Origin of the sequence: Flavobacterium sp. P21 (assembly GCF_050632225.1) — a bacterium.
GTDB lineage: Bacteria > Bacteroidota > Bacteroidia > Flavobacteriales > Flavobacteriaceae > Flavobacterium.
This window is the reverse complement of record NZ_CP192585.1, coordinates 807,401-1,268,773: the sequence shown is the minus strand read 5'-3', so window position 1 is coordinate 1,268,773 and position 461,373 is coordinate 807,401. Positions and strand designations below refer to the sequence as shown.

The window sequence follows — 461,373 nt, the reverse complement described above, 5'->3', positions numbered from 1 at the left end:
AAACAAAAATGTGATTAAAGTGCAATCCGCATAGAACTAATATAATAAAGAAAATGATTGAACCAGCTGGCAAATAAGCAGTGATACCCTGCATAACTCTAAATAAAACTGGAGACCAACCTGCCTGAGCCACTTGTTGAATAGCGTAAAACGCTAAAACTCCCATAGAAAGCAGTAAAAAGAAAATAGAAGCAACATATAATGCAGACCATGGCTTATTTTGCAATTGGTGCAATACATGAGTTAAATGTTCAGTATGTTCATCAGTTGCTCCAACTTTTTCATGCTCACCACCTTTGTGTGATTCATGCGAAGCTTCAGCGGCTTCATGATGCGCGGCATCTTTATGAGAAGCTTCAGCGGCCTCTTCATGTGCGGCCCCATGCGAACCGTGAGCATCCGCGACTAGTATTTTTTCAACTTCTTGAATATCTTTAGGTGCACTTAAAAAACCATACCCAATTCCTAATAGTCCTAGAACCATTAAGATGATAGAAAAAGTTTTTAATTTACTTGAAAATGTATACATATCTATTACGATCAGTTTGTTCAACAATTATAATTGGCTTTTTAGTTTTAGAACATAGTCAGCAACTAACCAACGTTCGTGGGCGCTTAATTGATTTGCGTGTGAACCCATTGCATTTAAACCATAAGTCTCAACATGGAATACACTTCCTTCAGTGATTACCCTATCTTTATAGCTAGGTACCCCAAGAAATTTTTCTCTTTCAACCAATTTACCTTTACCGTTACCAGCGAGCACCATGGCAACTGATACAATAAATTTCGAAAAGCTCTTTTCCTTTACCAGAATTTCTTTCTTCTTCAGTTAAAGGTGATTTTAAATTCGCTTTTGCTAATTCATAACCAGCAGTCGAATTTTCATATTCATAAGGCTCAAAACCTCTATTAATAGTTCCTGCAACAGGAAGCTGTCCTTCTTTTCCACCTTTAAATATATTTGCTTCCGAATATGGCTCGTAAGCAACAGACTCATACATATTTGGGAAATACTGATAGTTCGGTGCCGAATTATTGTGGCAAGATGAAACTAAAATAGTTATACCAACTAAAAGTGTTATTTTATATATCCTTTTCATAGCTACAATTAATTCTTTTCTATTACTTTAACTTCAACAGCTCCAGTCCCTTCAAAGAAAGAAACTAATTCTGCTTCGTTATCATTTACTGCTACTTCCATTAAGAAGTGATCATCTGTTGTTCTTACATCAGGATTTTCAGCTTCTTTAAATGGCCATAATCTACTTCTCATATAAAAAGTGATTACCATTAAGTGCGCGACAAAAAATACTGTCATCTCAAACATAATTGGCACAAAAGATGGCATATTTTGAATGAAACTGAAACTCGGCTTTCCTCCAATATCTTGTGGCCAGTCATGAATCATGATGTAACCCATCATTGTAGTCGCAACAGAAATACCAACACATCCATATAAGAAAGAACAAATTGCTAATCTTGTTGGCGCTAAGCCCATGGCTTTATCCAATCCGTGAACAGGAAATGGAGTAAAAACCTCTTCAATATGATGGTGAGCGACTCTAGTTTTCTTAACTGCATCCATCAAAATATCGTCGTCATTATAAATGGCGTATATTACTTTATTACTCATGATGTGAATCTTTACTATTTGCTCTTTCTCTTACGTAATTATCTCCTGTTCCTTTCAAAATTGTTTTAACCTCTGCCTGAGCAATTACAGGGAATGTTCTAGAGTATAACAAAAACAATACGAAGAAGAAACCAATTGTTCCAATGAAAATTCCAATATCAACAAATGTTGGTGAAAACATTGTCCAAGAAGATGGAAGATAATCTCTATGCAAAGAAGTAACAATGATTACAAATCTTTCAAACCACATTCCGATGTTTACTACAATCGAAATAATAAATGAGAACATGATACTTGTTCTAAGTTTCTTGAACCACATAAATTGTGGAGAGAAAACGTTACAAGTCATCATCGACCAATATGCCCACCAGTAAGGTCCAGTAGCTCTGTTTAAGAATGCATATTGCTCATACTCTACTCCTGAATACCAAGCTACGAATAACTCAGTGATGTAAGCAACACCAACAATAGACCCAGTAATCATGATAATGATGTTCATTAACTCGATGTGTTGTAATGTGATATACGCTTCAAGATTAGAAACTTTTCTCATAACGATCAACAATGTATTTACCATCGCGAATCCAGAGAAAACCGCTCCAGCAACGAAGTATGGAGGGAAAATTGTTGTATGCCATCCAGGAATTACAGAAGTAGCAAAGTCCATAGATACAATTGTGTGTACAGAAAGTACAAGAGGAGTTGCTAAACCAGCTAATACTAAAGATACCTCTTCAAAACGTTGCCAGTCTTTTGCACGTCCGCTCCATCCGAAACTTAGGATAGAATAAACTCTTTTATTGAAAGGAGTAATAGCTCTATCACGAAGCATTGCAAAGTCAGGCAATAAACCAGTCCACCAGAAAACTAATGATACTGATAAATACGTTGAAATCGCGAATACGTCCCAAAGTAAAGGTGAGTTAAAGTTTACCCATAAAGATCCAAATTGGTTTGGAATAGGTAATACCCAGTATGCTAACCATGGACGACCCATGTGAATAATTGGGAATAAACCTGCTTGAACTACCGAGAAAATAGTCATTGCTTCCGCAGAACGGTTAATAGCCATTCTCCAACGTTGACGGAAAAGTAATAGTACTGCAGAAATTAATGTTCCGGCGTGACCAATACCAACCCACCAAACGAAGTTAGTAATATCCCAAGCCCAGCCAACTGTTTTATTTAATCCCCATGTTCCAATACCGGTAGATACGGTGTAAATTATACAACCTAATCCCCAAAGGAAGGCTGTTAATGCGATTGAAAATACAATCCACCATTGTTTATTTGCAGGTCCTTCAACAGGCGCCGCCACATCTACAGTTACATCGTGATAAGATTTATCACCTATAACTAAAGGTTTTCTAATGGGTGCTTCGTAGTGAGACGACATAATCCTTTATATTGTTTCTTATTAATAATTTTACTAAGTATTTCTAACTTTAACGTGATAAACCACATTAGGTTTTGTTCCTACATGCTCCAATAAGTGGTAAGATCTTGCATCAGTCGCTAATGCCGCAACTTTACTTTCTTTATCATTTACATCACCAAATATCATCGCTCCAGAAGAACAAGCACTTGAACAAGCTGTTTGGAATTCTCCATCTCTAACTGGACGGCCTTCGTTTTTAGCTTTCAATTTAGTAGCTTGCGTCATTTGGATACACATAGAACATTTCTCCATAACACCACGAGAACGCACGTTAACATCAGGATTTAATACCATACGGCCTAAATCATTGTTCATGTGATAATCGAACTCGCTGTTTTTGTTGTATAAGAACCAGTTAAAACGACGTACTTTATATGGACAGTTGTTAGCACAGTAACGAGTACCAACACATCTGTTGTAAGCCATATGGTTTTGGCCTTCACGACCGTGAGAAGTTGCGACAACAGGACAAACTGTTTCACATGGAGCGTGGTTACAGTGCTGACACATTACAGGTTGGAATGCAACTTGAGGATTCTCACCTGCTTTTTCCATTTCATTGAATGTAGACAATGAACTAGATAAACCAGCGATTCCTTCTTTTCTCTTGTTATCACCTTCAAAAGTGCTTTCAGAAGAATAATATCTATCGATACGCAACCAGTGCATATCACGGCTTCTTCTTACCTCTGCTTTACCTACAACTGGAACGTTGTTTTCAGCGTGACAAGCAATAACGCAAGCCCCACATCCAGTACAAGCATTTAAGTCAATTGAAAGATTGAAATGGTGCCCAGTTGTACGATCAAATGATTCCCAAAGATCTACAGTTGTAGCTTCAACCTCTTGGTGATCTAAAGATACCATTGGCTTTTCATTCCAATGTTCTGCATCTTCAGAATTGAATACTGTTAGAGTAGTTTCTTTAATAATATCTCCTCTACCCATTAATGTTTTTTGTCCTTGAACACAAGCAAACTCATGAACACCATTAGCCTTAGCTAAAGTAACAGACTGAACATTATTGAAATTTTTATATAAAGCGTAAGCATTAACACCTACTTGCATTTCTTCTTTTAAAGATGCTTTACGACCATATCCAACCGAAAGACCGATAGTTCCAACAGCTTGTCCTGGTTGAACAATAACCGGAACATTTTCAATCTTAACACCATCAGCAGTTGTAATAGTAGCATAACTTCCGTTTAAACCACCATTTGCAACAATTTCGTTTGATAAATCGTATTTCTTAGCATCTGCATTAGAAACCGTAACGTAGTTATCCCAAGAAACTCTTGTAATTGGATCTGGAAACTCTTGCAACCAAGGATTGTTTGCATGTTGACCATCACCCATACCTGTTTTAGTATACAATACTAATTCTAATCCACCTGCAGATTTAGCGCTAGCAAGGGCACCTGCGGCACCAGCAAAATCATAAGATCCACCAGCTAAAGCAACAGAACCCGTTACTAAAACACCATCATGCAATACTTTATTCCAAGAAGAACCAGCAATTAAACTAGCTGAATTAGCTTTAAGGTAATCGTAGAAAGTTCCACCAACACCATTTAAAGACAATAAAACATCTTGAAATTGTTTTGTATTAAAGATTGGACGAATAGTTGGTTGCGTTAAAGCATAAGTTCCTTTAGTAATCACAACATCACCCCAAGACTCTAAATAATGAGGTGCTGGAGCGACGATAGTAGTGATCGAAGCCGTTTCATCTTCTTTCAAAGAAAAAGCAACTGAAGTATCTACTTTTTTCAATCCAGATACAAAAGAAGCTGAATCAGCTAATGTGTAAGCAGGATTGATTCCACTCATAATTAAAGTATGAACACTTCCTGCATTCATATCTTTTAATAATTGAGCTACGGCCGCATTAGAACCTTTTCTAATTTGTCTTGTTCCAGCAGTACTGAAAGACTCACTAGCCAATCGCTGGTTGATAGCTAATACCAACAATTGAGCATTTTTATCTTCAATTCCAGACACTAAAACCCCTCTTGTACCAGCCATTTTTAATTGCCGTGCCGCTTTTACAGCTTCAGCTTTAAAGTTAGCATCTAAAGATACAGGAATAGAAGCACCTACAATAATATTATAAATTTGAACTAAAGCTTGTTTTTGATCAGCAGTAGTCATTGGAACACGCTTATCAGCGGCGGCTCCAGATAATGTCATGTTTGATTCAAACTGAATATGGCGAGACATTGTTTTTTTCCCTTCAGTTCCAGAAGGAATTCTACCTTTTGCATATCCAGAATCATATCCTCCACCTTGCCAATCTCCTAAGAAGTCAGCACCAACAGATACAATTAAAGAAGCTTTTGAAAAATCATAATCAACCAAAGCTCTTTCTCCATATACTGCCTCAAATGCATCTAAAGCTTCAGAAGAAGAAACTGCATCGTAAACAACATGTTTTGCATTAGGATTTTTAGCAATAAACTCACCTATCAATTTCTCAGTAGATGGACTTGCTAATGTATTTGTCAACAATACCACTTGTCCTCCTTTTGCTTTTGCTTGAGCAAGGCTTGATTTGATTTGCAAATCAACAGCAGACCAGCCGCTTTTTTGCCCTTTTAATTTTGGCTCACTCAAACGAGCACTATCGTATAATCCTAAGATTGATGCATGAATTCTAGCATTAGCCGCAAATTTAGCACCTTCAATAGTGTTGTTCTCAACTTTGATTGGACGACCCTCGCGAGTTTTAATCAAAAGATTTGCAAAATCAAAACCATCAAAAACTGTAGTTGCATAGTAATCAGCAACACCAGGAATGATTTGCTCTGGTTGTAAAACATAAGGGATAGACTTGTGCACAGGACCTTCACAAGCGAGCAAGTGTAACAGTCGCAGTACTAAATCCTACGTACTTTAAAAAGTCACGACGTGAAGTTCCTGATGAAGCCAACGCTTCAGCATTTCCCAAGAATTCATCTGTAGGAATCTCTTCAACAAATTCGTTATTTCTAAGCGCCTCAACAATAGAACCATTCTCTAGTTCTTCAACACTTTTCCAGTATTTTTTGTTTGATGACATTGTATATAAATATTAAAATCTTAATAATTCGATTAATAGTGGCATTTACCGCATTCTAAACCTCCCATTTGCGCCGCAGTTAATTTCTCTACACCGTATTTTTTAGAAAGTTCAGCATGAATTTTATCATAGTAAGCATTACCTTCCATCTTAACATCAGTTTTTCTGTGGCAATCCACACACCATCCCATTGTTAATTTAGAATATTGCTTCATGATTTCAAATTCTTGTACCGGACCATGACAAGTTTGACACTCAATTCCCGCAACAGAAACGTGTTGTGAGTGGTTGAAATATACAAAATCAGGAAGATTATGAATACGAACCCATTTTACAGGCTGTGTTTTTCCAGTATATGCTTGTTTAGTTTTATCCCAACCAACAGCATCGTATAATTTTTGAATTTGAGCATCGTAGAAAGCTTTGCTGTATTCAGCAGTAGCAGTTGTTTCAGCAACTTCAGAAATATTCTTATGACAGTTCATACAAACATTCAAAGAAGGAATACCTGCAGTTTTACTAACACGAGCGACTGAGTGACAATATTTACAATTGATCTCGTTATCTCCAGCGTGAATTTTGTGAGAATAGTGAATTGGCTGAATTGGCTCATAGTTTTGATCCACACCAACTTGCATTAAGTATCCATAAACAAAGTAACCACTAGCTAAAAGCAAGAAAATTGAAGTAACCAATACCAAGAACTGGTTTTTAACGAAAGCTTTCCAGATTGGCAATCTTTCCTCTTTAGGACCAACCTCAATACCATTTTTATTCGCCACTTTAGTCAACACCTTGTTCACCATGAACAACATAACAACCAAAATAGCCATCACTAGAGCAAGAGCTCCTAGAATAACATTATTAGAAATTGAACCGCTTTCTACATTAGTTCCCGGAGGAGTTGCGGCTCCACCAGCTACAGCAGTTGGCGCTTCAGGTTTCTTTTCAGAAGTATAAGCAATAATATTATCAATATCCCCTTCAGATAATTGAGGAAACGCAGTCATTACCGCTTTGTTGTTTTCTTCAAAAAGCTTAACAGCAAGCAGCATCGCCTGACTTAATCATATCAGAACTATTGTGCACCCACTTGTAAATCCAAGCCATTTCATGCCTGTCAGCAACCCCTCTTAAAGCAGGACCTGTTGATTTAGCATCTAATTTGTGACATGCGACGCAATTTGCATTAAAAAGTTCTTTCCCTTTTACCGGATCTCCACCAGATGTCATGACCGGAGCGGCGGCTTCAGGTGCCGCAGGAGCCGCAGCAGGATCTTGAGCAAATGAAGTTAGGGAGAAAATAAGCGTTAGCGATAAGCTAAGGAGCAATTTTCTTGAGATCGAATTATGGTTACCCACCTTTTTCATATAGTATAATAATTATCTACTAATTTTTGGTATGATTTTTACTGTGATAAATTCGTAAAAACTTATACCCTCTTTTAAAACTTGCACAAAAATACGACTTATGAACTATTCTCAAAACCTTAAAATAGTCTTAAATATCAATTTATATCAATTCTAAATAATATTAAAATTTTCCACACAAACTTTAAATAGTATTTTTGCATAAAAACCATCACATTATGAGAATTTTAACCCCTTCAAAAAGAGTTTTCTTCACATTGACTCTATTCACATTAGCATATAATATTCATGCTCAGGATCAAAATTTAACAGTAAATCAGGACCCTAAATTCGAGCAACTATTGACCGAGAAGCGCAAAATTAACACATCAATAAGTACAAACGATACCTACCGAATTCAAATTTTCAGTGGCAAAAGTGATGAAGCAAAGAAAACTTTATCTGATTTCAAAAGAGAATACATCAACATTGACGGAACGATAATTTTCAATACACCAAATTACAAAGTAATAGTTGGAAATTTTAAAACCAGAATAGAGGCCGAACGAAATTTGGCAGATATAAAAAATAGATACAAAAATGTTTTTTTGCTTAAGCCAGGAAAATAGTCAAATACTTCAAACAAAAAAAAGAGCAAGATTAAATCTTGCTCTTTTTTTATCTCTTTATTCAAGTTAATTTACCACTTTGATTCCACTTGCCATAAAACGAATTTCTTCTTTAGGCATAGTAATTGCATTTATTTCAGCAGGCGATTTCTTAGCATCTTTTGCATAATGCTTCAACTCATCAACCGAAGTTATTTTTTCTCTGCATTTCCTTCCAAAACTACATTTTTACCTTTTAAGGCAGTCGGCACAAAAAATGCGTAATCTTTCATTTTCACAAAAAACGAAGATCCATTTTCGGTTTTAATGGTCACCCAACATCCTCTTTTTTCACAAACATCAGTCACCATTCCTTTAACAGCAACATTTTCTACTTTTTTCTGATCTTTAAATTTCAATTCTAATTTCTCAACAGAAATTGCTTTATCTACAGAAACAGTAGAAACATTATCTCCATAATAATCGCCAACTGCGGCATTTCCTGCCGGCGGAGCACTTTTCTCTACAGCTTCTTGAGAAAAAGACAGAGTAGAAATACTAATAAAAAATAAAGCCGAATACAAAAACTGTTTCATGATCAAATAATTTTAATCAAAAATAGCAAAATTTCAGAAAAACGAACAGTTTTAGAGAAAAAGCATTTTTCACCGAGATAAGACATAAAAAAAGCTCCAATTTTCATTGGAGCTTTCAGTATATCAACTAAATATTATTTCAATTTCTTTTTGATTGCCACTTCATGATAAGCTTCAATAACATCATTAATTTCGATATCATTAAATCCTTTTATCTGAATACCACAATCGTAACCTTTAGTCACTTCTTTAACATCGTCTTTGAAACGCTTTAAGGCAACTAATTCACCTGTATGAACCACAACTCCATCTCTAATAACTCTAATCTTAGAAGTTCTCAAAATTTTACCATCAGTTACCATACATCCAGCGATTGAACCCACTTTAGAAATTTTGAAAATCTCACGAATTTCAGCATTACCTAAAACTTCTTCTTTCATTTCCGGCGCCAACATTCCTTCCATCGCGTCTTTCAAGTCATCGATTGCCGCATAAATAATAGAATAGTAACGGATATCGATTTCTTCTTTATCAGCAAGCTGTCTAGCATTTCCAGCAGGACGAACGTTAAATCCGATGATGATTGCATCTGATGCAGAAGCTAAGTTAACATCGGTTTCCGTAATCGCACCAACACCTTTATGAATAATATTGATTTGAACCTCTTCTGTAGAAAGTTTAGAGAACGAATCTGATAACGCTTCAACAGAACCATCCACGTCTCCTTTAAGGATTACATTTAATTCTTTAAACTGACCAAGAGCAATACGACGTCCAATTTCATCTAGTGTAATATGTCTTTGAGTACGAACAGATTGTTCACGCATTAATTGAGAACGTTTAGATGCAATTTGTTTTGCTTCTTTTTCATCTTCAAATACATTAAACTTATCACCCGCTGTTGGAGCTCCATCTAAACCTAAAACTGATACCGGAGTTGAAGGACCAGCTGATAAAATCGTGTGCCCTCTTTCATCATGCATCGCTTTCACTTTACCATGATGTTTACCAGCAAGCATATAATCTCCAATTTTCAAAGTACCTTGTTGTACCAAAATCGTAGATACATATCCTTTTCCTTTATCCAAATAAGCCTCAACAACTGTTCCTTGAGCCGCTTTATTTGGATTTGCTTTTAGATCTAAAATCTCTGCCTCTAATAAAACTTTCTCTAATAATTCTTTAACCCCTGTTCCGACTTTTGCAGAAATATCATGTGACTGAATTTTTCCACCCCAATCTTCAACAAGTAAATTCATACCAGCCAAACGCTCTTTAATTTTATCAACGTTAGCATTTGGTTTATCAATTTTATTAATCGCAAATATAATTGGCACTCCCATGACCTGTGCGTGAGAAATCGCTTCTTTTGTTTGTGGCATGATATCATCATCCGCCGCTACTACGATAATTGCAATATCCGTAACTTGAGCTCCACGTGCACGCATCGCGGTAAACGCCTCGTGACCCGGAGTATCTAAGAATGCAATTTTTTGTCCGTTATCTAAAGTAACTCCGTATGCTCCAATGTGCTGTGTAATACCTCCAGACTCACCAGCAATAACATTTTCTTTACGAATATAATCTAGTAAAGATGTTTTACCGTGGTCAACGTGACCCATTACTGTTACAATTGGCGCTCTTGTTACTAAATCTTCCTCTCTATCTTCTACAACTTCTATCGCTTCTTCAATATCTACTGTAATGAATTCAACATCGTAACCAAATTCATCTGCTACAATAGTTAATGTTTCTGCATCTAGACGTTGGTTCATGGTAACCATGATACCAAGAGACATACAAGTTCCAATTACTTTAGTAATCGGCACATCCATCATAATTGCAATTTCACCTACAGTAACGAACTCGGTAACTTTAATAGTTTTACTTCCTTCGTCAAGAGCTCTTTGCTCATCATCAGATTTCTGACGGTGCGTTTCTCTTTTATCTCTTCTATATTTTGCCGCTTTAGATTTCCCTCCTTTACCTTGAAGTTTTTCAAGAGTTTCTCTAATTTGGTTTTTTACTTCTTCTTCTGTTGGCTCAACTTTAGCCACAATTGCAGGACGATTTCCTTTTACAAATCCAGGTCTTTGGCTTCTATTTGCATTAAAACCACCTCCACTATTATTATTTGGAGTTATCTTATTAGGGTTTGGCGTTCCTGGCGCATTGTTATTTCCTGTTGGAGGTTTTGGCGCACCAGGTGTTCCTGGCTTAGGAGCAATTCTTTTACGCTTATTTTTATTTGCGTTGTTTCCTCCCGCTCCCGGAACCCCAGGTTTATTTTGAGTCGCTTTAGGATCTTCTTTCTTTTTCTTCGGCTTATTGAATTGAGACAAATCAATTGTTTGGCCTGTAAGAGTTGTTCCTGAAAGCTTTTGATATTGAGTAGTAATAGTTTCCTCTGACGTTGTTGGATCAGTAGACACGATTGGCTCCTGAGCAACTTTAGAAGATTCTGTTTTAACTTCTTTTTCTCCGTAATAATAGGTTCTTCCTTTTTAGCTTCTACAATTGGAGTTGCAGTAACTGGTTCAGGTTTTACAGTCTCAGTCTGAACCGGCTTTTCTGGCCGCACAGGTGCAACAACAGCTTTTGGTTCTTCAACTTTTGCTGTTTCCTCAGAAGGAGTAACCGCAGGTTTTTTGGATTTAAGTCAATTTTACCAACTTGTACAGGTCCTGAAACAACCGCTCTCGCTTTAATTATTTCTTGTTGTTTTTGACGCTCCTCTTCTTGTCTGCGTTTGTCTTCAATTTCTTTCTCACGCTCAACACGCAATGCTTCTTTTTCTTTTCTTTTCTCCTCTCCTACCTCTTTAGAAGCTTCCTTATTCCCCTTATCGCCCGCAAATTGGCTTTGTAGGATATTAAATTCACTATCAGAAATTTTAGCGTTCGGATTTGCATCAATAGCAATCCCCTTATCTTTTAGATAATCAACAGCTCTTTCTAACGAAATATTTAATTCCCTTAAAACCTTGTTTATTCTTATTACTCTCTCTTCAGACATATAACCTTTTTATTATTACCTTTTTAGTTGTGTTGTTAGAGCAGATATTCAGCTATTTTCTAGCTATCAAACTCCTCTTTTAGTATTTTCATAACATCTAGAATCGTTTCCTCTTCTAAATCTGTTCTTCTTACTAAATCTTCTACGTCGTGTTTCAAGATACTTTTTGCAGTATCCAAACCTATTTTTGCAAACTCTTCAATTACCCACTCTTCGATTTCATCTGAGAACTCTGTTAATTCAACATCGTCTTCATCTGCAACAGTTCCTGCCACATCGCCTTCGCGAATAACATCTAATTCATAACCTGTCAATTGACCAGCCAATTTAATGTTGTGACCACCTCTACCAATTGCTTTAGAAACCTCTTCTAATTTCAAGAAAACTTCAGCTCTTTTGCTTTCTTCATCAATTTTGATTGAAGAAACTTTTGCAGGGCTTAATGCTCTTGTAATAAACAATTGAATATTGTTTGTATAATTAATAACGTCAATATTTTCATTTCCAAGCTCACGAACAATTCCATGAATACGAGAACCTTTCATACCTACGCAAGCTCCAACTGGATCAATTCTGTCATCATAAGAATCTACAGCTACTTTTGCTTTTTCACCAGGAATACGAACTACGTTTTTCACTGTAATTAATCCGTCGAAAACTTCTGGAATTTCTTGCTCAAATAATTTTTCCAAGAACTTTTCTGAAGTTCTAGACATAATAATTTGAGGTTTATTTCCTTTCAATTCCACGCTTTCAATAATTCCGCGAACATTGTCTCCTTTACGGAAGAAATCTGACGGAATTTGTTTTTCTTTTGGAAGTACAATTTCATTTCCTTCATCATCAACCAAGATTACTACTCTTGGACGTACGTGATGCACTTCGGCAGTATATATATCACCAATAATATCTTTAAATTGTTTGTAAAGATTTGTATTATCGTGTTCGTGAATTTTAGATATTAAGTTTTGACGAAGCGCTAAAATAGCTCTTCTTCCTAGATCAATCAATTTAACTTCCTCAGAAACCTCTTCTCCAATTTCAAAATCCGCTTCAATTTTTCTAGCTTCAGTCAATGTAATTTCTTCATTTTCAAAGTCAAGATCCTCATCTGCAACAATTACTCTTCTTCTCCATATTTCCATATCTCCTTTATCAGGATTTATAATAATATCGAAATTTTCATCTGAACCGTATTTTTTCTTCAATGCATTTCTAAACACGTCCTCTAAAATTGCCATAAGCGTTACACGATCAATAAGTTTATTATCTTTAAACTCTGAGAATGAATCGATTAATGCTAAATTTTCCATGCGAATTCTTTAATTAAAATGTTACTGTAACAATTGCCTCTTTTATCTCTGTATAAGGTATTTGTTGCTCTTTTTGAACTGTTTCTTTTCCTTTTCCTACTTTTTTCGGTTCTCTTGCCTTCCAAGACAAAATTATGAAAACATCGTTAGCTTCAACCAATTCTGCTTCAATTTTTTCATTATTTGTAGTAACAATCAACGTTCTACCAATATTTTTCTTGTATTGTCTAATCAATTTCAAAGGAGACCCTACTCCAACCGAAGCTACTTCAAGCGAAAAATCTTGCTCTTCACGATCCAGATTATTTTCGATGGCACGACTGATATCAATACAATCCTGCAACGCAACTCCATTATCTCCGTCTAAACCAACACTAATTTTAAAAGAATCCGAAACCGCAAGATCAATCAAAAAGATTGATGGCTTCTCCAGAAGTGCTTCCGTAATTAATCCGTTAACTTTTTCCTTAAATGTCATAATTTTATAAAAAGAGGGGACACTTAGTCCCCTCATTATTTAGATTTTAATAAATAACGATGCAAATATAGTGATTTTTTTATAAATCAAAATAAATTGATTGCTCTAAAAATATTTCTTATCTTTATAAGAGCATTCAAAAACAGATTATTCTAATAATTTAACCCAAAAAATTATGAAACGAATTTTAGTTCCTACTGACTTTTCAGAACATGCTGAAGATGCGTTAAAAGTGGTCGCGCAAATTGCTAAAAAAACAATTCAGAAATTATCATTTTGCACATGCTTGAATTGCCGCACCAAATGAACGATGCCATACTCGGAGGCGCGAGCATACCTGAAACTATGCTTTTTATGAAAAAAGCAAACGAAACACTTGACGAAGTATCTTCAAGACCATATCTGGACGGAATCTCGGTAACTGAAATCGTAAAAATGGACAAACCAATTCACGGAATCCTCCAAGTAAGCAAGGATTACGAAGTTGATTTAATCATAATGGGATCTCACGGATCTTCTGGCGTTGAAGAACTTTTAATTGGCTCAAATACAGAAAAAGTTGTCCGAAACTCTGAAATTCCGGTTTTGGTCATCAAAAAAGACATTTCAGACTTTAAGGTTAGCGATATTGTTTTTGCTTCTGATTTTTCTGAAGAAACCAAAAAACCTTTCGCCAAACTATTGAATTTCACCAAATTCTTTGAAGCAAAAATCCACCTGGTAACCATCTGCACACCAAACAGCTTTAAGCCGACACATGTCATGGAAAAAGCAATGAAAAGTTTTGTAGCAGAATTTGGCATAGCCAACTGTACAACTCAGATTTACAACGACACCAATATTGAAAAAGGAATCCTCAATTTTTCAAATAGCATAAACGCAGACATCATTGGAATGTGCACACACGGCAGAACAGGCTTCGCACATTTCTTCAACGGCAAGATAAGCGAGGGATTGGTTAATCACGCCGTCAGACCTGTAATTACGCTAAAGATTTAAGAAACAAAATCATTTCAGCGACAAAAGCTTCTCAATCGAGAAGCTTTTTTCGCAAAACAAAAAAAATGAGCTTTTCAACAAAGCTTAATTGAGCTTTACAACAAAACCGCAGACGGCATTTATCCAGAAATTTGTCAAATAAAAATTCATTAAATCATATATTATGAAAACAATAGACAAAATTTACATTAACGGAGAATTTGTAACTCCTCAAGGAACTGAATATTTCGACCTTATAAACCCAACCACAAATGAAAAGCTTGGAAAAGTTCTTTTAGGAAATACCGAAGACACTCAAAACGCAATTGAAGCCGCCAAAAATGCTTTTAAAACTTTTTCCAAAACTTCACCAACAAAAAGAATTCAATACCTGAAAAACATTAAAACTGCTGTTGAAAAAAGAAAAAACGACTTTATAAACATAATGGTTGAAGAATATGGAGGAACATTTCAATTTGCCTCAGTAAGTTACGAATACATGCTAAAAGGGTTCGATTCTGCAATTAACCTATTAAACGACTACGATTTCATCAAAACCATGGGGCAATCTGAAGTTCAAATGACCCCAATCGGCGTTGTTGGAATCATAATCCCATGGAACTCCAGCAACGGATTCATCTCTAGCAAATTAGCAACAGCGATCGTTGCGGGATGCACAACCGTTATAAAACCCAGCGAAATGAGCGCCCAACAAACGCAATTAATGACGGAATGCCTACATGACGCACAACTCCCAAAAGGAATAGTAAATATCGTAAACGGATTGGGAGAAGTTGTAGGTGCAGAAATCAGCCGAAACCCTGATATTTCAAAAATTTCTTTTACCGGCTCAACAAACGTTGGAAAAATTATTGCCAAAGAAGCAGTCAACACCATGAAACGAGTTACACTAGAACTTGGAGGAAAATCGCCAAACATTATTTTAGACGATGCCAATTTCTCAAAAGCAATCCCACTTGCCTTGAGCGCCGCATTTATGAACAGTGGACAGGCCTGCATTGCCGGAACTCGACTTTTAATTCCAGAAAACAAACTGGAAGAAACTAAATCAATCCTAAAAGAAGTTTTAGCAAACGTAATTGTTGGCGACCCAAAAAACAGCAACACAGCAGTCGGACCAATGGTAAGCACAAAACAATATCAACGCGTTCAAGATTATATTCAGACTGGAATTAATGAAGGCGCCGAAATTCTTGTTGGAGGATTAGGAAAACCTAACGGACTTGAAAAAGGAAATTTTGTCAAACCGACTGTTTTTGTAAATGCAAACAATCAAATGCGCATTGCAAGAGAAGAAATATTTGGACCAGTTTTAACTGTCATTACATACAAAACCGAAGAAGAAGCAATTGATATCGCAAATGATACCACTTACGGACTTCAAGCTTATGTAAGCTCATCAGACGAAAAAAGAGCACACCGAGTTGCCTCACAAATTAACGCTGGACGCGTTCAAATAAACGGAATTGGGCACGATCCTATGGCCCCTTTTGGCGGATTTAAGCAATCAGGAATTGGTCGCGAATTTGGAACCATTGGACTTGAAGCTTATCTAGAACCAAAAGCGCTTATCAAACCTCTATAATCATTTACGATCCGGAAAGTTTGCATGAACAAAATTTCCGGATCTTTTGTAATTTTACCATTATGACAACAAAATCAAATCCGAAACCAAAAATACTCTACTCCTGCTACTATGCACGCGACCGAGAAGGAGAACATTTCATTCCTGAACATGTTTTCAGCTATCAAATTTCTGGAGAAATGATCGCTTCAGACAGCAAAAACACCTTTCATTCAAAACCGGGAGATTTTCGCTTTAGTAGAAGAAATCATTTGGCAAAATTTACCAAAATACCACCAGAAGGAGGCGAATTCAAAACCATATCGCTTTTTCTTGATCAGGAAATTTTAAAAGAAATTAGCAAGGAGTACAATTTGAAAGCTGACAAAAAAGCCGACACAGACGCTATGTTTTCGCTAGCTCCCAACCCACTCTATAAGTCTTTCATGGAATCGCTTATATCTTATCTTGAAGTCGAAGAAGAAAAGAACGAAGCTTTATTCAATTTGAAAATTAAGGAAGCCATTCATCTTTTATTAAAAGTAAATCCAGAATTAAAAGACATTTTATTTGATTTTAATGAACCTGGCAAAATCGACTTGGAAGCTTTTATGAATAAGAATTTTCATTTCAACGTTCAAATGCGACGATTCGCCTATCTTACAGGAAGAAGTTTGGCAACTTTCAAAAGAGACTTTCAAAAAGTATTTCAAGAAACACCTGGAAAATGGCTTTTAAACAAAAGACTTCAAGAAGCATATTATTTAATCAGCCAAGGAAATTCGCCATCAGAAGTTTATATTGGTGTAGGATTTGAAGACTTATCCCATTTTTCATTTTCATTCAAAAAGAAATTCGGAATCGTTCCATCTTCTTTAAATCATAAATAGGTCTCCAATAAGCCTTCCAAAAATTACGTCTTTCCCTATAAGTTTTCCGTGGTTGAAACCACGGGCTATATTCAAAATAAGACACATAAAACTTTGCGAACTCAGCATTCTTTAAAAAGACACTTTGCGCATACCTTAGCGCGCTTTGCGATAAAAAAATCTAGAAAACACCCTAATTTTAAAGCATAAAAAAAGCCTCTCATTTCTGAGAGGCTTTTCTGTTGGTCTACTAGGACTCGAACCTAGAAAGACGGCACCAAAAACCGTAGTGTTACCATTACACCATAGACCAGCAGTGCTGTAAAGCGGGTGCAAAATTAGAACTTTATTTGTCTTATGCAAATTTTATTTGAAACTTTTTTGCATAAAAAAAGCCTCTCATTTCTGAGAGGCTTTTCTGTTGGTCTACTAGGACTCGAACCTAGAAAGACGGCACCAAAAACCGTAGTGTTACCATTACACCATAGACCAGCAGTGCTGTAAAGCGAGTGCAAATTTAAGGCTTTATTTAGTTTTTGCAAACTTTTTGAACAAAAAAAATGATTTTTTTTGTTTTTTTTCACATTTAAATCCCACTCAACAATAGAATCATCTCATTGACAGGACATTACTTTTAACGTAGACTTTTATAGAATTTTTTGTTAATGCTCGTTTCTTTACACAAAAAAACATTTTCTTTGTAGGATAGAAAACATACAAAATTTTAACACCTAAATATGGCACAATTCAATTTCAATAAATGGAATACTATTATTGGTTGGTTTGCATTTGCAATCGCTTTAATTACTTATACTTTAACCGTCGAACCTACAATGAGTTTTTGGGATTGTGGAGAATATATAGCCACAGCGACCAAACTTGAAGTGGGTCACCCACCAGGAGCCCCTTTATTCCAAATGATGGGAGCTTTTTTTGCCATGTTTGCTATTGACGCACAACATGTAGCTGTAATGGTTAATATGATGTCTGTTTTTTCTAGTGCATTTACGATTTTATTTATGTTCTGGTCTTCTTCAATGATCTTAAAAAAGATCGTAGCGCGTTTTGCAGAAATTGACCAAAACAATTCTATAGTTATTTTAGGAAGCTCTTTTGTAGGCGCTCTTGCTTATACTTTTTCAGACAGCTTTTGGTTCAATGCAGTTGAAGCAGAAGTTTATGCAATGGCATCTTTATTAATTGCCTTGCTTTTTTGGCTTGGTCTTCGTTGGGAACAAGATATGGACAAACCAAAAGGAAACAAATGGCTTTTGATTATTTCATTAGTTGTCGGACTTTCATTTGGTGTTCACTTTATGGCATTATTGACAATTCCGTCTATAGGTTTTCTTTACTATTTTAAACACTACGAAAAAGTTACCATTAAAAATTTCCTTATTGCCAATGTAGTCGTAATTGGAATTTTGTTGTTCATTTTCAAATTGCTTCTGCCTTTAACTATGGCTTTCTTCGGAAAAACTGAAATCTTCATGGTAAACAGCGTGGGACTTCCTTTCAACTCAGGAACTATTTTTGTCGCATTGCTTTTTGTAGCTTTCTTTTATTTTGGATTAAAATTCACCAAACGAAAAGGGCTTATTTTTTACAACACGATTATCCTTTGTATTTTATTTATCTTAATTGGTTTCTCTACTTGGATGATGCTTCCAGTTCGTGCAAATGCAAATACGGTAATCAACGAAAACAAACCATCAGACGCTATTGAGGTTTTAGCTTATTACAATCGTGAGCAATATGGTGTAAATCCTTTATTCTATGGCCCTCAATATACCGAAGTTTTTGCAGGTCTTGACGAAAAAACGCCATACTTAGACAAAAAACCAAACTACGAAAGAGATTATAAAACAGGTAAATACATCATTACTAACAATTACAAAAATGCAGATCAAAATTCTGATGACAATCAAAAAACGATTCTGCCAAGAATGTGGAGCACTGAAACTGCTCATATTCAAAACTATATCAACTTTACAAATCCGCCGAAATTCAGAATAAACCCGAATTACAATTATGAGGAAGATTTGGCAAAATATGGAATTGATGCAAGCCAATTAAGTGAAGATGAATACAATAAAGCGACTGCTCAATTAAGAAACGAAGTTGAAAAAACAGTTTCTGAATTCAGAAAAGCTTATGCTCAAAAACAAATTGACAACGAAGGCTATGTAAAATTCTTGAATAGCTACAAAGACTATCTAATTATTGAAAAACCAACCGCAACTGACAACTTCAGTTTTATGTTCGAATATCAATTTGGATATATGTATTGGAGATATTTGATGTGGAATTTTGTTGGACGCCAAAGCGATGTTCAAGGAAAATACGATAATCTTGATGGAAACTGGATCAGTGGAATCAAGCCTCTTGACTCAGTGCATTTAGGTTCACAAGAAAATTTGCCTTCAGATGTTTTAAACAACAAAGGACGCAATGTTTACTATTTCCTTCCTTTCATCTTAGGACTTATTGGAATAATGTATCATGCAAACAAAGATCTTAAGAGTTTTTATGTGCTTTTGGCATTATTCTTATTCACAGGAATTGCATTAAAAATTTATTTGAACGAAAGACCTTTTGAACCTCGTGAGAGAGATTATGCACTTGTAGGATCATTTTATGTTTTTGCCATTTGGATTGGCTTTGGAGTTTATTCTTTATATGAAAGCATTCAAAAATATATTGCTCCAAAAATTGCAGGACCGGTAATTATTGCAGGAAGTTTGCTTGCCGCACCTGTTTTAATGGCATCTCAAAACTGGGATGACCACGACAGATCTGGAAGATATACAGCAGTTGCAATGGCAAAAGCTTATTTGAGTTCATGTGACAAAGACGCTATTTTATTTACGATTGGAGATAATGACACATTCCCGCTTTGGTATGCTCAGGAAATAGAGCATTTTAGAACCGATGTCAAAATCGTAAACACAAGCTTATTCATGACAGATTGGTACATTGATCAAATGAAAGCCAAAGCTTATGAATCGAATCCATTGCCAATATCGTTCACACATGATGATTATGTGGGTGACAAACTGGATTATGTAGCTTATATCCAAAAAATTGACACGCGTTGGAACATTAATGATTTTATCAATTTCATTAAAAACCCAAAATCGACTGTTGGTCTTCAAAATGGACAAACAATCCACTTTTACCCAACAAACAAAATCAGAGTTCCTGTTGATAAAGATGCTATCATCAAAAACAAAGTGATCAATCCGAAATACAATGATTCTATCGTTCCTTATTTGGATATTGACATCAAAGGAAGCGCGATATACAAAAACCGCTTAATGATGCTTGACATCTTGGCTAACAACAACTGGAAACGTCCAATTTACTTTAGTGGTGGCGCCTTTGATGATGAAGATTACTTATGGTTGAAAAACTATCTGCAACTAGACGGAATGGTTTACAAATTAGTTCCGATCAGAAATGTTCCATCAAAAGATGGTGGGCCAATGGATATGGGACAAATTGATGCCGATAAAATGTATGATATTGTAATGAAATGGGATTGGGGCAACAGCGAAAGTGATAAAATCTATCACGATCCAGAAACCAGAAGAAACAGTATCACTTACCGCACAAACTTATCTCGTTTGATGGATCAGCTTATTGCGGAAGGCAAAATTGACAAAGCTAAAAACGTAATCAATTTAGCAATGACAAAAATGCCATTGGATAAATTCGGTTATTATTCATTAGTGGAACCTTTCACAAATGGATATTACAAAGTTGGAGAAACTGCAAAAGCACGAGAATTGCTTAATAGATTGGTTAAAAAATACAATGAAAACCTAAACTATTATGCGACATTGCCTCCTGGAGACCAAACTGATCTTGCAATTGATATTATTACCGATATTGAGCGCTACAGAAGTCTGCTACAAGTAATGGATCGCAATAACGACAAAGCATTCTACGAAAAACACAAAAAGACATTTAATACGTATGTAAATGTATTCGAACGTTTTGGACGTGAAAAAGAATAATAATATACGAAAAATATACTGATTAAAAAAATGCAGTGCTGTTAGATAAATAGCACTGCATTTTTTAATTTTACAGTATCTATAAATCCATTCAAAATGAGCTTTTATTGGGTCAAAACTAACTCTTTTATCAAAAAGGTATTTTCTAAGTATTGTTGGGATATTCCGAACAAGGAAAAGAAAATATACCTCACTTTTGATGATGGTCCTACTCCAGAAATCACAGACTGGGTTTTGTCTGAATTAAAGAAGTTCGACGCAAAAGCTACGTTTTTCTGCATCGGAAAAAACATCAATGCAAATTCTTCCTTATTTGAAAGATTGATTGCCGAGGGACATGCTATTGGAAACCACACAATGAATCATATAAATGGATGGAAAAGCCAAACTAATGATTATATTGAAAACGTGAAAAATTGCGCCTCGATTTTAGCCAATGAAAAAAACTAAACAGCTTACTGTTTCGTCCTCCTTATGGCAAAATCAAAAAAGCACAATCCAAAATATTGCGCGACTTAGGCTACAAAATAGTAATGTGGGATGTTTTGAGCGCTGATTTCGATCAATCGATTACGCCAGAGAAATGCCTAGAAAATGTGACTAAGAATGTGACTTCGGGAAGTGTAATTGTTTTTCATGACAGCATAAAAGCATCGCAAAATTTAAAATTTGCATTGCCAAAAACATTACATTTTTTAAAAGAAAATGGGTATGCTTTTGATGTTATCCACTAAAACAACATCAAAAAAAGGTTTAATTATTGATTGAACTGTTCTTGAACAATTCCTATAATCGTATTTGCATCAAGCTCACCTGACTGCCTCCAGATCATTTGTCCTTCTTTATAAATCATTAGCGTCGGAAGACCTTTAATACGAAGAGCCTCAGCCAGTTCTTGATTCTTATCTACATCAATTTTGATTACTTTGGCCTTATCACCAAGCGCAGCTGCAACATCCTTAATTACTGGATGCATAGATACTGACGATTCATTCCAATCTGTGTAAAAGTCAATCAACACAGGGACTTGAGCATTTATTAGTTCTCCAAATTTTGACATAAAACCAAAAATTTAAATTTTTTAATTTACTACAAAGAGGCAAATATTCTACAAATGTAGCATTTTTAACGAATTAAGCCACATTCTTGCCCTTTTTTAGTTCAATCACTGTTATTTCTGGCATAATGCCAACTCGGCCTGGATAGGCATGAAAACCAAATCCACGGTTAACATAAACGTATCTTCCGGCAGTTTCGTACAAACCAGCCCATTGTTTGTAAATATATTGTGCCAAACTCCATTTAAAATAACCCGGAATCTCAATTCCAAACTGCATTCCGTGCGTATGTCCAGCCAATGTCAAATGAAAGTTTTTAGGATGATCTTTAATTTCAGCGTCCCAATGACTTGGATCGTGGCTCATCAAGACTTTAAAATCTTCTTTAGCAACATTTTCAGAAGCTTTATTTAAATCTCCAGCCTTTTTGAAATTAACTCCCCAATTCTCTACTCCAATCAACGCAATTTTATCATTGCCTTTTTGAATATAAGTATGTTCGTTCAGCATCAATTTAAATCCGATTTGCCCGTAAAGTTTTTTGATTTCTTGAAAGTTTTCGTCCTTTTCTTTTGCTGATGGCCAAGTCACATATTCTCCATAATCATGATTTCCTAAAACTGAAAATTTTCCATATTTATAATCTTTGATTCGGCTAAAAGTCTCCAACCACGGATGCATTTCTTTTGCATGCGTATTTACGATATCGCCAGTAAACAAAATCATATCGGCTTCTTGTTCATTGATCAAATCGATGGCATAATTTATCTTTTCGGGATTATCAAAACTGCCACTATGAACATCTGAAATTTGTGTAATTCTAAAACCATCAAAAGCATCTGGCAAATCTGGAAAAAAGACAGTCTGCTTGATTACTTTAAAATTATATTTCCCTTCAAAAATTCCATAAATCAAAGACAAAAAGGGCACAGCCGCCAAACCTAAAGCAATTTGACTGATGAATTTTCTTCTGTCTGGCATTATTTCTTTTCTTGGTGCATTATACATGAAATAATTCAGAAGACTTGCACCAATTCTGAAAATGTCTTCACCAAACATTACCAACGTAAGAACTATTTTTGGAACATAAACCAAAAGCATTAGCCCCATTGTAAACATGGTTTGCTTGGTTTGCCCTACTGAACGGTCAAACTGAGTAAAAGAATAAATGATAAAGGCTAAAAGAAGAAAACTTATGAGTTGATAACTTACTAAAACCCATCTCGTTTTAATTAAAGTACGAAAGGCTTGATAGGAATAAAATTCAATAAAAAGAAAAAGGGCACAAAGAATTATAAAACGAATGATCATTAGTTATAGTTTTAAGCAAAGTAACAAAGAATGAAAATTTTATTGCTTTTTATTATCAAAAATTTAACTCAAAAATAAAGAACAAAAAGCTGGCAGATTTCTCCACCAGCTTTTTCTCTACCAAATTTTTTAAAACCTTTTATAATCCACACAAAGCCTGCCGAGGCAAACTTATATTTTTTTATTTTTGAGTTTTTGCCGCTTCTGGCTTAGTTGCCTCTGCTTTTTTAGCTTTTTTGTCTGCTTTTTCTCTTTTGCTGGAGCTTTAGCTTCTTTTGCTGGAGCCGCTTTAGCTTGAGCTGGAGTTGTTTGAGCATTTACCATTGCCACTGTTCCTAGAACAGCTACTGCAAGCATTACTATTTTTTTCATAATTAAAATTTTTACTGATTTGTTTATTACTTCTATTATTATACTTCAAAGATAGAATCACTAAATGAAGACAAAATGAAGATTAAACCATTTCAAAAGAATTAACTTTTAATTATGTTTTAGAGGCTCCGGAACGATCAAAGTGAATGTTGTTCCGACATTAATTTCCGACTCAACTTTGATTTCAATATGGTGAAAAGAAGCAATACTTTCGGCAATTGCGAGCCCTAAACCCTGACCGTCTTGATCTGAGCTGATTCTAGCAAATCGGTTAAATATTTTTTCAAGATGCGCCTCACTCATGCCAAGACCTGTATCTGTTATGGAAATAAAATAATGTCCTTTTTCAAAACCATCTTTGGCAATAATTTTTCCGTTCGGACGATTGTATTTTATAGCATTTGTAACCAAGTTATAAATCAAAATATGAAGCGACGTTTTATTTCCCGTAAAAACATAATCATGCTCCATTTTATTTACAAACTCAATTTCTCGATCTTCAATTCGATCTTCTAAATCTTCCTGCAAGTCATTTACAATTTCATGAAAATTAATCTCTTCGTTTGCTTCATATTGATTGTTTTCGATTCTAGAAATCAGCAACAGATTATTGATTATTTTTTTCAGCATGTCCAATGTCTTCATTGATCCAACTATTTTATCAACAGCATTATCATCTAAAGATTCATTTTGCAATAAATTTTCGAATTTATTTTTCAGCAATGCAATTGGAGTAAGCAATTCGTGAGAAACATTTGAGATGAATTGTTTTTCTTTTTTAAAAAGTTCCGTAATTCGATCCATCATTTGATTTAATACCAAATCAAGTTCTCTGAAATCTCTAGAATTTGCTTTTATCGGAGTATGATCAAAAGCTTCTGGCTCATTGACACGCTTTATTTTTGTATCAATGATTTTATAAAAAGGCTTTAAAAGGTATTCAATATAAACGGTATCTGCCAAAAAAGTAACAAGCAGAATAACCACCAAAACGATAATAATAAAGAATCGAATAATAAACGTCAAGTCATTTACTTCGCTGAGGCTACTACCAATTTCCAGCTGATACCCTTGATTTTCATAAGTAAAATGATATTGCAGAATTCGATATTCATTTTCTTCTCCTTCAATAATTCGGTATTCATTATTGAAAAAAGTCTTTTTATCATTATCTTTTATAGGAATTTTAGAAAGAACCAAAAATTCGCTGTGCAGTGTCGAAAATTGAGAATAAGTTTCGGTTGAATCATCGGCATTCTGAATAAAATCATCTATTTCTTTTTTATTCAAATGATCAATGAATTTTTTCTTTTTTCAACCAAGCCGTTATTGATATGCCTGTAAACCACATTTTCGACCAAAATGGGCAACATCAGCCATAAAATCAAAATCACCAACAATCTTGTCAGTGCATTAAAAATAGCCAACTGGTGTTTTATCTTCACAAATTTGTCTTTTTATTCATTGATTCGATAACCTACATTTCTAACCGTTTCAAACCAATCAATTGTGGTATGTTTATCTAATTTTTTTCGAAGATTTCGAACATGGACATCAATAAAATTAGAATCGGAGTTAACTTCGAGAATATCACCCCAAATATGTTCTGTCAATTGCAGTCGTGTAATCACTCGGTTTTTATTCAGAACTAAATATTGAAAAATATCAAACTCTTTTTTGGTTAAACTAATCGGCACTTCATTATAACTGACTTTATAATCTTGAAGCTGCATGACAAAAATCCATGAATGCTTAAATTATTCAAGGTAAAACCATGAATTCTGCGAATCACAGCAAACAATCTCGCACTGAGTTCAGTAAGTGCAAAAGGTTTTGTCAAATAATCATCAGCACCTAAATGCAGGCCGTTTATTCTGTCGTCTAATTCACCACGAGCCGTCAAAACAATAACAGCCATTTTTGATTGTGTTTTTCTTACCGCTTTCAAAATCTCGAAACCGTCGCCATCCGGCAATCCTAAATCAAGAAGCATCGCATCAAAATCATTGCCAGCTACTTCTTCGAGTGCTTCCTCGCAAGTATGCGTAATTTTACATACATAACCTGTATTGCACAAAAAATCATAAACTTCGACTGCAAGTTCCTTATTGTCTTCAACAATTAAAATATTCATAATCTGTAGCTATTAAGCGCAATTAAATTTAAGCAATTTTAAAAAATCACGACACCTGTTATTAAAAAATTAACGATTAAAAAAAGCCGACAAATTTCTTCGTCAGCTTTTTCAACCGCATTCTCCATAACCATTATCCCTGTTTTGTTTCCTAACCATGAATCTGAAAACAAAACTTAAACAATCTTTATTTTATTTTTTTGCAGTTTCTGCTTTTGGAGTTTCACTTTTTTCTGATTTATCTTTTTTACCAGATTTGTGATTATGGTGTTTAGTTGCTTTTACCTCTTTTGCCGGTGCGGCCTGAGCTGGCGTTGTTTGAGCATTTACCATTGCACTTGTTCCTAATACTAATACTGCCGCCATCAATAAATTTTTCATAATTTCTAATTTTTAAATTAATGTTTTTATTCTCTTAAGTTGTTTTTATTATTTTTTTACTTTTGTTGTTTCAGCTTTTGGAGCTTCACTTTTAACTGATTTTGTTTTTTTATCAGCTTTGTTTTTTGACTGTTTTGGTGCTTGAGCTTCTTTTACAGGAGTTGTTTGACTGTTTTTTGCAGGAAATGCATGAACCATTGCACTTGCGCCTAAAACTGCTACTAATACCATCAATAAATTTCTCATGATTTCTAAAATTTAAAATTAATTACCTTTTATTTTACAGTTCAAAATTACCTTCGTAAAATGAAGAAAAAATGAAGAATTCCTACAAGAATCATTTTTTAACTTGATATTAACTTTCTCCTTTTTTTAATCATTTACGCCATATGAATCATTTAATTATTCGCAATTTTCACGACATTATTAAATGCAACGAGGAGACGCACTGCGGTGCGTCTCTACAAATAATGTAGAACAAATTAATTTTCATCAACCGAATCATTTTTAAAACCCAATTGTTTATTTTTACAGACTAATATTTTTTTATGTCAACTCAAAAACGCCTTTTTCTTCTAGATGCTTACGCATTAATTTTTCGTGGTTATTATGCCTTTATAAAAAACCCGAGAATCAACTCAAAAGGAATGGATACATCTGCAATTATGGGTTTCATGAACTCACTTTTGGATGTGATTAAACGAGAAAAACCAGATCATTTAGCTGTTGCCTTTGATAAAGGCGGAAGCGCAATGCGAAACGAAATATTCCCAGAATATAAAGCAAACCGAGACGTAACGCCCGAAGCAATCAAAATTGCTGTTCCTTATATATGTGAACTTTTAAAAGCAATGCACATTCCTATTATAGAAGTTGAAGGTTTTGAGGCCGATGACTTAATTGGAACTATTGCTAAACAAGCTGAAAAACAGAATTACAAAGTTTTTATGGTAACTCCCGATAAAGATTTTGCGCAATTAGTTTCTGAAAACATCTTTATGTACAAACCTGCCCGAATGGGTAACGGAATCGAAATTTGGGGTGTTCCTGAAGTTTTAGAAAAATTTGAAATCGAAAGACCTGAACAAGTAATTGATTTTCTTGGAATGATGGGCGACGCGACCGATAATATTCCTGGACTTCCTGGAGTTGGCGAAGTTACAGCTAAAAAACTTTTGAAAGAATTTGGCACAATGGAAAACCTTTTAGCAAATACAGACAAGCTGAAAGGCAAAATGAAAGAGAATATTGAAGCAAACAAAGAAAAAGGTTTGCTTTCTAAAACATTGGCAACTATTCTATTAGACTGCCCTGTTACTTTTGACGAAACTGATTATGAATTATCGCGTCCGGATATTGAAAAAACAGAAGCTATTTTTCAAGAATTAGAATTCAGAAGAATGGCAGAGCAATTTGACAATTTGTTCAAAACCGATGGAACGCAAACTGCAACTCCAGAAGTTTCTGATGCTAAATTGTACAAAAAACCACAACCAAAAAACGAAGATCAATTTGATTTGTTTGGAAGCGCTTCCGCAGATGAAGATTCAGAAACTCCAAAAAATTCATTTTACAGTACTTTATCAGATACACCACACTCCTACCAGATTGTTCAAGGAGATTTGGGCGTGAAATTGTTATTGCAGAATTTACAAAACCAAACTTCGGTTTGTTTTGACACTGAAACTACTGGAATTGATGCTTTGCATGCTGAATTAGTAGGAATGTCTTTTTCATATGAAAAAGGAAAAGCATTTTATGTTCCGTTTCCTGAAAGCCAAGAAGAAGCTAAAACTTTAATTGACAAATTTGTTCCGTTTTTCGAAAATGAAAACATCGAAAAAATTGGGCAAAACTTAAAATACGATCTAAAAATCCTTGCTAATTATGGCGTTACAGTAAAAGGAAAACTTTTTGATACGATGATTGCACATTATCTGATCAATCCTGATATGCGTCATAATATGGATGTTTTAGCCGAAACATATTTGAAATATTCGCCTAAACCAATTGAAGATTTAATTGGCAAAAAAGGAAAAAATCAGCTTTCGATGCGCGATGTTCCTCTTGAAGATATTAAAGAATATGCTCGCCGAAGATGCTGATATTACTTTACAATTAAAGGAAATCTTCACGACGGAACTAGACAAAACTGAAACTAAAAAGTTATTTGATGAAATCGAAATTCCGTTAGTGAGCGTTTTAGTCGCTATGGAAACCGAAGGAATTCGTTTAGATGTTGATTTCTTGAAAGGAATGTCATCTGAAATGGATGTCGAAATCAAATCTTTGGAACAAAAAATATACGAAACTGCCGGCGAGAAATTCAATTTGGCTTCGCCAAAACAATTAGGAGATATCTTATTTGAAAAAATGAAGATTGGAGGTGCAAAACAAAAGAAAACCAAAACAGGTCAATATGCAACTGGTGAAGAAGTTTTGACGTATTTGGCAAACGAAAATCCGATTGTAAAAGACATTCTGGACTGGCGTCAAATGGTTAAATTGCAGAGTACGTATATTTTGGCTTTGCCAGAACAAGTGGACAAAAAGACTTTGCGCGTTCATACCGATTATATGCAGACAGTTGCCGCAACAGGGCGTTTGAGTTCAAATAATCCGAACTTGCAGAATATTCCAATTCGTACTGAAAGAGGGCGCCAGATTCGTAAAGCTTTTGTCGCTCGCGATGAAAATCACACTTTAATCTCTGCCGATTATTCTCAAATAGAATTACGAATCATCGCCGCTTTAAGTGGCGAAGAAAACATGATAAAAGCATTCCAAAACGGAGAAGATATTCACAGATCGACAGCCGCAAAGGTTTTTGATGTTGCTTTAGAAGATGTGACTCGTGAACAAAGAAGCAACGCCAAAACAGTAAACTTCGGAATTATATATGGTGTTTCGGCTTTTGGATTGAGCAGTCAAACTTCATTATCTCGAAGCGAAAGTGCTTGCTTTAATTGAAGCGTATTATAAAACTTATCCAAAATTAAGATCTTATATTAATGAGCAAATAGAATTTGCCCGCGAAAAAGGATATGTACAGACTATTTTAGGACGTCGTCGTTATTTAAAAGACATCAACTCGGCAAATGCTGTAGTAAGAAGTGTCGCTGAGCGAAATGCCGTTAACGCACCAATTCAAGGAAGCGCCGCCGACGTAATTAAAATCGCAATGATCAACATTCATAAAAAATTACAAGACGAAAACTGGAAATCTAAAATGTTACTTCAAGTTCATGATGAGCTTGTGTTCGATGTTCACAACGATGAACTCGAAAAAATCCAGCCAATGATTAAACACGAAATGGAAAATGCATTTAAAATGTCGGTTCCTTTAGAAGTTGAATTAGGAATGGGTAAAGATTGGCTAGAAGCACATTAATAATTTTAGATTTTAGATTGTAGACTTTAGATTTCTAAGCAATCTTGTCATTGCGAGGAACGAAGCAATCTCATTTGCTGAATTAATTTTGCGTCTTATGTTAGTGAGGTTGCTTGGTTCCTAGCAATGACACAAATTATAAATAAAAAAGACTGTTCTTCCGAACAGTCTTTTTTTATAACTTACATTTTATTTAACTTTTCTTGTCGATTCTCTTTCTTTCAAAACCGTCTTAATAACGATTGTTTCATAATCCGAAGTTTCTTCTTCGCTTTCTTCCAATCTTTTGATTAAGCGTTTTGCGGCAACTTCACCAATTTCAATTCCGTGTTGGCTTACTGTTGTCAAACTTGGCGACAAACGTCTTGAAGCCAAAATTCCGTCAGCAAAACCAATAATTGAAATATCTTCTGGAACTCTGTATCCTTTTTTCAAACTAACTCTTAAAGCCGCAACCGAATCATTTTCATCCAAAGCAAAAATTCCATCAATTTTATTATCAAAAAGCCCATCGATTTTAGCTTTCATATCATCTTCAGAATCTGTACGAAGAATAATTTTCTCGTTTATCGGAATATTATTGTCTTTTAAAGCTTTCAAATATCCATCGGCTCTTAGTTTTCCAACACTTAAATTATCTACCGAAGAAATTAGTGCGATATTTTTACATCCAAGATTAATTAAATGCTGTGTTGAGTTCAAAGCTGAATCAAAATCGTCAACCACAACTTTATCGCAATCTACTTCATCTGCAATACGGTCAAACATTACAATTGGAGTTCCGTCATTAATAATTTCCGAAAAGTGATTGTAATCCTGAAGTTTTTGCGCTTCCTCAGAAACTGAAAGAATGAAACCATCGATAGTTCCGTTGCTCAACATTTCAAGTGTATGAATTTCTTTTTCTAAAGATTCGTTAGAAATACAAGTAATCACATTATAACCTTTCTTGTCGGCTACTTTTTCAATACCACTGAAAACTTTTGCGAAAAAAGAGTTCAATATATTAGGTATAATTACACCAATAGTTTTGGTCTTTCTGTTCTTCAAATTCAGACCAATAACATTCGGTTTATAATTTTTGAGTTTGGCATACTCCTTAATCTTCACCTTCGTTTGCTCACTAATTTCTGGACTATCATTCAATGCTTTAGACACTGTAGACACAGAAACACCTAGTTCTTTCGCAATTTGTTTAAGAGTTGCTTTAGCTTTCATCTAATTAAATTTTATGTAATTAATACAAATATAGTAGAATTACCTAAAATAAAACAAAAAAGCCCTACCACTTATTAAAATTATAACGCCTTTTGAAAATAAAATCAAGAAACATTGATTTTTCAAAACCGTATCTCCTTAAATCTCGTTAATACTCTAATATACGCTTTATTAACCTTAATAAAAACCTTTGATTATGAAAAACGAAGTTAAAATTCAGGAAGTTAATCCTTCTCTGGATAGCAGAAGGAGCTTTCTAAAGCTCAGTGGCTTAACGCTAGTTAGTGCAGGTTTGGTTCTTGCTGGGCTGCAGCTGACAACGATAATGAAGATAATATGCAGGATAATTCCCTGCCCGGAATAAAAAATGGAGTATTTGATTTAGGCTCCGGAGATTTTGGCGTACTTACTTATGCGTATGCCTTAGAACAGTTAGAAGCTGATTTTTATACGAAAGTTGTAAATTCTTCCAGTTTCAATTCTGTTTTTAATGACACAGAAAAACAAGTTTTAACCGACTTGTATCATCATGAAGTAGTTCACAGAGATTTTTTTAAAGTCGCTTTGACAGGAGCCCTTCCTGACCCTAGTTCTCAATTGCTTCCCTCCTTAGCATTCAATTATGGCTCTCTCAATTTCAACAGCCGCAACGAGGTCCTTGCAACGGCAAAAGCACTGGAAGACACAGGAGTTGTCGCTTATAATGGCGCCGGACGATTAATTAAAAGCGCAGACTACTTGTTATTGGCCGGAAAAATTGTTTCGGTAGAAGCCAGACATGCTTCAGCAATAAGAAGCTTGATCAACCCAAATTCTAAAGATTTTGCGGGAGACGATATTGTAAATACATCAACAGGATTAGATGTTGCTAAAGATCCTTCCAAAATTCTACCCGTTGCTGGAGGATTTATTACTACAAAATTCACTGCCAAATATTTACCTTAATACTAACTCGCTAAAACTTAGAAATTATGAATATTTTAAAATTTATAGAGACCTTCACTGATGACAGCTTAATGGCAAGAACAGGCTCACGAAGAGACAGTTTTAATCAGTTTGGAAATATTGGACGAAATCTTGCGCTGGCCTCAATCCCTTTCGGATTATCTGCAATGGCCAACAAAGCGCTTGCAAAAGATATAACGGCAACACCTGCCACGCCAATTGGCGCTTTGCAATTTGCATTGACTCTAGAATATCTTGAAAATGAATTTTATGCGATGGCATTGGATTCTGGAGTAATTCCAGCTTCGGAAAATGGCGGACGCGATTTAAAAGTTTTTCAGCAGATTGCGGCACATGAATCAAATCATGTCAAATTTTTAATAGCAGGATTAGGAGGCACAATGAGCGCCAATTTTGTTGCAAAACCTACTTTTGACTTTACAGTTGGAGGAGCATTTGATCCTTTTCATGATTATCCAACCTTTTTAGCATTGGCACAAGCTTTTGAAGATACAGGCGTAAGAGCTTACAAAGGCCAAGTCGCCAATTTAATAACAACACCAGACTTGTTGACAGTCGCTTTGCAAATTCATTCTGTCGAAGCTCGACATGCATCTGAAGTTCGACGCTTACGCGGATTAAAAGGCTGGATTTCAAATGCCGAAAGAGGTGCAGGAATGCCTGCGGCAACACAAGCTGTTTATGATGGCGAAGGTGTCACCATGCAAGCAGGGTTCAATACATCAACAGCCTTTGGAGCATCCGCAGGATCAGAAGCTTATGATGAACCATTAACAACACAACAAGTTGTAGACATTGCAAATTTGTTCATTGTTTAACAAAATAATTCAAAATATTGAGCCACCTTCGCGTTATAGTGAAGGTGGTTTTTTTTAATGTTTTAAATACAAAACTGATGTCCTGATTTTCAGGATATAAAATATTCTTTTCAGGTATTTGGTTTTAAAATAATTAATTGTACTTTTGCATCCCCTTTATTGGGGATGGAATGTTTAATTAAAATAATATTATGGACGCATTAAGCTACAAAACAGTTTCAGCTAACAAAGCCACAGTAACTAAAGAGTGGATTGTTGTTGACGCTGAAGGTCATAACTTAGGACGTCTTGCTTCAAAGGTTGCTATGATCTTAAGAGGTAAGTACAAGCCAAGTTACACACCGCACGTTGACTGTGGAGATAACGTAATTGTTATCAACTCAGAAAAAATTAACCTTACAGGTACAAAAATGAATGACAAAATTTACATGCGTCATACAGGTTACCCAGGAGGACAAAGAACTTTAACTGCTAAAGTATTGCAAGCTAAAAACCCTGCATTATTAGTAGAAAAAGCTGTAAAAGGTATGTTACCTAAAAACAAATTAGGTGCTGAACTTTTTAGAAATCTAAATGTTGTTGTAGGATCTGAGCACAAACACGGAGCTCAAAAACCTAGAACTGTTAACCTAAATGATCTTAAGTAATGGGAGTTATTCACAAAATCGGTAGAAGAAAAACCGCTGTTGCACGTGTTTACGTTTCTGAAGGAACTGGAAACATCACTGTAAACAAAAAAGAATTCGCAACTTACTTTCCAACTGCAACTTTACGTTACAAAGTGTTACAACCATTATCTATGACAGAAAATGAAAACAACTTTGACGTAAAAGTAAACGTTTACGGAGGTGGTACAACTGGTCAAGCAGAAGCTGTAAGAATGGCATTAGCTCGCGTAATGTGTGAAGTTAACGCTGAAAACAGAGGAATCCTTAAACCAGAAGGTTTATTAACAAGAGACCCAAGAATGGTTGAACGTAAGAAATTCGGTCAGAAGAAAGCTCGTAAGAGATTCCAATTCTCTAAACGTTAATATTACCTGTCTTGTTCAAATGGGACAAGACATTATCAATTATTTATTGAAATTAAAAAACACAGTTATTGTTGCTCTCCTATCGAGGTAGGATATAGTTTAGCATCTAAATGTATAAAGCCAGAGAAATCGCCATTTATACATTGCTAATCAACAGAACGTAAACTAGTACAAAAATGGCAAACAAAATAGAAGTAAAAGAATTACTAGAAGCAGGTGTTCACTTCGGACACATGACTAGAAAATGGGATCCAAACATGGCTCCTTACATTTATATGGAGCGTAATGGTATTCACATTATCAATCTATATAAAACTGCGGCTAAAATTGAAGAAGCTAACGAAGCTTTGAAAAAAATTGTCGCATCAGGTAGAAAAATCTTATTCGTAGCTACCAAAAAACAAGCAAAAGACATCGTTGCTGATAAAGCAAAAGCCGCAAACATGCCTTACATCACTGAAAGATGGCCAGGTGGAATGTTGACTAACTTCGTAACTATCAGAAAGGCAGTTAAAAAAATGTCTTCTATCGATAAAATGAAGAAAGATGGTACTTTCAACACTTTATCTAAAAAAGAGCGTTTACAAGTTGATCGTCTACGTGCTAAATTAGAGAAAAACTTAGGTTCAATTGCTGATATGTCTAGACTACCTGCGGCATTGTTCGTAGTAGATATCAAAGCTGAACACATCGCAATAAAAGAAGCTCAAAAATTAAACATTCCAGTTTTCGCAATGGTTGATACGAATTCTGACCCAAGAGAGGTTGATTACGTGATTCCTGCAAATGATGACGCTTCTAAATCAATTGACAAAATTTTATCTTTAGTAACTACTGCAGTAATCGAAGGTCTTTCTGACAGAGGTGCTGAAAAAGAAGTTGAAGTCGCTGAAGAAGCTCCTGTCGCTGAGGCTGAAGTCGCTCCTGCAACTGAAGAATAAATCAAATTTTAAATTCCAAATTTTAAATTCCAAATTCCAAATACAAAATTAAAAACGTTATGTTGATAATTTATTAAAATTGGAGTTTGGGATTTAAAAGCTGGAATTTTTACTTTTAACATTAAAAATTCAAAATATTATGTCAACAATTACTGCCGCAGACGTAAATAAATTAAGACAATCTACAGGTGCCGGAATGATGGACTGTAAAAAAGCTTTAGTTGAAGCTGAAGGAGATTTCGATAAAGCGATCCAAATCCTTAGAGAAAAAGGACAAAAAGTTGCCGCTAACCGTTCTGACCGTGAGTCTGCTGAAGGAGTCGCTGTTTCTTTTATCAATGCTGACAACACTAAAGGAGCTATCATCACTTTAAACTGTGAAACTGACTTCGTAGGTAAAAATGAAGCTTTCGTTGCTTTAGCTAAAGATTTAGTAGAAAGAGCTATCAACTTCTCTTCTAAAGAAGAATTATTAGCTTCTGATTTCAACGGAATCACTGTTGCTGAGAAATTAATCGAGCAAACTGGTGTTATCGGTGAAAAAATCGAAATCGGTGGTTTCGAAATTTTAGAAGGTGCTTACGTAGGATCTTATGTTCACGTTAATAAAATTGCCGCTTTAACTGCAATTTCTGCTCCAGTTGCTAACGCTGAAGCTTTAACAAAAGATATCTCTATGCAAGTTGCTTCTATGGGAGCTGATACATTATCTTACAAAGATTTTGATCCTGCTTTCGTTGAATCTGAACTTGTTGCTCGTATTGCTGTAATCGAAAAAGATAATGAAGAAGCAAAACGTTTAGGAAAAACTTTAAAAAATGTTCCTAAATATATCTCTTTCTCTCAATTAACTCCTGAAGTTATCAAACAAGCTGAAGAAGATGCTAAAGCTGAATTAAAAGCTGAAGGTAAACCAGAGCAAATCTGGGATAAAATTCTTCCAGGAAAAGTTCAACGTTTCATTTCTGACAACACTACTTTAGATCAAGAGAAAGCTCTTTTAGATCAAAACTTCATCAAAGATGACAGTAAAAAAGTTGGTGATTATGTTAAAGGATTCAATGTTGAAATCACTGGTTTCAAAAGAGTTACTTTAGGTTAATATTTATTATTTCAAATATTAAAAGCCCTGAATCTTGCGATTCAGGGCTTTTTTTATCCCATTTAAACTGGACTAAAGTCCAGCTCTACAATATAATTCGTTCCTATCGGAACTACTAAAAAAAGACTTTTTCGACCTTCAGTCTGATTTAAAATGCAAAAAACTGTATGGTAGAATTGTGACAATATTCAATAAAAAATCCTCGGATAAATAATTATCCGAGGATTTTAATCAGATTTTCATCTTATTATTTTTTGCTCTTAATTGGAAAGTTTCTAGCGCGCATCAACGCATCAGATTTTGGAGCTCTTCCTCTAAAGTTTTCATAAGCTTTTTCCTGATCGATAGTGTTTCCTACACTAAATACAGTATCATAAAGTCTTTTCGCTACTGCTTTATCATAAGCACCTTTTCCTTCTAGGAAAGCTTCCCACGCATCAGCATTAATAACATCTGCCCATAAATAACTGTAGTATCCTGCAAGCATATCCATCGCTTGAAAAAATGTGTCCAAATTGTGGAATACGGTGACGCATTACAATTTCTGAAGGCATGTGCAATGCATCTAACGTTTCTTTTTCAAATTTATGAGGATCAATCGGCTCAGTAGCTAAATGTAGTTTCATATCTACTAAAGAACTTGAAATTGTTTCTACTGTAGAGAAACCTTCACCAAAGTTTGTCGCTTTTTCAATTCTGTCTACTAAAGCCTGAGGCATTGGTTGATTTGTTTTGTAATGCAAAGCAAATTTGTTCAATACTTCTGGAGTTGCCAACCAGTGCTCTAATAATTGAGAAGGGAATTCAACATAATCTCTTGCTACAGACGTTCCTGCCAAACTTGGGTATGTTACATTTGAGCATAATCCGTGAAGCGCATGTCCAAATTCGTGGAATAAAGTCGAAGCATCTTCCCAAGAAATCAAAATTGGCTCACCTGGTGCACCTTTAATAAAATTACAGTTGTTAGACACAATTGTAAGCACATTTCCGTCTAATTTTTCTTGGTTACGGTAAGCATTCATCCAAGCGCCAGAGCGTTTTCCTGCACGTGCGTAAGGATCAAAATACCATAAACCAACCACTTTTCCAGTTACTTTGTTGCTTACTTCCCAAACACGTACATCTGGATGATAAACCGGAACATTTGTAATTTGTTTGAAGCTGAAATTGAACAATTCGCCAGCAACCCAAAACATTCCTTCGCGCAGTTTTTCCAATTGAAGATAAGGCTTAACTTCATTTTGATCTAAATCGTATTTTGCTTTTCTAACTTTTTCAGCATAAAAACGGTAATCCCATGGCTGAATTTTGAAATTCCCACCTTCAGCATCAACAATTTTTTGCATTTCAGCAACGTCTTTGTGAACTTGCGCAACAGCCGGCTCCCAAACAGATTCCATTAGAGCCAAAGTCTTTTTAGGATCTTTTGCCATTTTGTTAGACAAACTCCAATCAGCAAATGTTGGGTAACCTAATAATTTTGCTTTTTGCGTACGCAATTGCAAAATAGAAACAAGTGTTGCATTGTTGTCATTCTCGTTTCCGTTATCGCCACGTTTAACAAAAATATCAAATGCTTTTTCTCTTAAATCTCTACGAGTTGAAAAGGTCAAAAACGGCTCAATTGAAGATCGTGTATTCGCAACACATCCCATTACATTCAATTTTCTTTCTTTTGCTTCTGCAATCGCCGCATTTTTAACTTCGGTTGGCAAACCAGCAAAATCATTTTCTGTTTTTAATTCAACATATTGGTTATGCTCTTCTGCCAATAAATTTTGACTGAAACGTGTAAATAATGTTGCAAGTTCTTTGTTTATTCCTGCAACTTTTGCTTTATCAGCATCATTAAGTTGCGCACCTTGACGCACAAAATTGGTGTAGTACAACCAAATTAAACGTTGTTGCTCACCAGTAAGTTTGCTTTTTTCTTTTGAATTATAAACCGTTTCAATTCTGGTAAATAATTTTTTATTTTGATTGATTTTATCTGAAAACTCAGAAAATTTAGGCGACATTTCTCTGTCAATAGCGCTAAACTCAGGGTCGCTTAAGTTTGATCTGTAAATTCCGTAAACGGTCATGATTCTTTCAATTGTTTGCCCAGAGCGCTCCATAGCAACAATTGTATTTTCGAAAGTAGCTGGTTTTGGATTATTTGCAATAGCATCTACTTCATTTAATTTTTCCTGAATTGCAAATTCAATTGCTGGTTTAAAGTCTGAAACTTTGTACTCATTGAAGGCAGGAACTCCTCCGTATGGCCCTGGCCATGGTTTTAGCAACGGATTATCAGAATTGCTTTGTGCGGAAGCCGCAAAAAAGTTGTACTCATGATAAAAATTGACATTAATTTTTTCATTCTCGTGAATTTGATTATAAATAATAGAAACTTGTTCTTCTCCAAAAATACCTAAAATTTACCAATCGACAGCATATCACAATATGTTAAAAAAACGAGACAAATAAAACAATTTCGCTTTTCAGGCAAACAATCGCTCGCAATCAGAAAACGTTTATTAAATGAAAAGCAAAATAAAGAGTTCTATTATTAACTAAAAGGAAAACCGAATAAGAAATAATCATCAATGCTAAATGTTAATTTAGTTAAAATAATTAACTTTGAATAAATCAGATTTTAATAAGTTCACATGTTTAAAACCAAAAAAGAAGTTGTCTTTGTTATTCTAGCAGGCATATTTATAACTAACGCTGTTGTAGCTGAATTAATTGGAGGTAAGCTGATCCAGATTGGTCCATTTGTAATGAGTATTGGAATTTTGCCTTGGCCGGTGGTTTTTTTAACAACCGATTTGATTAATGAATATTTTGGAGAAAAAGGAGTGAAAAAGCTCTCATTCATTACGGCTTGCTTGATTGCGTATGCTTTTTTAATTTTATTTATGGCCATTATAATTCCCGCGACAAAAGGAATAAGCCCTGTAAATGACGACCAATTTCAGGCTGTTTTTGGGCAAAGTATGTGGATAATTGTTGGTAGTTTGATTGCTTTTATGGCATCACAGTTAATTGATGTATGGATTTTTTGGTTCTTTAAAAGACGAACTGGCGAAAGAAAAATTTGGCTCAGAACAACAGGATCAACTGTAATATCGCAGTTATTTGATTCTTTTATTGTTCTTGGAATTGCATTTTGGTTGCCCGGAAAAATTGATTTTGACACCTTTTTGTCATCGGCATTGATTGGATATACGTTTAAATTGTCGATTGCAATATTGTTAACGCCTTTAATTTACGCAGGGCATCATTTGATTAAAAAATATTTGGAAGAAGATTCTCCACATAAGGAATAAAAACGCCATAGTCATGAAAAATAGTTGCTTGTTTATTTTATTCTCCATTATTACCTGTTTCTTTTTTAGTTGCGGACATGATGAAAAAAACCGTCTAAAAAAGCAATCATGCCTGTAAATATGCTGAAACCCGCTCCAATTAAGACGAGTTCCAAAATTTCATCAAAAAATATCAAGGCTCCAAAAGAAATTGGAACCAAAAAAGCAACGACAAAACAAACTGCTTTTGCAGTCAAAAATACAATCAGCATAACACCACTTCCAAGTCCGGTAACAAAAACAGAAAGCACTACTATTGATATCAAAAAAGAAGCAAATGATAAATTGCTCAATTTTGTCAATATTCGAAAAATTCTCAACAATTGTAAAATAGGCCAAACAATGACACAAGAACAGCTTACAGACAATTTTGAAATTCCTGAAGAAGCTGTCAAACTAGTCAAAAGTGTGACTAAAACTGCTGAAAATGAGCTATCCGTGAAATGGAAGTCAACTTGGCTTGTCGAAAAAGTATCAGATGCCGAACTTGAAGACGGTAAAATGAAAGTAAAATTCAAAGCCAATAAAATGTATATGTCTGGCAATGCTATCGGCATAAAATACAATCGTAAAATCTATAACGACTTAGTAATAGTTGGTCGCTCGGCATATATTCCGTCTGTAAAAGGATACAGCTGGCAAATAGGAAGATAATGGAAAAAGAAGATTTAATAAGATGTAGCTGGTGCAATTCCAGCGATTTATATAAAAAATACCATGACGAAGAATGGGGCGTTCCAGTTTATGATGACCCTACTCTTTTTGAATTCTTAATTTTGGAAACCTTCCAAGCGGGTTTAAGCTGGATTACGATTTTAAACAAAAGAGAAAATTTCAGAGCCGCTTTTGATTATTTCGATTATAAAAAAATAGCCAATTATTCTGAAGACAAAATCGAAGAATTGATGCAGAATACGGGAATTATCCGAAATAAATTAAAAATTAAAGTCAGCGGTTTCCAATGCTCAAGCTTTTATGAAAGTTCAGGAAGAATTTGGAACTTTCTCTGATTATATTTGGAAATATACAGACGGAAAACCAATCGTAAACAATCTGAAAAATTCAAAAGATGCTCCCGCTACTACTCCACTTTCAGATGAAATCAGCAAAGATTTAAAAAAACGCGGTTTTAAATTTGTTGGTTCAACCGTAATTTACGCACACATGCAAGCCACCGGAATGGTCAATGATCATACGGAAGATTGCTTTATCCGAAAAGGAAAATAGTCGCAGTTTTCAGTCTCTGTTTTCAGTTTTTTTGAAACTTGAAATCACAGATTAAAACTGTAAACTGTGACTGAGACTGAAAACTTAAAAAAAATTTCATTACATTTGCTTCACACTTTAGGGGTGTCTGCATTGCGCAGGCTGAGATTTTACCCTCTGAACCTGATCTAGTTCATACTAGCGTAGGGAAAAGTAAGATGACTTCTTAAACGCATTTCTATGCGTTATTGTAGCCATTCCTAACGTGTATCTATACACTAAACTTAATAAGGAATGGAACTAAAAATCAATCAACAAACCAAAAAATTCAATGCTGAATCGCTAAGCGTTCAATCATTGCTCGATCTCGAAATTCCGCACAAACAAATCGGAATTGCTGTTGCTGTTAACAATACTGTTGTTCCAAAACTCAAATGGAACGAATTCTTCGTACAAGAAACTGACGAAATCCTCATTATTTCTGCTACGCAGGGTGGTTAAATTCCAATTTGCCAACCTTACGTAGACGCATTGAAATGCGTCTCTACAGTAAACCTGAAACCTGAAACAAAAAACACTATGACTAAAGAAGAACAAATATCCAGAACCCCATTTCCAAATTCTAAAAAGGTTTATATCGATGGCGAAATTCATCCAATAAAAGTTGCGATGCGCGAAATTACTTTGAGCGACACCAAACTTTCAAATGGCGGAATAGAAAAAATCCCCCAGTAACTGTTTATGATACTTCCGGACCTTACACAGATCCAAATGTTGAAATTGATATTAGAAAAGGATTGCCACGCTTACGCGAAAGCTGGATTCTTGATCGAAATGATGTTGAAATTTTAGATGAAATCACTTCAGATTATGGTCAAAGTCGATTGAAAGATGAAACACTAAATCATCTTCGTTTTGAATATTTGCATCAGCCAAAACGCGCTAAAAAAGGCGCCAACGTAACACAGTTATATTACGCTAAACAGGGAATTATTACTCCAGAAATGGAATACATCGCGATTCGCGAAAACCAAAGAATTGAGCTTTTAAACGAACAAACCAAAGCAATGCAATGTCAACATAACGGACAAAGTTTTGGTGCGAATACTCCAAAAACAAAATCACTCCTGAATTTGTTCGTTCTGAAGTAGCTTGCGGAAGAGCAATTATTCCAAACAACATCAACCATCCAGAAAGTGAACCTATGATTGTGGGACGTAATTTTTTGGTGAAAATCAATGCCAATATTGGAAATAGTGCCGTGACTTCAAGCATTGAAGAAGAAGTTGAAAAAGCGGTTTGGGCTTGCCGTTGGGGAGCGGATACAATTATGGACTTATCTACTGGAAAAAACATTCACGAAACCAGAGAATGGATTATTCGAAATTCTCCTGTTCCAATTGGGACTGTTCCGATTTATCAAGCTTTAGAAAAAGTGAAAGGAATTGCTGAAGATTTAACTTGGGAAATTTTTCGTGATACTTTAATTGAACAAGCTGAACAAGGTGTTTCGTATTTCACAATTCACGCCGGAGTTTTGCTTCGTTACATTCATTTAACTGCAAACCGTGTTACTGGAATTGTTTCTCGTGGCGGATCGATTATGGCAAAATGGTGTTTGTTTCATCATAAAGAAAACTTCTTATACACTCATTTTGAGGAAATCTGCGAAATCATGAAGCAATATGATGTTGCTTTTTCTCTTGGAGACGGCTTACGTCCGGGTTCGATTGCTGACGCAAATGATACAGCTCAATTTGCCGAATTAGAAACTTTAGGCGAATTGACCAAAATTGCTTGGAAACACGATGTTCAGGTTTTTATTGAAGGCCCAGGACACGTTCCGATGCACATGATCAAAGAAAACATGGACAAACAATTAGAACATTGCCACGAAGCTCCATTTTACACTTTAGGTCCTTTAACTACAGATATTGCTCCGGGTTACGATCATATTACTTCGGCAATTGGAGCCGCAATGATTGGCTGGTATGGCTGTGCGATGTTGTGTTATGTAACTCCAAAAGAGCACCTTGGCTTGCCAAATAAAAAAGATGTTAAAGATGGTGTGATCACCTATAAAATATCTGCTCATGCTCGCTGACTTAGCAAAAGGTCATCCGGGAGCACAATATCGCGATAATGCACTGAGCAAAGCTCGTTTTGAATTCCGTTGGGAAGACCAATTCAATTTGGCTTTAGATCCAGACACAGCAAGAGAATTTCATGATGAAACACTTCCTGCCGATGGTGCAAAAGTGGCACATTTTTGCTCAATGTGCGGACCAAAATTCTGTTCTATGAAAATATCTCAGGAAATCAGGGATGTGGTAGCCGCAGAAAAAGGAATGCAGGAGAAATCAGAGGAATTTATTGAGCAAGGGAAAGAGATTTATATTTAGTAATGTATTAAGATGGGAATATTAAGACTTAAAATCTGTAAACTCTTAATACTTTCATCTTAATACTTAATACTTTTTTGAAATGATTGTGATTACAAATCCTTTTTTTGTTGAAGATGAAATTCAAATTCTTCATTCTTTGTTTGAAGAGGGATTGTCTTTACTTCATATTCGGAAACCTGATTTTTGTGAATTGGAAATGGCACAATTTCTTCATCAGATAAAATTGGAATTTCGTGCTAATTTGGTTTTGCATAGTCATCATCATTTAGCGGAAGATTTTGGAATTAACCGATTTCATTTTTCTGAAAAAGAAAGAAAAAAGACTTGGCCTTTCCTGCTAGGTATCCAAAACCATGTAGGTCCAAATCGACATCAACGCATTCAATTGCAGATTTTAATTCATTAAAAAATGATTTTGATTATGCATTTCTAAGTCCAGTTTTCAAAAGTATCTCCAAAGACAATTATGAACCAAAAATTGATTTTTTCGAAGAAATAAAATTAAGAACAAATCATGAAACAAAAGTTGTCGCTTTAGGCGGAATTGATTCAAACAACATTCAAACAACATTAAAAAATGGCTTTGATGATATTGCACTTTTGGGAGCTATTTGGAACAACAAAAAACCATTAACCGAATTTAAATTATGTCAGCAAATCGTCCTTTCGTTCTTACAATCGCAGGTTTAGATCCGTCTGGTGGTGCTGGAATTTTGGCTGATATCAAAACATTTGAACAGCATAAAGTTTCTGGCTTCGCTATTGCAACGGCTAATACTATTCAGACAGAAAATAAATTTTATGAAATTCAATGGATCAATTTAAGCTTTGTTATCCGATCGATCGAAACGCTATTTTTAAGCTATAAAATTGCCGCAGTAAAAATTGGAATTGTTCCTTCTCTACATTACTTGAACCGAATTCTTTCGACTATAAAATTACTTTCTCCTTCAACTCAAATTGTTTGGGATCCGGTTTTAAAATCGACTACAAAATTTGATTTTTTAAATATTGAAGATCATTCGGATCTCCTCAAAATCCTATCAAAAATCGATTTGATTACCCCAAATTATATCGAAATCGAACAATTGCTTCCCGGTTTTATAAAAGAGAATCTTTGGATTGAAAATGAAATTTCAACAGCAATTTTACTAAAAGGCGGTCATAATTCAAATGCAATTGGAAAAGATCAATTGTTCTTGAAAAATGAAATTATCGATTTATTTCCATCAGAAAAATACTGTTCTGAAAAACACGGTTCCGGCTGTGTGCTTGCTTCTGCAATTGCTTCCAATTTAGCTCTAAATCAACCTTTAGAAATGGCTTGCAAAAATGCCAAAAACTATACCGAAAAATACCTGAGTTCAACATCAACCTTAATTGGATATCACTATGTATAGCAAACTTCAATATATCTCGCAGGGCGAAACCATCGACGAACAATTGCGTAATATTCATCAGGCTCTTGACGCAGGATGCAATTGGGTTCAAATGCGTTTTAAAAACCAAACACAAAAAGATGCTTTCACTTTAGCGGAAGCGATAAAACTTTTATGTGAAAAATACACCGCTAATTTTATTGTAAATGATGATTTGCATCTTACTAAAGAAATAGATGCTGACGGCGTTCATTTGGGTTTAACTGATGCCAAAATTAATGACGCGAGAATGCTTTTGGGAACTTCGAAAGTGATTGGAGGAACTGCTAATACTTTTGAAGACATTGAAAATCATGTCAAAAATGGCTGTAATTATATTGGTTTAGGGCCTTTTCGTTTTACTGCAACAAAAGAAAAATTAAGTCCGATTTTAGGATTGTCAGGCTATTTTGATATTCTTCAGAAAATTAAAAAAATAAAATCGAAATTCCTGTTTATGCCATTGGAGGCATCACATTACGCGATGTAAGTCCGTTAATGGAAACTGGAATTTTTGGAATTGCCGTTTCTGGGATTATTACAGAAAGTGATGGCAAAGAAAAATTAATTCAACAATTAAACGAAAAATTATATGCAAACATCATTGTTTAATATAGGAGATAAAACTTTCCAGTCCCGTTTGTTTTTAGGAACGGGGAAATTTGGTTCGAATAAGGAAATGGAAGAAGCGATTTTAGCTTCAGAAAGCGAATTGGTTACGGTTGCCTTAAAACGTATCGATTTAGAAACGGATACAGATGCTATTTTATCGCATTTAAAACATCCAAATATCAATTTACTGCCGAATACATCTGGAGCACGAAATGCAAAAGAAGCTGTTTTTGCCGCACAACTAGCTCGTGAAGCACTAGAAACCAATTGGGTTAAACTGGAAATTCATCCTGATCCGAAATATTTAATGCCAGATCCTATTGAAACTTTAAAAGCTACCGAAGAGTTGGCAAAATTAGGTTTTATCGTGCTTCCATACATTCACGCTGATCCTGTTTTGTGCAAACATTTAGAAAGTGCAGGAACTTCTGCCGTAATGCCTTTGGGTTCGCCAATTGGAAGCAATAAAGGTTTAAAAACGATTGATTTTTTAGAAATTATAATTGAGCAAAGCAATGTTCCGGTTATTGTCGATGCGGGAATTGGTGCTCCTTCTGATGCTCGCCAAAGCAATGGAAATTGGTGCCGATGCTGTTTTGGTAAACACTGCGATTGCCGTTGCCGGAAATCCGAGTTTAATGGCTGAGGCTTTTAAAGAGGCTGTTATTTCGGGAAGAAAAGCTTTTGAAGCTAAAGTTGGCTCTCAACAGAATTATGCTTCGGCTTCTAGCCCTTTGATTTCTTTTCTTTATGAATAATTTTAATCTCTCGCAGATTTGGCAGATTGGACAGATTTATTTGAATTAGAATGCGCAAAAATAATTTGTATGATCTGTATAATCTGAGGGAGAGTATTTTAATAAAAATAAGAAATTTCTTTAATTTTGGTTTGAAAAATAAAATCAAAATTATGTCAGAAAATGAAATTTCATATAAAGTCAGAGGAGCAATTTTTAAAGTATATAACAATCTAGGTCCTGGGTTATTGGAATCGGTTTATGAAAGTGCACTTTTTTATGAATTGGAAAAAGATGGATTACAAGTAGCCAAACAAATTGATTTACCCGTTAAATATGATGATGTTTATTTAGACATAACTTTCAGACTAGATATTTTAGTTGAGGATAAAGTAATTATAGAATTAAAGTCAGTCGAAGAAATGAAGTCAATTCATTTTAAACAATTGAATACGTATTTAAAATTGACAAATAAAAAACTTGGACTATTAGTCAATTTCAACTGTTCTAATATCCTTGAAAATATTCATCGCGTTGCAAATAAAATTTAATCTGCATGATCTGCAAAATCTGCGGGAGACAAAATAAAAATATGAAAACATTCAAATCTATTTTTGAGCAATATAATTGGAATGACATCCAAACCAGAATATATAAAACCACATCAAAAGATGTCGAAAGAACTTTGGCTAAAACCAAATACAATCTCGACGATTTTTTGATTTTGATCTCCCCTATTGCTCAAAATTATTTGGAACAAATGGCGCAAAAATGCCATGAAATCACCAAAAAGCGTTTCGGAAAAACGATTCAAATGTATGCGCCACTTTATTTAAGCAATGAATGCCAAAATATCTGCACGTATTGCGGATTTAGCTTAGACAATAAAATCAAAAGAAAAACACTTTCTGACTCAGAAATAAAACTTGAAGTTGAAGCCTTAAAAAATAGTGGCTTTGATCACGTTTTGCTAGTTACAGGCGAAGCGAATTATACTGTAAACATCAATTACTTTCTGAATGCAATTAACTTGATAAGAAAAGATTTTTCGATTATTTCTGTTGAAGTGCAACCACTTTCTACTGAAGATTATGAACGTTTGCATGACGCTGGAGTTTACTCGGTTTTGGTTTATCAGGAAACATACCATCAGGAAGTTTACAAAAAGTATCATACAAAAGGAAAAAAATCAAATTTTGATTATCGACTAGAAACTCCAGACCGAATTGGAACTGCTGGGATTCACAAAATTGGTTTAGGGGTTTTACTAGGTTTAGAAGATTGGCGAACAGATAGTTTTTTCAACGCTTTGCATTTAGATTATTTGCAGAAGAAATATTGGCAGACGAAATATTCGGTTTCATTTCCGCGTCTGCGACCTGCTGAGGGCATTATCGAACCTAATTTCATAATGGATGATAAAGATCTAACACAATTAATTTGTGCTTACCGATTGTGGAATGAAGATTTGGAAATCTCAATTTCAACTCGTGAAAACGAAAAATTCAGAAACAATATTATACCAATAGGTGTTACAAGTATGAGCGCAGGTTCAAAAACAAATCCGGGCGGTTATGTTGTTGATCCGCAATCATTGGAACAATTCGAAATCAGCGATGAACGCTCCGCCGAAGAAATTTCAAAAATCATAAAAAACGCAGGCTACGAACCCGTTTGGAAAGATTGGGACAAGAGTTTTATTTCAGATTTTAGAGTTTAGATTTCAGATTTTTTCTGCTTTTCATTCAATCTAAAATCAACAATCTAAAATTAAAAAATGAGCATCATAAAAGAATTCCTTCGTTACAACAGACAAACTATTCTTCCTGAAATTGGAGACGAAGGTCAGGAAAAATTAAAAAAAGCTAGAGTTTTAGTAATTGGAGCTGGTGGTTTAGGCTGTCCAATTTTACAATATATTGCTACTGCTGGAGTGGGTTTTATCGGAATTATGGATTTTGATACCATTGAGATTCATAATCTTCACCGACAGATTTTATATACCGAAAATGAAATTGGCGAACAAAAAGCGATTGTTGCACAAAAAGTAGTTTCAAAATTAAATCCGTTGATTGAAACTGTAGCAATCAATGAAAAATTTACTGCTAAAAATGCATCAGAAATCATTCAGCAATATGATATTGTTGTGGATGGTTCTGATAATTTTTCGACTCGTTATTTAGTGAATGATACTTGTGTGAAACTCAACAAACCGTTGATTTACGGAAGCATTTTAAAGTTCGAAGGACAAATTGCAGTTTTCAATCATAATGGAAGTAAAAATCTCCGCGATTTGTTTCCAGAAATGCCCGATCCAAAAGATGTTCCGAATTGTAATTTGAATGGCGTTTTAGGAACTTTGCCTGGAATTATCGGAAACATGATGGCACACGAAACACTAAAATTGATTTTAGAATTACCTTCTTTAAAAAATGAAATTATAATTTTTAATACGCTGAATTGGAATTTTACAAAGCTGAATTTCTAAAAAACAACCTCATCACCAACAGCAATAATTCCTGAATTCAAACTCACAATATTAGTTCCGAATAAAACCGAATTATCGACATTTCTGTATTTGCTGAGAGTTTTTAAAGGTTCTTTTTTTAAACGCCCATTTTCCGGATCATTGTTCACCATAACACATCTTCCGCAAGGTTTTATGTTTTTAAATTGAACGTCTCCAATTGTAAAAGTGGTAAAATCATCTTCTTCATGAGGATTTTCAGTGCTTACTACAATGTTTGGTCGAAATCTTTTTATGGTAATTTTTTCATCCAATTTCTCATTTAAAAAATCAAGACTTTCTGTTCCAATCAATAAATACGGATAACCGTCTGCCAAACTCACATTGAATGTTTCTTTTAATCTGGAGCTTTCGTGTTTGCGAGCTCCATTTCTAAGTATTTTGACTAATTTGCATTCAAAACCTAAATGCTGGCTGAACCACTTTGAAGTTTCAGGATTTACCTCAACAACTTCGCTTTTATCATCCCAGACATTTACTTCTATTGTATTTTCTAAATGTTCATTTACAGAAAATTCATGTTTTTGATCCTGAAAAGTAATGCTGATTTTTCCATTTGAAATCTGCGGATAAAACTGACTCATGATTCGATGTTCTCTCTGCGTCAGCATTTGATTTTCTGCATCAATCAACATCCAACGGCGATCATTTTCAAATCCCATTTCTTCCGCTTTTGCAGATTCAAGACTGATTCCCGCCAAACTTTTTATCGGATAAATATAAATTTCTTTTACACTGTAAACTGCGCTCATTTTTATTTGCTTTTTAAAATGGACATAAACTCTTCACGATCAATTTCGCGACAACCCAAACTTTCCAAATGTGGATTATAAACCTGACAATCCAATAATTTGTAATTTTCTTTCTTCAAATATAAGGCTAAAGCAATAAAAGCTGTTTTTGAAGCATTTGAAACTTTAGAAAACATACTTTCTCCACAAAAAATAGTTCCTTTTCCCAAATCAACTCCATACAAACCTCCAACCAATACTTCATCCTGCCAAACCTCAACAGATTTTGCAAATCCTTCTTCGTTCAATTTGCAATAAGCTTCAATCATTTCGTCTGAAATCCAAGTTCCGTTTTGGCCCTCGCGTTTTATTTTTTGGCAATTCGAAATTACTTCTCTGAAATTTTTGTTGTAAGTCACCTTGAAAATTTTCTGGTTCAGAATCTTTCGCATACTTTTCGATATTACGAGTTCATCAAAAAACAGAACCATCCTCGGATCTGGCGCCCACCAAAGAATTGGCTCTCCTTCATTAAACCACGGAAAGATGCCGTTTTTATATGCCAATTGCAATCGTTCTGAACTTAGATCACCTCCAATTGCTAAAACGCCTTCTTCATCGGCTTCAGTTACTGGTGGAAAAAACAAATCGTTGAATAAATAATACATTTTAAATAATCAAATTTTAAATTGCTTCGCCAGTTCACTATCGCTCGTGTCCAAATCCCAGCGAAATTGAAATCTCAATACAAAAAATTCCAAATCCCAAATTCAAACGAATGAATTGGAATTTGGAATTTATAATTTTGGAATTTACCTTTTTTTAGAACGGTAAATCGTCTGGTTCGTCTTCATTAATGCTTGTTGCTGGTGCAAAAGTTTCTGCGGCTGGCATTGGCGCGCCTTGTGCAGGACCTTCTGGTGCTAATCTTTCGATTCTCCAACCTTGAATACTATTGAAATATCTAGTTTCTCCTTGTGGGTTAACCCATTCTCTTCCTCTTAAATTGATAGAAACTTTTACTGCTTCACCTAGTTTATAGTTGCTTAATAAATCGCATTTATCTTGTGTAAATTCGATTAAAATGTGCTGTGGATACTGCTCATCTGTAGTTACTACTAATTCTCTTTTTTGAATGAAGCACTAACTTGTTGCTCAGGATTTACCACTTTTACTTTTCCTATAACTTCCATCTTCGTCTATAATTAATTATTGTTTCTATTCTTATTTTTTGGCTAAAAGCACTTTCCACGCCGAGGCAACATCGTCATTATTGAGATATTTTTTGGCTTCTAAATGTATTTTTTCCTGATCGTCTGAGCTTAAAACTCCTTTCACAGAAAAATTTTCTTTCACAAATATACTAACTTCTTCCTTTGTAGGCAAGGCTTCTATATTTCCTAATTTTCCAAGGTCATTCCCATTAAACACAGGGCTTTCCTTTACAAAATTCGGAATTGCATCTACTCCAACTCCTAAAGTTGTCAGCGGTTTTGGTACTTCAAAAAGTCCTTCATTCGATCTTGAATACCAATTTGCTCCCAATCTTGAAACCAAATCAATTTTGTGCTGATCAATCGCACCATTTTCATCTAAAATTGATTCGTGAATATGCATTTTCACTACTTCGCACAAAATCAGATTTCCAGCTCCCCCTTCAGTTCCTAACGGAATAATTTGCGTAATCTTGCATTCAAACTGAACCGGAGATTCTTTTACTCGATACGGTTTTACAATATCCGATGGAATTTGTGTCAAACCTGCTTTTATAAATTCGTTTACGCCTTCTCCATATTCTGTGCTTGCCAGCGAAGTCTGTTGTACGATATCATAATTAACTACGTTTATGACAACTTCCTTTGTCGCTTCGGCATTAATCAAAGTGTGTTTTACAGTATTGTCACGAACGCGTCTTGCTGGCGAAAAAACCAAAATTGGCGGATTTGCACTAAACACATTAAAAAAGCTGAAAGGCGATAAATTCGGAATTCCTTTCTCACTAATTGTACTTGCAAAAGCAATTGGCCTTGGCCCTACAGCACTTTGCAAATAACCTTGTAATTTTACTGTTGGCGTCTCTTTTGGATCGATGCTAATCATATATTTTCTTTTTAACCAAACCTCATTTTGGTAACTGCAAAAGTATAGAAATGGTTTAATTCGGAGAAATAGTTTAAGACATAAAAACAAAAATCTTTAGGGAACTGCAAAATATAAAATGACTATATTTCGTTATATTTATACCTCAAAAATTAATTTATGCATTTTTCTGAACGCAGAAATACAACTCGCTGGGTTATAATTCTTATTTCCTTTTTAATCATTACTTTGATTCTTTGGAATACTTATACTTTTTTCCAAATTTTCAAAAATGAAGAGCGTCTGAAAATGAAGCTTTTTGCCAATGCGCAAATTACAATTGTAAATGCCGACGAAAATACCGATGTCGAATTGCCTCTTCAGATTTTCAGCAACAATACTTCAATTCCTGTTGTATTGATGCTGTATGACAATGTTGTAAGTTCTAAAAATGTTCCCGACGAAATTTTAAATGACCCAAAAAAATTAAAACATTTTTTAACCAATTTAAGAAATGAAAACGAACCCATAACTTTTGAATATGCGCCAGGAAAATACCAAATTCTTTATTATGGAAATTCGGCATTACTCAATAAATTAAAGTATTATCCAATTGCTTTGTTATTAATTGTGTTTCTATGTGTTGCATTGATTTACAACTTTTACAAAAGCACCAAAATGGCCACACAGAACAAACTTTGGGCCGGAATGGCAAAAGAAACCGCACATCAAATTGGTACGCCTTTGTCATCATTAATTGGTTGGATTGAAATTCTCAAAACAGAAAATATTGATTCGTCAATAACTTCTGAAATTGAAAAAGATATTAATCGCTTACAAACTATTACAGATCGTTTTTCGAAAATTGGTTCTATTCCAGTTTTAGAAATTCATGATATTGTTTCAGAAACTTTAAATGCGTTTAAATATTTGCAATCTCGTTTTTCAAAACAAGTTTCTTTTTCTTATGATACTCCAAATGAACCGATTTTGGTTGAAATAAATCCGACGCTTTACAGCTGGACAATTGAAAATTTGGTAAAAAATGCGATTGACGCCATGAAAGGAAAAGGAATTTTAGAACTCCAAATCGAACAAGATTCTCATCAAGTAAAAATCAATGTAAAAGATTCAGGAACCGGAATTCCCAAAAAACAATTCAAGACCATTTTTGAAACTGGTTATACAACCAAAAAGCGTGGATGGGGATTAGGACTTTCGCTAACCAAAAGAATTGTTGAAGAATATCATAACGGCAAAATCAAGGTTTTACATTCTGAAATTGGAAAAGGGACTACGTTTCAGATTTCTTTAAATAAAAAAATGCAGTAAAATTATTTACTGCATTTTTTATATTTTTTAAGGGCTTCTCCCAAAGCTTCGGGATCGCTCAGTCTGACACTCGTAAAATATTTACAAATTCTCCGAAATACTTTTAGCCAAAGCTTCAAACTCTTCTTTAGTAAGTGAAACTTTATCGATAAAACGCATTTCATCCATATGATTTAACGGAATCAAATGCACATGCACATGAGGAACTTCCAAGCCAACAACGGCAACACCAACTCTTTTGCAAGGAACTGTTTTCTCTAAAGCAATTGCTACTTTCTTAGAGAATTTCATCAAGCCTAAATACAGCTCATCATCCATATCAAAAATCTTGTCGATTTCTTGTTTTGGAATACAAAGCGTGTGTCCTTTTGCATTTGGATTTACATCTAAAAAAGCCAAAAAGTTTTCATCTTCAGCGATTTTATATGCAGGAATTTCTCCGTTTACTATTTTTGTGAATATTGATGCCATTGTTTATTTGTTTAATCGTTGATTCGTTTAACCGATTGAACTTTTAAAATCCTGATAGTGTGATTGCTTCGTTCCTCGCAATGACTTAATCGCGTGAAATTTCAAGAATTTCGAATTTCAAAACTCCGTTTGGAACTGTAATTTCAGCTACTTCTCCAACCGATTTTCCAAGCAAACCTTTTCCAATAGGAGAAGTTACCGAGATTTTTCCAGTTTTTAGATCAGCTTCGCTTTCAGCAACAAGCGTATATTTCATTTCCATTCCGTTGCTTTGGTTTTTGATTTTCACATTCGAAAGAACCAAAACTTTAGAAACATCCAATTGAGATTCGTCAATTAATCTAGCATTTGCATAAACTTCTTCTAGTTTTGCAATTCTCATTTCTAATAAACCCTGCGCTTCTTTTGCGGCATCGTACTCGGCATTTTCAGATAAATCGCCTTTGTCTCTTGCGTCTGCTATATCTTGAGATGCTTTTGGGCGCATTACACTCTTTAAATGCTCCAACTCATCTTTTAATTTTTTTAAACCATCTGCGGTATAATAAGATACTTTACTCATAACTTCATCGTTTATATAAATACAAAAAATCCCATCGGGACGGGATTTTGTAATACAAATATACTATTATTTTTAATAGTACATAATTATATGTTAATCATATAAAAATCAAAACTAAATAATTTATTTTTGTTTCACTAATCCAAATTCAAATAATGAAAAAAATCTGGCTCTTAATCGTCTTTGTTTGTGTACTTTCTGCTTGTAGCGAAGGTGAACGAAGCAGTAAAAATCCTTACATTCCAAACTACTCTGTTAATTTAACTGTAGATATGAATTTACCTTTGTATTCTAATCTAAAGTATCCAAGTAATGGCGTTATCATTCCGAATTATGGAGCAAAAGGAATTATCATTTTTAATGCTGGAAGCGGTTATAATGCTTTTGATGCCGCTTGCCCAAATCAAGAAATCAATTCATGTACAGCAATGACAATTGATGGGATATATGCAGTTTGTTCTTGCGACAAAGTCCAATACAGCTTATTTACCGGACTTGGCTCAAAGGAATATCCATTAAAATCATATCGCGTCGAAGTTTCTGGAACGGTAATTCACGTATATAACTAAAACAAAAAAAAGCCTGAAAGTTTAGATTTTCAGGCTTTTTTGTTTTTTAGAATTTCAAAGTCAATCCGGCTAAGAAATTGATTCCTGCCTGTGGATAGTAGTAAGGATATATATCCCACATGTATCCATTTGAAACATATTTTTTATCCAAAATATTGTTGACCATACCGGTAATCATAATTGATTTGAAAACTGATTTTGGTTTGATTTCATAAGAAACATTCAAATCGTTCACAAAGTAATCTGCCAGTTTTGCTGAAGGCAATTCGATATTGTTCATGTATTGTTCCCCAACGTATTTTTGCAATAATGAAATATGCAAATTCTGAATTGGGCTGTAAACAATTATATTTCCAGCAATGACTTCTGGAGAATACGCAATTTTAGTTGTTCCATAATTTTGTCCTTCAACAGCTAAATCAACATTTTTATTACTGCTTAAAGTAAAGTTTGGACGAATAATAAATTGTTCCGAAAGCTTAATTGTAGCGTCAAATTCAAAACCTAAACGGTAACTTTTATCTGTATTAGAACGAATTGGCGCTCCAACATCATCAAGTGTTCCTGTCAAAATCAACTGATCTTTATAGGCCATGTAATAGAAATTAGAATTCAATTGGAAGTTTTCCGAATTAAATCTCCATCCTAATTCAAAATCGTTTAGTTTTTCAGGTTTTACATTTCCGCCTTCATAATCGGTTCTGTTCGGTTCACGATTCGCACGAGCGTATGAAAAATACAAGGTGTTTTTTTCATTGAAAGCATAATTCAAACCTGCTTTTGGATTAAAGAAATTGAAATTATCATCAACTAAACCAGTTTCAGCACTGTTTGCTTTGTACTGTACATTACGATATTGAAGGTCTCCATAAAAGCTCAATTTTTCTGTAAACTGATAATTTGCTTTTGCGAAAATATTGCCATCTGTTTTTGTCGAAAAATCATCGTAGTAGTGATCTCCTAATTCTGAGTTTGATGCATATCTAGCCCAGATCACTTTTCCGAAATGATCACCTTCATATTTATTCCAGCCTCCGCCAAAAATAACATCCAGTTTTTCATCTTTATATTTTAGAGAAAAAGTAGTTCCGTAGAAATCATTATCCAACCATTTTTGGCGAACCAAATCTGTCGTTGTGATTGTTCCTACTGGATCTAAACCATAATCGGCCATATCAGCATCTTCTTTATAATTTTCGTAGTAACCTTTTCCTTTTGTATAATGGAAAGCCAAATTAGAACTCCATTTATCAGACCAAGATTCACTCCAGTGCAATTGATAATGGTCTTGCTGATAATTATCGGTTTCATTGTCGTAAAAACGAACATTTCCAGATTCATCTGTGTACATTCCAGCTGAGTTGAATGTACGGTTTTCATTCATGGTTTCAGCGTCAATTCCGTTCCATGATTGATATGTTTTTTCAGTTCCACCAAAAACTAAAGCTTTGATCAAAGTCGTTTTTCCAACATAAGTTCCCTGAAGAAAATACGATTTCAAATCAGAGCTCGCTCTGTCGATATAACCATCAGATTTAATTCTAGACAAACGTCCAGCCAATTCAAAATGATCGTTCAATAATCCTGTGCTGAATTTCACGGTATTTTTCTGCGAATTAAAACTTCCGAAAGAGCTTGAAACTTCGCCCGTTGCCTTCGAAGCATAATTATTTGTCAACATATTCAAACTTGCGCCGAAAGCACCAGAACCATTTGTAGAAGTTCCTACTCCGCGCTGTAATTGAAGACTTTCTACTGAAGAAGCAAAATCGGGCATATTTACCCAAAACGTCCCTTGGCTTTCTGCATCGTTATACGGAATTCCGTTGATCGTAACATTCACACGAGTTGCATCGCTTCCGCGGACTCTGATTCCGCTATAACCAATTCCATTTCCAGCATCAGAAGTTGTAACTACCGAAGGAAGATAATTCATTAAAGTCGGAATATCCTGTCCAAGATTTCTGAATTTGATTTCTTTTTTATCCATATTACTAAAAGTAACCGGAGTTTTTGAAGTCACACGAACCGCCGAAACCAAAACATCATCAAGCTTATTTACTTTGGTCGAATCTTGCTCTTGTGCAAAAGAAAATTGCGAAAGAAAAATAGAAGAAAGAAGAAAGAAAATGGATTTTGTTCTGCTCATTTTTTGAGCCTTTGTGCCTTTGTAACTTAGTACCTCAGCACCTTGAAAAATAGTTTTCATTCGCAAAAATTACGAATAAAAGGGGGAATTATTCTTTTGTTAAATTAATAAATGTGTTTCACGACAAGATAAAGTGTGCACGCTCGATAGTGTCGTTTTTTCCCTTAGCAACATTACTCGCTCAGGTTCTTTGGGTATGATCTCAGCTCGTTATTTAGAGCACCCCTTTGAGACAGTGCAAATGTAATGTGTTAAATTCCAAAAAACAAATTCCAAATTCCAAAAATCAAATGCAACTTTAATTTTTAGAAATTGATACATTTTTGGCATTTTTTACAAGACAATAAATACCAATAAAAAGCCCAACTACACCTCCAAGATATCCAAAATTATGTATTGAACCTACATTTATAAAATCCTGAACATGTCTCGTATTAGCTGGTATATACCAATCTATCTTATCATCAACAAAGAAAAAGCCCCACAAAAATCCTAGGAAGCCAAAAACTAAAGCCGTTAGCAAATTAAAAAAAATTGACTTTATTGTAATCTTTAAAATCTCTTTCGATTTAAAAAACAAAGAAACAAATGCATAGATAATACCTAAATAATATCCGACCCACCAAGTCGCTAAAAACCCAACAATTCCAGCTTTAATTCTTTCATTTGAAACTCCCCACTGGTTTACTCCAAATTGCTCGAATTTATAAAGTGTATAGTATTCTGGTGAAATTGTGTAGGTAATTTGGTCATGTAAAATTCCATAAATTCCAGCAATCAAAATTGAAGAAATAATTATCAGAAAGAAATTAAGTATTTTAAACATTGTCTCAAATTTTATGGTCCTAATCTAAATTTGGCTTTTTACGAGATTGTTTTAAATCAGAAATATTCTTTTTATCCTTAATTCGTTTTTTGATAACTGATTTTGGAACCTTAGTTGCTTTTCTAACTTTAGGAACAAATAATCCTTTTTTGATTATTTCCAAAAATCGTTTTGTGACGATTTCTTTGTTTTTAAGCTGACTTCGGTCTTCGTCACAATTTAAAATCAAGATATTTTCAGAAGTTAAACGTGCTTGCAATATTAGTTTGCAAAAGCAATTTTTCATCTTCAGATAAGGCTTGCGAAGCTTCTAAATCAAAAGACAAAACCACTTTTGATGAAACTTTATTTACGTTTTGCCCGCCCGCGCCACTACTACGAACAGCTTTGAAATTTAATTCTGATATGATTTTTTCAATATCCATTATTGTGGCTGATGTGGTGCTTTTAATAAATCATTTACTGTTTTCACAGGGTTAAAAGTAATCAATGGAACGGCAACAAAAATAGTCAACCAATGCGCCATTGAACCATTCCATAATCCTGGCAATTCGTAATTTTTAACTGTTTTTCCGTCAACACTTTTTTCAACAATAAAACCTGTTTTTTGATCTACAAAGTCTTGTAAATCAAATTTCTGGCCTTTATAATTTTTAATTCCACAAACTAAATCTACGGGATTAAAATGTGTAGATTCTGCTAAAATTTTAGCCTGCTTTTTATCCGATAAATCAATTTGCGATGTCTCAACAATCTGAAGTGATCTTATTCCTTTGTCACTCATCACCCAAAAAGGTCCTCCACCGGGTTCTCCTTCATTTTTCACCATTCCGCAAACTCTGATTGGGCGATCCAAAAGTTCTTTCACTTTGTTGATTTTATTCTCAAAAGTGAACATTTTAAAATCACTGGAGATTTCTATATTTAGGTTTTCAGACAAAAAACGAACGATCTCTTCCAGTTCAGTTTCACCGATTTTTTGCTCATCAATAGCGTTTAGATAACTAAAAACTTTTTGCTGTGCTTCAATCAATACTCCAGCAAGCGCTTTTTTATACAATGTAATTTTATCAATATGATTTTGAATTACATTGTCGATATTTTTAATAAAAATAACATCGGCATCAAGTGTATTTAGATTTTGAATCAATGCGCCATGTCCGCCTGGTCTAAAAATCAAGGTATCATTTTTATCTCTTACCAATTTGTTTTTTGTGTCAACCGCAATTGAATCTGTACTTGCATTTTGATAGGAATATCCAATATTAATTTGAATTCCAGAATCCTTTTCGACTTTCTCTTTTAGAATTTCAATCTCTTTTTCAAATAATTGCTGATGCGTTTCGGTTACCGTAAAATGAAGATTTGAAACCTTATTGGAAGAAGCATAATGAGCACATTCATTCAGATGTTCTTCAATCGGATTCGCAATGTGATCTTTGTATTTATGGAAAGGCAAAACCGCTTTTGGCTTATCTGCGAAAGCAAAATAATCCTGCGAAAGCAATGTTTTTATGAAATAGTAATTTTTATAATCACGCTCTAAAGCATCAAAATCAGGATAAATTGATCTCAGCTTTTTATCGACCGCTTTAAAAAATGGAAACTTGTCCATTGCGACAATAAAAATCGGTAATTCTTTATCTTTCTTTCTATTTATGTAAGCGTTTATTGTTTCTTTTTCGATATCAAATTCATTCAAAAAAGCTCTTAAAAATTTAAACATTCTCGTCGCCGCACCTGAAGCTGGAACAAACTTTTTAATTTTCAGATTCTTTACTTGCGAATCAAAAAAGCCGCTTTCTCTTCGAACTCTGTTTCTGAAAAAGCTAAAATTCCGTCATCAATTGTCGCCGCACTAATTAGGTTGGTTTTGGTTATTCCTTTTTTGAAAATTTTCAATTGCTTAAGAACATTCTCAAAAGATATCCCTCGCTCATATAACTGAACAAAATCTTCTGATGTAAAGCCACGTTCTTTGGCCATAGCAAGCTCATCAATAATTGCAGTTGCTTTTGCCAAACGGCTTTCTTTATCTCCTGAAAGAATTATGAATGGTTTTTTAGTATCTATTAAAGTCTGTTTGAAAACAGAAAATACAGTTTCTCTTCCATCTGGAGAATCTCTAATATCATCTTTTTCCCAAGGGACATCAATATCAGTTAAGAAAAACAAATCATATTCATGTTCCAGTGTCGCTTCATTTAAAAGCGGATCACAAAAACCATAATACATCTCAGAGAAAACTTTGGTAACCATCAAATTAGTATCGCAGAACAAATAAGTATTTGCTTTAGAAAGTTTTTCATTCTCTAAAGCTGTTTGTCCGTATGCAATAGGCATCATATCATCAGCCACGCAAATGTGCTGGTTTTCTTCCCATTTTTCTTGTAAATAATCACGAGCAAATTCTGGAACCCATTCGGTTTCGTAGTATTCTGCAAGCTGTTTTGCTAAGGTTGTTTTTCCAGTACTTTCAGGACCAAACAAAGCAATTTTTATGATAGTTGTTTTTTGCTGTCTAAGATTTTTCTCCATTCTAAATAAGCTGAAATAGCCAAAATTGTAAAAATTAAATATTGAAGTGACAGCATCCCTAAGCCACGATAAGCATAAAGAGGCACAACAATTATATCGCCAATAATCCAAAGTGTCCAGTTTTCGATTTTTTCCTGGCCATGTACCACATTCCCGCGAAAAATATTCCTGACGAAATCATATCGACATAATTGTCTTTTTTGATTTCATAATCAAAATATTTATAAATGCCGAAAACTACAAAAACGGTTACAATAAACAGTACGATTCCGATTATTTTTTCATTAAGATTTGTACGAGTAATTGGTAAATTATCCTCAACCGTTCCTCCTCTTGCCCATACATACCAACCGTAAATACTCATAATCGAAAAATATCCGTTGATAATCATATCGCCAATGTAGCCCGCAATGTATAGTAAATACACTGAAATTACTGTTGCAATTAATCCCGTTGGATAAACCCAAATGTTTTCTTTTTTTGCAAACCAAACACTTAAAATACCACAGACAAAAACTAAAAATTCAAGAACAATATGCCATAGCGGCGCATTTTTGTAACTGTCTAGAAAAAATCCATCATTGGGTCAAGCTGTTTTTTGGTATGGTTTAGGATTCAAAAAAACGACTGTTGTTTTCAAAAGCAGTTCCAATAACTACTAAATCGGCGCCAGCTTTGTATGCATTTTGAATTCCGTGCAAATCTACAATTCCTCCGCCAACAATTATAGGAATTTCTATATTTTGAGCAATTAACTCTATCATTTTCAGCGGCACTGCATTTTTAGCACCACTTCCAGCTTCTAAATACATTAATTTGTTTCCTAACATTTCTCCCGCCTGAGCAGTTGCCAAAACCAAATCAAAGTTTTCACGATTCAGCGGTTTCGTTTTGCTAACGCGCGCAACGGCAGTTTCATTGCCGCTTTCAATCAAAATATATCCTGTAGAAATAACTTCTAGATTTGTTTTTTTAGTATTGGCGCGACTTGAACTTGATATTCAATTAAATAATCTGGATTTCTACCCGATAATAAGGATAGAAATAAAATAGCATCTGCTTGAGGAGAAATTTGCGACGGATCTCCAGGAAATATAATTACTGGAAGGTTTGTTTTTAGTTTTAACTGTGCGATTAAATCTTCTAAAATTGTTGCCTGAACAATGCTTCCGCCCACAAAAATATGTGTAGCGGGCGACTGATTTATCTTATCTAATAAATGATCTAAATTTTCCCAAACAATTTTATCAGGATCTAAAAGAATGGCCAGCAATTTTTGGCCACTTTTTTTAGCTTCTAAAATTTGTTGATGGATATTAAGTATTTTATGCCTCATAATGGCCGTAAAAGTAAAAGTTTTTAATGTGAAGAACTATTTTGAATAAATTATATTTGTATTGCTGTTTTTGAAAACCAAAGTGATAAAGATATGATTGCTCCCGAATTATTAGAAAAATATGGCGCTTTGAAAAAATCTTTCGACAAAAATGAAACTATTTTTGAAGAAGGAATTTTCCCTGCAAATTATTATCAGATCCTTTCTGGAGAAATAAAAATGAGCAACTACAATGATGACGGACGCGAATTTATTCAGGGAATATTCTACAAGGACCAATCCTTCGGCGAACCGCCTTTATTTTTAAACCAAAAATATCCTGCTAATGCAATTGCGGTCGATGACAGCGAAATTCTTCTTCTTCCAAAATCAAACTTTATGAAATTGCTGGAAGAGAATCCAAAAATCAGCATTAAAATAATCGAAAACTTGGCGCAACGTTTGTATTACAAATCAGTTATGGTCGCTGAGATTTCGACGCAAGAACCTGAACACCGTGTTTTGAAATTAATCGATCACGGAATTGCTTATTTCAATTTTAAGAAAGAAACCAACGGATATTTAATCAATTTCACCAGACAACAAATTGGAGATTTGACTGGACTGCGCGTTGAAACCGTTATTAGAACCATAAAATCATTGGAAAAAAAGGGCGAATTGAAAATTATTAACCGAAAAGTATATCGATAAAAAAGTTTTTGTTTTATGATTTTAATCATAAAACGCAAGCAGTATTGTGCACGTACCTTTGTTGGTATAAAATCACAATATCATGACACTATATCAATCAACATTCGACATTTTCAATAGAAATTACATGGGTTCTGTTTGCAATGGCAGTAATTGGGCAAAGCTGTTTAGGAGGCGGCTGCTGCAATGTACGTTTTAGCAAACGGAACTTCAATTCCTCAAATGATTCAACTAGGCATCATTGTTCTGGCTTGTGTTTTTGCAAATACATCAATTTTAGCACAAATGAAACACAAAACAGTTTTTAACTTTATAATTGCAAGCGCTGTATTAAGCGTATTTTTTATATTATTGAATAGTTTTATTCTATGAAAAAGCAAATAGAAAACAGAGCTGATGTTTCTTTCTTAGTACATCAATTCTATGCTAAAATAAGAGCCGATAAGGAAATCGGCTTTTATTTTAATGAAATGATTTCGGATTGGGAGGCGCATCTCGAAAAACTGACTGATTTTTGGGAAACAAATTTATTTGCGATTCGCAAGTATAAAGGAAATCCACATGCGGTTCATAACCAAGTTGATGAACATTTTGGAGGCAAGATTACAGCAAACGAATTCGGAATTTGGCTGAATTATTGGGCGCAGACTTTAGACGAACATTTTGAAGGTGAAAATGTTGAAACACTAAAACGTCGAGCTAGAAAAATGAGCACTTTTTTGTATGTGAGCATGTTTCAGCACAGACAAAAGGAAAGCGAAGTTTGACTTTCTAAGACTGTGACTGAAAACTGAGACTAAAAAACTACTTCTCAAAAGCATAAACCAAAGTAAAAGTTCCTTCAAAATTATCGGATTTCACTTCTTGATAATGCACATTAAAATCTTTAACCAAGTCATCAAAATGAAGACTTGCCTTTGTTTGAGCGTTGTTTAGAGAAAAATCCTCTACCCAAATGTGATCTTTAAAACTGATTCCTTTCTCGTTTCTGATTTTAAAAATAGCTTCTTTAGCACCCCAGACAACAGTAAGTTTCTTAACATATTCTTCTACAGATTTTGGTTCTAAGTACTTGCATTCGTAATCTGTAAATTTATCTGCAATTCGCTGAATTTTTTCGCGTTGCAATTCCATGTCAATTCCAACAGTTTCATGGCTTATAATTATAGTCGCAAAATGATAAGAATGCGTAATTGAGATATAATTATGACAATCAAAATAGGGTTTCCCGAATTCGTCATAATGCAGGTCTTTATCTGTAAAACCCATTTCTTGAATCAGCATTCGAACACTCAAAAAAGCACGCTGATGCATTTGTGACTTCATTCCGTCTAGTCTTCGTTGCGTTTTTTCTTTCAGGGTAACACGGCTATACAATTCATCAAAAGATTCGGTTATTTCCCAAATTAAGATTTTAGTGGTTTCGTTAAACTGTATGGTCTGAAATAAAGGCATTACTTTTTAATTGTAAATTATGAATGGTTAATTATAAATTATGGGCGGCACATTTTAAACCATATAAGTTATTTAAGAAAATATAACTGTTGGCTCAAAAATGTATTAGTAAATATAAGCAATTCAGTGCAAAGGTAATAGTTTCAGAATCTTTTTAAATGAACTTACATCACTTATATGGTTTAAAAACGATTCCTAAACTAACATTCTAAAGATTAAGAATTTAAAGATTTCACAAATCTTAGAGAAAGTAGTAAAAATAAAAAGCTATTCCTTAAATTTGCAAAAAATTTACACCCGAGCCTGAAAGGCGAACGGACGAAGTAATTATACAAATATAACATATATAATATAAATGAGTACTACAACTACGCCATATGTGGCTTACAAAGTAAAAGACATTTCTCTAGCGGCTTGGGGAAGAAAAGAAATTGAACTAGCTGAAGCTGAAATGCCAGGTTTAATGGCACTTCGCGCTGAATACAAAGACGAACAACCATTAAAAGGTGCTCGTATTGCTGGATGTTTGCACATGACGATTCAAACTGCTGTTTTGATCGAAACTTTAATTGCTCTTGGTGCTGAGGTTACTTGGTCTTCTTGTAACATTTTCTCTACTCAAGATCAAGTCGCTGCTGCAATTGCTGCTTGCTGGAATTTCTGTTTATGCTTGGAAAGGTTTAAATGAAGAAGAATTTGACTGGTGTATTGAGCAAACTTTATTCTTTGGAGAAGACAGAAAACCATTGAACATGATTCTTGATGATGGTGGAGATTTGACTAACATGGTTATCGACCGTTACCCAGAATTAGTTCCTGGAATTAAAGGTCTTTCTGAAGAAACTACAACGGGGGTTCACAGACTTTACGAAAGAGTAAAAGCTGGAACGTTGCCAATGCCTGCTATCAACATTAACGACTCTGTTACTAAATCTAAATTTGACAACAAATACGGATGTAAAGAATCTGCGGTAGACGCTATTCGTCGTGCAACTGACTTAATGTTGGCTGGAAAAAGAGTAATTGTTTGCGGATATGGTGACGTAGGAAAAGGAACTGCTCGCTTCTTTTAGAGGTGCTGGTTCTATTGTAACAGTTACTGAAATTGATCCAATTTGTGCTTTACAAGCCGCAATGGACGGTTACGAAGTTAAAAAATTAGATACTGTAATTGCTAATGCTGATATCATCATTACAACTACAGGAAATAAAGATATCGTGGTTGGAAGTCATTTCGAAAAAATGAAAGACAAAACTGTTGTTTGTAACATCGGACACTTTGATAACGAAATCGACATGGCTTGGTTAAACAAAAACCATGGTGCTTCTAAAATCGAAATCAAACCTCAGGTTGACAAATATACTATCGCTGGAAAAGATATCATTATCTTGGCTGAAGGCCGTTTAGTAAACCTTGGTTGTGCTACAGGTCACCCAAGTTTTGTAATGAGTAACTCATTTACAAATCAAACTTTGGCACAAATCGAATTATGGAAAAACAGCGCGACTTACAAAAATGAAGTTTACATGTTACCAAAACATTTAGATGAAAAAGTTGCCGCTTTACACTTAGCTAAATTAGGCGTTGAACTTGAAGTTTTAAGAGAAGATCAAGCGACTTACATTGGTGTTGAAGTTCAAGGTCCATTCAAACCAGAATACTACAGATATTAATCTATTTTAGATTTCTGAGTTTAGATTTTAGATTTCTTTAAAATCATATATCAAACCCGACAGGTTTTAAAACCTGTCGGGTTTTGTTTTTAACAAACAAAAAAGATTTCTATAAAAAATATGCTTTTTAAAGAATATCTCTTAATTTTAAGAAATCAAATAAGTTACTATTTCTCAAATACATAAACACTGTACTCTTGAAAAAAACTTCTTATTTATTCGTCTTCTTATTTTTAATGTGTCTTCCGCACATTCTTTTTTCTCAGGAAAAAAACCTAAAGTCGTTTTAGTATTAAGCGGTGGTGGAGCAAAAGGAATTGCCCATATTCCGCTTTTGCAAAAACTCGATTCTTTGCATATTGTTCCTGACCTTATTGTTGGAAATAGTATGGGAAGCATTATAGGTGGCCTGTATGCCATGGGATATTCTGGCGACAGTATCGAAAAAATCACCAAAACTATTTCGTGGGATAAAATTCTTGGCGGAGGACAATCACTGCGATCTGTAAGTGCCGAAGAAAAACGAGAGTTTCAAAGATATGTAGTGGGAATTGGTGTTAAAGATGGAAAACTTAATAGTATTGGTTCTCTTTTAAATGATCAAAACCTAAGAGAATACCTTTCTGAATTAACCTTTCCCGTATATAATGTTAGAGATTTTGATAGTCTCCCAATACCTTTCAGAGCTATGGCAACCGACTTGGTTGAGGGAAAAGAAGTTATTTTAAGCAAAGGCAGTTTAGCTTATGCTATGCGCGCCAGTATGTCATTGCCTGCGATTTTCAAGCCAATGCCTTACGAAAAATCAGTATTAGTAGATGGAGGAGTTTTAAACAATTTCCCTACTGATGTTGCCCAAAAAATGGGAGCTGATATTATTATTGGAAGTGATGTTGGTGGCGGATTGGAACCAATAGACAAACTCAACAATGTTATGACCATATTGATGCAAACCAGTATGTTTCCAAGTAATATAAAGAATCCTGAAAATCGTGATCGATGTACAATATTGGTCGATCATTTACCCAACTTACGTTTCTCAACTGCTGATTTTGCAGACAGCGATGAAATCTACAAAGACGGCAAAATAGCAACAAATCAAAATCTTCCCGCTTTAATTGCTTTGTCAGAAAAGCTAAAAGCATTTCCGCAACGAACTCATGCATTGCCTGATATGCCAAAAGAGTTTGTGCTTGACACCATAGTCTATAAAAAAATAAGCCCAGAAAATATGCCATTGGTTGTTGGAAGAGCCAATCTTAAAACCCATGTAAAATATACCACCAAAGATTTAATCGCCGGTATAAACAGAGCCATGGGAACTAATCTTTTTGATGAGATTACCTATAGCTATTTTGTCAAAGACGGAAACAAACTCGGAATTAATTTATTTGGATTTGAGCGCGCTAAAAATCAGCTCAACACCTCAATTCATTATGACACTTACAGAGGTGTTGGAATCATTTTTAATTATACTGGCAGGAATGTTCTTGCAGATGCATCTCGTCTTCTGATCACTGCCGATATTGCCGAACAGCCAAAAGGCAGAATCAATTATCAGAAAAATTTTGGAGGACATAGAGAATGGTGGTGGGCATCTGAAGCTTATGGAGCCTTGCTGAGGCAGGAAATTTATATTAATGGTAAAGCATCAGACAATATACTTTATAACGCTTTCGAATTCAACAATGAAATAAACAGAAATCTAAATTCGCTGAAAAGTTATTTTGGTTTCGGCCTAAACTATCATTATACTAATTTAAAACCAAAATATGATAGAGAATACAATCCAAACTCCATTTCATTAACCAATTACAACTTTAACAACATCGAATTCAACATGCATTATTCTTATAATGATATGGATAAAGTTTTCTTTGCTACAAACGGAACAATCATAAAATCAAATATAGCTCGATCATTTCTTACCGATATTAACTCCTCATATTCTGACCCAGATATAACAAGCATCTCTGGCTCAACAAATGGCTATACAAAATTTGGATTTAGTTTTGAAAAGAGAGCACTCTTAAAAAAGAAAATTACAGGAATAGTAGGATTCGATTCTTATTTTATTTTTCAAGACAAACTCAAACATAATGATATTCCGTTTTCAGATTTTGGTTATGCATCAAAATATTTCATCGGTGGCATCATACCAAGTTCAGGCAGTAATCGGTTTTCATTTGCAGGTTTGCATGAAGACGAACTTAATGCCACACAATATATGGGACTCAAACTCGGATCTCAAATAAATATTACCGGAAAAATTTATGTGACACCTCATTTCAATATCGCAACCGTTGGTTTTGGTACTTTTAACGATTATATAGATCACGCCTTTAACCCAAAAGGAAATTGGGATGATAATTTTGAGCCTAGCCTTGTAATTTCTGGTGGATCAGCCATTTCCTATCAGTCCATTTTAGGTCCAATTCATTTTGATGCATCATGGATAAATAATATTGACAAAGTAAGATTGTTTTTCAGTGTCGGATTGTCGCTTAATCCATAGGAGAATCAATCCTAAAAGTGTAAGTTTGGAACCCAAGAGTCCATCAAAAAAATAAAGGGCGAAAAGAAAATTATGATTGAGAAAGTTTTATGTGAAACACATGGTGTAAAAGAAATGGCTTTTGGCTGTATTCATATTGCAATGGCAATAGATTCTAAAGAAAAAGTAGGTTTTTACTATTCAGAAGCCGAAGAAGATCTTCCTCAGATTGCTTGGTGTCGAGAATGCGAACAATGGCTTCTTGATAATGGTGAAGAATGGACTGACGTTTTTAAAGCTAAAGCCGATTTTCAAATGCTATGTATGGATTGTTTTGATGAGGTAAAAAATAATGAAACAGAAATTCATCTTCGATAAATAAATTCCTTTTCGTTTTAAACAAAGCTTAACTTTGTAAAAACGACAATCATGAAGAATTTTTTATTTTTATTTATCGCCATAATCTTCGAAATCATCGCTACTTCAGCATTAAAAAAATCGGAAGAATTCACAAAACTTATTCCGAGCATTATTACCGTAATTGGTTATTGCGGTGCATTTTATTGTTTGAGTTTCGCTATCAGGACAATTCCAGTTGGTTTTGCTTATGCTATTTGGTCTGGTGTTGGGATTGTTTTAATTACCGCAATTGGTGCTATATTTTTCAAAGAAATTCCAGATTTACCAGCAATAATTGGATTGAGCTTAATTATAATTGGAGTTGTTGTAATTAATGTTTTTTCTAAAACTACGGCGCATTAATTATTTTGTTTCAAGTTTCAAGTTTCAACATAACTTGAAACCTAAAACCTGAAACAAAAATTACTTCCGCAAGTTTCGGATTTTATTCCCGCGCAAACCAATCGATCTTTGCCTTATAAAATGGAAAGAAAATGAACACACAAGAAACCATTAATTATAATCGTATTGCCGAAGCTATCGATTATATCAAAGCAAATTTTAAAGATCAGCCCAATCTTGATGAGGTTGCAGAGAAAGTGCATTTGAGTCCGTTTCACTTTCAGAGGCTTTTTAGCGACTGGGCAGGAACAAGTCCGAAGAAATTTTTACAATATACAAGCATCGAACACGCCAAAAAATTGTTAAAAGAAAATCAGGCAACAATCTCTGAAACGGCTTTCGAAACAGGACTTTCGGGAACAAGCAGACTTCATGATTTGTTCGTAAATATCGAAGGAATGACGCCAGCAGAATACAAAAATGGTGGTAAAAATCTGGAAATAAATTACAGTTTTGCCGAAAGTCCGTTTGGGAATATAATTGTCGCATCAACTCAAAAAGGCGTTTGTTTTATGGCTTTCGCCGAAGAAGAAGAAATCGGATTTCAAGATTTAAAACACAAATTCCCAAATGCTCAATTTTCTAAAAAACTAGATTTGGCTCAGCAAAATGCCTTATTTATTTTCCAAAATGACTGGAGCAAATTATCCGAAATTAAACTTCACTTAAAAGGCACCGATTTTCAACTTAAAGTTTGGGAAACTTTGCTTAAAATTCCGATGGGACAACTTTCTACTTATGGAAATATTGCACATCAAATTCAAAAACCAAATGCTTCACGCGCAGTTGGTACAGCGATTGGTAGCAATCCTGTTGCATTTCTAATTCCGTGTCACCGTGTCATCCAATCTTCTGGAATTTTTGGTGGTTATATGTGGGGAAATACACGAAAAACAGCCATTATTGGTTGGGAAGGTGCGCAGATAAATCCTTAAAACGATTTTAGGTAGAGACGCAATTCATTGCATCTAAACAAAATTGTCGACAAAAATTCTTTGCGGAAATACATGATGTTAGACGCAATGAATTGCGTCTCTACGATGAAAACACACCACACACTAATTTAATTTTATGCAAAATATACAATCAAAAATTGCTTCTCAAAATTGGGAAAGCATCACCGAATCTATGCACGAAAATGGATTCGCAATAATTCCAAACGTACTTAATAACGAACAATGTGAAGATTTAAAATTTGATTACGACAACCCAAATTTATACCGAAAAACGGTTGTCATGGAACGCTATCGATTTGGATTGGGCGAATACAAATATTTCAATTATCCGTTGCCGTATTTGATTCAAAACATACGTTCTTCGATTTATCCAAAACTCGCACCAATTGCAAATTCCTGGATGAAAGCTCTGAACATCAATACTGTTTTTCCAAACAAACACGAAGAGTTATTAAGACAATGTCACGAGAATAATCAACTCAAGGCGACTGTTTTAATCTTAAAATATGGCAAAAGCGGCTTCAATACTTTACATCAGGATTTGTATGGTGATGTTTATTTCCCCATTCAAATTGTGCTATTTCTTTCTGATCCTGATGAAGATTTCACCGGAGGCGAATTTGTATTGACGCAACAAACACCAAGAGCACAATCAAAAGCAATTGTTTTGAAACCTAAAAAAGGTGATATTCTGATTTTCACAACCAATTTCAGACCTGTAAAAGGTACAAAAGGTTATTATCGTGTGAATATGAAACATGGTGTAAGCGAAATTCATTCGGGCGAGCGATATACATTGGGAATTATTTTTCACGACGCCCTTTCTTAATTTATTTCTCGCAAAGTCGCGAAGTCGCAAAAAATAATCCAACTTTATGTTTTAAGTTTTAAATCCTTTGCTTCTTAAATTATAGACAAAAACTTTGCGTTTTTGCGACTTTGCGAGAAATACTATTTGCAAAAATATGATTCAGCACAACAAAATTCAAGATTCAGACCTTCGGAATAAAATTAAAAATGCGGAAATTTGCTTTGGTGGAAACCAAAAATTAAAAATCTACGGAACGTTAAAATGTTCTTCGGGAAAAAGAATGAAACGTGAAAATCGTGTTTTCTTTTTATCTGAAGATGAAGCGAAACAAAATGGCTTCAGACCTTGTGGACATTGTATGAAAACCGAATATCAAAAATGGAAAAATGGACTTATTTAATCCGGCTATAGACGAAAACACCAATTTACTTCCAAAAGACGGAACTGTAAATTATTACGGAAAATTGTTTTCCAAAACTGAAGCCGACTTCTATCGCGATCTTTTATTAAATACAATTGAATGGAAAAATGACGAGGCAATCATCTTTGGGAAACTAATTTTAACCAAACGAAAAGTAGCTTGGTACGGCGATGAGGAATTTGAATATACATACTCAAATACAACAAAAAAAGCACTTCCCTGGACTCCAGAACTTTTGGAATTAAAGAAATTCATCGAAGAAAAAACAGGAGAAACTTTCAATTCCTGTTTGCTTAATTTATATCATTCCGGCGAAGAAGGAATGGCTTGGCATAGCGACGCCGAAAAAGATTTAAAGAAAAATGGTGCAATTGGTTCTGTAAGTTTTGGTGCAGAAAGAAAGTTTGCTTTTAAACATAAAGAATCAAAAGAAGTTGTTTCTTTAATTTTAGAACATGGAAGTTTATTAGTTATGAAAGATGAAACCCAAACGCATTGGTTGCATCGTTTGCCTCCAACTAAAACAACTCAAAAACCTAGAGTAAACTTAACTTTTAGAACTATTATAAGATAGAAATCTCACTTCTTTTTGAAGCTACATTTTGATACGAAAGCGACAAAGCATCTTCAAACATTTCTGGTCTTACTTTTGAAAGTTCGACAATAGTCCAGCCTTGTTTTCCCCATTTGTTTGGAATTGGGTAAAAAATCATTTCGCTTGAAGCACAAAAAACAGATTGATCGATTTCGTTTAATTTTAAAACTGCACGATTATTTTTTTCATCAAAAGTTGCGAAAATTTTCTTGTTGATGCGAAATGAGGTTTTCTCAAAATGAGGTTCTTCGGTCGCATCTGGAAATGACATTGCTAATTTTCTAAATTCTTCAATTGAAACCATAACATCATTTTAAAAGATTAAATTCTTCTTTTACCAGCCTTGATTCAGTCCATTTTTTAAGACTTCATCATATTTTTCTTTATCAAAAGAATATAAGTTTGGTGCTTTATGCGCTACATTGCTTTTCTTTTCGTCAAGTTTTTTTACGATTCCAATGTTAGTTATTTTTCGTAGAAAGTTTCTGCGGTCCAATTTCTTATCCAAAATCGTTTCATACAATTTTTGAAGTTCAGGCATTGTAAATTTCTCTGGCAATAAATTGTAACCTATGGGCATTAAATTTAATTCCATTCGCAACGTGTCTAATGCTTTATCTAGAATTTCTTTGTGATCTAAAATAAGTTCCGGAACTTCCTTATGATCAATCCATTCTACAATTTCACGCTCACTTGACGGTTTCGGAATCGTTTTTAAAAAATCGACCAAAGCATAATAGCCAATTGTCACAAAACGGCGCATCAGCCATTTGCCTTTTGACTCTTCAATTTCTAAATATTCTAAAACCTGCTTGTCAAAATGTTGATCGTTTCGTTTTACTTTTCCAAAAGCCGCAAATTGTCTTAAAAAATTCCGTCAACACCTGTTCTGTCGTTCAAAACTGTAACCGCGGCAGTATCAATATCTTGATCAATCGGAATAAATCCGCCAGGCAAAGACCATTTTGGATTTCTGTCTACTTTGATCAATAAAACTTTAAGCTGGTTATCATGAAAGCCAAAAATGACACAGTCAATCGACAATCCCGGTTGATAATTTTCATTATTTTCTATAATGTCTTTTAACATTTTCGCCATTTAAATACGACTTTTGATCTTGGAATAACAGCTGCAATTTACTTCATTTTAATGAAAATAAATCTAATCAAAGTGTCTGGGTTCTAAAATTAATCTTTGTTAAATAAGTGTTGCTATCACAATTTTAACTTAAAATTAAAATCAAATATAAAAAAATAAGTACATTGCGTCATAATAACACATTTAAATAAATATGTTATTATTTCAAGTTAAAAAGAAAGAATATTATTACATTTGTGTGATTCAGTAAATCAATGTGAGAGATTATGAGCACTAATCCATTAAAAGATCTAAACAAAAAAATACGAGCAAAAATCTGGACTTCCTTCGGATTTGTTTCGAAAACGTATTTATTGGAAGAATCAATAAAATACAGCCAACAGCAGGAGAAAATTTTCAATGAAATGATTGTTGAAACTGAAGCTAAAGATAAAAAAGCGAAACGTGAGGCTTTTGACAAAGCGTTGTATGCTTCATATAAAGGAATAGGCGCTATGGATTTTATAAATACTGTCTTGAAGTAATACCTGTACTTAATAATTTATAATACTAACCTCACTTCCTTTTAGTGAGGTTTTTTTATTTAAAAAATTTCTCATTCTTCAAGAAACCTCTTAAATAATTTGACATAAAAAAATGGGGCTTTTTAACGGCCCCATTTTTTATTCTGCTCAAGTTTTACTAATTCGCAAGCAGTTCAAAATCTGATCTTAATTTTATATCTGCTGATGAAGCTCCAATCATTACTTCGAAATCTCCAGGTTCAGCAACCCATTCTAATTTATTATTGTAGAAAGAAAGTTTTTCTTTGTCAATTGTAAATTCAATTGTTTTAGATTCTTCTGCATTCAATTTTACTTTTTGGAAATCTCTTAATTCTAAAACTGGACGAACTACAGATCCAAATTTATCTTTCAAATACAATTGAACCACTTCTTCTCCAGCAACTTTTCCAACATTTGATAATTGGAAAGAAACTTTAATAGTTTCATTGCTTTTGATTTTTGTTGAAGAAAGTTTCAAACCTGAATAATCAAATTTTGTATAACTCAATCCATATCCAAATGGGAATTTTGGCGAGTTTTTCAAATCGATATAAGCCGAAACATAGTTTTTAGAATCTTCATTTTTAGCTGGTCTTCCTGTACTGAAATGGTTATAGTAAATTGGAATTTGACCAATTTCTCTAGGGAATGTCATAGGCAATTTCCCTGACGGATTATAATCTCCAAACAAAACATTTGCGATTGCATTTCCTGCCTCAGTTCCTAACCACCAAGTATATACAATTGCCGGAACATTGTCAGCGGTCCAGTTAAAAATAAGAGGTCTTCCTGCATTTACTAAAACTACAACCGGTTTTCCTGTAGCTTGAATCGCTTTTACTAAATCTTCCTGAACACCTGGCAAATGAAGATCGCTTCGGCTTTTTGCTTCACCACTCATGTCATGTCTTTCTCCAATACTCAAAATAACAACATCGGCTTGTTTTGCAGTTTCTACTGCTTCAGCAAAACCGTCTTTATTGTCGCCAGTCACGTCACAACCTTTTGCATAAAGCAATTTGGTATTTTTCCCAACTTTATTTTGCAAACCATCCCACTGCGAAACAACCCATTTGTTGTAATCTACATCTGGAAGTTCCACTGACCAAAATCCCATATTGGCTTTGTATTCTTTTACCATTGGACCAATAAAAGCAATTGTTTTTAGGTTTTTAGAAAGTGGCAAAGTCTGGTTGTCATTCTTTAATAAAACAATACTTTTCTCTGCTACTTCAAGCGCGACTTTTCTGTTTTCTGGATTTCCTAAAACTTTTTCTGCTCTTTTATCATCCGAATATTTATAAGGATCATCAAACAAACCTAATTCAAATTTCTTGCGTAAAATACGTTTTACCGCATCGTCAATCAAATCAACAGAAACCCTTCCTTCTTTTACTAAATCAGCTAAATTCTTGCGATATGCATTACTTTCCATATCCATGTCACTACCTGCAGTGATTGCGGCATATGCGACTTCTTTAAGATCTTTTGAATAACCGTGCGCTACCATTTCTCCAATTGATCCCCAATCCGAAACTACAAAACCTTGAAAATTCCATTTTCCTTTTAAAATATCGCGCCGCAAATGTGCATTTCCAGTTGCTGGAATTCCGTTTAAATCATTAAATGAATTCATAAAAGTTGTCGCACCAGCATCTAAAGCTGATTTAAATGGAGGCAAATAGGTTTCTAAAAGCATTCTTTCACTCATATCAACCGAGTTATAATCTCTTCCGCCAACACCAGCACCATAAGCCGCAAAGTGTTTTACGCAAGCCATAACAGAGTTCAAATCACCTAATTTATTTCCTTGAAAACCTTTTACGCGTGCATAAGCAATTTTAGAACCTAAATAAGTATCTTCTCCTGCGCCTTCCATAACTCTTCCCCATCTTGGATCACGGCCAATATCAACCATTGGAGCAAATGTCCAGTGAATACCGCTTGCTGATGCTTCTGTCGTCGCTACTCTAGTCGCCAATTCAATTGCCGCTAAATCCCAGCTCGTCGCTTCTGCCAACGGAATTGGAAATGTTGTTTTGTAACCGTGAATAACATCTTGACCAAATAACAATGGAATTTTAAGGCGAGACTGCATTGCTAATTCCTGATATTGTCTGGTATATTTTGTTCCAATGATATTCAACATCGAACCAATTAAACCTTGTTTAATTTCAGATTGTTTGTTCGGGTTTATGGTAATTGGTCCTGTTGCCTGATTATCTCCAGTGTATTGATTCAGCTGTCCAATTTTTTCTTCAATTGTCATTTTCTTCAACAGATCATTTACTTTTTGATCTATTGTCTGTTGCTGAGCTGTCGCAAAAAATGCCGCCATCAACAAGGCAAATGTGGTTATTTTTTTCATGAATTTAATTTTGGTTACCAAACGTAAGTTGCTACTGCACCTGCATTTAAAGTAGTTGAAATTTGTTTTTGATTGTATTTGATATTGAATGTTTCTGCTCGCTGTTCCATCATTTTCTACAATTAGAACAATTTGTCCTGATGGAGTTTTGAAAGCCGCATTATGTAAGTTTCCTGCAATATTGCTTCCAATTCTTACTGAACCTTCAGGAACAAATTTTGAAGCATGACCAATAATATAATATCCAACTTCTCTCTTAATGTTTTGATTTTGATCAATCATCAAAGCACCTTTACAAGTAGAACATCCGCCTGGCGTAAATGGCTTATAATATTCATCATTTGCCAATCCCCATGAAAGTGCATTTTTACTCCAGTTGCGCATAGAACCAATCACAACATTTTTTACACTCCATTTCAAATCGTTTTCAAAACTGCTTTTTGATCCTGTATATTGTTCTGTGAAATACAAATCTTTGTTTGGAAATGCATCATGAACTGTTGTTAAAGCGCTGATATCACCTTCATATAAATGAAATGCTGAACCTGCAACATAAGGATTCGCTTTTGCATCTTTTAAAATCGTCAAAGGATATTCTGGCTTATTGCAATTGTGATCGTAAACAATAATTTTAGTTTTGATTCCGGTCGCTTTAAAAGTTGGACCTAAATTATTTCCAATAAAATCTGCTTGCTGTTCTGCCAACATCAACATACTCGGATTGTTTCCTGGATGCAAAGGCTCGTTTTGAGGTGTTATAGCATCAATTACAATTCCTTGTGCTTTCATTGCCTGAATATATTTCACAAAATATTCAGCATAAACTTGATAATATTTCGGTTGTAAACTACCGCCTTTTGAGCTTCCATTGTCTTTCATCCAAACTGGTGGCGACCACGGCGAGCCCATAATTTTGATTTTCGGATTTATAGCTAAAATCTCTTTTAAAACCGGAACGACATCTTTCAAATCTGGCCCAAGATTAAAATGCTCCAGTTTCAAATCGGTTTGCCCTTCTGGCATATCATCATACGAAAAAACTACTTCATTCAAATCTGAAGCACCAATACTGATTCTTAAATAACTTATACCAATCGCATCATTTTTTCTTGAAAAAAGCTCTTGAAGCAATGCTTCTCTTTTCGCTTTATCCAATTTTAAAATGGTTTGAGCACTTCCTCCTGTCAAAGAAAATCCGAAACCTTCAATCGTTTGGAATTTTTGCGAAGCGTCAACCGTAATTGTTTGATTCGAATTGACATCAGAATTAAAAACCAAATCTGGCTGTTTTTTCAATTTTGATGTTTCATCTGTCGTTGTAATCCAAGATTCAGCTTTACCAGAATTGGTCGCTGTGTTTTTTGAAGTTCCGCATTTTATTTGAACTGCAATCAAAGGCAGTAAAAGTAAAATTTGAAGTTTTTTGTTGATGTTTTTCATATTCAATCTATTTCTATTAGAACAGGTAAATGATCTGAAGGATATTTTAAATCTTTAGAATCACTTAAAACTGCATGTTTTTGAATTTTAAGTCCGCTATTTTTCGACACAAAAATATAGTCGATCAATAGATTGACTGGTTTGTCATGTTGGAATGCATTGAAAGTTCCATAAGGACCAAATGGCTTTTCTTTTGAAACATCTTTGGTATCATCCATGACCTTTTTTATTTCCACGATTTGTTTCGTATCAGGTTCTGAATTGAAATCTCCCATTAAAAAAACAGGCAGTTTTTTAGTATTCAGTTCTGCAATCTTCGACAAAACAAGTTCAACTCCTTTTACTCTCGCAACTTCCCCAATATGATCGAGGTGAAGATTAAAAACCCAAAATGTCTTTTTTGTTTTTAGATCTTTAAAGAGCCCATATGTACAAACTCTATTGCAAGCACCATCCCAGCCTTTAGAGACTTGACTTGGTGTTTCAGACAACCAAAATGTATTTGACTGTTGCACCTGAAAACGGTCTTTTTTATAAAATATCGTCGCTGCTTCTCCCGTTCCATTTTCCTCTCTTCCAATTCCAAACTTTGCATAATTTGGCAAAGCCGATGCAATATCAATTACTTGATTTGGCAATCCTTCCTGAATCCCGAAAATATCCGGACTATAAAATTGCAATTGAGAAGTAAAATACTCCTTTCTATTTGGCCAAGCATTTTCTCCGTCTGAAGCAACATCCAAACGAATATTATACGTCATCAATTTCAGATTCTGACCAAAAAAAGATTGACTTGCCAAAACAAGCATTACTGCTAAAACTATTTTATTTACTGTTTTCATATTTAAAAAATTTAATCTCGTAAAGCTAGGTTTTCCGAGGCTTTACAAAAAATAAATCATTTAAAAATTATGTTAATTATATACTCTGACGTAATCTACTTCGAAAGTTGCGCTGGTAAAATTTGGATCAACCTTTCCACCAAAATTCCCTCCCATTGCTAAATTCAAAATCAAGAAAAACTTGGCATTAAATGGTGTTGAACTGCTGTTTCCATAGGTATAAAACAAATTATCATCTACATAAAATTTGATGCTTTCTGCACTCCATTCTGCGGCATAAACATGAAATTCTGTAGCCGAGTTTGGAACTGTTGTAATGGCGGTATCAGGCGTATTTCCGGAACGTCCAGGTGAATGCAATGAAGAATGATTAACATTTGGGTTATTTCCAACCGATTCTAAAATATCAACTTCACCGCAAGCTGGCCACGGCGCTGTATCAATATTATCACCCAACATCCAGAAAGCTGGCCAAGTTCCGCCGCCAACGGGCAATTTCGCGCGCACTTCGGCACGGCCATATTTAAATGAGAATTTCCCCTTTGTAAGCATTCTTGCAGAAGTGTAATGGCTTCCCATATAGTCTTCTTTAATTGCTTTTATTTTTAAAATTCCATTTTCAACAATCACGTTTTCAGGACGAGTGGTATAATATTCTAACTCATTATTTCCCCAACCATCGCCAGTTCCTGTGTTATACCCCCATTTTGAAGAATTTGGAGCACCATTTACATCAAATTCGTCTGCCCAAAGCAATTTTCTTGCAACAAATACATTCACAGAAGTTGTTGTACTTACAAACTTTAATCCGTTGTAAGCAGAAACCACTATTGGATAATTTTTGGTTCCAGAACCTGAAAATTCATATGTAAAATCTCCGGTTGTAATTTCTTTTAATTGATTATCAATCAAAACTTTGTAAGATGTTGCATTTGTTGCAGAAATGGTAAGTTTTATTTTTCCGCTTCCATCACCATCCGGTTTATCAGCTGTTTTTCCAATAACTTCTACTTGAACTGAAAGATTTGATGGACCAGTTGCAACAGGCGTATCATCACCAGAATCACTTCCACCGCCGCAGGATTGGAAGACAAATAACAAGGCCATCAAAAAGCTTATTTTCTTTATTAAAGTATTTAGGTTCATTGGTTTTGGTTTTAGTTAGTTTTTTTGAGCTTATTTTTTCCCTTCAGAAAAATCCAAATAATTCAAATTGAAGCCTCCTTTTTCAAAAACGGTTTTGATTTTATTTGTTCCTGCTTCCAGTTGAATTCCAGACAAAACGATTGTTTTCCATTTATCATTTCCTCCGGTTGCAGGAAGCACAATTGATTCTGATTTTTTTCCGTTCGCAGTTTCAAAATAAATTTTTCCTTCTGATTTTTCACTTGAGTAACGAATCGCAACCTTATAAATTCCTTGCTTTTTTACTTCCGAAGTAAATTGCAACCATTCGCCATCTTCGATAAATGAAACCTGATAACCATTTGATCCAGAATCTTTGCATGGCAAAATATCTACACCATCATTTCTCATGGTGTTACCTTTATTCCATTGATCAAAATTTCCAGTTTCTACTCTGTAGTTTATAAAATCTGTATCTGAATACGCATAGCCATTTGTTCCTAAATCATATTGAGTTGCGGCAATTTTTCCAGGAATTACATGTGTTTTATATGGTTTTGTATCGTTTGTTTGCACTTGTCTGAACATTGCATCGATCACATCTGGCTTGACTGTTACGTTTTCCATTTTGTAATTGTCAGCCATTTTCATTAAAGCTTTCTTTGCAAATTCTGGAGTTGGCTTTTGTCCGCCATCTTTCCAATATTTCAACAAAACATCATATTCAGGAATTTTTGTAACCGAAGTTACACCAGCTATATTTTCAATTTTTTTCATTGGCCAAAAAGCCCAACCAATGTTGTTACTTTCTACCAAAGTCAAAACGTCTTTAAACCAAACATTTGAGTTTTCGCCACTTTCTCCTAACCAAATTGGCACATTGTATTGCTTTCTATAATCCAACATTTTTTGAATAGATTCAACAGTATTATAATTCCAATATTTGTGAAAACTCAATGCCATATTTTCATCCCATAAAGGAAAAATTCCGTTGTAATTATTCCCCCAACAATTTCCTTCAATAACTATCAGGTGGTTTGGATCGACTTCGCGAATGGCTTTTGTCACTGCAACCATCAAATCTCTCAATGGTCCGTTTGAATTTTCATCACAGCCGTTTTTATTGGTTCCGGTAAAATTCCAATTTGGTTCATTGATAATATCGTATCCACCAATCCATTGATTGTCTCTGTAACGAGAAGCCAATTTTTTCCATAAAGCAATCATTTTTTTCTGATTGGCTTCGCTGTTCCAAAGTGATGGCTTTGAAGTGTCATAATCCGAAATTGCTCGCATCATTTCCTTGTCCTCCAGGTGCCGCGTGCAAATCTAAAATCAAGTACATTTTATTCTCGGCACACCATTTCACTAAATTATCGGTGATTGCGAAACCTTCTTCAATCCAAGTAATTTCGCCATTTTTTTCTTCTTGAATTGATGGCGTATATAGATTGTAATGCATTGGAAGACGAACAGAATTGAAACCCCATTTGGCTAATGAATCGATATCACGTTTTGTGATTCCATTTGCTTTATAAGCCGCATAAAATTCTTTTGTTCCTTGTTCGCCAACAACGTCCTGAATTTTTTGTTTGATTTGATACTGCGGACTTGCAAATGGCTGTGTCTGCAACATATATCCTTCCTGAACCATCCAGCCTCCAAGACCTAAACCTCTTAAAATTATATTTTTGCCGTTTCCATCAACTATGTTTTGTCCATCTCGATGCAGAAACCCCTGTCCGAATGAAGCAACAGCAAATAAAAGTTGAGCCGCAATAATTATTTTTTTCATGCTGAAACTATTTTCTGTTCAAAATTGTTTTATTTCCAAGTAAATGTTCCTACTGCACCAGCTTCCAATGTAATAGTCACCCATTTGTCATTGTATTTGATGTTGAAAACTTCTACTCCAGATCCGTCATTTTCTACAATTAAAACTTTAGAACCAGTTGGCGTAATAAAAGCGACATTTTGAAGATTTCCGCTCGTATTGCTCGAAATTCTAACTGAACCCGCCGGAACAAATTTTGAAGCATGAGCTATAATATAATAAGCAACATTACGCTGAAAAGTTTCACTTGATGTTATAGTCAAAGCTCCTTTACATTGGCTACATCCCCCAGATGTGTGAGGCTCAAAAGAACCATTATTAGCTAAATTCCATTCTAAAGCATTCTTGCTGTAATTTCTCATTGAACCGATCACTACATTTTTAAGATGCCATTTTAAATCACCTCCAAAATCTCCAGTTGACGAAGTCCATTGTTCTGTGAAATAAACATTTTTAGTTGGGAAAGCATTGTACACATTTGAAAGTGCGCTGATATCTCCTGCATATAAGTGAAATGCAGAACCATCTACGAAAGGAAATGCATCGGCATCTGCTAAAACTGCTTTTGGATAACCAGGCTGATCACAATTATGATCATAAGCAATAATTTTTGTTTTAAGTCCAGTCGCCTTAAATGCAGGGCCTAAATTTGTTTTTATAAAATTAGTCTGTTCTAATGCAGACATATACATACTTGGGTTATTACCGTCATGTAATGGCTCGTTTTGAGGCGTTACTGCATCAATCGTAATTCCTTCAGCTTTCATTTGCTGAATGTATTTTACAAAATATTTTGCATAAACATCATAATATTTAGTTTGCAATTTTCCACCAACGAAACTATCTTTATCTTTCATCCAAAGCGGGGCTGACCAAGGCGTCGCCAAAATCAAAATTTTAGGATTAATCGCCAGAATTTCTTTCAAAAGAGCAATTACACCTGTTCTGTCTTTGTCTAAACTAAATTTTGCCAAATCCAAATCAGTTTCTCCTGTTGCAATATCATCATAAGTAAATGACGATCCATGTAAATCTGACGCACCAATACTAATTCGGATATAACTTATGCCGATTGAAGTTTCGCTTGAACCAAATAATTCTTGCAAAAGTGCGCTCTTTTTAGCTGGCGTCAGCTGATTTATCATTTCGGCACTTCCTCCTGTTAATGTGTAACCAAAACCATCAACAGTTTGGTATTTTAATGCGTCATCTACAACAATATTAGGATATGTGTTGTAAGATGTATTAAACCCTAAAGTTGTATTTTGTTTGGCCAAAAGAACACTTTGGTCTCCTTTTGTCAGCCAAAAATCAACATCATTTGTTACCGTTACTGGTGGCGTTACAACTGGAGGAGTTACAGGTGTTGGATCTGTAGCATCATTTGACGACGAGCATTTTACTTGCGTAAAAATTGCTAAAGCAAGAAATAATCCTTTTATAGTGGTTTTAGAATTAAAATTCATTTTTTTAGTTTTTTAGTTAATAGTACCGCTTAATAAACAATTGTTTGTATAGCGTGTGCCGGGATAGTTATAGTAGTTTTTAAAGTGTTGCTGGTTAAATTATATACAACCTCTTTATCTGATTGATTCATAACAATAGTGGCAATTTTTCCGTCAGTATTTTTAAAAGACGTACTCAAAAGGGTTTTATCACTTATTGTTTGTGTGATGCGTTTCGCATTTGCATGAATGAATTTTGAAAAATGTCCAATATAATAGTACATCGGCGTATAGATCAATTCATCTTTTGTAGTATCAGCGTGGATTGGTGCAAAGCAAAAATTACCAACATGATTTGGCCCTCCGTTTTGGTCCAAAAGAATATTCCAATCTGTCCAGCCTACTGTTCCGTTGTTAAAATCATTGATCATGTTAAGACCGTAACGTTCAGCATTTCCCCAAAACTGAAATCTTGAAGCATCAAATTTTTCAACGCATCCTTCTGTAAATAAAAGGCCTTTGTTTGGGAAAGTTTTGTGAACAACACCAACAGACTCAAATCTTGGCGGACCACCGCTCCATGTTTCATACCAGTGGAATCCGATTCCCCAAGCAAATTTTGAAACTTCAGGATCAGAGAAAACAAGATTTGCTCTTTTTTCAAGCATCTCACCTCGGTTATGATCCCAGATAATTACATTTTTTGAAGCAAGTCCTTCTTTTTCTAAAGTTGGTCCAAGGAAATTCTTCAAGAAATCTCTTTCAGCTTCCGGAGTATATATGCAAGATTCCCATCTTTGTTTTGCCGCTGGCTCATTTTGAATGGTTAATCCCCAAATCGGGATACCTTCTTTTTCATATTCTCTAATAAATTTCACGTAATAATTTGCCCATGATTGTGCAAATTCTGGCAATAAAACGCCGCCGTGCAAAATATCATTATTGTCTTTCATAAAAGCTGGGGGACTCCAAGGACTGACAAATAAAGTTAATTTCCCGCCGGCTGTTTTGATTGCTTTTTTAAGAAGTGGAATTCTGTATTTGCGATCGTGATCAATATTGAAGGTTTTCAAATCTTTGTCACCTTCTGCAATGTAAGTGTAGCTGTCGCTACTAAAATCGCAACTATGTATGTTAGTTCTGGCTAATGAATAACCAATTCCTTTATTTTTATCGTAGTAAGCGTTTAGAAATTCCTCTTGTTTTTTGGAGATAATTTGGCGAAAACTTCAGCACTTGCATCTGTAATTGCGCCTCCAATGCCAAGGAAAGTCTGGTCTGTTTGTGCGAGCATCTACATTAATAGATACTGTTGAATTTGTTTGTTGTGATGTGTTGTTTGAAATTAAGTTATTTGATAGTGTTAATTTCAAATTGGTATTTTCGGCCGTAGTATAAACCTCTATTTTTTGATTTGATTTGGAACCAGAAACCGCAGAAGCATCTGCAATTTTTGATGAATTACAACTAAATTGCAATAATACTATTGGGGCGATTAATATGTCGCTTATGGCTTTGGCTTTCATTGTACTTTCAAAAAAATTTAACTTAAAAAAGTAAATTGAGGGTCGATTTGGATGATTCAGATCAACCCTCGTCATTTACCAATAAAATATTAATATACAAGCGTTTGGATTGCGTGTGCAGGAATCTTAACTACAGTCTTTTCAGAAGCTATAATCAAGTTATAAGTAATCTCTTTATCTGATTGATTCATGACAATTGTTGCCATTGTTCCATCAGTATTTAAAAATGAAGTGCTTAATAATGCACTTCTGCTTACAGCAGTGCTAACTCGAACTGCATTTAGGCGAATAAATTTCGAAAAATGTCCGATGTAATAATAAGATGGAGTATAAATCAACTCACCTGTTGTAGTATCAGCATGAATTGGAGCAAAACAAAAATTACCAACATGATTTGGACCTCCGTTTTGATCTAAAAGGATATTCCAATCTGTCCAACCAGCTGTTCCGTTATTGAAATCATTAATCATTGAAATACCATATCTTTCACCATTAGCCCAGAACTGATATTTTTTTGCATCAAATTTTTCAACACAACCTTCTGTGAATAAAAGTCCTTTGTTTGGATAGGCTTCGTTTACTTTTCCAACATTGTCAAACATTGAAGCTCCGCCAGACCAGTTTTCATACCAGTGAAAACCCATTCCCCAAACATATTTTGAAGCTTCTGGATCAGAGTAAATTACGTTGGCTCTGTAATTCATTAAATCACGGTTATGATCCCATGCAATGATTTTTACATTACCTAATTTTTCTTTTTTCAAAGTTGGCCCAAGGAAATTTTTAATAAAATCTCTTTCAGCTTCGGCAGTATAAATACAAGATTCCCAAGTTTGAACTGCCATTGGCTCATTTTGAGTTGAAGTCCCCCAAATTGGAATACCTTCTTTTTCATAAGCCTTTATGAATTTTGCATAAAAATTAGCCCAAGTCTGGTAGTATTCCGGTAATAATGTTCCTCCTTTTAAGACATTTTTATTGTCTTTCATGAAAGCATTTGGCGACCATGGAGCCACATAAGTTGTCAATTTTCCGCCCGCTTTTGCAATGGCTTGTTTGATCAATGGAATACGAAATTGTCGATCATGATCAATAGAAAAAGTTTTCAAATCTTTATCTCCTTCTTCGATATAAGAATAGCTTCCACTGCTAAAATCAGAGCTTTGAATTGTTGTTCTTAGCAAAGAATAGCCAATTCCTTTTTGTTTATCGTAGTAAGCATTTAAAAATTCTTCTTGCTTTTCTTTTGAAAGTTTAGCAAATATTTCGGCACTCGCATCTGTGATAGCTCCACCAATTCCCATAAAAGTCTGGAATTTTTTTGATGGCTCTACAAAAACAGAAGATTCTATTTCAAGAGGTTGCTTTGATGCTGAGAATGTTAAATTATCTGTAGAAGTTAATCTTAAATTAGAATTCTCAGCTGTAGTATATACGGTTACTTTTTTTCCGTTGGTTGTAAATTCCTTTTTTGCTTTAGGCTGGGCAAAAGCCGTCACTGAAAACAAAAAACATAGAATTTTTAAACTATTATTTTTCATTCTTTCCTTAATTATATTATTTCTAATTACAAGTTCTCAGAAACTCATTTTCTGACAAGCTTAAGGAAGGATTTAAAAAATAGCCCATACTCATAACGATTATGGGCTATTTACAACCAAACTTAAACTTAACTTAATCTTTATTATTTTCCGCGTAATTCTACACCTTTGATTGTGATACCGCCTGGAGCAATTCCTCCACCGCATCTAATCATTAAATAAATTTTACCTGTAATATCAAATTTTACGACATTGCTAATCGTACCTAATCTAGCATTTTTTACACATCCAACACCTGATAATTTACCAGATACAGTATTGTTACCACATCCATTCCAAGTGTTTAATCCCATTACAGCACCTCCATCGCTATAATCTCCTGAAACTGTAGCTGGATCTGTTTTACCTGCATAAACCTCAAACCACATATCAGTAGAAGCTCCACCAGAAACAACCATATCAACAGTATATTCTTTGTCTTTTACAACATCGATTGCTTGATAAATTCCTGCGTGACCACCACTTACAGTAGCTCCTTTAGAACTATATGTCCAGTCTCCTCCAGCTCCGTAAATCACTTTTTTCCAGTTAGCTTGATCTGCCGCAGTTGCAAAAGAACCACCTTTTACAAGATTCCCTTTTACAGGATCTGAAGTAGCCACAACAACTTGAGTATTTGCTGTACCTGTAGCACCTCCTGCTCCAATAGCAGTATGCGTTATCGTATAAGTTCCTGCATCTGGAAGAACGATAGTTTGAGTCATTTTTCCTGGTGAAGCACCAGTTCCAGTATCCCACATTGATGAGATTACACCTTTAGGCTGTGCAACAGCAAGGTAAGTGTTTACTGCACCTGCTACAGGAGTTAAAGTAAATGAAGCATCAACGTTTGAAGCTATTAATGTATTAGGGTTAACCTCGTCATCACAGCTTGATAGTGTACCTAATGCTATAGCTAGCATTAGGAATACACTTCTTTTTATATTTATATTTAGGTTCATTTTTTTGTGGTATTTGGTTACTGTTATTCAGTTATTAACTATTGGTAGTTAGGATTTTGTTTCAATTTAGTTCCATTTAACTCAGTATATGGAATTGGGAAAATCTCGTCAGTTCCAGCGTTGAAACCTCTATCAGATAATGTCTGCAGCGACATCTCCCCATCTTACTAAATCAAAGAATCTGTGTCCTTCACCAGCTAACTCCATTCTTCTTTCAGCTTTGATAGCATCTAATGTTACTGGAACTGATGCAAGACCAACTCTAGCTCTAACAGCATCAAGCAATGCTTGCGCTCTTGGTCCAGAACCTAATGCTTCTGCTTCCATTAAGTATGTATCAGCAAGTCTGATAACATAAGAATTTTGTTTGTAGTTTAACTCAGCGAGCACCTCCACCTGTACGAACATCGCCAGTTCTTGGAAGGAATTTGTTCAAGAAATAACCTGTATCTTGGTATCCACCGATATAATCAGCTTCTCCTGCGGCTTTAAGCGCTTTAACGTCAAGAATTGTAGCGACAAAACGAGGATCGTTTTTCATGAAATCATACAATTTTTGAGTTGGTACGCTGAAGCTCCATCCTGATGGAAGATCTGGTGCATTTGAACCTTTTTTAGAATAACCTCTTGGTCCAACCATAACGTTTAATGAGTTTCCTTCATCTCTTCCAGAACCCCAGAAATCCCAGTTTGAGTTACCAGCACTAGAGTGTGATACTTCAATTAATGACTCTGTATTGAATTTGTTAGCAACTACCCATAAATCGCTGAATTTAGCCAACAATTTATTTCCGTATTGGTTTGCTTGTCCTGGTGTTCCATTTACTTGAGCCAAAACTGCGGCGACGTCAGCTTTTTTACCTTCAAATAAATATACTTTCCCTAATAATGCTTGTGCGGCACCTTTGTTAAATCTTCCAGCTTCAGTTGATGCTACAACTGTATTTGGTAAAACAGGAATTGCTTCTAACAAGTCTTTTTCGATTTGTGCATAAATCTCTTCTGGTTTTGCTTGCTCTGGACTATAAATTGTACTTGTATTCAATGGCTCTAAAATCAAAGGAATATTTTTGAACAATCTTACTAAGTTGAAGTAGTAAAGTGCACGAAGTGTTTTTGCTTCTGCGACAAACCTAGCTCTTTTATTATTATCCATAGAAGCGGCTGGTAGCTTATTCAATAAAAGATTTGCTCTAGAAACTCCTTGGTAATGATCACTCCAGAAACTTCCTGGAATGATAATAGACGTAAGTGAGTGCGTAGAGAAATTCTGAATTCCAGTTCCATCTGTTGGACCACCTCCACCAGCGTAGAAATCATCAGATCCAGCGTTCAGCATTGCTACCATGTTTTCAAAACCACCAGTATTTTTTCTCATTGGGTCATAAACTCCAACTAAAGCGACGTAACACTCAGATTCATTAGAAAAATAAGTATCTGTGTCAAATTGTCCTTTTGGGTCGATTGTTACAAAATCTTCAGAACAAGCTCCTAAAGCGGCAAATGCCAATGCAACATATATATATTTTAATTTTATACTTTTCATAATTCTTTAATTTTTAAAATTGAAAGTTTGCTCCAAACAGAATAGATCTTGCTTGTGGATAAACTCCTTTATCTACACCATACACTTGACCACCAATTTCTGGGTCATATCCAGTATATTTTGTAAAAGTGATTAAGTTTTCTCCTGTTAGATAAAAACGAATTTTGTCAGCTCCAATTTTAGATGATATATTAGCTGGCATTGTGTAACCAAGCTGAACAATTTTCAAACGTAAGTAATTTCCATTTTCTAAATAAAAATCAGACATGTTAGTGAAGTTTTTATTTGGATCGTTATTACTTAATCTTGGGTAATCATCTGAAGTACCTTCACCAACCCAACGCTCTAAAGCTTTTGTTTGGTAGTTTGCATTTAAGATATCAAGTCTTCTTAAACCTTGGAAAATTTTGCTTCCTGCAGTTCCTTGAGCAAATGCCATAAAATCAAAGTTTTTGTAGTCTAAGTTTAATGTAAGACCAAAAGTATACTTAGGCAAGTTTGTTCCTAAAAATTGCTTGTCATCATCAGAAATAGCACCATCACCATTTGTATCTACCCAACGGAAATCTCCTGGCTTAGCATTTGGTTGAATTAATCCTCCAGCCGCATTTTTGTAAGCCGCAACTTCTGCTTCATTTTGAAAAATTCCAGCAGTTTTGTAACCGTAAAACTCATTGAAAGAGTGACCAACTGCAGTTCTTGTTACAGGTCCCATAGATTGGAAACTAGCATCTCCAACAATATAATTTGTAGATGAACCTACATAAGTGATTTCGTTTTTCAAGTAAGCAACGTTCCCGTTAACTCCTAAGTTAAATTCACCAAGTCTTTTCTTGTAACCTAATTCAATTTCAAAACCACTGTTATCCATATCTGCGATATTTGCAGATGGCGCTGTAACAACTCCAACATAACCAGGAATAACAACATCTCTCAAGATTCCTTTAGTAGTTTTTTTGTAGTAATCAGCAGTTAAAGTAAAATCGTTGAAAAGTTTTGCATCAATACCGATAGTAGTTTGAGATGTTTCTTCCCATCCTAAATCAGGATTTGGCAAAGTTGAGTTTCCATAACCAGTCGTAATATCACCTGAAGTTCCTACTGCGTAGTTATATCCACCAACAACTACCGCTCTATATTTAAAGTCATCAATGTTATCGTTACCAACAACTCCATAACCTCCACGAACTTTTAAAGTATTAACTACATTATTTTCTTTCCAGAATCCTTCTTTTGAAACAACCCAACCTAAAGAGAATGAAGGGAAAACACCCCATTTTTTATTATCTCCAAAACGAGTAGATCCATCACGACGAACAATACCAGTGAAAAGATATTTCTCCATATAATCATAGTTTGCACGTAAGAATAATGAAGCCAACTTGTGTTGTGTTTTATCACTTGTAGATGTTGATCTATCAGTTTGAGGAACATTAAAATTCCAAGAAGCATCTTTGTAGTTAGTAATTGGAAGTCCAAACATTGTTGTGTTAACAGCTTTACCAATATTCTCTACATAAGCACCTTGTCCAGCCAAAACGCTAACGTTATGATCTCCAAATTTGTTAGCATAAGCTAAAGTGTTTTCAAGAGTCCAAGCAAATGATTTTTCATTATTTTGGTTGTAATTGTTTCTATCCGCTTTAATATTAGGATTTAAGAAGAAAACAGGTGTAAAACCTTCACTTCCCCAGTAAGCTAATTTACCTCCAAGTGTAGTTCTTAATTTTAAGTGGCTTGTAATATTTGCCTCTAAATAAGCATTTCCAACAAAATCATCAGACCAGCTATAACCACCTAATCTTGTTTGAGTATAAGCTAATGGGTTACTCATCTCTTGTTGAACTAAAGTAGAAATTCCGTAAGGATTTCCGTTTGCATCTCTAATAACGTTTGGATTTGCATAGAACCCAACAGTATTTTTAGTAGGATCAGTTTCAACTAATGGAGTAATCGGATCTAAATTGATTGCAGAACTTAAAGGTCCTCCAAACTCACTGTTTGTGTTTCCAATTCCTTTAGTTTTTTGGTGTGTATAACCAAAAGTTTGTCCGAAAGTAAAATAATCAGAAATTTTGTGTGTTGAGTTTAAACGGAAATTCTTTTTGCTATAGTTTGAAATTTCCGTAGCGACAATACCATCTTGATCTTGAATTCCAAAAGAAGCATAGAAAGTAGATTTTTCACCACCGCCACTAATGCTTAATTCGTGAGTGTATCTAAAAGCTGAATGATTAAAGATTGCATCTTGCCAGTCAGTTCCTTTTCCTAAAGCTGTAGGGTCAGCATATTTAATAGGACCACCGTCTGCTAAAGATTTCTCATTCATGATTGCTCCATACTGAGTAGCATTAAGCATGTTTAATGTTTTAGCTGGTGCAGAAGTTCCTGCAAAACCATTATAATTTACAGAAATTTTACCCGATTTACCTTTTTTAGTTGTAACCAAGATAACCCCAGTTGCGAGCACGAGTACCATAAATAGCGACCGAAGCGACATCTTTAAGAACCTCGATGAGACTCGATGTCACTTTGATTAATAAAACCAATTGCTCCTGCATCTACTGCGATACCATCAACAACCCATAAAGGATCGTTTCCTCCTTCTCTAAAAGTAGTGATACCTCTAACACGTACTTTTGAAGCTGAACCAGGCTGTCCAGAAGTAGCGACAACAGAAACCCCCGCTACTCTACCTTGCAAAGACTGCTCCACACGTCCGTTTGGTACTTTCTCTAAATCTGCCGCTTTAACACTAGAAATTGCTCCAGTAACAACTGATTTCTTTTGAGTACCGTATCCAACAACCACAACCTCATTTAATGATTGTGATTCTGGTTTTAATTGAAATGTAATTTTTGTTCTTCCATTTACAGCTTCACTAATTGTGCTGTATCCAATAAAAGTAACTGTCAAAACACCATTTGAAGGCGCTTGAATTTGGAATTTTCCATCAAAATCTGATGCAGTAGACTTTTTTGTACCTTTTAATACAACAGTTGCACCAGGAACTGGCATCCCATTTTCATCATTTATTATTCCGTTTACAGTGACATCCTGAGCCACAGCTATAACCGAGAATAACAGAGATGAAATACAAAAAACAAGTAGTTTTGTTAATTTCATTTTTCTAAAAATTTTGGTTAATTAATTAGTAATTTGATGCAATAATAATGTTATTTTTTTACTATCAGCAAGTAAAATTCACTACAAAAACACATCAAAACAAATTTTAATACATTACAAAAACACATCATTTTTTTTCAAATATCTAATATACAAACAATTAAAAATTAAAATTAAGATGTTATCGAAATGTTAATTATAAAAATAAACACTACAGTTGTATAAGATTCCTTATTTTTATCAATAAAATGTGTTTCTACAACGAAATAGTAGAGAAAAAACTATTGTAAAACACTACAAACAAGACAATTAAGACGCCAACACCCAAAAAAGCCAAAAAATTTATGAAATTGACAAAATCATATTTTATTATTACTTTTTTTACATTATTATCAATTAATATTTTTGCGCAAGTTAAAAACATTGGACTTCCAGATGTAAGAAATTACAAACGAAATGAATATAAAGGAGGAACACAAAACTGGAGTATCGATCAAGATAAAAACGGAAATCTATATTTTGCCAACAATAACGGCCTTTTGCAGTTCGATGGATCATCTTGGAGAAAATATCCGCTTCCTAATTTAACATCTGTAAGATGTTTAAAGATTTCCTCTGACGGAAGAGTATTTGTTGGCGGTTATAACGAATTTGGCTATTTCAAACCAAATGAAAAAGGAAAACTTCAATACACATCATTATCTAAAAAAGTCGATCGTAATAAAATTAAGATAATAGACTTCATCTGGAAAATCCACACTTTTGAGAAACAAACCATTTTTCAATCATTTGCTCGAGCATATATTTTAAAAGATGATAAGCTTACTATATTGGAAGCTCCTAAACGATTTCAATTTTCTTTTGTCGTTAATAACAAACTTTATTTTCAAGACATTGAAAAAGGTATTTTGGAGTACAAAAACGGAAAACTTTATTCCTTGCCAAACACTACAAGTCTCAACAACACTGAGATTTGGGGAATGTATAATTTAACAAAAGATAAAACCTTAATAATAACCTTAGAAAAAGGCTTATTCGTTTACGAAAAAAATGTTGTAAAACCATGGAATACCGAAGCCAATAACTTTGTAAAAAAGAACAACTCTCTTGGAGGCGTAACTATAAATCATAATTTTATAGTCTTAAATTCAGTATTGGACGGCATTGTCATATGCGATTATAACGGTAAAATAATCCAGCATTTGAATCGTAAAAAAGGCTTGCAAAACAATACGGTTCTTACTTCATTTATTGACAACAAAAATAATCTTTGGCTTGGCCTAGACAATGGTATCGCATTTGTCAACGAAGGATCACCTTTTACTTACTTTGGTTTCAGCTACGACATTAGTACCGTTTATGCATCAGTTATCTATCAAGGCAATTTATATGTAGCGACAAACCAAGGTGTATTTTATCACGCATGGAATAACAGCTTTAAAGAAGATACTTTCAAACTTGTACAAGGGACTACCGCACAATCCTGGAACGTTCAAGTTATAGACAATCAATTGATTTGTTCTAATAACCGCGGAGCTTTAGTTATTAAAGGTGGCGCTGTAACTAATATTATTGACTCTAAAGGATATTTCGGATTTAAAAAAATCCCAAATCATCCCGGGTTTTTAATTGGTTCCAATTATGAAGGTTTTGCCGTTTTTGAAAGCACCGCAAACGGATTAGTTTACAAAAACCAAGTTATCGGATTTGATAAATCTTCAAACAATTTTGAGCTTGATGACTCTTATTTATGGCTTAAAAAAGATGAATCTATTTATAGAATGGCGCTAAACAGCGATTTGACAAGATTTTCATCAATTAAAAAAATTGATCGGCTTGTATCACAGTATAAAAACATCGGAAGTATTCAAAAAATTGACAATCAATTGTATTTTCAAACAAATAATCATTTCTACAAATACTCTAAAGAGCAAGACCTATTTTATGAAGATAAAAATCTTTCAAAACTCTTTAAAAACATTCCTATAATAAACAGTTTAAGCGAGGATTCGCAATCTAATCTATGGTATGCTTTTGATGAATCTATTGGCGTATTAATGAAGACAAATAACTATTACACTAATATTGTTGCTCCATTCTCAAATTTGACAGGAAATTTGGTTAGCAATTACCTATCTGTAAATACGATCGATCCAAAGAATATTTTTATTGGATTAACAGATGGATTAGCACATTACAATCCAGATTTGCTGAATAATTTTGTAACCAAGCCAAAAGCATTTATTAGAAGTTTTTCTTTCCCCGGTGACACTATTATTTTAGGAAACAACCAAAATAAAATCGAAAACATTCGCATTCCATACTCGTCAAATCATGTGCGTTTTACTTTTTCATCGCCAACGTACGAAAATCTTGAAAATGTTGAGTTTTCGTATCAATTAGAGCCTTTCGATGACAAATGGAGTAACTGGTCCACTATTTCTATAAAAGAATACACAAATCTTCGTGAAGGCGAATATATGATGAAAGTAAAGGTCAGAAACAGTTATGGAATCCAGTCTGAACCATCAACCATTTCATTTACGGTTTCACCGCCTTGGTATCGACATTTCTTGGCGCTGATGATTTATTTTATTTTAATAATAATTGCAATTTATGTGATTTCTGATCGAATAAAAATGAAAATCAGAAAGAATAAATATTACGAAACAATCGAACAGCGAAGGTTGTATCTTGAAAAAGAGTCAAAAATCAGACAGGAACAATATGATCTTGAAAAAGAAATTGAAAAACTTAAAAATGATAAACTTCAAATTAAAATTCTAGCAAAAGATAAAGAGCTGGTAAACAATTCGCTTCAGGTCGTAAAGAAAAACAAGATCTTGAACGGAATTATCCATAAATTAAAAGAAATTGACATTGAAGCACTTGATGATTCTACCAAATTTCAAGTAAGCAAACTCAACAAAAGCATTGTAAAGGAAGTAAATACAGATAAGAGCTGGAAAGACCTAGAAAAACACATCAAAAATGTTCATTTTGAATTTTTGAAAAGATTAAAAGAAAAATATCCAACAATCTCTCCACGAGAACTCGATTTATCTACTTATTTATTGATGAATATGTCAACTAAAGAAATAGCCGAAATCATGAATATTTCGACCGGAGGAGTTGAGTTAGCCAGATATCGTTTAAGAAAGAAACTTGGACTGAATAAAAAAGAAAATCTAATTGGGTTTTTAATGAGCATTTAAAAAACAAAAGAGCCATTCGTAATGAATGGCTCTTTTATTATGAAATATATTCTAATGTTCGCTCCAAAGCCATTCCTCTGGAGCCTTTTATCAAAATAGTATTATTGTCGAAATGAAGTGTTTTCAAATGACTAGAAAAATCATCAAATGTCTCAAAAAAGTGAAGCCTGTCATTTAAAATTCTATTTTCAAAGAATGACTTTCCAATCAAATAACATTCAGATTTATTTTGATTCAACAGTGATTCAACAATGATTTTATGTTCTTGCAGACTTTCTACACCCAATTCAAACATATCGCCCAAAATCATTATTTTATTATGACTATCTAACTGCAAAAAATTAGCAATCGCTACAGCCATACTGCTCGGATTTGCATTATAAGCATCAAGAATAATTTGATTTGTGCCTTTTTTCAACAATTGAGACCTATTATTCTCCGGAATATAATTCTCGATCGCTTCTTTTATAGCCTCGTTGCTCACTTTAAAATAATGACCGATGGAAACTGCGACATTTATGTTATTTGAATTGTATAAACCAATTAAATGCGATTCAACATTGAAATTTTCATAATCAATCACAACAAAAGGATTTGCTTCAATCTTTTTGATATTTACATCAGCATTTTTGTTATTCAAACCAAAAGTAAACGACTTGATTCCAGCCGATTTTTCAATCTGAATTGGATCTTCAAGATTTACAAATGCGACCTTATCATTTTTTGCAAGATATTGGTACATTTCGCTTTTTCCTTGAATCACCCCTTCAACGCCACCAAAACCTTCTAAATGAGCTTTTCCAAAATTCGTAATGTAGCCATAATCTGGATGCGCTATTTCACATAAAAATTCAATTTCCTTTTTATGGTTTGCACCCATTTCTACAATTCCAATTTCAGTTTCCTTCGTAAAAGATAACAAAGTCAATGGAACACCAATATGATTATTTAAATTCCCAATAGTCGCCTTGGTTTTATATTTTTTAGACAAAACTGCATTGATAAGCTCTTTGGTTGTTGTTTTCCCATTGCTTCCTGTCAAAGCAACAATAGGTAAATTCAAATAAACGCGGTGAAATTTAGCCAATTCCTGAAGCGTTTCTAAACTGTTTTTAACCAAAATAGTCCTTTCGTCTATAAAGTAAGATTCATTGTCAATAACAACAAATAAAGCCCCTAATTTCAAAGCTTCTTCAGCGAAAGTATTGGCGTCAAAATTCTCTCCTTTAATAGCAAAAAACATAGAATCTTTTTCAATCTTTCTTGTATCAATTGAAAGCGATTTACATTGTAAAAACAGATTATGAATGTCCTGAATATTCATTTATATTATTTTTTATAGATGATAAAAGTAGAAAAAAACAATAAAAAAATTCCAAATTCCAGACTGAATATTCAGCTTTTGGAATTTGGAATTTTTTATATTGGAATTTCTAAATCTTAATTCCTTGGTGATTTTCTTTTTCAGATTTAGATCCTACTCTTGACATTGCACATCTGAAACCAATGTAATCAGTTGCCATATCTTGAGGGAAATATCTTCTTTGAGCTGGATCTAACCAGTAAGCTCTATCTCTCCAAGAACCCCCTTTGTAAACTCTAACTTTATCATCGATTAAAGTAGTACGTTTACTAGAGCTGTCATATTTTCTAATCATTTTTCCTAAACTGTCAGTTGTTACATTGTGTTTAGGAGAGTTGTACATAGCTTGATCAGCTTTTGGCCCAGACTCTGAATCTCCGAAGTCAAAATATCTAGAAGATTGTTTATCACCATCTCTATAGTTGATATTGTCGCTTGTGCTGAAGTTTTGTCTCAAATATGTCTCTTGCTCATCAACTGGAACTTGAGCAATTTCTCCTGGAAGATTTCTTGCAACAATTTTACCGTTGCTTAAAGTATCATATTTAATGTTAGCCGTTGAAACGATTTCGATTTTACCATCTTTGCCAATTTTGTTTTTAGCATAAAGGTTACCTCTAAAGTAGTTGAAGTCGTTTGCTTCGTTATCAATAATAGGTCTGTAAACATCGGCTACCCATTCGGCAACGTTACCAGCCATATCATATAATCCGAAATCATTTGGAGCATAGCTTTTTACTTTGTTAGTAATATCAGCTCCGTCATCAGACCATCCAGCAATTCCACCGTAGTCACCGTTTCCTTGCTTAAAGTTAGCCAATTGATCACCTCTGTTTTTACGTTTTGCAGAACGAGTGTAATCTCCAGACCAAGGATATTTCTTTTGACCTTTATAAATATTGTATTCTCTTTGTCCAACATCAGTCGCAGCAGAGATACTCCCATTCTGCTTCAGTAGGAAGTCTGTACTCAGGTAAAATAACACCTGAAGAACGTTGTGCATATACGTTTTTCTCTTCTGGAACTACTCCGTCTTTACCAGCTTTTGGTCTTCTTCCGCTAGGATTTTTCTTTAATACAATTTCTTCATTACCTCCATATTGCGTTGAAGGAGATGCTAAATAAGCCTCAGTATTAAATAACGTTTCAGCAGTAACGTCGTTGGTTTTAGCACCTTTTTTAATATATCCATCTTTTTCTAAAACAGCTTCGTTTACACGGTCTGTTCTCCATTTACTGAATTCAACAGCCTGAATCCAGTTAACACCAACAACAGGATACTCAGCATAAGCAGGGTGTCTCAAGTAGTTGTTAGTCATAGTTTCGTTATATCCTAAACGATTTCTCCATACTAATGTATCAGGAGATGCTCCTTCGTAAATGTTTTTGTAATTTTCTTCTGTTGGAGGGAAAACTTTTTCAACCACTCAAGGTATTCTAAGTACATACCGTTCGTAACTTCGGTTTCATCCATATAGAATGACTGAACGTGTTGTTGAGTTGGTGTGTTATTCCAATCGTGCATAACATCATCCTGTACTTTACCCATTGTAAATGTACCTCCTTCAACAAAAACTAAACCAGGACCAGCCTGTTGTTTTTTTCCTGCATTTCTAGCGACCGTTCCATTTTGACTATCTACATCCCACCCAGTCGCTCGAGAAGCGTGAGAGGAACTCGATTTTTTGCTACAACTAGCCGTGCCCAACATCAATACCATTGACATCATTAATTGCAAGACTACAATTTTGTTTACTTTCATACTCATTCTTAGGTGATAAATTTAGGTGCTCGCAATATAATAATTAACATTTAATTAGCAACATCTGTTCTAATAATTTTATTTAGCTGTTTTTTACCAGAAAATAACCTATAGTTACGAACGCAAAAATATACTTTTTATTATTTACTATAACATGAAATACTATATTTTTACTTACTAAAATATTTTGCAATCAATTTCGTTTTCTTTACCTATGAAACAAGTCTTAATCTTATATTTTTTTTAATTCCGATTCTTGCTTTTTCTCAGATAAATGGGAGCTTCACAATAGATTGGCAAGGCAAAAAAGAAATGAGTTTCGGCGATTTCAAAACCATCGTCCCTTATTTTTCCGGAAGCAGTTTTCGTTACGATACTACTAAAAAAGCCTAACATTGCTTCTTAATTTAAGCGATTCGGGTCCTGCAACGAGCAATTCCATCCAACTTTCGAGCATTATTTACGAAGCAATTTCAGTGAATGATCTTGGCGATTTAGCTCTTGAAAACATTCCTGAAAAACCAAATGAAACGTTAAAATCTGCTTCTTCAAGAGATAAAAAACAACTTTTCTTGTCACTTTCTCCAATTCTAAAAGATGGCAATGGATATAAACGAATCAAATCTTTCTCCTATTCTTCAACCGGCACAACATCAAAAAATAGCAACATTTCTTCCACTCAAAAAACTGCCGCAATTACAAATTCTGTTTTAGCTTCAGGAGATTGGTATCGTTTTTATGTTGAAAAATCAGGTGTTTATAAAATATCCAAATCGTTTTTGCAAAGTTTAGGCTTTGACCCTAGCAAAACTGATCCAAAAAGAATCAAAATCTACGGAAATGGAGGCAAAATGCTTCCGTTGGCCAACAATATCTATTATCCAGATGATTTAACCGAAAATGCTATCCAGATTACTGGAGAAACTGACGGAATCTTTAACAATGAAGACTATGTCCTATTTTACGCCGAAGGAGTTGAAAACTGGAATTCAGAAAGCCAAACCAACCTTAATTTATATGATTCGAAATCTTATTATTACATTACAACTACAGGTGGTGATGGAAAACGAATTTCAAACCTAAATCAGCCTACTGGCAATGCTACTTTAGAACTAAACACGTTTGATGACTATCAATATCACGAAATTGACCAAACAAACATTGCACATTTGGGACGTCAATGGTTTGGCGAATCATTTGACATTAATCAAGAACAGGAATTTTCATTTACATTTCCAAATCTTGACACATCAGTTCCAGCAAAAATAGAAGTTGTTGCCTGCTTCAGCGACCTTTACTCCTACTTCTTTTGCGATAAGCGCAAACGGACAAAGCATTGGAAACATAAATTTCAACGCATTAGCATCAAGTTCTGACATTAAATTTTACACAGGAAAATTACCTGCAAACACAACTTTTACAGGTTCCGAAACCACAAAAATCAAACTTACTTATAATAATAATGGCGTTCCTGGCTCGAAAGGATATCTTGACTACATTAATATAGTTACAAAAAGAAAACTCCTTGGAACCGGGAAACAATTCAAATTTCAGTATGACCAAGCAGGATCTACTGCCGGAATTGTAAATTACACAATAGGAAACGCAACAGGAATATCTCAAATTTGGGACATTACGGACATCTATAATGTATCTAAAATCGAAAATGCAAATCAAGCCACTTTCAGCTTTAAGGCTCCTTTAGGCGAAATCAGAAAATATATTGCAATAGATGCTTCAGATTATTTAACACCTTTAAAAGAGAGCCAGTCAAAAGTTGCTAATCAGAATTTGAAAGGAACTCTTTTTAAGAATGCTCAAAACAACTTTCAGGATATCGATTATGTCATTATTTCACCTAAATCTTTAGCTTCACAAGCTGAAAAACTAGCAACTTTTCATCGCAATTATTCAAATTTGAATGTAAAAGTTATTGCTTTAGAAAATATCTATCAAGAATTTTCTTCTGGAAAGCAGGATATTGCCGCCATCCGAAACTGCATCAGATATCTTTATGAAAATGCGTCTTCAACAGACAAAAGAATCAAATATGTAAATTTGTTTGGAGACGCCTCATATGATTATAAGGACAGAATTTCGAACAATACTAATATTGTACCTATATATCATTCCACAATTAGCAACTCTACCGGAGAAGCCTCATTTGCTTCTGATGATTTTTATGGATTAATGGATGCAGACGAAGGAAACATCACTAGTTTTTTTGGCGGAATTGATATTGCTACTGGCCGAATGCTGGTTTCCGACAATGCTCAAGCCAACGAAATGGTAAACAAAGTACTAGAATATCACGATGCCAAATCCTACGGAAGCTGGAAAAATAATTTTGTATTAATAAGTGACGATTCAGATCAAAGCTCAGATGCCACACTTCAATCACGCCAAAATGCGCTTGCAGATGTTATTGCAACTCAAAAACCTTTTTTCAACATCGACAAAATCATTTTAGACTCCTACACACAAGAAGCTTCCGCGGGCGGATCACGATATCCAAAAGCACGAACTGATTTATTTGACGCTTTTGAAAAAGGTGCCTTGGTCTTTAATTATTTAGGACATGGTGGCGAGGATGGACTAGCCAGCGAAAGAATTTGGGAAAAATCAGACGGACAAAATTTAAACAATCAATACAAATATCCTTTGTTCATAACGATTACTTGTGAATTTTCTAGATTTGATGATCCAACTCGACCAACGGCTGGTGAATATACGTATTGGAATCCAAAAGGAGGCGCAATCTCAATGTTGACGACAATTCGCTCAATTGGCCAATTTAATGCTGAGAATTTTAATGATAGCTTGAGCAAAAATCTGCTTTCTTATGGATCAAATCAATATACCACTATTTCAGAAGCGCTTCGAATTTCGAAAAATGAAAATCCAAGCTCTTCGAGTAATGTCATTTTTTACATTGGAGATCCAGCATTAATGCTTGCAATTCCAAAACCACGAATTAATTTAACAAAAATAAATGACATTGTGATTTCACAAGCAATTCCTGATTTAAAATCACTTTCAAAAATCAAGATTACGGGAGAAATCACAGACGAAAACAACACTCTTTTAAGCAATTACAACGGCGAATTAGCAACAGCAATTTTCGACAAGCTGATTACAACATCTACACTAAATAATGATGGTTTTAGCCCTGCAATGTCATTCAAAACGCTTGGCGAAACCATTTTTAGAGGAAACGCATCTGTTACAAATGGCCAGTTTGAATTTAGTTTTGTTGTGCCAAGAGACATTCGAATTCCAGTTGATTATGGCCGAATTAGTTTCTATTCTAAGAAAACTCAAGGATTAGAAAACCAATCTGGCTACAACACCACTATTAAAATTGGAGGCATAAATGAAAATGCACCCCAGGACAATATTAGTCCAAAAGTTAAGTTATATATGAACGACGAGACATTTGTTTCAGGTGGCATAACAAATGAAAATCCGTTCCTTTTGGCTTTTCTTGAAGACGAAAACGGGATTAATACAGCCAGTGGAATTGGGCATGACATAGTGGCGATACTAGATGGAGACGTGAGCAATCCGTATGTTTTGAATGATTATTATCAAACAAAACTAGACGATTATACTAATGGGAATTTACGCTTTCCGCTTCGAAATTTAAAAGCAGGACTGCATACAATAAGTTTTACAGCTTGGGATGTTTACAACAATCCTGTGACTAGTGAAATACAATTTGTTGTTGTTGGAGATGAATCATTATCTTTAACCCACGTTCTTAATTATCCGAATCCCTTTTCAACTTACACCCAATTTTGGTTTTCGCACAATAGGCCCTACGAACCGCTAGAAGTTCAAGTACAAGTAATGACTATTACGGGAAAAGTAGTCTGGACTACAAACCAAATTATCACAACAGAAGGATTCCTTTCGAGAGAAATTACTTGGGACGGAAAAGACGATTATGGAGACCGAATAGGCAAAGGAGTTTATATTTATAAACTTACAGTAAAATCTAATTTAACAAATAAAAAAGCAGAAAAATACGAAAGGCTTGTCATTCTATAATAATATATATAATTTGCACCACCCAAAACATATAGTCCTAATAAATGAAAAAAATATCACTTTTATTAATTTGTTTTTTAATTATTTCATACGCTAAGGCTCAAGAAACTCGACCAATCACCACAGGAGTTCCTTTCTTATTAGTTGCCGCTGATGCACGAGCCGCAGGTTTAGCAGACCAAGGTGTAGCTACATCCTCTGACGTTTTCTCTCAGCAATGGAATCCTGCCAAATATGCATTTGCCAAAGATGCACAAGGGCTTTCTATTAGTTACACACCTTATTTAACAGATTTAGCGAATGATATTTCGCTTGGCCAATTAACCTATTACAACAAATTCAGTGATCGAAGCGCCTTTGCAACAGGTTTTCGTTATTTCGGATTTGGAGATATCGAGTTAAGAAGAACTGGCGACCCAAACGAAGTTCCAAATATTGTATCACCAAATGAATTTGCATTAGACGGATCATATTCTCAAAAATTAAGTGAAACCTTTTCGATGTCTGTTGGAGCAAGATATATTCGCTCTAATTTAAAAGTAGCTTCCGAAGATGTAGATGCTACAGCAGGAAAATCATTTGCTGTTGACGTTGCTGGATTTTATCAATCTGAAGAAATCGCTTATAGCAGTTTTAACGGAAGATGGAGAGCAGGTTTCAACTTCCAGAATATGGGACCGAAAATCAGCTATGACAATGACGATTTAAGCTCAAACTTTTTACCTGCCAACATGCGTTTAGGAGGAGGATTTGATTTTATTCTTGATGACTACAACAAATTTGCGGTTAGCCTTGAGTTCACAAAACTATTAGTCCCAACGCCTCCGGGACAACAAGCGACAGTAGACTTAAATGGAGATGGCGATTTTACTGATCCAGGAGAAAGCGCAGAAGACCAAAGCACTATCGCTTACAACAAATACAACGACATAGGCTGGTTCCAGGGGATGTTTAAATCTTTTGGAGATGCTCCAGGCGGATTTAGCGAAGAAATAAAAGAAGTTACCTATAGTTTAGCTGGAGAATATATGTACCAAGATTCCTTTGCATTTCGTGCAGGATATTTTCACGAAAGTCCAGAAAAAGGAGCTAGACAATTCTTTTCTTTAGGAGCTGGTTTCAAATACAACATCGTAAAAATTGACGTTTCTTACTTATTCTCAACTTCAAAAGTTAAAAATCCGTTAGAAAACACACTTCGTTTTTCTTTAACGTTTAACTTTGGAGACAAATATGAAGAATATTAATCGGTCTAAATAATAAAACAATAACAATCCAAATTTCTATTTTTAGGAATTTGGATTTTTTTCCCATAAAAACAATGAAAGAAATAAGCATAACATCATCGTTCACAATTTTCGAAAACATCAATGAAGTCCCTGAAGATGTTCAGCATTTAATGCAACAGGCCGTTGAAATTCGCAAAAAAGCTTATGCTCCTTATTCTAAATTCAGAGTTGGAGCCGCTTTACTTTTAGATAATGGAGAAGTAATTTTGGGATCGAATCAAGAAAATGTCGCTTATCCATCAGGACTATGCGCAGAAAGAACCGCGATTTTTTATGCCGGAAGTACTTATCCAGAAGCCAAAATTCTAAAAATAGCTATTTCAGCGACTTCAGACACAAATCAAACCACCGCTCCTATTCCACCTTGTGGCTCTTGCCGACAATCAATTGCAGAATATGAAATCAAACAAGACACCCCTATAGAAATCTATTTTATGGGTGAAATTGGCGAAGTTTACCAATCGGCATCCCTAAAAAATTTACTCCCTTTTATGTTTGATAAAAAGTTCTTGTAAAAAAAGCCAAAAAGTAGCGTTTAAATTTTAGTTCTTAAATGTAATGTCTTATTTTTGCATCCCGACCTTTCGGGCGCAAATTTGTGGGAGGAAACTATTTTGCGTTATAGGCAACAATTGATAACACAAACAAACTTTAGCAAAAGAAAGAATTCAGATGAAAGAAGTTACAAAAGAGGTGTATTTAAAGTGGTACGAAGACATGCTACTTTGGAGAAAGTTTGAAGACAAACTTGCGGCATTATACATTCAACAAAAAGTTAGAGGTTTTTTACACCTATATAATGGTCAAGAAGCTGTATTAGCAGGTGCATTGCACGCTATGGACTTGACGAAAGACAAAATGATTACTGCTTACAGAAACCACGTTCAGCCAATCGGTATGGGCGTTGATCCAAGAAATGTAATGGCTGAGCTTTTAGGAAAAGCAACAGGAACTTCTAAAGGTATGGGAGGTTCTATGCACATTTTCTCTAAAGAACACGGTTTTTACGGTGGTCACGGAATCGTAGGAGCTCAAATTCCTGTGGGAGCTGGTATTGCTTTCGCAGACAAATATTTCAACACTGGCGGTGTTACCATGACTTACTTTGGTGATGGAGTCGCTAGACAAGGTTCTCTTCACGAAGCTTTCAACATGGCTATGTTGTGGAAACTTCCAGTGGTATTTATCGTTGAAAACAACGGTTATGCAATGGGAACTTCTGTAGAAAGAACTGCAAACCATACTGACATTTGGAAATTAGGTTTAGGCTACGAAATGCCTTGTGGACCTGTTGACGGAATGAACCCAGTAAAAGTTGCTGAAGCAATGCATGAAGCTATCGAAAGAGCACGTCGCGGAGACGGGCCAACTTTCCTTGAAATGAAAACGTACCGTTACAGAGGACACTCTATGTCTGACGCACAATTATACCGTTCTAAAGAAGAGGTTGAAGAGTACAAAAAAATCGACCCAATTACACAAGTTCTTGATGTAATCTTGGATCAAAAATATGCTACTGAAGAAGAAATCGAAGTTATTGACCAAAGAGTTAAAGACTTAGTTGAAGAATGTGCGAAATTCGCTGAAGAATCTCCATATCCAGACTTACAACAATTATACGATGTAGTATACGCACAAGAAGACTATCCATTTACACCTCATAAACTATAACATCATGGCGATTAAAGTAACAATGCCTCGTTTGAGCGATACTATGACGGAAGGAACGGTAGCGACTTGGCTTAAAAAAGTAGGCGACAAAATTAGCGAAGGAGATATCTTAGCTGAAATTGAAACAGACAAAGCAACAATGGAGTTCGAATCTTTTAACGAAGGAACTCTTTTACATATCGGAATTCAAGCAGGAGAAACTGCTCCTGTTGATTCATTATTAGCTATCATTGGTAACGAAGGAGAAGATATTTCTGCTCTTTTAGCTGGTGGTGACGCTCCTGTTGCTAGTTCCGAAGCTTCGGAACCAAAAGCGGACGCTCCGGTCGCTGAAGCAAAAACTGAAACTGCTCGCTCCTGCAAAAGCGACAACAGAATTACCTAAAGGTGTTATCGTAGTAACAATGCCACGTTTAAGTGATACAATGACCGAAGGAACAGTAGCAACTTGGTTGAAAAAGTTGGCGACGCTGTAGCGGAAGGTGATATTTTAGCAGAAATTGAAACTGACAAAGCTACTATGGAGTTTGAGTCTTTCAATGCTGGAACATTATTGTACATCGGAATTCAAGAAGGCAACACTGCTCCTGTTGACAGCTTATTAGCTATCATTGGACCTGCAGGAACTGATATTTCTGGAATCGCTGAAAACTATACTGCCGGAGGTGCCGCACCTGCAAGCGCTCCTGTCGCTGAAGAAACAAAAGTCGCTCCAGTCGCCGCACAAGCCACAGAAGCTGTTGCTGAAACTTCAAACGGAGGAAGAATTTTAGCTTCACCATTAGCTAAAAAAATCGCTTCTGATAAAGGAATTTCACTAAACCAAGTGAAAGGATCTGGAGAAAACGGACGTATCGTAAAAAGCGATATCGAAAACTTTACTCCATCTGCGCAAGCGCAAGCTCCTGCTTCTGCACCTGTCGCTAAACAAGAAGCATCTGCTCCTGTTGCACCAAAAGTATTTGTTCCTGCTGGTGAAGTTTTCACAGAAGAGATCAAAAACTCTCAAATGCGTAAAATCATTGCAAAACGTCTTTCTGAATCTTTATTCACTGCTCCTCACTACAACTTAGTGATCGAAGTAAGCATGGACGAAGCAATGCAAGCAAGAGTCGCTATCAACAGCGTTCCAGATACAAAAGTATCTTTCAACGATATGGTTATCAAAGCTTGTGCTTTAGCATTGAAAAAACACCCAAAAATCAACTCTACTTGGAAAGAAGATGCTATCATCATCAACCACCACGTAAATATTGGTGTTGCTGTAGCCGTTGAAGACGGATTAGTGGTTCCTGTATTGAAATTTACTGACGCTATGAGTTTATCTCAAATTGGTGGTTCAGTAAGAGATCTTGCCGGAAGAGCTAAAAACAAAAAATTAGGACCACAAGAAATGGAAGGAAGTACTTTTACAGTATCTAACCTTGGTATGTTTGGTATTACAGAATTTAATTCAATTATCAACCAACCAAACTCTGCTATCCTTTCAGTAGGTGCGATTGTTGAGAAACCAGTAGTTAAAAACGGTCAAATCGTAGTTGGAAACACGATGATGTTATCATTAGCTTGCGACCACAGAACAATTGACGGTGCAACTGGCGCTCAGTTCTTACAAACATTAAAACAATACATCGAAAGCCCAGTTACAATGTTGGCGTAATCTTTGTTAATTTTATAATTAAATCCCGTTCCGAAGTTTCAGAACGGGATTTTTTGTTTAATTTTCATCCTCAAATTCAAAATCTCATAAAATGAAAAAACTAATTCTTGTCGCTTTATTTCTTACGGCATTTGCTTGCCAGAAAAAAGAGCAATCAGAAAAAACGGCTATTGTTGTTGACGAACACAGTTATTCTAAACCAGAACTTGCTGTCGCACAACATCTTGATCTTGATATCAAAGTTGATTTTGATACTCAAACCATTTCAGGAAAAGCATCTTGGACAATTGATAATATTAGTAAAGGAAACGAAATTATTTTCGATGAAAACACTTTGAATATTACAAAAGTTACTTTAGGGCAAGGAGAAGAAGAAAAAGAAACCAAATTTAAACTTGGAAAAGACGTTGAATTTCACGGAAAGCCAATTCATATTACTATTGAGCCAAATACAACTAGAGTGAACATTTACTACAGCACAACTAAAGATGCTGTTGCATTACAATGGCTAAAACCAGAACAGACAGCAGACAAAAAGAAACCTTTCCTATTCTCACAAGGAGAAAGCGTTTGGTCGCGCACTTGGATTCCGTGTCAGGATTCACCGGGAATTCGTTTTACTTATAATGCTAAAGTTACAGTTCCTAAAGATTTATTAGCGGTTATGAGCGCTGTAAATCCGCAGAAGAAAAATGATACTGGAGTTTATACTTTCAAACAAGACAAAGCAATTCCTTCGTATTTAATGGCAATTGCCGTTGGAGATATCGAATTTCAAGCCATTGATAACAGAACTGGAGTTTATGCAGAACCATCTGTTTTAAAAAGCGCCGCTCACGAATTTGCTGAATTAGGAAAAATGGTAAACGCCGCAGAAAAGTTATACGGTCCATACAGATGGGGACGCTATGACGTTTTGGTTTTACCTCCAAGTTTCCCTTATGGCGGAATGGAGAATCCAAACTTGACTTTCTTAACTCCGGGAGTTATAGCTGGCGATCGTTCTTTAACAAGTTTGTTAGCACACGAATTAGGACACAGCTGGAGCGGAAACCTAGTTACAAACGCAACTTGGGATGACATTTGGTTAAACGAAGGCTTTACAACTTATGTTGAACACAGAATTGGCGAAGCTATTTTTGGAAAGAAAGAATTTGACATGCAAAATGTTATTACCAACAAAGAATTGGTTGATAATGTTGCGGAATACGGAGACACAAATCCAGACACAAGATTAAAAGTTTCTTTAACTGGCAGAAATCCTGACGACGGAATCAGTCAAATTCCTTATGTAAAAGGATATGCGTTTTTAAGAGTTATTGAAAATGCCGTTGGACGCGAAAAATTCGATCCGTTTATTAAGAATTATTTCGATTCCCATGCTTTTCAATCGATCACAACAGAAGATTTTGTAAAGTATTTAAAGGAAAATCTTATAAAAGGAGACAAAGCCTTAGCCGATAAAATCCAATTAGACAACTGGATTTACAAACCAGGAATTCCATCAAATATCCTTCCGGTAAGTTCCGCAGAATTTGATGCTATTGACGCAATTCAAAAAAGCTGGAGAGAAACTGGCGTAACCGGTTTAAGCAAAAAAATCACCACAACTGCTGAAAAACAACATTTTATAGATCATCTCCCAGCTGATATTACAGCAAAAGAAATGGAAGCAATTGATAAAGAATTCAACTTTACAAAAGGTGGAAACTTTATTATCAAGCGTCAATGGTTTGTTCAGGCATTGCGTCATCAATACAAACCAGCCTATCCAGCAATTGAGCAATTTTTAATTGGAATCAGCAGAACGGGTTCTGTTATGATGCTTTATAAAGAAATGGTTAAAACTCCAGAAGGGAAAGTTTGGTCTAAACAGGTTTTTGAAAAAGCGAAGTCTGGTTATCATGCTACAACGATTCAGGCTGTTGAAGGGGTTTTGAAATAGGCTTTTTCAAGAATATAAGTTTAAAAGAGTCTGTTCCTTAGGAACAGACTCTTTTTTTAAGCCTTATTTGTCATTTCTGTAAAAGTCACTTATTTCGGTAACGGATTTATCATTTCAATTGGCTTTTTTCCATCGATTCCCTGATGTGGTCTTTCGTGATTATAATAATATAAATATTGTAATAATTCTTCTTTTAGCTCTTCTTGAGAATCAAAATCCGTGTCTCTTAATAAATCGTCTTCCAGAGTTCTCCAAAACCGCTCTACTTTACCATTTGTCTGTGGACGGTAAGGTTTTGTATATCGGTGCACGATTCCTAATTCCATCAGCATTCTTTCAAATGGATGGTTATTTTTGACTTTGCTTGTTTTAGGTCCAAATTCAGCCCCATTATCAGATAATATCTCTTCAAATTTTATTTCATAATGACTGCTTAGGATGTTTAAGCATTTTAATGACGCAAACATCACTGTTAAACTGGTAATGTCTGGAACTAATTCTGCCCAGGCAATTCGGCTGTAATCATCAATTACACAGACTAAATAGAGTTTTTTATTTTCTCCACGAATTATGCTTTTACTTAAATAATGACAATCAATATGACCCAGCTGTCCCATTCTTTCCTTGATTATTTTCTGATGATTCTTTTTAATCTTCGGAGTTAATCTATTTATTTTATGCCTTTTTAAAATATTATAAACTCCAGAATATGATGGTGCATGTTTTCCTAATTTGGGATTTAAGATACTAACAATTTCATATTTGTTGTTTCCTTTTTCTCTTAATTCGATTACTTTTTGTTCTATAAAAGGCAAAGGACGTCGGGTTTTATATTTTGGACCTCGCTTTTGAGGCAATAGATCCTGAGATTTCCCACTCTGTTTATAGCGATTATAATACTTTAAGAAACTTTTTCTGCACGTGTCATTTGCTGTGTAAAAATCCATCGCCTTTTTATAAAGTGGATGAGTTTTGTTTTTCACCTGCTCATATTCTTTTATCAAGAAACGATATTTCTCTAAATAGTTCCTCTCTAATGTACAATCTTGACTATTATTTCTCATCGTAACAAAATTTATTAAATTTAAATTTTGTTACCGAAATATCTAACCTTTACAATTTCGACGAAGGAGAAATCTTCGCGAGAAGCTCGACAAAGATTGGATTTGCGTTACGGAGTTACTTGCGAAGATTTCTCCTTCGTCGAAATGACAAACTATACGAAAAACAATCTTATAAAACGAGTGCCCTAGCCCCGATAGAAGTGGAAATCCTTTTGTGCCGGGGTTCGGCACAAAAGATTGGAACGGATAGCGGGAAATAGCTCCTAAAAAACATCAGGGAAAATTATCCATCACATAGCGTCAATCCTCCATGTTTTAAAATCTGTAATCGTTGCAACTTTGTAATGTCAAAAGACAACAACAAATAACAACTTTAAAAAATTAAATAAAATGGCACGATTAACAGCATTAAACCCAGAAGAAGTAACAGGAAAAACTAAAGATTTATTCAACGCAGTTCAGGCAAAATTAGGCGTTGTACCAAACATGATGAGAACAATGGGAAATTCTCCAGCGGTTTTGGAAGGATATCTGAATTTAAGTGGCGCTTTGAGCCACGGAAAATTAAGTGCAAAAACAGGCGAATTAATCGCTCTAGCAGTTTCAGAAAGCAACTCTTGTGATTATTGTTTAGTCAGCTCACACTTTTATTGGAGAAAAATTGGTAAAAGCTGATCCAGCAGTTTTAAAAGCGACAAGATCTGGAAATTCTGATGATGCGAAAACAGAAGCTATTTTACAATTGGCTAAAACACTAATCAGCAAAGGTGGTTTAGTAAATGATGAAGATGTAAATAAAGCCAAAAATGCAGGAGTTTCTGATGCTGAAATTGCAGAAACCATCGGTCACGTAGCGTTAAACGTTTTAACTAACTACTTTAATAATGCGACAAATACAGAAATTGATTTTCCAGCAGTTTAATCAAGATTTGCACATTCACTATAACAAAAAACAATTTATAAAGATAGCTACGGATTTATTTCATGGCTATCTTTATGCTTTCAAAAACAAAGCATATGAGCTCTCAAAATGTTTTCACTTTAATCAATCCGCAGAATGGAAATTTGGCTTTCAAGATTCTTCCTTTTGATGATAACAGCCATTTTGATCATTTACAGCGAAATAATTATTATTCTTTAATTTGGATTACCAAAGGAAAAGGCAAAGTAAAAGCGGATTTTGCGGAACATCATTTTGAAGAAAACTCACTTCTCGCCTTTTCTCCTTATCAACCTTTTATGCTTTGTGTAAGCGAACCGATTGACGGAATTGCGATTCATTTTCATCCTGATTTTTATTGCATTCATATGCACCAAAAAGAGGTTTCTTGCAATGGTGTTTTGTTCAATAACATTTATCAGCCACCATATGTTCAGATTACAGAACAAGCAGAACAGACTTTTAAAATGGTGATTGAACAAATGAAAGCCGAAATCCAGAATGCAGAATTAGCGCAGTACGAATTATTGATTTCGTATTTAAAAATCTTTTTAATTACAGCTTCAAGATTAAAAACAGAACAATTAGAAGAAATGAAATCGGTTCCAGATTCAAAAGAGCCTTTGATTCTCCAAAACCTGAAAGATGCAATTGAACTGAATTTCAAAACAAAACATTCGGCAGGAAACTATGCTGATTTATTAAATATTTCTCCAAAAGCGTTAGCGAAATTGTCTAAGAATTATTTCAATAAAACCTTAACCGATTTGATTTCGGAAAGAATTATTATTGAAGCCAAAAGAGAACTTTATCTAACCAACAAAACCGTAAAAGAAATTGCGTACGAATTAGGCTATGATGACGAACATTATTTCAGCCGTTTCTTTAAAACGAATGCAGATGTTTCGCCACAGATTTATCGTGAAACTGTAGGATTTGGAAAAATGGAAGCTTAGTTTAGAATCGCAGTTTTCAGTCGCAGTCTGCTGATTACTATAAACTGTTACTGATTACTTATTTTTCGCTTCAATCCATTTTGACATATACATGGTGCTTTTATAGGCGTGATGCTGGAGTAGATTTCCCATAAAATTATGCAGGCGATGGCTTTCAGAATCTATTAAAAGTGAATTTGTCAAAGAAACTAATTGAGCTGAATAATTGCTTTTTTGATAACATTTATTAATGATTGCAATTCCGTTTTTCTGAGCCTGTTTCCAAAGATTTCCATCCTGATACAATGCAATTGCTTTTTTCGAGAATTCTTCGGGATTATCTTCAATAAAACCATTCCAAGGCAAATTGGCACGCATGGCTTCTGATCCAATCGATGTTGTTGCGCTCGGAGTTCCGCATTGCATGGCTTCTAATAATTTCCCTTTCAGACCCGCTCCAAAACGAATTGGCGCCAGAACAATTCTTGATTTTCTTACAATTTCATTAGCATCTTCTGCCCTTCCCATGATAAAAAAACCATTTTTAGGCTGATGCAACTGTAACACTTTTTGCGAAGGATATGCACCGTAAACTTCTAAAACCGCTTCTGGAAAATCTTTTTTTATGAATGGCCAAATGGCTTCTTTTAAATATTGAACAGTATTCCAATTGGGCTCATGAAGAAAATTCCCGATGAAAACAAAATTCTTTCGCTCTTCAAAAGAAGGCAATTTCAACAGCTCTTCTTCTTTCATTTTTTCTACTAAAAAAGGAAGATAAAACAGTAAGGTTTCGTTGATTTTGAAAACATTTTTGAGAACATCCATTTCAAATTCAGAAATAATCAGAGATACATCGCAACGTAAAATACTGGCAATTTCTCGTTTTGCAACTTCTTCCGACAATAAATCAATCAATTCAAAAGTTCGGTTTTCCTTAAACGCTTTTTGTCTTGCTGTTCGCAGACAATGCAAATCTTCAGTATCTAAAATTCGAACGGCTTTCGGACAATTTTCAATCACTCTCCATCCAAACTGCTCTTCAACCATAAAACGATCAAACAAGACCACATCTGGATTTAATTCTTTTATAAAATCATCAAAACTTGAAGAGTTCAGTTCGATGCTTTTTTTATTACTCCAAATTCAGACAAATCAACCATAAAATCGCTGTCTTGCGCCGCACTTGCAAATGTTATTTCAAATCCATTTTCTTTGAAGATCGAAATCAATTGCATCATTCTTCCACCTGCGAGCAGAAGACTTTGGCTCAGGCCAAACAAACCCAATAATTAAAAGTTTCTTTATCTGATTCATAATATTTGTTTCATATTACAAAATAATGCTTTTTTCCGCGGATTTGCACCCAATTAACCAATATTCGGTCACAAAAAAACACTAATTTTGTACCATCTAAAAATGTTGGGAAATCATGTTGGGATTAAAATTAGCTACAGACCCTCGCTGGGTAAATATTGTTGAGTCAAATATCGAAGAAATTTTAACGGATCACGCTTGGTGTGAACAAAAAGCGACTTCAAACGCTATCAGTATTGTCACTTACAACTCTGAAATTGAAGAATTGGTAACCGAAATGCTTGAAATTGCCAGAGAAGAACTGGAACATTTTCAAATGGTTCACAATATTATAAAACAACGCGGACTTACTTTAGGCCGTGAAAGAAAAGATCATTACGTTAATGAACTTTTTAAATTCATGAAAAAAGACGGAAGCCGAAGAGATGCACTTTGCGACCGATTATTGTTTTCGGCCATGATTGAAGCAAGAAGTTGTGAGCGTTTTAAAGTGCTTTCGGAAAATATTAAAGATGAAGAATTAGCAAAATTCTACAGAGATTTAATGATTTCTGAAGCTGGGCATTATACTACTTTTTTAGGATTTGCCAGAAAATACCAAGACAATATTGACATTGACAAACGCTGGAAAGAGTGGATTGAATATGAAGGTTCTATCATTACCAATTATGGTAAAAATGAAACTGTACACGGGTAATTTTTTATGAATATTTTCTAAAAACTAATACCAAAATTGAATATGAGCGCCGATAAAAAGAAATCCATAATATTAAAAATCCTAAAATATCTTGGAATAACCTTTGTTGTTATTATAGGATTATTGTTTTTAACGCCAATTATTTTTGCGGATAAAATTAAAGAACAAATTAAAAAAACAGCAAACGAAAAACTTAGCGCAGAATTGAATTATTCTGATGTTTCCGTTTCGTTTTTTCATCATTTCCCCTCGCTTACATTAACTTTAAGCGATTTAAACCTTAATGGCTCGGCGCCTTATGCAAAGGAAAAATTCATTACAGCAAAAGAAGTTTCTTTTGGAATAAATGTTGCCAGTCTGGTTTTTAGTAAAACGGTAAAAATTGATCAAATTTACTTATCCGATTCTTTTATCAATGTAAAAGTAAATCCTGCTGGTGAAGCCAATTACAACATTTACAAATCTTCAAAACCTTCGGATCCCAAAGACAGCACAGAAACTGCCTTAAAATTGGAACGTATTGAAATCCTGAACAGCAAAATAATTTACGACGACCAGTCAACCAAAGTTCATTTTGATGCTTTTGGCTTCAATTATTTAGGAAAAGGCGACCTGAACAAATCTGTTTTTGATTTGTATTCGAAAGCTAAAATCGAAAAACTGAATGTGATTTACGAAGACGAACCGTATTTGATGAACAAAAAGGTTGATGCTGATTTGATTACTAAAGTAAACGTAAATTCGCTTTCCTTCTTTTTCCAGCAAAACAACTTAAAAATCAATCAACTTGTAGTCGATTTTAAAGGGAAATTTGATTTCTTGAAAGACGGCTACAACATGGATTTTGTCATAAAATCAGAAAACAGCAAGCTCAACGACGTTTTCACCGCGTTTCCGCCAAAATATGTAACCTGGCTTTCTAAAACCGAATTAAAAGGAAATACAAATCTTCTTTTGACATTGAAAGGAGATTATATCGCTTCGCAAAATATTGCTCCAGAACTTGATCTGGATGTAAAAATCGATAGCGGATTTGTAAATTACAACAAAAGCGCTTTCCCGGTCTCAAACCTGAATTTAGATGTTAAAACTAAAGTCCCTAATTTAAATCCGGATCTTGCTGATATCGATGCCAAAAATCTTTCATTAAACATTAATAAAGATTATTTGAAATCGAAATTTCACGTAGTGGGAGTAAATACTCCAAATATTGACGCGGAATTAAAAGCTAAAATCGATCTTGGAAAATTGATGTCAGCACTTGGAATTCCAGACATTGTATTAAAAGGGAATCTTGACGGAGATGCAGTTGTGAATGGAAAATTTGACCAAAAAACAGGCTTTTCCCAAAAACGAAAGGAACAATTAATCTTGAAAATGGTTATTTGAAAACGCCTTATTATCCAAATCCAATTACAAATATTACCGTTAAGTCAAACATCGACAACCAAAAAGGAACTTATGATGATTTGAAAGTGAAACTGAAACCAGCGCAGTTTACTTTTGAAGGAAAGCCTGTTTTTGTTGAGGCAGATTTAAGCAATTTTGATGATTTGACTTATGATATTAAAGCCAAAGGCGAATTGGATGTCAACAAAATCTATAAAGTTTTCTCTCAAAAAGGACTTGATTTAGACGGTTTCGTAAAAGCCGATGTTGTATTAAAGGGAAAACAAAGCGATGCCGAAAAAGGAAATTACAGCAAATTGCACAATAAAGGAACGCTTGAATTGAGAAACATTGGCATTACATCAGAATATCTGCCTAAAAAATTCATTATAAAAGAAGGAATTTTCAAAATCAACCAAGACAAAATGTATTTCAACAACTTTTTGGCCACATACGGAAAGTCTGATTTTACAATGAATGGTTATTTACAAAATGTCTTTAACTATGCCACCACGAATACAGGCGTTTTAAAAGGCTCTTTCAAATCCTCATCACGATATATTAATGTTGATGAATTTATGTCCGAAACAACAGCCGGAACTTCTGTAACAGAAAATGCAACCCCAAAAACGGAAACAAAAACTGGAAATACACAAAGTGGCGTTATTATTATTCCGACAAATCTGAATTTGCAATTTACTGCCAACGCTCAAAAAGTAAATTTTGACAAATTGAACCTTCAAAATGCAACTGGAAACTTGAGCATGAAAAATGGCAAACTGACGATGCAAAATACAGGTTTTGACTTAATAGGTTGCAAAGTAACAATGAACGCCAATTATCAAGCTGTAACACCTCAAAAAGCAAATTTCGACTACGCCATTAAAGCAACGGATTTTGACATCAAACGAGCTTATAATGAAGTTGAAGTATTCAGGAAAATGGCCAGCGCCGCTGAAAAAGCACAAGGAATCGTTTCTTTAGATTATCAATTAAAAGGTCGTTTAAATGCAAATATGGAGCCTGTTTATCCTTCATTGACCGGAGGAGGAACACTTTCTGTTAAAGATGTAAAAGTACGAGGATTGAAGATGTTTAACGCAGTCAGCAAAGAAACCAATTCAGAATCCATGAAAAATCCAGATGTTTCTAAAGTTGATATTAAAACGACGATCAAAAATAATATCATGACCGTAGAACGCTTTAAATTCAAGTTTGCCGGCTTTAGACCAAGAATTGAAGGCACAACAAGCTTAGACGGAAAACTAAACTTAAAAATGCGCTTAGGATTGCCTCCTTTGGGTATTTTCGGAATTCCGCTTACAGTTACAGGAACTCAGGATAATCCAAAAATAAAAGTTGGAAAAAAATCTCAGGATTTGGAAGAAACTAAAGATACCGAGGAATAATATTTTAAATTCTAAATTAAAAAATTCCAAATTCCAATTTTAAAATACTTCTCAACCTTTGCCAAAGTTTAAAACTTTGACAAAGGTTTTTTATTATCAAATTCTCAAAGCAATCTTGTCATCCTGACGGAGGAGGGATCACACTAGAAACACGACAAAGATTGGCGACTTTGATTGCGTAGTCTCGCGTGTGATCCTTCCTCCGTCAGGATGACAAAACTTTGAGCAGAAATTACAAACAAAAAACCCGATCTTTTCAGAACGGGTTTTTTATAAAAAGTAATCTTTGATTATTATGCCTCGAAAGGAATAACAGATACATAAGATTTATTATCTCTTTTCTTTTGGAACTTAACAACTCCAGCTACTCTTGCGTGTAGTGTGTGATCTTTACTGATGTAAACGTTTTCACCTGGATTGTGTTTTGAACCTCTTTGTCTAACGATGATGTTACCAGCAATAGCGACTTGACCACCATAAATCTTAACGCCTAAACGTTTTGATTCTGATTCTCTACCATTCTTCGAACTACCGACACCTTTCTTGTGAGCCATGACGTATGAGTTTAAATATTGTTATTATTCTTTAGTAGTCTCTTTTTTTGCTTTTGGAGTCGCTTTTTTGCTTTTGGAGCTTCTACTTCTTCAGTAGCCGCTTCTTCTGCTACAACTGCTTTTTTAGTCGTCGCTTTTTTAGTTCCTCCTGCCGCAGTAATACCTTCAATTACAATTTGAGTAAGATATTGTCTGTGACCATTTCTTTTTTGTATCCTTTTCTTCTTTTCTTTTTGAAAACGATAACTTTATCACCTTTTAAGTGTTGTAACACTTTAGCTTCTACTGAAGCACCTTCTATAGCTGGGGCGCCTAAAGTTACATTTCCATTGTCATCTAATAAAAGAACTTTATCAAAAGAAACTTTTGAACCTTCTTCATTAGCTAAACGGTGAACATAAACCTTTAAGTCTTTGCTTACTTTAAATTGTTGCCCTGCTATCTCTACGATTGCATACATATCAAATTGATTTATTGATTTTTAAGGTTGCAAATATACAACTAATAATTTACTACGCAATCCCTAAAAGCAAAAATATTTTTTTCATGTTTAACGGCTGTTTTTCAACTCTTTTAAATAATTTCAAAATTAAAAACATAAGTATTTTTCTGTTAATTTTTAATGATATCTGCACAAATCCTCAAATACTTCGCAAAAAACACTATTTTTGAAGTAACTATAATCAACTTTTTGCTACCTACTTGTTTTTAGGTATTATAAAATTATTAATCTAATATGAAAAACTCAATAATGATGTTAAGTGCGGCACTAATGCTTGGCGGAGTAGCGCATGCTCAAAAGGTAGCTTTTGAAGAATACAACTTAGACAACGGAATGCATGTTATTCTGCATAATGATCCATCGGCACCTGTGGTTATTACTTCTGTAATGTATCATGTTGGCTCTAAAGACGAGCGCCCAGATCGTACAGGTTTTGCACACTTCTTCGAACACTTATTATTTGAAGGCACTCAAAATATAAAACGTGGCGAATGGATGAAAATCGTTACGGCAAACGGAGGAGTAAACAACGCTAATACTTCTGATGACAGAACCTATTATTATGAAGTTTTCCCATCAAACAATTTAGAATTAGGTTTATGGATGGAATCAGAAAGATTGATGCATCCTATTATTAATAAAATTGGAGTTGATACGCAAAATGAAGTGGTAAAAGAAGAAAAAAGAATGCGTTATGACAATCAACCTTATGGAAACATTCTTCCAGAAGTTAAAAAGAATATGTTTAAAAATCACCCGTATCGCTGGACAACTATTGGCTCAATGAAAGATCTAGATGCCGCAACTCTTGAAGAATTTCAGGCATTCAACAAAAAATTCTATACGCCAAATAATGCTGTTTTAGTTGTTGCCGGAGATTTCGACAAGACCAAAGCCAAAGAATGGGTTCAGAAATATTTTGGCCCAATTCCAAGAGGTGAAGAAGTTAAAAAACAAACTTATACTGAAGAACCAATTACGCAGACTATAAAAGCAACTTACGAAGATCCAAATATTCAGATTCCGATGGTTGTTGCCTCATACAGAACACCTTCGATGAAAACCAGAGATGCCAGAGTTCTAGATTTGATCTCTTCCTATTTAAGTGACGGAAAAAGTTCAAAGCTTTACAAAAAAATCGTTGATGACAAAAAAATGGCGCTTCAAATTGGTGCAGTTGGCTTTAGCCAAGAAGATTACGGAACGTACATTTTATATGGTTTACCAATGGCTCCAAACACAACGGCAGACATTTTAAAAGAAATGGATGAAGAAATCGTAAAAATCCAAACCGATTTGATTTCTGAAAAAGATTACGAAAAATTGCAAAACAAATTCGATAATAATTTTGTGAATGCGAATTCAAGCGTAGAAGGAATTGCAGAAAACCTTGCTTCGTATTACTTGCTATATGGAGACGTAAATTTGATTAATACAGAAATTGATATTTACCACTCGATCACGAGAGAAGAAATAAGAGAAGTTGCAAAGAAATACTTGAATCCTAACCAGCGCTTGATTTTAGATTATATCCCAACTGCAAAATCTCAAAACTAAGAATTATCGAATCATGAAAAAAATATATCCTTTTTTAATCCTTTTTTCCTAACAGGAATTATGATAGCACAAGATCGTCCACAACCAAAACCAGGAAACGCCCCAGTAGTCAACATCAAAAAACCCCAGACCTTTGTTTTAGCAAACGGAATGAAGGTTTTAGTTGTTGAAAATCACAAATTACCGCGAGTAAGCTTTACGCTAACTCTGGATAACGCACCGTTTACTGAAGGCAACAAAAAAGGTGTCGACGAATTGACCAGCGACTTAATTGGCAACGGAACTAAAAAAACAACAAAAGAAGCTTTTAATGAAGAAATTGATTTTTACGGAGCAAATATCAACTTTACATCACAAGGAGCCTATGCAAGCGCTTTGTCCAAATATTCAGGACGCGTATTAGAACTTTTAGCAGAAGGCGCTTTACAGCCAAATTTTACTCAAACCGAATTTGATAAAGAAAAAGCAAAACTTCTAGAAGGTCTTAAAGCAGACGAAAAAAGCGTTCCGGCTATTTCAAACCGAGTGGTTGATGTTTTAGCTTTTGGAAAAAATCACCCTAACGGCGAGTATCTTTCTGAGGAAACTGTAAAAAATGTTACTCTAGCGGATGTTCAAAACAACTACAACACTTATTTCGTTCCAGAAAATGCTTATTTAGTGGTCATTGGAGACATTAAATTCAAAGAAACAAAAGCCGCAGTTGAAAAATTATTCAGTGGATGGAAAAAGCAAGTCGCACCAAAAAATACATATCCAAATCCAGTGAATGTTTCGAGCTTACAAATTGACTTGGTTGATGTTCCAAATGCTGTTCAATCTGAAATTTCATTAGTTAATACGGTAAATTTGAGAATGAGTGATCCGGATTTTTTCCTGCTGTAATTGCAAACCAAATATTAGGAGGCGATTTCAATAGTTATTTAAATATGAATTTACGCGAACAACACGCTTGGACGTATGGCGCAAATTCAAGCCTTGGAGCCAGCAAATATGTCTCTAAATTCAAAGCAACTTCGGCAGTTCGAAATACAGTTACTGATAGCGCCGTAGTTCAATTTATTAAAGAAATCAAACGAATCAGAACAGAAAGAGTTGATCCAGAAGTTTTACGAAATGTAAAAGCAGGCTACATTGGAAGATTTGTAATGCAAGTCGAAAAACCTCAAGCCGTTGCTCGTTACGCTCTAAACATCGAAACAGAAAAGCTTCCTGCTGATTTCTACGAGAAATACATTCAGACAATAAATAATGTTACTGCAGATGATATTTATCGCGTTGCAAACAAATATTTCCTGCTTGACAATATGCGAATTGTGATTGTTGGAAAAGGATCTGATGTTATTTCTGGCTTGGAAAAACTTCAAATTCCGATTTATTATTTTGATAAATACGGAAATCCAGTTGAAAAACCAGCAACTAAAAAAGAAGCTCCTTCAAGTGTTACAGCACAAACCGTTTTTCAAAATTATATTAAAGCAATTGGTGGCGAGAAAGCAGTAACTTCTGTAAAAACACTTTACATGAACGGAAGCACAACAGTTCCGCAAGCTCCTACTCCACTGACTTTCACTTCTAAATTAGACTCAAAAGGAAAAATGATGGTTTCTCTTGCTATGGGAACTATGAACTTGATGAAACAGGTTGTGAATGAAAAAGGCGCTTATGTTGAACAACAAGGCCAACGCAAAAACCTTGAAGGCGATGACCTCAAAGACATGAAAGCAAATGCCGCACCTTTTGAAGAACTTCAATTAGCAAAAAGAACTGATTTGAAAGTTGACGGAATTGAACCAATCAACGGAAGTGACGCTTATGCAATTAAAGATGGCAAAACAACGTATTTCTACGATATTAAATCTGGATTAAAAGTAGCGGAATCTAAAACACGTGAACAAGGCGGAAAATCGGTTACGCAAATCACAAATTTTAATGATTATAAAGAAGTAAAAGGCGTGAAAGTTCCTTTTAATTTAATTCAGAATGTAGGTTTTGAATTGGATATCAAAATGTCTGATATCAAAATAAACGAAGGAGTTTCTGATGCGGATTTTCTTTAAAAGATTCTAAGATACTAAGGCACTAAGTTGCTAAGGTTTTTTCTCATAGGCTTTGTCAAAGTTTAAAACTTTGACAAAGCTTTTTTATTTACTGAGTTTTGTCAGGCTGAGCGATACCGAGGCTTCGGGAGAAGCCTACTCCAATTGGCGCGCCCTTCGACATCGCTCAAGGTAACATGCGCAAAACTCATAACTCATAATTCATAACTCACAACTATTTCTTAGCCGACAAATAAACCCCAATCAAAATAATAAACGCTCCGAAAAATTGAATTGGCGTGAGCATTTCATTGTCTAACAACCCCCAGAAAAAAGCCACTATCGGAATTAAATAGGTAACTGATGTCGCAAATACCGGCGATGACATTTGGATCAATTTAAAGAACAAAACATTAGCTATTCCGGTTCCTAAAATCCCTAAAATTCCAACAAAAAATATAGAATGCTGTGTTTCTACAAAATGTATTTTTTGGCTAATATCAGTTGTGCTCAGAATAATTAACGCCGGCAAAAGCAGAACCGTAAAATTTCCTGTGGTTATACTAACAGAATTTAAATCGTGTAAATATTTTTTAATCAAATTTACATTGATTGCATAACTAAGCGTTGCAATAACTACAAGCAAAACATATAAATAATTTTGTGTTCCGCCTGCAGAATCTCCGCTTAAAACCAAAAGCAGACAACCAACAAGCCCAACAAAAACGCCTAAAACTTGTCTTTTTTGAAATTGAATTCCGAAAGCCACAATTCCTAAAACCAATGTGTTTAATGGCGTGAGGGAATTCAAAATAGCAACAATTGAACTATTCACCTGAGTTTCTGCAATAGCAAAAAGATAAGCCGGCATAAAAGTTCCAAAAAGTGAAGTTATGGCAACATATTTCCATTGACGACGCGAAATCTTTTTCAAACTATTGAAACCAACAATCAGTAAAAACAGAGCCGCAAAAATAATTCGGAACGAACCTACTTGAATAGCTGTCAAACCAATCAATCCCTTCTTTATCAAAATAAAAGAACTTCCCCAGATTAGAGAAAGAATAGCTAAGTAGATCCACTTTAACTGTTTTGTTTCCATAAATTGTATTTTACTGCAAAATTGTAATTATTTTATGAACTGACCTCTTGGTTTTTATTAATTTTGCAACAAACATATTGACAATCTAAAATCATAAATATGAAATTCACTAAAATATTTGCATCATTAGCTATTGCTGGTTTAGTATTCGTTGGCTGTAAAAAAGAAGAAGATAAAAATTTGGCTAACATAAAACCTTTAGAAACAACCGCAAAAGAACAAAAAGCAATCGTCGCCGAAAATGTTCAAACAGCAAGTTTTGAAATCGAAGGAATGACTTGTGCCATGGGATGCGCTAAAACTATCGAAAAAGAATTATCAAATCTTGACGGCGTTGAAAAAGCAACTGTTGATTTTGACAAAAAAATGGCAACCATAACTTTTGACAAAACGATTCAAAATCAAGAATCTTTGACTAGAGTTGTTCAAGCTACTGGTGACGGTAAAACATATAAGGTTTTGAATTTTAAGTCTTAATTTGAAACTTTACAATTCAAAAAAAGGCGTTCAAATTTGAATGCCTTTTTTTAGTTTATTTTACTGAAAAACAACGCGACCATAAAAGTCGCGCTTAAATTTATCTCAATCTAAATAATATTTTGAATTGCGATAATAACGCTTTTTTCCATTTAAAAAATAGGAATCAATTGCATGACTAATACTGTTGCCAGAACACACAGTATCATAGTCAAAATTTTGAAAAAAATAAAAATATTTTTTGTTTTTGACATCAATAGTTAATCTATAATTACAATCAAGATTTAATTTTTTTCTAAGTTTGAACTTATATTTTGCCGATTTAAATTCTGAAAAGTCAGTGTCTACTTTAGACTTGTATTCAAATTTCACTGACTCTGAAAAATTTCTTTTGTTATTACAGTATTCTTCTAAAACTACACCATCAGTTTGATTTAAATCTAGTTTTGTTATCATTTCTGGGCTAAACTCAAGTAAATCTTTTTCTTTTTTATCAACACAATTCATCAAAAGCAAAAAAGTAATAAATAAGATTTTTTTGTTTTTAAATTTAGTGATTTCAATTTTCATACTTTATTATCTGGTTGACTAATGTGAATTATAAAATAAATATCAAATGGCTCGCATGAACTCAAAAAATTATATCCAAAAAAAGGAATCCGATTTGGATTCCTTTCTTCTTTATTTCCACTTCAGAGTTTCCATAATTCTCTGCATATCATTTTTAATATAACTCACAGCCGGCATAACTGAATCAAAATTAGGCTTGGCATAAAAATAAACCGAACCAATTAAAAAGTGTTTTGTACTATCCGTAACGTAAAATTGTGAGTTTGTAGCGGCGTTTCCATCAACTTGATAAAACATTCCGTAAACCTTTTTTCTTGATTTAAATAAGGCTGTTCTAGAATATCATCGGCTTTAATTACGTGCTCGTAGGTAAGTTTCTGTGCATCTTTCAAAAGCTTATTAATATCTCCGTGTACAGGTTTGTATGTCAAGTAAATCGTAGCTTTCATTTTTGGATATGTAATTGCAAATCCGCATTCTTTCTCACCTTTAATTACCGCATCTTCGTTCATATCAAAAGCAAACGGACAAGTATTTTCAAAATGAACATATTTTGCCTCTGGATAATCCAAACGCAGAAAACTTGCCGGTTTTGGCAAAACATCATCTTTACAGCTTACCAAAGTTAGCGTCAATATAATTACTGTCGCTGAAATTATCTTTTTTAACATCTTAATCTATCGTTACTTTTATTTGTTTTACACGCTTTTTGTCAACTGTTTCTATTGTAAAAACACAGTTTTCAAAAGCTATTTTTTGATCTTTTTTCGGAAAATTCCCTAAAATTTCTAGAATAAATCCGGCCAGCGTTTCGGCTTCGCCTTTGCGCGCATCAAAAACATCTTCATCAACATCTACGATTCGGTAAAAATCCTTCAGGTTTATTTTTCCTTCAAAAAGAAAATTCTTTTCATCAATCTGCGAGAAATTCAAATTTTCATCATCAAACTCGTCACTGATATCTCCTACTATTTCTTCAATAACATCTTCTAAAGAAACTAATCCAGAAGTTCCGCCATATTCATCAACTACAATCGCCAAATGACTTTTAAGACTCTGAAAATCCTTCAATAAATTATCCAATTTTTTATTCTCAGGAACAAAAAACGCTTCTCGCATTAATGAAGTCCAATCAAATTCTTCTTTATCAATATGAGGCAATAAATCTTTTACGAACAAAACACCTTCAATCTGATCGATATTATCTCGGTAAACTGGAATTCTAGAAAATCCGCTTTCAATAATTTTTGGATAAATTTCTGCGAATGTTTCTGAAATTTCCAAAGCAAAAACATCAATCCTCGGACTCATAACTTGCTTCGTATCGGTATTTCCAAAAGAAACAATTCCTTCCAGAATTTTCTGTTCTTCGGTTGATGTACCTTCAGAATCTGTAAGTTCGAGCGCCTGAGAAATTTGATTTATTGAAAAACTATTCTTCTGCTTCCCTAATTTACGTTGCAAATATAAGGTAACAGCACGCATTGGCAAACTGATAGGCGAAAGTAATTTGTCTAAAAAAGCAATAGGATAAGCAAAACGTTTTGCAAATTTTAAATTGTTTCGGCTTGCATAAACTTTCGGCAAAACTTCTGCAAATAATAAAATAAGAAAAGTCACTAAAACCACTTCTAAAAAGAATTTAAAAGCAGGCGAACTTATATGCGAAAAAATATTTCGGCCAATAAAAGAGAACAAAATAACAACTCCGATATTTAGAAAATTATTAGCAACTAAAAGCGTTGCAAGTAATTTCTTAGGCTTATCCAAAAGATTGGAAATAATTTTTCCTTTGGAGGGATTTTCATGCACCGCTTCGTCGATATCCTTTTGTGATAGTGAAAAAAGAGCAACTTCGGCACCTGAAACAATGGCTGATAAAAACAGCAAAATAAATATTCCGACAAAACCAATAATCAAATTGATGTCTAAAGTAGTAGATAAAAGTAAACTGGGCTCTGGGTCCAAATTAAAAAAGATTAGTTAAACAATTAGAAAGGCAAGTCGTTTATAGGCAAGCTTTCGTTTGAAGCGTCAAAGTTAGTATTTTTTGCTGATTCCTGATCCTGATGTGGCTTATGATTTCCGGTTTCTTTTTTGGTAGTCAGGAAAGTAAACTCAGTAACCTGAATTTCTGTAGTATATTTTGTGGTGCCGTCTTCTGCCTGCCATTGACGGGATTTTATACGACCCTCAACATATATTTTATCTCCTTTAGACAAATATTTTTCACAAATTTCAGCGGCTTTGTTGCGTACAACTAAATTATGCCACTCTGTCGAAGTTATTTTTTCATTAGTGGTTTTATTAATGTAAACTTCGTTTGTGGCCAGCTGAAAACGTCCTATGCAGTTTCCTCCATCAAAATAATGCATTTTTACATCATCTCCCAAATGGCCAATTAGCATCACCTTATTTAATGTTCCGTTCATAGTTTTTGGTAGTATTTCTCCCAAAGATACATTTTTTAGCAATTTAATTCTTGCTTTTCAATAAAATTATATATCACAATTGGAAAAGGAAAATTTTTTAACTCATTGATGTTCACGCCATTCCGTAGTTCTTCACTAATTTTCACCTTCCAGAACTGAATATGCAAGTGCTGATGCGAAAGTTTGTGAATTACAGTGGTTTCTGCGCATTCTTCTATACCTATAATAGTATAGGAGGAAAAAATATCATTTTGTATCGCTTTTGACACCAAATCAAAACCAACAATTTCATCGGTCTCCAAAAGTGGAAACTCATATAAATTATGCCAAATTCCCTTGGCTGTTCTTTTCTGGATTAAGGTATTCCCCAAAACATCTTCTAAAACCAAATAATTAAAAAAGCGATTGGTCACTTTTGTCTTTTTCAATTTCACAGGCAAAACTGCTACTTTCTTTTTTTGCAACGCAAGCACAGCTTCCGTTAAAATCACAAACCATACAATTGGGATTTTTCGGAACACATTGCAGGGCGCCAAATTCCATTATCGCTTGATTGAAGATTGCTGGATTATCTTTTGGCATTAATTCAAAAGCCAATTCGGTAAACTCTTTTTTGTTGCCGGTAATGCAATATCTGACTCTATATCAAAATAACGAGAAAGCACCCTGAAAACATTTCCGTCGACAACTGGAACAGCTTCATTATAAGAAAAAGAAGCAATTGCGGTACGCTGTATATTCACCAACACCTTTAAGCTTTAAAAGTTCTTTATAAGAATTTGGAAAAACTCCATTTAGGTCATAAGCAATATATTGAGCGGTTTTATGAAGATTGCGAGCCCTTGAATAATAACCTAAACCTTGCCAAAGCTTTAAAACTTTTTCTTCTGAAGCATCGGCCAAATCTTTTACCGTAGGAAATTCCTTCTTAAAGGCAAAAAAATAAGGCATTCCTTGAGCAACACGCGTTTGCTCGCGACGATAATTTCTGAGAGCCAAATATGGTACGGATTGGCCGTTTTGCGCCACGGCAAATCACGCTTGTTTTGTAAATACCAATTTATCAGTACGTTATGAAAATCCATTTAAAAATACTTAGAAAACAAAAGTAAATGTTTATGTAATTAAAATTTAACGATTTAGCTTGATTAATTATTTTTTTAATTCCTATATTTGCAAACTCAAAAAAATAGTACATCATTTATAAAATAAAATAGGAAAGAAAATGACGAAAGCAGATATCGTAGCGAAAATTTCAGAGAAACTTGGTCTTGAAAAAGGAGATGTTCAAGCAACAGTTGAAACTTTTATGGAAGAAGTTAAGACTTCATTGGAAACTGGTGACAATGTTTACCTAAGAGGTTTCGGAAGCTTTATCGTTAAAACAAGAGCTGAGAAGACAGGTAGAAACATTTCAAAAAACACTACAATCAAAATTCCAGCACACAACATCCCTGCGTTTAAACCTGCAAAAGTTTTTGTAGAAGGAGTAAAAACGAACAACGAAGCAAAATAATACTATTAATTAACATAAAATCTGACACGATATGCCAAGTGGTAAAAAAAGAAAGAGACATAAGGTAGCTACTCACAAACGTAAAAAAAGAGCGAGAGCTAACCGTCATAAAAAGAAAAAGTAGTTTTAAACTACTTTTTTCTTTTTAAACGTTCATTGAAATTGGAGTTTGATAGTCTCAGTCACAGATTACAGTTTGCGGCTTAAAACTGCTTACTGAAACTGAATACTGGCAACTAACTCCACCGGGTTAATACCTGTTAAAAATATTGTTTAATCCATCTGTAGATAAGATTTTAGATTTTAGATTTCAGATTTTAGATTTTTATAAGTCTATATTCTTTTTTCTTTCTTCTATTTTCTGAAAAAACAGATAAAAATTTACAGTGTGAATAAAGAATTAATCATTAGATCTAGTTCTGAAGCAGTAGATTTTGCCTTATTAAAAGATGGAAAACTAATTGAATTACACAAAGAAGAAGAAAAAAGCAACTTTCAGGTTGGTGATATTTTTATTGCCAAAATCAGAAAACCAGTTGCTGGACTTAATGCCGCTTTTGTGAATGTAGGCTTCGAAAAAGATGCCTTTTTACATTATCACGATTTGGGTCCAAATCTAGCTTCCCAACTGAAATTCATAAAACTTGTAAGCGCAGGTAAATTAAAAGATTTCTCCCTAAAAACCTTTCAGTTTGAGAAAGAGATTGACAAAGATGGCATCATTACTGATATTTTAAGTGCCAATCAATCTGTCTTAGTTCAAGTAGTTAAAGAACCTATATCAACCAAAGGCCCAAGAATAAGTGCTGAGCTTTCTCTTGCCGGAAGATTTATCGTTCTAGTTCCTTTTTCTGATCGCGTTTCTATTTCTCAAAAAATAGAAGACAAAAAAGAAAAGGATCGTCTAAAAAAACTTGTTCTATCGATCAAACCTAAAGGATTTGGTGTTATTGTTCGTACAGTAGCCGAAGGCAAAAACGTAGCCGAATTAGAAAAAGATTTGCAGAACCTGCTTGGCAGATGGTCTGCAATGTGTAAAAAATTACCAACTGCTCATCATCCATCAAAAGTATTAGGAGAGCTTAATAGAGCTTCTTCAATATTAAGAGATGTATTCAACGATACCTTCAGCGGTATTCAAATAGATGATGAAGAGTTGTACCATCAAACGAAGGAATATTTGCAAGAAATTGCACCTTCAAAACAATCGATTGTTAAGTTTTATCAATCAAATGACACTCCGATTTTCGAGAAATACAATATAGAGAGACAAATCAAAACTTCTTTTGGCCGAACTGTTTCTATGAGTAAAGGTGCTTATCTTATCATTGAACACACTGAAGCATTGCACGTTATAGACGTCAATAGCGGAAACCGTTCAAACAAAGCAACCAACCAGGAAGACACTGCCATGGAAGTTAATATGATTGCCGCAACGAGAAATCGCAAGACAATTACGTCTTCGAGATATGGGCGGGATAATCGTAGTTGATTTTATCGATATGTCTAATCCTGAAAACAGGAAAGTCTTGTTCGACTTCTTGCGAGAAGAAATGAGCGACGATAAAGCAAAGCATAAAATATTACCGCCAAGTAAATTTGGACTTGTCCAGATTACAAGACAGCGCGTAAGACCAGAAGTTAATATCAAAACCAGAGAAGAAGATCCTGATAAAATTAATGGTGAAATTGAAGCGCCAATATTAATAATTGACAAGATCGCCGCTGATTTAGAAAGACTTTTAAAAACCCACAATAAAGTTGTGCTTAATACACATCCGTTTGTGGTCGCATACCTCAGCAAAGGTTTTCCATCATTACGTTCAAAATGGTTTTTTGAACATAAAAAGTGGGTGAAAATCATACCTCGTGACGCTTACACGTACTTAGAATACCATTTCTATGATAAAAAAGGAAATGTTATTTCAGAATAAAAAACAAAACCGCCTTTCGAAAGATTGGCGGTTTTTTTGTGGATTTATTTTTCGTTGCGAATTTCACGAATTTGCACGAATTAATTTGTGTCAATTGGTGTAATTCGTGGCGAAAACTATTCTCGAACTATTTCAATGCTTCTAAAAACTGATGTCACCCTGAGCGGAGTCGAAGGGCGCTCCAATTGGCACGTGGGCTTCTCCCGAAGCCTCGGGATCGCTCAGCCTGACAATTGGTTATTATTCTCTCACAATCTCAATTCTGCGTCTAATTTCATTACCTGAAGCATCTACAACCGTGATATAATGAATTCCTGTTATCGGGGTAATTGGCAGTTCATGAAACGTTTTGGTTGTAGCTTTATAAACATCATCTACATACCAAAACAATTCTTTATCTCTTTCAGAATAAGCCACTTTTAAAATAACCGGCTGAACGTTACTATTAAAATCTTTTGTCAAATAGATTTTACTGTTAGCTTTTGGATAAATAAAATCCATTGTTGTGGTTTGCGTTCCTTCACAACCTTCTTTAAAAGGTGGCAATGGCAAATATTCTATATGCTGGCTTTTATAATACCAAGCCATAACTGGAGGCAATACAAACCAATTTTTAGTCACAATATCCTCAACACTTTCACAACTGCTGTTTACCTGAAACTGCTCTGTTTTATCTAAATGAATCGTTTTATGATACGGACAAACTTTAGTCGATTTTCCTTTTTTAGCAACCCATTGCTTGATTTTCTGACAATTATCTTTTGCGAGATAACCGCTTAATCGACAAACCTCAACTTCTGCCAAATCTTTGTAAGGCGTATCAAACCACCTTTGTCTTGGCAATAAATTAAAAACATCGAACAAAATTGGTGCGGCGCTTGTAACTCCAGTCAAAGTTGGTCTTCCTTCCCCTGTTGCATTTCCAACCCAAACACCAACGACATATCTTGAATTTGTCCCAATGGCCCATGCATCTCGATTTCCGAAACTGGTTCCTGTTTTCCAGGCAATCTTTAACGAGCTGTCATAAAACTTCCATGCTTCATCTCCTTCGGGTCTATTTACTTCCTCCATTGCATTGTAAGTCAACCAAATTGATCCTGCGCCCAAAATATTCTTCTGATCAGTTTCGGCACCAAAATCGGACTTAAAATCATTTTTATAATTCAATTCTGTGAATTCATTTGTTCTGTATTTTGCATGATTTTTAGCAAAGTAATTTAACGTTGAAGATAAATTAGCATAGGTTCTGCACAAATCCCAAAGATTACTTTCCGCACCACCCAAAATAAGCGACAAACCATAATGATCTGGCGTTTTGTTAATATTCTTTAATTTGAATTTCTGCAACTCTTCATAAAACTTATTTACCCCAAAATCCTGAAGCATTAAAACTGCAGGAATATTTAACGAGCGAGACAATGCACGATGTGCCGGAACTGCTCCATCAAAAGTGAGATTGAAATTCTGAGGTGTATATCCTGAAATCTGCGTTGGAATATCGGCAACTAAAGTATTCGGCAATAATTCGCCATCATCAAGCATCGAGCCGTATAAAAGCGGTTTCAAAATACTTCCTGTACTTCTCGGTGCATCAATAATATCAACATCTTTTTGGTGATCTGCATCAGCTGGAGAATTTCCAACATAACTCATTACATTTCTGTTTTGAACATCAATGACCAAAATAGCCAGATTATGAACTTCATTCTGCTTGTACTGATTGTAATAGTATCTTGCAATTTGATTTACGCGATTTTGCAAAGCGTAATCAATAGTTGTTTTTACTCTCGTTCCTTCTTCATTTTTGGCTACTCTTTGCAATAAATGAGGCGCAATTTGTGGCAGATCATAAGGTTTTTGAGGCAGAGGCTCTTCAATAGACAATTCGTATGTCTGCTTGTCGATTATACCTTCTTGATGTAATTTTAATAAAAGTCGGTTTCGTTTGTTTAATAGTTTTATTTGATTTTTTCCTGGATAAATTAAACTTGGTGCATTTGGCAAAACAGCCAAAACTGCATTTTCTGCCCAAGATAATTGATTGGACTGAACTCCAAAATAACGCCAAGAAGCCATTTCCAACCCAACAACATTCCCTCCAAATGGTGCGTGCGCTGCGTACATTTCGAGAATTTCGTTTTTAGAATAGCCTAATTCTAATCGTGTAGCAAGAATTATCTCGATTATTTTCTCAAAGTAGGTTCTGTTTTTTCCTTTTCGGGATAATCGGATAACTTGTTGTGTCAAGGTGCTCCCGCCTCTGACTACTTTTCCTGCTTTTTTGTTTTGTTTAAAAGCATTTACCATTGCGCCCGGATTGAATCCCGGATGTTTGTAGAAGTATTCGTCTTCAAAATAAACAATGCATTTTTTGAATTTGTCTGGAACACTGTCTTGTGCAGGAAAACGCCATTGACCGTCACGGGCAATTTTAGCTCCTAGAAGTTCTCCCTCTTTGCTCTCAATTACGGTTGAATACGGTTCTTTGAACAAAGTTCTGGGTATCGAGAAATAGTAAATCAGCAAGAGCAGAAATGCAATTGCCGATTTTATTTTATTTCTTTTAATCCAGTTTATAACGCGCTGAAGAAACGCTTTTAATTTATTTTTCAATACTGATTTATTTTTTAACCGCAAAGACGCAAAGTTCGCAAAGTTTTTCTCTCGCAGATTCCGCAGATTGGGCAGATTTAATTTTTATCTGCTTAATCTGCAAAATCTGCGGGAGACCTTTTATCACAAAGATTTTTTGCCACAGATTAAATTGATTCGCACAGATTTTCAAAAATCCTTTTTATCCATTAATCTGTGGCTAATAAATTTACTTCACAACCTCAACCCAGAATCCTTTTGTTCTAGCTAGGAAAGTATTATCATACATCGCTTCGCATTGCAAGCCTGGTAAATAGTAATTTCCTAAGTATGATGCATTCAGCAATATTCTGAAAACTTTAGTTTCTCTAGATTTCATTCCGAAATAGAAGTTTGTTCTGTCATCACGAATATCTATGTAATCAGCAATGTTATTTACAGCATCTCCATAATCTGTGAAACGAGTATTTACAATTTCGAATCCAGAAGGCAGAATCTGCGATAATGCTACATTTTGAACACTTTCTCCTCTTTGATTTTTAATTGTAACCTCAGCGACAAATTCCGTTCCTTGATTGATTTTCGAAACATTGATTACGCTTCCTTTTCTGTTTTTGAAGACAATTGAAGCCGTAACATCACTTTGAACTGCGTTTTCTTTTCCAATTGGCAGAATTCCTGTATTCAACACACGCACATAAACCGTATTATTTTTATTGTTTTTCAGCGTAATACTGTTTGCTCCGCTTGCAACAGACAAACTGCGATCTGCAATTGTTTTTTGTGTATTTATCATTTCTCCTTTACCATTTTTGCTAAACTGAATATTGATTCCTTTTGGACCGTTGCTTACTGCAAACTTCGACATTGCATACAAGCAATAAGCCGTAGTTTGTGTACTCATCCATTGATTGGCTGACATTTCTTTGGCTAATCTACTCGCCATTGCAAACGCTTTTTGTTTTTGATCTAAAAGCAACATTGTTTCTAAAGCCATTGCTCTGTTTCGTTCGCTTGAACCGTAGTAATAATAACTGTAACCATCAGAATCACCATCAATACTTGTATTTAAAAACAAACTTTGCCCTGCCGATTTTTGTCCGGCTAAGACATACGCGGCGACCAAACGAAGCTTACTTTCATTCGAAATTCCTTTTGTTTCGCGAAGTCGATTCATTGAGGATAAATCAGCGTTTCCTGCTAAAGCCAATGTGTATAATCTGTAAGCTTGAGCTAGATCATTTCCGTATTTTGACTCAAAACGCCATTGTTTTGCTTCTTTTTGTTGATACGAAAGCCATTTTGATTTGAAATTAATTGGCAATACATATCCTTTTTCTCTGCTTCAATCAAGAAATGTCCAGCATAAGATGTCCCCCAGTCGTCTGCAACTGCATTTCCCTGCCAGTAAGGCATTCCGCCATTAGACAATTGAAAACTTCCTAATCTTGCAATTCCTGCTGTAACGTTCTTTTGAATTAATCCTTTACGAATCGCATCAATATCAGCAACGTCTCCTAAATATAATTGCGGGAAAACAGATGAAGTAGTTTGCTCCACACAACCATGTGGGTATTGAATTAAGAATTGTAATCTTCCATTCAAATTCATCGATGGCATAGACGAAACTTCTAATCTTGCTTTATTGCTTCCGGCAACCCCAAATGTCTTCCACGAAAGTGTTTTAGTACTGTTTGGAGTTAAAACAACATCCGTAAATGTACTCGTAACCGGATTTGGATTTGTCATATCAATTTCAACATCGTAACTTGATTTTTCATTTCCTGATATTGCAATTACCTGAACTTTTGCAATTCCCGTTGCAGAACCAACCACTAAATTGAAATACGCCATTTTCTCATCTGGTTGTGCAAAACTCAATTTCTGAACTGGGCTTCCTGCAATTTGCAAACCATTGCTTGTTTTAATCTGAACGGTAACATTTTTGATTTTATTCTCGGTTACAAAAATCGCTACTGGAATTGTCACTTTTTCTGATGGCGAAATTTTTCTCGGTAACGAAGCCAAAACCATTAATGGACTTTTAACCGGCGTAGCTTTTTCGACACTTCCATAAGCGCTTGTATTCGCATCTCCAGCCACAACCATTGTTCGAACCGACCCAATATATTTTGGCAATTTTAGTTGATGTGATTTTGTTTGTCCTTTTTCTAATTTAAATGGTCCGTAATACAATACAACGGGTTTGAAACGGTTTGCTTTTTTAGCTTTTCCGCCTCCTAAATCCTGATCTCCACCAATACTGAAAATCTGATTTATTTTTCCGCCATAAGCGCCAATAACATCATCATAAATATCCCATGTTTTTACTCCTAAAGCTTCACGAACATAGAAACTATCCCATGCATTTGGTGTTTTAAAACGTGTTAAATCCAAAAGCCCTTCATCGACAACTGCGATTGTATAGGTCATTTCCTTACCTGATTTTTCACCTACTTTAACTGTAAATGGTTGTTCTGGCTTTAAAACATCCGGCATATTAATGGTGGGTGCCAAAATCGTGTTTTTGTCTACAACTTCAATCGGAACGATTCCATACATACGAATCGGCGAATCATTTTTGGTTGAAGCATGAGGTTGTAATAACGTAATATTAAAATACACATTTGGCGCCATTGCTCCTGTAATTGGAACTTCAACTTTGGTTTCTCCATTTTTTGTTTTTGCCCAAAGCGTTTGCACTACTTTTGATCCGTTTTCTATCGAAATCAAAGCACGTCCACCTTCACTTGAAGGAAAAGAAATTTGTGCTTTTTCTCCAACGGCATAATTTTTCTTGTCTGTAGAAAACACCAACATATTCGCTGTCGAAGCATCTCTGTTACGTGTTTTTCCAGACCAGATTGGCCAATCAATGTTTACTGTCAAAGCTGTTGCATGTCCGTCTGCACTATCTGAAACACGAATCAAATAACGTCCCCATTCTTCATCAGTCAATGAAAAATGAACACTTCCTTTTCCGTTTGAATCTGTATTGATCACAAATGTTTTATAAGAAGTAGTTGCGTTCGAAGAATTGTAATTTGACAAATTATCGCTTGAAGAATCCCACCACCAGCGCCAATCTACTTTGAACACTTTTACTTCCAAATTTCTAACCGATTTTGGCCTTCCATTTTCATCAACAGTCACAATATCAAAACGATTATCCGTTCTGGTTTCAAGCATGTTGTATTTATTAAGTTCTGGCGATTTAATTCCTACATATGTTTTATATGGCGAATAAGTTGTTGCCACAACATCGGTACTGAAATCTCCGCCTTCTTCATATACTTTTGTGATGAATGAAGCGCGAAGCATCCCCGGCGCTTGGCCTTGTAATTTTGGTTGAATATTTACCGAAGCTTTTCCGTTTTCATTTAATTTTCCAGAAAAAACATTGATTTCTTCTGTACTAAATTGGCGTACCAAATCATCAAAACTATATTTCTCATAACCTTTAAATGTTGTTGCTTGTTGCGAAAATTTAGCCTGCATTTCTACATTCAGATTCTTCGCAATTGCGCCATGAAGCCATGTCACTTCGAGATTATCTGTATTTGGATACGACGATGAAAGCGTAGCTCTTGTAAATGTATTTTTGATTTTTAAACGATTCGGTTTTATCGTTTCAATCTTGATGCTTTTATAAAATTTCGCACCTCCAACGCTTACCATCGCTTCCCAATTTCCTGTTGGCGCATCTTGGTTTGTTGGAACTATAAAAGCATAATGATTTAAATCATTTGTTTTTTGAACAGTTTGATAAACTGTTTTTCCATTCGGGTCGTTCAATCTAAATTTTATTGGATGCGATTTCGGAAGTTTATTTGTCGCATCATTCAAAATAAATGACAAATACAAATTATCGCCCGGACGCCAAACACCTCTTTCTCCGTAAATAAATCCTTTTAAGCCTTTTTGCAAAGTCTCTCCTGCTACATCAAAATTACTTACTGATAATGAAAGTCCGTCATCCAATTTCACATAAGTCGATTGATCTCCTAAGGTAACAATTGCAAAATAAGCGAATTTATCCAATTGGAAAGATGCAATTCCTTCACTGCTTGTTGCCTCTGTTCCAATTTTTTGTTGTTGGAAATTATACAAATCCACTCTCGCATTCGAAACTGGTTCGGTCGTAACAATATTATTTACAGCAAATAAGTACGATTTATTTTCTCCTCTTTTGGCAATTACACCCAAATCAGAAGCTAAAATATTAGTTGCAATTTTTGCATTATAAAAATAAGAATTCGAGCAAGGATCTTGGCTTTCTCTCCACTCATAATCATCATAATAGTAATCGTCATAGGAGTTGCCACTATAGTTTACGTCATTTTCATCAACTTCTTCCTCGTCTTCACTTTCGTTTTGATCTCCATCTGATGTTTCACATTTATAAAGCGAATATTTCTTTTTGTATTCAAATTCTACTCTATAAATCGCTCCTGGTTCAGGTTTGATAATTTTGGATAAATCCAATGCAAAAGTGTTCCATTTACTTGGATTCGTTAATTTACTTTCGACCAAATTAAGCGTTGTTTTCGCAACAGGTTGGGCGACCTTTTTAAGATTTTGCCCTCCATTCAATTCATTATATTGCAAAAACTGCAGAATATTATTTTTGTAGATTTTATAAACCTTTACATCAACAGCTCTTAGATTTACGGCCTCAAAATTTAGTTTTAAATTGTTTGAACTTGGCAAAATTGTTCCATTTTTAATAAAACGAACACTTGGCTTTATTTGATCAAAGGAAATTTTCTCAGAATAATTTGCATCCAGTTTTTTGCCATATTGGCTCTCAATTCCTTGAAAAACTTCTACTAATAAATCGCCTACTACGATTTGTTCTGGTTCAGTTTCTTCCTCTTGAACCACTTCAACGGGCTCCGAAACTACCGCTACGGCACTATCAACTATCGCGACTGTAGAATCAACAAGTGAAACTGCCGTTTCTTCAACCGGAATAACTTCTTCTTTTTTTGCAGGAGCTTCTTTTTCATTATTAAAATAAACTTTCAGCAAATTTCCATCTGTAGAAAATTTCAGATTATTGGTATTTTGAATCGAAACCAAACCTTTGAAATCCTGTCCTTTCTCTAAAGGTTCAGAAAAATTTATCAAAACCGACTGATTGCTCCCTTCCGGAACTTCAACTTTTACAATTTTAAATTCATTAATAGTTGTAATCGGGAAATCGATCTGCCCTTTTTGATCAATATCAAAATCACTTCCATCGTATAGAATTTCCAAATTAGAAGCTTCAGAAAAACGCTGAATACTATCAATAATAAAATGGAATTCTTTACCAAAGCCTGATTTTTGGTCAAATTTTATTTTAAGATTATTCCCTTTTTGTTTGGCTTCAACAAGCTTTTTTGCTGTTTCTACATCAATATTATCAGCTGTTTTTAAAACACAGTTCAAGTACTGGTATTCTTTGCTGTACGATTGAATATCGGCAGTATTAATTGTAAAATCCTGTTTTATTGTTTTTACTGTAAAGTTGAATTCGGAAAGCTCTTTTTCTTTCTCCTTCGGAAGTGTAATAAGCTTATTAAGCTTTAAAGTTACCTGATACTCTGTACCTGGTTTCAGCTTTTTTCTGGAATAAAAGCAATTGTATTTGACGAAAGCGCAACTACTTTTCCGTCAACGCTTGGCGAAATATCAAACAAATCGCTGTCTAGTTCTTGATTGGCCTTCCATTCTTTTTTATCAAAAGCCAAAACCACCCTTATATCAGATTCCGACGAGACTATGCCTCCCGTGAAACTGACTATATACTCTTTAAATAATGAAAAATCAGAATTAAAATCGGTCGCTGATTTTCTGCCGCAAGATTGAAAAATAAAAAACACACAAAACACGAGAACTAATCCTTTTGCTTTCACTTTTATTTAGAGTTAATGGTTACAATTTTAAAGAAATCAGAGAACATTTTAACATTTGACTGTTACAACCATAACTATCAAATGATAAATATATTGTAGTAAATATAGAATATTTTCCAAGCTTTTTTAAGAAGAAATTTCTTTAATTGTAAATTTAACTTTTGTTGAAGTTTAAAAGCTATTTTTAGGATAGGCAAGAAGAATTTTAGGCTTTCTATTTGCTAAAACAGCACAGTTTTCATCTTTTAAAAAATGACTTATTTCAAGTTGATTATTTACGTCTTTCCAGAAAAAAACGTTTCATTAAATCGGCGACTTCATTTGCCATTACACCAGAAACAACAGTCGTTTTTGGGTGAAGTTTTGTTCCCATATTGATAAAACCGCGCTGTTCATCGCGTGCGCCAAAAACGATTTTAGAAATCTGGCTCCAGTACAAAGCTCCGGCGCACATTTGGCAAGGTTCTAATGTGACATAAAGCGTACAATCCTTCAAATATTTTCCACCAAGAAAATTTGTCTGCGGCAGTTATCGATTGCATTTCGGCATGAGCCGTTACATCATTTAATAATTCAGTTAAATTATGACTGCTTGCAATTACTTTATCAGCAACAACAATTACAGCTCCAACAGGAATTTCGCCTTTATCAAAAGCCATTTCAGCTTCCTGCAAAGCTTTTTTCATAAAATATTCGTCTGTGAAAGGATTTATCATAAGTGCAAAAATAGGGTTTTTAAAATGTATTTTTTATTACTTTTAAATTTTGATATTTGAATATGGAAAGAAATTACAAAATAACAATTCCTGAACCGTGCCATGAAAACTGGGATGCAATGACGCCAAAAGATAATGGCCGTTTCTGCATGAGCTGTTCTAAAACTGTTATTGATTTTGCTTCTATGTTGCCAGAAGAAATTCAGCATTTTTTCATTCAGAATCAAAATAAAAAAATCTGCGGAAGATTTAGAAATGAGCAATTAGAGACTATTATAGTTCAGATTCCAAGTCGTATTTTATATACGCAAACGCAATATCATAAAGTATTTTTATTGGCATTATTTATTGCAATGGGCACAACATTATTTAGTTGCCAAGATAAAGACGGCAATAAAAAGAAAATTGAGAATGTTGAAATTGTTGATCATTTAGAACAAATTCCAGATGAAGACGAACCTGTATCTAAATGTTATGGACATCAGATTGAATCTAAAAGAGTGATTCACAAAAAGAATTCTGTTGGCGTTACAATGGGCGCGTTGATTCTACCAGGTTTTTCTGAAGAAGGAAGTTTCAATTATCATATTATATACCAATCAACTGATTTGGATATTCTGCCAACTCCAGAAATTGGAATGAAAAAGTTTCATGATTTTTTCAAAAAAATTATGTTGCTCCAAAGCAAACAGAAAAGTTTAATGGCAAAATATCAGTCATATTTGTAGTTGAGGAAGATGGTAGTTTAAGCAATTTCAACATCGCTAAAAATACGCCAAAAGAAATTGGAAAAGAAGTGATTAGAGTTTTAAAAACAGCTTCAAACTGGATTCCCGGAAAACTTAACGGTAAAACTGTCCGCTCTTCTTATATATTGCCATTTACAATTAAATAAAAAAATATTCAAACCCCTCATCAAAATGTCACACAAGCAAACCTCTAATTATAAAATACAATTACTGACTTTATTTATTGCTGGAACAACATTATTCAGCTGTCAAAACAAAGAAGACAAAAAACAAGAAATTGAAAAAGCTCAGATTGCAATTGATACCTCGAAAAAAGAGCCAATTGCGGTTGAGAAAATTCCGTCAGATAAAAATGAAAAAACTCAGACGGTAAATACTTCTCCACAACCATCAAAAGCAGATCAGGTACAATTAGAAAAAAATCAGTTAACGATATTTCAAAATCTGAAAAAATAGAAAGCAAAAAAAATAACGTTCCAAAAAAGAAATCAGTAGTACTCCGGTAACAGCATCTGAAACTAATGCAGAGTTTGCGGGCGGGATTGATCAATTTTTAACTTTTTTCCAAAAAGAATTTAAAAAACCCGAAGAATCAGGATTTTATAAACTCAAGATAAACCTCTCTTTTGCAGTAGAAAAAAACGGTTCAGTATCTTACCTTCAATCAGAACCTGCTATTAATAAAAATGTAGAACAAGAAATTATCCGAGTTTTGAATGCTTGTCCGAAATGGTCGCCAGGGGAATCAAATGGGAAAAAAGTAAAAAGGCAATATTCTTTGCCAATTGTATTGCAATAGATCAAAACAATAAAATTAAATTTAAAACCGTAAATTTGCTTTTTACCTTACAATGAAAAGCGATTTACTTTCAAACATATACAATCCGGCCGATTTACGTTTACTAGACGAAAGTCAATTGCCACAACTGGCAAAAGAATTACGAGATTTTATCATTGATATTGTTTCTGTAAAAGAAGGCCATTTGGGCGCAAGTTTGGGCGTTGTAGAATTGACAATTGCTTTACATTATGTTTTTAATACGCCAGATGATTTATTGGTTTGGGATGTTGGGCATCAAGCTTATGGACACAAAATTTTAACCGAAAGACGAGAAAATTTCCACACCAACAGACAAATAGACGGCGTTTCTGGTTTCCCAAAAAGAAGTGAAAGCATTTATGATACTTTTGGCGTAGGCCATTCTTCTACTTCTATTTCTGCGGCACTCGGAATGGCGATTGCCTCTAAACTAAAAGGAGATTTTGAAAAAGAACATATTGCCGTAATTGGCGATGCTTCAATTGCAAGCGGAATGGCTTTTGAGGGTTTGAATCATGCCGGAGTTACAGATGCCAATATTTTGGTTATTTTAAATGATAACGCAATCGGAATTGATCCAAGCGTTGGTGCTTTGAAAAAATACCTGACCGCAGTTAAAAATGGAAAAAATCCAAAACAGAATAATATTATCAAATCGCTGAATTTTGATTATTCAGGACCAATTGATGGTCATGACTTTCCGACATTGATCAAAGAATTAAATCGATTAAAAAAGATAAAAGGCCCAAAATTCCTTCATATTGTAACTACAAAAGGAAAAGGCTTGCAACAAGCAGAAGAAAATCAGGTCAAATATCATGCGCCTGGAAAATTTGATGCTTCGACTGGAGAAATTCATTTTAAATCTGAAGAAAATCTTCCTCCAAAATATCAAGATGTTTTTGGCTTGACCATTTTGGATTTGGCCAAAAAAATGAAAAAATAATCGGAATCACGCCTGCAATGCCGTCTGGAAGTTCATTAAAATTTATGATGGACGAATTGCCAGAGCGTGCTTTTGACGTTGGAATCGCAGAACAACATGCCGTAACGCTCTCTGCAGGAATGGCAACTCAGGGAATGATTGTATTTTGCAATATTTATTCGACTTTCTTGCAACGCGCTTACGATCAAGTAATACATGATGTGGCTTTGCAAAATCTGCTAGTTATTTTTTGTCTGGACAGAGCCGGTTTAGTTGGCGAAGATGGCGCAACCCATCACGGCGTTTTTGATATTGCTTATTTAAGAGCGATTCCGAACATAATTATTCATGCACCGCTGAATGAAATTGAACTTCAAAATATTCTATATACAGCGCAATTAGGACTAAATCACCCGATCGCAATTCGATATCCGCGCGGACGTGGCGTTTTACCAAATTGGGAAGTAGAAAATTTCGGACATTATGAAAAAATTGAAATTGGTGCGGCAAAAATTATAAAAGATGGTACGAAAGTTGCTGTGCTTTCGACCGGAACAATTGGAAATAATGTTATTGAGGCTTTGAAACAATGTGACAACGCTGACGAATTTGCCCACTATAACTTTAGCTTCATCAAACCACTAGACATCAATACATTAAACCATATATTTTCATCATTTGAGGGCATAATTACAATTGAAGATGGGGTGAAAAATGGCGGTTTCGGAAGTGCTGTTTTAGAATATGCAACATCGCAAAATTTCAAAAATAATGTTGAAATTTTAGGAATTCCTGACCATTTTATTGAGCATGGAAGCGTGTCTCAGCTACAACATTTGTGTAAAATTGACGTTAAAAGTTTGGTAAATCTTTTTTCTAACAGTTCAAAATAATTATTTTGCACAACCAAAAAAATAAAAATAAGCCTAATGAAATTATTGCGTTCTACCCTTTTGCTGTTATTGCTACTTAGTACGTCAAATAACTTTGCCCAGATTATCCAAACTACTTTAGATCCTTCTCAACTTCCAAAATTGCCAACGTATTGGACTAAAAAAACCAGCTTGGATTTGACATTTCAGAAATTGCTTTTGTAAACTGGAGCGCGGGGGAACTAGCTCGATTTCAGGACTTTTTAAAGGGGAATTCGGACGAACTTATATCAAACGAAATCATAAATGGGTTAACGAACTTATCGTAAAATACGGCCTAAACAAACAAGACGGAATTGAATTAAGAAAAACCGATGACGCCTTTCAATTCAACTCTACTTATGGTTTTAGAAAAGATACGATTTCAAATTGGTATTACTCTTCAAAATTAAATTTCAATACGCAGTTTACAAACGGTTATAATTATCCAAACCGAGATGTAGCAATTTCGAAACCATTTGCGCCAGCTTATATTTTCCTTGGAGCTGGAGCTGAGAATTCAAACAAAAAGAAAAACAGAACCTTTTATTTCTCACCAATAACGTTAAAAACTACTTTGGTTTTAGATCAAGATTTAGCAAATCAAGGAGCGTTTGGGGTTAAAAAAGCGGTTTATGCAACAGATCCAAATGACCCAAATACTCAAATATTAGTTCAAGAAGGACAAAAAGTAAAAGCCGAATTTGGTATTCTTTTCACAGGTTATATGAAAAGTGAGATTTATAAAAACGTGTTCTACGAAAACCGTTTAAGCTTATATACCGATTATTTAAATAAATTTGGAAACGTCGATGTCGATTATGACACCAAATTAGATTTGGTTGTAAATGCTTATGTAAAAGCCAACATTGGAGTCCATCTTGTTTACGATGACGATATCAAAACGAAAAAAGATGTTATCGATCCAACAACAGGAGCAAAAACACAGGTTAATGACGGACCAAGAATGCAGTTGCGTCAAGTTCTTGGCGTTGGTTTAGTTTATGCTTTTCAATAAATCTTAACTTTATAAAAGAAACGAAGCTGTCTCCAAATTGAGTCAGCTTTTTTTTGAACATTTTCTAATCCTATACAAATGCAATTCTTGATAAACATAGCCCGTGGTTTCAACCACGGGGACACATATTGTTTTCTCATTGCATCCCGTGGTTAAAACCACGGGCTATATTTAAATAGCTGAAAATTTCACTTGCTCAAAAATGAAAAAGGAGCTGTCCTTTGAAACAGCTCCTTTTCTATATAAAGTGAAAAGCAAATTACCTCTTTTTTCGTCCCTGAATCATTTCGTATAATTCCAGTGCATTTCCATCTGTCAGAAGCGAAACATAATGGCATATATGAAGCAGGCGTTCGTATAGATTTCCTTTTTCTAAATGATGTTTTTCAGGAAGCATTTTCAGAATCAGCTTATCGTAATTCGAAGCTGTTCCTTCATATTTATTATTAAATGCCGTTATGAATTTATCCAATAATGTCTGGATGATTTGATAACCAACAATTTCTTTCTCGATAACTTCTCGGCTTTGATAAATCTTCTCAATACTTAACTTGATAATATCATTCATCTGAGCTTTGTATTTGCTTTTATCAGTCAAAGCAAAAGGAAAATCACCAGCTAAAATTGCTTCTTCATTTTCAATAAAAACGTCAACAGCGTCATTAATCAAAGCACCAATTGCCAGAGCACGCAAATAACTGATTCGGTCTTCTTTAGTTTCCAATAATTTGTATTTGGCAACACCAATATTATCTTTTACTAATTTGATTAAATATTCTAAAGCATAATCTTCAGAAACCAAACCTAAATTAATCCCGTCTTCAAAATCGATAATTGTGTAGCAAATATCATCTGCCGCTTCAACCAAATAAGCTAGCGGATGTCTTTCAAAACCAATATCGCCATCCTCTTTATTGGCAATCAAACCCATATCCTGAGCTACTTCTTCAAAGAATAATTTATCCGATTGAAAGAAGCCATATTTTTTATCTGAAATTTTGTTTGTAGGCTTTTTGGAAGACTCTCTTTTGGATACTTCATAAAAGCGCCAAGCGTTGCGTACGAAATTCTAAGTCCGCCTTCAATTCCTGGACGACTTGCTGTAAGCACCGAAAACCCATTGGCATTTCCTTCAAAATCAATTAAATCCTGCCATTGTTTTGCGGTCAGTTTATCTTTGTATTTTAATCCTTTTCCGCTTGAAAAATATTCCCCAATCGCTTTTTCACCCGAATGTCCAAAAGGTGGATTTCCAATGTCGTGCGCCAAAGATCTTTGCGGCAACAATGGCTCCAAAATCATTCATGTGATAGCCATGAACTTCTTTTAAATAAGGATATTTTTCAATAATTTTCTTCCCAACTAAACGTCCTAAAGATCTTCCAACAACAGAAACTTCCAAACTATGCGTTAAACGCGTATGTACGAAATCTGTTTTTGAAAGCGGGATAACTTGAGTTTTATCTTGTAAACTTCTAAACGCCGACGAAAATATGATTCGGTCATAATCGACCTCAAAACCTAAACGTGTATCATCTTGTTCTACACGTAATCTTTTGCTTGTATCGCCTTGTCGTTTTAATGATAAAAGTTGTTCCCAGTTCATTTTTCTATTTTAGATTTCTGATTTTAGACTTTAGATTATTCATCTAAACGTCAAAAATACGTTTTATTTTAGGATAAAATATGTCACTGATTAAGTTTTATTCGCCACGAATTCACGAATTATTTAAACACAATGATTTGTAAAAATTCGTGCATTCGTGGCGAAAAATTTAGTCATTAAGCATAAAAACATAATTGCGGCATTATTTTTTTTAGAAGCAGAAATTCTTGTTTTCAAAACATGTTCAGTCCCGCTATCCACTATATCTTTTATGGTGAACCCCACCATAAAAGGATACCGCTTCTATCGGGGCTAATCGAGAAATTTTTATTTTCAAAAGATCTTTACAAAAAAAGCACTCCAATTGGAATGCTTTAATATTTATTAAAAATCTAATATTAGAAGTTTTTAGAAACACCAATAGAAAATGACTGTCCGAAATTAAATTCAAAAGACTTCGTTTTACCCTTCATACCGGCGACTAAATCAGCATTTAAAGCCGAATAATTTAGCCCCCGATATTAAAGTTCAATCCAAAACCTTTTTTAATGTCGATAAAAAGAGCTGGCGTTAAACTTGCATAAAATCCGTCGCTATCATTGTAAGTTTGACCGGTCGTATTTCTAAAGGTTTCTTTTCTATTTTTATATCCAAGACCTAAATCTGCATATGCTGAAAAAATGCCACCCAGTGGTTTAGAGTAACGCAAAAAACCGCCAAGCTTATAAACATGATCTTTGTATAGACTTCCGTCGCTTAAATCATTTTTGGAATTTGAAATATTTCCTTCAATACCAGCTGTCCAATTTTCCTGAAACTGATAACCAACCTTTGGCTGAAAACCAAAAAAATTTTGTTTGCTTTCGAAATTCGAATTTGAATCGTTTTGAGAATTATACATAATACTTCCCATAACTAAAACTGAGCCTTTTTGAGCATTTGCAAAACTGAACACCGCCAGTGCAACAATAACTAGAATTTTTTTCATATCTGATATTTGTTAAATTTATTTCATTCAATTTAACAAGAAAGATGCCATAAAATTAACTTTGACATTTTCTTAACACAAAACAGCCTTGTATAGCACAACAGAAGGTATTTTTAACATTTATCAATAAAAAAAGCACCCCAATTGGAGTGCTTTTCTGAAATTGAATATAAAACTTAAGATTAGAAGTTTTTAGAAACTCCAATGTTAAATGTTTGTCCAAAATTGAAGTAGAATTTACTGTAATCAGGACCATTATTATCATAACTTAAAGTCTCATATCCTAAACCACCAATGCTGAAGTTTAATCCGAAACCTTTTTTCATGTTAATAAAAAGAGCTGGAGTAATACCAACATACACACCCTCTGCTTTGTCTTTTGAAAAAGCATTTCCAGGACCGTACGTTTTATTTTTCAAGTTTTGGAAACCAGCCCCCATATCTGCAAAAACAGAAAATGTTTGGCTTAATGGCACTGAATAACGTACAAATCCACCTAGTCTGAATCTGTTGTCTTTTTCTTCAATATTTCCATTGTCAGTAGTAGCTGAACTTACTGTAAACTCTCCACCTACTGTCCAGTTATCGTTAAATTGGTAACCTACTTTTGGAGAAAAGCTAAATTCGCTTGATTTTGCTTCGCTAAATTGGTATTCTGATTTTTCAGAAGTGTAGCCAATGTTTCCACCTACTAAGATTGTTCCTTTTTGAGCGTTTGCAAAACTGCAGATAGCTAATGCGACCATCACTAAAATTTTTTTCATGATTTGGGTATATTTAAATTTAGCATTCCCTTAACAATAACGATGCCGTGAATAAAGGGCCTTCGCATTTTTTATCATTATTTTTAAAAGACAAATTGTAGCAATCGAAACTATTTCTCGTTACTTTTGCAGTAAATAAAAAGTCCATGTCGATAGAAGTAAACAGCATATCAAAAAGTTACGGAGAGCAAAAAGCTTTAAATGAAATTTCTTTTAAAATTGAGAAAGGAGAAATCGTGGGATTTCTTGGTCCAAACGGAGCTGGAAAATCTACTTTAATGAAAATTTTGACTACTTATTTACTTGCCGATAGTGGTTCAGCCCTTGTAAATAGTCATGATGTCATGACAAACACTAAAGAAGTGCAACGTTCCATTGGATATTTGCCTGAGCACAATCCTTTGTATTTGGATTTGTATGTTCGTGAATATTTGGCTTTTAATGCCGATGTTTATAATGTTCCGAAATCAAGAATTGAAGAAGTTATCCAACTGACAGGACTGACACCGGAAAGCCATAAAAAGATAAGCCAATTATCAAAAGGATACCGCCAGCGCGTGGGACTTGCCAATGCTTTATTGCATAATCCTGATGTTTTAATTTTAGACGAACCAACTACAGGTCTGGATCCGAATCAGTTAATGGAAATCAGAAATGTAATTAAAAATGTCGGGAAAGATAAAACCGTTTTTTTATCAACACACATCATGCAGGAAGTCGAAGCAATTTGTGATCGTGTCATAATTATTGACAAAGGACAAATAGTTGCCGACAATAAATTAGATCATTTGGTTTCAGCCGATAAAGAACAAGTGATTGAGGTTGAGTTTGATTACCAAGTCGAACAACAACTTTTGGCAAAACTAGAAAACATCACTTCATACGTAAATACGCATGACATGACATGGGAGCTAACTTTTGTTACCGAAAAAGATATGCGCCCTGCAATATTTGATTTTGCAAATGAAAATGGCTTAAAAACACTTCAATTGAATCAGAAGAATAAAAATCTAGAAGCCGTTTTTAGAGAAATTACAAAGTAAAGTCTTCACTTTTCATAAAACAAAACCTATTTATTCTCAAGAAGAATAAATAGGTTTTTCTTTTTCACTGGACTGGAAAAGTTTCTTTTGTGATTTAGAAATTTTAAAGCACAACTTATCACCTCGTTTTCAGACGATTAAAACTTTATTGGTTATTTTTAATTATTTTTATTTAGACTTGATATAAATAATACTATATTTGCATACAGAAACATAATAATTTCTGCTTTAATCAACCTTTCAATTCTTGTTTTTTGTTTTTTTTGTGTTAGTAAAGAGCCTGTCTGTAGTTAACAGGCTCTTTTATATTTAATTTATTTTCAATTATATTTCCAGATCTAGAATTGACGAATTTAATTCTTCTATAATAATTTTCACATCTTCTTCAGTTGTGCGCCAATTCACAAAAGAAGCTCTAATTCCTTTTCGGCCTGCATAAACTGTCGGCGTCATAAAGACTTTTCCTTTATCATTCAAAATTGTTAAAAAATCGCTTACTTTATCCTGATTGTGATTTCCTTTTAAAGTGAAACAAACATTATTTAGCCTGATTGGAGCCAGCAATTCAAAACTTCCAGTTTCAATTAAACAATTTGCAAAATGCAATGCCAATGCTGTACTGTTTTCAACAATATCTTTAAAACCATCTTTTCCATAAGCCTTGAGTGAAAACCAAGCTGGAAGCGCCCTCAAACGACGCGAATTTTCTGGAAGAACATTCAAATAATTAAAATTCTCCAATGGATTTCCTAAATAAGGCGCATTCGAATTCTGAAAAGTTTCTATTTGAAGACTAACATGTTCTTTTTTGATCAAGTAAAAAGCGCTTTCGTATGGAACATTCAGCCATTTATGGCAATCAATTGTTATACTATCTGCTCCTTCCCAGCCCTCAACCAAATGTTTGAATTTTTCTGAAACAGTCGCAAAACCGCCAAAAGTCGCATCAATATGCCACCAAAAATTATATTTTTCTCGTAGTTTAGAGATTGCTTCAAAATCATCAAAATCTGCCGTATTTACAGTTCCGGCACTTGAAATCAGAATAAAAGGTTTGCCATTTAGTTTTTTAATATTTTCTTCTAAATCTGTAATATCAATTGCTTCGCGGTTGCCTTCAATTGTTTTTAAAGTCGAATAATTTTGGCTTCCAATTCCAAGCATTGACAAGCATTTAATGGAAGAAGAATGTGGCGTTGCAGTTAAAATATTGATGTTTTCCGAGATTCCGTTTTTAGCAAAATCTTTTCCCAATTGCTTTCCAAACCATTGTCTGGCAACACCTAAACAAGTAAAATTTGACATTGTAGCGCCGGTTACAAATCCGCCAAGAAATGAATCTGGAAGTTCCAGCAATTGCGGCAATAAATTAATGGTTTCAAATTCAATTAATGCCGATGCGCCTCCCTGCGCTTTAACCGCCTGCGTATTTTGATCATAAACTGAAGCCAGCCAATCACCAACAATAGATGCCGGAGTCGAGCCGCCAGTTACAAATCCTAAGTAGCGCGGTCCTGGAGAGGAAACCATCAAAGGCGCCAATCGTTCATTGAATTCTTTTAAGACTTCAATCGAACCTAAACCGAATTCGTTTAAGATGCTTTTAGGATCAATTGTATTTTTATTTGAAGTGGGGATAGTATCAAGGTTATTTAGAAAATCGATTCCTTGTTGTTTTGTTTTTTCTAAAATATTCTCAAAATTGTTAAGATCGTTTTGTAATGCTTGCGTTCATTTTTTCTGCGTTAAAATGTTTTCTCGAATTTAGTGAATAATCTTCATTCACGTAAGAAAAACACTGGAAAACCTCTACCTTTTCATGCTAAAATGTCCTTTATAAACTTTGCCATTGGCTCTTGTAACCACAAACCAATAATCTGAAGCAGGAAGCTCTTTTCCGTTAAAAGTTCCGTCCCAAGTCGCATATGCATTTAATTCTTTCAAAAATTTACCATAACGATCAAATATCTTGGTATTGATTGTTGGTTCAGTTTCAGAGAATTTTATTCCCCAAGTATCATTATAGCCGTCTTGATTTGGAGTAAAAAACTTTGGGTAATTCAGTAAAAAGACTTCTTGATTTACAATTCCGCATCCATTTTTGTCGCGAACATAAACGACATAATCGCCTGTTGCTAATCCTGAAAATATGTTGCTATCTTGATATGTATTTCCATCAACCGAATATTCGTAATTCCCTAAACTAGTATCTGTTAACTGTACTTCAATTGTGTTGTCTGAATCTGTCCAATCTTGAATCTCAAGATTCTTAATTACAGCACTATTCGAAAGTTTTACTTCAAAATTTTTCGTCGCAGAACAAATTACATTTCCATGATTTTGAGTAACGGTTACCGAATAAGATCCGGCATCGTCAATTACAATGGATTCTGAAATAGCTCCATTCGACCATAAATAACTATCAAAACCTATTCCCGCATGAACTTCAACATCTTTGTTTTGACATAATGAAACCGTATCTGAAATCGAAATTAGAGGTACATTTTGCAAAGTCAATTTCAATTCTGCTACTTGAAAACATTTGTCTGTAGAATCAATTCTCACATAAATTAGGGTTGTTCCTGCCAACAAATTATAATTGGAAACTGCTGTAATTTGATCTGCTAAAATTTGATTTTCGGCTCCATTCAATGTAGTGTAAAAACTAAAAACACAGGAACTGCATGATGCTAATTGCGAGCTAAAATCTGTTAGATTTATGACTTCATTCCCATCATTTAATTCATCGCAAACATTTGCAACAACATCATTTACTGGTAAACTGGGAGCAACTATAGAAACCGAAACTGCCAAACGGTTTACGCTTTCGCAACTATTGAGGGTCTGCGAAGCATAATAAGTTGCCCCATTTACCAAACTTGTTGAAGGAGATAAAATTACACCATTTACAATGTTGTCATACCAAACAACATTTGTCCCTTCAGCAATTAAATTTCCTATTGTAGGTTTTTGAGACGTACAAAAATTTTGATTTGAATCTCCTGCTGGAGCCGCTGTATTTTGAATATTTATACTAACTGGAATTCTTTCGCTTTCGCAAATGTTAATCGTCTGTGATGCATAATAGGTTTTGGTTTCCAAAAGTGTAGCCGCAGACAAAAGATTTCCATTTACTGATGCATCATACCATTTTACATTTTGTCCGTTAATTGAAACATCCTGTAAACTTGCATTTTGTTGTACACAAAAAGTCTGCGGACTTGTTGCCGAAGGAAGTGGTTCTGTGTTGACGTAAGCTTTGATTTCGACTTCATTTGGAACCAAAGAAACACAACCTAAATTGTTTTTTATAAGAACTTTATAAAATCCCGGTGCTAAATTATTTTTTGAATTTGAAGCTATCCAAGTTGCTCCATTATCAAAACTATAAGATGTCGCCGAATCAGAAATCGTGATTGTTCCCGTCAAAGACATACAATCTGGTCGCATAACGGAAACTGTTGGCGTTGGTGGATAACCTGGCGGAACTAAAACGGCCACAGAAACGGCTGTTGTTTCGCAACCGGAATTGTTCCTAGTTTTTATTAAATAATCGCCTGCCTCCAAACCTGATTTTACATTATTTGTTGACCAAGTTGCCCCATTATCAAAACTATATTCATAATCCGGACTTGTAATTGTGATTGTTCCCAAGGGATTTGAGCAAATAATGGGCTGAATTACAGAAAATGTTGGCGTTGCACTTGAAGATGCGACCGAATTTATGTGTGCGATTGTTGGTGCGGAAGCACAACCTGAACGCAATTTTGCTGTAACATTATAATCGCCACCAGCCAAACCTGAAAATAATCCCGAGGCTTGATAATTTGTCCCATCGATACTGTAAGTTGTATTTGTAACCATTTCAATATTAATGGTTCCAGTTGGCACATCGCATGTAGGTTGAACAGTAGTAAAATTTGGAACTACGGTGCTTTCATTTACTTTAAAGCTGATAGTGTTTGATACGACCCTACAAGAAGCCGAGGAAATATTCACGATTTGTGCAACCGCCATGCGATATAAATAGGTGCCCACTGTCAAATTGGGGACAAAAGAATACGTTAATGCATTTGCTCCAGAAATATCAGACCAAGTTGTTCCATTGTCATTGCTAACCTGCCATTGATAAGCTGGATTCGAATAACCCGAAGAAACGGTTCCTGTCAAAGTGTAACTTTGAGAATCACCCTGGCAAATTGTTAAATCTGTATTTGTATTGTTTTGTATTGATGAAGTAACTGTTGGTCCGCAGGCACGAAAAGTAATATCATCTAAAGCAATGTCATTTCCGGGTGCCGCTCCTGCTTTGTTGTTTCTCATTCTGATAACAACTGTAGAAATATCGGCTGGAGTTGTGAAAAAGAAACCATACTGTTTCCAGACTGCACTGGAACTTAGACCAATATCTCCGGTATTATAAGTCCCTAAAATTGTTCCCGAGGTTGATTCAATCGTAAAAGTAATATTTGGCGGACTTGTATCATTTGACCGCAACAAATTCATAATCCATGCCGCAAATTCATAAGTAGTATCCGGGCAAAGACCTGTAACTGTGTTTTTATAGAAATAATCAGTTGTAGAAAGACTCGCGTTTACCACCATCATGTACCCACCTCCTGTATGATCTGTGGTTGTCCACCAAGTTCCTGGCGTATTGGTTGTTTTTTCGATTGTATAAGAGCCATCGTTTGGAAAATCTGCAGTAGTCCAAGTATAACTTGTAATTCCCGTTCCAAGAGCAGTACCATGTGAAGCTGTTCCTGATCCAAAATCAAGTTTAACAACAGCATCGCCTAAACTTCCCGTACACAATTGCGCCTGTATTTTTAATACAAGAAAAAATAAAATTACGAATAAGGCAGTTTTACGATTCAAAACAATTGTTTTTGTGTCGGTAAAACTACTTTATAATAAAATAACGGCTTAAATTTTTATACTAATGGCGAGAAACAATCGATGTATTTAAAGGTATTATCTACTAAAGATGTGTATCGAATTTGAAATCGTTTACCATTTGGTCTTTTCAGAGAATCTAGAAACCATCATAGAGCAGATTACATCTCCGTTGGCATTTAATAAAGTAGCGATTGGATCAACCAAAGTTCCTAAAATCATAGCAACTGGAAGCGCTTGTTCCATTGGGAAACCATAAACTGTTATGGCTAAAATTTCACCAATATAACCACCATTTGGAATTCCGCCTTCCACAATCGAAACGACAACTGTAATTCCTAAAGCCAGAAGAATGGTCATCGGATCTGAAAAATCTTTCCCAAACATGGCAAACAAAAAGGTTATTTTTAAGATGGATGACATACTCGAACCGTCTTTATGCAATGGCCCTCCTAATGGAATCACCAAATTACGAACATGTGCTGGAATCCCCATTTTTTCAGCCGCAACTAAATTGGCTGGAATCGTTGCAATACTACTGCAGGTTCCTACCGCGGTTAAAGATGGTGTAATATTATTGCTCCAAAAGACTTTAAAAGCTCTTTTTCCTCCAGCGACAAGTGCGTATAAACTGAAAAACACGAAGAAATAGAAAATGCAGGCTCCATAATAAACCGCCATTGGTTTTGCATAAACGCCAAATAATTGTGGTCCAAAAATACCAACCTGATAAGCAAAATAAGCTCCTAAACCTATTGGTGCCGATTTCATGATAATGTTCAAAAGCTGTTTCATTACCTCGTTTCCAGAATCCAGAAAACTCTTGAAAGCTTTTCCTTTTTCACCTGATTGCAGTGTAGCAAAACCAACTAAAAAAGAAAAATAATCAATGCCAACATGCTTTTTCTAGACAATAATTCGAAGAAATCATTTGCGGTAAGCAGTTTTGCAATTTGATCTCCTGCCGATCCTGATGCCACTTCTTCAAAGGGAACTTTCGCAATTGCTATATCTTCATGAATAGGAAAAATATAAACAGCAAAAATCATTACAATGGCCGAAATCAGAATTGTAGCAAGAAAAACCAAAATCATGATAACAAACAGTTTTCCTAATTTTTCTGTTCGTTCCAAATTAGCAATCGAAGAACCAATCGTGAAAAAAATCAGCGGAATAATGGCTGTAAAAAGCAAATTGAGAAAAATATCTCCCAGCGGTTTTATGATCAAAACATCTTCGCCAAATACTAACCCGAAAATACTTCCGATTATAATTCCGCCCAGAAGCCATAAAATACTGCTGTAATTCTGCAAAAAATTGATTTTCTTAACTTCCATACTTGAAGAGAATTATAATTCAGATAGGTTAATAATAAAGAATGAAAGTAATGAAAATTTGCGAAGATTTTTTTGCCACAGATTAAAAAGATTAGACAGGATTTTTAATCTGTGTTAATCCGTGTAATCTGTGGCAAAAAAGTTATTTCTCAAGAACAATAGTAGTAAAAGCCCTCTCAACCAATTCACCGGTTTTGCTTTTTACTTGTTCTGTCTGTGTTTCGGTATAAACGATTTTAAAATCTGATTTTTTGATTAATTCCTGCGCTTTTTCGGTACTGTATAGTTCAAATTCGAATTGCGTAAAAGGAAGCGTTTTCATGAAATCTTCTTCGGCAAATGTCAGGCAGAAATTACCATTTGGTTTTAAAACCCTGTAGATTTCTGAAAGCAATTCTTCAGGCTTCTGCCAAAAATAAATAGTATTTACGGTAAATATTTTATCGAATAATTCAGCTTCAAACGGAATAATATTTCCGTCATAAAGTGAAAAAAAGCCTGTTTTTGGGAAACAAAATTTCGGTTGATCTGTCGGGCTTCCTGAAACATCAGTTCCGACATTTCCAATCCGTAGTATTTTAGGTTTTCGGCTTGTTCCATCAGAAACTCAAGGTGTCCTGCATTTCCATGGCCTAATTCCAGAATTCTATTTTCATTTGAAATATTGAGATTCAGAATCGAATGTTTCGTCATATTGATGTTCGTTTCGTTCATCATATTGGCCATTTCAATTCCTTTTTCTCCCGATGGATGTTTTAATTGAGAGGCTATGGCTTGTAGTTCTTCTTGTTTCATAATCTTTTAAATTAAATTCCAATTAAAAAATACCAAATTCCAAACCTTGTTGATCATTGCGAGGAACGAAGCGCCTCACTAATGGTTTCAAAGTCATGTTTGTCATTCCGAGGAACGAGGAATCTCCGCAAGAAACTCGACAAAGATTGGCGATTCACTGGACGGAGCTACTTGTGGAGATTCCTCGTTCCTCGGAATGACAAAACTATATGAAATACTAAAATAAGATAAAACTCTTAAAAAACCTGACTCGCGATCTGGCGGATGTTCTCAGATTTACCCATTGAATAATAGTGTAAAAATGGAACTCCGGCGGCTTTTAATTCTAATGACTGCTGAACTGCCCATTCGATTCCGACTTGTTTGATTTCAGCGTTATTTTTGCATTTGTCTACTGCATCGATTAAATCTTCTGGCAAATCAATTCGAAAAATCTGCGGTAAAACTTGCAAATGTCTTTGAACAGCAATTGGCTTAATTCCAGGGATAATCGGAATCGTGATACCCATTTCTCTTGCTTTTTCTACGAAAGCAAAATATTTAGCATTGTCAAAAAACATTTGTGTTACTACATAATCAGCTCCTGCATCTACTTTCTCTTTTAATCTTTTTAAGTCTGATTGTAAAGAAGGGGATTCTAAGTGTTTTTCAGGATAACCAGCAACTCCAATACAAAAATCGGCTTTGTTATCGGTATCGATTACTTCGTGAAGATATTGCCCGCAGTTTAAATCTTTAATTTGTTTTACCAAATCAACTGCGTAATGATTTCCTCCTGCTTTTGGCGTAAAAGATTGCTCATCTTTCATAGCGTCACCGCGAAGCGCCATCACGTTATTAATTCCTAAATAATGACAGTCAACCAGCATGTATTCGGTCTCTTCTTTGGTAAAACCACCGCAAAGTAAATGCGGAACAGTGTCAACATTATATTTATGTTTTATAGAAGCGCAAATTCCAAGCGTTCCCGGACGCATACGAGTCAGTTTTTTGTCCAAAAGTCCGTTGCCTTTATCAATATAAATATACTCCTCACGAGAAGTCGTTACATCAATAAACGGCGGATTAAACTCCATCAACGGATCAATATTATCGTATAATTCCTGAATGCTTTTCCCCTTTTGAGGCGGAATAATTTCAAATGAGAATAATGTTTTTCCTTTGGCGTTTTCTATATGTTCTGTTACTTTCATTTCTAAGTTATGAGTTATGAGTTATGAATTTTGAGTTTTAGTTTGTGTAAAAAATCTGAAATCAAAAAACGTAAATCAATCTTTTTATTTAAATGATGACTTAGAGTAAAATCTAAAATCTGAACTCTAAAATCATCAATCAATTTAATCTGCTATATTAGGGTTTAACCATTTCATTGCGTAATCAAGCGGTACATTTCGGCGTTTGGCGTAATCTGTAACTTGATCTTCTTTTATTTTTCCGAGTCCGAAATAACGGCTTTTTGGGTTTCCGAAATAATATCCTGAAACCGATGAAGCCGGCCACATTGCCATACTTTCTGTTAGTTTCACTCCTATTTGTTTTTCAACATCTAAAAGCTTCCAGATTGTAGGCTTTTCCAAGTGATCAGGACAAGCCGGATAACCTGGAGCTGGACGAATTCCTTTATAACTTTCTTTAATCAGTTCTTCGTTGGTTAAAGATTCTTCGCTATCATAACCCCAGAAATCTTTACGCACTCTTTCATGAAGATATTCGGCGAAAGCCTCAGCAAAACGATCCGCAAGGGCTTTAACCATAATCGAATTATAATCGTCTAGATTCTTTTCGTATTCTGTCGCCCATTCGTCTACACCAAAACCAGTTGTTACACAGAAAGCTCCCATGTAATCTTCAACTCCGCTTTCTTTTGGCAGAATAAAATCGGCCAAAGCGATATTTGGAGCGCCTTTTGTTTTTTGTGACTGCTGACGAAGTGTTAAGAATTTCTCTAATACTTTTCCGTTTTCATCACGCAATTCAATATCGTCATCATTTACCTGATTCGCTGGAAAAATTCCGTAAATACCTTTTGCTTTCAGTTTTTCTCTTCTAAAATTACTTTTAGCATTGCCTGAGCATCATTAAAAACAGAAGTTGCTTCTTTACCCACAACCTCATCAGTTAAAATTGCCGGATATTTTCCGTACAATTCCCAAGTCTGAAAAAATGGCGTCCAGTCGATATACGGGACCAAAACATCCAATTCTACTTCGATAGTTTGTGCGCCGATTACTTTTGGTTTAACCGGAGTATATTCGCTCCAATCCAATGGCAATTTGTTTTTACGGGCATCTTCAATCGTCAGGAAGTTTTTATCTCTTGAACGATTTAAAAATGTTTCTCTAAACGAATCGTATTCTGCACGAATATCTGCGAGCATATATTTTTCGATTATGATCCAACAGGTTTCCTGCAACGGTAACCGCTCTTGAAGCATCGTTTACGTGAATTACAGTTTCTCTGTATTGAGGCGCAATTTTCACGGCTGTATGCGCACGCGAAGTTGTTGCTCCACCAATCATAATCGGGATTTTAATATCTTGTTTGTCTAATTCTTTAGCTAGATAAACCATTTCATCAAGCGAAGGTGTAATCAGTCCACTTAATCCAATAATATCTACCTCATGTTCAATTGCTCGCCGCAATAATTTTTTCCGGAGCAACCATCACACCAAGATCTACAATCTCATAATTATTACAAGCCAAAACTACCGAAACGATGTTTTTACCAATATCGTGAACGTCTCCTTTTACGGTTGCCATTAATATTTTCCCATTTCCTTGTTTGTCTCCGGCTTGTTTGCTGGCTTCAATAAATGGTAATAAATACGCCACAGCTTTTTTCATTACACGTGCTGATTTTACTACCTGAGGCAAGAACATTTTTCCGCTTCCGAATAAATCTCCAACGACATTCATTCCGGCCATTAAGTTGATCTCAATAACTTCGATTGGTTTTGTTGCGACCAAACGCGCTTCTTCTACATCTTCTTCAATAAAAGCATCAATTCCTTTTACCAATGAATGTGTAATACGCTCCTGAACGGTTCCAAAACGCCATTCTTGAACTGTTTTTTCGTCGCTTTTTGCTTCGCCTTTTACGCTTTCGGCAAAATCCAAAAGTCTTTCGGTTGCATCGTCGCGTCTATCTAAAATTACGTCTTCAACGTATTCTAATAAGTCTTTCGGAATGTCATCGTAAATCGTCAACATTTCTGGATTTACGATTCCCATCGTCATTCCGTTTTTAATCGCGTGGTATAAAAACACCGAGTGCATCGCTTCACGAACCGTATCGTTTCCTCTAAAAGAGAACGAAACGTTACTTACACCACCACTGATATGTGCGTGCGGAAGATTCTCGCGAACCCATTTTGTTCCTCTAAAGAAATCCAACGCGTTCAATCTATGCTCTTCCATTCCCGTTGCAACTGGGAAAATATTCAAATCGAAAATAATATCCTGTGGAGGAAAGCCTACTTTGTTCACCAAAATATCATACGAACGCTGACAAATTTCCACTCTTCGATCGTAATTATCGGCCTGACCTACTTCGTCAAAAGCCATAACAATCGTCTGCCGCTCCATAACGTTTGATTAATTTGGCGTGGTGAATAAAAGCTTCTTCGCCTTCTTTTAATGAAATCGAGTTTACAACGCTTTTTCCTTGTACTACTTTAAGACCAGCTTCGATGATTTCCCATTTCGAACTGTCGATCATAATTGGCACTCTCGAAATGTCTGGTTCAGCGGCGATTAAATTCAAAAATTTAGTCATTGCAGTAACGCCATCAAGCATTCCTTCATCCATATTAATATCGATGATTTGTGCTCCTCCTTCTACCTGCTGTCTTGCAATATCAAGTGCCTCATCATATTTCTCTTCCTTGATTAGTCTCAAGAATTTTCTTGAACCTGTTACATTCGTACGCTCGCCAACATTCACGAAAACACTTTCCGGCGTAATAATCAACGGTTCTAATCCTGATAATACAAGGTCTCTTCTTTTTTCTGTCATTTTTTTTAAAGTTACTGAGATTCTAAGATGCTTAGATTCTGAGTTTTTTTATTCTTTTCTTTCCTGCAAGATTTTTAAAACCTTGTAGGTATATTCGTTTTCAATATTTTAATTTGGGCATGTCCTTCGGCCGGGCTATCCGTTACAAGTCCTCGCTCTTCCTTCGTCAGGCTGTGGGCTTTTCACTTCTATCCCTCATGCAAACTCGGTTTCATAAGACGTTTATGTTTACCGAATTTTTCAATTTTATATTATATTTTTCGTTCCTATTGAACTTTTGTTTTATCAAAACCTACTAAATTTGAAATTGCTCTAAAAGTTGCCATTTCAAAACTTCTCCTATGCGAATCAACTACATGATGAGAACCTCCAACAATTCTAAATTTGAAAGATTTTTTACTATCGTAAACTATAGTTTTTATCGTTGTAACAATTACATCTAAATACTCTATTGGAATTTCATCATCTGCAACTTCCCAACTAAATGTTTTATCTCCGCTCCAATTTCTCTTATTTTCTACAATAATTTTCACTTCACCATATTTGCAATATCCGGAACTTTGTTGCTTTATTTTCCCTTCGCAATAATAAGATTCCTCAGAAAATTCAAAATCCGCAAAAGCTCGAATTAATTCTTCGTATGAAGAATCTAGAACAACTCTATGTAGCAGAAATTCCATACTTAATTTTATAAAAATTATTTTTAAATTTTACCAAATCATTACGATAAAACCGGCGCCACTCTTGGCTTATAATCTTTAGCAACCTCAGCCATTAATCGAATATGATCTGGCGTTGTTCCGCAACAACCTCCTATGATATTGATTAAATTATCCTCTAAATATTCTTTAATGAATGCTTGAGTTTGTTCTGGTGTTTCATCGTACTGTCCGAAAGCATTTGGTAATCCAGCGTTTGGATGTGCCGAAACATTAAAGCTTGTATTGTGCGCTAATGTTTTTAAATACGGTTTCAGCAAATCGGCTCCAAGGGCGCAATTGAATCCTACACTTAACAACGGAATATGCGAAACGGAAATCAAAAACGCTTCAACTGTCTGCCCAGAAAGTGTTCTTCCTGAAGCATCGGTAATCGTTCCTGAAACCATGATTGGAATATCAAGATTACGTTCTTCTTTTACTTCTTCGATTGCAAAAAGTGCTTGCTTTTGCATTTAATGTATCAAAGATTGTTTCTACTAAAAGCAAATCACAGCCACCATCCATTAAAGCTTCTGCTTGTTGTTTGTAGGCAATTCGTAAATCGTCAAATGTTACAGCTCTGTAACCTGGATCGTTTACATCTGGTGACATACTTGCCGTACGGTTTGTCGGTCCGATTGAACCCGCTACGAAACGTGGTTTTTCCGGATTTTTTGCGGTAAACTCATCGGCAACCTCGCGTGCAAGTTTTGCCGATTCATAGTTTAACTCGTAAACCAAATCTTCCATATGATAATCGGCCATACCGATTGTCGTTCCAGAGAAAGTGTTGGTTTCTACAATGTCAGCACCAGCTTCAAAATAAGCGGCATGTACATCGCGGATCGCTTGTGGTTGTGTTAGGGATAGTAAATCGTTGTTTCCTTTTAACGGATACGGAAAATCTTTGAAACGCTCTCCTCTGAAATCTTCTTCTGAGAAATTATAGCGTTGCAACATTGTTCCCATTGCTCCGTCAAGGATTAGGATATTTTTTTATTGCTTCTTGAATTGTTATTGCCATGTTGTTTTGTTTTAGCCGCTAAGACGCTAAGGTTCTAAGATGCTAAGTTTTTTTATTATGATTGTGAAGTTAAACCTAACAGGTCTGCTTCGATATTTTTTCACTTTGGTTCCAAAAACTCACTATTGCTGGCTCATTAGCCCCGATGGAAGCAAATATCCTTTTATTCTGGGGTTCAGAATAAAAGATATTTGTGTACAGCGGGAACTATTGACTGCAAAAATGCGCCAATGATTCGCTCCTTACCGAATTGCTTTGGTAAATATTGTATGTTGTCTGGAAAAGTTTTGAGAAATACTGTATGTATTTGTGTTATCTATCTTTAATACTGGAAAATGTCGTATAAAGTAGAATTTAGCACCTTCTTTATGATAAAGGGTTGCTAAGGTTTCATCGGGTCTATCCCTCCGCCTTTCGTGATAACGAACAATAATTTTAAGAACAGTGCAAAGGTATGAAATAGGGTTTCGATTTGCAAATGTTTTTTTCTAAGGTGCTGAGGGACTAAGATACTAAGGTTCTAAGTTTTTTTAAAGATGCTGAGATTCTAAGATACTGAGTTACTAAGTTTAAAGTTCTGATCTTGTTTTTCAAATATAGCCCGTGGTTTTAACCACGGGAAACGTATTGTGATTATGCGTTGCGTTTATATGTTGCGGTAATTCGAAATGTCTCTTCGTTGTGTTCCAGTGGTTGAAACCACTGGCTATGTTTGATATATTTTATAAAAAAACAAAGCCCAAACTAAAAGTTTGAGCTTTGTTTATAAAAATCTTAGTTTCTTAGAATCTTAGAATCTCAGCAACTTAGACAATCGCCTTAACAACCGCTTTTGGAGCCTCTTTACGAGTTCCATCGAAACCGTCTACGCCAGAAACTGTTGTATATTTCAATACGTATTTTTTACCTGGGTTGATGATTGAGTAAGCGACTTGGCACATTAAAGTTGCTTCGTGGAAACCGCAAAGGATTAATTTTAATTTTCCTGGATATGTGTTTACGTCTCCAATAGCAAAGATTCCCGGAATATTAGTTTGGTAATCTAATGCATTGTTTACTTTAATAGCATTTTTCTCGATTTCTAATCCCCAGTCTCCAATTGGACCTAATTTTGGTGTTAATCCGAAAAGTGGAATGAAATAGTCGCAGTCGATTTTACGGTGTGCTCCGTTTTCTTCGATATCTAAAGATTCAACATGCTCAGCACCGTTGATTCCGATAACTTCAGCTGGCGTGATCAATTTGATTTTTCCTGCTGATTTTAATTCTTGTACTTTTTCTACTGAATCAAGAGCTCCTCTAAATTCGTTTCTTCTGTGGATTAAAGTTACTTCTGAAGCTACATTTGCTAAGAAAATTGACCAGTCTAATGCTGAATCTCCTCCTCCTGCAATAACAACTCTTTTATCTCTGAATTTCTCAGGATTTTTGATGAAGTATTTTACTCCTTTATCTTCATAAAACTCGATATCTTCGATAAGTGGTTTACGAGGCTCAAAACTTCCTAAACCTCCAGCAATTGCGATAACTGGCGCGTGGAATTTAGTTCCTTTGTTTGATGTTACAATGAAAGTCCCGTCTTCTTGCTTTTCAACTGTTTCAGCACGTTCTCCTAAAGTAAATCCTGGCTCAAATTGTTTGATTTGCTCCATTAATCCGTCAACTAAATCTCCGGCTAATACTTCTGGGAACCCAGGAATATCATAAATTGGTTTTTTTGGATATAACTCTGATAGTTGTCCTCCTGGTTGTGGAAGCGCATCTAAAATGTGGCATTTTAACTTTAGCAATCCTGCCTCAAAAACGGCAAATAAACCTGTTGGCCCTGCTCCAATTATAAGTATATCTGTTTTAATCATTATGTTGTTGTTTATAATCATTCTTAATAACGCAAAGAAACGAATAAATCCTTGTACTTTCAATGATTTTTATCATTAATTTCTTTCCGAAACTTTTTTACTCTTTATTTTTTAATGAAGAGGTAATCTCATTCATCCTTTTTACTTTTTCCTCAAAATTGCCTTTAAGCGTTTTTCGGTATTCATTCAGATTCTCAACCATTTGGTTGATATCTTCCGGAATTACTTCTTCGAAAAACTCACGCAATCTTTTTGCTGTTGTCGGTGATTTTCCGTTGGTTGAAATGGCAATTTTTACATTTCCTTTCGTTACGATTCCGCCCAGATAATAATCGCATAAATCTGGTGTATCGGCGATATTGCAAATCAGATAACGCTTTCTAGCTAAATCGTAAACCTTTTTATTTACTTTCAAATCGTCTGTACAGGCAATTACCATGTGACGTTTTTTAAGCATTTTCTTTTTAAACTTCGATCTTGTTAATGTTATCGAAGGATGCTTTTCGGCCAGAACTTTTATTTCTAAATGAAATTCTTTTGCCACTACCTCAACATTTGCATTCGGACTTGACTTAAGCAAGAAAGAAAGCTTTTCCAGACCGACATTTCCTCCGCCTACAATCAAGACATTTAAATTGTGAAGCTTTAGAAATATGGGATATAATTCGTTCTGTTCCATTTTAATTTAATTTCATCTAAACAAAATTAGATGATTTATTTTATTTCAGAGCATTCGTAGTAAATGGCAACTTCATCAAAATTAATATTCGACAATTCCGGAGCTAATTCGAGTAATTTCAAAAATTGCTCATTATTAATTTCATAAACCAAATAAATTTCAGGATCATCTTCGATATCGACATTTAAAATCTCAATCAATTTTTCAGAAGACAAATTAATTTCAACACTATCAATAAATTTATCTCCCTCTTTTTGATAAATTACAATCTCACGTAATACATTCATTTAAAATTCATTTAGAAACCGAAAGAAATTCTTCGTAAAATCCTTTTAATTTATTGCTTTCTCGGACAACTTCACCTAAAACTATTATCGCTGGTGAACCTAATTCTTTTTGTTTTACAACTTCTAGAATCGAATCTACTGTTCCAATGCCTACTTTTTCTTCCGTTGTTGTTCCGTTTTGGATGATCGCAACGGGTAAATTTCCTTTATCTTCTTTCTGAAACAAATCGATTATTTGAGACAATTTGTGCATTCCCATCAAGATTACGACTGTTGCAGAAGATTTTGCTGATAAAGCGATATCTGACGATAATTTTTTATTCGATGTTGTTCCGGTAATTACCCAAAAGCTTTCTGAAACGCCTCTTTTTGTAATCGAAATTCCCTGACTTGCCGGAACTGCAACTACTGATGAAATTCCAGGAACTACAATCGTTTCGATTCCGAAACTTTCTGCAAAATCAACTTCTTCTCCACCTCTTCCGAAAATAAACGGATCTCCGCCTTTTAGTCGAACCACATTTCCGTAGGTCAAAGCATTATCTACAATCAATTGATTGATTTGATCCTGCGTGTAAGCATGATTTCCGATTCGTTTTCCAACAAAAATTCGGATGGCATTTTTAGGTGCGTAATCCAGAATTTCTTCGTTGGCCAAAGCGTCGTATAAAACCACATTTGCTTCAGCCAATGCCTTTACAGCTTTCAGCGTCAGTAAATCGGGATCGCCCGGACCTGCACCGACTAAAGTTATTTTGGGTTTTATATTATGCATTTGCTAATTCCTGTGCTCTGAAAGTTTCGATTTTATCAAAGAAAACTACTGCCTGAGCAATGTAATCTTTAGCGAAAGCTTCAGATGGTTCATTTTTATTGATTTGGTAAACCAAGTCTTTAAAAGTTGAGTTTAATTCGATTTTATTATTTTCAACAAAAACAGTATCAAACAAGTCAACAATTCCTGCGTGGTGGTTTGTTTTTTGGTTTTCTGCCAATAACAATGCTTTTGCACCATTAACAAATCCTGCATAAGCATGATAAATTGCATCTGACCATTTTTTCTCGTCGAAAGATTCCTCTGCCAAAATCAATTTCTCTTTAGCTTCAAACAATAATGTTGCTACTAAATCGATCACAACTCCGGCACATTCTCCAACTCCAACTGCTTTTACGTAATTGTCTGCGTTACCCCAATCCACAAAATCAGCTTCTGTTAAATTGGTAACATCTGCGAAAGGTTTTAAGATTTCATAGAAATATTTTTCTCCTTTTAAGTCGTAATAGTTTAGGAATTTTTCTCCGTTTGCATTTGCATCAAAATCGTTTAAAATCGTACGCAAAGCATCTGGTCCTCTTCTACTCGGAATTTTAATTACTTTATCAGCAAAACGTCCCGCTCCATTTCCTAATCTTCCTCCACCTAACAAAACTTGTAAAGCCGGAGCAACCAATTTTCCTGAGTTGATAGACATTCCCTGAAATCCAATTGCAGACATATTATGTTGTCCGCAGGCATTCATACAGCCTGAAATTTTAATTTCGATTTCACGGTTGTTTAAATACTGAGGATATTCTGTACTTAAAACTCTTTCTAATTCTTCTGCAATACCGGTACTACTTGCAATCCCCAAGTTGCAAGTATCAGTACCCGGACATGCCGTAATATCTCCAACTGAATTATATCCTAATTGAACAAAGTCAAGTTTGGCTAATTCTTGATAAAAGAAAGGAAGATTCTCTTCTTTTATGTTTCGTATTACAATATTTTGACGCAATGAAAAACGCAATTCATTTGCTCCGTAATTTTTAATTAAATCGGCTAATAATCTGGCTTTATCGGTATAAAAATCTCCTAATAAAACTTTGATTCCGATAGCATAATAACCGTTTTGTTTCTGTTTGATTACATTCGATTTTTTCCACGCTTCATACGCTTCTGTATCTTCGATTGTAACTTGTGGAACTTCTAATAACGGTTCTGTAATTGGTCCGTCGAAAGCCGTTGTATCTATTTCATATGTTTGAAAAGCAATTGCTTTTTCTCTTTTTCAACCAAATCAAGGAAAGCATCTTTCCCCATTTCTTTGATTAAGAATTTCATACGCGCTTTCATTCTTTTGGCACGTTCTCCGTATCTGTCGAAAATACGAATGATTCCTTCTGCTGTTGGAATGATTTCGTTTACGGGAACAAACTCCGAAAGTAATTCAGCATGTGCCGGCTGAGATCCTAAACCTCCACCAAACATGATTTTGAAACCTTTTTGTCCGTCTTTAATTTTCGGAATAAATCCTAAATCGTGCAAATAACTCAAAGCGGTATCTTCGTCTGAAGAAGAGAACGAAATTTTGAATTTACGTCCCATTTCCTGACAGATTGGGTTTCTTAACAAATATTGAAATAATCCGTGTGCATAAGGCGAAACATCAAATGGTTCGTTTACGTCAACTCCAGCTAATTCGCTTCCTGTAATATTTCTAACGGTGTTTCCGCAAGCTTCACGAAGTGTAATATCATCTTTGGCCAAATCTGCCCAAAGTTCAGGTGTTCTGTCTAAACTTACGTAGTGAATCTGAATATCCTGACGTGTTGTAATATGCAAACGTCCTGTAGAATATTCATCAGACACTTCTGTAATTCTTCTTAACTGCTCGCTGGTTACTTTTCCATAAGGCAATTTGATACGAATCATCTGAACTCCTTCCTGACGCTGACCGTAGATTCCACGTGCTAAACGAAGACTACGAAAACGCTCATCATCAATTTTTCCTCCACGGAATAAGTGAATCTTTTTTCTAATTCGATAATCTCCTTCTGAACTACCGGATTTTCTATTTCTGTTCTAAAACTTTCCATTTCTCTTTAGTTGTTGGTTGTCAGTTGCTGGTTGTTGGTTTGCTGGCAGATAACTATCAACCAAAAACCATCAACTATCAACTAGCGAATGAATCCTACTCCTGCTGTTGTGTTTGTTGCTGTATCAATTAAGATGAAAGCTCCGTTTGATTTGTTTTCGTTGTATGAATCAAAGTATAACGGTTTGCTTAATTTGATCGTTACTTCTCCAATTTCGTTGATTGCCAATTGTGAAGCTTCTGTCGTTCCTGAGTAATCTGTTGCAATTGTATTTTTAATGCTTTCTACTTTTGCTAAAACTCTGTTGGTATTGTGTTGTACCAAATATTTAGTTCCTGCAACCAGTTTTTTGCTGTCCATCCAGCAAACTGTTGTGGTAATATCTTTTTCAATTTTTGGAAGCTCGCTTGATTTCACAATCATATCACCTCTCGTTACATTGATATCATTTTCTAATTCGATTGTAATTGAAGAACCTGCTGTAGCTTCATCAAATGTTTTATCGAAAAAGTGAATTTTAGTAACTGTTGATTCTGTTAAAGATGGAAGAACTGTTACAGCATCTCCAACTTTAATGGAGTTTCCGTATAATTTTCCTGCGTAACCTCTAAAATCGTGGTATTCTTCTGTTTTTGGACGAATAACCGTCTGAACTGGGAAACGTGCTTTTCCTGCTTCGTAAACATCATGAGAATGTAATCCTTCCAAATGCTCTAAAACAGTTTGTCCGTTGTACCAAGGCATGTTTTCAGATTTGTCCACAACGTTTCCTCCATTGATTGCACTTAACGGAATGTAACTTACGTTTTGCTCTTTGAAAGTACTTTTTGCATTTAAAGCCTCAAAATCAGCTTTGATTTTATTGAAAACTTCTTCTGAATAATCAACTAAATCCATTTTGTTGATAGCAACAATTACTTCTTTTACTCTCAATAAATTATTGATGAAAAAGTGACGGTATGTTTGCTCAATAACGCCTTTTCTGGCATCAATTAAAATGATCGAAACCTGAGAAGTCGAAGCTCCTGTAACCATGTTTCTTGTATATTCTACGTGACCCGGAGTATCGGCAATAATGTAACTTTTCTTTGCAGTCGAAAAATAAATATGCGCAACGTCAATCGTGATTCCTTGCTCTCTTTCTGCTACCAATCCGTCAGTTGCCAAAGAAAAATCAAGGTAATCGTATCCTTTTTGTTTACTGCTTTTTTCAATTGCTTCTATTTTATCAGTTGTCAACGATTTTGTATCATACAATAATCTTCCGATCAAAGTACTTTTTCCGTCATCTACACTTCCTGCTGTTGCTATTTTTAAAACGTCCATTCTAATTTATGTTGTTGGTTGTTGGTTTATGGTTGTTGGTTTTTCTAAACATCAACTAAAACCATCAAAATATTTAATCTGTTTTTTTGTCTTCTTGTTGTAATTATTGAAGTTTTCAGCTGTCAACTAAAAACTATCAACCAACAACTTAAAAGTATCCTTGTTGTTTTCTTTTTTCCATTGCGGCTTCAGAACGTTTGTCATCGATTCTGGCTCCTCTTTCAGAAATGGTTGATGATCTGATTTCGCCAACAACTTCTTCAATTGTTGCTTGCGTAAGATTCAACAGCCGCTGTACAGCTCATATCTCCAACGGTTCTGAAGCGAACAATTCTTTCTTCGATTTGTTCGTCTTCTTCTTGGTACACAAAAGGAGAATGCGACCAGATTAAACCGTCTCTCAAAAAAACTTTTCTTTTATGTGAGAAATAGATTGACGGAATCTCGATTTTTTCTTTCTCGATATAACTCCAAACATCTAATTCTGTCCAGTTTGAAATTGGGAAAACACGAACGTTTTGTCCATTTTCTATTTTTCCATTCAAAATATCAAACAACTCAGGTCTTTGATTTTTTTCGTCCCATTGTCCGAAATCATCACGAACAGAAAAAATACGTTCTTTAGCTCTTGCTTTTTCTTCGTCACGACGCGCTCCTCCAATACAAGCATCAAATTTGAATTCTTCAATTGCATCTAAAAGTGTTGTTGTCTGCAAGCTGTTTCTACTTGAATATTTCCCAGTTTCTTCAACTACTTTTCCTTCATCAATAGCATCCTGAACATTACGAACGATTAGCTCTAAACCTAATTCTTCTACCAATTTATCTCTGAAAGCAATAGTTTCAGGAAATTATGTCCCGTATCAACGTGCAAAAGAGGAAACGGAATCTTAGCAGGGAAAAATGCTTTTTGCGCTAAACGCACTAATGTAATAGAATCTTTTCCTCCTGAGAAAAGTAAAACCGGTTTGTCAAACTGTGAAATTACTTCTCTGAAAATGTATATCGCTTCACTCTCTAAAGCGTTTGTTTTTAATACTGAACTCATTGTTTTTTTGTTTGATATTTTGTTGTGAAAATTTTGTTTCAGGTTTAAAATTTCAAGTTGCCTGATCTAAAAATCCCCACTCTTTATTCTATAATCTATTTTCTATTCTCTAAAAAAGTCTTGCCTCTTTCTTCTTGCTTCTAAAAAGTCTACTCTTTCTTAGCGCTATGCAACCCACACTCTTTATGGCTTGATTCCCACCACCATCTTCCGGCTCTGATGTCTTCTCCAGGGAAAATCGCTCTTGTGCAAGGCGCGCATCCAATACTTACGAAACCTTGTTTGTGTAATGCATTTTGCGGAACATTATTTTCTGACAAATACGTTTCAACTTCTTCTAAAGTCCATTTTAGCAAAGGATTGAATTTTATGATTTCGAAGTTTCCATCATATTCAAACAAACTTAAATCGTGTCTGTTTTCTGATTGTTCAGCTCTTAAACCTGTAATCCAAACTGAGTTTCCTGCCAAAGCTTTTCTCAACGGAACCACTTTTCGAATAAAACAGCATTCTTTTCTATTTTCAACTGAATCGTAAAAGCTGTTTGGCCCTTTTGTCTGAAGCAGATTTTCTACTGAAGTCACTTCCGGAAAAAAGACTTCAATTGGTCTTTTGTATTTTTTTAATGTTTTATGAAAAACATCATACGTTTCCTGAAATAATCTTCCGGTATCTAAAGTAAACACCTTAATATCTGTGTTGCTTTTTGCAATAAAATCAGTAATTACCTGATCTTCTTGTCCGAAAGAAGTCGAAAAAATTACTTTTCCCGGAAATTCTTTTGCTAAAAAAACTAAGGTTTCGTCAAGCGAAAGAGTCGCAGTTTTTTCTAATAATTCTTGTACAATAATCGCACTCATAATCTCTCCTTTCTAAAATTATCTTTTACAATAATTTAGATAATGTTTTTAAACTCAATATTATAATTAGAATCCCAACTGCAATCATCATTGGTTTTCTTTTAATTCTAGTCACTAAAAATGCCGCAATTGGCGCCGCAATAACCCCTCCAGCAATTAATCCGATAATAACCTGCCAGCCGTGAATTCCTCCAAAAAGCATGAATGTGATTCCGCTTGCAAATGAAATTGCAAACTCTGCGGCGTTAACAGAACCAATTGTATATTTCGGGTTTCTTCCTCTTCCTAATAATGTTGAAGTTACGATTGGCCCCCAGCCTCCACCACCAACTGAATCCATAAAACCTCCAAAAACAGCTAAAACGCCTAATTTTTTAGTTTTCTTTTTTCAACATTTTTCTTCAACGCTTTTTTGATAATAATCGAAGCCAAAACAATCATATAAACTGCAATAAAAGGCTTAATAACATCACCGTCAATTACATCAGACAATAAATAAGCTCCTGTTATAGAACCCAAAACTCCCGGAATCAACAAATGCTTTACCAATTTTTTATTGATGTTCCCAAAACGATGATGAGAAAGCGCTGACGCTCCCGTTGTAAACATTTCTGAAACGTGAACTGCTGTACTACTCACAACCGGCGGAACTCCATAAGCTAATAAAAACGATGTTGAAGTTGCTCCATATCCCATTCCTAAAGCACCATCTACTAATTGAGCAAAAACACCAATTAAGAAGAATGCTAAAAGATTTTCATCAAATCCTTGAACAAAACCATTCCACGAAAATTCAGCGTGATGATTATAAATTAGTGTAGCTACTAAACCTAACAACAAAAGTACAGGTATCACAACCCATAAATTTTCCTTTGACAAAGCATTAGACTTTACCGTTGTGTTGTTTAACTTAAGTTCATTTTCCATGTTTTAAGAATTTGTTTTTGCTCTTAAAAATCCATTACCCTATCGGCTTAGTAGATTACTTTGCAAATGTACTACATATTTTGAAATATCAAAATAATATATTTACTTTTTTACAATAGCTATTCTACTCTAAACCAACATAAAAGATATTTAAAGAACGATTAGTAAATTAATTTAACAAATTATGCACTGCTCCTTAAAATCTTAACAGTACAGCCTAATTTTGTGATTTGTAAAAATACACATTTAATCTCTACCAAATCTATAGGATAATTGTAAAAATGTTATTATTTTAGCGCCAAATTTTTTTTATGGATTTTCAGATTGGTCTTGTCATTGCGGGTTTAGTAGTTGGGTTTATTGTTGGGTTAACTGGTGTAGGAGGCGGTTCTTTGATGACTCCTATTTTATTATACTTTAATATTCCGCCTACAACAGCCGTTGGAACCGATCTACTTTATGCCGCATTTACTAAAGCTGGAGGAATTTTTGTACACAATAAAAAAGGCAACATCAACTGGAAAATTACAGGTTGGCTTACTTTAGGAAGTGTTCCTGCCGCTTTGGCAACTTTATGGATACTTCACAGCATTAAAACAGATATTGAAACTATAAATCGTGTTATCAAACAAAGCTTAGGCTGGGCATTATTATTTACTTCTGTCGCTATTATCTTCAAACAGAAATTAATGAAGTTTTCACAAAAACATGCCGGCGATAAATTTCATAGTGAAAGCCACACTCAAAACATGCTTACCATTGGAATTGGTATTTTGTTAGGAGCAACCGTAACTTTAACCTCAATTGGCGCTGGAGCTTTAGGAACGGTAACCTTATTTTTCCTTTATCCTTTATTACCAACCCCAAAATTGGTTGGAACAGAAATTGCCCATGCCGTTCCTTTAACTTTAGTCGCCGGAATCGGTCATGCTTCTATGGGAAATTTAGATTTAGGATTATTAGGTCAATTATTAATGGGATCGCTTCCAGGAATCTACATGGGAAGTATGTTAAGCGGAAAAGTGCCAGATCAGTTTCTTAGAAATGCTATTGCTGTAATGCTTTTTATGGCTGGATATAAATTGATATTTTAGTATTGAAAACATATAAAAACAGAAAGACCAATTCATTATTTTTGAATTGGTCTTTTTATTTGAATTATGAGTAAATTCTAAAACGCAATATCTGCTAAAGAATTACTTTCTAATATTTTAAGGGTATTGTCACGAACTTCTGTCATTAAACGTCTAGCGAGCACAAGTTGATTCGTCGTCACAGTCATCACATCTTTCATAGAAATTATGACTGGCGCAAGGCAATAATGCAATTGGCCCTTCCAGAATACGGTAGACTTTCGCCATGCTAATATCTTTTGGATCTTTTATCAAATAATAACCACCGCCTTTTCCTTTTTTCGCTCCAAGAAATCCTGAGTTTCTCAATAACAGCAAAATACTTTCTAAAAACTTAATCGAAATATGTTCATTTTTTGCAATTTCAGCAATTTGGACAGGCTCATTATTCTCTCTTCTCGCCAAATAAGTTAAAGCTTTAATTCCGTATTTTGTTTTCTTTGAAAGCATCTTTAAATTTTAAATTGCAAAATATTTGTTCTGAATTTGACACATCAAAATCGACGTATTCTTTTCTGCAACAAAAATAGGCTTTTTAAATGAGAATAATAAAAGAACAGAAGTTAAATTCTACTTAACCTATCAGATTACTTCACTGCTTCCAATTAAATTAAACTCATGAAATGTTTTTAATTCTTCCTCGAGATCCTTTTTATTGACAACATAAGTTTCAGAAATAGAATCGTGCCAGCCTCTGCTTCCTAGAAAAGAAAGTCCGTCAAAAGGGATTAATCGGCACAAAGTCCTTTTAAAAATGGTTCCAAAAGGAGGTTTTTCTCCATTCTCATCAACGACAATGGTTCCCGTAATTAATTTACCCAATGATCTTCCAAAAATTCCTTCGACAAACAAATAGTAAAAAATGGAAACAACAATAAAAATCAATTGTCCTTCTAAATCACTCAAGTGACCAAGCCAGTAAAAAAGCTCATTCAATCCTAAAAAGACTGCAAAAAGAGCCAAAAAGAAAGAAAGAGCAAAAATTAAAGCCACTATTGCAATGATATCTATGATATAATTTGCAAAACGGTTTCCGTTTGACGCCAATAATTTTTCGTCAAGAATGTAAGAAGGATTACTCATACGCTAATTAGATTATTAATTGATTTCGTTTTTAGTTGCAACAAAAATATAATTTTTGTTGAATGAATTACAAAAAATTACTACAAATAAGCGAAATATTCTTGTTCCTTGAATACAATTCATGGTACTCATTTTCAAAAAGATGGCTTGTTATTTCTAAATCTGAAAACCACTGAGGATTAGGTTTATTTAAATCTTTTTCGCCAAAATAAAGTTTGATTTCACAATTTGGCATTTCAGTCTCAAAACGCAATCTTGTCGAAGAAACTGCCACTAATTGCGTTGTTTTTAACCCTCGCAAAGAAGCTTTCCAAGCAATAGTTCCTCCAATGCTAAAACCTAAAATTGCTACTTCTCCTTTTTCAGAATCCAACAAATTATTTACTACTTTTTCAATTCCTCCGCTTAAAAATTGATTGTGAATTTCCTTTTCATCATTTGAAGAATCAATCTGAGCTAATTTTAAAACATCATAAAATTGAACATCAAATTTAGTCTCTAATATTTCAACGTAATATTGAACCCATTCGGGATTGCCTCCAAACAAATCAGACAGCAAAATTAATCTTGGCTTTATCATATTTAGGCAAACTTCTAATTTAGCAATTTCAAGATAACAAAAAAGGGCTATTTAAAACAAATAGCCCTTTCCATTTTCATGATTATATTTTATGATAATGCTTGATTCAAATCGGCAATTACATCTTCTACCTTTTCTAGGCCAACAGAAATACGAACCAAACCTTGTGTGATTCCAACCGCCAATTGGTCTTCTTCAGACAATTTGCTGTGTGTTGTTGATGCTGGATGCGTAACAATTGTTTTTACATCGCCAATATTTGCAGAAAGAGAACATAATTTAATTTTGTTCAAAAAGTTTCGTCCTGCTTCAAGACCACCTTTAATTTCAATTGCAATTATGTTACCCCCTAAAAGCATTTGTTTTTTGGCAATTTCATATTTTGGATGTGATTTCAAGAATGGATATTTCACATTGTTTACATTTGGGTGGCTTTCTAAAAATTCAGCCACTTTTAAAGCATTTTCACAATGTCTATCAACACGAACAGCCAAAGTTTCTAAACTTTTTGACAAAACCCATGCGTTAAATGGTGACATTGCCGGTCCTGTGTTTCTTGAAAACAAATAAATTTTACGTATCAACTCTGCTTCTCCAACTGCGATTCCTCCCAGAACACGACCTTGGCCATCCATTAATTTTGTAGCCGAATGCACTACGACATGCGCTCCATATTTAATAGGTTGCTGAATGTATGGCGTAGCAAAACAGTTGTCAATTATTAAAATTAAATTGTGTTTTTTTGCAATTTGACCCAACAATTCTAAATCAATCACATCTACACCCGGATTAGTTGGCGTTTCAGCATATAGAATTTTAGTATTTGGCTTAATAAAGCTTTCAATTGTTTCGGGTTGATTGATATCAAAATATGAAGTTTCGATTTTCCATTTTGGAAAATACGTCATGAATAAAGCATGAGTTGACCCGAAAACACTTCCTGCTGAAACAATATGATCTCCTGATTCTAACAATGCGACAAATGTAGAATAGATCGCCGCCATTCCAGTTGCAAAAGCATAACCGGCTTCGGCACCTTCCATTGCACAAACTTTGTCAACAAATTCTGTTGTATTTGGATTGCTGAAACGGGAATAAATATTGCGGACTTTTTCTTCTGTGAAAGAAGCTCTCATATCCTCTGCATCTTCAAATATAAAGCTTGATGATAAATACAAAGGAGTTGAATGCTCCTGGAATTGTGTTCTTTCTAAATGTGTTCGTATGGCTTGTGTTTCAAAACCCAAATCTTCTATATTCATTGTGTTGTTTTTTGTTTTTTTTTGTTTCAAGTTTCAGATTTCAAGTTTCAGGTTTTAAAACTGAAATCCAAACTTAAACAAGTCAATTATTTATGCGCAATCTGAGCATTTTCTAATTATCTAATTGACAAATTATCTAATTTATAAAGCTTCGTTGTTCAAGACAACTTTGTAACTAATGGTTGCAGTCGGTTCAACTGTTTTGGCAACTGAGCAGTATTTCTCAAAAGAAAGTTGTGCCGCTTTTTTGCTTTTTCAGGATTGATTTCTCCTTCTAAATAAAAAACCACATCGATTTCTTTAAAAGGTTTTGCTTCTTCAATCTGAACGCGTGTTCCTTCAACCTCAGCGTTGAAAGAAGTAATTTCTTGACGCTGTTTTTTCAAAATCGAAATCATATCAATAGCACTGCATCCTGCAACTCCCATTAAAACTAATTCCATTGGACTTGCACCTAAATCGCTTCCGCCAAATTCGGCTCTGCTGTCAACGTCAACTACGTGTCCGCGTTCATTTTTTACTTTGAAATGAAATGCGTCATTTACTCTGTTTAAAGTTACTTTCATTGTGTTGTTATTTTTTTTGTTTTTGTTTTTCTGTATAATTTCCACAATCTTGTCATTTCGACGAAGGAGGCTCGAGCGATAGCGAACAGGCGAAGCAAATCTTCGTTGCTAAATCGACAAAGATTGACATTACTTTGTCGAGCTACTTGCGGAGATTTCTCCTTCGTCGAAATGACAAACAGTAGCAAAACTCTCTGAAATCAACAATCTAAAATCTGAATTCTAAAATCAATTACCCTTTATCAGACAATCTCAAAATATCTCCAAAGACTCCTCTTGCCGTAACCGCAGAACCTGCACCGGCTCCTTGAATCACAATTGGACGATCTCCGTAAGATTCTGTGTAAATTTCGAAGAAAGAATCAGAACCTTTTAATCCGCCTAAAGCTGTGTCTTTTGGTACCGAAACTAATTTTACTTCTAAATTTCCTTTATCATTCTGCAAATCTCCAGACAGCTCACCTATGTATCTCAACACGTGATTTGGCTGTTGTTCGGCTTTTATTTTCTCGTAAATTGGGTCGAATTCTTTTAATTTCGTCAAGAAATCAGAAACATTTCCTTCTCTTAAATGTTCCGGAATTAAATTCTGAATTGAGATTTCCTCAAACTCATTCTGTAAATCTAATTCTCTTGCCAAGATCAATAATTTTCTTCCCACATCATTTCCGCATAAATCCTCGCGCGGATCTGGCTCTGTATATCCATTATCAATTGCTTCTTGCAAAATTTCGCTGAAAGGCGCATCTTTTGCAGAGAAATTATTGAACAAATAACTTAATGTTCCAGAGAAGACTCCTTTAATTTTTGTGATGTTTTCTCCCGAAAGATGCGACAACTTAATCGTATCAATTAACGGCAAACCTGCTCCAACATTGGTTTCGTATAAATAATTCTTTTGATTTTCTGCCAAGGCTTTTCTCAATTCTTTATAAAACCCATAAGTCAACGTATTAGCTACTTTGTTTGAAGAAATCAAGTCAAAACTGCTTTCCACAAGCGGAATATAATTTTCTACGAATGATGCACTTGCTGTGTTGTCAATTGCAATTAAATTCTCTAAATGATATTCATTTGCGTAAGCAATAATATCATTCAGCGTATAAGCTTCTCCTTTTGTTTGGATATCGTTTTTCCAATTTGAAGTTACGCCATTTTTATTTAAAAGCAGTTTTTTAGAATTGGCAATTGCGAAAACATTCAGCTTAATGTCTTTACGTTTTTCAATTGCAGAAGCCGATTCTAAAATTTGATTGATCAAAGTTCCTCCAACTAATCCGTGACCGAAAATTGCAATGTTGATTTTTTTAGAAACTCCAAAAATTTCTCCGTGAATTACGTTTAAAGCTTTATTTAGCTCTTCTTTCTTCACAACCAAACTCACGTTTTTACCCGTAACTGTATTGTTGAATAAAATCGGAACAATTTTATTTTTAATTAAAGCTGTATATGGTTTGTGGAAAGTACTTAAATCCTGTCCGATAATCGAAATTACCGAAACATTATCAGTTACTGTAATCTGGTTTACATCTTTAGAATAAAAGTCATTTTCGAACTCTTTTTCTAACTCCACCATGGCAAGCGTTGCTTTATCTTTTGCCACAACCAAACCAATTCCTCTTTCAGAAGAACCTTGCGAAATGATGCTTACGCTGATGTTGTGATCACCCATTACTTTGAAAATTCTGGCATCAACTCCCGCTTTCCCTAATAATCCACGTCCTTCAAGATTTACAAGCGAAACATTTTCTAAAACAGAAAGCGTTTTAATTCCTTCTTTATTTGAATCTGAAGTGATTAAAGTGCCGCGATTTTCGTGATTGAATGTATTTAAAATACGTAGCGGAATGTTTTTTTCTAATAACGGAATAATCGTTTTTGCATGCAGAATCGTTGCGCCAAAATTAGCCAACTCATTCGCTTCATTAAACGACAAATATTCGATTTTTTTAGCATCGGCAACTAAATCTGGATTTGCGGTATAAATTCCGTCAACGTGCGTGAAGTTTTGAAGTTCTTCCGCATTTAGGTAATTCGCGATTAACGAAGCAGTATAGTTACTTCCGTTACGTCCTAAAGTTGTGGTGTCGTTGTTATTGTTTGAACCAATGAAACCTGTTACGATATTCACTGTTTCTCCGTTATGAAGCTTGAAATAATTGATCACGTTTTTCTTTGAAAGTTGTTCCAAAGGCTGAGCGTCACCAAACTTAGAATCGGTTTTTAATAATTCTCTTGTATCAACAAAGTTCGCCGGAATCCCTTTTTCAATTAAAATGGCAGTCAGTAATTTAGCCGAAAGCAATTCGCCTTTAGATAAAATCTGATCTTTAATTTTACTGCTGTAATCTCCAATAAGGCTAACTCCTTCAAAAAGTTTATCTAGAATATTGAATTCTTCAGACAAATCAACTTCTGGATAATCTGAAGTTTGATACGCTTTGAAGCTTTCCAATAATGGCTTATAATTTCCGTTTTTCGCGGCAATTCTTAAAATATCTTCTAATTCATCTGTTGCATTACCGCGCGCAGAAACAACTACGGCAATTTGTTCGCCTTGATTTACTTTGTCTGAAATGATTGAAACTACTTTGTTAAGCCCTTCTCCGTTTGATAACGATTTACCTCCAAATTTTAATACTTTCATTTTTATTTTGCTATTGTTTCTGCCTTAAAAATATCGGCAAGTAAATGATCTAATTGTTTGTACTCGATTAAAAAAGCGTCATGTCCGTGAACCGAATCAATTTCGCTGTAAAAAACATTGTCTTTAAACCTTTTTAATTCCTGATAGGTTTCCAGGTTTTCTTTTGGCGTAAAAAACAAATCTGAATTGATGCCGATAATGTGAATCGACGCCGGCGTTTTAGACATTAAAGTTTCAAAATCCTCACTATTTCGAGTAATGTCTATGGTTTTAAGCAATTGGTTCATCAATTTATAAGATGAAAGCTGAAAACGTTGCCGCAACTTTTTGCCGTGGTGTGCTAGCCAGCTTTCGATATTAAAAATCAAAAGATCCTGATTGATGGTTCGTTGAAATTTTTCTTTGAATGATTCAGGAGATCGATAACAGAGCATGGCATGAATTCTGGCATCTTCAATTGGTTTGGATGAATTATTCAAAATTTGTTCCTGCAGAAAACAATTTGCAATCATCCAATCCGTCGATTTCCAATCGGTTGCTATTGGAATTAAATGTTCTGTAATATTTGGTTCCAATGCCAAAATCTCCCACGCAATTCCGCCACCTACAGAACCGCCGATTATAGTAAAAACCTGTTCTATGTTTAGCGATTTCAAACCTTTGATAAAAATTCTTGCAATATCTCTGGTTGTAAAATCGTAATAATTTTCGATTATAAAAGAATCGTTTCCGTTTCCTGGAACATTAAATGCCAGAACCGTATATTTATTTGTGTCGATTGTTTTTCCGTCGCCAATTAAATCATTCCACCAGCCATTTTCGCCAGTTACTTGTGCATTTCCAGTCAAAGCATGATTTACCAAAACGATTGGTGCGGTATGCAAAGGCAAGCCAGAAAGCATAAAGCTTAATGGCAATAACGGATAAATTGCACCACTTTCTGTGATGAAATCTTGAATTATAATAGGATTGGGTATATTTTCCAATTTCAAATCTTTTATTAATTGATTTGTATGTGGAAATATTAGAAAGAAAGCCTAGAGTTTGAAACTAGAAAAATTCTTGTTGTTATCTTTCCACGTTTGGGCGTGGTAGAATGCGACACCTTCTTCGAATTAACGAAGGGTTGCTAAGGATTCATCGGGTCTAATCCCTCCTCCTTTCTTTATAACATTTCAATACGTTTTTGAACTTAACGGTGCAAATTAACTACTAATTTCTGAAACTAACAAATTTTATCGAAACTGATTGTGCAATTTCTTAAACATACTTTAAAATAAATCGATCCCGAAGCCTCGTGATAAAAGTCATAAAGTCGAAAGAATTGGCATCTATTAATAAATATGACAATCTCTCTTCTTAATTATGAAAAACTATTATACGCAAAAAATTACCGAACAAACTGCCCAGTAAAATTAAGCGGGTTTTACCCTATTTTATGATGCTTTTTGATTTAGATAAAAAGCGTTTCATTCTCTTTTGAATACATCAAGAATAATAAAGAATTTGGTTCTTTTTTCACCTCTTTTTTATCTGTCTCCGTGATTCCGAAACTTGGGTGGATCAACTCATTTGTTGGCGGAGGATTGTTTCTTTCATTTTTGATGTTTTTGAAAGTTGAAATCTTTTTTCTTAAGTAGTTTAATGTGCTCATGATATTTAAGTTTAAGTTAGTTTGCGTTTTATAATCTTTACTTTTTCTTTAAATCTGTGTTATGGTAATCAAAATGAATAAAAAAACCCTTTTGGATTTTTAATACCAAAAGGGTTTAAGTTTTTATATAAACTTATATATACTTTTAGTATCAACAGACGCATACACAAATACGTGCGACGTTAAACATCTTGTTCATCTGTAGGGATTTATTCATCTGTGATTTGACTTTTATTTTAAAAAACTTTTGCATTTAAATTTCTTTAATAAACTTTTAGATTTGATTAAGATCTAAAAGGAAATAATCATTTGTTTTTAACATTTCGGCATCTGTTTTTAACAGATCTTACTTGTCTTACAAATTTGCAACTTTTTTTGAATATTGCAAGTTACAAAAGCTTATTTTTTCTAAAAAAACGTTAAAAAACACAATTTTATCGTCAAAAAACATCTTACAAAATCACAATTTAGCGAAATAGCAGTTTTATCTTACAAAAAATTAACTAACTTTTTCTGTTTCAATCTTTCAAAGAACTTTTTTTCTAATATCAAAAACCACTTAAAGCCAAACTGCTTCTTTATTTTTAATTTTTTCGGCGACTTTTAAAATATCAGTTATAATTCCCCTTGAAATTGCCTGTTTTGATGGCGATGCTCCTTGTATTACAATTGGAACATTGGCATAAGACTGCGTGTAAATTTCAAAAATAGCATCTGATCCTTTTAATTGACCAATTGCCGATGTAATAGGTTCTGAAACCAACTTTACCTCAAGCGTATTTTTCTCAATATCAAATTCACCTACATAACGCAATACATGATTTTCGGGTCGCGTAATTTTTGCTATTTTATACGATTTGTCGATTGCCTCTTTATTCAATATTCCGTTTTTCTCCAAATGTTCTTCTCTTATAATAGGATTGATCTTTATATCTGCTAATTCGAACTCTTTTCCAATTTCGCGAGTCAAAATCAACAATTTCCGAGCTGTATCATTTCCTGACAAGTCTTCTTTAAAAGTAGAGCGCATTAATCCGAGTAGGCTGGCATCTTTCAAAATGGATGAAAAAGAATTTTCCTCTAAAGAAAATCTATTGAAGATATAACTCAAATGATCTGAAAAAACTCCTCTGATTTTGGTGATCTTTTCGCCCGAATAATACAAATCTCTTAAAGTCTGCAAAACTGGAAATCCAGTATCGACCGATGTTTCATACAAAAACTCTTTATCGTACTTTTTTAGATTTTCTCTAAGCTGTTTATAAAGATCGATTGGAAGCGTGTTGGCTTTTTTGTTTACGGCGACAATATTAAATCCGTTTTCGATCAAAGTATTATAATGACTAATCAGTTCGTCACTGGCTGTAGCATCAACTGCTATCAAGTTTTCGAATTCATTTTCTTTTGCAAATTCTATAATATCTTCGACTCTAAAAGGGACTGCCAATTCTCTAAAATTAGTTTCCCAAGAATATCCAACGCCTTCTTTTTCAAAAAAGGCAACAGTTGAATTGGTAATTATTGGAAAGTGAAAATCAACATTTTTATTCTGGAGAAAAATTCCTGACTTTCAATAATCTGATTGATCAAAGTGCTTCCGATATTCCCGATCCCAAAAAGAATAATATTTATTTTAAGCTTTGACATAATTTTAATTTTTAAAACATATCTGATTTTATTGAACCGTATAAGTTTAAACTCTCATGTTACGAGTTAGACGCACTGCTGTGCGTCTCTACAGTGCGCCTCTACACATATATATTGTGATTTTTTCTTCATAAAAAATCACCCTTAGCGACACCACACCGCTAAAGGCAATTTTTCAAACAAAAAACAAAAAAACCTAATTTTTATTGATACTGTACTGCGCTTGTGTAACGCTTTCGAAAACCGCTTGCAAATCGGCAATTAAATCTTCGATATCTTCGATCCCCACAGAAAGTCGGATTAAATCTTTAGAAACTCCAGTTGACAATTGATCTTCTTCAGACAATTGTTGGTGCGTTGTACTTGCTGGATGTATGATTAATGACTTTGTATCACCAATATTAGCCAGCAATGAGAATAATTTAGTTTCATCAACTACTTTTTTGGTCGCATCAAATCCGCCTTTTAATCCAAACGTTATAATTCCGCTTTGTCCTTCTGGCAAATATTGTTTAGCCAAATCATGATATTTGCTTGATTTCAAACCTGGATAATTTACCCAAACTACCTCATCTTGTTTTTCAAGCCATTCAGCCAAGGCCAAAGCATTTTCGCTGTGTTTTTTAATTCGGATTGGCAAAGTTTCTAATCCCTGAATAATCTGAAAAGCATTAAACGGACTCAAAGTCGCGCCAAAATCGCGCAAACCTTCAATTCGTGCTTTTGCTATAAAAGCCGCATTTCCTAAAGCTTCGTGATATACTAATCCATGATATCCTGCAGAAGGCTCTGTAAATTCTGGGAATTTTCCGTTTACCCAATCAAAATTTCCGGCATCAATAATAACGCCGCCTAATGAAGTTCCGTTTCCGGCAATATATTTAGTCAAGGAATGAATTACAATATCGGCACCATATTTAATTGGGTTTAATAAATAAGGTGTCGCAACTGTATTATCTACTATAAACGGCACTTTGAATGCTTTGGCTTCCGCCGAAATTCCTTTTAAGTCCAAAACATCAAGTTTTGGGTTTCCTAAAGATTCTACAAAAAAGGCTCTTGTATTTTCTTTTGCGGCTTTAGTGAAGTTTTCTGGTTTTGAAGGATCTACAAAAGTAGTGGTAATTCCTAATCGTGGCAATGTCACACTTAGCAAATTGTAAGTTCCTCCATATAAACTATTTGATGCTACGATATGATCTCCAGCTCGCGACAAAGTCAGCAAAGTTGTCGAAATTGCCGATGCCCCAGAAGCCGTAACAACAGCACCGATTCCGCCTTCCAACGCCGCTAATCTTTGTTCTAAAACATCATTTGTTGGATTATTTAATCGAGTGTAAATAAATCCAGCTTCAGCAAGACCAAACAAATTGGCGACGTGATCTGCATTATTAAATACATATGAAGATGTCTGGTAAATAGGCACTGCTCTGGTTCCTGCGTTTTTAGTTACGTCGTGTCCTGCATGAAGTGCGTTTGTTGCAAATTTTTGTGTACTCATGATTTCTTAGTTTTTAGATATTGTTAATACTATATATAGTGTGGTTAATTTTTTGAATTTGTACTTGAATCAGAATTGGGTTAAGCAAAAAAGTCGCCTTCTTCGAGCTCATACATTTGAAACAACAATGATTTTTGATTTCTTGTGTATTGTTCTGAATTTATCCTGCGAACTTCTTTCGCGATTTCTTCTGATTTATTAGTATTGTTTTGAGAATCGTTTCTCAATAAATATTCTATAGCTATTGAATTTAATGTTTTCATGATTTTAATTTTAAATGGTAAATAAAAAGCCCTTTCGGATGGCGACCAAAAGGGCTTATAGTTGAAACTATAACAAAGATTTTATCTTTCACTTTTGGCAACAGCAAGTTGGGATGCACATTTGCATCATACTACAACACATCATATTTTTTCTTGCTATTGTTTTCATTTTTAATTAAAATTAATTTCATTTTAAATTCGACTAATTCGATAGAGTAAATGTAGTAAGTTTTTTTTAACCACCAAATTAAAAATTGAATTTTCTTTCATTTTTTTCTTTTGAACAAAAAAAAACCTCTGCGTTCTTGCAGAGGTTCTATATATATTTTTAAAAAAAATTACAATAGCGTCTCTGCGGAATATTCCGGCATCATACAAGACATCATATTGCAAATTGTAAATTTCATTTTTTTGTTTCTTTTATTTCAACGAGGCAAAGTTGCGAACTATTTTTGAATCAGCCAAACAAAAAGCAAAATATTTTCTATTACCCTATCAAATTAATATACTACTGTTAAATTTCTCTTTAAAAAAATAAAAAAGTTGAACTTTAATTTGCAAATCAAAATGGTTTCATACCTTTGCACGCGAATACAGAGGAAAAATTTGAACTGATTGCAACCTCTTCATAATGAAATGGTTCATTATGATTGCCGGGAGATAGATTTCGGCATTAAAAAATGCTAAAGCAGAAACTCTCCTTTAGCCCTTTTTAGCAATTATTTTTCCTCGCTAAATTTTATTTATACAAATTTAATACATTATTATGGCTTATTTATTTACGTCAGAATCTGTTAGTGAAGGGCATCCAGACAAAGTTGCAGATCAAATTTCGGATGCATTAATTGACAACTTTTTGGCATTTGACGCTGATTCAAAAGTAGCTTGTGAAACTTTAGTTACAACGGGTCAGGTTATTTTAGCAGGTGAAGTAAAATCGAATACTTATCTAGATGTACAGCAAATTGCACGTGAGGTAATCCGTAAAATTGGATATACTAAAAGTGAATATATGTTTGAGGCAAATTCTTGTGGAATTCTTTCAGCAATTCACGAGCAGTCTGCAGACATTAACCAAGGTGTTGATAGAGCTAAGCCAGAAGAGCAAGGAGCTGGTGACCAAGGAATGATGTTTGGCTACGCTACAAATGAAACTGAAAACTACATGCCATTGGCATTAGATTTATCTCATAAATTATTACAAGAGTTAGCTATTTTAAGACGCGAAAACAAAGAAATCACGTATTTACGTCCAGATGCTAAATCTCAAGTAACTTTAGAATACAGCGACGATAACAAACCAACTCGTATCGATGCGATTGTTATCTCAACTCAACATGACGATTTTGATGAAGAAGCCGCAATGTTGGCTAAAATCAAAAAAGATATTATCGAAATTCTTATTCCAAGAATTATCGCTAAAAACCCAGAGCACGCTCACTTATTTAACGATAAAATCAACTACCATATTAACCCGACAGGAAAATTCGTTATTGGAGGACCTCACGGAGATACTGGTTTAACAGGAAGAAAAATTATTGTTGATACTTACGGTGGAAAAGGTGCTCACGGTGGTGGTGCATTCTCTGGAAAAGATCCAAGTAAAGTAGATAGAAGTGCTCGCTTATGCGACACGTCATATCGCTAAAAACTTAGTTGTCGCTGGTGTTGCTGACGAAATCTTAGTTCAGGTTTCTTACGCAATTGGAGTTGCTGAACCAATGGGAATCTTTATTGAAACTTACGGAACTTCTAAAGTAAACTTAACTAACGGTGAAATCGCTAAAAAAGTAGAAGCTATCTTCGATATGCGTCCTTACTTCATCGAGCAACGTTTGAAATTAAGAAACCCAATTTATAGCGAAACTGTCGCTTACGGACACATGGGACGTAAACCAGAAACTGTAACAAAAACTTTCTCTGCTCCAGGTGGAAATGAAAAAACAGTTACTGTGGAATTGTTTACATGGGAAAAACTTGATTTTGTTGACCAAGTAAAAGTCGCGTTTGGATTGTAATTCAATCTGAAACATTTATATACCAAAAAGGCTGTCTAAATATAATAGACAGCCTTTTTTATTTTTATTTCTGTGTGCGAATCGAACGCAGATAAAACGGATTTACTTCGTAAAGACGCGGATAAAAACGGATTTTTCTGTTTTATATCTAAATCAGTTTTTATCCGCGTGTTTCGCGATAGCGAATCTGTTTTATCCGCGTCTAAATAGCATTTTTATCTTTCCAATTGCACATTTGGCAATGTTTTAGGACGATTAGGATCATTAGATAAAATCCAGCCCGTTCTGTAAATCCACTCGGTCATTTTGTGCAATTTCACAAAATCAATATTTTCAGATTCATCCATTGGCGTATGGTATTGGCTGTGCAAAACGCTGGTGTAAAAAACCGAAGGGATTCCTTTTCTTGCATATGGCAAATGATCTGAACGGAAGTAAAAATATTCTGGATGTTCTGGCCTGTCCCAAAGTTTATCTAAATCAAATTTTGGCCCTTCGTCATTTGCTCTTTTAGCAATTGCAACCAAATCAGAAGAATTTTCATGAGGCGACGACGAGCCTAACAAAGCCGCTTGATTTACGTTGTTTCTTCCAATCATATCACCGTTTAAAACTGCTACGATATCTTTTTCCGGAACCGTTGGATGCGCCGCATACCATCTTGATCCCAACAAACCACGTTCTTCTGAGCCGTGAAATACAAATAAAGATGTTCTTTTTCCTGGTTGTTTTTTATAAGCTCTTGCAATTGCCAGCATCGCAACACAAGTACTTGCATTGTCATCAGCTCCATTATAAATAGAATCCTGACCGTATTTTTGACGTACTCCATCGTGATCTTGATGTCCGCTGAAAAGTACATATTCATTTTTTAGTTTAGGATCAGTTCCTGCAATTGTTCCCACGACATTTACCGAAGGATATTTATAAGTTTCAGAAACAACCTCAGCAGACAATAAATCTTTAGTCGTTTTTAAATAATTTAATTGGTCGCCGTGAACCCAAAAAACTGGCATTGTCGCACCTATTTTATCACGAAAACCTTCAATTCCATAAATACCTCTTGTCATTTGCGGCTCAACTTGAGACCAGCTTTGTTCTGCCAATTCATCTGCGACCATAATAAGCGCGATTGCGCCTTTTTTCACAACAAGATCATAATATTTATTTCTAACTAAACCTGGATAACGTCTGTCAAAAAGCGAGATATCATCCGCAATTCCTTCTTTTGAAGCTAATAAAACAACTGCTTTTCCTTTTACATCGGCTTTTTCGATTTCTTCTTTTGTTGCGACTCCTAAATAAACTAATGAACCTTCAACCTTGATATTAGTTGTTTCAGCTACTAAAACTTCTTTCCAAAGTTTAAATTCTTTTTGTCCAATTTTGAATTTTGTATTTGGGGTAACTTGATGTCTGTACAAATCAAAAAATTGGAAATATGTTCCATCATCTCCTGCGGGCGCCATTCCTGCTTCTTTTGCTTTATTCGCCAGCCACATTGATACTTTTAATTCGTCAAGAGTACCAGCTTCACGGCCGTTAAAATGGTCGCCAGCCATTTGATACATATCCGTTTTAAGATCTTTGTCCGTTATTGCCGAAACTAATGGTTTTTTAACTACCTGCGCAAAAGCAACTGCACTTGAGGCAAGTAAAACAAGGATTAATTTGTTTTTCATACATTTTAATTTTATAATCCAAACTTAATCATTTCGAGGCAGAAACATTGATTTTTTAACATCAAAAACCGCGAATAGCAACGATTAACAAACAAAAATGGTAGCCTACTTAGACAGCCATTGCATTTTTCACAACGATTATGTTTTTAATATGTTCCGTTTTTCATCTTATCCAAAGTCTCCTTAATATCTGTCGCCGTTTCTGGTTCTGTAACCGCATTCAAAAATTTAACTGCCAGAGCTTGTGTTTCAATAGCTTTTTGCTTTTGGCCGTCTTTATAATATAATTGTGCCAACGTATCTAAATAGTACGGATTGTTCTTGGTTACTACTAAACTATATTCAGACCATTTAATAGCATCTTTTAAAAACCCAGCATTTTGTTGCTGAAGCACTACAGACCACGCCGCATTATTGCAAAGATTTGAATGATAATCTTTAAAAGAATTCCATCCATTATAAGCATATGCTGAATTAGAATCTAAGGTCGAATATATTTCATCTAATTTTTCGATTGGACTAGATGATGCCAAACGAGAATCAAAGTAAGTACTAAACTCTTTTAAGAAATCGATGTTTGATGCGGTTGCATCTTCTGAATTATTTAAATATTGAAAATAATTGCTGTACGATTCAAAATTTCCTTTTCCTAAAGCAATTATCTTTTTATAAATTGAAATATTCTTTTGCTTGTTTACATCAGAACCTGATTTTTCTTGAGCAATAGAATTATTAGACTGTAATGCTGAAGAAATTTCAGTTATTACGTTTCCTAAATTATGTACTTCGCCTTCTTTAGAATTGAATTCTGTACGATTTTCTTCAATTTTATCTGAATGTTTTAAAAGATAATCGATAGCCAGAAAATCAGTATCATTCAAGACTCTTTCTTTATCAAAAAGTTGTTTCGTAAAGCCTTGATTTTTGATTTCTCTTACCATTGTTTCTACCAAATACATATCAGGTTTTGTGTCTTTTTGATGGCTTTCAATCAATTTTTTCCAAGTTTGAGCAACTTCTTTTTGGTCTAAATTCGTTTTTACAATTACAAAATCAGTAGAATTTGGGTCGGTTGTTGTATAAGCTGAATCATAAGATGTTTCCAATAAAGCCGCTTTATTAAAGGCTGTAATTAAATCAGAATCTGAGGCTTTTTTGTTCTTTAAAACTTTATCTATAGAAAGAAAAGCATTTGCACCCTGAAGTTTTTTATAAAAATCACCATAATAGCTAAACTGATACTGTCTGCGCTGTTAAATCTGATTTTGCAACAGCAAGCAAATCACCGTTTCCGTTCAAAATAAATATACTCTGATCATAAGTTATTTTATTGCTTTTTAGCCATTTTTTGTCTTCGGCTCCAGCCAAATAATAATTATAAAGATCATACTGTCCATCATATTTATCATACATATTATAGCCAACCTGTGTTTCTTGATCTTTTATAAAAGTATCAAAACCCTCCTTTGCCGTTTTGTTTTTGCTGTCAGCCACAACAACCAAAAATTTATTGCTGGCTGTTTTTGTAGATTCTATTGCCTTTTTTAGATTGTCTTCTATTTTTAGTTTAAAATCATATCTGCTATAAGAACCTGTAGAATCAATAGGATAGTCTGCAACAGCTACTGCAGTAGTATCAACTGGCGAGCCATTATATATACTATCTAACTCAGCTCCTCCGTAAGAATTGTAATCGGGATCTTTTCCTGGATAAGTCCAATTTGTAATAATTTGATCTTCAAGCGGAATCACTTTTTTTGGCTTTACCGGTTGTGGCTCTTTTTCATTTAAAAATACTAACGGGTTTTCTCCATAACGATCAGAGATTTTTAATTCATTGGTTTTTCTATCAAAAAAACCGCAGATTTTTAAATCGGCCAATGCTTTAGAATCAAATTTTATTGTTACCTCAGAAACGTCTTTTGGCAATGCATATTTACAAACATTGCTTTTTCCGTCGTAATTTTCATAGACTAAATATAGGTAATCCGTTTTTTCAATTTCAAATTCTAAATCTGCTTTTTCCCAATTTGGATCTATTTTATTTTTGAGGTCTGAAAGCCTTTGATAAACAATAGACTCTGATCCTTTTTGAGTTCCTAAATAAAAAGAATCATAAGTCAAATCTAAAAACTGAATTTTAATTTTTTTTGATTTTTTATTAGTTGCAAAAGCAAGATCAAAATTACTTTCTGGCTTTTCCTTTTTAATAAATAATAAAGAATCTCCTTTAATTTCATATTCTCCTGTGTAAAAAACCAGTTCGTATTTATTATTGTCTAATAAATTTAATTTGATTGATTGGCCTTTATTATTTGCCAAATAAGTTCCTTTTTCGATTCCATTTGTCTGAGAAAAAGAAATAAAAATTCCAGAAACGAAGAGCAATAAGCTCCAAATAAAATTACGCATGACTATTATTTTTTTGTGCTGATAATTAGGCGTAAAGATATTTCATTATAGTGAAACAAAAGACTAAAACATCAAAATTTTGCAATCAAAATACTACAAATTATATTTCATTGAAAAGATGATGTAACGAGGTTGAACAGTGTATTGCGAAACTCGTGTAGAAAACTGCGAGAAGCTGTCATCATTCAAATAAGTAGTATTTAATATGTTTGTTGCCGAAATTTTATATTCCCATTTGCTGTCCTTTTTCTGATAAACTAAACTGGCGCTCAAAAAGTCGTATTCGTTATCAACTGTTTTATTTGAATTATAATAATGATAGAATTCATACTCTGAAACAAATGAAAAACTGTTCCAGAAATAATAATCCAATCTCGCAAAAGGCTTATCAGTATAATAAGTCGAACCGCTGTATTGATTAATCAAAGCGTTATATCCAATTTCTAAATTCGGCATTTTTTTATAGTTTGTCGCGGCTTTTACGGTATAGCTTTGGGTAAAACTTTCGGTTGTTGCCAAAACATTATTTTGAATATTATTGAATTTCGACCAATTCAAGGTTGCTATCGCCGAGGCTTTGTAATTTTTCAAGAAAGAACGTCCGTAACTTCCCATTCCGCTTAAAGTTTCATCGGCTAAATTAGAATTGTATGGAACTGAAGATTGATTAATTCCGTCAAAATTAGCCTTCGTTTTAATTGCATCAACTTTTTTAGTGTAAGTCGCATTAGCAAAAATGTTCTCGAAATTGAACATATTATATTTGAAATAACGAAGCGAATGTACTTGCGAAGTCGCATTTTCTAAGAAACGATTTCCTCTAAACAAACTGCTATAATCTGACAAAACATAACCTGCCGCAAGCTGATTTATATCGGTAAAATCATTTGATAAGGAGAAATTATACGTCAACGTTTCTGATTTTTTGATTTGATATAAAGCAAAAAAATCAGGCAACACTTTCGTAAAACTCTGCGAATAATCTGTTCCCAATTGCGCATTTGTCATATTATATGTGTGTATGCTTACGCCGGGAGTGAAAGTAAATTTTCCAGTCAGGATTTTATAGTGAAAACCTAAAAAAGCATCGTTAAACCTATAATCAACATCATTGTTATTTTCTGGTTCGTTCAAATCATTTTTAGCTCCATTGTCCAACATTTGGAAAATATGAGAATTAAAATTTTGGTACGAATACGTATTTCCTAAAGTTACATTAATATTGCTTTTTGGCGTTACCATATAATAGTAGTCCAGTTTTGCATCGAGTTTATTTGTTTTTACAAAACGATCTTGATTTAAATCATTTCGATTTTGTCCTGAAATATATCCAGCCAAATCAAAAGGTTGCGAACGTAAGTTTGCATTATAAAATGGATTTTCATCCTGATATAAATGCTCGCGCCTCAAAAGCAAAAATGTTTTTGTCGCTTTGCGTGTAATATAAACTCAAGTTTTGGTTTACCGATGTTGGATCTTGCTTTTTCTGCGTCAAAATGGTTTCAACTGCCGAAACATTATTCACAACTGATTCACGAAGCAAATCAGTATCTTCATCTTGTTTTGACAATTTGGTCAAAATATCATAATCAAACTGAAATTTATCGCTTGGTTTGTAACTTGAACTCAATTTAAAAAGTCCTAAGTTATTTTTTTGATGCGTCATTTCATCTCGTTTCTGCTGATCACCAGAATCTAAAATTGTAGTTTGCGATTTGGTTTCTAAATCTGTTTTTGAAACCGAAAGAATTCCAAATCCGCTAATATTCCAAGCTTTTGTGGGATTATAGGAAAAATTCGTCGCTCCAAACTTCGTTTCGATTTCCTTAGCACGATTGTTTCTTAAAACTGAAATCCCCAAATCATTTGAAGAGACGTTAAAATTGCTTCCTCCCTTCTTCATCATGTTTTTGAAACCGCCCGTAAACTTGAAATAATCCTGCGCCGTAAGAGGCAATTCGCCAATATTATTGAAATTGGTGATTAAATTAATGGAATATTTCGGACTATAATAAAACAGTTTCGGATTGATAATATAACGACTATCGAGCTCTGCAACGCCAATTCCTGCAGTAACATCTCCAAACCAGAAATTCTTTTTGCCCGATTTCAGTTTAATGTTCATAGCAACATTATCCTGATCATTTTCAAGGCCTTTCAATTGGCTTACTTCATTATAATTCCTAAGAACTTGAACTTTATCAATAGCATCGGCAGGAATGTTTTTAACGCCAAGTTTAGTATCTCCGTCAAAAAAATCCTTTCCTTCAACCATTAGTTTGCTGACTTTTTTGCCTTCAACTTCAATTTCTCCATCGGCATTTACCTCAACGCCAGGAAGCTTTTTCAAAACATCTTCCAGCTTTTTTCGGTTCCCGATTTAAAGGAATCTGCATTATAAACAATGGTGTCGCCTTTTATCGAAACTGGCATTTCGCGAACAATTTCAACACCTTCAAGTTCTATTCCCGCGCCATCCATGACAATATTCTGAACAATATTTTCTGTATTAGTTGAAATTGAAACTTCTTTAGATTTCATTCCCAGATAACTTATTTTAATTGTATAAGAAGTGTTTGGCTTTAACGTAAGCTGAAATTTACCTTTGTCATTTGTAATCCCATAGGAATCCATTGCTTTTGTTCCGTTATTAACCGCCATAATATTGGCCATTTCCAACGGACTTTTTTGTTCGTCTTGAATAATTCCATCAAAACGAACCGTTTGAGCAAAAGTTATCGAGGTCATTAAAAAAATGACGAAAAAAAGTATATTTTTCATGGAGAAAATCTAAAAGATGATATTCAAAAATTAGCGTCTAATCATTACTGGACCACCGCCTGGACCGCCTTCACGACCACGGTTCATTTCTCTGAACTCTTCCATTTTTTTGATTACCGTTTCGTCGTAATCCTTCTGAGAAACCACTTTTCCTTTTGTCGGTGCTTTTATTTCGACTTTGTCTTTGGCATTCAAAACAATTTTCGAACATAATATAGTGGTTCTTCCGTCATTTACTTCCAAAATCAAACCTGGAAGTCCCCAATAATTTTCTGGTCCTTGATTCACCGGAATTTCTGGAGAATACCAAGCTGTTATAATAATTTCTTTTGGAATTTCGAAGTTGTCCTGAAAATTTGTTTTCGTTTCGCCAGAAGTTTTCTTTGCGTCATCTTTTTTCTCTTCCGGCTTTTTATCGTCGTTATTTTTTGGTCTAAAGTTTCTAAAATCGGTTTTGCTCGCTTCTTTTACTGCTGTTGCTTTGTAACAAGTATAACCGCCAATTTGCTTGGTTTCAGATTCCATTTTCCAATTTAATTTTGGCAAAGAATCTACCACTAGAAATTCTTTTCCCATAAATTCTTTATCAACTGTGTACGATTTGCTTTTTACATTTTTATAAAAAGTGCCTCCACCGCCCATGAACGAATTCATCATGATACGCATGCCACCCCCTTGTTGTCCTGGAGTTTCTAGTTTTTCTTCTTCTTTATAAATAGAAGCCGATTTGTCAAAATTTAAAATGAATGTTTTTTCAAGCATCTTTTTCATTCGCTCCTCCATGTTTTTTTGCATTTCAGGCGTAATATCTCTATTGGCACGCATTCCGTCCATTTTTGGAGCTTGGGTTTTTGACTCATAAACGGCCATTCCCTGAAAATCTTTTTGTGCTTGTACTTGAGAAAAAACAAACAGTAAAGACATATAAAAAAACACTTTTTTCATTTTCATTTTATTTAAATTGGCAAATCCGATAAACTTACACTCAAATGTATTATTTATTTTAAAATACTAAAAAAATAATATATCAGTTCTGTTAAGGTATAGACAAAATGCACTATTTTTTAGACTATTACGTTTTAAAAAGGTTTAAATTGCAAAATCAGCAAAAACGCACTTTTTTAGCCCTCAATAATACAGTTTTTTGTAATTTGGCTCTACAGAAACCCCAAAAATCATGACCAAAAAGGCACTTACATTTTTGTTTTTTATTTTAATTGCCGGCTTTCCGTCTATGCTTTTGGCGCAAAATTTAAAAATAAATGCAGTCCAAATTTCTCATGTAAACAATACCGCTGATGAATATTTAGGGCAGGATTCTTTTGGATTCAATTATCAGATCAGCAATAATGTTTTCAGTAAATTTAAAGGAAGCGAGGTTTTTGAATACAAAAATGTTTCATTAGGAAATATTACGAGAACCGACTTGCAGAATCCACTAAAGATGGTTTTGTATTATGAAGATTTCAATACCGTTGTTCTGTTGGACAATCAGCTAAACAAAATCACTGAAATCAATTTTACAGTAAATACTACTCCAATTGTTGTAAGTGCAATTGGAATGTCAACACAAAATCAATTATGGATTTACAATGCATTGAATCAACAAATTGGATTATTTGATTATTTGAAAAACGAATATAAAACAGTTTCAATTCCGTTGACAGAACCTATAAAATATTACCACACCGATTTTAATATTTTTTATTGGATCGACAAAAAAAACAATTGGTTCTCATGTAATATTTTCGGAAAAATTACTAGTCTCGGAAATGTGGAAGATTTTGATAAAATCGAAATAATTGATGCGCAAAAATACATTTTCAGCAAAGGTAATCACTTGTATTTAAGAGACATTAGCAAAGAGAAAACCGAAGTAATTTCAGAAATTGAAATTTTAGAAAAATCGTTTGATAATTTCTATTACAAAGACCAAATTTTATCTATTTTTACAGCTAAAGAAATTGTAAATTATAAAATCGTAACACCGTAATGCACATAGCTATAGCAGGAAATATAGGCGCAGGAAAAACAACCTTGACTAAATTATTAGCCAAACATTTTAAATGGGAGCCTCATTACGAAGATGTGGTTGACAATCCATATCTAGACGATTTTTATCACCAAATGGAACGTTGGTCGTTCAATTTGCAGATTTATTTCTTGAACAGCCGTTTTCGTCAGGTACAGCAAATTCGCGAAAGCGGAAAAAAATCATTCAAGACAGAACGATTTATGAAGATGCTTACATCTTTGCTCCTAACTTGTACTCTATGGGTTTGATGACAAGCCGTGATTTTGAGAATTATACTTCGTTGTTTGAATTAATGGAATCACTTGTAAAAGCTCCCGATTTATTGATTTATTTAAGAAGTTCTATTCCGAATCTTGTTGGGCAAATCCACAAGCGTGGACGCGAATACGAAAATTCAATTTCAATTGATTATTTAAGCCGTTTGAATGAAAGATACGAAGCCTGGATTCAGACTTACACTAAAGGAAGATTATTAATCATTGATGTTGACAATATTAATTTTGTTGATAATCCAGAGGATTTAGGAAATATCATCAACAGAATTGATGCTGAATTAAATGGATTGTTTTAAAACACGAATTACACAGATTTACACGAAATAAAAAAATGCCTCTAAAAAATATTTAGAGGCATTTTCTGTTCTAAGAAACTTTGTCAAAGTTAATCAAGTTATTCTTTATTTTACAGCTTCGATTTTAGCTTTTACTTCTTCTTCAGTTCCTTCGAAAACTTCAGTTGTTGTTTTGCCGTTTTCTGTTTTTGTAACTGTTCCAACGGCTTTCCCGTTAACATTTTTCAATTCAACGCGAACTGATTTTTTCTCGTATTTGCTTGTGTCAAAACAATCTGTCTTTTGATGCATATATTTTCCGTCTGCATCATAATGGGCTAGACATTTGGCAGTTTCTTCCTCAGAACATCCTTTTTCTTTGCACATTTTGATACATTCTTCTTTAGTCATTGAAGATAAATCGCCACATTTAGAAACTCCACCAGCATGCATTTCCATTTTAACGCAACAAGAACCTTTTTCAGCCATTCCTGCGGCTGAATGTCCTTCACCTAAAATTGGTGCCACTACAAGTCCTATCAAACAAGTTAACTTGATTAAGATGTTCATTGATGGCCCAGAAGTATCTTTAAACGGGTCTCCAACTGTATCTCCAGTTACCGTCGCTTTATGCGCATCAGAACCTTTATAAGTCATTTCGCCGTTGATCATAACTCCAGCTTCAAAAGATTTTTTAGCATTGTCCCAAGCACCTCCGGCATTGTTTTGAAAAACTGCCCAAAGCACACCAGAAACCGTAACTCCAGCCATATATCCTCCTAACATTTCAGCGATTAACTGATTGTTATCTCCGTAAACTAATTTGCCAATCAATACAATTGCAATTGGAAAACCAATCGTTAAAATTCCTGGAAGCATCATTTCGCGTAAAGTCGCTTTTGTAGAAATCTCAACACATTTTCCATATTCTGGTTTTCCAGTTCCTTCCATAATTCCAGGAATTTCTTTGAACTGACGACGCACTTCGTAAACCATATCCATTGCTCGCTTTTCCAACAGAATTCATTGCTAAAGCAGAGAAAACTACCGGAATCATTCCGCCCACAAATAACATCGCTAAAACTGGTGCTTTAAAAATATTAATTCCGTCAATTCCAGTAAACGTTACATATGCTCGCAAATAATGCTAATGAAGTTAAGGTCGCAGAAGCGATTGCAAATCCTTTTCCTGTTGCGGCAGTTGTATTTCCAACAGAATCTAAAATATCTGTTCTTGTACGAACTTCTTTTGGCAATTCGCTCATTTCAGCAATTCCTCCCGCATTATCAGAAATTGGTCCGAAAGCATCAATCGCTAATTGCATTGCTGTTGTAGCCATCATTGCTGAAGCCGCTAATGCAACTCCATAAAATCCTGCTAAAGCATAAGAAATCCAGATTGCTACTGCAAACAACAATACTGTTGGGAAAGTAGAAATCATTCCGGTTGCCAAACCTGCAATTACGTTTGTTCCTGCTCCTGTAGATGATTTTTGAACAATTGCCATAACTGGTTTTGTTCCTAATCCTGTATAATATTCTGTTACCGATGAAATAGCTCCACCAACTACTAAACCTACTAATGTAGCATAAAAAACACGCATTGAAGATATTTGCTGTGATCCTTCGCCAAAGAATTCCATTGTCATTACTTCTGGCAACATATGTTGTACCAAAAAGAAACAAGCAATAGCTGTTAAACCAATAGAAACCCAGTTTCCTATATTTAAGGCTTTTTGTACTTGAGCTTCTCTAGCACTATCATCAGAAATTTTCACCAACATGGTTCCGATAATCGAAAATAAAATTCCGAAACCGGCAATTGCCATTGGAAGCAAAATTGGACCGATACCGCCAAAAGCGTCGTTGATGCTTCCACCCATATCTTTAATCACATAGTTTCCAAGAACCATTGTCGCCAAAACAGTTGCTACGTAAGAACCAAATAAATCGGCTCCCATACCTGCAACGTCTCCTACGTTATCACCCACGTTATCAGCAATTGTAGCAGGATTACGCGGATCATCTTCTGGAATTCCTGCTTCAACTTTACCAACTAAGTCGGCTCCAACATCGGTCGCTTTTGTGTAGATTCCACCTCCAACTCTAGCAAACAATGCAATTGATTCTGCTCCAAGTGAAAATCCTGCTAGAGTTTCCAAAACAACGGTCATTGTATCTGTATCTTTCCAAACACCGCCTGAAAATAAATTAAAGAAAATTATAAAAAAAGCCGTCAATCCTAAAACAGCTAAACCTGCAACACCAAGTCCCATTACAGTTCCTCCGCCAAAAGAAACTTTTAGAGCTTGAGGCAAACTTGTGCGTGCGACCTGAGTAGTTCTAACGTTTGTTTTAGTTGCGATTTTCATTCCGATATTTCCAGCATAAGCCGAAAATAAAGCTCCAAAAATAAATGCTACTACGATTAATAAATGAGTTTTTACTCCTGGAATAAAAGTGATTCCTGCCAAAGCTAAACTGGCAATAATTACGAAGATGGTTAATAATTTATATTCGGCTTTGAGGAAGGCTAAGGCTCCTTCGTAGATGTAATCTGAAATCTCTTTCATCTTACCGTCTCCGGCATCTTGTTTTAAAACCCAAGTCCTTTTTATTCCCATGAAAAGTAATCCTAAAACTGCCATGACAATTGGCAGATAAATCATAAATGCATTCATAATTATTTAATGGTTTTGGTTAATAGTCAACAATCTAACTAAAACGAATTTAAACAAAAAAGCAATACTCCTAACGGAGTATTGCTTTTTTTATAAAATATGAATGCTAAAATTATTTAATGCTAAATAATCCTGCTGGTTTATTTTCAATATCGTCAAAACGCTTAGTGCATTCTGCAATAATTTCGTATGCTTCTTTCACATCTCCCCATCCTTCAACATCTACTTTTTTGTTTTCAAGATCTTTATAAACTTGGAAAAAGTGCTCGATTTCTTTTACTAAGTGAGGGTTGATATCTGATAAGTCTGATAATGAATTCCAGATTGGATCTGAAACTGGTACACAAATAATTTTTTCGTCTGGTCCTTTATCATCTGCCATGTGGAAAACTCCAATTGGCTTAACTTCCATTACACATCCAGGGAAAGTTGGTTCGTTTACTAAAACCAATACATCAAGAGGGTCACCATCAAGAGCTAAAGTTTCTGGAATAAATCCATAATCAGCTGGGTACATCATTGAAGAGAACAACATTCTGTCGAAACGCATTCTTTTGATTTCAAAATCGTACTCGTATTTATTTCTGCTTCCTCTTGGTATTTCGATTAATACATCGAAAGTCGTTAGTTTGTCTGCGGTCATTTTCTTTTTTATTATATCTTATAATTTCGGTTGCAAAAGTAACCAAACATTCTATTTTTACAATAAAAAAACAGGTTAAATTATCTGTATTATGTATTAAAAAACAAGCATTTAATAGGTAATTGTTCGATTTCGCTTTTTTAAGTAATGATGCCAAAGCAAATAGGTTGCATATGACCGATACGGAATCCATTGTTCGGCATGAATTTCCATTTCCTGTTTGTCATGAATGTTGAACAATTCTTTCATTGTATTTACAACTGCAATATCACCAAGCGGAATCAAATCGGGCTCTTCCAAACAAAACATCAAATAAATATCGATAGTCCAATTTCCGATTCCTTTGAGTTTTATGAGTTCCTCCCGAACCTCTTTTGCCGATTTTGAAGGCAGACTTTCTAAATCTAAATCTTTATTTAAAATGGCTTCTGCCAAAATCTTAATGTATTTTGTTTTTTGTCGGCTTACGCCAAGACTTCTAAATTCTTCATCAGACAAAACAGCCATGTTTTCTGGATTACAGTCTTTATGAGCTTTGATTTTTAAGAATGTGGCTTTCGCCGAATCGATAGAAACCTGTTGTTCCAATATAAGCAATACCAAAGTTTCAAAACCTTGAGGGCGTCTTGGAATTTGAGGCATTCCATATTTATCAATAATTTCTTGAAATATTGGATTTTTAGATAAAAGAAAATTGATGGCTTCTTGCATGGTCCTTGTGTTTAAGTCACTTATCAAAATTATATAAAAATCTCGCAAAGGCACAGAAGCGCAAAGTTTTTTATCTCTCGCAGATTTTGCAGATTAAGCTGATAGAATAATCTGCCCGATCTGCAAAATCTGCGAGAACAAAAAAAATCGCAAAGATTTTAAACCTTTGCGACTTTGTAACTTTGAAACTTTGCAACTTTAAAAATAGAATCCAAAAGATCCTTTTACAGCAAATTTATTAGCATCAGGCATATTCAAATAATTCCCTCTCCAAGAAAAATCAATTCGGAATACTTTAAAAATATTTCCGATTCCCGCATTATATTCCCAGTAAACATTTTCCGGAGCATTGTAAGGTTGACCAGAAGCATTAATTGCTCTATTGGCATCCGAAATAGTTCCATGAACCGCTTTAATTCCAATAAATTCTCTCCAGTTTAGTTTTCTCATAAATGGAACCCTTGCAAACAATCTTCCTTGAAAATTATGTTGCCATTGCAAAGTGGTATATTGATCAGTAACAAATTCGTAGAAATTTAAATTGCTAAAGGTATTTTCAATAGTCCAGTATGTTTGGTTTCCTGGAACAACGCTCATCAATCCTAACGGAATTGTGCCAAACGTTTTTCCTGTTTCAACAATAATATCTGTTCTGCCCAAAGGTCCAATAATAATTGGTTGTTTGTAATAGATCTGAATTTTTTCGTATGCAAAATCACTTTCAAAAACACCTTTTAATCCATAACTGAAATTCACAAAGAAATGACTAAACGGGCTATCAACTAAATCTCTTTCAACACCATAACCGATGGTTTTTCGGTTTGGCATGTATTCAAATTGAATATTAGCCTCTGATTGCCTTACTTTACTCTGAATGACTCCAGCAGGATTTGATGGACTAGGCAAAGTACTGTAATAATCCAAGCTAAATGTTGGTGAGGCCGATTCTAAAGTTCGATATGAAAAACCCGTTTGAATTATAAAATTCTTCTTGGCTTCAATTTCAAACGAAACATTACTCAAATTAATATTCGTCAATTTTCCGTTACTGCTCGTTGTAAACAAAGCTGAAGAAGCAAAACTTCGCCCTAAAATATCATTTGTCGTAGTCAAGCTCGCTCCAATTTGCTCAATGTCGCGCCTGTTTCCTCCAGAAATAATGATTCGATTTTTCTTATCAACCATCCATTTTCCAGAAACTCCGTATTTGAATTTGTTATCGTTAAAACCATACGCCGTATAAGCTTGAACACGCCAAGGATCATTTGGTCCAAAATAAGTTCGTCCTCCAACTCTCACCCTTAAACCTTCGACTTCATTATAACCAAAAGTCGAAAAAATCGGGCCATAATCGAAGTTTTTAAACTCGACATAACCACTTCCTAAAATGGAGACGAGACTATACAATTGCTTGAATCGCTTGACCGTTTGTAGTGTGTCGAGCATTTTATAAATTCCTGCTTCGTCTTTATTTAATTTCTCAAAACGATTTTCCTCCCAAAATTCAGGTGGTCGGTCGTACACAGCATTGTCTATAAAATTGACTTCTTCTTTATAAAATTTCTCTGGTTTCTGAATATTGAATTTATGATTACGATACAAAGTTGTTCGCTTTCCATAAACACCTTTTGATTTTTCTTTTTTATTCAAAGCAAAATCAGACATCATATAATCACGTGTCAAAAGGAAAACCGAATCGTTTTCTACTTCAAATTCTTGCTCAATATAAATATCTTTTACCCAGTTAATATTGGCACTTTTCGTCACGCCCATATTAATTTTCTTGATGGCAAAAGTGGTGTCATTAACCCAAAAATCTCCTTTAAATGTCAATTCGTTTTTACGTCTTGGATAAAAAACAATATTATAACACCATTTTTTATCGACAAAAGCACTGTCTTTCAAAACATAGTTGTAAACATCAATTCCTGTTTTTGAAAGTGGACTCGTAAAACTCTTATCAAAAAATTTAAGGTGATTGTCGTAAATATTATAATCTGAATAAAGGTCTTTTACGAAAGATAAAATCTGCTGATTTCCGTTAAAACCAGACATTTTATTTCCTGTTAAATTTTCTTTTACTTTCTTTAATTTATTATCTCCGTAAACATCATAAACTGATTCGTTGATAAAAATTGGAAGATACGTTTTACCCGTAACATCAGAAGTATCAACATGATCAAAGATAAACTCCATTCCTTTAAAGAGTTTGTTTTTCATCAAAGCACTGTCGATCGTGTTCATGTCAAACTCGACTTTTTCGTACTTCTGCATCTGATATTGGTTGAATTGGTAAAGTCCGTTTTTACGTTTTCTTTCCCAAATTTTCCTCAAAATATCTAATGCAGGATTATTCTTTTTAGAAGTTTTTCCGGTATAAATTACAACTTCGTTCAACACTTGCTCTTCAAACAAAATAATTTTGAAATTATAATTGACTGCTTTTTCCAGAGGAACTTCCTTATCTGAAAATCCTGCGGAACTTACTAGCAAAGCAGTATAAGTATTTGGTGATTCTAGATAAAAACGTCCGTCTTCATTAGAAACAATTCCGGTATTAGAACCTTTGAAAACAACATTTGCAAAAGGAATCGGCTGATTTGATTTGTCCAAAACAATTCCACTCACTTTTGTTTGTGCAGTTCCAAGATTCACAAAGGCGAATACAAAAAATAGGCTGAGTAAAATTATTCTTTTTATCATTTGGCAAAAAAAACTTCATCAATTAATATGACTGATGAAGTTTTATAAGTATTGTTGAATTTCTTATTTGTACATTACTTTCTTTACTGCTTTTACTACATCACCAGCGTTTGGCAACCAGTCTTTAAGCAATACAGGAGAGTAAGGCGCAGGAGTATCAGCAGTTGTGATACGCTGAATTGGCGCATCAAGGAAATCGAATGCTTGTTCCTGAACAATATATGTGATTTCAGAAGAAAGGCTGGCAACTGGCCAAGCTTCTTCAAGAATTACTAAACGGTTTGTTTTCTTAACCGATTTTAAGATCGCATCTTTGTCCATTGGACGAACTGTTCTTAAATCGATAATTTCACAAGAGATTCCTTCTTTCGCTAATTCATCAGCGACAATGAAAGCTTCTTTGATGATTTTTCCGAAAGAAACAATTGTTACATCTGTTCCTTCACGTTTTACATCAGCAACACCTAGAGGAATTGTGTATTCTCCGTCTGGCACTTCACCTTTGTCTCCGTACATTTGCTCAGATTCCATGAAAATAACTGGATCGTTATCACGAATAGCTGATTTCAAAAGTCCTTTTGCATCATATGGAGTTGAAGGAACAACAACTTTAAGACCTGGAGTGTTTGCAAACCAGTTTTCTAAAGCTTGTGAGTGAGTAGCTCCTAATTGACCTGCAGAAGCAGTTGGTCCACGGAAAACGATTGGCACATTAAATTGTCCACCAGTCATTTGACGCATTTTAGCGGCGTTATTTATAATTTGATCAATACCAACTAAACAGAAGTTGAATGTCATATATTCTACAATTGGGCGGTTTCCGTTCATTGCAGAACCTACTGCAATTCCTGAAAAACCAAGCTCAGCAATTGGAGTATCGATTACTCTTTTTCACCAAACTCAGCAAGCATTCCTTTTGAAGCTTTGTAAGCTCCGTTGTATTCTGCAACCTCTTCTCCCATTAAATATATGGATTCATCGCGACGCATTTCTTCGCTCATCGCTTCGCAAATGGCCTCTCTAAATTGTATTGTTCTCATATTTATATTGTATGTTGAATTTTCTGAAGAGCAAAAATAAATATTTTAAATCACTTAAAAGCATAAATTGAATTTAAAATCGCACGAACTTTCTTCTCTTCTCATGCTTTTAACTTTTTAAAACTTATTGTGATATTTACGAAATCGATATAATTGTTATTATTCTCTTCCGAAAAACACTTTTCATACAAATCCAACCCTATTTGTGTAATTCTGATTTATTCAAATTCGACCATTTAAACGGAATTGATCAAAATTTAGTATAAATCTGCCCTAATTTTAACAGTTGACACCCTTCAGGCCATTACGAATTTGCTAAGGATCAGGCAAAATAACTGAATTTTCGATTTTACATTTGGGCAAAACCACTTCCAAATTTCAAAATCTTCGAAAACGTAATAGTTTTTAAAAAATATTATGCATGCATAGTATATTATTCCGATTTTAATTTCTAAATTTGTCAAAGCATATTATTAAATTCAAAATATATACTTATGAAAATATTGGTTTGCATCAGCCATGTGCCTGATACTACTTCAAAAATTAACTTTACCAACGGTGATTCAGAATTTGATACCAATGGTGTACAATATGTAATCAATCCAAATGACGAATTTGGTTTAACACGTGCTATTTGGTTTCAAGAACAACAAGGAGCAACGGTAACTGTTGTTAATGTTGGAGGACCAGATACTGAACCAACTTTGCGTAAAGCATTGGCAATTGGCGCAAACGAAGCGATTCGTGTAAACGCTAACCCAACTGATGGATTTTTTGTTGCAAAACAATTAGCTGAAGTAATTAAAAATGGAGGTTACGATCTTGTAATTGCAGGAAAAGAGTCTTTAGATTATAATGGAGGAATGGTTCCAGGAATGATTGCTGGAATTTTAGGTTCTAATTTCTTAAATTCTTGTACAGCAATAACTGTTGACGGAAACAACGTAAAAGCAGTTCGTGAAATCGACGGTGGAAAAGAAACTGTAAGTACTACACTACCTTTAATTATTGGTGGTCAAAAAGGTCTTGTTGAAGAAAAAGATTTACGTATCCCGAACATGAGAGGAATTATGACTGCAAGAACTAAAGCCTTGACTATTCTTGAGCCAGTTGACGCGACAGTAAATACAAAAGCAGTGAAATTTGAAAAACCAGCTCCAAAATCAGCAGTAAAATTAGTTTCTGCAGATAATTTAGATGAGTTAATCAATTTATTACACAACGAAGCTAAGGTGATTTAAGATTGTAGACTTTAGATTTTAGATTGCTGATTGCAATACTAAATCTAAAACTCAACATTTGATTCACTTCAAAATCTAAAATCAATAATCTTTTTAGTTTTCATTTTCAAAAATCTGAAATCTAAAATCTAAAATCTAAAATTGTTATGTCAATATTAATATATGCAGAATCTGCAGAAGGAAAATTTAAAAAAGTTGCTTTCGAATTAGCTTCTTACGCTAAAAAAGTAGCAGAATCATTAGGAACTACAGTTACAGCTTTGACTGTAAACATCAGCGATGTAAGCGAATTAGGCAAATACGGCGTTGATAAAGTTCTAAAAGTAAATAACGATAAATTAGCAGGATTTACAGCTAAGGCATACGCCGATGTAATCAAACAAGTCGCTGAAAAAGAAGGAACAAAAGTAGTTTTGCTTTCTTCAACAACAGACAGTATTTATCTTTCATCATTAGTTGCAGTAGCTTTAAATGCTGGTTTTGCTTCAAATGTTGTGGGATTGCCAGTTAGCACTTCTCCTTTTCAAGTAAAAAGAAATGCTTTCTCTAACAAAGCTTTCAATATCACTCAAATCGATACAGATGTAAAAGTTCTTGGTTTAGCTAAAAACTCTTACGGTATTTTCGAAAGTGCAGGAGCAAGCAATGCGGAAGATTTCAATCCAACAATTGGAGATAATGATTTTGGCGTAAAAGTAGAATCTGTAGAAAAAGTAACCGGAAAAGTTTCTATCGCTGATGCTGATATCGTAGTTTCTGGCGGACGCGGATTAAAAGGTCCAGAAAACTGGGGATTAGTTGAAAATCTAGCTGAAGTTTTAGGCGCCGCAACAGCATGCTCTAAACCAGTTTCTGATTTAGGATGGAGACCTCACAGCGAGCACGTTGGTCAAACAGGAAAACCAGTAGCAACTAATTTATACATTGCAATCGGAATTTCTGGAGCAATTCAGCATATTGCCGGAATCAACTCATCTAAAGTTAAAGTTGTAATCAACAATGACCCAGAAGCGCCTTTCTTTAAAGTTGCAGATTACGGTATTGTTGGAGATGCTTTTGAAATTGTTCCTCAATTAACAGAGAAACTTAAAGCTTTCAAAGCTCAGCATTCTTAATCTAAGAATTCTTAAATAATATAGTCGCCTAAAAACAAGATAATCGTATCTTTGTTTTAAGGCAGACTTTTTTGTTCGATATTTTTTGATTAAAATTGCACCTTTATTTTCTAATCAAAAAAAGTATTAAAATGTGGCGCTAAGTGCCCTTTTTTCAATCATATATGAGTCTAGTAAAATTATCCATAAAAGGAATTTCATACAGCCAAACTCAAAATGGCGCTTATGCCTTAATTTTGAATGAAGTTGATGGCGAAAGAAAATTACCTATCGTAATTGGCGCTTTTGAAGCCCAATCGATTGCTATTGCCTTAGAAAAAGAGATCAAACCTCCTCGCCCATTAACACATGATTTATTCAAAAACTTCGCAGAGCGATTTGACATTGTTGTAAAACAAGTAATCATACACAAACTTGTTGATGGTGTTTTTTATTCTAGTTTGATCTGCGAAAGAGATAAAATCGAAGAAATTATTGACGCGAGAACTTCAGATGCAATTGCATTAGCATTGCGTTTCAACGCACCAATTTTTACCTATAAAAACATTTTAGACAAAGCCGGAATTTATTTAAAATCAAATTCTGGAGATGGCGACCAAGGTTCTCAAGAAATCGACGATGTACTTTCTAATCCGGAAACTTTTGGACATGAAGAAGAAAGCAATCAATCTGGCGATGTTTATGCAAAACACTCATTGCAAGAATTAAATGAGCTTTTGGATCAGGCAGTTTCTCAGGAAGATTACGAAAAAGCCGCAAAAATCAGAGACGAAATCTCTAGAAGATAATTTTTAATGTTTAATCGTTAAACCGTTGAATCGTTAAGTCGATTAAACAAATTTACAATTAAACATAATCCACGATTAAACGATTAAACGAAGATGAAGCAATACTTAGATTTAGTAAAACACGTTTTAGAAAACGGCAATCAAAAAGGAGATAGAACAGGAACCGGAACAAAAAGTGTTTTTGGCTACCAAATGCGTTTTGATTTAAGTGAAGGTTTTCCAATGGTTACCACTAAAAAACTTCATTTAAAATCAATTATTTACGAATTGCTTTGGTTTTTAAAAGGAGATACCAACATCAAATACCTTCAAGAAAACGGCGTTAAAATCTGGGATGAATGGGCTGATTCTAATGGTGATTTGGGACCAGTTTATGGTCATCAATGGCGCAATTGGAACAGTGAAGAAATTGACCAGATATCTGAGTTAATCACCGAATTGAAGACAAATCCAAACAGTCGCAGAATGCTGGTTTCGGCTTGGAATCCTTCAGTTTTGCCAGACACTAAAAAATCTTTTGAGGAAAATGTAGCAAACAACAAAGTCTGCCTTGCCTCCATGCCATGCCTTTTTCCAATTTTATGTTTCGAGTCCCGATTTAGAAAAAGGAGAAACCAAAGGCAAACTTTCTTGTCAGCTGTATCAGCGAAGCGCTGATATCTTTTTAGGAGTTCCTTTCAACATTGCTTCTTATGCATTATTAACCATGATGATTGCTCAAGTTTGCGATCTTGAAGCTGGTGAGTTTATTCACACTTTTGGAGACGCGCACATTTACAACAATCACTTTGAGCAATTGGAACTGCAACTTTCGAGAGAACCAAAACCTCTTCCAAAAATGATTTTGAATCCTGCAATTAAAAACATTTTTGATTTTGATTATGACGATTTCACACTTGTAGACTATGAACCACATCCGGGGATAAAAGGAAGTGTAGCTGTATAAAAACATAAAAAAATCCGCTTAGAATTTAAGCGGATTTTTTTATACTGCCAGGACACTATTTTCGCTTCCAGCAAAATCATTCCATTTATAAGAATCTGCCTCAGGCTCGTTAACATAAACTCCGTCAATTAAATACTTAAACTCATAAATGGCATCTTTCACCAAATCATAAGTCGCTTTAAAAGTTCCATTTTTTAACTTACTCAAAGTTCCTTCTTCTGGATTCCAATTATTAAAATCTCCAACTACAGCCGCAGTACTTGCATCTTTAGCTTCTACAGAAAAAGTAACTTTTACCACTGGTTTTGTTTTGATAAATTGCTTCTTTAAAGACATAACTATTTAGTTTTTAGATTGATATGTCTAAGTTACACAAATTCGACTGAACTTTCAATACTCCATTATCCGATTTACGACAATAGCAAAAATGCATATTTATTTTAATCATATCCATAAATTAATCCACAATAATTTTTTGATTTCAAATTCTTAACTACTTCAAGAGCAAATATTATAGAATCAAAATTCCTTGTTTTCAAAATAAATTTTAACTTTATAACCTCATTTCATTTAATATCTTATGGAAAAAGAAGTACACGAACAGTATGAATATGCCAGAAGAAGACTCAGACAAAAGAAAATCCTGTATTTTCATTTTGTTCTTTTTCTAATCGGAAGCTTATTTTTATTTGTTGCCAATAGATTTTTCGGTTTTGGAGCTGGAACAAATCAAAATTGGTGTATATGGGGAATTACTATATGGCTCTTTTTGTTTATTTTACACTTTATAAAAGTCTATATTACAGACCGATTCATGAATAAAAAATGGGAAAGAGAACAAATTGACAGGCTTGTTGCACTGCGGCAGAAAAGAATCAGTCAATTAGAATCCAAAATAAATGCGGATACTGAAAAATAAAATTTTAGTTTAGAATGCCATGATTATAATGATAGCGGCTGTAGCCGAAAACAATGCTCTCGGAAAAAATAATGATTTAGTATGGCATTTGCCAAATGATTTCAAAAGATTCAAATCGCTTACAACGAATCATTACATTATTATGGGAAGAAAGACTTTTGAAAGTTTCCCAAAACCTTTGCCTAACAGAACTCATGTTATCATAACACGCCAAACCGATTATCAGCCTGAAGGCCGCATTGTAGTTGACAGTATCGAAAAAGCAATTGCTGTTTGTCCTGAAAATGAAGATTCATACATCATTGGCGGGGGTGAAATTTACAATCTTGCAATGCCTTATGCTGATATAATTGAAATAACCAAAGTACATCATGCTTTTGATGCAGATACTTTTTTCCAAAAATCAACGAAAACGAGTGGATGCTGGTAGAATCAGAAGAAAACTTTAAAGATGACAAACATCTTTATGATTACACTTACGAAACGTATATCCGTAAATAAAAAAACATCCTCTTGTGAAGGATGTTTTTTAAACAATTGATTTTAAGATTTTGACTCTTTCGAGAAATAGTTTTGGTAAAAAAATCACAAATGTGTAAACACTTGAAATAACTGAATAACATAAATGTTAATTTGAGAACAAGTCTCAAAACGCCTTTAATAACAAATACCACTAAGATATTAAAGGCAAGAAAATTAAAATTTCCAAAAACAAATTTAATCCTAAGAACGTACTTTGCACTTAACTTTTAAAATGATCTTGCTTTTAAGAACAGCATTTCAAAACTACTTACAAGAACAACTGAATTACCAGTGCAAAAGAAGCAACCATTTGATTTAAGTCATATTTTTCAATCAATCATTAAAATTTTCATCATTTTATCTTTGACAAATTTGTGCATAAATCCAGCGCTACACAATACCCACTTTTGGTGATTTTTTTAAAATACCCACTTTTGGTGATATGCTTCAACAAACAAAAACAGCGAGCTCGCAACATCAAAAATCTCGCTTTTAAAACATTTGTTTTACAAATTGAAAAAGCCAATTACAGTTAAGTCAGATTGTATTATATTTGCCTAAATAAAAAAAATGTCTGAAAAAATAACTCCATATAAAGACTCTTCTTTAGGGAAGAAAGAGCAGGTTGCCCAAATGTTTGACAACATTTCTGGGAACTATGATAATTTGAACCGTGTCATCTCATTTGGGATTGATGTGAAATGGCGAAAAAAGTATTAAAAATAGTATCTGACACAAAGCCAAAAGTCATTCTTGATATTGCTACTGGAACTGGTGACCTAGCTATTTTAATGGCACAAACCAATGCAGAAAAAATAATCGGTTTGGATATTTCGGCGGGAATGCTTGAAGTTGGGAAAAAGAAAGTAGCCGAAAAAAATCTTTCAAATACTATTGATTTGGTTTTGGGAGATTCTGAAAATATTCCTTTTGAAGACAATTATTTTGATGCTATAACTGTTGGTTTTGGTGTTCGAAACTTTGAAAATTTAGAAAAAGGATTTGCCGAAATTTTAAGAGTTTTAAAACCAAACGGCATATTTGTAATTCTTGAAACTTCTGTTCCAGATAAAACTCCATACAAACAAGGGTATAAATTTTACAGCAAAAACATCCTCCCAATAATCGGGAAATTATTTTCTAAAGATAATTCTGCTTATGGTTATTTATCAGAATCTGTCGCGGCTTTTCCTTACGGAGAAGCATTAAACAATATTTTGAGAAAAATTGGGTTTATAGATGTTGTGGCTATGCCTCAAACCTTCGGAGTTGCAACCATTTATTCTGCTTCTAAAAAATAGTATGAAAAAAACAGTAATCTTAATTTTATTAGTCTTATCGACAAAAGGGTATTCGCAATTTGCTAAAAACATGTTTAGCAAAGATCCCATTATAAACCTTGAAAACTGGCAAAAACAACGCCTTTATTTTGGTTACTATTTAGGATTCAATAGCTTTGACTTTAAATTTGACTATAAAAATGTTGTGAACCAAGATATTCAGGTAAAAAAAACTACCGGATTTAATGTTGGTGTTGTTGCAGATTTAAGATTACAGGAGTATATAAACCTGCGTTTTGAACCAGGTTTATACTATACAAAACGTGATTTATATTATCCAAATTTCCCTTCTCAAAATGACTATTTGAGAGAAGTGAACAGTACTTATATCCATTTTCCTTTATTGCTGAAATTCTCTTCTTTGCGTACAGGAAATATCCGCCCTTACCTAGTTGGCGGAATGTCGACAACGCTGAATTTATCGAGCAATTCAAAATCTCAAGATGATAATTCGCGACAAAAATTCAGAGTAAAACCTTGGACGGCTGACTTATGAAATGGGTGTTGGAATTGATTTCTTTACAGAATATTTCATTTTTTCACCGTCAATCAGAGGAATGTTTGGCATCACTGACGAATTAGTTAGAGATAATGACCCAAACAGTCCTTGGACAGGAAATATAGATTCTATGAAATCTAGAGCCATTTTAATAAATTTTACTTTTCACTAAAACAAATAGCTAACTATTTCGTTTAAATTCACTGAGAATAATTGCTGTTGCAGTAGCTACATTTAAACTTTCGGTTTTTTGCGGCTTTCCAAATCGTGGAATTGTGAGTCGGCTTGTGACCATTTTTTCAATTTCTGCCGAAATACCATTGGCTTCATTGCCCATAATAATGATTCCTTTTTCTGGCAAATTTGATTTATAAATGTTTTCGCCATCCATAAAAGTTCCAAAAATTGGCAGTTTTGTTTGAGCGATAAAGCTTTTCAAATCAATATAATTTACATTTACTCTGGTTATAGATCCCATTGTAGCCTGAACCACTTTTGGGTTATAAATATCTACAGTTTCTTTAGAGCAAATGATTTGTTTGATGCCAAACCAGTCGCAAAGGCGCATAATTGTCCCCAAATTTCCGGGATCACGAATGTCGTCTAAAGCCAAAATCAATCCTGATTCGATTATTTTATTTTCGGCAGGGATTTTGAATACTGCCAAACAAGTATTTGGAGTTGACAAAGCACTTATTTTCTTTAACTCCTGTTCATTAATAAGAGTACGTTTTGAAGATTGAACCGCCTCAAAATCATTTTGCGTGGTGTACAAATGCTCTAATTCAAAGTTGGATTGCAACAATTCTTGAATTACTTTTACTCCTTCCGCAAAAAATAATTGATTTGCAAAACGCTGTTTTTTTTGATGTAAGCCTGAGATAAGTTTTATTTGGTTTTTACTAACCATAAAATAATGTACTTTTGAATTAAATATTTATAAACACTTGAAAAATAATTCCACAAAAATAACAGCATTTATTCTAATAGCAACACTTATTTGTGCTTGTAATGCCGTAAAAAGAGTTCCAGATGGAAAAAACCTTCTTGTAAAAAATAATATTCTTGTAAACGGAAAATCATCAAATGATGAAATTGCCACGAATCAAATGTACCAAAAACCAAACGGAAAACTGTTGGGTTTTAAATTGCGTTTGAATTTATACAACTTAGCCAATTTAAATCCTGACTCTACTTATAAAGCAAAATTTGACAATCATCCGGGTAGATATGAGCGTTGGTCGAAATTATTATCAGCTAAACAGGTCGATCGTCTTGGCCAATCTTTTATAAATAAAGGCTTAAATGATTTCTTAAAAAATACGGGAGAAGCTCCTGTAATTATTGATACTGCAAAAACAAGAAAATCTTTGCTTCGTTTAAAATATTACTATTTAAATAATGGTTTTTTCAAAGTACAAACAGATTATACTATTGACACTGTTGGAATCAAAAGAGCCAAAATAAACTACAACATCACGACTGGACCAGCCTATACATTAGATTCTATCAGAACTACGATTTTGACTCCTGCATTAGACTCGCTTTATCACACAAGCAGAGAACCTTCGCTTTTAAAATCTGGAAACCAATATAAAACCACTGATTTTGAAGAAGAAAAAAACCGTATTACAACGTACTTCAGAAACAATGGCGCTTATTATTTTCAACCGACTTATGTGACTTTTGATATTGATACTATTGGCAAAAAAACAAAGCCGATGTAAACTTAATCATCAACAATAACAGCATACAAGAAAAAGATTCAAGCAGAACAGAACCATTTAAATTGTATAAAATCAGCGATGTGAATATTTATACTGATTATTCACCAGCTAATGCAAAATCAAAAATCAACGATAGTATTTCGTACAACAACTTTAATTTATACGGTTACAAAAAAATCAAATACAAACCGCGAGCTATTACTGATGCCGTTTTTATTACAAAAGGAAGCATTTTCTCTGATACGAGAACAACGCTTTCTTCTCGATATTTGAACAATTTAAAAATCTTCAATTATCCTTCAATACAATATGAAGTCGATAAAAGAGATTCAACCGCACAATCTTTAATTGCCAATGTTTATTTGACACCAAGAAAAAAATATAGTTTCGGGGCAACGCTCGATGTAACACATTCTAACATTCAGGATTTTGGTATTGGGGCAAGTATATCTGAAACTATTCGAAATGTATTTAATCGTGCTGAAACGCTTGAAATTTCGGCAAGAATGAATATTGGATCATCAAAAGATATGGCGAATCCTAACAATAATTTCTTCAATGTTTCAGAATATGGACTTGATATGAAATTGAATTTCCCAAGGATTTTAATGCCTTTTGGAACTGAAAAAATCATCCCGAAAAGAATGATTCCTTCCACATCAATATCAAGCGGTTTTTCGAAACAGCGAAATATTGGTTTGGACAAAGAAAACTTTACGGGCGGAATTGCCTACAACTGGTCGCCAAAACGTCACAATACAGCAAAATTAGAATTATTGAACGCACAATATGTTCGAAACTTAAACCCGAACAATTACTTTAATGTATACACTTCTTCATATGATGAATTAAACGGCATAGGTAAAGATTATAACATAAATGATGAAAACTGGGGAACCACACCAGAAGAACAAGCTAGAAAAAACCTTACCATTCCTCAAGGAACTACAGGATTTACTGATGACGTATTGAATAACAGAACTGCATTACAGCCTGGAGACCCTCAATATAGAGACGTAGAAAGCATTGAAGAACGAAGAGTTCGTTTGACCGAAAATGACTTTATTTTAGCGACAAGTTATACGTTTACCAAAACCACTAAAAAAGATTTAGCAGACAATACGTTCTATCAATTTAAAACAAAAGTAGAATCTGCAGGAACTTTATTGTCCGCGATTTCAAACATTGCGAGTCTGCCAAAAAACACCAATGGCAATTACGAAATATTTAATTTAGAATATTCGGAATACATCAAAACCGAATTCGATTATATCAAACACTGGGATTTTGGAAAAGAAAATGTAATAGCAGTAAGAAGTTTCTTTGGGATTGCAATTCCCTTTGGAAATTCAGATTACATTCCGTTTTCACGAAGTTATTACTCAGGAGGTTCAAATGACAACCGCGCATGGCAACCTTACTCATTAGGTCCGGGAAGCACAGATGCGAAGGATGATTTTAACGAAGCAAATATGAAGATTGCGCTTAGTGCCGAATATCGTTTTAAAATTCTTGGAGATGTCAAAGGTGCAATTTTTGCAGACGCTGGAAATATCTGGAATGTACTCGATAACGTGATTGACGAAAAGGCAAGATTCAACAACGTAAACGATTTAGCTGAAATTGCTTTGGGTACAGGATTTGGTTTACGCTATGATTTAAGCTTTTTTGTTGTTCGATTGGATTTAGGCTTCAAGACTTATAATCCGGCACATGAGAAGGGAGACAGATGGTTTAAGGAATACAATTTTGGGCACTCTGTTTTAAATTTTGGAATAAATTATCCTTTCTAATGCTAATTAATTCTTATTTTTGCAACCTAAAAACTAAAAACAACTATAAAAAAATTACAATGGCACACAATATCAAACCAGGAGTTGCTACAGGAGACCAAGTTCAGGAGATTTTTAACTATGCAAAAGAAAAAGGATTTGCACTTCCTGCAGTAAACGTTACTGGATCAAGCACAATCAACGGTGTACTTGAAACTGCAGACAAAACTAAACGCACCAGTTATTATTCAATTTTCTAACGGAGGAGCACAATTCAACGCTGGAAAAGGATTATCTAACGCAGGTGAAAAAGCGGCAATCGCTGGAGGAATCGCTGGAGCAAAACATATTCACACTTTAGCTGAAGCTTACGGTGCAACTGTAATTTTACACACTGACCACTGCGCAAAAAAATTATTGCCTTGGATTGATGGTTTATTAGACGCTTCTGAAAAACACTTCGCAGAAACAGGAAAACCATTATTCAGTTCTCACATGATCGATTTGTCTGAGGAGCCAATCGAAGAAAACATCGAGATCTGTAAAGAATATTTAGCTAGAATGAGCAAAATGGGTATGACATTAGAAATCGAGCTTGGTATTACAGGTGGTGAAGAAGATGGTGTTGACAACTCTGATGTTGATAGCTCAAAATTATACACTCAACCAGAAGAAGTAGCTTACGCTTACGAAGAATTATCTAAAGTGAGCCCTAAATTCACAATTGCTCGCCGCTTTTGGAAACGTTCACGGTGTTTACAAACCAGGAAACGTAAAATTAACTCCAAAAATCTTAAAAAATTCTCAGGATTTCGTACAACAAAAATTCAACACAGGACACAATCCAGTTGACTTCGTTTTCCACGGAGGTTCAGGTTCTACACTTGAAGAAATCAGAGAAGGTATCAGCTACGGAGTTATCAAAATGAACATCGATACAGATTTACAATTTGCATACACTGAAGGAATCCGTGATTATATGGTTAAAAATTTAGATTATTTGAAATCTCAAATTGGAAACCCAGAAGGTCCTGATGCTCCAAACAAAAAATATTACGATCCAAGAAGATGGGTTCGTGAAAGCGAAGTAACATTCAACGCAAGACTTGAACAAGCTTTTGCTGATTTAAATAACGTAAACACGCTTTAAATTTTAGATTTCTGATTTTAGATTTCAGACTTCTAAAAGCCTGAAATCTAATTTCTGAATCAGATTAAAAATCTAAAATCTAAAATCTACATTCTAAAATTAAAAAAATGGCTTGGTTTAAAAGACAAGAAAAAGGGATTACGACCGCTACAGAAGATAAGATGGACGTTCCGAAAGGATTGTGGTACAAATCTCCTACTGGAAAAATTATTGATGCTGACGAATTAGCGAGAAATTTATTCGTTAGCCCTGAAGATGATTTTCACGTTCGAATTGGAAGCGCAACCTATTTTGAAATTTTATTCGACAACAACGAATTTGTTGAGTTAGATAAAAACATGACATCAAAAGATCCTTTGCACTTTGTTGACACAAAGAAATATGCAGACAGATTGAAAGATGTAATGGAAAAAACTCACTTAAAAGACGCTGTACGTACGGGAGTAGGAAAATCTAAAGGAAAAGAACTTGTAATCTGCTGTATGGATTTCGCTTTTATTGGTGGATCTATGGGAGCAGTTGTAGGTGAGAAAATCGCAAGAGGTATTGATCACGCGATCAAAAACAAATTGCCTTTTGTAATGATTTCAAAATCTGGTGGAGCTCGTATGATGGAAGTCGCTTATTCGTTAATGCAATTAGCAAAAACTTCTGTAAAGCTAGCTCAATTAGCTGAAGCTAAATTACCTTATATCTCTCTTTGTACCGATCCAACAACTGGAGGAACAACTGCATCTTACGCTATGTTAGGAGACATCAACATCTCTGAGCCAGGCGCTTTGATTGGTTTTGCTGGTCCTCGTGTTGTACGTGACACTACAGGAAAAGATTTGCCAGAAGGTTTCCAAACCGCTGAGTTTCTTTTAGAGCACGGTTTCTTAGACTTTATCACGCCTAGAAAAGAATTGAAAGATAAGATCAACTTATATATCGATTTGATTCAAAATAATACAATTAGATAGTTTTAAAACTATTCAAAATAGAAAATCCCAAGAAATTCCTTCTTGGGATTTTTTTATATTAAACATTGACATATCATACATGTGACGGAATAAATTCCGTTGCTACCAATATTTCATTCCTACGGAATTTTTCACTTCCTAAATACAATCTTTAAATTACCCTGCTTTCTTCAAATCCTTTTTCAATTCTTTCTCAGCGATTTTAAAAGCAAGTTTCTCGCGCCATGCGAGCATAACGTTCCCTGAAAACAACTTTAATAGCACTATCAACTGCTCCATGCATGAACAAGCTCCAAACGCTGGCTACTTTTCTAGATACAGACTGATCCCAAGCGCGAAGTGTTAGCGAAAAAGAACCATCAATGTAACGCATCCAGTGCCACATTCCTGTTGGCATGAATAAAGTGTCGCCGTGCTCAAGAAAAACTTCATAACCCTCTACTCCCTTTAGCGCTGGGAATTTTTCAAAATCTGGATTAGCGACATCATAATCTTCTAAGGCATATGTAGTGTTTGGAAGACAATACAATCTTTTTTCCACTTATTATCGAATAATATAATATGCTTTCTTCCGCCAAAATGAGTGTGAAAAAGATGCGGCAAATCAATATCGTAATGCAAAAAAGTTATTGCCTTTGAACCACCAAAAAACATGGCCGGCATACTTTCGATAAAACCGCCCATTAATTCTTTTGGAATTTTTACATCATCGATTAATTCGGGTCTGTGTTTGAAAAGATTGAAAAAAGATACGCAATTGCGTCGGTTCTCGTTTTATCAAATCCAAGTATTCGCCAAATTTCATGCTGGCGATTGAAGCATTAATTACTTTTGAAGGGTCTGCTTTTGAATTATCTACCAATTTAACCTCAATATCACCTGCAATCTGCTTAAAATATTCGGTTGACCACTTTTCTCTGGCTGGCCAATCTTTCGTTAGTCCTTTTATAATTAAAGGCCTTCTTTTATCCAAATAATTCTTTTTAAAATCTTCTTTGGAAATAGACTCAACAGTATCAACAGATTTAAGGTTAAAGCTCATTTGTTTTACGGATTAAGTTGTCAGTGGTCTATCAAAAATATCTAATTATTTCGAGCCATCAAAATTTACAGTAAAATAACACAAAAACAATATTACATTCCGGTTCTAATTGCTTCAACCGGATCTAGATTTGCCGCTGAAACTGCCGGTAAAATCCCTGAAATTATCCCAACAAAAATGGAAAGCCCTGCACCAATAAAGATGTTCCAGAAACTCAAAACAAACTCAAACTCCAATAAATTGGTCAGAAGAAGAGAAAGCAACCAAACAATCAGCAAACCAATTACACCTCCAATCAAGCAAAGCATTACGGCTTCAAATAAAAACTGAAATAAGATGAATTTATTTTTCGCTCCCAAAGATTTTTGAATACCAATTAAATTTGTTCGCTCTTTTACAGAAACAAACATAATATTGGCAACTCCAAAACCTCCAACCAAGAAAGAAAAAATACTGATGAAAATTCCAGCAGTTCTCAAAGTTCCCAATATTCCATCTATAAAATCAGTGAAGCCAGAAAGCACGTTTACAAAGAAATTATCCATTTCTCCCGCTTTCATACCACGAATGGCACGAAGTTTTTGAGCAACTTCAGCTTTATAGGCTTCCATATCAACTCCTTTAACGGGTTTCAAAACAATTACGGGCGTCATCGAATCACTGTCGCCATACATTCGGCGAAGGAAATTGGCTGGCAAATAAACCGAAGTATCATTGCTGTCGCCAAAAAACCTGCTCCTTGCTTTGCCATTACACCAATAACCGTAAAACGCTGTCCATATAAACGAATATTTTTTCCAATCGGATCACTTGCGTCGAAAAGCCCTTCGGCAATATCATATCCAAGAACAATAACCGGAGTTCCAGAATTTGACTCAGATTCATTGTAAAATCGTCCTTTATCAAAACTCAATCCGTCAATCTCAACCATTTCAAATGATGAAGGAATAATATTCACATCGGCAACAGTTTTGGAATCATACTTTAAAGTTTCCCTCGCAACAAAAAGCTGATAACCTACTTGATCGGTATTATTCAATGAATTTTTCAACCCAATATATTCATCGTATTTCACATTTGGAAACTGCTCTCTTTTCCATTGTGGAATTTCAGATGGCCCAAAGCAATATTTCATTAAATAAATCGTATTTTTATCTAAGCTACTCAAATCCTTAGAAATTTTTCGGTCTAAAGAATCGACAGCGACCAAAACAGCAATAATCGAAAAAATACCAATCGTAACGCCCAGCAAAGACAATAAAGTTCTTAATTTATTATTTCGCAACGCATTTATGGCAAAGCCGAAACTTTCTTTTAATAATCGGAGGTAAAGAAACATATAATAGTATTTTTCAATAAAGTAAAATTCAATAAATTAAATTCAAAAACCTAATAAAACTTAACTTACTCATCAGTAGATTTTTTTAGCATAATGTTACATTAATTTTCTTTAAAATAATATTTAAAAAAACTACTTTTGCAGTCTGAAAATCATAACTACACAATGAGCACAACTAAAAAAATACAATCAGCACTAATTTCGGTTTTTTCTAAAGACGGATTAGAGCCAATCGTTAGAAAATTACACGAACAAAATGTAACACTTTACTCTACTGGAGGAACTGAAGATTTTATTAAAAATCTTGGAATTCCTGTAGTTCCAGTTGAAGATATTACTTCGTTTCCAGAAATTCTTGGAGGAAGAGTAAAAACATTGCACCCGAAAATTTTTGGCGGAATCTTAAACCGTCAAGACAACGAGAGCGATGTTCAGCAAATGAAAGAATTTGACATTCCTCAAATTGATTTGGTAATTGTTGATTTGTATCCTTTTGAAAAAACTGTTTCTTCAGGTGCAAGCGAACAAGATATCATCGAAAAAATTGATATTGGCGGGATTTCATTAATCCGTGCAGGTGCTAAAAATTTCAAAGACACTGTAATTGTTGCTTCAGTTAATGAATACAGCCTTCTTTTAGATTTGATTACAGAACAAAACGGAAGCACAACTCTTGAAAACAGAAGATTGTTTGCTACTAAAGCGTTCCACGTATCATCTCATTATGATGGAGCAATTTTTAATTATTTCAATACAGACGAGACGATTTACAAAGAAAGTATTGCGAACGGTCAAGTTTTAAGATACGGTGAAAACCCTCACCAAAAAGGATTCTTCTTTGGAGATTTCGACGCTATGTTCAAAAAACTTCATGGAAAAGAATTGTCATACAACAACTTATTAGACGTTGATGCTGACAGTAAATTTAATTGCTGAGTTTAAAACTGACGGACCAACATTTGCAATTTTGAAACACAATAATGCTTGTGGTTTAGCTTCAAGAAAAACAATCAGCGAAGCATATTTAGCCGCTTTGGCTTGTGATCCTACTTCTGCTTTTGGCGGAGTGTTAATTTCTAACACAAAAATTGATTTAGAAACAGCGCAAGAAATCAACAAATTATTCTGCGAAGTGGTAATTGCTCCAGCTTATGATGATGAGGCAGTTACAGTTTTACAAGAGAAGAAAAACAGAATCATTTTAGTTCAAAATGAAGTTGAATTACCAGCTCGTCAAGTTAGAACTTGTCTTAATGGTTTGTTAATTCAAGACAGAAATAATATTACGGATAATAAAGAGCATTTAAAAACCGTTACCATTACAGAACCTACTGCTCAAGAGATCGAAGATTTGATCTTTGCTTCTAAAATCTGCAAGAATACAAAATCAAACACTATTGTATTTGCTAAAAATGGAACATTGATTTCATCTGGTACAGGTCAGACATCAAGAGTCGATGCATTAATGCAGGCTGTAGACAAAGCGAAAGCTTTTGGATTTGATTTAACTGGAGCTTCGATGGCAAGTGACGCATTTTTTCCATTTCCGGATTGTGTAGAATTAGCCAAAAAAGCAGGAATAACTGCTGTAATTCAGCCAGGAGGTTCGATAAAAGACGAATTAAGCATAAATTATTGCAATGAAAATAATCTTGCAATGGTATTTACAGGAACTCGTCATTTTAAACATTAATTTGTTTAACTTTGTTCGATAAATAATTTATAACATTTTAAACCCCTAAAAAACTTATGGGATTTTTTGATTTCATGACCGAGGATATTGCAATAGACCTTGGTACCGCAAACACTTTAATCATTCATAATGATAAAGTTGTTATTGACAGCCCCTCTATCGTAGCACGCGACAGAGTTTCAGGCAAAATCATCGCTGTTGGTAAAGAAGCCAACATGATGCAAGGTAAAACGCATGAAAACATCAAAACCATAAGGCCTTTGAAGGATGGTGTTATTGCCGATTTTGATGCTTCAGAAAAGATGATCAACATGTTCATCAAAAGTATTCCTGCATTAAAAAAGAGAATGTTTACGCCAGCATTAAGAATGGTTGTTTGTATTCCTTCTGGAATTACTGAGGTTGAAATGCGTGCTGTAAAAGAATCTTGTGAGCGTGTAAACGGAAAAGAAGTTTATTTGATTCACGAGCCAATGGCAAGCGAGCAATTGGTATTGGTATCGACATTATGCAACCAAAAGGTAACATGATTGTAGATATTGGAGGTGGTACAACTGAAATTGCTGTTATTGCATTAGGCGGAATTGTTTGTGACAAATCTGTAAAAATTGCGGGTGACGTTTTCACAAATGATATCGTTTATTACATGCGTACACAGCACAACTTATTTGTTGGAGAAAGTACCGCTGAAAAAATCAAAATTCAGATTGGAGCAGACTATCGAAGATTTAGATGGGCCGCCAGAAGATATGTCTGTTCAAGGTAGAGATTTGCTTACTGGTAAACCAAAACAAGTAGATGTATCTTACCGTGAGATTGCAAAAGCATTAGACAAATCTATCCAACGTATTGAGGATGCTGTAATGGAAACATTATCTCAGACTCCTCCTGAGTTAGCGGCAGATATCTACAATACTGGTATCTATTTAGCTGGTGGTGGATCTATGTTGAGAGGTCTTGACAAACGTATTTCTCAAAAAACAGATTTGCCAGTTTATATTGCTGAAGATCCGTTAAGAGCAGTTGTTCGCGGTACTGGAATGGCACTTAAAAATATTGCAAAATTTAAAAGCATCTTAATCAAATAAGATCAAAATAAAAACTAATTTACTTTTATAAAGGTCAAATTTCTATGATTTGACCTTTATAAAAATTGAAACCTAAAGCATATCCTGAAACAAAATAACCAGACAAGAAATGCGACAAATATTTAATTTCATTATAAGAAACAGTAATCGATTGCTGTTTTTGTCGCTTTTAGGTATTTCGTTAGGACTCACTATTCAATCTCATTCCTACCATAGAAGCAAAGTAATCAGTTCTGCCAATTTCTTGAGCGGAGGTGTTTATGAAAGAATCAATCATGTGAATGAATACTTGAATTTAAGAGCTGAAAATGACGAACTTGTACTTGAGAACGCAAGATTAAAAAGTCTTTTATTCAATAAAGAAGACACAACAAAATTGCCTTTACCTGATACTATCAAAGGAGTAAAGCCGGCTGACATTATTGTGTCAAAAGTGATTCATAATACCTACAGTACTCACGAAAACTTTCTTACTTTAAATTCTGGATCCAACGAAGGTGTAAAACCAGATATGGGAGTAATCAACAGTTTAGGAATTGTTGGAGTAATTGATAATACTTCCCCAAGATATTCTACTGTGGTTAGTATTTTGAATATGAAATCACAAATCAATGCCAAACTTAAAAAATCAAATCACTTTGGTTCTTTAACTTGGGATGGGAAAAGTACTGGATTTGTACAGCTGAGAGACGTTCCAAGGTTAGCTTCTGTTAGAAAAGGCGACACAATCGTAACTGGAGGACAATCTGTAATTTTCCCTGAAGGAATCAACATAGGAACTGTTGAAACCGTTTATAAAGAAGACCAGACAAGTTTTTATGTCATAAAAGTTAAACTGTTTAACGATATGACAAATCTAGGACATGTCTATATTATCAAAAGCAAAGACAGAGAAGAACTTATTAATTTAGAAAAAAAGGAAAAAGATGAATAGCGCATTGTTAGTCAATATTTTTCGATTTATTATGTTACTGGCAATTCAGATTGTTATTTTCAACAATATGAATTTTTTAGGTTACATAAGTCCTTTTCCGTATATCCTATATATCATTCTTTATCCTGTTAACAGCAATAAATCAGGATTGATTATTTCAAGTTTTTTGCTTGGATTAACAATGGATATGTTTTGCAATTCTGGCGGAATCCATGCAACAGCTTGTGTAATTCTTGCTTATTACAGACCTTATATTTTTAAATTTTCGTTTGGACTGAGTTATGAATATCAAACCATCAAACTAAATGAATCTTTAACACCGGAGCGCTTTTCATTCATTTTGGTATCAGTTTTGCTACATCATATTGTACTATTTGTTCTCGAAGCGTTCCAATTTAAATTTGTTTGGGACATTTTGCTCCGAACCTTATTTAGTTCAATTTTTACAATTATAACTTCAATCATAATAATTTATCTTATTAAGCCCAATAAACGATGAGAAAAGTTCTGTCTGCCCGCTTTAATTATCATTGCAGGATCTTTACTGGTGATCAGGGTATTTTATTTGCAAATTGTAGACGATTCATTTAAGTTAAAATCAGAAAACAACGCAATAAAAAAACAGTACGACTATCCTGAGAGAGGTTATATTTACGACAGATACGGCAAATTATTAGTAGCCAACCAAGCTTCATATGATATCATGGTTATTCCGCGAGAAATCAAAGAAGATTTGAATGTTACTGAATTTTGTGCGTTATTAAACATCACAAAAGAAGAATACGATAAAAGAATTGCTAAGGCTAAAGTTTATAGCCCGCGTCTTCCGTCAGTATTTTTGGCGCAATTAAACAAAAATGAATTTGTCGCTTTTCAAGAAAAAATCAGAAAATATGAAGGTTTTTATTTCCAAAAAGGTCGCTTCGTGATTATGAAGTAGATTATGGAGCAAATATCTTTGGTTTTATTAGACAAGTAGATGAGAACTTAATTGCGAAAAACCCGTACTACAATAGTGGAGATTTGATTGGAAGACAAGGTGTAGAAGAGAGTTATGAAGAAGTACTACGCGGAATCAAAGGAGTTAAATATATCCAGAAAGATAAGTACAATCGTGAAATTGGATCTTATAAAAATGGAAAATACGACACTATCGCTGTTGCAGGAGAAGATATCAATTTAACTATTGATGCCGAACTTCAAAAATATGGCGAAGAATTAATGATCAATAAAAGAGGTGGGATCGTTGCTCTTGAGCCTAAAACAGGTGAAATTTTAGCACTTGTTACTGCTCCTTCTTACGATCCTGGAATTTTAGTTGGAAGACAGCGCTCTAAAAACTATACTCTTTTATATCATGATTCTATTGCAAAACCATTATATGACAGAGGGCTTTTGGCAGAGTATCCTCCTGGATCACCGTTTAAAATATTGACGGGTTTAGTTGCTCTTCAAGAAGGAGTAATTGATGAACATACAACATTTATGTGCCACCATGGTTTCAGTTATGGTAGAGGCCGATTTATGAAGTGTCACGGTTTTGGTCCGCATCAGCTGAACAACGGTATTTATAATTCTTGCAACACATACTTTGCACAATCATATATGTTAACAATCAACAAGTATCGAAATCCAGGATATGCTGTTGATGTTTGGAGCAATCACGTTAAAAGTTTTGGACTTGGCCAATTTATGGGGTATGATTTGCCTACAGGAAGAAAAGGTAACATTCCAACATCTAAAACCTATAAAAAGATATATCCAAACGGCGGATGGAGAAGCACAACAATTGTTTCTAATGCGATCGGACAAGGTGAGGTTTTAATGACTCCAATCCAGCTGGCTAATATGATGGCAACTGTTGCAAATCAGGGTTATTACTACACGCCTCATATCATTAAAAAGATCGAAGGCAAAAAAATTGACGCAAAATTTACAACAAGGCACGAAACCACAATAGACAAAAAGTATTTCCCTCCTGTAATAAATGGATTATTTGACGTTTACAACAAGGGTACGGCTTATGCTCTTAAAGTACAAGGCATCGATATTTGTGGAAAAACAGGTACTGCCGAAAACTATGCTAAAATTGACGGAGTGCGAACAAAACTGAAAGATCACTCTATTTTTGTTGCTTTTGCTCCTAAAGACAATCCTAAAATTGCCATCGCAATCATGATTGAGAATGGAGGTTTTGGTGCAAACGTAGCCGGACCGATTGCAAGTTTGATGATTGAAAAGTATTTAAGAAAGAAAATCACAAGAACCGATTTAGAAGTTCGTGTTTTAAATAAAAGTTTAGCGAGTGAATATGCTAAATTAGGAGGCATGAGTGAAGCAAGTGCAATTGAATCGACTCCAAAAGACTCTGTTTTAAAAGCGAAAATTGTTGCCCAAAAAGCAACAACAAAAACTGAATTGAAAAAGATACCAATAGACACCACTAAAGAAAACTAACAAGATTATTTCAAATGAAAAATCAAAGTGTAAAAAATAATATTGACTGGATAAGCGTCTTTATCTACATCACGTTAGTTGTATTAGGGTGGCTGAACATTTATTCATCTTCATTATTATCTACAGAAGGAACGTATCAAAAACAGCTTATTTTTATTGGCTGTACCATTCCGTTGATTTTTGTAGTTCTTTTTGTTGATGGAAAATTTTATGAAAAATATGCCAGTATCATATTTGTGGTTTCACTTTTATCTCTGGCAGGATTGTTCCTTTTTGGAAAAACTATTGCCGGACAAAGATGCTGGTATGCCATTGGAGGATTTACCTTGCAACCATCCGAATTTGCAAAAGTCGCCACATCGCTTGCACTGGCAAAATACCTGAGCGACACACAAATCAACCTTAAAGATGTCAATAGGCAAATACAAGCTTTAGCAATTGTATTCTTACCTGTAATGCTTATTTTACCGCAACCAGACCCAGGAAGTGCCTTGATTTATAGTATTTTTATAATTGTTTTGTACAGAGAAGGACTGCCTTCATGGTATGTTTGGACTGGTTTTATTACCATTTTATTATTCGTATTGACATTAGTTCTCGAACCTTATGTTGTTATTATTCTAGCCGCAGTTGTTCTTGCAATTATACATTTCAAAGGCCGCGTTGTTGACAGAAATTTATTAATGAGCACTATTCTTTTAGCCATTATTTCTGCTTTTGTCTTCTCTGTAGATTATGTATTTGACCACGTTTTCAAACAGCACCACAGAGACCGTTTCAATATTTTGCTTGGTAAAACTGTCGACATGAAAGGTATTGGGTACAATACTAACCAATCTGAAATTGCAATTGGATCTGGAGGATGGCTTGGAAAAGGCTTTTTACAAGGAACACAAACAAAAGGGGGATTTGTACCAGAACAACATACCGATTATATTTTTACAACCGTTGGTGAAGAATGGGGATTTGTTGGCTCATTAGTCGTAATAGCACTTTTTGTTGGCTTGTTCTTAAGAGTAATTTATTTGGCAGAAAGACAAAAAACTAAATTTAGCCGTGTTTATGGTTATTGCGTGGCCGGAATTTTGTTCATACACTTCTTTGTAAATATTGCAATGGTTATTGGTATTTTCCCGACTATCGGGGTTCCATTGCCGTTCTTTTCTTATGGAGGTTCCGGACTCTGGGGATTCACAATCTTGCTGTTTATCTTCCTAAAAATGGATGCCAATAAAGTGAATGAATGGTAGATTTAAATTCCAAATCTTAAAGTGCCAAATTCCAAATCACTATCGAATTTCATCTTAATTATTGATTCAAAATAATTTCATTCATTGCTAACTGATGAATGAATTCCAACAAAAAAGTCCGAAGCTAAAACTTCGGACTTTTTGTTTTTATTTATTTCTGATTATATCTTTTCTCCGCTTGTTCTTTTTTTGATAAGCTTTAAGAAAACCGGGAAAGTTGATACAATTATAATTCCTATTACAATTACCTCAATATGCTCTTTCAAATCAATTCCATGCTCTAAAAACACTCCGTATAAATAATGTCCAGAAAAGATTAATACAAAAGACCACAAAAATGAGCTCAAAACATTATAGAACATAAATTTCTTTTTATCCATAGAAACTATTCCTGCAATGATTGGCGCGAAAGTTCTAAATATTGGAAGAAAACGAGCGTAAATAATTGCTTTTCCACCATACTTTTCGAAGAAGTCTTTAGATTGAAGCAGGTATTTTTTCTTGAACCAAAAAGTATCTTCTTTTTTAAATAAATAATAACCGCTTTTTGCCCCAAACCAATATCCAGTCATGTTTCCAAAAACCCCCATTACAGCCACTAAAGTTGAAAGGATAAAAACATTGATAAAATCACTCGGAATAGAAACCACATTTTCGATTAAGTCACGGCTGTAAATTCCTGATAAAAAAGCAAGCTGTCACCAGGAAGAAAGAAACCAGCAAAAAGCCCAGTTTCGGCAAAAACAATAAACAGCACAATGTATAAACCAATTTGAAAACCACCGATACTTAAAGTAATATAAAATTCGGGGTTGACTAATTGAGTCCAATCAAAATTATTCATAAAAATGGTTTGGTTATACTTAATTTAAGTTTGTGAAAGTAACAATAATTTAGTTCAACCACAATAAAATGCGGTATTTTAAAGATAAATTAACTATTAAAAAAGCCTCAAGAAATAATCCCGAGGCTCTTACTATTGTTATTCTCTTACATATTTACAACAGCTGTGCAAGTTATCATAATCTGTTTGAGTGGCTTTCACTTCTTTAGTATCGTGTCCTACCTTTGCAATTGCATTATTCAAATCGGCTGGAGATGATTTTTCTTCATTTAAAATTACTGACAGTTGGTGTGAAGCAATATCCCAATTTGCCGTTTTTACTCCTGGAACGCTAAACGCCGCTTTTTCAATACGTTTCTTACATTGCTCGCAATTTCCGTTTACTTCTACAGTATATTTTAAGTTTTTATTCTTTTTAGTTTGAGCTTGTCCTGAAAATCCCAAAAACCCAATTATTGCTATTAAAATTAATTTTTTCATTTTGTCTAAATATTAAAATTTGATATTGTTATTGTTATTGATATTGTTATTGTTATTGATATTGTTATTTTATTTTAAATCGTAATCCCGCATAATACATTTGTCCAAAAATTGGAGCATACGCTATAGAAGCATCAAAATTTGGTCCAAATGGATCATCAGCTCCTAAAATTGCTTTTTTCTGTTTATAGTTTCCAATGTTTTCTCCGCCAATATACACTTCAAAAACATCTGAAAAAACTCTCGTTACCTGCGCATTCATAACTGCATAGGCAGGAGAAAAATTAGGAAACTGATCTTCAGCAGGATTTGATGCTGTATAAGGCAATTGCTGACTTCCTGTCCAGTTGAAAGTGTAATCAAACTTCCATTGTTTTCCATTATCAGAAGCTGTTTCATATTCTAAATTTCCGAGAAAACGATGCTTTGCCTGCAACGGACGCTGGAATGTTCCTCGTAAATAATCTGTCTGGATATCATAGTATTTATAAGCGGTTCTCAAATTCAGATTATGAATCAACTCATAATTAAATTCGACTTGAAGACTATTTGCAAACGAACTTCCTTTTAGATCATAAAATAAAACTTGTTGCGGACTTTGCATTAAATCAACAACAGCTTGGTTTTGAAAATCAGTTCGGTAGAAATCAAATCCTGCTTCAGCATTTTTATTAAAAAGCTTGAACTTTTGCGAAAAGCTGATTCCATAATTCCACGCAATCTCAGGATTCAAGCCATATACTTTTCCGTTTGTATCCAAAATTGAAAACGTTCTAGAACTAGCAAATAGCTGTTGGTTCTCGGCAAAAATATTAGCCGAACGCTTTCCTCTTCCGGCAGAAAAACGAAGAACACCATTTTTCCAAGGATTGTATCTCATGTGCAAACGAGGTGTTACAAAAAAGCCCAATCGATTATGATTATCTACCCTTCCGCCTAAAATCAAACTGAAATTATCTGTGTTGTCATAGGTATATTCAAAGAATGCTCCAACCGAATTATCAATTCGGCTGTAATCGACAACATTCACAAACTCCTGATATTGATCGTACGTAAAATTCAATCCGGTCGTAAATTTATGCATCGTGTTGTTTATTATCGAATTGAAAATCAAATTCGAATAAAAACTATTCTGCTTGATGTCATACAAATTCAGTCCAAAATAAGAATTTTGATTGTGACTGTTGAAGGCATTTTGAAAACCAATACTTTGATAAGGCATATCTTTAAAAACATATCCTATTTTTGTTGAAACATCAAAACGCTCTGTGTTGATTTCTGAACCCCAATGATTTGTAGTTCCGCGATCACGATCTTTGTCAAAATCAACTTCACCTGTCTGCTTTTTATCATTCATATATCTGAAATTGATAAAACTCACCAAACCACTTTCGGGATCATAATATTGATATCTATTCAAAATATTGATTTGTTTCCCCAGCGGATTATCCAGAAAACCATCATTATTCATGTCATTTTTGGCCACACGCGTATTTCCGTGTACAAAAAGACTTGTCGCCCATTTGTCAGATAATTTTTTATTGAAATGAGTATTTAGCTCAAAACGCGCATCTGTTGAACCGTAAGCATTTAAGAAAAATGGAATATCGCTTAAAGGTTTTAAAAGTTCAGTATTGATTTGTCCCGAAATACTTTCGTAACCATTTATAACACTCCCCGCTCCTTTTGTAATTTGAACACTTTCGATCCAAGTTCCTGGCGTAAATGATAATCCGTAAGCTTGCGAAGCGCCACGAACCGATGGAATATTTTCCTCAGTAATCATTAAATACGGACTTGTAAGACCTAACATTTTTATTTGTTTGGTTCCCGTTAAAGCATCCGAAAAATTGACATCTATAGAAGGATTTGTTTCAAAACTTTCGGCCAAATTACAACATGCCGCTTTTAGCAGTTCTTTACTCGTAATAACAGATGTATTGGATGTAAGTGTATAGGATTTCTTAATTCCTTTTTGCTTTTTAGTGACTTTTACTTCCTGCAAATCTTCCTGCGAAAAAGCAGTTACAGACAGCAAAATCATGCTAAAAAGCATAATATTTTTGTGCATATAAATAATTTTAATGTTATTAGAAAAGCTGTTTTTTTTTGATTCTTTAAAAAAAACAAACAGCAACTTTCAAGCACGAAAAAACGGCTTGATTCTAAACATTAAAATCAGGAATAAAAAATGTATTGATTGTATAACTTGTAGAAAGGAGGCGCATTCGCATCAGAATAATACGAAGTTATTTGATTGCTTTTAAAATTTGGAATAGATAAAAAAACAATGGTTTTATATTCCTGGATTACAGCCGGAAAATCAAACTGGAAAAAGAATATTTTAAAAGTAGCATTATCGGATTTTTTCTCAATATGAACTACTTTGTCTTTGCAACAAGAAGATTTTTTTCTTGCTCTCCACAACATTTTTTTCTGGAGAAGCTTTTGCCGATGTATTTAAAGATACAGAAGCGATTTCGCCTCCGCAATAATGCACATCAAAAGCGAACCCAATGTTGGAAACCAACAATAGGAAAGCCAAAAATAATCCTGTGCACTTTTTTAGATTCATACTGCAAAACTATTCAAAAAGACTGAGAAAAATATTTAATGATTTGTTATTTTTTAAAATTTTGTTGTTGATAATAAAATGCTGGAATAAACAAAAGAACAAATATGGGTTGAATTATAAATCTTCGAACGTAAAAAAGAAGCCAATTCGCATTTGGAAAACAATTCAAAATCACAAAAAACAGCACAAAAAGAATCACTCCGAAAAAGACATATAAAAAGAAACTGAATTTAAAAATATCAACATCTCTAAACAGCACATAAATCAAAGACAGAGAAAGGATTGTGTTCAAAAAATATCGAAAAAAAGCCCATAGAACAACTTAAAAGATTCTATTTCAGGATAAGGCAAATTTTTAAAATCTTTCTCAAAATATTCCAAAAAAGGATCATAAAACAGACTGTTTTCAAATGCTCGAATAATTCCAAAACATATTACGATACAAACTGAAATCAGGATTTTGAATTTATGTTCCAATAATTTATTTAGCATATTTCGAAAATTTATTGACCCAAATAACCCATAAAAGAAAAACCAGTCCGTAAATAATCAACGGGAATAAAACACCGTGCAAAAAATGCTCCTTTTCTGGATATTTAAATAGCAAAATTGTTAAAAACATAATACGAAAAACGTTCAAAACATAAATGAAAAGTGTCCCGGATAGAATGAACAATAAAGTCGTCTTGAGTTTTCCTGAAAAAGCGATTATAAACGAAATGAACAAAATAATGACACTTACGGCATTACATCCTTCGACAATTCGAATTGTATATTTATTATTGTACCAAACTTCTAAAGAAGGCTGGGAAAGGCTTTTAACTATATTGATATCACAATTAAAAAACGACATTAGTCGCTCGACATTTTTCCCAACTATTCTTGAAATTCCATCAATATCAATTGGGTCAAAACTGTTCAAATAGAATTTATAAATTATTGTCAGTAAAATATAAGCGGAGAAAAAAGTGCCTATAAAAATCAAGAAAGGTTTAAATTGTGCTAAATATTTTTTCAACGGAATTTTTTTTCAAATTTATGTATTTTTTAAGTCAGGCTTTAAATACTTTTGTATAAAATTTATTTATCATGACTTTTCAAGAATTACAACCAAAAATAAGCGCTATTGTTGCTGATACAAACATAGTTAGAGACGAAAAATTATTAGCAATCTGTCAATTGTTAAACAAAAATGTAGAATACTACAACTGGGTTGGTTTTTATTTTGCCAATCACGAAAACAAAACCCTTCATTTAGGGCCTTACGTAGGTGCTGAAACTGACCATACTGTTATTCCGTTTGGAAAAGGAATCTGCGGACAAGTTGCAGAAAGCAATGCCAATTTTGTAGTGCCAGATGTTAAAGCACAAGACAACTATATTGCCTGCAGTTTGACTGTAAAATCAGAAATCGTTGTGCCTTTATTTGTAAACGGAATAAACATTGGTCAAATTGACATTGACAGCCACGTTATTGATCCTTTTACAGAAGCTGATGAAAGATTTTTAGAATTTGTGAATCAAGAGGTTGCTAAATTATTTTAGAAATCCTATTTTTATTAGCGAAAATAGAATTGAATGAAAAAATGTGCCTTATTATTATTCTACTTCGTAATTTCAGCTAATCTTTCGGCACAAATCAATATGGTCTCGAAAAAATTTTTCTTGACTCATTAAATCGCGAAACTACTTCTCCTGATTATAGTTATATGAGGGTAATTACCAACTATTCTCAAAAAAGTGTCCGATATGTTGTAACCGATTTTTACAAAAATGGCAGAAAAAAATGACCGGCGCAACTTTAGATAGAGATATTTTAAAAAAAGACGGAGAGTTTATTTACTATTATAAAAACGGAGCAAAAGAATCGGTTGTGAATTATGTTGACGATCATAAATCCGGCAAAGAAATCAACTGGTACGAGAACCAAAGCAAGAAATGCGAAAAAAATCATACTTGGGATCCTAAAACAAAGAGATCCCAAACTTTGATTCTTAATTTCTGGACTAAAGAGGGAGAACAAACCGTAATTGACGGGAATGGAGAATATGAAGAAACGGATGGATTTATAACTCAAAAAGGAGACCTAAAGAACGGTTTGAAACAAGGTGTTTGGCAAGGAAATGATTTTGTTCATAAAATTTCATTTACTGAAAATTACAACAAAGGAATCTTAATCTCAGGAGTAAGTATAAATGAAAACAATACAAAATACTCGTATTCTTCTATAAACGAAAGAATAGCCTCCAAAAAAATGCCTTCCAATCATTAAAAACGAATTTATTTGACCTTATTTTAAGATTCTTCTATTTTTGTTTGATTCTTTTGTTTTTTTAATCTAATTTTGCACCCGTCTTACAAAAGTTGTATTGACATACATAAAAATCATTAAATAATATTGGAATGTATTTAACTAAAGAAAAGAAAGAAGAGATTTTCGCACAACACGGTGGTGCAACAAACACTGGAAGCGCAGAAGGTCAAATTGCATTGTTCACTTACAGAATTTCTCACTTAACTGAACACTTGAAAAAAATCGTCACGATTACAACACTGAGCGTTCTCTTGTACTATTAGTAGGTAAAAGAAGAGCTTTGTTGGATTACTTGAAAAAGAAAGATATCAACAGATATCGTGAGATCATTAAAGTATTGAATATCAGAAAATAATCAATATAGAAAAGAGGTGCGAAAGTGCCTCTTTTTGTTTTTACATTACTGCTATTTATAATAAGCATATTACAAGAAAAAAGTTTGGTTTTTCATTGGGTTTTAGATAACAACAACTACACACAACAACAACTACAACACAACTAAAACCCATTGTATAATCAAAAAGGAAAAAATTTATGATTCCACAATTATTTGTAGAAAAGATCGATTTAGGTGATGGAAGAAGCATCACAATCGAGACAGGACGTTTAGCTAAACAAGCTGATGGTTCTGTAGTAGTTAGAATGGGCGACACTATGATTCTTGCAACGGCAGTTTCAGCTCGCACATCAAATCCAGGCGTTGATTTTTTACCATTAACGGTAGATTACCGCGAAAAATTTGCGTGCAGCAGGTCGTTTCCCAGGAGGTTTCTTTAAAAGAGAAGCACGTCCAAGCGACAGCGAAGTATTAACAATGAGATTAGTTGACCGTGTATTACGTCCGCTTTTCCCAGACGATTACCATGCTGAAACACAAGTTATGATTCAGTTAATGTCTCATGACGAAGAAGTTATGCCAGATGCTTTAGCTGGTTTAGCGACATCTGCGGCATTAGCCGTTTCAGACATTCCATTTTACAACTTGATTTCTGAAGTACGTGTAGCGCGTATCGACGGAAAATTAGTGATCAATCCAAGCAGAGAAGAATTAGAAAAATCTGACATCGATATGATGATTGGTGCTTCTATGGATTCTGTAGCGATGGTTGAAGGTGAGATGAAAGAAATCTCAGAAGCTGAAATGATCGAAGCAATTAAATTTGCTCACGAGGCTATCAAAGTTCAAATTCAGGCTCAATACCGTTTACAAGAAGCTTTTGGTAAAAAAGAAATTCGTACTTACGAAGGTGAGAAAGAAAACGAAGAAATTTACAAAAAAGTAAAAGAAGCGGCTTACGATAAAATTTATGCTATTGCAAAAGTTGGTTCAGCTAAACACGAAAGAGGCGCCGCATTTGCTGAAGTAAAAGAAGAAGTAAAAGCCTTATTTACTGAAGAAGAATTAGCAGACTGATGGAGATTTAGTTTCTAAGTATTTCTACAAAACAAACAAAGAAGCTGTTCGTAACGTTGTTTTAGAATTAGGCGTTCGTTTAGATGGTAGAAAAACTACAGATATCAGACCAATCTGGTGTGAAACGGATTACTTGCCAAGAGTTCACGGTTCATCTTTATTTACACGTGGAGAAACTCAAGCTTTGGCTACAGTAACTTTAGGAACTTCTAGAGAAGCTAACCAAATCGATTCTCCATCTGAGCAAGGTGAAGAGAAATTCTACTTACACTATAACTTCCCTCCTTTCTCAACTGGTGAAGCAAAACCATTAAGAGGAACTTCAAGAAGAGAAGTTGGTCACGGTAACTTAGCTCAAAGAGCTTTAAAAAATATGATTCCTGCAGATTGTCCTTATACAATTCGTGTTGTTTCTGAAGTTTTAGAATCTAATGGTTCTTCTTCTATGGCAACAGTTTGTGCTGGAACAATGGCTCTTATGGATGCTGGAGTTCAAATGGTAAAACCAGTTTCTGGTATTGCTATGGGATTAATTACTGATGGAGATAAATTTGCTGTATTGTCTGATATTTTAGGTGATGAAGATCACTTAGGAGATATGGACTTTAAAGTAACTGGAACTGCTGACGGTATTACGGCTTGCCAAATGGATATCAAAATCGAAGGATTGCGTTACGATATTATGGAACAAGCCCTAGCTCAAGCTCGTGATGGACGTTTGCACATTTTAGGAAAATTAACTGAAACTATCGCAACTCCAAGAGCAGATGTTAAAGCTCATGCACCAAAAATCATTACTAGAACTATTCCTGGAAACTTTATTGGAGCGTTAATTGGACCTGGAGGAAAAGTAATTCAAGAATTACAAAAAGCTACTGGAACTACTATCGTAATCAATGAAGTTGATGAACAAGGAGTTGTTGAAATCTTAGGAACTGATCCAGAAGGCATCAAAACTGTATTGGCTAAAATTGACGCTTTAACTTTCAAGCCTCAAATGGGAGAAGCTTACGAAGTTAAAGTAATCAAAATGCTAGATTTTGGAGCTGTAGTTGAATATACTGCGGCGCCAGGAAACGAAGTATTACTTCACGTATCTGAACTAGCTTGGGAACGCACAGAAAACGTTGCTGATGTAGTTAAAATGGGAGATGTTTTCCAAGTGAAATACCTAGGAATCGACCCTAAAACTAAAAAAGAAAAAGTGTCTAAAAAAGCGCTTGTTCCAAGACCTCCACGTGAGGAGAAAAAGAGTAATCAGATCTTAGTTTACTAAAGGTTTATTCATAGGAAACCCCAATTCATTTAGTTGAATTGGGGTTTTTCGTTTTTTACATTCTTCTCAACTTAAAATCATACCGTTAAAACACTAAACTACAACGTTTTCAGAAAACAGATTATAGCTCAAATAATGTTGTTGGTTTAAAAATCAATGTTGTTGGTTTAATTTATTTTTAAAAAGAAACACATTAACATAGTTTTATATAGAAAATAACTACACAAAAACTAAACTATTGATGAAAAAGGGTATTGCATGGCCAAGAATTAAAACAATATTATTTACTATTGTCTCTTTTAAATTGAAATTCTACTGCAAAAACCTACAATTGAAAACCGCTAACTACTCAACAATAATTTTCATTCTGCTGTCTTTTTCAACCAATAGCTTTTCTCAAACTAATGAAAAAAGAGGTCTCCAATTATTTGGACAAAACAATTGGAGAAGAGATTTTAAACATCAATAACGGCAAAATTCATAGTGATCCTTATAATTTAAAAAACAGCCATAATTATTATTTAAATAAAAACTTTGTCAAAGGATCTGTTTTTTATGATAATCAATTATATGAAAACATCCTGATAAAGTATGACATATACAAAGATCAACTTGTTAAATCCTTTGAGAACAACAGTGCATTCGGCATAACTCTTATAAATGAAAAAACAGATTATTTTTTAATTGGAGATAAACGATTTGTCAATATTGACAATAAATTCAAATACCCTAAAACCATCACTGGTTTCTTTGAAGAAAAATATTTAGGCAAAAACATTTCCTTATATATTAAGTATTTTAAAACTGCAAAAGAAACCATTATTGAAACTACTTTATATACCGAATTCAAAGAAGATATTGATTACCAAATTCTTTATAATTCAAAATTTACATCTGTAAATACACAAAAAGAAATCGTCACAACATTTCCTCAACTAAAAAAAGAAATAAAAGATTTTTACAAAAAAATAAAATTCTGGAACAGACAAATCCATACCAATTCAAAGCAGATTTGATAAAATTTATTGACAACAATTTATAAGCTCTATTCCAAAATCTAAATGAAAAAGCATCTTATCCTCTATTTTTTTATTTTTCTACCAATCTTTCTTTTTTCACAAGAAAAAAATATTTCTGTACAATATTCAAATGTAACTCGAAAAAAAGCTATTGAAATAGTTGAAAAAAACACTTCTCTTCATTTCTATTTTGAGGACCAATGGTTAGCTGATAATGAGCTTATTTCGGGAGACTTCAAGAATACATCTATTACAATAGTTTTAGATGCCATTTTTAACAATACAACCATCAATTACCTTATTGACGGAAACAATATTATTCTAAGCAATGGCCTTTTAATATCAAACACTATAACAGAAGAATATTTTAAGAATGCCGACAAAATAAACGTCTACAAAACTCCGAATTCACAAATTGTTCCCATTTACAACAAGCAATATTTGAATGATTCTAAGAAAGATTCAGATTCAATTATTTCCCTCGGAAAACAATCATTGATAAATGCTTCTCAGACTTATACCCTGTCTGGTTACATCAAAGACAGAATTTCAGGAAAACCAGAGTATAATATTACTGTAAAAGTAAAGGACAAAGATATAAGTACAACAACTGATGAAAACGGTTATTATAGTTTTAGAGTTCCGGCTGGCATCAACATAATCGAAACACAATCTATCAAACATGAATCTAAGATTAAAAGAATTGTACTTTACAGCAATGGAAAAGTTGATTTTAATTTAGATGAAAATGTAAATGCGCTTAAGGAGGTTGTCATCGAAAATAAGAGAACAAAAAATACAACCTCAGCAGTTGCAGGTCTCACAAGTATCAATATCGAAAACATTAAAAATGTACCTTTAATTTTGGGTGAAAGAGATATTTTTAAAGTTGCAACAACGCTTCCTGGGATAAAAACAGCAGGAGAAGGTTCTGCAGGCTTTAATGTTCGTGGAGGAAAAGATGATCAAAACTTGTTTTTACTCGACAATGCTTCATTATACAATCCATCGCACTTTTTAGGTTTCTTTTCTTCTGTAAATCCATTTACAACAAAATCGGCTGATATATACAAAGGAAGTATTCCTGCAGAGTTTGGAGGTCGTCTTTCTTCTGTTTTTGACATTAAATCTAAAAATGGAAACACCGAAAAAGTTTCTGGCGAAGCTGGAATTGGCCCGGTAATGAGCAATGTTACACTTGAAATTCCTGTTGTAAAAGGAAAATCAAGCTTGGTATTTGGTGGCAGAGCAAGCTATTCTGATTGGATTTTGAAAGCCATCAAAGATCCTGAACTCGACAATAGCCAAGCTTCTTTTTATGATTTGCTTTTGAAGTACAATCATAAAATCTCAAAAAAAGATGATCTCGAAACCTCTCTATATTACAGTCATGATAAATACAGCATCAATTCAGACTCTATTTATAAATACAGCAATTTATTGGCAACAGTAAAATGGGATCATGATTTCAATGCAAAAAATAAATCTTCATTGATTGTTACTAATAGCCAATATAAATTCAACATCGATTACGATTCTCAACCTGAAAAATCATTTGATTATGGTTATAAGATCAATGAAACTCAGTTTGTTTTTAAAATGAAGTATGCCCTGAATGAGAAGCATTTATTTAATTATGGCATTAGCAGTAAAATTTACAATGTTAATCCAGGTTTTCTAGAACCAACGAATGGTGATTCTCAAATTAAAAACAAAACTTTAGAAAAGGAAAAAGCCTTAGAGTCGGCTTTGTTTTTTACTGAAAATTACAAGGTCAATGATAAACTTTTAATTAATTTAGGTTTGCGTTATTCTTATTATGCCGCACTTGGCCCTTCTACTCAAAACATTTATCAAGACGGCCTTCCTAAATCTGAAAGAACCGTTGTTGATACTAAAACGTATTCAAATAATGAATCTATAAAAACGTATGGAGGTTTTGAACCTAGAATTTCTGCTCGTTATTTTATACTTCCTGATTTATCTATAAAAGCAAGTTTTGACAGAACGTACCAATACATGCATTTACTGTCAACCAATACGACTCAATCTCCAATGGATGTCTGGAAACTTTCGGATTTAAATACTGAACCTCAATCTTCCAATCAATTTTCATTAGGACTTTTCAAAAATATAATTGAAAAATCATTGGAACTGAGCATTGAAGGTTATTACAAACGTTCAAAAAATATTTTAGATTATAAAGTTGGTGCCGAATTATTTTTGAACGAAAACATAGAAACTGAACTTCTTCAAGGAGAAGGAAAAGCTTACGGAGTTGAATTTCTGATCAAAAAAGAAAAAGGGAATTTTAATGGCTGGCTGAGCTATACCTATTCCAGAGCCTTAATAAAACTGGACAGTAAGTTTGACTCAGAAAAAATAAATAACGGCCAATATTTCCCAACAAATTATGACAAACCACATGATTTTAGCGCTATTTTAAATTATAAATTCACCAAGAGATACAGTTTATCAACTAATTTTGTTTATCAAACTGGCAGGCCTGTCACTTTCCCAATTGGTTCTTATGATTTTGCTGGAGAGAATTTTACATTGTACAGCAACCGCAATCAATATAGAATTCCAGATTATTACAGATTAGATATCGGTCTTAATTTTGAAGGAAATCACAAAATAAAAAAACTCGCTCATAGCTTCTGGAATCTTTCTGTCTATAATGTTCTTGGAAGAAACAATCCTTATAATGTTTATTTTGTTACTGAAGATAAAAAAATCAAAGCTTATAAAACATCGATTTTTTCTGTTCCGATTCCGACAATTACGTATAATATAAAATTTTAATTCATTTATCTCGTCAATATGAATTTATCTATAATCAAAAAAACGGTATTAACCCTTTTTGCGACTGCAATTTTATCCAGTTGCACGGAACAATACATCTATCAAAATCAAGACTTTGAAGATGCAATGACTGTTGAAGCTACATTAACAAACGAATTAAAATTTCAGGAAATAAAAATTGGAAGAACTAGAGTTCTTAATGACACCGTGAAAGTTCCTGAATCTGGAGCTGACGTTACTGTTATTGACAGCGATAAAAATGTATTTCACTTTGACGAAAAAGATGGGAAATATATTTCTGAAAACGAATTTAAAGCAGAACCCAATAAAAGCTATCAATTAAAAATAACAACTAAATCTGGGAAATCATATGTTTCTTCACCACAAGTTTTAACTACACTAAATACTATTGATCTAGAAACAACAGTCTCAGACAAAGATGGAATTCGAGGTATCCAGGTAAGCGTTACTAGTTTTGATCCAACAAATACTTCCAAATATTATCGCTATGAATATGAAGAAACCTATAAAATAATAACGCCGCATCCTATTGAAACACGTATTAATTTAGTAAAACAAAATGGATACTATAGCTATGTAAAAGTTCCTGCGCCACCTAACATTCAGACTTGTTTTACCACAAAACACTCGACGGGAATCAGACAAACCAATACGACCGATTTGACTGAAGATCGTGTAAAATATCCTATTCGTTTTATTGCCGACACAGATTACATGCTAACAAATCGTTACAGCATTATGGTTTCTCAATATACACAAAGTCAAGCGACTTATGATTATTATTATACATCCAAAAAAATGGTTGATTCAGGAGAATTATTATCTCCAAATCAACCTGGATATGTAGTTGGGAACATCAAATCAACAACAGATTCAAATGAAAAAGTAGTTGGTTATTTTGAAGTGGCTTCGGTCGCTAAAAAAGAATCTTTTTTAGTTTCAAAGATTTTTTCCCCTCAGAAAAACCAACCGAGTATTTTACAACTTGCAATGCCAGGCTCTACTATTTTTATGAGCTCGAACAAAATGATTATGACATAATTAAAACGCACGATTATATTGGAGATGGTCCAGGAATGGTTCCTTCGGGATTCTATATGGTTGAAAAAGAATGCGGCGATTGTACAACATTTTCTTCTAACATAATACCTTCATTTTGGGAAAATTAAAAATCAAATTAGCTTTTCTACTGTTATTGGTAAATTTCACTTTTAACGGTAATGCTCAAACTAATACCTTTTTGGGTACAGAATCTGTATTAGTTAAAACCAACACCTCAACAGTCTTAACTGGCGAAACACTATACTATCAATTATACTGTTTAAATAAAACAAATGTATTTTCAGATATCAGTGAGGTTGCTTATCTAGAAGTAATTAATAATCATAAGGAAAGTGTGTTTAAAACTAAAATTAGTTTAAAAAATGGAATTGGATCTGGCGATTATTTCATCCCAACAACATTAACAACAGGAAATTACAAACTTATTGCCTATACGAGCTGGATGTTAAACAACAATCAAAATAACTTTTTTGAAAAAGATTTTACCATTATAAATCCATTTGAAGAACATATCAATATGGTTATTGATAGCACTTCTAAGAAACTTGACGTTTATAAAAACGAACCAAAAAACACATCTGAAAACATTCCTTTAAGCCTTGACAAAGAAAAATATTCAAAAAGACAAAAAGCGATACTTACATTGCCAAAAACATTGGAGAGAGGAAAGTATTTTTTAAATATCAGAAAAATAGATTTTATTCCTACATACTCAAATAATGAAACCATTAATACTGATATAAATTTAAAACAAAACATAAAAATACTTCCAGAAACAAGAGGCGAAATTATAACCGGAATTATAACTGCGAAAGCCGCAAACTCCGATATAAGTTCTAAAATAGTTACACTTTCCATTCCTGGAAAAAATTTCATTTTCAAGACAGCCAAAACAAATCGCGACGGAAAATTTATTTTTTTGATAGACAAACAAACCAATATATCAGACAGTTATGTGCAACTATCAGAATCTGACAGAGAAAATTATACTATTACAATAGACAAAACACCAAGTCCGGATTTATCAAATTTAATTTTCTCCAATAAGACATCAATTTCTAGTAAAAACTTAAAAGCGATTCAAGAGCGTTCCTTGGCATCGCAGGTAGAAAACGTTTATTTTTCACAAAAAAAAGATAGTCTTATTGAAGCTACCAATACAAATTTCTTTTTTCAACCTACCGAGAAAAAATACAATCTAGATGATTTTGAAAGGTTTAGAACATTTAAAGAAACAATAATAGAAATTGTTACGGAACTCAATTTTAAAGATTACAATCAAATTCCTGCGCTCTTTTTAAGAGACATCAAATACAATATAACACAATCGCCTGAACCTTGCCTAGTTTTGGTCGATGGACTACAAATTCAGAATATAAATGCTTTGCTTAATTACAATGCTTTTCAAATTGAAAGCATTAGCGTTGTTGACAGACCCTATTGTTATGGTCCTAAAATATTCAACGGGATTGTTAGTATCGCGACAAAGAATAAAGATTTTGCGACTATTTATTCTGATAAAAATATTTTAAAAACGACAATCTTAAGGCCAGAAGCTACAAAAGTCTATTTTGAACCAAAATACGAAACTGCTAATACACGTAGCCGAGTTCCTGATTATAGACATCAATTGCTTTGGAAACCTAATATAACTCTTAATAGTAGCGAAATAACTATCCCATTCTATACCTCTGATATTTCTGGAGATTATGAAATCATCTTGGAAGGGCTTACTGAAACAGGGAATTATGCCCATTTTTACAAAACATTCAAAATTGAATAAACCCATAAAACTTCTTAGTCAAAACCCCAATTCAATTAAATGAATTGGGGTTTTTCATTTCTTTTCAACACGAAAAAATCAATTCTGATATTTAGATTTGTTTCAAAAAAACCAAATTTGCTTAAACAAAAAATAGAAAAAATATTACATTTTAACAGACTCAAGTGTCATTTGTAACTTTTTTTTATACTTTTGAAATTAACCAAAACAAATTCAAAAATCCACCAATCCTTTGAAAAATTACCAAAAAAAGAATATCTTATTCATAGTATTTGGATTATTCTTAAACATTCTATCGATCTATAGCCAAAACAACAGCAATAATACATCCATTCAAAATCTGTTTGATAAAACTATTGGAAATGAAAACCTGGCTATATATAACGGTCCTCGTTATGTAAATCAATACAGATCTTTAGACAATACACACTGTTATTTTTTATCTGGCAATTATAGTTCTGGAATTCTTGACTATCAAAACCAGACATACAATAATGTCGATTTAAAATATGACATTCACAATGATATTTTAGTTTTAAAACCAATTGGAAAATTTGACTACCTAGGCATTAATACGATAAAACAAAATGTTGCCAGTTTTAAAATTTACGACAAGAAATTCATTAACATCAATTATAATAATCCTTCATGCCCTGTTTTCATGAATGGATATTATCAGGAAATCCTTTTTTCTGAAGCAATTGCACTTTATATCAAACACCATAAAAACAGATCAACTGTAATCGACCACAGATCAATTGCAGACGGAATTACAAATTCTACAACGGATTCATTTTCAGAAAAAATGAGTTTGTATTAAAATACAAAAACACTTTTTATCAAATAGCGTCGAAGAATGATCTCATCAAAATTTTCCCCGAATACAAAAACAAGATAAAAAATTATTACAGCAATAATTATCGGCTAGAAGAATCAGACAACAAAGTTTTTATTGAAAATCTAATTAAAGAAATCAGCAATTTACGCGCCACTGAATCGAATTAAAAATGAGAAAAACTATACTTACCATCTTTTTATTAGCTTTTTGCACATTAATATTCGGTCAGGAAAAAAGCAATAAAATCTCCATTGAATTCAAGAATGCTGATTTAAAGACAGCTTTAGAAAACATTGAAAAAGCAACAAATTATAAATTTTATTTTGATGAAAATTGGCTTAAAAGCGAGCCTGTTTTAATCAACAAAACGTACAACAATGTTTCCATTGAAGATTTATTGCGTGATCTTTTTGAAAAAACGACTTTAAATTATTTCATAAGCAATAATGTCATAATCCTGACCAAAAGCAGTACAATTCACACTTCACTGCCTGATGATTATTTTGACAAGACGACGCCTCAACCTGAAAAACCATCAGCAAAACCTGTATTTCATCAGCAATACGATACCATAACGCGAAATCGAAATGTTTCGGGAATTGTATATATTGGCAAAGAAAAAAAGGAGCAGAACTAAAATCATACACACTTTCTGGTTCTGTAAAAAATGGCAAGACAAAAAATATTCTTTCTAATGCAACTGTAAGAGTTCGCGGAAAAAACAGCAGTACTGTTACAGATAATGACGGAAATTACAAAATCACTGTTCCCTACGGCCTTAATTATATTGACATAGAACTAGTCAATCATAGAAAAACCACCGAAACCGTAATGATGTACGATGATGGAAAACTTGATGTATTTCTCGATGAAAGTTTTAACGAATTAGATGAAGTCGTGGTTAAGACCAGCGCAAACAAAAATGTAAAAGATGTTATAGCTGGAGTTTCTACAATTGATGTCGAAAAAATAAAAAACATTCCGCTAGTTCTAGGCGAAAGAGATATTTTTAGAGTGGCAACTACTTTGCCTGGAATCAAAACAACTGGAGAAGGTTCGGCGGGATTTAATGTGAGAGGAGGAAAAGACGACCAAAACCTAATTCTTTTAGACAATGCCGTTCTTTACAACACATCACATTTCTTGGGCTTTTTCTCTGCCGTAAATCCTTATACAACAAGCAAAGTTGATATTTATAAAGGAAGCATTCCTGCAAGATTTGGAGGAAGATTATCTTCTGTTTTTGATATCGCTTCTAAAAACGGTAATCCTGAAAAATTCTCAGGTGAAGGCGGAATTGGATCGGTGACAAGCAATCTTGCTATTGGTGCTCCAATTATAAAAAACAAAGCTAGTGTTTTGGTTGGATTCAGAACTACGTATTCAGACTGGATTTTAAAGAAACTAGACAATGAAGATTTAAAAAACAGTCAAGCGACCTTTTTTGATGGCATTATAAAATACAACCACAAGATAAATCCTAAAAACAATATTGAATCAACATTATACTACAGCAAGGATCGTTTTAGCATTTCTTCTGATTCTGTTTATAAATACAGCAATGCATTAGTTTCATTAAAATGGAATCATGCCTTCAGCGAAAAAACCAAAGCCGATTTTATCTTGACAAATAGTAATTACAAATTCAATATTGATTTTGACAACGGAACTCCTGATTCCTTTAATTATGGATACAAATTAAATGACACTCAATTTATTGCCAATTTCAATTATTCACTGAATTCTAAGCACGCTTTTAATTACGGTATTTCGAGCAAACTATATAATGTTGATCCAGGCTATCTTAATCCGAAAAGCCCTCAATCGACAATTATTCCTGTTCAAATTGAGAGTGAAAAAGCATTAGAATCTGCAGTATATTTTTCGGACAACTACAATATAAGCGAGAAAATCTTAGTGAATCTTGGGCTTCGTTATTCTACTTATTCGGCATTGGGAGAATCAACACAACGTGTTTATCAACCAAATGCTCCAGTGAATGACAATACTGTAATTGGCACAAATTATTATAAAAAAACGAAGTCATCAAAACCTACGGCGGATTTGAGCCAAGAATCGCCCTACGTTATTTGTTTAATGATGATTTCTCTGTAAAAGCAAGCTTCGACAAAACTTATCAGTACATACATTTACTAACAAACAACACAACACAATCTCCTACAGATGCATGGAAATTATCTGATTTGAATATTGAGCCACAAGAAGCTAGACAATATTCTTTAGGATTTTACAAAAACCTTAAAGATGACGAATTAGAATTAAGTGTCGAAGGATACTTTAAAAAATCAAAGAATCTTTTAGATTATAAAGTAGGTTCTGATTTAATGCTGAATGAAAACACAGAAACCCAGCTTTTGCAAGGTGAAGGAAAAGCATACGGAATTGAATTTTTAGTCAAAAAAATATCGGAAAACTTAATGGCTGGCTTGGATATACCTATGCGCGAACTTTTATTAGAGTAAACACTGAGTTCATTGATGAAAAAGTAAATAATGGTCATTATTTCCCAACAAATTTTGACAAACCACATGAAGTGAGTGCTGTCCTTAACTATAAATTCACTAAGAGATACAGTCTTTCAAGCAATTTTATTTATCAGTCCGGAAGACCTATCACCTTTCCTATCGGATCTTATGTTTATAATGATATGCAGTACACTATTTACAGTGATCGCAATAAATATAGAATACCAGATTATTATCGATTAGATATTGGTTTTAATATAGAAGGAAATCATAAAATCAAAAAACTGACTCACAGTTTCTGGAATATTTCGGTGTACAATGTTTTAGGGCGCAACAATCCTTATTCGATATTTTTCGTAACTACAGATGGACAAATAAAAGCCTATAAAACTTCGATATTTTCTGTACCGATTCCAACTATAACTTATAATATCAAATTTTAAGCATCAATAAGAAATGAGATTTAAAACCCTATATACAAAACATTTATGCCAGAAAATATTTCTTATATTTTTCTGCATCACCATAAGCAGTTGTACGGAACAATATATTTTTCAATCAAACACTTTTGAAGACATACTCGTAGTTCAAGCTAGGATTACGAATGAACTTAAAAAACAAGAAATAAAAATTTCCAGATCATTTCGTTTAGGAGAAAAAACTCCAACAATGGAGGCGGGCGCAAATGTTTATATTAGTGAAGATGGAAATAAAACGTATGAATTTGAATTTGAAGAATATTCAGGACTGTATGTTTCAAAAGAACCCTTTCAGGCACTTCCAGACAAATCATATCAATTGCATATTACTACAAAAGACGGAAAATCTTATTCATCTGCAACACAAACTTTGACTGCCGTTAGTGATGTTCAGGTAGAACCAAAAGTAGAAACTATTGATGGGTATAAAGGAGTTCAAATTCAGGTAACAAATTATGACCCAAGTGCTAAATCAAAATTCTATCGATACGAATACGAAGAAACATATAAAATTGTATCTCCCGCTTGGAGTCCAAACAGACTTATCGTAGATCCGAACAGCCCAAATAAAGAAGAGCCCAATTTTTTAATGATTCCTAGAGAAGGTGAAACTAGAGTATGTTATACCACAAAAAAGTCTGACGATTTAATCTTGCTTAGCACCGTTGGCCAAAGTGAAGACCGAATTAATCTTCCAATACGTTTCATCGATATTTCAAATCCTATCCTTAATGAGCGTTATAGCATTATTGTACGTCAATATGTTCAAAGTTTAGAATCGTATACTTATTATACTACTCAAAAAAACTTTCAACTTCAGAAAGTCTTTTATCGCAGGTTCAGCCCGGATTTAATTATGGCAATTTACAATCAGATGATAATCCTGACGAAAAAATAATCGGTTATTTTGAAGTATCATCGGTTTCATCAAAAAGGATCTTTTTTAATTTCAGAGATCTGTTTAAAGATGACCAATATCCACCATTTTATACTGACTGTATCCCGACAGAATTGTCGAACTGCTGGGACGCAAAAGGATGTGCTGGCGCAACAATACTGGCCTTAATTAAGTCGCCCGTTCCTGAAAAAGTATTTTATGGACAACGAGCTAACATGGACATCATTATATTTTTTCCTCCCGGTTGTACCGACTGCACAAGAATTTCATCTAACATTAAACCTTTATTTTGGATAGATTAAAAAACATAATAAGCATCATAATGCTAATAGTCGCAAATATGGCTATTGCGCAAGCATAGTTCATTAACTCAAAATGAAACTAAACTATATAGCGAAAATATATTTGTTCACGCAAATAACACGACTTTAGTTGCAGGAGAAACACTGCATTGCAAATTTTATTGTTTAAACGCTCCTGACAACAATTTTAGTTCGATCAGTAAAATTGCTCATGTTGAACTTGTAAATAATGAAAAACAAATTATTTTCAGCAATAAGATTTATCTCGAAAATGGCACGAGTGAAGGCGACTTTTTTATTCCAACAACAATTGCAACAGGCAACTACAAACTGATCGTCTACACAAACTGGATGTTGAACAACAAGATTTCAAAAGCATCTGTAACCGATCTTATCATTATAAATCCTTATATTGTTAGCAACAAAAAACAAACGCAACCTACTACTCAAGAAAACGGAGAAAAAAACACAGAAAATCAATCAACCGCAATAAATTCTGCTTCCAAAAATCAGCTTTTTGCATTAGAAGTAGATAAAAAAATGCGTCAAAAAGAGAGCAAATCATTCTTAAAATAAAGTCAATAAATAATCTAGACAATAAAGGAAGTTATTCTCTTTCTATAAAAAATAAACAGTTTGCCTTTTAAAAGACAAATGAGTTCATTTGATTTTGCAAAATCCAACACTGAAGACAATTTAGATCTAACAACATTTTTGCCAGAATTAAGAGGTGAAATACTATCGGGAACAATCAAAAACAGCAAAGATCCAAACCAAATAGCCGATAAAAATATCTCACTATCATTGCCTGGAAAAGATTTCGCTTTTAAAATTGTCAAAACAAATCAAGACGGAAAATTCAGTTTTATTTTAGACAAAAACCCTAATTATTCTAATGCAATTGTTCAAGTTGTTGAGAATGACAAAAGCGACTATACTCTTGAAATAGACAAATATGACGCATATAATTTATCTGAACTCAAACAAAATGAAGAGTTTTATCTTACTGCCGACTACAAGGCCAGTCTTGAAGAAAGATCAATTGCAAATCAAGTCGAAAATGCGTATTACCATTTAAAAAAAGACAGTATTCAAGCCAATCCAAAAGCATTTCCCTTCTTTCATCCATTACAGAAAGAGTATATTCTAGACAATTATACAAGATTTCCAACCTTAAAAGAAACTACCATCGAAATCGTTAAGGAAATGTATTATCGTGAAGAAAATAAAAATTTTACTTTACACGTAAGAGACATCAATCACGATCTTAATTTTTTCTCGGAGCCGTCTTTAGTTTTAGTTGATGGGTTATTGGTTCAAAATACAAATGAACTAATCGACCTAAAAATGAACAACATTTCTAAAGTCAGCTTAGTGCCTGGCATTTATTTTTATGGTCCAATGGCATTTGACGGCATTATCAGTTTTACGACAAAAGACGATGATTATAGCACAAAAGAAAAGGGTTCTTATATTTTAAAAACTGAAATCCAAAGACCTTTAGGCAAAATAATACCGTTTAAGCAAGATTATAACAGTGTTAGCAAATATGACCGTATTCCTGATTACAGATATCAATTGCTTTGGGAACCAGAATTATCATTAGAAGAAAAAGAAAAAACGATTTCATTTTTTACTTCTGATGTTCCAGGACAATATGAAATAAATTTAGAAGGATTTACAAAAAATGGAGTTCCAGTGTCGCTAAAAGAAAGTTTTGAAGTAAAATAATGTAAAATCCACTTCTTTACTAAAACAATCCAAAAAGAGTAAAATCTATAAAAACCTATTGCTTCTTTTGGATTTGTTTAAACATTGAGTTGTTTTTTAAAACAAAACATGAATTTTTTATCGTATTTTAACAGTTTTTACCATTCATTATAACTTTTTTTAATACTTTTGAAATTAACCGAAAATAAAACCAAAAATCCACCAATCCTTTGAAAAATTCCAAAAAAACGATACCATTACTATGCTTATTTGGATTATTATTAAACATTCCTTCGATACACAGCCAAAGTATCAAAGAAACCGAAATCTTCAATTGGTTTGACAAAAATACAGGAATAGAATCCTTAGATATTAAAAATGGTCCTGCGCATTTGAATTTTGACCAAACTATCGATAACAAACATCGATACTACGGAACAGATGAATTCAGAAAAGGAAGTGTTAATTATAATGACCAAAATTATTTTGATGTCTCATTAAAGTACGACATCTATAATGACGAACTTGTTTTACGTCCTTATGATCAACAAAATACAACAAAAATAAATCTTATAAAAGCCAATATTCCCAATTTTAAAATTGGTGATGAGAGCTTTGTAAAACTGACAGGATTAAGTAATTCTTTATTTAAAGGTGGTTATTACAATGAAATTCTAATCAAAAACAATCAAGCGCTTTATATTAAATATTACAAAGAGAAAAAGAAGAATATCAAGGCAGAATTAGATGTGATTGATTACAAACCTCGATATGAATTTGTTTTATGGAAGGACAACAAATTCAACATAATCAATGAAAAAAAGAAATTATAGCCTTATACCCTGAAAGCAAAAGAAATATAAATGATTTCTATCTCATGAATAGAAGCTTGCGAAAAGAAAACCCTCCACTATTCATGAAAAACTTGATGAAATACATTAATAATTAAAACCCGAAGAAACATACAAATGAGAATATTTACTATCCTTTTATTATTTTTCGGTTTTAATCAGTTACTGCATTCACAAGGCGAAAAAAAGACAATAAACCTTACCTTCAGCAATATTAACAGAATTGCTGTTCTAGAAAAAATTGAAGCTTCAACTTCATACAAGTTTTATTTTCAAGACAATTGGTTTGACAAAAACGTGTTGATTTCTGGTGATTACCAAAACAAAACAATTGAAGAAATTTTATCAAAAGTTTTACAAGACACGGAGCTTAATTTTTACATCAATAAGAATAAAATCATATTGACAAAAAACAGCATCATTTATGATAAGTTTCAAAACAATAAAAAAGATGCAAATGCTCCAATTTTTTTCCAGCAATACGATTCGGTCAAAAAAGACAAATCTGGAACAACTGCTCCAATTGCATTAATTGGAAAAGAAGCCGTTGATTCAGAAGTTGATTTGTACACTTTATCTGGTCATATTACAGATCTGAAAGACGGAAAACCATTGGCCGATATTAATGTCAAAGTAAAAAACACCTCTATAATTTCGACCACCAATGCCGAAGGTTTTTATAGTTTTAAACTTCCAACAGGACTAAGCACAATTGAAGTCGAATCATTATTTTACAACAGTACTTCCAGAAAAATAATGATTTACAGCAATGGTACATTAGACTTTTCTGTTATTGAAAAAATCAATCAATTGGATGAAGTTTTAGTAAAAGGAAAAGACAATCAAAACATTAGAACCGCAATAACAGGAGTTACAACAATTGAGGCTGAGGGCGTAAAAACTATTCCATTGGTTCTTGGAGAGCGAGACGTCTTGAAAGTCGCTTTAACGATTCCTGGTATCAAAACGGCAGGCGAAGGATCTTCTGGATTCAATGTCAGAGGAGGAAAAGAGGATCAAAATTTAGTATTATTAGACAATGCTACGATTTATAATCCTATGCATCTTTTTGGCTTTTTCTCTTCAATAAATCCATATACAATCAACAAGGTTGATATTTACAAGGGAGGAATTCCTTCTGAATTTGGAGGACGTTTATCTTCTGTTTTTGATATTGTTTCTAAAAACGGAAATACCGAAAAAATTTCTGGAGAAGGAGGAATTGGGCCAGTAACCAGCAATCTTACTCTTTCTGTACCTGTTGTAAAAGACAAAGCAAGTTTGTTAGTTGGCGGGCGCGCTACTTATTCTGATTGGATTTTAAAAACCTTAGATGACGAAAGATTAAAAAACAGCCATGCTTCTTTCTATGACTTATTTGCCAAATACAATCACAAAATCAACAAAAACAATTCGGTTGAGGGAACAGGTTACTATAGTAAAGATTCTTATACTTTGACTCCAGACTCGTTATTTAAATACAGCAACAGATTAGTTTCATTGAAATGGAAACATGCCTTCAATGAAAAAAACAACAGTGAATTTAATGTAACAAATAGCGAATACAAATACAGTATTAAATATCAATCTATTAATCCTGAATCTTTTCTTTTAAAATATAAAATAAACGAAAGTCAGGCCGTTTTAAAATTTATCAGCGAGCTTAATGCTAAGCATAAATTGACTTATGGAATTTCGAGCAAACTTTATAAAGTAAATCCTGGAGAATTGTCTCCATATGGAGAAAACTCAATAGTCACTCCAGTTTCGGTTGAAAATGAAAAAGGATTGGAATCAGCCGCTTTCTTATCTGATAAATTTCAAATTTCTGAAAAAATACTGTTAGATGTCGGAGCCCGATATTCCTATTATATGGCTCTTGGCCCATCAACACAAAATATTTATCAGGAAGGCGTGCCTAAATCTCCTGCAACAGTAATTGAGCAAAAAACGTATGGCAATAACGAAGTAATTACCAGAAATGGTGGTTTTGAGCCCAGAGTCGGTTTGCGCTATATTTTCAACGAAAACCTTTTTGTAAAAGCAGGTTTCGACAAAAATTACCAATACATTCACTTGCTCACAAACAATACGACTCAAGCGCCAACCGATACTTGGAAATTATCTGATTTGAATGTAAAGCCAGAAAGTGGTTTGCAATATTCGTTGGGTATATTCAAAAAATTAGAATACAACGATCTTGAGTTAAGTCTTGAAGGATATTACAAAACTTCAAAAAACATTTTGGACTACAAAGTAGGATCGTGACTTCTTCTAAATCAAAACTTAGAAACTGAATTATTACAAGGCGACGGAAAAGCGTATGGAATTGAGTTTTTGTTGCGAAAATCAATTGGAAGACTTAACGGATGGATTGGTTATACCTATTCTAGATCATTCATAAAATTAGACAGTCAGTTTAATGACGAAAAGGTGAATAACGGTGAGTATTTCCCAAGTAATTTCGACAAGCCTCACGATTTCAGCATTGTAATGAATTATAAGTTTACACATCGTTACAGTTTTTCTTCTAATTTTGTATATCAAACAGGAAGGCCTATCACTTATCCTATTGGAAAATATTATTACAGTGGTGCAGAATACACCTTATATACCGACAGAAACAAATTCAGAATACCTGATTATTATCGTTTAGATATTGGATTAAACATTGAAGGAAATCATAAGATCAAGAAATTAGCGCATAGTTTCTGGAATATTTCGATCTATAACGTATTGGGCAGAAACAACCCATATTCAGTCTTTTTTGTAACCAAAGATGGTCAAGTAAAAGCCTATCAAACCTCAATCTTTGCGGTTCCAGTACCAACCATTACTTATAATTTTAAATTTTAACCGTTATGAAAAAAATCTTTTTAATTAGATTTCTAATAACAACCTTATTCTTGTCGGTATTGGGCTGTACAACGCCTTATGATTACCAATCGAGCAGTGCATATGAAGATGTTATTGTAATTGAAGCAACTATTACAAATCAAAATAAAACTCAGGAAGTAAAAGTTACAAGAGCTTATAAACTTGATGAAAAAATGCCAACTTTTGAAGCTAATGCTACTGTTTTTGTTAGTGATAATTTGGGCAATAAATACGATTTCAAACAAAATACTGAGAATTATACTTCTGTTGCTCCGTTTCAGGTCAGCTCCAGACAGGCAATATCAATTGCATGTTCGAACTAAGGATGGAAGAGATTATGTTTCAAGCACTGAAAAATTACCACAACAAACGAATATCGAAAGCCTAGAAGCCACCGCAAAAACCAAAAACAATCAGCTTGGTATTGAAATCACTGTAAACAGCACTGACCCTACAAATAGCTCGCATTATTACAGATATGAATATGAGGAAACCTATAAAGTTGTAGCACCAAAATGGTATCCTAAAAAAGCTGTTCCTGTATTTTTTGCTCCTGGTTCTAATCCTCCGGGACAAGTAGTTTTTGAGGACAGAACATACGAAGCAAGAACCTGTTACTTAAGCCAAAATTCAAACGAACTGATTTTAACCAGTACAAGCGATTTATCCGAAGACAAAGTAATCAATTTCCCTGTTCGATTTATTCCAAGCACTGATCCTATTATAAGAAACAGATACAGCATATTGGTAAAACAATATGTTCAAAGTCTTCCTGCGCATACTTTTTTTGCAACATTAAAAGAAATATCTAATATCGGAAGTATTTTATCTCAAACGCAACCGGGATTTTTTTACGGCAACATTCAATCCGTTGCCAATCCAAAGGAAAAAGTTATTGGTTATTTTGATGTGTCATCCTATTCTGAAAAAAGGCTTTTTTCAATTTCACTGATTTATTGAATGGCCAGCCATTTCCAAACTACCAGTACGATTGTCCTGCGCCAATTCCCGACTATGCTTTAGATGAGTATCTATTTAGTTACTGTTTTAGTCAAAATCCTTTGGCGCACTGCCAAGGCGAAGTAATATTAAATTTACTAGCCAATGGCACTAGAGTTTTCTACCCTACAGAATCGCCAACAAGCTATATTTTATACCCAATAGAATGTGGAGACTGTACTTCATTTTCATCAAATATAAAACCACCATTTTGGATAGATTAAGATACATATTACTCGTTACGTTCACTTTTAGTAGCCTGCAGACTGTATTGGCTCAAAAAACAATTCTGTATATGAACTGAATGAAGTTGACAAAAAAATTAATGAGTCAATTTACATCAGCACAAATGCAAATTCTTTTTTGACAGGCGAAACTTTGCATTACAAATTATTCTGTATTGACAAACTATCAAATACTGCTTCAATTTTCAGTAAAATAGCTTACGCGAAATTAATTGACAGTAATAAAAAAACAGTTTTCACGCATAAATTGTTTCTTGATAAAGCAACAGGAAATGGTGACTTTTTTATTCCAACCACATTGGAAACTGGAAGCTACAAATTGATTGGTTATACAAACTGGATGCTTAATAAGACCGTGCCAGATTATTTTTCTGCGGATATTTATATTGTAAATCCGTATAAAGAAAATCCAAGCAACAGTACAGTTTCATATAATTCCGTTTCTTCAGAAACTGTAAACAACAGCAATATTTCATTCGATATAAAAAACAAATCATACAATACGAGAGATTTAATTGAACTAAATATCAAATCTAATTCTGAAGAATTTACAAAAGGAAATTATACTTTATCCGTTAGAAAAACTGATGGCTTTTTGGTTCAAAACAAGACACTTTTTAATGGTAAAGCCACACAAAATGGCGAAATCACAGACAGCCAATTTGTATTGCCTGAATTGCGAGGCGAAATCATAACAGGAAAAATATCTTCGGCAAATGCTGAAATTAAAAACAAAAAAGTAGCGCTTTCTATTGTTGGAAAAAATGCTGATCTAAAAATTGTAAAAACCGATGATCAAGGAAAATTCATCGTTATTTTAGAAAAAGAGAACTCAAATTCAAACATTATCGTTCAAGTCCTTGAAAGTGGAAAAGAAGATTATGTAATTGAAATCGACAAACAAAAAGATATAGATTTTTCTAATGTAACTTTTCCTGCTGTTCAATTTAATTCAGATTTCAAACAAAACATTACAGATCGATTAATCTCTACTCAAGTTGAAAATGCTTATTATGATGTCAAAAAAGATAGCCTAATAACGCCAGCTATTGGCCTTCCTTTTTTCGGAGCATCATCGGAAGAATTTGTATTAGATGATTTTACGCGATTTCCAAATATGGAGGAAACAATTACAGAAATTCTAAAAGGTGTTTACTATCGAAAAAACGATAATATTTATTCCATTCATGTTTTTGACAATAACGATAATTATGAATCGGCATTACCAACTATGATTATTGTTGACGGATTAATTATTGAAGACTTAAATGAGTTTTTTGCCTTTAATCCTAAAAGCCTCTACAAAGTAAATGTAGTAAGAGGACTTTATTATTATGGATCAAAATCGTTTAACGGAATAGTTTCGTTTACAACAAAAAATGGCGATTATGACACTAAACTGAAAGGCAAATTTATCGCTAGGCCAGAAATTTTAAGGCCTCAGGTAAAGAAAAATTATTTTAGTCCTGATTATACAGATAATAAAAGCGTACGAATTCCAGATTATAGACATCAGCTTTTATGGCAACCAAACATTGATTTGAGCAAAACTAACTCAAATATTAAATTTTATGCCTCTGACGTTTCTGGAAAATATGAAGTAACACTTGAAGGATTTTCTTCTGCCGGGAAACCTGTTTTTATAAAAGATTTTATAGAAATAAAAGAAACCAGCAACTAATTTTATTCCTTAAAACATCAAATAAGCCTCTGTTTCTAAAATTGAAATAGAGGTTTTTTTATTTATCAACGCAACCTTTTACTCTTTTTTATACTATTAAATACAAACCGAAACAATCGCTTACCAAAATACTACAAAATCAAAAAATAAAATTTGAATTTAGACCAACTCATAAAAGGTTGCATTAAGCAAAACAGAAAAGCACAAGAAGAATTATACCAAATGTATAAAAAGACTCTTTTTGTGTTAAGTCTTAAATATTGCACCAATGAAGCAGAAGCCGAGGACAATCTTCATGATTCTTTTATTGAGATATTTAGCAGTATAAAAAACTATAAAGGAAAAGGAAGTTTTGAAGGCTGGATCAAAAGAATAACAATCAATAAAGCAATAACCCGATACAAACAATCTTACATACTCACAGCAATTAAAGATGAATATATGCAAGATGATTTTGTAACCGAAAACGAAATTGACTTGCCTCTTGATACTTTACTAAATTTCATTCAAGAATTACCACATCAATATCGTTTGGTCTTTAATTTATATGAATTAGATGATTTTTCACATCAAGAAATTGCCAATATGTTATCAATTTCTGAAAATACTTCAAAATCCAATTTACATCGGGCAAAACAGATTTTAAAGGAAAAAATCAAACCAAAAAGCACATTTTATTATTCTAAACAGAAAAATGGAAAATAGAACTGAAATAGGAAAAGCAATAAGAGATCGTCTAGAAAATTTGGACAAAAATCCAAATGACTTGGTGTGGTCAAAAATTGAAAAAGATCTAAATCGTAAAAGAAAAAAAGAATTCTGGCTTGGTTAATTCCGAGTGTAATTTCTATTGTATTCTTGTCAACATTTCTGTATTTCAATTCTAATATTCAAGAAAAAAATCAAACGCCGCCAAAAAAGAAAACTGACACAGAAAACCAAACTCAGAAATCAGATAAAAAACAAAATCAAAAATCAATAGTCTTAAAAACAGAACCAGACCAAATTACCACAACTACAAAAACTAAAAATGTAAAACTTGTTAAAGAATCCAGCAAACTCATCACATCTACTGATGAATATGAAGAATATGAAGTGGTGAAAAAATATAAAGTTGTTATTAAAAAAGAGCAAATAACTACAAAACCAATACCATCAAATATTGTAAAAAAATCCAACAAACCTAGCAACAGTAAAGCTGGCATTACAGCAAATAAAACAGTCAAAACTTTAAATCCAACTTCGAAAAAAGCATCGAAATAAAAAGATTGGGACAAAGCCATTAATTGTTGAAAAAACAGAAAATTCAACACCAATAAAAGATACTTTGACACAAAAGAAAATAGAAATTGTTTCAGAGAAAACAAACATAAAAAAAGACAGTTTGCCAAAAACTGACAGTTTACAGGTAAAAAAACCAGCAACACCAAAAAGAGAATATGTAAAAAAAGAATATAATACTAAAACCAAGGAAGCAAAACCTGATTTGAGCATTCATGCTTTTTACGGTCCGGCAATTTCCGGTTCTTTAAACGGACTGTCAATGATCAGCCCAACAATGGATAATTTGCCAAAAAAACATCCTATCACTTCTCATTACGGCATATATGTGAAAACGATGTATGATAGATTTGGTTTTAAAACAGGATTTTCAAAAATAAATCTAAAAACAGTTACACAACTTGATCAAAATTTAATTACCGATTTTAAAAACATCAATCTTAAATCTGACACCAATATAAAAGCTACATTTGGCAGTTCTAATGAAGTTGAATTGCTTCAAAAACTTTCTTATTATGAAGTTCCCTTAGAATTTAACTATGCCCTAAAAAAAGATGAAAGCAAATTTGATATCGATGTTTTCACGGGATTTACTTTTTTATTTTTAGATAAAAACGATTTGTATCTAAAATCAGAAAAAATAACAAAACAAAAAATTGGAGAAGCTAAAAACATCTCTGGATTGAATGTTTCTTACGATTTTGGAATTGGAATCACCTATAAATTAACAGATAAGATAGGCTTAGACATCAACCCATTATTCAAGTATTACCTCAATACTTTTAAAGAAAATGGAGAAGCAAAACCATACAGTTTATCATTGCAAACTGGGGTTAATTATAAATTTTAAAAATATTTTTTACTTAGTTGTAACTTTTTTGATACTTCATACGTATAACTACTTGTACACTTAAAAATTGAGGAGACAAAAACATGAGACAACTTAAAATCACCAAGCAGGTAACCAATCGTGAAACTGCATCGTTAGATAAATATCTACAAGAAATCGGAAAAGTTGACCTAATTACCGCTGATGAAGAGGTAGAATTAGCACAAAGAATTAAGGCGGGTGATCAAAGAGCATTAGAAAAATTAACAAAAGCCAACCTACGTTTCGTTGTATCGGTTGCTAAACAATATCAAAATCAAGGATTAACTCTTCCTGACTTAATTAACGAAGGAAACTTAGGTCTTATCAAAGTCGCACAACGTTTTGATGAAACTCGTGGTTTCAAATTTATCTCGTATGCCGTTTGGTGGATTCGTCAATCGATTCTTCAGGCATTGGCAGAACAATCTCGTATCGTTCGTTTACCTTTGAACAAAATTGGTTCTATCAATAAAATCAACAAAATGTATGCATTATTAGAGCAATCTAATGAGCGCCCACCTTCTGCTGAGGAAATTGCAAAAGAACTTGACATGACTGTAAATGACGTAAAAGAGTCTATGAAAAACTCTGGACGTCACTTATCTATGGATGCACCTCTTGTTGAAGGTGAAGATTCTAACCTTTATGACGTTTTACGTTCTGGAGAATCTCCGAACCCTGACAGAGAATTAATTCACGAATCTCTTCGTACTGAAATCGAGCGTTCATTAGAAACATTAACTCCAAGAGAGGCTGATGTAGTTCGTTTGTATTTTGGTCTTGGCGATCAACACCCAATGACTCTTGAGGAAATTGGAGAAACTTTCGACTTAACTCGTGAGCGTGTTCGTCAGATTAAAGAAAAAGCAATCCGCAGATTGAAACACACTTCTAGAAGTAAAATCCTTAAAACTTACTTAGGATAACATATATTTGTTTCAGGTTTAAAGTTTCAGGTTAGTTCCATACAACTTGAAACCTTAAACTTGAAACTTATTTACCGCAAACAACAGTTTGATTGACTGTTCGTTTTTTGATTGATGATTGAAACTCCGGCTGATTACCGGAGTTTTTTATTTTGCATTTTTAAAATTTAACCACAAAGCACGCAAAGGTTTACGCAAAGCACACAAAGGTTTTTTTAAAGAATCTCGCAGAGTCGCAGAGTCGCAAAGAATAATAAACTTTGCGACTCTGCGGACTTTGCGAGCATATTTTCATAAATAACAAACTTTTCATAAATCTTAGCGGACTTTGCGGTTAAATTTCACTGCAACTCATAAAAAAATTATCTTTGTAAAAAAACAACACACTACTACAAAATGAAAAATACACTTATTGCTCCTTCTGTTCTTGCGACCGATTTTGCCAATTTACAACGTGATATTGAAATGATCAACAACAGCCAAGCCGATTGGTTTCATATTGATATTATGGATGGAGTTTTTGTTCCGAATATTTCCTTTGGAATGCCAGTTTTGGAAGCAATTTCAAAACATGCAAAAAAACAATTGATGTGCATTTAATGATTATCGATCCGGATCGCTACATTAAAACTTTTGCCGATTTAGGAGCAAATATCTTAACCGTGCATTATGAAGCTTGTACACACTTGCACAGAACACTTCAAGCCATTAAGGCGGAGGGAATGAAAGCTGGAGTTGCAATAAATCCGCACACCAATGTCGATTTACTGGAAGATGTAATAAACGATATTGATTTAGTTTTAGTAATGAGTGTCAATCCTGGCTTTGGCGGACAATCATTTATTGAAAATACATATGCGAAAGTCGAAAAACTAAAAGCTTTAATTACTCGCAAAAATGCTTCAACTATAATCGAAATTGATGGCGGTGTAACAAGCAAAAATGCAAAACAATTAGTAGAGGCCGGAGCAGATGTTTTAGTTGCAGGAAGCTTTGTTTTTAAAGCTGAAAACCCAACTCAAACAATTGAAGAATTAAAAGTCCTTACTGCTTTTTAAGTTTTTCAAATTCGGAAAGAAATCGATTCCTGTCATTTTTTCCAAAGTTTCAATTGGAACTACAAAATCATAAATCGATTTGTCACTGTCTTCATTCGGAACCAAAAATGCAATTGCTTTGTGTTCTTTTCCAGATTTAGCCAAAACAATTTTATAGAAATATTTAGGGACAGCAACATTTTCTGTCCCTATTTTTTTATCTGAATCTTTCGGAATTCCACCCGTTACGACATAAATATCATTGTATTTTTGAGCAAAATAACGTGTTTTTTGTTCGATTCTATTCCAAATTCCACTATTAAAATCATGTTTTTGAGGTGAAATATTCGACGTATAAAAAGTATCATTATATGCGCCTTTATTAAACTCCATATCGCCAGCCGGACAAAGATGTCCCTTATCATAACCTGAATTTTTGTAATTCCCCCAATCTGCAGAACCCGTTGTCACTTTCGGGTCTTCAACAAAATAAGGGCGTTTATAATCTCCATTTTTTAAATACTCCTTTTTTAATTCGTAAGCAACCCATTCAGCTTGCTCATATTTTTCATTATACGAAAGTGTATAATAATTATGTTTTACGATTTGACCTGTTGTAGAAGTTGGCAAATAGGCAATCGGATACAAAGAGTCCGAAGTATAATTTGCAGAAACAAACGAAGTCTGCTTTTCTGGTGCAATTTCTTCCTTTGCAATATTTTCCTTTTTGCAAGAAAAAATCCGAAAACAAACAATCCGAAAACAATATACTTCTTCATTATTCTAATTTTATTTAAAAATAAACTTACAAAAAAAATGCTCCACAAACATACAATTTATGGAGCATTTTAATAACAAATTAATTCTATATCGAACTAAGATTTAACTAGTTTATCCTTTTTCATTTTAGGAGCAACTGTATTTTTTACGTAACTTTTAGTTTGCAAGTCATCTAGAACATTCAAAGCTTCTTCTACATAAACATCTTTAGCCAATGCTTGGTGCCAAGCCTCTCTTTTTTCTTTTAATGTAGCATCATTCTTCATTTCAAGCTCTTCGTAAGGCAATGATCTGAAAACCAAATTGTTTTTATAATCAGCAATTGGTTTGTATTTTTTACCTTCATTTTCAACTTGTTCCTGAGTTGCTTTAAAGTTTTTGATATTTAAACTATAAGTATTCTCTTTGTTTTTGATATCAATCCATTTTGCATTGTCCTCAATCAATTTGAATTGGTCATTATTAGCAATTCTGTTACGGCTGTTATTAATTGCCTGATTGAATTTTTCGTTAGAAGTCCAAGTGCTGTAATCAGCTGGATCGATTTTATCCCATGGCATTGCATTGTCAATATCACGCTCGCCCATTTTCAAATAAGCGTAACGATCTGGCATCACAACATCACTATGAACACCTTCTAATTGAGTAGAACCACCATTGATTCTATAGAATTTTTGACCTGTAATTTTCAAGGCTCCAAGATCGCCGTAATTTGCATTACGAACAAATTGGTTCAAATCAAGAACATTTTGCACTGTACCTTTTCCGTAAGTTTGCTTACTTCCAATGATTACTCCACGTTTATAATCTTGAATCGCAGTGCCAAAATTTCTGAAGCTGAAGCCGAGAAGCTGTTAACCATAATTACTAATGGCCCGTCCCACTCGATTTTTTTATCTTTATCGTATAAAACTTCTTTCTTTTTACCAGCAGATTTTACTTGTACAATTGGCCCTTCTTCAATAAACAAACCAGCAATATCAACTACTGTTGAAAGAGATCCTCCTCCGTCATCACGAACATCAAGTACAATACCATTGATATCTTCTTTTTCAATCTTTCAACTTCAAGAGCGATATCTTTTCCAGCATCACGGCCATCTTTATTTTCAAAATCGATGTAGAATTTAGGCAAATAAATCACTCCGTATTTCAATCCATTTCTTTCAACAATACTTGATTTAGCGTATGTTTCTTCAATTTCAACAACATCTCTGATGATTGAAATTACTTTAATGCTTCCGTCAACTTTTTTAACTGTAAGTTTTACTTCAGTTCCTTTATGACCTTTGATTTTTTTCACAACATCATCTAAACGCATTCCAACAACATCAACAGGCTCTTCATTTCCTTGAGCAACTTTCAAGATCATATCTCCAGCCTCAAGCTGTTTTCCTTTCCAAGCTGGTCCACCAGAAATCAATTCGTCAATTTGAGTAAAATCATTTTTCTTAGTCAAACGAGCCCCAATTCCTTCTAATTTTCCACTGATGTTAACATCAAAACGATCTTTTTCTTCTGGAGCAAAATAGCTTGTATGCGGATCAAAACGAGTCATAATTGAGTTTACGTATACAGAAAACCAATCTTCTTTGTTCAAATCTTTAATCAAACTGAAATTGTCATCCAATGATTTTAGAGAGCTCTCACGAGTTTCTTTCTCCAATGTTTCAAAAGATTTTTCTTTATAATTTGGGTCAGATTTCTTTTTGTCTTCTTCTAATTTTTGTTTTGTAACCAATGATGATAGTGTTGACAATTTGATTTGTTTTCTCCATCTTTCATTAATTTCAGTTGCGTTTTTAGCATAAGGAAGATGCTCATAATCGGCATTAAAAGTCTCGTCAACATTATAGTTGAATGGTTGCGCCAAAATAGTCTTGTAACGTTTTTTGCTTTCTTCCATACGTTTCATCAATCTTGTATAAGTAAGATTGAAAAACGTCAAGTCTTTATTCAAAAACTGATCATCAAGCTGTAATTCATATTGCTTGAATTCATCAATATCAGATTGCAAGAAAAACCTCTTTGAAGGGTCTAGCGCATCGATATAATCTTTAAAAATACCTTTCGAAAATTCATCATTTATCTCAGCCGGACTATAGTGCCCTTTTTCAATAACAAAGGCAAGCAATTCTAAAAGCGTTTTGTCTCTATTTGGATCCGGATCTTCAGACTTATCAGCATTTATTTTAAATGCAAACAAGGTAACTGACAAGCATAATACGGCTATAAGTATTTTATAATTTCTTTTCATAAACTTAATAATAGCATTCATCAAATTTTTTAATCTAAGTTACGGTAAAAACTGTGCCAACAAAGCCAAGCTCACTATAATTTTTTGTTAAAGATATAAAATAGTTTGTTGTTCAAAAGTCCTTTAAGATTTAGTTTACAATTTTTATTTATTTGTTAGTATTCTACCAAAATCTGTTGCTACATTTGCTTAAATAAGCCTTAATTTTGAAAAATTAAAAAATAACACCAAAGCATGAAAGACGAAAAACCCTTAATATTAGTAACCAATGACGACGGAATTCTGGCTCCTGGAATTAGAGCTTTGATCAGCGTTATGGAAACTATCGGCGAAGTTGTGGTTGTTGCGCCAGACAAACCTCAAAGCGCTATGGGGCACGCTATTACTATAAATAATACCTTGTTTTTAGATAAAATCTCAAAAGAAGGAGATGCAATTACCGAGTACAGCTGTTCTGGAACTCCCGTAGATTGTGTAAAACTTGCTGTAAATGAAATTTTAAAACGAAAGCCAGACCTTTGTGTTTCAGGAATAAATCATGGGTCAAATTCATCCATCAATGTAATATATTCTGGAACAATGAGTGCCGCTGTTGAAGCTGGAATTGAAGGAATTCAGGCAATTGGTTTTTCACTTTTAGATTTCGACTGGAATGCCGATTTTGAACCTGCAAAATCTTTCGTCAAAAAAATAGTTTTAGAGACCCTTGCCAATAAATTACCCCCTGGCGTCGTTTTAAATGTCAATTTTCCGAAATTAAAAGAAAACGAAATCAAAGGAATTAAAATTTGTCGTCAAGCGAAAGCATATTACGCGCAAAAATTTGACAAACGCCAAACGCCACACGGAAAAGATTATTACTGGCTTACCGGAAAATTCACAAATGAAGACAGAGGCGAAGACACAGACGAATGGGCACTGGAAAATGGCTATATTTCTGTAGTTCCAGTCCAATTTGATTTAACCGCTCATCATTCAATACAACAACTTAATACTTGGAAATTAAATGAATAAATTAGATATGTTAATTGGTTTTGTTCTTGGAATCATCACTTCCCTCATTGGAAGTTATCTTTTCATTAAATTGTTTACTTCTTTTGATCTTTCAAATGGACTCGAAACCATAAAACAATATGGATATTTAGGAAAAGTCATTACTCTGGGAACTGTTCTGGACCTGATTTTATTTTTATTTTTATTAAAAAGAAACAAAGAATTGATGGCTAGAGGTGTTGTTTTTGCAGTGATCGTTTTAGCAATTTCGACTTTATTTATATAAACCTTATCTTTGTTCTGCAAAAAAATGTCGTGCTCAAATATCATTGCACACTTTTAAAAAAATTGATATGAAATATTACATAATAGCTGGAGAAGCTTCTGGAGATTTACATGGTTCTAACTTGATGAAAGCTTTGTATGAAGAAGATACGCAAGCCGAAATTAGATTTTGGGGCGGAGATTTGATGCAGAAAGCCGGCGGAACTTTAGTAAAACACTATCGTGATTTAGCTTTTATGGGGTTTGTTGAAGTTATTTTTAACTTGAAAACCATTCTAAATAATATCAAAATCTGCAAAAAAGATATTTCTGAATTTAAGCCAGATGTAATTATTTTTATTGATTACCCAGGCTTCAATATGCGTATTGCAAAATGGGCAAAGGCTCTAAATTATAAAACACATTATTATATTTCACCTCAAATTTGGGCTTGGAAAGAAAACCGAATCAAAGCCATCAAACAAGATGTGGACAAAATGTTTGTGATTCTTCCTTTTGAGAAAAGCTTCTATGAAGACAAACATCATTTCCCTGTAGATTTTGTTGGACATCCATTAATTGATGCTATTCAAAATCAGCCAGCATTTGACGAAGCTGTTTTTAGAAAAGAAAATAATTTGGGCGAAAAACCCATCATTGCCGTACTTCCAGGAAGCCGAAAACAAGAAATTACAAAAATGCTGAGTGTAATGCTAAGCGTTGTTGATGATTTTCAGGATTATGAATTTGTAATTGCCGGCGCGCCTAGCCAGGAATATGAATTTTATCAGCAATTTTTAAAAAACAAAAATATCGCATTTGTTTCGAACAAAACTTATGATTTGTTGCGTTCTTCAACAGCCGCTTTAGTTACTTCAGGAACAGCGACACTTGAAACTGCTCTTTTTAAAGTTCCAGAAGTGGTTTGCTACAAAGGAAGCGAGATTTCATACCAAATAGCAAAACGAATTATTACATTAAAATACATTTCGCTTGTCAACTTAATTATGGATCAAGAAGTTGTAACCGAATTGATTCAAAATGATTGCAACACTAAACGAATTAAAGAAGAGCTTCAAAAATTATTAGAACCAAAATCTCGCGAAAAATTATTGAAGAATTATGACATTTTGCAACAAAAACTTGGCGGGGTTGGCGCAAGCAAAAAAACCGCAAAACTTATAGTTGCTGATTTAAAGTAAGCTTAAACCTTTTTGATTTTGAAGAGAATAATTGTCTTACTGCTTATAGCGTTACTTTTTGCTTCTTGCAAATCTTCTTCAAGTGCAGTTAGCAAAAAGGAGACAAAGCGAGAAAACAAAACTATTGTCAATCATTTAATTGAAACGGCATCAGAAAATCTTGGCGCAAAATATAAGGCTGGCGGAACAACTAAAAATGGTTTTGATTGTTCTGGACTTGTGTATACTACTTTTGAAACAGAGCATATAAAATTACCTAGAAGTTCATTCGAACAAGCACAAATTGGAACTCTTATTCCGTTGAAAGAAGCCCAAAAAGGTGATTTAATTTTCTTTAAAACCAATAAGAGCAAGCAAATAAATCACGTTGGATTGATTACAGAAGTAAATTCTTCTGAAATCAAATTCATACATTCCTCGACTTCAAAAGGCGTTATTATCTCCTCTACAAAAGAACCCTATTATCAAAATTCTTTTGCTCAAATCAACCGAATAATAGAATAATATATTTATATTCTTTTTCTTACAAAAATTTAATACTTTTAAGACATGAAAGTATTAGATTTTCCTTTGGCCAGAATTACGATTTGGTTTATTCTTGGCATTGTATTTTTTTATTATATCAAAATCCCACTATTCTTTTATGAAATAGCCTTGGGATTAAGCGCTTTAATCTTTTTTGTTTTGTACTTTTTGAGCAAGAGAAGCAAAACATTCATTTCATTTTTCGGCACAAGCACGTATTTCATTTCATTTTTTATTGGAGGAATCACGCTTATTACGCATACCAATTCGCTTCAAAAATCAAATTATATTCATTGCAAAAAAGCGTTTGACACTCCTTCGGAAATAACATTTATACTAAGAGAAAAACTCAAAAGTAATTCTTATAGCAATCGATTTACTGCGATCATACAAACAATTGACGGAAAAACACATTCTGGAAAAATCCTTGTAAATATTGCAACAGACAGCCTCAAAAATCCTTTTGTAATTGGAAGTTTTATTAAAACAAAAACCATATTACATAAAAACAATTCAACAAAAAATCCAAATCAATTTGATTACGACAAATATTTAGAAGATCGCCAAATTTATGCGCAAGTTTATCTAAATAAAGCCGAAATCAAAATCAACAAAAATATAAAAAGGGATATTTGGGACTATTCTGATTGTCTTCATCAACGCATCATTCAAAATCTAGAAAAAACAAATTTTAATCCCGCTGAAATGAATGTTGCGCTTGCCTTGATTTTGGGCCAGCAACAAGAAATTTCTTCCGATATTATTCAGGATTACCAATATTCTGGCGCAACGCATATTTTATCTGTTTCAGGGCTTCATGTCGGCTTTATAATGCTTCTTATAAATTTTATTCTGAAACCAATTCCAAACACCAGAAAAGGTTCATTTATAAAACTGCTTTCCATATTAATCGCCCTAAGCTTTTTTGCCATCATTTCTGGGTTATCTCCATCAGTTTTACGCTCTGTAGTTATGTTTTCATTCCTTGCAATTGGGAATCATCTTCGCCGAGCAGGAAATATCTACCATACTTTATTAGTCTCAATGTTGCTGATTTTGCTTTTTGAGCCTTACTTTTTATTCGATGCAGGTTTTCAATTAAGCTATATCGCATTATTTTTTATTCTTTGGCTTCAGCCTTTACTAAAAAAATTATGGAATCCAAAAAACAAAATCGCACTTTATATCTGGAATGCTTTAACAGTATCGTTTGTCGCCCAAATTGGTGCTTTTCCATTGTGTCTTTATTATTTTCATCAATTCCCAGGGCTATTTTTCGTCACTAATATTGCCATTATTCCAGTTTTGGCTTTTGTAATGATTGCAGGAATTCTGGTAATGACTTATGCTGTTTTTGATGCTCCACCACTATTCTTAGCTCAAATACTAGAAAAAAGCATTTACATTTTAAACCAAATCATTCATGCCGTTGCTTCAATAAAATCGTTTGTTATACTTGATATCAGTTTTAATTTTTATTTCCTAATCACTTTTTATCTTTTAATAATTACGTCAATTGTTTGGCTAAAAAAACCCGATTATCCAAAATTGGTTCTGCTTTTAATTTCAATAATTTCGGTACAGATTTCTTTTATTCATACCAAAAGAGAAAATGAGACCCAAAATGAAATGATTGTTTATAATGCAAAAAAACAAACACTGATTACAATGCGCTCCGGTAAAAATATAACGATTTTTACAAGTAGCAAATCCATATTAACCAATCCAAAAAACAATATTTTAAATTCTTATTTAGTTGGAAATTTTGGCAAAATCAAATCGGCGAACCAAATTAAGAATATGTTGTTTTATAGTGACAAAAAAATCTTCATTATTGACAGTTCTGGCATTTATAATAATAAAATCCTGCCCGATATTTTATTATTGACACAATCTCCAAAAATAAATTTAGATCGAGTTTTGGAACAAATACATCCAAAAATAGTAATCGCTGATGCTTCAAATTCAAACGTCATTCAAAAAAACTGGGAAAAGACTTGCTACAAAAAAATATCCCTTTTCATGCTACTGCAGAAAAGGGATATTATAAGTTAAAATAAAGCTTTTTAATCTGGGTTAATCATAATATTAGCCTCGGCAATCCATGATTTCACAGCTATAGGCTTATAGGGCAATCTGCCCAATAAATTAAACGTTGTCTTTGTTTTGCGCACTGAAGCGATAGTTAAGCAAGCCTGTGGCAATTCAACTACACCAAGAGCTGTTTTTAAACTCACATTTTGCTCTTTTTCAGCATCAGATATTGTCGTATCGGATAAATCTAGTTTAACCAAAACAACATTATCTCGAGCCCAAACAACAAAATCTGGAGTATTAAAAATTTCGTTTTGAAGTCTTGTTGGGGCGCCCGCAATTGTAAAGAAAATAAATAACGGTCTTTTTTGTTCCATACTTGCCGCAACTGCATCAGTCATAGAAGTTTTCCAGACTAATCCTTGCGCATGCATAAAAAACGAACCAAGTAAAAATAACAGGGTAAGTGTTTTTTTAGTCATAATAATTTGGGTTTTAGGAGTAGGTTAATTTCGACTAAAGTAATATAATATCCCACTAAAAAATCCAACTTTAGACAAAAAATTGCAAAAAAAGTTAAGAAAATCGAAATTGCTAATTAAAAGTTAAATAAATATAAAATTCAAAAAAAAAGCTACCTAAAATTGTCAAACTAACTGTGGCTATCACAAAAAAATCCCTTTTTGTACACAAAAAGGGACTTGTATCACAAGGGAATTTACCCCCTTATCTATTCACTTGGGTGCAAAATTGCATTAGATTCGGCAATCCATGCCTTTGCTCCTCCTGGCTTATAAGAAATCTTTCCTAAGGCACTAAAAGTTGTTTTAGTTTTTCTGATAGATGCACTGGCAAAACAAACCTGAGGAAGTTCTTCTACGCCAAAAGCACTTTTCAATCTAAGATTTTGCTCTTTATCACTGTCTGAAGCCGAATTATCAGATAAATCAAGCTTAACTAAAATCACGTTATCACGCGACCAAACAGCAAAATCTGGCGTTTTAAAAATTTCGTTTTGAAGATTCTCTGGTACACCTGAGGCAGTGAAAAGAATTAACATTGGTTTTCTTTGTTCATTACTCATTGCAATTGCATCGGCCATATTTGTTTTCCAAAGGAGATTTTGCGCCTGCATAAAAAATGAACCTAAAAAAAATAGTAGGAAAAGTAATTTTTTGGTCATATTATATTGGTTTTGGTTAGATTAGTTTGACGAAATTAACATAATATTTTAATTATCCAATTTTTATTAATACAAAAAATACATAATGTGTTTTTTTACATATAATAAAATGTCAAATATTCAATTTAACCATATTTAATATAAAAACTTTCCTACGAAACAAAAAAAGCTCCTTGCACATGGAGCGCAAGGAGCTTTAAATTTTTATATTTTGACCTTTTAAGATTTCTTCGGATTTATTATTCCGTCAGCCACAGTCAACCATGCAGTTGGACCGCCGGCAACGTAACCTGTTTGTCCAAGACCTTTAAAATTCACTTTTCCATCTTTAGATTCAGCACTTGTAAAAAAGATAGTTGGAAAACCTTGAATTCCAAAAGCTTGCCGCAATTCATTATTCTGATTTTTTATTTCAGGAGTCTGAGGTGTTCTTCTTGGATAATCCAATTCAACTAAAACAACATTTTCAGTTGCCCATTTTTTAAATTCAGGCGTTTTTAAAACTTCATTTTGCAATCTTATGCACCAACCACACCAATCACTTCCTGTAAAAAACATCAGCATTGGTTTATGCACATTATTACTTACTGTAATTGCCTCTCTCACATCAGTGTACCACTTTAGCTCCTGCGCTTGAGATACAAAACCTCCAATTACAAACAATGTGATTATGTATAATTTTTTCATCTTAGTTTTCTTTTGCACAAATTTAAACAAAAAAAGAATCGCTCTATAAGATCTATTTTACTTCTTGCATTAATTTTTTGATCAAAGAAGTTGACACTATCAAAACGATACCTGCAACTAAAGAATATACCGCTAATTGATAGTATCCATCTGTATAAGCGATAAGTTTAGACATTAAAGTAGTTCCCGTATTTGCATCTGACATTTCTGACCCAAGTTTCCCTGCTTGCCAATTGTCCAAAAGCACTTGACAAGAACCAAAGTCCCATCATCATTCCGAATAGACGTTTTGGTGCAAGTTTTGTAATTACCGACATTCCAATTGGTCCGATACACAATTCACCTAGCGTGTAAACTAAATATCCTAATGCAAAAAGATTTAAAGAACTTAGTCCTTCGGGATTAACAAAAAATCTTGCACTGTAGAAAATAAAAAATCCGATTGCCAATAAAACAAATGAGAATCCAAATTTAATTACGGTATTTGGCTCAATTTTTTCTTACCCATAAATATCCAAAGAAAACCAACAAGCGGACTAAAGATAATTACATACAAAGAATTTATGCTATTATTTACAACATTTGGATCGATATGAAAAAACAATAAACTGTTAGTTAAATTATCTTTTGCAAATAATGACAACGACCCTCCAGATTGCTCTGAAATTGCCATGAACATAAAATACCCAAAAATGAAGATAAATGCCGCCAGTAATTTATATTGCTGACTTCTATCTTTAATCATTACCAGTTCAAATATAAAATAACCAACCGCAATAGCTCCAATTGTGTACATAAAATAATCTGTAAAATCAGAGTTGATCACCATAATATATATTAAAGGAATAGCCAACAATGACCCGATATAAACTGCGATTTCGTACGTTTTTCTTTTTGAAGGCAAAGCATCTGCCAGAGGAGAATTTCCAATTGGCGCTAAATGTTTTTTAGTCAATAAAAATGTCACGACTCCAATAATCATAACAATTGCTGAAGACAAGAAACAAAGGCTCCAAGAATAGTTTTTCCCTAAATAAATAGGGATAGCTCCACCCAACATTCCGCCAATATTAATTCCAGCGTAGAATAATCCGTAACCAGCATCTCTTCTTCCATCCTCTTCGTGGTACAACTCACCAACCATTGACGAAACATTTGGCTTGAAGAAACCTGTTCCGATAATAGAAAGCGTTATTCCATAGTAAAAGAAATCATGTGGAGAAGCCGCAATCAGCAAATTCCCCAAAATCATAATGATTCCTCCAAAAAGAAGTGATTTTTTGAATCCTAAAATTTTATCGGCAAAAATTCCACCGATAAATGTAAATGCATAAACAAACGCCTGAATGGCACCGTATTGAAGATTTGCTTTTCCTTCAAGCAAACCCAATTGGTCAACCATAAAAAATGCCAAAACCCCTCTCATTCCGTAGAAGCAAAAACGCTCCCACATTTCAACCAAAAACAAGTACCACAATTGTTTTGGGTACTTGCCTTTAAAATTTTGAATTTCTTCTAATGTAATATTCTTCTCCATTATCTAACTCCGTGCATCATTTTTTTCAATAGTGGAGTCAAAGCAAACAATATAACTGCGACGATACCAGTAAGCACAACAAACACCATAAAGAATTCATAAAGATTATGGATTTCAAATCCTGCAAAAAAGTGATTTGCCGCACTGATTTGATGTTTTTCCAACAATGCCAACTGCTCTGCTGTAGGTGTAACCGTTTTATCTAAAATAGCTTGTAAATCAATCCCTAACTCTTTTGCCTTTGCAAATTTGTCACCAGTAGCAGGCAAAATTGCTCCTAAAGTTCCTCCCAATGCATATCCTGAAGCATTAGACAAGAAAAACACTCCGTATAACAATGAAGCAAAACGCTTTGGAGATAATTTACCAACTAATGATAAACCAATTGGAGATAAACATAATTCTGCGCAAGTATTTAAGAAATACAATAAAATCAACCATTTAACCAACAGCAAACCTGAAGTCCCAATATATGAAACCTGAGTAGCGATCATAAAGAAACTTATAGAAATCACCACTAAACCACATGCTAATTTTACTGGAGAAATTGGCTCTTTCCCTTTTGCTCTTAAAGTATCCCATAAAATACTAAAAGGCAAAGCTAATATCACTACAAACATTCCATTAAAAATCTGAACCATAGAAGCCGGCATTAAAAAGCCAAAGAAATTTCTATCAGTTTGATTGTCTGCAATAAATGTCAAAGAAGAACCGGCCTGTTCAAATGCCGCCCAAAAGAAAATAATAAAAAATGAAACGATATAAATTACAAAGATTCTATCACGTTCAACTTTTGTTAAAGATTTATCTGAAATAATCAATCCAGCCAAAGCCAAACCACTCGAATAAATTAGAGTATAGATTAAATTTTGACCAAAAACAAAATGAATAATTGCTCCTAAAATTAAAAATGCAACTCCCGCAATTGTTAATGCTGTCGTTGTAAAATTAGCTTTTTGCGCTTCACCTTCTTCAAAATCCTCAGCAACATTTTTTGACGGCAACCCTCCTAATGGTCTTCCTTCTGGAGAAACTACATATTTATTCTTTAAAAAATAAAATAAAATCGTTCCTAAAAGCATTGCAATAGCAGTACGCTAAAAATCCCCATCGAAACGCATGAACATCTCTAAAACCTGATGCGTCTTTAACATCACCTAAAAGTGGACAAATAGACTGACCCAAGAAAGCTCCAATATTAATTCCCATATAGAAAATAGTAAAAGCAGAATCTAGTTTTGTTTTCTCTTGCTTTGGATACAAGCTACCAACCATACTAGAAATATTAGGCTTAAAAAAACCATTTCCAAACACAATCGTTCCCAAGCCACAAAACATGATCACTCTTGCCAAATCTTGATTTCCTTCAAAAACGCTTCCACTTGTAAATAATAATAATTGCCCACAAGCCATCATTAAACCCCCAAGCAAAATACAGTTTCTATTTCCAAAATATCTATCTGCGATAAACCCTCCAAGCATTGGAGTCAAATAACAAAGTCCAAGAAAGCCTCCATAAATCAATGAAGCTTCTTCTTCCTTCATTAATAATGAATTCACAAGAAATAAAGTCAATAAAGCACGCATTCCATAAAAATTGAACCGCTCCCACATCTCCGTTCCAAACAATACCCATAGCCCCTTTGGATGCCCAGTTTTTACTTTAGTTTCTTCCATATTAGTCATTATTATTTTAGGTTAATATTTGTAGATTATAAATTTTCTTTGATAAAGTTAGTCATTTTATTATACAGCTGTACTCTAGTTTTTCCGCCATATATACCATGGTCTTTATCTGGGTATATTTGAGAATCAAACTGTTTGTTTGCCTGAATCAAAGCCTCCATCATTTGCATTGAATTTTGCACGTGAACGTTATCATCAGCCGAACCGTGAATCAATAAAAATTTGCCTTTTAGTTTTTCAACATGGTTTATAGGAGAGTTTTGATCATATCCGCTTGCATTTTCTTGTGGCGTCTGCATATATCTTTCTGTATAAACACTGTCATAGAATCTCCAGTTTGTAACTGGCGCAACAGCGATTGCCATTTTGAAAACATCATTTCCTTGGAAAATACAATTAGAAGCCATAAAGCCTCCATAACTCCATCCCCAGATACCAATTCTTGAAGCATCAACATAAGGATATGAACCAATTACTTTTGCCGCATCGATTTGATCTTCAACTTCGTATTTGCCTAATTGTAGTTGTGTTACTTTTTTGAAATCTGCACCTTTATATCCAGTTCCTCTTCCGTCAACACAAGCCACAATGTAACCTTGTTGTGTAAGCATCATAAACCAATACTCATTAGAACTTCCCCATCCGTTTACAACTTGTTGTGATCCTGGACCAGAATACTGAATCATGAAAACTGGATATTTTTTTGAAGCATCAAAATCTTTTGGCTTCATAATCCATGCGTTCAATTCATTTCCTTTGGCAGTTTTTAAAACAAAAAATTCTTTTGAAGGAAGATTAAATCCTTTTAATTTATCTGCAAGAGCTTGGTTGTTTTCTATAACCTGAATTTCTTTTCCAGATTTTGCTTCGTTCAAAGTATAAATTGTTGGCTGAGAAGCACTAGAATATGTATTAATGAAGAATTGGAAATTCGGACTGAAAGTTGCGGCGTTTGTTCCAATTTTAGTAGTTAAAGCTGTTTTGTTTTTTCCGTCTAATGAAATGCGGTAAACTGCTCTGTTGATAGAACCATTTTCTGTAGATTGGTAGAAAATAGTTTTTGTTTTTTCGTCGAAACCGTAGTAATTAGTAACTTCCCAGTTTCCTTTTGTGACTTGATTCTTAAGTTTTCCGGTTTTATCATAAACATAAATATGATTGAATCCGTCTTTTTCGCTTGTCCAGATAAAACTGTTATCTTTCAAGAAAGTCAAGTTATCTGTAACATCAACGTAAGCCTTGTCTTTTTCATTCAAAACTACTTTAGTCGCGACTGTAGTTCCGTCGATAAACAATAAATCTAAATTATCTTGGTGGCGGTTTAAAACCTGAGCCGATAATACATTATTGTCATTTGTCCATTGCATTCTAGCAATATAGAAATCATTATAATTTCCTAAATCAACTTTTTTAGAAGTCGATCCAGCTACATCAAAAATGTGCAATGAAACTTCTGAATTTTTCTCTCCTGCTTTTGGATATTTGAATGTTTCAATTGTCGGGTATAAATCTTTATGAAAGATTGACATTGAAAACTCTGGAACCTGGCTTTCGTCAAAACGAATATAAGCTAGTTTTTTACTGTCCTTGCTCCAGTCAAATGCCCGCACGAATGCAAATTCTTCTTCATAAACCCAGTCTGTTATACCATTAATAACGGCATTTTTCTTTCCGTCTGTTGTAACTGCAATCGCTTTTTTTGAAGCAACATCGTAGATATAAAGGTTGTTTTGTTTTGCGTAAGCAATTTTTGTTCCATCAGGCGAAAAAGTTGGCTCTTGAATTTGAGAATCAACCAATTTTGTCAAAGTTTTTCCTGCGATATCATAAATGAAATAATCAGCAGTAAAAGAGTGACGGAAAATCTTGTTCGAATTACAAGCGATTAGCATCTTTTTTCAGAAGCATCAAAAGTATAACCATCTATTCCGTCTGCAAGTTCTTTGAAGTTTTTTGTATCAATTAAATTCGAAACTTTCTTTAAAGTTGCAAAATCATACAAATCAACTTGCATGCTTCTGCTTGCCTGATCGACATTTAAAACAGTATATTGATTAGTATTTTTTAAGGATTGCATTTGGTCCATTCCTTTAGCTTTAAATGTACCTCCAAAAATGTTTTCGACAGTTATTTTCTGCTGTCCAAAAACAACCGCAGTTAAAAATAAAAGTACTGCAGTAAATTTACTTGTATTCATTATAATTATTTTAAATATAAAAAGAGCCCAATTTTAGTAAAAAAATAAACATAATACACATTTTAAGTGTTAAATGTTAAAAAAAATAACGATTGCGTACTTTCATGTATGAAATAGATTGCAATCAAAACTCTTAAAATAGTATCTTTGTGCACACAATATTATTTAATACACTGAGAATGAACAACGCTGTTTCCGGATTTTCTAAATTATCCAAAAAAGAAAAAATTAATTGGATCGCCAACGAATATTTTTCTACACCCGAAGAGGCGCTAAATATTATAAGAAATTACTGGAATTCAGACGAGAAGCTTCAACAGCTTCATGATGAATTTATCGAAAATACAATCACCAATTTATATATTCCTCTTGGAGTTGCACCTAATTTTCTGATAAACGGGAAATACAAAACCATTCCAATGGCAATTGAGGAAAGCTCAGTTGTTGTCTGCAGACCTCAAAAGCCGCTAAATTCTGGTCAACACGTGGCGGTTTCAAAACCACGATAATCAATACCGAAAAAATAGGTCAAGTTCATTTTACCTTCAAAGGAAATGCCGAAAAACTTCATACTTTCTTTGACGAAATAAAGCCTAAATTTTTCTCTGAAACACAAAACATCACCAAAAATATGCAACAGCGTGGTGGTGGAATTTTGGATATACATCTAAAAGACAAAAGAAATCTACTTGAAAATTACTTTCAGCTTCATGCTACTTTTGAAACCAAAGACAGCATGGGTGCCAATTTCATCAATTCGTGCTTAGAACAATTTGCTTCAACTTTAAAAGAGGAATTTCAAAATTCGGATTTGTTTTCTGAAGAAGACACGCCGCAAGTAATCATGAGTATTTTATCGAATTATGTACCGCATTGTCTTGTAAGAGCTGAAGTTTCATGTCCGATTGAAGATTTGTCAGAAAAGCATATTACAAACCCGCAGGAATTTGCAGAACGTTTTGTGCAAGCTGTCCAAATTGCCGAAGTAGAGCCATTTAGAGCCGTTACACACAACAAAGGGATTATGAATGGTGTTGATGCCGTTGTCTTAGCAACTGGAAACGACTTTAGAGCGATTGAAGCTGGAGTTCATGCGTACGCATCAAGAAATGGTCAATATTCAAGTTTGTCACATGCAAAAATCGAAAACGGAATTTTTCTTTTTGGATGGAAATTCCTTTGGCTTTAGGAACTGTTGGCGGATTGACTTCATTGCATCCGATGGTGAAATTATGCTTGGAAATCCTTGAAAAACCTTCAGCAACAGAATTGATGGAAATTACTGCCGTAGCCGGATTAGCACAAAATTTTGCCGCATTGCGTTCACTTACAACGACCGGAATTCAAGAAGGACACATGAAAATGCATCTTAATAACATCATTAATCAGTTTGAGGCAACTCATGAAGAGCGCCAATTAATTAAAGCCCATTTCAAAAAAACTGCCGTTTCTCATAGTGCTGTAGTTGAGTTTATCGAGAATTTAAGAAAATAAAACACATATAAATTCCTAAAAATTATAATTCTCAAATAAAATTCCAAATTCCGACGATAAATGGAATTTGGTCCCGATGCTTCGGGATAAAATATTGGAATTTATTTTAAAATTGAAGTATGCCAACAACCTTTTACAGTAACGGGAAATTATTCATTTCTGGAGAATATTTAGTTTTAGACGGTGCAGATGCTTTTGCTTTGCCTACTAAATTTGGACAGAACTTAATTGTTGAAAATGCAAAAGACAAAATCATCGATTGGAAAAGTTATGATTTTGACAAATCGCTTTGGTTTGAAAACACAATTACATTTGATGAAATCATCAACAATGTAAATTCAGAAATCGAAACTGTAAAAACCACATTGATCAACATTCTTCACGAGGCTTATTTATTAAATCCAGAATTTATTAACAATTCAGAAGGATATAAAATCACTACAAACCTTACTTTTCCTAGAAACTGGGGATTGGGCACTTCGTCAACTTTGATCAATAATATTGCGCAATGGACGAAAATCAATGCTTTTACTTTGTTGCGAAATAGTTTTGGCGGAAGCGGTTATGACATTGCATGCGCACAAAACGACACTCCTATTCTGTACAAAATAGAAAACAATGCCGTTGAGCCTGTAACCTTCAATCCTGATTTCACAGAAGATATCTACTTTGTTTACCTGAATAAAAAGCAAAACAGCAAAACTGCTATCCATGCTTACAACAAACACAAGGATCAAAATTTAGCCAAAAGTGTTGCTGAAAACAATAAAATCACCCAAGCAATTCTTCACGCCAAAACATTAAAAGAATTCGCTCATCAAATCCAAAGACATGAAAATCATTTGAGCAATATTCTTGAAATTAGCACCATTAAAGAAAAGGCTTTTCCTGATTTTAATGGTACAATTAAAAGTCTTGGTGCTTGGGGAGGTGATTTTGTAATGGTTATTTCCAAAGAAAACCCAAAAGATTATTTCCTTTCAAAAGGATACCCAACCATTCTTACTTACGAAGAAATGATTTTATAAATCTTAAGAATTTACTTTTTTATCGGCAACAGGTTCAGATTGAAGATGGCGAACCTTCTGATTTTCTATTTCGTTAGATTCAATTAATGTATTATGAAGACGCTCAGCCATTTTTTCAATACTACTATTGATAGAATCATAGACAAGCTCCATTCGACGGTGTTTTTCTTCTTTTACAGCCTTTAAAACATCTTCAACAAATCCTTTATCGTATTTTTCAGCAACAGAGTCGCGAGTATTCGTTAACCTAATTACATAATCATTGCTCAATATGGTAACTTTGAAATGTTGCTCCTCATTGCTTAAGTAGTATTTGCCACCCAATTCATCAACATTGATGTCAGTACTGCTTACTTTCAAAAGCTCAATAATTATCCCATAAATATGATTCTCAATTTTGGAATATACTCTGGGTTTTCTTCTAAAAAGCTTAAATGCAAAAAACATTAATCATCTGATTATTAAAGTACTTATTCATTTTGTCTCACTATTTTTAAATATCGTACGGATAAAATTTATTCTGTTTAAATAAAAATTTTAACAAATTAAATGCAATAATTCTAATAACCCAAATTTTTTAAATTATATTTCTATTATTCCTATATAACTTACAAAAAATAGAGCTATTTGGATTACAAAAAGGCACATTTCATTAGTCTTAAATAAAAAAAACCCGAAACATTACTGTTTCGGGTTTTGTATTTTTGATATTAACTTCTAAAACTAGTAGTTAAATTGTAATCTGTTATCTTCGATTTTAGCATTGCTTTTCAAAGCTGGCAAAACTCTACCTGCGTCAGAAGCGCTTTGAGCTTTCAATTTAGCCACATATTCTGCGTGGTTTGCAATTGCTGGAGCTTTAACTGTGCTTACGTTTTTCACTACATAAACTCCAGTGTTTCCTTCAATTGGAGCAGAAATCTTGTTTGCGGCTAAAGCAAATGCATTTCCAACAACTTTAGGCTCTTGCCCAACTCCACCTGGTAAAACAGGATTTTCCATTGTAACGTTAGTTGCTTGTTGAACTGCTACACCAGCACTCTTAGCTACAGCTTCAATAGTTGAACCAGTCAATTTAGCTTTTAACATTTCAGCTTTTTTCTTATTTTTCAAGATAGACTCAACGTAAGGTCTAGCCAAAGTTACAGATACTAAACCTGATTTGTTTTCGCTTTTGTATTGAGCAATTACGTGCCCAATATTAGCTAATTCAAAACGTTTAACATCACCAATGCTAGTTTCTTTGTCAAATGCCCATCTGATAATGTTACGTTGGTTTCCTAGAGGACCAAACGCTTCATCCATAGCTTTAGCAGTTACCGGAGCGAGCAATTTTTAAGCCCAATTCTTTTGCAGTAGCCGCAAAATCTTTATCAGCCGCTTCCATTTCAAATTTAGTTGCTAATGTAAATACTTTATCAGAAGTAGCTTCAGATGGCTCAATTTTTTGAGCAATTGTAGCTAAACGAATACCGTCTTGCTTGTCAGTAACTTTGATGATATGAAATCCGAATGGAGTTTCAACTAATCCAACTTTACCAATTCCGTTGCTGAATACAAAATCGTTGAATGGTTTTACCATTTGGCCTTGACCAAAATATCCTAAATCACCACCTTGTTGTGCAGATGAATCATCAGAGCTTGTAAAAGCAAGCATCATGAAACTATCTGGGTTAGCTTGAACTTGAGCTAAAATTTCTTCAGCTTTAGCTTTAGCTTCTTCTTTAGTTCTTTTTTCTTTTTGGTTAGGAGTTTGAGATCCTTCGTAACCAATCAAGATATGACTAGCTTTTGCGTTAACACCAGCTTTAAATCCTAAAGATTTAGAGATAGCATAATATTTTCCATAAACGTATGGTCCGTAGATTGCTCCAGCAGGCAAGCTGAATAATTTGTCAGCATCAACAGCTGGCAAAGCATTTTTAGGAACATAAGTTGAATCGTAAGGAACATCAGAATTTGAGTTTACAAATTCAGCGATGTTTGTAGCATTTTTAAATCCTGGCAAAGTATCGTTTTTACCAGTTTTAGCATTGTACACAACACTTCCGCTCAATAATCCTGTGATTTTAGCTTTAATTTCAGCTTCATCTTCTTTTGAAGCTTTGTCTTCAACTAAAACATATTGAATTTCACGAGTTTCATCAGCTTTGAATTTCTTCTCGTTTTTCTTCATATATTCTACGATCTCATCATCAGAGATTTTCACTTCGCTATCTTTAATAGAAGAATATAAAGTCACAAAGATAACTAAAGTTTACTTTGTTTGCTTCCATTTCATATTTCAACTTTCCTTCACTAGCAGTTGTGTAAAGTCCAGATTTGATTAATGTATTGTAGATTTGGAATTTTGCATTCAACTCAGCATCTTTTTCTTTTTGAGAAATGTATTGAGTCGCTTCAGGATTAGTTTTGAAGTATTCTTTGAATTTTACAACATCAAAAATTCCTGCTCGCGTTTAAAAACATTGGATTTTTACCAATATTTGGATCTGCTTTTAAAACTTCAATCAAATGTTTTTCACCTACTCTTAATCCTAATTTCTCAAATTGAGCAGATAATAATGCGATTGAAACCTCTTGATCCCAAACTCTGTTTGCGCCTTCAGTGGAAGTAATTCCTTGACCACTTTTTTCAACATTGCTAACTTTAACTCTAAAGTCTTCAAATGAAATATCTTTTCCGTCGATGCTTCCCACATCTTTTGAACTTTGACTAAATGTCCCTCTTGTAAATAGATCTTGTATTATAAATGCTAATAATGCAAGTGCAATAACTCCTATCAATAAAGCGGAACGCTGTCTAATTTTTGCTAAAACTGCCATTTTTATTATCGTTAATTTTATATTCAGTTTGCGAAAATACAATTATCTAGTTAATAACAATACAACTAGCGTTTTATTTTGCACAATTTTTTTAATTATTGAAAAAATCAGTCTTTTAAGGACATTTTCACCAATTCAATTTTCTTATTTGTCGCCTCTTCGATCACAAAATGGTAGTTATCGATTACAATTTCGTCTCCTTTTTGCGGAATTTTCTTAGTAGAGTTGACTATAAAACCTCCTAATGTACCATACGAATCTTCTTCTGGAATTTCTAATTTGTAGGTTTCATTTAAGTATTCCACATCCAATCGGGCAGAAAACAAGTACTTTCCTTCCCCCAACTCCTGTTCAATCAGCTCTTCATCAAGATCGTGCTCGTCTTCAATTTCACCAAAAAGTTCTTCGACAATATCTTCTATTGTAATAATTCCAGATGTTCCTCCGTATTCATCAAGAACAACTGCAACATTTTTTCTTTTTTTATTAGAAGATTCAAAGCGTCTTTTATCAAAATGGTTTCCGGAACAAATTCAACTGTCATTAAAACGGATTTGATTGTGGACGGTTTTTTGAACAAATCAAAAGAATGCACATAACCTACAATATCATCAAGCGAATTTTGACTAACAATTATTTTTGAATAACCTGTTTCTATAAAAAGCGCTTTTAGTTCCGAAACACTGTCAAACAAATCAATATCAACTATTTCTGTGCGTGGCGTCATAATATCTCGCGCTTTTACACCCGAAAATTCTAACGCATTTTGAAAAATCTGAATTTCAGAATCTACTTCTTCATCATCTTCAACCGCATTCATTTGCTCTGTTATATAATTTCCTAATTCGACCTTGCTAAAGTATAATTGTACCTGATCGCCTTCGGTCTTAAAAAATTTCTTTAAAACAAAGTCTGAAATCCAAATGAAAAAAGTTGAAATATAGTAGAAAAGCTTATAAAAAAGATAAGCTGGAAAAGCAAAAAACTTGACTAATGAATTGGCATAGATTTGAAAGAAAACTTTCGGAAGAAATTCTGCTGTTATTAAAACAATGAAAGTCGAAAGCGCAGTTTGAATCAACAAACTTGTCAAATCAGAAAATTGAAATCCAAAACTCAGGATACATTCAAGAATCAAATCCCCCATGTAAAAACCATAAATAACTAATGCTACATTATTGCCAATAAGCATTGCGGCAATAAATTTTGATGGATTTTGAGTAAGCCTTGTTAGGATTTTTGATAAAAAATTATCTTGTTTTTTCTCAATTTCAAGATAAATTTTATTGGAGGAAATAAACGCGATTTCCATTCCTGAAAAAAAGCAGATAGTATTAAACACAATATTATAATACTAATCTCCATTTTTATTGTTTTTTGTTACGATCGTCAAATTTCTTGACAAATTTTCTTCTGAAGAAAAACATAAATACAGCCATTCCAGCAATTACAAAACTTAAAGCATAAGACTCATTGCCTTCATTCAATTTTGTAACTCCGTCATATATAAAGTAAACTGCAAATGCAATATAAACGTATTGTGTGTATTTTAAATAACCCATAATTTTTATTCGTTTGATTCAATTTCACCACTTATACGCTGTGAATTGATCATTTTAAAATCTTTACTAAAATCTATTCCCTGACCTGTCGATACTCCTTTAGCATCTGTAAGCTTAAATTTTCGCTCGGTATAAAACCATTCATTTTTTTGATCGAAATAAAGCTGTTCGGTCTCCAACATTTGTCCCGTTTCCGAAGTTATTTTTACATTCCCTTGAAGATCAATAATTCCGGTTTCTTTATATGAAATTGCGTAATTTGATTTAATAAAAGTACGTTTTTGTTTTTTGTCATATAAAGTTACATCAATTCCTTTTGGAAAATCTGTAAAAGGAAATTCCAGATTAGAATAATCCAGCATTTTTGGACTAATCAAAACACCTGTTATACGTCCGGAATCGGTGTATTTTATATTTACCGTATCAGCATCGCTTCCTGGAACAAATTCTGCAAAATTACTTCTTTGCACATCCTTAAAATTACTTTCGCATCAAAAAACAGTGTCACAGCAAAAACTGTGACAACGGCTATAGTATATCTTTTTGGTAAATTCATTTGCCAAAAGTAGTAAATTGTAGTGAGCTTATAAAAATATAACTAACGTATTACTCAATTTTACGCTGTCTGAACCATTTATCGTTGAAAGAGAAACTTGCGCTAAAGTTCAAGTAATTCTCTTGGATCAAACCTGCAGAAGTTGTACCTCTTTTTCCAAATTCAATTCCAACGTTTACGTTTGAAAAAGAACCTGTAATAGGAAAACCAGCTCCTAAAGTCATTCCAACATCATTTATTTCTTGATTATTGATTACCAATCCTGTTTTTTCATATTTCAAACCAGCTCTATAAGTAACTCTGCTGAAATAACTTGTAAATGAAGTATAATTAGGAATATAATAACCTCCAAGTGCATATTTTGAATATTTCTCATATCGAACATCATCGCTTGAATTATAATAATTCTCATATTGTCCGCTGTTTTGAAAAGCAAGTGTTGTTCCAACAAGCCATTTTCTCGGAATACCAACTCCCGCTCCAAGTGTCAATTTGCTTCCAAGTTTTATTTTTGCCTCAACTGGATCAGCAATAATTGGATTTGGATCTGTATCTACCTCAATAGTTCTTACATTACTCGCTTTTAATGCACTAGCAAATGTGTAGTTCAAACTTGTAAACAACATCATTTTTTTATCAATCTTGGTTTGATACATTGTTCCAAGATTAAAATTAGCACCAGACAAATCAGATTCATTTGTTTCTCTAGTTGCATTTTGGACGCCTGTAATCGCCTCAACACTTGATGTGTTTATCGATCCAAAATTATACTGTACATCTGCTCCAATGTTCCAATTTGGTCTGATTTTATAACCTAAACCAAAAAACACTTTATTAACACCACCTTTTCCTTGAAACTGATTGCTGGTTGCTCCTTCTGTAGCAGTATTATCATTGATGATTTTATATCCAACAGAAGATAATGGAACCAAACCAAAAGCCGCTCCAAACTTCCCCATCGGAATTCCTACTGCCAAATAATCAAAAGTTGCTCTTTGCGCTTTTTCTGAATGGTCAGAGTTTTTTAATGTAGCTGTACCAAAACTTCCACCCACTGTAAATGTAGTTTGTCTTAAACTAGCATAACTTGAAGGGTTATCAACATTCAAGTGAATACTATCCTGCTCTATTGAAACCCCAGCCATAGATCTGTTTTCTAGAGTACCTTTGAATCTTGCATCTCCAATTCCGTAGAAAGAATATGGTGAAGCTGTACCTTGCTGAGCAAATGAAACGAACGAGATAAGTAAACAAGCACTTATTATAATTTTTTTAATCATTGTCGATTTTATATTGAAATGTTTGGCTCAAACTTTCTAAAAGGAAATTTGAATTGGCAAATATGGTATTTTTTAATCGTTTAGCCAAAAATTCTGCATCACCTCCCGTTAAAATTATTATAAAATTTGAAAACGTTGCTCGATATTCATCGATAAAACCGTCGATCTCATAGACGAACCCATTGACAACTCCCGAATGAATGGCTTCTTGAGTCGAGTTTCCTACATAATTTTGTGGTTCCTCAAAAGTCAGTAAAGGCAGTTTAGCAGTGAATTGATGCAAAGATTCATATCGCAATCTAAGTCCAGGCGAGATTGCTCCGCCCAAATAATTGTCATTTTCGTCGATAAAATCGTAGGTAATGCAAGTTCCGGCGTCGATTACTAATCTGTTTTTTTGGAAACTGCAGCGTTGCGCCAGCGACCAAAATCATTCGGTCTATTCCTAGCGTTTTTGGGGTTGCATATTTATTATGAAAAGGAAAAATGTCTTCATGTGTAAAAAAATGAACATTCAGTTGATTTTCGAAAGCCAAAAAAGATTGTTTTTCGACATTTCCGACAGAAGCAACAACCAAATCTGAGCAATTTGGAAATTTTTCTAAAATTTCTTTAATTTTTTTTCGAGATCGTTTTTCTCAAAAATAAAATTTTCCAACATATTATCTCTCTCAAATACAGCCGCTTTAATTCGTGTATTTCCAACATCAACAGTTAAAATCATACCTATTTTTTTACCATTGCGAAGATACGAATTGATTTTTTTAAAAAATGTTTTGGATAAACGAAAAATGATTCTATCTTTGCACCCGCATTGAGCACAAGACGGTACCTTAGCTCAGATGGTAGAGCAATGGACTGAAAATCCATGTGTCCCTGGTTCGATCCCTGGAGGTACCACCAAAACCCGAATAGCAATATTCGGGTTTTTTGTTTTTAAAATATTCTTTTTAAATGCATTACTTATATATTCTATATTCTAAGTCATCACAAAAATTTTATATTGGAGAAACTCACAATATAGACGAACGCATTTTAAAACATCAAAATCATTCTTATTCAAATTCTTTTACCAAAATTGCCAATGATTGGGAAGTAGTTTTAACTTTTATCTGCAATAATAAAGAGGAAGCCCTGTATCTCGAAAATTTCATCAAAAGAATGAAAAGTAAGGTTTTCAACAATAAAATAATTGCAGACCCATCAATTCTCAAAGAAATCTTATCCAAAAGAAAATCATAATGTCTCCCTGGTTCTCCCGAAGCCTCGGGACTGGAGGTACCACGAAACCCGAATAGCAATATTCGGGTTTTTTGTTTTTATGATTTAACCGCAAAGAGCGCTAAGATTTACGCAAAGGTTCGCAAAGTTCAAAAATAAAACTTTGAAACCTTTGCGTTTTTTTTGTTTTGTACACTTTTCGGTAAACCTTTTCAAGTACTTTATAAACTATATACTACTAAAAACACAAAAGTCAATAATTAAATATTTTTTGTTAAAAAAGTATTAAGTGAATAACAAAATATCTTATATATTCGTAAAACTATATTTTTAGCATTTAATAATTATTAAGTACACAAAACAGTTTTATGAGCAAAACTTCTACTAAAGGTATTTGGAAAGTTATTTCGGCGTCCTCAATGGGCACCATGATTGAATGGTACGATTTTTATATTTTTGGAAGTTTAGCTGTTGTCATTTCAACAAAATTTTTCCCAAGTGATAATCCGGTCATGCAGCATTTTTATCGACTTTGGCAACATTTGCCGCAGGGTTTGTAGTAAGACCTTTTGGCGCTTTATTTTTGGAAGGCTTGGCGATATTATTGGCCGTAAATACACTTTTATGGCAACTTTACTACTAATGGGAGGCTCAACTTTTTTGATAGGCTGTATTCCGAGTTATGAAACTATTGGTTTTGTCGCTCCTTTATTAGTATTGATTCTGCGCTTGCTTCAAGGACTTGCATTAGGCGGAGAATATGGAGGTGCCGCGACTTATGTAGCCGAACATGCGCCGGTTGGACAAAAAGGATACTGGACCTCTTGGATTCAGACAACTGCGACTGTAGGCTTATTTATTTCACTAATGGTTATTCTGGCCACAAAAAGTGTGCTTTCTGCAGAAGCTTTTGATACTTGGGGATGGCGTGTTCCATTTTGGGTTTCGATTGTAATGGTAGGCGTTTCGTATTTAATTCGAAAAAATATGGACGAATCGCCAGTTTTTGCAAAAGCCAAGAAAGAAGGAACAACAAGTGCGAATCCGCTAAAGGAAAGTTTTGGAAATCGATATAATCTGAAATTTGTTCTATTGGCACTTTTTGGTGCTACAATGGGACAAGGCGTGATTTGGTACACAGGGCAATTCTACGCCATGAGTTTCATGAAAACTGTAATGAATATTGACTCTTCACAAGTTGATGCACTTTTGGGAATTGCACTATTAATAGGAACACCGTTTTTCATTTTCTTTGGATGGCTTAGCGACAAAGTTGGCAGAAAATATATTATGATGCTTGGAATGTTTCTGGCAATTTTCTTTTACAGGCCTATCTATAGAGCGATGTACGAAACGACAGATGTAAAATACAAGACAGAAATTACTGAAAAAACAACTCAAACTACTGAATTAACTAAAAATAATGACACTTTAATCACTATTTCTAAAACCTATACAGACGGAACTACGTACGTAGAAAAGAAAACTGTTTTTGCCGATAAAAGAGAAGCTCAAAGCAGTTTTATTATTAAGATAAATTCAGAAAACGAATGGTCTTTAATTTTTTGGGTTTTCATTCAGGTTTTATTTGTCACTATGGTTTATGGACCAATTGCGAGCATTTTTAGTGGAGATGTTTCCAACTAAAATCAGATATACTTCAATGTCGCTTCCTTACCATGTTGGGAATGGAATTTTTGGAGGATTGCTCGCCTGCCGTTTCAACCTATTTTGTGTTACATGCTAAAGCCAATAAAAAACCGGAATTTTATCTTGACGGGCTTTGGTACCCGATTATTATTGCCTCGATATGCTTTATAATTGGAATGGTTTACATTGACAATAAAAATAAAATAAATCACCTTTAATACCTACATATATATGAACACAGTTAAGCAAATTTTAGGTGTTTTATGGATTATAGTTTCCATTGCCGCCGCTTATTTCTGCGTGTTTGAATTTGGCTTGCCAAAATTTTTATCAGACCAGCAGGATGATACCGTATTTGGAATTATAACCCTATTCATTCTAACCCCATTAATCGTTTTAGGCTTGGGAACTTTTGGCTATTTTTCTTTGATTGGAGAGTACAACGAGAAAAAATAACCAAAATAACTTAAACAAGAAAAGGGACTGTCTCAAAAGGATAGTCCCTTTTTGATTTTTGGGTAAGTCTGACTTTTACCCTATTTATTTTAATATAGCCTATGGTTTCAACCACAGGGATATACTGTTTTCTGATTGTGTCCCGTGGTTGAAACCACGGAATATGCCTATGCATCGTTGCATTTGTAACGAAATATTAAAAAAGGCTGTCTATTTCTAGACAGCCCTTTTACACTACTAAAAAACCAAAATTTAAATACCTATTAAAATTTTAAACCTAAAAGTATTGGTATACTTTTTTGCCTAAATTTTAAGATCACGTATTTATTTTTTTATAAACTTCATGACTTGAATTTGACCGTTCTCATCATGTGTTTTTACTACATATAATCCCGTTTTTAGATCGCTTACATTATATTGGAAATCAACATTTCCATTTGAAGCAAAACTTTTTACTAACTGGCCAGTTATTGAATAAATCTGAACTTTAGAAGCTACAGCATTTAAAGTAAAATAATTTGATACCGGGTTTGGATACAATTTTACTGTACTTGTTTGGTCAAAATCCGGAATAGCTAAATTGGCCGTTTTATTTCCGTAAATTCTGTATTCGCCAGGAGCTAAATTAATTGTCGCATTAACATCTGTAACATTCATCGATGAATTATCCATTAAATTGTACCATGTTCCAGCATATTGAAAACCTGTAGCAACGTTTTGTGGAGTTACATCAAAATTGGCCAAAATCAAGACATCTTTTAATTGTGTCGCCGCCAAATTGCTGTTTGTAATTTTAATATTTACCGTCAGTGTATTTGCGCTTGCCATTGTTGCTGTTCCCAAAAATACAGGTTCAGTCACTTTCATATTGATCATTTTTGCCCAATCATAATAGATTTTATTACGATTTGTATCGCCCAACCAGTTTTCTGCCCATTGAGGCTGTGGTTTTGTATCTAATTTACAATCTCCAGAAATCGTTGCCGAGTTGTCATTAACAGTTCCGTCGTTGCATGTATAAATTGAGTCATCCCAACCTAATTCACCAAAATGCCAAATCATTTTCGGACCAGGAATCAAAAGTGAAACCGCTCCAATTGCAGACATTCTCGACAAAGCTGTATTTAAGTTTTTCACATTATAAGTTCCAGATGTATTTCCGTACTGCACATTTTTATACATCAAACGTTCCTCATCATGACTTTCAGCATAACCCATCAAACGATTTGCTGTAAAACCACGGCTAGAGCTCATCATTCTTGAAATATTGCTACTTGATGAATATCCCATTGACAATTGATTATATTGATCTGTCATTTTCCCCCACATCATAACTCCTTTGCTTGGTGTTTCAGCAACGCGGTAATTTGCCCATTGCTGTTCTTCAGAATCAGAACCTAAATGTTCAAAAATCGTATAATGTGTTGGATCAAGGCTCCAAGAATAATCTGCGTATTTTTTCAAAATATCAACCCTATCTTGCTGATAGGCATTGGTACAAGACTCATCTGAAGCTGTACACGCTTGTGTAAATCCTTTTGTCAAATCCCAACGAAAACCATCGATTTTGTATTCTTGGATCCATTGCTTCACCACTCGTTCTACATAATATTGTGTTCTTGCTGACTGATGATTAAAATCTTCACCTACACTATAAGTATGTTTAGCAACAGTATTGAAATATGGATTCTCTGAAGTTGGCGATCCAAAACCGTCTCCGTCAGGATCGTTCATCCACATTCTTACCATTGGATTTCTTCCGAAAGCGTGGTTCAACGCAACATCAAGAATTACAGCGATTCCGTTTTGATGACACAAATCAATAAACTCTTTTAATTTATCTGATGTACCATAATATTTGTCCAAAGCCATATGGAATGAGGTGTTATAACCCCAACTTTCATTGCCTTCAAACTCCATTACTGGCATTAATTCGATAGCATTAATTTTAAGTGTTTTAAAATAATCTATTCTGTCAATCAGAGTCTGATAATTTCTTTTAGCATCAAAATCACGAACTAAAAGTTCATAAACCACTAATTTGTCTTTTTCCGGCTTGGCGAAGTTAGTTACTTGCCAATTATATGGAGTTTGTCCCGTTTTTAAAACCGTAACTTCAAAATTTTGTCCTGTTGGATAAGCTGGCAAATTTGGATAAGAGGCCGCAGGAATTCCTGAGTCATCATAAGGAGATAAAACCAAAGTTGAGTATGGATCTGCCGTTTTTACCAAAGCCGGAGAATTTGCCAAAGGTGTACTCTCACCAACCCAATATTGATACGTATTATTTGCACCCGAAACTAACCCTGTCAATTCCAACCAAAATTTTCCAGAAGAAGGATCTTTTTTCATAGCATAAGCCGTTGTTGGTCGCCAATTATTGAAACTTCCCGCTACGTAAACAAAATCTTTTAAAGGCGCATCTAAAACTAGAGTTGCTTTTGTTGCATCTGCAGTATTATAATTTATCCCATCAACTAAACCTGCCGGCATAGCTTCTGAAACTGTATTTGGATTTACAACAACCGAAAACTTTTTAGAAATTGTTACAGCTCCCTGAACCGCAACTAATTCATAACTCTGATTGCTTGTAAGATTATTTGCTGTATACGAATAACTTGCTGTACTTGCATTAGCATCAATTGTAGTTCCGTTTACCTTTAGCGTATAGCTTGCTACTCCATTTGTATTTGTAGCCGCAATATTAAAATTAGAACCTGACGCTAATATTGTAGTACTGTTTTCTGCAGGAGAAGTCAAGGTTACTTGAAAAGAACCAACTTCAACCAAAATATCTTGTGATTTTTTGTCTCCAGTTCCATTTTTGGCTTTAATTAAAAAACCAATTTTTCCAATTCCTGTAGTATTGTAATAAGTTGTTGGAGTAATAGTTTTGGTATAAGTATCGGTTCCGGCATTGTAAGTAAATTTACTTTCCTCGCTTGAAGATTCCCATGTACCATTGTTTGGTGTTCCTTTTTGAGTTGTGTCATTTGTATCAAATGCCCAAGCCCACATATATAAAGCATTTCCAGTAACGCCCCATGTACTTTCGTTTATACTGCTTCCATTTATAGTAATGGTAATAGAAGTAGTCTCCTCAAAAGTAGATGGACTTACTGAATAAGTCGCAGTTTGCTGTTGTCCAAATGAAATTGCCGACAACAAAAAGAAAAATAATAGTAAAGTTTTTTTCATAATTAATATGGTTATTAAAAAAGGCTATCCGTAGATAGCCTCTTTTTAGGTTTCAACTTATTATTGTTTTACCATAGTATAAGTGTAATTTCTTGGATTACTTAAGTCTAAAGTGATCAAATATTTTCCAGCAGATGTACCGATATTAGTTCCTCCTTCTTCTAGAGTACCATTTGCACCAGTATCTCCAAAGTTAAGATCCCAGTTTCCGTTTGCTCTAAATTTCAATCCATTATCTGGAGCAGACTGAGCAGTTAAAGTTACAGTAACTGTCCATTTTTTAGTAGCAGGATCGTATGTCATTGGAGTATCAGTATCCCATCCACCTGGAGTTGCATTACCAATAATTCCCCAAGTTGTTTTCAATGTAGCGATTGATAATTTTGTAGGATCAGTATCAGCTTTAATTCTGTAATATCCTGGAGTAGTGATTCCAAGGTTTTTAGCTCCTCCATCAGAACTTAATGTACCAGCTGTAGCGCCAGCACCATAATTTGTACCTCCCCAACCTGCTTCAGTAGATAATTTGTATCCTTTTCCATCTTGTGTTGGATCTTGTGCAGTTGCAAAATATACGTAACCTTCAAAAGCAGTTTTTCCGTATCCTTCAGCTAATAATATTGGAGCAGAAGAATGTGTCCAATCTGAACCGTAACCACTTGTACTTTGGTATCCACCAGGAACCCATAATTTTGGAGTTTCAGTAGTATAAGGAGTCACAACAATTCCAACAACATTTGAATACATAACATTTGTACTCACAGTAGATTTTACTCTTACTTCAAAATCACCAGCAACAAATGGAGTTGCGGCTAAAGCCAAAGCCGCAGTGTTTAATTTGCTAACTGAAACTGAAACTTGATTTTGAGATTTTACAGTTCCTAATTCTTTAGGAGTTTTGAAACTGTTTCCTTTTTTATCCATTTCAACTGCATAAGTGATTTCAACATCTCCACCATAATTTGCAGAATTCCATGTGAAACGCTCTGCTTGAGCATCAGTCGCTTCTGGTTTTAAAACATATGCCGCACCACTTTGAGGAGCAGTTAAAACTGGAGAATCAACTCCTTCGATAACAGGTCTATCTTGTACATCTTCAACGTCGCATGATATTGCAACTAGCGCTAATAAAGCGATTAATGATTTTGTTATATTTTTCATTTGTGGTATTTTTAATTCGTTAGTCAGTTAGTTTAGTATCCAGGATTTTGTTTTAAATTTTGATTTGCTCCTAAAGCTCCAGCAGGAATTGGGAATAAATCTCTGTAAGATTGTGTAGAAGTACCTCCAGCCACATTTCCTTTCCATGGCCATAAGTATGAACCTCCTGTGAATTTTCCGAAACGGATCAAATCTGTTCTTCTGTGTCCTTCCCAGTAAAGTTCTCTTCCTCTTTCATCTAAGATAAAATTCAAGTTAAGATCAGTTTGAGTAATAATATTTGCTTTTGCTCTTGTTCTTAAAGCATTTACATAAGTCGTTGCAGTTGCCAAGCTTCCGCCTGCACCTCTAACAACGCACTCAGCATACATTAAGTAAGCATCTGCAAGTCTGAAGATTGGAAAATCAGTATCTGCAAAGTTTCCTGCCTTATCTGATCCTTGAACACCATTAACATCAACATTTTTAAATTTCATAATTGCATATCCATCTGTAAAATTACCAATGTTTGCAATTTCTTTAGATTGTCCATTTGTATAGAACTGAGAACGAGTATCTGTAGTAACCGCTGGGAACTTGTCAACAAAAGCCGAAGTTGTTCTGATACCTCCCCAACCTCCGTTGATACCGTATTCAGATGCTACCATGCTTCCACCAACTGGAGCGTGAACTAAGAATGTTGTCCCTCCGTAAGTCTGCGTGTGGATTCCGTCAAAACCAATTGCAAAAATAAATTCTTTCTGCGCACCGTTTTTGTCGTTATCAGCTAAGAATAACTGGTTGTAGTTATTATGTAGCGTATAACCAGAATTGATTACTTTATCAATTAAAGGAAGTGCTTCAGCATAATGATCTGTACCAATATATACTTTAGCATTCATGTACAATTTAGCATGCAACATCCAAGCGATGACCTGATCAACACGGTAAGCTTCGTTCGTTTTTGGTGTTTTCAAAAGCGGCTCAATAGCTGTAAGTTCCTCATCAATAAACTTGTAAATCTCAGCTCTTGAAGCATACGCTGGATAGTAGAATGTTGTTGGAGAATCTTCGGTTACGATTGATCCTGCTCCAAAAGTATCTACTAAATGCCAGTATGTTATTGCACGTAAAAAACGAGCTTCTGCACGAAATGCTTTAATATCAGCCAATAATGCCGCATCTGTTATTCCTCTTGAAGCTAATTTTGCATCTGTTGTTTGTCTTAAAAACTCATTACAGTTTACAATTTGGAAAGAAAAACGTGCAAATGTTGCCGCAATAAATGAATCTGCAGATGACCATGTTTGAGAATGAAAATCTTTAATTGTTCCGTCATTCCAAGCAATAACAGCTTCATCAGTTGTTAATTCTTGCATCATCCAAAATCCTCTGATGTATTGACTTGTTCCCTCGTCAATTCCAGAAATATCAGGACTTCCTGCAGGTCCTTGCTGACCAGTTGTAGCAAATCCTGCGTATAATTTTGATAAATTTTGTTTGTAAGATGCTGGATCTTTAAAAAGCTCATCGGCACTAACAGAATCTCCATTATCCGGTGATTGGTTTAAATCGTCTGTACATGATGAAACTAGCATCGTCATCATAAACAAAGAAATACCTAATAATTTTATTTGTATCTTTTTCATTATTCTTGTTATTTGAATTAGAAGTTAGCGTTTAGTCCTAACATGAAAGTAATTGGTCTTGGGTAGATATTATTATCAATACCATTAGAAATCTCAGGATTTAAACCTTCATATTTCGTAATTGTCAAAACATTTTGTGCCGACCCAGTTAATTTTAACATTGAAATACCTTTGATTTTTTCTTTAAAAGTATATCCAACTGTAACGTTATCCAATTTCACAAAAGAAGCATCCTGCACATAGTAATCAGATTTTAACTGGAAATTACTTCCTTGTTTGAATCCTGTTTCTAAAAGATTTTCAACACCATTTGATAAATCATTTTGTCTGATTAAGATGTTATTATATGTACCATTACCAGAATCTACGTTATTGTACATATAGTTACCCCAAGAACCTCTCCAGTTCATAGAGAAATCCCAGTTTTTGTAATTCAAAGTTGTATAAAATCCATAAAAAACATCAGTCGCTGGTTTATGGAAACGATACATATCGTCTTCATTTACTACTCCATCTTTATTACGGTCAATAAAAACACCATCAATTGGTTTTCCAGCCGCATCATAAGCCTGTTCAAATACATAGAATGAATTTGGAGCATAACCTACCTGATTGTTCTGAATTTTATTTCCTGTTCCTCCTGATATATTGTCTCCCGCTTCTAATCCAGGCGTATTATCTTGAGTTGTTGTTAATTTTGTGATTTTTGAATTCTGGAATGTAATATTTCCACCAATTCTCCATTCTAAATTATCTTTTTGAACCGCAACTACTTCACCAGATAACTCAATACCTTTGTTTTTAAGACTACCAACATTGTAATTGTCATAATTAGAAAATCCGAAGAAAGCAGGATTTTGAGTATACAATAACAAGTCATCTGTAGTTCTTTCATAAACATCTGCTGTACCTGTAAATCTATTATTGAAAAGAGCAAAATCCAATCCAACGTTAATTGTAGTTGTTTCTTCCCATTTCAGGTTGCTGTTATAAGGTTGTGGTCTGTAAGTGGTATAGAACGTATTTCCAATTTGATACTGAGTCGCTGTATTTGAAGCTAAATACAATGGAATAGATGGATAAGCACTTCCGATATTTTGCTGACCTGTGATACCCCATCCTCCTCTTAATTTTAAAGAGTTGATACTTGCAACATCTTTCAAGAAACTCTCCTCATTTAATTTCCATGCAACAGAAACTGCTGGGAAATTTGACCAACGATATTGTTCTGTAAATCTAGAAGTACCATCACGTCTTAAAGATACAGTTGCTAAATACTTATCTGCTACTGTAAAATTAGCTCTACCAAAGAATGACTGTAAGTTAATATGTGTTGGAGTAAATAACTCTACAGTATTTACGTCATTTTCAAAATTATAGTTTGATTTGTTTTTTTCTTCTCTAAAATCTTGATAAGTATAACCACCTGTTACATCGATCTGAGTTTTAATATCTTCGAACAATTTGTTATAGTTCAAATACAAGTCCATTAACTTGTTATTTCTCTTCTCTATATTTACATAAGAGTTATTGTATCCAGAACCTTTAAGTCCAAATAAATAATCTCCATTAGTTCCACCGAAACCTCTACCGCTCATTTGATCGTAACCTAAATTAACCGTAGCTTTTAATTCTGGCAAAAAGTGCATTTTATAGTCCAATTGGATATTTCCAATACTTCTATTAAAGGTACCTAAATTATTTTGTTGGTTAATCAATGCCAATGGATTTTTACCCGCTAACTGATTAAACTCTGTTGGAGATGTCATCCATTGGAAATAAGTTCCGTCAGCATTTTTTACAGACTGAGTTGGATCAAAACCTACAGCCGCTCCAACTGCTCCTGTATTACTATAGTTACTGTTAATTACAGATGTATTGTTGTTTACTTGAACTTTTAAGTGTTTATCAAAAAAGTCTCCAGTTAACGAAACTCCTAAAGTTGTTCTTTCGAAGTTATCACGTAATAATACACCATTCAAGTTTGTATATCCTACAGATGCTCTATAAGCAATGTTATCAGATCCACCACTTGCAGAGATATTTTGATCTGTCCCCATAGCAGTTCTGTAAATTTCATCTTGCCAGTTGGTATTAGCTTGTCCCATTGCGAGCAATTTGAGAAGCACTTCCATGAGCATTTACAAAGTCTCTAAATTGTCCGCTTGATAAAGCATCAACTTGTTGCGTTACTTCTGAAACCTGAAAATTTCCATTGTAGCTAACTTTGATATCTCCAGATTTACCTTTTTTAGTTGTAATAATAATTACACCATTAGAAGCTCGTGAACCGTAAATAGCAGTTGCCGAAGCATCTTTTAAAACTGTCATTGACTCAATATCATTTTGGTTGATTGTAGACAATGGGTTTCTTCCTCCTTCAACTCCTCCGTTTGCAACAGGAATACCATCAATTACATATAATGGGTCGTTGTTTGCACTAAGAGAAGATCCACTACGGATTCTTACGATTGGATCAGCTCCTGGAGAACCACCTCCGTTAATAATTTGCAAACCTGCTACTCTACCTTGAATCATTTGATCTGCAGAGGTTACCGGTCCTTTATTAAAATCTTTTGCACCTAAAACCGTTACAGCTCCTGTAGCATCTTTTTCTTAACAGTACCGTAACCTACTTGTACAACAACCTCTTTAAGTTGGTTGGTATCTTCTTCCAGAATGACGTTTACTGTTTTTTGTCCAGAAAAAGTAACAGTACTGCTTACATATCCAATAAATGATACGACAATTTTATCGCCATTTTTTAAATTTGGCAATTGAAATTTCCCATCAAAATCTGTAGAAGTACCTGCTTTCGAGCCTTGTACATTTACATTTACTCCCGGAATCGGTCGCCCAGTTGCCTTATCGACAACAGTTCCATTCAATGTGCTTTGAGCTAACACAGTAAACGGCGACAGTAGGAATAAAAATAACAACTTTTTGTAAATTGTTTTCATACTTTTTGTTTAAATTAGTTTGAGTTTGTGATTGTTAGTTAAGTTTTTAATTTTACTTCGAATTTCAAAATTATGAATTTATTAACACGAACAACCGGTGGCAATTTTTATTGGTTTACGAAAACGTGGTAGTGTTGAAAACTTTCTATTTTTTGTAATCTTTTAAGTCAAAAATTACCAATACTAAAAATATTAACCATCTTTATTATCAATTAGATTTTTTTCAAAAAACGCTATGAAACGTAAAATAACCCTAAAACAGATTGCAAAGGAACTAGATGTATCTATTTCAACTGTCTCAAAATCACTTAGAAACAGTCTTGAAATAGGCGAAGAAACACGTCTAAAAGTTCAGGCTTTTGCAAAGTTTTACAACTATAAGCCCAACAATATTGCTCTTAGCCTAAAAAACCGAAAAACCAAAAGTATTGGCATCATCATTCCAGAAATTGTGCACCACTTTTTCTCCACTGTAATCAATGGAGTTGAGCAAGTTGCGAATGAACACGGCTATAGCGTAGTAATCTGTTTATCAGACGATTCTTTTGATAAAGAGGTTCTGAATATGGAAATGTTGGCCAACGGAAGTATCGATGGTTTTATCATGTCTCTTTCTAAAGAAACGCAGTTCAAAGGCGATTTTCACCACATTACCGAAGTCATAAATCAAGGAATGCCAGTGGTCATGTTTGATCGTGTTACAAATGATATCCTTTGCGACAAAGTAATTATTGATGATAAAGCTGCCGCATATGAAGCCGTTCAAAGCCTGATTGACAGCGGACGAAAAAAATTGCACTAGTTACAACAGTCGATTATGTGAGTGTTGGAAAACTGAGAACAGATGGTTACGAAAAAGCTTTATTAGACAACGGATTGCCTTTCAATGAAGATCTAATCATCAAAATTGAAGATGTTGATACTTGCGAAATCACCATTTCTGAGCTTTTGCACGCCAGAGCTTTTGATGCTGTTTTTGCCGTAAATGAGCTTTTTGCAGTAACAATTATCAAAACCGCATCAAAAATGGGATTAAAAGTTCCTGAAGATCTAGCCGTAATTGCATTCACTGACGGAATTATTTCAAAATATTCTACGCCAAGCATCACAACGGTTAGTCAGAGTGGTGAAAAAATGGGAAATAAAGCGACAAAAATGCTTATAGAAAGACTTGAAGCTGAACATGACGAAGATGAAGATGAAAACGAAAACTATACCACAGAAGTCATAGAAACTCATTTAATTAAACGAGAATCGACTGACTAATTTTCTTAAAATCAAGACCTTCCAAAGCCATAATTTTTTTTATGGCTTTTTTATTAGGCTATTTAAAAAAATAATTTATAATTTTACGCCCGTCAAGGCTTTTAGTTTTACTTCGAAATAAACAAAGTTTTGATAAGCAAAGCGCTTATCGTATAATTTTCAAATTACGATAATGGAAAAGCGTAAATTAAGTTTCTGGGAAATTTGGAACATGAGTTTCGGTTTCTTGGGAATACAGTTTGGTTTTGCACTGCAAAATGCAAATACTTCTCGAATTTTTGAAACTCTTGGTGCCAAAATTGATGAAATTCCGATTTTATGGATTGCGGCTCCTGTTTCAGGATTAATAATTCAACCCGTTATCGGTTATTTCAGCGACAGAACCTGGACTCGTTTAGGAAGACGACGCCCTTATTTTTTAATTGGAGCTTTATTGTCTTCGATTGCATTATTCATTATGCCCAACTCTCCTACTTTATGGATTGTCGCCGGAACTTTATGGATAATGGACGCCTCGATAAATGTTTCCATGGAGCCTTTCCGCGCTTTCGTTGGTGATAATTTACCAGACGAACAACGTGCTTTAGGTTTTGTAATGCAGAGTTTCTTTATTGGTACTGGAGCCGTTGTTGGTTCTGTTTTGCCTTATCTTTTTACAAATGTTTTTGATGTAAGCAATGTCGCTCCGAAAGGAATTATTCCTGATGCCGTAAAATGGTCTTTTTATATTGGCGGAATTGTTTTTCTGCTTTCTGTTTTATGGACGGTTTTCAAAACAACTGAATATACTCCTGAAGAACTTCATGCTTTTGAAGCCAACTCTAAAAAAGATGCTGAAGATCTCTCTAATTCTGAAGCAGAATCTGGCATAAGCACTAAGAAGCAATTATCGCTTGGACTTGTATTTGTCGCTATTGGCGGATTAATTTCGTTTTTAATTTTTGAAAATAGCCTTGCAAAAGAGCTGTATATCTTATTCATTGGACTAATTTTTATGGGTGTTTTATTTGTAATTGCATCGCAATTGCGAAATAAAAAAGTCCAAAACGGCTTTACCATAATCATGACCGATTTATTGAACATGCCAAAAACAATGCAAAAATTGGCCTGGGTTCAATTCTTCTCATGGTTCGCGCTTTTCTCGATGTGGATTTACACAACTCAAGCGGTTACACAGCATATTTTCGGCACAACAGATACCACTTCAAAAGTATACAATGACAGTCGCCGATTGGGTTTCTGTATTATTTACCGTTTACAACGGAATTGCGATACGCAGTAGCTTTCTTGTTACCAATCGTTGCAAAAAAAGTAGGCGTTAGAGCAACACACTTATTGGCATTATGTGCTGGAGGCGTTGGTTTAATTTCTGTTTATTTTATTGGTGACAAACAAATGCTGATTGTTCCAATGATCGGTGTGGGAATTGCATGGGCAAGTATTTTATCAATGCCTTATGCTATGTTATCTGGTGCTTTGCCGGCCGCAAAAATGGGCTATTACATGGGAGTTTTCAACTTTTTCGTCGTAATACCGCAAATCGTAGTCGCCACGATATTAGGATTTGTAATCAAACAATTCTTTCATAACGAACCTATTTACGCTCTTATAATTGGAGGCGTATCAATGATTTTCGCAGGATTATTGACACTTAGAGTAAATAGCAAAACTAAAATTGAAATCCATGAGTAATAAAAAAGCATTCATCTTCGATCTAGACGGAGTGATCGTTGATACCGCTAAATATCACTTTTTAGCTTGGCAGAAAATCGCCAAATCACTAAACATAAATTTTACACTTGAAGACAATGAACTTTTAAAAGGCGTTAGCCGAGTTCGTTCTCTAGATATAATACTTGGATTAGGAAATGTTCAAGCTTCGCAAGAAGACAAAGACAAATGGCTGATTCAAAAAAACGAAGATTACTTATCTTATTTAGTTGACATGGATGAAAGTGAGGTTCTTCCACGGGTTTTAAAAATTCTAAAACTATTAAAAGATAAAAACCAAGGAATTGCATTAGGCTCAGCCAGTAAAAATGCAAGACCAATTCTAGAAAAAACAGGCGTTCTGTCTTACTTCGATGTTATTGTTGACGGAAATGACGTTACCAATGCAAAACCAGACCCTGAAGTATTCTTAAAAGCGGCTCAATTATTAAACATTGATCCAAAAGATTCAATCGTATTTGAAGATTCTGTTGCCGGAATTCAGGCGACAAACATAGGAGAAATGGTAAGTGTGGGAATTGGTGAGGAAACAATTTTACATGAAGCTGACTATATTTTTAAAGATTTTACCCAAATCGAAACAAGCTTTATTGAGAAACTAATTGGTTAATGCGGCAATGTGTCAATTAGATAATACAATGAAAAATCAATTATCTAATTTTCTAATTAACCCATTTTCTAATTAAAAAATGAAAACGTAGAACAACCAAGCAATTATAAGGATAAGAGTCGAAAAATAATTATCTAATTGACACATTATCTAATTATCTAATTATCTAATTGCCCAATTATCAAATTAAACAAATGAATCAAGATTATATAAAACCAGACAATTGGTCAATTATCGAAGAAGGATTTGATGCAGAACGCGTAAAATCTTCTGAAAGTCTTTTTAGTATCGGAAACGGTGCTATGGGACAACGCGCCAATTTTGAAGAAACATACTCAGCAGAGACTTTCCAGGGAAGTTACATCGCTGGGATTTACTATCCAGACAAAACAAAAGTGGGCTGGTGGAAAAACGGTTATCCAAAGTATTTTGCTAAAGTACTTAACGCTCCAAACTGGATTGGAATTGATATTGAAATCAACGAAGAAAATCTTGATTTAAATACTTGCACCGAAGTTAGAAACTTCCGCAGAGAATTGAATATGAAAGAAGGATGGTACAACCGTTCTTTTGAAGCTGTTTTGAAAAACGGAACTGAAATCGCAGTAAATGTTCGTCGTTTTCTTTCGTTAGATTTAGACGAAGCGGGAATTATCAAATACGATATTACACCTTTAAATAAAGATGCAAAAATCGTTTACAAACCTTATGTTGACGCTGGAGTTACCAACGAAGATGCAAACTGGGAAGAAAAATTCTGGGAACCGCTTGAAGTTAAAAAAGGCACAAACGAAGCTTTTGTAACGGCTCAAACTTTTAAAACGCATTTCAAGGTTACGACTTTCATGCACAATACGATTTTGGCAAACGGAGAAAATATTAATGTTTCGCCATCAACAATCGATTCAACAATCGATAAAGTTCAGTACACTTACGGAACTATTATTGCAAAAGGACAAACCTCATCTATCCAAAAAATTGGAGGTTATACAGTTTCTTTAAATCACGAAAATACTTTGGCTGGAGCCGAAAAAGTAATCAAATCTGCTGTTGCTTTAGGATATGATGCCTTGCTTCAAAACCAAATTGATGCTTGGGCAAAAGTTTGGGAAATGTCAGATATTACAATCGAAGGCGATGTAAAAGCACAACAAGGAATTCGTTTCAACATTTTCCAATTGAACCAAACGTATTCTGGAAAAGATTCTCGTTTGAATATTGGTCCAAAAGGTTTCACCGGAGAAAAATACGGGGGATCTACTTATTGGGATACTGAGGCATATTGTATTCCGTTTTACATGGCGACAAAAGACCAGCAGGTTGCGAGAAACTTATTGACATATCGCTACAATCAATTAGACAAAGCAATTGAAAATGCTAAAGATAATTTAGGTTTCAAAAACGGTGCGGCTCTATATCCAATGGTAACCATGAATGGTGAAGAATGCCACAACGAATGGGAAATCACACACGAAGAAATCCACAGAAATGGTGCGATTGCTTTTGCGATTTACAACTACAACCGTTATACGGGCGATTACTCTTATATTCCAGAAAAAGGTTTAGAAGTTTTAATCGGAATTGCACGTTTTTGGCATCAAAGAGCTTCTTTCTCAAAAGATAAAAACCAATATGTAATTCTTGGCGTTACAGGACCAAACGAATACGAAAACAACATCAACAATAATTTCTACACCAATTATATTGCAAAATGGTGTATTGATTTTGCCGCAGAACAAATCGAAAAAGTCGCTTCAGAATATCCTGCAGATCATAAAAGAATTCTAGAAAAAGTAAGCCTTTCGGCGGATGAAATTCAGGAATGGAAAAAAGTAGCTGATGATATGTATTTCCCAGTTTCTGAAGAACTTGGAATCTACTTACAGCAAGATGGCTTCTTAGATAAAGAATTAGTTCCTGTAAAAGATTTAGATAAATCACAGCGACCAATCAACCAAAAATGGTCTTGGGATCGTGTGTTGCGTTCGCCATACATCAAACAGGCTGACGTTTTACAAGGTTTTTATTTCTTCGAAGATCATTTTTCAAAAGAAGAATTGAAACGCAATTTCGAATTCTATGAATCATTTACGGTTCACGAAAGTTCGCTTTCACCTTGCGTTCACTCGATTCAGGTTGCATGACTTTAGACAAAATGGACATGGCTTATACATTTTATTTAAGAACTTCTCGTTTGGATTTGGACGATTATAATAAAGAAGTGGAAGAAGGTTGTCATATCACGTCAATGGCCGGAACTTGGATGAGTATTGTGGAAGGTTTTGGCGGAATGCGCGTGAAAAATGACCAATTACATTTCTCTCCAAAAATTCCAAAAGAATGGAACGGATATTCGTTTAAAATCAATTTCAGAAACCAAATTTTAAAAGTAGCTGTAAATCATAACGAAACAACTTTTACTGTAGACGGCGATCAAGATTTAACAATTATCGTAAATGGAAATCCTGTAATTGCAAGTAAATTTGTACAAATAAATTAAATTACAATACACTAAAAATCTAAAAAACATGAAAAACTTATTTTTCGCAAGTTTAATTTTGTTTGCGTTCAGCACCGTTGCAAAAGCGCAAGCAGTTAAAATCACCCGAAGGAAAGTTCGTAATGGAATTTTCTCTTCAAAACGACGGAACTCCAACGTACAATTTAAAATACAAAAACAAAGAAGTTGTAAAAACCAGCAAATTAGGTCTTGAACTTAAAGATGATAAAAAATCTTTATTGAATGACTTTACGGTTATTGATACTAAAACTTCGACTTTTGATGAAACTTGGAAACCAGTTTGGGGAGAAGTAGATCACATCAGAAATCATTATAATGAATTGGCTGTAACTTTAAACCAAAAAGGAACTGACAGACAAATCATTATCCGTTTCCGTTTGTTCGAAGACGGTCTTGGATTTAGATATGAATTCCCAACGCAAAAGAATCTTACTTATTTTGTAATCAAAGAAGAAAGATCACAATTTGCCATGACTGGAGATCACACTGCTTTCTGGATTCCAGGAGATTATGACACTCAGGAATACGATTACACAAAATCTAAATTATCTGAAATTAGAGGTTTATCTCAAAAAGCATATACAGCAAACGTTTCTCAAAAATCGTTTTCACCAACGGGAGTTCAAACTTCTTTGATGTTAAAAACTGCTGACGGAATCTACATTAACTTACACGAAGTCGCTTTGATTGACTATTCTTGTATGCATTTGAATTTAGACGATAAAAACTTGGTTTTCGAATCTTGGTTAACGCCAGATGCAAAGGGAGATAAAGGGCATATGCAGGCACCAAATCATTCGCCTTGGAGAACGATTATGGTAAGTGATGATGCTAGAGATATCTTGGCTTCAAAAATGACTTACAACTTAAACGATCCATCAAAAATTGATGATACTTCTTGGATTAAACCAGTAAAATATGTTGGTGTTTGGTGGGAAATGATTACAGGAAAAAGTTCTTGGTCATATACAAATGATTTCCCAACAGTTCAATTAGGCGTTTCTGATTTCTCAAAAGCAAAACCAAACGGAACGCATGGAGCAAACAATGCTAACGTAAAAAAATACATTGATTTCGTCTGCCGCAAATGGTTTCGACGCAGTTTTAGTTGAAGGATGGAACGAAGGTTGGGAAGACTGGTTTGGTCACTCAAAAGATTATGTTTTTGATTTCTTGACTCCTTACCCAGATTTTGATGTAAAAGGTCTTCATGAATATGCTAAATCAAAAGGTGTAAAAATCATTATGCACCACGAAACTTCAGGATCTGTTCGCAACTACGAGCGTCATATGGATGCGACTTACAAATTCATGAAAGACAACGGATACGATGCTGTAAAAAGCGGTTACGTAGGTGACATTTTACCAAGAGGTGAAAACCACTACAGCCAATGGATTGTAAACCACTATCAATATGCTATCGAAAAAGCGGCTGATTATAAAATTATGGTAAACGCTCACGAAGCGGTTCGTCCAACAGGAATTGCTAGAACGTATCCTAACTTAATTGGAAACGAAGCGGCAAGAGGAACAGAATACCAGGCGTTTGGTGGTTCTAAACCAAATCACGTAACTGTTTTACCATTTACACGTTTAATTGGTGGTCCAATGGATTACACTCCGGGAATCTTCGAAATGGATATCAGCAAAATGAATCCAGACAACAAATCGCATGTAAACAGTACAATCTGTAACCAATTAGCATTATACGTTACTATGTACAGCCCATTGCAAATGGTCGCTGATACTCCAGAAAACTACAACCGTTTCCCAGATGCTTTCCAATTTATTAAAGATGTGGCTGTAGATTGGTCAGAAAGTAAATATATTGAGGCTGAACCAGGAGATTTTATCACAGTTGCTCGTAAAGCAAAAGGAACAAACAATTGGTTCGTTGGAAATGTAAACGGAGAAACTCCGCGTACATCAAACATCGATTTCAGTTTCCTTGAAAAAGGTAAAAAATACACAGCAACAATTTACGCTGATGCAAAAGATGCACATTACAAAACGAATCCGCAAGCTTATACAATCAAGAAAATTGCTGTAACAAACAAATCAAAATTATCTCAGTTTTCTGCTCCAGGCGGAGGATATGCAATAAGCATTATTGAAAACAAATAACACCCTAAAAAGACAAGTAATTTCCCCAGAATTGCTTGTCTTTTTTTAATCTGATTTAGTTGTCCTGCAAGGTTTTCAAAACCTTGTAGGTATTAACTTTACTCATTTCAGACCTACAAGATTTTGAAAGCCTTGCAGGAAATCGAACTAAAAAGAAAAACTATGAACAACTTAAAAATAAACCACTTTTTCAATAAATTAATCGTATTGGCTTTGCTATTTTCCGCTTCCGCGAAAGCGCAAATCCAAAAAGTAGAACCGCCATTTTGGTATTCAGGAATGAAAAATCCGGAACTTCAGATTATGTTCTACGGAAAAAACATTTCACAATACGAAGCTTCGGTTTCGAATAATGTGACAATAAAAAATGTTGAGAAAACAGAAAACCCGAATTATCTTTTCGTAACAATCGACACAAAAGAGGTCAAAGCTTCTGAACTGACTTTTTCATTTAAACTGAAAAACAAAGTGGCTTTCACTCAAAAATATGCGTTGAAAGAAAGAAGAGCCAATTCTGCCGACAGAAAAAGCTACGATTCGTCTGATTTGATTTACTTGATCATGCCGGATCGTTTCGCAAACGGAAATCCGAAAAACGACAGTGATGTTGTTTTAACTGAAAAAGGAAACCGCGCAGAGCCGGGAGGACGTCATGGCGGTGATATCGAAGGAATTATTAAAAACCTTGATTATATTTCGTCTCTTGGTGCAACCACAATCTGGAGCACGCCTTTGTGTGAAGACAACGACAAACAGCATTCGTATCACGGATATGCACAATCTGACGTTTACAAAATCGATCCACGTTACGGAACAAATGACGATTACGCGCGTCTTTCTGCAGAAATGCACAAAAAGAACATGAAACTGGTTATGGATTATGTGACCAATCATTGGGGAATTACGCACTGGATGATGAAGGATATTCCAACAAAAACTTGGTTCAACCAATTCGAAAATTTCACGCAAACGAATCACAGACGTGAGGTAATTCCAGATACGCATGCCTCAAAATCAGATCAAGAAGTTTGTATTGATGGCTGGTTTGTGCCTTCAATGCCCGACTTGAATTTAAGAAATCCTCTTGTTGCAAAATACTTAACTCAAAATGCTATTTGGTGGATTGAATTTGCAAATCTTGACGGATTCCGTGTAGATACGTATAATTATTCAGACCCAACAGCAATGGCAAATTGGGCAAAATCAATCACAAATGAATACCCGAATTTCAATATTGTTGGAGAAATCTGGATGCATAATCAAGCGAGTTTGGCATATTGGCAAAAAGACAGCAAAATTGGTGCAATAGAAAACTACAATTCAAATCTTCCGAGTGTAATGGACTTCACTTTGCAAGACCAAATTGGTTCTGTTTTCAATGAAGATACTCCAAATTGGGACAGTGGATTGATCAAATTCTACAACAATTTTGCAATGGATTATTTATATCCAAATACTAATAATATCTTGGTTTTTGCTGAAAATCATGACACAAATCGTATCAATGAAGTCTACAAATACGATTTGGCGAAATACAAAATGGTCATGACTTTAATGGCAACCATTCGCGGAATCCCGCAAGTATATTACGGTACCGAAATTGGAATGGGTGGTGATAAAGGAAAAGGCGATGCTGATATCCGAAGAGATTTCCCAGGCGGATGGGCTGGCGACAAAAACAACGCTTTTGCAAAAGAAGGAAGAACGGCTCAACAAGCTTCTTTCTTTGATTTTACTTCAAAATTATTCAACTGGCGAAAATCAAATGAAGTAATTCATACTGGAAAAATGACGCATTATATTCCAGAAAACAATACTTACGTTTATTTCAGATACAATGACGCCAAAACAGTAATGGTAATTTTCAATAACAATGCAAAAGAGCAGGTTGTAAAAACAAATCGTTTTAAAGAAAACATCAAAAACTTTAAATCAGGAAAAGATGTTATCACAGGAAAAACATTCGATTTAGCTTCTGAAATTACTTTAGAACCAAAATCAGCTTTGGTTTTAGAATTGGAATAAAGCTTAACCGCAAAATTCGCAAAGGTTTTTAGCCACGGATTACACAGATTAACACAGATTTTATTCGCCACGAATTGCACAAATTTCCACGAATCCATACAACATAATGCATTTGTGGAAATTTGTGAAATTTGTGGCAAAAAGAAAAAATCCTTTTTAATCCTTTTAATCTGTGGCTATTTTTTTCACCCAAAAAATTTCTAAATAATGAAAAAATACACTTTCCTTTTTTTATCTTTAGTATACTTAACAATGAGTTGTTCTGGCTCAAAATCAGTTACAATGAATACTACTTCGAAAACACCTTTCGTTTGGGAAGGGGCAAATGTTTATTTTTTACTTACAGATCGTTTTTACAACGGAGACACTTCCAACGACGTCAATTTCAACCGAACCAAAACGCCCGGAAAACTCCGCGGATTTGAAGGCGGTGACATCATCGGAATCACAAAAAAATTGAATCAGGATATTTTGAAAAACTAGGAATAAATGCGATTTGGCTTACGCCGATTGTCGAGCAAATTCACGATGGCGTTGATGAAGGAACCGGACTTACTTATGGCTTTCACGGTTATTGGGCAAAAGACTGGACTGCTTTAGATCCAAACTTTGGAACAAAAGAAGATTTAGCAAAACTGGTTAAAAAAGCACACGAAAAAGGCATTAGAATTATTCTTGACGGCGTAATCAATCACACCGGACCAGTAACTCCAGAAGATCCTGTTTGGCCTTCAGATTGGGTGAGAACTGGTGTTGTCTGCGATTACAAATCGTTCGAAAATACGACCATGTGTACTTTGGTTGACAATCTTCCAGATGTTCGAACTGAAAGCGTTCAGGAAGTAGAATTGCCTCCATTTTTAATTGAAAAATGGAAAAAAGAAGGCCGTTATGAAAAAGAAATGGCTTCGCTTGATGAATTTTTCAAAAGAACAAATTATCCAAAAACGCCAAAATATTACATCATAAAATGGCTTACCGATTATATATTGGAATTCGGAATTGACGGTTATCGCGCTGACACTGTAAAACATACCGAAGAAGGTGTCTGGGCAGACTTTAAAAAAGAATGTGAATACGCTTTTGAAACTTGGAAAAAACATCATCCTTTACAGGTTTTAGATCAAAATCCTTTTTACACGATTGCCGAAGTTTATGGTTACGGAATCAGCGGTGGTCAGGATTATGATTTTGGAGACCGAAAAGTAAATTATTTTCAGAATGGCTTCAACAGCATGATCAATTTTGAATTCAAATGGAATGCTGGACAAAACGATTATGAAGGTTTATTTTCGAAATATTCGAATCATTTAAATAATGACTTAAAAGGATATTCTGTCCTCAACTATATGTCTTCTCACGACGACGGCCAACCTTTCGATGCGAATAGAACCAAAAGCATTGAAACAGCTAATAAACTATTACTTTCTCCAGGAATGTCTCAGGTTTATTATGGAGACGAATCGGCTAGATCTTTAGTTATTGAAGGGACTCAGGGCGATGCCACTTTGCGTTCAAATATGAATTGGGACGATATTCAGAACAATCCTGAAACGCAGAAAAAACTTTTACATTGGCAGAAACTGGGTCAGTTTAGACGAAATCATCCTGCTGTTGGCGCTGGCGTTCATAAACTGATTAATCCGTATCCTTATACTTTTTCTAGAACGTTTATGCAAGGCACTTTTACAGATAAAGTAGTTATGGGATTAGATTTACCAAAAGGCAGAAAAGAACTTCCTGTTGGCGACGTCTTCCCAAACGGAACAAAACTTAAAGACACTTATTCAAATCAAGAAGTTGAAGTGATTGATGGAAAAGTCATTATCGACAATGATTTTGATATTGTTTTATTAGAAGAGATTTAAAAATATTTTTTCTCTCGCAGATTTAGGAGATTGAGCAGATAATTTAAAAGCAATCTGCCGTATCTGCAAAATCTGCGAGAGACATAATTTACCACAGGGTTTAAAATCCTTTTAATCCTAATAATCTGTGGCCAACTTTTTTGACAATCCTTGCGACCTTTGTGTAAAACTTTGCGACCTTTGCGGTTAGAAAAAAACACTGCAAAATGCTAAAAATAGCTCACAGAGGTGCAAAAGCTTACGAACCTGAAAACACCTTACAAGCTTTTCAAAAAGCCCTAGACCTACATTCAGACGGAATCGAACTCGATGTTCATTTGAGTTCAGATGAACATATAATTGTAATTCACGATGAAACCATCGATAGAACCACTAATGGAAAAGGAGAAGTAAATACTTTTTCTTTAGCAGAATTAAAATCATTTTTAATTGAGGGAAAATACCAAATCCCAACGCTGAATGAAGTTTTTGATTTGGTTGATAAAAAATGTCTGATTAATATCGAATTAAAAGGTTTTGGAACTGCTCCTAAAGTTGTTGCATTAATCGAGAAATATATTTCAGAAAAGGACTGGAAATACGAGCATTTTATTATTTCAAGTTTCGATTGGAATATGCTGGAAGAAACATCAAACCTAAATCCGAATATCCCAATTGGTGTTTTAACAGAAGAAAATGTTGATACTGCTTTGGCTTTCGCCGAAAAAATTAAAGCAAAAGCTATTCATCCCGATTTTCAGTTATTGAATAAAGAAAATGTAAGCGAAATGCAGAAAAAAGGTTTTCTAGTTTTACCTTGGACAGTAAACTCCGAAGAAGACATTCAAAAAGTAAAAAGTTATAAAGTAAACGGAATTATCTCTGATAATCCAGAAAAAATATAAAGTTTAAAATTTTAGCCACAGATTACACTGATTAAAAGGATTTTTCTTTTGCCACTAATTACACAAATTTTCACGAATTAATTTATGTCTAGATTTGTAAATTCTAATTAAAAAAATCTGTGCTAATCATTTTAATCTGTGGCAGAAAAAAATTAGTGCCAATTCGTGTAATTCGTGGCAAAACATCTTAGTGGCAACCTAAAAAATATATGATCAAAAATTTCGACATCATAATCGTTGGCGGAGGCGCCGCAGGTTTTTTTACCGCAATTAATATTGCAGAGAAAAATCCAAAACTGAAAATCGCCATTTTAGAAAGAGGAAAAGAAGTGCTTTCTAAAGTCCGCGTTTCCGGAGGCGGACGATGCAACGTTACACACGCTTGTTTTGAACCTAACGAATTAGTAAAATTTTATCCTCGTGGAGAAAAAGAACTTCGTGGACCATTTCATCAATTTTGCTCTGGAGATACAATCGAATGGTTTGAAAAACACGGCGTAGAATTAAAAATCGAAGAAGACGGAAGAATGTTTCCCGTTTCCAATTCATCACAAACCATTATTGACTGTTTCTTAAAAGCAACCGAAAAATTAGGCATAAAAGTCTTGACAGGGCAAAGTGTACAATCGATCTTTAAAAAAGAAAATCATTGGAAAATTGATACGCAAACAGATAATTATCTTGCCGAAAAATTAGTAATGGCAACAGGAAGCAATCCTAAAATTTGGGAAATGCTTCAGGAACACGGACATGCTGTTATAAGCCCTGTTCCTTCCCTATTTACTTTCAACATCAAAGATTCGAGAATAAAAGAATTACCCGGCGTTGCTCGCACAAGTTACCGTAAATGTAAAAGACACCAAACTAGAATCAACAGGACCTTTGTTAATTACACATTGGGGAATGAGCGGTCCGGCAATTCTAAAACTTTCGGCTTGGGGCGCACGTATTCTGCATGATAAAAATTATCAGTTTACCATTTTTGTCAATTGGTTAAATGATGTTGATCATGAAGATGCCGAAAAAATCCTGAAAGATTTAAAACAGGAACACGCTAAAAAAGCAGTTTCTAAAAAATCTCCTTTTGACTTTCCGAATCGTTTATGGGAAAGTTTAGTTTTGGCTTCGGGAATTGATTCTGAAACGAAATGGGCAGATTTATCTAAAAACCAATTACAGAATCTAACTTCGCAACTCACAAAAGCCGAATTTAAAGTCAACGGAAAAAGTACTTTTAAAGAAGAATTTGTAACCGCTGGCGGAATCGATTTAAAGGAAATCAACTTCAAAACCATGGAAAGCAAAATTCACGACAACCTTTATTTTGCTGGCGAAATTGTAAACATAGACGCTATTACTGGCGGATTTAATTTTCAGAATGCCTGGACAAGCGGCTTTATTCTGGCTCAAAATATTTAATATAAAATGAAATTCAAAGGAATTATTTTTGATTTAGACGGAACTTTGGTCAACTCATTACACGACATTTCAGATGCAATGAATAAAGTGCTTACTGCTCTAAGTTACCCAACACATGATTACGATACTTACCAATATTTTATCGGAAGTGGTTTAAGAAATTTGGTAAGCAAAGCGTTGCCAGCCACAAACAATTCTGATGATGAAATCGAAAGTTGTTTTGAATGTATGGTAGATGAATATACTAAAATCTGTACGCTGAAAACAAAACCTTATGAAGGAATTGTAGAATTGTTAGAAAAACTGACTGCACAAAATATTAAAATGGCTGTTTTTTCCAACAAAGCTGATGAACTGACTAAGAAAATAGCAACGGAATTATTTCCAAAACAATTTGATACAGCAGTTGGTTTGAACAAAGAAGAACTTAAAAAACCAAATCCGTTTGAGGCGATTGAAATCAGTAAAAAATGGAATTTAAAACCAGAAGAAATCCTGTTTGTTGGGGATTCTGATATTGATATGAAAACGGCTTTAAACGCTAATATGTTTCCAGTTGGCGTAACTTGGGGATACAGAACCGAAGATGAATTGAAATCTAGTGGCGCAAAAGTGGTTATTAATAATGCTTCGGAATTAATTGAAATATTGTAAATCGTGAATGCTGAATTACAAAAACAAATACAATCAATCGCTTCGTTTTCTGAAAATGAAATCGAAATGATTGATTCTTGTTTTGAATATGAACGTTTTAAAGCTAAAGAATTCCTTTCTGAAATGGGAAAAACCAGCAATAAAATCTTTTTTATTGTTGAAGGTCTGGCACGGGTTTATTATTTAAAAGACGGAAAAGAAATTACCACTTATTTAAGTTGTGATGAAGGTTTTATTGCCTCGTATTCTAGTTTTATCAATCAATCGGTTTCTTTTGAAAGTATTCAATGTATTGAAGATTGCGAAGTGCTTTCTATCACTTTCGAAAAAATGCAGTTTTTATATAATGAAATTCCGAATTGGGAACGTGTCGGGAGAATTCTTGCTGAACAGAATTACCTCTGTATGGCCGATCGCGTTTTAAAACTACAAATGATTCCAGCCAAAGAAAAATACCAGACATTTTTGGCATCGGCTCCAGCCAAAATAATTCAACGAACTCCTTTAATTTATATCGCTTCCTTTCTCGGAATTACGGCAGAATCGCTGAGCAGAATTCGTCAGGATATTTCTTAACATTTATCAAGTGAGTTGAAAAACGGAATTCAAATCTTTGCCAAAATAAAATTTGAAAAAGATGAAGAATATTGCCAAAGACGTTTACCAAATTCCCTTATTTCCAAGAAATGCTATTAATTGTTATTTGATTGAAGATGTTTTAATTGATGCTGGAATTCGAAGCTCTGCCAATACAATTTTAAAAGCTCTGAAAGACAAAATTATAAACAAACATGTCTTAACACATGCTCATGCAGACCATCAAGGGAGTAGTAAAACAATCTGTGAAACCCTAAATATTCCACTTTTATGTAGTGAAGCTGAAAAAGAGTTTGCTGAAAGCGGTAATGTATTTACAGAATACCCAAATCCGAATCATATTTTTTCAAAATTTCAGAAAAACTTCTGGGCAGGAAAAGGACATTCAGTTGCTAAAACCTTAAAAGAAGGTGATCAAATTGGTGGATTTATAGTTATCGAAACACCTGGACATTCTAGAGGTCACATATCATTTTTCAGAGAGAAAGACGGCGTTTTGATTGTTGGGGATGTGATGACCAATATGAATCTTCTAACTACAAAAGTTGGCTTATATGAACCTCCCCATTTATTTACCGCTGATAAAGAAACAAACAGAAAATCCATTCAAAAACTAGCGCTTCTAAAACCAAAAATACTCTGTTTTGGTCACGGACCTGTTTTGATGAATAATGGAGAACTGGAAAAATTTGTTCAAACTACAAAATAGATTATTAACAAGAATTTACAGATTCTGTAAGTTTTCGTTAAGACTATTCTAATAATTTTACTCTCAACTAATTAATCCTGTATGAGAGTAAAATTACTTACCACAATTTCTATTTTCACTTATCAACTCAGCATTTCTCAAACCGAAAAAATATTAAACGGAAAAGTTCTTTCCCAAAATATTCCGCTTAATAAAGTCGAAGTAATCAATAAAACGGCCAAAACGAGTACACGTACAAACGAACTCGGAGAATTCTCTATTTTGGTTCGGCCAAAAGACAGTTTGCTTTTTTCTCTAGAGATTATTATTTCAAAAGATTAAAAGTGTGGCAAGAAACTATTGATCAAAACTACCTTATTGTCAATATGGTTTTGAAGCCTGAAGAACTTGATGAAGTGGTTGTTACTAAAATAACATTTCCGAAAGTTGGTCCCGCTGATGAAAATTCAATTATCGTACCTAAACCACCACTATCTACAGGAATTTACGATGGAACGATTGCAAATGGAGCCGATCTAATGGCTATTTTCAGTCTATTTCGAAAAAAACATAAAAAAACGGAAGAAAAATTCAAAGAATTAGATTTTAAAAAACTTGCTGAAGCAACAGTTCCACTGGATTTCTTTACAAATGATTTAAAACTAAAACCGGAAGAAAAAGAACTGTTTCTACAATTTTGCGACGCCGATCCCAAGGCTAAAATTCTTGTGCGGCAAAAAATTTACTTTACACCATGGATTTTTTGCACACTAAAAACAAAGAGTTTCAAAAATTAAATGCTGAAAGCAAAAACTAAAAACCATTAAATGAAAGTAAAATTACTTACCACAATTTCTTTTTTTACCTACCAAATTTCTATTTCGCAAACTGAAAAATTACTTCAAGGAAAAGTTACTTCAAATAATATTCCACTCAATAAAGTAGAAGTAATTAATAGAACGGCTAAAACCAGCACGACAACAAATGCTTTGGGAGAATTTTCGATTCTGGCAAAAGCGCAAGACAGTTTGATTTTTTTGCGAAAGATTACCTATTTACACGATTGAAAATCACCAATAAAGAAATTGAAATCAATAATCTTCTGATAAAGATGATTCCGAAAGCAGAAGAATTAAATGAAGTAATTATTTCAAATGTAACAGCAAAAGATATTTTCTTGACCAAAGAAGATATAAAACAAATAAAACTAAACGATCATAAATCAAGACCTGGATTAAAAATTGAAGGTTTTAATGAAGTAAAGGGAAGCCCATTAGATATAGACTTCATTTACTTGGGCAAACAAATTTATAACCTACTAAAAAAAGACGAAGAGCCTAAAAAAGAAACTCCAAAAATGGATTTTAGAAAATTGATTGCAACAACGTGTCCCGAAGATTTTTTTGTCAAAGAATTAAAACTGAATTCTGAGGAAAAAGAGCTCTTTCTTCAATTTTGTGATGCCGATCCAAAATCGAATATGCTTTTAGGAAATCCAAATATTCTGGCAACAATGGAATTTTTATATGCCAAAAATGATGCGTTTAAGAAGCTGAAATCTGAAATTAAAAACTAAAGTTTAATGAAAGTACAATTACTTACCACAATTTCCTTCTTTACTTATCAGCTCAGTATTTCTCAAACCGAAAAATTATTAAACGGAAAAGTTCTTTCAGAGAATAGACCACTTAACAAAGTGGAAGTAATTAATAAGACCTCTAAAATCAGTACTAAAACAAATGAATTGGGAGAATTTTCAATTTTGGTAAAAGCACATGACAGTCTTCTTTTTTCTATAAAGATTCTTTTTTTCAAGGTTGAAAATTTCTCAGGAAAACATTAATCAAAATAATCTCATCGTGAATAAAATTCTGAAACCTGAAGAATTGAAGGAAGTTGTTATAACTAAGGTTGAATTTGATAAAGTTAAGATTGATGCTGATGCCGTTGCAGATGTATTAATTAGTAAAAATGTCAAAGATTTATCCTGGAATACAGGAGTTAGTGATAATACAATTAGAGAAGCTCTTCGAGTTTCATTTCCTTTAAAAGGTAAGCCGAAGAAAACAATTGAACTTAATGATGATCGATTTAAGAAACTAATATTGGCTTATTGCCCACCCGATTTTTTCATCAAAGATCTAAAACTAAAACCCGAAGAAAAAGAGCTTTTTATTGATTTTTGCGACTCAGATTCAAAATCGAAAACGCTCCTGGAAAACCCAAATGTTTTAGCGATTATGGATTTTCTTTATACTAAAAATAAAGAATTTAAGACGCTGAAATAGTATTTTTTAATTTCTTCCATTTTATAAAAAAGACAATACAAGCAACCAATAATATAACAGTAATTATTAAAAAGATTATTAAACTTGTTTCTATTCGATAAACATAATTTAAATCAATCGATTTATTATTTTCTCTTAAAGTTCTTAACTGAGAACCAAAACTCCATGCCTTATCACGATAATTGTCAACTTCACCTTGGGCGCTATTAATCATTCTTTCAACAATTAAATCGCTATCAAAACCATATTCTCTCGCAGTTCTATAAGTATCAATCGCACTATTATTTTCTCCCAACAATGTTGCAAGATTGCCAAGTTCAAAAAGCAGAATTGAAATGATTTTATCTTTTGGCTTTATAAATGACATTCGCTCATTTACTTGGAAATAAATCGATTGTGCCAATTCCTCAATTTGTTTTTTAGACAATTTTGTTTTAGGTTCACGTGAAGTTCCAAAATTTGTATTTATTAAAAACTGTCCTGAAACAGAATTTAAATTCTTGATTTTAGCTTCTAATATTTTCAAATGAAGCCATTCTGATCCTTCATGAGATTTGGGATTAATGGCAATGGACTTTTTAATCCAGTTATAGGCTTTTTGGTTTTCACCCATTAATTCGTAAAGTGTTCCCAAATTAGATGCAGTAGAATATCTGTTGGGCTTAATTTTTTCAATCTCTAAATATAATTTTAATGCTTCATCATATTTTCCTTGAATGATTAAGACATATCCTTTATCAGATAAATAATCTAAATCTCTTGTCTTTTTATATAAACTGTCAAGCTCAACGATTAATCTTGGAAAATCTCCATCGAAAAAAATGTCCTTTAGGATTAATTCCATCATAATCTTGATATGCATAAGCTCCGTTTTTAAGAATCTTGGTATCGCCATTCAAACAAGCAAAACCTTTAAATGAGATAAAAACCAAAACAACTAGAAAAAACTTAAATCTATTCATAAAGTAAACGCATTGATTAAACCTGAAACAAAGAAAACCTGAAACCTGAAACCTGAAACTACTTATTCAGCCACCAAATACTAGCATTTAAAACCGTTGCAAAAGCAACCCAAGCCAAATACGGAATCAATAAATAACCTGATATTTTATTGATTTTAATGAACTTCAAATACGTTTCATAAATCATTAACCATAATAGAATAATTTCGATTAAAGCCAACATCGGATTTTTTAATCCGAAGAATAAATACGACCAAATTGAATTTAAAATCAATTGAATGATGAAAAAAGCAATGCTTTTTTAACTTCCTCAGTATTTTCTTTTATTCTATCCCAAACTAATGCCGCCGCTACAGCCATTAAAATATAAAGTAATGTCCACACGGGCATAAAAATCCAATTTGGCGGATTAAAAACTGGTTTTTCAAGCGTTACATACCATGTTTCAATACTTGGTTTTGTAACCACTCCCGCCGAATAGCCAACTGATAAACATACGATTAAAGCAACAACTATTTTTACGATCTTGTTCATTTTATCAAATTTTGTAGTCAAAAATAGTCAAAAGAAAAGTTTAAACCATATATGTTATATAAGTTCATTTTAGTAAAGCCTGCTTATAATTTCTCATATAACGTATATGGTGAAAAAATTTAAAAACTATCTTTGCCAAAATTTTATAATTCATGTTTACAGCGACCGATTTTATTCCAAATACATATACTTCAACAGTCGAAAACGGAAACTTTGAATGGAGCGCTCCCAGCAATATTGCATTAGTGAAATACTGGGGAAAAAAGACAATCAGATTCCGGCAAATCCTTCGGTTAGTTTTACTTTGAATAATTGCAAAACGATTACGAAATTAGGTTTCGAAAAAAGACCAAACCAAAATGCTTTTTCTTTTGATTTGCTTTTTGAAGGAAAACCAAAAGAAGATTTCAAACCAAAAATTCAGAAGTTTTTGGAAAGAGTTGAAGTTTATCTGCCATTTTTAAAAGATTATCATTTTACAATTGATACTCAAAATACGTTTCCACATAGTTCTGGAATTGCATCTTCGGCTTCCGGAATGGCGGCTCTAGCAATGAATTTTATGAGTTTGGAAAAACTGCTAAATCCAAAAATGACGGATGAATATTTCTATCAAAAAGCTTCATTTTTGGCTCGTCTAGGTTCAGGAAGCGCCTGCCGAAGCGTAAAAGGAAATGTGGTTGTTTGGGGAAATCAAGCCAATATTGAAGGAAGTTCGGATTTATTTGGAGTGGAATATCCGTATGCAATTCACGAGAATTTCAAGAATTATCAAGACACCATTTTATTAGTTGATAAAGGCGAAAAACAAGTTTCAAGTACAGTTGGACACGATTTAATGCACAATCATCCTTATGCAGAAAGACGTTTTGCGCAAGCGCACGAAAACTTGGATAAATTAATCGCCATTTTTGAAAACGGAAATTTAGACGAATTCATTAAAGTTGTAGAAAGCGAAGCTTTGACTTTGCACGCTATGATGATGACTTCGATGCCGTATTTTATTTTAATGAAACCAAATACGCTTCAAATCATTAATGCGATTTGGAAATTTAGAGCTGAAACGAATATTCCTGTTTGTTTTACGTTAGATGCCGGCGCAAATGTTCATGTGCTTTATCCCGAAAACGTTAGCGAAAAAGTATTACAATTTATTCAGGACGAATTAGTTGTATTTTGTCAGAATCGTCAGTACATTTGCGACAAAATTGGAGAAGGCGCAATTGCATTATAATTTTGCGTATCTTTAATTAAAATTTGAGATTGAAAAATTAGAATTGAAATTATTTAAGCCCCAAATAAAATCAAGAAAGACATATAATAAATCATGAAAGGACCATTATTTTATTCAAAAATATTACTTTTTGGAGAGTACGGAATTATCCGCGATTCAAAAGGACTGGCTATTCCTTATAACTTTTACAATGGCGCTTTAAAAAAGTCTGAAGAGCCTTCAGACGAAGCTATTGCATCAAATAAAAGTTTAAGAAGTTTTGCTTCCTATCTTGAAGTTCTACAAACACAACAGCCAGAATTGGTTACTTTTGATTTAGAAAATCTTAAAAACGATGTCGAAACCGGAATGTATTTCGATTCTAGTATACCTCAAGGATACGGCGTTGGAAGCGACGGTGCACTTGTAGCGGCGATTTATGATAAATATGCGGCTAACAAAATTACGGTTTTAGAGAATCTTACACGCGAAAAACTACTTCAGTTAAAAAATATATTCTCTCAAATGGAGAGCTTTTTCCACGGAAAAAGTTCTGGTTTAGATCCGTTGAACAGCTATTTGAGCATTCCGATTTTAATTAATTCTAAAGACAATATTCAGACAACTGGTATTCCGACTCAAACTGTTGACGGAAAAGGCGCTGTATTTTTATTAGATTCTGGAATTGTTGGCGAAACTGCTCCTATGATCAGTATTTTTATGGAAAGCTTAAAAGACAAAGGTTTCCGCGCAATGCTTAAAAACCAGTTTGTAAAATACACAGATATTTGTATTGACAACTTCCTGCATGGCGACATGAAGTCTTTGATTGGCAATACTAAAAAACTTTCTAAAGTTGTGTTGAATAATTTCAAACCAATGATTCCTGAGCAATTTCACGGAATTTGGCAACACGGAATCGACACAAACGATTATTACCTAAAACTTTGTGGCTCTGGCGGAGGCGGTTATATTCTTGGTTTTACTGAAGATTTAGAACGTGCCAAAGCATCTTTGAAAGACTACAAATTAGAAGTAGTTTATCAGTTTTAAGTTTTAACCTCTTAAAATATTGTAATTTATTGAATACCATTTTCTAACATTTAATCCTAAAAAATTATTGCCTATGAAAAGTATTTTAAAGATTATCAAAGCAACTTTTTTAGGAGGACTTATTTTTTAGTGCCTTTGGTGGTTCTGATAATTGTTTTAGAAAAAGGATACGGCATTATTCAAAAAACAACACTTCCACTGGTAAACAACTTGCCAAGAATTAGTGTTTTAGGACTTGCACTTCAGGAATTTATTGGAATATTACTTATAATTCTTATTTGTTTGGTGGCAGGCTTAATAGCCAAAACCGCCAATGCAAAAAAGCTGGTAGAAAAATTAGAAGACGGCATTTTGAGTTTTGTTCCTGGTTATTCGTTTATGAAAAACATGAATGAAAACATTCTGGGAATTGAATCTAAAGATGACTTAAAAGTAATTCTAGTTCCTACAGATGCCGGATTGCAATTTGCTTTTTTGATTGAGCAAATCAGTGAAGATAAATTTACAGTCTTTATTCCAGATGCACCAAATCCTTGGAGCGGATCAGTAGTTTTTGTAGAAAAAAGACATTCAGGATATTGATATTACCCAAAAACAAGCTTTGGCCTGTATTCGAAAATTAGGTTACGGTTCTAAAGAATTGTTAAAAAACAAGCTTTAAAATATAGAATAAAAAAATATATTCTAACTTCCCTAAATCTAATCCATCACACTTTATAATTTATGTTAAGCAGACAGCACAAACTTGTAGTAATGAAAATTGTCAGTTTGTTTTCTGTAGTACGCGGTTATAATATCCCGATTATTGTTATTGCACAATATCTTTCTGCAATATTTATTTTGGCTCCAGAGAAAAGAGCGCTTGACATTATCTTGGATTTTTATTTATTCCTGATTGTTTTTGCTTCAGCAATTACGATCGCTTCAGGTTATATCATCAACAATTTTTATGACAGCCAAAAAGATTTAATCAATAGGCCAAACAAATCGATGCTGGATCGTTTGGTAAGTCAGAAAACTAAATTATCGGTTTATTTCAGCTTGAATTTTTTAGCGGTTTTAATGGCTTCGATTGTTTCTTGGCGTGCATTTTTATTCTTTTCGGCTTATATTTTCTTGATTTGGTTTTACTCTCACAAAATCAAAAAATATCCAATTATTGGCAATTTAATGGTCGCTTTTATGGCTGTAATTCCGTTTTTTGCCATTTTGCTTTATTTCTACAATAAGATTTCATTTGAAGAAATTGAAGATCATATGAGTCATTTTATGGTAATTTCGGCGCATGCGGTTTTCTTGTTTTTATTGCTTTTGATTCGCGAAATGATAAAGGATTTGGAAAATCTGAAAGGCGATTTGGCAAATGATTACAGAACGATTCCGATACTTTACAGTGAAAAAGTTTCAAAACAAATTATTACTGTTTTGACTTTTTTGACGATTATTCCGGTTTATATTTTAGTCAATGTTTATGATGTTGGGTACATGGACATTTACTTTTATGTTTGTTTTGGCGTATTGCTATTTTTCTTGATTTTCTTATGGAAATCGAATTCTAAAGAACAGTTTTTAATGCTTCATAACGTTTTGAAATTCTTGATTGTTTCTGGCGTTTTCTGCATTGTTTTGATTAATCCGAGTGTTTTATGGCACGGGCGTGAACTGATTTCTAATTATTAAAATTTTATTCCGCAGAGATTCACGGAGATTTCACAGAGATTTACAAAGACATTTTAATCTTTTTGTGCAACTTTGTGTACACTTTGCGAATCTTTGTAAAACAGCCAAATTGTTCAAAAGAAGCCAATTGTTTGATTTTAGCCCCGATTACTTCACTTAAAATTTATTTTCATTGGAGTTCAGTGAACATGTTTGAAGTGGAAATCTTTTTATTTTTTTCTTTAAAAAAATAAAAAATTGGGAACGGAAAGCGGGAAACCATGTTTAAAAAAATGCCAAATGTATTGCTTCTGAACATTTTAAAATAAAAGGCTATTAATCTAAGAACATTGAACTTAAGATTTATTGGCAGGAAAAAACTATCTTTGCACAAATTAATGACTTTATGAACAACAAGGAAGGCAATAATAGAAGAGGCGGATCGAGACCAAATAGTTCAAGACCAAACTCTAGCAAGCCAAAACCTCCTATGGCAAAACGTGCTCAAGGGCCGAAAAAAGTGAAACCTGAAGTTAAAGTCGCTCAGGAAGCCGCCGCTGAAAAATTCAGAAAACAAAACACACCAGCTAAGAGACAAAAAGCTTCAGATGAAATTCGTTTGAACAAATACATCTCTAATTCTGGAGTGTGTTCTCGCCGTGATGCTGATATTTATATTCAATCTGGAAACGTTAAAGTTAATGGCGTTCCGGTAACTGAAATGGGATATTTGGTAAAACTAAATGATGTTGTAAACTTTGATGGCGTTGTTTTGACTCCAGAAAAGAAAGAATATATTTTGCTGAACAAACCGAAAAACTTTACTACTGCGCTTGATGAAGGTCAGGAATATCGCAATGTATTGGAACTTGTTCGTGGTTCTACAAATTCAAAAATTGCTCCTGTAGGACGAATGGACAAGAATACAACGGGATTGCTGTTGTTTACGAATGATACTGATATGATTCGTAAATTTTCATTACCGAATCAAAAATCATCAAAAATTTATCAGGTTTCTTTAGACAAAAACTTGAAGTTTGAGGATTTGGAAAAAATCAGCAAAGGTTTAGTTCTTGAAGGACACCGTGTTTCTGTTGAGGAAATCAGTTATATCGAAAAAGAGGCAAAAAGCGAAGTTGGCCTTAAATTACGTACATCAAACGTTAAGGTTGTTCGTTCTATTTTTGAAAGTTTTGACTACAATGTTTTGCGCATTGACCGCGTTTCGTTTGCTGGTTTAACCAAAAAGAATCTGCCTAGAGGAAACTGGCGTTTTCTGACAGACCAAGAAATTATCAATTTGAAAAACTCTTAAGTTTTTCAAATTAGATTAAATATCAAATCCTGTTTTGCTTTTGTAAGACGGGATTTTTTTATTTAGAAACTGAAAAAGTTATGTCCGAAAAGTGTGAAGATTGATCTTCCGATGTTCTGGTTCTTGTCTTCAACAGTTTCGTAATTTGAAAATCCTAATATGATTTTGATTCCGGGTTGAATGCTGTTCAGGATTTCTCTTTTTTGCTCTTCCAATAAAAGCTTTAAGCTATCTAACAATTGGATATTATTTTTAAGATATGAAACTACCAGAAGTGCTGAGAAGTTAAGTATTTCGCGGGCAGTTTCACTTTTGATTCCGACTTCGTTTGAAATCATTTCAGAAATCCTGCCTTTTTTTGGGTGAAGATTTCTTTTAAAATTGGGTTTCCTTCAATTCGGTAACAATCATCGACTGATAAAATTCGGCCTGAAGCAAAATCGACTTCCTGGTAAAAGGTTGAATCATCTTCGATTAATTTAATCACTTCTTTGTAAAAGCCTAATTCTTCGGCTTTGTTGTATAGACCCATTAAAATTGTGCCTATAGAAACATCGATTCCTTTGATTAAAAGTGCATCATTCTCGAAATAAAACTTGTTTAGCTTGGAAACAACATTAGAAGAAATAAAACGTCTAAGTTCAATTTGTAGGTTTGGGGTCATACTCATAACTTATAAAATAATTATTTATACTTGTTCAAAATAATCGATAAAGTGAGGCTTTTTATCGTTTATCAGGATAAAAATATAAAATATTTTAACATTTCCAAAAAATAAGTTAAGAATATACATACCCGATTAACAGGTTATTAACATAAATTGCTGTCGGGATCAGTAAACATAATACTTTCGTTATCAACAAGAAAATGATTTTTTTTTATAAATTTTTAAATATTTTTCAAAAACGCATAAAAAATAAGAAAAATCCTAAGTACTTTTACACAATTAAAATAATATGTTTCGATATTCCCATGTCACACGCAGAAAAATTCCAAGAAAAATAACACAAAACATGAAGTTGATAAAACTTGACGCGAGAAACCCAAGCAGTGATCCTGTTGCCGCTTTTAATGCTCTTTGATGATTTTTTGAATCATAAATAAGCTCGCCAATAAATGCTCCGACAAATGGCCCAATAATAACTCCAAAAGGTATTGGAGCTAAAATACCAATTACCAATCCAATATTTGTTCCCCAAACGCCATAAGAACTTCCGCCAAATTTTTTAGTTCCCTTTGCAGGAATTATATAATCAAGAATCGTAATGAAAATTGTAATCAATAAAGTAATTCCCAAAACCCAATAATTGTTTTCGACAGCCTTTGTGAGATATAAAAGCAATAATCCGACCCAGCAACTTGACAAGCCAGGCAAAACAGGCAAGAAACTGCCAAAAACACCGATAATCATACAGATAAAACCGAGCAACAACAATACTAAATCCATATTTTTTTTGTAAATTGTATTTGCAAATCCTTAGAAAAAATAAGCTATGCCAAAATTTTTGAAAATATTTGCGTGTCTCTTTTTGATGCTTTCGATCAATTCGAATTTATACGCTCAAACTCAAAAACTTCCTTTAGACGATCTTTTATTGCAGGACAGCATTTATAAAAGTAATAAGAAAAAAGTATTAAATTTTTCTCTAAAAGAATTTGACACGCTTTTTCTTGAATTTTTTAACCGCAAACAAGATCCAAATATTCTTTTTACTAAAACAGAATTTTACACTTATACCGTTCAGATTGCAACATTTTCAGACCGGCTAGCATCTTTATATCCTGACCAAAAGGAACTTGCGGCACAAAACAAACAGCAATGGCTCTCAGAAAGCTATGAAGATTATTTAGAATACAAAGGTTCGCAAAAAAAATAATCGTATTTTTATACCACAAAAGCACTTTATTCAACTCAACCTCAAAATCTTGAAGCAGTTTTTCATTTTTTCAGCTTTCCTACTTTTGAACTCTTGTCAATATTTTGAGAAGAAGGTTCCGTCTGAAAAAGAATTACTTCAAAAAGAACTAAAAGCCATCAATTGGAAGGAAGTTGATGAATATCCAAGTCTTCCAGAATGCGAGGCAATTTCTGATGAGAAACAGCGTCAAAAATGTTTTTTTGATTTGATGACGCGACTTGCGCAACAAAAATTAGAAATAGACAGTCTTTCTATTTTATATCCAGAGCTCGACACGATTTCGGTAAAAGTGACTGTTTTTCCGAATGCAAAAATGAAGTTTGAACCACAGTTTCCTAAAGATTCTGTTGCTTATGACACCATTAAAGTAGACAGTGTTCTTCAAGCCCGTTTGGTTGACTTTCCAAAAGTAAGTCCCGCAATCAAGCGCGGAATTCCAGTAAAAACACAATTTATTTTGCCTGTAATTTTAAAAGCAAAAGAATAGTTTTTTCACCATGTAAGTGATATAAGTTCATTTAAACTTGCTGTAAAGCAACAGCGACTTGCAACTTAATTTCTTATATGACTTATATGGTTTAATTTATTTTACAAAGCGCCTGCCTTTCCATTCATAAGAACCAAACAAACTGTACAACGCAACAGCTGAACTAAAAAACGGATATAGCAAACTGCTCAGCAAAAGACTTTTAATTCTGGTTTTTGTCAAAAATTGATTCGTTATCGAAAGCAAAACAAAATCAATTGCAAACTTAGAAAAGGCAAAAATCACAAAAATCGGATAGGCCCAAATTCCGAAAAGGAGAAAGAAAAACCCAATTACAAAACTCAAATTTCCTAAGAAAACAATCAACCCCAGAAACTTACCGAAAGTGCTTTTATACAAACTTGTTTTGGTCGCCCAGCGCACTCTTTGATAAAATAATGATTTCCAGTTTTCGGTTGGTTTTGTAACGACAATTGCCTCGTCAGCTTTTAGATATTGAACTTCATTTGGGAATTTTTCAATTGCTTTTTGTAATAAAAAACATCATCGTCGCTGGCGATTTTGTTGTTTCCATCAAAGCCATTCAGTTTTTCAAAAAGTGATTTCGTGTAAGCAAAATTGGCTCCATTGCACATAAAGCCTTTGTTCAAACCAAAACTCCCAATGGTCGCCCCTTGCAAACTTGTGAGATCTAATTGCTGAAAATGATCTAAAAAAGAATTTCCACATTGATACGTTACAGCGCCCGCGAGCATTGAAACATTATTTTCCTGAATGTAATTATCAAAAGTTAAAAGCCAGTTTTCAGGAACAATACAATCGGCATCTGTTGTAATAACCCAATCGGTTTTTACATTTTGCATTGCGGTTGTAATTGCATCTTTTTTGGAGAATTTGAGATCCGGATATTGTCTATTTGTGAGATGTGAAATGCGAAATGTGAAATGTGAAATTTCTCGTCTGAATTATCATCTACCAGAATTACTTTGAGTAACTCTTTTGGATAATTTAAATTTGAAAAACTTTCTAAAAGTATGGGCAGATTTTCTTTTTCATTCCGAAACGGAACTATAATTGTAAAACTTGTTTTGGGTTTTAAATCCGTTTTTTTGATTTTTTTAATTCGGAAAAATCCAAAAATCAGCAAAACAATGCTGATGATATAAAGGAATAATATGCCGAACAATTCAAATATCATTCTACAGTTTTGGTTTTAAAATTCAATACAAAATAACTTCCTAAAACAACTGGCAAAACGACATTCAAAAACCACATTAAAGTGCTGATAAAAATTACAATCCATTCGTTTACACCCAAAATTCCGAAGAAATATATCGCAACACTTCCTTTTACAGCAAAATCCAAAAATTGAAAAGTAGGCAAAGATGAAGCCAAAAAATAAACCGATGTAATTGCGACCATTAAAGTCAAGTAAGGCAAATCGACGTCAAAACCTAAAAACAAAAAATAATACTGATGCGAAAAAACCAAATAACGACAGATTCCTAAAAAGATATTTTTCTGATGAACCGATTTCGGAATTTCATTGATTTTATGAATCAGTTTTTCAATTGAATAACCTTTGACTTTTATCTTTTTAATTGAAAATAAAATGATCAAAAGCAATACAAATCCGCCAAAAAGAATTAAAACTGTTTTGGTCGTAATCACATTAAATTGAGCATTAAAATACAGCAGTCCAAAAATCCCGAAAATTATGGTCAGAATCATCTGGATTCCGTTGCAGATTAAGTTCAAAAAAACTACTCTTTTAGCCTCCGTTTTTGGGTAATAAAGCGCTTTTCCCGCATACTCTCCTACTCCATTTGGCGTAAAAATTCCAGCTGTTAAAGCGACCAAAACTTGTTTTGTAGATTCGTAAACCGATATTTTATGAATAACCTGCGCCAAATTCTGCCATTTCAAAATCTCGAAATAACGATTCAAAACACTCAACAAAAGAATAAACGAAATCCCTAAAACCGACTGGTTTTTCTTGAACAAAACAATAAACTTCTGCCAGTCTAGTTTGTCGTTATTAGCCAGCTGATTATAAATAAAATAAAATGCGCCGCCAACAATTAAAAGTTTGGCTAGAAGAACTAGGAATTGCTTAGCTTTGTGAGGAATTGAAATCATGCCGCAAAAGTAAAGCTATTTCACAAAGATTCACGAAGAAATCACAAAGATACACGGAGAAAATAAAAACTTTGTGAATCTCTGTGGCAACTTGGCGAAACTTTGCGTAACCAACAAAGAATGACACAAGAACGCATCATATTATATTTCTTATTAATGTTGCTAATCGCTTGCAATAAAACTGAGAATACTTCTTCTAAGTCTTATGTTAGGATTATGGGGGAAAATTCCTGGGGATATAATGATGAAAATGGAAAAGTTATTATTCCGATCGGAAAATATAAATTCTTAAATCCAATAGATGAGAAAGGAATGATTTTCGCAGAAAAAGGAAACAAATATGGTTATATTGATATCCATGAAAATATAATCATTCCATTTGAATATGATGACTTAACTCTTTTTTCTGAAGAATTAGCTTGTGTAAAAAAGAAAAATAAATTTGGTTTCATTAATAGAAAAGGAAAAATTGTAATTCCGATTCAATATGAAGAAGAAACATATTTCCAAAAAACAGGATTGGCTCTTGTAAAGAAAAACAATCTTTACGGTTTTATAAATAAAAGCGGAAAAGAGATCATTCCAATTATTTATCAAAACGCAAATGAGGGTACTGCTGATAGTTTAGTCTCTTTAGATAAAAATGGAAAATGGGCATTTTTTGATTCGTTTGGAAAGCAAAAATCTGATTTTATTTATGATGAAATTGCCTTAACAGATATTACTATTAAAGGGAATGATGAAGGTACGTTTTGGAAAAATGGCTTAATTCTAGTTCGAAAGAACAATCAGATTGGTTATTTGGACAAAAAGTTAAAAGAAGTAGTTCCTTTTGGAAAATACACCACCGGAGAAATATTCAATAAAAATAGAATTGCTATTGTTTCTAAAAATCACAAATATGGAATTATAAATGAATTTGGAAAAGAAGTAGTAAAACCAGCATATGATACAATACGACATCCTGAGGAATCTTATCATGAATCTGAAATTTTTGAAGCAAAACAGAGTAATTATCTGGTTTTGTTTGATAAAAATGGAAAGAAGATTTACGATAAAATAAAAGACTTTTCATTTGATTATTGTCGTATAAAGCGCAAAATTGAAGGAATTTATCATATTCAGGATTTAAATGGAAAATATGGCGCAATTAATACAAAAGGTCAATTAATAACTCCTGTTATTTATGATGAATTTCAAGATTTTAATAGTAATTACAATGCAATTGTAAATTATAAAGGCAAATTTGGATTGATTGATTCCAACAACAAAACAACATATCCAATTGATAATGAAATGATTTATGGTGACAGAAGAGAATTGGATTATTATGTTATAAAAAACAAAGACAGTAAATATGGAATAATAGACAAAGATTTAAAAACCATTTTTAATTTTGATTTTCAGGATTTGTCTCCTTGTTTTTATGACAACAAAAATAGGTTTATTGCCAAACAAAATGATAAATATGGCGTTATAGACAGAGCCGGAAGAATAATTATCCCTTTTGAATATAGCGAAATGTCAAATTGGGTTGAATATGGACCAGGTGAAAATTATCATTTTGTAACCAAAAACCACAAACAAGGTTTGATTACAAAAGAAGGAAAAATAGTTATTCCAGTAATCTATGACAGCCTTTTTTATGATAGCGATAAAATAATTATTCTATCTAAAAATGGCAAATATGGTGTTGTTACGATTCAAAACAAACAGGTAATTCCTTTTGCGTACGAAAAAATTTATTTGGAGCCAAGTCTCTTTTCAAAGAAAAAAGAAACTGAATTTTATGTTTTGAATAATGGTAAATATTCTATTGTAAATGACAAAAATGAAATCCTAAAATCGAATATTTCGAAAGACAAAATAGAGAAAAGATTCTCTTTCTATTATAATTAAAAAAAGTGACACAAGAACGCATCATATTAGGTATTGATCCCGGAACCACAATCATGGGTTTTGGATTGATCAAAGTAACCAATAAAAAAATGGAATTTCTGCAATTGAACGAATTGCAACTTTCCAAATACGACAATCATTACCAAAAACTACGAATCATTTTTGAAAGAACGATTGAACTTATCGAAACGCATTGTCCTGACGAAATCGCCATTGAAGCGCCTTTCTTTGGCAAAAATGTTCAATCTATGCTAAAATTAGGTCGTGCGCAAGGCGTTGCGATGGTCGCGGGACTTTCAAGAGGCATTCCGATTACGGAATACGAACCTAAAAAATAAAAATGGCCATTACCGGAAACGGAAATGCCAGCAAAGAACAAGTTGCTAAAATGCTTCAACAGCTTTTAGGCTTAAAAGAATTACCAAAAAATCTGGATTCGACAGATGGTTTGGCGATGACGGTTTGTCATCATTTTAATTCGGGGAAAGTCGTGGCTGGGAAAAGTTATTCGGGTTGGGATGCTTTTGTGAAACAGAATGAAGATAGAGTGAAAAAATAGTCTTCAGTCGCAGTCACAGTTTACAGCTGAGACTGAGACCGAAAACTGAGACTGAAAACTAAATATGAGCGGTATCTACATCCATATTCCTTTTTGCAAACAGGCTTGTCACTATTGCGATTTTCATTTTTCAACTTCGATGAAGAAGAAAGATGAAATGGTTTTGGCATTAGCCAAAGAAATTGCTATGCGTAAACCCTTCGACTCCGCTCAGGATGACAATATCATTGAAACGATTTATTTTGGAGGTGGAACACCTTCAGTTCTTAGTACTGAAGAAATTAACTTTCTCATTTCTGAGGTTTATAAAAATTATAAAGTTGTCGGAAATCCAGAAATTACGCTTGAAGCCAATCCAGATGATTTGTCTGCGGAAAGAATTTTAGAATTATCCAAAAGTCCGATAAATCGATTAAGCATCGGAATTCAGTCTTTTTATGAAGAGGATTTGAAGATGATGAATCGTGCTCATAATTCGGCGGAAGCCAAAAAATGTCTGGAAGAAGCGACTAAATATTTTGATAATATTTCGCTTGATTTAATTTACGGAATTCCAGGAATGAGCGACGAAATGTGGAAAAATAACATTCAAACTGCTTTAGATTTTGGTATTCCCCATATTTCAAGTTATGCTTTGACAGTGGAACCAAAAACAGCTTTGAGTAAATTAATTCAAACAGGAAAAATTGCTGAACCTCAAGATGAAGTGGCTTCCAACCATTTTATGATTTTGGTCGAAATGCTTCAAACAAACGGTTTTATACATTACGAATTATCGAATTTTGGAAAAGAAAATTATTTCTCCAAAAACAATTCGGCGTATTGGCTGGGGAAAAAATATATCGGAATTGGTCCTTCGGCACATAGTTATGATGGCGAAAAAAGAGGCTGGAATATTGCGAATAATTCGCTTTATTTAAAAGCAATTCAGAATGATGAACTTCCAATTGAAACCGAAACCCTAACCATTTCAGATCGTTATAATGAATATATCATGACAGGATTACGAACGATTTGGGGCGTTTCTTTAAACCGAATTGAAACCGAATTTGGTTCGGAATATCTGAATTATTTATTGGAACAATCTCAAAAATTCTTAAACGACGATTTGCTTTCTATTGAAAACAATATCTTAAAACCAACTCCAAAAGGAAAATTTCTGACTGATGGAATTGCTTCAGATTTATTTTATTTAGATTCTGAAGTTTAACCGCAAAGTTCGCTAAGAATTACGCAAAGAACGCTATTTTTATTTTGCAGGAATAAAATTACATTTTAAGATTTTCAAATATTATATTTGAGTTTTAATATTGATTTTATGTCAGAGAATGATTTATCCCGAATTGTATTTAATTTAGCTTTAAAAGTTCATCAAACTTTAGGTTCTGGACTTTTAGAAAGTGCTTATGAAGAATGTCTATTTTATGAATTAAGAAAGCTTGGTTTATCTGTTGAAAAACAAAAAGCTTTGCCTCTGATTTATGAAGAAGTGAAATTAGATGTTGGTTATCGATTAGATATTTTAGTAGAAAATAAACTAATTTTGGAAATAAAAGCAGTCGATTGTTTAAATGAAGTTCATTTTGCTCAATTACTGACTTATTTAAAATTAACAAATTGTAAACTAGGATTATTAATAAATTTTAATGTCGCATTATTAAAGCATGGGATTAAAAGAGTAGCAAACAATCTTTAATAAAATCCTTGCGACCTTTGCGTAAACCTTAGCGAACCTTGCGGTTAAATCAACATGATAGCAAAAATCAACAACTTCGAAATCGACCTATCAAAACCCATTGATATCTCTATTCCATTAACCAATACAGATGAAAATCCGATTGCCTGGTACATCGAAAAACCTGTAATTGAACCCGTGGTTTTTGGCGATTGGATTGGGAAAGTTTCGGAAGGAAAATCATCTACGAATTTCAACAATATTTTCTTCAATCCGCATGGGCATGGAACGCACACGGAATGTCTCGGGCATATTACGAATGATTTTTATAGCATAAATCAATCGTTGAAGCAATTTTTCTTTTTTGCTAAATTGATTACGGTTGAACCTGAAAAAATTGGAGAAGATTTTGTGATTTCGAAAGAACAAGTTCAAAAAGCGTTGAGCATTTCGACTTCGCTCAATGTGACACCCTTAGAAGCAATTATCATTAGAACACTTCCAAATCTGAAGGAAAAAAATCAAGAAAATATTCAAATACCAATCCACCGTACTTGTCTCAAGAAGTCGCGATTTTCATCCGCGAAAGCGAAATTCAGCATTTACTGATCGATTTGCCAAGTGTTGATAAAGAACATGACGAAGGAAAATTATTGGCTCATAAAGCCTTTTGGAATGTTACGGACACGCATAATCTAAATTCTGATGCGAGATTAAATGCAACAATCACTGAAATGATTTATGTTCCAGACGAAATTGAGGATGGAAATTATATACTAAACCTTCAAATCACTTCGTTTGAAAATGATGCAAGTCCGAGCAAGCCTTTATTATTTAAGATTTTAGATTGTAGAATGTAGATTTCAGATTACTCTACTGCAAAAAATCTAAAATCTGAACTCTTAAATCTAAAATAAAATGATAACCGTTTCAACAGATAAAACAAAACTCGACGTTCCGTTTATACAGAACTTTTTAAAAGACATTTATTGGGCGACGGGACGAACTATTGAAGAAGTGCAAATAACCATAGATGCTTCGGTTTGTTTTGGAATTTATTTGGATGACAAACAAATTGGCTTTGCCCGTGTGATTACCGATTATGTGGTTTTTGCTTATTTAATGGACGTTTTTATTACAGAAGAACATCGCGGAAAAGGATATTCGTCGATGTTAATAGACGCTATGATGAAGGAACCGCAATTAAAAGAAGTCAAAATTTGGCGATTGGCTACAAGCGACGCCCACTTTTTATATGAAAAATTCGGATTTACCAAACTGAATCATCCTGAAAAAATGATGGAAAAAATAGTCAAATGAAAACAGTCTTAAAACTCGAAGAAACGGCTTTATTTATTTTCGGCATCTTTTTATTCCATCAATTACATTATGAATGGTGGTGGTTTTTGGCTTTAATTTTAGCTCCAGATTTATCAATGATTGGTTATGCATTTGGAAACAAAGTTGGAGCTTTTCTTTACAACATCTTTCATCATAAAGGAATTGCAATTCTTTTTTATGTTTTAGGTTTTTATTTCAACAATGAGTTATTGCAATTAGCAGGAATTATTTTATTTTCACATTCGGCAATGGATCGTATTTTTGGTTATGGCCTTAAATACGAGAAAGGTTTTAAATACACACATTTAGGTGAAATTGGTAAATAAACAATCATGAATTTAGAAACGTATTACGAATATTGTCTTTCGAAAAAAGGCGTCAGCGAACATTTTCCTTTCGATGAAGATACGCTGGTTTTTAAAGTAGGCGGAAAAATGTTTGCTTTGTCTTCGCTTTCGCAATGGGAAAAAAATGAGCCATCTGTCAATTTAAAATGCGATCCAGACCGCGCTGAAGAACTCAGAGCCGAGCATGACGAAATAAAACCTGGATTTCATATGAGCAAAGTGCATTGGAATACTGTCGCTTTAAATGGAAACTTACCGGATAAATTTGTGAAAGAACTTATTGATCATTCGTATGAATTGGTTTTCAAAAGTTTGACAAAGAAAATTCAAAATGAAATAACTGAATTAGAAAATTAGGCATTACATTTGCAACGTTAGAAAAAATCTTAGCAACTTAGTTACTTTGTAACTTAGCAACTTATAACACCATGAAAGAACAATTTAAAAAATTTCTGAACGAAGAACAAGATCCAAAAGCGATTGAAAAAATCACTTCGAAACTCAACGATTTATTGATGAAAGGCGAAGAAGTTGGATACATCGCAGTACAAAAAAACCTGCTATTACTGTTTTTCCTGACAGTATTGTATTAACAAATAAACGTATTATTATCTGCAAGCCTAAAAATTTAGGTCTTTCTATGGACTTCACAGATTATACTTGGGATGATATTGCAAGTACGTTTGTAAAAGAAAATATTTTAGGTTCTGAATTTTCATTTGGCACAAAAACAGATTTAGCTATTTCTATCGATTATATTCCGAAAATCCAAGCCAGAAAAATTTATACTTACGCTAAAGAACAATTGGATTTATTGAAAAATCCTGTTCAAACTGCAACTCCAGTTCAAGAAACAGTACAAGTTGAAGAACCTGTTTTTGAAGACGAAGATGAAGTTGAAGAAGTTGAAACAGAAGAAGTAACAAGTTTTGCAGAAATTTTACCTGTCGCGCCTGTTGTTACAGAAACTTACGAACCGCTTCCAACACAACCTTCACAATCAACCGGAGAGCGCAAATTAAGTGATTTGTCTAAAGAAGAGCTTTTCGACAAATTACAGAATTACAAAAAACTTCTTGATAATGGTTTGATCATGCAAGGAGAATATGATGCTTATAAAAAAGAGATTTTAAGTTATATGTAATTTAAAAGTACAAAGTTCTGAGTACAAAGTACAAAGATTATTGACTTTGTCTAAAATAACAAAAGCCCGAAATAGAGATTCTATTTCGGGCTTTATATTTAAACTTTGTACTTAGAAACTTTGCACTTTGTACTTATAAAGTCGCCTTCTGCTTTTCTACAAATTTATGTGACTGTAACTCCAGTAACTCTTTAGCATTCTTTCGCTGTAAATCAAATAAGCCTTTGTCTTCTGCAATGTCAGCATAAACTCTATCGTGCATTTCGGCGCTGGTTTTCACTAATAAATCGCGCTGGTATTTGTTTTGTGCCAAAGTTGCTTTCATTGCAGTTTCAGCTTCTTCTTGTTTGAAATCGAATTCGCCTTTTGGTGCTAATAATTTGGCAATAATTGGAGAAGTTTCGATTGCCAGAAACAATAGCATAATGAAAAATGACGGCAACCACGGCAATTTATTCAAAGCATTGATACGCGCCATTAATCCGTCGAAACCTTCAATAATTGGTTGTGTTTGCGAAACTTTTTTATCTAAATCGGCTTGCAATTGTTTTCCGATTTTTTCTTTTTCTGCAATTTTAGCTCCGTTTGTCGCTTTTAAAGTTTCGTATTCTTTCAGAGAGGCATCGTGTTTTTCACGTTTTTCTTTATAAACCGGTCCTTTTCCTAATTTCTTAGTTCCTGCAGTTCCTTCAGCTTCTGTAATATAAGTAGAATATAACGCGTTTACTTCTTTTTCTTTCTTTACAATATCAGCTTTTAAAGCGACGATTTCAGCTTTATTTTTATCTAAATCCGTTTTGAAATAGGTTCCAATTTGCTTTTTATTGGCCAATTCCATTTCGTTTTTCTCTTTCAATAAAACGGTATTGATTTCTTTTTCGAAGATTTTGATTTCCAAAGGCTTTGAAATTACAATAGCAATAATAATGGCCAAAGCAATACGCGGAGTCGCCTGCAGGAATTCATCCATAAAACGATCTCTTTTCTTAATAGTAGAAACGATAAAACGGTCTAAATTAAAAATCAGCAAACTCCAAACAAAACCAAAAATTAAAGCAGGATAAATAGAATCGAAAACGGTAAAAAGCGCATAAGCACTGGCCAAAAAAGCCATAACTGCTGTAAAGAATACAGTGGCGCCAATTCCGACATATTTGGTTTGTTCGCCCTCTGAGCAATCTTTCAAGAGATCTCGGTCGGCTCCTGAACATAGGATAAAAAATTGTTTTAACATGATTGATGATTTTTGATTGTGATTGATGAAACAAATTTAGCGCCAAATTTTTAATTATGAGATAAATAGTTGATTTGTTTTCATTTGCGCTTTAAATTATTTCAAACAAACAAGTGTTACTTTAACATTAATAAGTTCGTTTTTTATTGAGGCAATCATAACACTATGTTAATTTTTTTCAACTTCTTTAATAACATTAAGGTTCTAGTTTCGCAGGAAATCAAACTAAAACACAATGAGAAAAATTTATTTATTAGTAACATTTATGCTATTGGCCTTTTCTGGTTATGCCCAAAAAGCAATAATTTCCGGAAAAGTATTAGATATTGACGACAAACTTCCTTTGCCTGGAGCGATGATTCAAATCGTAGGCGAAAACAAATACACGGTTTCTGACTACAACGGCCGTTTTGAATTATTAAACATAAATGCTGGAACATATAAACTTGAAGTAAAATATATTGGATACACTTCGATAACAAAAGAAATTACAGTTGAACAAGGAAAAAACAACGTAATCGACTTTGCACTCAAAACTTCAGGAACTGAATTGAACGAAGTTGTAGTTGGAGACATTTTAAAAGGTCAAGCCAAAGCGCTGAATCAGCAAAAAAACAATAAAAACATTGGAAACGTAATCTCTTCAGATCAAATGGGCCGTTTTCCTGATGCCAATGTTGGAGATGCTTTAAAACGTGTTCCGGGTATCACCATGCAAAATGATCAGGGTGAAGCGCGTAACATTATTATTAGAGGTTTAGCTCCATCTTTAAACTCGGTTACTTTAAATGGCGACCGAATTCCATCGGCTGAGGGAGACAACAGAAACGTACAAATGGACTTGATTCCGTCTGATATGATTTTGACTATTGAAGTAAACAAAACTTTGACTTCTGATATGGATGCCGATGCAATTGGAGGTTCTGTGAACTTGATTACAAGAGCAACTCCAAACGGCGAAAGAATTTCTGCAACGCTTGCTGGAGGATATTTGCCAATTCGTGAGCATGCTTCTTACACTGCAGGTTTAGTTTACGGAAATCGTTTTTTCGACAACAAACTTGGAGCAGTTTTCAGCGGTTCTTATAATAATGTAGATTACGGATCTGATAACATCGAAAACGAATGGGTAAAAGATGATTTCGGAAATGAATATCTACAAGCTTCAGAAATCAGAAAATACGATGTTCAGCGTATTCGCCGAAGCGGTTCTGTTGCTTTAGATTATAAATTTGATGAAAACAATACCATTTTTGCCAACGCAATCTATAACTGGAGAGATGATAGAGAAAACCGTTTCAGAACTACTTATGATGATATTGAGCCAATTTACAACGGCGAAGAAATCACTGGTTTTGAAGGCCGTGTAAAACGCCAAACAAAAGGTGGAGTTGACAACAGCAGAAACAAAAACAGAAGACTAGAAGATCAAAGAGTTCAAAATTATTCGCTTCGCGGAGAACACTTAATAAATTCAACCTTAGATTTGGATTGGTCTGCTAATTATGCAAAAGCAAGAGAATATCGTCCGCAAGAACGTTATATCGAATATCGTCAAAAAGGTTTGGAAATGATGGAAGATTTATCTGACCCAAGATTTCCTTTAATGACAACTGTTGGTGAATCTGTAGATGAATTCAAATTTGATTCGGTTACTGAAAATACAGATGAAACTAGTGAGAGCGAATTTGGAGCAAAAGTAAATATTCGTTTTCCTTTCTCTGTAATTGCAGAAGAAAAAGGAAGATTGAGAACAGGTCTTAGACTTCGTTTGAAAGAAAAAGAAAGAAACAATTCGTTCTATTCTTACGAACCAATCAACGATGGAATGGAATTATTATCTGAAGTTCCAACAAGTTATTACGACGGAAAAAACTTCAATCCAGGAAGCAAATACGTACCGGGAACTTTTGCTTCAGCAAGCATTTTTAGGAGGTTTAGATTTAAACAATCCTACTTTATTTGACAAGGAGGCTGATCCAGCAGAATATTTAGCTGTAAACTACAATGCGAAAGAAAGCATCTACGCGACTTATGTAAGATGGGATCAGGATTTTAATGATAAACTTTCTATGGTTTTAGGTTTCCGTGTTGAGAATACGCACATTGATTATACAGGGAATAGAGTTTTAGATGAGGAAGAATTAGAAAGCCAAATCAATACAAAAAACACTTATACTAATTTATTGCCAAGTATTTCATTTCAATACAACGCTACTAAAGATTTAGTTTTAAGAGTCGCTGCTACAACTGCCTTGGCGCGTCCTAATTATTACGCATTAGCACCATACGTAAACAATATTGCCGCTGACAAGGAAATCACAGCTGGAAATCCAGATCTTGACGCAACATATGCATACAATTATGATTTCATGGCCGAGAATTATTTCAAATCTGTTGGTTTGATTTCTGGAGGTGTTTTCTACAAAAAATTACATGATTTCATTTACAACTACAGCGATAATCAATATACAACTGAAAAATTTGTCGCTGATTTCCCAAACCAGACAAATCCAATTCCAACAGGAGAAAACTGGTCATTCTTACAATCAAGAAATGGAGATACAGTTGATGTTTACGGATTTGAAGTGGCGTTTCAGCGTAAGTTGGATTTCTTGCCAGGTGCTTTCTTAAAAGGTTTCGGTATTTATTTGAACTATACTTATACAAAATCTAAAGCAAAAGGAATTTCTGATGAAGATGGTAATGAAAGAAACGATATCAGTCTTCCAGGTACAGCGCCACACATGTTCAACGGATCTTTGTCTTGGGAAAACAAACGTTTTTCTGCGAGGGTTTCAACCAACTTCACATCTGATTATTTAGATGAATTAGGATCAGAATCTTATAAAGACAGTTTTTATGACAAGCAATTTTTCTTAGATGCAAATGCTTCTTATAAAATCACGCCAAAACTTCGTGTTTTTGCAGAAGCCAATAACTTGACCAACCAGCCATTACGTTACTATCAAGGTGTTGAAGCACACACAAAACAAGCTGAATATTACCAGGCACGTTACAATTTCGGATTGAAACTAGACTTGTAAAATCTGTTTTTTAAAATTCTTAAATTAGACAGAGTTTAACGCTCTGTCTAATTGCATTAAAATATCATATCAATGAAAAATAAATTTTTAGTTGCTCTTTTGCTTTTAGCGGTTTCGTTTACAGCTTGTAAAGACGACAAATTAGCGCCAATTCAGCCAAATGCAGTTAAACCAACAACTGTTACGCAAGCTTTGCCTCACGATACAGATGATCCATCAATATGGATTCACCCAACAGATCCTTCAAAAAGCATTATTGTTGGAACTGATAAAGACTCAGATGGTGGTTTATATGCTTTTGATTTGAATGGAAAAATTCTTAAAAAATCAATTCCGTTAAAACGTCCAAACAATGTTGATATCGCTTACGGATTATTAATTGACGGAAAAAAGTGGACGTTGCCGTTACCACAGAACGTGAAAGCAACAAAATCAGAATTTTCAGTTTGCCGGATTTAGAACCAATTGACAACGGAGGAATTCCTGTTTTTGAAGGAGAAACAGAACGTGATCCGATGGGGATTGCACTTTATACGCGTCCAAGCGATGGAAAGATTTTGCTGTTGTTGGAAGAAAAACTGGGCCTTCAGGAAGTTATTTATGGCAATATGAACTTTCTGCTTCAGGGAAAAATGCTGTAGCAAAAGTGGTTCGTAAATTCGGAGCTTACAGCGGCAAAAAAGAAATCGAGGCAATTGCTGTAGACAACGAACTAGGTGCTGTTTATTATTGTGATGAGCAATTCGGAATCAGAAAATACAAAGCAGATCCAGCTTTAAACGACAATAAAGAATTGACTCTTTTTGGTCAAAAAGATTTCAAAGCAGATCATGAAGGAATTGCAATCTACAAGAAAACAGATTCGACCGGATATATTTTAGTTTCAAATCAGCAAGCAAATTCTTTTATGGTTTATCCGAGAGAAGGCTCAAAAGGAGATCCAAATAGCTATTCTTTATTAGCAGAAGTTCCAACTTCAACAATTGAATGTGATGGTGCCGATGTTACAAATGTAAATTTAGGCGGAAAATATAAAAACGGACTTTTCGTAGCAATGAGCAACGGGATGACTTTTCATTACTACGCTTGGGATTTAATCCAGAAACGTATTGATGAAGCTAAAAAATAATTTATTTTTTTGAGGTTTTTCAGTCGCAGTTTTCAGTGTTTATTTATTTTTTTCTGCGGCTGAGAGCCAATAAAAAAAGCTGTTCGTAATGAACAGCTTTTTTAATTTTGAATTAGTAATTGCCCCTTTATTCTGTAATCGGTGCTCCTGCTAAAATTTCAGCATTCGCAAATTCTTCAAATTTGGCAAAATTAGCTTTGAATTTCTGAGCTAATTCTAACGCTTTTTTATCGTATAAATCTTTATCCGCCCAAGTATTTCTTGGATTTAAAATTTCCTCAGGAACGTTTGGACAAGATTGTGGTTTTGCAATTCCAAATACTGCGTGGTCTTTGTACTCTGCATTATCCAATTCTCCGTTTAATGCGGCGGTAATCATAGCACGAGTATATTTTAGTTTCATACGGCTTCCAGTTCCGTAAGGACCTCCAGTCCAACCTGTATTGATCAACCAAACTTTTACTCCTGCATCTTTCATTTTTTTGCTTAACATTTCAGCATATTTTGTTGGATGCAAAGGCATAAATGGCGCTCCAAAACAAGCAGAGAAATTTGGCTGTGGTTCAGTTACTCCAGCTTCTGTTCCAGCAACTTTTGCAGTATATCCAGAAATAAAGTGATACGCCGCTTGACCTGGAGTCAATCTTGAGATTGGAGGCAAAATTCCAAAAGAATCTGCCGTCAAGAAAAAGATATTTTTAGGATTGTGGCCAATTGAACCTGGCTGAATATTGTCAATATGTGTTATTGGGTAACTAACACGCGTATTTTGAGTGATTGAAACATCATCATAATCAACTTCATTTGTTCCTGTTTTGAAAACCACATTTTCTAAAAGCGCACCTTTTTTGATTGCTCTGTAAATGTCTGGTTCATTCTCTTCAGATAAGTTGATTACTTTCGCATAGCAACCACCTTCAAAGTTGAAAACTGAATTCTCGCTTGTCCATCCGTGCTCGTCATCACCAATTAATTTACGTTCTGGATCTGCAGATAAAGTAGTTTTTCCTGTTCCAGATAATCCGAAGAAAATTGCAGTATCTCCGTTTTTACCAACGTTTGCACTACAGTGCATTGGAAGTGTATTTTTGAAAACTGGCAAAATGAAGTTTAAAGCAGAGAAAATTCCCTTTTTCATTTCTCCTGTATAACCAGTTCCACCAATTAATGCGATTTTTTTAGTAAAATCCAAAATTGCGAAGTTAGACTGACGCGTTCCGTCAACAGCAGGATCTGCCATGAAACTTGGAGCGCAAACTACTGTCCATTCTGGAGTAAAATTTGCTAATTCTGAATCTTCAGGACGAAGAAACATATTGTAGCAAAATAAATTTGACCAAGCCGTCTCGGTTACAACACGAACATTTAGTCTATAATTGTTATCAGAACAAACATAAGAATCGCGAACGAAAACTTCTTTATCTGATAAAAACTTTGTTACCTTATTATATAGTTTTTCAAAAGCTTCTGGTGCAAAAGGAATATTTACATTTCCCCACCATACTTTATCTTCTGTAATCGCATCTTTTACAATAAAACGATCTTGTGGAGAACGTCCTGTAAATTCACCTGTATTAATAGCCAATGCTCCTGTTGAGCTTTCGACACCCTGGCCTGATTGTAAAGTAATGGCATGCAATTCATCTGGGGATAATTGATAGCGAACTTTAGCATTTTCAATTCCTAATTCTTTTAACGAAATCGATTGCGAGAAAAGTGTGTTAGTGTCCATAAATTTTAAGTTGTGTGTGATGTTTGATAGAATGCAAAATTACAGATTTATTGTAAATCCTTTAAAAATATTTCAATTTCACTTTAATTTATATCAAAAAAGCAAAATTTGAACTTTAAATTCAATAAAATAAAAAAATAAGAGCTTCTAATTTGTTATCTTATAACCTTTTACGTCAATTTGTTATATTTTTCTCTTTTTAAAGTGAAAAACAAAATAAATTCACACAAATACGATTATATGTTATTTATGAGACAAAATTAAATATTAATTTTTAGATAGAATTTTTTATTCGGGATTTTATGATTTTTGCCTCAAAATAGTAACAAATAATGTCAACCAAGCAATAATTAATAGCATTCCGCCTAAAGGTGTTGCGAATCCTATAAATTTAAAATCGAATAAAGTGAAGTTTTTTGTAGCCAATAAATAAATCGAACCGCTAAAAAGAACTACGCCTGCCACAACCAAATTATAAATGGTTTTTAAGGTTTTTTCGGAAATGTCTTTTCGAGTCGAAATGAAAAACAAAAAGAAAGCATGATACATTTGATAACGAACTCCAACTTCAAAAGTATTTAGTTCATCTACAGATAAATATTTTTTTAGCAAATGAGCTCCAAAAGCGCCTAAAACAATAGCTAACATTCCGATAAAAGCTCCCGTCAAAACTATTCTTCTTTTCATGTTTCTGTTTTTCTAATTACCCCACAAAAATACTCAATACAATTAGAAAAAAGTGTTTGCTTTTTGCCAAAAAACAGCACGGAAACTGAAAAAAATGGATTTTAACTTATTTCAAAAATAAATTGCATTTTTTCTTATTTCATATTGTTATAATTATAACATTTTAATATATTTGTGTTATAAATATAAAATATGAGAAGCATATTAATTTTCGGAGCGGGCCGCTCAGCGTCGTCATTGATTCGTTATTTACTTTCAAAATCTGACAGCGAGAACCTTCATTTGGTTGTTGCAGATCTCTCTTTGGCTTTGGCCGAAAAAAGACACAAAAGCACCCAAATGCAACTCCAATTGCTTTAGATATTTTTAACGCTGAAGAACGAAAATCGGCAATTGAAAAAGCTTCAATCGTAATTTCGATGCTTCCAGCACATTTGCATATCGAAATCGCCAAAGACTGTCTTCATTTCAAAAAACATCTTGTCACAGCATCCTATATAAGTGATGCTATGCAAGCGCTTGACAATGAAGCGAAAGAAAACAATTTGATTTTCATGAATGAAATTGGTCTTGATCCTGGAATTGATCACATGAGCGCCATGAAAGTGATTGATGAAATTAGATCAAAAGGCGGTAAAATGCTTTTGTTTGAATCTTTCTGCGGCGGACTTGTAGCGCCTGAATCTGACAATAATTTATGGAATTACAAATTTACTTGGGCGCCAAGAAATGTGGTTTTAGCCGGGCAAGGCGGTGCGGCGAAATTTATTCAAGAAGGAACTTATAAATACATTCCGTATAGCGCTTTGTTTCGCAGAACCGAATTCCTAGAAGTGGAAGGTTACGGAAAATTTGAAGCCTATTCGAACCGAGATTCACTAAAATACAGATCAGTTTACGGACTTGATGATATTTTAACTTTATACCGAGGAACTATACGCAGAGTTGGTTTTTCGAAAGCATGGAATATGTTTGTGCAACTCGGAATGACGGATGACAGTTATATTATTGAAGATTCTGAAAACATGAGTTATCGTCAGTTTATGAATTCGTTTTTGCCTTATCATCCAACGGATTCTGTTGAAATCAAAACGAGATTCATCTTAAAAATTGATCAAGACGATATTATGTGGGACAAACTTTTGGAACTGGATTTATTTAACCCAAACAAAAAAGTAAATCTGCCAAATGCAACTCCAGCTCAAATTTTAGAAAAAATATTGACCGATAGTTGGGCTTTGGAACCAGATGATAAAGACATGATTGTCATGTATCATAAATTTGGCTTCGAATGCAACGGAGAAAAAAACAAATTGATTCAAAAATGGTTTGCATTGGCGATGACCAAACTTACACCGCGATGGCAAAAACCGTTGGTCTGCCGGTAGCGATGGCAACATTGTTGATTTTGAACGGAAAAATTACAACTCCAGGCGTTCAGCTTCCGATCAAAAAAGAAGTTTATGAACCCATTTTAAAAGAACTAGAAGAATATGGCGTCATTTTCAATGAACAAATCGTGCCCTATTTTGGATATAATCCGGACTTGTTTTAGTCCATTTTTTTTTAATTTTTATTTTTTAGAATTTTTTTAGTTTATTTTATCCGCTTCTCTGATGCAAAGAAGCGGATTTTTTTTGAAGGGACAAAGATACAAAGAAACAAAGTGACAAAGGTTTTCTTTCTTTTATACCTGATCTTAAAATTTGGCTAAAGCCAATGCCAAATACAAAAAAACTCCAGCTAAAGCTGGAGCCTATTCAAAACCTTTGTCACTTTGTATCTTTGTATCTTTGTAACTTTGAACCTAAAAATTTATTTTGCCGATTGAATAGTTATCGGTAACGTGTACAACACACGAACTGGCTGTCCTTTTTGAATTCCTGGATTCCATTTTGGAGAAAGTTTTAACACACGAATTGCCTCATCGCCTACTCCAAAACCTAAATCTTTTATTACTTGAAATTCTGAAAGCGAACCATCTGTTTCAATCATAAATTCTACTATAATTTTTCCTTCTATTTTATCTGCTGGTGTTTTAAAATTTTTGCCTACAAATTTGTAGAACTCCAATATACCACCTGGAAATTCCGGTTGTCTTTCGACATCGTTAATCGCCGCTGTAATTTCTTTTTCCTGCTCTTTTTGAATTTTATTTTTATGCGTGTCTTCATTAGCCATAATTGTTATGGTTCCAGCATCTCGCACTTGATTTTGACCGTACGCTTTATCATAACCTTCGGCAGTAAACAATGTCACTTGATATCTTTGCGGAAACTTCTTGCTTCTGGCGTTTTTATAAACAAAACTATTAAAGTAAGAAACAAAATGGCCTGCTTGATATTCATTCAATTTTGAATTAGGAACGTGTTTTCCATCAATCCAAACAGCATAATTTTCGCTGTTTTTGAAACCTTCATATTCCTTTAAATCAGGAGTTTTCTTTGCAAGTGATGGCGAAGGCGGAATAAGCTTTTTCTCCTGTTCTGTCAATTCAGAATACTTCTTTTCAACAAAAATACTATTGTTTTTATTTTTGAAAACAAAAGAAGTATTTGCATAATATTTGTCTGAAGACGAAACATTTTGTGCTTTTTTGTTTCCTGCATCCGCTTTAACTTCTTGAGCAATAGTTTCTACACATAAGAGAATCATTAAACCAATGATAACGGGCAAGGCGACAATCTTTTTTAGAAACGCTGTATTTTTTGATGTTCTTTTTTCATCATAATTAATCGTTTTTTTGTTACTAAATAATTCAAATTACTGGCCAAGTAAATCGTTTGACTTCCACTTGCTTTATTTAAAAGCAGATTTTGATAAAATGGAACATCATTATAAGTTTTCACAATTTCTTGATCGGCAAGAAATTCGTGATTAAGTTGTATTGCTTTTTTATAAAATAAAAAGATCGGATTAAACCAAAAAGCGATTTTTAAAAACTCCACAAACAAAATATCCAATGTGTGTTTTTGCGTTACATGCACTAACTCGTGCGCGTATAATTCGGCTTCAATATTTTGGCTTTTATAGTCATCCGCATTAATAAAAATATAATTCAAGAAAGTATACGGCAGTACTTTTTCTTCTACCAAAACCAATTTTGAATTTTTAAAATCAAACGAAGAATTCCTGTTTATTTTAGATCTGAAATCTTTGATGTTTTTTCCGAATCGAATTGTCAATATCAAAGTCACAATTGCATATAAACTCCACAAAAAAATCAATTTATAATTGGTTTCTTCGACAACATTTTGCATCTGAATTAGTGGCTGATTAACAACAATCTGACTTGCAGAATTTACTGGAATTTCTTTGATAATTTCGAATGAAACAAAAGGAACAATCAACGAAAACACAATCGCAAAAAGCAAAAAGAATCGATTAAACTGGTGCATTTTTTCGCGCTCCAATACAAAATGGTAAAAGGCAAGAAAAGCGCCTAAAGCAATAGCTGATTTTACAAGAAAGCTTATCATTTTTTCTTCTTTTGAATTTCCGAGTCGATTATTTTCTTAAGATCTTCCAATTCTGAAGCAGATAAATTCGTTTCAGTTGTAAAGAAAGAAGCAAATTGTGATGCCGAATTGTTGAAGAAATTGCTGATCAATCCTTTTACGTGTTTCGAAAAATAATCGGTTTTCTTTACCAAAGGATAATATTCTCTTGAATTTCCAAATTCGTTATAAGCAACAAATTTCTTATCAATCATTCGTTTCAATAAAGTCGCAACGGTTGTGGTCGCCGGCTTTGGCTCTGGATAAGCTTCAAGCAAATCTTTCATGAAAGCTTTTTCGAGCTTCCATAAATGCTCCATTAATTGTTCTTCTGCGTTTGATAATTGTGTCATTTTGTAATATTTTCAAGTTTTTCCAATTCAGGCAATTCTTTTTTGTACTCTTCTAAATTCCATTCAATATTCATTTTTGCGACATAATCTGCTATAGGTCCAAGTCCAACTTCTGCGCGCCTTTTATCTACATTATCTGGATCAATCAGAGGCGATATGTACCATTTGTTTGTCTTTTTATTTTTTGCGCTTTGGCTTCCATAAATTTGATGCCTTCCTTCTCTTAAAGCTATTCTATCTTCCAAATACGCCAGATTTATTGGACTTGCATTACCGTTTTTAACCGCCTCTCTCAACATTGGCAAATACTTTTGCTGATATTTTAAAGGAGAATGCTGAATGACCAAAAACAAAGTCTTGTTTCCTTGAACACCTACAACATTTTTTCCTAACCATCCCCTTTCGTCCAATATTTTCATGACCTTGATAAGATTAATACTGTCCTTTCTAAGCATAATTTGACCAATACTGTCAATTTTCTTCTTCTCGGGTTTTGGGGATTTATAAACATTCATAAATTCTCCGCGAATTTCCTGATCTTCAATATAAATTTCCGAAAGTTCTTTTTCCAGCACCTTATCGTAATTTACTCCGATGATCTCTAATTTCTTTCGTAGTTTATCAATTATTTTTCCCCATTCTTTTTCGGAATGCAACGATTTTAAATCCCGATCAACTTGAAGTTCATCCATGTTTTGATATCCATTGTCAATGGCTAGATTCAACCATTTAAATGCCTTTTTATTTTCTTTTGCCAAAGACGCAGAACAGCCTGCACTGTAAAAATTTCTTGCAGATTTTTGTTCCATTTTAAATGCTTTTTCATAATAAGCAACAGACATTTTATAGTTTTCCTTCCCGTAGCAAGAATCTGCTTTGCGAATCCATTCTTTGTATGTTTGCGCTTGCGCGGAAATACAAATCATGACAATAAAACTAAAAGCAATTATTTTTTTCATAGATGAATAGGTGCACTTTATTTGATATTTTGTTCCGAGATTAATTCGCCTTTATTGTAATTTTTGATGCTTTTCAATTTTCCATTATCCGAATAGAATCTCCATTCTCCAAAATAAAACCAATGTGTTTCAACCGAATTGGCTTCTAATTTTGTTTTTCCTTTTGATTCTAATTTTCCATTTTCATAATAACTTTTTACGATGCAAATCCCGTTTTTATACTTTTCGGTTTTATAAAGCTTTCCGTTGATAAACGATTTCCATTTTTTCACCGGAACATCATGTTCATAATATTCATACGATTTGTAAACTGTGCCGTCTTGTGTATAATTATCAATCCAAACACCTTCTTTCTTATGATCAATTTTCTGATTGACTGGTTTGCTTTTGCAACTCAAAAGCAATAATCCGAATAACAATAATAAAAAATGATTTTTCATAAAAACGATTAATTTCTACATTTATAGATATTGCTCTACAAATGTAGAAATAAAAATCAAACGTGCAACTTTTATGACTCATTTTTTTACACTGTTAAAAATGTTTAAGTTACAAAACCTGATTTTTTGTTAATACACAGATGCGTTAGGGACAACCTTAGGGAATGCCCAAACAATGATAAAGTGTGAAGTGAAAAGCAAAAAAATTGACTTGCTTATTGTATTGTTAGTGGTAAACTATATGCCGTACGAACCATCGCGCCGTCCTTTAATTTACCAGGGTTCCATTTTTTTACCAATTTAATAGTCCTTAATGCCTCTTCACCGGTGCCATATCCAAGATCTTTTAAAATCGCGGCTTCAATAATAGATCCATCTTTTTCTATTACAAAACCAATAACAATTTTTCCTTTTAAACCTACTTTCTCTGGAGATTTAAAATGCTTTGAAATATCAATGTAAAAGTTTTGCAAGCCTCCTGGATAAGTGGGTTTTTCAAAAACTTCTGCGATAGAATATACCTTTCCTAGTAACTTTTCAGAAGCCGTAATAGTAATCGGCAATGCATATAAAACCCGAACATTTTCTCCTTTTAATTTTCCGGGAATCCATTTAGGAGAATTTTGCGAGCACACGCACTGCTTCATCTCCAGTGCCATAACCAATGTCTCTTAACGTTTTTACACCTGTAACCGATCCGTCTTTTTCAATTACAAATGTCATATACAATTTACCTTCTAATCCTTGAACTTTTGGTGTTTGATAATTCGCTTGAATAAATTTATAAAACTCATTAATACCACCAGGAAAAGTTGGTTTTTCATCTACTTCAGACATTGGGAGATAGTCTTTAGCTTCAGTTGGAGTTTGTATCTGCGCTTTGCTTTCTGCAGAAACCAAAATAATAATAAAAAAAGAGCTGAAAAAAATTTACTTTGTAATGCCACGGCAGGTTTAATTAAAATGTATAATTCTTTACAATTTTAACAAATAAAATAAAACAAATAATTTTTATTTTCATTACAGGATTTATTTTCTTCATTTTTCTTCTCTATAAAGTACAAAAAAATTAACCGCAAAGAGCGCAAAGTTATTTTAAGATTACGACTATAAACGCAAAGTTCGCAAAGCTATACTTGGAAAGCTTTGCGAACTTTTATAAATCTTATTTAAAGAATCTTAGCGTACTTTGCGTAAATCTTTGCGTCTTTGCGGTTAAACCTTACTTAGAAAGCTCTACAAAATACTTGTAAAACAACGGAATAGTTTCAATCCCTTTCAAATAATTGAAGATTCCGAAATGCTCGTTTGGCGAGTGAATTGCATCGCTGTCTAAACCAAATCCCATAAGGATTGTTTTGCTTTTTAATTCTTTTTCGAACAAAGCCACAATTGGAATACTTCCTCCTGAGCGAACTGGAATTGCAGGAACTCCAAATGTTTCTGTATAGGCCTTATTCGCCGCTTGATAACCAATGCTGTCAATTGGCGTTACATAACCTTGTCCACCGTGATGCGGATTCACTTTTACGGTAACTCCAGCCGGAGCAATGCTTGTGAAATGTTTTGTGAAAAGCTCTGTAATCTCTTCCCAATCCTGATTTGGAACCAAACGCATTGAGATTTTAGCGAAAGCTTTGCTCGCGATAACTGTTTTTGCTCCTTCGCCTGTATAACCGCCCCAAATTCCGTTTACATCTAAAGTTGGACGGATGGAGTTGCGTTCGTTTGTTACATAACCTTTTTCGCCGTAAACATCAGCAATGTCTAAAGCGTTTTTATATTTTTCTAAGCTGAAAGGCGCTTTTGCCATTTCCGCTCTTTCTTCTGCTGATAATTCTTCTACTTTATCGTAGAAACCTGGAATCGTAATATGATTGTCTTCGTCGTGAAGCGAAGCAATCATTTTTGCCAAAATATTAATTGGGTTCGCCACTGCTCCACCATATAAACCTGAATGCAAATCGCGGTTTGGACCTGTAACTTCAACCTCAACATAACTCAAACCTCTTAAGCCTGTTGTGATTGACGGTTGTTGGTTTGAAATCATTCCGGTATCCGAAATCAAGATTACGTCGTTTTTCAGTTTTTCCTGATTGCGTTCTACGAACCAAGCCAAACTTGCCGAACCAACTTCTTCCTCGCCTTCGATCATGAATTTTACGTTACATGGCAACGTATTGCTTTGCACCATTAATTCTAGTGCTTTTACGTGCATGTACATCTGACCTTTGTCGTCACATGCTCCACGCGCGAAGATGGCACCGTCAGGGTGAATATCTGTCGTTTTGATAACCGGTTCAAATGGTGGCGAAGTCCATAATTCTAATGGATCTGGCGGTTGAACATCATAGTGTCCGTAAACTAAAACCGTTGGAAGATTTGGGTCGATTATTTTCTCTCCGTAGATAATTGGGTAACCTGGAGTGTCGCAAGTTTCGACATAATCGCATCCTGCTTTTGATAAACTTTCTTTTACAGCCTCTGCTGTGTCAATAACATCTTGAGAATATGCAGTGTCAGCACTTACCGACGGAATCTTTAATAATTCGATCAATTCATTGATAAACCGATCTTTATGTTGTTGAACGTAGGACTTAATATTTTCCATTTAAATTATTTTTATAGAAACCCAAAAGTACAAAAAAGAGAATTAATAATTTTTTTGAAATTTTTCTTTGAATATTCGAAAGTATGCTTATCTTTGCACCCACAATTACCGCGGATATGGCGAAATTGGTAGACGTGCCAGACTTAGGATCTGGTGCCGCAAGGCGTGTAGGTTCGAGTCCTATTATCCGCACTTAAACAAAGCTTCTGAAGATTTTTTCAGGAGCTTTTTTGTTTTTGAGGCTTTTGTCTAAATAAAAATTATCCTCAATCTTGTCATTTCGACGTAAGGAGAAATCTTCACAAGTTGCTCTACAAAGATTGTCGATTTAGATTGTCGAGCTACTTGCGAAGATTTCTCCTTACGTCGAAATTGTAAAAGTCACTTATTTCGGTAACGGATTTATCATTTCAATTGGCTTTTTTCCATCGATTCCCTGATGTGGTCTTTCGTGATTATAATAATATAAATATTGTAATAATTCTTCTTTTAGCTCTTCTTGAGAATCAAAATCCGTGTCTCTTAATAAATCGTCTTCCAGAGTTCTCCAAAACCGCTCTACTTTACCATTTGTCTGTGGACGGTAAGGTTTTGTATATCGGTGCACGATTCCTAATTCCATCAGCATTCTTTCAAATGGATGGTTATTTTTGACTTTGCTTGTTTTAGGTCCAAATTCAGCTCCATTATCAGATAATATCTCTTCAAATTTTATTTCATAATGACTGCTTAGGATGTTTAAGCATTTTAATGACGCAAACATCACTGTTAAACTGGTAATGTCTGGAACTAATTCTGCCCAGGCAATCCGGCTGTAATCATCAATTACACAGACTAAATAGAGTTTTTTATTTTCTCCACGAATTATGCTTTTACTTAAATAATGACAATCAATATGACCCAGCTGTCCCATTCTTTCCTTGATTATTTTCTGATGATTCTTTTTAATCTTCGGAGTTAATCTATTTATTTTATGCCTTTTTAAAATATTATAAACTCCAGAATATGATGGTGCATGTTTTCCTAATTTGGGATTTAAGATACTAACAATTTCATATTTGTTGTTTCCTTTTTCTCTTAATTCGATTACTTTTTGTTCTATAAAAGGCAAAGGACGTCGGGTTTTATATTTTGGACCTCGCTTTTGAGGCAATAGATCCTGAGATTTCCCACTCTGTTTATAGCGATTATAATACTTTAAGAAACTTTTTCTGCACGTGTCATTTGCTGTGTAAAAATCCATCGCCTTTTTATAAAGTGGATGAGTTTTGTTTTTCACCTGCTCATATTCTTTTATCAAGAAACGATATTTCTCTAAATAGTTCCTCTCTAATGTACAATCTTGACTATTATTTCTCATCGTAACAAAATTTATTAAATTTAAATTTTGTTACCGAAATATCTAACCTTTACAGAAATGACAAACAATAACGATTCTGATTGCGAAGATGGATTGTGAAACCCATCCCTATAATATAATTTGTTCCTGCGGAACGCTGTATAAAATTCTGAAGGAATGATGTATTTTGTAGCAACGGATTTCAATCCGTTGAAGACAAAGTAACCACAAAGGTTGAGAAAAAACCTCCAGCTAAAGCAGAAGACAATTCATTTATTCCTAGATTTGTTTATCAACTAAATCATTCGAGCAAGACTATGGCAATACCGAAACAAAAGAAAACTACATTTTTTATTATTACGTTATTAAGTATAATTGTATTGTGTAGTTTTATTAACTTCAGAAGTATTCATATAAAATTTCACAATAAAACAGGAGAAGATATTGATTCATTAGTAATTGCAGGAACTTTAATTGGCAACGTAAAGAATGGTAGTTCAACAGAATACATTAGCTTCAAACAATTTAAATTTGATGGCAGTATTCCATACGAACAAATTAGTGGAATTATAAGTAACAAAAAAGTTAATCAACTTAATTGGAGCTGGTGTGGCACAGAAAGAAATACACAATCTAAAGGATCTTATATTTTTGATTTGAAAAAAGACACTCGGATTAAAGACACATCTTATCTATATCTTGTAGCTCATAATCAAAAAATCTTCTGGGAAGAAAAATAAATCAACTTCATTTCAAACTTACAATCATGTTCAAAAAATCAATTTTCGCTATCGCTCTACTTTTTATTCTAAATTCATGTCTTGTGCGACGAAAAAGTTTAGAAATAAACGATTGGTATGCTTTTACAAAATCTAATACGGCACAGCAAGAACCATCAAAAGTTTACGAGTTCACAGACGGAATGATTCGCATGCACGGTGAAGATCCAAGCTGTTTGATGACCAAAAAAAGCTATAAAAACTTTGAGCTTGCCCTTGAATACAGATGGAATCTCGACGAGAAATACAAAATGAAAGGCACAAAAAACAGCGGTGTGATGTATAATATTCCGCTAGATGCTTCTGATAAAATCTGGCCAAAAGGAATTCAGTTTCAAATTAAAGAAAACGTTACTGGCGACTTTATATTTTTGGATAACGTAACAGCAAAAGTGAACGGAAAATTGATTGAAGCTGGCGCGAGTGTAGTTTCGCCTAAATTTTTAGAAAATGAAAAACCTTATGGTGAATGGAATTTGGTTGTCATTAAATCTTTAAACGGAAAAATCAAGCAATATTTAAACGGAAAATTAGTAAATGAATGCACCGAAGCTTCTGCTACAGAAGGCAAAATCTCTCTAAATTATGAGCGTTCACCAATTGATTTTAGAAATATTCAGATAAAAAATATTTCAAAAGAGTAAAGGTTATCCGTCCAGTTTGTCATTTCGATTACTATTAGCAAAAAACCTTTGTCAAAGTTTAAAACTTTGACAAAGGTCTCTCGTATAATCTTTTTGGAATTTTAAGAATTGGAATTTAAGATCTCAATTATCTTATCCACATTAATTTCACTATAATCATTGATATAAAAATCACACACAGGAAGCTCTTCTTTTGTATGCGTACTCAAAACACCAACGACTTTCATTCCGGCATTTAATCCCGCTGTGATGCCCGAAAATGAATCTTCGAAAACCACACAATCCGACGGAGAAACACCAACTCTTTCTGCTGATTTCAGATATACTTCTGGATTTGGCTTATGAAATTTCACATCTTCGCTAGACATCATCGAATCCATTTTTTCACCGAGTTTCAAGGCATTTGCAATCAAATCAAGATTCGCTCTTGGCGCCGATGTTGCAACAGCCGTTTTAAATCCGCGTGATTTTAATTCGCTTAAAAAATCCAAATAAAACGGAATTGTATCGACTTTGTCTTTGTAAATTTCACGGAACATTCCTTCTTTTTCGTCTTCGAGTTTTAAAAGTTCTTCTCCCGCAATTGGGCGCTTGAAGAAATGCGACATGATATAACTATTGTGTTTTCCGTACATATGTTCTTCAAATTCTTCGTTGGTATAAGGAACATTGTATTTATCGAAAAACGCCTCAAAAGCTTTCACATGATGCGGATTGGTATGCGAAATCACGCCATCCATATCAAAAATTACACATTGCTGGCTCATATTATTTATTTGTTGTTTTAACGGTTGCAAGATACTCAATTGCGCAGTCCCGATAGCTATCGGGATCGCTAAGATTTTTTTATCTCACAAAGTAGTGGAGTCGCAAAGTTTATTTCACGCAGATTTAAAAAGATTTAAGCAGATAAGCGCAAATTACTTATTTCTAAAATCTTAAAAATTAAATCTGCTAAAATCTGCCGAATCTGCGTGAAACAAAATCCTTTTAATCTTATTAATCTGTGGCTTAAAAAATTAAAATCTTTGCGCCTCTGCGACTTTGCAAGATTAATTCTCTAGCCAATCCAAATTTTACTTTTAACCAAAGTCATAGTTTGTCTCAAATGCTGATTGCACGCAATCAGAACAATCAAAACCAATAACCCATAACCTACAATCGTATAAATTTCCATATCGGCCAATAACGTGGATTGTTTCGCAACCGTTCCGAAAAGCTTTTTCAAAGCCAAAGCATTCGCGTTATCTGCCGAATATCCTTTTGCCATAAAACTTTGTGCTGTATTGGCAATAGTTTGCTGGGCTTCTGAATTTTCTCCTGTTACGAATTGGCTTAATTTCAGGAAGTGTTTTTTGTTTAGAAAAACCACAGCATTCTGCATAACACAGAAACCAATTGTACTTCCCCAAAAACGGCCCGAAACACCGACAATTCCGGAAGAAACCGCCATATTTGCTGGAACCGATGATGTGGTAAATAAGATGAGCGGAACAAATAAAAACCCAACACCGATTCCTTGCAAAATATAGGGAATGATAATATCACTCAGCGCAACATCTGGCACAAAAAGAAACGTAAACCAGAAGTGGAAAATAGCAATGAGCGTAAAACCAATCATGAAAATTATTTTAGTCGACACGGATTTCATCAGGAAAAAAGCGACCAAAACAAGTCCGATTGCATTTCCTAATCCGTTTATGTATTGTACGCCCGCCACGCGCGATGGATCCCAATTCCAAATGGAAAACATCGCCGAATGACAAAGACTCAACGTCGCTCTGCTGATATAGAAAAGGAAAAACAATAAAAATCCTATTCGCAGATTAGCGTATTTTATGACTTCAAAATCGAAACTTGGTCTTTTTACCAAACGTTCTTTAAAAATGAATAATCCGCCTGTAATAAGCGAAATCATCAATATTAAAACCATTTCAGAAGATTGCAACCAATATTTTTTCTCAGCATATACAAAAAAGTAGGCACCGCAAAGAATAGAAATTAAAACCAAAAAATAACTCATCCAATCAATTTGATATAACGGGATTTTCTTTGTGATTCGGTGCCCCCTGAAAGTAATTAAGATTAAAAAGACGTTTAAAACCTGAAGTCCGCCCGAAACATACAACATATATTTCCAGTCGTAATGATCGAGAAACCACACGGCAATATTCATAATAAAAGGCGTAGACAACAACAGCGCGCCATAGTAAAATGAAAACCCAATAATAATGGCATTTTTAGTATTGAACTGCTCGATAAGCAATTGTCTGATTGTGATTACCGGAAGCGCCATCAAGATTCCTTCGGCCACTCTCATCAATAAAAAAACCGGAAAATTGGTAATATAGGCCGATGAAACAATCGTAATTCCGATTAAGGAATAAACCGCCATCAGGTAATTTTTTGCAGGAAAAAAACTCGAAAATCGGCCTTCTATCAAAATGGTTGCCAGCGGCGTTCCGTACGTAACGCACATTGCGAACTGCAAATCTTCAGGCTCAATATCCAGAAAACTCGCCGCATATGTTACATTTGACGTGTAAACTCCCAATAAAATCATGGAATGCGACAAACAAACGAACAAAATAACAATGATCGCCCATTTTGGAACCCATGATTTAAATATACTTTTATCTTCCATTTTATTTGTGCGCGGCAACAACCGTAATGTTCATTCCTGCTCTTAAAAAATCGGTTTGTTTGTCTTGTTCTTTTAACTGAATTCTAACCGGAATTCTCTGTTCGATTTTTACGAAGTTTCCAGTCGCATTATCTGGAGGAAGCAAAGAAAATCTCGCACCACTCGCAGGCGATAACGACGCAATTGTTCCCACAAAAACTTTGTCGTTTAAGGCATCCGCTTTAATTTCAACTTCTTGTCCAACCGTTAAATATTGCAATTGCGTTTCTTTAAAATTGGCTGTAATCCATTTTTCCTTACTCACTATAGAAAGCAGAGACTGCCCTTCTTTTACCATTTGTCCTGGCTGTAAAGTTCGTTTTCCAACCCAACCGTCATAAGGCGCTGTGATTACGGTATATGAAAGGAACAATGCCGCATTATCTGCAACAGCTTGTTTCGAAGCAATATTGGTTTGCGTCGTCGGAACATTCGCTTCAGCAACAGAAGCGCTCAAAGAAGCCGAATGAATTCTATTTTTCATTTCCGAAAAATGCGCCTGAGCCGATTCGTAATCTGCTTTTACTTTTTCCAATTGTCGCGAAGTTGCCGCTTCTTCACTTACTAAAGCTTTATATCTTTCGTATTCTAATTTTGTTTTCCAAAGATTTGCCTTTGCGCCTTCTAATTGCGATTCGTTAATTGCTGTTGCACTTGCCGTATTAATGGCATTTTTCTGAGCCACAACGTTATTTTGTTCTGCGTTTTGAACATCTGCAAGAGCCACATTCAATTTCGATTTATATTCTCTATTATCGATTACCACCAAAGTATCTCCTTTATGTACAAATTGATTTTCATCAAAACGAACTTCCTGCACATAACCTGTAATTCTCGACATAATTGGCGTAACATATTGTTCCACCTGCGCATCATTAGTTTCTTCATGATTTCGGTTAAACACATAAAACCAAATTCCCAAAATAACCCCACTTATTACCAGTGCACACGCAATAATTGTTATTAGTATATGAAACGTTTTATTTCTTTTAGTTTCATTTTTTATCTTAACCATCTTTTTTATCTCTTTATCTTAGTTCTTTCTTTAAAATCTTTCTTCTACTTTTTCAGTTTAACTTCCAGCATTAGGCATAATTCCTGCCGTGTGCATCATTTGGTAATGTTTCAAAACAGCATCCAATCGGGTAGAGATTTTGTTGTATTTTGCCTGAAGCAAAGCATTATCAGCATCCACCATTTCGGTAATTAAAACCAATTGGTTTAAATATTTCAGTTTTACGATTCGGTAATTTTCTTCGGCTAAATCCAAAGCTTTATCAACGACTACAAACTTTTCAAGGATTTCCTGATATTGTGTATGCTCTTTATAAAGCTTGTCCTGAATTTCATCTTTTATGATTTCAGACTGCATTTCTTGCCATTTGATTTTGGTATTGACCTGATCTGTTTTCGTTTTGTTTTTATATAAAGAAGAAAGATCGAACGAAGCTTCAATTCCAATTTGACCTAAAGTATACAAATACGGGTTTGGCGGAAAGAATTTATAGTTTGGATAATAAAAACCATAATTTCCGAAGAAGTGAACGCTTGGCAAATAATTTGCTTTTGCCAATTTCAGTTCCGTTTTGCTGATGTTCAATTCCTGACTTGCAATTCGCATTTCTTCGTTTTGAAAAGCTTTATTCAAATAAAAATTATACGGATCCAAGCTTTCCGTTTCGTCCAAGTTCGAGGTTGTATCAATCGCGATTTCTTCGTTTTCTGGAATCTGAATCAAAGTTTTCAAATCGTGAAGCGCAATTTTTATGTTTTTGGAATTTGTAAGCGCATTTAGCTCACGATCCGAAAGCTGTAATTCGGCACGGATTACTTCATTTTTAGTTACTGTTCCGTGTTTTTGGAGTGATTGCACTTCTTTCAATCGGCTTTTTCTTCTTTGATGTTTTCTTCAAATATTTTTTGAAGTTCCATCATTTTATAAATCGCCAGATAGTTTGCGACAACTTCCAGTTCAATATCATTTTCTGTTTTTTCCGATTTTATTTTGGCAATTTCGTTTTCCTGATTCGCAATTTTAATCGCGTTGTTGATCTTGTTTCCAACGTAAATCGGCATTTTAAAAGTCGAATTGACTTCGTAGATTTCAGGAATTGCTTTCGTAACTTCTTTTCCGTTCAAGAAACCATTTCCTTTAAATTCTGTAATGTTGGTAATTCTCGAATACATGCCGTTTAATTCTACATCCGGCAATCTAAGTTCTTTTCTTTCTTTGATGTTTTGCTCAGCGAGCGTAATCTCCAGTTGAGATTTAAGTACTTTTTTGTTATTTTCCTTCGCCAGTTTCATCGCTTCTTGTAAAGAAACTTTATGAATCTCTTGTGCTTGTAAACTACTGAATGTCAAAACAATTATCAACAACCACAAGCTTCTGGGAAACAATCTTCTTTTAAATTTGTAAGGAACATGAATACATAAATATTTTATGGTGCAAAGTTCCTTCATTTTTTCCTTGGCGGATGATTCTAAAAAGTCAATAACGTATTCATTTCGGACAAATGTTAAAATTATATTTTCCGAAAACGTTATATTAAAACACTGAAAAACAATTTATTATAAAATAGATTTGGATTGTGATATTTCACGCAGATTTAAAATGATTTAAGCTGATGGACGCAGATTTTATTTTTTACTCTCGCAGATTCCGCAGATTGTGCAGATTATAAAGTATTTAAAAAAATCTCCAAAATCTGCGGAATCTGCGAGAGAAAATTTTTAGCAAAGAATAAAGAAATCTGCAAAATCAGCTTAAATCAGCCTTAATCTGCGTGAAACAAAATTTATTTTCGTTCCAAGATCTCTTCTCCATTTAAGTAATCAGAAGGTCTTTGTCCTAAAATCTTGAAAAAAGTATTGCTGAAAGTCGGAACACTATTATAACCAACTTCTTGAGCTACCTCTTTTACAGAAAGTTTTCTTTCTAACAAAAGCTCGATTGCTTTGAGGATTCTTCGAATAGTATAATATTGAATAAATGACATTTTGAGATCTTTTTGAAACAAGCGATACAAAGAGCGTTCGCTAAAGCCAAATTCATGTGCCACATCAGCAAAGAGAATTGTTTCCCCGAGGTTATTCTCAACATAACGCAGGATTTTCCCGAGTCGTTTGTCTTTTGGCTGTGGCAATTCTAAAGGTAAATTCGTATGACATATTTGAGGCAGAATCGCTTTTATGGCTTTTGCAATTGTAAAACTCGGAGAACCTTTTTTCAAATCTCCGTTCCATTGATTAGTAAACATCATCATTTGGAGCAACAAATTATTAACCGGATAAATGCCTTCGCTTTTATAGAATTGATCTTCGTCTTTTTCTACCGGAAAATATAAATTTCGCATCATCACCTGTTCCGACTTTGGTTCAATGCTGTGTTCTAGTCCAGCCGGAATCCATATAAAATGTCTTGCGGGCAAAAAGTACGATTTGGTTTCGGTTGTCACAAAAACCACATCGCCTTCGGCATATAACATTTGCGCTTTATCATGTTTATGCCATGGAACAAACAATTCGCCCATTATATCATGATGACAATAAATGCTTTTTTTATCAGCATCTACTTTCTTGATGTAATATTTGTCTACTTTGAATGTTCCTTGTTCCATTTAAATGATACGATGATTTCGCATTATAAAGATACTGAAGAAAAAGAAATTAAAATTCCAATTCGCCACACAGTTTGTCATTTCGACGAAGGAGAAATCTCCGCGAGTAGCTCCGTACAGAATATCGCCAATCTTTGTAGAGTTTCTTGTGGAGATTTCTCCTTGGTCGAAATGACAAAACAGACTGAGTAAAAAACTTTGCGAACTTTGCGTAAATCTTTGCGCTCTTTGCGGTTAAATACAAAAACAAAAAAAGCCTTTCCGTTAAGAAAGGCTTTTAAACAACTTAGGCGGTCTGGACGGGACTCGAACCCGCGACCCCATGCGTGACAGGCATGTATTCTAACCAACTGAACTACCAAACCCTGCGTTATTGCGAGTGCAAAAATACAACAGATTTTCGTTTCTGCAAGCGTTTTTGCGAATAAAAATTGAGAAATTTTTAATTGGTTAAATTCCAATATTTTAAAAATTGATGACGAAATAAAAAAGAAGAAGTTTCTTTCTTTTTAACCGCAAAGCACGCAGAGATTTTACGCAAAGAGCGCAAAAGCTTAATCAAACTTGGCCTGCGGAAACCTTTGTCAAATGTTCTTGATGTAGAAAAAATCCGCAATATTGAAAAACATAGCCCGTGGTTTCAACCACGGGTACACAATTATGATCACCATCCGTTTCCCGTGGTTGAAACCACGGGCTATATTTAATAAATCATTATAAACACAAAATCCGCAAAGCTTAAAAAAACTTTGCGGACTTTGCGTAAATCTTAGCGTTCTTTGCGGTTAAAAACAAAAAACCAAAAGTGTTTTAAATCAAAAAAGCCATCCACAAAAGTGGAAAGCTTTTCATTGGTCTAACTACTAAACCAGCTACGAGTTACAAAGTCGTAGCAAAACAACACAACTAATCTTAGATACCGTATTTGGGCAAAAAAGCCTTTCTGTTAAGAAAGGCTTCCCCAATATTGCGGTCTGGACGGGACTCGAACCCGCGACCCCATGCGTGACAGGCATGTATTCTAACCAACTGAACTACCAAACCTCTGCGTTATTGCGGTTGCAAAGATATAACAGAATTTCATTTCTGCAAGCCTTTTTGTGAAAAAAATTAAATATTTTTTCAAATCATTATCCAAAGTTTTGTTTTTCAACCAAATAAGTAGTCAATATTTTTTCAAAATTATCACCCACATTTACCGAAACGTACTTAATTTGGTTCTTCGCACAGGTTAAAGCCAAGTTTTTAAAATAGGCTTCTACCCTTTTTTCATATTCGGCTTTTACATTATCTGCAAAAATCGAAACCTCTTCGCCTGATTCTAAGTCGATAAATTTTCTTGGTGAATTGTCAAAATCAAACTTCATTTCGGTTTGACTATCAACCACATGAAACAAAACCACTTTATGTTTATTATGTTTTAAATGCTGTAATGCGTTGAATAATTTCTCATCATCTTGCGTTTGAAACATATCCGTAAACAAAATAATCATCGAACGACGGTGCATTTTCTCTGCAATTTGATGCAGATATGTAATGGTATCAGTCGTTTTTTTGACTTTTGGCTGAACCAATAATTCTTCCAGTTTATTTAAAAGCATTCTATGGTGACGATCACTTCCTTTTTCTGGAGCGTAATATTCGTATTTATCGGAGAAAACACTTAAACCAACGGCATCGCGCTGTTTCTTTAAAATATTCATTAAAACTGCCGAAGCCAAAACCGCAAAACCAATCTTCTTTTCATAAAAAGGCTGATTCGATTTGAGTTCAGGATAATGCATCGAAGACGAATTATCTACAATCAAATGACAGCGTAAATTGGTTTCTTCCTCAAAACGTTTCGTGTATAAACGATCGGTTTTGGCGAATAATTTCCAATCGATATGTTTGGTACTTTCGCCTGCATTATAGACTTTATGCTCAGCAAATTCGGCCGAAAATCCATGAAACGGACTCTTGTGCATTCCGGATATAAAACCTTCCACAACCTGATTCGCCAGCATTTCAAGATGCTGAAAACTGGAGACTTTCTCTATTTCCGATTCAATTTTCATTCGGTTTCTTTTTTAATATTTTGTGCTTTATAAAGCAAATCTGTCGCCATGAACAATTTACGTTTCAAGATCGGACTAAAATTAGGGTTTTCTTTCAAGAATCGCTGTACTTCATCAAAAGCAAATTTCGACGAATATCTTCCAACTGTATTATCGAGCCAATCTTTCGGAAAGAAAATATCTCCCGTACGCTGGATTTCTTCTACCAAATCTAGTGAAAATCTGATATATTTTTGCGCACTTTCCTGACGAAGCGGATGATTTACATTCGCCAATCCTACAGAAACCCATGCTTCTTTTTCGCGATTGGCATCGTCTTTTAACGATTCCATAAAAGCGTTTCGAACCGATTCGTCTTTTGATAATGATGGAAGCAAAAATTCAAATCGCTTCTTTTTATCCGGATTTGTGATTGTCGTTCTTGTTTTCTCTAAAATTTCATCGGCTTTTTCATGTTTGAAAATCGCCAGATTCATTGCCATATTGGTAAAATCATCTTCGTTCAATTTCAAATTCTGAATTACAACTTCTTTATTCCAAATCTGATATAATTTGGCTTTCGCCGAATCTGAATATGCAATCGAACTAAACAATCCGAATAATGTCTTTTTGATATTGGCTGATAAATTGGTTTGCAAACGCTCACTCAAAACATCTTCAAGCTGTTTCTGAACTTTATTTTCTTGTTTTTCTGTGAAAAATCTCCAATAAATTGTATTCAGATTATTAGAAACAATTCGTAAAACCAATTCATTTTCTTCCTTCTGAATTCCTTTAAAAAAACAATCAAAAGCTTTCTCTGGCGAAACGTTTCCAATCAAAGTATTTTCGTAAAGATTGCTGTACGCCGATGCTCTTGCAACCTCATCTTTCAAATTTGAAATTAGATTTAAATTATTCCCGTCAAGCGGAAAAACACCGTATCCAAAACCATTATAATTGTAAATAATGGTAAGCGGTTTTTCAAGTCCGATGGCTTCTTTTACAACCAGGTTTTTATCTTTAATATTTACCGATAAAACTTTTACTTCGTTAGAGTAAACTAAACCAATCTGAAAAATCTGAGGCCAAACATTATTGGATTTATCTTCAGCTTTTTGAAAAATCTCAAACTTTTTGATTTTGTTTTTAGAATCGTATTCTATTTTATCTGAGAAAATCGCTCTTCCGGATTTGTTTACCCAAACCTCACTCCATTTTTTCATATCCAAAGACGTTTCGGCATCGAGAATTTCTACCAAATTATTCCAATCAGCATTGTCATTGGCATATTTCTGAATGTATTTTTGGATTCCTTTCTGAAAAGCTTCTTTTCCCATTGAAGCTTCTAATTGACGCATCATAATTGGCGCTTTATTGTAAATCATAGCACCATAAAGCGAACCGGCATCTTTCAAATTCGCCAAATGTTGTCTGATCGGATGTGTTCCCAAAGAGCGGTCTTCCGCGTAAGCGCTGGCATAATGCGTACTAAAAAACTGCAGATTATGATTAATTTTCGGAAAAATCGGATTCATGATTTTGTCTGCCATGAAGTTGGCAAAAACCTCTTTCATCCAAACATCATCAAACCATTTCATCGTTACCAAATCACCAAACCACATGTGTGAGGTTTCGTGTGCGATTAATTTTGCTCGGTTTAATTTTTCGCTGTCGGTTGCGCTGTTGTCCAAAAACAAAGTCGATTCTCTGTATTGAATTGCGCCAACATGCTCCATTCCGCCATATTGAAAAACGGGAATTGAAGCGAAATCCAATTTCTGAAAAGGAAATTTATAATTAGTATATTTTTCTAAAAAGTCCAAAGATTGCTGATGCAAATTGAAAATTGTATCAGTGCTCATTTTTATCTTTTCAGGATTGTTTTCTCGGTATAAAAATGTCATTTCCATACCTGGTTTCTGTGTAACACTTTTAAATTTTCCTGCCACAAATGAAAATAAATACGTGCTCATTTTATCCGATTCTCCGAAAGTATACGAAGTAAAATCACCCTTTCCAACTTTCTCTTTTACATCGGCTCCAGCCAAAACCGACCAATCCTTTGGCACAGAAAGACTCAATTTATAAGTCGCTTTTAAATTAGGCTGATCAAAGCAAGGAAACAAAGTGCTCGCGCGATCCGGAACTAATAAAGTGTATAGAAAATCATCATTCCGGTTTAAAGACAAATTTCCCGCGATAAAAGAAATGCTGATTGTATTTTTTCCTAAAACTAAATCTTTTTGATTTATAAAGATATGTCCGTCTTCATGATTGATAACACTGTTTTTTCCATTAACCAGAATTGATTTAATATTTTCGGATTTCTCTTTAAAATCAAGAACCAATGACTGGCTTAAATCAGTAAGAACCAAATTTACATCCAATTTAGAATTAATGTTTTCACTTTTCTGGTTTGGAATTTCAAATAAAAGATTATAGGTCAAATCAGAAATTTGATATTTTCTAAAATTAGCCAATTGCTCTGAAACGCCATTTTCTACTAAAAATTTTTCTTTTGGTTTCGATTGAGAAAAACCAATCGTCGTAATTATAAAAAAGGCAAAAAAACGGTAAAGAATTTTCATTTTCAAGGAATATAAGATTCGTTAAAAATAAAAAATAGTTTGCCACGAATTTCACGAATTTGCACGAATTAAAATTTAAGTCTGAGTTTTTGCCACAGATTTCACAGATTAAAAGGATTTTAAATCTGTGGAAATCCTTTTAATCTGTGGCAAAATTTTTAAATCAATTCGTGAAAATTAGTGCAATTAGTGGCCAAAAACCAAATAAAAAAGGCTTGACTTTCGCCAAACCTCTTTTATATAAATCATAATCTTACGATTACAACAAAGCGTCTAAGCTATCTGCGTAGGCTTGTTTCGGAGCTACTCCTACTTGTTTTCCTACTACTTCACCATTTTGAAACACCAAAACGGTTGGTATGTTACGCACACCATATTTTGCGGCGAATTCTTGGTTAGCATCTACATCTACTTTACCAACAACTACTTTACCAGCATATTCTTCGCTTAATTGGTCAATGATTGGACCAACCATTCTACAAGGACCACACCATGTCGCCCAAAAATCTACCATTACTGGTTTATCTGACTTTAAAACTACTTCATCAAAAGTAGCATCTGTTATTGCTAATGCCATAATAATTTGTCTTTAAATGTTATTTCAGCTTTAGTCCCGAGAGACTCGTTTTTTGTTATTTCTTAAACTGAGGTACAAAGTTAAAAATTAAAAACTAATCAAACACCATTCATAAATTAGTTTTGATTATAAAAGTATTGTAAATAATTATATCATAAATTTAAGTTCGACATCGCGAATTTAACATTACAGTAATTTGAAAATCAGAAATTTAAAAAGGACAGTTTTTTGTCGTATCTTTAGTCAACCATTAAAATTTTCCAAATGAAAGAAACTTTACATCGCATAAAAGTCTTTTTCCAATCGGTTGGTTTTAAAAAATATGCCAAACGTTTTGGATTTTTTATTTTAGGATTAATAGCGCTCTTGCTGATTGCCTGCGGAGGTTTGTCGATTTATTTCAATCGAAATAAAGCCGAAATTGTCGCGAAAATCAATACCAAAATCAACGAAAACATAAACGGAAAATTTCATATTGGCGATTTTCAGTACAAATTTCTAGCTGGCTTTCCCAACTTTACTCTGGCCTTAAAAGATGTTGAGCTAAAAGACAACAAATGGAATACACACAAACATACTTTGCTTAAAGCCAAAGAAATAGAAGTACGTTTGAATGTCGTGAGTTTGCTTCAAAAGGAAATTGATATTCATAAAATCCTCATTAACGACGCTCAAATTTATATCTACAAAGCGCCTGACGGATATTCGAACTCTAATATTTTTAAACCAAAAAAGAAAAAGACTCCTGAAAACAAGGAGAAACCCGAAACCACAATCGACCAGATTGATCTCAACAATGTTCGCTTTACGATTGACAATCACGTTGGACACAAATTATTTGATTTTGAAGTGGCCAGCTTAAAGTCAAAAGTAAATTATGACGATGATAATTGGCAGACCGATCTTTTTCTGGATACCCAAATCAATAGTCTGGCTTTTAATACTGTTCACGGAAGTTTTGCCAAACAAAAAAGGCTCAAAGGAACTTTGCATGTCACTTATGCTTCGGACAAACAAAAAATCGACGTTAAAACTGACGGCTTAAAAATTGGAACCGATTCTTTTGATATTGTGGCTTTCTTCAATATCGGGAAAAGCAATTCTTTGTTCGGAATCAATATTGGAACAACCATTTTATGGCAAAATGCTTCTAATTTATTGTCTGGAAACATCAGCTCAAAACTGAATCGCTTTAATATAAAAAAACCAATTGATGTAAATTGCGACATAAAAGGCGATTTGAATGCCGAAGGCGATCCAAAAATTGTCGTTCAAGCTATTATTAAAGACAACGAACTCAGTATTCCTGACGGACAACTCAACGATTGCAGTTTCAAAGGAATTTTTACCAATAATTTCAAAACGAAAGAAGGTTTCACCGATGCCAATTCGGCTGTAATTCTAAGTCGATTTTCGGCAACTTATGAAAATATTCCTTTGAAAATTCCGCAATTGTCTATCAATAATCTCGAGAAACCAATTGCCACAGGAACCGTAAGTTCTGATTTTGATGTCAGCAAACTCAACGAAATCAGCAACGACAAATGGATTCAGTTTACAGAAGGACACGCAACAGCCAATTTGAATTTTCAGTTTGATATTGTTGATTTGTACATTAATAAACCTAAGTTTTTGGGAAATGTAAACATCACAAATACATCATTTCATTTTATTCCGAAAAATGTTCACGCCGAAAAAGTAAGCGTACAGCTTGAATTTACGCAACAAGCGCTCTTGATCAAGAAAATTGCCTACAAGCATAAAAAAATACCATTTTCATGGAAGGAAAAATCGACAATTTCCTGAACTTGTATTACGATGCACCCGAGAGCATGATTGTAAACTGGAAAATTTATTGCCCTAATTTAGACATTAAACAATTTTTAGGCGTTTTGGCATCTTCTCAAAAAAGGAAATCGGATATGAAAAACCGAAAACCTACCATTTCCAGTCATTTGCGAGATGTAATCGAGAAATGTTCGGTCGTAATTGACATCAAAGCAGACCACATGAATTATAACAAACTGACTGCAACCAATACAACAGCAACAGTGCAGATGCTTAATTCGAAACTCGTCATTAAAAATGGTTTTCTACAGACTTCTGGCGGCAGTATTGGTTTTAATGCCGAGATTTCGCCAAGCGGAAAAAACTTCGCTTTTGGCTCAAACGCGCAGGTAAAAAGCGTTGATATTGCAAGTTTTTTAAGATCGTTCAACAACTTCGGAATCAAATCTTTTACTCCAAATAACATTCGTGGAAGGCTCTCCAGCAATGCCAATGTTACTGGTTTAATGAATAGCAATGGCGAATTAATTACCAATTCTACTCACGGAAGCTTAAATTTCACTGTTACGCAAGGCGCTCTGATAAAATTTGAACCTATTATGAAAGTGGGGAAATATGCTTTTCCGTTTCGCGATGTTGAGAATATTACCTTCAGTGATTTATCTGGCGATTTTAAATTAAGAGGTGAAATGGTCGATGTCAATAAACTAACCATTAGTTCGAGTGTCTTAAATCTTGATGCAAAAGGCGTTTATTCTTTTGGAAGAGGCACAAATCTGGCGCTCACAATTCCGCTTCGAAATTCTAAAGATGACGCCAAACTCTCCAAAGCCGAACGTGAAGCTGTGCGTGAAAAAGGGATTATACTTCGTTTGGTTGCTTATGATGATAATGGGAAGATGAAGATTAAGAGGGGGAAGAAGGAGAAAGAGAAGTAAAAATTTTTACGCATAGTTTGTCATTCCGAGGAACGAGGAATCACACTAGAAACTCGACAAAGATTGGCAATTTCTTTAGAGAAATACTTGTGTTATTTCTCCTTTAATTGAAACGATAAATGAACTTATAAATTTATTATTTAAATTTACGTAAGACAAATTATCCAAAAATGCCACAAACTAAACCAGCGCGTAGACTTTGGTCACGTGAAGAATTAATCGTTGCCTTTAATTTATATCTCAAAATTGAATATGGAAAAATTCACGACCTTAATCCAGATGTAATTCAACTAGGAAAACTTATTGATAGAACACCTGGTTCAATATCAATGAGACTAGCAAATTTTGCAAGTATAGATCCATTTCATCAAGAAAGAGGTGTAGTTGGTTTAAAAAATGGCATTAATCAAGTTCAACCTATTTGGGATGAATTCTTCAATAATAAAGAAGAACTACTATTTCAAAGTGAAGAAATTTTGGCTAAAAAAGAAAACACATCTGTTGAAGATAAGTATAAAGACATTCTTGTCGATTTAAAATATCTTAAAGGAGAAACCGTTCTTCGCGAAGTAAAAACTAGGGTAAATCAACATATTTTTAGAAAAATCGTTCTAACGAATTATGCAAATAAATGCGCAATTTCAGGAATTGATATCCCTGAGTTATTATATGCCAGTCATATCATTCCTTGGTCCAAAAATGAAGAACATCGTTTGAGTCCTGAAAACGGGATTTGCTTCTCAGCTCTTTACGACAAAGCCTTTGACAAAGGATTAATTGGGGTAAGCACAAATCATGAAATAATACTTTCTGATACAATTAAAAAGAAAAAAGAAACTGATTTTTTTTACAAGTATTTTAAATCAATTGAAAATCAAAAAATTGTGATAGCTCAAAAATATTTACCTCGAAAAGACTTCCTTGAATATCATTTAGACACAATTTTCAACAAAACAAACGATATAATAATATAACTTTACCAAACCAACCTATAACAAATTAAATACCACTAATTATTAAATTTCAAACCTTTAATAATTAAAATTTCCATGGACTGTTTTACGCCAGAACAACGTTCCAAAGTCATGAGTATGATTCGTGGCACTAATACCAAAGATGAAGTTCGTTTGGCCAAAGCCTTATGGCATATTGGTTTGCGTTATCGGAAAAACAACAAAAAAGTCTTTGGCTGTCCAGATTTGACTTTTACTTCTTTAAAAATTGCCATTTTTGTTGACGGCGAATTCTTTCACGGAAAAGATTGGGAAACCAAGAAAAAACCAAAAACCAACTCCGAATATTGGATCAAAAAAATCGAGCGAAACATGCAACGCGATCTCGAAGTCAACACGTATTTAGAATCGCAAAATTGGAAAGTTTTGCGTTTTTGGAGTAGTGATATCAAGAAAAACCTGGGTGCTTGCATGGTTGAAATTCTGAATGTGGTTAATTTAAGAACAAAACAATTAGCAAAGATTCCGCCTTCTTGGGAATAACAAAAAACTACGCAAAAGTTTTCATAATCTTTCCTTAACTCCCTTGCCTATTTCCGTCAAAAAAGATAGCTTTGAGAGACAATCATAAAATTTAAACCATTATGAAGATTCAAATCAACACCGACAAAAACATTGATGGACACGCTAGATTAGAAAGCTATTTTTCTGAAGAATTAGAAAAAGGTTTAGCTCGTTTTGAAGACAAAATTACCCGCATTGAAGTTCATTTTGGGGATGAAAATGGGGAAAAATTTGGTTTACACGACAAGAAATGCTTAATCGAAGTGCGTCCGCAAAAATTACAACCCATAACCGTTACAGAACACGCCGAAACATTAGAAAAAGCTTTTAGCGGTGCTTTGAGCAAAATCAAAAAATCACTAACGACAACCTTTGAAAAACAAAAAGCTTTTTAAATCTCAAAATATCTAAAAAAGTGACAAAGGCACAAAGGTGCAAAGTTACAAAGGAAAAAACTTAGAACCTTTGTTACTTTGCACCTTTGTTACTTTTTTACGATTTTGGAAGAGGTGCTCCAACTGCGATATCGCATCTGTGGCCTGCTTGCCCGTGTGGCGGATTCATTCCTTCGGCAACTGGCTGAGCTGGTTCTGTACTTAATAAAGCCGGAGTTGGATTATTTGCTGGTGGCGTCACGGTAAACGATTGTGAAGTGCTTCCGCTCTGCGCAGTATTTGTTGCCGCAGGTTTTGCTACTGGCGAATTCAAAGGTGCCCCAACGGGAATATCACATCTGTGATTCGGTTGTCCGTGTGGCGGATTCATTCCTTTTGCTACTTTTACAGGAGTAGTTGTTGTAGTTACCACATTTTTCTGATTCGGATTTACCTGAACCACTTGCGGTTGCGCTACAACTTGACCTTGTTGTGGTGGAGCTGAGTTCAACGGCGCACCAACAGCAATATCACAACGATGCCCTGGCTGACCATGAGCAGGATTTAGTCCTTTTGTTTCTCCTAAAACGGTATTTGGGTTTGTGGTTTGCGTTTGTACAACTGGTGTTGCTGTTGCAGTTTTTGCGGTATCTTTTGCAAGTCCTAATCGAACTAATTCTGATGTTGCTGTATTTTCTTGAGGCTCTAATTCCTTTTTACAAGAAATAAAAAGCAAAGACGAAAAAGCTAGCGAACTTATTAAGATTTTCGGATTCATAATGTGGTATTTTAAAGCACTCAAATATACTCGTTTTTGGGTTTCCAACATATAAGTGATATAAGATAATTAAAGTTTAACTTTTTGCATAAATTACCTTTATTACTATGACTTTTGGTTTCACGCAGATTACGCAGATCTGAGCAGATTTAAAAATGATTTTTATTTTTTAAATGCGCATTTCTTCACAAAGATTTTACAAGCCACAAGAGATTAAAATAAATCTGTGCTTATCAGCTTAAATCTGCAAAATCTGCGAGAAACTTTCACTTGTTCAAAATCATTCTTACCTTTAAAGTCAAATACTATTAATCATGAAAAAAACTATTCTACTCCTTTTATTCGTTGCTTCTTTTGCAAATGCTCAAACCGACAAAGACAAAATCAATCAAACTTTAGATACTTGGCACAAAGCAGTGACCGACGTCAAATTTGAACCCTATTTTGCTCTAATGACAGATGATGCAATTTTCATTGGAACAGACGCTACAGAAAATTGGACTAAAAAGGATTTCAAAATTTGGGCAAAACCCCATTTCGATAAAGGAAAAACTTGGAATTTTACTGCTTTAGAGCGCCACATATTTTTTAACAAAACAGGAACTATCGCATGGTTTGATGAATTGCTGAATACGCAAATGAAAATTTGTCGTGGTTCTGGTGTTTTGGTTAAAGTTGGAAAAGAATGGAAAATCAAACATTATGTCCTTTCAATGACAATTCCGAATGAAGAAGTCGATGCCGTAACCAAAATAAAAGCACCAATCGAAGATGCTTTGATTGCGAAGCTTCAAAAAAAATAAACATTTTTTGATTTTATTCTTATAATCCTAACTTTTAGAGGGTTTTACAAAACATATTATCGAAATAATTATAGCACAATTGACAATATTAGCGTAAATTTAGAAGTCGAAAATCAAATACTCTCAAAAAACCTACCCGTAAATTGCAAAATCAACTAAAATAAATACCGTACCACTATTTTAACAGCCCTTGAAATCAAAATATTTAATTTTTTTTAACTTTGACCCCAAAAAAAATAGGGTTCCATTAAGTATTTGAAAAATGAAAATAGAAAAACGCTGGATCATTTCCTTTCTTATGATAAGCATCGTTTGTATCACAGGTGCGTTTTGGCCAGCAATGACTGAAAATAGTTATGTATTGTCTGAATTTGGCACAACAGATCACATCGTTCCAGCCGATGTTGCTTGGATGCTTACTTCTTCTTGTCTGGTTTTAATCATGACGCCTGGATTATCTTTTTTTATGGCGGAATGGTAGGCAAGAAAAATGTAATTTCAACTATGCTTCAAAGTTTTATTTGCCTTGGCGTTGTTACACTTTTGTGGGTTGTAGTTGCTTTTAGTTTAGCTTTCGGAGAACCAGTTGGTTTTGGTTCTGGCGATCATTTTTATAGTTTCTTCGGAAATCCAACTACTTTTGCATTTATGGATTATGTGGGCATTTTGCCTCATAAACAATTGGCAAATACGATTCCGTTTATGCTTTTTGCTTTGTTCCAAATGAAATTCGCCATTATTGCTCCGGCAATTATTACAGGATCATTTGCTGAGCGCGTTCGATTTATTTCTTATTTAATTTTCATCAGCTTATTTACGGTTTTTATATACGCTCCTTTATGTCATGCCGTTTGGTATCCAACGGGAGTTTTAGGAAGCTATTTTGGCGTTAAAGATTTTGCTGGAGGAACAGTAGTTCATATGAGTTCTGGTTTTGCCGCTTTGGCCGGAGTTATTGTTTTAGGAAAAAGAAAAAACAGCCAACATATACCAACAAATATTCCATTTGTACTATTAGGAACTGGAATGCTTTGGTTTGGATGGTTTGGTTTCAACGCCGGATCTGCTCTCGTCGCCAACGGAACTGCCGCTATGGCTTTTGCAACAACAACAACTTCATCTCGCCGCCGCAATGTTGACGTGGATTTTCTTTGATAGAATGAATGGAAGAAAAGTTTCGGCACTTGGCGCTTGTATTGGCGCTGTCGTTGGTCTAGTTGCGATTACGCCCGTCGCTGGATTTGTGTCTGTTCCCGAAAGTATGTTCTTCGGATTTGTAACGGCTTTGGTTTCTAATACCGCTGTAAACTGTAAATATTCAAAAAATTCGACGATACGCTTGACGTTTTTGCTTGTCACGGTGTCGGCGGAATTATGGGAATGATTTTAACTGCAATTTTCGCTCATGGTGAAGATGCAAGTTTGCTTCACGGCGGATGGAATGTTTTCGGACATCACATGATGGCTTTAATTTTGGTTTCAATTTTCACTTTCTTCGGAGCTTATTTCTTGTTTAAAGTAACAAACTTCATTATTCCGCTTAGAGTTTCAGAAGAATCGGAACATATTGGTCTAGATTTATCACAACACGATGAAACTTTAGATCCAAAATCAAAAGCAATTACTGAACCGCATTACGGTTAAAAATATTTTTTCCGCCACAAATTCACGAATTATTTTAAAATGAAAATTCGTGAATTCGTGGCGGAAACATTCTAAACATATAGTCCCTACGGGACATTTTTTATTTATATATATTGTTTTCTACCGATATTTTATTCCTAACGGAATAACTATAAAAATACTTCTTAGCTGAAATAAATCTCGTAGAGATTAAATATTGGTAAAAACAAATAATCTGCTATCTCGATATTGTCCCGTAGGGATTATATAATTATGAATTAAAAAATCTCTTTAATCTGTGAAATCTGTGGCTAAAAAAATTTAAACCATAATTACGCCTCGTCCATTCGTTTATATTCCTTAATTTTGCGAAAAATTTTTGTCAAAGTGGGAAGTAAAAATAAACTTAAGAGATTCAGAGAAAACGAAACATTTCAAAACGTTTTTCAACCAACAAGAGAAGAAGTTGTAGGCGATTTAATGCCTTTAAAAGGAAAATGGAATTCTGATTTCTTTAAAAATGACAATCCATTAGTTTTAGAATTAGGATGTGGAAAGGGAGAATACTCTGTTGGATTAGCTGAAAAATATCCTAACAAAAATTTTATCGGAATTGATATTAAAGGTGCTCGTTTCTGGAGAGGCGCTAAAACCGCTGTTGAAAACGGACTTCATAATGTGGCTTTTGTTCGAACTCAAATCGAATTGATTAATCATATTTTTGCTGAAGGAGAAGTAGATGAAATCTGGATTACTTTTCCAGATCCACAAATCAAATACAAAAGAACAAAACACAGAATGACGAATTCTGAGTTCTTGAAATTGTACAAAAAAATCCTGAAAAAAGACGGTGTCGTAAACCTAAAAACCGATAGCGAATTTATGCACGGCTACACGCTTGGATTGCTTCACGGAGAAGGCCACGAGGTACTTTATGCCAACCATAATGTTTACAAAAACGAAGGAAGTCCAGAAGTTGTAACTTCGATCCAAACATTTTACGAAAAACAATATTTAGAAATTAACAAGGCAATTACGTATATTCGTTTCAAAATTAAGGACTAACCTTGATTTTGAAACTTTTATTCTAACCGATTTAATTACTAAATGACCTACCTTACTCCATTACTTTCAGGTTTTATTGCCGCCGCAATTGGGACTATTCCGCCGGGATTGCTCAATATGACCGTCGCTAAAATAAAAATGAAAGAAGGAAAAAAGAATGCTTTGTCATTTGTAATCGGTGCAGTTTTTGTAATTTTTTTCAAGCTTTTGTCGCAGTATTATTTGCACGTGTCATTGACAATCGCCCAGATGTTATCACTTTATTGCGTGAAGTTGGTTTTGTCATTTTTTCGATCTTAACCATTTACTTTTTGTTTTTTGCGAAAGACCCCGTAGCAAAGAAAAAAACGAAAATCAAAAAGAGCAACGAAAAAAGCCGTTTCTTTCTTGGAATGTTGCTTTCTGGATTGAACTTTTTCCAATTCCATATTACGTTGTTGTAAGCGTGACGCTGGCATCGTATAATTTGTTTGTATTCGAAAACACGATTATTTTGACCTTTGTACTTGGTTCAGTTCTTGGTGCTTTTGGAATTTTATACAGCTACATTGCTTTCTTTGGGAGAATAGAAAAGAAAACCGATTACTTTATGCGCAACATGAACACGATTATCGGAAGCATTACCGGATTAGTCGCTCTTGCAACACTTTTCAATATATTGAATTATTATTTCAGTTAAATTTATAGCCACAAATTGAAAGGATTAAAATGATTTTTTTACTTTGTGGTAAATATTTCTCCCGCAGATTTTACAGATTTAGGGGATTAATCATTCTTAATTTTTTATCTGCCCGATCTGCAAAATCTGCGAGAGACTAAAATTTTATAGTCCACAATACGATCAATTTAATCTGTGAATCCCGATAGCTATCGGGAGTGGCAAAACAACAAAACTATGGCTGAAGAAAATTTTTTCGAAAGAGTTTATACAATTGCAAGACAGATTCCGTACGGAAGAGTAACTTCTTATGGCGCAATTGCAAAAGCCTTAGGAACTGCGCGTTCTGCACGAATGGTTGGCTGGGCCATGAATGCTTGCCATAATATGGATGATGTTCCCGCGCACAGAGTTGTAAATAGAAAAGGTCTTTTAACCGGCAAACATCATTTTGACGGAACCAATTTAATGCAACAGCTTTTAGAAAATGAAGGTGTAAAAGTTATTGATAATCAAATAGTCGATTTCGAAAAACACTTTTGGCAACCGGAAATTTCCACCATATAAGTGATATAAGTTCATTTAAAGATGGCGTGTATATTGCTCGCAAAGACGCGAAGTCGCAAAGTTTATTTTTAAATTTTCTTTGCGACTTCGCGTCTTTGCGAGATTAAAAGATAAAGCAAAACCATACTTAACATGAACTTATATCACTTATATGGTTCAAAAAATCAAATCAAGCAAATCACAAAACTCGTTTTATCTTCATCGGTTTGATAGCTTAAGTAACCACCATGCGCTTCGATTATATTTTTAGAAAGCGTCAAACCAATTCCTGCACCATCTTTCCTAGTCGTGAAAAACGGAAGAAAAACTTTATCTTGAATTTCAGAAGGGATCCCTTTTCCATTATCAGAAATGGAAATGAAAAAACGGTTGTTTTCTGTATAACTTGAGACAAACATCTTCTTCTCTGTCTTCTCTTTTAAAGCATAAATACTGTTGGTAATCAAATTAATGATCACTTGTTCCATTTGATTTTTGTCAATCATAATCGAACGAGAACTATGAATATCATTAACCAATTCGATATTTTCTGCTTTCAAAATCGGACTCATAACTTTAAGGCAATCGTCAAAAAGTTCTTTTATTGGCGTCATCACTTTTGTTGGCGTTGGCAACATGGCCAGTTTGCGGTAATTTTCAACAAAAACCTGCAAATGATCGCTTCGGTTAATAATGGTTGAAATACTGCTTTTTATATCATCAAAATCATCTTCTTCCAGTTTTTCCTGATCAACAATGTGCAATAAATTCTGTGAAAGCGCACGAATTGGCGTCAAAGAATTCATTAATTCATGCGAAATAATTTTCATCAAATTGATCCAAGCTTCTTTCTCTTTTTCTCTATAACGCGCTGAATACTATCTAATAAAACAATAAAATATTCTCTATTATAACTTTGAGTTCTTGAAGTTTGAAGCATAAAAGTCTGCAAATCCTGTTCTTCAATTTTAATCGAAATGGCCGATTTCAATTCGCTGAATTCTGTTTTTTCAATTTCAGAACAAAGCGCAGGAAGATAATTTTTAAGATATTTCCAATGACTTACTTTTGGCACTTTGAACATATCTGAAAAACAATCGTTCATCAAAAAAATATTCCAGTCGTCGTTTTCTTTTTCCAAAATCAAAGCGGCGCTGTCGATATTGTTCAAAAGTGAACGGTAAATCAATTCTTTTGAGATTTGTTCCTGCTGTTGCACTTTTAAAGTCTCATATAAAAGGTACAAACTTTCAAAATTGTCTTTTCTATTTTCTTCAGGAAAATTGGTTGTAAAATCATTTTTCAAAATCGAAAGCAAGGTTCTGTCATAAAACTGCAATTGATTTTTGACATAAAAATACATTTCGGCCAGCATTATAAAAACAAAAACGCCAACCAAAATTGCGTTATAATAAAACATTTTACAAATCAGAAAAACGCAGAAAAAAAGAGCATCATTACAAACAAAACTCTCACGAACAAAGCGTTATAAAATTTCCAGTTTTTCATTAATTCTTTTTTTATTTCTCTCTCGCAGATTAGGCAGATTGAGCAGATTTTAATTTTTCTAATCTGTGGCTATATTTTATTGATTTAAAAATTTAAAAAATCTCCATGATCTGCTAAATCTGCGAGAACAAAAAAGACTCTCATTTGTAGCAAAAAATTAATTCTTCAAATCATATTTCTCAATTCTTCTGTACAAAGCGGCTCTTGACAAACCAAGTTCTTCGGCAGTTTTTGAGATATTTCCGTGATGTTTAAAAAGCGCTTTTTCGATAGCTGTTTTTTCCAATTCAGATAACGGATTTTCATCATTTTCCTGAATTTCTTCAAAATCCAAAATATCCAAATCATGAACTGAAATTGTATTGTTGTCGGCCAAAATCAAAGCTCGTTCAATCTTATTTTCCATTTCACGAACATTTCCTTTCCACGGATATTTCTCTAAATATGGCGCCACATTTTCTTCAAATCGCCAGTTTTCTTGGTTGTATTTTTCGGCAATTTGTTCCAAAACAAAATTTGCCATCGGAACAATATCTTCTTTTCGTTCGCGTAAAGGCGGAAGGTTTATTTCCATAGTATTGATTCGGTACAACAAATCCTCACGAAAAGCTTTATTCTTTACTTCGGCTTTAATATCGTTATTAGTTGCCGAAATAATTCGGACATTCAAAGGTCTTGCTTTGCTTTCACCCAAACGCGTCACGTTTTTTGTCTGTAAAACGTGCAATAATTTCGATTGTAAATGAAGCGGAATATTGCCAATTTCATCTAGGAAAATAGTTCCGTTTTGTGCATTTTCAAATCTTCCTGGTGTATCTGTTTTAGCATCGGTGAACGCACCTCTTGCATATCCAAAAAGTTCACTTTCGAATAAATTATCACTCAACGAACCCAAATCTACATGTACAAAAGGCTCATTTTTTCTTTCTGAATTTTGATGAATAAACTCCGCAAAAACATATTTTCCGGTTCCGTTTTCGCCTAAAATCAAAACATTTGCATCCGTTTTCGCGACTCTTTCAGCAATAGAATACGCTTGTTTTATTTTTTGAGAAGTTCCAACAAAATATCTTTTCTCGGCTTTCTCAATAATTGGCTTTTTGCTGTTTTTTCGGCTTTCGGCGACAGCCTTATCAATTATTTCGAGCAATTTTTCATTGTTCCAAGGCTTTAAAACATAATCAAAAGCGCCCATTTTTATTCCTTCAACGGCAGTATCAATTTTGCCGAAAGCCGTCATTAAAATCACAATTGTATTGGGAGAAAGTGTTTTGATTTCTTTTAGCCAATGAATTCCTTCGCGCCCATCTTCAAAACCAATTCTATAATTCATATCCAACAAAACCACATTTATTTCATTTTCATTCAAAATCGAAATAATCTGTTTTGGACTGCTGGTGGTAAAAATGGTTTCAAAATATTTTTTCAGAATCATTTTTGCCGAAAAAAGAATTTCTTCCTGATCGTCAACAATTAATATTTGAGCTTGTTTTTTCCTCATGTTGATTTTTTTGTCCGATTTTGAACGGTCAACTGTTCATTATCGAACACTACTTTTTTTAAGTGGTTTTTAAAGCTTCTTTAAAATCAATACTTTACAAATAATAAATTTTATGGCACAGTATTTACCTATTGACTATCAGTAAAATATTAAAAAAATGGACAAGGTAATTCCTCGTAAAAATAGAAAATTTAGATATCTCACAATAGCAATTGGAGTTTTTTTAGCCTTGGGCGCAATCATCTTTTTTCTTTTAATACCAAAAGAAGTCTGAATGTAAAAGCCGAAGAAATTTCAATCCAAAAAGTTGAAAAAGCTTTTTTTGAAGATTTTGTGGTTTTTCAAGCAAAAGTCGAACCTTTGAACGTGATGCTTGTGAATGTTACAGAAGGAGGATCTGTAAAAGAGATTTTTGTTGAGAACGGCGCAATGGTAACAAAAGGACAATCACTTGCTCGTTTATACAACCCAAACACAGAGTTGAATTACTTGACTCAAGAAACTGCAATTATTGAGCAAATCAATAATTTGAATACCGGAAAACTGAACATCAGAAATCAGGAATTGAATTTGAATAAAGATTTGGTTTTAATCGAACACGATTATAATGATGCCAAAAGATTGTATGATATGAATTCGAAATTGTATGATAAAGATGTGATTTCAAAAAACGACTGGAACACTTTTAAAGAAAGCCTTCGTTTTCAAGAAGAACGAAAAAGAACCATTCAGCAAAGCATTCAGAAAGAAAAACAATCAAATCAAGTTCAGATTTCACAAATCAACCGCTCGATTCAAACCATGGAAAAAAGTTTGGATATTCTGAGAAACAACAAAAAGAATTTCTTGATCACCGCTCCAGAATCTGGCCGATTAACATCTTTTGAAGCGGTCTTAGGACAAAATTTTCAGGCAGGTCAAAGCATTGGGAAAATTGATTCAAAACGCGGTTACAAATTAGCCGCTGATGTAGATGAATTTTATTTGGAGAAAGTTCGCGAAGGCTTAAAAGGTCAAGTAGAATTTAAAGGAAAAAATCTTGAAGTAATCGTTACCAAAGTAATTCCGGAAGTGAAAAGCGGACATTTTACAGTAGAATTGGCTTTTACCTCTAAAGAAAATATTGTTTTACAAGACGGACTTAGTTTTGGCGTAAAACTGATTTTATCTGAAAGAAACAAAATATTGGTACTGCCAAAAGGAAGTTTTAACCAAGAAACTGCAGGAAAATGGATTTTTGTTGTTAAAGGAAATAAAGCAGAAAGAAGGAACATAAAATTAGGCCGAGAAAACCCGACTTATTATGAAGTTCTGGAAGGATTAAAAGAAGGCGAATCTGTGGTGACATCATCATATTCAGATTATAAAGATATTGAGGAACTTTCAATTCAGTCACAATAAGTTTTCAGTCGCAGTCTCAGTTTACAGTTGTTTAATTCACAATTAATCATTTACAATTCACAATTATAAAAGTTTCAATCATCAATCAAAAAACGTAATTAACAACATTTAACACCTTTACAAAAATGATAACAATTCAAAATTTAACCAAAGTTTTTAGAACAGAAGAAGTGGAAACAGTCGCATTGAGCGGTATTTCTTTAGAAATCAAAAAAGGTGACTTTTTAACTATCATGGGGCCTTCAGGTTGTGGAAAATCGACTTTATTAAATATCATCGGGCTTTTAGACAGTGCCACTGATGGAAGCTATAAATTATTAGATCAAGAAATGATCGGTCTTAAAGAAAAAGGAAGAGCGCAGGTTCGCAAGGAAAATATCGGATTCATTTTTCAGAATTTCAACTTGATCGACGAGCTTTCTGTTTATGACAATATCGAATTGCCTTTGCTTTACAACAACGTAAAAGCATCGGAAAGAAAACAAAAAATTGAAGCTATTGCTGAGAAATTGAATATTTCACATCGTTTGAAACATTTTCCGCAACAACTTTCAGGAGGTCAGCAACAAAGAGTTGCCGTTGCAAGAGCTTTGGTAAATGACCCAAAAATCATTCTTGCCGATGAGCCAACAGGAAACTTAGACAGTAAAAACGGTAACGAAGTAATGGAACTTTTAACCGATTTGCACGCAAAAGGCGCAACAATTTTGATGGTAACCCACTCTGATTATGATGCTTCGTTCTCACAAAGAACCATTCATATGAAAGACGGTGTGATATTCTCTGAAAAACTGAATCAGAGAAATGTAGATGTTTTTATGGACGCTAAATAAAAGAAAAATGGTAAAATTTATCGTAGCGAGCAATCGTAATTCTGGTAGAATTCGTCTGCAAAATATGGGCTTTGATTTAAAAACGAATCGGGTTTTAAAAAACCTCAATAACTACAAAAACTAATACCATGATTTCTAACTGGTTTAAAATATTTATATATCATTTAAAGCAGAACAAACTGTTTTCGCTTTTAAATATCTTAGGATTAAGCATCGGGATTGCCAGCGTAATCTTCGCGATTTTATATTGGAACAACGAGCATTCATATGATCAATGGAATCCAAATAAGGAAAACGCTTATATGGTTTTGAATAAAATTGGCGCAACGGGTGATACTTGGGGATCAAACTCGATTCCGTTTGGAGAAACCTGCAAAGCGACAATTCCTGAGATCGAAAAAATATGTTTCTTCAACACTTGGTATGACGAAGACATCATCAAATATCAAGGCCAAAAATTAATGGCTAAAAAAATTACTGTAAGCGATGAAAGTTTCTTTGATTTTTTCCCTTTTGAAATTTTAAAAGGCGCCAAAACTAACGTTTTAAAAGAAAAAACAGCGTTGCGGTTTCTGAGGAACAAGCAAAATTAATTTTTAAAGATGAAGATCCAATTGGAAAAGCGATCACATATGGCACAAATGCCTACACTGTAAAATCAGTTTATCGCATTACTAAACCTTCATCAATGGAGCCAAATTATGTTTTTAGCGGTGTAAAACGTGAAAATGACATTAACAGTTGGGGAAATTTCAATTACGGTTTGCTTGTAAAAATCAAAAAAGGTGCTGATCCAGTTGCTGTTTTAAAGAAAATGCAAAACGTAAATTATGTAAACCGAACTTTAAAAGATGCTAAAGAAAATGGCCAAACTCCAGAACAATATGTAAAAGAAAATGGCGAAATCACGGTTATTTTAGACCAATTGCAAATGTCTCGTTTGCACGGAACAAAAAGCTCGGCAGGACAAAACTTCCCAGAAGGTGTTGGAAATTTAAAACTGCTTTACATTATGGCTGGCCTATCCATTTTGATTTTAGTTTTATCATTGGTAAACTACATCAATTTGGCAACAGCATCAGCAATCAAACGCGCAAAAGAAGTTGGTGTCCGCAAAATTGTGGGCGCTACCAAAAACCAAATCGTTAGACAGTTTATATTTGAAACTGCTATAATTGTTGTTCTTGCCATTGTATTTGCACTTGCAATAGTAGAACTTTCATTGCCGTATTATAATACGTTTTTGAAAAAGACTTTAACCATGAATGGGAGCGAATTTTACCTGCAACTAATTATGATTTTTGGATTAGTAATCATTTTTGCAGGTATTTTCCCAGCCATTTACATCTCAAATTTTGAGACTTTAAAAGTACTTAAAGGGAATTTTTCAAGAAGCAAAAGCGGTATTTGGATTCGAAATTCAATGCTTATTTTTCAATTCGGAATCGCGACATTTTTTATCATTGGCGCTTTGATTGTCAATTCGCAGGTAAATTATATGATGAACAAAGATCTTGGTTTTAGCGGTGATCAGGTAATTTCGATTCCATACAATAAACCAGACAGACAAAAAAGAACACAACAATATGGCGTTGATAAGCCAGAAATTCAAAAAATACCTGGAGTTGTTGATGTCACTACTTTTGCGGGAAGTTTTGGCGGAAGCACCAATTCAAGTTCTGGATTTACACATAACGGCATTTTTGTACAGCCTCGAAATGTAGAAATGGATTTTGGTTTTCTGGAAATGATGAAAATCAAAATTGTTCAAGGTCGTGATTTATCTCCAAAATTTGCTTCAGATACAGTAAGCAAGCATGCTTATAAATGAAACATTAGCTAAAACTTTGAATTTAAAAAACCCAATCAATACCATAATTACCTCAGGTTGGTCTAAAGACGATAGCGGGAATTTGAAATTTAAAATTGTGGGCGTTGTAAAAGATTTTCATATTACGGGTTTACAAAATAAAGTCCCTCCAATGGTTTTTGTTAATATCAAAACTTTGGGATGGAACAACTTCAACAACATTTTTGTAAAGGTTTCTCCAAATAATTTATCCGAAACTTTAGAAAAACTAAAAACCTATTGGGCAAAAAATGTGAATCCTGATTATCCTTTTGAATATGAATTTGTTAACAAAGGTTTTGCAAGAACATATCAGGAACAAATCAAGCAAAAAAACCTGTTTTTCATTCTAAATTTGGTTGTAATCATAATTGCTGTGTTCGGATTGTTCGCTTTGGCATCATTTTCGATGGAGAGAAGACTGAAAGAAATTGCAATTAGAAAAACCCTTGGTGCAGAAACGGACATTTTGCTGAAGGAATTATCAAAACAATATGTCTTATTCTGTTTACTTGGATTTGGAATCGGAATTGTTCCAGCTTATATTTTGTTACAAAAATGGCTTGAAGATTACGCATTCAGAATAAATATTTCAACGTTGCCATTTTCGATTGCATTAGTTTCATTACTTGTACTTACGTTGCTAATTGTGTTGACAAAAGCATATCAAGTGACTAAAATAGATGTTTTGAAATATCTAAAATACGAATAACTTGTAGACCATTTTTTTAGGAAACCCGCCAAATCAGAATCTTGGCGGGTTTCTTTTTTCAATTTTAAGCTTAAATTTTACTTTTCTTTAGTATAAAAATTGCTTCTTTTTGTTTCTTCTTTTTAAATTCGCTTAAAAAAATTCCAACTCCATCATTTTGAATAATTTCAATATCAATAAATACGATTCAAAAAAAGTAAGAATCCGAACTTAATCTGTTATCTTTGCACTCTGAAACAAGTTTAAATAAATATAGTATCTAAACAAATTTCATCACTAGAAAACACTTACATTAAAAATGAAATTAGATAGAAAAGAAATCCTTAAGGCTCTAGAAACTATCACTATAGCAGGAGAAGGTAAAAATATGGTGGAAAGCGGCGCCGTTGCCAACGTTATTACATTTGGCGATGAAGTTGTAGTAGATTTAGTACTTCACACTCCAGCAATGCACATCAAAAAAAGAGCAGAAGACGATGTTAAAAAAACAATCCATGACTTAATATCTGCCGATGCAAAAATCAAAGTAAATATTAAAGTGGAAGTTCCTGAAAAAGTCGAAATCAAAGGTCGTGCAATTCCAGGAATCAAAAATATTATTGCCGTTGCTTCCGGAAAAGGAGGAGTTGGAAAATCAACTGTTACTGCAAATCTTGCTGTAACTCTTGCAAAAATGGGATTCAAAGTTGGTATTTTAGACGCTGATATCTATGGACCTTCGATGCCAATTATGTTTGATGTTGAAAACGAAAAACCAATTTCGACTACAGTTGACGGAAAATCAAAAATGAAACCAATTGAAAGCTATGAAATCAAAATACTTTCTATTGGATTTTTTACAGCACCAAGCCAGGCTGTAATTTGGAGAGGGCCAATGGTCGCAAAAGCGTTAAATCAAATGCTTTTTGATGCAGATTGGGGAGAACTTGATTTTATGCTTTTAGATTTGCCTCCAGGAACAGGAGACATTCACCTTTCGATCATGCAATCACTTCCAATAACTGGTGCGGTTGTAGTAAGTACGCCTCAAGCGGTTGCACTTGCCGATGCTAAAAAAGGAGTAGCAATGTTCATGCAAGACAATATCAATGTTCCGGTTTTAGGAATTGTTGAAAACATGGCTTACTTTACACCAGAAGAATTACCAAATAACAAATATTATATTTTTGGACAAGAAGGAGCAAAAAATCTTGTCGCCGACCTAGATGTGCCATTTTTAGGTGAAGTTCCAATTGTACAATCTATTCGTGAAGCAGGAGATTACGGTCGTCCGGCGACTTTGCAAACAGCTTCAGTAATCGAATCTGTTTTTGAAGAAATCACTCGAAATGTTGTACAAGAAACTGTAAACAGAAACGAAAGCTTACCAGCAACTGAAGCCATTAAAATTACAACTATGGCGGGATGTTCGGCGGTGAAAAAATAATTAGATAATGAGATAATGTGGCAATTAGATAATGATTTAAATTCTCTAATTGGCACATTCTCTAATTGACACATTAAATATTATGACAACAGAAGAATTAACAAATAACGTTTTGTTGGCTTTAGATGAAATAAGGCCATTTTTGAAATCTGATGGAGGTGATATCACGCTAGTTTCTATCGACGAGGACAAGCATGTAAAAGTTCGTCTTGAGGGCGCTTGCATTAGCCGCAGTGTAAATCAAATGACTTTGAAAGCAGGCGTTGAAACGACTATAAAAAAATATGCACCACAAATTGAAACTGTGGTGAACATCATGTAGCAAATCAAAATTTGCAACCTTTTATGGTTTTGTATTATTAACAAGAATAGTATTTCTTTTGGATGTTTTTCTTGTTTTTTCAAACAAAAACATCCAAAATCATATAGAATATTGCGAATTTAACAAAAAACAATATGAAGATTTAAGAGTTTTAGTTACGTTGTTTTTACTAATTTAACTTATTTTTGTAAAATAACCCTAAATCTTAAATTTATGAAACACTATTACACTTTATTTTTATTGTTGTTTTTTGTATCTGTAAATTATGCTCAGCAAGCACAAACTCTAATTGTTGACAAGGCTTGGGTAAGTGAATCTGAAGAATGGTCAGATTTTAAGTTTTCAGGGCAAATTGTATTCAATACGAATCCAACTAATGAAGAAGGAAGTTTGAGAATTGGCAATTATGATTTTTTATATGATTTTGCCGAAGGAAAAGCAAAATTTGCCAACAAAGCAACTTACAGTACAGCTGAATTTACACATCCAAGAAAAGTTTCTGTTACAACAGACAAACAAGGAGTTGTAAATTCAACTTATGAAGGAACATTAATCTTTCAAGGTGATAGAGATTATTATTCTGTAATTGCAGTGGTAACATTGCTTGAAAAAGGTGGCAACATGCTGGGTGTAAAAATGCATCTTAAAGAAAACACACAAAAAGAATACGCATTCAGTCTAAAACCAACAAGTTAAATTGAACCAGGATTTTTTCACGTTATAAAATCCTACATTAAAATTCCCATACTAAAAATGGATGTATTAATAAAGATTAAAGATCGAGAAGGAGTTGTTCATGAATTACAAGCTCCAACCGATATGGCAATGAATATAATGGAATTATGCAAAGCATACGAACTTCCTGTTGAAGGAACTTGTGGCGGAATGGCCATGTGCGCTTCTTGCCAATGCTATGTTCTAAATGATGTTGCTTTGCCAGAAATGGGAGATGAAGAAGAAGCTATGCTTTCGGAAGCATTTTATGTAAAATCAAATAGCCGTTTAGGATGCCAGATTCCAATCACAACTGATTTGGAAGGACTGGAATTAGAATTGGCTCCGGAATATTAAAAAATAAAATTACAATATATTAAATTCCAAATCCCATAATGACTTGACGTTATTGGAATTTGGAATTTTTTAATTCTTTCAAACCCGACAGGTTTTAAAAAACCTGTCGGGTTTTCTATGCGCAGACAAATCAAAAAAGCCGTAATCACATCACTGCAATTACGGCTTCTTCTTTATAACAATTTAATTTAATCTCTCGGCTTAAACCAAACCTGCTTGAATTAAATATTCAGCAATTTGGATTGTGTTTGTTGCCGCACCTTTTCTTAAGTTATCAGCAACGATCCACATGTTTAATGTGTTTGGCTGGCTTTCGTCACGACGGATTCTTCCAACAAAAACATCATTTTTACCTTCTGCATATAATGGCATTGGATATGTGAATGTATCTAAATTATCCTGCACTACTACTCCATCGGTATTGTGCAAGATTTCGCGAACTTCGTTCACATCGAAATCATTTGTAAACTCAACGTTTACAGCTTCACTGTGTCCACCAACAACTGGTACACGAACTGCAGTAGCTGTAACTCTGATGGTGTTGTCACCAAGGATTTTTTGAGTTTCGCGAACTAACTTCATTTCTTCTTTTGTGTATCCATTTTCTTCGAAACTGTCGCAATGAGGAATCGCATTTCTGTGAATTGGATATTTGTAAGCCATATCACCTTGAATTCCTGCGTACTCGTTTTCTAATTGTTTTACCGCTTTTACACCAGTTCCAGTGATTGATTGATAAGTCGAAACAATAATTCTTTTAACGTTGTATTTTCTATGCAAAGGCGCCAATGCTAATACCATTTGAATAGTAGAGCAGTTTGGGTTTGCAATAATTTTATCTTCTTTAGTTAAAACAGAAGCATTGATTTCAGGAACTACTAATTTTTTAGTTGGATCCATTCTCCACGCTGATGAGTTGTCGATAACAGTTGTTCCGGCGTGACAAATTTTGGAGCCCATTCTAATGAAGTATCTCCTCCAGCAGAAAAAACTGCGATGTCAGCTTTCATATCTACAGCAGTCTGTAAACCAACAACTTTATATTTTGTTCCTTTATATTCAATTTCTTTTCCAACTGATCTTTCTGATGCAACAGGAATTAATTCCGTAACAGGAAAATTTCTTTCTGCTAAAACTTTAAGCATTACTTCGCCAACCATTCCGGTAGCACCTACAACTGCAATTCTCATTTTTATATCTTTAAATAATTCTATAATCAAATTTGTACGGCAAAAATAAGTATAATAAAAGTCTTGACAAGGCGATTCACAAAAAATAACAAAATGTTATAAAATAAACATTTTGTAAAAAAAACCACCTCTTTAGAAGGTGGTTAAGTTAGACTTAGTGTAGCGGTATTATATTTTTATTTATTTTTTAATAAATCTCTAATTTGTGTTAGCAATTCTTCTTGCGTTGGTCCTGCAGGTGGCGCTGGAGCTTCTTCTTTTTTAAGTTTGTTTACTCCTTTAATAACTAAGAATAAAACAAAAGCAACAATTACAAAGTTAATTACTGCCGAAAGAAAAAGACCGTATTTTACACCTCCAAAAGCGGTAAGATCTTGAATTTTTTCTAAATGCGCGACTTCTAAAGCCGGTTTTAATACTAGTGGCGTAATTACATCTTCAATAAATGAACTTACAATTTTACCAAATGCCGCTCCAATAATTACTGCAACAGCAAGATCAACTACGTTGCCTTTTATTGCAAATGCCTTAAATTCTGAAAAAAATCCCATATCGTATCTATTTACATTTATAATAAGTGAATATCGAAAATACGGAATTTTCTTGAAAAAACCACATTCTTTTCTTTTTTGCACCATATAAGTCATGTCAGAAATATAAGCTTGAGGCAGTCGAAATGATAGAATTAAGCAAAAAAAGAAAAGCAGTTCAACTAAAATGAACTTATATAACTTAAATGTTTTAAAATTCTATCTGAAAAATACGCGTTTCACCCGTTGCGAAATGCTCGTCATAATTTCGTACGGAATGGTTTTTAATGCCTCAGCCATTTCTATGACTGTTGGGCTTTCGCCAAAAATAATCACCGAATCCCCTTCTTTGCAGTCGATATGGCTTACATTGACCATCAACATATCCATACAAACACTTCCGACGATTTTGGCTTTTTGATTTTTGATGGTTACAAAACCTATTTCATTTCCCCATAATCTCGAAATTCCGTCGGCATAACCTATTGGAATTGTAGCAATTTTGGTTTCTTTTTCAGCCATAAAACGACGTCCGTAGCCTACGCTGTCGCCACTTGGAATTGTTCGGATTTGTGAAATAATCGATTTTAATGTCCCAACATTTTCCAGGTATTTTTGCTCTGATGAATCATTGGAAACTCCGTAGAGGCCAATTCCTAAACGAACCATGTTATATTGTGCATTCGGGAAATTGCTGATTCCTGAAGTATTCAGAATATGACGAATCGGATTTATATTTAATTCCGACATTAATTTAGAAGATAATTTCTCAAATAAACCTATTTGCTTTTCGACAAAACCAAAATGCTTTGGATCATCACTTGTTGCCAAATGCGATAAAATACTCTGAACGCGAACGCTAGAATTATTTTTTAAAGTCGCAATCAACTCATCGATTGTATTTTCTTCAAAACCCAAACGATGCATTCCTGTATCCATTTTAATGTGAATCGGAAAATCTTTTAAATTCTTTTCTTTCGCAATTTTCAAAAAAGCATTTAATCCTTTCAAACTATAAATTTCCGGCTCTAATTTGTATTGAATTATCGACGGAAAACTTGTGGATTCTGGATTCAAAACCATAATTGGCAATTTGATTCCGCCGTTTTTCAGCGAAATTCCTTCATCGGCGAAAGCCACACCTAAATAATCCACTTTATGATGTTCCAGTAATTTTGCAATTTCTAAACCTCCATTTCCGTAACCAAATGCTTTTACCATTACCATGATTTTAACATCATCGGCTAGTTTTGATTTGTAATAATTCAAGTTATGACTGATGGAATCTAAGTTGATTTCTAAAACCGTTTCATGCGTTTTTTCTTCAAGAAGCGAAACAATTTCTTCAAACTGAAACGATCTTGCACCTTTAATCAAAATAGTTTCATTACTGAAATTCAGACTTTCAAAAGCTTCAATAAACGAAGCTGTATCCTGAAATGCAATGCAATTTGAAAACTTAGGCGCAAAAGAAGAAATTGTTGGGCCAATGCCAACTACGCGATTGATTTTGTTATCTGAAACTAATTGTGAAACTTTCGAATACAATTCTTCATTCGAAAATCCGCTTTGAAATATATCGGAAAGAATTACTGTTTTTGTGGCATTCTTTTTCTGCTGGCTTTCCAGGAAATCCAATGCTATTTTAAGCGACTGAAAATCGGAACTGTAACTATCGTCAATTATACTGCAATTGTTGATTCCGTTTTTGACTTCCAAACGCATCTGAACCGGATACAGCATTTGCACACGATTTTGAATGGTTTTGGAATCGTATTTAAAATAAAGCAAAACCAAAAGACATGAAATCGCATTTTCAACTGAAGCCGAATCGCTAAACGGAATTTCTAAATCGAAAATTTCGTTTTTATATTGATATTGAATATTGGTTAGTTCGTTTTTGGTTTCTTTTTTCAGAATAAAAACATCGGCTGAATTATCAGTAAAACTCCACGAAAAAAGCTTTCGGGGATGAATCATATATTCTGCGGCAAACTGAGTTAAACACGATTCTACAATATCTGTTTTCTGATATATAATTATCGGACAATCTTTAAACAAAAGTAATTTTTCATCAATCTTTTGGACTAAATTTAAAAATCCTTCATCATGTGCACTTCCAATATTAGTGAGCACACCTATTGTAGGTTTGATTATTTTTTCAAGATGAATCATTTCGTTTACTGTAGAAATTCCAGCTTCGAAAATCCCTAAATTATGTTTTTCATTAATACCAATCACCGAAAGCGGAACTCCAACTTGAGAATTATAACTTTTGGGACTTCGAATTATGTTATAGTCCGGACTCAGCAAGAAATTAAGCCATTCTTTTACAATTGTTTTTCCGTTGCTCCCTGTTAAACCAATTACTGGAAAATCAAATAAATTTCTGTAATAAGCAACGAAATTGCTCGCAAGGCATTTAAAGTATTTTTTACAACTAAAAAATTGGCTTTGCCTTGTACATTTTCAGGAATATATTGAACCGCAAAATTTTGAACTCCTTTTTCAATAAGTTCCTCAATATATAAATGAGCATCATTGTTTACGCCAGATAACGCAATAAACAAAGTTTTAGATCCATTTTGAAGTGAACGGCTGTCAATTGAAATATGATCGATAAAAACATCCGAATTTGAGCCAATCCATTCGGCATCAAGAACCGGGATAAGGCTTTTAAGATTTATGCTCATTTAGAAATTCTTTTTGTCAAATTTAAAAAAGGTTTGCCACGAATTACACGAATTCCCACTAATTATATCTTAATTTTTAGCCACAGATTAAAAGGATTCAAATGATTTAATCTGCGAAAATCTTTTAAACTGTGTCTTAAAATTAAATCAAATGTTAATTAACAAAATAGGATTCGTGGAAATCAGTGTAATTCGTGGCGAAAACCATTATTTCATTATATTTGTTGAATACCCATAAATAACCGCGTTTTGAAAAAAATATTGCCTTTATTCTCTTATATCCTGCATCCGATTTTTATCGCGATGTACGCCACATTATTTTATCTTTTTTGCAAAGAAGATGCGTTTTCGAATAATGAAAAATACTTTGTTTTATTTCAAATTCTGATTATTACGATTTTAGTTCCGATTTTGTTTTTTTTGCTCTTAAAATCCACAGGACACGTGACTTCTATAATGGTTCATGAGACTTCACAACGAAAAATCCCATTGATTCTTCAGTGTTTTTTATATATTTTATTAGTAAAAAGAAGCATTGTCATTACGCGTTATCCAGAACTACATTTCTTTTTTCTGGGCGCATTGTTCACTACAATTTTAGCTTTGGTATGCTCTTTATTTAAAATAAAGGCAAGTCTGCATGTGGCCGCTATTAGTGGTTTCGCCATCTTTGTAATTGGAATGAATATGCATTTGCAAATGCAAAATCCATATTGGCCAGCACTATTAATTTTATTGACTGGAATTGTTGCCTCATCGCGATTAGAAATGCAGGCACATACCTCAAAAGAAATTTTTATTGGATTAACAATTGGTGTCTTGCCACAATTGCTCTTCTTGTTTTTATGGCTATAAAATGTAAAAAATAAGTCCAACATTCATGGCTTTCATATTTACTTTTTCACCAGAAATTGTTGAAACCGAATCAAACAAAGGATTTAAGCCGTAGTAGGCATAAATGTTCCAGGTGTTGTAACCCGTTGCAAGATAAATTCCGTATTGAAATGTATTGACATCTGGATTATTCTTTATTTTATAAGTGTTTTCTCCATCGTCTAAAATTGATTTGCTCGAGAAAACATAGCTCAATTTTACACCGCCATAAACCCTCCAAAATTTGGTGCTTTCATAAGTCGAATTTCTCCATCTGAATTCTATTGGAAGATCAACAGAATATTGTCGGTATCGGTTGGAAACAAATTCACCATAATCATTTACGCCATAAATCGGCGCGCCGTTTGTATCTTCTGAAACGGTGAAGTTTTGGTAAAAGTTCTGATAAGTCAATCCAAATCCCGCGGCAATGGCAACAGTTCTTTTTTTGTTAATTGGCATATCGCGTAAAAATCCGCCAGAAAGTCCAGCAGAAAATTTATCTTGTTTCAATCTTTCTGGTGTATTTACCAAAAGATTATATGTCAATGAAAAATAAAATTGATCCTCACGATATAAAGAATCTATTTTGATTACTGGCTTGATTTCAGGTTTCACTTCTTGTCGCGAAAAGACATTCAAAAATGAGACAAAAAACAAACAAGTAAAAAATAATCGCATATCGAATTTGGGTTTTAAGGAGGTTTTCAAGTTTAAACGTTTTTTGCCGTAAATTTATTTTACATACAAATATAATATAATGCCAGCTGAAGATGCGATTTGAAAACAATTATTCTCTTTTTCAGTATGAACAAAGGCATTTGTTGCACTTTTTTCAATAAATCTGCAACAGAAATCGAAAAAGGGCTCATTTTTTCAATACGCTTTTATACCTTTGCCTTGCATGAAAAGAAAACAGCTCATATTAAGTGTTTCCATGACGCTGACAATATTGTTCACAATATTGTTTCAGTCGTTGCACAGTTTTGAGCATATTGTAAAACAACTTTCAGAAAAGCAGTGTCATCACGCTTACAATGATCCAAGCGGAGAAATAACACATCAGCATCATAATTACGACTTGTGTTATGTTTGTAGTTTTGCTTTTGGAAGTTATACTGTTGCCGAAGTTTTTTCTTTTCAGTTTCATTCTTTTCACAGAGAAATTCCTTATTTCTTTTCGTTTTCAGAAAATATCCGTTCATTTTCAAAAAGCGTTTATTTACTTCGGGGTCCTCCAATTGCTTTAGTTTCTTAGATTTCGATTATTCGAAAACAAATTTCATTTCTTTCAATTTAAAATTCAGATTTCATTGTGTTTTCTAATCCTATTTTAAACAATCAGGATCAGAATGCTTCACTGTTTGCTTTGTTTTAATTTGGAAGAGAAAAACATTAACTATAGCATCATTTCCAAATGAAAAAAATACTATTAGCCCTAATTTTGGGGTTCTCGAGCATGCTTTCTGCTCAAAATTCGGTTTCAGGAATTGTTACCGACAATCAAAATCAGCCAATGCCAGGCGTTTCTGTATATGCGCCAGAATTACATAAAGGAACAACAACAGACACAAACGGAAAATACGAATTGAATAATCTTCCAAACGGAAGTTTGCGCCTTGCTTTCAATTTTGTTGGTTATGCTAATCAAAACCAAACTATTGCAAAACTTTCAAAAGAAAATACTTTAAATATTACGCTTTTACAATCAATTATGGAAATGGACGAAGTAGTGGTTTCGACTCCATTTAACAAATTGCAATCGCAAAACGTAATGAAAATTGAGCACGAAAGCATCAAAACATTGCAACAAAAAGGGACATCTACTTTGATTGAAGGTTTAGCGACAATTCCTGGAGTTGCTCAGATTTCAACAGGAACTTCAATAGGAAAACCTGTAATTCGCGGACTTAGCGGCAATCGTGTTTTAGTTTATTCTCAAGGAGTTCGTATCGAAAACCAACAATTTGGAGACGAACATGGTTTAGGTTTAAATGATGCCGGAATTGAAAGTGTTGAAGTGATTAAAGGACCAGCTTCTTTATTGTATGGTTCAGATGCTTTAGGCGGTGTTTTATATTTCAATCCAGAAAAATTTGCTGATGCTGGCGATTTTAAAGCTAATTTCAGTCAAAAATATTTTACCAATACACAAGGAAGCAATTCTTCTATCGGATTAAAAACTTCTACAGATAACTGGAAATTTTTAGCAAGAGGAAGCTATAATACACATTCTGACTACAAAATTTCTGGTGGGGATCGCGTAACCAATTCACGTTATAATGAAACCGATTTTAAAACCGGAATTGGGTACAGCAATTCGACTTTTTCAAGTGTTTTAAGATACAATTACAACAAATTGGATATTGGAATTCCAGAAGAAGGAATTGCAGAACAATCGTCAAGCAAAGACACTGAATTTCCGAGACAAGGTATTTTCAATCATTTATTAAGTTTGAACAATACTGTATTTTTTGAAAACTCAAAACTGGATGTTGATTTAGGCTATATCTCAAATGACAGAAGCGAATTTGAAGACAGCAACGAAGCTTCTCTTCACATGAAATTGAACACTTTCAATTACAATGCAAAATACCATTTCCCGAAATTCGGAAAAATTGAAACTATTTTAGGAGTTCAAGGAATGCATCAGACAAATACAAATTCAGGTGAAGAATATTTGATTCCAGACGCAACAACTAACGATTTTGGTGTTTTTGGAACGGCGAATTACGAATGGGATAACAGCGTTTTACAAGCTGGATTGCGTTTTGACAATCGAAATATCAACTCTATTGCACACGGAACTGAAGGCGAAGAAGGATATTTCCAAGCTTTGGACAGATCATTTGACAGCTTTAATGCTTCATTGGGATATAAAACAAAATTAGCTGAACCATTGACACTTCGTTTGAATGTTGCTTCAGGATTTAGGGCGCCAAATTTAGCCGAATTGACTTCAAATGGAGTTCACGAAGGAACAAACCGCTACGAAATTGGAAATGCAGATTTGAAAACAGAACAAAACGTTCAGACTGATGTTAATTTAGAATACAAAAATTCGCATTTTGAGTTTTTCATTAATGGATTTTACAATCATGTGAACAATTATATTTACACGTCGCCAACAGGAGAAACCTTAGACAATAATGATGTATTTGCTTATGTTCAGGATAATGCGAAGTTATTTGGAGGTGAAGCAGGTTTGCATATTCACCCGCATCCGTTAGATTGGTTGCACTTTGAAACTAGTTTTGAAACTGTAACAGGTAAAAAAGACAATGACGATTATCTGCCTTTAATTCCGGCAAACAATTGGAACAACACGCTAAGAACAGAATTTAATATCAAAAATTGGCTAAGCGAAGGTTTTGCTTCATTGAATGTTTCTTCGACTTTCAGCCAAGATAATGTGAGCGGTTTTGAAACAGCTTCTAAAGGCTATACTTTGGTGAATTTAGGTTTTGGCGGAACGGTTAAGTTGGGAAAAACTGCTTTTGATGTTAACCTAAACGGAAACAATTTATTTGATAAAAAATACATTGCGCATCTTTCAAGATTAAAAACCGACGGTATTCCTAATATTGGAAGAAACATCGTTTTGGGTATTAATTTCAACTTATAGGCTTTATTTAACCGCAAAGTACGCAAAGAATTACGCAATGTTCGCAAAGTTTTTATTTTAGCTTAGCGTTTAAAAAATCTCGCAAAGTCGCAGAGACGCAAAGTTTTAAAATTCTTTGCGACTTGGCGCCTTTGCGAGATTAATATTGCGTGCTTTGCGTAAACTCTTGCGACCTTTGCGGTTAAATACTCTAAACTCTCACAAAAAGTGCTATTTTTGTTAAAACCGACAAACTTAATTATGAAAAAAACATTTCTACTAATGGCAATTACAACTGCAGGGATTTCATTTGGCCAAAATAAAATTCAATATCCGCAAACAAAAAAAGGTGAAACTGTCGATGTTTATTTTGACACAAAAGTAAGCGATCCATATCGTTGGCTTGAAGATGACAAATCTGCCGAAACTGGAACTTGGGTCAAAGCTCAAAATGACGTTACTTATGGTTATTTAGATAAAATTCCATTTCGTGAGGAACTTAAAAAACGAATGGAAAAACTTTGGAACTACGAAAAAATAGGCGCTCCATATAAAGAAGGAAAATTCACTTATTATTCTAAAAACAATGGGCTTCAAAACCAATCTGTGGTTTATAGAAAAGATCAAAACGGTAAGGAAGAAATTTTCTTAGATCCAAATACATTTTCTAAAGATGGAACAACTTCGCTTGGTGGATTGGATTTTTCTGAAGATGGCTCAAAAGCGGCTTATGCAATTTCTGAAGGCGGAAGCGACTGGAGAAAAGTAATTATCATTGATGCTGTTTCTAAAAAAGTTTTAGAAGATACTCTAGTTGATGTAAAATTCAGTGGAATTTCTTGGCACAAAAATGAAGGTTTCTATTACTCAAGTTACGACAAACCAAAAGGAAGCGAACTTTCGGCAAAAACAGATCAGCATAAATTGTATTTCCACAAACTGGGAACTTCTCAAAAAGAAGATAAAGTAATTTTTGGTGCCGATCAAAAAAGAAGATATGTTGGTGGTTATGTGACCGAAGACAATCATTATTTAGTGATTTCGGCGACCAATTCGACTTACGGAAATGAACTGTACATCAAAGATTTAACTAAACCAAACAGTCCGATTGTGACTATTGTTGACAATTTCAACAGCGACAACAGCATTATTGAAAATGAAGGAAGCAAATTATTCATCGAAACCGATTTTAATGCTCCTAACAAACGTGTTGTAACAGTTGATGCATCAAACCCGAAACCAGAAAACTGGAAAGATTTCATCAAAGAAACTCAGAATATTTTATCGCCTTCAACAGGAGCAGGATACTTCTTTGCTAATTATACAAAAGACGCTGTTTCATTTGTACAGCAATATGATTACAGCGGAAAATTAGTTCGTGAAATCAAACTTCCTGCAATTGGAACTGTTGCTGGATTTGGCGGAAAAAAGAACGAAAAACTCTTGTATTACAGTTTTACTAATTATACAACGCCAACCAGTATTTACTCATTTGAACCAAAATCTGGAAAATCTGAAGTTTATCAGAAACCAACAGTAGATTTCAAAAGTGAAGATTATGAGTCAAAACAAGTTTTTTATACTTCAAAAGATGGCACAAAAGTTCCAATGATTATTACATATAAAAAAGGAACAAAATTAGACGGTAAAAATCCAACAATTCTTTACGGTTACGGTGGATTCAACATTAGTTTGACGCCAAGTTTTAGTATTTCAAATGCAGTTTGGATGGAAAACGGAGGTGTTTATGCAGTTGCTAACTTAAGAGGTGGCGGTGAATACGGAAAAAAATGGCATGATGCTGGAACAAAACAGCAAAAACAAAATGTATTTGATGATTTTATTGCTCGCCGCAGAATATTTAATTGCTCAAAAATATACCTCATCAGATTATCTAGCAATCCGCGGAGGATCTAATGGAGGTTTATTGGTTGGTGCAACTATGACGCAACGTCCTGACTTGATGAAAGTAGCTTTACCAGCTGTTGGGGTTATGGATATGCTTCGTTATAATGCTTTTACTGCAGGTGCAGGATGGGCTTTTGATTACGGAACTGCTCAAGACAACAAAGAAATGTTTGAATACTTAAAAGGTTATTCTCCTGTTCATAACGTGAAACAAGGTACACATTACCCAGCGACAATGGTTACCACTGGAGATCATGACGATCGTGTGGTTCCTGCACACAGTTTTAAATTCGCTTCTGAATTACAGGAAAAACAAGCTGGAGAAAATCCAGTTTTGATTCGAATTGATGTTAAAGCGGGGCACGGAGCAGGAAAATCTGTTGCTCGCCACAATTCAAGAGAGTGTAGATATTCAAGCTTTTACACTTTACAATATGGGCTTTAAAGCTTTGCCTTCAAAGTAAGACTTTAAACTAAAAATTTATAGCCACCAATTCACGAATTAATTTTGTGAATTGGTGGCTTTATTTTTTGTCTCTCGCAGATTTTGCAGATTAAGCTGATTCTATGCGTGAAAATCTGTTGAATCTGCCAAATCTGCGGGAGAAATAATTCGTAAAAATTAGTGTAATTCGTGGCAAACCTTTTTTAAATTTGAAAAACTAAAAAACCAAACGATGAAAATTATAAAATGGGGAATTATTGGCTGTGGAAATGTTACTGAAGTTAAAAGCGGGCCGGCTTTTCAGAAAGCTCCAAATTCAGCTTTAGTTGCCGTTATGCGAAGAGATGCACCACTTGCCGAAGATTACGCCAAACGTCATAATGTCTCAAAATGGTATTCGAATGCTGAAGATTTAATAAATGACCCAGAAGTTGATGCCGTTTATATTGCCACTCCTCCGTCTTCTCATAAAGAATATACTATTTTATGTGCTAAAGCTGGAAAACCAGTTTATGTAGAAAAACCAATGGCTCTGACTTTTGAAGAATGCAACGAAATGATTAGTGCTTGCAAAGAACACAATGTTCCGTTGTTTGTTGCTTATTATAGAAGAGGTCTGCCTCGCTTTTTAAAAATAAAAGAAATAATCGATGAAGGAAAATTAGGAAATATTAGACATGTTAACTGTGTTTTATATCATCCTTTTGAAGCACGTTATGATGACGAAATCAATCTTCCCTGGACAGTTTTACCGCATATTTCTGGAGGCGGAATTTTTGTTGATTTGGCTTGTCACACTTTAGATTTCCTAGATTTTGTTTTAGGTCCGATAAAATCAGTTCGCGGACATGCCACTTCTCAATTATTGGCTTACCCTGCTGAAGATTCAGTTTCAATGTCGTTTTTATTTGAAAACGGAATTCATGGATCTGGAATTTGGAATTTTGCCAGTTTCGAGCGTTACGACAATACCGAAATTGTTGGTGATAAGGGAAAAATTTCGTTCTCTACTTTTGGGAATGATCCAATTCACGTTCAATACACAAATGGTGAAAAAGAAAGCATTTTAATTGAAAATCCATTGCATATTCAACAACCTTTTATAGAAACTGTTATTGCCGAGCTCTCAGGAAAAGAAAATGCTTCTCCATCAAAAGGAATTTCTGGTGCCAGAACAACTTGGGTTATTGATCAGGTTTTGAAGGAGTTTAGGGAGACTTCGAAATAGTATTGTGTTGAATTGCCTCCTGCTTTAGCTGGAGGAATAATTTCAAAAAATCGTAAGGTTTTAGCCAAACTAACAATTTGGCTAAAGCCTTTTTTATTCTCATCAATCTCAACTACCTCCAGCTAAAGCAGGAGGCAATTCATTATAAAATCTTTGTCAAACTAAAAAAGAGGATACTCTTTCGAATATCCTCTTTTTCTAAACTATAAACTATAAAAAACTTTGGAAAATTATAGGCTATATTTAACACCTAATGTTAATCCTAAACCAGAAATTCCAACATAAGAACTTAACTCGTCCATTGGTTTTGATTGATCAACTCCATTTGGATTTGTTAAGGCATTATTAGAATTAACATCTAAACCATCTCTATAATTAGTATGGATTTGAGCTGTAGTTCTGCTTGGTAATGCATCTTGTCCATTTTGAGTAAATGTAGTAGTTTCTTTGCTTTTTCCATGAACAGTAAAATTTCTATATTCTAATTCAGCAAAAGCAGAAATATGTTTTCCTAATTTATAAGAAGTACCCATAGCCGCTGAAAACCCAATTGTAGGATTTGGTTTTACCTTATCAACACTATGAACTGCAACAGTAGCTGGATTTGCAACTCCTGTAGGAGCTATAGCATCTGTTGTAATTTCTAAATCTCCATGAATTGGAACTAAAACTCCAACTTTTGTATAAGGCTCAAAACCATGTGCCTCACCTAAAAACATTACTAATGCAGGAGCGATATCAAAAGCAGTAATTTCACCTACTGATTTAAAATTATAAACAGGTTTTCCTCCAGAAACAAAAATAGCATCTGTAGTTGTTTGCGCCATTGTTTTGGTATTACTAGAATAATAATTTGCACCTAACTCAACTCCTAAACGAGTTGAAAAACGATAACCTGCGGTAATACCAGTTCTAAATCCTTGTCCAAATGAACCTGTAATACTTTTTTCTGACACTAATTTTCCACCTACATAAGTTCTATCTAAAGCCGCATTTCCACCTACAGTTGGAAATTCTGTCGAAGCAGTTTGGTTAAAATAAGATCCTCCTAATTTAAAATACCAGCTTTCTGGTTTGTCTGCTTTTTGTGTCTGCGCCATTGTAGCCATAGAGCAAACTAATAATCCTAATAAAAATAGGTTCTTTTTCATAATTCTGATTTAATTAATTTATACAAACTTAGAGTATTTTAACATATTCTTTTAGCCTGTATGGTTAGACTTGGAACGAAATCGTTGTAATTTCGGGCAATATTACTAAAAAAGTATTATGCGTGCATATTTTTAACATTAAAATTTTATATCCCATTAAATTTTAACTGTTAATTTTTTAGTTCAGTTTAAAATTAATCTGCATTTTTTCTAATTCTTGCGAGCAATTCAGCTGAAATTTTCACCTTTAAACGTCGGCTTGGCATGGTTAATTTGGTAACAACTTTCACTTCTTCGACCTCTTTCATTTCCTTCATTTTGGCTTCTCCCGAAATTGCTTCGTTATCATCATTTTCGTCTTCAAAAACAGCATCTTCACTGTCTTCAAATTCGCTTGTAGTTTCAACTTCGACTAAACGTTTGACATTTTCAATTTCCATAATATCAAAACTTACCGTATTATCTCCTTTGTTTTCACTAAACAAACGACTCAATTTATGGATGAATTCTTCATGGAGATCCTTGATGTCTAACAATAAAATTAATTTTTTGGCAAATGCTTCAAGAATATCCTGCAACTGTCGAACCTCAACAAACTGCATTCTTGGATCTGTTTTTTTACCTGTATCATGATTTACCCAACCATCTTTTATCAAAATTTTTATATAGGCGAAATTGTTTTGAATCAAGAAATGGCGGAATTTCAAATATTCTTCTCCAAAAATCTTAAACTCGTAACTTTCATCATATCCTTCTAAGTTGAAAGCCGCCCAGCCCTTTCCGTTTTTGGCTACACGATGCTGTACGTTATTGATAATTCCGGCAAACATCAGGTTTTTTCCAACATACTCGTTCATGCTTTTCAGCGCTTCCAAACGAGAATTACAGAAATATTTCATTTCAAACCTAAAATCATCAAGCGGATGTCCTGAAATATAGATCCCAACAACTTCTTTCTCTTTGGCAAGTTTTTCCATTGTACTCCAGTCTTCGCACGGAGGCACAACTGGTTCTGCGATTTGTACTTCGCTGGTTTCTCCAAACAAACTTACTTGTGAAGAGTTTTCATTTTCTTGAAACTTCGATCCGTAGCGCATTGCTTTTTCATAAAAAGTAATTCCGTCACCATCATCGTGAAAGTATTGCGCTCTGGTTGTTCCTTCAAACGAATCAAAACCTCCTGCAAGTGCTAAATTCTCGATCGCTTTTTTATTGGCAAGACGCAAATCAATTCGCTTCGCCAAATCAAAAATCGATTTATATCTTCCGTCTTTTCTGTTTTCGACAATCGTTTCTACAGCTCCAGAACCAACTCCTTTAATCGCTCCCATTCCGAAACGAACTGCATAGTCATCGTTTACCGTAAATTTATAGTACGATTCGTTTACATCTGGCCCAAGAACCTGTAATCCCATACGTTTGCATTCTTCCATAAAGAACGAAACCTGTTTGATGTCGTTCATGTTATTCGAAAGTACCGTCGCCATATATTCGGCTGGATAATGCGCTTTCAAATAAGCCGTTTGATACGCAATCCAGGCATAACAAGTCGAGTGCGATTTGTTGAAGGCGTAACTCGCAAAAGCTTCCCAGTCTTTCCATATTTTCTCCAGAACTTTTGCGTCGTGACCTTTTGCTGCTGCTTGTTCAACAAACTTCGGCTTCATTTTATCTAGTACGTCTTTTTGTTTCTTACCCATCGCTTTACGCAAGACGTCGGCCTCACCCTTTGTAAATCCTGCCAAAGACTGAGACAAAAGCATTACCTGCTCTTGGTAAACCGTAATTCCGTAGGTTTCAGAAAGATATTCCGCACAGGCATCTAAATCGTATTTGATTTCTTCGTCACCATTTTTTCTTCGAACGAAAGACGGAATATACTCCAAAGGTCCCGGACGATACAATGCGTTCATGGCAATTAAATCTCCAAAAACCGTTGGTTTCAGATCTTTCATGTATTTCTGCATCCCAGGTGACTCGTATTGGAAGATTCCAACAGTTTCACCTCTTTGGAAAAGCGCATATGTTTCTTCATCATCGATTGGGAAAGTATCGGGATCGAGTTCAATTCCGGTTCTGTATTTTACCAGTTTTACGGTATCTTTTATCAGCGTAAGGGTCTTCAGACCCAAGAAGTCCATTTTCAACAATCCGGCACTTTCAGCAACCGAGTTATCAAACTGCGTTACATATAAATCGGAATCTTTTGCTGTTGTAACAGGAACATAATTCGTAATATCCGACGGCGTAATGATTACCCCGCAGGCGTGGATTCCCGTGTTACGCATCGATCCTTCGAGGATTTTTGCCTGCTGAATGGTTTCTCCTGCCAAATCATCTTCGTTGGCAATCGCGATTAATTCTTTGACGTTATCAAATTCGTCCGAACGAAGGGCTTTTTTGACTTCTTCTTCACTCTCCGAAATGAAACGCGCCAAATTCCATTTTGATGGCATCATTCCCGGAATCAATTTTGCAATTCTATCGGCTTCAAATAAAGGCAAATCTAGTACACGAGCCGTATCACGAATCGCCGATTTGGTCGCCATTTTACCATACGTGATAATCTGCGCTACCTGTTTTTGACCGTATTTGTTAATTACATATTCCATTACACGTCCACGACCCTCGTCATCAAAGTCGATATCAATATCGGGCATCGATACACGGTCAGGATTTAGGAAACGCTCAAAAAGTAAGTCGTATTTAATTGGGTCAATATTAGTAATTCCGAGACAATATGCAACGGCAGAACCCAGCCGCAGAACCACGGCCTGGTCCTACGGAAACGTCCATTTTTCTTGCTTCGGCGATGAAATCCTGTACAATTAGGAAATAACCCGGATATCCTGAATTCGAAATCGTCATTAATTCAAAATCCAAACGTTCTTGAATCGATTCGGTAATTTCACCATATCTTCTTTTTGCCCCTTCCATTGTAAGATGTCGCAAATAAGCATTTTCACCTCGAACACCATTGTCTTTTTCATCTTCGGGATCAACAAATTCGTCTGGAATTTCAAATTTCGGAAGCAATACGTCTCGATACAATGAGTACCCTTCAACTTTATCAATAATTTCCTGAATATTGATAATGGCTTCAGGCAAATCGGCAAAGAGTTTTTTCATCTCGTCTTGCGACTTGAAATAATATTCCTGATTTGGAAGTCCGTAGCGGTAACCACGACCACGGCCAATAGGTGTTGCCTGCTTTTCACCATCTTTTACACAAAGTAAAATATCGTGTGCATTGGCATCTTCTTTATTTAAATAATAAGTATTGTTGGTCGCAATTAACTTTACATCGTGTTTTTTTGAAAACTCAATCAGGGTTTTGTTGACACGATTTTCATCTTCCTGATTGTGGCGCATTACTTCCAGATAGAAATCTTCGCCAAATTGTTCCTTCCACCAAATCAAAGCTTCTTCGGCTTGGTTCTCACCAATATTCAAGATTTTACTCGGAATTTCTCCGTATAAATTTCCAGACAAAACCATTATATCGCCTTTGTATTGCTCTACAATGGCGCGGTCAATTCTTGGAACATAGTAGAATCCGTCTGTATAGGCAATCGAAGCCATTTTAGCCAAATTGTGGTAACCGGCTTTGTTTTTAGCCATTAAAACAACTTGATAACCGTTGTCTTTTTTGCTTTTATCTAAATGATTTTCACAGATGTTAAATTCACAACCTACAATTGGTTTTACTTCAGTTTCTGTTGGTTCTTCTCCGGCTTCAACTAAGGCTTTATTTTTTCCAGAAGCCGCTTTATTGTGGTTCATAACAGCGCTCACGAAATGAAAAGCCCCCATCATGTTTCCAGTATCCGTCATGGCAACGGCCGGCATTCCGTTTTTGGTCACAGTTGCAACAATATTTCCAATTCCGATAGTGGATTGAAGTACCGAAAACTGTGTATGATTATGTAAATGTGCAAATTTTGCCGCTTTAAAATCAGCCTTATCTTCTTCTGAGACAATAGTTTCTTTGCCTTCTCCAGCTAAAGCTTTAAGCTGTTCTCTGATTTTATCAGAAGCCGCTTTTAAGTTGATATGTTTTAAGCCAATTAACTTAAACGGCTCTGGATTTCTTTCTTGAAAATCTTTGAAGTATTCTTTTGGAACATCTAATTCTTCTTTAGTGAAAACCTCTCTTCTCACCAATTCCAAGAAACAACGAGTAGTTGCCTCAACGTCGGCAGTTGCGTTGTGCGCTTCCGCGAAAGGCTGATCGAAAAGATAGCTGTGTAACTCAGTCAATGTTGGAAGTTTGAATTTTCCTCCACGACCTCCGGGAAGTTGTAATAACGAAGCCGTAACTTCGGTACAAGTATCCAAAACAGGCATTGAACTCATTTGAGATTCAACTCCCATTCTATGGAATTCGGCTCCCATAATATTGACGTCGAAACCTAAATTCTGTCCAACGATATATTTGGTTTTGCTTAATGCAATATTGAATTTCTCCAAAACTTCAGCCAAAGTGATTCCATCGGCTTCAGCCAATTCAGTAGAGATTCCGTGAATACGCTCAGCATCGTACGGAATGTTAAATCCTTCTGGTTTTACCAAATAATCCTGATGCTCGATAAGCTGTCCCATTTCGTCATGAAGTCGCCACGCGATCTGAATACAGCGAGGCCAGTTATCAGAATCTGTTATTGGGGCATCCCAGCGTTTTGGTAATCCGGTTGTTTCGGTATCGAATATTAAATACATACTTTTTAAATAGCAAAAATTAAATTCCAAACTCCAAGCTTTTCCATATAAACATTTGATTATATGGAGGATAAAAAATTGCTTTTATAGAGAATGGAAGAAGTCAAATTTACGTTTTTTTTGGAGAAATAACGAAACGAAAGTTGTTAACAAAAACAAATCGTTTTGACAAAATAGTATTACATTTAAAGGTTTTAATAGTCTAAATTGTATGAAAAAACAAATTCAAGTGTAATACAAAGGACTTGCTTAAATTCAGAACCTAAATTTGAATCGAAATGCTATGAAAACTTATTTTTCTTTTTCCTGATACTACTTTTGAGTGGTTGTTCCAGAAAAAATCCTATTGAAAAAGCACTGGCAACGAGATCAGATGAATATTGGCGCTATTATTATAATTATAAAAACGAAACCTATTCAAGTTATTATAAGTTTGAAGATGATCAATTGTCTTACGTTTTTACTATTGATGAAGACGGAAAATTTACTAATGGGCCTGAAGATCCATATTACGGAAATGAACCTCTCAAATGGTCAGTTTCTGAAGATAGCATTATGACTTGGGGAAATTTTGCCTACGATGTTGTCAGTTACAACGACAAAGCTATTGTCCTTACTTATTCAACAAAAGAAAAACCCTATCAGAATTATCTGTTTTTAATAAAAGAAAGTGATTTTAAACAATACCCAAACGATTTTGAAGAAAAAAGACTTTACAATCCTGAAAAATACAAATCAAATAAATAAAATTAAAGCGCTAATCCAACTTCTTCTATAAAATCAAAAATAATGATAAATAAATCTGCAAAAAACTATCGTCTTCCATATGTTCTTTTATGCTTTCTCATCTTATTTATTACTAGCTGTAATCAGAGTATCGAAACTAAAATTGACCATTCTATTCAAAGCCTAATTATAAAATATCCACAATTAACAGCTGATAAAAAGCCATCTGAAAGTGAATTCAAGTTTGTAAAAAGTGTTCGAGAAGGCGAATTTAATATCGAAGTTCAACTTTATTCACAACCTGAAGGATATAAAAATAGAAACCATATTTTAGTTTTTATTAATAGCAAAAAACAAATCTATGCTATCCCCCTTTTCAATAGCAAATACAGAGATTATTGGGAATTCCCATTTGACAAACTATTGCCAAATGTTCCCAAAACAAATACAACTTTTACAAATCAACTTAATTTAGGCATAGATGAACTAATTAATAATAGCGACAGAAGAAAATCGAATAAGAGGTTTACATTAATCAACGTGATGTTAACTTCTGTATTAAATTGCAAAAGAATTGAAGAAAAAGACAGTAGCAGTGTACTCCATACTTTAAGAGGAAGTTATGACATTCCAGATGAAAATATCGATTCAGCTAAAATCAGATTACGTAAAAATTACGAGTTAATGAAGCGTGAATGGCATCCAGAAGAATTTGCATATAACTACAATTGTTACTTCGACGAAACCAATGCTAGAGTTTATCAAATAGAAAATCTTGGAAATAAATTTAAAATCAAAACATATAGAATGGATTACGGATTTCATTATATATATCTTTAAATCTTCGATTATTCATTTTGGATACTCATTGCACCAAAATGAACACTTTTAAACTGAAGTGTATCCTGAACTTTGCTTTATCAAATTATAACAATTAAAAAAATAATAATCATGAAAACAATTTTTATCACAGGCGCATCATCAGGTTTAGGAAAAGCAACAGCAAAATTATTCTACGAAAAAGGATGGAATGTAATCGCAACCATGAGAAATCCGGAAAAAGAAACTGAACTTTCTCAATTAAAAAACGTAACACTTTTGCCTTTAGACGTTACCGATTATGATCAAATTCAAAACACAGTTAAAAAAGCACTTGAAATTAGCGACATCGACATCGTTTTTAACAATGCTGGTTACGGATTAATTGGTCCTTTGGAAAGTTTAACAGATGATCAAATCACCAAACAATTAAATACTAATTTATTGGGAGTAATCAGAGTTACAAATGCATTCATTCCATATTTCAGAGAAAGAAAAAACGGTTTATTCATTTCAACGACTTCTATCGGTGGATTGATCGCTTTTCCTTTAGGATCAATTTATCATGCAACAAAATGGGGATTGGAAGGCTGGAGCGAAAGTATGGCTTACGAACTAAATCCGTTTGGAATAAATATTAAAACGGTTTCCCCAGGAGCAATCAGAACCGAATTTTTGCATGGTTCACTTGACACAAGCACTTTGCCAGAATATGAAACAATGACCAATAAAATGTTTGGAAGCGTTGACGTTATGTTTGAAATGGCTTCAACTCCAGAACAAATTGCCGATGTTGTTTACGAAGCCGCAACCGACGGAAAAAACCAATTAAGATATGTTGCCGGTGAAGATGCAAAAGCACTTTATAAACAAAGACTAGAAGTTGGAGACGAAGTTTTTCGTTCTGAATTTGGCAAACAATTTTTTGGAGAATAATTCATTTCAAACTAATACCGTTCAGGTTTCAAGAAGCCGAACGGTATTAGTCTTTTAAATTTTCATACTTTTATATCATGGAAAAGAAAAACAATAATCCAGCAAAAATCTCTTCTATATCGCAGTTTCATGATTTACTTCGATTGCCAAAACCACTTCATCCGATGGTGAGTTTAGTAGACAATACGAAGTTGGTCATTAATGAAGATTTAGCGAATCATGCCTTTTTGCTTGATTTTTATAAGATCTCTTATAAGTTTTCTACCAAAGGAAAAATGGGCTACGGTCAAGGCTATTATGATTTCAATGAAGGTGGACTCATGTTTGCTTCTCCAACTCAGTTAATTTTTACTGAAAATGAAGAAGGTGTTGAATATGGCGGTTATACACTTTTATTTCATCCAGATTTTATTCGAAATTATCCTTTGGGAAAAAGCATCAAAAAATATGGTTTCTTTTCTTATGACACCAATGAAGCACTGCATCTTTCAGACAATGAAAAAACAATTATTATCGGATTATTACAAAGTATCGACAACGAACTCAATACCGCAATAGACGAAATGAGTCAGGATGTGATTGTTTCTTATATTGATGTTCTGCTGAATTACAGCAATCGTTTTTACAAACGTCAATTTATTACCAGAAAAACCATCAGTCACGATTTATTATTAAAAGTTGAAGAAACGCTGGACAATTATATCAGCAATTCAGAAACCTTAAAAAGAGGATTGCCAACCGTAGAATTCCTAGCTTCTCAGATTAATGTTTCGAGTCATTATTTAAGCGACATGCTTCGCAATTTAACCGGACTAAATGCACAACAGCATATTCATTCGAAATTAATAGAAAAGTCAAAAGATTTCCTGATTACGACTAATCTTTCGGTAGCAGAAATTGCTTATCAACTAGGTTTTGAATATCCGCAGTCATTCAGTAAATTATTCAAAAAGAAAACCAATCTTACTCCATTAGAATTTAAAAATTCATTGAACTAATTTTTAAAAATACTACTTTCAAAAAATCAATTTCTATCTCAAAAAATCATAAAATTTCATAAAAATACACTTCTTGGATGTCGTAGTATTTTGCCTTTTTATTGAATCTAAATAGCTTCCTGAAAACTCCTTCAAAAGCTTTAAAAAACCCAAAAAGCACTCTTTTGGCAAAGATTTCAAAACTAACAATTATTACTATTTTTATGTGATTTGTTAGATTTTTTTAACCAAATTCCTATATTTTATACTGATTTTGAGATAAATTTGCAAACTATTAAAACAAAAAACAAACAAGAAAAATTTAAGCCGAAAAAGAAAAACTAAATCAGTTTCTTGATCATTTTTCTTCCAAATTTTTGTTTACAAATGTCAATTTGCAATTTGTAAATTAGTTTGGGTATCGTATATAATGAAATATTGAAATTGACGCTTTTTTATCTTTTTTTACTTTTGTTTTGCTATTATAATGAACAGGAAATTGCTGTGGTTATAGAAATTACAATTTAAAAAAATAAAAAATGAGTAAGACATTATTTGACAAAGTATGGGATTCACATGTTGTGCGTAAAATTGAAGATGGGCCAGATGTGTTTTTTATTGACCGCCATTTCATTCATGAAGTTACGAGTCCTGTTGCTTTTTTAGGATTAAAATCAAGAGGCGTTAATGTATTATATCCAGAACGTACTTTTGCAACTGCCGACCACAATACACCAACCATAAACCAACATTTACCAGTTCAGGATCCGCTTTCTGCAAACCAGCTTAAAGCTCTTGAAGACAATGCTAACGAATACGGAATTTCGCACTGGGGATTAGGTCACCAAAAAATGGAATTGTACACGTAGTTGGTCCTGAAAACGGAATTACTTTGCCAGGTGCTACTATTGTATGTGGAGATTCGCATACGTCTACTCACGGTGCTTTTGGAGCTATCGCTTTTGGTATCGGAACATCTGAGGTTGAAATGGTGCTTTCTACTCAATGTATTATGCGACCTAAACCAAAGAAAATGCGTATCAACGTAAACGGTAAATTGAGTAAAGGTGTTGGTCCAAAAGACGTTGCACTTTATATTATTGCTCAGTTAACTACTTCTGGAGGAACAGGATATTTTGTTGAATATGCTGGTGATGTTTTCGAAAATATGACTATGGAAGGTCGTATGACGGTTTGTAATTTAAGTATCGAAATGGGTGCTCGTGGAGGAATGATTGCTCCTGACCAAACTACTTTCGATTTCTTAGAAGGAAGACTATATGCTCCAAAAGGAGAAGCTTGGACTAAAGCTGTTGAATACTGGAAAACCCTTAAAACTGATGCTGATGCTGTTTTTGATGCTGAATTAAACATCAAAGCTGAAGATATCGAACCAATGATTACTTATGGTACAAACCCTGGAATGGGAATTGGTATCACAAAACATATCCCAAGTGCAAACCAAGTTGAAGGCGGTGAGGAAACTTACAAAAAATCTTTAGCTTATATGGGCTTCAACGAAGACGACGTAATGATCGGAAAACAAATCGACTACGTTTTCTTAGGAAGCTGTACAAACGGACGTATTGAAGATTTTAGAGCTTTCGCTGAAATTGTAAAAGGAAGAAAAAAGCAGATAATGTTACGGCTTGGTTAGTTCCAGGTTCTCACGTTGTTGAAGCGCAGATTAAAGAAGAAGGAATTTTAGATATTTTGACTGAAGCTGGTTTCGTATTACGTCAGCCTGGATGTTCTGCATGTTTAGCAATGAACGATGATAAAGTTCCTGCTGGAAAATATGCAGTAAGTACTTCAAACAGAAACTTTGAAGGTCGTCAAGGTCCTGGTTCAAGAACTTTATTAGCAAGTCCGATTATGGTACGCAGCATTGCTGTTACAGGAAAATTGACTGACCCAAGAGAATTATTTTAGATTGCAGATTTTAGATTTTAGATTTCTCGCTTTGCGAAATCTTCATCTAAATTTCTTCAAATAAAATTAACTAACATTATTTAATACAAACATTTTAGATTATGTGTTTTACGTTTTCAAAAGAAAATCTAAAATCTAAAATCTAAAATCTAAAATTCCAAAAAATGGCATACGATAAATTTAATATACTTACAAGCGACGGAGTTCCGTTGCCAATTGAGAACGTAGATACAGATCAAATCATCCCAGCTCGTTTCTTAAAAGCTACAAAACGTGAAGGTTTTGGAGACAATCTTTTTAGAGACTGGAGATATAATGGAGACGATACTCCAAAAGCAGATTTCGTTTTAAACAACCCAACTTACAGCGGAAAAATCCTTGTAGGAGGAAAAAACTTCGGTTCAGGATCTTCTAGAGAGCACGCCGCATGGGCGGTTTACGATTACGGATTTAGAGCTGTAGTTTCTAGTTTCTTTGCAGATATCTTCAAAGGAAACTGTTTAAATATTGGTGTATTGCCAGTGCAAATCAGCCCAGAATTTTTAGCAAACATTTTCAAAGCTATCGAAGCTGATCCTAACACAGAATTAGAAATCAACCTTCCAAACCAAACGATTACTTTGTTGTCAACTGGCGAGCAAGAATCATTCGCAATTAACGGTTACAAAAAGAACAATTTAATTAATGGTTTTGACGACATTGATTATTTACAAGATATGAAGGAAGATATTAAAGCTTTTGCTGATAAACTTCCTTACTAGAAAAATCAGGTTCAGTCCTTTGAGACCCGACAGGTTTTTGAAACCCGTCGGGTCTTTATAAGTTAAAAAACCAAGACAACACAACAAAAATTTACCTTATAAAATAAGGAATTCAGAATATCAATATGGAAAAAAGAAAAATTGAAATAATGGATACGACGCTCCGTGACGGTGAACAAACCTCAGGAGTATCATTTTCTGCCGCAGAAAAACTGACCATTGCACAATTGTTGTTGGAGGAATTAAATATTGATAGAATCGAAATTGCTTCGGCACGTGTGAGCGAAGGAGAATTTCAAGCCGTAAAAGGCATTACTTCTTGGGCTGAAGAACGCGGCTACATTAACAGAATTGAAGTTCTTACGTTTGTTGACGGAGGCGTTTCAATTGACTGGATGAAAAAAGCCGGCGCCAAAGTGCAGAATTTGTTGACCAAAGGCTCAATGAATCACTTAACGCATCAATTAAAGAAAACTCCGGAACAGCATTTTTCTGAAATTGCTGAAATCATTTCTTTAGCACAAAAGAACAATATTGAAACCAATGTCTATCTGGAAGACTGGAGCAACGGAATGCGAAATTCCCAAGACTATGTTTTTCAATTTTTGGATTTCTTAGCTACACAGCCAATAAAAAGAGTTTTACTTCCAGATACTTTAGGCGTTTTAATTCCATCTTTGGCTTTTGAATTCATTTCAAAAATCAGAGCAAAATATCCCCAAATCCATTTTGATTTCCACGCCCACAACGATTACGACTTAAGCGTCGCGAATGTTATGGAAGCCATAAAAGCTGGAATCAACGGACTTCACGTAACCGTAAACGGAATGGGAGAACGTGCCGGAAATGCGCCTCTTGAAAGCACAGTTGCTGTAATCAACGATTATTTGCCAGAAGTAAAAATCAATATCAAAGAAACATCTTTATACTCTGTAAGTAAACTGGTTGAAACATTTACTGGATATCGAATTCCAGCAAATAAACCAATCGTTGGTGATAATGTTTTTACGCAGACAGCCGGAATCCACGCTGACGGAGACAATAAAAATAATCTTTATTTTAATGATTTACTTCCGGAACGTTTCGGAAGAAAAAGAAAATACGCTTTAGGAAAAACTTCTGGAAAAGCCAATATCGAAAAGAATCTTCAGGAATTAGGTTTAAAACTAAACAACGAAGATTTGAAATTGGTTACTCAAAGAATTATTGAACTAGGCGACAAAAAAGAAACCGTAACAAAAGAAGATCTTCCATACATTATTTCAGATGTTTTGGACAGTCATACTTACGAAGAAAAAATTACCATAAACTCTTATATGCTGGTACATTCTAAAGGAATGCGCCCATCTACGACTTTATCTTTAAATTTAAACGGAGAAATAATCGAAGAAAATGCGCAAGGAGACGGTCAGTTTGATGCTTTTATGAATGCTTTATCCAAGATTTACAAAAGCAAGAAACTTACGCTTCCAAAATTGATTGATTATGCGGTAAGAATCCCGCCTGGAAGTAGTTCTGATGCGTTGTGCGAAACCATTATCACATGGGTCAACAACGGAAAAGAATTCAAAACCCGCGGATTAGATTCTGATCAAACCGTTGCAGCGATTATTGCAACGCAGAAAATGTTAAACATTATAACTTAATATAGGCGCAAAGGTTCAAAGTTACAAAGCAACAAAGGTTTAGGCCTGCTTTTAAACTTTGAACCTTTGCAACTTTGCAACTTTGAACCTTATAAAAACATATATAGAATGAAATTAAACATAGCCCTTTTAGCCGGAGACGGAATCGGACCAGAAGTAATCAATGAAGCTGTAAAAGTATCTGATGCTATTGCACAAAAATTTGGACATGAAATCACTTGGAAACCGGCTTTAACCGGAGCTGCCGCAATTGATGCAGTAGGCGAACCTTATCCGGATGCAACACACGAAGTTTGTAAAAATGCTGATGCTGTTCTTTTTGGTGCAATTGGCCACCCTAAATACGATAACGATCCTTCTGCGCCAGTACGTCCAGAGCAAGGTTTATTAAAAATGCGTAAAGCATTAGGTTTATTTGCAAACGTTAGACCAACTTTTACATTCCCATCTTTATTAGATAAATCGCCGCTAAAAAGAGAAAGAATCGAAGGAACTGATTTAGTTTTCTTAAGAGAATTAACAGGCGGAATTTACTTTGGTGAAAAAGGAAGAAAAGATAACGGAGATACCGCTTACGATAACTGCGTTTACACAAGAGCAGAAGTACAGCGTTTAGCTAAAAAAGGTTTCGAATTAGCTATGACACGTTCTAAAAAATTATCTCGCGTTGATAAAGCAAACGTTTTGGAAACTTCTCGTTTGTGGAGAGAAACAGTTCAGGCAATGGAAAAAGATTATCCAGAAGTTGAAGTGAGCTACGAATTTGTTGACGCTGTGGCAATGCGTTTGGTACAATGGCCAAACTCTTATGATGTATTAATTACGGAGAACTTATTTGGAGACATCCTAACAGACGAGGCTTCCGTAATTTCCGGATCAATGGGATTAATGCCTTCTGCATCTATGGGAGCTGAAGTATCTTTATTTGAACCTATTCACGGTTCATATCCACAAGCTACAGGACTAAACATTGCCAACCCAATGGCTACTATTTTATCTGCTCGCTATGATGTTCGAAAACTTCGGATTAATGGAGGAAGGAAAAGCAATGAGAGATGCTGTAAATAAAGCTTTAGAAGCTGGTGTAGTTACTGAAGATTTAGCCAATGGAGGCAAAGCATACGGCACGAAAGAAGTTGGTGACTGGCTAGTCGCGAATGTATAATGATTTATTTTGTTTCAGGTTTCAAGTTTCAGGTTGTTGAAACTTGAAACTTGAAACAAAAAAGGGATAAACATAAGTTTATCCCTTTTATATTTTAGAAAAAAATATTAATATCCTCCTCTGTTTCCGCGGTCATCTCCTCCACGGTTGTTTCCGTAACCACCACGATTGTTTCCTCCGCGGTTGTTGTTAAAACTTCTTCTTTCTCCTTCTGGTTTTGGCTCAGATTTATTTACAACGATTGTACGACCTGACACAACAGCACCGTTCAATTCGTCGATAGCTTTTTGAGCTTCGCTATCATTTGGCATTTCAACAAAACCAAAGCCTTTACTTCTTCCAGTAAATTTATCAGTAATAATTTTAACAGAGTCAACTGTTCCATAAGCCTCAAAAGACTCTCTTAAATCTGCTTCCTCAATACTGAATGGAAGGCTTCCAACAAAAATATTCATAGATATTTATTTATAATAAGAAACAAATGTAGTCTTATTTTTTTCTAATCTACTATATTCTAGTTTATTTATGTTTTTATTTAGATTTTAAAACCAAATCTTTTCGAAATCATGCAACAAAAAAGAAAAAACTAAAACAAAGCTCTTGGCGTAATTGGAACTTTGTAGAAAACGCCTTCTGTAAAAGCAACTTTAGGATTATCTAAATCTGATGTATTGTTATTTACAGCATTAAATTTGAATGTCCCAGAAATGGTATTATTTTCCATATCGTAATCTGTAATTACAATTTGCCCGCTTCCTTTTTTGTCCCTGTAGAAAATTCGCTTTCTTTTCCTGGAAAAGTATTGGCGTATGACGCTTTCACAATATCATTTACACCTAATATATAAGTCTTCTCCGCAGGATTATTATCCACTTGCAGGATCACTTTTTCATAACCTAAAGAGCCTTCAATTACAAAATTTCCCTCTATTGAAAATGCCGCATTGTGACCAACAGCCCTCCAAAACACATTGTCTTTTAAGCCTTGAAACGCTGGATTATTAAATTTTATATCTTCCGTGCAAGATGCAACAACAAATAGAAGCGATAAAAAATAAAAGTATTTTTTCATATTCCGTGGATTTGATGCAAAAGTATTGCATTTGAAATAAATATCTAAAATTTCATTCTAAAAACAATAAAAAAAAGACTCATTTTTGTATTAACAACATTTAATAATTTTTGGAACGTATATTTCATAAAAAAATTATATCTTTGCGCCCTTAATTAACAGAGGTCGAGTACCTCAAAATTTAATCACTAGATTATGTCAGTAAAAATTAGATTACAAAGACACGGTAAAAAAGGAAAACCTTTTTACTGGGTAGTAGCCGCAGATGCACGCTCAAAAAGAGATGGTAGATACTTAGAGAAAATCGGTACTTACAATCCAAACACAAACCCAGCAACTGTTGAGTTAAACCTTGACAGCGCAGTTAAATGGTTGCACAATGGTGCTCAACCAACTGATACTGCAAGAGCTATCCTTTCTTACAAAGGTGCTTTATTGAAACACCACCTTGATGGAGGTATCCGTAAAGGAGCTTTAACTCAAGAGCAAGCGGACGCTAAATTAGTCGCTTGGTTAGAGGCTAAAGCTGGAAAAGTTGATGCTAAAAAAGATGGTTTATCTAAAGCGAAAGCTGATGCTAAAGCTACAGCATTAAAAGCAGAAAAAGAAGTTAACGCTAAACGTATCGCTGACGCTCGCTGCTGCACAAGCTGAAGCTGCTGTCATCGCGCAAGCTGAAGAGGCTACAGAAGAAGTTGCTGAAGCTACTGAAGAAGCTCCTGTCGCTGAAGAGAATAACGAAACAACTGAAGCATAATTTTACCTTAGCGATAATGCGTAAAGAAGACTGTTTTTATTTAGGTAAAATCGCTAAAAAATTTAGTTTCAAAGGTGAAGTTCTGATCTATTTAGACACAGACGAACCTGAGTTATACGAAAACCTGGAATCAGTGTTTGTTGAACACAACAAACACTTGGTTCCTTTTTTTATTGAAAAAAGCTCTTTACATAAAAACGACTTTTTAAGAGTTAGTTTTGAAGATGTCAATACCGAAGAAGATGCAGATGCTCTTGTTGGAAACGGCATTTATCTTCCTTTAACAATGTTGCCAAAACTTTCCGGCAACAAATTTTATTTCCATGAAGTTATTGGTTTTGAAATCGAAGACAAACGTTTGGGTGTTTTCGGAAAAATAACTTCTATAAATGATTCTACTGCTCAGCCACTTTTTGAAGTTTTGAATGGCGAAGTTGAAATCCTTGTCCCAATGATTGATCATTTCTTGGTTAAAATTGATCGCGAGAACAAAAAAGTCATTATGGATTTGCCTGAAGGTCTTATTGAGATGTACCTTTAATTTAGTAATTAGTCTCAGTCACAGTTTTCAGTCATCACTTTTCGTAAATTTTTATTTTTTAATTTTTAGAAATGTCTACATTCAGTTTCAAGCAATTTTCTGTCAAACAAGACAAAACAGCTATGAAAGTTGGCACAGATGGTGTTTTGCTTGGTGCGTGGACTCCAATTAGCCATAATCCTTTTAGCATACTAGATATTGGCGCTGGAACTGGAATTATTGCTTTGATGCTGGCTCAAAGAACAAATGCGGAACAAATTGATGCTCTCGAAATCGATGAAGATGCCTACGAACAAGCAGTAGAAAATTTTGAAGCTTCTCCGTGGGGCGACCGATTATTTTGCTTCCATGCTGGTTTGGATGAATTTATTGAAGAACCAGAAGACGAATATGATTTAATTGTTTCAAATCCGCCTTTTTATTCAGAAGATTATAAAACCGACAATGAGCAACGTGATTTAGCACGTTTTCAAGATGCAATGCCTTTTGAAGAAATTGTTGAAGCGACCGATTTACTGCTTTCAGAAAACGGAATTCTAGCTGTTATTATTCCTTTTAAAGAAGAAGAAAAATTTATTGCGTTAGCAAAAGAATTTGAATTATATCCAATAAAAATTACACGCGTAAAAGGCACTCCTAAAACAGAAATCAAACGCAGTCTATTGGCTTTTAGCCGAAATGAGGTTTCTGAAATTGAAATCGATGAATTAGTTATCGAAATTGATCGTCATGTTTATACACCGGAATATATTGAATTGACTAAAGAATTTTATTTAAAATTCTAAGTCTGCTCAAAAATATTCTTAAACTGATACAGAATCCTTTCAATCAAACGTAAATCTTCAGTTACGATCTCTGCCCTTCCTTTCATTTCCTGCTGAAAAACGATCTGTTTGTTATATGAAGTTTTGAGCCCATTTGGCAAGGCCACGTCAAGCAATAAATTCCCATCTTTGTCTGGAACCAACGAAATATTTCTTATTTCTCCTTTCAAAACCCCAAATTCTCGATCTGGATAATTTGATAAGCGAATATTGACACGCTGGCCGATTTTTATTTTACCCGAATTCAATGCTGGCGCTTTTACTTTTCCGATATAACCATTTTTAGCATCAGGAATAATCGAAAACACATTATCACCTACATTAATGGTCTGACTTTCATTCCAAACCTGCAAAAAAGTCACAACACCGCTTATCGATGATTTCAGTGTATATGCCAATTCCCAATCTTTGATCACTTTTTTGAGCTGATAAAATGACTGCGCCATATTTCGTCCCAAGTTTACTTCTTCCTTAGTACCGCTTATCTGAGAAGTCTGGCTCAGTTTTGTATTGTCAATCAAAGCCGATTTTAACTGCGAAATCGAAGACAAAAGTCCTTTATAACTCTTCTGCGCTTGCAAATAACCCAATTTTTTGGCTTCCATTTCTTGAGCCGAGATAATTCCTTTGTTATATAGAGTCTCGAAACGGGCAATTTCATTCTTTTGAAGCTGAAGCTCGCTTTCGTTGATTATTTTTTGTTGTTGCAGAATTTCCAATCTCTCCTTGATCTGTACTTTTTCAGAAATTTGTGCTCGGTTTTCAACCTCAAAAGGTTTTAAATTTTCGTTTAATTTTTCTGCTTCATAATCTTTTTGGAAAACTCCAAAAGCACTCTCAATTTCGCCTAACTGCAAATTTTTCAACTTGGCAAACGGAAATGCCTGATTGGAATCGTTGATGTTATAATTCTCAACAATGTTTTTCAGCAAAAAAACATCCTTGTAATTTGCTGTATTTTCAATAATGGCGAGTGTAGTGTTTTTAGCGACTGTTGCTTTATTTTTAACCAAAATAGCTTCGATGCGCCCAGACGACTTCGAAACGATTTTCTCTGGCGGAATATTGGTCGTAATCACAATTTCAGTATTTACAACATCTGGATATTTCACGAACCAGGAAACAAAAAACAGCATCACAATGATGGAAAAAATGAGAACAGTCCCCCACCTGATCATCCAGTGAGGTACTTTTGTCAGGATTTCTTGTACTTCCTCACTTCTTAGCTCTATTGCATTATGATCTTCCATGACTTAATTTCCTAATTGCAGTTGGTTTTTAACCAGTTCAAAATAATTTCCTTTTTGCTCTACAAGAGCAGAGTGATTCCCAATTTCGATGATTTTCCCCTTATCCAGCACGACAATCTGATCGGCGTTCATTACTGTACTTAAACGATGAGCAATTACAATTACAGTCTTGTCTTTAAAGAAAATATCCAATTTTCGCATGATTTCCTTTTCATTATTGGCATCTAATGCTGAAGTTGCTTCATCAAAAAACAATATTTCAGGATTTTTATAAACCGCTCGCGCGATAAGCAATCGTTGTTTTTGTCCGGCACTCATTCCCGTTCCTTCTGCTCCAATTTTAGTATTGTATCCAAGCGGAAGCTCGCTTATATATTCTTTGATATTGGCTACATCAGCCGCATAAAGCAACCGCTGTTTATCAATTTTATCAACTCCAACAGCAATATTATTAGCAATTGTATCGCTAAAAATAAAGCCTTCCTGCATTACAGCTCCAATATTTGAACGCCAAGCTCTCTGCGAAATGTTTCTGAGTTGTGCATTTCCTATTGTAATCTCGCCTTTTTCAGGCTCGTAAAACTTCAAAAGCAGTTTCATCAAAGTCGTTTTTCCGCTTCCGCTGGTTCCCACTATGGCGGTCACCTTATTGGCGGGAATCGTGAGATTTAGATCTTTCAAAACGGGAACATCAGATCCTAAGTATCGATAACTTAGATTCTTTATTTCGATGTCGGCATCGTACGGAACCTCACTTGTCTGATTGATTTCCTGCTTGCGTTTCATCTTCTTTTTCATGAATTTCAGATAATCTCGCCAATGAAATTTTAGCATCCTGAACCTCTCTGACAAATTCAATAAGTTGTGCAATTGGACCATTCAAACTTCCAACAATAGAACTGATAGCCAACATGACTCCGAGGGTAATCGATCCGTCAATCACTAATTTTGCCGAAAGGAAAACGATAAAAATATTTTTAAGCTCATTAATCACAGACGAACCTATAGTTTGTGTCTGCTCCAAAACCAAACTTTTTATGGAAACCCTGAACAATCTTGCCTGAACATATTCCCAACCCCAGCGTTTTTGCTTTTCGGCATTGTGAAGTTTGATTTCCTGCATCCCGTTGATGAGTTCCATCACTTTGCTTTGTTCCTGCGAAACTTCCGCAAAACGTTTGTAATCCAAAACTTCTCTTCTTTTCAAGAAAAGCGTAATCCAGCCAAAATAAAGAATACTTCCGGCAAAAAAGACTAAAAAAATCTTCCAGTTGAAATACGCTAAAACTGCACCTAGAACAAACATATTTATAACCGAAAATAAAACACTTAGAGAAGATGTAGTAAGAATTTTTTCGATTCGGCGATGATCATTGATGCGCCGCATGATGTCTCCCGTCATTCTCACATCAAAAAATGAAATTGGAAGATTCATCAGCTTGATGAAGAAATCTGAAATCAAAGAAATATTGATTCTGGTTGAAAGATGCGAGCAATATCCAGCTCCTGATGAGTTCCAAACCTGTCCTTCCGGCAAAAAGAAACAATTGCGCAAAAAGAATCAGATAAATAAAATGAAGATTCTGATTTTGGATCCCGACATCAACGATACTTTGCGTCAAAAAAGGCAAAATTGCCATTATCATACTGCTGGCCAGCAATCCGATACTCAACTGCATCAAATACGATTTATAACGCAAAACATACTGGGAAAGCAAACTAAAACCTAGTCCTTTATTGTCCTCTTTATCAAAATCAGATTGGAAGAATTTTGGCGTTGCTTCCATTAATAATGCAATTCCTTCATTAGTTGCATCATCAGCATTATTACCAATCCAGAATTTTAAGAAATCCTCTTTATTATATTGGATCAATCCAAAAGCAGGATCTGAGATATAATAAAATTCCTTTTTTATTTTATACAGTACAACATAGTGGTTTTTATTCCAATGCAAAATAGCAGGCAGTGGCGCTTCATCTAACTTTTCAGCACTTAATTTTACACCCAGTGTTCGGAAACCGATTTTCTCGGCCGCATCACTCAAAAATAGCAAATTGCTTCCCTCACGAGTTGTTTCGCTGTTTTCGCGCAACTCCTGAATATTGACTGACTTTCCATAATGTTTGGCTACTATTTTTAAACATGTTGGTCCGCAATCTTTATGATCTGCCTGTTTATAATGGGGGAATTTTTTCAATTTTTAACTATTTTCTACCTTAAATGGTAAATTTTGGCTTTGCTAATATAATATTAATCTGGCATTTTAAGTTTTTTTACATTCCATTTATTTTTAAAAACAAATGCATTATTCCTTAGCACCTATTAAATATTCAACCCAAAAGACTTCATAACTCCCTGTTTATTTTCTTAATTCACCTTTTACAAGCCAATTTTGTACATCATTAAAAACTTCATCCCAATGGTAGCTATCTTCAACTGGCTCTTTATTAAAATCAAATTCTTTTTTTCAAAATTATGGCCATAATTAGGGTAAGCCTTAAGTGTGATATTGGTCTTAGGAAGCAGAAATGGCAATAAATCATTATGTATTGAACCAATATCATTTCCCCCATAAACTATTAAAATTGGATTTTTAAATTTTTTCAAACTTTCATAACTAAAATTCTCATTATAACTTAACCAGTTAACAAAACCTATGCTATTTTTATATTCAATTTTACTACGGGAGAGGTTTTTGTAATCATCAATCAACTTATCAATTTCTAATTGAGATGAAACGTCATCCTTTTTTTCAAAACAACCAATCCTTTCTCTCAATATATTTTCAGTTATCCTATTAAATGGATCAGCGGACATACATACTAATTTTGAAATTTTTCTATTATTTTCTGATAATTTAGAAGCGACCCTATAACCTTCCGAATGTCCAATTACAAAAATAGATTCTTTATTAAAATTTTTATGCAAATAATTTAAAACCTGCTTCACCTGCCAAACTCTATATTCTAAATTATCATTTCTAGTATACTCAAATGGAATCTTTCCTTGTTTGTTTAAATAACCTGTCGCATCTTTATCATAAGTTCCAATTAAAGGGATTCCTTTTCTTGCTATAATGACAAAATTATACTTGTCCGAATATTCTTTTATACTAAATGGAATTATAGAATTTACAGATTTATCATCATAAAAGACAATAGGTAATGGTCCAGAACCTTGAATAAATAAAATTGTTGGTTTGTTAATAATCGATTTACTTTTAGAAATTAAAAACGTAATTGTGTCTTTTTTAATTTTTATAAACTTTTCAGCAAAATTTGCTTTATTTACAAAATACTCATCCTTATTTTGCGCATTTAAATTTGAAAAAAAAATAATTAAAAAAAAATGGAAAAATTTAAGCACTTTCATTCTAAATATTTTGAATTAATAATTTCGTCATAGTTAAGATAATCAATGCCCCATTCCTTTGAAATCTCAGGTGGCATTTCTCGCAAAATTTTATTCTGAATATAACAAACAATCTCAATTATTTCTCGGCAATAAATTGATGGATTATCAAATTCTTTATCAATAGAATATCTATGTCCAAGATATCCTCCACCGCAAACAAACTTTATTGGACACTTTTGACATGTCTCACACAAATCATAATGACTATTATAATATAACCTTGCTAAACTCGATTCTTCATATATATCATTCAAGTCATTCTTTAAAACATTTAACTTGGTATTTGTGAAACCATTTCCACAAATTTTCAAAGTATCGACAGTTTCTATACTACCATCAGTTTCTATGACCAATGTTTTGTTTTCACTTTTTCCAAAAATCTCCGAACCTTCAGAAAAACCAAAAATGATGCTAACTAAATCCGATAAAGGTTTTATTTCAGGCTTGACTTGATCCATATCATTAGTCCATATATCGAACATATCCACTAGCCATTTACCGACTTTTGGGATAGTTTGTTGAGTAGACTTAATATAATTGAAATCTTGAAACAAAAAATGGACAGAATTTGCCCCTAGCATTTTGAAATGCTCATAGACCTCTTTAGGTTTTTCATTTATGTCAATAACACATAGGCAGTTTGCCATTCCTCCTAAATTTGTCTTTTTAAGTTCTTTAAAACCTTTAATTGTTTCATTGTAAGAACCTCTACCATTGTGATAAACCCTATTTGTATTATTAGATTTTGCCGTCCCATCTAAACTAATTCCAACTTGTATGTTTAATTTTTTAAAAATCGTTGCTGATTTGGTATTTAGCAGAATCCCATTAGATTGCAAACCATAATCAATGCGAATATTTTTTGGTATTATTTTTTTTCAGTGTTAATAAAATTTACATAGAAATCGATACCTGTCAATAGGGGTTCTCCGCCATGAAAAATTATTAAAAAACTCTCAAGATTGTTTTCTAAGCAATTCTTCTTAACTTTTGTTAAAATTGCTTCAACAATTTCTTGGCTCATAAATTTTGGCTGTTTTTTATAACTTTTATCGCCCATATTGTATACATAACAATAATTACAATTTAAATTACAAAGGCTAGCTACTTTAATTACTAAATTTGATGTATACATTTGATTAAATATAATAATGGGCGATAAATCGCCCATTAAATTTACAATAAATTAATGTCGTACATATGTACTCTCTGAATAAGTTCTACCGGGAGTAGGATCTCTGTCTTCCATAGAACCACCAATTATTTTTTTCATTTCATTTTTCAGCAACACAACATTAGAATCAGTTGTCTTTTCATTTTTTTCGAAAAAAATTTTCTCTTTTCTGTGTTCATAAATTAAATTTTTACAGATTAAATAATAGAAAAATCTATTCTTTGCTCGCGATCAAAAAATACGATTCTTTGTTTTCGAAAATAGGAAACACTATTTTAAAAGATCTTTTTTTGTAGGAATTTTTTAGGCTATTTTTAGGAAATTCCGAAAAAAGCCAAAAATTTATTAAGAAATTACTGTATATTAGATTTTATTTAATAACTATGGAACATGAAAAATTGATAAAAGCCAGAAAAGAAAAAGGTTTTACACAAAAAGAAATGGCAGAAATGCTTGCCATGGAGCAAACTACTTATTCTAAAAAGGAAAGAGGAGTTTCACGTATACGCGAAAACGAATGGGAGAGTTTTGCTAAAATTTTAGACAAAGATATTGAAGCTATCAAAGGAAAAATGGAAGACTTAACTAGTAATAATGAATCTAATCACATAACCAATCTTAATGTTATTGAAATAATAATTAAATATACTCAAAAACTAGAGGAAGAAAACTTTTTATTAAAGGAATTACTAAATAGACAAAGACAAAAAACAGAAAAGAAATAAATCAATTCTGTTTACTATTAAAAAAATGAAATTAGGAGATCCATCAGCTTGATGAAAAAATCTTAAATCCAAGAAAGATTCTGATTGAAAGATGCAGTAATATCAAGCTTCTGATGTGTTTAAAGCTTACAGCAATATTGTACAAAAAGTCTTAAAAAATAAAAAGCAACGACTAAATTATATTGATTCACTTTGAAATAATTAGTGTTTTTATTTCATTAAAACTGTTTTATCAAATAGATTTATTTATCGATTTAAGTAATAAAAACAAAAAAGCTTTGCTAAATAAATAACAAAGCTTTCTAGTATTATTTAATATAAAAACCTAAGAGTCTGCTGGGCATTTCTGATCAATAATATCAGCACAGTTTTGGCCTTCACTAGTATGTATAATTGCTAAAGGAATCTCCGATCCTGGACAATAACAAACCACAATACCAGGATCTCCTCCTCCAACTATATTTTTTCTTTCCTTAATACTTAAAATTTCAACCCCTGCTAAATTTTTTAATTTTTTCATAATTGATTTTTGTTTGATTTTAATTTATTTTGAACAATATAATTATCGCTTGCTCTTAGATTTTTAAAACTTGCCAAAAATTAAAACAATATCAAAAGACATTTTTATTTTAACAAAGTTCACTTTATCTAAATGCTTATTCACATGGCTCACTAGGATCTGTTACGCAAATCCAATAAGCTGGTGAAGTTGCTGTTCGCGGACATCTTTTAGCGGTTGTATTGTTCTCGCAAACTGGTGCATTACCACCTATAATTCTTTGTTGTTCCTCTTTGCTTAATTCAGCGGCTCCATTTAATTCAAAAATTTTCTTTAACATACTGTGGCTTTTTTTGTTTTTGTGTTAATGCTCCAATCCTTTTAAGACATTTGAAGCTTCTGTCTTTTCTGTTAAATTCTATTTGAATCTGAAATAAGTAAAAAAAGCGACTAGAAATGTTTTTCTTACTGCTCAAAGTATTTCAATTATTCGATAACTTTAATTTCTCTAGGATCTGCTCGCTGGTTAACCTAACCAAATAAAATCAACGCAGCGGCTAATTTCCTGAGAATCCCGACACCAATCATCAATGTTGGGATATTTGCTCAATGTTCCACGATTGAGCGCCTATAGATTCAAAAAAAACATGACTAAATTTTTGAAAGGCTTTATATTGTTTATTTATGAAATTTAATATTTAGCGACATAATCGGCCTGTGTTGCAAATACCTGGCACAGTATCCATTGGACAAACTCCGCCGGTTGGTATTAAAATACATCCTGCCTCAATAGCATGAATCCAACATTCAGGAATACCTCCCTTCATTGTCTTTTGCTCATTTTTACTGATCTTTTGCGTATGTTTCAGACTTAAAATTTTCTTTATCATAAAATTCAAATTTACTATTAGATCTTTTTTATTCCCGAAACATCCTCAACGCCTCAAGTTATTGGCTTATTTTAGGCTTTTTAAAAGCTTAAAACCTATCCAGCAACCAAAGCGTCAGTATAGCTCATTTCTAACGCAAAATAGTCTGTACAGTCTTCATATGACATTGAAGACACGTAATCCCATGCGTTACACTTAGACACACTCTCTTTTGCATAATTACCAAGAATCAGTTTTTGCTCGTTGGCAGTTATTTCCTGTGTTCCTTCTAGATTTAAAATATTCTTTAGCATAATCTTCAATTTTTAGTTCTCCTTCATTTATTCTTCAAAACGGCAATCTGTATTTTATTCTTCAATTCTTATGAAATGCAAAGAAGCTTTCAAACTTCTTTGCACTCATTACTTATCATTACTAAGTATATTATTAACACTTATATTCTTTTTGTGCCCAATAATCCCAACACAATCCTGGAGGCATATTTCCGCCGGCAATGTTTTTTTGTTCCTCTTTTGACAATTTTTTAGTCCCCTCAGCTTTTAAAAATTTTTCTAACATGATGTGTGTGGTTTTTGTTTCTTGATAATAGGACTTCAATCATTTTGAGACATTTGAAGCTTATGTCTTTCCTTATTCAGGAATTTAGTAAAGCCGCTAAGCTTATTTTTTCCAGAACTTCAACTTCTTCAGCAAAATCGTTTAAGAAGTATTTTAGTTCGCTCAGTTCATTCTTGTGAAATGCAGAGAAGCTTTTAAACTTCTTCGCACTGTTTTCTTTTTATGGGCATTTATAATATCCTCTCTCAATATCCCAACACATTCCAACTTCAGGGTAGGTTCCGCCTGCAATATTTTTTTGTTCCTCTTTCGATAATTTTTTAGTCCCTTCCGATTTTAAAAATTTTTCTAACATGATTTGTGGTTTTTGTTTCTTGTTAAATAGGACTTCAATCACTTTAAGACACTTGAAGCTTGTGTCTATCCCTGCGCAGGAATTTTAGTAAAGCCGCTAAGCTATTTTTTCTAGAACTTCAACTTCTTCAGCAAAATCGTTTAAGAAGTATTTTAGTTCGCTCAATTCATATTCGTTTGGAAACAATTTTTCGTTTACGATCTTAACTGGGGTATAATTAAAATTGTTTTTAGAACACCACTCATATTGTTTGTTGATCTCTTGGTTTATCAAGATACTTACTGGCTCAACATGCCATTTTTTCAACCATTTTTTAAGGCTCATTTTTTTGATATGCCAGTCTGAAATCGCTTCAACAGTTTTTCCTGGCGTTGTTCTGTTGATTGTCAAGATTCTTTCCACAATTATTTTATATGGATTCTCTGTGTTTTCTGGATTTATATTGAATAAAACATTCAAATAAATCTTATCTGGGAATCTTAAAACAAGATCAAATGCTTCGTGAAATGTTTTGTGACAATGCCCACAACTTGGACTTATTATTATTGATAATTTTATCGCCGCACTTCGGCTTCCAAAATTCAAACCTCTCAACTCTTCTAATCCATCTGCATCAGGCACTTTTTTAGCTAAGAAATTTAATAACGAATAATTTCTTTTAAATTTTTTCAGCTCTTTAAGGGAGTTTTCACTGCTCAAAACATTTTTAATCATAGGTTTCACTGCCAACCAAATTGGAACTAATAAAGCCAATGAAAAAACGAATGGAAAAACACTTTCGAAACTAAATGTCAAAGTGAATAAATCTGATGAAAACCAAATAAAACTTTGCACAAAAATCAAAAATGACACCATCAAACACATTACGCACCATTTCTGAAGTTCAAATTTTTGAATCCAAATAGAGGATACTATAATAGGAATCGCCATAAGACTTAAAAAACCAATAAAAATTGATGAGCTTAATGGCTGAATTAATATCGCTACAAAACTTGATGTAAAGAACATTAATGGTAAATCAGAAAAATTGAAAGCTTTATTTTCTGAACCTTCATTTGAATTGATTACCGAATTGCAAGACGAATCTGAACTCAAATTGCAAAACTTTGCTATTATGCTATTTTTAAAGCCTAATTTTTCTTGAGCAATAAATACGCTCACTATAAATCCTAATGTAGATGTTATTAAAAAAACAACACTAAAAAAATCATATGTATTGTAAAAGAAAGACAAGCCAATTAAAAGCAAAAACGGCAAAGAATACTTCAACCAATTGTATTCTACTTTAAGATTTTCTCTTGCAATAACATTATTAGGCTCAATTGCCACAATAACACCATTCCAATCTAAAAGGAACTTTTCGTATGCTAATTTTTGAACTCCTTTTTTAATAGTAGTAATACGAACATAATTTTTAGCTTTTTCTACTAAAGCAAGTTCTTCTTTAAAGTAAGCTAGAAAATTTGAAGGTAAATCTACTATTTGTTCTTTCGGAACTCTAATGGTCGCGTTTTCTACTGATAATAAATCCAACGAATCTGTTATCGCAAATAAACTTGGATAATTAGGATGAGACAAAAACAAATCCTTGAACTCATTTTTGATCTCTGAGTATCTATTTATTTGTAGAAATTTTTGGACTAGTTTCAACATCTTTTTCGACTGCGTTTAAATCATTATTACAGTACAAAGATTGTGGTTTTTATCGAGAAAAAGTGACCTTTGGTAGACATTTTATCAATTATACTACATACAATTTATAAATTATACCAGCCATACATAAACTTGTATTTTATTGTAAATCAATGTGTTATGATGATTTTTTTGTTCTAAAAGTGTCAAAACCCAAATCTCGACCAAGCGTTTTCCTTTTTATCTAGCTTTGACATATCAATAACCTAATTATTAAAATCATGGCAAATATGACATTAAAATTCGAAGATTTTGAAGCCCAAAAATTATCAAAAAATGAGCAAAAATTTGTTCGTGGCGGCGATGGTGATTATCCACCAAATGAACCAGGAAAAGATGGAAAAGGAGGAAATGGATAATATTTTTTAAAAATCATTTTATACTTAAAATTAAAAATATCATGAAGAATACAAAAATGAGAATTGAAGATTTTGAAACTTTAAAATTATCTTCAAACCAACAAAAAGCGGTTCGTGGAGGTGATGCTGAAACAGATGTGAAAAACGAACCAGGAAAAGGATCTACTGGAAATGGATAAAACCTTTTTTTAAACGAATTGAAGCACTTTACAGCTAAGCTCACAGGTCAGTTTAGCTGTATTTTTTTGCAGTCACAGCATATCAATAATTAACTTTTGTTAAAACGAAACTATTTCTAAATATTACTTGCAAACTGAGCTGGAGAAACGCCTGTTCGTTTACGGAATGATTTTGCAAATGAAACTGCATTTTTAAAACCAACACTTTCGGCAATAGCCTGTGTAGAGTATTTTCGATACATATGATTGGTAATCATTTCATTGATCACATAATTGATTTTAAGCTCATTTGAATATTCTCCAAATGATTTGCCAAATCGTTTATTTACTACATAAGACAAATAAGTGGTATTGGTTTTAATTTTCTTAGCCACATAAGGCAATGTAAAATCGGCATTGAGATATTCGAGTTTATTTTCAAGCGCCAACAGTTTTTCGACAATTTTATTTTCCTTCGCTTCATCAATACTCAGATTGGCATTTTCCTTTTTCAGATGAATTTCTTCGGCTTCTAAAACTTCTTCCACTGCTAAAATTGGAGGATTTTCTTTTTTCTCGATATTCGCTTTGAACTCTTCAATTAAGGCGTTCATTTTTTTATGCGCCTTATTCTTGTCTCGAATATTTTTTATCAGAAAAAATACAATTCCTAAAACAAGAAGTACATAAAACACCTTTAAAGCCTTACTTACTAAGACATCATATTTATATTTTTCTTGAATAGTAAGCATTTCCGCACCCAAATCTTCTACACCTAATTTATAATTTACCTCTTGGGCCTCATCTTTAAATTTTGTCTGAGATTTTTCATAAGCATTCAAATAAATTTTAGAATATTTATAAGCCTCTTCTGGTTTGTTAAGTGCGCTATATATCTTAGCTTGCAGGTAATTTGATTTCAAATAACTCTCATCCAAAGTTTTGTTTTTCAATGAAATAGAATCCACTTTTTTTAACCAAACCAAAGCCTTCTCGTATTTCCCTGCATAGAAATACAAGTCTCCCAAATTATAACTAGCAGTATGATAAAAGCTTTCTGAATTATTTTGTTTAGCCAAAAACAAAATATCATAATAGATTTTTTCAGCACTTTTATTGTCACTTTTCATTAGGTAAATATTCCCTAAACTCATTTTAGCGGCAATTGTATTACTAGTGAAATTTTGAGAATAAGTAACCGCTTTTTTATAAAAATATTCAGCCGAGTCAAGCAAATACTTTTTATCTTGATTTTTCATAAAATAGCCCTCGTAAGAACCACCTAAATCCAAATTAATATTGCTTTTACTATTTTGAAACTGCTCCCTTGGGTAAACTCTTTCATTTTTATCAATGAAATCGTTGTTTTGTCTTAAATTTTTGATTGATAATTGATAATTTCCAACCTGTTCATTAACAATTGCAATATTGCTCTTGAATTTAACAATTTGGATAACGTCTTCAACCTTAATAGAGAACTTAATACCTTTTTGATAATTTTCGATAGCGACACTTAAATTGCCTCTTTTCCATTCGGTCAATCCTCGAAAATTATAAAGATAAGCTGTGAGTTTGGTTTTTTCTGAAGATTCAGGCATTTTTTCTAAATACTGAAATGCTTTTTTATAACTTTCGTCAGACTTAGGAATATTGCCCTTCATTTGGTACAAATAACAAGTCGCACCATTAGCAAATGCCAGGTGTTTATTATCGTTTGATTTCATCAATTCTCTAGTATACGCAAGACCTTTATCGACATTGTCATTAAAACTGAATCGAATTTTGTCTTGCAGGCCTAAATATTCCTGTTCACTAATTTGAGTTTTTTGGGAAAAACTCGTATTAAAAACAAGAAAAATAAAAAAAGAGATGATTAGCCTCATTAATTTGTTTTTGGATTCCAAAAATAACGCATAAATTTTCAATATACTAAAATTTATTTGCCATAGTCTTGTTAATTTTACAACAAAATTAAAAAAATATAACAATTTAGCTTTGTTTTGTTATATTTTTATTACGTAAATTTGTTTTCGTAAAACATATCAAAAATGAAACCAGATTTATTTCAAGCACCAGATTATTACAACCTTGACGATTTATTAACTGACGAACACAAATTGGTTCGCGAATCTGCTCGTGCATGGGTTAAAAGAGAAGTTTCTCCTATCATAGAAGAATATGCTCAAAAAGCAGAATTTCCAAAACAGATTATTAAAGGTCTTGGAGAAATTGGCGGTTTCGGCCCTTATATTCCTGTAGAATATGGAGGTGCTGGTTTAGACCAAATTTCATACGGTTTGATTATGCAGGAAATCGAAAGAGGAGATTCTGGAGTAAGATCAACCTCATCTGTACAATCGTCATTAGTAATGTATCCTATTTGGAAATACGGAAACGAAGAACAACGCATGAAATATTTGCCAAAACTAGCAACAGGAGAGTGGATGGGTTGTTTTGGCTTGACTGAGCCAGATCACGGTTCTGATCCTGGAAGCATGATTACGAATTTTAAAGATATGGGCGATCATTATCTTTTAAATGGTGCAAAAATGTGGATCTCGAATGCTCCTTTTGCTGATATTGCCGTAGTTTGGGCAAAAAATGAAGAAGGAAGAATTCACGGTTTAATTGTTGAACGTGGCATGGCTGGTTTTACAACTCCAGAAACACACAACAAATGGTCACTGCGTGCATCATCAACGGGCGAATTGATTTTTGACAATGTAAAAGTCCCTAAAGAAAACTTATTGCCAAACAAATCTGGTTTAGGCGCACCTCTTGGCTGTTTAGATTCTGCTCGCTACGGAATTGCCTGGGGCGCGATTGGGGCCGCAATGGATTGTTACGATACCGCTTTAAGATATGCTAAAGAAAGAATTCAGTTTGGAAAACCAATTGGAGGAACGCAATTACAGCAGAAAAAATTAGCAGAAATGATTACCGAAATCACAAAAGCACAATTATTAACCTGGCGTTTAGGTGTTTTGAGAAACGAAGGCAAAGCAACAACTGCTCAAATTTCGATGGCAAAACGAAATAATGTTAATATGGCTATTGAAATTGCGCGCGAAGCCAGACAAATGTTAGGCGGAATGGGAATTACGGGCGAATATTCTATTATGCGCCACATGATGAACCTTGAAAGCGTAATTACTTATGAAGGAACTCACGACATTCATTTATTGATTACTGGAATGGATGTAACTGGAATTCCAGCATTTAAATCATAAACAACTATTAAAATATATACAAAATCAATTTAAAAAGCTTCTTCTAAACGAGAAGCTTTTTATCTTTGCACCAAAATTTACATAAATGAATATTGAAACTATAAACAATAGCATTCAACCTCAAAAAGACCAGCTTTTACAGCACTCTTTATACGCCAAAATTCAAAACATTGATGATTTGCACAGTTTTCTTGAAAATCATGTTTTCGCGGTTTGGGATTTTATGTCGTTGTTAAAAGCTTTACAAGCCAAACTTACTTGTACAACAACGCCTTGGTTTGCAACAAAAAATCCAGAAACAAGATATTTAATCAACGAAATTGTTCTTGCTGAAGAAACCGATTTAACAATCGACGGAAGAAGACAAAGCCATTATGAAATGTATATTGAAGCTATGGACGACTGTGGCGCCGATACAACAGGAATCAATAAATTTTTAGCCGAAGTCTATTCGCTTCATAATATTTTTGTAGCCATCAAACAAAGTTCCCTTCATCCTGATGTAAAAGCTTTCTTAGACTTTACTTTCAGAGTTATTGAAGAAGGAAAACCACACGAAATTGCAATTGCTTTTACTTTTGGTAGAGAAGATTTGATTCCGAGCATGTTTACTGAAATTCTGAAAAACTTTCAAAAGAATCTTCCTGAAGTCAATTTGGCAAAATTGCTTTATTACTTCGAAAGACATATCGAACTTGATGCTGACGAACATGGACCAATGGCGATGCAAATGGTTACAGATTTGTGTGAAGATGACGCTCAAAAATGGAAAGAAGTTGAAGAAGTTTCAATCTTAGCCCTAGAAAAACGAATCGGACTTTGGAATGCCATCGAGGAAGAAATTCTTTTAAAAGCAGAAATGGTCTAAAACCGAATTCAAATATTTAACGTAACTATTTGTTTAAGATGTCTACAAACCTAATTTTCCAAAATTATGAAACTGCATTTCAAACAAATAGTTATTGTTATCTTCTCCATATTTGTGAGTTGCGGCGCTGATCAATCAGATTCAGAAAACAACACTGTTCCGCCGACAACAACTCCGCCAACTACAGAAATTCCAACTACTCCAATTTCATCATCTATAAAATATCTCGCTTTAGGCGACAGTTATACCATTGGCCAAAGCGTTTGCGAAACTTGCCGATATCCTGAACAGCTCAAAGCCAAATTACAAACAATTTATCCTGAAACTGCTTTTTCATTAAAAATTATTGCTCAAACTGGCTGGTCAACAAGTGATTTAATTTCGGCAATAAATACTCAAAATCCAGATTCTAATTATGATATGGTTACACTTTTAATTGGCGTAAATAATCAATATCAGCATCAGGATTTCTCGGTTTATGAAAAAGAATTTCCACAATTACTCAATAAAGCAATTGCATTGGCAAAAGGCGACAACAAAAACGTAATTGTTCTTTCGATTCCAGATTATGCTTACACGCCCTTCACTAAGAATTATACGAGTGAAAACCGAATGAAAATTTCAACCGAATTAGATCATTATAATTCTTTTGCCGAAAATTATTGCATTACAAAAAATGTCTCATTTGTTTCCATTACCGACATCACAAGACAAGGTTTAAACAATCCTAGTTTAGTTGCCTCAGATGGTTTGCATCCTTCTGAAACTGCTTATAGAATGTTTGTGGAGCGAATGTTGCCGAAGGTGAAAATGGTTTTGCAGGATTAATCAATTAAAAAACATATCGATCAAATTAAAAATTGAATCATATTCGTAATGACCGTAGAGACGCGATTAATCGCGTCTCTATCGTATCGGCAATCACTATTTCGCGTTATTTTTGTTGTTATTTATCGCAAAATTTATCTTCATTCCAATTCATAGGATTGTTTTCTATATAATTTTGTATGGTTTCAAAAGATTTTTCATTTCTGATAATATGATCATGAAAACGCGATTGCCAACCAAAATCGGCATGCAATTTTCTCATTTCAAAGGAGCATCTTCCTTTATACCATCTTATAATTCGTGAAATATTATCCTGAAACATTGGATTTTTATCTTTGGCAAAACCACCTGTTTTATTTGTTGTTTCGGGCATCGGCATCGGCAGAGACGCGATTAATTGTAGAGACGCGATTAATCGCGTCTCTACGGGTTCGAAAACCGATGCATTTTCATCAATAATCAAAATCCCATGTACGTGATTAGGCATGATTACAAAATTACCCAATTCCACATACGGAAAATGTTCAGGAATTTCCAACCAATATTTTTCTGCCAACATACCCAATTTAGACGCGATTAATCGCGTCTCTACGATTTCACCAAAAAAATGTTCCCTGTTTTGAGTACAAATCGTAATAAAATACGAACCATTTGCACCATAATCCCAATTTTGTAATCGAGCTGATGAAATGCGATATTTATTTCGAAATTTTTGAGACATCGTATCTAAAAGGGGGTCTTATATTCAAGAAACCAATAAAAAAACCTCGAAATATAAATTTCGAGGTTTGGTATTATTCTTAGTTAAAATTTCGCAGAAAGGAAGGGATTCGAACCCTCGATACAGTTTCCCATATACTAGCTTTCCAGGCTAGCTCCTTAAACCACTCGGACACCTTTCTTTGTTGGTGTGCAAAGAACACAAAAAAAATTGAGTTTCAAAAGCAAAATTCAAGATTACTTTAAATGCTCTTTCTAAATTCTTCCATAAAAAGTTTTACCGCTTTTTTTGGTAACCGCCAATCGTTAACATAAAAGCTTCTCTTTTAGTTGCAACACCAGTGATCTGCAATGCTTTTAGCTGATCCCAACCTTTTAGCGCCATTTCTGCAACGATTGTTGCCCAATCACTATTCTCTACCATTTGCAATAATGCGTGTATCGAATGCAGTTCTATTGAAATTTTAGGTTTCATGTTGAATTTTTGAAACAATTCTTCAACAAATTCCCTTGAATTGGAACCTTTTCCGGGCAATACCAACGGAATTTCTTCTATCTTTTTGAAAGCTATTTTATCTAAAGCGACCAAAGCGTGTGTTCTAGAAACTGCCAAAACCATATGAGAGGTAAACAAAGGAATTTTCTGGATGGGCGATTCAATTTCATGCGAGGAAATAACCAAAACGACATCTAACTGGTTGTCAAGAAGTTTTTGTTCTAAAGATTCTGTTGTCCCATATTCAACAACAATTTTAAGGTTTTGATATTTTTTAGCAAATGTATTGACAACCGGAAGAATCAATAAACCAAAAATATAAGTAACACCAATTCGCAATTCACCGCCAATCATTTCATTTAAATCTTCAATTGCTTGTTTACCGTTTTCTACATTTTCGACTACTTTTTTGGCATGAATCAAAAAACCGAACCGGCTTCTGTCAATTGTACTTTTTTGCCGATTCGTTTAAATAACGGCAAACCGAGTTCCTCTTCTAGTTTTTTAATCTGCTGTGAAAGCCCAGATTGAGTTACAAAACACAATTCGGTCGCTTTAGTAAAATGCAGTACTTCAGCCGTTTTTATAAAATATTCTAATTGATAGATTTCCATATTGATAAGTTTTACTACTTATTACTAGTAAAATTATTAATTTTTCTAATGCAATCATAATCCCGACCTTTGTAAAAAATATTTAAGGTTATGTTTAAGGCGCTAAAATCAAGAAATTTCAAGTTATTCTTTTACGGGCAATCAGTTTCTGTAATTGGAACATGGTTGCAAAAAACAGCCGTAAGCTGGATGGTTTATAGTGTGACAGGATCTGTTTTTTTATTGGGGCTAGCGACCTTTTTGAGCATGATTCCTTCTTTATTTCTTGCGCCATTAGCCGGAAGTATTATTGGAAGATACGACCGTCATAAAGCGATGATCTTCTTGCAATCAATGGCAATGCTTCAGGCGGGACTTTTAGCTTTGTTGATTTACCTGAAAATTTACGACATCAATTTTATCCTAGCTTTAAGTCTTTTTCAAGGAATTATCAATGCGTTTGACATGACTTGTAGACAAACCATGATGATTGACATTGTCGACAACAAAGAAGACCTTTCTAATGCCGTTGCACTAAATTCAACTTTAAATAATTTTGCCCGAATTGCCGGACCTGCATTAGCTGGTATTATTCTGCACAATTATGGTGAAGATATTTGTTTTATTGGAAACTTCTTAAGCTACATTCCGGTTTTAATTTCATTATTAATGATGAGAATCACACCGCATATCAAAGCCGAAGATAAATTCAAAATGCTCGATGATTTTCTTGAAGGCCTTGATTATGTCAAAAAAGAAACCGAAATGGCCAGAATGCTCTTAATGCTAATGTGCGGCAGTTTGTTCGTGATTTCCTTTAATACTTTAATGCCGGTTTTTGCCAAAGATATCTTTAGCGGAAACGCACAAACTTTCAGCTGGTTTGAAAGCGCCGCCGGAATTGGTTCAATTGTTTCAGCGATTTACTTAGCTAATTTGAAAAAATCGGATAATATGAGCAAAATAATGATCGTCGCGAGTCTTTTATTAGGTTTTAGTGTTATTATATTGGCTTACTCAAATAGTTTGACCATCGCGCTTATTTGCATGGCATTGAGCGGTGTGGGAATGATGGCTCAAACTTCATCTATAAACATTTATGTTCAAACGCAGAGTGCCGTTAATATGAGATCCAGAAGTATCAGTTATTATTTAATGGCGTATCAGGGAATGATTCCTGTTGGAAGTTTGATCGTTGGATATGTTTCTCATATAATCGGAACCAGAAATACAGTTGCTATTCAAGGAATTATTTGTATTATTTCGGTTATTGTTTATGTCTATTATAGAAAACAGAAAACTTCTGAGGAATTGGAAAGCTGTCCGGTAACTTATAAAAATTCCAATTAAAAAATTCCAAATTCCAACGCTTTGAGAAAATTGTACAAATTAAATTCCAAATTCCAATTTTGCACAATATTGTCATTTCTCTCCCGAGGCTTCGGGATCGAAATGACAAACTTAGCGGGTATAGCAAACCCGACAGGTTTTTAAAACCTGTCGGGTTTCGGTATGTTAACGTTGTCGGATTTCTTATATGATCCTTCCTCCATCAGGATGATAAACTAAACCAAAAAAACTTTGGCAAAGTTTGAAACTTTGACAAAGGTCTATATACGTGTTATTGAATTTTAAAACTATGAAATTTCCCCGCGAAGAGCCGTCTCAAAAATATCTTTAAACTCGTTTTGCGGAATATTATGCCCAAGCAAATACATCAATTTTGTAATTGCGGCTTCTGTAGTAATGTCTTTTCCGGAAATAACGCCTAAGGATTTCAAAGCCGTACTGGTTTCATATTGTCCCATATTTACGCTTCCGCCTGAACATTGTGTTACATTTACGATATGCATTCCGGATTTGATGGCTTTTTCGATTAGATTTAAAAACCAATCTTCGGTTGGTGCATTTCCTGAACCGTAGGTTTCTAAAACAATGCCACGTAAACCTTGAGTTGCCAGAATGGAAGCCAAAACAATTTCGCTCATTCCTGGAAACATTTTTATGATTGCAACGTGGTTGTCTAGATTTTTATGAACAATCAGTTTTGCGTCTTTATTTATTGGAAGAAATAAATGTTTATTCAACTTTAAATGAACACCAGATTCTACCAATTCAGGATAATTTGGCGCTGTAAAAGCTCTAAAATGTTCTGCATTTACTTTTGAAGTTCTGTTTCCACGATATAATTTGTACTCAAAATACAAACAAACTTCTGTAATAACTGGTTTTCCATTTTCTTGAAGAGAAGCAATCTGAATTGCTGTAATCAAGTTTTCTTTTGCATCGGTTCGCAAATCTCCAATTGGCAATTGTGAACCAGTAAACACAACTGGCTTTGCCAAATTCTCCAGCATAAAACTCAAAGCCGAAGCTGAATATGACATGGTATCTGATCCGTGTAAAACCACAAATCCGTCAAAAGAAGCGTAATTTTCCTCAATCATTGTGGCGATTTTGGTCCACATTTGAGGATTCATATTTGAAGAATCAATTGGGTGCTCAAATGAAATTGATTCGATTTCACAATCCAACTGCTTGATTTCTGGGATTTTCTGAATTAATTTACCAAAATTGAAGGCTTTCAGCGCTCCAGTTTCAAAATCTTTGCTCATACCGATGGTTCCTCCGGTATAAATCAATAATATTTTTGCTTTAGATGGCATCTTGGTATTTTAATTTATTGACAACCGGATTTGCATACATGGCTAAAAATCCTTGTCTTGTCACAGGATTATCGCTTCCGATACGCATTTCTAAACGACGCTCAAAAAGCTGTTTTTCATTCTCTTTGTATTTGTGAGCGAACTTATCTGTTTCGTTTAAAATATCGTACGCAATAAAGTTTGTTGGCCATAATTGATAGTTTTTCAAAATCACATCATCAATTGTTTGTGCCAATGCCAAAACCTGCTTGTTTGAATTGTCATTTTCAGCCACAATCTGATCGATTTCTGTATCTAAAACATCGCCGACAGAAATATGGATTCTTTTCTTAGTTCCCATGATACCGCTGATGATATTCATGAAATCTTCGTTTTTATCTTTAACGTAAACCTCATTATTGGCTTCTGCCATTAACTGCGGCATTTTCAAGACATCAGTAGGATCGTATTCGTATGAAATAGAAACTGGAACTATTTTTAATTTTTTGAAATAGTCCATTAAGTTTTCTTCATCAGATCCCATTCCGATCATTTTTAAAACTCCAGGATTGGTTTCGTCATTTCCGTCTTTTGTTCTTCCTTCTTTCTGAGCAATCCAAACCGAACGGTTTTCTCGAAGCAATAATTGCCCCATATATTCTGAAAGCAGTTTAGAGCTTTGCAACATTTCACGAGGCGTCAATCCTCTTAAAACCAAAAAATTTCTGTTTAATTTTGCTAAAGTTGCCAAGAACGCTTTCTTCACCAAATTGTCTCCAATTGCCGAAGCCGTCATCACTAACCCATGTTCAAATAGACAAACATTTAGTAAAGTGGTATCTAAAAGAATATCTCTATGATTCGAGATAAATAAATAAGAAGTATTTGGCTCTAATTTCTCAAAACCTGAGGTTGTTAATCCTTCAGAACTTTTTTCGAGAACTTTTTGGATCGTATTGTAAATAAAGTTGCATTGAAAATCACGAATAGAGTGTGTTTTCTTTAATTGTTCCTTCCAAACCTCATCTTCTACCTCCGGAAAAGTAAAGTTCATCATGGTTTTCATCATCGGATGATTGACAACACCATGAAGTGCTTCATTTATTTCGGAATCATAAAACGGTCGAATGGCATCAAATCTCTGCATTATTTATTTGGGTTTAAGTGGGCAAAAGAACAAAAAAAATTTAAAGTTTTGTAAGGCTTAAGTTAAATACCAAAAACGTCTTTTGAATTTTGAGTCGTAATCTTGGCAATTTCTTCGGCAGAAACTCCATAAATATTGCTTAATTTGGCAATAACATTGACTAAATAACTGCTTTCATTTCGTTTTCCTCGGTACGGAATCGGCGCTAAATACGGCGAATCTGTCTCCAATACAATATGTTTTAAGTCGATTTGGTTCATAAACTGATCGATTTTTCCATTTTTAAACGTTACGACACCGCCAATTCCTAATTTCATTTTGTAAGAAATCGCACGCTCAGCTTGTTCTAAAGTTCCGGAAAAACAATGAAAAATCCCAAACAAATCTTCAGATTTTTCTTCTTCTAATACTTCAAAGATTTCATCAAAGGCTTCTCGGCAGTGAATTACAATTGGCAATTTGTATTGTTTTGCCAACTGAATTTGTCTTTTAAAAGCAATTTGTTGCTCTTTTAAATGTGTTTTATCCCAATACAAATCGATCCCGATTTCGCCAACTGCGTAAAATTTTCGCTTTGATAATTCAGTTTCGACATGTGCTAATTCTTCCTCGTAATTATCTTTCACGTAAGTAGGATGCAAACCCATCATCAGGAAGATATTTTCTGGATAATTTTTCTCTAAATCATACATCGATTGTATTGTCGCAGCTGTCGATTGCAGGAATAAAAAAACGTGTAATTCCAGCATCAATAGCACGCTGAATCATAGCGTCACGATCCTGATCAAATTCTTCAGAATATAAATGGGTGTGTGTATCGGTAATTATGGGTGTTGAATTCAATTGTCTATTTTTTTAAAGATGTCAAAATTACGACAATATTAAAAGAATAGCAATTTCGTAGTGGTTATGGAACGCGGATTTTACGGATTCACTTCGTGAAAACGCGGATTAAAACGGATTTTTCTTTTTTAGAAGTAATGGCTTCGAATGAAAAAACCTTTGTCAAAGTTTGAAACTTTGACAAAGGTTTCTACACATTTCTTCGTTTTACCTATATTTTTATCATTCTGAGGAACGAAGGGCCTCACAAGAAGCTTCGAGAAGAAAATCCCCAATTTTTCTCTCGATCAGCTAGTGCGACCCCTCGTTCCTCAGTACGACAAACTGAGCTTTATGCTCCTGTTTCAATAAAAAGCAAAGCACGATCTAAAACCTCATCTTTGCCTTCTTGAATTCCTTTTATGGTAGGTTTTACTTCTATATCAGGAATGATGCCAATTCTTTGAGTTTCTCTTCCGTCAGGATAATAAACGCCAATTCCTGAAAATAGTGTGTGAAATCCTTTAAAATCAAATTGGCTTACATTTCCGTCTGCTCCGCCAGTCTGGCTTCCAATAATTGTTGTATTGCCAGCTGTCTGGAAGCACATTGCCGTCCATTCTGATTGACTGACTGATTTTTCATTAAGCAAAACAATGACTTTTCCTTTGTAATTATCTTTGTTTTCAGAACCGCTTTTTGTTCCTCCCTTCCAAATAAATCTGCCTGGATAAGAATAATACGGACGCGTATAAATGGCAAATTCTTTTTCCTGAGAATTTAGAAAATTTGATATTTCCTTCCAAGTTCCTCTAGGATAATTTCTCATATCAAAAACAATTGCTTTTGTATTTTTTAAGGTCTCAATCATAGCCGGAATATTTCTCGATTTTATAATCCCCATGTCAACATATCCAATATTATTATCGAGAAGTTTAAATTTCTGCTTTACTTTCTGAGCTCCTTTTTTAAATTCATTTCGATGCGACTCATGATAATCAAACCAAATCATATCTTTTGTTTCGTATTTTCCATCTTTCAAAAATTCAACTTTTACATTTTCATTTCCCTTCAAGACCACCTTTATCAGTTTATTTAAATATGAAGCCTCATTCGACGCACAGATTAAATCTCTGTTTGTTGCAATAATGTCCTTTATCGATTTGCCATCTATCTTAGTAATTACATCTCCTACTTTTATATCATAAGCTTGAGCAAGACTATCGCCCAAGATTTCAGTTACCACTATTTTTTCATCAATTATTTTACCGTCTGCAGGAAAATAACCTTTGCTTTTTACTGATGCTGAAGCTGATGGATATAAGAAAAACTCTGTATGGCTGTCATCTATTTTTGCAACCATTTTTTTCATTGCTGTGTAAAAATCAGTATAATTTTCAGCTTTGATCACCGCAGGCAATGTCTGTATTAAAGTTTCATCCCATTTTTGACTCATTAAATATTTAAATGGAAAAAAATATTCAACGACATTCCAATACATAAATATCATACGTAGTTTAGAATTTTTATCCTCAAAATTGGGATCGTCATAACGTTCATTTCTCAAGTTAACATTTTCTACATGTTCACTTCCTTCCACATAAAATTGTTTGCCTTGATATCTATTTTCTTCAATAAATTTTAATTTTGCAGAAAGATTTTTAGAAAATAAAGCATTTGAATTTATCCAAGATAAATCAAAATTTTTATCAAAAAAACTACGCCTTTCGGAGTTGCAATTGGCGCAATAAGAGGTACTTCTCCCAAAGAATCTATCCAGTTTGAAATTATTAAAGAATATTCTTTTCTGGTCTGCGCTTTTGCAATTTTAGGTAAAATATCGATCAACTGCTGATCCCAATTGAATTCTCCAGCGGCTACTTTTGGATGATAGTATTTTAAGAAACCCCATACTTTGCAAGTTGCAACCAGTTTTTCAGTTTCGGTGATTTTGGATGCACTGAAAATACTTTGCGAAAAAACAATAAAAAGTACTAACGTAATTTTCTTCATGTAGGTTTAGTTTAAATAAATAGTTTTTGGAGCTATTTCTTATAAAAGAAAACCGAATTTAGAACTAAAATTCTAAATCCGGTTACGGTTTTACGTAAAAGCATTTTTTTATGTGTATTGTCAGACTGAGCGGAGTCGAAGTCCAAACTTATTCTAAATCATCGAGCAAGCAATTGCACTTCATCATAATCTTCATAATCCTCAGAAATGGTCTGCAAAATTTCCTTGCACGCTTTATAATCTCTTTGTTTCAATTTAGACAATGCCAGATACCAAGTCGCTTTGTCTTTGTAAGCTGAATTTCCTGTTTTCAGTTCATTGAAAACAGCTTCGGCTTTTAAAAATTCGCTTTGTTCCAAAAGAGAAATTCCATAATAGTATTGAAGTTCTGGGGTTTTTCCTTTTGCCAAAACTTCTTCAAAATACGGAATAGCCAATGAATATCTTTTCGCATTAAACTGTTTTTCTGCATTTTTCAAAGGACCATCTTCGCTTCCTCTTTCAGCAAAAGAAGCTTGTTCGGGGTGATTATAATCGGCGAAAGCCGGATTCTGATTATAATTAAAAAAGAAAAGCCCAAATAATACCGCAACGGATGCGGCAACAGCCAAATACCAAGGCTTCAAACCAATTACTTTTGGTTTTTTATTGAAATGTTCTTCAGCTATCTGATTCAGATTTTCTTTAAATGCTTCTCGTTCTTCTTTAAATCCAAATTTATTCTGCAATTGAAGCTGTACCAATTTGAAAGTTTCAAATTCTGAAGCAAATTGAGCATCTTCTGCCAATTGTTTTTCAAAGTCATTTTTTTCTTCAACTGCAAGTTCTCCCTCAAGATACTGATCGAATAATATGTAGCGTTCTTCGTTCATGACTGCTTATTTTTTTAGAGAATTAAAATTTTTTGCTCCCTGAATCCACTCTGCAAGCTGGCCAATGCACAAAGATTTCTTTTTGCGCACGTAACCATATGTAACGTTTAGTTTCTCGGCAACTTCTTCCATTGATTTGATTGTAAAACTCAGCTTCAACAATTCCTGACACTTGTCTCCAAGTTTTTGAAACATCGTATCGAAAAGTTGTTGTTTTTCTTCAAAATCCTCAGTTTGAGCAATCAACTCGAGAGCAGATTCATTTATAGATACTACATCTTCATGAATTGTTACCCCTTTGTTTGATATTTTTTTGAATTCGTTAAGCCACTTTCTTTTGCATAATAAAAAAAGTAAGCATCAAATGGACAAGTCAGCTTTAGTGTTCCTGCTTTGGCTTGATTGTAAAGCAAAATCATAACTTCCTGAACAATATCCTGAGCCTGATCTCTGTCGCCGGAATTATTCAGGACAAAAAAACAACTTTAGGAACAAACTTTTTATAAATAGATTCAATTATAGCCGAATCATTTGTCGCAAGTCCGTCAATATACATTTGGTCATGATGTATTTTAATTTTCTCCATAAAAAAACTTTTATAAGTTAAAGTTATAAAAGAATCTCAAATAATTTCAAAATATAGGGTAACAATTACAAAATCAAATTGATATAAACCTGAAATACTCTTTTGAACTAAAAAAATTAAAAGAAATGGAAACGTATCAATTTACCCAAGAAAAAATCTGGATCAGTTTTACGAAATGATTTCGGCTAAAAAACGAAATGGTTTTGTAATTATCGAGCACAATGAAAAACTGCCTTATGTGGTTTTGTCCAAAGAAAAAAAGCCATCAAACATTCTTTTCACCTCTTTTTGACCTGCATCACATTTGGCCTTTGGGCAATTGTCTGGTTGTATTTGATTGTTTCGCTTTCGCAGAAAACAAACATTCTAGTAGCTGTCGACGAAGATGGAAATCTTTTTGAAGACAAGTGTTTATCGGCCTAAGTAAAAAAAAACAAAAACAAGGGTAACAAATTTTCAACCGAATTGATATAGTGTTATACAAGCCTGAAAAAATATTTTAAAAACAAGGGTAACAAAATCAAACCTAAATTGATTTAAGAATATAAATGTAACAACCAAAATCTGAAAACCACTTGAAACACTCAAGACAGATTTTTTAAAAACTAGAAATCATGAACACAAAATTTAAAACTATTAGTCTATTATTTTTATTACTAATCTCATTAGTAAGTCGCGACAACAGCGATGGAGATGATATCCAGATTATGCCTCCAACGTCGGCCGCTTTTAAAAGCATCAGCGAAAAAGGAGTTAAAGGAAATACGCAAAAATTTACTGCAACTGCCGGAAGCGGAATGATTACAATAACATCTGCAAAAGGTGTAAAATTGAACATCAACGGAAACTGCTTAACCAAAAACGGAAATGCCGTAACAGGGCAAATCGACATTGAATATATCGAGCTTTTTGACAAAGGAAATATGTTGATTACCAATAAACCAACAATGGGAATTACTGCTGACGGAAAGAAAAACCTTTTAATCTCTGGCGGCGAATTCTTTATCAAAGCAACTCAAGGCGGTGTTGAGCTTCAAACTTCTTGTTCAATGAGCATGATTGTTCCTGCCGCTTTAACTGATGGAGTTGACAATACTATGACTTTGTGGACTGGCGTAATTGACGATGCTGGAGAACTGGCTTGGAGAGAAGCAAAAGCAGGTGCTGACGGTGCAAATGGAAAAGGCGGTGTTCAAGGCGAAGGAAACAATTATTATGTAACTTTTGGAAACTTTGGATGGACAAATGTGGACCGTTTTTACAGTGATCCAAGACCAAAAACAACAATTCTTGCTGACGCTCCTGATGGATACGACAACAATAATAGCGCAATTTATTTGTCTTATGACGGCGAAGGAACAAATGCGCTTGCAAAATTAGATACTTATACCGCCGCAGGATTATTCAGCGAACATTATGGCCAAATCCCGATTGGTCTGAAATGCCATGTGATTTTTGTTACCGAAGACAATGGTCAATGGCGCTATGCGATCAAAGCAGTAACCGTCGGCGCCAACGATATTTACACTTTTACTCTTGCCGAAACCGTAGTCGGTACTGAGGCGCAATTGGTAGCGACAATTAATGCTATTCAATAACTTAGAAATGCTTTTTTAAGAAAAAGTGATGATTTGCTCATCACTTTTTTTACATTTAAACCTGTTTTAAAATTGATTATTAAGATTTTAGAACCCAAAACTATCTAGTTATGAAACCACAATTGTCTATTTTCTTTATTCTATTTTCTATTTTTTCAATAGGACAAACCAAAGTAAAAGACACCATAACCCGAAGAGCCAATATTGGATTTATCCAAAATGGAAATGCTGTTTCTTTCAAACCTGAAACACCGCCTTTGATTCCGATTGCTGGTGCTCCAAAACCAAGTTATTCGTATTTATGGGAGCTTGGCGACGGCCATTACAGCAAAGAAGCAGAACCTAAACATGTCTATAAAAACAAAGGAACTTACACCACACGACTTGCCGTTACCAACAATTACGACAACGGAAAACCTCCTGCAACTCGACCAAAAAAAGTGGCCGTAAATGATATTACAGACAACAATTACAAAGATATTGCATCAATTGCTGATCAAAATGGTTTTGCAATAATTAAAAATTGTGATCCTATTCCTGATCAGGAAATGATAGTTGTAGTAAGTTATCAAAATCTGGAAAATTATGTTGCAAACGGAAAACTATATTTGTTTTACAATGAAAAGCAATTCAAACACAACAACTTCGAATTAAGGGATTTCAGAACTTATGCGAATGAGCGAGAAATCAAAGAAATTCAAGTTGCTTCTGTTGATGATCTCGACGACTCTAATAATTTTGTGGCTTCCGCCGAAGGAAATTTCAAACCTAAAAAATACCGAAACACAACGACCGAAGAAGATTTGGATGCTTCGCTTTTAGAGGCAAATAAAACCTATCATAATGTTTCAATTTTAGAATTTGATGATGCCAATCCGGGAGAAACACGCAATGTTTTTTATACATTTAAAACAACTCCCGAAATGATAAAAGATACAAGCGCAACGGTTACCATGCGAGGGATTTTTGTTCCGAATAGAAGTTATAAGAATCATAAAATCAAAAACCTTGAAATGGAAATTGTGACTTCGCACGACCCAAATAAAATGGGATCTAACGGAAGTTTCATGAATTACAGATTGGTGCGTTTTAAAAGAGTAAATTTCAAAACTCGTTTTCAAAACAATGGCGAAGGCCCGGCAAGAATGATTCGTCTAGAAACTGATGTTCCAGATATGTTTGATAAAAAAACTTTTCAAATCGAAAGCATGTATCCTGAATGCCCGATTTGCCCAAAAGGCGAAGAACCAACCGTAAGCTGTCTCGATACCATTATCAAGCAAAAACAGATTATTTTCACTTTCAAAAACATTTATTTGCCGGGAAGCGAACAGAAAAATGTTCAGGAAAAAGATTCTACAAAAGGTTTTGTAAAATATTCGATGAAGTTTGCCGAAGACTTTCATAAAGTAAAAACCAAAAGCCGAACTGCGATTATTTTTGACAAAAATGAACCGATAATTACCAATTATGCCACTACCCGATTCTTGCCCGGAATTTCGATTGGTGCAAAAGCGGGTTACAATATTTATCCTGATTTAGATAAATCGACAAGTTATTTTGTGGGCGCGACAATTTCGCCTTTTAAATCGTATCGCTTTTATTGGCAAGCGGAATGGTTGAATGCTTTGAATCAATATAACAGTGAAGTTAAGGTTGAAAATGAAGTTTTGACAAATGCTAATGGAGTTCGCCAATTGCAACGTACAACGACCACAACCGAAAACAAAAACATCAATTGGGAAGTTCCTGTTTTGATTCGGTATAATATCAATAATTACATCGGAGTTGGAGCTGGAGTGCAGTTCAATCTGAATGTTTCTTCAGAACAAAATCAGAATATACAAGTTGATCTTTATGAAGGTGATAAAGAGAATTTTTTAATTGATTCGAAAACAACTTCAAATACAATTAAAAACTCTTTTACTGATTTTAAAACTGGATTATTATTTGATTTGACGGCTGGTTTTGCCAGAATTGGGCCAAGTTTGGGCGCGCGTTATGTAATTAATTTTGAACAAAATTTCAATTATATTCAGCTTTATGGGATATGGAAGTTTTAGAAGTTATACCGCAGAGATTCGCAAAGGTTGCACAGAGATACGCAAAGAGTTTTTGCCACAAATTTCACGAATTTTCACAAATCGAAACTCAAAAGCATTGCTTAAAAAATTAGTGGAAATTGGTGAAATTCGTGGCAAAAAAACAAATTAATATGAACTTATATCACTTATATGGTTTAATCTTCCTTTTTATAAATCTGAATGTTTTTGGGCAGAATCAGGAATATAAAATATATAATGCCATTGACGTTTATGTTGCTCATCCTTCCGCTAAGGCGTTGCAAAATTTACGAAATATTGAAAGTGATTTTTGGAAAAATCAAAAACCAAAAACCAAAGATGAGTTATTGGCAATTGTGGTTTTGAATTGCAACAAAGCGTATTATGAAAATCAATTTGGACAAACTCAAAACGCCATTTCGAGTTATGAAAAAGCGTGGCAGATTTATCAGAAAAACAAACTTTCCAATTATGATATTATTGAATTTTGTTTGAAGCCTTTAGGAAATCTATATACCGTTTTAGGCGATTATGACAGCGCTGAAAATATTATAAAGCAGTATTTTTTTATTGCGAATCTTGAAAAAAACGAAGCTCAAAAAGTTGCCGCTATTCTGAATTTGTCAAATGTTTATCAAAATACAGGGAGAGTTATTGAAGGAATTGAACTTTTGGAAAAAACTTTAAAAACTGAAAAACTATCAAACTCGCAGAAAGGCATTTTACTGAATAATTTAGGCAATAATTATTTGCTTTTTAAAGGAAATTTGATGACCCAGGAGCTTTATAAAAAAGCTGAAAATGCCTTTAAATCAGCGGTTAACTATTTGGAAAACGATAAAGATCATCTTGAAAATTTATCTAATTCTTATCGAAATCTTGCAAATGTAAGCAGGCAAACCCATCGATTTAAAATTGCCGATTCTTATTTAGAAAAAGCAACAGAACTCTTCCTGAAAATTCCAAATCAGCAACCAAGAAAAATTGCCAAACTGTATTATGAAAAAGCATTACTGCTTTTTGATGAAAAAAATACGCCGAAAGCACCAAGCAAACCACTGAAGCTTTTAAAATTTTAATTCCGAGTTATGTTCCAAAAAACATTCTTCCGACTGAAAATGAATTATATGCCGAAACTGTTTTAATGGATATTTTGGATTTACAGGCGGCAATTTTTGCTCATCAAAACCAACTTAAAAAAGCACTTGAAGGTTATCAACTTTCGTTTCATATTGAAAATTTATTGATGAGCGGTTTAGTGTATGAAAACTCTAAAATCATTTCACAAATCCGTGCCAGAAATCGTACCGAGAAATGCCTATTGATTTACGATCGATTGTACAAAAGGGAAAATAGAGCGGAATATTTAGAAGAAGCTTTTCAATTGGCAGAAAAAACAAAATCAGGAATTTTGAAGCGTCATCTTTCAAATAATAAAAAAGCTTCTGCAAAAGAAAAACAACTTTTGCAAGAATTTCAAAATGCCAATAACTCGATTTTAAAAGAACAGCAAAAAGGAAATTTGGCTAATATTTCAGTTATTAATTCGGCCATAAAAAAGCAAAATGAATTGATGCTTTCATTAAAGAGAATTCAATCTCAAAATCAAAATTCAATTGCTGAGAATTTCGATTTTAAAGCATTCTCTTCCAAATTAGAAAAAGAGAAAGCTATTATGATTTATTATTTTATGGGTGCTGAATACCTCTATTATTTCACCATTCAAAATAATCAAATTAGCTTAAATCATTTTGATGTTACTGATAATGCAAATTCCAGAATTTTAAAATTCATCGATTATTTCAGAACTCCAGACGCTATCACAAATGATATTGTTGGCTATAATTATTATGGAAAAAGTGCCTACGAGTTATTAAAATTACCTTCAAACCAAAACTGCAAAAACCTCATCATTGTTCCTGACGGGATTTTAAATTTTCTTCCTTTTGAAGCTTTGATTACGAAAGAATCAAACACAACAAATTTTGCCAAAATGCATTATTTGCTTAATGATTTTAAGATTGCTTATAATACTTCGGCAAATATTTATTTGAATTCAAAACCAGTTCAGAAATCAGAAAAAACAGTTTTAGGTGTGTTTCCGGTTTTTGAGAAAACAGCTTTTGAATTGACTTATTCGAAGAAAGAATTAGAATCCATTCGAAGTAATTTTAAGGGAAAATATTTAGAAAACGCTGATGCCACATTTGCTAATTTCAAAAATAACGCTTCTAATTATGCTATACTCCATTTGAGTACGCATGCCTCTTCGGGCGATATTGAAACTCCGGCGAGCATTAAATTTTATGATCAAGAGATCTTCTATTCTGAATTGTATAATTTGCACATCAATCCCGATTTAGTAGTTTTGAGCGCCTGTGAAACCGGAATTGGAAAACTCTACAAAGCCGAAGGCGCGATGAGCGTTGCAAGAGGTTTTCAATTTGCCGGCGCACAGAATTTGCTGTTTTCATTATGGAAAGTAAATGATTTTACGACTTCTGTATTTATGGAAGATTTTTATAAAAACGTCAACCATAATGTTTCTTATTTTGAAGCCAATAACAAAGCAAAATTGGATTATCTGAACAACAAATCTATTTCGAATGTGAAGAAATCGCCTTATTATTGGAGTTCGTTTGTTTATTATGGCTCTGTTTCGAATGAAGAAGAATCATCAAATTATATCTATTATATTGTTAGTTTATTGATTTTAATTGGTTTATTTTTGATATTCAATCGGAATCGAAAATGGAAAATCTTCACGAATACCTCAAAAAAGAGAAATACAAAAAAATAAAATTCAAGATTACCAGAACGCAACATCTTGCAATAAAAGCCAAGATTAACGGCATTTCGGGAGACTTCATTTTAGATACTGGAGCGTCAAATTCCTGCGTTGGGTTTGAAAGCATTGAGCGTTTTGAATTAAAGGCAAAAAAATCCAAAACAAAAGCGTCGGGAGCGGGCGGAACAGGTATGAAAACCCAAATTTCATCTGAAAATAAATTAGCATTAGGAAGTTGGAAAAACAACGATTTCAGTATTGTCATTTTTGATCTTTCACATGTAAATGAAGCTTTGGAATCACATAAAGCAAAACCAGTTCATGGCATTATTGGCGCCGATGTTTTGCTAGAAGGAAAAGCAATAATTGATTATTATAATCATTATGTGTATTTGAAATGAAAATTTTGCTTTAGTTATTTTTTTAAGCTTTTACGGGAAACCGCAATTTTAACACTATTTATTCTACTATATTTGATGACCAATTAACAAATATAGTACTATGAAAAAAACTCTACTTTGTTTTCTTTTATTATTTACAACTACATTTTATTCTCAAGTCGCTTTCGTTACAGTTTGCGCTAACGAAACTTTTAATCTCACTTCACTTAAGGCCGATTTTATTGGTAATTTAAATCCTGCTGAAACAACGGTAACTTACTTTTTGAGTGAAAACGATGCTTTAAACAATACAAATGTAATTCTGAATCCAACTACTTATACTGGAGTTACAGGTACATCAAAAATCTACGGAAGAATAGACAATAATGGCACTATCACGACCAATTATTTCAATTTAACTACTTTTCCGGCTTTAACAGTAACGGCTTCCAACAAACCGATACTTTGTAAAGGAGAAACTGCATCATTATCAATAAATGTTTCTGGAGGAAGTGGTTCTTATTCCTATTCCTTAAATGGTAGTTCATTTACAAGTCAAGATTATTATTCTTATTTGCCTGCTGGTTTTTATACTATTACTGTTCGGGACGACGTGAAAGGCTGTGAAACTTCAATTGATTATACCATTACTGAGCCCGAAGCTCTAGTAGCTACAAGTCTTGTTGATCAGCAAAATGTATTTGTTACTGCCTATGGTGGTACTGCCCCTTATCAATATTCTTTGGATGGAATCAATTATCAATCAACTAATTTTTTTGCAAATTTAGCTCCTGGCTCTTATAATATAAAAGTAAGAGATGCTGAAGGATGCGGAGCAAATGTATTTGCTAATGTAAATCCTCCTTTGACTTGTACAATATCCATTGTAAAACTGATAGATTGCATGAGCAATGGTTCAATCATCGCTAATGCTATTGGAGGTCAAGCGCCATATGTTTATTCTATAAATGGAGGCCCTTATTCTCCAATAAATATTTACAACGATTTGCCTGCAGGAACTTATACGGTAACCGCAAAAGATGCAACAAATACCATTTCAAATTATTACGCAGTAACACTTGCTCCTCTTGTTCAAGTTGATTTTGTAGCTACAAATACACCTATATTATGCTTTGGCGGAACAGCTTCTTTAACAATTGTAGCTTCAGCTGGACAGACTCCTTATCAATATGCTATAAATGAAGGAGCGAACACAAACAACAATGTATTTACAAATCTTACAGCTGGAAATTATACCATCAAAGTAACAGATGCTAATGGATGCATAAAAATACTTCCATATACAATTACAGAACCAATTGCCTTAACTGCAAATTCAAGTACGTTTGGTCAAAATATAGTAATCAGTACTACTGGTGGCATGGCACCTTATCTATATTCTTTAGATGGGATTACTTTTCAAGATAGTAATGTTTTCTCGAATGTAGCTGATGGCACATATCCTGTAGTAATAAAAGATGCTCAAGGATGCAGTTTTACACTTTCGGTGAAACTTTCAGCAACAGAACAGCCTTTAAGTTCTGGAGCAATGATTGTCAAACAAGTAGATTGTAGAGGTAATGGTACGCTTCGTGTTATTGGTTACGGAGGACAACCTCCTTATTTATATTCAGTAGATGGCGCTCAGACGTTTCAAACAAGCGATACCTTTAACGATCTAATTGCCGGAATTTATTCTGTAGCTGTAAAAGATGCTCAGAACACTATTGTAAATAATCTTTCAATGGGATTGAAAGCATTTGTTCCTGTAACTGGAACCGCTGTAGTTACAAATTCTTCAGGCTGTCTAAACAATGGTACAATAGCGATTTCTGGAAGTGGAGGTCAAATACCACTTTATTATTCTATTGATGGTGGAGTAACATATACTGCCAACAATACTTTTACGAATTTACCAGCCGGAAACTATGCTATTCTTGTAAAAGATAGTGGTGATTGTATTTCTTCTGTTATATCTGCAACAATACAACAACCTTCGCAATTAGCTCTGACAGCTACACACAATTCAATATTATGTCATAAGGGTACAACAACCTTAACAACTAGTATAGTTGGCGGGCAGGCTCCATATCAATATTCTATAAACGATGGTGCTTTTTCTTCTAGTAATACTTTCTATGGCTTAAGTGCAGGAACTTATATTATTAAAGCAAAAGATGTTCTTGATTGTCAAACAGAACTTGTATATGATATAAAGCAACCAACGCCATTATTTGCCACTATTAATGCCGACAAACAAACTATAACAATTGTCGGGGAAGGAGGAATTGCACCTTATGAATATTCTTTAGATATGGCTGTTTTTCAGTCTTCAAATATTTTTGCAAATTTAACTCCAGGTATTCATACTATATTGCTAAGAGATGCAAATAGATGCGAATCAGCTCCATTTAATGTCAATATTGAAAATCCAAATTCATTAAATGCTGTAGCAACAATTACTAAGGAACTTGATTGTTTGAGTAATGCAGTAATAGTTGCTAGTGCGACAGGAGGAACGGCTCCATATACTTATTCTATAAATGGAGTAACTTTTCAGTCGTCTAATGTTTTTAGCAATTTAACTGACGGAATTTATTCAATTACTGTAAAAGATACCAATGGTGCTCAAGCCATCACAAACAATATAACTATTACGCCTATAAGTTTTCCAACATTAACTTTTACTCAAACTAATGTAAGCTGTTCTCAGGGCAATGATGGAACTGTAATTGTTAGTGCGGCTGGAGGAAAAGCTCCCTATGTTTATTCTATAAATGGTGGAGCTTTTCAGTCAAGCAATATTTTCAGCAATTTAGCTCCTGGTGTTTATGATATAAGAATAAGAGATGCAAATGGATGCTTGAACTCTTCTTACGTAGTCATAACTGAACCTACTGCTATAACGTCAACTGTAAGTGTTAAAAATTCAACAACTGTTGCCGATAATGATGGTCAAATAACAGTTGTTGCAATGGGAGGAGTTTCGCCATATGTTTATGCATTGACCGATTCAAGTGGACTTCCAGCTGTTTCGTTTCAAAATTCATATACTTTTGATGGTTTAAAATCCGGGTCATACGGCGTTCAGGTAAAAGATGCAAATGGATGTATAGCTTTCAAAACAGATATTTCAATTATTAATAATGTTTCTGCTCCAACGGCAACAATTGATATTACTCAAATTAACTGCAACAATCCTTATGGGACAATTGCTGTTAATGCCATTGGAGGAACAGCTCCATATACTTATTCCATAAATAACCAGCCTTATCAAACAAATAATATTTTTGATACTCTAAATCCTGGAGATTATATTGTTACTGTAAAAGATGCTAATGATTTAGCTTATTCAAAAACTGTTGTAATACTTCCGGTTGTTGCGCCAACTGCTAATGCCGTTCTCACAAAATCAATAGATTGTCTTAGTAATGCTATCATAACCGTTTCTGCAACAGGAGGACAAGGTCCATATTTATATTCTTTTGATAATGGAAATACTTATGGCGACAATAATACTCTTAATAATGCTGTGGCAGGAGTTTATCCAATAATTGTAAAAGATAGTAATGGATGTTTTTCGAATGTACAAGCGATGACCGTCAATCCTCGTGTGCCATTTGTTGCAATAGCTACTATTACAAAAGAAGTGGATTGCATTAATGGATCTTTCAGAGTTGATGTTACAGGTGGAAAAAGTCCTTATCTATATTCGATTAACAATGAGCCTTATACCGCAACTGTGCCTCTTTTCAACAAACCAGCGGGAACCTATACAATAAATGTTAAAGATAACTCCAATTGTATTGCTACTACAACAATAACCTTAAAACCATATACGCTTACTGCGAATACAATAGTTACAAATGCGACTTGTTTTGGAAGTGCAAATGGCTCTATAAAAGTTCTTGCAAGCGGAGGAGCTCCTCCATATACTTACTCACTTGATGGCACTAATTATCAAACCAGTGATATTTTTAATAATCTTAAAGCAAGAACTTATTTGATCCGAATTAAAGACAATCGAACATGTGTTTCTAATATTACGGTAAATGTTCTACAACCTACAGCATTGGCTATTACAGCAAATACTACAAGCGCTACTTGCTATGGCTCGGCTACAGGAACAATAACTTTAAATGTTTCTGGTGGTACAGCTCCTTACTCTTATTCTAAAGATAATATTAATTATTCATCAAATAAGACTTTTACGTCTTTAAGTGCAGGCACTTATACTTTATATGTGAAAGATAATAAAGGATGTATCGTTTCCTATAATGCGACAATTTCTCAACCTAATGCTTTAGTACTTACTACTGATATTAAAACCCTTAATAATGATGGGTCAATTGGAGCCTTAATACAATTAGATGCCACAGGAGGGACTGCGCCCTATTTATATTCTGTAAAAAATCAAGTTACAGGAGTTGAGTACGGTAAAAATGTCCCTTATAAAAGATATAGTGGTATGCCTGCAGGTTTATACACAATTAGTGTTATTGATGCAAACGGATGCCAGGAAACCAAAAGCAATATAGACATTACACTTAATAATCCAATAATATTAAATGCTGTTAAAACGCCAATATCTTGTATTGCAAATGCTTCATTATCTGTAACCGCTTCAGGAGGTGTAGCTCCATATCTTTATTCCTATGATGGTGGTAATACTTATACCAACAACAATCCTGGACGAACTAATTTGACTCCTGGTAATTATTCCATTTTATTAAAAGATGCCATTGGAAATGAAGCACAAACACATTTTATTGTAAAAGCATATACTGCTCCAAAAATGACTACTATTGTCTCTTACGAAACCTCAAGCAATTATACTTCAGGCATGATAACGGTAAGTACTACAGGCGGTACAGCTCCTTACTCTTATAACATTAAAGGAACGGACGTTAGTAAAGTGGCATATGAAAATCAAACTTCGACAATCTATAGCGGATTACCAGCTGATACTTATACTGTCTTTTCGAAAGATGCTAACGGTTGCGAATCTGAAAAAACGGAATTGACTCTTACAATTCCTGAGCCTATTTTAATAACTGCATCGATCAGTAGTCCTTTGACATGTTCAAACAGTACTACAACTTTAACTTTTAGTGCCACTGGAGGAACTGGACCCTATCTATATTCAGCAAATGGCGGCAGAGGTTATACTACAACTGGTATTTATACTGTACAAGCGGGAACTTATAATCTTTATGTAAAAGATGCTCTCGGTAATACAAGCTGGATAAATTATATTGTAAAACCATACGTTCCGCTAGCACTCAATGCGACTAAAACAAACATAAATTGCAACGGATCTCAAGATGGCACAATAACTGCAACTGCAAGCGGAGGAATTGCTCCTTATACTTATTCTTTAGGAACCGTCTTTTCTTCATCTAATGTTTTTAACAATTTACAGCCAGGAGAATATAATGTAACTGTTAAAGACGCCGCAGGATGTACTACTATTTCTAGTACAACAATATTACAACCAGCTATTTTATCACTGTCAACCATTGTCCAAAATGCTTCATCTTCATACAATAGTGACGGAAGAATAACTGTTAATGCTTCCGGTGGAGTTCAACCTTATACTTATTCTCTTAAAAGGAGTAATGGAACAATATTAGCCCCACCACAAAATGCAAGTGTTTTTACAAATTTAACATCAGGATATTATTCTGTTGAAGTAAAAGATGCAGTAGGATGTATATTTTTACAACAAGGAATTAGTATTGTAGCTCCACCTCCACTTGTCGCTAGCGCCAGTGTAATTCCATTGACATGTAACGCTAATGGTGTTATAACCGTAACTGCAACGGGAGGAACTGCTCCATATGCTTATTCATTTAATAATGGTACAACTTACATAGCTTCGAATGTGTTTACTACTGCTATACCAGGAATTTATAATGTAGTTGTACGTGATGCTTATAACATTACCACTTCATTTATTATTATAATAGATCCTGTAACCCCTGTTCAATTAACAGCAACTATTACATCTCCTGTAAATTGCTTACAAAACGGAACAATAACAGCAAATGCGATCGGAGGACGTGCTCCTTTTGTTTATTCGTTAAATGGAGGCCCGCTTCAAAGCAGTAACTCATTTGTCGTAACTGCAGGTACCCATATTATAACTGTAAGAGATAGTAATGATTGTACAGCAGTTGTGTCTATACAATTAGAACAACCTCAACCTATAATTGCAAATTTAAATGTTGAAGACCAAACAGCAACAATCATTGCTTCAGGTGGTACAGGTCCTTTTTCATATGCAATTTCTCCTAATGTAAATGTGTTTACATCTAATAATACATTTACAAATTTAGAAGCTGGAGAATATACAGTAATTGTTAAAGATTTAAATGGGTGCTATGTAATGCTAAATTTCGTTATTAATCCACCAGCTCCTATAGCTGAGGGTAAACAAGAGACCATAATTGTTGATGTCAAACCAGGATCAACTTTAGCAGATCTTGTTGTGGATGGTGAAAACATTAAATGGTATAGTAATCCAAGTCCTTCACAAACCAAAACAAGCAAAACTAATGAAACTCCTTTGCCTTTAACAACAGTTTTGGTTGACGGTGTGACGTATTATGCTTCACAAACCATAAACGGAATTGAAAGTAAGGAACGTCTTGCGGTAACAGCCAAAGTTAATGGTTCACTTTCGGCACCAGATTTCAATTTGACTTCGTTCCAATTTTATCCTAATCCGGTGATTGATATTTTAAATATTGAAAACAATGCTGTTATCGACGATGTTGAAATTATTGATGTTTCTGGAAAATCTGTTTTATACAGAAAGATAAATGCTCCTTCTTCTGAAATTGATTTATCAAGTCTTTCTAGTGGTGTTTATGTTCTAAAAGTAACATCTGAAGGGAAAGCAAAAACAGTAAAATTCATTAAAAAATAATACTTTTCAACCTTAATAAAAAAGCCTTCATATAAATGAAGGCTTTTTGTTTTTATTCAATTTCTGGTTGTTTAATTTCTGGTTGTTTAATTTCTGTTTTTGGAACTGTATGTTTTTTCAATGAAAAATAAGCAACAACTGTACTCAATAACATTAAAAAACCACCCAAAATAAAAGGCGCTCCAGCAAATTTAAATGGCGCATCACTATGAGTAAAAAAGTAAAAAGTATTGGCCATCATTGGCGGACCAATAATCGAGGAGGCACTCATTAAACTGGTCAAAGTTCCTTGAATTTCTCCTTGCTCGCTTGGTAATACTTTGCTGGCAACAACAGACTGAAGTGCAGGCCCAGCAATTCCGCCAAGGCAATACGGAATCAAAAACACAAACATCATCCAGCTTTCTGTTGCAAAAGCAAACAATAACATTCCGACTGTATATAGGGCCAAACCAACATAAATACTTTTTTCATTTCCTAATTTCGGATTAATAAAACGAATTAATCCTCCCTGAACAACACCAACTAACAATCCGATTATTCCCAATGAAATTCCAATCATTCTCTCATTCCAATTAAATTGATAAATGGTAAAGAAACTCCAATTGCTCTGAACTGCGTGAGAACCTACATACAAAAGAAATATTGCTGAAATCAACCCAATTAATTCGGGATGTTTTTTCAAACCCAAAATTGCACCAACGGGATTGGCACGTTTCCAATCAAAAGGTCTTCGATTTTCTTTTTTAAGAGATTCTGGCAAAATGAAAAATCCGTAAAGGAAATTTACCATACACAAAATCAGCCGTGACGATAAAATGGAACTCTAGATCCGTATTGACCTAGCAAACCACCAATAACAGGACCTATGATAAATCCTAATCCGAAAGCGACCCCAATCAACCCAAAGTTTTTCGCTCTGTTTTCGGCTGTACTTACATCGGCAATATAGGCAGAAGCTGTTGTAATACTAGCACCAGTGACTCCTGCAATAATTCTTCCGATAAAAAGCCAAATAATTGTTGGTGAAAAAGCAAGCAGTAAATAATCTAATGAAAATCCAAAAAGAGAAATCAAGATAATTGGTCTTCTTCCGAATTTATCACTTAAATTTCCAATTACTGGCGCAAATACAAACTGAGTTATGGCATACGCGAAAGTCAGCCAGCCACCAATTTTTGCCGCCTCACTGATGTCTCCGTGAATCAGTTCTTCGATTAATTTTGGAATTACAGGAATAATGATTCCCCATCCGGTAATGTCAATCAACATGGTTATGAAAATGAAACCAATCGCCGCAGATTTATCTTTTTGTAGCATAATAATTTAATAAGGTCATGCAAATAAACAAAAAAGCTGATGTTTTTTAATATCAGCTTTTCAATTCTCAATAAAAAAATCCAAATTCCAACTTAAAATTGTCTATAATTCTTTCACGCAGATTTTAAACAGATTTAAGCAGATAAGCGCAGATTTATTCTAATTTGATCTGTTGAAATTTTATCCTCTAGCTCAACATAGCCCGTGGTTTCAACCACGGGAGACGTATTATATGCATTGTGTACCCGCGGTTGAAACCACGGGCTATATTTAATAATGTAAACGAAATCATTTTTAATCTGCTTAAATCTGTTTAAAATCTGCGTGAAATATCTTTATTCTCAATTCAAAAAAAATCCCAAATTCCATTCGGGCGGAATTTGGGATTTTCAAATCAAAATTAAAAACTATTAATGCGTATGTTTCGGATTAAAACCGTCTTCGCTTAATTCTGTTGGCGTGTAATCAGCCACCATTTCAGCTTCGTAATCGATTTTTTCTCCTTTAGAGAATTTCTGAATTAATTTCTCCATAATGTTATAAATTACAGGAACCACAATCAAGGTTAGGAATAAAGAAGAAATCAGACCTCCAATAATTACCCAAGCCAATCCGTTTTTCCACTCAGCTCCAGCTCCTTTTGCCAATGCAATTGGGAACATACCAAATACCATCGCAATTGTTGTCATCAAGATCGGACGCAAACGAGCATGGTTTGCTTGAATCAACGCTGTTCTGATTGATTCTCCAGCGGCTCTTCGTTGGTTCGTATAATCGACAAGCATGATCGCATTCTTACACACCAGACCAATCAACATGATGATACCCAAAATGGTAAAGATGTTCAAAGAGTTGTTTGTCAATGCTAGTGCCAGCATCGCTCCAATGAACGAAAGCGGAATAGCGAACAATACTACGAATGGGTGCGCGAAACTGTCATACAAACTCACCATTACAAGGTAAACCAAAATAATAGCGGCTAATAATGCGATTCCTAAAGTACCAAATCCTTCAGATTGGTTCTCTTGGTCACCACCCCAGATGTAGTTAACTCCAGCTGGTTTTTTCAATTTATCTAATTTAACTTGCCATTGTTGAACAATTGTTCCAGATGGCACCCCAACGTTTTGTCCTTTTACGGTTACCGACGCCGATTTGTCTCTACGCTCTAACTGGCTAGGTCCAGAACCTTCAGTAATATCAGCAAATTGAGACAATTTAATTTGTTGCCCTGCATTGTTGATGAAAATCAAATTGCTTACGTCAGTAATACTTTTTCTGTCGAATGAATTGTATCTAATATTGATATCGTACTCATATTCTCCAGCTCTGTATTTACCATCTGTGTTTCCACTAAAAGCTGTTTGCATGGTTAAACCAACTGTTTGAAGTGTCAAACCTAAAGCGACCATTTTATCACGATCTACTTTTACGTTGATTTCAGGGTTTCCGTCTTCAACTGTTAATTTGATCTCTGTTGTTCCAGGAATAGTTCTTAATTCAGCTTCAGCTTGTTTAGCAAATGCCATTGCCGCTTCTGTAGAAGGACCTGTTACGATCAATCCTAAAGTAGCATCTTCAGCAGTACCTAAGATACCAACCGGAACCGTTTTTACTTTTGCTCCAACTAATACTTTTTCAAGCTTACGTTTGATTTTTGCCGCATAAACATTCGCATCATCAGTACGGTCTTTTTGCTCGATCATTTTTACGTCAATCTCTGCTTTGTATGCTGTTGCCTGAGAAGCTCCAAAACCTTCAGAAGTTTGTCCTACCGTTGTAATTTGGCTGTGAACATATTCCTGTGCTTTTAAGAATGCTTCTGCTTTTTGTGTCATGAAGTTCGTTTGTTCCAATGAAGCATCTTTTGGCATTTCAATCTGAACTAAGAACTCTCCACTATCAGAAGAAGCAAAGAACTCTCCTCCAATGAAACCTCCGCCCATTAATCCAATGGTTGAAGCAAAGAACAATACAATTACGACTATAAAAGTTTTAATATAATGATCCAAACACCAAGTCAATAAATGAGAAACCCAGTCAGTGAAACGTGTTAAATAGTTTTCGAAACCAAGAATGATTCTTCCGAATAAATTTTTTCCTTCGATATGCTCTAATTTCCCGAAACGAGAAGACAACCAAGGGATAATTGTAAACGAAGCCAACAATGACAACATCGTTGAGATAATTACCGTAACACAGAACTGCGTAATAATGTTAGAAACCAATCCAGAACTCATCGCGATCGGCAAGAATACTACAACAATTACTAATGTAATCGAAGTTACCGTTCCACCAATTTCAGCTGTTCCATCATACGAAGCACGGATTCGGCTTTTACCCATTTCCATGTGCCTGTAGATATTCTCCAATACCACAATCGCGTCATCCACAAGGATACCAACAACAAGAGATAAACCAAGTAAACTCATTAAGTTCAACGTATATCCCATTAAATAAATTCCGATGAAAGTTGCAATCAACGACGCAGGAATCGAGACCATTACAATCAATGAGTTTCTGATACTGTGCAAGAAAAACAACATTACAAATGCTACCAGAATTACCGCAATCAATAAATCGTGAACAACAGAATCTGTCGCTTCAAGAGTAAAGATCGTACTATCTTTTGCAACTTCTAATTTAAGCTGATTAACTTTATAATCTTTTTCAAGCGTTGCAATTGTTTTTAATAATTGCTCACTAACCGCTACCGCATTTGCATCAGATTGTTTGATGATTTGCAGTACAATTGCGCTTTTTTGATCTACACGTGATATTTTTTCAGCAATTTTCTGTGTATCCTGAACATCAGCAATATCACTTAAACGAATCTGGATTCCGTTTTGAGAAGAAACTACAAGGTTTCTTAATTCTTCAACACTTTTATATTTACCCGCTAAACGAATTAATATTTTTTGGTTACGAGTCTGGATGTTTCCTGTTGGGAAATCCAAGTTTGAAGTCAAAATGTTTTGTTGTACTTGCGGAACAGAAAGTCCGTAACCTTGCATTTTTACAGCATCAAGATTCACTTGAATTTCACGCTCAGAACCACCAATAATATTTACCTGTGCCACACCTTGTACACGAGATAAAATAGGAGCAACTTTTTTATCGATCAAGTCATAAAAGGCGACTTCGTCCATTTTTCCATTGGCACCAAGCGTCATAATTGGTAAATCACTCAGCGAGAATTTGGTTAATGCCGGCGTTTTAACGTCATCTGGCAAATCACTAATAATCGCATTGATTTTACGCTGTGCATCATTCAAAGAAAAATCGACTTTTGCATTTGATGTCAGTGTAATCGAAACGATAGATAAACTTTCATACGACTTTGAGTCAATCTTTTTTACGTTCTCTAAAGACGCAATCGCATCTTCTATCTTTTTGGTTACCGTATTTTCTACCTCACTTGGAGAAGCTCCAGGATAAACAGTAGAAATCGTAATAACGTTTTGTTCAAATTTTGGGATCAGCTCGTAGCCCAATTGGCTGTAGCTGAACAATCCACCAAGAGTCAGAATTGTAAACAATACAATTACCAACGACGGACGTTTTATGGATATTTCGGCTAATTTCATATTTGTTACTTTATGCTGTAGGTCGCAAGCAATAGGCTTTAGGCTTTTTTAAAATAGCTTAAAGCTTATAGCTTACGGCTTAAAGCCAATAATTATTTAATAATTTCTACTGTATTTCCGTCTTGTAAGTTGATTTGACCTGTAGTAATTACCTTTTCTCCGTCAGATAATCCGCTGATGATTTCTACTTGATCTCCTAAAATTCTTCCTGCAACAACTTTTTTCAATTTTGCAACACCGTTTTCAGCTACAAAAATTTCGTTACTGCTCACACTTCCAACAAATGCATTTCTTGGTACAACTGTTAAGCTTTGTTTTTGCTGTTTAGATGCAAAATTTGCTGTTCCGTACATACCAGCTTTTAAGTCGTTGTTTGAATTATTTGTAATTTCAATTTCAACTGGGAAATTTAAACTTGCGTCAGCTTTTGCGACGATAAAAGTAATTTTCCCTGGGAAAGTTTTATCAGGATAAACACTTGCTGTAACATTGATATTATCATGTAATTTCAAGCTTGCCACTTGGTTTTCGTTTACAGTAACAGTCAATTTTAATTTTGAAGTATTTACAATATCAAATAATGCAGTTGCTGGCATTCCAGTCAAGATAGATCCTGGCTCAATATATTTTTTATTGATGAATCCGTTGATTGGCGCTTTTACTTTTGTATCACCAACATTGATATTTGCTTGAGTTAAATTAGACTGAGCATTTGTCAAAGCCAATTTTGCCTGATCTAATTGTTGTTTTGTAACACCGCCAGTTTTAAAAGCATTCTCATATCTCGCATAATCAGATTTTGCATTATTATAGACTGCCTGAGCTTGTTGAGCATTTACATTAATGATATCGCCTCTCATTGTCAACAACGTCTGACCTACTCTTACGTAATCCCCTTCTTTAGCTAAAACACTAATTACTTTTCCAGATTTTTCAGCAGAGAAAGTCAATTCCTGAGTTGGGGCGAAATTTCCGTTAGCAACGAAATCTAATGAAACTACTTCTGTTTTTACTGGAGTAACTTTAACTGAAACCGCGACATTTTTCTCAGCTACGACATCTGTTTTTTCCTTATTCTTTTTCTTATTGTTATTTAAAACATACCCAATCACACCCAAAGTCATGATTATGATTACGATTGTTGTAATAGTCTTCTTCATTGTAATTAGTTATTTAATAAGAGTTTTTAGTTCGCCTTTTGATTTGATTAATGCCACTTCGGCAATTTTGTAATTTAAAACAGCTCTTGTATAATTATTTTGAGCCTCTTGATGTGCATTTTCAGCATCTAACAAATCTGTTAATGATGCTAAACCTTGCAGATAATTGTTTTTTGTATTGCTCAAAATTTCACGAGCCAAACGCATATTTTCTTGTTGGTTTTGGATGGTTACCATATTGTTATCGATTTGCGCCATTGCATTTCTGTAATCCAGATCAAGAGACAGTTTGGTATCTTTAATATCTTCCTGAAGTTCTCTGATTTGTACATCAGCTTGTCTCACTTTAGCACGAGTTCCAAATCCTGTAAAAATCGGTACGTGTAAATTCAATCCAATTGCGGCATAATCTGACCAATAAACACCATCAGAAGGCTTTGCAAACCAAGGAAATTGTGGCCCTTGACCAATATAGTTATAACCAGCAGTTAAAGAAAGTGTTGGATAATATCCAGCTTCAACCGCTTTTTTATTGAATACTAATAGTTCTTCTTGTTTTTTCAAAAGCAGATATTCTGTTCTGTTTTCAACATTTGGAACCTCAGTTAATGATGCAGGAACAGCTTCAAATTCTTCTTTTGGGATAATGATTTGAGTTTCTATCGGCATTCCCATATAAAACTTCAAAGCATTTTCTTGTAATTCAATTTGATTTTTAACTTGTTGACGATCTGTATCAATGTTTGACAATTTTACGATAATACGGTCTAAATCTATTTTCTTAGCTAAACCATTATCAAATTGCCCTTTTACAACATCATGAACTTTCGTAGTATTAAAATAAGTACTATCTAGCAATTTTAATCTCTCACGTTGTACATATACAGAGTAATAGTTGTTTGCTACTCTTTCAATAACCTGTTCTTCTGTTAATTGATCGTTGATTTGATAAAATTCGCGAGTCGATTTTGCGACTCTTAACCCTGTAAAAACCGATTGATCAAATATAGCTTGAGTTAATGAAAGCCCTGCGTTTGAAGTCCATTTTTGACCAAATGCCGCCTGAATCGTAGTTCCTGGCTGACCAAAACCAGCTCCATCAATAACCGTTGTCTGAATTATCGGATTATGAGTTAAGTTTCCATTTGCAGAAATCTGAGGTAACGCTCTAGAACGAATTTCCTGAATTTGGTATTCGCTGTTTTCAACCTGTAATTTTGCCTTTTTGGCATCGGCTTTATTTTGAAGCGCATAAACAAGCGCGTCTTTTAAGGTTAACGTGACTTGTGCATTGGCAGACAGGCCAAGACTACACAACAGTATTACAATTATTTTTTTCATAAATATATATATTGGCGATTAAGCGGTAAGTTTCTTAAGTTGTTTTTCTAATTCTTCTATTCCTTTTTGAGTGGCCATCGCTCTGGTATGATATTCCAGTGCTTCTAATTCTATTCTTTGCGCTTCACTCTCAGAAACAGTATTTTCATTGATATGGAAAACCAGAGTGTAGTAAAATTTAACGTAAACCTCTACATTTAAATCACTTCTATAAAGACCTTCGCGAATTCCTTTTTCAATATTATCTCTAAAACATTGTGTACACTGATCGATTTCAAAAGACAAAATATTTTGATAAATCTCTGGATAATGTTTTTTTAATTGATAAATAGGCGAAGTATCAATATTGTTTTTAAACATATCACGAAACATTTCTCTAATCTCAAAATTCTCCTGAATCGCATTATAATTCTTTGCTATAATGGTATCCATGATTTCGTGAACCTGCCTGTGAACCATCGAAGTACTTTCTTCGATTAAAACTTCCTTGTTGCAGAAATATTTGTAAATCGTTTTTTTTGAAATACACATTTCACCTGCAATATCATCCATGGTGACGCTTTTAAAACCAAGTTTCAAAAACAACTCACTAGCTTTTGATATAATTTTCTCTTTCATTTTGATTTTCATTGTATTGCAAATATACTTAGGAAACTAAAATCAGGAAAATAGTTTCCGTTATATTTGTAATAATTTTACATTAATTTATTCATTATGTAAGAATTATATGCTAAATTCCAAATTTGCAATTAATTTTATATCTTTTCCAAGCGCCTCGCCATTCTGATGATTAAAAGAATCATAATCAAGCCCAAAATCTTGGCGTTTAATATTTCCTTTGATCTCAAAAGCTACTTTTTTCTCTCCATTATAGTTATTCATGCCGATGAATTCAGCATCCAATTCAACTACTCTAGTCACATCTTTTATGGTTAGATCGCCTTTAAAGAAGTTGATGTTATTGTTTACTCTTTGAAATGAAGTCGATTTAAAACTGATAATCGGATGCTCATCTTCGTCAAAAAAATCCTGAAGTTGCAAATGCGAATCTATCTGCTGGAAACTTTCATTTTTATTGTTTATATCCAATGAAAACTCAACCGATGCGTCTTCAATTTCATTATCTTCAATATCCACATAACCTCCAAATTTATTGGTAATGCCTCCTAAGTAGGCAATTTTAGAATGTCTCATTTTTATTAAAACATCCGATTGTGTCGAATCTAAAGTCCAAGTTGTTTTCATAAATATTTGATTTTGAAAAACTTATAAATTATCTAAATTTCATACGGAAACTTTCAGAGTATTCAAAGTTTCCATTTTGAGCCGCAAATATACACGGGAAACTCTGAATACCAAAAAAGTTTCCAAGTTTTTTGAAAAATAATTTTAAGAATCCAAAAATCACTGCGATTGCATCAAACAATAAAATCATAGTCGCATTTAATATAGATTATTCATAATTGAATTGTATCTTTGAGCCTCGAAAATCAGAATTTCATTTTATGCACGATATTAGTCAGTACCAAGATTTTTTTATTAGTTACTTAAAAAAACAAAGCATACAAAAAGAACCTAAAAACCTTTATGAGCCTATTGAATATATTTTAGGACTTGGCGGAAAACGCATGCGCCCTGTGCTTACTTTAATGGCTTCAGAAGTTTTTGATACTGATTATACAACCGCTTTACCGGCGACAATGGCAGTAGAAGTTTTTCATAATTTCTCCCTTGTACATGATGACATTATGGATGATGCGCCTTTGCGAAGAGGAGAAGAAACGGTGCATGAAAAATGGAATATCAATACCGGAATTTTATCTGGCGATGCCATGCTGATCCTTGCTTATCAATATTTTGAGCAATATGAACCCGCAGTTTTTAGAGATTTAGCCAAATTATTCAGCAAAACTGCACTTGAAGTTTGCGAAGGCCAACAGTGGGATGTTGATTTTGAAGAAAGAAACGACGTTACTATTCCGGAATATCTAAAAATGATCGAATACAAAACAGCCGTTTTAGTTGTCGTCGCAATGAAAATGGGTGCAATTGTTGCCAAGACTTCAGAAAAAGAAGCTGATTTGATTTATGATTTCGGATTGAATTTAGGATTAGCTTTCCAACTCCAAGATGATTACCTAGACGCTTTTGGAGATCCAGCAACTTTTGGAAAACAAGTTGGTGGCGATATCATCGAAAACAAAAAAACATATTTATACTTAAAAGCCTTAGAATTTTCAACTCCAGAAAAAGCAACCGAGTTACAAAAATTATTCACTTTGCAATTGGATGAAAATTTAGAAAAAATCGAAACTGCAAAAACCATTTTTAACGAATCTGGCGCCTCAAAAGCAACGCAAGACGCAATAGAAATGTACACTTTTAAAGCTTTTGAAACTTTAGAAAAAATGGATATTAATGATGAAAAGAAAAATATCCTAAGGACATTTGGAGAAAACTTAATGGGCCGAAAAGTTTAACAGACAAGACTTTATGAACAACCTAATCAATGTTCTTTTTTTTAATGACAAAAATTACAACGCCAAAATACAGTTGTTTTTTGCCATCAGCTTTCCGTTTTTCACGCTTTTGGCTTTAGGAATTGACAGTGTTTATTTTAAAGAGCATTTTTTTGAAGGACGCGACATTACAAATGTTTTATCTGTGCTTTATTTTTCATTTTTCTTTTGGTTTTCAGATTCTTATTTAAGGAAACTAATGTTTGTAATGGTCTTTTTATCTTATTTAGGTGAATTTATCTTTTGCACGTCGCTCGAAATGTACAATTACAGAACTGAATTGATTCCAATTTATGTTCCTTTTGGCCATGCCATTGTTTTTGCTTCGGGTTATGTTTTTGCACATACGCAATTAGCAGTTAAGTATGATAATTTCTTCAGAAAATGCTTTGCCGCAGACTTTTACTATATTGTTTTTAGCTGTCGGATTCTTTCTGAAAGATATTTTTTCGCTTATTTTTGGGATATTTTTCTTTTTGCTTTTAAAAAGAAAAAAATGGCAAAACTTGTATTATTTCATAGCCCTTTGTGTTATATTTATTGAATTGGCTGGAACCTACTTTAAATGCTGGAAATGGGTACCCAAAACCTTCGGACTAATTCCGACATCCAACCCGCCAATGGGAGCTGTTTTTTTCTATGCAGGAGGCGATATATTGCTGACTAAAATTGTTGATTATTGGAAATCAAAAACAACAGGCAAACCTATTGAAATTGTTATTGAATCTTAAAATTGTCATTTCTAATTTTTAAATTATGTATGTTTCGCCATTAAATACAGAATTGCTCTTTGAAGAAGCTCAAAAGGAATCTTTGTACCTGAAATTAGTTGAGCAACTCAACAAAGATTTCAATTTGGCAAATGAAGGAATTGATTTTCCGCTGAGTATCTTACCTGAAGAATTGAAGATTCAACTTCATGAAAAGATCTACCGAATGATTCAGTACAAATTTGCTGAATATTTAAATCTGCTTTACATTATTGATGTTCCTGAAAATGAAATCAAGCAACTTGATGGCTCAGATTTAGTGATTCTAGCTGAACAAGTTTCTTTTTTAATTTTAAAAAGAGAATGGCAAAAGGTTTGGTTTCGGAATTATTATAAATAAAGATGCTAAGATTCTAAGTTTTTTCTCATTGGGACGAATAATATTATGTAATTTTTTTAACTCAGTCCAAAGTCCAAATCCTTCAGTGTCAATCTTATTTCCTATAAATTGAACACGGCCGCATTTGAAACAAATCTTTACTATTCCTACCGTTTCTTTACGCTTTTTAAAAAGAAAAATATCGCGATATTCTGCTGCACATCGTCGCGAAAGTATCTTGCAATGAATCTTTTTCACTAAACACATTTTCAATCTCTTTCTGCTGTTTAAGTGATAAATTTGATTTTTTATAGTTATAATTCAAAAGAATTTTTTCGAAATTTTCTTTAGGAATAGCATCTGGAAAATGATGAACGAATAAATCTATAAAAGCTAGCTCTTTTTTAGTATTCTTCTCTTTCATCATAATTTTTGTAAAATCTTCATCCGAAAAATTCAAATAATAATGGTCAATCTCATCGGAATCGAAAAAAGGTCGCAATTCTTTTTTTGCAACCTTTTCATTTTCAATATTTCCTTTTTTAGAATTATTGCGGCTCAACGCTAAAATTACTGCAATTACAATTATATATTTCTTCAAATTCCTGTATTTAAAACCTCAGAATCTTAGCATCTCAGAACCTTAGCACCTTTAAAAATAAACTCTCACAAAAGGCATAAATCCAGATCCATAAAGGCTTTTATTCGGATTATACAAAACATCGTAACGTCCGCCAATAGTGACATTTCCAGTTCTATAACCCGCTCCAAGATAAAGAGCAGTATTCCAATAAGAATCGGAATAACTAGGCTGATTATAATATTGTTCATAATCCGTATCTACCCTAACTTGCTCTAATTCGGCAGATAATTGAACTTGCGGAATCGGGTTTACGAGTACAATCCCGC

The 461,373-nt window shown here is 34.0% G+C and carries 341 protein-coding genes, 7 tRNA genes, 96 pseudogenes and 3 riboswitches (2 of these 447 only partly in view); of the genes and pseudogenes, 221 read left to right on the top strand and 223 right to left on the bottom strand.

The window, feature by feature from the left end; all coding sequences use genetic code 11:
* The 6 genes and pseudogenes from ACQ9BO_RS06155 to ACQ9BO_RS06130 all read right to left on the bottom strand — a co-directional run.
* A protein-coding gene (locus ACQ9BO_RS06155) for a quinol:cytochrome C oxidoreductase (protein ID WP_431244011.1) crosses the window boundary here: on the bottom strand, positions 1-529 show its beginning. The gene continues 866 nt to the left of window position 1, outside the view; only the first 529 of its 1,395 coding nucleotides appear in the window; the start codon lies at positions 527-529; its stop codon lies off the left edge, out of view.
* Positions 530-556: 27 nt separating this feature from the next.
* Positions 557-1,103 (bottom strand): annotated as a pseudogene (locus tag ACQ9BO_RS06150) (c-type cytochrome).
* Between the two features lie 8 nt (positions 1,104-1,111).
* Positions 1,112-1,636 (bottom strand): DUF3341 domain-containing protein, encoded by a 525-nt coding sequence (locus ACQ9BO_RS06145; protein WP_431244010.1) that lies wholly within the window; start codon positions 1,634-1,636, stop codon positions 1,112-1,114.
* Positions 1,629-3,032 carry an NrfD/PsrC family molybdoenzyme membrane anchor subunit gene (nrfD, locus tag ACQ9BO_RS06140; RefSeq protein WP_026728592.1) on the bottom strand — a complete coding sequence of 468 codons (1,404 nt, stop codon included), beginning with the start codon at positions 3,030-3,032 and terminating at the stop codon, positions 1,629-1,631. The genes ACQ9BO_RS06145 and nrfD overlap by 8 nt, the downstream gene beginning before the upstream one ends.
* 33 nt (positions 3,033-3,065) lie before the next feature.
* Positions 3,066-6,132: pseudogene (locus ACQ9BO_RS06135) on the bottom strand (TAT-variant-translocated molybdopterin oxidoreductase).
* Positions 6,133-6,164: 32 nt separating this feature from the next.
* Positions 6,165-7,503: pseudogene (locus ACQ9BO_RS06130) on the bottom strand (cytochrome c3 family protein).
* Positions 7,504-7,721: 218 nt separating this feature from the next.
* On the opposite strand from ACQ9BO_RS06130, the gene ACQ9BO_RS06125 reads away from it, so the two are divergent.
* Complete coding sequence (locus tag ACQ9BO_RS06125) at positions 7,722-8,111, top strand: SPOR domain-containing protein (RefSeq protein ID WP_431244009.1); 390 nt, start codon at positions 7,722-7,724, stop codon at positions 8,109-8,111.
* A 191-nt stretch (positions 8,112-8,302) separates the two neighbouring features.
* On the opposite strand, the gene ACQ9BO_RS06120 is transcribed toward ACQ9BO_RS06125, so the two are convergent.
* From ACQ9BO_RS06120 to rimP, 4 genes and pseudogenes are all read right to left on the bottom strand, one after another.
* The gene (locus ACQ9BO_RS06120; RefSeq protein ID WP_431244008.1) at positions 8,303-8,686 is read right to left on the bottom strand and encodes a DUF4920 domain-containing protein; all 384 of its coding nucleotides are present in this window, start codon (positions 8,684-8,686) and stop codon (positions 8,303-8,305) included.
* A 134-nt stretch (positions 8,687-8,820) separates the two neighbouring features.
* Positions 8,821-11,701 (bottom strand): annotated as a pseudogene (gene infB / locus ACQ9BO_RS06115) (translation initiation factor IF-2).
* Positions 11,702-11,760: 59 nt separating this feature from the next.
* Positions 11,761-13,014, bottom strand: a complete 1,254-nt coding sequence (gene nusA, locus ACQ9BO_RS06110; protein ID WP_125722262.1) for a transcription termination factor NusA — start codon at positions 13,012-13,014, stop codon at positions 11,761-11,763.
* A gap of 13 nt (positions 13,015-13,027) precedes the next feature.
* Positions 13,028-13,492, bottom strand: coding sequence for a ribosome assembly cofactor RimP (gene rimP, locus ACQ9BO_RS06105; RefSeq protein WP_431244007.1), 465 nt, complete (start codon positions 13,490-13,492; stop codon positions 13,028-13,030).
* A 175-nt stretch (positions 13,493-13,667) separates the two neighbouring features.
* On the opposite strand from rimP, the pseudogene ACQ9BO_RS06100 reads away from it, so the two are divergent.
* From ACQ9BO_RS06100 to ACQ9BO_RS06085, 4 genes and pseudogenes are all read left to right on the top strand, one after another.
* Positions 13,668-14,029, top strand: a pseudogene (locus ACQ9BO_RS06100) (universal stress protein); the annotation flags it as partial.
* 48 nt (positions 14,030-14,077) lie between these two features.
* A complete protein-coding gene (locus ACQ9BO_RS06095) occupies positions 14,078-14,491 on the top strand; it encodes a universal stress protein (RefSeq protein WP_431245077.1) in 414 nt (137 codons plus the stop codon).
* Positions 14,492-14,654: 163 nt separating this feature from the next.
* Positions 14,655-16,076, top strand: coding sequence for an aldehyde dehydrogenase family protein (locus ACQ9BO_RS06090; RefSeq protein ID WP_431244006.1), 1,422 nt, complete (start codon positions 14,655-14,657; stop codon positions 16,074-16,076).
* Positions 16,077-16,138: 62 nt separating this feature from the next.
* Positions 16,139-16,945: a helix-turn-helix domain-containing protein gene (locus ACQ9BO_RS06085; protein WP_431244005.1), complete on the top strand. Its 807-nt coding sequence runs from the start codon at positions 16,139-16,141 to the stop codon at positions 16,943-16,945.
* Positions 16,946-17,166: 221 nt separating this feature from the next.
* Here ACQ9BO_RS06085 and ACQ9BO_RS06080 read toward each other — a convergent pair.
* Positions 17,167-17,237: transfer RNA gene (locus ACQ9BO_RS06080), tRNA-Gln, on the bottom strand.
* A gap of 108 nt (positions 17,238-17,345) precedes the next feature.
* A tRNA-Gln gene (locus tag ACQ9BO_RS06075) sits at positions 17,346-17,416 on the bottom strand.
* A gap of 245 nt (positions 17,417-17,661) precedes the next feature.
* Here ACQ9BO_RS06075 and ACQ9BO_RS06070 point away from each other — a divergent pair.
* Positions 17,662-20,943, top strand: a complete 3,282-nt coding sequence (locus ACQ9BO_RS06070) for a glycosyltransferase family 117 protein (RefSeq protein ID WP_431244004.1) — start codon at positions 17,662-17,664, stop codon at positions 20,941-20,943.
* 96 nt (positions 20,944-21,039) lie between these two features.
* Positions 21,040-21,677: pseudogene (locus tag ACQ9BO_RS06065) on the top strand (polysaccharide deacetylase family protein).
* 23 nt (positions 21,678-21,700) lie between these two features.
* Here ACQ9BO_RS06065 and ACQ9BO_RS06060 read toward each other — a convergent pair.
* From ACQ9BO_RS06060 to ACQ9BO_RS06020, 9 genes are all read right to left on the bottom strand, one after another.
* On the bottom strand, positions 21,701-22,003 hold the full coding sequence (locus ACQ9BO_RS06060) for a thioredoxin family protein (protein WP_026728605.1): 303 nt from the start codon (positions 22,001-22,003) through the stop codon (positions 21,701-21,703).
* 73 nt (positions 22,004-22,076) lie between these two features.
* The gene (locus ACQ9BO_RS06055) at positions 22,077-23,312 is read right to left on the bottom strand and encodes a metallophosphoesterase (protein WP_431244003.1); all 1,236 of its coding nucleotides are present in this window, start codon (positions 23,310-23,312) and stop codon (positions 22,077-22,079) included.
* Between the two features lie 171 nt (positions 23,313-23,483).
* Positions 23,484-23,684 carry a hypothetical protein gene (locus ACQ9BO_RS06050; RefSeq protein WP_431244002.1) on the bottom strand — a complete coding sequence of 67 codons (201 nt, stop codon included), beginning with the start codon at positions 23,682-23,684 and terminating at the stop codon, positions 23,484-23,486.
* Between the two features lie 108 nt (positions 23,685-23,792).
* A complete protein-coding gene (locus tag ACQ9BO_RS06045) occupies positions 23,793-24,974 on the bottom strand; it encodes a sensor histidine kinase (RefSeq protein ID WP_431244001.1) in 1,182 nt (393 codons plus the stop codon).
* Positions 24,971-25,129 (bottom strand): hypothetical protein, encoded by a 159-nt coding sequence (locus ACQ9BO_RS06040; protein WP_431244000.1) that lies wholly within the window; start codon positions 25,127-25,129, stop codon positions 24,971-24,973. The genes ACQ9BO_RS06045 and ACQ9BO_RS06040 overlap by 4 nt, the downstream gene beginning before the upstream one ends.
* A 12-nt stretch (positions 25,130-25,141) precedes the next feature.
* Positions 25,142-25,417: a winged helix-turn-helix domain-containing protein gene (locus ACQ9BO_RS06035; RefSeq protein WP_431243999.1), complete on the bottom strand. Its 276-nt coding sequence runs from the start codon at positions 25,415-25,417 to the stop codon at positions 25,142-25,144.
* Positions 25,366-25,818, bottom strand: a complete 453-nt coding sequence (locus ACQ9BO_RS06030) for a response regulator (RefSeq protein ID WP_431243998.1) — start codon at positions 25,816-25,818, stop codon at positions 25,366-25,368. Before ACQ9BO_RS06030 ends, ACQ9BO_RS06035 begins: the two co-directional genes overlap by 52 nt.
* 192 nt (positions 25,819-26,010) lie before the next feature.
* Positions 26,011-26,199 (bottom strand): hypothetical protein, encoded by a 189-nt coding sequence (locus ACQ9BO_RS06025; RefSeq protein ID WP_431243997.1) that lies wholly within the window; start codon positions 26,197-26,199, stop codon positions 26,011-26,013.
* A gap of 48 nt (positions 26,200-26,247) precedes the next feature.
* A complete protein-coding gene (locus ACQ9BO_RS06020; RefSeq protein ID WP_431243996.1) occupies positions 26,248-26,445 on the bottom strand; it encodes a hypothetical protein in 198 nt (65 codons plus the stop codon).
* Positions 26,446-26,747: 302 nt separating this feature from the next.
* Between ACQ9BO_RS06020 and polA the strand changes: the two are divergent.
* Positions 26,748-29,590: pseudogene (gene polA, locus ACQ9BO_RS06015) on the top strand (DNA polymerase I).
* Positions 29,591-29,779: 189 nt separating this feature from the next.
* On the opposite strand, the gene ACQ9BO_RS06010 reads toward polA, so the two are convergent.
* A complete protein-coding gene (locus ACQ9BO_RS06010) occupies positions 29,780-30,808 on the bottom strand; it encodes a LacI family DNA-binding transcriptional regulator (protein WP_431243995.1) in 1,029 nt (342 codons plus the stop codon).
* Between the two features lie 196 nt (positions 30,809-31,004).
* Between ACQ9BO_RS06010 and ACQ9BO_RS06005 the strand changes: the two are divergent.
* The 6 genes and pseudogenes from ACQ9BO_RS06005 (at position 31,005) to tsf (ending at position 35,668) form a co-directional block, all read left to right on the top strand.
* Positions 31,005-31,753, top strand: a pseudogene (locus ACQ9BO_RS06005) (ferritin-like domain-containing protein).
* 26 nt (positions 31,754-31,779) lie between these two features.
* Positions 31,780-32,592: a ferritin-like domain-containing protein gene (locus ACQ9BO_RS06000; protein ID WP_431243994.1), complete on the top strand. Its 813-nt coding sequence runs from the start codon at positions 31,780-31,782 to the stop codon at positions 32,590-32,592.
* Between the two features lie 191 nt (positions 32,593-32,783).
* Complete coding sequence (gene rplM / locus ACQ9BO_RS05995; RefSeq protein ID WP_132990829.1) at positions 32,784-33,239, top strand: 50S ribosomal protein L13; 456 nt, start codon at positions 32,784-32,786, stop codon at positions 33,237-33,239.
* Complete coding sequence (gene rpsI / locus ACQ9BO_RS05990) at positions 33,239-33,625, top strand: 30S ribosomal protein S9 (protein WP_111288027.1); 387 nt, start codon at positions 33,239-33,241, stop codon at positions 33,623-33,625. The genes rplM and rpsI overlap by 1 nt, the downstream gene beginning before the upstream one ends.
* Positions 33,626-33,801: 176 nt before the next feature.
* Positions 33,802-34,566 (top strand): 30S ribosomal protein S2, encoded by a 765-nt coding sequence (gene rpsB / locus ACQ9BO_RS05985; protein ID WP_431243993.1) that lies wholly within the window; start codon positions 33,802-33,804, stop codon positions 34,564-34,566.
* A 139-nt stretch (positions 34,567-34,705) separates the two neighbouring features.
* Positions 34,706-35,668, top strand: a complete 963-nt coding sequence (gene tsf / locus ACQ9BO_RS05980; RefSeq protein WP_431243992.1) for a translation elongation factor Ts — start codon at positions 34,706-34,708, stop codon at positions 35,666-35,668.
* A gap of 247 nt (positions 35,669-35,915) precedes the next feature.
* Here the strand turns inward: tsf and ACQ9BO_RS05975 are convergent, their stop codons facing one another.
* Together ACQ9BO_RS05975 and ACQ9BO_RS05970 are read right to left on the bottom strand one after the other, a co-directional pair.
* The gene (locus tag ACQ9BO_RS05975; protein ID WP_431243991.1) at positions 35,916-36,155 is read right to left on the bottom strand and encodes a M3 family metallopeptidase; all 240 of its coding nucleotides are present in this window, start codon (positions 36,153-36,155) and stop codon (positions 35,916-35,918) included.
* Positions 36,112-37,956, bottom strand: coding sequence for a M3 family metallopeptidase (locus ACQ9BO_RS05970; protein WP_431243990.1), 1,845 nt, complete (start codon positions 37,954-37,956; stop codon positions 36,112-36,114). Before ACQ9BO_RS05970 ends, ACQ9BO_RS05975 begins: the two co-directional genes overlap by 44 nt.
* 366 nt (positions 37,957-38,322) lie before the next feature.
* On the opposite strand from ACQ9BO_RS05970, the gene ACQ9BO_RS05965 reads away from it, so the two are divergent.
* The 13 genes and pseudogenes from ACQ9BO_RS05965 (at position 38,323) to ACQ9BO_RS05905 (ending at position 47,890) form a co-directional block, all read left to right on the top strand.
* Positions 38,323-38,985, top strand: coding sequence for a queuosine precursor transporter (locus ACQ9BO_RS05965; RefSeq protein ID WP_431243989.1), 663 nt, complete (start codon positions 38,323-38,325; stop codon positions 38,983-38,985).
* A gap of 108 nt (positions 38,986-39,093) precedes the next feature.
* Positions 39,094-39,678 (top strand): hypothetical protein, encoded by a 585-nt coding sequence (locus ACQ9BO_RS05960; protein WP_431243988.1) that lies wholly within the window; start codon positions 39,094-39,096, stop codon positions 39,676-39,678.
* Positions 39,678-40,251 (top strand): annotated as a pseudogene (locus ACQ9BO_RS05955) (DNA-3-methyladenine glycosylase I). Before ACQ9BO_RS05960 ends, ACQ9BO_RS05955 begins: the two are co-directional and overlap by 1 nt.
* 109 nt (positions 40,252-40,360) lie before the next feature.
* A riboswitch (TPP riboswitch) is annotated at positions 40,361-40,457 on the top strand.
* Positions 40,458-40,524: 67 nt separating this feature from the next.
* Complete coding sequence (thiS, locus tag ACQ9BO_RS05950) at positions 40,525-40,731, top strand: sulfur carrier protein ThiS (RefSeq protein WP_431243987.1); 207 nt, start codon at positions 40,525-40,527, stop codon at positions 40,729-40,731.
* A gap of 78 nt (positions 40,732-40,809) precedes the next feature.
* Positions 40,810-42,632, top strand: a pseudogene (gene thiC / locus ACQ9BO_RS05945) (phosphomethylpyrimidine synthase ThiC).
* 82 nt (positions 42,633-42,714) lie between these two features.
* Positions 42,715-43,041, top strand: a complete 327-nt coding sequence (locus ACQ9BO_RS05940; protein WP_431243986.1) for a hypothetical protein — start codon at positions 42,715-42,717, stop codon at positions 43,039-43,041.
* Positions 42,960-43,325: a thiamine phosphate synthase gene (locus tag ACQ9BO_RS05935; protein WP_431243985.1), complete on the top strand. Its 366-nt coding sequence runs from the start codon at positions 42,960-42,962 to the stop codon at positions 43,323-43,325. The genes ACQ9BO_RS05940 and ACQ9BO_RS05935 overlap by 82 nt, the downstream gene beginning before the upstream one ends.
* Positions 43,283-44,035, top strand: a complete 753-nt coding sequence (locus ACQ9BO_RS05930; protein WP_431243984.1) for a hydroxymethylpyrimidine/phosphomethylpyrimidine kinase — start codon at positions 43,283-43,285, stop codon at positions 44,033-44,035. The genes ACQ9BO_RS05935 and ACQ9BO_RS05930 overlap by 43 nt, the downstream gene beginning before the upstream one ends.
* Positions 44,028-44,665 (top strand): annotated as a pseudogene (locus tag ACQ9BO_RS05925) (thiamine phosphate synthase). The gene ACQ9BO_RS05930 and the pseudogene ACQ9BO_RS05925 overlap by 8 nt, the downstream one beginning before the upstream one ends.
* Positions 44,646-45,423: pseudogene (locus ACQ9BO_RS05920) on the top strand (thiazole synthase). The pseudogenes ACQ9BO_RS05925 and ACQ9BO_RS05920 overlap by 20 nt, the downstream one beginning before the upstream one ends.
* A gap of 152 nt (positions 45,424-45,575) precedes the next feature.
* Positions 45,576-45,953 carry a GxxExxY protein gene (locus ACQ9BO_RS05915; RefSeq protein ID WP_431243983.1) on the top strand — a complete coding sequence of 126 codons (378 nt, stop codon included), beginning with the start codon at positions 45,576-45,578 and terminating at the stop codon, positions 45,951-45,953.
* 41 nt (positions 45,954-45,994) lie between these two features.
* Entirely contained in the window at positions 45,995-47,122 is a 1,128-nt protein-coding gene (gene thiH / locus ACQ9BO_RS05910) for a 2-iminoacetate synthase ThiH (RefSeq protein WP_431243982.1), read from the top strand.
* Positions 47,123-47,179: 57 nt separating this feature from the next.
* Positions 47,180-47,890, top strand: a complete 711-nt coding sequence (locus tag ACQ9BO_RS05905) for a HesA/MoeB/ThiF family protein (RefSeq protein WP_431243981.1) — start codon at positions 47,180-47,182, stop codon at positions 47,888-47,890.
* On the opposite strand, the gene ACQ9BO_RS05900 is transcribed toward ACQ9BO_RS05905, so the two are convergent.
* From ACQ9BO_RS05900 to ACQ9BO_RS05885, 4 genes and pseudogenes are all read right to left on the bottom strand, one after another.
* A complete protein-coding gene (locus tag ACQ9BO_RS05900) occupies positions 47,887-48,681 on the bottom strand; it encodes an MOSC domain-containing protein (RefSeq protein WP_431243980.1) in 795 nt (264 codons plus the stop codon). The genes ACQ9BO_RS05905 and ACQ9BO_RS05900 overlap by 4 nt on opposite strands.
* A gap of 2 nt (positions 48,682-48,683) precedes the next feature.
* On the bottom strand, positions 48,684-49,328 hold the full coding sequence (aat, locus tag ACQ9BO_RS05895) for a leucyl/phenylalanyl-tRNA--protein transferase (protein ID WP_431243979.1): 645 nt from the start codon (positions 49,326-49,328) through the stop codon (positions 48,684-48,686).
* A 154-nt stretch (positions 49,329-49,482) separates the two neighbouring features.
* Positions 49,483-49,853: pseudogene (locus ACQ9BO_RS05890) on the bottom strand (DUF3127 domain-containing protein).
* Between the two features lie 31 nt (positions 49,854-49,884).
* Positions 49,885-50,760: a flavin reductase family protein gene (locus ACQ9BO_RS05885; protein WP_431243978.1), complete on the bottom strand. Its 876-nt coding sequence runs from the start codon at positions 50,758-50,760 to the stop codon at positions 49,885-49,887.
* Between the two features lie 159 nt (positions 50,761-50,919).
* Here ACQ9BO_RS05885 and ACQ9BO_RS05880 point away from each other — a divergent pair, with 159 nt between their 5' ends.
* Complete coding sequence (locus tag ACQ9BO_RS05880; RefSeq protein ID WP_431243977.1) at positions 50,920-52,071, top strand: sensor histidine kinase; 1,152 nt, start codon at positions 50,920-50,922, stop codon at positions 52,069-52,071.
* A gap of 81 nt (positions 52,072-52,152) precedes the next feature.
* Here the strand turns inward: ACQ9BO_RS05880 and ACQ9BO_RS05875 are convergent, their stop codons facing one another.
* Positions 52,153-52,542, bottom strand: a complete 390-nt coding sequence (locus tag ACQ9BO_RS05875; RefSeq protein ID WP_431243976.1) for an HIT family protein — start codon at positions 52,540-52,542, stop codon at positions 52,153-52,155.
* A gap of 85 nt (positions 52,543-52,627) precedes the next feature.
* Entirely contained in the window at positions 52,628-53,104 is a 477-nt protein-coding gene (gene greA, locus ACQ9BO_RS05870) for a transcription elongation factor GreA (RefSeq protein WP_132990808.1), read from the bottom strand.
* Positions 53,105-53,259: 155 nt separating this feature from the next.
* On the opposite strand from greA, the gene ACQ9BO_RS05865 reads away from it, so the two are divergent.
* Positions 53,260-53,673, top strand: a complete 414-nt coding sequence (locus ACQ9BO_RS05865; protein WP_431243975.1) for a Rieske (2Fe-2S) protein — start codon at positions 53,260-53,262, stop codon at positions 53,671-53,673.
* Positions 53,674-53,719: 46 nt separating this feature from the next.
* On the opposite strand, the gene ACQ9BO_RS05860 is transcribed toward ACQ9BO_RS05865, so the two are convergent.
* The 6 genes and pseudogenes from ACQ9BO_RS05860 to ACQ9BO_RS05835 all read right to left on the bottom strand — a co-directional run bounded on the left by ACQ9BO_RS05860 (position 53,720) and on the right by ACQ9BO_RS05835 (position 60,522).
* Positions 53,720-55,882 carry a TonB-dependent receptor gene (locus tag ACQ9BO_RS05860; protein WP_431243974.1) on the bottom strand — a complete coding sequence of 721 codons (2,163 nt, stop codon included), beginning with the start codon at positions 55,880-55,882 and terminating at the stop codon, positions 53,720-53,722.
* 238 nt (positions 55,883-56,120) lie between these two features.
* Complete coding sequence (locus tag ACQ9BO_RS05855) at positions 56,121-56,648, bottom strand: hypothetical protein (protein ID WP_431243973.1); 528 nt, start codon at positions 56,646-56,648, stop codon at positions 56,121-56,123.
* A 19-nt stretch (positions 56,649-56,667) separates the two neighbouring features.
* Positions 56,668-57,073, bottom strand: a pseudogene (gene arfB / locus ACQ9BO_RS05850) (alternative ribosome rescue aminoacyl-tRNA hydrolase ArfB).
* A pseudogene (locus ACQ9BO_RS05845) lies at positions 57,073-59,186 on the bottom strand (DUF4301 family protein). The pseudogenes arfB and ACQ9BO_RS05845 overlap by 1 nt, the downstream one beginning before the upstream one ends.
* Positions 59,147-59,721 (bottom strand): annotated as a pseudogene (gene pnuC, locus ACQ9BO_RS05840) (nicotinamide riboside transporter PnuC). The pseudogenes ACQ9BO_RS05845 and pnuC overlap by 40 nt, the downstream one beginning before the upstream one ends.
* Positions 59,722-59,794: 73 nt before the next feature.
* Positions 59,795-60,522: pseudogene (locus tag ACQ9BO_RS05835) on the bottom strand (geranylgeranylglyceryl/heptaprenylglyceryl phosphate synthase).
* A gap of 93 nt (positions 60,523-60,615) precedes the next feature.
* On the opposite strand from ACQ9BO_RS05835, the gene ACQ9BO_RS05830 reads away from it, so the two are divergent.
* Both ACQ9BO_RS05830 and ACQ9BO_RS05825 read left to right on the top strand, forming a co-directional pair.
* Positions 60,616-61,212 (top strand): Crp/Fnr family transcriptional regulator, encoded by a 597-nt coding sequence (locus ACQ9BO_RS05830; RefSeq protein WP_431243972.1) that lies wholly within the window; start codon positions 60,616-60,618, stop codon positions 61,210-61,212.
* 368 nt (positions 61,213-61,580) lie between these two features.
* Entirely contained in the window at positions 61,581-61,979 is a 399-nt protein-coding gene (locus ACQ9BO_RS05825) for a group III truncated hemoglobin (RefSeq protein WP_431243971.1), read from the top strand.
* A gap of 37 nt (positions 61,980-62,016) precedes the next feature.
* On the opposite strand, the gene ACQ9BO_RS05820 is transcribed toward ACQ9BO_RS05825, so the two are convergent.
* Entirely contained in the window at positions 62,017-62,667 is a 651-nt protein-coding gene (locus ACQ9BO_RS05820) for a 4'-phosphopantetheinyl transferase family protein (protein ID WP_431243970.1), read from the bottom strand.
* A 355-nt stretch (positions 62,668-63,022) separates the two neighbouring features.
* On the opposite strand from ACQ9BO_RS05820, the pseudogene ahcY reads away from it, so the two are divergent.
* The 8 genes and pseudogenes from ahcY (at position 63,023) to ACQ9BO_RS05780 (ending at position 70,398) form a co-directional block, all read left to right on the top strand.
* Positions 63,023-64,341, top strand: a pseudogene (gene ahcY / locus ACQ9BO_RS05815) (adenosylhomocysteinase).
* Positions 64,342-64,579: 238 nt separating this feature from the next.
* Complete coding sequence (locus ACQ9BO_RS05810) at positions 64,580-66,856, top strand: patatin-like phospholipase family protein (RefSeq protein ID WP_431243969.1); 2,277 nt, start codon at positions 64,580-64,582, stop codon at positions 66,854-66,856.
* 72 nt (positions 66,857-66,928) lie between these two features.
* Positions 66,929-67,213 carry a hypothetical protein gene (locus ACQ9BO_RS05805; RefSeq protein ID WP_431243968.1) on the top strand — a complete coding sequence of 95 codons (285 nt, stop codon included), beginning with the start codon at positions 66,929-66,931 and terminating at the stop codon, positions 67,211-67,213.
* Between the two features lie 51 nt (positions 67,214-67,264).
* The gene (locus tag ACQ9BO_RS05800) at positions 67,265-67,597 is read left to right on the top strand and encodes a DMT family transporter (RefSeq protein ID WP_431243967.1); all 333 of its coding nucleotides are present in this window, start codon (positions 67,265-67,267) and stop codon (positions 67,595-67,597) included.
* Between the two features lie 131 nt (positions 67,598-67,728).
* Complete coding sequence (locus ACQ9BO_RS05795) at positions 67,729-68,571, top strand: bifunctional helix-turn-helix domain-containing protein/methylated-DNA--[protein]-cysteine S-methyltransferase (protein ID WP_431243966.1); 843 nt, start codon at positions 67,729-67,731, stop codon at positions 68,569-68,571.
* A 136-nt stretch (positions 68,572-68,707) separates the two neighbouring features.
* Positions 68,708-69,421: a 2OG-Fe(II) oxygenase gene (locus ACQ9BO_RS05790; protein WP_431243965.1), complete on the top strand. Its 714-nt coding sequence runs from the start codon at positions 68,708-68,710 to the stop codon at positions 69,419-69,421.
* Positions 69,422-69,557: 136 nt separating this feature from the next.
* Entirely contained in the window at positions 69,558-69,803 is a 246-nt protein-coding gene (locus ACQ9BO_RS05785) for an Ada metal-binding domain-containing protein (RefSeq protein ID WP_431243964.1), read from the top strand.
* Positions 69,790-70,398 (top strand): alpha-ketoglutarate-dependent dioxygenase AlkB family protein, encoded by a 609-nt coding sequence (locus ACQ9BO_RS05780; protein WP_431243963.1) that lies wholly within the window; start codon positions 69,790-69,792, stop codon positions 70,396-70,398. The genes ACQ9BO_RS05785 and ACQ9BO_RS05780 overlap by 14 nt, the downstream gene beginning before the upstream one ends.
* Here ACQ9BO_RS05780 and ACQ9BO_RS05775 read toward each other — a convergent pair.
* From ACQ9BO_RS05775 to ACQ9BO_RS05765, 3 genes are all read right to left on the bottom strand, one after another.
* Positions 70,388-70,723 carry an MmcQ/YjbR family DNA-binding protein gene (locus tag ACQ9BO_RS05775; RefSeq protein WP_431243962.1) on the bottom strand — a complete coding sequence of 112 codons (336 nt, stop codon included), beginning with the start codon at positions 70,721-70,723 and terminating at the stop codon, positions 70,388-70,390. The genes ACQ9BO_RS05780 and ACQ9BO_RS05775 overlap by 11 nt on opposite strands.
* 30 nt (positions 70,724-70,753) lie before the next feature.
* Positions 70,754-71,182, bottom strand: coding sequence for an NUDIX hydrolase (locus ACQ9BO_RS05770; RefSeq protein WP_431243961.1), 429 nt, complete (start codon positions 71,180-71,182; stop codon positions 70,754-70,756).
* Positions 71,183-71,283: 101 nt separating this feature from the next.
* Positions 71,284-71,517 (bottom strand): hypothetical protein, encoded by a 234-nt coding sequence (locus ACQ9BO_RS05765; protein WP_431243960.1) that lies wholly within the window; start codon positions 71,515-71,517, stop codon positions 71,284-71,286.
* Positions 71,518-71,783: 266 nt separating this feature from the next.
* On the opposite strand from ACQ9BO_RS05765, the gene ACQ9BO_RS05760 reads away from it, so the two are divergent.
* A complete protein-coding gene (locus ACQ9BO_RS05760) occupies positions 71,784-72,041 on the top strand; it encodes a hypothetical protein (protein ID WP_431243959.1) in 258 nt (85 codons plus the stop codon).
* 157 nt (positions 72,042-72,198) lie between these two features.
* On the opposite strand, the gene ACQ9BO_RS05755 is transcribed toward ACQ9BO_RS05760, so the two are convergent.
* From ACQ9BO_RS05755 to ACQ9BO_RS05690, 14 genes and pseudogenes are all read right to left on the bottom strand, one after another.
* The gene (locus ACQ9BO_RS05755; protein ID WP_431245076.1) at positions 72,199-74,430 is read right to left on the bottom strand and encodes a glycoside hydrolase family 3 N-terminal domain-containing protein; all 2,232 of its coding nucleotides are present in this window, start codon (positions 74,428-74,430) and stop codon (positions 72,199-72,201) included.
* 111 nt (positions 74,431-74,541) lie between these two features.
* A pseudogene (locus ACQ9BO_RS05750) lies at positions 74,542-75,870 on the bottom strand (glycoside hydrolase family 30 protein); the annotation flags it as partial.
* Between the two features lie 2 nt (positions 75,871-75,872).
* A complete protein-coding gene (locus tag ACQ9BO_RS05745; protein ID WP_431243958.1) occupies positions 75,873-76,712 on the bottom strand; it encodes an endonuclease/exonuclease/phosphatase family protein in 840 nt (279 codons plus the stop codon).
* A 72-nt stretch (positions 76,713-76,784) separates the two neighbouring features.
* On the bottom strand, positions 76,785-77,858 hold the full coding sequence (locus ACQ9BO_RS05740; RefSeq protein WP_431243957.1) for a glycoside hydrolase family 16 protein: 1,074 nt from the start codon (positions 77,856-77,858) through the stop codon (positions 76,785-76,787).
* 30 nt (positions 77,859-77,888) lie between these two features.
* Positions 77,889-79,136, bottom strand: a complete 1,248-nt coding sequence (locus ACQ9BO_RS05735) for a cellulase family glycosylhydrolase (protein ID WP_431243956.1) — start codon at positions 79,134-79,136, stop codon at positions 77,889-77,891.
* Positions 79,111-79,632, bottom strand: a complete 522-nt coding sequence (locus ACQ9BO_RS05730; RefSeq protein ID WP_431243955.1) for a glycoside hydrolase family 5 protein — start codon at positions 79,630-79,632, stop codon at positions 79,111-79,113. The genes ACQ9BO_RS05735 and ACQ9BO_RS05730 overlap by 26 nt, the downstream gene beginning before the upstream one ends.
* Positions 79,633-79,661: 29 nt before the next feature.
* Complete coding sequence (locus ACQ9BO_RS05725) at positions 79,662-81,137, bottom strand: glycoside hydrolase family 30 protein (RefSeq protein ID WP_431243954.1); 1,476 nt, start codon at positions 81,135-81,137, stop codon at positions 79,662-79,664.
* Between the two features lie 29 nt (positions 81,138-81,166).
* Positions 81,167-82,642: pseudogene (locus tag ACQ9BO_RS05720) on the bottom strand (glycoside hydrolase family 30 protein).
* Between the two features lie 89 nt (positions 82,643-82,731).
* A complete protein-coding gene (locus ACQ9BO_RS05715) occupies positions 82,732-84,183 on the bottom strand; it encodes a glycoside hydrolase family 30 protein (RefSeq protein WP_431243953.1) in 1,452 nt (483 codons plus the stop codon).
* Between the two features lie 143 nt (positions 84,184-84,326).
* Entirely contained in the window at positions 84,327-85,145 is an 819-nt protein-coding gene (locus ACQ9BO_RS05710) for a hypothetical protein (protein ID WP_431243952.1), read from the bottom strand.
* Between the two features lie 171 nt (positions 85,146-85,316).
* Positions 85,317-85,574 (bottom strand): RagB/SusD family nutrient uptake outer membrane protein, encoded by a 258-nt coding sequence (locus ACQ9BO_RS05705; protein ID WP_431243951.1) that lies wholly within the window; start codon positions 85,572-85,574, stop codon positions 85,317-85,319.
* A complete protein-coding gene (locus ACQ9BO_RS05700) occupies positions 85,564-86,730 on the bottom strand; it encodes a RagB/SusD family nutrient uptake outer membrane protein (RefSeq protein ID WP_431243950.1) in 1,167 nt (388 codons plus the stop codon). The genes ACQ9BO_RS05705 and ACQ9BO_RS05700 overlap by 11 nt, the downstream gene beginning before the upstream one ends.
* A 13-nt stretch (positions 86,731-86,743) precedes the next feature.
* On the bottom strand, positions 86,744-89,200 hold the full coding sequence (locus ACQ9BO_RS05695) for a SusC/RagA family TonB-linked outer membrane protein (protein WP_431243949.1): 2,457 nt from the start codon (positions 89,198-89,200) through the stop codon (positions 86,744-86,746).
* 32 nt (positions 89,201-89,232) lie between these two features.
* Complete coding sequence (locus ACQ9BO_RS05690) at positions 89,233-89,856, bottom strand: carboxypeptidase-like regulatory domain-containing protein (protein ID WP_431243948.1); 624 nt, start codon at positions 89,854-89,856, stop codon at positions 89,233-89,235.
* 344 nt (positions 89,857-90,200) lie between these two features.
* Here ACQ9BO_RS05690 and ACQ9BO_RS05685 point away from each other — a divergent pair, with 344 nt between their 5' ends.
* A complete protein-coding gene (locus ACQ9BO_RS05685; protein ID WP_431243947.1) occupies positions 90,201-93,071 on the top strand; it encodes a triple tyrosine motif-containing protein in 2,871 nt (956 codons plus the stop codon).
* Positions 93,072-93,108: 37 nt separating this feature from the next.
* Here the strand turns inward: ACQ9BO_RS05685 and ACQ9BO_RS05680 are convergent, their stop codons facing one another.
* Together ACQ9BO_RS05680 and gldJ are read right to left on the bottom strand one after the other, a co-directional pair.
* Positions 93,109-94,395 carry a UDP-N-acetylmuramoyl-tripeptide--D-alanyl-D-alanine ligase gene (locus ACQ9BO_RS05680; RefSeq protein WP_431243946.1) on the bottom strand — a complete coding sequence of 429 codons (1,287 nt, stop codon included), beginning with the start codon at positions 94,393-94,395 and terminating at the stop codon, positions 93,109-93,111.
* A gap of 116 nt (positions 94,396-94,511) precedes the next feature.
* Positions 94,512-96,196 (bottom strand): annotated as a pseudogene (gldJ, locus tag ACQ9BO_RS05675) (gliding motility lipoprotein GldJ).
* Between the two features lie 395 nt (positions 96,197-96,591).
* Between gldJ and ACQ9BO_RS05670 the strand changes: the two are divergent.
* From ACQ9BO_RS05670 to ACQ9BO_RS05640, 7 genes and pseudogenes are all read left to right on the top strand, one after another.
* The gene (locus ACQ9BO_RS05670; protein ID WP_431243945.1) at positions 96,592-97,572 is read left to right on the top strand and encodes a hypothetical protein; all 981 of its coding nucleotides are present in this window, start codon (positions 96,592-96,594) and stop codon (positions 97,570-97,572) included.
* Entirely contained in the window at positions 97,472-100,246 is a 2,775-nt protein-coding gene (porU, locus tag ACQ9BO_RS05665; RefSeq protein WP_431243944.1) for a type IX secretion system sortase PorU, read from the top strand. Before ACQ9BO_RS05670 ends, porU begins: the two co-directional genes overlap by 101 nt.
* Positions 100,247-100,290: 44 nt before the next feature.
* On the top strand, positions 100,291-101,493 hold the full coding sequence (gene porV, locus ACQ9BO_RS05660; RefSeq protein WP_431243943.1) for a type IX secretion system outer membrane channel protein PorV: 1,203 nt from the start codon (positions 100,291-100,293) through the stop codon (positions 101,491-101,493).
* A 74-nt stretch (positions 101,494-101,567) separates the two neighbouring features.
* Complete coding sequence (gene cdd / locus ACQ9BO_RS05655; RefSeq protein ID WP_431243942.1) at positions 101,568-102,050, top strand: cytidine deaminase; 483 nt, start codon at positions 101,568-101,570, stop codon at positions 102,048-102,050.
* Positions 102,051-102,207: 157 nt separating this feature from the next.
* Entirely contained in the window at positions 102,208-103,206 is a 999-nt protein-coding gene (gene pdhA / locus ACQ9BO_RS05650; RefSeq protein ID WP_431243941.1) for a pyruvate dehydrogenase (acetyl-transferring) E1 component subunit alpha, read from the top strand.
* A 4-nt stretch (positions 103,207-103,210) separates the two neighbouring features.
* Positions 103,211-104,866: pseudogene (locus tag ACQ9BO_RS05645) on the top strand (2-oxo acid dehydrogenase subunit E2).
* A 91-nt stretch (positions 104,867-104,957) separates the two neighbouring features.
* Entirely contained in the window at positions 104,958-106,811 is a 1,854-nt protein-coding gene (locus ACQ9BO_RS05640) for a leukotriene A4 hydrolase C-terminal domain-containing protein (RefSeq protein ID WP_431243940.1), read from the top strand.
* 89 nt (positions 106,812-106,900) lie between these two features.
* Here ACQ9BO_RS05640 and ACQ9BO_RS05635 read toward each other — a convergent pair whose 3' ends face one another.
* Entirely contained in the window at positions 106,901-107,875 is a 975-nt protein-coding gene (locus tag ACQ9BO_RS05635; protein WP_431241922.1) for an integrase core domain-containing protein, read from the bottom strand.
* A gap of 390 nt (positions 107,876-108,265) precedes the next feature.
* Here ACQ9BO_RS05635 and ACQ9BO_RS05630 point away from each other — a divergent pair, with 390 nt between their 5' ends.
* The 3 genes from ACQ9BO_RS05630 (at position 108,266) to ACQ9BO_RS05620 (ending at position 109,771) form a co-directional block, all read left to right on the top strand.
* On the top strand, positions 108,266-108,550 hold the full coding sequence (locus ACQ9BO_RS05630; protein WP_431243939.1) for a carboxymuconolactone decarboxylase family protein: 285 nt from the start codon (positions 108,266-108,268) through the stop codon (positions 108,548-108,550).
* Positions 108,537-108,797, top strand: coding sequence for a carboxymuconolactone decarboxylase family protein (locus ACQ9BO_RS05625; RefSeq protein WP_431243938.1), 261 nt, complete (start codon positions 108,537-108,539; stop codon positions 108,795-108,797). Before ACQ9BO_RS05630 ends, ACQ9BO_RS05625 begins: the two co-directional genes overlap by 14 nt.
* A gap of 95 nt (positions 108,798-108,892) precedes the next feature.
* Positions 108,893-109,771, top strand: coding sequence for a helix-turn-helix domain-containing protein (locus ACQ9BO_RS05620; RefSeq protein ID WP_431243937.1), 879 nt, complete (start codon positions 108,893-108,895; stop codon positions 109,769-109,771).
* A gap of 54 nt (positions 109,772-109,825) precedes the next feature.
* On the opposite strand, the pseudogene ACQ9BO_RS05615 reads toward ACQ9BO_RS05620, so the two are convergent.
* Positions 109,826-111,067 (bottom strand): annotated as a pseudogene (locus ACQ9BO_RS05615) (glycosyltransferase family 4 protein).
* A 115-nt stretch (positions 111,068-111,182) separates the two neighbouring features.
* Between ACQ9BO_RS05615 and ACQ9BO_RS05610 the strand changes: the two are divergent.
* The 3 genes from ACQ9BO_RS05610 to ACQ9BO_RS05600 are packed head-to-tail and all read left to right on the top strand — an operon-like array spanning position 111,183 to position 114,562.
* Complete coding sequence (locus ACQ9BO_RS05610; protein ID WP_431243936.1) at positions 111,183-111,764, top strand: tRNA-(ms[2]io[6]A)-hydroxylase; 582 nt, start codon at positions 111,183-111,185, stop codon at positions 111,762-111,764.
* A 42-nt stretch (positions 111,765-111,806) separates the two neighbouring features.
* Positions 111,807-113,153 (top strand): AsmA family protein, encoded by a 1,347-nt coding sequence (locus ACQ9BO_RS05605; protein WP_431243935.1) that lies wholly within the window; start codon positions 111,807-111,809, stop codon positions 113,151-113,153.
* On the top strand, positions 113,150-114,562 hold the full coding sequence (locus ACQ9BO_RS05600; protein ID WP_431243934.1) for an AsmA-like C-terminal region-containing protein: 1,413 nt from the start codon (positions 113,150-113,152) through the stop codon (positions 114,560-114,562). Before ACQ9BO_RS05605 ends, ACQ9BO_RS05600 begins: the two co-directional genes overlap by 4 nt.
* A gap of 293 nt (positions 114,563-114,855) precedes the next feature.
* Here ACQ9BO_RS05600 and rpmA read toward each other — a convergent pair whose 3' ends face one another.
* Together rpmA and rplU are read right to left on the bottom strand one after the other, a co-directional pair.
* Positions 114,856-115,116 (bottom strand): 50S ribosomal protein L27, encoded by a 261-nt coding sequence (gene rpmA, locus ACQ9BO_RS05595; RefSeq protein ID WP_431243933.1) that lies wholly within the window; start codon positions 115,114-115,116, stop codon positions 114,856-114,858.
* 24 nt (positions 115,117-115,140) lie between these two features.
* A pseudogene (gene rplU / locus ACQ9BO_RS05590) lies at positions 115,141-115,576 on the bottom strand (50S ribosomal protein L21).
* Between the two features lie 276 nt (positions 115,577-115,852).
* Between rplU and ACQ9BO_RS05585 the strand changes: the two are divergent.
* From ACQ9BO_RS05585 to ACQ9BO_RS05575, 3 genes are read left to right on the top strand one after another with little or no spacing between them, the layout of a single operon-like run.
* A complete protein-coding gene (locus ACQ9BO_RS05585) occupies positions 115,853-117,175 on the top strand; it encodes a M16 family metallopeptidase (protein WP_320569801.1) in 1,323 nt (440 codons plus the stop codon).
* Positions 117,176-117,235: 60 nt separating this feature from the next.
* On the top strand, positions 117,236-118,060 hold the full coding sequence (locus ACQ9BO_RS05580) for a M16 family metallopeptidase (protein WP_431243932.1): 825 nt from the start codon (positions 117,236-117,238) through the stop codon (positions 118,058-118,060).
* Positions 118,061-118,104: 44 nt separating this feature from the next.
* Complete coding sequence (locus ACQ9BO_RS05575; RefSeq protein ID WP_431243931.1) at positions 118,105-119,235, top strand: M16 family metallopeptidase; 1,131 nt, start codon at positions 118,105-118,107, stop codon at positions 119,233-119,235.
* A gap of 214 nt (positions 119,236-119,449) precedes the next feature.
* Here the strand turns inward: ACQ9BO_RS05575 and ACQ9BO_RS05570 are convergent, their stop codons facing one another.
* Positions 119,450-120,316 carry a DMT family transporter gene (locus tag ACQ9BO_RS05570; protein WP_431243930.1) on the bottom strand — a complete coding sequence of 289 codons (867 nt, stop codon included), beginning with the start codon at positions 120,314-120,316 and terminating at the stop codon, positions 119,450-119,452.
* 99 nt (positions 120,317-120,415) lie between these two features.
* On the opposite strand from ACQ9BO_RS05570, the gene ACQ9BO_RS05565 reads away from it, so the two are divergent.
* On the top strand, positions 120,416-120,793 hold the full coding sequence (locus ACQ9BO_RS05565) for a heavy-metal-associated domain-containing protein (protein WP_431243929.1): 378 nt from the start codon (positions 120,416-120,418) through the stop codon (positions 120,791-120,793).
* 105 nt (positions 120,794-120,898) lie between these two features.
* On the opposite strand, the gene ACQ9BO_RS05560 is transcribed toward ACQ9BO_RS05565, so the two are convergent.
* The 5 genes and pseudogenes from ACQ9BO_RS05560 to mutY all read right to left on the bottom strand — a co-directional run bounded on the left by ACQ9BO_RS05560 (position 120,899) and on the right by mutY (position 124,880).
* Positions 120,899-121,363: a hypothetical protein gene (locus ACQ9BO_RS05560; protein ID WP_431243928.1), complete on the bottom strand. Its 465-nt coding sequence runs from the start codon at positions 121,361-121,363 to the stop codon at positions 120,899-120,901.
* 111 nt (positions 121,364-121,474) lie between these two features.
* A pseudogene (gene gldD / locus ACQ9BO_RS05555) lies at positions 121,475-122,034 on the bottom strand (gliding motility lipoprotein GldD).
* A 1-nt stretch (position 122,035) separates the two neighbouring features.
* Entirely contained in the window at positions 122,036-123,331 is a 1,296-nt protein-coding gene (locus ACQ9BO_RS05550) for a gliding motility-associated protein GldE (protein WP_431243927.1), read from the bottom strand.
* 23 nt (positions 123,332-123,354) lie between these two features.
* Complete coding sequence (locus ACQ9BO_RS05545; RefSeq protein ID WP_026983816.1) at positions 123,355-123,795, bottom strand: single-stranded DNA-binding protein; 441 nt, start codon at positions 123,793-123,795, stop codon at positions 123,355-123,357.
* Between the two features lie 35 nt (positions 123,796-123,830).
* A pseudogene (gene mutY / locus ACQ9BO_RS05540) lies at positions 123,831-124,880 on the bottom strand (A/G-specific adenine glycosylase).
* A gap of 140 nt (positions 124,881-125,020) precedes the next feature.
* On the opposite strand from mutY, the gene ACQ9BO_RS05535 reads away from it, so the two are divergent.
* A complete protein-coding gene (locus tag ACQ9BO_RS05535) occupies positions 125,021-125,311 on the top strand; it encodes an HU family DNA-binding protein (RefSeq protein WP_007805026.1) in 291 nt (96 codons plus the stop codon).
* A gap of 388 nt (positions 125,312-125,699) precedes the next feature.
* A pseudogene (locus ACQ9BO_RS05530) lies at positions 125,700-127,245 on the top strand (Rne/Rng family ribonuclease).
* 240 nt (positions 127,246-127,485) lie between these two features.
* Here ACQ9BO_RS05530 and pbpC read toward each other — a convergent pair.
* The 3 genes and pseudogenes from pbpC to ACQ9BO_RS05515 all read right to left on the bottom strand — a co-directional run bounded on the left by pbpC (position 127,486) and on the right by ACQ9BO_RS05515 (position 136,456).
* Positions 127,486-129,861, bottom strand: coding sequence for a penicillin-binding protein 1C (gene pbpC, locus ACQ9BO_RS05525; protein WP_431243926.1), 2,376 nt, complete (start codon positions 129,859-129,861; stop codon positions 127,486-127,488).
* Positions 129,862-130,069: 208 nt separating this feature from the next.
* Positions 130,070-135,740: pseudogene (locus ACQ9BO_RS05520) on the bottom strand (alpha-2-macroglobulin family protein).
* Positions 135,741-136,011: 271 nt separating this feature from the next.
* Positions 136,012-136,456 (bottom strand): annotated as a pseudogene (locus tag ACQ9BO_RS05515) (nucleoside deaminase).
* 62 nt (positions 136,457-136,518) lie between these two features.
* On the opposite strand from ACQ9BO_RS05515, the gene ACQ9BO_RS05510 reads away from it, so the two are divergent.
* The 5 genes and pseudogenes from ACQ9BO_RS05510 (at position 136,519) to ACQ9BO_RS05490 (ending at position 140,879) form a co-directional block, all read left to right on the top strand.
* On the top strand, positions 136,519-137,184 hold the full coding sequence (locus ACQ9BO_RS05510) for a hypothetical protein (protein WP_431243925.1): 666 nt from the start codon (positions 136,519-136,521) through the stop codon (positions 137,182-137,184).
* On the top strand, positions 137,166-137,351 hold the full coding sequence (locus ACQ9BO_RS05505; protein ID WP_431245075.1) for an energy transducer TonB: 186 nt from the start codon (positions 137,166-137,168) through the stop codon (positions 137,349-137,351). Before ACQ9BO_RS05510 ends, ACQ9BO_RS05505 begins: the two co-directional genes overlap by 19 nt.
* A gap of 25 nt (positions 137,352-137,376) precedes the next feature.
* Positions 137,377-137,661 carry a hypothetical protein gene (locus tag ACQ9BO_RS05500; RefSeq protein ID WP_431243924.1) on the top strand — a complete coding sequence of 95 codons (285 nt, stop codon included), beginning with the start codon at positions 137,377-137,379 and terminating at the stop codon, positions 137,659-137,661.
* 395 nt (positions 137,662-138,056) lie between these two features.
* Positions 138,057-139,843: pseudogene (locus ACQ9BO_RS05495) on the top strand (1-deoxy-D-xylulose-5-phosphate synthase).
* Between the two features lie 36 nt (positions 139,844-139,879).
* Positions 139,880-140,879, top strand: a pseudogene (locus tag ACQ9BO_RS05490) (DUF3078 domain-containing protein).
* A gap of 259 nt (positions 140,880-141,138) precedes the next feature.
* Here the strand turns inward: ACQ9BO_RS05490 and ACQ9BO_RS05485 are convergent.
* From ACQ9BO_RS05485 to ACQ9BO_RS05475, 3 genes and pseudogenes are all read right to left on the bottom strand, one after another.
* Positions 141,139-142,485: pseudogene (locus ACQ9BO_RS05485) on the bottom strand (deoxyguanosinetriphosphate triphosphohydrolase).
* A gap of 508 nt (positions 142,486-142,993) precedes the next feature.
* Complete coding sequence (locus ACQ9BO_RS05480; RefSeq protein WP_431243923.1) at positions 142,994-143,473, bottom strand: outer membrane beta-barrel protein; 480 nt, start codon at positions 143,471-143,473, stop codon at positions 142,994-142,996.
* A 182-nt stretch (positions 143,474-143,655) separates the two neighbouring features.
* Complete coding sequence (locus ACQ9BO_RS05475) at positions 143,656-144,237, bottom strand: outer membrane beta-barrel protein (RefSeq protein ID WP_431243922.1); 582 nt, start codon at positions 144,235-144,237, stop codon at positions 143,656-143,658.
* 146 nt (positions 144,238-144,383) lie between these two features.
* On the opposite strand from ACQ9BO_RS05475, the gene gldA reads away from it, so the two are divergent.
* Positions 144,384-145,280, top strand: a complete 897-nt coding sequence (gene gldA / locus ACQ9BO_RS05470; RefSeq protein WP_431243921.1) for a gliding motility-associated ABC transporter ATP-binding subunit GldA — start codon at positions 144,384-144,386, stop codon at positions 145,278-145,280.
* A 324-nt stretch (positions 145,281-145,604) separates the two neighbouring features.
* Here the strand turns inward: gldA and ACQ9BO_RS05465 are convergent, their stop codons facing one another.
* From ACQ9BO_RS05465 to ACQ9BO_RS05375, 19 genes and pseudogenes are all read right to left on the bottom strand, one after another.
* Positions 145,605-146,972: a pyridoxal phosphate-dependent decarboxylase family protein gene (locus ACQ9BO_RS05465; RefSeq protein ID WP_431245074.1), complete on the bottom strand. Its 1,368-nt coding sequence runs from the start codon at positions 146,970-146,972 to the stop codon at positions 145,605-145,607.
* 117 nt (positions 146,973-147,089) lie between these two features.
* Positions 147,090-150,158 carry a T9SS type B sorting domain-containing protein gene (locus ACQ9BO_RS05460; protein WP_431243920.1) on the bottom strand — a complete coding sequence of 1,023 codons (3,069 nt, stop codon included), beginning with the start codon at positions 150,156-150,158 and terminating at the stop codon, positions 147,090-147,092.
* Between the two features lie 132 nt (positions 150,159-150,290).
* A pseudogene (locus ACQ9BO_RS05455) lies at positions 150,291-151,513 on the bottom strand (dicarboxylate/amino acid:cation symporter).
* 142 nt (positions 151,514-151,655) lie between these two features.
* The gene (locus tag ACQ9BO_RS05450; protein WP_431243919.1) at positions 151,656-151,907 is read right to left on the bottom strand and encodes a hypothetical protein; all 252 of its coding nucleotides are present in this window, start codon (positions 151,905-151,907) and stop codon (positions 151,656-151,658) included.
* 12 nt (positions 151,908-151,919) lie between these two features.
* Positions 151,920-152,081: pseudogene (locus ACQ9BO_RS05445) on the bottom strand (class I SAM-dependent methyltransferase); the annotation flags it as partial.
* Between the two features lie 463 nt (positions 152,082-152,544).
* Positions 152,545-153,501, bottom strand: a complete 957-nt coding sequence (gene metF / locus ACQ9BO_RS05440) for a methylenetetrahydrofolate reductase [NAD(P)H] (RefSeq protein ID WP_431243918.1) — start codon at positions 153,499-153,501, stop codon at positions 152,545-152,547.
* A gap of 144 nt (positions 153,502-153,645) precedes the next feature.
* Positions 153,646-156,323 (bottom strand): annotated as a pseudogene (gene metH / locus ACQ9BO_RS05435) (methionine synthase).
* A gap of 266 nt (positions 156,324-156,589) precedes the next feature.
* A complete protein-coding gene (locus ACQ9BO_RS05430) occupies positions 156,590-157,003 on the bottom strand; it encodes a hypothetical protein (protein ID WP_431243917.1) in 414 nt (137 codons plus the stop codon).
* 41 nt (positions 157,004-157,044) lie between these two features.
* A pseudogene (locus ACQ9BO_RS05425) lies at positions 157,045-157,993 on the bottom strand (homocysteine S-methyltransferase family protein).
* A gap of 364 nt (positions 157,994-158,357) precedes the next feature.
* Positions 158,358-158,474: riboswitch (SAM riboswitch) on the bottom strand.
* Between the two features lie 380 nt (positions 158,475-158,854).
* Complete coding sequence (locus tag ACQ9BO_RS05420) at positions 158,855-159,907, bottom strand: NAD(P)/FAD-dependent oxidoreductase (protein WP_278022797.1); 1,053 nt, start codon at positions 159,905-159,907, stop codon at positions 158,855-158,857.
* Between the two features lie 97 nt (positions 159,908-160,004).
* Entirely contained in the window at positions 160,005-160,586 is a 582-nt protein-coding gene (locus tag ACQ9BO_RS05415; RefSeq protein ID WP_184157950.1) for a precorrin-2 dehydrogenase/sirohydrochlorin ferrochelatase family protein, read from the bottom strand.
* A 35-nt stretch (positions 160,587-160,621) separates the two neighbouring features.
* On the bottom strand, positions 160,622-160,873 hold the full coding sequence (locus ACQ9BO_RS05410) for a DUF7683 domain-containing protein (RefSeq protein WP_431243916.1): 252 nt from the start codon (positions 160,871-160,873) through the stop codon (positions 160,622-160,624).
* A gap of 7 nt (positions 160,874-160,880) precedes the next feature.
* The gene (gene cobA, locus ACQ9BO_RS05405) at positions 160,881-161,648 is read right to left on the bottom strand and encodes a uroporphyrinogen-III C-methyltransferase (protein ID WP_431243915.1); all 768 of its coding nucleotides are present in this window, start codon (positions 161,646-161,648) and stop codon (positions 160,881-160,883) included.
* Positions 161,641-163,729, bottom strand: a pseudogene (locus ACQ9BO_RS05400) (HEPN domain-containing protein). The gene cobA and the pseudogene ACQ9BO_RS05400 overlap by 8 nt, the downstream one beginning before the upstream one ends.
* A gap of 81 nt (positions 163,730-163,810) precedes the next feature.
* The gene (locus ACQ9BO_RS05395; protein WP_431243914.1) at positions 163,811-165,055 is read right to left on the bottom strand and encodes a sulfate adenylyltransferase subunit 1; all 1,245 of its coding nucleotides are present in this window, start codon (positions 165,053-165,055) and stop codon (positions 163,811-163,813) included.
* Between the two features lie 148 nt (positions 165,056-165,203).
* Positions 165,204-166,103 (bottom strand): annotated as a pseudogene (gene cysD / locus ACQ9BO_RS05390) (sulfate adenylyltransferase subunit CysD).
* A 149-nt stretch (positions 166,104-166,252) separates the two neighbouring features.
* Positions 166,253-166,963: a phosphoadenylyl-sulfate reductase gene (locus tag ACQ9BO_RS05385; protein ID WP_431243913.1), complete on the bottom strand. Its 711-nt coding sequence runs from the start codon at positions 166,961-166,963 to the stop codon at positions 166,253-166,255.
* A gap of 25 nt (positions 166,964-166,988) precedes the next feature.
* Positions 166,989-167,303 carry a TSUP family transporter gene (locus ACQ9BO_RS05380; RefSeq protein WP_431243912.1) on the bottom strand — a complete coding sequence of 105 codons (315 nt, stop codon included), beginning with the start codon at positions 167,301-167,303 and terminating at the stop codon, positions 166,989-166,991.
* Positions 167,304-167,329: 26 nt separating this feature from the next.
* Positions 167,330-167,890, bottom strand: a complete 561-nt coding sequence (locus ACQ9BO_RS05375) for a sulfite exporter TauE/SafE family protein (protein WP_431243911.1) — start codon at positions 167,888-167,890, stop codon at positions 167,330-167,332.
* 311 nt (positions 167,891-168,201) lie between these two features.
* Here ACQ9BO_RS05375 and ACQ9BO_RS05370 point away from each other — a divergent pair, with 311 nt between their 5' ends.
* Positions 168,202-168,984, top strand: coding sequence for a sulfite exporter TauE/SafE family protein (locus tag ACQ9BO_RS05370; protein WP_431243910.1), 783 nt, complete (start codon positions 168,202-168,204; stop codon positions 168,982-168,984).
* A 77-nt stretch (positions 168,985-169,061) separates the two neighbouring features.
* Here ACQ9BO_RS05370 and ACQ9BO_RS05365 read toward each other — a convergent pair.
* From ACQ9BO_RS05365 to ACQ9BO_RS05310, 12 genes and pseudogenes are all read right to left on the bottom strand, one after another.
* A pseudogene (locus ACQ9BO_RS05365) lies at positions 169,062-169,473 on the bottom strand (RrF2 family transcriptional regulator).
* A 132-nt stretch (positions 169,474-169,605) separates the two neighbouring features.
* Positions 169,606-170,106: an RDD family protein gene (locus tag ACQ9BO_RS05360; RefSeq protein ID WP_431243909.1), complete on the bottom strand. Its 501-nt coding sequence runs from the start codon at positions 170,104-170,106 to the stop codon at positions 169,606-169,608.
* 67 nt (positions 170,107-170,173) lie between these two features.
* Positions 170,174-170,686 carry an alpha/beta hydrolase gene (locus ACQ9BO_RS05355; protein ID WP_431243908.1) on the bottom strand — a complete coding sequence of 171 codons (513 nt, stop codon included), beginning with the start codon at positions 170,684-170,686 and terminating at the stop codon, positions 170,174-170,176.
* Between the two features lie 89 nt (positions 170,687-170,775).
* The gene (locus tag ACQ9BO_RS05350; RefSeq protein ID WP_431243907.1) at positions 170,776-171,948 is read right to left on the bottom strand and encodes a trans-sulfuration enzyme family protein; all 1,173 of its coding nucleotides are present in this window, start codon (positions 171,946-171,948) and stop codon (positions 170,776-170,778) included.
* 141 nt (positions 171,949-172,089) lie between these two features.
* Positions 172,090-172,514 (bottom strand): annotated as a pseudogene (locus ACQ9BO_RS05345) (OsmC family protein).
* A 232-nt stretch (positions 172,515-172,746) separates the two neighbouring features.
* A complete protein-coding gene (thrA, locus tag ACQ9BO_RS05340; protein ID WP_431243906.1) occupies positions 172,747-175,161 on the bottom strand; it encodes a bifunctional aspartate kinase/homoserine dehydrogenase I in 2,415 nt (804 codons plus the stop codon).
* Positions 175,162-175,163: 2 nt separating this feature from the next.
* Positions 175,164-176,147, bottom strand: coding sequence for an alpha/beta fold hydrolase (locus ACQ9BO_RS05335; RefSeq protein ID WP_431243905.1), 984 nt, complete (start codon positions 176,145-176,147; stop codon positions 175,164-175,166).
* A 79-nt stretch (positions 176,148-176,226) separates the two neighbouring features.
* Positions 176,227-176,335, bottom strand: a riboswitch (SAM riboswitch).
* 279 nt (positions 176,336-176,614) lie between these two features.
* Positions 176,615-176,815 (bottom strand): hypothetical protein, encoded by a 201-nt coding sequence (locus tag ACQ9BO_RS05330; protein WP_320569758.1) that lies wholly within the window; start codon positions 176,813-176,815, stop codon positions 176,615-176,617.
* A 559-nt stretch (positions 176,816-177,374) separates the two neighbouring features.
* Positions 177,375-178,262 (bottom strand): aspartate kinase, encoded by an 888-nt coding sequence (locus ACQ9BO_RS05325; protein ID WP_431243904.1) that lies wholly within the window; start codon positions 178,260-178,262, stop codon positions 177,375-177,377.
* Between the two features lie 71 nt (positions 178,263-178,333).
* Complete coding sequence (locus ACQ9BO_RS05320; RefSeq protein ID WP_431243903.1) at positions 178,334-178,462, bottom strand: hypothetical protein; 129 nt, start codon at positions 178,460-178,462, stop codon at positions 178,334-178,336.
* Positions 178,463-178,658: 196 nt separating this feature from the next.
* Positions 178,659-179,963 (bottom strand): O-acetylhomoserine aminocarboxypropyltransferase/cysteine synthase family protein, encoded by a 1,305-nt coding sequence (locus tag ACQ9BO_RS05315; RefSeq protein WP_431243902.1) that lies wholly within the window; start codon positions 179,961-179,963, stop codon positions 178,659-178,661.
* 80 nt (positions 179,964-180,043) lie between these two features.
* A complete protein-coding gene (locus ACQ9BO_RS05310; RefSeq protein WP_431243901.1) occupies positions 180,044-180,226 on the bottom strand; it encodes a hypothetical protein in 183 nt (60 codons plus the stop codon).
* A gap of 766 nt (positions 180,227-180,992) precedes the next feature.
* On the opposite strand from ACQ9BO_RS05310, the pseudogene metK reads away from it, so the two are divergent.
* Positions 180,993-182,244 (top strand): annotated as a pseudogene (gene metK / locus ACQ9BO_RS05305) (methionine adenosyltransferase).
* A 215-nt stretch (positions 182,245-182,459) separates the two neighbouring features.
* Here metK and ACQ9BO_RS05300 read toward each other — a convergent pair.
* The 5 genes and pseudogenes from ACQ9BO_RS05300 to ACQ9BO_RS05280 all read right to left on the bottom strand — a co-directional run bounded on the left by ACQ9BO_RS05300 (position 182,460) and on the right by ACQ9BO_RS05280 (position 190,064).
* Complete coding sequence (locus tag ACQ9BO_RS05300) at positions 182,460-183,926, bottom strand: M28 family peptidase (protein WP_431243900.1); 1,467 nt, start codon at positions 183,924-183,926, stop codon at positions 182,460-182,462.
* Positions 183,927-184,072: 146 nt separating this feature from the next.
* Complete coding sequence (locus ACQ9BO_RS05295; RefSeq protein ID WP_431243899.1) at positions 184,073-185,032, bottom strand: hypothetical protein; 960 nt, start codon at positions 185,030-185,032, stop codon at positions 184,073-184,075.
* Positions 185,033-185,156: 124 nt separating this feature from the next.
* A complete protein-coding gene (locus ACQ9BO_RS05290) occupies positions 185,157-186,338 on the bottom strand; it encodes a hypothetical protein (RefSeq protein WP_431243898.1) in 1,182 nt (393 codons plus the stop codon).
* Between the two features lie 93 nt (positions 186,339-186,431).
* Positions 186,432-189,119: pseudogene (locus ACQ9BO_RS05285) on the bottom strand (carboxypeptidase-like regulatory domain-containing protein).
* 30 nt (positions 189,120-189,149) lie between these two features.
* Positions 189,150-190,064, bottom strand: a complete 915-nt coding sequence (locus tag ACQ9BO_RS05280; RefSeq protein WP_431243897.1) for a GLPGLI family protein — start codon at positions 190,062-190,064, stop codon at positions 189,150-189,152.
* Positions 190,065-190,296: 232 nt separating this feature from the next.
* On the opposite strand from ACQ9BO_RS05280, the gene ACQ9BO_RS05275 reads away from it, so the two are divergent.
* Both ACQ9BO_RS05275 and ACQ9BO_RS05270 read left to right on the top strand, forming a co-directional pair.
* On the top strand, positions 190,297-191,112 hold the full coding sequence (locus ACQ9BO_RS05275; RefSeq protein WP_431243896.1) for a hypothetical protein: 816 nt from the start codon (positions 190,297-190,299) through the stop codon (positions 191,110-191,112).
* Positions 191,112-191,725, top strand: a pseudogene (locus ACQ9BO_RS05270) (deoxynucleoside kinase). Before ACQ9BO_RS05275 ends, ACQ9BO_RS05270 begins: the two are co-directional and overlap by 1 nt.
* A gap of 105 nt (positions 191,726-191,830) precedes the next feature.
* Here the strand turns inward: ACQ9BO_RS05270 and ACQ9BO_RS05265 are convergent.
* The 5 genes and pseudogenes from ACQ9BO_RS05265 to ACQ9BO_RS05245 form a co-directional block, all read right to left on the bottom strand.
* Positions 191,831-194,385 (bottom strand): annotated as a pseudogene (locus tag ACQ9BO_RS05265) (sodium-translocating pyrophosphatase).
* 112 nt (positions 194,386-194,497) lie between these two features.
* Positions 194,498-195,028 (bottom strand): inorganic diphosphatase, encoded by a 531-nt coding sequence (locus ACQ9BO_RS05260; protein ID WP_320569747.1) that lies wholly within the window; start codon positions 195,026-195,028, stop codon positions 194,498-194,500.
* 111 nt (positions 195,029-195,139) lie between these two features.
* The gene (locus ACQ9BO_RS05255; protein ID WP_431243895.1) at positions 195,140-195,739 is read right to left on the bottom strand and encodes a DNA-3-methyladenine glycosylase family protein; all 600 of its coding nucleotides are present in this window, start codon (positions 195,737-195,739) and stop codon (positions 195,140-195,142) included.
* A gap of 198 nt (positions 195,740-195,937) precedes the next feature.
* Positions 195,938-198,442 carry a DUF5686 family protein gene (locus tag ACQ9BO_RS05250; RefSeq protein ID WP_431243894.1) on the bottom strand — a complete coding sequence of 835 codons (2,505 nt, stop codon included), beginning with the start codon at positions 198,440-198,442 and terminating at the stop codon, positions 195,938-195,940.
* A 63-nt stretch (positions 198,443-198,505) separates the two neighbouring features.
* Positions 198,506-199,482 (bottom strand): annotated as a pseudogene (locus ACQ9BO_RS05245) (pyruvate dehydrogenase complex E1 component subunit beta).
* A gap of 494 nt (positions 199,483-199,976) precedes the next feature.
* On the opposite strand from ACQ9BO_RS05245, the gene ACQ9BO_RS05240 reads away from it, so the two are divergent.
* The 4 genes and pseudogenes from ACQ9BO_RS05240 to ACQ9BO_RS05225 all read left to right on the top strand — a co-directional run bounded on the left by ACQ9BO_RS05240 (position 199,977) and on the right by ACQ9BO_RS05225 (position 203,572).
* Positions 199,977-200,723: an electron transfer flavoprotein subunit beta/FixA family protein gene (locus ACQ9BO_RS05240; protein WP_431243893.1), complete on the top strand. Its 747-nt coding sequence runs from the start codon at positions 199,977-199,979 to the stop codon at positions 200,721-200,723.
* 146 nt (positions 200,724-200,869) lie between these two features.
* A complete protein-coding gene (locus tag ACQ9BO_RS05235) occupies positions 200,870-201,838 on the top strand; it encodes an electron transfer flavoprotein subunit alpha/FixB family protein (protein WP_431243892.1) in 969 nt (322 codons plus the stop codon).
* A 164-nt stretch (positions 201,839-202,002) separates the two neighbouring features.
* Complete coding sequence (locus ACQ9BO_RS05230; protein WP_431243891.1) at positions 202,003-202,626, top strand: bifunctional nuclease domain-containing protein; 624 nt, start codon at positions 202,003-202,005, stop codon at positions 202,624-202,626.
* Between the two features lie 93 nt (positions 202,627-202,719).
* Positions 202,720-203,572: pseudogene (locus ACQ9BO_RS05225) on the top strand (thymidylate synthase).
* Between the two features lie 39 nt (positions 203,573-203,611).
* Here ACQ9BO_RS05225 and ACQ9BO_RS05220 read toward each other — a convergent pair.
* The gene (locus tag ACQ9BO_RS05220; RefSeq protein ID WP_132990704.1) at positions 203,612-203,908 is read right to left on the bottom strand and encodes an isoamylase early set domain-containing protein; all 297 of its coding nucleotides are present in this window, start codon (positions 203,906-203,908) and stop codon (positions 203,612-203,614) included.
* Between the two features lie 244 nt (positions 203,909-204,152).
* On the opposite strand from ACQ9BO_RS05220, the gene ACQ9BO_RS05215 reads away from it, so the two are divergent.
* The 4 genes and pseudogenes from ACQ9BO_RS05215 (at position 204,153) to ACQ9BO_RS05200 (ending at position 207,024) form a co-directional block, all read left to right on the top strand.
* Positions 204,153-204,491 (top strand): 2TM domain-containing protein, encoded by a 339-nt coding sequence (locus tag ACQ9BO_RS05215; RefSeq protein ID WP_431243890.1) that lies wholly within the window; start codon positions 204,153-204,155, stop codon positions 204,489-204,491.
* A gap of 19 nt (positions 204,492-204,510) precedes the next feature.
* Positions 204,511-204,992: pseudogene (locus ACQ9BO_RS05210) on the top strand (dihydrofolate reductase).
* A gap of 591 nt (positions 204,993-205,583) precedes the next feature.
* Positions 205,584-206,314 (top strand): annotated as a pseudogene (gene ubiE, locus ACQ9BO_RS05205) (bifunctional demethylmenaquinone methyltransferase/2-methoxy-6-polyprenyl-1,4-benzoquinol methylase UbiE).
* Between the two features lies 1 nt (position 206,315).
* Positions 206,316-207,024 (top strand): annotated as a pseudogene (locus ACQ9BO_RS05200) (porin family protein).
* 9 nt (positions 207,025-207,033) lie between these two features.
* Here ACQ9BO_RS05200 and ACQ9BO_RS05195 read toward each other — a convergent pair.
* Positions 207,034-207,762 (bottom strand): TrmH family RNA methyltransferase, encoded by a 729-nt coding sequence (locus ACQ9BO_RS05195; RefSeq protein WP_431243889.1) that lies wholly within the window; start codon positions 207,760-207,762, stop codon positions 207,034-207,036.
* Between the two features lie 37 nt (positions 207,763-207,799).
* Between ACQ9BO_RS05195 and ACQ9BO_RS05190 the strand changes: the two are divergent.
* The 3 genes and pseudogenes from ACQ9BO_RS05190 (at position 207,800) to accD (ending at position 212,463) form a co-directional block, all read left to right on the top strand.
* Positions 207,800-210,372: pseudogene (locus ACQ9BO_RS05190) on the top strand (BamA/TamA family outer membrane protein).
* 59 nt (positions 210,373-210,431) lie between these two features.
* Positions 210,432-211,501 (top strand): annotated as a pseudogene (gene fbaA / locus ACQ9BO_RS05185) (class II fructose-bisphosphate aldolase).
* A gap of 107 nt (positions 211,502-211,608) precedes the next feature.
* Entirely contained in the window at positions 211,609-212,463 is an 855-nt protein-coding gene (gene accD / locus ACQ9BO_RS05180; protein WP_431243888.1) for an acetyl-CoA carboxylase, carboxyltransferase subunit beta, read from the top strand.
* A gap of 156 nt (positions 212,464-212,619) precedes the next feature.
* Here accD and ACQ9BO_RS05175 read toward each other — a convergent pair.
* Together ACQ9BO_RS05175 and ACQ9BO_RS05170 are read right to left on the bottom strand one after the other, a co-directional pair.
* Positions 212,620-213,505, bottom strand: a pseudogene (locus ACQ9BO_RS05175) (cupin-like domain-containing protein).
* 92 nt (positions 213,506-213,597) lie between these two features.
* Positions 213,598-214,844: pseudogene (locus ACQ9BO_RS05170) on the bottom strand (ABC transporter permease).
* A 165-nt stretch (positions 214,845-215,009) separates the two neighbouring features.
* On the opposite strand from ACQ9BO_RS05170, the pseudogene purH reads away from it, so the two are divergent.
* The 7 genes and pseudogenes from purH (at position 215,010) to rodA (ending at position 222,266) form a co-directional block, all read left to right on the top strand.
* Positions 215,010-216,537, top strand: a pseudogene (gene purH, locus ACQ9BO_RS05165) (bifunctional phosphoribosylaminoimidazolecarboxamide formyltransferase/IMP cyclohydrolase).
* A 56-nt stretch (positions 216,538-216,593) separates the two neighbouring features.
* Positions 216,594-217,625, top strand: a pseudogene (locus ACQ9BO_RS05160) (rod shape-determining protein).
* Between the two features lie 109 nt (positions 217,626-217,734).
* Positions 217,735-218,559, top strand: a complete 825-nt coding sequence (mreC, locus tag ACQ9BO_RS05155; protein ID WP_431243887.1) for a rod shape-determining protein MreC — start codon at positions 217,735-217,737, stop codon at positions 218,557-218,559.
* Positions 218,552-219,058 (top strand): rod shape-determining protein MreD, encoded by a 507-nt coding sequence (locus ACQ9BO_RS05150; RefSeq protein WP_132990692.1) that lies wholly within the window; start codon positions 218,552-218,554, stop codon positions 219,056-219,058. The genes mreC and ACQ9BO_RS05150 overlap by 8 nt, the downstream gene beginning before the upstream one ends.
* Before the next feature lie 48 nt (positions 219,059-219,106).
* Positions 219,107-219,499, top strand: a complete 393-nt coding sequence (locus ACQ9BO_RS05145; protein WP_431243886.1) for a hypothetical protein — start codon at positions 219,107-219,109, stop codon at positions 219,497-219,499.
* Between the two features lie 14 nt (positions 219,500-219,513).
* Complete coding sequence (locus ACQ9BO_RS05140; protein WP_431245073.1) at positions 219,514-221,016, top strand: penicillin-binding transpeptidase domain-containing protein; 1,503 nt, start codon at positions 219,514-219,516, stop codon at positions 221,014-221,016.
* Between the two features lie 14 nt (positions 221,017-221,030).
* Positions 221,031-222,266 carry a rod shape-determining protein RodA gene (gene rodA, locus ACQ9BO_RS05135; RefSeq protein WP_431243885.1) on the top strand — a complete coding sequence of 412 codons (1,236 nt, stop codon included), beginning with the start codon at positions 221,031-221,033 and terminating at the stop codon, positions 222,264-222,266.
* A gap of 161 nt (positions 222,267-222,427) precedes the next feature.
* Here rodA and ACQ9BO_RS05130 read toward each other — a convergent pair.
* From ACQ9BO_RS05130 to xrtF, 6 genes and pseudogenes are all read right to left on the bottom strand, one after another.
* Positions 222,428-223,110 (bottom strand): annotated as a pseudogene (locus ACQ9BO_RS05130) (DedA family protein).
* A gap of 138 nt (positions 223,111-223,248) precedes the next feature.
* Positions 223,249-223,590 (bottom strand): heavy-metal-associated domain-containing protein, encoded by a 342-nt coding sequence (locus tag ACQ9BO_RS05125; protein WP_431243884.1) that lies wholly within the window; start codon positions 223,588-223,590, stop codon positions 223,249-223,251.
* A 64-nt stretch (positions 223,591-223,654) separates the two neighbouring features.
* Positions 223,655-225,661 (bottom strand): TonB-dependent receptor plug domain-containing protein, encoded by a 2,007-nt coding sequence (locus ACQ9BO_RS05120; protein ID WP_431243883.1) that lies wholly within the window; start codon positions 225,659-225,661, stop codon positions 223,655-223,657.
* A 107-nt stretch (positions 225,662-225,768) separates the two neighbouring features.
* Positions 225,769-226,165: pseudogene (locus tag ACQ9BO_RS05115) on the bottom strand (HYC_CC_PP family protein).
* Positions 226,166-226,211: 46 nt separating this feature from the next.
* A pseudogene (locus tag ACQ9BO_RS05110) lies at positions 226,212-226,657 on the bottom strand (exosortase F system-associated membrane protein).
* Positions 226,647-227,183, bottom strand: coding sequence for an exosortase family protein XrtF (xrtF, locus tag ACQ9BO_RS05105; protein WP_431243882.1), 537 nt, complete (start codon positions 227,181-227,183; stop codon positions 226,647-226,649). The pseudogene ACQ9BO_RS05110 and the gene xrtF overlap by 11 nt, the downstream one beginning before the upstream one ends.
* A gap of 71 nt (positions 227,184-227,254) precedes the next feature.
* On the opposite strand from xrtF, the gene ACQ9BO_RS05100 reads away from it, so the two are divergent.
* The 28 genes and pseudogenes from ACQ9BO_RS05100 (at position 227,255) to rpe (ending at position 255,361) form a co-directional block, all read left to right on the top strand.
* A complete protein-coding gene (locus ACQ9BO_RS05100) occupies positions 227,255-227,710 on the top strand; it encodes a GAF domain-containing protein (protein ID WP_431243881.1) in 456 nt (151 codons plus the stop codon).
* Between the two features lie 241 nt (positions 227,711-227,951).
* On the top strand, positions 227,952-228,437 hold the full coding sequence (locus ACQ9BO_RS05095) for a hypothetical protein (protein WP_431243880.1): 486 nt from the start codon (positions 227,952-227,954) through the stop codon (positions 228,435-228,437).
* A 131-nt stretch (positions 228,438-228,568) separates the two neighbouring features.
* Positions 228,569-228,834, top strand: a pseudogene (gene rpsO / locus ACQ9BO_RS05090) (30S ribosomal protein S15).
* A 179-nt stretch (positions 228,835-229,013) separates the two neighbouring features.
* A pseudogene (locus tag ACQ9BO_RS05085) lies at positions 229,014-231,169 on the top strand (polyribonucleotide nucleotidyltransferase).
* A 404-nt stretch (positions 231,170-231,573) separates the two neighbouring features.
* Positions 231,574-232,185, top strand: a complete 612-nt coding sequence (locus ACQ9BO_RS05080; RefSeq protein ID WP_431243879.1) for a hypothetical protein — start codon at positions 231,574-231,576, stop codon at positions 232,183-232,185.
* Between the two features lie 45 nt (positions 232,186-232,230).
* Entirely contained in the window at positions 232,231-234,993 is a 2,763-nt protein-coding gene (locus ACQ9BO_RS05075; RefSeq protein ID WP_431243878.1) for a TonB-dependent receptor, read from the top strand.
* A gap of 18 nt (positions 234,994-235,011) precedes the next feature.
* Positions 235,012-236,055, top strand: coding sequence for a DUF4249 domain-containing protein (locus ACQ9BO_RS05070; protein ID WP_431243877.1), 1,044 nt, complete (start codon positions 235,012-235,014; stop codon positions 236,053-236,055).
* 115 nt (positions 236,056-236,170) lie between these two features.
* On the top strand, positions 236,171-237,859 hold the full coding sequence (locus ACQ9BO_RS05065) for a hypothetical protein (protein ID WP_431243876.1): 1,689 nt from the start codon (positions 236,171-236,173) through the stop codon (positions 237,857-237,859).
* A gap of 232 nt (positions 237,860-238,091) precedes the next feature.
* Positions 238,092-238,679, top strand: a complete 588-nt coding sequence (locus ACQ9BO_RS05060; RefSeq protein ID WP_431243875.1) for a hypothetical protein — start codon at positions 238,092-238,094, stop codon at positions 238,677-238,679.
* 187 nt (positions 238,680-238,866) lie between these two features.
* Positions 238,867-239,334: a hypothetical protein gene (locus ACQ9BO_RS05055; protein ID WP_431243874.1), complete on the top strand. Its 468-nt coding sequence runs from the start codon at positions 238,867-238,869 to the stop codon at positions 239,332-239,334.
* Positions 239,232-240,812, top strand: a complete 1,581-nt coding sequence (locus ACQ9BO_RS05050; RefSeq protein WP_431245072.1) for a TonB-dependent receptor — start codon at positions 239,232-239,234, stop codon at positions 240,810-240,812. The genes ACQ9BO_RS05055 and ACQ9BO_RS05050 overlap by 103 nt, the downstream gene beginning before the upstream one ends.
* On the top strand, positions 240,788-241,180 hold the full coding sequence (locus tag ACQ9BO_RS05045) for a TonB-dependent receptor domain-containing protein (protein ID WP_431243873.1): 393 nt from the start codon (positions 240,788-240,790) through the stop codon (positions 241,178-241,180). Before ACQ9BO_RS05050 ends, ACQ9BO_RS05045 begins: the two co-directional genes overlap by 25 nt.
* Before the next feature lie 71 nt (positions 241,181-241,251).
* Positions 241,252-241,626, top strand: coding sequence for a hypothetical protein (locus ACQ9BO_RS05040; RefSeq protein ID WP_431243872.1), 375 nt, complete (start codon positions 241,252-241,254; stop codon positions 241,624-241,626).
* 13 nt (positions 241,627-241,639) lie between these two features.
* Positions 241,640-242,560, top strand: a complete 921-nt coding sequence (locus tag ACQ9BO_RS05035) for a DUF4249 domain-containing protein (RefSeq protein WP_431243871.1) — start codon at positions 241,640-241,642, stop codon at positions 242,558-242,560.
* Between the two features lie 347 nt (positions 242,561-242,907).
* Complete coding sequence (locus ACQ9BO_RS05030) at positions 242,908-243,438, top strand: hypothetical protein (protein ID WP_431243870.1); 531 nt, start codon at positions 242,908-242,910, stop codon at positions 243,436-243,438.
* Positions 243,439-243,516: 78 nt separating this feature from the next.
* Positions 243,517-244,593 (top strand): hypothetical protein, encoded by a 1,077-nt coding sequence (locus ACQ9BO_RS05025; protein ID WP_431243869.1) that lies wholly within the window; start codon positions 243,517-243,519, stop codon positions 244,591-244,593.
* 209 nt (positions 244,594-244,802) lie between these two features.
* Positions 244,803-245,405 carry a hypothetical protein gene (locus ACQ9BO_RS05020; RefSeq protein WP_431243868.1) on the top strand — a complete coding sequence of 201 codons (603 nt, stop codon included), beginning with the start codon at positions 244,803-244,805 and terminating at the stop codon, positions 245,403-245,405.
* A 135-nt stretch (positions 245,406-245,540) separates the two neighbouring features.
* A complete protein-coding gene (locus ACQ9BO_RS05015; protein WP_431243867.1) occupies positions 245,541-247,691 on the top strand; it encodes a TonB-dependent receptor in 2,151 nt (716 codons plus the stop codon).
* Between the two features lie 72 nt (positions 247,692-247,763).
* Positions 247,764-248,279 (top strand): hypothetical protein, encoded by a 516-nt coding sequence (locus ACQ9BO_RS05010; protein ID WP_431243866.1) that lies wholly within the window; start codon positions 247,764-247,766, stop codon positions 248,277-248,279.
* Between the two features lie 5 nt (positions 248,280-248,284).
* On the top strand, positions 248,285-248,623 hold the full coding sequence (locus ACQ9BO_RS05005; protein ID WP_431243865.1) for a DUF4249 family protein: 339 nt from the start codon (positions 248,285-248,287) through the stop codon (positions 248,621-248,623).
* Positions 248,607-249,260, top strand: coding sequence for a DUF4249 domain-containing protein (locus ACQ9BO_RS05000; RefSeq protein ID WP_431243864.1), 654 nt, complete (start codon positions 248,607-248,609; stop codon positions 249,258-249,260). The genes ACQ9BO_RS05005 and ACQ9BO_RS05000 overlap by 17 nt, the downstream gene beginning before the upstream one ends.
* 402 nt (positions 249,261-249,662) lie before the next feature.
* A complete protein-coding gene (locus ACQ9BO_RS04995) occupies positions 249,663-251,225 on the top strand; it encodes a hypothetical protein (RefSeq protein WP_431243863.1) in 1,563 nt (520 codons plus the stop codon).
* A gap of 153 nt (positions 251,226-251,378) precedes the next feature.
* Entirely contained in the window at positions 251,379-251,930 is a 552-nt protein-coding gene (locus ACQ9BO_RS04990) for an RNA polymerase sigma factor (protein WP_431243862.1), read from the top strand.
* On the top strand, positions 251,920-252,057 hold the full coding sequence (locus tag ACQ9BO_RS04985) for a hypothetical protein (protein WP_431243861.1): 138 nt from the start codon (positions 251,920-251,922) through the stop codon (positions 252,055-252,057). The genes ACQ9BO_RS04990 and ACQ9BO_RS04985 overlap by 11 nt, the downstream gene beginning before the upstream one ends.
* Positions 252,058-252,083: 26 nt before the next feature.
* Entirely contained in the window at positions 252,084-252,488 is a 405-nt protein-coding gene (locus ACQ9BO_RS04980) for a hypothetical protein (RefSeq protein ID WP_431243860.1), read from the top strand.
* 64 nt (positions 252,489-252,552) lie between these two features.
* Complete coding sequence (locus ACQ9BO_RS04975; protein WP_431243859.1) at positions 252,553-253,356, top strand: hypothetical protein; 804 nt, start codon at positions 252,553-252,555, stop codon at positions 253,354-253,356.
* An 83-nt stretch (positions 253,357-253,439) separates the two neighbouring features.
* Positions 253,440-254,303, top strand: a complete 864-nt coding sequence (locus tag ACQ9BO_RS04970) for a sigma-70 family RNA polymerase sigma factor (protein WP_431243858.1) — start codon at positions 253,440-253,442, stop codon at positions 254,301-254,303.
* Positions 254,304-254,699: 396 nt separating this feature from the next.
* Positions 254,700-255,361 (top strand): annotated as a pseudogene (gene rpe, locus ACQ9BO_RS04965) (ribulose-phosphate 3-epimerase).
* Here rpe and ACQ9BO_RS04960 read toward each other — a convergent pair.
* Positions 255,338-255,988, bottom strand: a complete 651-nt coding sequence (locus tag ACQ9BO_RS04960) for a DNA/RNA non-specific endonuclease (RefSeq protein ID WP_431243857.1) — start codon at positions 255,986-255,988, stop codon at positions 255,338-255,340. The pseudogene rpe and the gene ACQ9BO_RS04960 sit on opposite strands and share 24 nt — an antisense overlap.
* 227 nt (positions 255,989-256,215) lie before the next feature.
* A pseudogene (locus ACQ9BO_RS04955) lies at positions 256,216-258,397 on the bottom strand (carboxy terminal-processing peptidase).
* Between the two features lie 213 nt (positions 258,398-258,610).
* Here ACQ9BO_RS04955 and surE point away from each other — a divergent pair.
* From surE to ACQ9BO_RS04930, 5 genes are all read left to right on the top strand, one after another.
* Positions 258,611-259,390 carry a 5'/3'-nucleotidase SurE gene (gene surE, locus ACQ9BO_RS04950; RefSeq protein WP_431243856.1) on the top strand — a complete coding sequence of 260 codons (780 nt, stop codon included), beginning with the start codon at positions 258,611-258,613 and terminating at the stop codon, positions 259,388-259,390.
* A complete protein-coding gene (locus tag ACQ9BO_RS04945; protein WP_431243855.1) occupies positions 259,383-259,655 on the top strand; it encodes a hypothetical protein in 273 nt (90 codons plus the stop codon). Before surE ends, ACQ9BO_RS04945 begins: the two co-directional genes overlap by 8 nt.
* A gap of 67 nt (positions 259,656-259,722) precedes the next feature.
* Positions 259,723-260,835: a lipid-A-disaccharide synthase gene (gene lpxB, locus ACQ9BO_RS04940; RefSeq protein ID WP_431243854.1), complete on the top strand. Its 1,113-nt coding sequence runs from the start codon at positions 259,723-259,725 to the stop codon at positions 260,833-260,835.
* An 18-nt stretch (positions 260,836-260,853) separates the two neighbouring features.
* A complete protein-coding gene (locus tag ACQ9BO_RS04935) occupies positions 260,854-261,339 on the top strand; it encodes a C40 family peptidase (protein ID WP_431243853.1) in 486 nt (161 codons plus the stop codon).
* A 45-nt stretch (positions 261,340-261,384) separates the two neighbouring features.
* The gene (locus ACQ9BO_RS04930; protein WP_431243852.1) at positions 261,385-263,415 is read left to right on the top strand and encodes a ComEC/Rec2 family competence protein; all 2,031 of its coding nucleotides are present in this window, start codon (positions 261,385-261,387) and stop codon (positions 263,413-263,415) included.
* 11 nt (positions 263,416-263,426) lie between these two features.
* Here ACQ9BO_RS04930 and ACQ9BO_RS04925 read toward each other — a convergent pair whose 3' ends face one another.
* The 6 genes and pseudogenes from ACQ9BO_RS04925 to ACQ9BO_RS04900 form a co-directional block, all read right to left on the bottom strand.
* Complete coding sequence (locus ACQ9BO_RS04925) at positions 263,427-263,876, bottom strand: thioredoxin family protein (RefSeq protein ID WP_431243851.1); 450 nt, start codon at positions 263,874-263,876, stop codon at positions 263,427-263,429.
* Between the two features lie 248 nt (positions 263,877-264,124).
* A complete protein-coding gene (locus ACQ9BO_RS04920) occupies positions 264,125-264,577 on the bottom strand; it encodes a thioredoxin family protein (protein ID WP_132990657.1) in 453 nt (150 codons plus the stop codon).
* A 219-nt stretch (positions 264,578-264,796) separates the two neighbouring features.
* A complete protein-coding gene (locus ACQ9BO_RS04915) occupies positions 264,797-265,264 on the bottom strand; it encodes a thioredoxin family protein (RefSeq protein ID WP_431243850.1) in 468 nt (155 codons plus the stop codon).
* 52 nt (positions 265,265-265,316) lie between these two features.
* A pseudogene (locus ACQ9BO_RS04910) lies at positions 265,317-266,801 on the bottom strand (peptide MFS transporter).
* A pseudogene (locus ACQ9BO_RS04905) lies at positions 266,801-268,478 on the bottom strand (peptide MFS transporter). The pseudogenes ACQ9BO_RS04910 and ACQ9BO_RS04905 overlap by 1 nt, the downstream one beginning before the upstream one ends.
* A 35-nt stretch (positions 268,479-268,513) precedes the next feature.
* Positions 268,514-270,684, bottom strand: a pseudogene (locus ACQ9BO_RS04900) (S9 family peptidase).
* Positions 270,685-270,863: 179 nt separating this feature from the next.
* Here ACQ9BO_RS04900 and ACQ9BO_RS04895 point away from each other — a divergent pair.
* Together ACQ9BO_RS04895 and ACQ9BO_RS04890 are read left to right on the top strand one after the other, a co-directional pair.
* Positions 270,864-272,178, top strand: a pseudogene (locus ACQ9BO_RS04895) (hydroxymethylglutaryl-CoA reductase, degradative).
* Positions 272,179-272,297: 119 nt separating this feature from the next.
* Positions 272,298-273,206 carry a GYDIA family GHMP kinase gene (locus tag ACQ9BO_RS04890; protein ID WP_431243849.1) on the top strand — a complete coding sequence of 303 codons (909 nt, stop codon included), beginning with the start codon at positions 272,298-272,300 and terminating at the stop codon, positions 273,204-273,206.
* Between the two features lie 3 nt (positions 273,207-273,209).
* Here ACQ9BO_RS04890 and ACQ9BO_RS04885 read toward each other — a convergent pair whose 3' ends face one another.
* The 9 genes and pseudogenes from ACQ9BO_RS04885 to ACQ9BO_RS04845 form a co-directional block, all read right to left on the bottom strand.
* Positions 273,210-273,653: a hypothetical protein gene (locus ACQ9BO_RS04885; RefSeq protein WP_431243848.1), complete on the bottom strand. Its 444-nt coding sequence runs from the start codon at positions 273,651-273,653 to the stop codon at positions 273,210-273,212.
* A 276-nt stretch (positions 273,654-273,929) separates the two neighbouring features.
* The gene (locus ACQ9BO_RS04880; protein ID WP_431243847.1) at positions 273,930-274,538 is read right to left on the bottom strand and encodes a hypothetical protein; all 609 of its coding nucleotides are present in this window, start codon (positions 274,536-274,538) and stop codon (positions 273,930-273,932) included.
* Positions 274,516-275,448: a peptidylprolyl isomerase gene (locus ACQ9BO_RS04875; RefSeq protein ID WP_431243846.1), complete on the bottom strand. Its 933-nt coding sequence runs from the start codon at positions 275,446-275,448 to the stop codon at positions 274,516-274,518. The genes ACQ9BO_RS04880 and ACQ9BO_RS04875 overlap by 23 nt, the downstream gene beginning before the upstream one ends.
* Before the next feature lie 197 nt (positions 275,449-275,645).
* Positions 275,646-276,032 carry a SurA N-terminal domain-containing protein gene (locus ACQ9BO_RS04870; RefSeq protein ID WP_431243845.1) on the bottom strand — a complete coding sequence of 129 codons (387 nt, stop codon included), beginning with the start codon at positions 276,030-276,032 and terminating at the stop codon, positions 275,646-275,648.
* 107 nt (positions 276,033-276,139) lie between these two features.
* A pseudogene (locus tag ACQ9BO_RS04865) lies at positions 276,140-277,397 on the bottom strand (hemolysin family protein).
* 2 nt (positions 277,398-277,399) lie between these two features.
* Positions 277,400-277,594, bottom strand: coding sequence for a hypothetical protein (locus ACQ9BO_RS04860; protein WP_320569692.1), 195 nt, complete (start codon positions 277,592-277,594; stop codon positions 277,400-277,402).
* 5 nt (positions 277,595-277,599) lie between these two features.
* Positions 277,600-278,150 (bottom strand): annotated as a pseudogene (gene lptC, locus ACQ9BO_RS04855) (LPS export ABC transporter periplasmic protein LptC).
* A 50-nt stretch (positions 278,151-278,200) separates the two neighbouring features.
* Positions 278,201-279,430, bottom strand: coding sequence for a hypothetical protein (locus tag ACQ9BO_RS04850; protein ID WP_431243844.1), 1,230 nt, complete (start codon positions 279,428-279,430; stop codon positions 278,201-278,203).
* Positions 279,423-280,154, bottom strand: a pseudogene (locus ACQ9BO_RS04845) (type III pantothenate kinase). Before ACQ9BO_RS04845 ends, ACQ9BO_RS04850 begins: the two are co-directional and overlap by 8 nt.
* Positions 280,155-280,257: 103 nt before the next feature.
* Between ACQ9BO_RS04845 and ACQ9BO_RS04840 the strand changes: the two are divergent.
* The 4 genes and pseudogenes from ACQ9BO_RS04840 (at position 280,258) to ACQ9BO_RS04825 (ending at position 282,757) form a co-directional block, all read left to right on the top strand.
* Positions 280,258-280,333, top strand: a tRNA-Phe gene (locus ACQ9BO_RS04840).
* Positions 280,334-280,384: 51 nt separating this feature from the next.
* Complete coding sequence (locus ACQ9BO_RS04835; protein ID WP_431243843.1) at positions 280,385-280,672, top strand: GIY-YIG nuclease family protein; 288 nt, start codon at positions 280,385-280,387, stop codon at positions 280,670-280,672.
* Between the two features lie 347 nt (positions 280,673-281,019).
* Positions 281,020-282,519, top strand: a pseudogene (locus tag ACQ9BO_RS04830) (MFS transporter).
* A 13-nt stretch (positions 282,520-282,532) separates the two neighbouring features.
* Positions 282,533-282,757, top strand: a complete 225-nt coding sequence (locus ACQ9BO_RS04825; protein WP_132990644.1) for a DUF6814 family protein — start codon at positions 282,533-282,535, stop codon at positions 282,755-282,757.
* Positions 282,758-283,081: 324 nt separating this feature from the next.
* Here ACQ9BO_RS04825 and ACQ9BO_RS04820 read toward each other — a convergent pair whose 3' ends face one another.
* From ACQ9BO_RS04820 to ACQ9BO_RS04790, 7 genes and pseudogenes are all read right to left on the bottom strand, one after another.
* Positions 283,082-285,955 carry an alpha-amylase family glycosyl hydrolase gene (locus ACQ9BO_RS04820; protein WP_431243842.1) on the bottom strand — a complete coding sequence of 958 codons (2,874 nt, stop codon included), beginning with the start codon at positions 285,953-285,955 and terminating at the stop codon, positions 283,082-283,084.
* Between the two features lie 60 nt (positions 285,956-286,015).
* Positions 286,016-287,116: a SusE domain-containing protein gene (locus tag ACQ9BO_RS04815; RefSeq protein WP_431243841.1), complete on the bottom strand. Its 1,101-nt coding sequence runs from the start codon at positions 287,114-287,116 to the stop codon at positions 286,016-286,018.
* Positions 287,117-287,148: 32 nt separating this feature from the next.
* Positions 287,149-288,744 (bottom strand): RagB/SusD family nutrient uptake outer membrane protein, encoded by a 1,596-nt coding sequence (locus ACQ9BO_RS04810; protein WP_431243840.1) that lies wholly within the window; start codon positions 288,742-288,744, stop codon positions 287,149-287,151.
* A 17-nt stretch (positions 288,745-288,761) separates the two neighbouring features.
* On the bottom strand, positions 288,762-290,852 hold the full coding sequence (locus ACQ9BO_RS04805) for a SusC/RagA family TonB-linked outer membrane protein (RefSeq protein WP_431245071.1): 2,091 nt from the start codon (positions 290,850-290,852) through the stop codon (positions 288,762-288,764).
* The gene (locus ACQ9BO_RS04800) at positions 290,839-291,075 is read right to left on the bottom strand and encodes a hypothetical protein (RefSeq protein WP_431245070.1); all 237 of its coding nucleotides are present in this window, start codon (positions 291,073-291,075) and stop codon (positions 290,839-290,841) included. The genes ACQ9BO_RS04805 and ACQ9BO_RS04800 overlap by 14 nt, the downstream gene beginning before the upstream one ends.
* Positions 291,073-291,297: pseudogene (locus ACQ9BO_RS04795) on the bottom strand (TonB-dependent receptor plug domain-containing protein); the annotation flags it as partial. The pseudogene ACQ9BO_RS04795 and the gene ACQ9BO_RS04800, both read right to left, overlap by 3 nt.
* 38 nt (positions 291,298-291,335) lie before the next feature.
* Positions 291,336-291,704 (bottom strand): carboxypeptidase-like regulatory domain-containing protein, encoded by a 369-nt coding sequence (locus ACQ9BO_RS04790; protein ID WP_431243839.1) that lies wholly within the window; start codon positions 291,702-291,704, stop codon positions 291,336-291,338.
* 235 nt (positions 291,705-291,939) lie between these two features.
* On the opposite strand from ACQ9BO_RS04790, the pseudogene ACQ9BO_RS04785 reads away from it, so the two are divergent.
* From ACQ9BO_RS04785 to ACQ9BO_RS04700, 18 genes and pseudogenes are all read left to right on the top strand, one after another.
* A pseudogene (locus ACQ9BO_RS04785) lies at positions 291,940-292,970 on the top strand (LacI family DNA-binding transcriptional regulator).
* Between the two features lie 172 nt (positions 292,971-293,142).
* Positions 293,143-294,662, top strand: a pseudogene (locus ACQ9BO_RS04780) (MFS transporter).
* A complete protein-coding gene (pgmB, locus tag ACQ9BO_RS04775; protein WP_431243838.1) occupies positions 294,655-295,311 on the top strand; it encodes a beta-phosphoglucomutase in 657 nt (218 codons plus the stop codon). Before ACQ9BO_RS04780 ends, pgmB begins: the two are co-directional and overlap by 8 nt.
* A 194-nt stretch (positions 295,312-295,505) precedes the next feature.
* A pseudogene (locus tag ACQ9BO_RS04770) lies at positions 295,506-297,811 on the top strand (glycoside hydrolase family 65 protein).
* A 28-nt stretch (positions 297,812-297,839) separates the two neighbouring features.
* Positions 297,840-299,956: pseudogene (locus ACQ9BO_RS04765) on the top strand (glycoside hydrolase family 97 protein).
* A 162-nt stretch (positions 299,957-300,118) separates the two neighbouring features.
* Entirely contained in the window at positions 300,119-301,981 is a 1,863-nt protein-coding gene (locus tag ACQ9BO_RS04760; RefSeq protein WP_431243837.1) for a glycoside hydrolase family 13 protein, read from the top strand.
* A 207-nt stretch (positions 301,982-302,188) separates the two neighbouring features.
* Positions 302,189-303,849, top strand: a pseudogene (locus ACQ9BO_RS04755) (alpha-amylase family glycosyl hydrolase).
* Positions 303,850-304,055: 206 nt separating this feature from the next.
* On the top strand, positions 304,056-304,733 hold the full coding sequence (locus ACQ9BO_RS04750; RefSeq protein ID WP_431243836.1) for a glycerophosphodiester phosphodiesterase: 678 nt from the start codon (positions 304,056-304,058) through the stop codon (positions 304,731-304,733).
* A gap of 209 nt (positions 304,734-304,942) precedes the next feature.
* Positions 304,943-306,083: pseudogene (locus tag ACQ9BO_RS04745) on the top strand (NAD(P)/FAD-dependent oxidoreductase); the annotation flags it as partial.
* A gap of 75 nt (positions 306,084-306,158) precedes the next feature.
* The gene (locus ACQ9BO_RS04740; protein ID WP_431243835.1) at positions 306,159-306,806 is read left to right on the top strand and encodes an HAD family hydrolase; all 648 of its coding nucleotides are present in this window, start codon (positions 306,159-306,161) and stop codon (positions 306,804-306,806) included.
* A gap of 3 nt (positions 306,807-306,809) precedes the next feature.
* Positions 306,810-307,382 (top strand): Crp/Fnr family transcriptional regulator, encoded by a 573-nt coding sequence (locus ACQ9BO_RS04735; protein ID WP_431243834.1) that lies wholly within the window; start codon positions 306,810-306,812, stop codon positions 307,380-307,382.
* A 61-nt stretch (positions 307,383-307,443) separates the two neighbouring features.
* Positions 307,444-308,112 carry an MBL fold metallo-hydrolase gene (locus tag ACQ9BO_RS04730; protein ID WP_431243833.1) on the top strand — a complete coding sequence of 223 codons (669 nt, stop codon included), beginning with the start codon at positions 307,444-307,446 and terminating at the stop codon, positions 308,110-308,112.
* An 81-nt stretch (positions 308,113-308,193) separates the two neighbouring features.
* Positions 308,194-308,433, top strand: a complete 240-nt coding sequence (locus ACQ9BO_RS04725; RefSeq protein WP_431243832.1) for a hypothetical protein — start codon at positions 308,194-308,196, stop codon at positions 308,431-308,433.
* A gap of 2 nt (positions 308,434-308,435) precedes the next feature.
* Entirely contained in the window at positions 308,436-308,888 is a 453-nt protein-coding gene (locus ACQ9BO_RS04720) for a hypothetical protein (protein ID WP_431243831.1), read from the top strand.
* Between the two features lie 30 nt (positions 308,889-308,918).
* The gene (locus tag ACQ9BO_RS04715) at positions 308,919-309,158 is read left to right on the top strand and encodes a hypothetical protein (protein WP_431243830.1); all 240 of its coding nucleotides are present in this window, start codon (positions 308,919-308,921) and stop codon (positions 309,156-309,158) included.
* Positions 309,155-309,667, top strand: coding sequence for a hypothetical protein (locus ACQ9BO_RS04710; RefSeq protein ID WP_431243829.1), 513 nt, complete (start codon positions 309,155-309,157; stop codon positions 309,665-309,667). The genes ACQ9BO_RS04715 and ACQ9BO_RS04710 overlap by 4 nt, the downstream gene beginning before the upstream one ends.
* A 6-nt stretch (positions 309,668-309,673) precedes the next feature.
* Positions 309,674-309,934 (top strand): hypothetical protein, encoded by a 261-nt coding sequence (locus ACQ9BO_RS04705; RefSeq protein WP_431243828.1) that lies wholly within the window; start codon positions 309,674-309,676, stop codon positions 309,932-309,934.
* Between the two features lie 16 nt (positions 309,935-309,950).
* Entirely contained in the window at positions 309,951-310,379 is a 429-nt protein-coding gene (locus ACQ9BO_RS04700) for a hypothetical protein (RefSeq protein ID WP_431243827.1), read from the top strand.
* On the opposite strand, the gene ACQ9BO_RS04695 is transcribed toward ACQ9BO_RS04700, so the two are convergent.
* Together ACQ9BO_RS04695 and ACQ9BO_RS04690 are read right to left on the bottom strand one after the other, a co-directional pair.
* Positions 310,363-311,241 (bottom strand): tetratricopeptide repeat protein, encoded by an 879-nt coding sequence (locus tag ACQ9BO_RS04695; RefSeq protein WP_431243826.1) that lies wholly within the window; start codon positions 311,239-311,241, stop codon positions 310,363-310,365. The genes ACQ9BO_RS04700 and ACQ9BO_RS04695 overlap by 17 nt on opposite strands.
* A 158-nt stretch (positions 311,242-311,399) precedes the next feature.
* A pseudogene (locus ACQ9BO_RS04690) lies at positions 311,400-311,875 on the bottom strand (TspO/MBR family protein).
* A 152-nt stretch (positions 311,876-312,027) separates the two neighbouring features.
* Between ACQ9BO_RS04690 and ACQ9BO_RS04685 the strand changes: the two are divergent.
* The 5 genes and pseudogenes from ACQ9BO_RS04685 to ACQ9BO_RS04665 all read left to right on the top strand — a co-directional run bounded on the left by ACQ9BO_RS04685 (position 312,028) and on the right by ACQ9BO_RS04665 (position 317,115).
* Positions 312,028-313,109, top strand: a pseudogene (locus ACQ9BO_RS04685) (diphosphomevalonate/mevalonate 3,5-bisphosphate decarboxylase family protein).
* Positions 313,110-313,202: 93 nt separating this feature from the next.
* Positions 313,203-314,141 carry a mevalonate kinase family protein gene (locus ACQ9BO_RS04680; protein WP_431243825.1) on the top strand — a complete coding sequence of 313 codons (939 nt, stop codon included), beginning with the start codon at positions 313,203-313,205 and terminating at the stop codon, positions 314,139-314,141.
* Between the two features lie 138 nt (positions 314,142-314,279).
* Positions 314,280-314,723 (top strand): DUF502 domain-containing protein, encoded by a 444-nt coding sequence (locus ACQ9BO_RS04675; protein ID WP_431243824.1) that lies wholly within the window; start codon positions 314,280-314,282, stop codon positions 314,721-314,723.
* Positions 314,724-314,864: 141 nt separating this feature from the next.
* On the top strand, positions 314,865-315,821 hold the full coding sequence (locus ACQ9BO_RS04670) for a geranylgeranylglycerol-phosphate geranylgeranyltransferase (RefSeq protein WP_431243823.1): 957 nt from the start codon (positions 314,865-314,867) through the stop codon (positions 315,819-315,821).
* A 385-nt stretch (positions 315,822-316,206) separates the two neighbouring features.
* Positions 316,207-317,115: a pseudouridine synthase gene (locus ACQ9BO_RS04665; RefSeq protein ID WP_431243822.1), complete on the top strand. Its 909-nt coding sequence runs from the start codon at positions 316,207-316,209 to the stop codon at positions 317,113-317,115.
* A 62-nt stretch (positions 317,116-317,177) separates the two neighbouring features.
* Here ACQ9BO_RS04665 and ACQ9BO_RS04660 read toward each other — a convergent pair whose 3' ends face one another.
* The 3 genes from ACQ9BO_RS04660 to ACQ9BO_RS04650 form a co-directional block, all read right to left on the bottom strand.
* Positions 317,178-317,453: a hypothetical protein gene (locus ACQ9BO_RS04660; RefSeq protein WP_431243821.1), complete on the bottom strand. Its 276-nt coding sequence runs from the start codon at positions 317,451-317,453 to the stop codon at positions 317,178-317,180.
* Positions 317,450-317,779: a hypothetical protein gene (locus ACQ9BO_RS04655; RefSeq protein WP_431243820.1), complete on the bottom strand. Its 330-nt coding sequence runs from the start codon at positions 317,777-317,779 to the stop codon at positions 317,450-317,452. Before ACQ9BO_RS04655 ends, ACQ9BO_RS04660 begins: the two co-directional genes overlap by 4 nt.
* Positions 317,780-318,061: 282 nt before the next feature.
* Positions 318,062-318,562 carry a DUF456 domain-containing protein gene (locus ACQ9BO_RS04650; RefSeq protein WP_431243819.1) on the bottom strand — a complete coding sequence of 167 codons (501 nt, stop codon included), beginning with the start codon at positions 318,560-318,562 and terminating at the stop codon, positions 318,062-318,064.
* Between the two features lie 58 nt (positions 318,563-318,620).
* On the opposite strand from ACQ9BO_RS04650, the gene ACQ9BO_RS04645 reads away from it, so the two are divergent.
* Positions 318,621-318,992 (top strand): hypothetical protein, encoded by a 372-nt coding sequence (locus ACQ9BO_RS04645; RefSeq protein WP_431243818.1) that lies wholly within the window; start codon positions 318,621-318,623, stop codon positions 318,990-318,992.
* 49 nt (positions 318,993-319,041) lie between these two features.
* Positions 319,042-319,521, top strand: a complete 480-nt coding sequence (locus ACQ9BO_RS04640) for a hypothetical protein (protein WP_431243817.1) — start codon at positions 319,042-319,044, stop codon at positions 319,519-319,521.
* A 488-nt stretch (positions 319,522-320,009) separates the two neighbouring features.
* On the opposite strand, the gene ACQ9BO_RS04635 is transcribed toward ACQ9BO_RS04640, so the two are convergent.
* The 3 genes from ACQ9BO_RS04635 to ACQ9BO_RS04625 are packed head-to-tail and all read right to left on the bottom strand — an operon-like array spanning position 320,010 to position 321,660.
* Positions 320,010-320,384 (bottom strand): glycosyltransferase, encoded by a 375-nt coding sequence (locus ACQ9BO_RS04635; RefSeq protein WP_431243816.1) that lies wholly within the window; start codon positions 320,382-320,384, stop codon positions 320,010-320,012.
* Complete coding sequence (locus tag ACQ9BO_RS04630) at positions 320,372-320,719, bottom strand: glycosyltransferase (RefSeq protein ID WP_431243815.1); 348 nt, start codon at positions 320,717-320,719, stop codon at positions 320,372-320,374. The genes ACQ9BO_RS04635 and ACQ9BO_RS04630 overlap by 13 nt, the downstream gene beginning before the upstream one ends.
* The gene (locus tag ACQ9BO_RS04625) at positions 320,716-321,660 is read right to left on the bottom strand and encodes a hypothetical protein (RefSeq protein ID WP_431243814.1); all 945 of its coding nucleotides are present in this window, start codon (positions 321,658-321,660) and stop codon (positions 320,716-320,718) included. Before ACQ9BO_RS04625 ends, ACQ9BO_RS04630 begins: the two co-directional genes overlap by 4 nt.
* A 120-nt stretch (positions 321,661-321,780) precedes the next feature.
* Between ACQ9BO_RS04625 and ACQ9BO_RS04620 the strand changes: the two genes are divergently transcribed.
* The 9 genes and pseudogenes from ACQ9BO_RS04620 (at position 321,781) to ACQ9BO_RS04580 (ending at position 328,625) form a co-directional block, all read left to right on the top strand.
* Positions 321,781-323,559, top strand: a complete 1,779-nt coding sequence (locus tag ACQ9BO_RS04620; protein ID WP_431243813.1) for a WG repeat-containing protein — start codon at positions 321,781-321,783, stop codon at positions 323,557-323,559.
* Between the two features lie 5 nt (positions 323,560-323,564).
* Positions 323,565-324,118, top strand: a pseudogene (gene ruvC / locus ACQ9BO_RS04615) (crossover junction endodeoxyribonuclease RuvC).
* 64 nt (positions 324,119-324,182) lie between these two features.
* Positions 324,183-325,328 carry a radical SAM family heme chaperone HemW gene (gene hemW, locus ACQ9BO_RS04610; protein WP_431243812.1) on the top strand — a complete coding sequence of 382 codons (1,146 nt, stop codon included), beginning with the start codon at positions 324,183-324,185 and terminating at the stop codon, positions 325,326-325,328.
* 108 nt (positions 325,329-325,436) lie between these two features.
* Positions 325,437-325,814, top strand: coding sequence for a GxxExxY protein (locus tag ACQ9BO_RS04605; protein ID WP_431245069.1), 378 nt, complete (start codon positions 325,437-325,439; stop codon positions 325,812-325,814).
* A 54-nt stretch (positions 325,815-325,868) separates the two neighbouring features.
* A pseudogene (locus tag ACQ9BO_RS04600) lies at positions 325,869-326,653 on the top strand (cyclase family protein).
* Positions 326,654-326,711: 58 nt separating this feature from the next.
* A complete protein-coding gene (locus ACQ9BO_RS04595; RefSeq protein WP_431243811.1) occupies positions 326,712-327,113 on the top strand; it encodes a GNAT family N-acetyltransferase in 402 nt (133 codons plus the stop codon).
* A complete protein-coding gene (locus tag ACQ9BO_RS04590) occupies positions 327,110-327,460 on the top strand; it encodes a DUF4260 domain-containing protein (RefSeq protein ID WP_431243810.1) in 351 nt (116 codons plus the stop codon). Before ACQ9BO_RS04595 ends, ACQ9BO_RS04590 begins: the two co-directional genes overlap by 4 nt.
* 6 nt (positions 327,461-327,466) lie before the next feature.
* Complete coding sequence (locus ACQ9BO_RS04585; protein WP_431243809.1) at positions 327,467-327,838, top strand: MmcQ/YjbR family DNA-binding protein; 372 nt, start codon at positions 327,467-327,469, stop codon at positions 327,836-327,838.
* 71 nt (positions 327,839-327,909) lie between these two features.
* Positions 327,910-328,625 (top strand): annotated as a pseudogene (locus ACQ9BO_RS04580) (PH domain-containing protein).
* 133 nt (positions 328,626-328,758) lie between these two features.
* Here the strand turns inward: ACQ9BO_RS04580 and ACQ9BO_RS04575 are convergent.
* On the bottom strand, positions 328,759-329,859 hold the full coding sequence (locus tag ACQ9BO_RS04575) for a DUF4407 domain-containing protein (RefSeq protein ID WP_431243808.1): 1,101 nt from the start codon (positions 329,857-329,859) through the stop codon (positions 328,759-328,761).
* A gap of 235 nt (positions 329,860-330,094) precedes the next feature.
* On the opposite strand from ACQ9BO_RS04575, the pseudogene ACQ9BO_RS04570 reads away from it, so the two are divergent.
* Positions 330,095-332,906 (top strand): annotated as a pseudogene (locus ACQ9BO_RS04570) (TonB-dependent receptor).
* 72 nt (positions 332,907-332,978) lie between these two features.
* A pseudogene (locus tag ACQ9BO_RS04565) lies at positions 332,979-334,035 on the top strand (phytase).
* A gap of 127 nt (positions 334,036-334,162) precedes the next feature.
* On the opposite strand, the gene pckA reads toward ACQ9BO_RS04565, so the two are convergent.
* Positions 334,163-335,767, bottom strand: a complete 1,605-nt coding sequence (gene pckA / locus ACQ9BO_RS04560; RefSeq protein ID WP_431243807.1) for a phosphoenolpyruvate carboxykinase (ATP) — start codon at positions 335,765-335,767, stop codon at positions 334,163-334,165.
* A 300-nt stretch (positions 335,768-336,067) separates the two neighbouring features.
* Positions 336,068-336,454 carry a DUF423 domain-containing protein gene (locus ACQ9BO_RS04555; protein WP_431243806.1) on the bottom strand — a complete coding sequence of 129 codons (387 nt, stop codon included), beginning with the start codon at positions 336,452-336,454 and terminating at the stop codon, positions 336,068-336,070.
* Between the two features lie 192 nt (positions 336,455-336,646).
* Here ACQ9BO_RS04555 and ACQ9BO_RS04550 point away from each other — a divergent pair.
* Positions 336,647-338,009, top strand: a pseudogene (locus tag ACQ9BO_RS04550) (saccharopine dehydrogenase family protein).
* Positions 338,010-338,269: 260 nt separating this feature from the next.
* Here the strand turns inward: ACQ9BO_RS04550 and ACQ9BO_RS04545 are convergent.
* The 8 genes from ACQ9BO_RS04545 to ACQ9BO_RS04510 form a co-directional block, all read right to left on the bottom strand.
* Positions 338,270-339,130, bottom strand: coding sequence for an energy transducer TonB (locus ACQ9BO_RS04545; protein WP_431243805.1), 861 nt, complete (start codon positions 339,128-339,130; stop codon positions 338,270-338,272).
* Between the two features lie 14 nt (positions 339,131-339,144).
* Complete coding sequence (locus ACQ9BO_RS04540; RefSeq protein ID WP_431243804.1) at positions 339,145-339,933, bottom strand: M56 family metallopeptidase; 789 nt, start codon at positions 339,931-339,933, stop codon at positions 339,145-339,147.
* Positions 339,930-340,304, bottom strand: a complete 375-nt coding sequence (locus ACQ9BO_RS04535) for a BlaI/MecI/CopY family transcriptional regulator (protein ID WP_115888061.1) — start codon at positions 340,302-340,304, stop codon at positions 339,930-339,932. Before ACQ9BO_RS04535 ends, ACQ9BO_RS04540 begins: the two co-directional genes overlap by 4 nt.
* Positions 340,301-341,263 carry a DUF6624 domain-containing protein gene (locus tag ACQ9BO_RS04530; protein WP_431243803.1) on the bottom strand — a complete coding sequence of 321 codons (963 nt, stop codon included), beginning with the start codon at positions 341,261-341,263 and terminating at the stop codon, positions 340,301-340,303. The genes ACQ9BO_RS04535 and ACQ9BO_RS04530 overlap by 4 nt, the downstream gene beginning before the upstream one ends.
* A gap of 17 nt (positions 341,264-341,280) precedes the next feature.
* Entirely contained in the window at positions 341,281-341,703 is a 423-nt protein-coding gene (locus ACQ9BO_RS04525; protein ID WP_431243802.1) for a hypothetical protein, read from the bottom strand.
* 215 nt (positions 341,704-341,918) lie between these two features.
* Positions 341,919-342,362 carry an energy transducer TonB gene (locus ACQ9BO_RS04520; protein WP_431245068.1) on the bottom strand — a complete coding sequence of 148 codons (444 nt, stop codon included), beginning with the start codon at positions 342,360-342,362 and terminating at the stop codon, positions 341,919-341,921.
* On the bottom strand, positions 342,316-342,603 hold the full coding sequence (locus tag ACQ9BO_RS04515) for an energy transducer TonB (RefSeq protein ID WP_431243801.1): 288 nt from the start codon (positions 342,601-342,603) through the stop codon (positions 342,316-342,318). Before ACQ9BO_RS04515 ends, ACQ9BO_RS04520 begins: the two co-directional genes overlap by 47 nt.
* Before the next feature lie 322 nt (positions 342,604-342,925).
* Complete coding sequence (locus ACQ9BO_RS04510; protein WP_431243800.1) at positions 342,926-344,314, bottom strand: dipeptidase; 1,389 nt, start codon at positions 344,312-344,314, stop codon at positions 342,926-342,928.
* 110 nt (positions 344,315-344,424) lie between these two features.
* On the opposite strand from ACQ9BO_RS04510, the gene ACQ9BO_RS04505 reads away from it, so the two are divergent.
* A tRNA-Leu gene (locus tag ACQ9BO_RS04505) sits at positions 344,425-344,506 on the top strand.
* A gap of 193 nt (positions 344,507-344,699) precedes the next feature.
* On the opposite strand, the gene ACQ9BO_RS04500 is transcribed toward ACQ9BO_RS04505, so the two are convergent.
* Positions 344,700-345,674, bottom strand: coding sequence for an integrase core domain-containing protein (locus ACQ9BO_RS04500; protein ID WP_431241922.1), 975 nt, complete (start codon positions 345,672-345,674; stop codon positions 344,700-344,702).
* A 296-nt stretch (positions 345,675-345,970) separates the two neighbouring features.
* On the opposite strand from ACQ9BO_RS04500, the gene ACQ9BO_RS04495 reads away from it, so the two are divergent.
* Entirely contained in the window at positions 345,971-346,393 is a 423-nt protein-coding gene (locus tag ACQ9BO_RS04495; protein WP_431243799.1) for a hypothetical protein, read from the top strand.
* A gap of 83 nt (positions 346,394-346,476) precedes the next feature.
* A complete protein-coding gene (locus tag ACQ9BO_RS04490; protein ID WP_431243798.1) occupies positions 346,477-347,076 on the top strand; it encodes a 3-keto-disaccharide hydrolase in 600 nt (199 codons plus the stop codon).
* 101 nt (positions 347,077-347,177) lie between these two features.
* On the opposite strand, the gene ACQ9BO_RS04485 is transcribed toward ACQ9BO_RS04490, so the two are convergent.
* From ACQ9BO_RS04485 to ACQ9BO_RS04460, 6 genes are all read right to left on the bottom strand, one after another.
* A complete protein-coding gene (locus ACQ9BO_RS04485) occupies positions 347,178-347,843 on the bottom strand; it encodes an HAD family hydrolase (protein WP_431243797.1) in 666 nt (221 codons plus the stop codon).
* A gap of 293 nt (positions 347,844-348,136) precedes the next feature.
* A complete protein-coding gene (locus ACQ9BO_RS04480; RefSeq protein ID WP_431243796.1) occupies positions 348,137-349,720 on the bottom strand; it encodes an MFS transporter in 1,584 nt (527 codons plus the stop codon).
* Between the two features lies 1 nt (position 349,721).
* Complete coding sequence (locus tag ACQ9BO_RS04475) at positions 349,722-350,774, bottom strand: HlyD family secretion protein (protein WP_431243795.1); 1,053 nt, start codon at positions 350,772-350,774, stop codon at positions 349,722-349,724.
* A 57-nt stretch (positions 350,775-350,831) separates the two neighbouring features.
* Positions 350,832-351,632, bottom strand: coding sequence for a TolC family protein (locus tag ACQ9BO_RS04470; protein WP_431245067.1), 801 nt, complete (start codon positions 351,630-351,632; stop codon positions 350,832-350,834).
* A gap of 5 nt (positions 351,633-351,637) precedes the next feature.
* Entirely contained in the window at positions 351,638-352,222 is a 585-nt protein-coding gene (locus tag ACQ9BO_RS04465; RefSeq protein WP_431243794.1) for a TolC family protein, read from the bottom strand.
* A gap of 335 nt (positions 352,223-352,557) precedes the next feature.
* Complete coding sequence (locus ACQ9BO_RS04460) at positions 352,558-353,379, bottom strand: AraC family transcriptional regulator (RefSeq protein ID WP_431243793.1); 822 nt, start codon at positions 353,377-353,379, stop codon at positions 352,558-352,560.
* Positions 353,380-353,391: 12 nt separating this feature from the next.
* Here ACQ9BO_RS04460 and ACQ9BO_RS04455 point away from each other — a divergent pair, with 12 nt between their 5' ends.
* The gene (locus ACQ9BO_RS04455; protein ID WP_431243792.1) at positions 353,392-353,571 is read left to right on the top strand and encodes a hypothetical protein; all 180 of its coding nucleotides are present in this window, start codon (positions 353,392-353,394) and stop codon (positions 353,569-353,571) included.
* Positions 353,572-353,670: 99 nt separating this feature from the next.
* Here ACQ9BO_RS04455 and ACQ9BO_RS04450 read toward each other — a convergent pair.
* From ACQ9BO_RS04450 to trxA, 5 genes are all read right to left on the bottom strand, one after another.
* Positions 353,671-353,744, bottom strand: a tRNA-Asp gene (locus ACQ9BO_RS04450).
* Between the two features lie 605 nt (positions 353,745-354,349).
* Positions 354,350-354,423, bottom strand: a tRNA-Asp gene (locus tag ACQ9BO_RS04445).
* An 86-nt stretch (positions 354,424-354,509) separates the two neighbouring features.
* Positions 354,510-355,436 carry a DUF58 domain-containing protein gene (locus tag ACQ9BO_RS04440; RefSeq protein WP_431243791.1) on the bottom strand — a complete coding sequence of 309 codons (927 nt, stop codon included), beginning with the start codon at positions 355,434-355,436 and terminating at the stop codon, positions 354,510-354,512.
* Positions 355,433-358,006, bottom strand: a complete 2,574-nt coding sequence (locus tag ACQ9BO_RS04435; RefSeq protein ID WP_431243790.1) for a M1 family metallopeptidase — start codon at positions 358,004-358,006, stop codon at positions 355,433-355,435. Before ACQ9BO_RS04435 ends, ACQ9BO_RS04440 begins: the two co-directional genes overlap by 4 nt.
* 259 nt (positions 358,007-358,265) lie before the next feature.
* Entirely contained in the window at positions 358,266-358,583 is a 318-nt protein-coding gene (trxA, locus tag ACQ9BO_RS04430; RefSeq protein ID WP_431243789.1) for a thioredoxin, read from the bottom strand.
* Positions 358,584-358,847: 264 nt separating this feature from the next.
* Here trxA and ACQ9BO_RS04425 point away from each other — a divergent pair, with 264 nt between their 5' ends.
* The 5 genes from ACQ9BO_RS04425 to ACQ9BO_RS04405 all read left to right on the top strand — a co-directional run bounded on the left by ACQ9BO_RS04425 (position 358,848) and on the right by ACQ9BO_RS04405 (position 363,221).
* Positions 358,848-360,389 carry an AsmA family protein gene (locus ACQ9BO_RS04425; protein WP_431243788.1) on the top strand — a complete coding sequence of 514 codons (1,542 nt, stop codon included), beginning with the start codon at positions 358,848-358,850 and terminating at the stop codon, positions 360,387-360,389.
* Positions 360,362-361,309 carry an AsmA-like C-terminal region-containing protein gene (locus ACQ9BO_RS04420; protein WP_431243787.1) on the top strand — a complete coding sequence of 316 codons (948 nt, stop codon included), beginning with the start codon at positions 360,362-360,364 and terminating at the stop codon, positions 361,307-361,309. The genes ACQ9BO_RS04425 and ACQ9BO_RS04420 overlap by 28 nt, the downstream gene beginning before the upstream one ends.
* Before the next feature lie 170 nt (positions 361,310-361,479).
* Complete coding sequence (locus tag ACQ9BO_RS04415) at positions 361,480-362,283, top strand: HNH endonuclease (protein ID WP_431243786.1); 804 nt, start codon at positions 361,480-361,482, stop codon at positions 362,281-362,283.
* A gap of 75 nt (positions 362,284-362,358) precedes the next feature.
* On the top strand, positions 362,359-362,805 hold the full coding sequence (locus ACQ9BO_RS04410) for a very short patch repair endonuclease (RefSeq protein WP_431243785.1): 447 nt from the start codon (positions 362,359-362,361) through the stop codon (positions 362,803-362,805).
* 101 nt (positions 362,806-362,906) lie between these two features.
* Entirely contained in the window at positions 362,907-363,221 is a 315-nt protein-coding gene (locus ACQ9BO_RS04405) for an HPF/RaiA family ribosome-associated protein (RefSeq protein WP_431243784.1), read from the top strand.
* Positions 363,222-363,318: 97 nt separating this feature from the next.
* Here the strand turns inward: ACQ9BO_RS04405 and ACQ9BO_RS04400 are convergent, their stop codons facing one another.
* Positions 363,319-363,978: a hypothetical protein gene (locus ACQ9BO_RS04400; protein ID WP_431245066.1), complete on the bottom strand. Its 660-nt coding sequence runs from the start codon at positions 363,976-363,978 to the stop codon at positions 363,319-363,321.
* A gap of 314 nt (positions 363,979-364,292) precedes the next feature.
* Between ACQ9BO_RS04400 and ACQ9BO_RS04395 the strand changes: the two genes are divergently transcribed.
* From ACQ9BO_RS04395 to ACQ9BO_RS04370, 6 genes and pseudogenes are all read left to right on the top strand, one after another.
* Positions 364,293-364,781, top strand: coding sequence for a nuclear transport factor 2 family protein (locus ACQ9BO_RS04395; protein WP_431243783.1), 489 nt, complete (start codon positions 364,293-364,295; stop codon positions 364,779-364,781).
* A 262-nt stretch (positions 364,782-365,043) separates the two neighbouring features.
* Positions 365,044-366,425 (top strand): annotated as a pseudogene (locus ACQ9BO_RS04390) (ammonium transporter).
* 366 nt (positions 366,426-366,791) lie between these two features.
* The gene (gene trmB, locus ACQ9BO_RS04385) at positions 366,792-367,469 is read left to right on the top strand and encodes a tRNA (guanosine(46)-N7)-methyltransferase TrmB (protein ID WP_073408106.1); all 678 of its coding nucleotides are present in this window, start codon (positions 366,792-366,794) and stop codon (positions 367,467-367,469) included.
* A 42-nt stretch (positions 367,470-367,511) separates the two neighbouring features.
* On the top strand, positions 367,512-367,769 hold the full coding sequence (locus tag ACQ9BO_RS04380) for a hypothetical protein (RefSeq protein ID WP_431243782.1): 258 nt from the start codon (positions 367,512-367,514) through the stop codon (positions 367,767-367,769).
* A gap of 193 nt (positions 367,770-367,962) precedes the next feature.
* Positions 367,963-368,148 carry a hypothetical protein gene (locus tag ACQ9BO_RS04375; protein ID WP_431243781.1) on the top strand — a complete coding sequence of 62 codons (186 nt, stop codon included), beginning with the start codon at positions 367,963-367,965 and terminating at the stop codon, positions 368,146-368,148.
* A gap of 216 nt (positions 368,149-368,364) precedes the next feature.
* The gene (locus ACQ9BO_RS04370; protein WP_431243780.1) at positions 368,365-368,694 is read left to right on the top strand and encodes an MGMT family protein; all 330 of its coding nucleotides are present in this window, start codon (positions 368,365-368,367) and stop codon (positions 368,692-368,694) included.
* 164 nt (positions 368,695-368,858) lie between these two features.
* Here the strand turns inward: ACQ9BO_RS04370 and ACQ9BO_RS04365 are convergent, their stop codons facing one another.
* The 3 genes from ACQ9BO_RS04365 to ACQ9BO_RS04355 form a co-directional block, all read right to left on the bottom strand.
* Positions 368,859-369,503: a sensor histidine kinase gene (locus tag ACQ9BO_RS04365; RefSeq protein WP_431243779.1), complete on the bottom strand. Its 645-nt coding sequence runs from the start codon at positions 369,501-369,503 to the stop codon at positions 368,859-368,861.
* A complete protein-coding gene (locus ACQ9BO_RS04360; RefSeq protein WP_431243778.1) occupies positions 369,503-370,093 on the bottom strand; it encodes a hypothetical protein in 591 nt (196 codons plus the stop codon). Before ACQ9BO_RS04360 ends, ACQ9BO_RS04365 begins: the two co-directional genes overlap by 1 nt.
* A gap of 246 nt (positions 370,094-370,339) precedes the next feature.
* Positions 370,340-371,683, bottom strand: coding sequence for a sigma-54-dependent transcriptional regulator (locus ACQ9BO_RS04355; RefSeq protein WP_431243777.1), 1,344 nt, complete (start codon positions 371,681-371,683; stop codon positions 370,340-370,342).
* Positions 371,684-372,052: 369 nt separating this feature from the next.
* Between ACQ9BO_RS04355 and ACQ9BO_RS04350 the strand changes: the two genes are divergently transcribed.
* The 9 genes from ACQ9BO_RS04350 to ACQ9BO_RS04310 all read left to right on the top strand — a co-directional run bounded on the left by ACQ9BO_RS04350 (position 372,053) and on the right by ACQ9BO_RS04310 (position 379,297).
* Positions 372,053-373,084: an efflux RND transporter periplasmic adaptor subunit gene (locus tag ACQ9BO_RS04350; protein WP_431245065.1), complete on the top strand. Its 1,032-nt coding sequence runs from the start codon at positions 372,053-372,055 to the stop codon at positions 373,082-373,084.
* Positions 373,085-373,209: 125 nt separating this feature from the next.
* Positions 373,210-373,917 (top strand): ABC transporter ATP-binding protein, encoded by a 708-nt coding sequence (locus tag ACQ9BO_RS04345; protein WP_431243776.1) that lies wholly within the window; start codon positions 373,210-373,212, stop codon positions 373,915-373,917.
* 128 nt (positions 373,918-374,045) lie between these two features.
* The gene (locus tag ACQ9BO_RS04340) at positions 374,046-374,510 is read left to right on the top strand and encodes an ABC transporter permease (protein WP_431243775.1); all 465 of its coding nucleotides are present in this window, start codon (positions 374,046-374,048) and stop codon (positions 374,508-374,510) included.
* A gap of 95 nt (positions 374,511-374,605) precedes the next feature.
* Positions 374,606-375,748, top strand: a complete 1,143-nt coding sequence (locus ACQ9BO_RS04335) for an FtsX-like permease family protein (protein WP_431243774.1) — start codon at positions 374,606-374,608, stop codon at positions 375,746-375,748.
* A 16-nt stretch (positions 375,749-375,764) separates the two neighbouring features.
* Positions 375,765-376,478, top strand: a complete 714-nt coding sequence (locus ACQ9BO_RS04330; RefSeq protein ID WP_431243773.1) for an ABC transporter permease — start codon at positions 375,765-375,767, stop codon at positions 376,476-376,478.
* 298 nt (positions 376,479-376,776) lie between these two features.
* Positions 376,777-377,904, top strand: a complete 1,128-nt coding sequence (locus ACQ9BO_RS04325) for a P-loop NTPase (protein ID WP_431243772.1) — start codon at positions 376,777-376,779, stop codon at positions 377,902-377,904.
* Positions 377,905-377,986: 82 nt separating this feature from the next.
* A complete protein-coding gene (locus tag ACQ9BO_RS04320; RefSeq protein WP_431245064.1) occupies positions 377,987-378,226 on the top strand; it encodes a NifU family protein in 240 nt (79 codons plus the stop codon).
* Positions 378,227-378,439: 213 nt separating this feature from the next.
* On the top strand, positions 378,440-378,922 hold the full coding sequence (locus tag ACQ9BO_RS04315) for a hypothetical protein (RefSeq protein ID WP_320569610.1): 483 nt from the start codon (positions 378,440-378,442) through the stop codon (positions 378,920-378,922).
* 57 nt (positions 378,923-378,979) lie between these two features.
* Positions 378,980-379,297, top strand: a complete 318-nt coding sequence (locus tag ACQ9BO_RS04310) for a ferredoxin (RefSeq protein WP_431243771.1) — start codon at positions 378,980-378,982, stop codon at positions 379,295-379,297.
* A 201-nt stretch (positions 379,298-379,498) separates the two neighbouring features.
* On the opposite strand, the pseudogene ACQ9BO_RS04305 reads toward ACQ9BO_RS04310, so the two are convergent.
* From ACQ9BO_RS04305 to ACQ9BO_RS04295, 3 genes and pseudogenes are all read right to left on the bottom strand, one after another.
* Positions 379,499-380,487, bottom strand: a pseudogene (locus tag ACQ9BO_RS04305) (aspartate-semialdehyde dehydrogenase).
* A 176-nt stretch (positions 380,488-380,663) separates the two neighbouring features.
* Entirely contained in the window at positions 380,664-381,038 is a 375-nt protein-coding gene (mscL, locus tag ACQ9BO_RS04300; RefSeq protein ID WP_431245063.1) for a large conductance mechanosensitive channel protein MscL, read from the bottom strand.
* Positions 381,039-381,236: 198 nt separating this feature from the next.
* A pseudogene (locus ACQ9BO_RS04295) lies at positions 381,237-383,710 on the bottom strand (bifunctional UDP-N-acetylmuramoyl-tripeptide:D-alanyl-D-alanine ligase/alanine racemase).
* A 249-nt stretch (positions 383,711-383,959) separates the two neighbouring features.
* Between ACQ9BO_RS04295 and ACQ9BO_RS04290 the strand changes: the two are divergent.
* Positions 383,960-384,565: a hypothetical protein gene (locus ACQ9BO_RS04290; RefSeq protein WP_431243770.1), complete on the top strand. Its 606-nt coding sequence runs from the start codon at positions 383,960-383,962 to the stop codon at positions 384,563-384,565.
* On the opposite strand, the gene ACQ9BO_RS04285 is transcribed toward ACQ9BO_RS04290, so the two are convergent.
* Positions 384,560-385,264, bottom strand: coding sequence for a porin family protein (locus ACQ9BO_RS04285; protein ID WP_431243769.1), 705 nt, complete (start codon positions 385,262-385,264; stop codon positions 384,560-384,562). The two genes, ACQ9BO_RS04290 and ACQ9BO_RS04285, sit on opposite strands and share 6 nt — an antisense overlap.
* A gap of 223 nt (positions 385,265-385,487) precedes the next feature.
* Here ACQ9BO_RS04285 and ACQ9BO_RS04280 point away from each other — a divergent pair, with 223 nt between their 5' ends.
* From ACQ9BO_RS04280 to ACQ9BO_RS04265, 4 genes and pseudogenes are all read left to right on the top strand, one after another.
* Positions 385,488-385,841, top strand: a complete 354-nt coding sequence (locus ACQ9BO_RS04280) for a hypothetical protein (RefSeq protein WP_431243768.1) — start codon at positions 385,488-385,490, stop codon at positions 385,839-385,841.
* Between the two features lie 159 nt (positions 385,842-386,000).
* Positions 386,001-388,208 (top strand): TonB-dependent receptor, encoded by a 2,208-nt coding sequence (locus tag ACQ9BO_RS04275; RefSeq protein ID WP_431243767.1) that lies wholly within the window; start codon positions 386,001-386,003, stop codon positions 388,206-388,208.
* A gap of 240 nt (positions 388,209-388,448) precedes the next feature.
* Positions 388,449-390,559: pseudogene (locus tag ACQ9BO_RS04270) on the top strand (prolyl oligopeptidase family serine peptidase).
* Between the two features lie 213 nt (positions 390,560-390,772).
* Entirely contained in the window at positions 390,773-391,768 is a 996-nt protein-coding gene (locus tag ACQ9BO_RS04265; protein ID WP_431243766.1) for a Gfo/Idh/MocA family protein, read from the top strand.
* Between the two features lie 230 nt (positions 391,769-391,998).
* Here the strand turns inward: ACQ9BO_RS04265 and ACQ9BO_RS04260 are convergent, their stop codons facing one another.
* Together ACQ9BO_RS04260 and dnaE are read right to left on the bottom strand one after the other, a co-directional pair.
* Positions 391,999-392,919 (bottom strand): outer membrane beta-barrel protein, encoded by a 921-nt coding sequence (locus tag ACQ9BO_RS04260; RefSeq protein ID WP_431243765.1) that lies wholly within the window; start codon positions 392,917-392,919, stop codon positions 391,999-392,001.
* Between the two features lie 178 nt (positions 392,920-393,097).
* A pseudogene (gene dnaE, locus ACQ9BO_RS04255) lies at positions 393,098-397,638 on the bottom strand (DNA polymerase III subunit alpha).
* Between the two features lie 318 nt (positions 397,639-397,956).
* Between dnaE and ACQ9BO_RS04250 the strand changes: the two are divergent.
* The 8 genes and pseudogenes from ACQ9BO_RS04250 to leuB all read left to right on the top strand — a co-directional run bounded on the left by ACQ9BO_RS04250 (position 397,957) and on the right by leuB (position 406,600).
* Positions 397,957-398,385: a hypothetical protein gene (locus ACQ9BO_RS04250; RefSeq protein WP_431243764.1), complete on the top strand. Its 429-nt coding sequence runs from the start codon at positions 397,957-397,959 to the stop codon at positions 398,383-398,385.
* A 42-nt stretch (positions 398,386-398,427) separates the two neighbouring features.
* Entirely contained in the window at positions 398,428-399,204 is a 777-nt protein-coding gene (locus ACQ9BO_RS04245) for a hypothetical protein (RefSeq protein ID WP_431243763.1), read from the top strand.
* A 111-nt stretch (positions 399,205-399,315) separates the two neighbouring features.
* Positions 399,316-400,119, top strand: coding sequence for an SDR family oxidoreductase (locus tag ACQ9BO_RS04240; RefSeq protein WP_431243762.1), 804 nt, complete (start codon positions 399,316-399,318; stop codon positions 400,117-400,119).
* Between the two features lie 77 nt (positions 400,120-400,196).
* Positions 400,197-401,117, top strand: coding sequence for a helix-turn-helix domain-containing protein (locus ACQ9BO_RS04235; protein WP_431243761.1), 921 nt, complete (start codon positions 400,197-400,199; stop codon positions 401,115-401,117).
* A 518-nt stretch (positions 401,118-401,635) separates the two neighbouring features.
* Positions 401,636-403,028: pseudogene (gene leuC, locus ACQ9BO_RS04230) on the top strand (3-isopropylmalate dehydratase large subunit).
* A 164-nt stretch (positions 403,029-403,192) separates the two neighbouring features.
* Positions 403,193-403,789, top strand: a complete 597-nt coding sequence (leuD, locus tag ACQ9BO_RS04225; protein ID WP_431243760.1) for a 3-isopropylmalate dehydratase small subunit — start codon at positions 403,193-403,195, stop codon at positions 403,787-403,789.
* A 125-nt stretch (positions 403,790-403,914) separates the two neighbouring features.
* Positions 403,915-405,435, top strand: coding sequence for an alpha-isopropylmalate synthase regulatory domain-containing protein (locus tag ACQ9BO_RS04220; RefSeq protein ID WP_431243759.1), 1,521 nt, complete (start codon positions 403,915-403,917; stop codon positions 405,433-405,435).
* Between the two features lie 108 nt (positions 405,436-405,543).
* Positions 405,544-406,600: pseudogene (leuB, locus tag ACQ9BO_RS04215) on the top strand (3-isopropylmalate dehydrogenase).
* Positions 406,601-406,707: 107 nt separating this feature from the next.
* Here leuB and ACQ9BO_RS04210 read toward each other — a convergent pair.
* The 3 genes from ACQ9BO_RS04210 to ACQ9BO_RS04200 form a co-directional block, all read right to left on the bottom strand.
* Positions 406,708-407,055 (bottom strand): RNA recognition motif domain-containing protein, encoded by a 348-nt coding sequence (locus ACQ9BO_RS04210; protein WP_132990550.1) that lies wholly within the window; start codon positions 407,053-407,055, stop codon positions 406,708-406,710.
* A gap of 131 nt (positions 407,056-407,186) precedes the next feature.
* Positions 407,187-407,339, bottom strand: a complete 153-nt coding sequence (locus ACQ9BO_RS04205; RefSeq protein WP_431245062.1) for a DUF6252 family protein — start codon at positions 407,337-407,339, stop codon at positions 407,187-407,189.
* Positions 407,339-407,671, bottom strand: coding sequence for a DUF6252 family protein (locus ACQ9BO_RS04200; protein ID WP_431243758.1), 333 nt, complete (start codon positions 407,669-407,671; stop codon positions 407,339-407,341). Before ACQ9BO_RS04200 ends, ACQ9BO_RS04205 begins: the two co-directional genes overlap by 1 nt.
* A 195-nt stretch (positions 407,672-407,866) precedes the next feature.
* On the opposite strand from ACQ9BO_RS04200, the pseudogene ACQ9BO_RS04195 reads away from it, so the two are divergent.
* From ACQ9BO_RS04195 to ACQ9BO_RS04185, 3 genes and pseudogenes are all read left to right on the top strand, one after another.
* A pseudogene (locus tag ACQ9BO_RS04195) lies at positions 407,867-408,428 on the top strand (30S ribosomal protein S16).
* Positions 408,429-408,444: 16 nt separating this feature from the next.
* A complete protein-coding gene (rimM, locus tag ACQ9BO_RS04190) occupies positions 408,445-408,969 on the top strand; it encodes a ribosome maturation factor RimM (protein WP_132990547.1) in 525 nt (174 codons plus the stop codon).
* Between the two features lie 71 nt (positions 408,970-409,040).
* Positions 409,041-409,754, top strand: a complete 714-nt coding sequence (locus ACQ9BO_RS04185; RefSeq protein ID WP_431243757.1) for a tRNA1(Val) (adenine(37)-N6)-methyltransferase — start codon at positions 409,041-409,043, stop codon at positions 409,752-409,754.
* Here the strand turns inward: ACQ9BO_RS04185 and ACQ9BO_RS04180 are convergent.
* The 5 genes and pseudogenes from ACQ9BO_RS04180 to ACQ9BO_RS04160 form a co-directional block, all read right to left on the bottom strand.
* Positions 409,751-411,043, bottom strand: a complete 1,293-nt coding sequence (locus ACQ9BO_RS04180; RefSeq protein WP_431243756.1) for an HlyD family secretion protein — start codon at positions 411,041-411,043, stop codon at positions 409,751-409,753. The two genes, ACQ9BO_RS04185 and ACQ9BO_RS04180, sit on opposite strands and share 4 nt — an antisense overlap.
* Before the next feature lie 3 nt (positions 411,044-411,046).
* Positions 411,047-413,241 (bottom strand): annotated as a pseudogene (locus tag ACQ9BO_RS04175) (peptidase domain-containing ABC transporter).
* A 182-nt stretch (positions 413,242-413,423) separates the two neighbouring features.
* On the bottom strand, positions 413,424-414,416 hold the full coding sequence (locus ACQ9BO_RS04170) for a hypothetical protein (protein ID WP_431243755.1): 993 nt from the start codon (positions 414,414-414,416) through the stop codon (positions 413,424-413,426).
* Entirely contained in the window at positions 414,413-415,297 is an 885-nt protein-coding gene (locus ACQ9BO_RS04165) for a hypothetical protein (RefSeq protein ID WP_431243754.1), read from the bottom strand. Before ACQ9BO_RS04165 ends, ACQ9BO_RS04170 begins: the two co-directional genes overlap by 4 nt.
* Before the next feature lie 29 nt (positions 415,298-415,326).
* A complete protein-coding gene (locus tag ACQ9BO_RS04160) occupies positions 415,327-415,629 on the bottom strand; it encodes a 4Fe-4S cluster-binding domain-containing protein (RefSeq protein ID WP_431243753.1) in 303 nt (100 codons plus the stop codon).
* 386 nt (positions 415,630-416,015) lie between these two features.
* Here ACQ9BO_RS04160 and ACQ9BO_RS04155 point away from each other — a divergent pair, with 386 nt between their 5' ends.
* Positions 416,016-416,357 carry a helix-turn-helix transcriptional regulator gene (locus ACQ9BO_RS04155; RefSeq protein WP_431243752.1) on the top strand — a complete coding sequence of 114 codons (342 nt, stop codon included), beginning with the start codon at positions 416,016-416,018 and terminating at the stop codon, positions 416,355-416,357.
* A gap of 325 nt (positions 416,358-416,682) precedes the next feature.
* Here the strand turns inward: ACQ9BO_RS04155 and ACQ9BO_RS04150 are convergent, their stop codons facing one another.
* The 7 genes from ACQ9BO_RS04150 to ACQ9BO_RS04120 form a co-directional block, all read right to left on the bottom strand.
* Entirely contained in the window at positions 416,683-416,877 is a 195-nt protein-coding gene (locus tag ACQ9BO_RS04150; protein ID WP_431243751.1) for a hypothetical protein, read from the bottom strand.
* Between the two features lie 136 nt (positions 416,878-417,013).
* The gene (locus ACQ9BO_RS04145; protein WP_431243750.1) at positions 417,014-417,196 is read right to left on the bottom strand and encodes a hypothetical protein; all 183 of its coding nucleotides are present in this window, start codon (positions 417,194-417,196) and stop codon (positions 417,014-417,016) included.
* 358 nt (positions 417,197-417,554) lie between these two features.
* Positions 417,555-417,683, bottom strand: a complete 129-nt coding sequence (locus ACQ9BO_RS04140) for a hypothetical protein (RefSeq protein WP_431243749.1) — start codon at positions 417,681-417,683, stop codon at positions 417,555-417,557.
* 158 nt (positions 417,684-417,841) lie between these two features.
* The gene (locus ACQ9BO_RS04135) at positions 417,842-418,048 is read right to left on the bottom strand and encodes a hypothetical protein (RefSeq protein WP_431243748.1); all 207 of its coding nucleotides are present in this window, start codon (positions 418,046-418,048) and stop codon (positions 417,842-417,844) included.
* A gap of 124 nt (positions 418,049-418,172) precedes the next feature.
* Complete coding sequence (locus ACQ9BO_RS04130) at positions 418,173-418,304, bottom strand: hypothetical protein (RefSeq protein WP_431243747.1); 132 nt, start codon at positions 418,302-418,304, stop codon at positions 418,173-418,175.
* Between the two features lie 220 nt (positions 418,305-418,524).
* Entirely contained in the window at positions 418,525-418,659 is a 135-nt protein-coding gene (locus ACQ9BO_RS04125; protein WP_431243746.1) for a hypothetical protein, read from the bottom strand.
* Between the two features lie 96 nt (positions 418,660-418,755).
* The gene (locus ACQ9BO_RS04120; RefSeq protein WP_431243745.1) at positions 418,756-420,312 is read right to left on the bottom strand and encodes a vitamin K epoxide reductase family protein; all 1,557 of its coding nucleotides are present in this window, start codon (positions 420,310-420,312) and stop codon (positions 418,756-418,758) included.
* Positions 420,313-420,581: 269 nt separating this feature from the next.
* On the opposite strand from ACQ9BO_RS04120, the gene ACQ9BO_RS04115 reads away from it, so the two are divergent.
* Both ACQ9BO_RS04115 and ACQ9BO_RS04110 read left to right on the top strand, forming a co-directional pair.
* Positions 420,582-420,710: an rSAM-modified peptide gene (locus ACQ9BO_RS04115; RefSeq protein WP_431243744.1), complete on the top strand. Its 129-nt coding sequence runs from the start codon at positions 420,582-420,584 to the stop codon at positions 420,708-420,710.
* Between the two features lie 41 nt (positions 420,711-420,751).
* Positions 420,752-420,889, top strand: a complete 138-nt coding sequence (locus tag ACQ9BO_RS04110) for an rSAM-modified peptide (protein WP_431243743.1) — start codon at positions 420,752-420,754, stop codon at positions 420,887-420,889.
* A 116-nt stretch (positions 420,890-421,005) separates the two neighbouring features.
* Here the strand turns inward: ACQ9BO_RS04110 and ACQ9BO_RS04105 are convergent, their stop codons facing one another.
* Positions 421,006-422,751, bottom strand: coding sequence for a helix-turn-helix domain-containing protein (locus ACQ9BO_RS04105; protein WP_431243742.1), 1,746 nt, complete (start codon positions 422,749-422,751; stop codon positions 421,006-421,008).
* A 165-nt stretch (positions 422,752-422,916) separates the two neighbouring features.
* Between ACQ9BO_RS04105 and ACQ9BO_RS04100 the strand changes: the two genes are divergently transcribed.
* The 3 genes from ACQ9BO_RS04100 (at position 422,917) to ACQ9BO_RS04090 (ending at position 425,794) form a co-directional block, all read left to right on the top strand.
* Positions 422,917-424,098, top strand: a complete 1,182-nt coding sequence (locus tag ACQ9BO_RS04100) for an acyl-CoA dehydrogenase family protein (protein WP_132990532.1) — start codon at positions 422,917-422,919, stop codon at positions 424,096-424,098.
* A gap of 85 nt (positions 424,099-424,183) precedes the next feature.
* The gene (locus ACQ9BO_RS04095) at positions 424,184-424,966 is read left to right on the top strand and encodes a DUF3050 domain-containing protein (protein ID WP_431243741.1); all 783 of its coding nucleotides are present in this window, start codon (positions 424,184-424,186) and stop codon (positions 424,964-424,966) included.
* A gap of 66 nt (positions 424,967-425,032) precedes the next feature.
* Positions 425,033-425,794 (top strand): SGNH/GDSL hydrolase family protein, encoded by a 762-nt coding sequence (locus tag ACQ9BO_RS04090; protein WP_431243740.1) that lies wholly within the window; start codon positions 425,033-425,035, stop codon positions 425,792-425,794.
* 118 nt (positions 425,795-425,912) lie between these two features.
* On the opposite strand, the gene ACQ9BO_RS04085 is transcribed toward ACQ9BO_RS04090, so the two are convergent.
* From ACQ9BO_RS04085 to ACQ9BO_RS04070, 4 genes are all read right to left on the bottom strand, one after another.
* Positions 425,913-426,515 carry a transposase gene (locus ACQ9BO_RS04085; RefSeq protein ID WP_431243739.1) on the bottom strand — a complete coding sequence of 201 codons (603 nt, stop codon included), beginning with the start codon at positions 426,513-426,515 and terminating at the stop codon, positions 425,913-425,915.
* 94 nt (positions 426,516-426,609) lie between these two features.
* Positions 426,610-426,696 (bottom strand) — tRNA-Ser (locus ACQ9BO_RS04080).
* A 95-nt stretch (positions 426,697-426,791) separates the two neighbouring features.
* Positions 426,792-427,433: a LysR family transcriptional regulator substrate-binding protein gene (locus ACQ9BO_RS04075; protein ID WP_431243738.1), complete on the bottom strand. Its 642-nt coding sequence runs from the start codon at positions 427,431-427,433 to the stop codon at positions 426,792-426,794.
* The gene (locus tag ACQ9BO_RS04070; RefSeq protein ID WP_431243737.1) at positions 427,430-427,624 is read right to left on the bottom strand and encodes a LysR family transcriptional regulator; all 195 of its coding nucleotides are present in this window, start codon (positions 427,622-427,624) and stop codon (positions 427,430-427,432) included. Before ACQ9BO_RS04070 ends, ACQ9BO_RS04075 begins: the two co-directional genes overlap by 4 nt.
* A gap of 90 nt (positions 427,625-427,714) precedes the next feature.
* Here ACQ9BO_RS04070 and ACQ9BO_RS04065 point away from each other — a divergent pair, with 90 nt between their 5' ends.
* Complete coding sequence (locus ACQ9BO_RS04065; protein WP_431243736.1) at positions 427,715-428,953, top strand: MFS transporter; 1,239 nt, start codon at positions 427,715-427,717, stop codon at positions 428,951-428,953.
* Positions 428,954-429,240: 287 nt separating this feature from the next.
* Here ACQ9BO_RS04065 and ACQ9BO_RS04060 read toward each other — a convergent pair whose 3' ends face one another.
* The 7 genes and pseudogenes from ACQ9BO_RS04060 to ACQ9BO_RS04030 form a co-directional block, all read right to left on the bottom strand.
* Positions 429,241-430,269, bottom strand: coding sequence for an asparaginase (locus tag ACQ9BO_RS04060; RefSeq protein ID WP_431243735.1), 1,029 nt, complete (start codon positions 430,267-430,269; stop codon positions 429,241-429,243).
* Positions 430,259-431,395, bottom strand: coding sequence for a 1-acyl-sn-glycerol-3-phosphate acyltransferase (locus ACQ9BO_RS04055; RefSeq protein WP_431243734.1), 1,137 nt, complete (start codon positions 431,393-431,395; stop codon positions 430,259-430,261). The genes ACQ9BO_RS04060 and ACQ9BO_RS04055 overlap by 11 nt, the downstream gene beginning before the upstream one ends.
* Before the next feature lie 62 nt (positions 431,396-431,457).
* Positions 431,458-432,238: pseudogene (locus ACQ9BO_RS04050) on the bottom strand (TatD family hydrolase).
* Positions 432,239-432,569: 331 nt separating this feature from the next.
* Complete coding sequence (locus tag ACQ9BO_RS04045; RefSeq protein WP_431243733.1) at positions 432,570-433,817, bottom strand: S41 family peptidase; 1,248 nt, start codon at positions 433,815-433,817, stop codon at positions 432,570-432,572.
* 83 nt (positions 433,818-433,900) lie between these two features.
* Complete coding sequence (locus ACQ9BO_RS04040) at positions 433,901-434,230, bottom strand: hypothetical protein (RefSeq protein ID WP_431243732.1); 330 nt, start codon at positions 434,228-434,230, stop codon at positions 433,901-433,903.
* Positions 434,231-434,388: 158 nt separating this feature from the next.
* Complete coding sequence (locus tag ACQ9BO_RS04035; protein WP_431243731.1) at positions 434,389-435,102, bottom strand: tetratricopeptide repeat protein; 714 nt, start codon at positions 435,100-435,102, stop codon at positions 434,389-434,391.
* Positions 435,103-435,108: 6 nt separating this feature from the next.
* The gene (locus ACQ9BO_RS04030; RefSeq protein ID WP_431243730.1) at positions 435,109-435,348 is read right to left on the bottom strand and encodes a hypothetical protein; all 240 of its coding nucleotides are present in this window, start codon (positions 435,346-435,348) and stop codon (positions 435,109-435,111) included.
* Between the two features lie 954 nt (positions 435,349-436,302).
* Here ACQ9BO_RS04030 and ACQ9BO_RS04025 point away from each other — a divergent pair.
* From ACQ9BO_RS04025 to ACQ9BO_RS04000, 6 genes are all read left to right on the top strand, one after another.
* Positions 436,303-437,286 (top strand): hypothetical protein, encoded by a 984-nt coding sequence (locus ACQ9BO_RS04025; protein WP_431243729.1) that lies wholly within the window; start codon positions 436,303-436,305, stop codon positions 437,284-437,286.
* 110 nt (positions 437,287-437,396) lie between these two features.
* Complete coding sequence (locus ACQ9BO_RS04020) at positions 437,397-439,349, top strand: PKD domain-containing protein (RefSeq protein WP_431243728.1); 1,953 nt, start codon at positions 437,397-437,399, stop codon at positions 439,347-439,349.
* A gap of 152 nt (positions 439,350-439,501) precedes the next feature.
* Complete coding sequence (locus ACQ9BO_RS04015; RefSeq protein ID WP_431243727.1) at positions 439,502-440,428, top strand: tetratricopeptide repeat protein; 927 nt, start codon at positions 439,502-439,504, stop codon at positions 440,426-440,428.
* Between the two features lie 65 nt (positions 440,429-440,493).
* Positions 440,494-442,149, top strand: coding sequence for a CHAT domain-containing protein (locus ACQ9BO_RS04010; RefSeq protein ID WP_431243726.1), 1,656 nt, complete (start codon positions 440,494-440,496; stop codon positions 442,147-442,149).
* Entirely contained in the window at positions 442,101-442,538 is a 438-nt protein-coding gene (locus ACQ9BO_RS04005; RefSeq protein ID WP_431243725.1) for a retropepsin-like aspartic protease, read from the top strand. Before ACQ9BO_RS04010 ends, ACQ9BO_RS04005 begins: the two co-directional genes overlap by 49 nt.
* 100 nt (positions 442,539-442,638) lie before the next feature.
* Positions 442,639-449,448 (top strand): T9SS type A sorting domain-containing protein, encoded by a 6,810-nt coding sequence (locus tag ACQ9BO_RS04000; RefSeq protein ID WP_431243724.1) that lies wholly within the window; start codon positions 442,639-442,641, stop codon positions 449,446-449,448.
* 52 nt (positions 449,449-449,500) lie between these two features.
* On the opposite strand, the pseudogene ACQ9BO_RS03995 reads toward ACQ9BO_RS04000, so the two are convergent.
* The 6 genes and pseudogenes from ACQ9BO_RS03995 to ACQ9BO_RS03970 all read right to left on the bottom strand — a co-directional run bounded on the left by ACQ9BO_RS03995 (position 449,501) and on the right by ACQ9BO_RS03970 (position 458,101).
* A pseudogene (locus tag ACQ9BO_RS03995) lies at positions 449,501-450,768 on the bottom strand (TCR/Tet family MFS transporter).
* A gap of 410 nt (positions 450,769-451,178) precedes the next feature.
* Entirely contained in the window at positions 451,179-454,355 is a 3,177-nt protein-coding gene (locus ACQ9BO_RS03990) for an efflux RND transporter permease subunit (RefSeq protein WP_431243723.1), read from the bottom strand.
* Between the two features lie 92 nt (positions 454,356-454,447).
* Positions 454,448-455,515 carry an efflux RND transporter periplasmic adaptor subunit gene (locus ACQ9BO_RS03985; protein WP_431243722.1) on the bottom strand — a complete coding sequence of 356 codons (1,068 nt, stop codon included), beginning with the start codon at positions 455,513-455,515 and terminating at the stop codon, positions 454,448-454,450.
* A 9-nt stretch (positions 455,516-455,524) separates the two neighbouring features.
* The gene (locus tag ACQ9BO_RS03980; RefSeq protein WP_431243721.1) at positions 455,525-456,856 is read right to left on the bottom strand and encodes a TolC family protein; all 1,332 of its coding nucleotides are present in this window, start codon (positions 456,854-456,856) and stop codon (positions 455,525-455,527) included.
* An 18-nt stretch (positions 456,857-456,874) separates the two neighbouring features.
* A complete protein-coding gene (locus ACQ9BO_RS03975; protein WP_431243720.1) occupies positions 456,875-457,474 on the bottom strand; it encodes a TetR/AcrR family transcriptional regulator in 600 nt (199 codons plus the stop codon).
* A gap of 105 nt (positions 457,475-457,579) precedes the next feature.
* Positions 457,580-458,101: a YceI family protein gene (locus ACQ9BO_RS03970; protein WP_431243719.1), complete on the bottom strand. Its 522-nt coding sequence runs from the start codon at positions 458,099-458,101 to the stop codon at positions 457,580-457,582.
* Positions 458,102-458,361: 260 nt separating this feature from the next.
* Between ACQ9BO_RS03970 and ACQ9BO_RS03965 the strand changes: the two genes are divergently transcribed.
* From ACQ9BO_RS03965 to ACQ9BO_RS03950, 4 genes are read left to right on the top strand one after another with little or no spacing between them, the layout of a single operon-like run.
* Positions 458,362-459,336 carry a polyprenyl synthetase family protein gene (locus tag ACQ9BO_RS03965; RefSeq protein WP_431243718.1) on the top strand — a complete coding sequence of 325 codons (975 nt, stop codon included), beginning with the start codon at positions 458,362-458,364 and terminating at the stop codon, positions 459,334-459,336.
* A 13-nt stretch (positions 459,337-459,349) separates the two neighbouring features.
* On the top strand, positions 459,350-459,919 hold the full coding sequence (locus tag ACQ9BO_RS03960) for a hypothetical protein (protein WP_431243717.1): 570 nt from the start codon (positions 459,350-459,352) through the stop codon (positions 459,917-459,919).
* Between the two features lies 1 nt (position 459,920).
* A complete protein-coding gene (locus tag ACQ9BO_RS03955) occupies positions 459,921-460,106 on the top strand; it encodes a hypothetical protein (protein WP_431243716.1) in 186 nt (61 codons plus the stop codon).
* A 25-nt stretch (positions 460,107-460,131) separates the two neighbouring features.
* Positions 460,132-460,485 (top strand): hypothetical protein, encoded by a 354-nt coding sequence (locus tag ACQ9BO_RS03950; RefSeq protein WP_431243715.1) that lies wholly within the window; start codon positions 460,132-460,134, stop codon positions 460,483-460,485.
* A 166-nt stretch (positions 460,486-460,651) separates the two neighbouring features.
* Here the strand turns inward: ACQ9BO_RS03950 and ACQ9BO_RS03945 are convergent, their stop codons facing one another.
* Positions 460,652-461,065: a hypothetical protein gene (locus tag ACQ9BO_RS03945; protein ID WP_431243714.1), complete on the bottom strand. Its 414-nt coding sequence runs from the start codon at positions 461,063-461,065 to the stop codon at positions 460,652-460,654.
* A gap of 51 nt (positions 461,066-461,116) precedes the next feature.
* A protein-coding gene (locus ACQ9BO_RS03940) for a hypothetical protein (RefSeq protein WP_431243713.1) crosses the window boundary here: on the bottom strand, positions 461,117-461,373 show its 3' portion. The gene runs 226 nt beyond the window's last position; the window shows 257 of its 483 coding nt (coding positions 227-483); its start codon lies beyond the right edge, outside the window; it ends in the stop codon at positions 461,117-461,119.

Bases quoted from the DNA above. Each gene is read 5' to 3' on its own strand.
- ACQ9BO_RS05315 (WP_431243902.1), bottom strand. From the start codon at position 179,963: ATGAGTACACAAAAATTTGCAACAAACGCACTTCATGCAGGACACGAC.
- ACQ9BO_RS05680 (WP_431243946.1), bottom strand. From the start codon at position 94,395: ATGAATATTCAGGACATTCATAATCTGTTTTTACAATGTAAATCGCTT.
- ACQ9BO_RS05620 (WP_431243937.1), top strand. From the start codon at position 108,893: ATGAGCTCTCAAAATGTTTTCACTTTAATCAATCCGCAGAATGGAAAT.
- ACQ9BO_RS05075 (WP_431243878.1), top strand. From the start codon at position 232,231: ATGAAAAAGCATCTTATCCTCTATTTTTTTATTTTTCTACCAATCTTT.
- ACQ9BO_RS05370 (WP_431243910.1), top strand. From the start codon at position 168,202: ATGGATTTTCAGATTGGTCTTGTCATTGCGGGTTTAGTAGTTGGGTTT.
- ACQ9BO_RS05855 (WP_431243973.1), bottom strand. From the start codon at position 56,648: ATGTTTAAAATACTTAATTTCTTTCTGATAATTATTTCTTCAATTTTG.
- ACQ9BO_RS04460 (WP_431243793.1), bottom strand. From the start codon at position 353,379: ATGGAACAAGGAACATTCAAAGTAGACAAATATTACATCAAGAAAGTA.
- ACQ9BO_RS05005 (WP_431243865.1), top strand. From the start codon at position 248,285: ATGAAAAAAATCTTTTTAATTAGATTTCTAATAACAACCTTATTCTTG.
- ACQ9BO_RS05070 (WP_431243877.1), top strand. From the start codon at position 235,012: ATGAATTTATCTATAATCAAAAAAACGGTATTAACCCTTTTTGCGACT.
- ACQ9BO_RS05915 (WP_431243983.1), top strand. From the start codon at position 45,576: ATGTCAGAAAATGAAATTTCATATAAAGTCAGAGGAGCAATTTTTAAA.
- ACQ9BO_RS05125 (WP_431243884.1), bottom strand. From the start codon at position 223,590: ATGAAAAAATTAATTTTAATAGCAATAATTGGGTTTTTGGGATTTTCA.
- porV (WP_431243943.1), top strand. From the start codon at position 100,291: ATGAAAAAAATATCACTTTTATTAATTTGTTTTTTAATTATTTCATAC.
- ACQ9BO_RS03985 (WP_431243722.1), bottom strand. From the start codon at position 455,515: ATGAAGAAGACTATTACAACAATCGTAATCATAATCATGACTTTGGGT.
- ACQ9BO_RS05195 (WP_431243889.1), bottom strand. From the start codon at position 207,762: ATGGTTAGTAAAAACCAAATAAAACTTATCTCAGGCTTACATCAAAAA.
- ACQ9BO_RS04530 (WP_431243803.1), bottom strand. From the start codon at position 341,263: ATGAAAAAAATAATTGCTTTTAGTTTTATTGTCATGATTTGTATTTCC.
- ACQ9BO_RS04090 (WP_431243740.1), top strand. From the start codon at position 425,033: ATGAAACTGCATTTCAAACAAATAGTTATTGTTATCTTCTCCATATTT.
- ACQ9BO_RS04115 (WP_431243744.1), top strand. From the start codon at position 420,582: ATGACATTAAAATTCGAAGATTTTGAAGCCCAAAAATTATCAAAAAAT.
- rpmA (WP_431243933.1), bottom strand. From the start codon at position 115,116: ATGGCTCACAAGAAAGGTGTCGGTAGTTCGAAGAATGGTAGAGAATCA.
- ACQ9BO_RS04140 (WP_431243749.1), bottom strand. From the start codon at position 417,683: ATGAAGGGAGGTATTCCTGAATGTTGGATTCATGCTATTGAGGCAGGA.
- ACQ9BO_RS06085 (WP_431244005.1), top strand. From the start codon at position 16,139: ATGACAACAAAATCAAATCCGAAACCAAAAATACTCTACTCCTGCTAC.
- ACQ9BO_RS04930 (WP_431243852.1), top strand. From the start codon at position 261,385: ATGAAAGTATTAGATTTTCCTTTGGCCAGAATTACGATTTGGTTTATT.
- ACQ9BO_RS04130 (WP_431243747.1), bottom strand. From the start codon at position 418,304: ATGTTAGAAAAATTTTTAAAAGCTGAGGGGACTAAAAAATTGTCAAAA.
- ACQ9BO_RS03980 (WP_431243721.1), bottom strand. From the start codon at position 456,856: ATGAAAAAAATAATTGTAATACTGTTGTGTAGTCTTGGCCTGTCTGCC.
- ACQ9BO_RS04335 (WP_431243774.1), top strand. From the start codon at position 374,606: ATGGAGCCAAATTATGTTTTTAGCGGTGTAAAACGTGAAAATGACATT.
- ACQ9BO_RS04635 (WP_431243816.1), bottom strand. From the start codon at position 320,384: ATGCAAAATGTAAAAACCGATTGGGTTATTACAACAGATGCCGATTGT.
- hemW (WP_431243812.1), top strand. From the start codon at position 324,183: ATGAGCGGTATCTACATCCATATTCCTTTTTGCAAACAGGCTTGTCAC.
- ACQ9BO_RS04180 (WP_431243756.1), bottom strand. From the start codon at position 411,043: ATGGAAGATCATAATGCAATAGAGCTAAGAAGTGAGGAAGTACAAGAA.
- ACQ9BO_RS05120 (WP_431243883.1), bottom strand. From the start codon at position 225,661: ATGCACAAAAATATTATGCTTTTTAGCATGATTTTGCTGTCTGTAACT.
- ACQ9BO_RS05885 (WP_431243978.1), bottom strand. From the start codon at position 50,760: ATGATTAGCATCGATCCAAAAGAGACGCCAACAGTAAAATTACAAGGT.
- ACQ9BO_RS04630 (WP_431243815.1), bottom strand. From the start codon at position 320,719: ATGATATTTGAATTGTTCGGCATATTATTCCTTTATATCATCAGCATT.
- ACQ9BO_RS04350 (WP_431245065.1), top strand. From the start codon at position 372,053: ATGCTTGTGAATGTTACAGAAGGAGGATCTGTAAAAGAGATTTTTGTT.
- ACQ9BO_RS04555 (WP_431243806.1), bottom strand. From the start codon at position 336,454: ATGAAAAGAAGAATAGTTTTGACGGGAGCTTTTATCGGAATGTTAGCT.
- ACQ9BO_RS04085 (WP_431243739.1), bottom strand. From the start codon at position 426,515: ATGTCTCAAAAATTTCGAAATAAATATCGCATTTCATCAGCTCGATTA.
- ACQ9BO_RS04370 (WP_431243780.1), top strand. From the start codon at position 368,365: ATGGCTGAAGAAAATTTTTTCGAAAGAGTTTATACAATTGCAAGACAG.
- ACQ9BO_RS04945 (WP_431243855.1), top strand. From the start codon at position 259,383: ATGAATAAATTAGATATGTTAATTGGTTTTGTTCTTGGAATCATCACT.
- ACQ9BO_RS04040 (WP_431243732.1), bottom strand. From the start codon at position 434,230: ATGAAGAAAATTACGTTAGTACTTTTTATTGTTTTTTCGCAAAGTATT.
- ACQ9BO_RS04095 (WP_431243741.1), top strand. From the start codon at position 424,184: ATGAATATTGAAACTATAAACAATAGCATTCAACCTCAAAAAGACCAG.
- ACQ9BO_RS04105 (WP_431243742.1), bottom strand. From the start codon at position 422,751: ATGAGGCTAATCATCTCTTTTTTTATTTTTCTTGTTTTTAATACGAGT.
- rodA (WP_431243885.1), top strand. From the start codon at position 221,031: ATGAAAAATCAAAGTGTAAAAAATAATATTGACTGGATAAGCGTCTTT.
- ACQ9BO_RS04695 (WP_431243826.1), bottom strand. From the start codon at position 311,241: ATGCATATCAAGATTATGATGGAATTAATCCTAAAGGACATTTTTTTC.
- ACQ9BO_RS05825 (WP_431243971.1), top strand. From the start codon at position 61,581: ATGAAAAAGCAAATAGAAAACAGAGCTGATGTTTCTTTCTTAGTACAT.
- ACQ9BO_RS04485 (WP_431243797.1), bottom strand. From the start codon at position 347,843: ATGAGCCAGCAATGTGTAATTTTTGATATGGATGGCGTGATTTCGCAT.
- ACQ9BO_RS06060 (WP_026728605.1), bottom strand. From the start codon at position 22,003: ATGTCAAAATTTGGAGAACTAATAAATGCTCAAGTCCCTGTGTTGATT.
- ACQ9BO_RS05735 (WP_431243956.1), bottom strand. From the start codon at position 79,136: ATGATGCGAGCAATTTCGGATTATGACACTTCAAAGCCATCACTTTGG.
- ACQ9BO_RS05475 (WP_431243922.1), bottom strand. From the start codon at position 144,237: ATGAAAAAAATTTTAGTGATGGTCGCATTAGCTATCTGCAGTTTTGCA.
- ACQ9BO_RS04585 (WP_431243809.1), top strand. From the start codon at position 327,467: ATGAATTTAGAAACGTATTACGAATATTGTCTTTCGAAAAAAGGCGTC.
- ACQ9BO_RS04275 (WP_431243767.1), top strand. From the start codon at position 386,001: ATGAAAAAAATACTATTAGCCCTAATTTTGGGGTTCTCGAGCATGCTT.
- ACQ9BO_RS04925 (WP_431243851.1), bottom strand. From the start codon at position 263,876: ATGACTAAAAAAACACTTACCCTGTTATTTTTACTTGGTTCGTTTTTT.
- ACQ9BO_RS05745 (WP_431243958.1), bottom strand. From the start codon at position 76,712: ATGAAAACAGTAAATAAAATAGTTTTAGCAGTAATGCTTGTTTTGGCA.
- ACQ9BO_RS04340 (WP_431243775.1), top strand. From the start codon at position 374,046: ATGATTTCTAACTGGTTTAAAATATTTATATATCATTTAAAGCAGAAC.
- thiS (WP_431243987.1), top strand. From the start codon at position 40,525: ATGGAACTAAAAATCAATCAACAAACCAAAAAATTCAATGCTGAATCG.
- ACQ9BO_RS05350 (WP_431243907.1), bottom strand. From the start codon at position 171,948: ATGAATATAGAAGATTTGGGTTTTGAAACACAAGCCATACGAACACAT.
- ACQ9BO_RS05740 (WP_431243957.1), bottom strand. From the start codon at position 77,858: ATGAACCTAAATACTTTAATAAAGAAAATAAGCTTTTTGATGGCCTTG.
- ACQ9BO_RS04800 (WP_431245070.1), bottom strand. From the start codon at position 291,075: ATGACAGTTTTAAAAGATGCTTCGGCAACTGCTATTTACGGTTCACGA.
- ACQ9BO_RS03950 (WP_431243715.1), top strand. From the start codon at position 460,132: ATGTATGTTTCGCCATTAAATACAGAATTGCTCTTTGAAGAAGCTCAA.
- ACQ9BO_RS06125 (WP_431244009.1), top strand. From the start codon at position 7,722: ATGAGAATTTTAACCCCTTCAAAAAGAGTTTTCTTCACATTGACTCTA.
- ACQ9BO_RS05080 (WP_431243879.1), top strand. From the start codon at position 231,574: ATGAAAAAAGAGGTCTCCAATTATTTGGACAAAACAATTGGAGAAGAG.
- ACQ9BO_RS04410 (WP_431243785.1), top strand. From the start codon at position 362,359: ATGGACTGTTTTACGCCAGAACAACGTTCCAAAGTCATGAGTATGATT.
- trxA (WP_431243789.1), bottom strand. From the start codon at position 358,583: ATGGCATTAGCAATAACAGATGCTACTTTTGATGAAGTAGTTTTAAAG.
- ACQ9BO_RS05880 (WP_431243977.1), top strand. From the start codon at position 50,920: ATGCATTTTTCTGAACGCAGAAATACAACTCGCTGGGTTATAATTCTT.
- ACQ9BO_RS05300 (WP_431243900.1), bottom strand. From the start codon at position 183,926: ATGAAAAACAAATTAATCCTTGTTTTACTTGCCTCAAGTGCAGTTGCT.
- ACQ9BO_RS04235 (WP_431243761.1), top strand. From the start codon at position 400,197: ATGGAAAAGAAAAACAATAATCCAGCAAAAATCTCTTCTATATCGCAG.
- ACQ9BO_RS05320 (WP_431243903.1), bottom strand. From the start codon at position 178,462: ATGTCAAAGCTTAAAATAAATATTATTCTTTTTGGGATCGGGAATATC.
- ACQ9BO_RS04535 (WP_115888061.1), bottom strand. From the start codon at position 340,304: ATGACACAATTATCAAACGCAGAAGAACAATTAATGGAGCATTTATGG.
- ACQ9BO_RS04890 (WP_431243849.1), top strand. From the start codon at position 272,298: ATGCCAACAACCTTTTACAGTAACGGGAAATTATTCATTTCTGGAGAA.
- ACQ9BO_RS05100 (WP_431243881.1), top strand. From the start codon at position 227,255: ATGACTTTTCAAGAATTACAACCAAAAATAAGCGCTATTGTTGCTGAT.
- greA (WP_132990808.1), bottom strand. From the start codon at position 53,104: ATGAGTAAAGTATCTTATTATACCGCAGATGGTTTAAAAAAATTAAAA.
- tsf (WP_431243992.1), top strand. From the start codon at position 34,706: ATGTCAACAATTACTGCCGCAGACGTAAATAAATTAAGACAATCTACA.
- ACQ9BO_RS05290 (WP_431243898.1), bottom strand. From the start codon at position 186,338: ATGCGTAATTTTATTTGGAGCTTATTGCTCTTCGTTTCTGGAATTTTT.
- ACQ9BO_RS05240 (WP_431243893.1), top strand. From the start codon at position 199,977: ATGAAAATATTGGTTTGCATCAGCCATGTGCCTGATACTACTTCAAAA.
- ACQ9BO_RS04310 (WP_431243771.1), top strand. From the start codon at position 378,980: ATGGATGTATTAATAAAGATTAAAGATCGAGAAGGAGTTGTTCATGAA.
- ACQ9BO_RS05940 (WP_431243986.1), top strand. From the start codon at position 42,715: ATGATTGTGATTACAAATCCTTTTTTTGTTGAAGATGAAATTCAAATT.
- ACQ9BO_RS06070 (WP_431244004.1), top strand. From the start codon at position 17,662: ATGGCACAATTCAATTTCAATAAATGGAATACTATTATTGGTTGGTTT.
- thiH (WP_431243982.1), top strand. From the start codon at position 45,995: ATGAAAACATTCAAATCTATTTTTGAGCAATATAATTGGAATGACATC.
- ACQ9BO_RS05510 (WP_431243925.1), top strand. From the start codon at position 136,519: ATGGAAAGAAATTACAAAATAACAATTCCTGAACCGTGCCATGAAAAC.
- pckA (WP_431243807.1), bottom strand. From the start codon at position 335,767: ATGGACACTAACACACTTTTCTCGCAATCGATTTCGTTAAAAGAATTA.
- ACQ9BO_RS04185 (WP_431243757.1), top strand. From the start codon at position 409,041: ATGTCTACATTCAGTTTCAAGCAATTTTCTGTCAAACAAGACAAAACA.
- ACQ9BO_RS04605 (WP_431245069.1), top strand. From the start codon at position 325,437: ATGTCAGAGAATGATTTATCCCGAATTGTATTTAATTTAGCTTTAAAA.
- ACQ9BO_RS05715 (WP_431243953.1), bottom strand. From the start codon at position 84,183: ATGAAAAATAATAGTTTAAAAATTCTATGTTTTTTGTTTTCAGTGACG.
- ACQ9BO_RS04170 (WP_431243755.1), bottom strand. From the start codon at position 414,416: ATGAAAGTGCTTAAATTTTTCCATTTTTTTTTAATTATTTTTTTTTCA.
- ACQ9BO_RS05410 (WP_431243916.1), bottom strand. From the start codon at position 160,873: ATGAATGTATTACGTGAGATTGTAATTTATCAAAAAGAGGGAGATAAA.
- lpxB (WP_431243854.1), top strand. From the start codon at position 259,723: ATGAAATATTACATAATAGCTGGAGAAGCTTCTGGAGATTTACATGGT.
- ACQ9BO_RS05235 (WP_431243892.1), top strand. From the start codon at position 200,870: ATGTCAATATTAATATATGCAGAATCTGCAGAAGGAAAATTTAAAAAA.
- ACQ9BO_RS04285 (WP_431243769.1), bottom strand. From the start codon at position 385,264: ATGCGATTATTTTTTACTTGTTTGTTTTTTGTCTCATTTTTGAATGTC.
- ACQ9BO_RS04670 (WP_431243823.1), top strand. From the start codon at position 314,865: ATGTTAAGCAGACAGCACAAACTTGTAGTAATGAAAATTGTCAGTTTG.
- ACQ9BO_RS04120 (WP_431243745.1), bottom strand. From the start codon at position 420,312: ATGTTGAAACTAGTCCAAAAATTTCTACAAATAAATAGATACTCAGAG.
- ACQ9BO_RS05875 (WP_431243976.1), bottom strand. From the start codon at position 52,542: ATGGCATCAATATTCACAAAAATAGTAAACGGAGAAATTCCTGCATAT.
- ACQ9BO_RS03965 (WP_431243718.1), top strand. From the start codon at position 458,362: ATGCACGATATTAGTCAGTACCAAGATTTTTTTATTAGTTACTTAAAA.
- ACQ9BO_RS04240 (WP_431243762.1), top strand. From the start codon at position 399,316: ATGAAAACAATTTTTATCACAGGCGCATCATCAGGTTTAGGAAAAGCA.
- ACQ9BO_RS04220 (WP_431243759.1), top strand. From the start codon at position 403,915: ATGGAAAAAAGAAAAATTGAAATAATGGATACGACGCTCCGTGACGGT.
- surE (WP_431243856.1), top strand. From the start codon at position 258,611: ATGAAAGACGAAAAACCCTTAATATTAGTAACCAATGACGACGGAATT.
- ACQ9BO_RS05795 (WP_431243966.1), top strand. From the start codon at position 67,729: ATGAACACACAAGAAACCATTAATTATAATCGTATTGCCGAAGCTATC.
- ACQ9BO_RS05385 (WP_431243913.1), bottom strand. From the start codon at position 166,963: ATGAGTGCGATTATTGTACAAGAATTATTAGAAAAAACTGCGACTCTT.
- ACQ9BO_RS05605 (WP_431243935.1), top strand. From the start codon at position 111,807: ATGAGCGCCGATAAAAAGAAATCCATAATATTAAAAATCCTAAAATAT.
- ACQ9BO_RS05230 (WP_431243891.1), top strand. From the start codon at position 202,003: ATGAGTCTAGTAAAATTATCCATAAAAGGAATTTCATACAGCCAAACT.
- ACQ9BO_RS05150 (WP_132990692.1), top strand. From the start codon at position 218,552: ATGAATAGCGCATTGTTAGTCAATATTTTTCGATTTATTATGTTACTG.
- ACQ9BO_RS04810 (WP_431243840.1), bottom strand. From the start codon at position 288,744: ATGAAAAAGATACAAATAAAATTATTAGGTATTTCTTTGTTTATGATG.
- ACQ9BO_RS05755 (WP_431245076.1), bottom strand. From the start codon at position 74,430: ATGAAAAAAATAACCACATTTGCCTTGTTGATGGCGGCATTTTTTGCG.
- ACQ9BO_RS06025 (WP_431243997.1), bottom strand. From the start codon at position 26,199: ATGAAAAATTTATTGATGGCGGCAGTATTAGTATTAGGAACAAGTGCA.
- ACQ9BO_RS04440 (WP_431243791.1), bottom strand. From the start codon at position 355,436: ATGAAAATTGAATCGGAAATAGAGAAAGTCTCCAGTTTTCAGCATCTT.
- ACQ9BO_RS06030 (WP_431243998.1), bottom strand. From the start codon at position 25,818: ATGAATATTTTAATTGTTGAAGACAATAAGGAACTTGCAGTCGAAGTT.
- ACQ9BO_RS05395 (WP_431243914.1), bottom strand. From the start codon at position 165,055: ATGGACGTTTTAAAAATAGCAACAGCAGGAAGTGTAGATGACGGAAAA.
- ACQ9BO_RS05095 (WP_431243880.1), top strand. From the start codon at position 227,952: ATGACCGGCGCAACTTTAGATAGAGATATTTTAAAAAAAGACGGAGAG.
- rplM (WP_132990829.1), top strand. From the start codon at position 32,784: ATGGACGCATTAAGCTACAAAACAGTTTCAGCTAACAAAGCCACAGTA.
- ACQ9BO_RS04650 (WP_431243819.1), bottom strand. From the start codon at position 318,562: ATGGATTTAGTATTGTTGTTGCTCGGTTTTATCTGTATGATTATCGGT.
- ACQ9BO_RS04805 (WP_431245071.1), bottom strand. From the start codon at position 290,852: ATGGGACAAGCTAATACCAACTGGCAAGATGAAATTTACAGAACTGCT.
- rpsI (WP_111288027.1), top strand. From the start codon at position 33,239: ATGGGAGTTATTCACAAAATCGGTAGAAGAAAAACCGCTGTTGCACGT.
- rimM (WP_132990547.1), top strand. From the start codon at position 408,445: ATGCGTAAAGAAGACTGTTTTTATTTAGGTAAAATCGCTAAAAAATTT.
- ACQ9BO_RS04265 (WP_431243766.1), top strand. From the start codon at position 390,773: ATGAAAATTATAAAATGGGGAATTATTGGCTGTGGAAATGTTACTGAA.
- ACQ9BO_RS03960 (WP_431243717.1), top strand. From the start codon at position 459,350: ATGAACAACCTAATCAATGTTCTTTTTTTTAATGACAAAAATTACAAC.
- ACQ9BO_RS04915 (WP_431243850.1), bottom strand. From the start codon at position 265,264: ATGAAAAAATTATACATAATCACATTGTTTGTAATTGGAGGTTTTGTA.
- ACQ9BO_RS05640 (WP_431243940.1), top strand. From the start codon at position 104,958: ATGAAAAAACTAATTCTTGTCGCTTTATTTCTTACGGCATTTGCTTGC.
- ACQ9BO_RS04655 (WP_431243820.1), bottom strand. From the start codon at position 317,779: ATGACCCCAAACCTACAAATTGAACTTAGACGTTTTATTTCTTCTAAT.
- metF (WP_431243918.1), bottom strand. From the start codon at position 153,501: ATGAAAGTAACAGAACATATAGAAAACGCCAAAGGAAAAACATTATTC.
- ACQ9BO_RS05480 (WP_431243923.1), bottom strand. From the start codon at position 143,473: ATGAAAAAAATTCTAGTTATTGTTGCACTGGCGGTGTTCAGTTTTGCA.
- ACQ9BO_RS05025 (WP_431243869.1), top strand. From the start codon at position 243,517: ATGAGTTCATTTGATTTTGCAAAATCCAACACTGAAGACAATTTAGAT.
- ACQ9BO_RS04405 (WP_431243784.1), top strand. From the start codon at position 362,907: ATGAAGATTCAAATCAACACCGACAAAAACATTGATGGACACGCTAGA.
- ACQ9BO_RS05430 (WP_431243917.1), bottom strand. From the start codon at position 157,003: ATGGAATTTCTGCTACATAGAGTTGTTCTAGATTCTTCATACGAAGAA.
- mscL (WP_431245063.1), bottom strand. From the start codon at position 381,038: ATGGGATTTTTTTCAGAATTTAAGGCATTTGCAATAAAAGGCAACGTA.
- ACQ9BO_RS04435 (WP_431243790.1), bottom strand. From the start codon at position 358,006: ATGAAAATTCTTTACCGTTTTTTTGCCTTTTTTATAATTACGACGATT.
- ACQ9BO_RS05215 (WP_431243890.1), top strand. From the start codon at position 204,153: ATGGAAAAAGAAGTACACGAACAGTATGAATATGCCAGAAGAAGACTC.
- ACQ9BO_RS04035 (WP_431243731.1), bottom strand. From the start codon at position 435,102: ATGAACGAAGAACGCTACATATTATTCGATCAGTATCTTGAGGGAGAA.
- ACQ9BO_RS04060 (WP_431243735.1), bottom strand. From the start codon at position 430,269: ATGCCATCTAAAGCAAAAATATTATTGATTTATACCGGAGGAACCATC.
- ACQ9BO_RS04400 (WP_431245066.1), bottom strand. From the start codon at position 363,978: ATGAATCCGAAAATCTTAATAAGTTCGCTAGCTTTTTCGTCTTTGCTT.
- ACQ9BO_RS04455 (WP_431243792.1), top strand. From the start codon at position 353,392: ATGATTTCGCATTATAAAGATACTGAAGAAAAAGAAATTAAAATTCCA.
- ACQ9BO_RS04000 (WP_431243724.1), top strand. From the start codon at position 442,639: ATGAAAAAAACTCTACTTTGTTTTCTTTTATTATTTACAACTACATTT.
- ACQ9BO_RS04280 (WP_431243768.1), top strand. From the start codon at position 385,488: ATGAAAAGAAAACAGCTCATATTAAGTGTTTCCATGACGCTGACAATA.
- ACQ9BO_RS04870 (WP_431243845.1), bottom strand. From the start codon at position 276,032: ATGGCAGTTTTAGCAAAAATTAGACAGCGTTCCGCTTTATTGATAGGA.
- ACQ9BO_RS04715 (WP_431243830.1), top strand. From the start codon at position 308,919: ATGAAAGTAAAATTACTTACCACAATTTCTTTTTTTACCTACCAAATT.
- ACQ9BO_RS05415 (WP_184157950.1), bottom strand. From the start codon at position 160,586: ATGGAACAGAACGAATTATATCCCATATTTCTAAAGCTTCACAATTTA.
- ACQ9BO_RS04005 (WP_431243725.1), top strand. From the start codon at position 442,101: ATGGAAAATCTTCACGAATACCTCAAAAAAGAGAAATACAAAAAAATA.
- ACQ9BO_RS05055 (WP_431243874.1), top strand. From the start codon at position 238,867: ATGAGAAAAACTATACTTACCATCTTTTTATTAGCTTTTTGCACATTA.
- ACQ9BO_RS04325 (WP_431243772.1), top strand. From the start codon at position 376,777: ATGAAATTAGATAGAAAAGAAATCCTTAAGGCTCTAGAAACTATCACT.
- ACQ9BO_RS04320 (WP_431245064.1), top strand. From the start codon at position 377,987: ATGACAACAGAAGAATTAACAAATAACGTTTTGTTGGCTTTAGATGAA.
- ACQ9BO_RS05565 (WP_431243929.1), top strand. From the start codon at position 120,416: ATGAAATTCACTAAAATATTTGCATCATTAGCTATTGCTGGTTTAGTA.
- ACQ9BO_RS05035 (WP_431243871.1), top strand. From the start codon at position 241,640: ATGAGATTTAAAACCCTATATACAAAACATTTATGCCAGAAAATATTT.
- ACQ9BO_RS06050 (WP_431244002.1), bottom strand. From the start codon at position 23,684: ATGAAAAAAATAGTAATGCTTGCAGTAGCTGTTCTAGGAACAGTGGCA.
- ACQ9BO_RS06010 (WP_431243995.1), bottom strand. From the start codon at position 30,808: ATGAAAGCTAAAGCAACTCTTAAACAAATTGCGAAAGAACTAGGTGTT.
- ACQ9BO_RS04540 (WP_431243804.1), bottom strand. From the start codon at position 339,933: ATGATAAGCTTTCTTGTAAAATCAGCTATTGCTTTAGGCGCTTTTCTT.
- ACQ9BO_RS04145 (WP_431243750.1), bottom strand. From the start codon at position 417,196: ATGTTAAAGAAAATTTTTGAATTAAATGGAGCCGCTGAATTAAGCAAA.
- ACQ9BO_RS05420 (WP_278022797.1), bottom strand. From the start codon at position 159,907: ATGATTAAAACAGATATACTTATAATTGGAGCAGGGCCAACAGGTTTA.
- ACQ9BO_RS05690 (WP_431243948.1), bottom strand. From the start codon at position 89,856: ATGAAATTAACAAAACTACTTGTTTTTTGTATTTCATCTCTGTTATTC.
- ACQ9BO_RS04345 (WP_431243776.1), top strand. From the start codon at position 373,210: ATGATAACAATTCAAAATTTAACCAAAGTTTTTAGAACAGAAGAAGTG.
- ACQ9BO_RS05760 (WP_431243959.1), top strand. From the start codon at position 71,784: ATGAGCACTAATCCATTAAAAGATCTAAACAAAAAAATACGAGCAAAA.
- ACQ9BO_RS05360 (WP_431243909.1), bottom strand. From the start codon at position 170,106: ATGAGTAATCCTTCTTACATTCTTGACGAAAAATTATTGGCGTCAAAC.
- ACQ9BO_RS04815 (WP_431243841.1), bottom strand. From the start codon at position 287,116: ATGAAAAATATAACAAAATCATTAATCGCTTTATTAGCGCTAGTTGCA.
- ACQ9BO_RS04860 (WP_320569692.1), bottom strand. From the start codon at position 277,594: ATGGGTTATTTAAAATACACACAATACGTTTATATTGCATTTGCAGTT.
- accD (WP_431243888.1), top strand. From the start codon at position 211,609: ATGGCTTGGTTTAAAAGACAAGAAAAAGGGATTACGACCGCTACAGAA.
- ACQ9BO_RS05575 (WP_431243931.1), top strand. From the start codon at position 118,105: ATGAATTTACGCGAACAACACGCTTGGACGTATGGCGCAAATTCAAGC.
- ACQ9BO_RS05780 (WP_431243963.1), top strand. From the start codon at position 69,790: ATGGACTTATTTAATCCGGCTATAGACGAAAACACCAATTTACTTCCA.
- ACQ9BO_RS04260 (WP_431243765.1), bottom strand. From the start codon at position 392,919: ATGAAAAAGAACCTATTTTTATTAGGATTATTAGTTTGCTCTATGGCT.
- ACQ9BO_RS05770 (WP_431243961.1), bottom strand. From the start codon at position 71,182: ATGCGCCGTTTTGTGACAATTGGCTATTATGCTTTGGTCGATTTTTTA.
- ACQ9BO_RS04210 (WP_132990550.1), bottom strand. From the start codon at position 407,055: ATGAATATTTTTGTTGGAAGCCTTCCATTCAGTATTGAGGAAGCAGAT.
- nusA (WP_125722262.1), bottom strand. From the start codon at position 13,014: ATGGAAAATTTAGCATTAATCGATTCATTCTCAGAGTTTAAAGATAAT.
- ACQ9BO_RS04725 (WP_431243832.1), top strand. From the start codon at position 308,194: ATGAGAGTAAAATTACTTACCACAATTTCTATTTTCACTTATCAACTC.
- ACQ9BO_RS05900 (WP_431243980.1), bottom strand. From the start codon at position 48,681: ATGAGCGCAGTTTACAGTGTAAAAGAAATTTATATTTATCCGATAAAA.
- ACQ9BO_RS04665 (WP_431243822.1), top strand. From the start codon at position 316,207: ATGAACAACAAGGAAGGCAATAATAGAAGAGGCGGATCGAGACCAAAT.
- mreC (WP_431243887.1), top strand. From the start codon at position 217,735: ATGCGACAAATATTTAATTTCATTATAAGAAACAGTAATCGATTGCTG.
- ACQ9BO_RS05700 (WP_431243950.1), bottom strand. From the start codon at position 86,730: ATGAAAAGTATAAAATTAAAATATATATATGTTGCATTGGCATTTGCC.
- ACQ9BO_RS05545 (WP_026983816.1), bottom strand. From the start codon at position 123,795: ATGAACGGAACATTAAATAAGGTGATGCTAATTGGCCATTTGGGAGAT.
- ACQ9BO_RS04065 (WP_431243736.1), top strand. From the start codon at position 427,715: ATGTTTAAGGCGCTAAAATCAAGAAATTTCAAGTTATTCTTTTACGGG.
- ACQ9BO_RS05790 (WP_431243965.1), top strand. From the start codon at position 68,708: ATGCAAAATATACAATCAAAAATTGCTTCTCAAAATTGGGAAAGCATC.
- ACQ9BO_RS03975 (WP_431243720.1), bottom strand. From the start codon at position 457,474: ATGAAAGAGAAAATTATATCAAAAGCTAGTGAGTTGTTTTTGAAACTT.
- ACQ9BO_RS04740 (WP_431243835.1), top strand. From the start codon at position 306,159: ATGAAATTCAAAGGAATTATTTTTGATTTAGACGGAACTTTGGTCAAC.
- ACQ9BO_RS05255 (WP_431243895.1), bottom strand. From the start codon at position 195,739: ATGCAAGAAGCCATCAATTTTCTTTTATCTAAAAATCCAATATTTCAA.
- ACQ9BO_RS04835 (WP_431243843.1), top strand. From the start codon at position 280,385: ATGCATTACTTATATATTCTATATTCTAAGTCATCACAAAAATTTTAT.
- ACQ9BO_RS05805 (WP_431243968.1), top strand. From the start codon at position 66,929: ATGATTGAGAAAGTTTTATGTGAAACACATGGTGTAAAAGAAATGGCT.
- ACQ9BO_RS04525 (WP_431243802.1), bottom strand. From the start codon at position 341,703: ATGAAAAATCATTTTTTATTATTGTTATTCGGATTATTGCTTTTGAGT.
- ACQ9BO_RS05830 (WP_431243972.1), top strand. From the start codon at position 60,616: ATGATTGCTCCCGAATTATTAGAAAAATATGGCGCTTTGAAAAAATCT.
- ACQ9BO_RS04825 (WP_132990644.1), top strand. From the start codon at position 282,533: ATGAACACAGTTAAGCAAATTTTAGGTGTTTTATGGATTATAGTTTCC.
- ACQ9BO_RS04680 (WP_431243825.1), top strand. From the start codon at position 313,203: ATGAAAGGACCATTATTTTATTCAAAAATATTACTTTTTGGAGAGTAC.
- ACQ9BO_RS04150 (WP_431243751.1), bottom strand. From the start codon at position 416,877: ATGAAAAAATTAAAAAATTTAGCAGGGGTTGAAATTTTAAGTATTAAG.
- rimP (WP_431244007.1), bottom strand. From the start codon at position 13,492: ATGACATTTAAGGAAAAAGTTAACGGATTAATTACGGAAGCACTTCTG.
- ACQ9BO_RS04510 (WP_431243800.1), bottom strand. From the start codon at position 344,314: ATGGAAAATATTAAGTCCTACGTTCAACAACATAAAGATCGGTTTATC.
- ACQ9BO_RS04520 (WP_431245068.1), bottom strand. From the start codon at position 342,362: ATGGCACTGGAGATGAAGCAGTGCGTGTGCTCGCAAAATTCTCCTAAA.
- ACQ9BO_RS04850 (WP_431243844.1), bottom strand. From the start codon at position 279,430: ATGATTAAAAAAATTATAATAAGTGCTTGTTTACTTATCTCGTTCGTT.
- ACQ9BO_RS03990 (WP_431243723.1), bottom strand. From the start codon at position 454,355: ATGAAATTAGCCGAAATATCCATAAAACGTCCGTCGTTGGTAATTGTA.
- ACQ9BO_RS04985 (WP_431243861.1), top strand. From the start codon at position 251,920: ATGGAAAATAGAACTGAAATAGGAAAAGCAATAAGAGATCGTCTAGAA.
- ACQ9BO_RS05260 (WP_320569747.1), bottom strand. From the start codon at position 195,028: ATGACCGCAGACAAACTAACGACTTTCGATGTATTAATCGAAATACCA.
- ACQ9BO_RS06020 (WP_431243996.1), bottom strand. From the start codon at position 26,445: ATGAGAAATTTATTGATGGTATTAGTAGCAGTTTTAGGCGCAAGTGCA.
- ACQ9BO_RS05905 (WP_431243981.1), top strand. From the start codon at position 47,180: ATGAGCATCATAAAAGAATTCCTTCGTTACAACAGACAAACTATTCTT.
- ACQ9BO_RS05570 (WP_431243930.1), bottom strand. From the start codon at position 120,316: ATGGAAACAAAACAGTTAAAGTGGATCTACTTAGCTATTCTTTCTCTA.
- ACQ9BO_RS04100 (WP_132990532.1), top strand. From the start codon at position 422,917: ATGAAACCAGATTTATTTCAAGCACCAGATTATTACAACCTTGACGAT.
- ACQ9BO_RS04760 (WP_431243837.1), top strand. From the start codon at position 300,119: ATGAACAACTTAAAAATAAACCACTTTTTCAATAAATTAATCGTATTG.
- ACQ9BO_RS04200 (WP_431243758.1), bottom strand. From the start codon at position 407,671: ATGAAAAAATACTTTTATTTTTTATCGCTTCTATTTGTTGTTGCATCT.
- ACQ9BO_RS04495 (WP_431243799.1), top strand. From the start codon at position 345,971: ATGGCAATACCGAAACAAAAGAAAACTACATTTTTTATTATTACGTTA.
- pgmB (WP_431243838.1), top strand. From the start codon at position 294,655: ATGAGTAATAAAAAAGCATTCATCTTCGATCTAGACGGAGTGATCGTT.
- ACQ9BO_RS04395 (WP_431243783.1), top strand. From the start codon at position 364,293: ATGAAAAAAACTATTCTACTCCTTTTATTCGTTGCTTCTTTTGCAAAT.
- ACQ9BO_RS05965 (WP_431243989.1), top strand. From the start codon at position 38,323: ATGTTTAAAACCAAAAAAGAAGTTGTCTTTGTTATTCTAGCAGGCATA.
- ACQ9BO_RS04015 (WP_431243727.1), top strand. From the start codon at position 439,502: ATGAACTTATATCACTTATATGGTTTAATCTTCCTTTTTATAAATCTG.
- ACQ9BO_RS04620 (WP_431243813.1), top strand. From the start codon at position 321,781: ATGACACAAGAACGCATCATATTATATTTCTTATTAATGTTGCTAATC.
- nrfD (WP_026728592.1), bottom strand. From the start codon at position 3,032: ATGTCGTCTCACTACGAAGCACCCATTAGAAAACCTTTAGTTATAGGT.
- ACQ9BO_RS05685 (WP_431243947.1), top strand. From the start codon at position 90,201: ATGAAATTGACAAAATCATATTTTATTATTACTTTTTTTACATTATTA.
- ACQ9BO_RS06120 (WP_431244008.1), bottom strand. From the start codon at position 8,686: ATGAAACAGTTTTTGTATTCGGCTTTATTTTTTATTAGTATTTCTACT.
- ACQ9BO_RS05800 (WP_431243967.1), top strand. From the start codon at position 67,265: ATGAAGAATTTTTTATTTTTATTTATCGCCATAATCTTCGAAATCATC.
- ACQ9BO_RS05015 (WP_431243867.1), top strand. From the start codon at position 245,541: ATGAGAATATTTACTATCCTTTTATTATTTTTCGGTTTTAATCAGTTA.
- ACQ9BO_RS04155 (WP_431243752.1), top strand. From the start codon at position 416,016: ATGGAACATGAAAAATTGATAAAAGCCAGAAAAGAAAAAGGTTTTACA.
- ACQ9BO_RS04315 (WP_320569610.1), top strand. From the start codon at position 378,440: ATGAAACACTATTACACTTTATTTTTATTGTTGTTTTTTGTATCTGTA.
- ACQ9BO_RS04055 (WP_431243734.1), bottom strand. From the start codon at position 431,395: ATGCAGAGATTTGATGCCATTCGACCGTTTTATGATTCCGAAATAAAT.
- ACQ9BO_RS05710 (WP_431243952.1), bottom strand. From the start codon at position 85,145: ATGCTAGCTATAGCATTAGGTACACTATCAAGCTGTGATGACGAGGTT.
- ACQ9BO_RS04590 (WP_431243810.1), top strand. From the start codon at position 327,110: ATGAAAACAGTCTTAAAACTCGAAGAAACGGCTTTATTTATTTTCGGC.
- ACQ9BO_RS04575 (WP_431243808.1), bottom strand. From the start codon at position 329,859: ATGTTAAAACAATTTTTTATCCTATGTTCAGGAGCCGACCGAGATCTC.
- ACQ9BO_RS06055 (WP_431244003.1), bottom strand. From the start codon at position 23,312: ATGATCATTCGTTTTATAATTCTTTGTGCCCTTTTTCTTTTTATTGAA.
- ACQ9BO_RS05375 (WP_431243911.1), bottom strand. From the start codon at position 167,890: ATGGAAAATGAACTTAAGTTAAACAACACAACGGTAAAGTCTAATGCT.
- ACQ9BO_RS04415 (WP_431243786.1), top strand. From the start codon at position 361,480: ATGCCACAAACTAAACCAGCGCGTAGACTTTGGTCACGTGAAGAATTA.
- ACQ9BO_RS05500 (WP_431243924.1), top strand. From the start codon at position 137,377: ATGTCACACAAGCAAACCTCTAATTATAAAATACAATTACTGACTTTA.
- ACQ9BO_RS04355 (WP_431243777.1), bottom strand. From the start codon at position 371,683: ATGAGGAAAAAACAAGCTCAAATATTAATTGTTGACGATCAGGAAGAA.
- ACQ9BO_RS05275 (WP_431243896.1), top strand. From the start codon at position 190,297: ATGACCAAAAAGGCACTTACATTTTTGTTTTTTATTTTAATTGCCGGC.
- pdhA (WP_431243941.1), top strand. From the start codon at position 102,208: ATGAAAGAAGTTACAAAAGAGGTGTATTTAAAGTGGTACGAAGACATG.
- ACQ9BO_RS06000 (WP_431243994.1), top strand. From the start codon at position 31,780: ATGAATATTTTAAAATTTATAGAGACCTTCACTGATGACAGCTTAATG.
- ACQ9BO_RS05220 (WP_132990704.1), bottom strand. From the start codon at position 203,908: ATGTCTTTAAAGAAGCAATTTATCAAAACAAAACCAGTGGTAAAAGTT.
- ACQ9BO_RS04365 (WP_431243779.1), bottom strand. From the start codon at position 369,503: ATGAAAATTATTTCGCATGAATTAATGAATTCTTTGACGCCAATTCGT.
- ACQ9BO_RS05585 (WP_320569801.1), top strand. From the start codon at position 115,853: ATGAAAAACTCAATAATGATGTTAAGTGCGGCACTAATGCTTGGCGGA.
- ACQ9BO_RS05820 (WP_431243970.1), bottom strand. From the start codon at position 62,667: ATGCCTTTATTTCAGACCATACAGTTTAACGAAACCACTAAAATCTTA.
- ACQ9BO_RS04160 (WP_431243753.1), bottom strand. From the start codon at position 415,629: ATGGGCGATTTATCGCCCATTATTATATTTAATCAAATGTATACATCA.
- ACQ9BO_RS05930 (WP_431243984.1), top strand. From the start codon at position 43,283: ATGTCAGCAAATCGTCCTTTCGTTCTTACAATCGCAGGTTTAGATCCG.
- ACQ9BO_RS05560 (WP_431243928.1), bottom strand. From the start codon at position 121,363: ATGAAAATTGAAATCACTAAATTTAAAAACAAAAAAATCTTATTTATT.
- ACQ9BO_RS05535 (WP_007805026.1), top strand. From the start codon at position 125,021: ATGACGAAAGCAGATATCGTAGCGAAAATTTCAGAGAAACTTGGTCTT.
- ACQ9BO_RS04480 (WP_431243796.1), bottom strand. From the start codon at position 349,720: ATGGAAGATAAAAGTATATTTAAATCATGGGTTCCAAAATGGGCGATC.
- ACQ9BO_RS04885 (WP_431243848.1), bottom strand. From the start codon at position 273,653: ATGTTTTTTGCATTTAAGCTTTTTAGAAGAAAACCCAGAGTATATTCC.
- ACQ9BO_RS04625 (WP_431243814.1), bottom strand. From the start codon at position 321,660: ATGATTTCAATTCCTCACAAAGCTAAGCAATTCCTAGTTCTTCTAGCC.
- leuD (WP_431243760.1), top strand. From the start codon at position 403,193: ATGGCATACGATAAATTTAATATACTTACAAGCGACGGAGTTCCGTTG.
- ACQ9BO_RS04465 (WP_431243794.1), bottom strand. From the start codon at position 352,222: ATGAAGGAACTTTGCACCATAAAATATTTATGTATTCATGTTCCTTAC.
- ACQ9BO_RS05580 (WP_431243932.1), top strand. From the start codon at position 117,236: ATGATAGCACAAGATCGTCCACAACCAAAACCAGGAAACGCCCCAGTA.
- ACQ9BO_RS04920 (WP_132990657.1), bottom strand. From the start codon at position 264,577: ATGACCAAAAAATTACTTTTCCTACTATTTTTTTTAGGTTCATTTTTT.
- gldA (WP_431243921.1), top strand. From the start codon at position 144,384: ATGTCGATAGAAGTAAACAGCATATCAAAAAGTTACGGAGAGCAAAAA.
- ACQ9BO_RS05865 (WP_431243975.1), top strand. From the start codon at position 53,260: ATGAAAAAAATCTGGCTCTTAATCGTCTTTGTTTGTGTACTTTCTGCT.
- ACQ9BO_RS04750 (WP_431243836.1), top strand. From the start codon at position 304,056: ATGCTAAAAATAGCTCACAGAGGTGCAAAAGCTTACGAACCTGAAAAC.
- ACQ9BO_RS04425 (WP_431243788.1), top strand. From the start codon at position 358,848: ATGAAAGAAACTTTACATCGCATAAAAGTCTTTTTCCAATCGGTTGGT.
- thrA (WP_431243906.1), bottom strand. From the start codon at position 175,161: ATGAAAGTATTAAAATTTGGAGGTAAATCGTTATCAAACGGAGAAGGG.
- ACQ9BO_RS05725 (WP_431243954.1), bottom strand. From the start codon at position 81,137: ATGAATTTTAATTCTAAAACCACTATAAAAGGATTATTTCTTGCTTTA.
- ACQ9BO_RS04500 (WP_431241922.1), bottom strand. From the start codon at position 345,674: ATGAGAAATAATAGTCAAGATTGTACATTAGAGAGGAACTATTTAGAG.
- rpsB (WP_431243993.1), top strand. From the start codon at position 33,802: ATGGCAAACAAAATAGAAGTAAAAGAATTACTAGAAGCAGGTGTTCAC.
- cdd (WP_431243942.1), top strand. From the start codon at position 101,568: ATGAAAGAAATAAGCATAACATCATCGTTCACAATTTTCGAAAACATC.
- ACQ9BO_RS05630 (WP_431243939.1), top strand. From the start codon at position 108,266: ATGGCACGATTAACAGCATTAAACCCAGAAGAAGTAACAGGAAAAACT.
- ACQ9BO_RS04070 (WP_431243737.1), bottom strand. From the start codon at position 427,624: ATGGAAATCTATCAATTAGAATATTTTATAAAAACGGCTGAAGTACTG.
- cobA (WP_431243915.1), bottom strand. From the start codon at position 161,648: ATGCATAATATAAAACCCAAAATAACTTTAGTCGGTGCAGGTCCGGGC.
- ACQ9BO_RS04245 (WP_431243763.1), top strand. From the start codon at position 398,428: ATGATAAATAAATCTGCAAAAAACTATCGTCTTCCATATGTTCTTTTA.
- ACQ9BO_RS05785 (WP_431243964.1), top strand. From the start codon at position 69,558: ATGATTCAGCACAACAAAATTCAAGATTCAGACCTTCGGAATAAAATT.
- ACQ9BO_RS05960 (WP_431243988.1), top strand. From the start codon at position 39,094: ATGCCTGTAAATATGCTGAAACCCGCTCCAATTAAGACGAGTTCCAAA.
- ACQ9BO_RS04020 (WP_431243728.1), top strand. From the start codon at position 437,397: ATGAAACCACAATTGTCTATTTTCTTTATTCTATTTTCTATTTTTTCA.
- ACQ9BO_RS05730 (WP_431243955.1), bottom strand. From the start codon at position 79,632: ATGAAAAAAATAATTATTGCGGCTCAACTTTTATTTGCTGTTGCTTCA.
- ACQ9BO_RS06090 (WP_431244006.1), top strand. From the start codon at position 14,655: ATGAAAACAATAGACAAAATTTACATTAACGGAGAATTTGTAACTCCT.
- ACQ9BO_RS05355 (WP_431243908.1), bottom strand. From the start codon at position 170,686: ATGATAAAGCCAAGATTAATTTTGCTGTCTGATTTGTTTGGAGGCAAT.
- ACQ9BO_RS05330 (WP_320569758.1), bottom strand. From the start codon at position 176,815: ATGAGCACATTAAACTACTTAAGAAAAAAGATTTCAACTTTCAAAAAC.
- ACQ9BO_RS05765 (WP_431243960.1), bottom strand. From the start codon at position 71,517: ATGGCGAAAATGTTAAAAGACATTATAGAAAATAATGAAAATTATCAA.
- ACQ9BO_RS04820 (WP_431243842.1), bottom strand. From the start codon at position 285,955: ATGAAAAAAACTTTACTATTATTTTTCTTTTTGTTGTCGGCAATTTCA.
- ACQ9BO_RS05250 (WP_431243894.1), bottom strand. From the start codon at position 198,442: ATGATAAAAAGAATAATTTTACTCAGCCTATTTTTTGTATTCGCCTTT.
- ACQ9BO_RS05860 (WP_431243974.1), bottom strand. From the start codon at position 55,882: ATGAAAACTATTTTTCAAGGTGCTGAGGTACTAAGTTACAAAGGCACA.
- ACQ9BO_RS04970 (WP_431243858.1), top strand. From the start codon at position 253,440: ATGAGACAACTTAAAATCACCAAGCAGGTAACCAATCGTGAAACTGCA.
- ACQ9BO_RS04380 (WP_431243782.1), top strand. From the start codon at position 367,512: ATGACCTACCTTACTCCATTACTTTCAGGTTTTATTGCCGCCGCAATT.
- ACQ9BO_RS04730 (WP_431243833.1), top strand. From the start codon at position 307,444: ATGAAGAATATTGCCAAAGACGTTTACCAAATTCCCTTATTTCCAAGA.
- ACQ9BO_RS04705 (WP_431243828.1), top strand. From the start codon at position 309,674: ATGAAAGTACAATTACTTACCACAATTTCCTTCTTTACTTATCAGCTC.
- ACQ9BO_RS04420 (WP_431243787.1), top strand. From the start codon at position 360,362: ATGGAAGGAAAAATCGACAATTTCCTGAACTTGTATTACGATGCACCC.
- ACQ9BO_RS05775 (WP_431243962.1), bottom strand. From the start codon at position 70,723: ATGGTTTCAATTGAAGAATTTAGAAAATTAGCAATGTCATTTCCAGAT.
- ACQ9BO_RS05975 (WP_431243991.1), bottom strand. From the start codon at position 36,155: ATGCTTGCAGGATACTACAGTTATTTATGGGCAGATGTTATTAATGCT.
- ACQ9BO_RS06035 (WP_431243999.1), bottom strand. From the start codon at position 25,417: ATGCAGCTTCAAGATTATAAAGTCAGTTATAATGAAGTGCCGATTAGT.
- ACQ9BO_RS05610 (WP_431243936.1), top strand. From the start codon at position 111,183: ATGTTGGGATTAAAATTAGCTACAGACCCTCGCTGGGTAAATATTGTT.
- ACQ9BO_RS04790 (WP_431243839.1), bottom strand. From the start codon at position 291,704: ATGAAAACAATTTACAAAAAGTTGTTATTTTTATTCCTACTGTCGCCG.
- ACQ9BO_RS04110 (WP_431243743.1), top strand. From the start codon at position 420,752: ATGAAGAATACAAAAATGAGAATTGAAGATTTTGAAACTTTAAAATTA.
- ACQ9BO_RS06145 (WP_431244010.1), bottom strand. From the start codon at position 1,636: ATGAGTAATAAAGTAATATACGCCATTTATAATGACGACGATATTTTG.
- ACQ9BO_RS05280 (WP_431243897.1), bottom strand. From the start codon at position 190,064: ATGAAAAAAGTGTTTTTTTATATGTCTTTACTGTTTGTTTTTTCTCAA.
- ACQ9BO_RS04025 (WP_431243729.1), top strand. From the start codon at position 436,303: ATGAACACAAAATTTAAAACTATTAGTCTATTATTTTTATTACTAATC.
- ACQ9BO_RS05310 (WP_431243901.1), bottom strand. From the start codon at position 180,226: ATGAAAACATTAAATTCAATAGCTATAGAATATTTATTGAGAAACGAT.
- aat (WP_431243979.1), bottom strand. From the start codon at position 49,328: ATGTATTATTTATTCAACGATTTGTTTTTTCCACCAGTAACTGAAGCC.
- ACQ9BO_RS04360 (WP_431243778.1), bottom strand. From the start codon at position 370,093: ATGTTTTATTATAACGCAATTTTGGTTGGCGTTTTTGTTTTTATAATG.
- ACQ9BO_RS03970 (WP_431243719.1), bottom strand. From the start codon at position 458,101: ATGAAAACAACTTGGACTTTAGATTCGACACAATCGGATGTTTTAATA.
- ACQ9BO_RS04010 (WP_431243726.1), top strand. From the start codon at position 440,494: ATGGATATTTTGGATTTACAGGCGGCAATTTTTGCTCATCAAAACCAA.
- ACQ9BO_RS04125 (WP_431243746.1), bottom strand. From the start codon at position 418,659: ATGTTAGAAAAATTTTTAAAATCGGAAGGGACTAAAAAATTATCGAAA.
- ACQ9BO_RS04660 (WP_431243821.1), bottom strand. From the start codon at position 317,453: ATGATTTCAAACGAAGTCGGAATCAAAAGTGAAACTGCCCGCGAAATA.
- ACQ9BO_RS05380 (WP_431243912.1), bottom strand. From the start codon at position 167,303: ATGGATTCAGTTGGTGGTGGAGGCTGGGGGCCAATCGTAACTTCAACA.
- ACQ9BO_RS04475 (WP_431243795.1), bottom strand. From the start codon at position 350,774: ATGGTTAAGATAAAAAATGAAACTAAAAGAAATAAAACGTTTCATATA.
- ACQ9BO_RS05635 (WP_431241922.1), bottom strand. From the start codon at position 107,875: ATGAGAAATAATAGTCAAGATTGTACATTAGAGAGGAACTATTTAGAG.
- ACQ9BO_RS04595 (WP_431243811.1), top strand. From the start codon at position 326,712: ATGATAACCGTTTCAACAGATAAAACAAAACTCGACGTTCCGTTTATA.